Source organism: Devosia sp. Z6_126 (assembly GCF_058133495.1).
Window position 1 is genome coordinate 1 of the sequence record NZ_JBYUNO010000002.1, and the last position, 448,986, is coordinate 448,986.

The 448,986-nt window shown below is 62.2% G+C and carries 448 protein-coding genes, 9 tRNA genes and 2 pseudogenes; 190 read left to right on the top strand and 269 right to left on the bottom strand.

The features are described from left to right. Positions 1-273 precede the first annotated feature (273 nt). Positions 274-636, bottom strand: coding sequence for a restriction endonuclease (locus AC3YOG_RS06820; protein ID WP_489934564.1), 363 nt, complete (start codon positions 634-636; stop codon positions 274-276). A gap of 100 nt (positions 637-736) precedes the next feature. Here AC3YOG_RS06820 and AC3YOG_RS06825 point away from each other — a divergent pair, with 100 nt between their 5' ends. The 5 genes from AC3YOG_RS06825 to AC3YOG_RS06845 all read left to right on the top strand — a co-directional run bounded on the left by AC3YOG_RS06825 (position 737) and on the right by AC3YOG_RS06845 (position 4,851). Further along, positions 737-1,579, top strand: a complete 843-nt coding sequence (locus tag AC3YOG_RS06825) for a hypothetical protein (RefSeq protein ID WP_489934565.1) — start codon at positions 737-739, stop codon at positions 1,577-1,579. Further along, on the top strand, positions 1,579-2,112 hold the full coding sequence (locus AC3YOG_RS06830; RefSeq protein ID WP_489934566.1) for a hypothetical protein: 534 nt from the start codon (positions 1,579-1,581) through the stop codon (positions 2,110-2,112). The genes AC3YOG_RS06825 and AC3YOG_RS06830 overlap by 1 nt, the downstream gene beginning before the upstream one ends. A 191-nt stretch (positions 2,113-2,303) precedes the next feature. Further along, positions 2,304-4,331 (top strand): AAA family ATPase, encoded by a 2,028-nt coding sequence (locus AC3YOG_RS06835; protein ID WP_489934567.1) that lies wholly within the window; start codon positions 2,304-2,306, stop codon positions 4,329-4,331. Then, the gene (locus AC3YOG_RS06840; RefSeq protein WP_489934568.1) at positions 4,328-4,546 is read left to right on the top strand and encodes a hypothetical protein; all 219 of its coding nucleotides are present in this window, start codon (positions 4,328-4,330) and stop codon (positions 4,544-4,546) included. The genes AC3YOG_RS06835 and AC3YOG_RS06840 overlap by 4 nt, the downstream gene beginning before the upstream one ends. Beyond that, positions 4,534-4,851 (top strand): DUF6634 family protein, encoded by a 318-nt coding sequence (locus AC3YOG_RS06845; RefSeq protein ID WP_489934569.1) that lies wholly within the window; start codon positions 4,534-4,536, stop codon positions 4,849-4,851. The genes AC3YOG_RS06840 and AC3YOG_RS06845 overlap by 13 nt, the downstream gene beginning before the upstream one ends. An 80-nt stretch (positions 4,852-4,931) precedes the next feature. Here the strand turns inward: AC3YOG_RS06845 and AC3YOG_RS06850 are convergent, their stop codons facing one another. The 5 genes and pseudogenes from AC3YOG_RS06850 to AC3YOG_RS06870 form a co-directional block, all read right to left on the bottom strand. Next, positions 4,932-5,924: an RES family NAD+ phosphorylase gene (locus AC3YOG_RS06850; RefSeq protein WP_489934570.1), complete on the bottom strand. Its 993-nt coding sequence runs from the start codon at positions 5,922-5,924 to the stop codon at positions 4,932-4,934. Continuing rightward, a complete protein-coding gene (locus AC3YOG_RS06855) occupies positions 5,807-6,241 on the bottom strand; it encodes a hypothetical protein (RefSeq protein ID WP_489934571.1) in 435 nt (144 codons plus the stop codon). Before AC3YOG_RS06855 ends, AC3YOG_RS06850 begins: the two co-directional genes overlap by 118 nt. 171 nt (positions 6,242-6,412) lie before the next feature. Continuing rightward, entirely contained in the window at positions 6,413-6,721 is a 309-nt protein-coding gene (locus tag AC3YOG_RS06860) for a hypothetical protein (protein ID WP_489934572.1), read from the bottom strand. A 134-nt stretch (positions 6,722-6,855) separates the two neighbouring features. After that, positions 6,856-8,055, bottom strand: coding sequence for a hypothetical protein (locus tag AC3YOG_RS06865; protein WP_489934573.1), 1,200 nt, complete (start codon positions 8,053-8,055; stop codon positions 6,856-6,858). Then, positions 8,045-8,752, bottom strand: a pseudogene (locus tag AC3YOG_RS06870) (nucleoid-associated protein); the annotation flags it as partial. The gene AC3YOG_RS06865 and the pseudogene AC3YOG_RS06870, both read right to left, overlap by 11 nt. 249 nt (positions 8,753-9,001) lie before the next feature. On the opposite strand from AC3YOG_RS06870, the gene AC3YOG_RS06875 reads away from it, so the two are divergent. Then, positions 9,002-9,556 (top strand): TetR/AcrR family transcriptional regulator, encoded by a 555-nt coding sequence (locus AC3YOG_RS06875; protein ID WP_489934574.1) that lies wholly within the window; start codon positions 9,002-9,004, stop codon positions 9,554-9,556. Positions 9,557-9,586: 30 nt separating this feature from the next. On the opposite strand, the gene AC3YOG_RS06880 is transcribed toward AC3YOG_RS06875, so the two are convergent. The 5 genes from AC3YOG_RS06880 to AC3YOG_RS06900 all read right to left on the bottom strand — a co-directional run bounded on the left by AC3YOG_RS06880 (position 9,587) and on the right by AC3YOG_RS06900 (position 16,083). After that, positions 9,587-10,699, bottom strand: a complete 1,113-nt coding sequence (locus tag AC3YOG_RS06880; RefSeq protein WP_489934575.1) for a TniQ family protein — start codon at positions 10,697-10,699, stop codon at positions 9,587-9,589. Then, positions 10,696-11,754 (bottom strand): TniB family NTP-binding protein, encoded by a 1,059-nt coding sequence (locus AC3YOG_RS06885; protein WP_489934576.1) that lies wholly within the window; start codon positions 11,752-11,754, stop codon positions 10,696-10,698. The genes AC3YOG_RS06880 and AC3YOG_RS06885 overlap by 4 nt, the downstream gene beginning before the upstream one ends. After that, the gene (locus AC3YOG_RS06890) at positions 11,751-14,093 is read right to left on the bottom strand and encodes a TnsB C-terminal domain-containing protein (protein ID WP_489934577.1); all 2,343 of its coding nucleotides are present in this window, start codon (positions 14,091-14,093) and stop codon (positions 11,751-11,753) included. The genes AC3YOG_RS06885 and AC3YOG_RS06890 overlap by 4 nt, the downstream gene beginning before the upstream one ends. After that, positions 14,090-14,935 carry a hypothetical protein gene (locus tag AC3YOG_RS06895; protein WP_489934578.1) on the bottom strand — a complete coding sequence of 282 codons (846 nt, stop codon included), beginning with the start codon at positions 14,933-14,935 and terminating at the stop codon, positions 14,090-14,092. The genes AC3YOG_RS06890 and AC3YOG_RS06895 overlap by 4 nt, the downstream gene beginning before the upstream one ends. 509 nt (positions 14,936-15,444) lie before the next feature. Then, positions 15,445-16,083, bottom strand: coding sequence for a hypothetical protein (locus AC3YOG_RS06900; protein WP_489934579.1), 639 nt, complete (start codon positions 16,081-16,083; stop codon positions 15,445-15,447). A gap of 160 nt (positions 16,084-16,243) precedes the next feature. Here AC3YOG_RS06900 and AC3YOG_RS06905 point away from each other — a divergent pair, with 160 nt between their 5' ends. Beyond that, positions 16,244-16,465 (top strand): hypothetical protein, encoded by a 222-nt coding sequence (locus tag AC3YOG_RS06905; RefSeq protein WP_489934580.1) that lies wholly within the window; start codon positions 16,244-16,246, stop codon positions 16,463-16,465. Positions 16,466-16,767: 302 nt separating this feature from the next. Here AC3YOG_RS06905 and AC3YOG_RS06910 read toward each other — a convergent pair whose 3' ends face one another. The 8 genes from AC3YOG_RS06910 to AC3YOG_RS06945 all read right to left on the bottom strand — a co-directional run bounded on the left by AC3YOG_RS06910 (position 16,768) and on the right by AC3YOG_RS06945 (position 22,866). Next, positions 16,768-17,664, bottom strand: coding sequence for a protein-L-isoaspartate O-methyltransferase family protein (locus tag AC3YOG_RS06910; protein WP_489934581.1), 897 nt, complete (start codon positions 17,662-17,664; stop codon positions 16,768-16,770). A gap of 268 nt (positions 17,665-17,932) precedes the next feature. Continuing rightward, the gene (locus AC3YOG_RS06915; protein ID WP_489934582.1) at positions 17,933-18,784 is read right to left on the bottom strand and encodes a MipA/OmpV family protein; all 852 of its coding nucleotides are present in this window, start codon (positions 18,782-18,784) and stop codon (positions 17,933-17,935) included. A gap of 114 nt (positions 18,785-18,898) precedes the next feature. Next, complete coding sequence (locus AC3YOG_RS06920) at positions 18,899-20,296, bottom strand: amidase (protein WP_489934583.1); 1,398 nt, start codon at positions 20,294-20,296, stop codon at positions 18,899-18,901. Between the two features lie 2 nt (positions 20,297-20,298). Then, complete coding sequence (locus tag AC3YOG_RS06925) at positions 20,299-20,874, bottom strand: nucleoside 2-deoxyribosyltransferase (protein WP_489934584.1); 576 nt, start codon at positions 20,872-20,874, stop codon at positions 20,299-20,301. A 9-nt stretch (positions 20,875-20,883) separates the two neighbouring features. Then, positions 20,884-21,465 carry an AAA family ATPase gene (locus AC3YOG_RS06930; protein ID WP_489934585.1) on the bottom strand — a complete coding sequence of 194 codons (582 nt, stop codon included), beginning with the start codon at positions 21,463-21,465 and terminating at the stop codon, positions 20,884-20,886. Positions 21,466-21,476: 11 nt separating this feature from the next. Continuing rightward, entirely contained in the window at positions 21,477-21,779 is a 303-nt protein-coding gene (locus tag AC3YOG_RS06935; RefSeq protein WP_489934586.1) for a cupin domain-containing protein, read from the bottom strand. A gap of 5 nt (positions 21,780-21,784) precedes the next feature. Further along, positions 21,785-22,558, bottom strand: coding sequence for an ABC transporter permease (locus AC3YOG_RS06940; protein WP_489934587.1), 774 nt, complete (start codon positions 22,556-22,558; stop codon positions 21,785-21,787). Then, positions 22,555-22,866 (bottom strand): ABC transporter permease, encoded by a 312-nt coding sequence (locus AC3YOG_RS06945; protein WP_489934588.1) that lies wholly within the window; start codon positions 22,864-22,866, stop codon positions 22,555-22,557. The genes AC3YOG_RS06940 and AC3YOG_RS06945 overlap by 4 nt, the downstream gene beginning before the upstream one ends. Positions 22,867-22,996: 130 nt before the next feature. Here AC3YOG_RS06945 and AC3YOG_RS06950 point away from each other — a divergent pair, with 130 nt between their 5' ends. The 5 genes from AC3YOG_RS06950 (at position 22,997) to AC3YOG_RS06970 (ending at position 28,471) form a co-directional block, all read left to right on the top strand. Next, the gene (locus tag AC3YOG_RS06950; protein ID WP_489934589.1) at positions 22,997-24,982 is read left to right on the top strand and encodes a N,N-dimethylformamidase beta subunit family domain-containing protein; all 1,986 of its coding nucleotides are present in this window, start codon (positions 22,997-22,999) and stop codon (positions 24,980-24,982) included. A 60-nt stretch (positions 24,983-25,042) separates the two neighbouring features. Then, positions 25,043-26,008 (top strand): ABC transporter substrate-binding protein, encoded by a 966-nt coding sequence (locus AC3YOG_RS06955; RefSeq protein WP_489934590.1) that lies wholly within the window; start codon positions 25,043-25,045, stop codon positions 26,006-26,008. Positions 26,009-26,062: 54 nt separating this feature from the next. Continuing rightward, the gene (locus tag AC3YOG_RS06960; protein WP_489934591.1) at positions 26,063-26,920 is read left to right on the top strand and encodes an ABC transporter permease; all 858 of its coding nucleotides are present in this window, start codon (positions 26,063-26,065) and stop codon (positions 26,918-26,920) included. Beyond that, on the top strand, positions 26,917-27,717 hold the full coding sequence (locus AC3YOG_RS06965; protein ID WP_173087794.1) for an ABC transporter ATP-binding protein: 801 nt from the start codon (positions 26,917-26,919) through the stop codon (positions 27,715-27,717). Before AC3YOG_RS06960 ends, AC3YOG_RS06965 begins: the two co-directional genes overlap by 4 nt. Positions 27,718-27,793: 76 nt before the next feature. Continuing rightward, positions 27,794-28,471, top strand: a complete 678-nt coding sequence (locus AC3YOG_RS06970) for an HAD family hydrolase (protein WP_489934592.1) — start codon at positions 27,794-27,796, stop codon at positions 28,469-28,471. Here the strand turns inward: AC3YOG_RS06970 and AC3YOG_RS06975 are convergent. The 5 genes from AC3YOG_RS06975 to AC3YOG_RS06995 all read right to left on the bottom strand — a co-directional run bounded on the left by AC3YOG_RS06975 (position 28,468) and on the right by AC3YOG_RS06995 (position 35,374). Beyond that, positions 28,468-29,517: an L-idonate 5-dehydrogenase gene (locus tag AC3YOG_RS06975; protein ID WP_489934593.1), complete on the bottom strand. Its 1,050-nt coding sequence runs from the start codon at positions 29,515-29,517 to the stop codon at positions 28,468-28,470. The genes AC3YOG_RS06970 and AC3YOG_RS06975 overlap by 4 nt on opposite strands. Next, on the bottom strand, positions 29,514-30,920 hold the full coding sequence (locus tag AC3YOG_RS06980) for a TRAP transporter large permease (RefSeq protein WP_127753114.1): 1,407 nt from the start codon (positions 30,918-30,920) through the stop codon (positions 29,514-29,516). Before AC3YOG_RS06980 ends, AC3YOG_RS06975 begins: the two co-directional genes overlap by 4 nt. A gap of 3 nt (positions 30,921-30,923) precedes the next feature. After that, positions 30,924-31,496 (bottom strand): TRAP transporter small permease, encoded by a 573-nt coding sequence (locus AC3YOG_RS06985; protein WP_127753113.1) that lies wholly within the window; start codon positions 31,494-31,496, stop codon positions 30,924-30,926. A 75-nt stretch (positions 31,497-31,571) separates the two neighbouring features. Next, positions 31,572-32,546 (bottom strand): sialic acid TRAP transporter substrate-binding protein SiaP, encoded by a 975-nt coding sequence (locus AC3YOG_RS06990; protein ID WP_489934594.1) that lies wholly within the window; start codon positions 32,544-32,546, stop codon positions 31,572-31,574. Positions 32,547-33,220: 674 nt separating this feature from the next. Continuing rightward, positions 33,221-35,374 carry a TonB-dependent siderophore receptor gene (locus AC3YOG_RS06995; protein ID WP_489934595.1) on the bottom strand — a complete coding sequence of 718 codons (2,154 nt, stop codon included), beginning with the start codon at positions 35,372-35,374 and terminating at the stop codon, positions 33,221-33,223. Between the two features lie 226 nt (positions 35,375-35,600). On the opposite strand from AC3YOG_RS06995, the gene AC3YOG_RS07000 reads away from it, so the two are divergent. Genes AC3YOG_RS07000 through AC3YOG_RS07020 form a run of 5 tightly spaced genes read left to right on the top strand, consistent with a single transcriptional unit; the run spans position 35,601 to position 40,600 of the window. Further along, positions 35,601-36,599 (top strand): ABC transporter substrate-binding protein, encoded by a 999-nt coding sequence (locus AC3YOG_RS07000; RefSeq protein WP_489934596.1) that lies wholly within the window; start codon positions 35,601-35,603, stop codon positions 36,597-36,599. Then, on the top strand, positions 36,596-37,639 hold the full coding sequence (locus AC3YOG_RS07005; protein ID WP_489934597.1) for a FecCD family ABC transporter permease: 1,044 nt from the start codon (positions 36,596-36,598) through the stop codon (positions 37,637-37,639). The genes AC3YOG_RS07000 and AC3YOG_RS07005 overlap by 4 nt, the downstream gene beginning before the upstream one ends. Before the next feature lie 50 nt (positions 37,640-37,689). Further along, a complete protein-coding gene (locus tag AC3YOG_RS07010; RefSeq protein ID WP_489935256.1) occupies positions 37,690-38,676 on the top strand; it encodes a FecCD family ABC transporter permease in 987 nt (328 codons plus the stop codon). Continuing rightward, positions 38,673-39,521, top strand: a complete 849-nt coding sequence (locus AC3YOG_RS07015; RefSeq protein WP_489934598.1) for an ABC transporter ATP-binding protein — start codon at positions 38,673-38,675, stop codon at positions 39,519-39,521. The genes AC3YOG_RS07010 and AC3YOG_RS07015 overlap by 4 nt, the downstream gene beginning before the upstream one ends. Then, positions 39,518-40,600 carry a DUF2218 domain-containing protein gene (locus AC3YOG_RS07020; protein ID WP_489934599.1) on the top strand — a complete coding sequence of 361 codons (1,083 nt, stop codon included), beginning with the start codon at positions 39,518-39,520 and terminating at the stop codon, positions 40,598-40,600. The genes AC3YOG_RS07015 and AC3YOG_RS07020 overlap by 4 nt, the downstream gene beginning before the upstream one ends. Here AC3YOG_RS07020 and AC3YOG_RS07025 read toward each other — a convergent pair. Genes AC3YOG_RS07025 through AC3YOG_RS07055 form a run of 7 tightly spaced genes read right to left on the bottom strand, consistent with a single transcriptional unit; the run spans position 40,590 to position 47,732 of the window. Next, a complete protein-coding gene (locus tag AC3YOG_RS07025) occupies positions 40,590-41,426 on the bottom strand; it encodes an MBL fold metallo-hydrolase (protein WP_489934600.1) in 837 nt (278 codons plus the stop codon). The genes AC3YOG_RS07020 and AC3YOG_RS07025 overlap by 11 nt on opposite strands. A 3-nt stretch (positions 41,427-41,429) precedes the next feature. Continuing rightward, on the bottom strand, positions 41,430-42,209 hold the full coding sequence (locus tag AC3YOG_RS07030; RefSeq protein WP_489934601.1) for a TatD family hydrolase: 780 nt from the start codon (positions 42,207-42,209) through the stop codon (positions 41,430-41,432). Position 42,210: 1 nt separating this feature from the next. Continuing rightward, positions 42,211-43,758 (bottom strand): methionine--tRNA ligase, encoded by a 1,548-nt coding sequence (metG, locus tag AC3YOG_RS07035; protein WP_489934602.1) that lies wholly within the window; start codon positions 43,756-43,758, stop codon positions 42,211-42,213. Further along, positions 43,755-44,783: an AAA family ATPase gene (locus tag AC3YOG_RS07040; protein WP_489934603.1), complete on the bottom strand. Its 1,029-nt coding sequence runs from the start codon at positions 44,781-44,783 to the stop codon at positions 43,755-43,757. The genes metG and AC3YOG_RS07040 overlap by 4 nt, the downstream gene beginning before the upstream one ends. Continuing rightward, positions 44,780-45,466, bottom strand: a complete 687-nt coding sequence (gene tmk, locus AC3YOG_RS07045; RefSeq protein ID WP_489934604.1) for a dTMP kinase — start codon at positions 45,464-45,466, stop codon at positions 44,780-44,782. Before tmk ends, AC3YOG_RS07040 begins: the two co-directional genes overlap by 4 nt. Before the next feature lie 21 nt (positions 45,467-45,487). Further along, on the bottom strand, positions 45,488-46,648 hold the full coding sequence (locus tag AC3YOG_RS07050) for a D-alanyl-D-alanine carboxypeptidase family protein (RefSeq protein ID WP_489934605.1): 1,161 nt from the start codon (positions 46,646-46,648) through the stop codon (positions 45,488-45,490). A gap of 46 nt (positions 46,649-46,694) precedes the next feature. Next, entirely contained in the window at positions 46,695-47,732 is a 1,038-nt protein-coding gene (locus AC3YOG_RS07055) for a septal ring lytic transglycosylase RlpA family protein (protein WP_489934606.1), read from the bottom strand. A 234-nt stretch (positions 47,733-47,966) separates the two neighbouring features. Between AC3YOG_RS07055 and metH the strand changes: the two genes are divergently transcribed. Together metH and AC3YOG_RS07065 are read left to right on the top strand one after the other, a co-directional pair. After that, positions 47,967-51,737 (top strand): methionine synthase, encoded by a 3,771-nt coding sequence (gene metH, locus AC3YOG_RS07060; protein WP_489934607.1) that lies wholly within the window; start codon positions 47,967-47,969, stop codon positions 51,735-51,737. An 89-nt stretch (positions 51,738-51,826) separates the two neighbouring features. Then, positions 51,827-52,174: a hypothetical protein gene (locus AC3YOG_RS07065; protein WP_172123339.1), complete on the top strand. Its 348-nt coding sequence runs from the start codon at positions 51,827-51,829 to the stop codon at positions 52,172-52,174. 197 nt (positions 52,175-52,371) lie between these two features. Here AC3YOG_RS07065 and AC3YOG_RS07070 read toward each other — a convergent pair whose 3' ends face one another. Further along, the gene (locus AC3YOG_RS07070) at positions 52,372-52,914 is read right to left on the bottom strand and encodes a DUF1643 domain-containing protein (RefSeq protein WP_489934608.1); all 543 of its coding nucleotides are present in this window, start codon (positions 52,912-52,914) and stop codon (positions 52,372-52,374) included. Next, on the bottom strand, positions 52,911-53,813 hold the full coding sequence (locus AC3YOG_RS07075; RefSeq protein WP_489934609.1) for a bifunctional methylenetetrahydrofolate dehydrogenase/methenyltetrahydrofolate cyclohydrolase: 903 nt from the start codon (positions 53,811-53,813) through the stop codon (positions 52,911-52,913). The genes AC3YOG_RS07070 and AC3YOG_RS07075 overlap by 4 nt, the downstream gene beginning before the upstream one ends. Positions 53,814-54,192: 379 nt before the next feature. Between AC3YOG_RS07075 and AC3YOG_RS07080 the strand changes: the two genes are divergently transcribed. Next, positions 54,193-55,668 (top strand): AMP nucleosidase, encoded by a 1,476-nt coding sequence (locus AC3YOG_RS07080; RefSeq protein WP_127753095.1) that lies wholly within the window; start codon positions 54,193-54,195, stop codon positions 55,666-55,668. A 306-nt stretch (positions 55,669-55,974) separates the two neighbouring features. Here AC3YOG_RS07080 and AC3YOG_RS07085 read toward each other — a convergent pair whose 3' ends face one another. The 3 genes from AC3YOG_RS07085 to AC3YOG_RS07095 form a co-directional block, all read right to left on the bottom strand. Beyond that, the gene (locus AC3YOG_RS07085) at positions 55,975-56,766 is read right to left on the bottom strand and encodes an SDR family NAD(P)-dependent oxidoreductase (protein WP_489934610.1); all 792 of its coding nucleotides are present in this window, start codon (positions 56,764-56,766) and stop codon (positions 55,975-55,977) included. 109 nt (positions 56,767-56,875) lie between these two features. Next, positions 56,876-58,153: a phosphopyruvate hydratase gene (eno, locus tag AC3YOG_RS07090; RefSeq protein WP_489934611.1), complete on the bottom strand. Its 1,278-nt coding sequence runs from the start codon at positions 58,151-58,153 to the stop codon at positions 56,876-56,878. A 103-nt stretch (positions 58,154-58,256) separates the two neighbouring features. Then, a complete protein-coding gene (locus tag AC3YOG_RS07095; protein ID WP_489934612.1) occupies positions 58,257-59,318 on the bottom strand; it encodes a Gfo/Idh/MocA family protein in 1,062 nt (353 codons plus the stop codon). A gap of 201 nt (positions 59,319-59,519) precedes the next feature. Here AC3YOG_RS07095 and AC3YOG_RS07100 point away from each other — a divergent pair, with 201 nt between their 5' ends. Beyond that, positions 59,520-60,524, top strand: a complete 1,005-nt coding sequence (locus AC3YOG_RS07100) for a serine hydrolase domain-containing protein (protein ID WP_489934613.1) — start codon at positions 59,520-59,522, stop codon at positions 60,522-60,524. On the opposite strand, the gene AC3YOG_RS07105 is transcribed toward AC3YOG_RS07100, so the two are convergent. From AC3YOG_RS07105 to tpiA, 4 genes are all read right to left on the bottom strand, one after another. Further along, the gene (locus tag AC3YOG_RS07105; RefSeq protein ID WP_489934614.1) at positions 60,521-60,697 is read right to left on the bottom strand and encodes a DUF4169 family protein; all 177 of its coding nucleotides are present in this window, start codon (positions 60,695-60,697) and stop codon (positions 60,521-60,523) included. The genes AC3YOG_RS07100 and AC3YOG_RS07105 overlap by 4 nt on opposite strands. A 10-nt stretch (positions 60,698-60,707) precedes the next feature. Next, a complete protein-coding gene (pyrG, locus tag AC3YOG_RS07110) occupies positions 60,708-62,336 on the bottom strand; it encodes a CTP synthase (protein ID WP_489934615.1) in 1,629 nt (542 codons plus the stop codon). Positions 62,337-62,444: 108 nt separating this feature from the next. Beyond that, entirely contained in the window at positions 62,445-62,960 is a 516-nt protein-coding gene (gene secG / locus AC3YOG_RS07115) for a preprotein translocase subunit SecG (RefSeq protein ID WP_489934616.1), read from the bottom strand. Between the two features lie 101 nt (positions 62,961-63,061). Then, the gene (tpiA, locus tag AC3YOG_RS07120) at positions 63,062-63,817 is read right to left on the bottom strand and encodes a triose-phosphate isomerase (RefSeq protein ID WP_489934617.1); all 756 of its coding nucleotides are present in this window, start codon (positions 63,815-63,817) and stop codon (positions 63,062-63,064) included. Between the two features lie 124 nt (positions 63,818-63,941). Here tpiA and AC3YOG_RS07125 point away from each other — a divergent pair, with 124 nt between their 5' ends. The 9 genes from AC3YOG_RS07125 (at position 63,942) to AC3YOG_RS07165 (ending at position 72,789) form a co-directional block, all read left to right on the top strand. Next, positions 63,942-65,816 (top strand): peptidylprolyl isomerase, encoded by a 1,875-nt coding sequence (locus AC3YOG_RS07125; RefSeq protein WP_489934618.1) that lies wholly within the window; start codon positions 63,942-63,944, stop codon positions 65,814-65,816. Between the two features lie 16 nt (positions 65,817-65,832). Then, positions 65,833-67,344 (top strand): anthranilate synthase component I, encoded by a 1,512-nt coding sequence (gene trpE / locus AC3YOG_RS07130; protein ID WP_489934619.1) that lies wholly within the window; start codon positions 65,833-65,835, stop codon positions 67,342-67,344. 110 nt (positions 67,345-67,454) lie between these two features. Further along, positions 67,455-68,051 (top strand): anthranilate synthase component II, encoded by a 597-nt coding sequence (locus AC3YOG_RS07135; protein WP_489934620.1) that lies wholly within the window; start codon positions 67,455-67,457, stop codon positions 68,049-68,051. After that, complete coding sequence (gene trpD / locus AC3YOG_RS07140; RefSeq protein WP_489890190.1) at positions 68,048-69,070, top strand: anthranilate phosphoribosyltransferase; 1,023 nt, start codon at positions 68,048-68,050, stop codon at positions 69,068-69,070. Before AC3YOG_RS07135 ends, trpD begins: the two co-directional genes overlap by 4 nt. After that, on the top strand, positions 69,067-69,882 hold the full coding sequence (gene trpC / locus AC3YOG_RS07145; RefSeq protein WP_489934621.1) for an indole-3-glycerol phosphate synthase TrpC: 816 nt from the start codon (positions 69,067-69,069) through the stop codon (positions 69,880-69,882). The genes trpD and trpC overlap by 4 nt, the downstream gene beginning before the upstream one ends. Further along, positions 69,879-70,361, top strand: a complete 483-nt coding sequence (gene moaC, locus AC3YOG_RS07150; protein WP_127753081.1) for a cyclic pyranopterin monophosphate synthase MoaC — start codon at positions 69,879-69,881, stop codon at positions 70,359-70,361. Before trpC ends, moaC begins: the two co-directional genes overlap by 4 nt. Then, positions 70,358-71,560: a molybdopterin molybdotransferase MoeA gene (locus AC3YOG_RS07155; RefSeq protein ID WP_489934622.1), complete on the top strand. Its 1,203-nt coding sequence runs from the start codon at positions 70,358-70,360 to the stop codon at positions 71,558-71,560. Before moaC ends, AC3YOG_RS07155 begins: the two co-directional genes overlap by 4 nt. Before the next feature lie 108 nt (positions 71,561-71,668). Further along, positions 71,669-72,382 (top strand): transcriptional repressor LexA, encoded by a 714-nt coding sequence (gene lexA / locus AC3YOG_RS07160; protein ID WP_489934623.1) that lies wholly within the window; start codon positions 71,669-71,671, stop codon positions 72,380-72,382. A gap of 5 nt (positions 72,383-72,387) precedes the next feature. Continuing rightward, on the top strand, positions 72,388-72,789 hold the full coding sequence (locus AC3YOG_RS07165) for an NUDIX domain-containing protein (protein ID WP_489934624.1): 402 nt from the start codon (positions 72,388-72,390) through the stop codon (positions 72,787-72,789). Positions 72,790-73,488: 699 nt separating this feature from the next. Here AC3YOG_RS07165 and AC3YOG_RS07170 read toward each other — a convergent pair. Next, positions 73,489-75,318, bottom strand: a complete 1,830-nt coding sequence (locus tag AC3YOG_RS07170; protein WP_489934625.1) for an IlvD/Edd family dehydratase — start codon at positions 75,316-75,318, stop codon at positions 73,489-73,491. Positions 75,319-75,532: 214 nt separating this feature from the next. Here AC3YOG_RS07170 and AC3YOG_RS07175 point away from each other — a divergent pair, with 214 nt between their 5' ends. From AC3YOG_RS07175 to AC3YOG_RS07185, 3 genes are read left to right on the top strand one after another with little or no spacing between them, the layout of a single operon-like run. Then, complete coding sequence (locus AC3YOG_RS07175; RefSeq protein WP_489934626.1) at positions 75,533-76,453, top strand: 2-dehydro-3-deoxygalactonokinase; 921 nt, start codon at positions 75,533-75,535, stop codon at positions 76,451-76,453. 11 nt (positions 76,454-76,464) lie between these two features. Further along, positions 76,465-77,076: a 2-dehydro-3-deoxy-6-phosphogalactonate aldolase gene (locus AC3YOG_RS07180; RefSeq protein ID WP_489934627.1), complete on the top strand. Its 612-nt coding sequence runs from the start codon at positions 76,465-76,467 to the stop codon at positions 77,074-77,076. Then, positions 77,073-77,948 (top strand): SMP-30/gluconolactonase/LRE family protein, encoded by an 876-nt coding sequence (locus tag AC3YOG_RS07185; RefSeq protein ID WP_489934628.1) that lies wholly within the window; start codon positions 77,073-77,075, stop codon positions 77,946-77,948. The genes AC3YOG_RS07180 and AC3YOG_RS07185 overlap by 4 nt, the downstream gene beginning before the upstream one ends. Positions 77,949-77,956: 8 nt before the next feature. Here AC3YOG_RS07185 and AC3YOG_RS07190 read toward each other — a convergent pair whose 3' ends face one another. Further along, a complete protein-coding gene (locus tag AC3YOG_RS07190) occupies positions 77,957-80,104 on the bottom strand; it encodes a ComEC/Rec2 family competence protein (protein ID WP_489934629.1) in 2,148 nt (715 codons plus the stop codon). A 79-nt stretch (positions 80,105-80,183) separates the two neighbouring features. Between AC3YOG_RS07190 and gltX the strand changes: the two genes are divergently transcribed. Next, complete coding sequence (gene gltX, locus AC3YOG_RS07195; RefSeq protein ID WP_489934630.1) at positions 80,184-81,602, top strand: glutamate--tRNA ligase; 1,419 nt, start codon at positions 80,184-80,186, stop codon at positions 81,600-81,602. Positions 81,603-81,746: 144 nt separating this feature from the next. Next, the gene (gene gltA, locus AC3YOG_RS07200; RefSeq protein ID WP_489934631.1) at positions 81,747-83,036 is read left to right on the top strand and encodes a citrate synthase; all 1,290 of its coding nucleotides are present in this window, start codon (positions 81,747-81,749) and stop codon (positions 83,034-83,036) included. Here the strand turns inward: gltA and AC3YOG_RS07205 are convergent. The 39 genes from AC3YOG_RS07205 to AC3YOG_RS07395 all read right to left on the bottom strand — a co-directional run bounded on the left by AC3YOG_RS07205 (position 83,033) and on the right by AC3YOG_RS07395 (position 125,696). After that, the gene (locus AC3YOG_RS07205; protein WP_489934632.1) at positions 83,033-84,163 is read right to left on the bottom strand and encodes a lipid-A-disaccharide synthase; all 1,131 of its coding nucleotides are present in this window, start codon (positions 84,161-84,163) and stop codon (positions 83,033-83,035) included. The genes gltA and AC3YOG_RS07205 overlap by 4 nt on opposite strands. Then, positions 84,156-84,986, bottom strand: a complete 831-nt coding sequence (lpxI, locus tag AC3YOG_RS07210; protein ID WP_489934633.1) for a UDP-2,3-diacylglucosamine diphosphatase LpxI domain-containing protein — start codon at positions 84,984-84,986, stop codon at positions 84,156-84,158. Before lpxI ends, AC3YOG_RS07205 begins: the two co-directional genes overlap by 8 nt. Positions 84,987-85,006: 20 nt before the next feature. Next, positions 85,007-85,816, bottom strand: coding sequence for an acyl-ACP--UDP-N-acetylglucosamine O-acyltransferase (gene lpxA, locus AC3YOG_RS07215; RefSeq protein ID WP_489934634.1), 810 nt, complete (start codon positions 85,814-85,816; stop codon positions 85,007-85,009). Further along, positions 85,813-86,289: a 3-hydroxyacyl-ACP dehydratase FabZ gene (gene fabZ, locus AC3YOG_RS07220; RefSeq protein ID WP_172123317.1), complete on the bottom strand. Its 477-nt coding sequence runs from the start codon at positions 86,287-86,289 to the stop codon at positions 85,813-85,815. The genes lpxA and fabZ overlap by 4 nt, the downstream gene beginning before the upstream one ends. Beyond that, a complete protein-coding gene (gene lpxD, locus AC3YOG_RS07225) occupies positions 86,282-87,319 on the bottom strand; it encodes a UDP-3-O-(3-hydroxymyristoyl)glucosamine N-acyltransferase (RefSeq protein ID WP_172123316.1) in 1,038 nt (345 codons plus the stop codon). The genes fabZ and lpxD overlap by 8 nt, the downstream gene beginning before the upstream one ends. A 74-nt stretch (positions 87,320-87,393) precedes the next feature. Next, entirely contained in the window at positions 87,394-89,502 is a 2,109-nt protein-coding gene (gene bamA / locus AC3YOG_RS07230) for an outer membrane protein assembly factor BamA (RefSeq protein WP_172123315.1), read from the bottom strand. 181 nt (positions 89,503-89,683) lie between these two features. Continuing rightward, positions 89,684-90,820, bottom strand: coding sequence for an RIP metalloprotease RseP (gene rseP / locus AC3YOG_RS07235; protein WP_489934635.1), 1,137 nt, complete (start codon positions 90,818-90,820; stop codon positions 89,684-89,686). Positions 90,821-90,856: 36 nt separating this feature from the next. After that, positions 90,857-91,717 carry a phosphatidate cytidylyltransferase gene (locus tag AC3YOG_RS07240; protein WP_489934636.1) on the bottom strand — a complete coding sequence of 287 codons (861 nt, stop codon included), beginning with the start codon at positions 91,715-91,717 and terminating at the stop codon, positions 90,857-90,859. Next, positions 91,714-92,475 carry an undecaprenyl pyrophosphate synthase gene (uppS, locus tag AC3YOG_RS07245; RefSeq protein WP_127753062.1) on the bottom strand — a complete coding sequence of 254 codons (762 nt, stop codon included), beginning with the start codon at positions 92,473-92,475 and terminating at the stop codon, positions 91,714-91,716. Before uppS ends, AC3YOG_RS07240 begins: the two co-directional genes overlap by 4 nt. A 29-nt stretch (positions 92,476-92,504) precedes the next feature. Further along, a complete protein-coding gene (gene frr / locus AC3YOG_RS07250) occupies positions 92,505-93,062 on the bottom strand; it encodes a ribosome recycling factor (protein WP_127753061.1) in 558 nt (185 codons plus the stop codon). Positions 93,063-93,080: 18 nt separating this feature from the next. Then, on the bottom strand, positions 93,081-93,797 hold the full coding sequence (gene pyrH / locus AC3YOG_RS07255) for a UMP kinase (RefSeq protein ID WP_127753060.1): 717 nt from the start codon (positions 93,795-93,797) through the stop codon (positions 93,081-93,083). A 160-nt stretch (positions 93,798-93,957) separates the two neighbouring features. Next, positions 93,958-94,902: a translation elongation factor Ts gene (tsf, locus tag AC3YOG_RS07260; protein WP_127753059.1), complete on the bottom strand. Its 945-nt coding sequence runs from the start codon at positions 94,900-94,902 to the stop codon at positions 93,958-93,960. A 71-nt stretch (positions 94,903-94,973) separates the two neighbouring features. Beyond that, the gene (gene rpsB, locus AC3YOG_RS07265) at positions 94,974-95,744 is read right to left on the bottom strand and encodes a 30S ribosomal protein S2 (protein WP_127753058.1); all 771 of its coding nucleotides are present in this window, start codon (positions 95,742-95,744) and stop codon (positions 94,974-94,976) included. 208 nt (positions 95,745-95,952) lie between these two features. Beyond that, positions 95,953-99,408 (bottom strand): DNA polymerase III subunit alpha, encoded by a 3,456-nt coding sequence (gene dnaE, locus AC3YOG_RS07270; protein WP_489934637.1) that lies wholly within the window; start codon positions 99,406-99,408, stop codon positions 95,953-95,955. 446 nt (positions 99,409-99,854) lie between these two features. Continuing rightward, entirely contained in the window at positions 99,855-100,541 is a 687-nt protein-coding gene (locus AC3YOG_RS07275) for an ABC transporter ATP-binding protein (protein ID WP_172123312.1), read from the bottom strand. Next, positions 100,534-101,838: an ABC transporter permease gene (locus tag AC3YOG_RS07280; protein WP_127755221.1), complete on the bottom strand. Its 1,305-nt coding sequence runs from the start codon at positions 101,836-101,838 to the stop codon at positions 100,534-100,536. The genes AC3YOG_RS07275 and AC3YOG_RS07280 overlap by 8 nt, the downstream gene beginning before the upstream one ends. Before the next feature lie 59 nt (positions 101,839-101,897). Beyond that, the gene (gene proS / locus AC3YOG_RS07285) at positions 101,898-103,247 is read right to left on the bottom strand and encodes a proline--tRNA ligase (protein WP_489934638.1); all 1,350 of its coding nucleotides are present in this window, start codon (positions 103,245-103,247) and stop codon (positions 101,898-101,900) included. Positions 103,248-103,633: 386 nt separating this feature from the next. Next, the gene (locus AC3YOG_RS07290; protein ID WP_172123310.1) at positions 103,634-103,882 is read right to left on the bottom strand and encodes a DUF1467 family protein; all 249 of its coding nucleotides are present in this window, start codon (positions 103,880-103,882) and stop codon (positions 103,634-103,636) included. A 96-nt stretch (positions 103,883-103,978) separates the two neighbouring features. Beyond that, entirely contained in the window at positions 103,979-105,652 is a 1,674-nt protein-coding gene (locus AC3YOG_RS07295) for a ribonuclease J (RefSeq protein WP_127753053.1), read from the bottom strand. A 73-nt stretch (positions 105,653-105,725) separates the two neighbouring features. Next, positions 105,726-106,562 (bottom strand): biotin--[acetyl-CoA-carboxylase] ligase, encoded by an 837-nt coding sequence (locus AC3YOG_RS07300; RefSeq protein ID WP_127753052.1) that lies wholly within the window; start codon positions 106,560-106,562, stop codon positions 105,726-105,728. Beyond that, positions 106,563-108,008, bottom strand: coding sequence for an NADH-quinone oxidoreductase subunit NuoN (nuoN, locus tag AC3YOG_RS07305; protein ID WP_489934639.1), 1,446 nt, complete (start codon positions 108,006-108,008; stop codon positions 106,563-106,565). It abuts the gene before it with no gap. A 12-nt stretch (positions 108,009-108,020) separates the two neighbouring features. After that, a complete protein-coding gene (locus tag AC3YOG_RS07310; RefSeq protein WP_489934640.1) occupies positions 108,021-109,529 on the bottom strand; it encodes an NADH-quinone oxidoreductase subunit M in 1,509 nt (502 codons plus the stop codon). Further along, complete coding sequence (gene nuoL, locus AC3YOG_RS07315) at positions 109,529-111,640, bottom strand: NADH-quinone oxidoreductase subunit L (protein ID WP_489889932.1); 2,112 nt, start codon at positions 111,638-111,640, stop codon at positions 109,529-109,531. Before nuoL ends, AC3YOG_RS07310 begins: the two co-directional genes overlap by 1 nt. 11 nt (positions 111,641-111,651) lie before the next feature. After that, positions 111,652-111,960: an NADH-quinone oxidoreductase subunit NuoK gene (nuoK, locus tag AC3YOG_RS07320; RefSeq protein WP_127755220.1), complete on the bottom strand. Its 309-nt coding sequence runs from the start codon at positions 111,958-111,960 to the stop codon at positions 111,652-111,654. A gap of 14 nt (positions 111,961-111,974) precedes the next feature. After that, positions 111,975-112,583 carry an NADH-quinone oxidoreductase subunit J gene (locus AC3YOG_RS07325; protein ID WP_127753048.1) on the bottom strand — a complete coding sequence of 203 codons (609 nt, stop codon included), beginning with the start codon at positions 112,581-112,583 and terminating at the stop codon, positions 111,975-111,977. Between the two features lie 11 nt (positions 112,584-112,594). Continuing rightward, positions 112,595-113,083: an NADH-quinone oxidoreductase subunit NuoI gene (gene nuoI, locus AC3YOG_RS07330; protein ID WP_127753047.1), complete on the bottom strand. Its 489-nt coding sequence runs from the start codon at positions 113,081-113,083 to the stop codon at positions 112,595-112,597. Beyond that, positions 113,083-114,165 (bottom strand): NADH-quinone oxidoreductase subunit NuoH, encoded by a 1,083-nt coding sequence (gene nuoH, locus AC3YOG_RS07335; protein WP_248305287.1) that lies wholly within the window; start codon positions 114,163-114,165, stop codon positions 113,083-113,085. The genes nuoI and nuoH overlap by 1 nt, the downstream gene beginning before the upstream one ends. A gap of 21 nt (positions 114,166-114,186) precedes the next feature. After that, a complete protein-coding gene (gene nuoG, locus AC3YOG_RS07340) occupies positions 114,187-116,253 on the bottom strand; it encodes an NADH-quinone oxidoreductase subunit NuoG (RefSeq protein ID WP_489934641.1) in 2,067 nt (688 codons plus the stop codon). Between the two features lie 6 nt (positions 116,254-116,259). Further along, positions 116,260-117,567: an NADH-quinone oxidoreductase subunit NuoF gene (gene nuoF / locus AC3YOG_RS07345; protein ID WP_489934642.1), complete on the bottom strand. Its 1,308-nt coding sequence runs from the start codon at positions 117,565-117,567 to the stop codon at positions 116,260-116,262. A gap of 2 nt (positions 117,568-117,569) precedes the next feature. After that, positions 117,570-118,751 carry an NADH-quinone oxidoreductase subunit NuoE gene (gene nuoE, locus AC3YOG_RS07350; RefSeq protein ID WP_489934643.1) on the bottom strand — a complete coding sequence of 394 codons (1,182 nt, stop codon included), beginning with the start codon at positions 118,749-118,751 and terminating at the stop codon, positions 117,570-117,572. After that, positions 118,751-119,947: an NADH-quinone oxidoreductase subunit D gene (locus AC3YOG_RS07355; protein WP_127753042.1), complete on the bottom strand. Its 1,197-nt coding sequence runs from the start codon at positions 119,945-119,947 to the stop codon at positions 118,751-118,753. The genes nuoE and AC3YOG_RS07355 overlap by 1 nt, the downstream gene beginning before the upstream one ends. Next, complete coding sequence (locus tag AC3YOG_RS07360; RefSeq protein ID WP_489934644.1) at positions 119,944-120,561, bottom strand: NADH-quinone oxidoreductase subunit C; 618 nt, start codon at positions 120,559-120,561, stop codon at positions 119,944-119,946. Before AC3YOG_RS07360 ends, AC3YOG_RS07355 begins: the two co-directional genes overlap by 4 nt. A gap of 12 nt (positions 120,562-120,573) precedes the next feature. After that, positions 120,574-121,158 carry a NuoB/complex I 20 kDa subunit family protein gene (locus tag AC3YOG_RS07365; protein WP_489934645.1) on the bottom strand — a complete coding sequence of 195 codons (585 nt, stop codon included), beginning with the start codon at positions 121,156-121,158 and terminating at the stop codon, positions 120,574-120,576. Then, positions 121,149-121,514 (bottom strand): NADH-quinone oxidoreductase subunit A, encoded by a 366-nt coding sequence (locus tag AC3YOG_RS07370; protein WP_127753039.1) that lies wholly within the window; start codon positions 121,512-121,514, stop codon positions 121,149-121,151. The genes AC3YOG_RS07365 and AC3YOG_RS07370 overlap by 10 nt, the downstream gene beginning before the upstream one ends. 271 nt (positions 121,515-121,785) lie before the next feature. After that, positions 121,786-122,352: an outer membrane protein gene (locus tag AC3YOG_RS07375; protein ID WP_489934646.1), complete on the bottom strand. Its 567-nt coding sequence runs from the start codon at positions 122,350-122,352 to the stop codon at positions 121,786-121,788. Positions 122,353-122,597: 245 nt separating this feature from the next. Further along, positions 122,598-123,155 (bottom strand): outer membrane protein, encoded by a 558-nt coding sequence (locus tag AC3YOG_RS07380; RefSeq protein WP_127753037.1) that lies wholly within the window; start codon positions 123,153-123,155, stop codon positions 122,598-122,600. Positions 123,156-123,436: 281 nt separating this feature from the next. Next, on the bottom strand, positions 123,437-123,979 hold the full coding sequence (locus AC3YOG_RS07385; RefSeq protein ID WP_489934647.1) for an outer membrane protein: 543 nt from the start codon (positions 123,977-123,979) through the stop codon (positions 123,437-123,439). A gap of 71 nt (positions 123,980-124,050) precedes the next feature. Beyond that, positions 124,051-124,710, bottom strand: coding sequence for a peptide-methionine (S)-S-oxide reductase MsrA (msrA, locus tag AC3YOG_RS07390; RefSeq protein ID WP_248306965.1), 660 nt, complete (start codon positions 124,708-124,710; stop codon positions 124,051-124,053). Between the two features lie 173 nt (positions 124,711-124,883). Next, entirely contained in the window at positions 124,884-125,696 is an 813-nt protein-coding gene (locus AC3YOG_RS07395) for a DUF1206 domain-containing protein (protein ID WP_172123301.1), read from the bottom strand. A 315-nt stretch (positions 125,697-126,011) separates the two neighbouring features. On the opposite strand from AC3YOG_RS07395, the gene AC3YOG_RS07400 reads away from it, so the two are divergent. Next, positions 126,012-126,467, top strand: a complete 456-nt coding sequence (locus AC3YOG_RS07400; RefSeq protein WP_206524712.1) for a MucR family transcriptional regulator — start codon at positions 126,012-126,014, stop codon at positions 126,465-126,467. 133 nt (positions 126,468-126,600) lie between these two features. On the opposite strand, the gene AC3YOG_RS07405 is transcribed toward AC3YOG_RS07400, so the two are convergent. Continuing rightward, a tRNA-Asp gene (locus AC3YOG_RS07405) sits at positions 126,601-126,677 on the bottom strand. Between the two features lie 589 nt (positions 126,678-127,266). Next, positions 127,267-127,854, bottom strand: a complete 588-nt coding sequence (locus AC3YOG_RS07410) for a hypothetical protein (protein WP_489934648.1) — start codon at positions 127,852-127,854, stop codon at positions 127,267-127,269. Between the two features lie 455 nt (positions 127,855-128,309). Here AC3YOG_RS07410 and AC3YOG_RS07415 point away from each other — a divergent pair, with 455 nt between their 5' ends. The 12 genes from AC3YOG_RS07415 (at position 128,310) to AC3YOG_RS07470 (ending at position 138,693) form a co-directional block, all read left to right on the top strand. Further along, complete coding sequence (locus AC3YOG_RS07415) at positions 128,310-131,255, top strand: monovalent cation/H+ antiporter subunit A (protein ID WP_489934649.1); 2,946 nt, start codon at positions 128,310-128,312, stop codon at positions 131,253-131,255. Next, positions 131,255-131,596 (top strand): Na+/H+ antiporter subunit C, encoded by a 342-nt coding sequence (locus tag AC3YOG_RS07420; RefSeq protein WP_172123298.1) that lies wholly within the window; start codon positions 131,255-131,257, stop codon positions 131,594-131,596. The genes AC3YOG_RS07415 and AC3YOG_RS07420 overlap by 1 nt, the downstream gene beginning before the upstream one ends. Next, positions 131,593-133,221: a monovalent cation/H+ antiporter subunit D gene (locus AC3YOG_RS07425; protein WP_489934650.1), complete on the top strand. Its 1,629-nt coding sequence runs from the start codon at positions 131,593-131,595 to the stop codon at positions 133,219-133,221. The genes AC3YOG_RS07420 and AC3YOG_RS07425 overlap by 4 nt, the downstream gene beginning before the upstream one ends. Beyond that, on the top strand, positions 133,218-133,706 hold the full coding sequence (locus AC3YOG_RS07430) for a Na+/H+ antiporter subunit E (protein ID WP_172123296.1): 489 nt from the start codon (positions 133,218-133,220) through the stop codon (positions 133,704-133,706). Before AC3YOG_RS07425 ends, AC3YOG_RS07430 begins: the two co-directional genes overlap by 4 nt. Continuing rightward, positions 133,703-133,984, top strand: a complete 282-nt coding sequence (locus AC3YOG_RS07435; protein ID WP_127753029.1) for a K+/H+ antiporter subunit F — start codon at positions 133,703-133,705, stop codon at positions 133,982-133,984. Before AC3YOG_RS07430 ends, AC3YOG_RS07435 begins: the two co-directional genes overlap by 4 nt. After that, entirely contained in the window at positions 133,981-134,361 is a 381-nt protein-coding gene (gene mnhG, locus AC3YOG_RS07440) for a monovalent cation/H(+) antiporter subunit G (protein WP_489934651.1), read from the top strand. The genes AC3YOG_RS07435 and mnhG overlap by 4 nt, the downstream gene beginning before the upstream one ends. Before the next feature lie 282 nt (positions 134,362-134,643). After that, complete coding sequence (gene rnk / locus AC3YOG_RS07445; protein ID WP_489934652.1) at positions 134,644-135,057, top strand: nucleoside diphosphate kinase regulator; 414 nt, start codon at positions 134,644-134,646, stop codon at positions 135,055-135,057. A 125-nt stretch (positions 135,058-135,182) separates the two neighbouring features. After that, positions 135,183-135,725 carry a GreA/GreB family elongation factor gene (locus AC3YOG_RS07450; protein ID WP_489934653.1) on the top strand — a complete coding sequence of 181 codons (543 nt, stop codon included), beginning with the start codon at positions 135,183-135,185 and terminating at the stop codon, positions 135,723-135,725. A gap of 40 nt (positions 135,726-135,765) precedes the next feature. Beyond that, on the top strand, positions 135,766-136,158 hold the full coding sequence (locus AC3YOG_RS07455) for a GreA/GreB family elongation factor (RefSeq protein ID WP_127753025.1): 393 nt from the start codon (positions 135,766-135,768) through the stop codon (positions 136,156-136,158). A 570-nt stretch (positions 136,159-136,728) separates the two neighbouring features. Then, positions 136,729-137,004: a hypothetical protein gene (locus tag AC3YOG_RS07460; protein ID WP_489934654.1), complete on the top strand. Its 276-nt coding sequence runs from the start codon at positions 136,729-136,731 to the stop codon at positions 137,002-137,004. 145 nt (positions 137,005-137,149) lie between these two features. Next, positions 137,150-137,536 (top strand): response regulator, encoded by a 387-nt coding sequence (locus tag AC3YOG_RS07465; RefSeq protein ID WP_489934655.1) that lies wholly within the window; start codon positions 137,150-137,152, stop codon positions 137,534-137,536. An 86-nt stretch (positions 137,537-137,622) separates the two neighbouring features. Next, a complete protein-coding gene (locus AC3YOG_RS07470) occupies positions 137,623-138,693 on the top strand; it encodes a M42 family metallopeptidase (protein ID WP_489934656.1) in 1,071 nt (356 codons plus the stop codon). Positions 138,694-138,708: 15 nt separating this feature from the next. Here AC3YOG_RS07470 and AC3YOG_RS07475 read toward each other — a convergent pair whose 3' ends face one another. Further along, a complete protein-coding gene (locus tag AC3YOG_RS07475; RefSeq protein WP_172123279.1) occupies positions 138,709-139,092 on the bottom strand; it encodes a rhodanese-like domain-containing protein in 384 nt (127 codons plus the stop codon). Positions 139,093-139,246: 154 nt separating this feature from the next. On the opposite strand from AC3YOG_RS07475, the gene AC3YOG_RS07480 reads away from it, so the two are divergent. From AC3YOG_RS07480 to AC3YOG_RS07510, 7 genes are all read left to right on the top strand, one after another. Continuing rightward, positions 139,247-139,717 (top strand): GNAT family N-acetyltransferase, encoded by a 471-nt coding sequence (locus AC3YOG_RS07480; protein WP_172123278.1) that lies wholly within the window; start codon positions 139,247-139,249, stop codon positions 139,715-139,717. 77 nt (positions 139,718-139,794) lie between these two features. After that, positions 139,795-140,301 carry an SH3 domain-containing protein gene (locus tag AC3YOG_RS07485; RefSeq protein WP_489934657.1) on the top strand — a complete coding sequence of 169 codons (507 nt, stop codon included), beginning with the start codon at positions 139,795-139,797 and terminating at the stop codon, positions 140,299-140,301. Between the two features lie 152 nt (positions 140,302-140,453). Beyond that, on the top strand, positions 140,454-140,927 hold the full coding sequence (locus AC3YOG_RS07490; protein WP_172123276.1) for a BA14K family protein: 474 nt from the start codon (positions 140,454-140,456) through the stop codon (positions 140,925-140,927). Between the two features lie 229 nt (positions 140,928-141,156). After that, the gene (locus AC3YOG_RS07495) at positions 141,157-141,393 is read left to right on the top strand and encodes a hypothetical protein (RefSeq protein ID WP_127753004.1); all 237 of its coding nucleotides are present in this window, start codon (positions 141,157-141,159) and stop codon (positions 141,391-141,393) included. Between the two features lie 101 nt (positions 141,394-141,494). Then, the gene (locus AC3YOG_RS07500) at positions 141,495-141,791 is read left to right on the top strand and encodes a DUF2934 domain-containing protein (protein WP_489934658.1); all 297 of its coding nucleotides are present in this window, start codon (positions 141,495-141,497) and stop codon (positions 141,789-141,791) included. A gap of 269 nt (positions 141,792-142,060) precedes the next feature. Next, positions 142,061-144,073: an ATP-dependent zinc metalloprotease FtsH gene (gene ftsH, locus AC3YOG_RS07505; RefSeq protein ID WP_489889951.1), complete on the top strand. Its 2,013-nt coding sequence runs from the start codon at positions 142,061-142,063 to the stop codon at positions 144,071-144,073. Between the two features lie 32 nt (positions 144,074-144,105). After that, on the top strand, positions 144,106-144,798 hold the full coding sequence (locus AC3YOG_RS07510) for a VIT1/CCC1 transporter family protein (RefSeq protein ID WP_127753001.1): 693 nt from the start codon (positions 144,106-144,108) through the stop codon (positions 144,796-144,798). 100 nt (positions 144,799-144,898) lie between these two features. On the opposite strand, the gene clcA is transcribed toward AC3YOG_RS07510, so the two are convergent. Beyond that, positions 144,899-146,239: a H(+)/Cl(-) exchange transporter ClcA gene (gene clcA / locus AC3YOG_RS07515; protein WP_489934659.1), complete on the bottom strand. Its 1,341-nt coding sequence runs from the start codon at positions 146,237-146,239 to the stop codon at positions 144,899-144,901. A gap of 896 nt (positions 146,240-147,135) precedes the next feature. On the opposite strand from clcA, the gene AC3YOG_RS07520 reads away from it, so the two are divergent. The 7 genes from AC3YOG_RS07520 (at position 147,136) to AC3YOG_RS07550 (ending at position 155,155) form a co-directional block, all read left to right on the top strand. Beyond that, a complete protein-coding gene (locus AC3YOG_RS07520) occupies positions 147,136-148,299 on the top strand; it encodes a transporter substrate-binding protein (protein ID WP_489934660.1) in 1,164 nt (387 codons plus the stop codon). After that, positions 148,296-148,904: an ANTAR domain-containing response regulator gene (locus tag AC3YOG_RS07525; protein ID WP_489934661.1), complete on the top strand. Its 609-nt coding sequence runs from the start codon at positions 148,296-148,298 to the stop codon at positions 148,902-148,904. Before AC3YOG_RS07520 ends, AC3YOG_RS07525 begins: the two co-directional genes overlap by 4 nt. Then, positions 148,882-149,796, top strand: coding sequence for an ABC transporter permease (locus tag AC3YOG_RS07530; protein ID WP_489934662.1), 915 nt, complete (start codon positions 148,882-148,884; stop codon positions 149,794-149,796). The genes AC3YOG_RS07525 and AC3YOG_RS07530 overlap by 23 nt, the downstream gene beginning before the upstream one ends. Beyond that, positions 149,793-150,713, top strand: coding sequence for an ABC transporter permease (locus tag AC3YOG_RS07535; RefSeq protein ID WP_127752997.1), 921 nt, complete (start codon positions 149,793-149,795; stop codon positions 150,711-150,713). The genes AC3YOG_RS07530 and AC3YOG_RS07535 overlap by 4 nt, the downstream gene beginning before the upstream one ends. Positions 150,714-150,767: 54 nt before the next feature. Beyond that, complete coding sequence (locus tag AC3YOG_RS07540; protein ID WP_489934663.1) at positions 150,768-152,384, top strand: ABC transporter substrate-binding protein; 1,617 nt, start codon at positions 150,768-150,770, stop codon at positions 152,382-152,384. Next, positions 152,374-153,318 carry an acetamidase/formamidase family protein gene (locus AC3YOG_RS07545; RefSeq protein WP_489934664.1) on the top strand — a complete coding sequence of 315 codons (945 nt, stop codon included), beginning with the start codon at positions 152,374-152,376 and terminating at the stop codon, positions 153,316-153,318. The genes AC3YOG_RS07540 and AC3YOG_RS07545 overlap by 11 nt, the downstream gene beginning before the upstream one ends. A gap of 64 nt (positions 153,319-153,382) precedes the next feature. Further along, entirely contained in the window at positions 153,383-155,155 is a 1,773-nt protein-coding gene (locus AC3YOG_RS07550) for an ABC transporter ATP-binding protein (protein WP_489935257.1), read from the top strand. 9 nt (positions 155,156-155,164) lie between these two features. On the opposite strand, the gene AC3YOG_RS07555 is transcribed toward AC3YOG_RS07550, so the two are convergent. The 4 genes from AC3YOG_RS07555 to AC3YOG_RS07570 all read right to left on the bottom strand — a co-directional run bounded on the left by AC3YOG_RS07555 (position 155,165) and on the right by AC3YOG_RS07570 (position 157,948). Beyond that, positions 155,165-155,545, bottom strand: a complete 381-nt coding sequence (locus AC3YOG_RS07555) for a PLDc N-terminal domain-containing protein (RefSeq protein WP_489934665.1) — start codon at positions 155,543-155,545, stop codon at positions 155,165-155,167. 133 nt (positions 155,546-155,678) lie between these two features. Beyond that, positions 155,679-156,719, bottom strand: a complete 1,041-nt coding sequence (locus tag AC3YOG_RS07560; protein WP_489934666.1) for a CobW family GTP-binding protein — start codon at positions 156,717-156,719, stop codon at positions 155,679-155,681. Beyond that, positions 156,716-157,024 carry a hypothetical protein gene (locus tag AC3YOG_RS07565; RefSeq protein ID WP_489934667.1) on the bottom strand — a complete coding sequence of 103 codons (309 nt, stop codon included), beginning with the start codon at positions 157,022-157,024 and terminating at the stop codon, positions 156,716-156,718. The genes AC3YOG_RS07560 and AC3YOG_RS07565 overlap by 4 nt, the downstream gene beginning before the upstream one ends. A 24-nt stretch (positions 157,025-157,048) precedes the next feature. Beyond that, complete coding sequence (locus AC3YOG_RS07570) at positions 157,049-157,948, bottom strand: polysaccharide deacetylase family protein (protein WP_127752991.1); 900 nt, start codon at positions 157,946-157,948, stop codon at positions 157,049-157,051. Between the two features lie 215 nt (positions 157,949-158,163). On the opposite strand from AC3YOG_RS07570, the gene AC3YOG_RS07575 reads away from it, so the two are divergent. The 5 genes from AC3YOG_RS07575 to AC3YOG_RS07595 all read left to right on the top strand — a co-directional run bounded on the left by AC3YOG_RS07575 (position 158,164) and on the right by AC3YOG_RS07595 (position 164,538). Then, entirely contained in the window at positions 158,164-159,141 is a 978-nt protein-coding gene (locus AC3YOG_RS07575; RefSeq protein WP_489934668.1) for an asparaginase, read from the top strand. Between the two features lie 235 nt (positions 159,142-159,376). Then, complete coding sequence (locus AC3YOG_RS07580; protein ID WP_489934669.1) at positions 159,377-160,465, top strand: efflux RND transporter periplasmic adaptor subunit; 1,089 nt, start codon at positions 159,377-159,379, stop codon at positions 160,463-160,465. Between the two features lie 4 nt (positions 160,466-160,469). Then, entirely contained in the window at positions 160,470-161,675 is a 1,206-nt protein-coding gene (locus AC3YOG_RS07585) for an ABC transporter permease (RefSeq protein WP_489934670.1), read from the top strand. After that, a complete protein-coding gene (locus tag AC3YOG_RS07590; protein WP_489934671.1) occupies positions 161,672-162,346 on the top strand; it encodes an ABC transporter ATP-binding protein in 675 nt (224 codons plus the stop codon). Before AC3YOG_RS07585 ends, AC3YOG_RS07590 begins: the two co-directional genes overlap by 4 nt. A 272-nt stretch (positions 162,347-162,618) precedes the next feature. After that, positions 162,619-164,538, top strand: coding sequence for an FUSC family protein (locus AC3YOG_RS07595; RefSeq protein ID WP_489934672.1), 1,920 nt, complete (start codon positions 162,619-162,621; stop codon positions 164,536-164,538). A 9-nt stretch (positions 164,539-164,547) separates the two neighbouring features. On the opposite strand, the gene AC3YOG_RS07600 is transcribed toward AC3YOG_RS07595, so the two are convergent. The 12 genes from AC3YOG_RS07600 to AC3YOG_RS07655 all read right to left on the bottom strand — a co-directional run bounded on the left by AC3YOG_RS07600 (position 164,548) and on the right by AC3YOG_RS07655 (position 174,815). Beyond that, on the bottom strand, positions 164,548-165,780 hold the full coding sequence (locus AC3YOG_RS07600; RefSeq protein ID WP_489934673.1) for an SLC13 family permease: 1,233 nt from the start codon (positions 165,778-165,780) through the stop codon (positions 164,548-164,550). Positions 165,781-165,850: 70 nt separating this feature from the next. Further along, positions 165,851-167,086 carry an ammonium transporter gene (locus AC3YOG_RS07605; protein ID WP_172123258.1) on the bottom strand — a complete coding sequence of 412 codons (1,236 nt, stop codon included), beginning with the start codon at positions 167,084-167,086 and terminating at the stop codon, positions 165,851-165,853. 51 nt (positions 167,087-167,137) lie between these two features. Then, entirely contained in the window at positions 167,138-168,124 is a 987-nt protein-coding gene (gene yut, locus AC3YOG_RS07610) for an urea transporter (RefSeq protein ID WP_172123257.1), read from the bottom strand. Positions 168,125-168,142: 18 nt separating this feature from the next. Beyond that, the gene (locus AC3YOG_RS07615; RefSeq protein ID WP_489934674.1) at positions 168,143-169,078 is read right to left on the bottom strand and encodes an urease accessory protein UreD; all 936 of its coding nucleotides are present in this window, start codon (positions 169,076-169,078) and stop codon (positions 168,143-168,145) included. A gap of 4 nt (positions 169,079-169,082) precedes the next feature. Beyond that, the gene (ureG, locus tag AC3YOG_RS07620) at positions 169,083-169,727 is read right to left on the bottom strand and encodes an urease accessory protein UreG (RefSeq protein WP_489934675.1); all 645 of its coding nucleotides are present in this window, start codon (positions 169,725-169,727) and stop codon (positions 169,083-169,085) included. Positions 169,728-169,750: 23 nt separating this feature from the next. Next, a complete protein-coding gene (locus tag AC3YOG_RS07625) occupies positions 169,751-170,464 on the bottom strand; it encodes an urease accessory protein UreF (protein WP_489934676.1) in 714 nt (237 codons plus the stop codon). Then, a complete protein-coding gene (locus AC3YOG_RS07630) occupies positions 170,461-171,090 on the bottom strand; it encodes an urease accessory protein UreE (protein ID WP_489934677.1) in 630 nt (209 codons plus the stop codon). Before AC3YOG_RS07630 ends, AC3YOG_RS07625 begins: the two co-directional genes overlap by 4 nt. A 39-nt stretch (positions 171,091-171,129) precedes the next feature. After that, positions 171,130-172,848: an urease subunit alpha gene (locus tag AC3YOG_RS07635; RefSeq protein ID WP_489934678.1), complete on the bottom strand. Its 1,719-nt coding sequence runs from the start codon at positions 172,846-172,848 to the stop codon at positions 171,130-171,132. Between the two features lie 32 nt (positions 172,849-172,880). After that, entirely contained in the window at positions 172,881-173,294 is a 414-nt protein-coding gene (locus tag AC3YOG_RS07640; protein WP_172123253.1) for an urease subunit beta, read from the bottom strand. 16 nt (positions 173,295-173,310) lie between these two features. Further along, positions 173,311-173,613, bottom strand: a complete 303-nt coding sequence (locus AC3YOG_RS07645) for an urease subunit gamma (RefSeq protein ID WP_127752977.1) — start codon at positions 173,611-173,613, stop codon at positions 173,311-173,313. A gap of 352 nt (positions 173,614-173,965) precedes the next feature. Then, positions 173,966-174,403, bottom strand: coding sequence for a CrcB family protein (locus AC3YOG_RS07650; protein WP_248305282.1), 438 nt, complete (start codon positions 174,401-174,403; stop codon positions 173,966-173,968). A gap of 22 nt (positions 174,404-174,425) precedes the next feature. Then, the gene (locus AC3YOG_RS07655; protein ID WP_172123252.1) at positions 174,426-174,815 is read right to left on the bottom strand and encodes a fluoride efflux transporter FluC; all 390 of its coding nucleotides are present in this window, start codon (positions 174,813-174,815) and stop codon (positions 174,426-174,428) included. A gap of 403 nt (positions 174,816-175,218) precedes the next feature. On the opposite strand from AC3YOG_RS07655, the gene AC3YOG_RS07660 reads away from it, so the two are divergent. From AC3YOG_RS07660 to AC3YOG_RS07670, 3 genes are all read left to right on the top strand, one after another. Further along, entirely contained in the window at positions 175,219-175,818 is a 600-nt protein-coding gene (locus tag AC3YOG_RS07660; RefSeq protein ID WP_127752975.1) for a HupE/UreJ family protein, read from the top strand. Positions 175,819-176,091: 273 nt separating this feature from the next. Then, the gene (locus tag AC3YOG_RS07665) at positions 176,092-178,905 is read left to right on the top strand and encodes a cation-translocating P-type ATPase (RefSeq protein WP_489934679.1); all 2,814 of its coding nucleotides are present in this window, start codon (positions 176,092-176,094) and stop codon (positions 178,903-178,905) included. A 316-nt stretch (positions 178,906-179,221) separates the two neighbouring features. Continuing rightward, a complete protein-coding gene (locus AC3YOG_RS07670) occupies positions 179,222-180,409 on the top strand; it encodes a polysaccharide pyruvyl transferase family protein (protein WP_489934680.1) in 1,188 nt (395 codons plus the stop codon). A gap of 385 nt (positions 180,410-180,794) precedes the next feature. On the opposite strand, the gene AC3YOG_RS07675 is transcribed toward AC3YOG_RS07670, so the two are convergent. The 4 genes from AC3YOG_RS07675 to AC3YOG_RS07690 all read right to left on the bottom strand — a co-directional run bounded on the left by AC3YOG_RS07675 (position 180,795) and on the right by AC3YOG_RS07690 (position 182,583). Beyond that, complete coding sequence (locus AC3YOG_RS07675; protein ID WP_489934681.1) at positions 180,795-181,160, bottom strand: hypothetical protein; 366 nt, start codon at positions 181,158-181,160, stop codon at positions 180,795-180,797. Continuing rightward, entirely contained in the window at positions 181,157-181,318 is a 162-nt protein-coding gene (locus AC3YOG_RS07680; protein ID WP_489934682.1) for a hypothetical protein, read from the bottom strand. Before AC3YOG_RS07680 ends, AC3YOG_RS07675 begins: the two co-directional genes overlap by 4 nt. A gap of 77 nt (positions 181,319-181,395) precedes the next feature. Continuing rightward, positions 181,396-182,049: a JAB domain-containing protein gene (locus tag AC3YOG_RS07685; protein ID WP_489934683.1), complete on the bottom strand. Its 654-nt coding sequence runs from the start codon at positions 182,047-182,049 to the stop codon at positions 181,396-181,398. 126 nt (positions 182,050-182,175) lie between these two features. After that, complete coding sequence (locus tag AC3YOG_RS07690) at positions 182,176-182,583, bottom strand: hypothetical protein (RefSeq protein ID WP_489934684.1); 408 nt, start codon at positions 182,581-182,583, stop codon at positions 182,176-182,178. 246 nt (positions 182,584-182,829) lie between these two features. Here AC3YOG_RS07690 and AC3YOG_RS07695 point away from each other — a divergent pair, with 246 nt between their 5' ends. Beyond that, positions 182,830-183,315, top strand: a complete 486-nt coding sequence (locus AC3YOG_RS07695; protein ID WP_489935258.1) for an outer membrane protein — start codon at positions 182,830-182,832, stop codon at positions 183,313-183,315. A 291-nt stretch (positions 183,316-183,606) separates the two neighbouring features. Here AC3YOG_RS07695 and AC3YOG_RS07700 read toward each other — a convergent pair whose 3' ends face one another. The 13 genes and pseudogenes from AC3YOG_RS07700 to AC3YOG_RS07760 all read right to left on the bottom strand — a co-directional run bounded on the left by AC3YOG_RS07700 (position 183,607) and on the right by AC3YOG_RS07760 (position 196,952). Then, on the bottom strand, positions 183,607-183,876 hold the full coding sequence (locus tag AC3YOG_RS07700) for a hypothetical protein (protein ID WP_489934685.1): 270 nt from the start codon (positions 183,874-183,876) through the stop codon (positions 183,607-183,609). 53 nt (positions 183,877-183,929) lie between these two features. Then, positions 183,930-184,154 (bottom strand): annotated as a pseudogene (locus AC3YOG_RS07705) (phage tail tip lysozyme); the annotation flags it as partial. Positions 184,155-185,812: 1,658 nt separating this feature from the next. After that, on the bottom strand, positions 185,813-186,298 hold the full coding sequence (locus tag AC3YOG_RS07710; RefSeq protein WP_489934686.1) for a hypothetical protein: 486 nt from the start codon (positions 186,296-186,298) through the stop codon (positions 185,813-185,815). A 171-nt stretch (positions 186,299-186,469) separates the two neighbouring features. Continuing rightward, positions 186,470-186,545, bottom strand: a tRNA-Val gene (locus tag AC3YOG_RS07715). A 123-nt stretch (positions 186,546-186,668) separates the two neighbouring features. Then, complete coding sequence (locus AC3YOG_RS07720; protein ID WP_127752972.1) at positions 186,669-186,947, bottom strand: HU family DNA-binding protein; 279 nt, start codon at positions 186,945-186,947, stop codon at positions 186,669-186,671. 197 nt (positions 186,948-187,144) lie between these two features. Further along, positions 187,145-188,332 (bottom strand): Tet(A)/Tet(B)/Tet(C) family tetracycline efflux MFS transporter, encoded by a 1,188-nt coding sequence (gene tet, locus AC3YOG_RS07725; RefSeq protein WP_489934687.1) that lies wholly within the window; start codon positions 188,330-188,332, stop codon positions 187,145-187,147. Positions 188,333-188,463: 131 nt separating this feature from the next. Beyond that, complete coding sequence (lon, locus tag AC3YOG_RS07730) at positions 188,464-190,896, bottom strand: endopeptidase La (protein ID WP_489934688.1); 2,433 nt, start codon at positions 190,894-190,896, stop codon at positions 188,464-188,466. Between the two features lie 363 nt (positions 190,897-191,259). After that, complete coding sequence (gene clpX / locus AC3YOG_RS07735) at positions 191,260-192,537, bottom strand: ATP-dependent Clp protease ATP-binding subunit ClpX (protein WP_127752969.1); 1,278 nt, start codon at positions 192,535-192,537, stop codon at positions 191,260-191,262. 170 nt (positions 192,538-192,707) lie between these two features. Beyond that, the gene (locus AC3YOG_RS07740; protein WP_127752968.1) at positions 192,708-193,334 is read right to left on the bottom strand and encodes an ATP-dependent Clp protease proteolytic subunit; all 627 of its coding nucleotides are present in this window, start codon (positions 193,332-193,334) and stop codon (positions 192,708-192,710) included. Positions 193,335-193,580: 246 nt separating this feature from the next. Next, positions 193,581-193,811: a hypothetical protein gene (locus AC3YOG_RS07745; RefSeq protein ID WP_127752967.1), complete on the bottom strand. Its 231-nt coding sequence runs from the start codon at positions 193,809-193,811 to the stop codon at positions 193,581-193,583. Positions 193,812-193,875: 64 nt separating this feature from the next. Next, positions 193,876-195,366 (bottom strand): NAD(P)H-hydrate epimerase, encoded by a 1,491-nt coding sequence (locus AC3YOG_RS07750; RefSeq protein WP_489934689.1) that lies wholly within the window; start codon positions 195,364-195,366, stop codon positions 193,876-193,878. Between the two features lie 78 nt (positions 195,367-195,444). Continuing rightward, positions 195,445-196,824: a trigger factor gene (tig, locus tag AC3YOG_RS07755; RefSeq protein WP_489934690.1), complete on the bottom strand. Its 1,380-nt coding sequence runs from the start codon at positions 196,822-196,824 to the stop codon at positions 195,445-195,447. Positions 196,825-196,867: 43 nt separating this feature from the next. Continuing rightward, positions 196,868-196,952, bottom strand: a tRNA-Leu gene (locus AC3YOG_RS07760). 292 nt (positions 196,953-197,244) lie between these two features. On the opposite strand from AC3YOG_RS07760, the gene AC3YOG_RS07765 reads away from it, so the two are divergent. Further along, complete coding sequence (locus AC3YOG_RS07765; RefSeq protein ID WP_035079039.1) at positions 197,245-197,583, top strand: P-II family nitrogen regulator; 339 nt, start codon at positions 197,245-197,247, stop codon at positions 197,581-197,583. Between the two features lie 51 nt (positions 197,584-197,634). Further along, positions 197,635-199,044: a type I glutamate--ammonia ligase gene (gene glnA / locus AC3YOG_RS07770; protein ID WP_127752964.1), complete on the top strand. Its 1,410-nt coding sequence runs from the start codon at positions 197,635-197,637 to the stop codon at positions 199,042-199,044. Positions 199,045-199,108: 64 nt separating this feature from the next. Here the strand turns inward: glnA and AC3YOG_RS07775 are convergent, their stop codons facing one another. Continuing rightward, positions 199,109-199,765, bottom strand: coding sequence for a PilZ domain-containing protein (locus tag AC3YOG_RS07775; protein WP_489934691.1), 657 nt, complete (start codon positions 199,763-199,765; stop codon positions 199,109-199,111). A 466-nt stretch (positions 199,766-200,231) separates the two neighbouring features. Next, positions 200,232-200,552 (bottom strand): hypothetical protein, encoded by a 321-nt coding sequence (locus tag AC3YOG_RS07780; protein WP_127752962.1) that lies wholly within the window; start codon positions 200,550-200,552, stop codon positions 200,232-200,234. Positions 200,553-200,822: 270 nt separating this feature from the next. On the opposite strand from AC3YOG_RS07780, the gene parE reads away from it, so the two are divergent. Then, positions 200,823-202,844, top strand: coding sequence for a DNA topoisomerase IV subunit B (gene parE / locus AC3YOG_RS07785; protein WP_489934692.1), 2,022 nt, complete (start codon positions 200,823-200,825; stop codon positions 202,842-202,844). 353 nt (positions 202,845-203,197) lie between these two features. Next, on the top strand, positions 203,198-204,715 hold the full coding sequence (locus tag AC3YOG_RS07790; RefSeq protein ID WP_489934693.1) for a DEAD/DEAH box helicase: 1,518 nt from the start codon (positions 203,198-203,200) through the stop codon (positions 204,713-204,715). Between the two features lie 119 nt (positions 204,716-204,834). Here the strand turns inward: AC3YOG_RS07790 and AC3YOG_RS07795 are convergent, their stop codons facing one another. From AC3YOG_RS07795 to AC3YOG_RS07830, 8 genes are all read right to left on the bottom strand, one after another. After that, entirely contained in the window at positions 204,835-206,103 is a 1,269-nt protein-coding gene (locus AC3YOG_RS07795) for a 3-phosphoshikimate 1-carboxyvinyltransferase (RefSeq protein ID WP_489934694.1), read from the bottom strand. Between the two features lie 73 nt (positions 206,104-206,176). After that, positions 206,177-206,557, bottom strand: coding sequence for a HesB/IscA family protein (locus AC3YOG_RS07800; protein WP_489934695.1), 381 nt, complete (start codon positions 206,555-206,557; stop codon positions 206,177-206,179). 53 nt (positions 206,558-206,610) lie between these two features. Next, complete coding sequence (locus AC3YOG_RS07805; RefSeq protein ID WP_127752958.1) at positions 206,611-207,012, bottom strand: SUF system Fe-S cluster assembly protein; 402 nt, start codon at positions 207,010-207,012, stop codon at positions 206,611-206,613. A gap of 15 nt (positions 207,013-207,027) precedes the next feature. After that, entirely contained in the window at positions 207,028-208,248 is a 1,221-nt protein-coding gene (locus AC3YOG_RS07810) for a cysteine desulfurase (RefSeq protein WP_127752957.1), read from the bottom strand. 96 nt (positions 208,249-208,344) lie between these two features. Further along, the gene (sufD, locus tag AC3YOG_RS07815) at positions 208,345-209,538 is read right to left on the bottom strand and encodes a Fe-S cluster assembly protein SufD (RefSeq protein WP_164854795.1); all 1,194 of its coding nucleotides are present in this window, start codon (positions 209,536-209,538) and stop codon (positions 208,345-208,347) included. Positions 209,539-209,556: 18 nt separating this feature from the next. Then, entirely contained in the window at positions 209,557-210,306 is a 750-nt protein-coding gene (gene sufC / locus AC3YOG_RS07820; protein WP_127755211.1) for a Fe-S cluster assembly ATPase SufC, read from the bottom strand. Between the two features lie 70 nt (positions 210,307-210,376). Next, a complete protein-coding gene (gene sufB, locus AC3YOG_RS07825) occupies positions 210,377-211,876 on the bottom strand; it encodes a Fe-S cluster assembly protein SufB (RefSeq protein ID WP_127752955.1) in 1,500 nt (499 codons plus the stop codon). 63 nt (positions 211,877-211,939) lie between these two features. Continuing rightward, positions 211,940-213,088, bottom strand: a complete 1,149-nt coding sequence (locus AC3YOG_RS07830) for a cysteine desulfurase family protein (protein WP_172123175.1) — start codon at positions 213,086-213,088, stop codon at positions 211,940-211,942. Positions 213,089-213,371: 283 nt separating this feature from the next. On the opposite strand from AC3YOG_RS07830, the gene AC3YOG_RS07835 reads away from it, so the two are divergent. Both AC3YOG_RS07835 and tyrS read left to right on the top strand, forming a co-directional pair. Continuing rightward, complete coding sequence (locus AC3YOG_RS07835) at positions 213,372-214,034, top strand: alpha/beta hydrolase (RefSeq protein WP_127752953.1); 663 nt, start codon at positions 213,372-213,374, stop codon at positions 214,032-214,034. Positions 214,035-214,073: 39 nt separating this feature from the next. Beyond that, the gene (gene tyrS / locus AC3YOG_RS07840; RefSeq protein WP_489934696.1) at positions 214,074-215,324 is read left to right on the top strand and encodes a tyrosine--tRNA ligase; all 1,251 of its coding nucleotides are present in this window, start codon (positions 214,074-214,076) and stop codon (positions 215,322-215,324) included. A 150-nt stretch (positions 215,325-215,474) separates the two neighbouring features. On the opposite strand, the gene clpA is transcribed toward tyrS, so the two are convergent. Next, positions 215,475-217,817 (bottom strand): ATP-dependent Clp protease ATP-binding subunit ClpA, encoded by a 2,343-nt coding sequence (clpA, locus tag AC3YOG_RS07845; protein ID WP_127752951.1) that lies wholly within the window; start codon positions 217,815-217,817, stop codon positions 215,475-215,477. 9 nt (positions 217,818-217,826) lie between these two features. Then, a complete protein-coding gene (gene clpS, locus AC3YOG_RS07850; RefSeq protein WP_489934697.1) occupies positions 217,827-218,234 on the bottom strand; it encodes an ATP-dependent Clp protease adapter ClpS in 408 nt (135 codons plus the stop codon). A gap of 315 nt (positions 218,235-218,549) precedes the next feature. On the opposite strand from clpS, the gene AC3YOG_RS07855 reads away from it, so the two are divergent. Next, entirely contained in the window at positions 218,550-220,160 is a 1,611-nt protein-coding gene (locus AC3YOG_RS07855) for an SPOR domain-containing protein (RefSeq protein WP_127752949.1), read from the top strand. Between the two features lie 92 nt (positions 220,161-220,252). Next, positions 220,253-220,531: a hypothetical protein gene (locus AC3YOG_RS07860; protein WP_127752948.1), complete on the top strand. Its 279-nt coding sequence runs from the start codon at positions 220,253-220,255 to the stop codon at positions 220,529-220,531. A gap of 13 nt (positions 220,532-220,544) precedes the next feature. Here the strand turns inward: AC3YOG_RS07860 and AC3YOG_RS07865 are convergent, their stop codons facing one another. The 4 genes from AC3YOG_RS07865 to mgtE form a co-directional block, all read right to left on the bottom strand. After that, on the bottom strand, positions 220,545-221,450 hold the full coding sequence (locus AC3YOG_RS07865) for a division plane positioning ATPase MipZ (protein WP_172123172.1): 906 nt from the start codon (positions 221,448-221,450) through the stop codon (positions 220,545-220,547). Between the two features lie 143 nt (positions 221,451-221,593). Then, a complete protein-coding gene (locus AC3YOG_RS07870; protein ID WP_210258538.1) occupies positions 221,594-222,019 on the bottom strand; it encodes a DUF1489 family protein in 426 nt (141 codons plus the stop codon). Next, a complete protein-coding gene (locus AC3YOG_RS07875) occupies positions 222,016-222,693 on the bottom strand; it encodes a glutathione S-transferase family protein (RefSeq protein ID WP_489934698.1) in 678 nt (225 codons plus the stop codon). Before AC3YOG_RS07875 ends, AC3YOG_RS07870 begins: the two co-directional genes overlap by 4 nt. A gap of 382 nt (positions 222,694-223,075) precedes the next feature. Continuing rightward, on the bottom strand, positions 223,076-224,491 hold the full coding sequence (mgtE, locus tag AC3YOG_RS07880) for a magnesium transporter (RefSeq protein ID WP_489934699.1): 1,416 nt from the start codon (positions 224,489-224,491) through the stop codon (positions 223,076-223,078). A 131-nt stretch (positions 224,492-224,622) separates the two neighbouring features. On the opposite strand from mgtE, the gene AC3YOG_RS07885 reads away from it, so the two are divergent. Beyond that, entirely contained in the window at positions 224,623-224,994 is a 372-nt protein-coding gene (locus AC3YOG_RS07885; protein ID WP_489934700.1) for an MmcQ/YjbR family DNA-binding protein, read from the top strand. A gap of 64 nt (positions 224,995-225,058) precedes the next feature. On the opposite strand, the gene AC3YOG_RS07890 is transcribed toward AC3YOG_RS07885, so the two are convergent. Both AC3YOG_RS07890 and AC3YOG_RS07895 read right to left on the bottom strand, forming a co-directional pair. Then, a tRNA-Leu gene (locus tag AC3YOG_RS07890) sits at positions 225,059-225,143 on the bottom strand. Positions 225,144-225,268: 125 nt separating this feature from the next. Further along, the gene (locus tag AC3YOG_RS07895; protein WP_489934701.1) at positions 225,269-225,502 is read right to left on the bottom strand and encodes a FliM/FliN family flagellar motor switch protein; all 234 of its coding nucleotides are present in this window, start codon (positions 225,500-225,502) and stop codon (positions 225,269-225,271) included. Positions 225,503-225,551: 49 nt separating this feature from the next. Here AC3YOG_RS07895 and lipB point away from each other — a divergent pair, with 49 nt between their 5' ends. Then, complete coding sequence (lipB, locus tag AC3YOG_RS07900; protein WP_489934702.1) at positions 225,552-226,316, top strand: lipoyl(octanoyl) transferase LipB; 765 nt, start codon at positions 225,552-225,554, stop codon at positions 226,314-226,316. Between the two features lie 30 nt (positions 226,317-226,346). Beyond that, on the top strand, positions 226,347-226,880 hold the full coding sequence (locus AC3YOG_RS07905) for a DUF4282 domain-containing protein (RefSeq protein WP_127752942.1): 534 nt from the start codon (positions 226,347-226,349) through the stop codon (positions 226,878-226,880). A gap of 74 nt (positions 226,881-226,954) precedes the next feature. On the opposite strand, the gene AC3YOG_RS07910 is transcribed toward AC3YOG_RS07905, so the two are convergent. Continuing rightward, positions 226,955-227,356: a DoxX family protein gene (locus AC3YOG_RS07910; RefSeq protein WP_248305279.1), complete on the bottom strand. Its 402-nt coding sequence runs from the start codon at positions 227,354-227,356 to the stop codon at positions 226,955-226,957. A 228-nt stretch (positions 227,357-227,584) separates the two neighbouring features. On the opposite strand from AC3YOG_RS07910, the gene rimO reads away from it, so the two are divergent. The 8 genes from rimO (at position 227,585) to folK (ending at position 235,465) form a co-directional block, all read left to right on the top strand. Further along, the gene (gene rimO, locus AC3YOG_RS07915; protein ID WP_489934703.1) at positions 227,585-228,955 is read left to right on the top strand and encodes a 30S ribosomal protein S12 methylthiotransferase RimO; all 1,371 of its coding nucleotides are present in this window, start codon (positions 227,585-227,587) and stop codon (positions 228,953-228,955) included. Positions 228,956-229,127: 172 nt separating this feature from the next. Then, complete coding sequence (cysP, locus tag AC3YOG_RS07920) at positions 229,128-230,126, top strand: thiosulfate ABC transporter substrate-binding protein CysP (RefSeq protein ID WP_489934704.1); 999 nt, start codon at positions 229,128-229,130, stop codon at positions 230,124-230,126. Positions 230,127-230,177: 51 nt separating this feature from the next. Then, positions 230,178-231,020 (top strand): sulfate ABC transporter permease subunit CysT, encoded by an 843-nt coding sequence (gene cysT, locus AC3YOG_RS07925; protein ID WP_127752938.1) that lies wholly within the window; start codon positions 230,178-230,180, stop codon positions 231,018-231,020. Continuing rightward, positions 231,017-231,838, top strand: coding sequence for a sulfate ABC transporter permease subunit CysW (gene cysW / locus AC3YOG_RS07930; RefSeq protein ID WP_489934705.1), 822 nt, complete (start codon positions 231,017-231,019; stop codon positions 231,836-231,838). The genes cysT and cysW overlap by 4 nt, the downstream gene beginning before the upstream one ends. Positions 231,839-231,940: 102 nt before the next feature. Then, positions 231,941-233,710, top strand: a complete 1,770-nt coding sequence (locus AC3YOG_RS07935) for an SLC13 family permease (RefSeq protein ID WP_489934706.1) — start codon at positions 231,941-231,943, stop codon at positions 233,708-233,710. A gap of 66 nt (positions 233,711-233,776) precedes the next feature. Then, positions 233,777-234,643: a dihydropteroate synthase gene (gene folP, locus AC3YOG_RS07940; protein WP_489934707.1), complete on the top strand. Its 867-nt coding sequence runs from the start codon at positions 233,777-233,779 to the stop codon at positions 234,641-234,643. 1 nt (position 234,644) lies between these two features. Continuing rightward, a complete protein-coding gene (gene folB, locus AC3YOG_RS07945) occupies positions 234,645-235,031 on the top strand; it encodes a dihydroneopterin aldolase (protein ID WP_172123161.1) in 387 nt (128 codons plus the stop codon). Beyond that, positions 235,031-235,465, top strand: coding sequence for a 2-amino-4-hydroxy-6-hydroxymethyldihydropteridine diphosphokinase (gene folK, locus AC3YOG_RS07950; protein WP_489934708.1), 435 nt, complete (start codon positions 235,031-235,033; stop codon positions 235,463-235,465). The genes folB and folK overlap by 1 nt, the downstream gene beginning before the upstream one ends. Here folK and AC3YOG_RS07955 read toward each other — a convergent pair. From AC3YOG_RS07955 to crcB, 4 genes are read right to left on the bottom strand one after another with little or no spacing between them, the layout of a single operon-like run. Beyond that, positions 235,462-236,241, bottom strand: coding sequence for an ATP12 family chaperone protein (locus AC3YOG_RS07955; RefSeq protein ID WP_489934709.1), 780 nt, complete (start codon positions 236,239-236,241; stop codon positions 235,462-235,464). The genes folK and AC3YOG_RS07955 overlap by 4 nt on opposite strands. Next, a complete protein-coding gene (locus AC3YOG_RS07960) occupies positions 236,225-236,908 on the bottom strand; it encodes an HAD-IA family hydrolase (protein ID WP_489934710.1) in 684 nt (227 codons plus the stop codon). The genes AC3YOG_RS07955 and AC3YOG_RS07960 overlap by 17 nt, the downstream gene beginning before the upstream one ends. Continuing rightward, entirely contained in the window at positions 236,905-237,894 is a 990-nt protein-coding gene (locus AC3YOG_RS07965; protein WP_489934711.1) for an RluA family pseudouridine synthase, read from the bottom strand. Before AC3YOG_RS07965 ends, AC3YOG_RS07960 begins: the two co-directional genes overlap by 4 nt. Then, positions 237,891-238,274, bottom strand: a complete 384-nt coding sequence (crcB, locus tag AC3YOG_RS07970; protein WP_127752929.1) for a fluoride efflux transporter CrcB — start codon at positions 238,272-238,274, stop codon at positions 237,891-237,893. Before crcB ends, AC3YOG_RS07965 begins: the two co-directional genes overlap by 4 nt. Before the next feature lie 123 nt (positions 238,275-238,397). On the opposite strand from crcB, the gene AC3YOG_RS07975 reads away from it, so the two are divergent. Then, positions 238,398-239,549, top strand: coding sequence for a patatin-like phospholipase family protein (locus tag AC3YOG_RS07975; RefSeq protein WP_127752928.1), 1,152 nt, complete (start codon positions 238,398-238,400; stop codon positions 239,547-239,549). Here the strand turns inward: AC3YOG_RS07975 and AC3YOG_RS07980 are convergent. Both AC3YOG_RS07980 and AC3YOG_RS07985 read right to left on the bottom strand, forming a co-directional pair. After that, positions 239,546-240,874, bottom strand: a complete 1,329-nt coding sequence (locus AC3YOG_RS07980; RefSeq protein WP_489934712.1) for a replication-associated recombination protein A — start codon at positions 240,872-240,874, stop codon at positions 239,546-239,548. The genes AC3YOG_RS07975 and AC3YOG_RS07980 overlap by 4 nt on opposite strands. Positions 240,875-240,883: 9 nt before the next feature. Then, positions 240,884-242,347, bottom strand: coding sequence for a Do family serine endopeptidase (locus AC3YOG_RS07985; RefSeq protein ID WP_489934713.1), 1,464 nt, complete (start codon positions 242,345-242,347; stop codon positions 240,884-240,886). A 194-nt stretch (positions 242,348-242,541) separates the two neighbouring features. Between AC3YOG_RS07985 and AC3YOG_RS07990 the strand changes: the two genes are divergently transcribed. Both AC3YOG_RS07990 and AC3YOG_RS07995 read left to right on the top strand, forming a co-directional pair. Continuing rightward, positions 242,542-243,723, top strand: coding sequence for a type III PLP-dependent enzyme domain-containing protein (locus AC3YOG_RS07990; protein ID WP_164854793.1), 1,182 nt, complete (start codon positions 242,542-242,544; stop codon positions 243,721-243,723). A 69-nt stretch (positions 243,724-243,792) separates the two neighbouring features. Further along, on the top strand, positions 243,793-244,323 hold the full coding sequence (locus AC3YOG_RS07995) for a P-loop NTPase family protein (protein WP_248306953.1): 531 nt from the start codon (positions 243,793-243,795) through the stop codon (positions 244,321-244,323). Here AC3YOG_RS07995 and AC3YOG_RS08000 read toward each other — a convergent pair. From AC3YOG_RS08000 to rpsL, 32 genes are all read right to left on the bottom strand, one after another. Continuing rightward, on the bottom strand, positions 244,302-245,372 hold the full coding sequence (locus AC3YOG_RS08000; RefSeq protein ID WP_489934714.1) for an NAD-dependent epimerase/dehydratase family protein: 1,071 nt from the start codon (positions 245,370-245,372) through the stop codon (positions 244,302-244,304). The two genes, AC3YOG_RS07995 and AC3YOG_RS08000, sit on opposite strands and share 22 nt — an antisense overlap. A gap of 72 nt (positions 245,373-245,444) precedes the next feature. Continuing rightward, complete coding sequence (gene rplQ, locus AC3YOG_RS08005; RefSeq protein ID WP_127752924.1) at positions 245,445-245,870, bottom strand: 50S ribosomal protein L17; 426 nt, start codon at positions 245,868-245,870, stop codon at positions 245,445-245,447. A gap of 32 nt (positions 245,871-245,902) precedes the next feature. Beyond that, positions 245,903-246,922 (bottom strand): DNA-directed RNA polymerase subunit alpha, encoded by a 1,020-nt coding sequence (locus tag AC3YOG_RS08010; protein ID WP_172123154.1) that lies wholly within the window; start codon positions 246,920-246,922, stop codon positions 245,903-245,905. A gap of 99 nt (positions 246,923-247,021) precedes the next feature. Continuing rightward, entirely contained in the window at positions 247,022-247,414 is a 393-nt protein-coding gene (gene rpsK / locus AC3YOG_RS08015; protein ID WP_127752922.1) for a 30S ribosomal protein S11, read from the bottom strand. 83 nt (positions 247,415-247,497) lie between these two features. After that, the gene (gene rpsM / locus AC3YOG_RS08020) at positions 247,498-247,866 is read right to left on the bottom strand and encodes a 30S ribosomal protein S13 (RefSeq protein WP_108398542.1); all 369 of its coding nucleotides are present in this window, start codon (positions 247,864-247,866) and stop codon (positions 247,498-247,500) included. 176 nt (positions 247,867-248,042) lie between these two features. Continuing rightward, positions 248,043-248,612, bottom strand: a complete 570-nt coding sequence (locus AC3YOG_RS08025) for an adenylate kinase (RefSeq protein ID WP_489934715.1) — start codon at positions 248,610-248,612, stop codon at positions 248,043-248,045. After that, a complete protein-coding gene (gene secY, locus AC3YOG_RS08030) occupies positions 248,609-249,946 on the bottom strand; it encodes a preprotein translocase subunit SecY (protein ID WP_127752920.1) in 1,338 nt (445 codons plus the stop codon). The genes AC3YOG_RS08025 and secY overlap by 4 nt, the downstream gene beginning before the upstream one ends. A 48-nt stretch (positions 249,947-249,994) precedes the next feature. Next, positions 249,995-250,492, bottom strand: a complete 498-nt coding sequence (gene rplO, locus AC3YOG_RS08035; protein ID WP_172123153.1) for a 50S ribosomal protein L15 — start codon at positions 250,490-250,492, stop codon at positions 249,995-249,997. A 15-nt stretch (positions 250,493-250,507) separates the two neighbouring features. Then, on the bottom strand, positions 250,508-250,696 hold the full coding sequence (rpmD, locus tag AC3YOG_RS08040) for a 50S ribosomal protein L30 (RefSeq protein WP_127752918.1): 189 nt from the start codon (positions 250,694-250,696) through the stop codon (positions 250,508-250,510). 26 nt (positions 250,697-250,722) lie between these two features. After that, entirely contained in the window at positions 250,723-251,256 is a 534-nt protein-coding gene (gene rpsE, locus AC3YOG_RS08045) for a 30S ribosomal protein S5 (RefSeq protein ID WP_127752917.1), read from the bottom strand. 21 nt (positions 251,257-251,277) lie between these two features. Further along, complete coding sequence (gene rplR, locus AC3YOG_RS08050) at positions 251,278-251,640, bottom strand: 50S ribosomal protein L18 (RefSeq protein ID WP_127752916.1); 363 nt, start codon at positions 251,638-251,640, stop codon at positions 251,278-251,280. Between the two features lie 12 nt (positions 251,641-251,652). Next, positions 251,653-252,186 carry a 50S ribosomal protein L6 gene (gene rplF / locus AC3YOG_RS08055; protein WP_127752915.1) on the bottom strand — a complete coding sequence of 178 codons (534 nt, stop codon included), beginning with the start codon at positions 252,184-252,186 and terminating at the stop codon, positions 251,653-251,655. A 52-nt stretch (positions 252,187-252,238) separates the two neighbouring features. Continuing rightward, positions 252,239-252,637, bottom strand: coding sequence for a 30S ribosomal protein S8 (gene rpsH / locus AC3YOG_RS08060; RefSeq protein ID WP_127752914.1), 399 nt, complete (start codon positions 252,635-252,637; stop codon positions 252,239-252,241). 12 nt (positions 252,638-252,649) lie between these two features. Beyond that, positions 252,650-252,955 carry a 30S ribosomal protein S14 gene (rpsN, locus tag AC3YOG_RS08065; RefSeq protein WP_127752913.1) on the bottom strand — a complete coding sequence of 102 codons (306 nt, stop codon included), beginning with the start codon at positions 252,953-252,955 and terminating at the stop codon, positions 252,650-252,652. Between the two features lie 29 nt (positions 252,956-252,984). After that, positions 252,985-253,542, bottom strand: a complete 558-nt coding sequence (rplE, locus tag AC3YOG_RS08070; protein WP_127752912.1) for a 50S ribosomal protein L5 — start codon at positions 253,540-253,542, stop codon at positions 252,985-252,987. Then, positions 253,535-253,846 (bottom strand): 50S ribosomal protein L24, encoded by a 312-nt coding sequence (gene rplX / locus AC3YOG_RS08075; protein ID WP_127752911.1) that lies wholly within the window; start codon positions 253,844-253,846, stop codon positions 253,535-253,537. Before rplX ends, rplE begins: the two co-directional genes overlap by 8 nt. Continuing rightward, positions 253,846-254,214 (bottom strand): 50S ribosomal protein L14, encoded by a 369-nt coding sequence (gene rplN / locus AC3YOG_RS08080; protein ID WP_046138380.1) that lies wholly within the window; start codon positions 254,212-254,214, stop codon positions 253,846-253,848. The genes rplX and rplN overlap by 1 nt, the downstream gene beginning before the upstream one ends. After that, positions 254,211-254,465, bottom strand: a complete 255-nt coding sequence (gene rpsQ, locus AC3YOG_RS08085; RefSeq protein WP_127752910.1) for a 30S ribosomal protein S17 — start codon at positions 254,463-254,465, stop codon at positions 254,211-254,213. The genes rplN and rpsQ overlap by 4 nt, the downstream gene beginning before the upstream one ends. 12 nt (positions 254,466-254,477) lie before the next feature. After that, positions 254,478-254,672, bottom strand: coding sequence for a 50S ribosomal protein L29 (rpmC, locus tag AC3YOG_RS08090; protein WP_046172875.1), 195 nt, complete (start codon positions 254,670-254,672; stop codon positions 254,478-254,480). Between the two features lie 11 nt (positions 254,673-254,683). Then, complete coding sequence (gene rplP, locus AC3YOG_RS08095; RefSeq protein WP_108459097.1) at positions 254,684-255,097, bottom strand: 50S ribosomal protein L16; 414 nt, start codon at positions 255,095-255,097, stop codon at positions 254,684-254,686. Positions 255,098-255,112: 15 nt separating this feature from the next. Next, on the bottom strand, positions 255,113-255,862 hold the full coding sequence (rpsC, locus tag AC3YOG_RS08100) for a 30S ribosomal protein S3 (protein ID WP_127752909.1): 750 nt from the start codon (positions 255,860-255,862) through the stop codon (positions 255,113-255,115). Beyond that, positions 255,862-256,242: a 50S ribosomal protein L22 gene (gene rplV, locus AC3YOG_RS08105; RefSeq protein ID WP_127752908.1), complete on the bottom strand. Its 381-nt coding sequence runs from the start codon at positions 256,240-256,242 to the stop codon at positions 255,862-255,864. The genes rpsC and rplV overlap by 1 nt, the downstream gene beginning before the upstream one ends. Position 256,243: 1 nt before the next feature. Further along, positions 256,244-256,522 carry a 30S ribosomal protein S19 gene (rpsS, locus tag AC3YOG_RS08110; protein ID WP_126151783.1) on the bottom strand — a complete coding sequence of 93 codons (279 nt, stop codon included), beginning with the start codon at positions 256,520-256,522 and terminating at the stop codon, positions 256,244-256,246. A gap of 3 nt (positions 256,523-256,525) precedes the next feature. Next, positions 256,526-257,365: a 50S ribosomal protein L2 gene (gene rplB / locus AC3YOG_RS08115; protein ID WP_127752907.1), complete on the bottom strand. Its 840-nt coding sequence runs from the start codon at positions 257,363-257,365 to the stop codon at positions 256,526-256,528. Positions 257,366-257,380: 15 nt separating this feature from the next. Then, positions 257,381-257,674: a 50S ribosomal protein L23 gene (locus AC3YOG_RS08120; RefSeq protein ID WP_127752906.1), complete on the bottom strand. Its 294-nt coding sequence runs from the start codon at positions 257,672-257,674 to the stop codon at positions 257,381-257,383. Then, positions 257,671-258,291 (bottom strand): 50S ribosomal protein L4, encoded by a 621-nt coding sequence (gene rplD, locus AC3YOG_RS08125; RefSeq protein ID WP_127752905.1) that lies wholly within the window; start codon positions 258,289-258,291, stop codon positions 257,671-257,673. The genes AC3YOG_RS08120 and rplD overlap by 4 nt, the downstream gene beginning before the upstream one ends. Next, positions 258,291-258,992 (bottom strand): 50S ribosomal protein L3, encoded by a 702-nt coding sequence (gene rplC / locus AC3YOG_RS08130; protein WP_127755207.1) that lies wholly within the window; start codon positions 258,990-258,992, stop codon positions 258,291-258,293. The genes rplD and rplC overlap by 1 nt, the downstream gene beginning before the upstream one ends. A gap of 87 nt (positions 258,993-259,079) precedes the next feature. Next, entirely contained in the window at positions 259,080-259,388 is a 309-nt protein-coding gene (gene rpsJ / locus AC3YOG_RS08135) for a 30S ribosomal protein S10 (RefSeq protein ID WP_072338649.1), read from the bottom strand. 67 nt (positions 259,389-259,455) lie between these two features. Beyond that, entirely contained in the window at positions 259,456-260,646 is a 1,191-nt protein-coding gene (tuf, locus tag AC3YOG_RS08140; RefSeq protein WP_127752904.1) for an elongation factor Tu, read from the bottom strand. A gap of 53 nt (positions 260,647-260,699) precedes the next feature. Further along, positions 260,700-262,790, bottom strand: coding sequence for an elongation factor G (gene fusA, locus AC3YOG_RS08145; RefSeq protein ID WP_127752903.1), 2,091 nt, complete (start codon positions 262,788-262,790; stop codon positions 260,700-260,702). Positions 262,791-262,802: 12 nt separating this feature from the next. Further along, on the bottom strand, positions 262,803-263,273 hold the full coding sequence (gene rpsG / locus AC3YOG_RS08150) for a 30S ribosomal protein S7 (protein ID WP_127752902.1): 471 nt from the start codon (positions 263,271-263,273) through the stop codon (positions 262,803-262,805). Between the two features lie 10 nt (positions 263,274-263,283). Then, a complete protein-coding gene (rpsL, locus tag AC3YOG_RS08155; protein WP_046136734.1) occupies positions 263,284-263,655 on the bottom strand; it encodes a 30S ribosomal protein S12 in 372 nt (123 codons plus the stop codon). A 461-nt stretch (positions 263,656-264,116) separates the two neighbouring features. On the opposite strand from rpsL, the gene AC3YOG_RS08160 reads away from it, so the two are divergent. Continuing rightward, positions 264,117-264,593: a YbjN domain-containing protein gene (locus tag AC3YOG_RS08160; protein WP_489934716.1), complete on the top strand. Its 477-nt coding sequence runs from the start codon at positions 264,117-264,119 to the stop codon at positions 264,591-264,593. 123 nt (positions 264,594-264,716) lie between these two features. Here AC3YOG_RS08160 and rpoC read toward each other — a convergent pair whose 3' ends face one another. The 8 genes from rpoC to secE all read right to left on the bottom strand — a co-directional run bounded on the left by rpoC (position 264,717) and on the right by secE (position 276,829). After that, the gene (gene rpoC, locus AC3YOG_RS08165; protein WP_127752900.1) at positions 264,717-268,904 is read right to left on the bottom strand and encodes a DNA-directed RNA polymerase subunit beta'; all 4,188 of its coding nucleotides are present in this window, start codon (positions 268,902-268,904) and stop codon (positions 264,717-264,719) included. A gap of 80 nt (positions 268,905-268,984) precedes the next feature. Next, the gene (rpoB, locus tag AC3YOG_RS08170; protein WP_127752899.1) at positions 268,985-273,127 is read right to left on the bottom strand and encodes a DNA-directed RNA polymerase subunit beta; all 4,143 of its coding nucleotides are present in this window, start codon (positions 273,125-273,127) and stop codon (positions 268,985-268,987) included. A 355-nt stretch (positions 273,128-273,482) separates the two neighbouring features. Then, entirely contained in the window at positions 273,483-273,857 is a 375-nt protein-coding gene (gene rplL, locus AC3YOG_RS08175; protein WP_127752898.1) for a 50S ribosomal protein L7/L12, read from the bottom strand. Between the two features lie 61 nt (positions 273,858-273,918). Continuing rightward, positions 273,919-274,440 carry a 50S ribosomal protein L10 gene (rplJ, locus tag AC3YOG_RS08180; protein ID WP_127752897.1) on the bottom strand — a complete coding sequence of 174 codons (522 nt, stop codon included), beginning with the start codon at positions 274,438-274,440 and terminating at the stop codon, positions 273,919-273,921. Between the two features lie 323 nt (positions 274,441-274,763). Next, positions 274,764-275,456 (bottom strand): 50S ribosomal protein L1, encoded by a 693-nt coding sequence (gene rplA, locus AC3YOG_RS08185; protein ID WP_127752896.1) that lies wholly within the window; start codon positions 275,454-275,456, stop codon positions 274,764-274,766. 3 nt (positions 275,457-275,459) lie between these two features. Beyond that, entirely contained in the window at positions 275,460-275,888 is a 429-nt protein-coding gene (gene rplK / locus AC3YOG_RS08190; RefSeq protein WP_127752895.1) for a 50S ribosomal protein L11, read from the bottom strand. Positions 275,889-276,061: 173 nt separating this feature from the next. Then, the gene (nusG, locus tag AC3YOG_RS08195; RefSeq protein WP_127752894.1) at positions 276,062-276,592 is read right to left on the bottom strand and encodes a transcription termination/antitermination protein NusG; all 531 of its coding nucleotides are present in this window, start codon (positions 276,590-276,592) and stop codon (positions 276,062-276,064) included. Positions 276,593-276,631: 39 nt separating this feature from the next. After that, complete coding sequence (gene secE, locus AC3YOG_RS08200) at positions 276,632-276,829, bottom strand: preprotein translocase subunit SecE (protein WP_164854949.1); 198 nt, start codon at positions 276,827-276,829, stop codon at positions 276,632-276,634. A gap of 250 nt (positions 276,830-277,079) precedes the next feature. On the opposite strand from secE, the gene AC3YOG_RS08205 reads away from it, so the two are divergent. From AC3YOG_RS08205 to AC3YOG_RS08215, 3 genes are all read left to right on the top strand, one after another. Continuing rightward, positions 277,080-277,409 (top strand): hypothetical protein, encoded by a 330-nt coding sequence (locus AC3YOG_RS08205; RefSeq protein WP_489890010.1) that lies wholly within the window; start codon positions 277,080-277,082, stop codon positions 277,407-277,409. Between the two features lie 119 nt (positions 277,410-277,528). Beyond that, positions 277,529-278,194 (top strand): dihydrofolate reductase family protein, encoded by a 666-nt coding sequence (locus AC3YOG_RS08210; protein WP_489934717.1) that lies wholly within the window; start codon positions 277,529-277,531, stop codon positions 278,192-278,194. Positions 278,195-278,402: 208 nt separating this feature from the next. Continuing rightward, positions 278,403-278,666, top strand: a complete 264-nt coding sequence (locus AC3YOG_RS08215; RefSeq protein WP_489934718.1) for a hypothetical protein — start codon at positions 278,403-278,405, stop codon at positions 278,664-278,666. A 124-nt stretch (positions 278,667-278,790) separates the two neighbouring features. On the opposite strand, the gene AC3YOG_RS08220 is transcribed toward AC3YOG_RS08215, so the two are convergent. Then, positions 278,791-278,866 (bottom strand) — tRNA-Trp (locus tag AC3YOG_RS08220). 56 nt (positions 278,867-278,922) lie between these two features. Further along, on the bottom strand, positions 278,923-279,315 hold the full coding sequence (locus AC3YOG_RS08225; protein ID WP_489890012.1) for an MAPEG family protein: 393 nt from the start codon (positions 279,313-279,315) through the stop codon (positions 278,923-278,925). A 210-nt stretch (positions 279,316-279,525) separates the two neighbouring features. On the opposite strand from AC3YOG_RS08225, the gene AC3YOG_RS08230 reads away from it, so the two are divergent. Continuing rightward, the gene (locus AC3YOG_RS08230) at positions 279,526-280,113 is read left to right on the top strand and encodes a HupE/UreJ family protein (protein WP_489934719.1); all 588 of its coding nucleotides are present in this window, start codon (positions 279,526-279,528) and stop codon (positions 280,111-280,113) included. On the opposite strand, the gene AC3YOG_RS08235 is transcribed toward AC3YOG_RS08230, so the two are convergent. From AC3YOG_RS08235 to AC3YOG_RS08255, 5 genes are all read right to left on the bottom strand, one after another. Next, positions 280,110-281,399, bottom strand: coding sequence for a DUF6395 domain-containing protein (locus tag AC3YOG_RS08235; RefSeq protein ID WP_489934720.1), 1,290 nt, complete (start codon positions 281,397-281,399; stop codon positions 280,110-280,112). The genes AC3YOG_RS08230 and AC3YOG_RS08235 overlap by 4 nt on opposite strands. Positions 281,400-281,545: 146 nt before the next feature. Further along, positions 281,546-281,619: transfer RNA gene (locus tag AC3YOG_RS08240), tRNA-Gly, on the bottom strand. 117 nt (positions 281,620-281,736) lie between these two features. Further along, positions 281,737-282,537, bottom strand: a complete 801-nt coding sequence (locus tag AC3YOG_RS08245) for a Hint domain-containing protein (protein WP_489934721.1) — start codon at positions 282,535-282,537, stop codon at positions 281,737-281,739. A 106-nt stretch (positions 282,538-282,643) separates the two neighbouring features. Next, entirely contained in the window at positions 282,644-283,192 is a 549-nt protein-coding gene (phnN, locus tag AC3YOG_RS08250; protein WP_127752885.1) for a phosphonate metabolism protein/1,5-bisphosphokinase (PRPP-forming) PhnN, read from the bottom strand. Next, positions 283,189-284,337 carry an alpha-D-ribose 1-methylphosphonate 5-triphosphate diphosphatase gene (locus tag AC3YOG_RS08255; protein WP_489934722.1) on the bottom strand — a complete coding sequence of 383 codons (1,149 nt, stop codon included), beginning with the start codon at positions 284,335-284,337 and terminating at the stop codon, positions 283,189-283,191. The genes phnN and AC3YOG_RS08255 overlap by 4 nt, the downstream gene beginning before the upstream one ends. Before the next feature lie 324 nt (positions 284,338-284,661). Between AC3YOG_RS08255 and AC3YOG_RS08260 the strand changes: the two genes are divergently transcribed. Together AC3YOG_RS08260 and AC3YOG_RS08265 are read left to right on the top strand one after the other, a co-directional pair. Continuing rightward, positions 284,662-284,877 (top strand): cold-shock protein, encoded by a 216-nt coding sequence (locus AC3YOG_RS08260; protein ID WP_127752883.1) that lies wholly within the window; start codon positions 284,662-284,664, stop codon positions 284,875-284,877. A gap of 174 nt (positions 284,878-285,051) precedes the next feature. Continuing rightward, positions 285,052-285,276: a hypothetical protein gene (locus AC3YOG_RS08265; protein ID WP_127752882.1), complete on the top strand. Its 225-nt coding sequence runs from the start codon at positions 285,052-285,054 to the stop codon at positions 285,274-285,276. A gap of 110 nt (positions 285,277-285,386) precedes the next feature. On the opposite strand, the gene AC3YOG_RS08270 is transcribed toward AC3YOG_RS08265, so the two are convergent. Beyond that, positions 285,387-285,608 carry a hypothetical protein gene (locus AC3YOG_RS08270; protein WP_127752881.1) on the bottom strand — a complete coding sequence of 74 codons (222 nt, stop codon included), beginning with the start codon at positions 285,606-285,608 and terminating at the stop codon, positions 285,387-285,389. 343 nt (positions 285,609-285,951) lie between these two features. On the opposite strand from AC3YOG_RS08270, the gene AC3YOG_RS08275 reads away from it, so the two are divergent. After that, positions 285,952-286,191: a DUF6894 family protein gene (locus AC3YOG_RS08275; RefSeq protein WP_127752880.1), complete on the top strand. Its 240-nt coding sequence runs from the start codon at positions 285,952-285,954 to the stop codon at positions 286,189-286,191. On the opposite strand, the gene AC3YOG_RS08280 is transcribed toward AC3YOG_RS08275, so the two are convergent. The 6 genes from AC3YOG_RS08280 to AC3YOG_RS08305 form a co-directional block, all read right to left on the bottom strand. After that, positions 286,188-286,922, bottom strand: coding sequence for a Crp/Fnr family transcriptional regulator (locus AC3YOG_RS08280; protein ID WP_172123140.1), 735 nt, complete (start codon positions 286,920-286,922; stop codon positions 286,188-286,190). The genes AC3YOG_RS08275 and AC3YOG_RS08280 overlap by 4 nt on opposite strands. A 125-nt stretch (positions 286,923-287,047) precedes the next feature. Continuing rightward, entirely contained in the window at positions 287,048-288,700 is a 1,653-nt protein-coding gene (locus tag AC3YOG_RS08285) for an ABC transporter permease (RefSeq protein ID WP_489890019.1), read from the bottom strand. Continuing rightward, positions 288,697-289,782: an ABC transporter ATP-binding protein gene (locus AC3YOG_RS08290; protein WP_489934723.1), complete on the bottom strand. Its 1,086-nt coding sequence runs from the start codon at positions 289,780-289,782 to the stop codon at positions 288,697-288,699. Before AC3YOG_RS08290 ends, AC3YOG_RS08285 begins: the two co-directional genes overlap by 4 nt. 31 nt (positions 289,783-289,813) lie before the next feature. Next, positions 289,814-290,848 (bottom strand): extracellular solute-binding protein, encoded by a 1,035-nt coding sequence (locus tag AC3YOG_RS08295; RefSeq protein WP_489934724.1) that lies wholly within the window; start codon positions 290,846-290,848, stop codon positions 289,814-289,816. 89 nt (positions 290,849-290,937) lie between these two features. After that, positions 290,938-292,587 carry an ABC transporter permease gene (locus tag AC3YOG_RS08300; protein WP_489890022.1) on the bottom strand — a complete coding sequence of 550 codons (1,650 nt, stop codon included), beginning with the start codon at positions 292,585-292,587 and terminating at the stop codon, positions 290,938-290,940. Next, positions 292,584-293,642 (bottom strand): ABC transporter ATP-binding protein, encoded by a 1,059-nt coding sequence (locus AC3YOG_RS08305; protein ID WP_489934725.1) that lies wholly within the window; start codon positions 293,640-293,642, stop codon positions 292,584-292,586. Before AC3YOG_RS08305 ends, AC3YOG_RS08300 begins: the two co-directional genes overlap by 4 nt. A 124-nt stretch (positions 293,643-293,766) precedes the next feature. Between AC3YOG_RS08305 and AC3YOG_RS08310 the strand changes: the two genes are divergently transcribed. The 14 genes from AC3YOG_RS08310 to AC3YOG_RS08375 all read left to right on the top strand — a co-directional run bounded on the left by AC3YOG_RS08310 (position 293,767) and on the right by AC3YOG_RS08375 (position 307,152). Next, a complete protein-coding gene (locus AC3YOG_RS08310; RefSeq protein ID WP_489934726.1) occupies positions 293,767-294,759 on the top strand; it encodes an extracellular solute-binding protein in 993 nt (330 codons plus the stop codon). Positions 294,760-294,801: 42 nt separating this feature from the next. Continuing rightward, positions 294,802-295,818, top strand: coding sequence for a hypothetical protein (locus tag AC3YOG_RS08315; protein ID WP_489934727.1), 1,017 nt, complete (start codon positions 294,802-294,804; stop codon positions 295,816-295,818). Next, positions 295,815-296,639, top strand: a complete 825-nt coding sequence (locus AC3YOG_RS08320) for a DeoR/GlpR family DNA-binding transcription regulator (protein ID WP_172123134.1) — start codon at positions 295,815-295,817, stop codon at positions 296,637-296,639. Before AC3YOG_RS08315 ends, AC3YOG_RS08320 begins: the two co-directional genes overlap by 4 nt. A gap of 61 nt (positions 296,640-296,700) precedes the next feature. Further along, positions 296,701-297,447 carry a glucosamine-6-phosphate deaminase gene (locus AC3YOG_RS08325; RefSeq protein WP_489934728.1) on the top strand — a complete coding sequence of 249 codons (747 nt, stop codon included), beginning with the start codon at positions 296,701-296,703 and terminating at the stop codon, positions 297,445-297,447. After that, positions 297,447-298,445 carry an N-acetylglucosamine-6-phosphate deacetylase gene (locus AC3YOG_RS08330; protein ID WP_489934729.1) on the top strand — a complete coding sequence of 333 codons (999 nt, stop codon included), beginning with the start codon at positions 297,447-297,449 and terminating at the stop codon, positions 298,443-298,445. Before AC3YOG_RS08325 ends, AC3YOG_RS08330 begins: the two co-directional genes overlap by 1 nt. Before the next feature lie 207 nt (positions 298,446-298,652). Next, positions 298,653-299,453, top strand: coding sequence for an ABC transporter permease (locus tag AC3YOG_RS08335; protein ID WP_489934730.1), 801 nt, complete (start codon positions 298,653-298,655; stop codon positions 299,451-299,453). Next, the gene (locus tag AC3YOG_RS08340; protein WP_210258534.1) at positions 299,450-300,241 is read left to right on the top strand and encodes an ABC transporter ATP-binding protein; all 792 of its coding nucleotides are present in this window, start codon (positions 299,450-299,452) and stop codon (positions 300,239-300,241) included. Before AC3YOG_RS08335 ends, AC3YOG_RS08340 begins: the two co-directional genes overlap by 4 nt. A 3-nt stretch (positions 300,242-300,244) precedes the next feature. After that, positions 300,245-301,210, top strand: coding sequence for an aliphatic sulfonate ABC transporter substrate-binding protein (locus AC3YOG_RS08345; protein WP_489934731.1), 966 nt, complete (start codon positions 300,245-300,247; stop codon positions 301,208-301,210). Between the two features lie 73 nt (positions 301,211-301,283). Further along, positions 301,284-302,840 (top strand): sulfatase family protein, encoded by a 1,557-nt coding sequence (locus AC3YOG_RS08350; protein WP_489934732.1) that lies wholly within the window; start codon positions 301,284-301,286, stop codon positions 302,838-302,840. Positions 302,841-302,888: 48 nt separating this feature from the next. Next, positions 302,889-303,782 carry a formylglycine-generating enzyme family protein gene (locus AC3YOG_RS08355; protein WP_489934733.1) on the top strand — a complete coding sequence of 298 codons (894 nt, stop codon included), beginning with the start codon at positions 302,889-302,891 and terminating at the stop codon, positions 303,780-303,782. 14 nt (positions 303,783-303,796) lie between these two features. Then, entirely contained in the window at positions 303,797-305,689 is a 1,893-nt protein-coding gene (locus tag AC3YOG_RS08360) for a chloride channel protein (protein WP_489934734.1), read from the top strand. Between the two features lie 62 nt (positions 305,690-305,751). After that, complete coding sequence (locus AC3YOG_RS08365; RefSeq protein ID WP_489890034.1) at positions 305,752-306,054, top strand: ArsR/SmtB family transcription factor; 303 nt, start codon at positions 305,752-305,754, stop codon at positions 306,052-306,054. A 1-nt stretch (position 306,055) separates the two neighbouring features. Next, the gene (locus AC3YOG_RS08370; RefSeq protein ID WP_489934735.1) at positions 306,056-306,571 is read left to right on the top strand and encodes an SRPBCC family protein; all 516 of its coding nucleotides are present in this window, start codon (positions 306,056-306,058) and stop codon (positions 306,569-306,571) included. 101 nt (positions 306,572-306,672) lie between these two features. Further along, positions 306,673-307,152, top strand: coding sequence for an SRPBCC family protein (locus AC3YOG_RS08375; RefSeq protein WP_489934736.1), 480 nt, complete (start codon positions 306,673-306,675; stop codon positions 307,150-307,152). 44 nt (positions 307,153-307,196) lie between these two features. Here the strand turns inward: AC3YOG_RS08375 and AC3YOG_RS08380 are convergent, their stop codons facing one another. Next, positions 307,197-308,090: an NAD(P)H-hydrate dehydratase gene (locus AC3YOG_RS08380; protein ID WP_489934737.1), complete on the bottom strand. Its 894-nt coding sequence runs from the start codon at positions 308,088-308,090 to the stop codon at positions 307,197-307,199. After that, positions 308,087-308,845, bottom strand: coding sequence for a histidine phosphatase family protein (locus AC3YOG_RS08385; protein ID WP_489934738.1), 759 nt, complete (start codon positions 308,843-308,845; stop codon positions 308,087-308,089). Before AC3YOG_RS08385 ends, AC3YOG_RS08380 begins: the two co-directional genes overlap by 4 nt. 246 nt (positions 308,846-309,091) lie before the next feature. Between AC3YOG_RS08385 and AC3YOG_RS08390 the strand changes: the two genes are divergently transcribed. Beyond that, entirely contained in the window at positions 309,092-309,838 is a 747-nt protein-coding gene (locus AC3YOG_RS08390; RefSeq protein ID WP_489934739.1) for a FadR/GntR family transcriptional regulator, read from the top strand. A gap of 15 nt (positions 309,839-309,853) precedes the next feature. Beyond that, on the top strand, positions 309,854-310,246 hold the full coding sequence (locus AC3YOG_RS08395) for a VOC family protein (protein ID WP_127752859.1): 393 nt from the start codon (positions 309,854-309,856) through the stop codon (positions 310,244-310,246). Positions 310,247-310,455: 209 nt separating this feature from the next. Here the strand turns inward: AC3YOG_RS08395 and AC3YOG_RS08400 are convergent, their stop codons facing one another. Together AC3YOG_RS08400 and AC3YOG_RS08405 are read right to left on the bottom strand one after the other, a co-directional pair. Then, positions 310,456-311,538 carry a Gfo/Idh/MocA family protein gene (locus AC3YOG_RS08400; protein WP_489934740.1) on the bottom strand — a complete coding sequence of 361 codons (1,083 nt, stop codon included), beginning with the start codon at positions 311,536-311,538 and terminating at the stop codon, positions 310,456-310,458. After that, entirely contained in the window at positions 311,535-312,554 is a 1,020-nt protein-coding gene (locus tag AC3YOG_RS08405) for a Gfo/Idh/MocA family protein (RefSeq protein ID WP_489934741.1), read from the bottom strand. The genes AC3YOG_RS08400 and AC3YOG_RS08405 overlap by 4 nt, the downstream gene beginning before the upstream one ends. 263 nt (positions 312,555-312,817) lie before the next feature. On the opposite strand from AC3YOG_RS08405, the gene AC3YOG_RS08410 reads away from it, so the two are divergent. From AC3YOG_RS08410 to AC3YOG_RS08425, 4 genes are all read left to right on the top strand, one after another. Continuing rightward, positions 312,818-314,092 carry an ABC transporter substrate-binding protein gene (locus tag AC3YOG_RS08410; RefSeq protein WP_489934742.1) on the top strand — a complete coding sequence of 425 codons (1,275 nt, stop codon included), beginning with the start codon at positions 312,818-312,820 and terminating at the stop codon, positions 314,090-314,092. Between the two features lie 96 nt (positions 314,093-314,188). Then, on the top strand, positions 314,189-315,112 hold the full coding sequence (locus AC3YOG_RS08415) for a carbohydrate ABC transporter permease (protein WP_489935259.1): 924 nt from the start codon (positions 314,189-314,191) through the stop codon (positions 315,110-315,112). Continuing rightward, positions 315,105-316,193, top strand: a complete 1,089-nt coding sequence (locus tag AC3YOG_RS08420; protein ID WP_172123117.1) for a carbohydrate ABC transporter permease — start codon at positions 315,105-315,107, stop codon at positions 316,191-316,193. The genes AC3YOG_RS08415 and AC3YOG_RS08420 overlap by 8 nt, the downstream gene beginning before the upstream one ends. 7 nt (positions 316,194-316,200) lie before the next feature. Continuing rightward, positions 316,201-317,295, top strand: coding sequence for an ABC transporter ATP-binding protein (locus AC3YOG_RS08425; RefSeq protein ID WP_489934743.1), 1,095 nt, complete (start codon positions 316,201-316,203; stop codon positions 317,293-317,295). A gap of 174 nt (positions 317,296-317,469) precedes the next feature. Here AC3YOG_RS08425 and AC3YOG_RS08430 read toward each other — a convergent pair. Beyond that, positions 317,470-317,554, bottom strand: a tRNA-Tyr gene (locus AC3YOG_RS08430). 182 nt (positions 317,555-317,736) lie between these two features. On the opposite strand from AC3YOG_RS08430, the gene rlmB reads away from it, so the two are divergent. Continuing rightward, on the top strand, positions 317,737-318,492 hold the full coding sequence (gene rlmB / locus AC3YOG_RS08435) for a 23S rRNA (guanosine(2251)-2'-O)-methyltransferase RlmB (protein ID WP_489934744.1): 756 nt from the start codon (positions 317,737-317,739) through the stop codon (positions 318,490-318,492). Further along, entirely contained in the window at positions 318,489-318,878 is a 390-nt protein-coding gene (locus tag AC3YOG_RS08440) for a hypothetical protein (protein WP_127752852.1), read from the top strand. The genes rlmB and AC3YOG_RS08440 overlap by 4 nt, the downstream gene beginning before the upstream one ends. A 6-nt stretch (positions 318,879-318,884) precedes the next feature. On the opposite strand, the gene AC3YOG_RS08445 is transcribed toward AC3YOG_RS08440, so the two are convergent. The 3 genes from AC3YOG_RS08445 to AC3YOG_RS08455 form a co-directional block, all read right to left on the bottom strand. Beyond that, positions 318,885-319,349: a YaiI/YqxD family protein gene (locus tag AC3YOG_RS08445; protein WP_489890197.1), complete on the bottom strand. Its 465-nt coding sequence runs from the start codon at positions 319,347-319,349 to the stop codon at positions 318,885-318,887. 64 nt (positions 319,350-319,413) lie between these two features. After that, positions 319,414-320,541 carry an S-(hydroxymethyl)glutathione dehydrogenase/class III alcohol dehydrogenase gene (locus AC3YOG_RS08450; protein WP_489934745.1) on the bottom strand — a complete coding sequence of 376 codons (1,128 nt, stop codon included), beginning with the start codon at positions 320,539-320,541 and terminating at the stop codon, positions 319,414-319,416. A gap of 152 nt (positions 320,542-320,693) precedes the next feature. Then, positions 320,694-321,047, bottom strand: coding sequence for a DUF1428 domain-containing protein (locus AC3YOG_RS08455; RefSeq protein WP_489890046.1), 354 nt, complete (start codon positions 321,045-321,047; stop codon positions 320,694-320,696). Between the two features lie 194 nt (positions 321,048-321,241). Here AC3YOG_RS08455 and AC3YOG_RS08460 point away from each other — a divergent pair, with 194 nt between their 5' ends. After that, positions 321,242-321,604, top strand: a complete 363-nt coding sequence (locus tag AC3YOG_RS08460) for a response regulator (RefSeq protein WP_127752847.1) — start codon at positions 321,242-321,244, stop codon at positions 321,602-321,604. A 46-nt stretch (positions 321,605-321,650) separates the two neighbouring features. Here AC3YOG_RS08460 and AC3YOG_RS08465 read toward each other — a convergent pair whose 3' ends face one another. Continuing rightward, positions 321,651-321,863, bottom strand: coding sequence for a hypothetical protein (locus AC3YOG_RS08465; RefSeq protein WP_127752846.1), 213 nt, complete (start codon positions 321,861-321,863; stop codon positions 321,651-321,653). 230 nt (positions 321,864-322,093) lie between these two features. On the opposite strand from AC3YOG_RS08465, the gene AC3YOG_RS08470 reads away from it, so the two are divergent. The 3 genes from AC3YOG_RS08470 (at position 322,094) to AC3YOG_RS08480 (ending at position 324,685) form a co-directional block, all read left to right on the top strand. Beyond that, entirely contained in the window at positions 322,094-322,441 is a 348-nt protein-coding gene (locus tag AC3YOG_RS08470; RefSeq protein ID WP_127752845.1) for a hypothetical protein, read from the top strand. A 384-nt stretch (positions 322,442-322,825) separates the two neighbouring features. Further along, a complete protein-coding gene (locus AC3YOG_RS08475; RefSeq protein ID WP_489934746.1) occupies positions 322,826-323,983 on the top strand; it encodes an alpha/beta fold hydrolase in 1,158 nt (385 codons plus the stop codon). 108 nt (positions 323,984-324,091) lie between these two features. Continuing rightward, the gene (locus tag AC3YOG_RS08480) at positions 324,092-324,685 is read left to right on the top strand and encodes a zinc metalloprotease (RefSeq protein WP_489934747.1); all 594 of its coding nucleotides are present in this window, start codon (positions 324,092-324,094) and stop codon (positions 324,683-324,685) included. 44 nt (positions 324,686-324,729) lie between these two features. Here AC3YOG_RS08480 and AC3YOG_RS08485 read toward each other — a convergent pair whose 3' ends face one another. The 6 genes from AC3YOG_RS08485 to AC3YOG_RS08510 all read right to left on the bottom strand — a co-directional run bounded on the left by AC3YOG_RS08485 (position 324,730) and on the right by AC3YOG_RS08510 (position 330,895). Continuing rightward, entirely contained in the window at positions 324,730-325,554 is an 825-nt protein-coding gene (locus AC3YOG_RS08485) for a substrate-binding periplasmic protein (protein WP_127752842.1), read from the bottom strand. Positions 325,555-325,613: 59 nt separating this feature from the next. Continuing rightward, positions 325,614-327,371: a pyrroloquinoline quinone-dependent dehydrogenase gene (locus AC3YOG_RS08490; RefSeq protein ID WP_172123111.1), complete on the bottom strand. Its 1,758-nt coding sequence runs from the start codon at positions 327,369-327,371 to the stop codon at positions 325,614-325,616. A 48-nt stretch (positions 327,372-327,419) separates the two neighbouring features. Further along, positions 327,420-328,034, bottom strand: coding sequence for a c-type cytochrome (locus AC3YOG_RS08495; protein ID WP_164854790.1), 615 nt, complete (start codon positions 328,032-328,034; stop codon positions 327,420-327,422). A 161-nt stretch (positions 328,035-328,195) separates the two neighbouring features. Next, entirely contained in the window at positions 328,196-329,020 is an 825-nt protein-coding gene (locus AC3YOG_RS08500; protein WP_489934748.1) for a substrate-binding periplasmic protein, read from the bottom strand. Beyond that, positions 329,017-329,829: an ABC transporter permease gene (locus AC3YOG_RS08505; RefSeq protein ID WP_489890052.1), complete on the bottom strand. Its 813-nt coding sequence runs from the start codon at positions 329,827-329,829 to the stop codon at positions 329,017-329,019. Before AC3YOG_RS08505 ends, AC3YOG_RS08500 begins: the two co-directional genes overlap by 4 nt. A gap of 91 nt (positions 329,830-329,920) precedes the next feature. Beyond that, a complete protein-coding gene (locus AC3YOG_RS08510; protein ID WP_489934749.1) occupies positions 329,921-330,895 on the bottom strand; it encodes an ABC transporter ATP-binding protein in 975 nt (324 codons plus the stop codon). Between the two features lie 373 nt (positions 330,896-331,268). Here AC3YOG_RS08510 and AC3YOG_RS08515 point away from each other — a divergent pair, with 373 nt between their 5' ends. Continuing rightward, positions 331,269-331,622 carry a pseudoazurin gene (locus tag AC3YOG_RS08515; protein ID WP_127752837.1) on the top strand — a complete coding sequence of 118 codons (354 nt, stop codon included), beginning with the start codon at positions 331,269-331,271 and terminating at the stop codon, positions 331,620-331,622. A gap of 103 nt (positions 331,623-331,725) precedes the next feature. Here AC3YOG_RS08515 and AC3YOG_RS08520 read toward each other — a convergent pair whose 3' ends face one another. Then, on the bottom strand, positions 331,726-332,280 hold the full coding sequence (locus tag AC3YOG_RS08520) for a DUF4142 domain-containing protein (protein WP_127752836.1): 555 nt from the start codon (positions 332,278-332,280) through the stop codon (positions 331,726-331,728). A 200-nt stretch (positions 332,281-332,480) separates the two neighbouring features. Between AC3YOG_RS08520 and AC3YOG_RS08525 the strand changes: the two genes are divergently transcribed. Next, a complete protein-coding gene (locus tag AC3YOG_RS08525; RefSeq protein WP_489934750.1) occupies positions 332,481-333,782 on the top strand; it encodes a PQQ-dependent sugar dehydrogenase in 1,302 nt (433 codons plus the stop codon). A gap of 62 nt (positions 333,783-333,844) precedes the next feature. Here the strand turns inward: AC3YOG_RS08525 and AC3YOG_RS08530 are convergent, their stop codons facing one another. Both AC3YOG_RS08530 and AC3YOG_RS08535 read right to left on the bottom strand, forming a co-directional pair. Then, complete coding sequence (locus AC3YOG_RS08530; protein ID WP_127752834.1) at positions 333,845-334,186, bottom strand: hypothetical protein; 342 nt, start codon at positions 334,184-334,186, stop codon at positions 333,845-333,847. Between the two features lie 96 nt (positions 334,187-334,282). Beyond that, on the bottom strand, positions 334,283-335,257 hold the full coding sequence (locus AC3YOG_RS08535; protein ID WP_489934751.1) for a DMT family transporter: 975 nt from the start codon (positions 335,255-335,257) through the stop codon (positions 334,283-334,285). 224 nt (positions 335,258-335,481) lie between these two features. Between AC3YOG_RS08535 and AC3YOG_RS08540 the strand changes: the two genes are divergently transcribed. Continuing rightward, entirely contained in the window at positions 335,482-335,862 is a 381-nt protein-coding gene (locus AC3YOG_RS08540) for a DUF983 domain-containing protein (RefSeq protein ID WP_489934752.1), read from the top strand. 112 nt (positions 335,863-335,974) lie between these two features. Here the strand turns inward: AC3YOG_RS08540 and AC3YOG_RS08545 are convergent, their stop codons facing one another. Together AC3YOG_RS08545 and AC3YOG_RS08550 are read right to left on the bottom strand one after the other, a co-directional pair. Further along, entirely contained in the window at positions 335,975-336,196 is a 222-nt protein-coding gene (locus tag AC3YOG_RS08545) for a hypothetical protein (protein ID WP_489934753.1), read from the bottom strand. A 555-nt stretch (positions 336,197-336,751) separates the two neighbouring features. Then, positions 336,752-336,827 (bottom strand) — tRNA-Thr (locus tag AC3YOG_RS08550). A 138-nt stretch (positions 336,828-336,965) separates the two neighbouring features. Between AC3YOG_RS08550 and AC3YOG_RS08555 the strand changes: the two genes are divergently transcribed. Beyond that, positions 336,966-337,742 carry an NAD kinase gene (locus AC3YOG_RS08555; protein WP_172123103.1) on the top strand — a complete coding sequence of 259 codons (777 nt, stop codon included), beginning with the start codon at positions 336,966-336,968 and terminating at the stop codon, positions 337,740-337,742. Positions 337,743-337,746: 4 nt separating this feature from the next. Here AC3YOG_RS08555 and AC3YOG_RS08560 read toward each other — a convergent pair whose 3' ends face one another. The 5 genes from AC3YOG_RS08560 to AC3YOG_RS08580 all read right to left on the bottom strand — a co-directional run bounded on the left by AC3YOG_RS08560 (position 337,747) and on the right by AC3YOG_RS08580 (position 341,007). After that, complete coding sequence (locus AC3YOG_RS08560; protein WP_489934754.1) at positions 337,747-338,949, bottom strand: DUF2336 domain-containing protein; 1,203 nt, start codon at positions 338,947-338,949, stop codon at positions 337,747-337,749. A 77-nt stretch (positions 338,950-339,026) separates the two neighbouring features. After that, positions 339,027-339,179 carry a hypothetical protein gene (locus AC3YOG_RS08565; RefSeq protein WP_172123101.1) on the bottom strand — a complete coding sequence of 51 codons (153 nt, stop codon included), beginning with the start codon at positions 339,177-339,179 and terminating at the stop codon, positions 339,027-339,029. Between the two features lie 71 nt (positions 339,180-339,250). Further along, a complete protein-coding gene (locus tag AC3YOG_RS08570) occupies positions 339,251-340,063 on the bottom strand; it encodes a transglycosylase SLT domain-containing protein (protein WP_489934755.1) in 813 nt (270 codons plus the stop codon). Positions 340,064-340,130: 67 nt separating this feature from the next. After that, positions 340,131-340,379 (bottom strand): DUF2188 domain-containing protein, encoded by a 249-nt coding sequence (locus AC3YOG_RS08575; protein WP_489934756.1) that lies wholly within the window; start codon positions 340,377-340,379, stop codon positions 340,131-340,133. Positions 340,380-340,419: 40 nt separating this feature from the next. Beyond that, complete coding sequence (locus tag AC3YOG_RS08580) at positions 340,420-341,007, bottom strand: nitroreductase family protein (RefSeq protein WP_489934757.1); 588 nt, start codon at positions 341,005-341,007, stop codon at positions 340,420-340,422. A gap of 305 nt (positions 341,008-341,312) precedes the next feature. Here AC3YOG_RS08580 and AC3YOG_RS08585 point away from each other — a divergent pair, with 305 nt between their 5' ends. Further along, positions 341,313-342,176, top strand: coding sequence for a hypothetical protein (locus AC3YOG_RS08585; RefSeq protein ID WP_489934758.1), 864 nt, complete (start codon positions 341,313-341,315; stop codon positions 342,174-342,176). An 88-nt stretch (positions 342,177-342,264) separates the two neighbouring features. Continuing rightward, complete coding sequence (locus AC3YOG_RS08590; protein ID WP_489934759.1) at positions 342,265-344,088, top strand: hypothetical protein; 1,824 nt, start codon at positions 342,265-342,267, stop codon at positions 344,086-344,088. A gap of 49 nt (positions 344,089-344,137) precedes the next feature. Here the strand turns inward: AC3YOG_RS08590 and arfB are convergent, their stop codons facing one another. From arfB to AC3YOG_RS08615, 5 genes are all read right to left on the bottom strand, one after another. Further along, positions 344,138-344,569 (bottom strand): alternative ribosome rescue aminoacyl-tRNA hydrolase ArfB, encoded by a 432-nt coding sequence (gene arfB / locus AC3YOG_RS08595; RefSeq protein ID WP_489934760.1) that lies wholly within the window; start codon positions 344,567-344,569, stop codon positions 344,138-344,140. A gap of 15 nt (positions 344,570-344,584) precedes the next feature. After that, positions 344,585-344,815 carry a hypothetical protein gene (locus AC3YOG_RS08600; RefSeq protein ID WP_489934761.1) on the bottom strand — a complete coding sequence of 77 codons (231 nt, stop codon included), beginning with the start codon at positions 344,813-344,815 and terminating at the stop codon, positions 344,585-344,587. Between the two features lie 3 nt (positions 344,816-344,818). Beyond that, complete coding sequence (gene thrS / locus AC3YOG_RS08605; RefSeq protein WP_489934762.1) at positions 344,819-346,798, bottom strand: threonine--tRNA ligase; 1,980 nt, start codon at positions 346,796-346,798, stop codon at positions 344,819-344,821. Between the two features lie 122 nt (positions 346,799-346,920). Beyond that, positions 346,921-347,232 (bottom strand): membrane protein insertion efficiency factor YidD, encoded by a 312-nt coding sequence (gene yidD, locus AC3YOG_RS08610; protein WP_489934763.1) that lies wholly within the window; start codon positions 347,230-347,232, stop codon positions 346,921-346,923. Further along, positions 347,229-347,672 (bottom strand): iron-sulfur cluster assembly scaffold protein, encoded by a 444-nt coding sequence (locus AC3YOG_RS08615; RefSeq protein WP_489934764.1) that lies wholly within the window; start codon positions 347,670-347,672, stop codon positions 347,229-347,231. Before AC3YOG_RS08615 ends, yidD begins: the two co-directional genes overlap by 4 nt. A 142-nt stretch (positions 347,673-347,814) precedes the next feature. Between AC3YOG_RS08615 and folE the strand changes: the two genes are divergently transcribed. Together folE and hisI are read left to right on the top strand one after the other, a co-directional pair. After that, the gene (folE, locus tag AC3YOG_RS08620) at positions 347,815-348,438 is read left to right on the top strand and encodes a GTP cyclohydrolase I FolE (protein ID WP_489934765.1); all 624 of its coding nucleotides are present in this window, start codon (positions 347,815-347,817) and stop codon (positions 348,436-348,438) included. 40 nt (positions 348,439-348,478) lie between these two features. After that, a complete protein-coding gene (gene hisI, locus AC3YOG_RS08625; RefSeq protein WP_489934766.1) occupies positions 348,479-348,928 on the top strand; it encodes a phosphoribosyl-AMP cyclohydrolase in 450 nt (149 codons plus the stop codon). Here the strand turns inward: hisI and AC3YOG_RS08630 are convergent. Then, positions 348,925-349,659 (bottom strand): rhomboid family intramembrane serine protease, encoded by a 735-nt coding sequence (locus AC3YOG_RS08630; protein ID WP_489934767.1) that lies wholly within the window; start codon positions 349,657-349,659, stop codon positions 348,925-348,927. The two genes, hisI and AC3YOG_RS08630, sit on opposite strands and share 4 nt — an antisense overlap. Positions 349,660-349,838: 179 nt before the next feature. Here AC3YOG_RS08630 and AC3YOG_RS08635 point away from each other — a divergent pair, with 179 nt between their 5' ends. The 4 genes from AC3YOG_RS08635 (at position 349,839) to AC3YOG_RS08650 (ending at position 352,802) form a co-directional block, all read left to right on the top strand. Further along, positions 349,839-350,486 carry a PAS domain-containing protein gene (locus AC3YOG_RS08635; protein WP_164854785.1) on the top strand — a complete coding sequence of 216 codons (648 nt, stop codon included), beginning with the start codon at positions 349,839-349,841 and terminating at the stop codon, positions 350,484-350,486. 122 nt (positions 350,487-350,608) lie between these two features. After that, positions 350,609-351,241 (top strand): PilZ domain-containing protein, encoded by a 633-nt coding sequence (locus AC3YOG_RS08640; protein WP_127752816.1) that lies wholly within the window; start codon positions 350,609-350,611, stop codon positions 351,239-351,241. A 55-nt stretch (positions 351,242-351,296) separates the two neighbouring features. Continuing rightward, positions 351,297-351,950 carry a sulfite oxidase-like oxidoreductase gene (locus tag AC3YOG_RS08645; protein ID WP_489934768.1) on the top strand — a complete coding sequence of 218 codons (654 nt, stop codon included), beginning with the start codon at positions 351,297-351,299 and terminating at the stop codon, positions 351,948-351,950. A gap of 51 nt (positions 351,951-352,001) precedes the next feature. Then, the gene (locus tag AC3YOG_RS08650) at positions 352,002-352,802 is read left to right on the top strand and encodes an ion channel (protein ID WP_127752814.1); all 801 of its coding nucleotides are present in this window, start codon (positions 352,002-352,004) and stop codon (positions 352,800-352,802) included. A 1-nt stretch (position 352,803) separates the two neighbouring features. Here AC3YOG_RS08650 and AC3YOG_RS08655 read toward each other — a convergent pair whose 3' ends face one another. The 5 genes from AC3YOG_RS08655 to AC3YOG_RS08675 form a co-directional block, all read right to left on the bottom strand. Beyond that, positions 352,804-353,565, bottom strand: coding sequence for a LamB/YcsF family protein (locus AC3YOG_RS08655; RefSeq protein ID WP_489934769.1), 762 nt, complete (start codon positions 353,563-353,565; stop codon positions 352,804-352,806). Beyond that, positions 353,562-354,470, bottom strand: coding sequence for a 5-oxoprolinase subunit C family protein (locus AC3YOG_RS08660; RefSeq protein WP_489934770.1), 909 nt, complete (start codon positions 354,468-354,470; stop codon positions 353,562-353,564). Before AC3YOG_RS08660 ends, AC3YOG_RS08655 begins: the two co-directional genes overlap by 4 nt. Beyond that, a complete protein-coding gene (locus tag AC3YOG_RS08665; RefSeq protein ID WP_489934771.1) occupies positions 354,467-355,138 on the bottom strand; it encodes a 5-oxoprolinase subunit B family protein in 672 nt (223 codons plus the stop codon). Before AC3YOG_RS08665 ends, AC3YOG_RS08660 begins: the two co-directional genes overlap by 4 nt. A gap of 115 nt (positions 355,139-355,253) precedes the next feature. Then, a complete protein-coding gene (locus AC3YOG_RS08670; protein WP_164854783.1) occupies positions 355,254-355,430 on the bottom strand; it encodes a hypothetical protein in 177 nt (58 codons plus the stop codon). A 115-nt stretch (positions 355,431-355,545) separates the two neighbouring features. Continuing rightward, a complete protein-coding gene (locus tag AC3YOG_RS08675; protein WP_489934772.1) occupies positions 355,546-355,782 on the bottom strand; it encodes a hypothetical protein in 237 nt (78 codons plus the stop codon). Positions 355,783-356,072: 290 nt separating this feature from the next. On the opposite strand from AC3YOG_RS08675, the gene AC3YOG_RS08680 reads away from it, so the two are divergent. Both AC3YOG_RS08680 and AC3YOG_RS08685 read left to right on the top strand, forming a co-directional pair. Beyond that, positions 356,073-357,086, top strand: a complete 1,014-nt coding sequence (locus tag AC3YOG_RS08680) for a glycosyltransferase family 2 protein (RefSeq protein WP_489934773.1) — start codon at positions 356,073-356,075, stop codon at positions 357,084-357,086. A 76-nt stretch (positions 357,087-357,162) separates the two neighbouring features. Then, on the top strand, positions 357,163-357,516 hold the full coding sequence (locus AC3YOG_RS08685; RefSeq protein ID WP_127752808.1) for a hypothetical protein: 354 nt from the start codon (positions 357,163-357,165) through the stop codon (positions 357,514-357,516). A 39-nt stretch (positions 357,517-357,555) separates the two neighbouring features. On the opposite strand, the gene cfa is transcribed toward AC3YOG_RS08685, so the two are convergent. Further along, on the bottom strand, positions 357,556-358,671 hold the full coding sequence (gene cfa / locus AC3YOG_RS08690; protein ID WP_489934774.1) for a cyclopropane fatty acyl phospholipid synthase: 1,116 nt from the start codon (positions 358,669-358,671) through the stop codon (positions 357,556-357,558). Between the two features lie 295 nt (positions 358,672-358,966). Then, positions 358,967-359,043: transfer RNA gene (locus AC3YOG_RS08695), tRNA-His, on the bottom strand. Positions 359,044-359,296: 253 nt separating this feature from the next. On the opposite strand from AC3YOG_RS08695, the gene AC3YOG_RS08700 reads away from it, so the two are divergent. The 5 genes from AC3YOG_RS08700 (at position 359,297) to AC3YOG_RS08720 (ending at position 367,241) form a co-directional block, all read left to right on the top strand. Next, entirely contained in the window at positions 359,297-362,224 is a 2,928-nt protein-coding gene (locus AC3YOG_RS08700; RefSeq protein WP_489934775.1) for a histidine kinase dimerization/phospho-acceptor domain-containing protein, read from the top strand. A gap of 151 nt (positions 362,225-362,375) precedes the next feature. Further along, entirely contained in the window at positions 362,376-363,857 is a 1,482-nt protein-coding gene (locus tag AC3YOG_RS08705) for an ABC transporter substrate-binding protein (protein WP_489890076.1), read from the top strand. Positions 363,858-363,878: 21 nt separating this feature from the next. Next, a complete protein-coding gene (locus AC3YOG_RS08710) occupies positions 363,879-364,835 on the top strand; it encodes an ABC transporter permease (RefSeq protein WP_489934776.1) in 957 nt (318 codons plus the stop codon). After that, a complete protein-coding gene (locus AC3YOG_RS08715) occupies positions 364,832-365,677 on the top strand; it encodes an ABC transporter permease (RefSeq protein WP_489934777.1) in 846 nt (281 codons plus the stop codon). Before AC3YOG_RS08710 ends, AC3YOG_RS08715 begins: the two co-directional genes overlap by 4 nt. Next, complete coding sequence (locus AC3YOG_RS08720) at positions 365,664-367,241, top strand: dipeptide ABC transporter ATP-binding protein (RefSeq protein ID WP_489934778.1); 1,578 nt, start codon at positions 365,664-365,666, stop codon at positions 367,239-367,241. Before AC3YOG_RS08715 ends, AC3YOG_RS08720 begins: the two co-directional genes overlap by 14 nt. On the opposite strand, the gene AC3YOG_RS08725 is transcribed toward AC3YOG_RS08720, so the two are convergent. The 6 genes from AC3YOG_RS08725 to AC3YOG_RS08750 all read right to left on the bottom strand — a co-directional run bounded on the left by AC3YOG_RS08725 (position 367,238) and on the right by AC3YOG_RS08750 (position 372,401). Then, a complete protein-coding gene (locus AC3YOG_RS08725; protein ID WP_127752801.1) occupies positions 367,238-367,459 on the bottom strand; it encodes a DUF3072 domain-containing protein in 222 nt (73 codons plus the stop codon). The genes AC3YOG_RS08720 and AC3YOG_RS08725 overlap by 4 nt on opposite strands. 85 nt (positions 367,460-367,544) lie before the next feature. Then, complete coding sequence (locus AC3YOG_RS08730) at positions 367,545-368,621, bottom strand: Mrp/NBP35 family ATP-binding protein (RefSeq protein WP_489934779.1); 1,077 nt, start codon at positions 368,619-368,621, stop codon at positions 367,545-367,547. Between the two features lie 123 nt (positions 368,622-368,744). After that, positions 368,745-369,398, bottom strand: coding sequence for a fructose-6-phosphate aldolase (gene fsa / locus AC3YOG_RS08735; RefSeq protein ID WP_127752799.1), 654 nt, complete (start codon positions 369,396-369,398; stop codon positions 368,745-368,747). Positions 369,399-369,450: 52 nt separating this feature from the next. Beyond that, positions 369,451-370,635 (bottom strand): amino acid aminotransferase, encoded by a 1,185-nt coding sequence (locus tag AC3YOG_RS08740; protein ID WP_489934780.1) that lies wholly within the window; start codon positions 370,633-370,635, stop codon positions 369,451-369,453. 63 nt (positions 370,636-370,698) lie between these two features. Beyond that, positions 370,699-371,643: an electron transfer flavoprotein subunit alpha/FixB family protein gene (locus AC3YOG_RS08745; RefSeq protein ID WP_489934781.1), complete on the bottom strand. Its 945-nt coding sequence runs from the start codon at positions 371,641-371,643 to the stop codon at positions 370,699-370,701. Beyond that, complete coding sequence (locus AC3YOG_RS08750; RefSeq protein ID WP_489934782.1) at positions 371,643-372,401, bottom strand: electron transfer flavoprotein subunit beta/FixA family protein; 759 nt, start codon at positions 372,399-372,401, stop codon at positions 371,643-371,645. The genes AC3YOG_RS08745 and AC3YOG_RS08750 overlap by 1 nt, the downstream gene beginning before the upstream one ends. Before the next feature lie 198 nt (positions 372,402-372,599). Here AC3YOG_RS08750 and AC3YOG_RS08755 point away from each other — a divergent pair, with 198 nt between their 5' ends. Continuing rightward, complete coding sequence (locus AC3YOG_RS08755; protein WP_489934783.1) at positions 372,600-373,769, top strand: M20 aminoacylase family protein; 1,170 nt, start codon at positions 372,600-372,602, stop codon at positions 373,767-373,769. Further along, a complete protein-coding gene (locus AC3YOG_RS08760; RefSeq protein WP_489934784.1) occupies positions 373,730-374,860 on the top strand; it encodes an AbrB family transcriptional regulator in 1,131 nt (376 codons plus the stop codon). The genes AC3YOG_RS08755 and AC3YOG_RS08760 overlap by 40 nt, the downstream gene beginning before the upstream one ends. A gap of 1 nt (position 374,861) precedes the next feature. Here the strand turns inward: AC3YOG_RS08760 and AC3YOG_RS08765 are convergent, their stop codons facing one another. Then, entirely contained in the window at positions 374,862-375,791 is a 930-nt protein-coding gene (locus AC3YOG_RS08765) for a 2-hydroxyacid dehydrogenase (protein ID WP_489934785.1), read from the bottom strand. 161 nt (positions 375,792-375,952) lie between these two features. Between AC3YOG_RS08765 and AC3YOG_RS08770 the strand changes: the two genes are divergently transcribed. The 3 genes from AC3YOG_RS08770 to AC3YOG_RS08780 are packed head-to-tail and all read left to right on the top strand — an operon-like array spanning position 375,953 to position 379,256. Further along, on the top strand, positions 375,953-377,374 hold the full coding sequence (locus tag AC3YOG_RS08770; protein WP_172123073.1) for a circularly permuted type 2 ATP-grasp protein: 1,422 nt from the start codon (positions 375,953-375,955) through the stop codon (positions 377,372-377,374). Between the two features lie 4 nt (positions 377,375-377,378). Further along, positions 377,379-378,329 carry an alpha-E domain-containing protein gene (locus AC3YOG_RS08775; RefSeq protein WP_489934786.1) on the top strand — a complete coding sequence of 317 codons (951 nt, stop codon included), beginning with the start codon at positions 377,379-377,381 and terminating at the stop codon, positions 378,327-378,329. A gap of 33 nt (positions 378,330-378,362) precedes the next feature. After that, a complete protein-coding gene (locus AC3YOG_RS08780; protein WP_489934787.1) occupies positions 378,363-379,256 on the top strand; it encodes a transglutaminase family protein in 894 nt (297 codons plus the stop codon). 7 nt (positions 379,257-379,263) lie between these two features. Here AC3YOG_RS08780 and AC3YOG_RS08785 read toward each other — a convergent pair whose 3' ends face one another. Then, positions 379,264-380,199 carry an AEC family transporter gene (locus tag AC3YOG_RS08785; protein ID WP_489934788.1) on the bottom strand — a complete coding sequence of 312 codons (936 nt, stop codon included), beginning with the start codon at positions 380,197-380,199 and terminating at the stop codon, positions 379,264-379,266. A gap of 157 nt (positions 380,200-380,356) precedes the next feature. Between AC3YOG_RS08785 and glpD the strand changes: the two genes are divergently transcribed. Next, positions 380,357-381,853, top strand: a complete 1,497-nt coding sequence (gene glpD, locus AC3YOG_RS08790) for a glycerol-3-phosphate dehydrogenase (RefSeq protein ID WP_489934789.1) — start codon at positions 380,357-380,359, stop codon at positions 381,851-381,853. Between the two features lie 13 nt (positions 381,854-381,866). Then, on the top strand, positions 381,867-383,366 hold the full coding sequence (gene glpK / locus AC3YOG_RS08795) for a glycerol kinase GlpK (protein WP_489934790.1): 1,500 nt from the start codon (positions 381,867-381,869) through the stop codon (positions 383,364-383,366). 10 nt (positions 383,367-383,376) lie between these two features. On the opposite strand, the gene AC3YOG_RS08800 is transcribed toward glpK, so the two are convergent. From AC3YOG_RS08800 to uxaC, 3 genes are all read right to left on the bottom strand, one after another. Continuing rightward, positions 383,377-383,880: a CAP domain-containing protein gene (locus AC3YOG_RS08800; RefSeq protein WP_489934791.1), complete on the bottom strand. Its 504-nt coding sequence runs from the start codon at positions 383,878-383,880 to the stop codon at positions 383,377-383,379. A gap of 17 nt (positions 383,881-383,897) precedes the next feature. Next, complete coding sequence (locus tag AC3YOG_RS08805) at positions 383,898-384,746, bottom strand: aminoglycoside phosphotransferase family protein (protein WP_489934792.1); 849 nt, start codon at positions 384,744-384,746, stop codon at positions 383,898-383,900. A gap of 91 nt (positions 384,747-384,837) precedes the next feature. Continuing rightward, complete coding sequence (gene uxaC / locus AC3YOG_RS08810) at positions 384,838-386,253, bottom strand: glucuronate isomerase (protein ID WP_489934793.1); 1,416 nt, start codon at positions 386,251-386,253, stop codon at positions 384,838-384,840. A gap of 209 nt (positions 386,254-386,462) precedes the next feature. On the opposite strand from uxaC, the gene AC3YOG_RS08815 reads away from it, so the two are divergent. Then, positions 386,463-386,618: a hypothetical protein gene (locus tag AC3YOG_RS08815; protein WP_489934794.1), complete on the top strand. Its 156-nt coding sequence runs from the start codon at positions 386,463-386,465 to the stop codon at positions 386,616-386,618. 10 nt (positions 386,619-386,628) lie between these two features. Here AC3YOG_RS08815 and AC3YOG_RS08820 read toward each other — a convergent pair whose 3' ends face one another. Next, positions 386,629-386,901: a hypothetical protein gene (locus AC3YOG_RS08820; RefSeq protein WP_489934795.1), complete on the bottom strand. Its 273-nt coding sequence runs from the start codon at positions 386,899-386,901 to the stop codon at positions 386,629-386,631. Positions 386,902-387,222: 321 nt separating this feature from the next. On the opposite strand from AC3YOG_RS08820, the gene AC3YOG_RS08825 reads away from it, so the two are divergent. Further along, positions 387,223-387,486 (top strand): hypothetical protein, encoded by a 264-nt coding sequence (locus tag AC3YOG_RS08825; protein WP_489890097.1) that lies wholly within the window; start codon positions 387,223-387,225, stop codon positions 387,484-387,486. 134 nt (positions 387,487-387,620) lie between these two features. Here the strand turns inward: AC3YOG_RS08825 and AC3YOG_RS08830 are convergent, their stop codons facing one another. Then, entirely contained in the window at positions 387,621-388,499 is an 879-nt protein-coding gene (locus AC3YOG_RS08830) for a DUF72 domain-containing protein (RefSeq protein WP_489934796.1), read from the bottom strand. Between the two features lie 87 nt (positions 388,500-388,586). On the opposite strand from AC3YOG_RS08830, the gene AC3YOG_RS08835 reads away from it, so the two are divergent. Further along, positions 388,587-390,524: a hybrid sensor histidine kinase/response regulator gene (locus AC3YOG_RS08835; RefSeq protein WP_172123064.1), complete on the top strand. Its 1,938-nt coding sequence runs from the start codon at positions 388,587-388,589 to the stop codon at positions 390,522-390,524. 81 nt (positions 390,525-390,605) lie between these two features. Here the strand turns inward: AC3YOG_RS08835 and AC3YOG_RS08840 are convergent, their stop codons facing one another. The 10 genes from AC3YOG_RS08840 to AC3YOG_RS08885 all read right to left on the bottom strand — a co-directional run bounded on the left by AC3YOG_RS08840 (position 390,606) and on the right by AC3YOG_RS08885 (position 401,992). Beyond that, complete coding sequence (locus AC3YOG_RS08840; RefSeq protein ID WP_172123063.1) at positions 390,606-391,649, bottom strand: HlyD family secretion protein; 1,044 nt, start codon at positions 391,647-391,649, stop codon at positions 390,606-390,608. A 22-nt stretch (positions 391,650-391,671) separates the two neighbouring features. Then, positions 391,672-393,447 (bottom strand): MFS transporter, encoded by a 1,776-nt coding sequence (locus AC3YOG_RS08845; RefSeq protein WP_248306949.1) that lies wholly within the window; start codon positions 393,445-393,447, stop codon positions 391,672-391,674. Further along, positions 393,444-393,923, bottom strand: a complete 480-nt coding sequence (locus AC3YOG_RS08850) for a MarR family winged helix-turn-helix transcriptional regulator (protein WP_172123062.1) — start codon at positions 393,921-393,923, stop codon at positions 393,444-393,446. The genes AC3YOG_RS08845 and AC3YOG_RS08850 overlap by 4 nt, the downstream gene beginning before the upstream one ends. Positions 393,924-394,083: 160 nt before the next feature. After that, positions 394,084-395,055 carry an ABC transporter permease gene (locus tag AC3YOG_RS08855; protein WP_172123061.1) on the bottom strand — a complete coding sequence of 324 codons (972 nt, stop codon included), beginning with the start codon at positions 395,053-395,055 and terminating at the stop codon, positions 394,084-394,086. Beyond that, positions 395,052-396,053 carry an ABC transporter permease gene (locus tag AC3YOG_RS08860; RefSeq protein WP_489934797.1) on the bottom strand — a complete coding sequence of 334 codons (1,002 nt, stop codon included), beginning with the start codon at positions 396,051-396,053 and terminating at the stop codon, positions 395,052-395,054. The genes AC3YOG_RS08855 and AC3YOG_RS08860 overlap by 4 nt, the downstream gene beginning before the upstream one ends. Beyond that, positions 396,050-397,585 (bottom strand): sugar ABC transporter ATP-binding protein, encoded by a 1,536-nt coding sequence (locus tag AC3YOG_RS08865; protein ID WP_489934798.1) that lies wholly within the window; start codon positions 397,583-397,585, stop codon positions 396,050-396,052. The genes AC3YOG_RS08860 and AC3YOG_RS08865 overlap by 4 nt, the downstream gene beginning before the upstream one ends. Before the next feature lie 59 nt (positions 397,586-397,644). Next, positions 397,645-398,625, bottom strand: coding sequence for an ABC transporter substrate-binding protein (locus AC3YOG_RS08870; protein ID WP_489935260.1), 981 nt, complete (start codon positions 398,623-398,625; stop codon positions 397,645-397,647). A 218-nt stretch (positions 398,626-398,843) separates the two neighbouring features. Then, entirely contained in the window at positions 398,844-399,569 is a 726-nt protein-coding gene (locus AC3YOG_RS08875) for an SDR family oxidoreductase (protein ID WP_489934799.1), read from the bottom strand. Beyond that, entirely contained in the window at positions 399,559-401,214 is a 1,656-nt protein-coding gene (locus AC3YOG_RS08880) for a GMC family oxidoreductase (RefSeq protein WP_489934800.1), read from the bottom strand. Before AC3YOG_RS08880 ends, AC3YOG_RS08875 begins: the two co-directional genes overlap by 11 nt. 43 nt (positions 401,215-401,257) lie before the next feature. Further along, the gene (locus tag AC3YOG_RS08885) at positions 401,258-401,992 is read right to left on the bottom strand and encodes an FCD domain-containing protein (protein WP_248305268.1); all 735 of its coding nucleotides are present in this window, start codon (positions 401,990-401,992) and stop codon (positions 401,258-401,260) included. 170 nt (positions 401,993-402,162) lie between these two features. Between AC3YOG_RS08885 and AC3YOG_RS08890 the strand changes: the two genes are divergently transcribed. The 6 genes from AC3YOG_RS08890 (at position 402,163) to AC3YOG_RS08915 (ending at position 408,701) form a co-directional block, all read left to right on the top strand. Beyond that, positions 402,163-403,641, top strand: coding sequence for an aldehyde dehydrogenase family protein (locus AC3YOG_RS08890; protein WP_489934801.1), 1,479 nt, complete (start codon positions 402,163-402,165; stop codon positions 403,639-403,641). Positions 403,642-403,647: 6 nt separating this feature from the next. Further along, the gene (locus AC3YOG_RS08895; protein ID WP_489934802.1) at positions 403,648-404,739 is read left to right on the top strand and encodes a mandelate racemase/muconate lactonizing enzyme family protein; all 1,092 of its coding nucleotides are present in this window, start codon (positions 403,648-403,650) and stop codon (positions 404,737-404,739) included. A gap of 228 nt (positions 404,740-404,967) precedes the next feature. Continuing rightward, on the top strand, positions 404,968-405,990 hold the full coding sequence (locus tag AC3YOG_RS08900) for a sugar ABC transporter substrate-binding protein (RefSeq protein WP_127752773.1): 1,023 nt from the start codon (positions 404,968-404,970) through the stop codon (positions 405,988-405,990). A 73-nt stretch (positions 405,991-406,063) separates the two neighbouring features. After that, a complete protein-coding gene (locus AC3YOG_RS08905) occupies positions 406,064-407,140 on the top strand; it encodes an ABC transporter permease (protein ID WP_127752772.1) in 1,077 nt (358 codons plus the stop codon). Next, positions 407,137-407,913, top strand: coding sequence for an ATP-binding cassette domain-containing protein (locus AC3YOG_RS08910; protein ID WP_127752771.1), 777 nt, complete (start codon positions 407,137-407,139; stop codon positions 407,911-407,913). Before AC3YOG_RS08905 ends, AC3YOG_RS08910 begins: the two co-directional genes overlap by 4 nt. 2 nt (positions 407,914-407,915) lie before the next feature. Further along, positions 407,916-408,701, top strand: coding sequence for an SDR family NAD(P)-dependent oxidoreductase (locus tag AC3YOG_RS08915; RefSeq protein WP_489934803.1), 786 nt, complete (start codon positions 407,916-407,918; stop codon positions 408,699-408,701). A gap of 55 nt (positions 408,702-408,756) precedes the next feature. On the opposite strand, the gene AC3YOG_RS08920 is transcribed toward AC3YOG_RS08915, so the two are convergent. Beyond that, positions 408,757-410,415, bottom strand: coding sequence for a Na/Pi cotransporter family protein (locus tag AC3YOG_RS08920; RefSeq protein ID WP_489934804.1), 1,659 nt, complete (start codon positions 410,413-410,415; stop codon positions 408,757-408,759). A gap of 277 nt (positions 410,416-410,692) precedes the next feature. Between AC3YOG_RS08920 and ugpB the strand changes: the two genes are divergently transcribed. The 6 genes from ugpB (at position 410,693) to AC3YOG_RS08950 (ending at position 416,468) form a co-directional block, all read left to right on the top strand. Continuing rightward, positions 410,693-412,018, top strand: coding sequence for a sn-glycerol-3-phosphate ABC transporter substrate-binding protein UgpB (ugpB, locus tag AC3YOG_RS08925; protein ID WP_489934805.1), 1,326 nt, complete (start codon positions 410,693-410,695; stop codon positions 412,016-412,018). 69 nt (positions 412,019-412,087) lie between these two features. Next, positions 412,088-412,972 (top strand): sn-glycerol-3-phosphate ABC transporter permease UgpA, encoded by an 885-nt coding sequence (gene ugpA, locus AC3YOG_RS08930; protein ID WP_127752767.1) that lies wholly within the window; start codon positions 412,088-412,090, stop codon positions 412,970-412,972. A 10-nt stretch (positions 412,973-412,982) separates the two neighbouring features. Beyond that, a complete protein-coding gene (gene ugpE / locus AC3YOG_RS08935; RefSeq protein ID WP_489934806.1) occupies positions 412,983-413,831 on the top strand; it encodes a sn-glycerol-3-phosphate ABC transporter permease UgpE in 849 nt (282 codons plus the stop codon). A gap of 2 nt (positions 413,832-413,833) precedes the next feature. Then, a complete protein-coding gene (locus AC3YOG_RS08940; protein WP_489934807.1) occupies positions 413,834-414,886 on the top strand; it encodes a sn-glycerol-3-phosphate import ATP-binding protein UgpC in 1,053 nt (350 codons plus the stop codon). A 46-nt stretch (positions 414,887-414,932) separates the two neighbouring features. Further along, positions 414,933-415,679 (top strand): glycerophosphoryl diester phosphodiesterase, encoded by a 747-nt coding sequence (locus tag AC3YOG_RS08945; protein ID WP_489934808.1) that lies wholly within the window; start codon positions 414,933-414,935, stop codon positions 415,677-415,679. 6 nt (positions 415,680-415,685) lie between these two features. Continuing rightward, positions 415,686-416,468, top strand: coding sequence for a DeoR/GlpR family DNA-binding transcription regulator (locus AC3YOG_RS08950; RefSeq protein ID WP_172124921.1), 783 nt, complete (start codon positions 415,686-415,688; stop codon positions 416,466-416,468). A gap of 45 nt (positions 416,469-416,513) precedes the next feature. Here AC3YOG_RS08950 and AC3YOG_RS08955 read toward each other — a convergent pair whose 3' ends face one another. The 5 genes from AC3YOG_RS08955 to AC3YOG_RS08975 all read right to left on the bottom strand — a co-directional run bounded on the left by AC3YOG_RS08955 (position 416,514) and on the right by AC3YOG_RS08975 (position 421,871). Next, the gene (locus AC3YOG_RS08955) at positions 416,514-416,774 is read right to left on the bottom strand and encodes an SWIB/MDM2 domain-containing protein (RefSeq protein WP_127752763.1); all 261 of its coding nucleotides are present in this window, start codon (positions 416,772-416,774) and stop codon (positions 416,514-416,516) included. A 118-nt stretch (positions 416,775-416,892) separates the two neighbouring features. After that, on the bottom strand, positions 416,893-419,592 hold the full coding sequence (locus AC3YOG_RS08960) for an ATP-binding protein (RefSeq protein ID WP_489934809.1): 2,700 nt from the start codon (positions 419,590-419,592) through the stop codon (positions 416,893-416,895). After that, a complete protein-coding gene (locus AC3YOG_RS08965) occupies positions 419,592-419,798 on the bottom strand; it encodes a hypothetical protein (RefSeq protein ID WP_489934810.1) in 207 nt (68 codons plus the stop codon). Before AC3YOG_RS08965 ends, AC3YOG_RS08960 begins: the two co-directional genes overlap by 1 nt. A gap of 13 nt (positions 419,799-419,811) precedes the next feature. Next, on the bottom strand, positions 419,812-420,195 hold the full coding sequence (locus AC3YOG_RS08970; RefSeq protein ID WP_127752760.1) for a response regulator transcription factor: 384 nt from the start codon (positions 420,193-420,195) through the stop codon (positions 419,812-419,814). Positions 420,196-420,248: 53 nt separating this feature from the next. After that, positions 420,249-421,871 (bottom strand): helix-turn-helix domain-containing protein, encoded by a 1,623-nt coding sequence (locus AC3YOG_RS08975; RefSeq protein ID WP_127752759.1) that lies wholly within the window; start codon positions 421,869-421,871, stop codon positions 420,249-420,251. 179 nt (positions 421,872-422,050) lie between these two features. Here AC3YOG_RS08975 and AC3YOG_RS08980 point away from each other — a divergent pair, with 179 nt between their 5' ends. The 7 genes from AC3YOG_RS08980 to AC3YOG_RS09010 all read left to right on the top strand — a co-directional run bounded on the left by AC3YOG_RS08980 (position 422,051) and on the right by AC3YOG_RS09010 (position 429,875). Then, positions 422,051-423,409, top strand: coding sequence for a substrate-binding protein (locus AC3YOG_RS08980; protein ID WP_172123042.1), 1,359 nt, complete (start codon positions 422,051-422,053; stop codon positions 423,407-423,409). A gap of 165 nt (positions 423,410-423,574) precedes the next feature. Then, positions 423,575-424,603, top strand: coding sequence for a branched-chain amino acid ABC transporter permease (locus tag AC3YOG_RS08985; RefSeq protein ID WP_489935261.1), 1,029 nt, complete (start codon positions 423,575-423,577; stop codon positions 424,601-424,603). A 1-nt stretch (position 424,604) separates the two neighbouring features. Continuing rightward, positions 424,605-425,753: a branched-chain amino acid ABC transporter permease gene (locus AC3YOG_RS08990; protein ID WP_489934811.1), complete on the top strand. Its 1,149-nt coding sequence runs from the start codon at positions 424,605-424,607 to the stop codon at positions 425,751-425,753. A 10-nt stretch (positions 425,754-425,763) separates the two neighbouring features. Then, positions 425,764-426,531, top strand: coding sequence for an ABC transporter ATP-binding protein (locus AC3YOG_RS08995; RefSeq protein WP_489934812.1), 768 nt, complete (start codon positions 425,764-425,766; stop codon positions 426,529-426,531). Continuing rightward, positions 426,528-427,298 carry an ABC transporter ATP-binding protein gene (locus AC3YOG_RS09000; protein ID WP_489934813.1) on the top strand — a complete coding sequence of 257 codons (771 nt, stop codon included), beginning with the start codon at positions 426,528-426,530 and terminating at the stop codon, positions 427,296-427,298. Before AC3YOG_RS08995 ends, AC3YOG_RS09000 begins: the two co-directional genes overlap by 4 nt. Before the next feature lie 117 nt (positions 427,299-427,415). Next, on the top strand, positions 427,416-428,105 hold the full coding sequence (locus AC3YOG_RS09005) for an alpha/beta hydrolase (protein WP_489934814.1): 690 nt from the start codon (positions 427,416-427,418) through the stop codon (positions 428,103-428,105). A 144-nt stretch (positions 428,106-428,249) separates the two neighbouring features. After that, positions 428,250-429,875 (top strand): MFS transporter, encoded by a 1,626-nt coding sequence (locus AC3YOG_RS09010; protein ID WP_489934815.1) that lies wholly within the window; start codon positions 428,250-428,252, stop codon positions 429,873-429,875. A 72-nt stretch (positions 429,876-429,947) separates the two neighbouring features. On the opposite strand, the gene AC3YOG_RS09015 is transcribed toward AC3YOG_RS09010, so the two are convergent. From AC3YOG_RS09015 to AC3YOG_RS09025, 3 genes are all read right to left on the bottom strand, one after another. After that, a complete protein-coding gene (locus tag AC3YOG_RS09015; protein WP_489934816.1) occupies positions 429,948-430,556 on the bottom strand; it encodes an SH3 domain-containing protein in 609 nt (202 codons plus the stop codon). Between the two features lie 232 nt (positions 430,557-430,788). Continuing rightward, positions 430,789-431,391 (bottom strand): SH3 domain-containing protein, encoded by a 603-nt coding sequence (locus AC3YOG_RS09020; RefSeq protein ID WP_489890126.1) that lies wholly within the window; start codon positions 431,389-431,391, stop codon positions 430,789-430,791. A gap of 151 nt (positions 431,392-431,542) precedes the next feature. Beyond that, positions 431,543-432,190: a DUF2161 domain-containing phosphodiesterase gene (locus AC3YOG_RS09025; protein WP_489934817.1), complete on the bottom strand. Its 648-nt coding sequence runs from the start codon at positions 432,188-432,190 to the stop codon at positions 431,543-431,545. Between the two features lie 267 nt (positions 432,191-432,457). Here AC3YOG_RS09025 and AC3YOG_RS09030 point away from each other — a divergent pair, with 267 nt between their 5' ends. From AC3YOG_RS09030 to AC3YOG_RS09065, 8 genes are all read left to right on the top strand, one after another. Further along, positions 432,458-433,573 (top strand): sugar ABC transporter substrate-binding protein, encoded by a 1,116-nt coding sequence (locus tag AC3YOG_RS09030; protein WP_489935262.1) that lies wholly within the window; start codon positions 432,458-432,460, stop codon positions 433,571-433,573. A gap of 56 nt (positions 433,574-433,629) precedes the next feature. After that, the gene (locus AC3YOG_RS09035) at positions 433,630-435,174 is read left to right on the top strand and encodes a sugar ABC transporter ATP-binding protein (protein WP_489934818.1); all 1,545 of its coding nucleotides are present in this window, start codon (positions 433,630-433,632) and stop codon (positions 435,172-435,174) included. Beyond that, entirely contained in the window at positions 435,171-436,157 is a 987-nt protein-coding gene (locus AC3YOG_RS09040) for an ABC transporter permease (RefSeq protein WP_489934819.1), read from the top strand. The genes AC3YOG_RS09035 and AC3YOG_RS09040 overlap by 4 nt, the downstream gene beginning before the upstream one ends. A gap of 7 nt (positions 436,158-436,164) precedes the next feature. Beyond that, entirely contained in the window at positions 436,165-437,154 is a 990-nt protein-coding gene (locus AC3YOG_RS09045) for an ABC transporter permease (RefSeq protein ID WP_489934820.1), read from the top strand. Between the two features lie 67 nt (positions 437,155-437,221). Next, positions 437,222-437,476 carry a helix-turn-helix domain-containing protein gene (locus AC3YOG_RS09050; protein ID WP_172123029.1) on the top strand — a complete coding sequence of 85 codons (255 nt, stop codon included), beginning with the start codon at positions 437,222-437,224 and terminating at the stop codon, positions 437,474-437,476. 100 nt (positions 437,477-437,576) lie between these two features. Then, complete coding sequence (locus AC3YOG_RS09055) at positions 437,577-437,771, top strand: hypothetical protein (RefSeq protein WP_489934821.1); 195 nt, start codon at positions 437,577-437,579, stop codon at positions 437,769-437,771. A 58-nt stretch (positions 437,772-437,829) separates the two neighbouring features. After that, entirely contained in the window at positions 437,830-438,297 is a 468-nt protein-coding gene (locus AC3YOG_RS09060; RefSeq protein WP_489934822.1) for a GFA family protein, read from the top strand. Positions 438,298-438,310: 13 nt separating this feature from the next. Beyond that, positions 438,311-438,703 carry an ester cyclase gene (locus tag AC3YOG_RS09065; protein WP_489934823.1) on the top strand — a complete coding sequence of 131 codons (393 nt, stop codon included), beginning with the start codon at positions 438,311-438,313 and terminating at the stop codon, positions 438,701-438,703. Positions 438,704-438,756: 53 nt separating this feature from the next. Here the strand turns inward: AC3YOG_RS09065 and AC3YOG_RS09070 are convergent, their stop codons facing one another. Then, positions 438,757-440,670 carry a glucose/sorbosone family PQQ-dependent dehydrogenase gene (locus AC3YOG_RS09070; RefSeq protein WP_489934824.1) on the bottom strand — a complete coding sequence of 638 codons (1,914 nt, stop codon included), beginning with the start codon at positions 440,668-440,670 and terminating at the stop codon, positions 438,757-438,759. 320 nt (positions 440,671-440,990) lie between these two features. On the opposite strand from AC3YOG_RS09070, the gene AC3YOG_RS09075 reads away from it, so the two are divergent. After that, positions 440,991-441,671, top strand: a complete 681-nt coding sequence (locus AC3YOG_RS09075; RefSeq protein WP_489934825.1) for a hypothetical protein — start codon at positions 440,991-440,993, stop codon at positions 441,669-441,671. 23 nt (positions 441,672-441,694) lie between these two features. On the opposite strand, the gene AC3YOG_RS09080 is transcribed toward AC3YOG_RS09075, so the two are convergent. Then, positions 441,695-442,051, bottom strand: coding sequence for a hypothetical protein (locus AC3YOG_RS09080; RefSeq protein WP_127752740.1), 357 nt, complete (start codon positions 442,049-442,051; stop codon positions 441,695-441,697). 280 nt (positions 442,052-442,331) lie between these two features. Between AC3YOG_RS09080 and ytfQ the strand changes: the two genes are divergently transcribed. The 6 genes from ytfQ (at position 442,332) to AC3YOG_RS09110 (ending at position 448,903) form a co-directional block, all read left to right on the top strand. After that, positions 442,332-443,303, top strand: a complete 972-nt coding sequence (ytfQ, locus tag AC3YOG_RS09085; RefSeq protein ID WP_489934826.1) for a galactofuranose ABC transporter, galactofuranose-binding protein YtfQ — start codon at positions 442,332-442,334, stop codon at positions 443,301-443,303. A gap of 118 nt (positions 443,304-443,421) precedes the next feature. Further along, entirely contained in the window at positions 443,422-444,939 is a 1,518-nt protein-coding gene (locus AC3YOG_RS09090) for a sugar ABC transporter ATP-binding protein (RefSeq protein WP_127752738.1), read from the top strand. Beyond that, a complete protein-coding gene (locus tag AC3YOG_RS09095; RefSeq protein WP_127752737.1) occupies positions 444,936-445,940 on the top strand; it encodes an ABC transporter permease in 1,005 nt (334 codons plus the stop codon). The genes AC3YOG_RS09090 and AC3YOG_RS09095 overlap by 4 nt, the downstream gene beginning before the upstream one ends. After that, positions 445,937-446,914, top strand: a complete 978-nt coding sequence (yjfF, locus tag AC3YOG_RS09100; RefSeq protein ID WP_127752736.1) for a galactofuranose ABC transporter, permease protein YjfF — start codon at positions 445,937-445,939, stop codon at positions 446,912-446,914. Before AC3YOG_RS09095 ends, yjfF begins: the two co-directional genes overlap by 4 nt. Position 446,915: 1 nt before the next feature. Beyond that, entirely contained in the window at positions 446,916-447,692 is a 777-nt protein-coding gene (locus tag AC3YOG_RS09105) for a FadR/GntR family transcriptional regulator (RefSeq protein ID WP_127752735.1), read from the top strand. Between the two features lie 230 nt (positions 447,693-447,922). Continuing rightward, positions 447,923-448,903 (top strand): TRAP transporter substrate-binding protein, encoded by a 981-nt coding sequence (locus tag AC3YOG_RS09110; RefSeq protein WP_127752734.1) that lies wholly within the window; start codon positions 447,923-447,925, stop codon positions 448,901-448,903. The last annotated feature ends 83 nt before the right edge of the window (positions 448,904-448,986 follow it).

Below are 448,986 nucleotides of genomic sequence, written 5' to 3' on the forward strand. Positions count from 1 at the left end.
AACAGCGAGACCGATGGAACGGGTCCTGGCCAGCAGTTGATCAACATGGAAGAGCTGGTGAAAGTTCACGTTGATCAACCGGGGCGTCTTCACCCTGCCTGACTTCGCGCTACAGCGAGCGCAAGGAAGCGGCAGCCAAACTCGAGGAGCGGGTCGGCCTGAAGTCGTCTTAGATTACGAAGGCACGGTGATCCAAACGTCGAGCCCGCATCAGGAATGGCCGCTATCTGAACTTGCGGACTACAAACCGGACGGACTGTTTCCCACCCCGTTTCAGCCGTGTGGGGCGTCCTTTGAGGGATGGCAGCTTTTAGGAAAGCACAGAAGGGTCTGCTCGTCGCTCGGACCAACGGAACGCCCGGCGTGCACGGTATGCTTGCAGCTCACCAGCCAACGGACGACGTTCGTGCCTCCCGGCCCCAGCCGGTCTTCTTCGGCGATGATGTCCCTGCCGCCGTCGGTGCCCCGATCCGGCTCTTCGACGATCCTGAAGCCTTCGGCGAGAAGAAAATCGCGGGCGAAAAGCTCGAAACGGTCCCGATAGGGACCCGCTTGCGCCGTCGGAATCTCCTTGAAATCCAATGCTGCCATCATTTCCGTTCCAGCAACCGCGGGTGCCCCAACCACATGCCGCATTACGGCGAATCCTCCAACAACCCCGAAAGGATAGCGATTGCTAACCTTCGCCCGATATAGGCCTGGCATGGCATATAAAGCACAACCTCAAGATGAGGCCTTGCGGCAGGCAGTCCTGGGCGTACACGCTTCCCGGGTGAAGGCCTCCGGCTCCTTGTCGACATCAGACCGCGTCTCGAACTCGGGCTTGCAGTTCTGTCGTGCCCTAACCGACGAGCACGACAAGGAGCTCACTCTCGCGACACTACTCGCGGCCACATCCGAAGACGTCGACCGGTTCATCGGATCGCTCAAGCCGCCGGCGAGGCAAGGGTATCGCAGGGCGCTCGTCCTATTTTTCGACTGCCTGGTGGAACAAGGGCACGTGGAGTCGTCGGTTATGGACGGCGCCCGTGTCTGGCCAAGGGTTGCCCCCGCGCTGCGCGGCCCCCGTATGAGCGAGGAGCGTTGGGCGGCGCTGTTGAAAGTGTTCGACGGCTCGGACGGTCGATTTAGGGGATGGTCGGCGGCCGGGTACACGATGTTCCTGATCCTAATGCGGAACCTTGGTCTAAGCGCCGCGCGGATCGGCAAGATAACCGCCGGGATGGCTCGGTCCGGCATCATTCGGGAAGAGAACTGGCGTTCGGGTTCGGTTCGTGAGATCCCGATAGACCCCGAGAGCGCGCGGGCGATGTCCAACTACCTTTCCGCCCTTCCGATGGAACTCGACGACAAGGATCAACTCTTGCGGCAGAGCCAAAATTTCGCACCGGCGGTGGCGGGGTCCGTTTTCGCCGATATCAGGGTGCAGGCAGCGAAAGCAGGGGTCCCGTTCAAGGTTTCCGAGATACCCGAAAGTCGTATGGATTGGTCCGCTGACACCCCCGGTGCGATCGACGCCTTGTTCGCTTCATTCCGTCGGCTTCATCCGCGTTTCGGCAACTGGCAGGAGAGGCACTGATGGGCATCGTCCGGCCAAAATTCGACACCGCCTTCGTCCACGATTTTCTCGATCGTGTGGAGATGCTGGCGAAGACGCCGGCATTCTTTAGGGCCGAGGAACTGACGGCCATGCGTGCTTGGGCAGTGGCCGAGCTAGCGTTTTCGAGCGGGATTATGCCTAGGCGCTTGGCCGGCCTCCTGCCGTTCGATCGAGACATCGCCAGGTTAGCCATCAGGATTGACGGACGGTGGCTACCGATTACCGAAAAGGCCAACGCCGCCATAGACCTTTTTAGGAGCCATCTCGCCGCGCACCGCGGCAGCCCCGGCGAATTCCTGTTCAGTAGAACGGACGATCCTTCGCTCGCTGTGGTCGCGAAGAGCCTGGGGAGATCTTTCAGCTGGATCGGGAATCGTATCGGCATTCACGTCGCGCCTCAAGATTTGCTGAACGCGTTCCTGGTCGAAATGATGGAGCGGGGCATGTCGGCGCGCGAACTGGAGTATATCAGCGGCGTTCAGGCACATCGGATAGAATTCCGGCAACGCTGATACGGCTCTAACGGCCCGATCCGCATCGCGGACGTTGCCTTCGTCGGCGAAGTCACGGAGCGACTCCCCGGCGGCGCCACGCACCGTGTTGACATTCGTTCTTTATTTGTTCTTATATCGCCTCGCTCACGTAAGCAGCGCGTGACGTTTACCTGCCGGCATCAGACCGGCTCCCATAAGGAAACACCGCTATGAGCGACAATCAGACTTCTGCGGCGCAAGCCGCGGACCTGCTCGCCCGCGCCTATATCGATGCGCTGGCTGCATCCGAGAACGTCAAGACCAGACACATGGTCCGCGGATCCGATCAGAAGGATTCCGTGGCGAGCATTCTCGACGACCTTGAAGACGACGATGCCGACATCGACGGCCCCCGTTTGCGGGTCGACCTGGTGATGGCAGCCGTGCTGACCGCCAAGGCCGTCGCTGCTGAGAGCGGCCTTGCGAAGCGCTTGCGGAAGGAGGCGCCGATTGTCATTGTCGAGACCCATACTGCAGAAATGGTCCCGTTGGTCACGACGATCATCGAGGACTGCGCCGCGGCCGGAAACAAGCGCCGGTACGTCTTCGGTCGCGATGGTGGCGATCGCACCCATGGTCCTGAAAAAGGCAACGCGGACGTTCTCGATGCTCTCAATAGCCGCTTCGCAATCTGCGGGATCGCGCCCGATGCCCGCCGCTACCTTCCGGCCACGCTGCAGCGCACGGCCGAATACCGCCTGGTTCTGCCAACGGTAGACGACTGGGCCGTCAGATTGGTTCTCGAGGCGCTGACGGGCGAAGTCGTCACGGACCCTATCGATCCCGAGCTCGTTCGCGTCGTTGACATGAGCGACCTTTCCCTCTCTATCAGACCCGGGTTTTCCGCCGCCGAATGCCTGGCGCGCCTGGCCAAGCTCGTCGCGGAAAAGTCCGCTGATGCCGCCGACGGTCCGACCCTCGAACAACTTCATGGCTACGGAGAGGCCATGAGTTGGGCCCTCGACCTCGTACAGGACATGAAAGAGTACAAGGCCGGCGTGCTGCGCTGGGACCTGATGGACAACACGTCCGTCCTTCTCGAGGGGCCCCCGGGAACCGGCAAGACCAGTTTTGCGGCGGCCGTCGCGAAGACCGCGGGGGTACCCCTAATCAGCACGTCAGTCGCGGAGTGGAACGCGGCCAATTATCTCAGTGGGACATTGCAGAAAATCAGGGAAGCATTCGGCCGGGCCCGCAGGCAGGCGCCGTCCATCTTGTTGATCGACGAACTGGATGGCATTTCCGATCGATCCAGCCTCTCCGGTGACTACGTCGAATACTGGAGCCAAATCGTCAACTTCCTCCTCGAGCATCTGAGCGCCACTCAAGAGAACCGAGGCGTGGTCGTCATCGGGGCGACGAATTTCGCGCACCGGATCGACCCCGCCGTTCGACGCTCGGGCCGCCTTGACCGTCAGATCACGGTGTCGAGGCCGGGGCCTCACGATCTCGCGAAGATCTTTGGCCACTATTTGCATGGCACGGCCCTGCATGACGTAGATCTGATGCCGGCAGCCTTGGCGGCCCGTGGCAAGACCGGCGCGGACGTCGCGGCCTACGTCAAGCGCGCCCTGGCCAAGGCCCGCCGTGAACGGAGGGACCTTGTGATGCAGGACCTGCTCGATCAGATCCGGGAGGGCGAACCGCTGATGCTCCCGGCGGTCCGCCACAGGGTCGCCATCCACGAGGCCGGGCACGTGGTCGTCGGCCGCGCTCTCGGGGCTGGTGAGTTCGTTGCTGCCTCCATCACTCACTTCGGTGGCGAAGCGGCATTTTCCGAAGCCATTGATCCGTCTTCGACCCCGGCGCAGCTCGAAGATTTCATCTGCCTCATGCTCGGCGGTCGTGCGGCCGAGAGTATCGTCCTGGGCGATCGCGCGATTGGGTCCGGTCTCGAAGACAACTCCGATCTGGCGCGGGCGACTGCAGTAGCGCAGTTGATCGAAACGGCCGGGGGCGGCGCGGTCCGCAACGTCCGACTGCCCGAGGACTCCAAGACGCTCTTCGTGATCCCGGGTCTCCTCGACACTGTCAAAGCACGCCTCGACCGGGCCGAAGAGCGCGCCATCGCGATCCTCGAGGCGAACCGTTCTCTCCTCGACAGCGTCGCCGCGCGCTTGGAGGCGGAGGGTTTCCTTTCGGCCGCGGACGTCGAGGCGTTGGAGGTTTCGAGTGGAACCATGGAGGCGGCCAAATGAGGTTTGGGGATTTCGGACTGGACCACGGTGAGGACGCCGCTGAACTGGTTGACGCCATCGGCGCGCTCGAGCGAGATCTTGAGCTGGAGGAGGGGGCCCTGGTGCGGGAACTGGCCGCAATGCTGGGCCGCCGCCGGCGCTTCGAGCAGTTGCGGCGCGCCCATGACTTCCGTTTGGCCCCCCAGTTCGGAGGCGCGCGGCAATGGCGAGGCTAAGCAGGGAGATGGTGCTCGAGGGTCTGCAAGCGGCGGCCCGCATTCGCGAGGGGTGCTTGCCTAGCCCGGCAGAACTGGACGCGGCACCGCTGATAACGCTTTGGACCCTCGAACCCATCGGTGGTGGCCTCTCCAGGCTGGCCGGATTGGTCGTAGGACATCCGCGTCTCACGGACGGCCCTTGCTTTACCAGCGCGGTGCTGGCGATAGACCCGGGGCTGAAATGGGCGAGGACGGTCAGCCGGGTCTACGTGCTCGGCCCTTCGATCGTGGAAGCGTTGATCGAAAGATCAGGGTTCGACTGATCGGTGGCCCGGCCGCACCGCAAGTGCTGCCGGGCCTGTTAAACTCGGCGGCGTTCGCATTTGAGCGGCACGGGGTATGGCTACCGCGGCCAACGACTTTGGGTTGACCGGTGACGACGAACTCTCCGGGAGCCCGTCTTTATTTCTACCTTGCGGATGTGGTGCAGTACCACCGAGCCCTCCTTCAACCGTAAGGTAGCTGCTCGGGGGACGACGGTAGTCGACCACATGAGTGCGTCTATAATGTCATCGTCACGAACGGGTTCGTCACCAGTATCCTTCGGCCATAAGTCGTGGACATCGAGGGGAAAGGGCATATCCGCGTCGATATCGTTCGATGCGTAGGCGTTGAGCTTGGCACCCTCAGGCGTTCGAGAGTTTTCGACGGCCGCGGCCTTATGAAAAAGGACGACATTCATCGCGTCCCCGTTGGCCTGCACGGAGGGAAACAGGATACCGTCGAGGGGCGGATCGCGCTCCGTCGCCAGGAAATCGGCGATGGCCTGGGTCGGTAAATAGTCCGCGGAGCTGTCGGCAGGCATGATCGGCCGCGTTAGCTTTGCGTGCAGGGATTTGAGAAACATCGTGCGCTCGAGCTTACGCCCGTAATCGGGGTCAAAGATGCTTCCGCCTTCCGCTATCGACAGCAGGGCGTCGAGATCAAGCAGCCTGAGCGGGCGTATCAGTTCGAACGAAGCCACGAGCGCATACCCGCCTACCGGCGGCCTGATCTCGACCAGGGCCCCGTCGGGATCCGTCGATCCGTAAAATACCGAGACGCCCTGCGCGTTCATGCGCCCAGCACTGGCATTCTTGGGTGGCGGCCCGAGATGGACTTCGGGCCGTTTCAGCGCTTCGTTCACCGCAGCCGTCGATTGGAATTCGCGCGCGCGATAGAAGGAGGCGTGATCCGTTCCGGGGCCGGCGTCTACGAACAGGGGCTTGCCGTCTTCGGTTACCAGCGTTTCGATCCCGGCAAAGACGGATTTAAGGTGCTCCGCCCCCGCACGGTTGAAGAAGCGCGCCTCGGTCTTGAGGCTGTTCTCAAACTCGATCCAGTCCGCCTGCCACATGCCGCCGACACGTCCCGGATTTCGTAATAGGTGCCATCCGAAAATTCGGTCAGCTCTCCCATGGTCTGGGCTTCGAAATCTTCGTACTCGTCTTCAAGGATCACCCGAACGTCGTTCGCAATTTCGGGCTCGACCATGGCCGCCATGGCGATCGCCTCCTCTGCCGCCTCACGAGCAGGAAGGTACATTTCCGCAGGGACGTCATCCTCGTCGTCAAAAGCACCAGCAAAATTGAAGTTGTCCGAGGGCGCGTAGCTTCGCTGGTAGTGCTCGGCAAATCCGTCCCTCACCTTGTCGGCCAGGTCCCGGAGGGACATGGTCGGTGCAACGGACAACAGTATGAACACGGGTTGTCGGCGCTGACCGCATCGGTGAAGTCTTTCAGGTAGCCATCGCCCAAGCACTCTCGGCAAACGCGCTTCTGGCCCAGTTCCTCGATGTCCTCTGCCGTCATCATGTTCGCAAATTTCCGTGTGTTAGCACCGTAGCTAGGTACGGGAACTGGCCGTTTGCAAGGTCAAAACCGGCCTTGCCATTGCGTGTCGGCCATGTGCCGCGATGAAGAACTTCTTGTCGACCAATTCTACGAAGATCGGCGACCGTTGGGCGACGAGAAATTCGATCAGATGGAGCGCGATCGGAGCGAGCTTGTTGTTCAGCTTATTCGATTTCAGTTCGTCGTCGCCGCATCGATATGATCGTCTGACCCGGTCAAGTTCCGACGCGAGGAGTTCCGGATCTCCCACCCCCCACGCATGCCAGTGAAAAGTAGGGCTGGCCGGCGAAATCCAGCCCATCGGATGTCGCCAGATCCCCGCTATGACCGCTTTCGTCGAGGAAGTAGGTCGATACGGTATTGCTGACAATGTGTGCTTGCGACGCCTTCATCTGCACATCAAGCCACCGGTGGTCGCTTTTCTCCCGGTCAGCATCACGGCGTCGTCCCAGTCAGGCATGACCAAGCATCCACCGTCGTAAGGACCGCGTAGGCCCTCAAGGTGAAGGCGGCTCCGACGACGGACAAGGCAACGATCACGCCCAGGACGATCCGGTGCCACAGAATGCGGGCATCGAGAGCGTCGAAGTTCTTGGTGAAGAGCCCCTTGATCTCGCTGAATTCCGCATCGAGCCGCGCACGCTGCCCCTTGAGCTCGCTGGCTATGGCACCGAGCGTCATCCACTGGTTTATGCAGGAGGCGATCAGCAACGCCGCGAACAGACAGGCGCCGCCGGCGACGGCAAGGTTGGCGAGAAGTTCTGGGCCGCAGGCCGTTGGCACTTTGAGCTGCGTTGCGACGATGACGGAGGCGACCGGCAACCCGAGCAGCTGACCCTGGATATCGCCGAACGTCTTGTGTATCCGGCCCACGTATTCCGCTTGGTTCTTCTCCACCTCGCTTCTGATCTTGGTGTAGGAGAAGCTGGAGGCGAACAGACGGTAGCCTTCCTGGACCCGCTTCACCAGCTCGTCGACGTTCTGCATGAGATAGTGGAAGCGGCCGGCCACGCCTTGGCTCGAGACCATTTCCACTACGGCATCTGCCAGGATTCCGAGGCGTTGCTCCGAATGGACCTCGCCTTCGAAGGCCTTCTCGAGCAGATCCACCTGCGCGGCGTCGACGGAGCGAAGATCCTTCAAGGTGAAGCGTACCGGCACCTCGACGCGATTGTCGGCGAAATAGACCAGTTTGCCTTGCTGCGGGTCGGCGAACAGGGCGGATGCCGAAAGCAGCTTCACCAGTTTCATCGTCGACCGACACCGGAGCAACGTCTCGGTCGGAGGTTGTGTCTCGCCGTGTGTGCCGTCCGATCGGATGAAGAATGCCGAAGGCTCGCGCATCCGCGACAGCGACGAGCCGAGCAACGCGTCCCAATCCTTGACCAGGAGACCCAGGCTGCGATGGGGAGATCCGATGCGGACCTCCACTACGGACCCGACCGTCAACGGCGTTCTGTCGTCCGCCAACGCGATGTCGGCCTCGTGATAGGCGCGGTCGGACGTTTCGACCAGCCTGAGCGCGTTGGCAATGCCGTCGCCCGCTATAGTCGGATTGGCGACCTGATCATCGACCCAGACCGAATTCCGGTAAACCTCCAGAAGGTCCGGCCAGGTGATGACGTCATTCGCCATCCGAATTCTCCGCCAACAACTCGTCGCGCAGGTCGTCGGGTACGTCGAAGAGTATGATCGAATTCGTGTCGGGGTCGTACCGGACCTTGTCCGCGTTCAAGGCGTCGCGTTCGAACTCAACCGTCCAGTTGGACGTCTTTTTCTTGAATGACACAAAGCCGCGCAATGCCCGGCGGTCCGCGACGAAAGCGTCGCTCAAGCCCCTGTCGGGGTCGGCCAGGACTTCGACGAGCGCATCCGGGTTTTCGGGGTGCAACTCGTTGGCCAAGGTCGTGAAGCTCAGCGGTTTGTCGGCCTTGGAGTCGCGTGCGCAGATATCGAACGCCCGGGCCATGAATTGGGCGCGTTCGGCCGGTTGGAACGGCTGGTTGTCGGCGAAGTGCTTGATGGCCTTGACCATGTTGGAGGTATCGGCTCGGCTGGCAACCGTCGTGTCGCATCCGAGGAACGTCATGAAGTATTCGGAGACGTTGCCCTTGCCCTTGAGGAAGCTGACGTATCGTTCCTCGTTGTTGGCCCAGCCTTCGAGGCTCACGCGTCCGGCGAAACGATAACCGTCGACATCCAGGTGCGTCACGTCCTCGAGGTCGGCATCGGCGGTCAAGGCAGCGCTGATCTTGTCCGTGACGATGGCAACCAGAATGTATTGGCGATCATCGCGCTGGAAATGAGCGAAGAAGACGTGCCCGCCTTCGGACGCGGCCTTTCCCTGCGTCCTTCGATGATTTCGGCCGTGCGGTTAATCTGGCAAGCGACGCGTGACTTCTACAATGCCAACGTAACGTTACCGTTCGACGCTCGAAGCGGGGTGCGGTCGCGGTTCAGGAAGCGTGCACGTCGTGCAGGAACGCATGTCATGCAAGAATGCATATCATGCAAGTTTGCATGACATGCAGCATTCGTTAATCCGGGTCAGATAATCCTTCGGCGAGTATCGGGGGTATCGATGGCTGGGTTGCGCGAACGGAACGCGGCAAGGACTCGACAAAGGATTATCGAAGCTGCCGACGCCGAATTCGGCGAGAACGGTTTTCAGGCGACGACGATGCAGGCCATCGCCGACCGTGCCGGCGTCGCCCTACGCACGCTCTACAATGTCTTCCCGCGGAAGACGCAGCTCTACCTGCATGATTTCGGCTTCCATATCGCCATCCTGCAGGCGGCGCGGTCCGCTCCAGCTACGGTGTCGGTCCTGGAGGCGGTAGCGGAGCATCTGGCGCCGGGCGGGTCGAAAACCGACAGCACGGCGCATATCACCGTCCAGGCCTTCGATCTCCTCCTCTGGGAGCGGCTCGAAGAGGAACTGGCGATCATCATTCGACAGAGGCTCGATCGACGTCGCGATCTGCTGGAGGCGCGCCTCGAGGCCGCCTTGGTGGTCCTGATGGTCAAATCGCTGACCTGGCCGCAATACGGCGCCGCGGTCATGAAATCCGGGTTGGAGCGGCAGGCCTGGCTGACACAGCTGACACGGTCGTTCGAGGCGGTTACGACGGTGTAGGGAGGAGCTGGTCGGCGGGGCCGAAGATCGCTACAGCGGGCGGACTGCCCGCACGACCCGGGTCAGACGCCAAAGGATGTCGACGGGGATAAACAGGTCGTCGCCGGCTTGGTGACAGGACGAGAGCCACCCGTTGTCGTGCAGGATGCCGATCAATGCGTCGATGGCCAATCCGGTCGCGGCCAGGCAATGGTCCGTGTGCCGATAGTCGGTATGCCACAGGTCGGAGATCGGGTAACCGGCGGCCTTGGCCAAACGGCGCATGATCAACGCGTTCAGGGGGCCGGCGCCGGGAAGGTGCAATGCCGACAGGCCTGCGATGAAGCCCAAGGCGGTGATGGGCTCCCGCGGCGCGGGGAGCCCGCCCGCCTTTACGAATCCGCGGACCACATCGACGAGATCGTCCGGCTCGTCTGCACGATGCAACCAGGCGAACCCCAATTCGCCCCAGCGGATAAGGTCCGCTTCTTGGGCCGGACGATGCGCCAGACGGGCGAAGCCGCGTTCCGTGAGTTCCCCGAAGGCGCGGCAGACTTCTATGCACGCCTCCACGGGAAGATCATCCAGGATGGGGGAAGATGATGGAGCGTGGCGTCCCAGGCGCCCGAGCGCGTAGTGTTGAAGCGGGAGCACTCGCGGTTTCCCGGCTTTCCGCGGCACCGGAAAATCCGTCGGGACCGGGCAGACATCGCAGAGCGCGAGGTGGCGATCACCCCACGTCAACGGCTGACCGCAGTCGCAGGATTTCGTCAGTGGCCCGTGCTCGGGACAATCGGAGATGAAGTCGAGCTCCCATTCGAAGTGCGCGACGGCCGAAGAGGCGAGACAATGCCGACAAACGCGCCTGTCGACCTTACTGGTGTTCGTCAGCGCGAACCTGTTTCCGTCGATATCGACCTGCCTCTTGTCCCAAGTTCCGGCCAATACCGAGAATTGGTCCGGTGCCAAGCCCAGACATGCCGCGTTGACGTCCTGCTGCAAGTGCAATTGCAGCTGCGATTGTCTCAGGCCGATCCGCCCCAGGAAGTGCCGAAGCGACGGCCACCCGTTCTCCATGCATGCCCTGATCGCGTAACCGCGTACGGTCTCTGTAGGCAAGGGCGGTATCACGAATACCGGTACGAGCTTCTTCCGTTTCGTCATGGTGACACGCCCGCCTCGTCGTCCCCGACGTTCGCGTCCGGAACGACGAAGGGGTTGAGCTCGTCATCCAGATCGAGTTCGTAGGTACACACGTCCTTGAATACGTCACGGTCCAGGCACCGGATGTCGCGGTGTATGGCGTAGTCCGTCGCCTCCATCAGCAAGGTCTTGGCAACGCCGACCACGCCCCGGCTGTACTTCCACAGGGGCTCCGCGACATCCCTGCAGGTGAGATCGCTGGGCTCGTCGAACGGGAGTTGCACTTCCATGGCGCGAAGGAACTCGATGAACTCGGCCGTCGCGACATCGCTCTTCTCGCCTTCCCAAACAGGCTCGGGAAGTGGCCTGAATATGTGACGCTTCGTGACCAGGTCAGCCACCTGTCCGTCGAAATTGAGGACGTCCAGCGTACCTTCGATGCCCACGCAGGCGAGTTGCGCATGCCCGCTTTTGCACAATGCCTTGATCACGTTGACCGCACCGTTCCGGTGGGCACCGACGACTTTGCCGATCTCCTGCATTTCGTCGAAAATGATCAGGCGAGCGTCCGACTTGCGGACAGCGGCGGTGAAGAACGCCGTGACGTCGTTCAAGTTACCCGCCTGCATGTCCCTGACGTTGAAGTCGGGTAGATCCGCGGCGCCCCGGGTCAACGCACGGGCAACGTGCTTGACGAGGGCCTTGATCGTGGGGTTGGCCTGGATATGGATCCGCACCACCGGATGCGTCAGCTTCCCGTCGGGGGCCCGTATCGTGACGTAGCTAACGTCCGGCATGGCGTCGAAGTCGTCCACGCCCTTCTTCACGTTCTCGGTATAGCCTCCCAGCTCTTGGGCCTTGAGGAGCATGAAGACCTTCTGCGCGGTCGTCTTTCCCGCATGGGTCGGCGCCTGGGCGGCATAGATATTGCCCTGCGTGGACGAGGCGGCGCGTCGAAACATGCTTTCGAGACCGTTCACCAGCCGCGTCGTGATGTCGAGGGCCGCCATCGCATGGCCGATCTGGTGGGATCGCTCGAATGCGGACATGGAGGAATAGGGCGGCTTCTCGGTCACAACTTGAACGCTTTCGGTAGGGGTTTGATCGTCGGATTGACTTCGGGTTGCCGACCGGACTTGCGTTCGGGCGGCGGGGCGGAATTAGGGGTTGCAAGGGCCACCTGGACGGGCAGCCTCGCGTTCGGATCCGGCTCGTCGGGCAGGAACCCGCCGGTGACGGGCAGGGAGGGCACGGCCGGCTCCCGCTCACCCAGTTCGAGCGCCTTCTGGACCGCGCGCGTGCCCGGCCCGGGCACGGCGTAAGCACCGCCCCGCTCGCCCAGCTTCTGGAACTCGTGCCCGACGGTCGGGTCGTGACCGAGGAACTCCCCGGACGCGCTGGCTTCCGGATCGATCTTGGGCACAGCAAGGTTGGCGCCCGGCTTGACCAGCGGCGCGGTGATTTTCCTCTGGCGACGGGGCTTGCCGCGGCGCAAGTCGTTGGCCAACGCCTGGTTCAGATGGCCGTCCCGGGCCTTTTCGGCCTGTTTCTTGGTGGACTTGGAACGTCGGGCCGCGCGGTGACGGGCCAATGCCTTGTCATACGTGAGCCCGAGCCCGGCGAAGTCGCCCTGCAGGTAGGCTTCGACATGGCCGGCACCGGTCAGCTCGCCGACTTTGATGACGTCCTGACCGAATTTCGGCACGAACACGATCACGTCGACATTCTCGCCGGCATCGAAGAACATCCTCAATAGTGCCGGTGACCGGTATCGCAGGCCGTTGAGCGAGATGCCCTTGTTGGTGAGCTTGGCCGGCATTGCCTGGCCGGGGAAAAGCCCCGGGGCCGGCGGCATCTTCCACGCCATCGCATGGTCCATCAGGCGGGTGAACCTGTTGATGCGGATTTCGCCGGTACCGGGTTGCTGCCGCTGATTGTAGTAATCGACGATATAGGCGACGGCCCCTTCGAGCGCCTGCTGCTCGGTACATTCCGGCACGGCCCGATCGGCATCGCGCTCCATGATGTTGGCGCCGGTGAACCCGGGTTGACTGACGACATGCTCGCGCATGTAGTCACCGAGCGACTTCTCGACCGCGCCCTTCAACTGACCGCTCGCGGCGGGCATGTCGTCGATCTCGAAACCGACCTTCATCGCCATGCCGGCCAGGGCCGCCCCGCGATGCGTGCTGAAGCGATCCAGCACCAGGACGTCGGGCGCGCCGTACACCGGCCAGTCGTTGACGAACTTGTACTCGAACGACGCCAGGTAGTCCTCCTTCGGCAGCGCGGACATCCGGAAGCCTTCGTGGATGGTGAACCAGGATGTCGGCTCGAAACTGTAGTGAAAGCCAGTGATAGCCCCACTGCAGACGTCCTTGAAGAGCGTGATTTCCATCCTCTTGGGCTTGCCGTCCACGCGGACGATCAGCTCGTCGACCGGGGTGGAGTCGGCCTCGACGCGCTGGAGCGGGAGATCGACGATAGGGCCTTCTTCGATACCGGATGCCAGCCGATTGGCCTCCTTGCGGGTCGTCTTGTACATCGTGCGCTCGTGGTAATTCCGACGGGCGAAGCGATTGCGGACGAGGTTGACGCCGATGCTGCGGTGCTGGTCGACATGGGTAAGGGGATGCAGTCGCGTGCCCTGTGCTTGCAAGAACTCGTTGATCAGGACGACGACGGGGTGCCGTTCGAAACCCGCGGGGCCCAACTTCTCGAGCATGAGCAGGGCGAAGGGGCGCTCTCTCCAATTCCCGTCATCCATGAGGGTGGAGACGAGGTCCTCGGCGATGCTCTGCACTATCGAGAGGCTCTCCTTCTTGTTGATGCGCGAAGTGATGAACTCCGTGATCAGACCTTCGACGAGCTGTATCACCGGGGCGTAGCTGTCCCTGTCGAAGGGCCGCCGGTTTCCTTTCAGATGCGCCAGGTCCAGCAGCGCGGCCGGGTTCTTCAGGCCGGCGATCCAAAGGGGGTCCCAATGTCGCCTGATGCGCTGGGCCGAAGGCAATTCCGCCTCGTCTCCCAAGACCAGCTTCACCTTCTCGATGACCTGCTGGATGACGGCTTCCTCGCGACGCTTCACCGGACCATAGCCGTCCAGCTCCCGGCAGACCGCGGCGCGGGATTCAGCCCGGCGTCTGAGCGTGGCATCGAACAGGTTCCATTCGGCACCGAGCACTTCGCGAATTCGCGACGGCAACTGCTGGTGGATGCGATCGGGCACGATATCCCAATGGCGTACGAGCGCTTGGAGCTCGTGACGGGTCAGGCTGTAATCCTTGTCCGACCCGTCACGGCGAAATACCCTGAGGTTGGTCGACGGATGGACCTCGACGATGGTGCATCGGCGCCGTTTGATCCAAACCACGCAGCCCGGTGCCAGATCCATTTCCGTGACGACTTGTTTCATTCCGCGGCGCGCAGATTCACGAAGGTGGTTTCGGGTACGAAGAACGAGCTGGCATCGAGACGGATGTCGCCGCGGCGGTCGAGGCAGCAGGCCACGGCCATCGTCGCGCCCCTGTATTCGCCCAGTTCCGCGGCGAACTCGCGGATCGTCATCGATCCGGGCAGGTGCGCGAGACGTGCGGTCGCCGCGGACAGCACTCCCGGGGGAATATGGGCCGAAAGGCCGCGGCGCATGGCCTTGGCGTTATGCAGACGCGGTTCGATCCTGATTTCGATCTCGGTGTAGAGCTGGAAATCCATGTTCTTGCGCTCGGCTGCCACCGCCATCGCCGCGAGGCGCTGCTGCATGTAGAGGGCTTCGTCCCTGAACTTTACGGGATCGGGGTGAACCACATGGGCCGGCTTGCACTCGACGACGAGATCGCGGCGACCGCGGCGGCGGATCCACATGTCGGGATACCACTTCTCGGTGCGGCCGCCGACGTCCAGCTCGAGGAGGCCCGGTTGTGCCACGGCGGCCACGACATCGTCGCGGACGATATAGTCGAAGACGACCCAGAAATCGCGCTCGATCAGGGACTCGAAAGCCTTCGTGGCGTTCTGCAGGCCGAACATGGGGACGATACCGGTGAAGTTCCCGCTCCCGGCCGTGCGGACGATACGCGCCTCTGACCCGCGAATGGATTCATGTTTGCGATTTTGCCGTTCCAGGATCTGGCCCGCGAAGGGGTAGGGGGCCTCCTCCGGGGTCGACACGCCCGACATCAGGCGTTCGGCCGTCGGCGACGGGCTGTGTTTCTCGGGGAGAGGCGACGGCGATCGGGAGGGCTGGTACTTCTTCATTTTCTCGGGGCGAGTTTCATCGTTCGCGCCCCGGATCCGTGCTCGTCCTTGACATATGCCAGGTGTCGATGCAGCATCCTTGAGCGCGTGAGGTGTTGTTTGCACAACAAGCGAATATCGACCGGCTTTGATCACACACTCGGCGGTCGACCGATTGGGCATCCTTTGGCGAGGATGCCCTTTTCGTTTTGCGGGCTGGGCTTCGCGTTATCCTTTTTTCATCTTGAGAAAATTGTCCGTCGGATTCTGGAAAAGGAAAAGCGGAAACTTGCGTTTCGGCTTGACTTTCTGAGATGCGGTCTCGGGAAAAAGCAGAGTCAGCTCAAGCGCTTAGCCTGATTTCTTGACTCGACTAGTTACCGCGGGGCAAGGTTAAGCCCCGGAGATGATTGATGTTTTTCCTTGGCGTTCTCAGGTCGATCGAAGGCGCCGGACCTAGACTCAGGTCACGGTAAATCCTTAAAATTCTATCTACTTTCGATGCCGGAGCGGTGCCGCGGAATCGGCTTCTACGACGGTCCGACGAGGATTTCGCGGAGTCTGAGGCGTGGATTCGATTGGAGTTTTGATTCGAAATCACGTCCCGGGCGCAGCCGGGTACCCCCGTTCAGACCGCTCGCGAGGTCTCCTTCCAGCACCCCTTGCGCGATCATTGCCATGAGCTGATCGAGGGGATCGATGCGAGCCGCATCCAACCGTGCGAGCAGTACCCTGGCCTCGACACCTTCGCGACGAGCCGATGCCGCCTCGAGTGTCGTGTATCTAGCGACGGGATCCACGGCAAGACGTTTCCTGGACCATATCGCACGACCGGTCGACCACAGCGGTTCCATCTTCAAAGCGGTGCGGTCAATCCAGAGTAGGGGGAGGCCATCGACCTCGCGCGTAAGAGAGCGATTGGAAGGACCGCCGATGAGACAAGCGTATCGGCGTCCTATTATGGAGACGCAGAAACCGAACTCGACTTCCTGGGGCCAGTGCTCCTTGGACAACGGAGCCAATTGGTCCACTACCGGGTCCAAGGCCGCCTGGATCAACGCGTCGCGCTGCCACCGGCGAGGGTAGTGGATGGGCGCGCCGCTCTTGAAGCAGGTGAACCCGGGATATCGTCGAAAATCATCTAGGGCCTGATAGCTTTCAAAACTCATTTAATAGCATCGCGGAACATCTTCACCTGGGCAGCGAAGGCCGCCTGCATCAGCCTTGGGCACATCTAAGCCCATCGACTTGTCGACAGTCAATAGAAAGCTAGAAATCTAGCTTTCTAAACTGACGGGTATGCGCCGGCATTGGCGTTTCCCAGACTAAGTGACCGCTTTCGATTGCCTGGCGAGCATGGTACGAACCGCCATGCGCTCAAAGCCTGAACCGTCTTCAAGCAGTGAACGTCCCGACGGACGTCGGCCTTTGCTCGTCTATCTCGACCCCAAGATCATCCAAGCGCTCAAGATCGAGGCGCTGGAGAAAGACACACATGTCTATCTTCTGATGGAAGAGATCTTGAAGGCGCGCAGCGCGCACCAGAATTAGCCCACAATCCTAACCGGTTTCCAGGACGAAGGATTTCGCCGTAAGGCGGTCGCCTTATGCGGTCGAATCCTTCGCTCAGGATGTCGATTTATGGCGTCTAATGCGCCTTGCGAATATCCGGGCGATGCTGGCTATCGGGGTAGGTTGCCGGCTTATGATGTCAAAAACAGCTCACATCAGTAGCTACAGTCTCCCGCACATCCGCAATTCGCATAACATATATTATGGAACTGCGATGTGTCTGAAGGACAGCAAGATGCATGCGTTATCGACGGTCAGCAGTGTCGGCTGGCAGACGCCCGTCATCTCGCACTGCCTTCTGGCCCTAAGCCCTGCGCAACGCCTCCATAACAAAGCGCCCACCCAGCCCCAACGTGCCAGCACCCGGCCGGGTCCACTTCCTGGTGCCAGGCCAGGCTTCGTACGAGCTCCACGCCACCGTCCTTGAATGCCTGGACGAGACCGGGGTCTGGCGTGCCGGCCGCGCCTTCCGCGAAGATAAAGCTGACCGGGCTGATAATGCTTGCAGGATGCAACCCGCTTGCCTTTTCGACCCGTAGCACCACACCTTGAGCAAACCTGGCGCCATTTGGCTTGGCCGGGCTTGCGACCCCGAGCGGGAATACCAGGCGTCCGCCCATCTTGAGGCGGTCGATCCATGGCTCGGCAGGCCGCTCCACCGCGAAGTTGACATAAACGCCTTCAACGTCCTCCCGAGGCCAATTGCCCCCATCACCGGTGATGACCTCGACATTGGGCCGATCAGCGAGGTGGCTGTGCGCTTGCTGGGCGAGGTAGTGATCAAATTCCACGGCAACAACGCGGCCCGTTGCTCCCACCAGTTCAGCAAGGATCGCGCTGTAATAGCCTGTTCCAGCACCGATATGGGCGACGGTGTCCCCAAGCTTGGGAGCCAAGGCGTCGAGCATGCTGGCATGCAAAGACGGGCTACCGTTATTGATGCCTCGCTCTTCGTCGAGGGCAATCAGCACATCCTGATACACATAGACCGGGTCGTTGGCTGGCAGGCGAACAAAGCCCTGAGCCCGTTTGACGATATACCAGGGGTCGCTCCCCAGAAAACGCTCTCGTGGCACAGCGGCAAAAGCCGCTTCGAGCCTCTCGTTGCGGGCGCCCAGAAGCGCTGTCACCTGCCGGGCGTAGCCACGCCGCACGATCTCCAGGTCAGTGGTGCTCAAAATCAGCCCCGCTCCGTTCCGCCTCCGTCTTTCCGAGACTAGAGCGACCGCGGGCAGATGACCAGAACGTACGCCGCAACATGTCTTATGTTGGCACGCCTTACTCCGCTGGTCGGAGCCGGATCAGGCTTTCCTGACGTGGGCTTCATCGGGCGGTAGCGAGCACCCTGCCCTTATGGCGGCACGCGCCTGGATAGGCAGGTCTGATGGACCTAGTGCCTGTTGCGCTGGTGCGACGGCGATGAATTCCCCCATCTTGGTCTGGCACCTAATAGTTGAACGAAAATCGTCTGGACAAGCCAACGCCAACAACGAACTGGTTTTCGGTACCCAGTTGCACGACTGGAGAGTCGGCAGCATCGGCAACCAGCCTGCTATATTCGGCACTCGCATTGAAAAAAGTATCCGGGATAAATTCGTACCGCGCGGCCAATTTGACGCCAACCGCCGTTACACCCGCATCAGGATCATACGCGTCCAAACGCCCGCCACTCGCAATGGCTTCTGGCGCCGTCACGCCGAAATAGGTGTCCACATAGTCCTCGCCCGCCATGCTCGCGTATACGCCGCCCACAACCTCAAGCTGCGGTGTCAGGCGAGCCGTCGCATCCAGTCCCACTTCCCCGACGAGCCCTTCCGCACCGCCAAAGGCGTAGCGTGCCTGCCCATATAGCTCTGTACTGAGCACGTCGCTGAAGATGAATTCGTAGCCAACTCGGCCGCCCACCTCGTAGGTCGTATCGACGTCGTCCAGTCCCAGGAGCTGCTCGTGGTCTGAACTGATCCGTTCCCCTTGCACTGCAAAGGATGGGCCGAACCGCAAACCGCCGGCGGACTTTTCCCCGCCGATATCGATGAGCCCGGGGATATTGAGACGCTCGACGCGAATGATTGGGTTGACCGTCATGCCGTACTCGGTCGAGCCCGGATAGATTGGGGCAGTGCCGACACCCAGGCCGAACTCGAAAATCAGGTCAGGTTTGCTCGCTTCGATCGCCACGAGCTCGGTTGCGGCGGCACCGAAGGAATCGAAGTCGGCCGCCTGGGCGACGGTTGGCGAAAGAACAAGGGCGCAGAGCAATGCCTTGCGCTTCAAGCGGCTTGTGAAGTCGTGTCGCACTTGTTCCACCTTGTCTAGGATCCTGCCTTCATCGCACCGGCGAATCAATGCCTTGCTTGAAGCTCGAGCACAATACTGCTCATATCTTGCATCAACCTTTCACAAACGCGGTTTTTACCGACATTGCGCGGCGGCCAGCAGTCCTGCGATGGAGATCGTGGTGCGATCTTCCAAATAAGGCCCGATGATCTGGATGCCGGTGGGCCGGCCGTCACGCATGCGCCCTATCGGCATCACCGTGGCCGGCAGCGCCGCGCCATTTCCCAGGGCGGTCCAGGCCACGCTGTCGCCCCGCTCCATGGCAACGCCATCCACCAACACGCTCGGCGCCGCGGCTTCCGCTTCCCCCAGCGCCGCCACCGACATGGGCGGGCAGATCAGCGCATCCCAATCGCGAAATACCTCGTGCCAGGCCCAGCGCAGCTTCACCCGCGCTTCATTGGCCTCGATCCACTCGGCATGGCTCGCCACCATGCCGCCGATGCGCCACGCCGCCATACTCCCAGGATCAAGCCCCCGGAGTTCTTCGCGTGCCGCCGCCAGCTGTTCCGCCGTCTGCCCCAGCGCCACCGCGCCCCCAAGCAGCCGCAGATAAATCTGCGTCGCCTCCTCCACATCGGGCATCACGCCCTCGGCGCGCCGCACCTTCGCCCCTGCCCGCCCGAGCAGTTCCGCCGCCAGCGCCACCCCTGCCCGCACTTCGGGGTCGGTGGGCACCATCGGATGCTCCTCCAGCACCAGGACCCGCAACTCGCTTAGTTTCTCCACCCTTGGCGGCGGCAGCGTCAGCGTATATCCCACTGCCTCATCGGCATCGGGCCCCGCCATGACCGTGAGCCCCAACTCAAGATCCCGCGCGCTCCGCGCCAGTGGCCCCGGACAGGAAAGGTCGAACCGCGCCTTGCGCCCAGCCAGCGCATGCCCGCGCAAGGGGATCAGCCCCATGCTCGCCACATGCCCCCAAGTGCCGCAAAACTGCGCCGGCCCGCGGATGGAGCCCCCCAGGTCCGAGCCGATATCAAGCGGCACATAGCCTGCCGCCACCGCCGCGGCCGCCCCCGAAGACGAACCGCCCGGCGACAACCCGGCCCCCACCGGATTGCCCGTCCGGCCATAAACCGGGTTCTCGGCATTCCAGCCATCTAGCCCCTCGGACACATTGGTTTTCCCGAGGATCACCGCGCCGGCGGCGCGCAGCCGGGCCACCGCTACCGCGTCCTCGCGCGCCACCGCGCCGCGAAAAGCCTCCAACCCCCAGCTTGTGGGCAAGCCTTCCACATCAAAGCTTTCCTTGATGGTGATCGGGACGCCCAGCAGCGGCAGTTGCTCACCCGCCGCCAAGCGCCGGTCCGCCTCTCCCGCGGCCAGGCGCGCCCGCTCAAAGTCGCGCACCACCACCGCATTGAGCGCCCCATCGCCCGCCTCGATGGAGGCAATGCTCTCCTCCACCAGCTCCACCGCCGATACGCGACCCGCCTGGAGCGCGGCGCTCAGCGCTGTGGCATCGCTCACCATCACCCGGCCGTCGCGAAAAAGCGCTTGGCGGCCGCCAGGCACGCCTCAAACACGCTGAGATCGCCAAAGGGCAGCACCGTGCCTGCCGGCGGCCGCGCCACCAGCCCGCCGCGCAGATGCATGCCCCCATCCAGCATCAGATTGTCGGACATGGCGTGGTCTTCCACCATTTGCCCGTCCGGCCCTCGCGTCACCCCCTTGGCATCGGGTGCCACCTTGCCGCCGTAAAAAGCCTCGGCGGCTCGCTGCCCATAAAACCGGCTGTCATTGGTGTAGCCAAAAGCGGGCTTGCCTTGCGCGCACATGAAGCCGATTTCATAGGCCGTGCCCACATCGGCGCTGATGCCCCGGAACGGGGTCATGTTGGCGATAATGAAGTCGCTGTCGCTCATCACCGCTTCATTGCCCCGGGCGATGAACACCCCAATCTCGAACTTGTCGCTGGGCCAGTCCCGCTCTTCGTTCCAGACCTGGGGCACAAAGCCATAGCTGCGGGTCAGCTCGCGTTTGGCCGCAGTGATTGCTGCCCCGTCCGGAAAAAACACCTCGGGGCCGGCTAGGTAAACCGTTTTCATGTCGCGCCCTCAGGACAGCTCGCCCGCCGCAATGGCCGCCATGATGCGGTCGCGATAGGAGGTGTCGCCGGTTTCGACCCGGTTCTCGACGCGCGACGCTTCAGTCAGGAAATGCTCGTAGCCGCGGCCCATTTCCCAGCCGCGCTTGGTATGCATGTCGATGGCGAAGTCGGGCACTTCGGGCGCCTTGTTGCGCACAACGTTTTCCAGCCGCGCGAAATTGACCATGTCGTCGGTGGTGCGGTCCTTGGGGCTTTCCGCAATCAGCCGGATGGCATGGGCGGCAAATAGAAACCTGTCGCCGATCGGACGCGGATAGCGCTGATGGGTGCGATAAAGCGTATCCACCAGCACCGGCAGGTTCAGATTGCCCGCCCCCACATCCTCCACTGCGATCACGCACAAGCGCGACCACAGCATTTCCTCCATCTCGGGGCTGGTCACATACATCTCATAGGCCAGCAGGAGTGCCGTCTCAGCCATGCCGCGCCGGAGGCATTTTTGCAGGCCCGAAATCACCTCATCGGCTGGGATGCCGTGCTGGGTTTTGACATTCTGCCAAGGGTCGGGCGGCAGGGTAACTTTGGACATAGCACGCAAACCTATTTCAGTTCGATTTCAACGAATTCGACAGGGCGGTCGGAAAGGTTAACCACGTTGTGCTCGGCCCCTAAGACTCGCCCATAGCTTTCCCCCACCTGGTAGGCGACCTCGCGCCGGCTGCCATCGAGTTCAACGATGGTCAGCGTTCCAGCCAGTGTGGGCACAACAACATAGTCATGGCCATGCTTGTGCCAGCCGGTCTCCGATCCCGGCGCAAAGTGGTAGCGGGTGGCCCTGACCCGCTCATTGTCCACCTGCACCGTGGCGATGGCGGGGATGAGATGTTCGAGATCTTCGTTCATTGCGCTCACTTCCATCTGTTGTTGACGCGCCGCTCTGCCCCAAGGGCCGCGGTAAAGCACAGCACCGAGATCACGGTGGCCACGACACTGGTGCCAAAGGCCCGCTCCGTCTGGAAATCACTGGCCGCCGAGCGGAAGAGATAGCCGAGCCCGCTCGAGCCCATCAGGAATTCGGCTACCATTGCCGACAGCACTGCGGGGGGCGCCGCCAGCCGCAAGGCGATCATCCAGTTGGGCACGGCCGAAGGCAGCACCAGGTGGAAAAATCGCGTCAGACGCGAAGCCCCCAAGACCTTGAACAGATCATCGCTCCCGGGCGGCAGTGCCTTGAGCCCGGCCGAGGTGAACACAAAGGCCGGGAAAAACGAGATGATCACCACAATGGCGAGCACGGTTTTGAGGTCATAGCCGAGGAGGCGCGCCAGCACCGGGATCAGCGCCACTACGGGCACCGAAGAAAAGATCAGCCCCAATGGCACGAGGATCCCGTTCAGCAGCCGCGAGGTCCAGGCCAGCACCGCAACAATCGTGCCCAGGAGCATGCCCAGCACCAGCCCCAGGGCGGCAAGTATCAGGGTTTGCCCGCCATTGGTGATGTACACCATCGGATTGGTGACCAGATCTGTCAGCACATTGATGGGCTGGGGCATGACAATGGCGTTGACGCCCGAGATCGACACCCAGGCCTGCCAAGCCAACAACACCGCCAGGACGCCCCAGTAGCGCGACACGGCGGTACGCGGGGTAGAGCCAAAGCTTCGTTTTGCCGATGTGCTCATGCGTATCGCCCATAAACAAAGCGCTCGAGCAGGCTCATCGCTCCAAAAGCCAGAAGCGAAGCCGCCGAGGCGATAAACACCGCGCTCCACAGCAGCGGGATCTGGAAGTTCTGCATCGCGCTGACCATGAGCAGCCCCAGCCCGCGCGAGGAGCCAAACCATTCGCCGAGGATCGCGCCGATGAAAGCGGCAGGAATGGCAAATTTCAGCCCACTCACCATAGCCGGCAGTGCGGCCGGCAAATCGAGGCGCAAGAGGCGCGTCAATGGCGAGGAGCCCAGCACCTGGAAGAGGTCCCGGTGCGTCACCGTGGAATTGGCCAGTCCCGATGTGGTCGCGGCTTCACAACCTTTCTTGGGTCAGACGGATGGCAAGACAGGACTTTGCGTCGCGTCTTGGGTGCTCTAGAAGCCAAGCTCTTCTGCGAGACTTCAACCTATGCGGCGCACTATTGATCACGCGGCCATGGCCGTGACTGGCTATGTCGAACCCTGGACCGGCGATGCCGCTCGGGAGCGCCTGGTTTCCTGTTCCAGCCGCAGCCCGGTCGAAGCGGTCCGTATCCGTGCTCTTGATCGCGACGATCTGCCGGAGCTGGACTGGCCGGTCAAGCGTCTGCAGGAGGTCAAGCATTGCAGCTTCTCGCAAGGCTCCTGGCTGAGCATCGAGGCGCCGGCCGCAGTCACCGCGCTCTCGTTCGAGCTCCTGCTCACCCGGAATTCCGGTCGGCGCGTGCTGCTCGATACCGGCAGCTTCGCGCTCCTCGTCGAGGACAATGACCGGCTGATCTACCAGGCTGCAGGCGCCGAAACCCTGATCGGCACCCTGCCCACCAACCAATGGCTGAAGGTCGAGCTCGCGGCTGGCACCCTCGCGATCACTGCCCTACATCGCTTCAGCCCTTTCACGCTGTCCTGCGAGCTTGCAGCTCAGACACCTCAAAGGCTGGTCTTCTGCTCGGATGCGGGCGAAGCACTCCCGACCCTCAACTGCCGCCTCGCCAACATCGCCATCACCACCGAGAGTGGCCGGGCCAACTGGACGTTTCCGACGCTATTCACCGCGGAGCCACTTCCCGCGGGCGACCTGCGGTTGACGCTGCACAACAATCCAACCTTTTGCGTCCGCTCCGCCCGTTGGGACGGCTCGAGCCTTGATCCGCGGCTGACACCGAGCCATTACGACGCCATCCATTTTCACGACACGGACATGGCCGGCCTCGAGTGGCCCGCAAACTTCGCCATCGACATTCCCGCCGATGCACGATCGGGCGTCTACGCGGTTGAACTGGTGACTGCAGGCGGCGAGATCGAGCGGCTGCCGTTCTTTGTTTCTGCTCAACAGGCCCAATCTCGGCTGCTCTTTGTGGCACCCACCGCCACCTATCTCGCCTATGCCGATGAATTCCTGCCGCCGCATCTCTACGAATGGATCGGCACCGATCGTGGTCATGCGTTCGCCCGCGCCAACAATCTACGCTCACTCTACGACTATCACTCGGACGCGAGTGGTGTTTCCCTTGCATCCACCCGGCGGCCAAAGGCCACCCTGCGCGACGATTACGTTTATCCGCTTTGCGGCGCGCCACACCTGCTGCCCGTCGATCTGCACTTCCTGCGCTTTGCCGCCCGCAACGGCATCGGCCTCGACCTCACCACCGATCACGATCTGCATCGGGACGGTGCTGACCTGCTCGCGCGCTACAAGGGCGTTGTCACCGGCAGCCACCCCGAATATCTCTCGGTCGCCATGGAAGAAGCCTATTGCGATTACATCGCTGCTGGCGGTCGCCTCGCCTATATGGGCGGCAATGGCTTTGCCGCCGCAGTCGCCTTCAAGGACAATTTGATGGAGCTGCGCCGTGGCCCCACCCAGCCCGGCCGCACCTGGGATGGTCCGCTCGCCGAGATGCCGCTCGCCCTCACCAACGAGCCGGGCGGCTATTTGCGCGACCGGGGCCGGGGCGAGTTCAGCCTGACCGGCGTCGGCATTGCCCTGATGGGGTTCAGCAAGGCCCTGCCCTTCACCCGCGCGCCGGCCAGCCATGACGAGGCGTTCGCCTGGCTGTTCGATGGCGTGATCGGAGAGAACTTTGGCGATACCGGCATGGTTCTCGGCGGAGCCGCTGGCTACGAGGTCGACAACACCAACCGGCTCCTCGGCACCCCGGACGGGATCGTGGTTCTCGCCACCGCTTCGGGCTTTCCCGAGGACTATGTCGACGATCCCGGCCGATGGTATGAAGGTGGCTCGCCGGAGCGGGAAGCTCGTCGCCTCGCCGAGATGACCTATCTGCTCCATCCATCAGGCGGGGCCGTCTTTTCCGCTAGTTCCGTATGTTTCCTTGGCGCCCTGCCCGGCCCCGATAATCAAAACGATGTGGGCAGAATCACCACGAACCTGCTCTTGCACTTTGCAAGCTGATCTAATCCGTTCATGTATGCGGCCGATTGCTCACCGGCGTGCCACCAAAGGAAATTGCCCATGAAAATTGCATCCATTGCCTTCGCGAGCCTGGCGATGACGGCGCTCGCCCTTCCTGCTCATGCTGAGGCCATCAAGATCGGCGTGCAGCCCTGGCTCGGCTATGGCCCGCTCTGGATTGCCGACCAAAAGGGCTTTTTTGAAGAGAACGGCGTCGAAGTTGACCTTATCAACTTCACTTGGGACCAGGACATGGCGGCAGCACTAGCCAGCGGCAATATCCAGGTCATCTCGGCTGCCACCAACACCGTGATCCTCAACATCAACAACGGCGTGGACCTCAAGGGCTTCATGATCATGGACGGCTCGACGACGGCGGATGCCGTGTTGGCGGGCAACAACATTGCCTCGATCGCCGAACTCAAGGGCAAGAAGGTCGCCTATGAGATCGGCTCCACCAGCGATCTGCTGATCAACTACGCGCTTAACTCCAACGGCCTTACCATTGCCGATGTGGAAGCTGTCCCGCTGGCGGCCGCTGATGCGGGCCTGGCGCTGATCGCTGGCCGCGTGGACATTGCCGTCACCTACGAGCCCTATATCTCCGCTGCCCTGGCGCAGGGTCCGGACTTCAAGGTGCTCTATACGGCTGGCGAAAAGCCGGGCCTGATCAGTGACGTCCTGGCCGCCGAAGCAAGCTTCATTGCCGAAAACCAGGACGCCCTGGTCGGCATCATCAAGGCCTGGGACCAGGCGGTGACCTTCATGCGCGACAACCCGGAAGAAGGCGGCAAGATCATTGCTGACGCCGTCGGCAGCCCCATCGAGGAATTCAACACCGCCTTTGCCGGCGTGCACCTCTATGACCTCGCTGAAAATGCCGCAGCCCTTGGCGGCGAGTTCCAGGCCACCGTCGAAGAGATCGGCGGTATCATGCAGCAGGCCAATCCGAACGACGTCAAGACCGTGCCGACCGGGGAAGATTTCCTCGACCTTGCGGCGGTCAACGCGGCCGCCGGCCGCTAATCCCTGGCCGGCGCCCCCAAGCGCCGGCTTTCACTCCGGATCACAAGAACCAGCATGCCCAAGAGTTCGAGCATCGCCCAAGCCGCCGCTGCCGGCCGGACCGATCGCCGCAAGAGCCGCAGCCGCGCCGGCCTGTTGCAGCTGCGCCAATCCATTCCAGACAGCGTTTTCAACGGCGCGGGCTTTGTGGTTCCGGTTGCGCTGGTGTTGGTGTGGTGGGCGGTCACGGCGCTGGGCCTCGTCAAACCCCTCTTTCTTCCCAGCCCCTACGCCATCCTCGAGGAAGCCTGGCGGCAGATCAGCACGGGCATTCTCCTTCAGGACGCCAGTGTCAGCGTCTACCGCATCCTTGTGGGCTGGCTGAGTGCGGCGCTGCTGGCCATTCCGATTGGCATCCTCATGGGCAATTTTCGCCTGTTCGAAGGCGCCCTTGAGCCGCTGATCTCGACCATTCGCTACATGCCCGTCGTGGCGCTGATCCCGCTGACCATCCTGTGGGCCGGCATCGGGGACGAGCAGAAGATCCTGATCCTTTTCCTCGGGACCTTTTTCCAGATGGCCCTGATGGTGATGGACAATGTCAAGACCATCGACATCAACCTCATTCGTGCGGGCCAGACCTTGGGCTTTTCCAATACCGAGATCCTGTGGCGCATCATCCTGCCCGCCGCCCTGCCCGCCATCTGGGACACGTGCCGCATCACCATTGGCTGGACCTGGACCTATCTCGTGGTTGCAGAATTGGTTGCCGCCCAGACCGGCCTTGGCCGCCGCATCATGGACGCCCAGCGCTATCTTGCCACCGACACCATCATCTTCGGCACGCTGTTTATCGGCCTGCTCGGCTTGCTGACGGACTACGCCTTTAAACGCACGGGCCGCTCCCTATTCCGCTGGACGGGTAATCGATGAGCGCTGTATCCACCCCCAAGATCGTCGTTGATGCGGTCGGCAAGATTTTTGGCGAGGGCGACGACGAGTTCCTGGCCATCGACCGCATCGATCTTACCGTCGCGCCCAACGAATTCGTTTCCATCGTCGGCACGTCGGGCTGTGGCAAGTCTACGCTCCTCAACATGGTCGGCGGCCTCACCGAGCCGACCTTTGGCGATGTCCTTATCGATGGCAAATCGGTGACCGGCCCCGGCCGGGACCGTGGCTTCGTGTTCCAGGGCTATAGCCTCTTCGAGTGGATGACCGTTGAGGGCAACATCCTCTTTGCGCTCGAAAAGAGCCGCATGGGCAAGGCCGAAAAAGCTGAACTGGTGCGCCAGTTCATCGCCGAAGTGGGGCTCGCCGGCTTCGAGCAGGCCTATCCGCGCCAGCTCTCGGGCGGCATGCGCCAGCGTGTCGCCATTGCGCGCGCCCTCGTTTACAAGCCGTCCCTGCTCCTGATGGACGAGCCGTTCGGTGCCCTCGATGCCCAGACCCGCGGCATGATGCAGGAGTTGCTGCTCAAGGTATGGGAAGACCACAAGGTCACCGTGCTGTTCGTCACCCATGACGTGGAGGAAGCCATCTTCCTGGCTGACCGAGTGGTTGTTCTGGCGTCGCGGCCCGGCCGGCTCAAGCGGGAACTCAAGGTCGATCTGGAGCGCCCCCGCCGCTACGACATCGTCACCAGCCCCGAATTCTCAGCCCTCAAGCGGGACGTCCTCGCCGACATCCGCGAGGAAACGCTTAAAGTCATGTCCATGGAGCATCGCTAGGCATCCCACAGCAGGCTCACGGCCGACCGCTCGAGCCGCCGACGATTAACCCCCGCGCTGGAACGCATGAAACAAAATGGCCCTTAAACCTCGCTCCGGACTGCTTTTCGACATCGACGGCACCTTGGTTGAAAGCGATCCGCTGCACCTCAAGGCCTTCAACCAGGCCTTTGCTCCTTACGGCCACCAGTTCGACAAGGAGCGTTTCGGGCGTGAATTGCAGGGCATGGCCAACGAAGCCATCGGCGCGCGGTTTTTCCCCGGCGAGACGCCCGCAGTCCAATGGGACATCATGATGCGCAAGGAAGCGCTCTTCCGGGACCTGGCTGCCGCGGGCGTCGAGTCCGTGCACGGCCTGTTTGCCTTGCTCGACTGGGCCGATGCGCAAGGCCTGCCCGCCATCGCGGTGACCAACGCCCCCCGTCCCAACGCCGAATTGCTGCTCGACAGCATCGGGGTGCGCAAGCGCTTCAAGGACGTCGTCATTGGCGACGAACTCGCTCATGGCAAGCCGCACCCCCTGCCCTATCTCGAAGGCCTGCGCATCCTTGGCGCCGATCCGGCCAACTGCGTGGCCTTCGAGGATTCGCGCACCGGCATCATGTCGGCCACCGCCGCCGGCATCACCACGATTGGCATTGCCACCGGGCTTGAACCTAAGCAACTCGTTGCCGCAGGAGCGAGTATGGCTGCCAGGGATTTCGCCGACGAGAAGCTGCTCGCCCTGGTGGCTGCGAGGGTTCTCTGCGCCTAGTCCGCCGTGAGCATGACCTTGACGCTGCGCGAGCGGTCGGCGGCAAGTTGAAACGCATCATTTGCCGCGGCCAGGGATCGTTCCGCCGTCACCAACTTGAGCACGTCGATCTCCCCGGCGGAAATCAGCTCCACGGCCTCGTTGAACTCGGCGCCGAAGCGGAAAGTGCCCTTGAGGTCGATTTCCTTGCTCATCACCGCATTGGCCGGCACCGGGATCGTGCCGCCCGGCAGATTGCCGATCTGAACCACTGTGCCACCGCGCCGAACACTGGCAATGGCGGCAGCAAGCCCGGCTGCAGTGCCGGAAACCTCAAAGGCAATGTCGAATGAGCTTTCGGCCGCCAGCGCGGTCAACTCCGCCTCTCCATGGGACAGGTCGATGGTGCGGTCCGCTCCAAGCCGGTCGGCAAAAGCCAGCGGCGCCTGGGCGATGTCAGCCACCGTTATCTGGCCGCAGCCCCTGAGGCGCGCCGCGAGCATCACCAGCAGGCCGATAGGGCCGGCGCCGAAGATGATCGCGTTCTTGCCCCCGATCTCCCCGGCTCGCGCCACGGCGTGCAAACTGACTGCGAGCGGCTCGGCCAGTGCTGCTGCCTGGAAGGAAACGTCTTCCCCAACCCGCACGCATTGCGCCGGCGTCGCGTCAAAGATGGTGGCAAAGCCGCCCTGCATGTGGGGAGTCTTTGAGGCCGAGCCCATGAAGTAGATGTTTTCGCATAGATTGGCGCGACCCTCCCGGCAGCGGGCGCAATGGCCACACCAGCGGGAAGGATTAACCGCCACGCGGTCGCCGACGCTGAGCCCAGGCGCCGCCCCATTGATCTCGACGACCTCGCCCGCCACTTCGTGGCCAAGGATCAGCGGCGCATTGACCACGAAATCGCCGGTGCGCGCGTGGCGGAAATAATGCAGGTCCGAGCCGCAGATCCCGCCGGCACCAAAGCGCACCCGGACCATGCCGGGCGCCAGTGCCCCGAGCGGGTGCTCGACGACGCGAAGATCTTCGGCGCCGAACAGCGTCGCGGCAATGGGCTCATTGGTCATCGGATCAGTCCCATTTGCGTCGGCAGCCAAAGACTGATCGCGGGGATAAAGGTGATCAGGATCAAGGCCACCAAGAGGGGAACCAGCCAGGGCAGGATCGCCATGGTCGTGCGCTCCACCGAAAGTTTGGCGATGCGCGAGAGCACGAACAGCACCATGCCGAGCGGCGGATGCAGCAGCCCGATCATCAGGTTCAGCGTCATGATCAGGCCGAAATGCACCGGGTCGATGCCATACAGCAGCGTGATCGGCAGCAGGATTGGCACGAGGATGGTGATCGCCGCGATCGTGTCGAGAAAACACCCGATCACCAGCATCAGGATGTTGACCAGGATCAGGAACACCCATTTGTTGTCGGTCAAAGAGGTGATGAAGCTCGAGAACACCTGTGCTGCCTGGCTGACGGTCAAAAGCCAGGCAAAGATCGACGCTGCCGTTACGATAAACAGCACCGATGCCGTGGTCTCGATGGTGTCAAAGCTCGCCTTGGCCAGGCTTGCCAGCGTCATCGTCCGGTAGCGCACCAGCCCCAAAAACAGCGACCAGACCACCGCCGCCATGGCGGCCTCGGTAGGCGTGAACCAGCCCATGGTCATGCCCCCGATCAGGATAACCGGGGTCATCAGCGCCATCACGGCCGAAAAATCGAAATACCAGTCGCAGACAATGAGGACCAGCAGCGCCAGCCCTACGGCCAGGTTGAGGGATAGCCCCGCCCAGGTCAGCAGGTAGACGAACAAGGGAAAGGCGGCGACCACCAATATCTCAACCGAGGCCGCACCCAGCTTGCGCCACTGGAACGGCGTGTCCGAGCCCCAGCCCCGGCGATACGCAAAGATGGCGACCGTGACCATCATTAGCAGGGTCATGACCACGCCGGGCAGAATACCGGCCATGAACAGCGCCCCGATCGAAACATTGGCCATCATGCCGTAGATCACGAAGGGGAGTGACGGCGGAAAGATCGGGCCCAGCGTCGCCGAGGCCGCAGTCACCCCCACCGCTGCCTCGACCGGATAGCCGTGCTCGCGCATGGCCTTGATCTCGATGGTGCCGATGCCCGCAGCATCAGCGAGCGCCGCTCCGGACATTCCCGAGAAGATCACCGAGCCGATGATGTTCACCTGCGCGAGGCCACCCTTCATCCAGCCCACCAGGGCCAGGGCAAAGGTGTAAATGCGCCCGGTGACGCCGGCTATGTTCATGAGATTGCCGGCGAAAATGAAGAACGGGACGGCGAGCAGCGGGAAACTCTCGACGCCCGCGATCATGCGCTGGGCGGCGATGATGTCGGGCGCCACCCCATAAACCAGCAGGTAAAGCAGAGAGGAGCCCGCCATCGATACTGCGACGGGCACGCCGATAAGCATCAGGGCGAGAAAGGCGCCGATCAGGAGCAGCATGGTTTATTCCCCCAGCCCGTCAAAGGCGGTTGGCCGCTCCAGCACCGAATAGCCTCGCCGGATATTGCCGACGAACACCTGGACGGCGCGCACCGTCATCAAGGCAAAACCCGCCAGAACGGCGTAGAACACCACATTGCGCGGCAGGTCGATGGTGACCATGCGCTCGTCATGGACGATGCCGACATAGCGCCAGAACAGCCAGGTCATGTAGGCAAAGAAGGCGATGGTGATCAGGTTGACCGCAAGCGCCAGCCAACGCCCAACCCCCGCAGGCAGATAGTGATAAATCACATCCACATGGATGTGCCGGGTCATTCGGGTGCACATCACTGCGCCCAGAAACACCACCACAACCAGGCAGTTGATCGCGATCTCTTCGGTCCAGGCGAAACTGTTGTTCATCACATAGCGCGTGAAGAACTGCAGGAAAACGCAAAGGGACATGCCCCAGAACACGGCGAGGGTGATCCAATCTTCCCAGGCATATTGTTTGAGATCGATCGGCGCAGTGTCTTCTTGGAAAGCGCTGGAGAGTTCTTCGGCGGAAATCTGGGTGTGGGTTTCTTGGCTCATTCGCCGCAGCTCCGAAAGCAAGGGGGCGGAAAAGCAGGCCGCGGTTTGTGCTGCCGGGCCTGCCTTGTTCGCGAACTACTGGATGGCGCGGATCGCCTCCCAATCGGCCTTGCGATAGCCGAACTCCTCGAAAGTCACTTTCTGCATGACATTGGCTTCGAAATCGGCGCGATCCACCTCGGTGACCGTCAGGCCACGCTCGGTAAAGGTTTGCACAAGCTCCGCTTCGCGCTCGACGACAATGTTGGTGGCCCGCTCTGCGGCTTCCTGCATGACCTCGGTGAAGATCGCCTTGTCTTCGTCGGAGAGCTGCGCCCAGCGCGACTGCGACACGATCGTATTGAGATGGTCAACGATGTGTCCGGTCAGGATGATGTGCTTTTGCACTTCATAGAACTTCTTGGCGTCGATGGTGGTCAGGGGATTTTCCTGCGCTTCCACCGTTCCCTGCTGCAGGGCCAGATAGACTTCGGCAAAGGCAATGGGTGCCGTGTTGGCGCCGCAAGCACGGGGCATGGCCAGGTAAGCTGGCACATCGGGAACCCGGATCTTGAGCCCCTGCATGTCCGCGCATTTCTCGATCGGCCGATTGGATGTGGTGTGCCGCGTGCCGTAATAGGTAGTGGACGCGATGTGGTGACCTGACGCCTCTTCGTAACCGGCCGTCAGTTCCTTGTACTTATCGCTTTGCGTGTAGGCGAGCAGATGGTTGGCATCGCGGAAGATGAAGGGGAAATAGGTCACCCCGATGGGCGAAAACTCCCGGGCGGCAAAGCTTGAGCCGGAAATGATGATATCAACCGTTCCAAGGGTAAGCCCCTGATTGATGTCGGTTTCCTTGCCCAGCTGCGAGGCCGGAAACACATCGATGGTGTAGCGGCCATCGGTGCGTTTCTCGATCTCTTCCGCCGCCCACACCGATTCCGTGTGAAAGGGCTCGGAGGTTTCGTAGACATGGGCCCATTTCAGCGCAGTTTGGGCCGAAGCTGACGCGATTGGCAGCGCGACTGCAGCAATGGTGCCCAGTAGAACGGCGTATTTTTTCAACACAGTGAACCTCCCTTTTGTTTTTGGTCTGACTTCTTGCGCCAAGTCTCCTCCCGGCGCGTGACTAGCCCCTGCCCCTTCGCTGAGGTAATTTACCCGAAGTTTTCCGAGCATCGGGTCTCCGACAGCAGCGGACACCTTTGCGTCGGTGTTGCGGGTCTGGAATCCTGGGCGGGAATGGGTTGCACGAACGCCGCACTTCAGCTGCAGGCGTAAGCAGCGCCCCGCAGACGGTGGCGCGCCACATGTCAAGCCAACCATAGCGATACCGCAACCGGTCGCTCGCCAAGAAGTCCCTGGCGTCTATCCGTTGGCGTGGCTGGTCTGCGATCTGCCGATAAACCCGGCGTGGTTCGACGGCCTGACTTGGCATCGCCGCTATATCCTCCTAGCCATGACCGCCTGCCTCCCAGGAAGCGGTCTGACCTTTACCGGAAGGCTGTCGCGTTCGCCCTGCAGTGTCAAGGAGGTATTCTGCTGCGGGCAAAAGTTGTGTGTGGACAATGCTGTAGCAACGTCGCCCGCCGCCGCGGCGCTGAACTTGCGATCTCCTCCCAACCGAACAATTTCGAACCGCTTCGAGCGGTTATCGTCTGGTGGGGCTCCCGCTAAGGTCAACGCATCAAGAAACAGGCCGTGCCCACCCGCTTAACCAGCGGGTGGGCGTTAGTTATAGCTTACCAGGTTTGCTTGAGGGTCGCGCTGATGGTGCGGCCGGGATTGTAGAAGGTGGCGCCAAAGCCGCCGACATATTTCTGGGCGGCATGCTTTTCGTCGAAGATGTTGCTGACATTGAGCTGCAGGGTCGTGTTTTCCTGGATCTCATAGTTTAGGGCAGCATCGAAGATTATGGCCGCATCGGCCTTGGTCGTGTTGGCGTCGTCGATGTAATAGGCGCCGGTATAGCGCGCGCCGGCGCCAAGAGTGATCTCACCCAGGCTGCCGATGCTGGGGATGGTGTAGTCAACCCAAAGCGAAGCGAGGTGGTTGGGCACGCGGGAAAGCTCGTTGCCGGCATTGCCCGTGGCGCCATCCTCCACGATCTCCGACATCATGTAGCTATAGGCGGCGGTGACCGTCAGATTTTCCATCAGCTCGGCCTTGGCCTCGAGGTCGATGCCAGTGACGCTCACTTCGCCCAGGGTTTCCTGCGTCGGCGGGGTTCCCGGTATGGTGACGGTGATGTTGTCCTTGGACAGGCTGAAGAGCGAAGCGGTAAACAGCGCCGGATAAGCCTCAGGCTGGTATTTGACGCCCACTTCCCATTGCTGGCCGCGCTCGGGCGCAAGGGTGGTGACGGGCGTGCCATAAGGCGCTGCCGGAACCGCCGACTCGGCATAGCTGACAAAGCCCGATACTTCCGGGGTGAACTTGTAGACCAGGCCGGCGCGCTTGGTGAACTCGCTGAAGTCACCGCCAAAGGTGGTGCCGCTGAGATTGTCGGTTTGCTCCAGATCGAGCCAATCATTGCGGACGCCGACTGTGGCGATCAGGCTATCGGAGAAGGTCAATTCCTGCTGCAGATAGATCGCGTTGCCCTTGGTGTTGTAGGCCGCATCGGCATAGATCGGCAGCACTTGGGGCGCACCGGTATAAACCGGGTCCGTCCAATCAATGCCAGGAGCAGCGCCGTAAAAGCCCTTGCTCGTGAAGTTGTCGTCATTGTGCTCGACGCCGAGGAGCGTGCGGGAATCGACATCGCCTAGGCTAGCCTCGTATTGCAGGCGCCCATCGATGATGAAGTGTTCGCGGCTGCCTTCGCTGGCCACGAAGTCGCGGGCCGCTACGGTGCCGGTGGTTGGGCCCGAGATATAGGCGTAGCCATAGTCACTGGCTGAGTTGGAATAGCGCGCGTTGGAGCTGAAAGTGAGGCCCGACCCGAAATCGTGGTCGAACATCAGGCTCACGGTGTCACGGTCAAGCGTGGCGTAGTTGAAGTCGGGTTCGCCAAAAAACACGTCGCGGTCAAAGTCGGTGCCCACCGGATGGCCGCCGCTATTGGGCGAATTCCGCTTGCGGAGGTGGTCGTAGACAACGGTCAACTTGGTGGCGTCGCTTGGGCGCCAGGTGACGCCGCCCATGGCAAAGGCCTCGTCGTCATTGGAATAGTCATATTCGTCACCGGCCAGGCGCAGCTTGCCGGTGACACGGTAGGAGAGCGTCTCATCGGGGGTGATATTGTCGCCGAAATCAGCGCCGATCTCGCCCCGGCCGAACGAACCTCCGGTCACAAAGACCTCGCCGAACTTCTCGCTTCTGGTGGTCTTGCTGACATAGTTCACCGAGCCGCCGGGGTCGCCGAGGCCGAATGCGGTGGAGTTGGCGCCCTTGACCACTTCCACCCGCTCAAAGGCATAAGGCTCCTCGCGCACGCCCAGGAACGGCCGGCCGATGCCAAGGCCATCCCGATAGGCGTAAGCATCGAGCCCGCGGATCTTGAAGTAATCGAAGCGACCATCCGAACCATAGAAGTCGGTGACCACGCCGGGCGTATATTGCAGGATCTCTTCGGCCGTTTCGGCGTCGCGGCGCTCGATTTCCTTGGCCGTGATCACCGAAACCGTGGCGGGGGTGTCGAGGATCGGGGTCGCAAGTTTGGAGCCGCTGGTGGTGGTACGCGCAACGATCGAGGCGCGGTCATCGTCGCTATTCTGGGCCTGGCCCTCGATGGTAATGGCAGGCAGGACCAGGGTTGAGCCGGCGCCAACGGTGTCCTGCGCAAAAACGAGGCTGGGCACCATGCCCGCCAGGGCCGTGCAGCCCAGCAGCATGGGGATCCCCAAATGCCCCCGCTTGCGCTTGCTCGTTTCGCCGTATCCCTCAATGCCCATAGTCGTACCCAATTCAATCCGGATGATACTGGTTCAACAGCGATCCGGCCGGTTTCGGTGGCTCGCTGGTAAGCTGACTGCTATGCTCCGGTTTTAGCAAAGCCGACCAATGCGTGGCAATTCATCGGCAATTTCAAAATCTTGCTGGTGGTGCGATTTCGCCGGTTGACGCCGCACCGTCAAACCTGACATGGACAGTCCGCTTTATACCTGAAGGACTATGCCGATGCTGCGGCTGCCTCGTTTTGCTGCGATCCTCATTATGGCGTGGAGCGCTACTGGCGCTGCCGGCGGCGTCATGGCGCAGGAAAGCGCCAGCTTTCCCCTCACCATCGAGCATGCCCTGGGCACCACGGTGATTCCCGCCAAGCCAGTGCGCATTGCGACGGTCGCTTGGGCCAATCACGAGGTGCCGCTGGCGCTTGGCATTGTGCCCGTGGGCTTTGCCCGCGCCGATTTCGGCGACGACAATGCTGATGGCGTGCTGCCCTGGGTGGCCAACAAGCTCGAGGAACTCGGCGCGCAAACGCCGGTGCTGTTCGACGAGGGCGACGGGGTCGACTTCGAGGCTGTGGCCGCAACCGATCCCGACGTGATCCTGGCCGCCTATTCCGGGCTCAGCCAGCAGGACTATGACATGCTGAGCCAAATCGCTCCCGTGGTCGCCTATCCCGATGCGCCATGGTCGACCGAGTGGCGCGAGATGATCCGCCTCAACAGCCGGGCGCTCGGCCTGGGCGCCGAAGGGGAAGCGCTGGTCACCGGCATCGAGGCCGAGATCGCCGAGGCAGCCGCCGCTCACCCCGACCTGCGCGGCAAGCGGGCCATGTTCGTGACCCATCTCAATGCCTTTGACCTCAGCACCATCAATTTCTACACGGCCAACGACACGCGGGTGAAATTCTTCGCGGATTTGGGGCTGCAATCCCCTCAAAGCGTCACCAATGCCTCCCTTCCCGGGAAGTACTCGGGCTCCGTGAGTGCTGAGCAGATCGACATGTTCAACGACGTCGATATCCTCGTCACCTATGGCGATCAGCAGCTGGTGGATGCCGTTAAAGCCAATTCCTTGATCTCCAAGATGCCGGCGGCTGCGCGGGGTGCACTGGTTGTTCTGGGCTCCGATCCCGCGGGAACCGCGGCCAATCCGACCCCGCTTTCGATCTCCTTTATTCTCGACGACTACCTGGCGCTGCTGTCGGATGCGGCGGAAAAGCTGCAATGACAGTGTCCGGCGCGTCAACGACCGCTCCCCCCAAGCTGTTTGGCCCATCGGGTGGCCAACGCAGCCTGTGGCTGGCCGCCGGTGTTGCACTCGTGGCGCTGCTTTGCGTGCTTTCGATCACCGTGGGCTCGCGCGAGGTTTCCGGGGCGGACATCACTGCAGCCCTGCTCGGGCATGAAGACACGATCGGCCAGGCCTCGGTCACGCTGCGCATCCCCCGGACCTTGCTCGGCTTGCTGAGCGGCGCCGCCCTTGGCCTTGCCGGTACCGTGATGCAAGGCATCACCCGCAATCCCCTGGCTGATCCGGGTATCCTGGGCGTCAATACCGGGGCTGCGCTGGCGGTGGTGCTTGGCATTGCCTGGTTCAACCTCAGCTCGACCCAGGCCTTTGTTTGGGCAGCAATTGGTGGCGCGGGCGGCACTGCCCTCTTGGTCTACACCATCGGCTCGCTCGGCCGCGGCGGCGCGACGCCACTCAAGCTGGTGCTGGCTGGTGCCGCAACCTCGATTGCCTTTTCCTCGCTGGTGACCGCCGTGGTGCTGCCGCGCAACGACATCGCCGGCGGCATCCGCTCCTGGCAGATCGGCGGGGTTGGCGGCGCTGACTTCGAGCGCATCCTCGTTGTGCTCCCCTTCCTCACGGTCGGGCTCATTGTCAGCCTGCTTTGCGCCAAAAAGCTCAACGCCCTGGCTCTGGGCGATGACCTGGCTGCAGGCCTGGGAGAGCACGTTGCCCTGATCCGGGCGGTGGGGGCGTTCGGGGCCATCCTGCTCTGCGGCGCCACCACGGCCGCCTGCGGTCCAATCGGCTTTGTCGGCCTTGTGGTGCCGCATTTGTGCCGCCTGCTGTTTGGCTCCGATTATCGCTGGCTGCTGCCGCTTTCGGCCATCGGCGGCGCAGGCCTGCTGGTGCTGGCCGATATTGTCGGGCGCATTGTCGCCCGTCCCGCCGAACTCGATGTCGGCATCATCACGGCCCTGGTCGGCGCACCCTTTTTCATCTGGGTGGTTCGCCGCCAACGTATCCGGGAGCTGTGACCGTGCTCGCCGCCGCTCCGTTCAGCTTCGCCGCCAGCCGGCGCAACCGCATGGCCCGCCACGCGACCGTCACGGCCGGGTTGCTCGCCGTCCTCGGGGCTCTTTTCGTGCTGACCCTCACATTGGGCCAATCCTTCACGCCGCCGGCCGATGTGCTGCGCGTGCTGCTCGGCGAGGATGTGGCCGGCGCCAGCTTTGCCGTCGGGCAGTTGCGCCTGCCGCGCGGCGTGCTGGCAATCTTGTCCGGCCTGAGCTTTGGCATGGCGGGCGCGGCCTTTCAGATCATGCTGCGCAATCCCCTGGCCAGCCCCGACATCATCGGCATCAGTTCGGGCGCCAGTGCCGCCGCCGTGTTCGCGATCGTCGTGCTCTCGCTCAAGGGAACCGTCGTATCCCTTTTTGCCGTTGGCGCGGGCCTTTCGGTCGCGCTCCTCGTTTACGGGCTGTCCTTTCGCAACGGGGTCGCGGGCACCCGGCTGATCCTCGTGGGCATCGGCGTTTCCGCCATGCTGGAAAGCATGGTTGCCTATCTCCTCACGCAGGCCCCGGACTGGAATTTGCAGGAGGCCCTGCGTTGGCTCTCTGGCAGCCTCAACGGCGTCCAACTGGTTCAGGCCGTTCCTGTATTGGGAGCCCTCGCCTTGTTTGGTGGCGTGCTGCTCCTCCTCACCCGCGAGCTTGATCTGCTGCGGCTGGGTGACGACACGGCCTCGGCCCTTGGCGTACGCGTTTCGCAGACGCGGGTGCTGGTGATCATTTCGGCCGTGGGCCTGATCGCGACGGCCACCGCAGTCACCGGCCCAATCGCCTTCGTGGCCTTCCTGTCCGGACCTATTGCGGCCCGGATCGGGGGCCCGCGCCAGTCGCTGCTCGTTCCGGCGGCGCTGGTGGGGGCATTGCTGGTGCTGGGTGCTGATTATGCCGGGCAATTCCTGCTGCCCGCCCGCTATCCTGTCGGTGTGGTCACCGGAGCCTTGGGCGCGCCTTACCTGATTTACCTCATCGTGCGGACCAACCGCACTGGAGGCACGTTGTGACGCGCCATTCCCTCACGGTCGACAAGCTTCGGGCTCGCTATGGCGAGACGGAGATCCTCCATGGCCTCGATCTGCAGGTGCCGATGGGGCAGATCACGGTGATCGTGGGCGCCAATGCCTGTGGCAAGTCCACCCTGCTACGCGCCATGTCCCGCCTCCTCGTTCCCCATAGCGGGCAAGTGGTGCTGGACGGCAAGGCGATCCACCAGACCCCGCCGCGCCAGCTCGCCCGAACACTTGGCTTGCTGCCCCAGTCGCCCATTGCGCCTGAAGGCATAGCCGTGGCCGATCTGGTGAGCCGGGGCCGGCATCCACACCAGGGGCTGTTCGCGCGCTGGACCCGGCAGGACGACGAAGCGGTCGAGAACGCCCTCGTTGCGACCAGGACCACTGAACTGGCCGAGCGCCCGATCGAAGAGCTGTCCGGCGGACAGCGCCAGCGCGTCTGGATTGCCATGGCGCTGGCGCAGCAAACCGACATTTTGCTCCTCGATGAGCCAACCACCTTTCTCGACATCAGTCACCAGATCGAAGTGCTTGACCTCCTGACCGACCTCAACCGCTCGCGCGGCACCACCATTGTCATGGTGCTGCACGACATCAACCTCGCCGCTCGCTACGCTGACTGGCTTGTGGCGATGGCCGGCGGGCAAGTGCAGGTGATCGGCCATCCCGATCAGGTGGTGACACCAGCCACCATCCAGCAGGTGTTCGGCATCGCGAGCCAGGTCATCACCGACCCAGTTTCGGGGCGCCCCATCATGCTGCCCATCGGCCGGCACGGCACGCTCCCGCCCCCAACCCATTGCAACCCCCACCACCGCTTCAAGGAGACCTCCCCATGATCGCTTTGCAGGAATACAAGCTTTCAGGCGTGGCGCTTCCGAGCGATCCGATCTGGATGCTGGAGGAAATCTGCGAGCATTTCGTCGAGCACGCCGAAGTGCAGCGGCTGGATAATTTCGCGCTGTTGCGCAATGAAGCCGGCCTGGCCAGCATCCGGGCCGATGCCGGCAAACTGTTGATCGAACTGACCGCGCCCACGCCCCTGGCGCTGGAAATGAGCCGCACAGATCTGGCGGAGCATCTGTTCTATTTCGCCGGCAAGGAGCCATTCGCGCTGGAATGGTCCGAGCCAGCCCAGCCCCTGACCCTACCGAACCTGCACCATGTCACGGTGGCGGTCGCCGAGGACATCACCCCCCGCATGCGGCGCGTGAAATTCAGCTGCGCCGATGTTAGCCCATTTGTTGGCGGAGAAATGCATGTGCAACTCCTGGTGCCGCCACAGAACCGCCCGCCGGTTTGGCCCAGCTATCGCCGCGATGGCCGGGTGAACTGGCCTGAGGGTGATGATGCGCTGCTTGTTCGCGCCTATACGATCAGGGCGGTCGACACCGAGCGCGGCGAACTCTGGATCGATTTCTTGCAGCACCCCGCACCAGGCGTCGAAACGCCGGGCGCGGACTTCGCGCGCGATGCAGTGCCCGGTATGCAAGTGGCTCTCTTGGGCCCATCCAGCGGCAAGTTGCCGGAGGGCGCTTCGATCTTCCTTGCCGGAGACGAAGCGGCTTTGCCAGCCATTGCACACATCGCGGAGGAAGCGCCGGCGGGAACGCGCCTGCAAGCCCTGATCGAGGTTTGGGACGAGAGCGAAGAGCAAGAACTCCGTTCCGCCGCCGCGCTCGATATCCGCTGGCTGCACCGCAAGACCTATCCCGATGCAAGCCAGGGCACCTTCGCTGGCGAAATCAAGCAAGCCCTCGGCGCGGTTGATAGCCAGACCTATGTGTGGGTGGCCTGCGAGAAGCAGGATGTCCGCGCCGTGCGCTCATTCCTCAAGAGCCGCGGCCATGATCGCAAGGCCATGTATGTCGCGTGGTATTGGGAACGCGAGGCGCCTGCAGGCTCAGTCAGCGATTGAGCACTTCGCCGCTCACCATGTCGATCTGCATGCCATCGAAAGCTGGCGTGACATTGTCGGGTGTGCCCGCTTCGGTGGCGTGGTAGTCCAGGTCGATATGCAGATTGGTCAGTACCGCCTGGCTTGGCGCGAAGCGCTCGATCAGTTCGAGCGTTTCGGGCAGGCTCAAATGGCTGGGATGCGGCGCCGGGCGCAGCGCGTCGATCACCCAGGACGTCAGCCCTGACACCGCCGCAAAGGACTGGCCTGGAATGCCCGAAAGATCGCAGGAATAAGCGAAGTCAGCGACGCGAAAGCCGAGCGAGCGGATATTGCCGTGCTCCTGCTCGAAGCCGGTAATGTCGATGCTCCCACCCGGACCGTCAATGGTCAGCCCTTCCCCGGGCTCGATCTCATGGGCGTTGAGGATTGGCGGATAATCCCCACCCTTGGGCGTGGCAAAGCAATAGCCGAAGGCCTCGCGCAACCGCTGCCCGCACTCAGGGGTGAAGAACACATCCACCCGCCGGCGGTTCTGCAGCGCCAGTACGCGCAGATCATCGATGCCGTGTGTGTGGTCGGCATGCTCGTGGGTATAGAACACGGCGTCCAGCCGCCCAACTTGCGCCTCGAGCAGTTGTTCGCGCAGATCGGCGCCGGTGTCGATGAGAATGCGCGTCGGCTCCGTGCTGCCCTCGCTCCAGCCTTCGATCAGCAGCGAACAGCGACGACGCCGGTTGCGCGGCTCGCTGGGGTCGCAATCGCCCCAATTATTGCCCACGCGCGGCACGCCGCCCGAGGAGCCGCAGCCTAGGATCGTCGCAACGAGCTTGGTCGCGGCTGCCATCGCTCAAACCAGCCCGGTCTTGCTGAACAGCCGCGCAAAATTCGCGGTGGTCTGCGCGCCAAGGGTTTCCAGATCGATGCCGCGCACTTCGGCGAGTTTTTCGGCGGTGTGGCGCACAAAGGCCGGCTCATTGGATTGGCCGCGATGCGGAATGGGCGCGAGATAGGGCGCGTCGGTTTCCACGAGATAACGGTCGGCCGGCACAAAGCTCGCGACTTCCCGGATCTCCTCGGCATTCTTGAAGGTGATGATCCCGGAGAACGAGATATAGCCACCCAGCGCCAGGGCCCGTCGCGCCAGTTCCGGTCCCGCCGTGAAGCAGTGCAGAACAAAGTGGAATGCGCCCTGCCCGGCCTCTTCTTCAAGGATGGCAGCCATGTCTTCGTCCGCTTGGCGGCTGTGGATAACCAGTGGAAGACCGGTGATCCGGGCAGCCGCGATGTGGCGGCGCAAGCCTGTGGCCTGCGCTTCGCGGGGCGCATTGTCGTAGAAGTAATCCAGTCCCGCCTCGCCAATGGCTACGCAGCGCGGATGGGCACTTAGCCGCACGAGTTCATCTGCCGTGACATGCAGCTCCTCATGCGCGTTGTGCGGATGGGTGCCGACCGAGCACCAGACGTTCTCGTATCGTTCCGCGAGGTCCGTATAGGTCGAAAAGTTTTCCACACGTGTGGAAATCGTCACCATTCCAGTGACCCCGGCGGCCTTGGCCCGGCTCATCACGCTGTCCAGATCGGCGGACAGCGCCTCGAAGTCGAGATGGCAGTGGCTATCGATCAGCATCTTACTCGACCGGCTTGTCCAGACGCGCAAAAACGCCCTGCGGCACGGGCAGTTCCGTGCCAGGAGCGAGGCGGTCTCGCACCAGGGCCAAGGGCAGCAGCCGGTCGGTTTCGGGCACCGCCAGCTGGTCGAGCAGCTTGGCGGCCGAGCCCGGCACAAAGGCCAGCATCGGGATGGCCAGGCGCCGCACGGTGTCGGCAGTGCGATACAGCACGGTGCCCATGCGCTCGGGATCGGTTTTCTTGAGGGCCCAAGGCTCCTGGGCCGCGAAGTAATTGTTCGCCGAGCTCAGCGCGGCCATGATCGCCCCGGTGGCTTCGTGCACCAACTGCTCGTCCATCGCCTTTTGCGCGGTTTGGATGGCCTCGCCGACTTCGCGCTCCAGCGCCTCGTCGGCCGCCGTGGCGTGGCCAACAGCGGGCACCTTGCCGTCGCAGTTCTTGTTGATCATCGAGAGCGAACGCTGGGCCAAATTGCCCAGATTATTCGCCAGGTCGGCATTGACCCGGTTCACCAGCTTTTCATTGCTGTAGTCGCCGTCATTGCCGAACGAGACTTCACGCAAAAAGAAATAGCGCAGGGCGTCAGCGCCGAAGGTCTCGACCAGATGGAACGGGTCGATGACATTGCCGAGCGACTTGCTCATCTTCTGCCCGTCGACCGTCAGGAAGCCGTGCGCGAAGACCCGATGCTGCACCGGCAGGCCGGCGCTCATCAGGAAGGCGGGCCAGTACACCGTATGGAAGCGGATGATGTCCTTGCCGATCACATGCAAATCGGCCGGCCAAAACTTCTTGAACAGCTCGTTCTGCTCATCGGGAAAACCGAGGCCCGTGATGTAGTTGGTCAGCGCGTCGACCCAGACATACATCACATGTCCCGGTGCGTCCGGCACCGGAATGCCCCAATCGAAGGTGGTGCGGGAGATCGACAGATCTTGCAGCCCGCCTTTGACGAACGAGATGATTTCATTGCGTCGCTCCTTGGGCGCGATGAAATCAGGGTTGGCTTCGTAGAGGTTGAGCAGCTTTTGTTGATACGCCGAAAGGCGGAAGAAATAGGTGGGCTCTTCCACCCAGTTCACTTCGGCGCCCGAGGGAGCAAAGCGTTTGCCGTCCTTTTCGGTGAGTTCGTCCTCATCGAAATAGGCCTCGTCGCGCACCGAATACCAGCCCTTATAGGTGGACTGGAAAATGTCGCCATTGCTGCTGTCGGCCATGCGCTTCCAGATGGCCTGGCTCGCTTCATGGTGGCGCGGCTCGGTGGTGCGGATGAAATCGTCGTTGGAAAGCTCGAGCGCTTCGGCCAGGCGCCGGAATTCGCCCGAATTGCGGTCGGCCAGCTCGCGCACCGGGATGCCCTGCGCCTGGGCGGTCTGCACCATCTTGATGCCATGCTCGTCGGTGCCGGTGAGGAAATATACCTCGCGCCCTTCGAGGCGCTTCCAGCGGGCGATGGCGTCGGTCGCGATCATCTCATAGGCGTGGCCGATATGGGGCGCGCCGTTGGGATAGGAGATGGCGGTGGTGATGTAAAAGCTGTTGCTCATGAGTACTCGGTCGGGGCGGCAGCGGTCCGGTCGAGGTGCCGCCGAATGGCATCGAAGATAACGACCAGGGTCTGCTTGGTATCCAGATTGATGCTCTCGGCTTCCTCGAGCAATGCGTGCGCCTTGTCCCATAGCTCGTTTGCCGAGGCAAGCCGCAAGCGGTTGGATGGCTCAATCGCCGCCCGCCGCGCTTCATCGGCCATCCAGTTGTCGAGCATTTCCTTGGCAAAGGACATCTCCGCCCCCTGCGGGTCGGCGCCCAGTGCATCGGCAAGGGTCAGGTGCACGCTGGCGGGCTGGCGCGTTGGCGCCTGCAGCCAGGCGCTGAGGGCACCAAGCGCCGAGTCTTCCCCGAGCGCCAGGGTTTCAAACGCACGGCGTGGCCGCCCGCCGGCAAGCGCTACGGCCCGATCGAGCTCGGCGACGGATAGATCGGGTTTTTCCCCCTCCACCACAGCCCGCAGCTCGGCATCGGCGAGCGGGCGCAGCCCCAGCACATGGCAGCGCGACCTGATGGTGGGCAACAAGCGACCGGGCCGGTGCGAGATCAGCAGGAACGTCGTATCTGGTGGTGGCTCTTCGAGGGTCTTGAGCAAGGCATTGGCGGCGGAAGGGTTGGCGTCATCGATCGGGTCGATGATGGCAACGCGATGCCCCGATCGCCCGCGCGTGCGGTGCATGCTGTCGCGCAGGTCACGCACATCTTCGACCCGGATCACGGTGTAAAAGCCCTTGGCGTCCTTGGGACGCCGCCGCAACACGAAGAGATTGGGATGCGACATGGCCGCCACCTGCTCGGCGACCCGATGGGCATCCTCGTCGCCTGTCGCCGCAAGGATGGCACTCGCCAGTTCAAAGGCCAGCGTAGCCTTGCCGATGCCCTGCGGGCCGTGCAGCAGAATGCCACCGGGCAGCCGCCCCGCCGCCAGACGCTCCAAGATGGTGGCGCGGGCATTATCGTGCCCCCGGGCGCGCTGGCGTCGCTCGGGCGCGGGCAGATCGGCAAGCGCGTCAGGATCGCTCACGCCTGGGTGCCTTCAAGCAGTTCGGGAAAGCGCGCCTGCACCGCGTCCCAGATTTCCGCTTCCAGCGCGTCTTCGTCCTGGTCGGCGGACAGCACGACGCAACGGTCGGGATTGGCCGCGGCAATGGCGAGAAATCCCTTGCGCAGCCGCCGGTGCCAGTCGAGCTCTTCCTTTTCGAACCGATCGCCCGTTTGCGCCAGCCCATCCTCGAGGTCGCGTTGCGCAACGCGCCGAAACGCCAGTTCGGGGTCCATGTCGAGCACGATGGTGAGATCCGGCGTGTGGCCGTCCAGCGCCAGAACTTCGAGCGCCTCGATCAGCTTGTCGTCAACGCCTCCGGTCAGCCCCTGATAAGCGCGAGTGCTGTCATGGAAACGGTCCGAGATGACCCAGGTGCCCTGGCTCAAATTTGGCGCGATCAATTGCGTCACGTGATCGTGGCGGGCCGCCGCAAACAGGATGGCTTCGGCTCCCGGCCCCCAGCTTTCCGAACGTCCCTGCAGGATAAAGGAGCGGATGGCCTCGGCCCGCGGCGTACCACCAGGCTCGCGGGTGCGCACGGCCTGGATCGAGAAATTGTTGAGATTGGCGAGCAGACGCTTGACCTGGGTCGACTTGCCGACCCCCTCGCCCCCTTCGAAGGTCAGGAAGCGAGCGGGGCGAGGAATGGGAGCCTGAAGCATGAGATGGGGCCTATGTTCTGCCTACATCCAGCCCAGGGCCAGCTGCTTCAAAGCGTCGGTTGCCTTGCGCACCAAATCGCCTTCTTCCACCGTTTCGGCGGCATAAAGGGGCGCAGCCTGCACCAGCTGGTCGTCACAGAATACGCGCAGCTCGGCGATCTGGTCGCCCGCCTGCACCGGCGGCATCAGTGGGCTGGTATAAACAACTTCGCCCTTAAGGCATTTGCGCGAGCCCCGCGGCAGGTAGAGCGAAACCTCGCCTTCCCCCACAAGGCCAACGCTGCCGCTGCTGCCGCCATAAACATTGGCATAGGCAACAACCTTGCCCGGGGGATAAGCGGCAATGCGCTCGAACGCCCGCGTGCCCCAGGTGATGAGCTTGCGCCCTTCTTCGGTGCGCTGCGCCATCGAGGTCAGCCCATGCACCACCCCGATCAGGCGGCGGCCGCCGTCGTCCGTAGAGATCACCGAGCCATAACCGGCCGCTTCCGTGTGGCCCGTCTTGAGGCCATCGACGCCGATGCCCATTTCCACCAGCGAGTTGCGGTTGGGCTGGCGGATGCCGTTCCACTCCATCTCGGGTTCCGAGAAGTAGTGGTAGTATTCAGAATATTCGCGGATCAAATGGCGGGCCAGGTTCGCGAGGTCGCGCGCCGTCACATGCATCTCGGGATCAGGCAGCCCCGTGGAATTGGTGAAGTGCGAACCGCGCAGCCCGATATCCTCGGCCAGCTCGTTCATCATCGCGGCAAAGCTGCCTTCCGAACCGGCAATGCCCTCAGCCAGCACAATTGCCGCGTCGTTACCCGACTGGATGATCACCGAGCGGACGAGATCCTCGACCTTGATCTTGCTGTTGAGGTCGGCAAACATCGTCGAGCCACCCGAGGATGCACCCCCGGTGCGCCAGGCATGCTCGGACACAAAGAACTCGTCGGTCAGGCTGACCCGCCCGGCACGCACTTCATTGAATACCACGGCCACGGTCATGAGCTTGGCCATGCTGGCCGGCTCCATGGGCACATCGCCATCCTTTTGGAAGATGACGGTTCCCGATTCCTCATCCATCAGGACGGCGAACTTGGCTTTAGTGTCGAAATTGGCTTGCGCAAAAGCAGGAACCGACAGCGCCAGCAGCGCTGCCAGACAGACAAGAAAGCGGTTCACGATCGACAATCCCATGGCTTGAGTCTCCGGAAAGGAGCGGGCACAAAGTGCCCTTCGCCGATTAATAGAGGACTATGTCGTTGAGGCCAAGTTCTCGCGCAAGTTCGAGTACATCAGTGCGTGATACACCGGGCTTGAGTTTGGTGAGCACCAGCTGGGTTGCCGCCCGGCCATTGACGCTCACCGGCTTCTCGTCAACTGCGCCCAGCATGGCGAAGCGTTGCGCCAGCGCAATGGCGCTATCGCTGTCGCTGAACACGCCCAGTGCCAGCTTGATGTCTCGGGCGTCGGCATCCACCGCCTCCACCCAATCCTTGAGCTGGGGCGCGCGGGTTGCCATCGCCGTGGCGGCAGCATGGGCGGTATCGATGTTGAGGTCCTGCGCCTCTGGCGTGGTATCGGCATAGGCAAAAAGGCCGCCGACCATGTCGAACAGGCTGTTATTGCCACTATCGGCAAAGCGCGTATTGCCGCTGTTGATCGGCGGGCCGGAATAGCTGGCCAGCAGCATGCGCGTATCGTCGCCCTCAAGCGGGGCCGGCGCGACATATTCGACCTGCACCTGCGCATGGCCATTATTGACATAGCCCAGCAGCTCGGCGGCACGATGGGATAGATCCATCACCCGGCCGGGCATATAGGGGCCGCGATCATTGACCCGCACCACAACCGAGCGACCATTGGCCTGGTTAGTCACGCGCACATAGGAGGGCAGCGGCAGGGTTGGGTGGGCGCCGGTGATGGCATTGGCTGAAAAGATTTCACCATTGGCGGTCCGGCGGCCGTGGAAGTCAGAACCATACCAGGACGCCTCACCGGCAGCCCGGTAGTTCGGGTCGTGCTGGGGTACGTAGACCTTGCCCCGAACCTTATAGGGCTTGCCAAGCTGATAGCGCCCGCCACCCTTGGGTGGGTTGGGATGATTGGTGACGCGCGGCGAAGCGCTGACGCCGAATTCTTTGGAGGTAAATGCATCGCGCTTGACGGTGGCGCCTAGCCCGCCACCGCCGCATGCGGCGATCACGGGTGCAATGAGGGCCGCGAGGGCAAGGGCGCGAACGGCGGACTGCCTGGAGGTCTTCACTTTATACAAACTCATGTAACCACGCTGCTGAGCACAGACTGAAGCCCGGTGCTGGCCTGCTTGGCGCCTATGGAACGGGAATCTGGTTGAAGTGAAGTTAAGGCGAACGAAATGTGAGCGACAAAGCTCGCCTTTATCCGCAATTAGCGGCAATAGGCGCGACGCAGCCCACCCTTGCGGCGCAGGTCATATAAAGATATCTTTATGTCTCGCGCGATCCGACGAACCGAAGTTTAAGATAGGACGGCTATGACTCAGCCCGTTGCCCAGCCAGATCAGCCCGCCCTGCCCGATTGGACCGAGGTTCGCCAGGCCATCACTGCGGCAGCGCGTGAGCGCATCCTGATTCTGGATGGTGCCATGGGCACCATGATCCAGCGACTCAAGCTGTCCGAAGAGAACTTCCGGGGCGAGCGCTTCCGCGATTGGACCTTGCCGCTCCAGGGCAACAACGACCTGCTGGTGCTGACCGAGCCGCAGCAGATCGAGGATATCCACTACGCCTACTTCATGGCCGGCGCCGACATCGCCGAAACCAACACCTTCTCGGCGACCTCCGTGGCGCAGGCCGATTACGGCACGGAGTCTGCCGTCTACGACATCAACTATCAGGGCGTCGTCGTCGCCCGTCGCGCCGCGCTGCGCGCCGAGGCCGCTGATGGCCGCCGCCGCTTTGTTGCGGGGGCGCTTGGGCCCACCAACAAGACCTCGTCCATGTCGACGGACGTCAACAGCCCCGGTCACCGTGCCATCACCTTTGATGAGCTGGTGGCCGCCTATGGCGAGGCCATTCGCGGGCTGGTGGACGCCGGCGCGGATCTGCTCCTGTTTGAAACCATCACCGATACGCTCAACACCAAGGCCGGCATCTTTGCCGCGCAGCGCTTGTTCGAAGAACGCGGCATCGATGTGCCGGTCATGATCTCGGGCACCATCACCGATCTCAGCGGCCGCACGCTGTCCGGGCAAACGCCTTCGGCGTTCTGGTACTCGGTGCGCCACGCCAATCCCATCACCATCGGGCTTAACTGCGCTCTGGGCGCCAATGCCATGCGGGCTCATCTGGGCGAATTGAGCGATGTCGCCGATACCCTGATCTGCGCTTATCCCAATGCGGGCTTGCCCAACGCTTTTGGGCAATATGACGAATCGCCCGAGTTCATGGCCGAGCAGATCGCCGGTTTCGCCGAGTCGGGCTATCTCAACATCGTGGGCGGCTGCTGCGGCTCGACGCCCGACCATATCCGCGCCATTGCCGACGCAGTGTCCCGCTTTCAGCCCCGGGCAATCCCCACCCAGGAGCCGCTCCTGCGCCTTGCCGGCCTCGAGCCCTTTACGCTGACGGAGGACATTCCCTTCGTCAATGTGGGCGAGCGCACCAATGTTACGGGCTCGGCTCGCTTCCGCAAGCTGATCACCGCCGGCGACTACACGGCCGCTCTGGAAGTGGCACGCGACCAGGTCGCCAATGGCGCCCAGATCATCGACATCAACATGGATGAGGGCCTGATCGACTCCAAGCGGGTGATGATCGAGTTCCTCAACCTGCTCGCCGCCGAGCCCGATATCGCCAAAGTGCCGCTGATGATCGACTCTTCCAAATGGGAAGTGATCGAGGCGGGCCTCAAATGCGTGCAGGGCAAGGCGCTGGTCAATTCCATCTCGATGAAGGAAGGGGTCGAATCCTTCCTGCACCAGGCTCGTCTGGTACGCGCCTATGGCGCTGCCGTGGTGGTGATGGCCTTTGACGAGCATGGCCAGGCCGATACGCTGGAGCGCAAGGTCGAGATCTGTACGCGCGCCTACAAGCTCCTAACCGAGGAAGTGGGCTTCCCGCCCGAAGACATCGTCTTTGATCCCAATGTCTTCGCCGTGGCTACCGGGATCGAGGAGCACAATGGCTATGGCGTGGCGTTCCTCGAGGCCACCAAGCAGATCACCGACACCCTGCCCCATGTCCATATCTCGGGCGGCATCTCCAATCTCAGCTTCTCGTTCCGCGGCAATGAACCGGTGCGCGAGGCCATGCACGCGGTCTTCCTCTACTATGCCATCCAGAATGGCATGGACATGGGCATCGTCAATGCTGGCCAGCTCGCCGTTTACGAGTCCATCGACCCCGAGCTGCGCGATGCCTGCGAGGACGTGATTCTCAACCGCCGCCCCGATGCGACCGACCGCCTGCTGTCCCTCGCCGAACGCTATCGCGGCACCGCTGGCAAGGAAGCCGCGGCAAAGGACTTGAGCTGGCGCGACAAGCCGGTCGAGGAGCGCATCGCCCATGCGCTGGTCAACGGCATCACCGAATATATCGACGCCGATACCGATGAAGCCCGCCGCAATGCGGAACGCCCCCTCCATGTCATCGAAGGCCCGTTGATGGCTGGTATGAGCATTGTTGGCGACCTGTTCGGCTCGGGCAAGATGTTCCTGCCCCAGGTGGTCAAATCCGCCCGGGTGATGAAGCAGGCCGTGGCGCTGCTCCTCCCCTATATGGAGGCCGAAAAGAACGCCGACGGCAACGCCACCGGCCGCAAAAGCGCGGGCAAGGTGTTGATGGCCACCGTCAAGGGCGACGTGCACGACATCGGCAAGAACATCGTCGGGGTCGTGCTCTCCTGCAATAATTACGAGATCATCGATCTGGGCGTCATGGTGCCCACCGCCAAAATCCTGCAAACAGCGCGCGACGAGAATGTCGACATCATCGGCCTCTCCGGTCTCATCACCCCCTCGCTCGATGAGATGGTGCATGTGGCGGCCGAAATGGAGCGCGAGGGCTTTGAAATTCCCTTGCTGATCGGGGGCGCCACCACCAGTCGCGTTCACACCGCGGTCAAGATCCACCCGCGCTACGAACGCGGCCAGACCGTCCATGTCAACGACGCCAGCCGCGCCGTCGGCGTCGTCGGCAATCTCTTGTCGCCCGACAACAAGGTGTCGTTCATCGCCGATATCCGCGCCGAATACGCCAAGGCCGCCGCCGCCCATGAACGTGCGGAATCGGAAAAGCAGCGCTTGTCGCTGGAAAAAGCCCGGGCCAACCGTTTCGCGCCGGATTGGTCGAGCTACACCCCGCCGGTTCCCGCCTTCCTTGGCACCCGCATCTTTGCCGATTGGGACCTGGCCGAACTCGCCCGCTATATCGATTGGACCCCGTTCTTTCAGACCTGGGAACTTAAGGGCCGCTATCCCGCGATCCTCCAGGATGAGCGCCAAGGGGAAGCGGCGCGCCAGCTTTGGGATGATGCCCAAAAAATGCTGGCCCAGATCATCGATGAAAAGTGGTTCAAGCCCAAGGCCGTGGTCGGCTTCTGGCCCGCAGCTTCCGTCGGCGACGATATCCGCTTGTGGAGCGACGAGAACCGCAGCGAGGAACTCGCCACGCTTTTCACCCTGCGCCAGCAGCTGACCAAGCGCGACGGCAAGCCCAACATGGCGCTGGCCGATTTCGTGGCGCCGGTCGACAGCGGCAAGCCCGATTACATCGGCGCCTTCGTGGTCACGGCCGGGCTCGAGGAAGTGGCGATCGCCGAGCGCTTCGAGCAGCAAAATGACGATTACTCGGCCATTCTGGTCAAGGCGCTGGCCGACCGCTTCGCCGAAGCCATGGCCGAAGCCATGCATGAACGGGTGCGCAAGGAGTTCTGGGGCTATGGCGCGAACGAAACCTACGCACCCGAAGAGCTGATTGCCGAGCCCTATCGCGGCATCCGCCCGGCGCCCGGCTATCCCGCCCAACCCGACCATACGGAAAAAACTACGCTGTTCCGGCTGCTCGATGCGGAAAACGCCGCCGGCGTCACCCTAACCGAAAGCTATGCCATGTGGCCCGGCTCATCGGTTTCAGGCGTGTATTTCAGCCATCCCGACGCCTACTATTTCGGCGTAGCCAAGGTGGAACGCGACCAGGTGCTCGATTACTCCAGGCGCAAGAATATGAGCGTGGCGGAAGTGGAGCGCTGGCTCGGCCCGATCCTCAACTACATCCCCGGCCCGGCCATCGTGGCCGCCGAGTGATGCTGAACCCGCGTGCCCCAACTGGGGCACGCCTCCTATATTCCGTCCCACCTTCGGCCACCCGGCCGGGGCCAGCGGCGAGGTCAGCGATGCCCCATAACCGCATTCCGGTGACACTGGTGAGCGCCCCTCGTTTTCTTGCGGCCCTGGACCCGGAAACCGCCCTGCTCCGTCTCCCCGCCAATACCGGGCACGGTCACGCTGATGGTGAGCAGTGCCCCGCCTGCGCCGCCCAGCTCGACATTCGTGCCCAGCTCTTCAATTTGCTGGAAGAAGCCCGCCAGGGCCTGCGCCCGCCCTTTTCCAAGGTCGTCGTGGATGCCAGTGCCGTCCAGGACCAGGCCCGGCTAGTGGCCGCGCTCCAGGGCAAGCTCCCGGCCCAGGCCCTGCGCGACCACGCCGTCGCCCGCGCCTTCTACCTCGCCAGCGAGGCCTGACGCAGAGACGACTGAATTCGTCGTCCCTGCACCGCCCCGGCCCACCCCCGATGTCACCCTGGCCTTGCGCCGGGGCCCATCCCGAGATTTCTCCCCCAGGCAAGATCGCCTCCTAACGCCTGACATCCCGGCTCAGGCCCAGGAGGGCACATCAAGGCTATCGGCAGCCGCAGGGACTTTCGGCAGCCGTGAAAACGCTAAAAGAACCGCACCAGGGGCGTATCGAGCCGCAAATACAGCGGATGCTTGGGCGAACCATCGGCGTTGACCCCAAAGCACCACAACTCCACGCCGTCCGCCCGCAGCGCCTCCACCAGTTCCCGCCCGGCCGGTGCCAGTGCCTTGTTGAGCTTGCCGTGGCAAAGCACGACCCGGTCAGCCCCGGCCGCTGCAGCGCGCAGCGAGGGCAAATTGGCCGGCGAGGACACCACAACGCCCGGCACCAGCAGCGCCTTGGGGTCGGTGGCGCGATAATCCCCCACATTGCCCTTGGCCATGGCCGTGAAGCCCTCGCGGCGGGCGAAAGTCCATTCGCGCGCGCAGGTGGGATCGTTGACGGTGGCATCGGCCGTCGAGGGGTTCATGCCGATGAACAGCATATAGCGCTTGGGGAAACTCTCCCCCATCCAGCGCCGCATGATCTGCCGGTGTTCGTGGTCGCTGAACTGCGCGTCGCCACGCACTCCGGGCGGCAGGGGCAGCCGGACTCGGCCGCCCGGATCGTGGTCGTCTCCGATCATGCGGTCAGATCGCTCGGGGGCACCAGCCCATTGATCAGGCAAGCCGTGGTGATCGTGTTGGCGAGCAGGCAAGCGATGGTCATGGGCCCGACCCCACCCGGCACGGGCGTGATTGCGCCCGCAACTTCCGCCGCCGAAGCGAAGTCCACATCGCCCAGCAGCCGCGATTTGCCGGGGCCGCGCTCGGGTGCATCGACCCGGTTGATCCCGACATCGATCACGGTCGCGCCGGGCTTGATCCAATCGCCCTTGATCATCTCGGGACGTCCCACGGCGGCAATCACGATATCGGCTTGGCCAACAACACGCGGCAGGTCGCGGGTGCGCGAATGGGCCATGGTGACCGTGCAGTTTTCCCGCAGCAGCAGTTGCGCCATCGGCTTGCCCACCAGATTGGAGCGGCCAACCACCACGGCATGCAGGCCCGAAAGGTCCCCCAGCGTGTCGCGCAGCAGCATGAGGCAGCCCAGCGGCGTGCAGGAAACCGGTCCGGGCAGGCCGATCACGAGCTTGCCGACGCTTTCGGGCGTGAAGCAGTCCACGTCCTTGGCGGGTGAAATGGTTTCGATCACCTTCTTCGCGTCGATCTGGCCAGGCAGTGGCAGCTGCACCAGGATGCCGTGGATGGCCGGATCGGCGTTGAGCCGCTGCACCAGCGCCAGCACCTCGGCTTCATCAGTGGTTTCCGGCAGTTCGTATTTTTCGGAGTGCATGCCCACTTCAACCGTCTGCCGCGCCTTTTGCGCGACATAGACCTGGCTGCCCGGATCACTGCCGACGATGACCACGGCCAATCCGGGCGTGATGCCGTGCTCGGCCCTGAGGCGCGCGACATGAGCGGCAATGCGCCCGCGCAGACCTTCGGCAAAGCCTTTTCCGTCGATTATCCTGGCAGTCATTGGGCACTCTCCTTGACCAAAGCCGATGGGGTTCCCTTAAGCCAAGGATAGCGCCGCCGTCCACTGCGGCACGCCTAAAAAGGCGAGGGCCGCAACAGCGTCAGCCATTGCAGCCCTCGGGGGACCAGCCCCACCGCACTGTTGAGGGCTTGGGGACAAGCAGCGGAACATGGTCCCGATTCACCAGCTGCATGGGTCGCTTGCCTTGCCAGTGAACAGGGACCAAGATGAAGGGCAATTGCGGCGCAAAATCAGCAGCACACGGCCTTGTGAAACCAAGCCGCGTCACCGGTGTTTTGTTGGCGTCGCAAGGCTGCCACGACTTGATGGTAGCTGTGCCTTAGCCCGCTCCCCACCGCGCCGGTCAACGAGAAAAACAATGACGACGATCAGCCCGCCTCACATCGCCACTAGGTCCTTCACCGATCCACAGGAAGCCTGGGAGTTTCTGGCCGAGATCTACCACCGCAACACCAGCTTCATCCGCGAACATCTGGACGGGCTGGCGCACGGGGTGATCCCGGGCGGAAGGGTGCGGGCCTGCTATCCGCAGGTCGAGGTGCGCTCAACCAGCTTCGGGCGCGGGCGCTCCACCCTGCCCTATGGCTATCTGCATACGCCCGGCCTTTACCGCACCACCGTGACCGCGCCGGACCTGTTCCGCACCTATTTCCAGGAACAGTTCTCCGTCATCCTCAACAATCACGGCGGCACGATCGATATCGGGGAATCCGATACCCCGATCCCGCTGCATTTCGCCATGCCGCCCAATTCACGAGTGGATGGTGAAGCGCTCAACGCGCTCGATATTCCGCTGCGTGATGTGTTCGACGCGCCCGATCTGGCCAACGCCGATGACGAAATCGCCAATGGCACCTTCATCCCGCCCAAGGGCGGACCCTACCCCCTCGCCGCGTTTACCGCGCCGCGTGTCGACTATTCGCTGTTCCGCCTCAGCCACTACACCGGCACCGATGCACAGCATTTCCAGAACTTCGTGATTTTCACCAATTACCAGTTCTACATTGATGAGTTTTGCCGGGTCGCCAAGGAGTATATGTCCTCCGGGCATGCCCAATATGATAGCTTCATCGAGCCGGGCAATTTCATCACCAACAATGTCCGGCTTGGCGGCGAAGTCTCGGGCACCCCGGTCGCTCGCGCCCCGCAGATGCCCGCCTACCATCTGACCACGGGCAGCAGCCGCGGCATCACCATGGTCAATATCGGCGTTGGTCCATCCAACGCCAAAACCATCACTGACCACATCGCCGTCTTGCGCCCCCATGCCTGGATCATGCTCGGCCACTGTGCGGGCCTGCGCAACTCGCAGGAACTTGGCGACTACGTTCTCGCCCATGCCTATGTGCGCGAAGACCATGTGCTCGATGCCGACCTGCCGCTCTCGGTCCCCATTCCGGCCCTTGCCGAAGTGCAGGTCGCTCTGGAACGGGCCGTGGAGGAAATCACCCAGCTCGAGGGGCTCGAAACCAAGCGCATCATGCGCACCGGCACTGTTGCAACCTTTGACAATCGCAACTGGGAGTTGCGCGACCAGGCCGAGATCACCCAGCGCCTCAGCCAGTCCCGCGCTGTCGCCCTCGACATGGAATCGGCCACCATCGCCGCCAACGGCTTCCGCTTCCGCGTCCCCTACGGCACGCTGCTTTGCGTGTCCGACAAGCCACTCCATGGCGAGTTGAAACTGCCCGGCATGGCTTCGGACTTCTACCGCACCCAGGTCAACCGCCACCTGCTGATCGGCCTGCGCGCCATGGAAATCCTGCGCGACCAGCCCGCCGAGCGCCTCCACTCCCGCAAACTGCGCAGCTTCGTGGAAACGGCGTTTCAGTAGAAGGACTCTTGCGCCACTAAAGTGAACACCAGATGCGGCTTGCGCCTCCCTCCCCCTTGAGGGGAGGGACCGAGGGAGGGGGTCCCCGTGGAACCCACCTGCCCCCAAAAGCCCGATTGTCACCCCGGCCCTGAGCCGGGGCCCACCTCAGGATGACCCCCGGCTCAACACCGGGGTGTGGCAGGACGAGATTCACATTGAACCACCACAACTCGCCCCATCGCCTCCCTCCCCCTTGAGGGGAGGGATTGAGGGTGGGGGTGCAGGCGGTTCCGCAAACGCGATGCGCGGAAGACGCCCGAAACCCTACTGCTTGCCCGTCCCCGGCTCGGCCATCTGCCGGTGCCGTTCGGCCAGCGCACCCTGGGGCAGCACATTGCTCATCAGCGCCTGTATCTTGTTGGCAAAGCCCGACACTTCATGCCCGTCGCCGCGCATCATCGCGTCATAGCCAGCCTTGGCCACCATTGCCGGATCGTCCTTCTTGTCGGTGGCGACCTTGGTGTCCAGCATGTCGGCCACTTCAAAGAAGTTGGTGTCGGTCGGCCCCGGCATCAGGAGGGTGATCGTGACATCGGTGTCCTTGAGTTCGTTGCGCAGCGCATAGGCAAACGAATCCACATAGGCCTTGGTCGCGTTGTACACCGCCTGGAAGCTGCCGGGCAGCAAACCCCCGATCGAGCCGGTGATCAGCACCTTCCCGGCATTGCGGTCGCGCATGTCGCGCACGAACTTGTGCAGCAGATAGGTCGTGCCGATGACATTGACGTCGATCACCTGCTGGATGTCGGCGAAGTCCTGGTCAAGGAATGCCTTGCCGAGCCCCCGGCCGGCATTGGCCATCAGCACATCAACCGGTCGCCCGAGCGCGGCCACAGCGGCATAGAGCTCATCGACGCCTTCATAGGTGGAAAGATCGGCCTGCACCGCCTCGACGCTGCCACCGAACTGGCGCAGCGTTTCGGCGGCGTCGTCGATGTCGGATCCGTCGGCGGCGATCACGAGATTATAGCCCTGCTCGGCGCAGTGCTTGGCCAGTTCAAAACCGATGCCTGAAGAGGCACCGGTCACAACGGCGAGTTTGTCGAATTCGGCCATGTCAAACTCCGGACTTTTTGCATCCAGATCAACGATGGCCGAACTCGGCTGTTCCGCATTCTTAACGTTGCGTCAGGACTCGTTCAGGATCCGTTCATCATTGTGGCGATCAGCGGCCCTTGACCACCGAGAAGCCGGCATATTTGGCCGAAGTGCCCAGCTGCTCCTCGATGCGGATCAGCTGGTTGTACTTGGCCAAACGGTCCGAGCGCGACAGCGAACCCGTCTTGATCTGCCCGCAATTGAGCGCCACGGCAAGATCGGCAATGGTCGAATCCTCGGTCTCGCCGGAGCGGTGCGACATAACCGAAGTGTAACCTGCACGATGGGCAGTATCGACGGCGTTGAGAGTCTCGGACAGCGAGCCGATCTGGTTGACCTTGACCAGGATGGAATTGGCGACACCCATCTTGATGCCCGACACCAGGCGCTCAGTATTGGTGACGAATAGATCATCGCCCACCAGCTGTACCTTCTTGCCGATGGCCTCGGTCAGCGCCTTCCAGCCATCCCAGTCATCCTCGGCCATGCCGTCTTCGATGGAAATGATGGGATAGCGGTTCGCCAGATCTTCCAGGAACCGCACGTTATCCTCCGAAGACAAAGTGCGGCCTTCGCCTTCCATAGCATATCGACCGTTCTTGAAATACTCGGTGGCGGCGCAATCGAGACCGAGGAATACATCCTCGCCCGGCTTGTAGCCTGCCTTTTCGATGGAGTTCATAATAAAGCCCAGCGCTTCATCTGCCGATTTCAGGTTCGGCGCAAAGCCACCCTCATCGCCCACCGCCGTGTTATGCCCCTCGGCCGAAAGACCTTTCTTGAGGGTATGGAAGATCTCCGCCCCGATCCGCACGGCGTCAGACAAGCTCTCTGCACCCACCGGAAGGATCATGAACTCCTGCATATCGATCGGATTGTCAGCATGTTGGCCACCATTGATGATATTCATCATCGGCACCGGCAGCACATGGGCATTGGGGCCGCCGATATAACGATAGAACGGCAGCTCGCTCGATTCCGCCGCCGCCTTCGCCACAGCCAGCGACACACCCAGAATGGCATTGGCGCCCAGTCGGCCCTTGTTGTGGGTACCATCGAGCTCGATCATCGCCTGGTCGACGGCGATCTGGTCGAGCGCATCCATGCCCTGGATCTCGTCAAAGATCACGGTGTTGACGTTCTCGACCGCCTGCGTCACGCCCTTGCCCAGATAGAGCGGGCCGCCGTCGCGCAGCTCCACTGCCTCATGGGCACCGGTGGAAGCGCCCGAGGGCACGGCCGCGCGGCCGAACGAGCCGTCATCAAGCACCACATCGACCTCGACCGTGGGATTGCCACGGCTGTCATAGATCTGGCGGCCGGTTACGTGGATGATCGAAGACATGGAAAGCCCTTCCCTCGGCGGTTTTACTTGCTGGCCCTGTTCCTAGACGTCGGGTGTGACAAGGAAAAGGGCTCAGCGCAAAAAAAGCCGCTAGGCGTTGGCGCTAGACCGACTTAGCCGGCCCCGCCACATGTTCGGTGCGGTCGCGCTCGGTGGTCGCGGCCATATCCAACACCTTCTGCAGATTGGCCGCGTGGCGGAAGGATGGCTCCTGGTTGGCACCATCGCGCACCGCTTCGGCGAACCGCCTATAGTTGGTGGGTACCGGGTCAACCTCGATCTCGCGCCAGGTGGCGGTTTCGGCGTCGTCACCCAAGCAAGCCATCAGCTTGGGATGGTGATTGAGGTCGGAGATATCGAGCCCACCCTTGTCGCCATAGATGCGCAGCCGCAGGTCATTGAGGTGGCCGGTAGCCCAGCGTGTGGCGTGGATCACGCCCATCGCACCGTCCTGCATTTCAGCCGTCATGACAAAGGTGTCGTTGGCATCGAGCACATATTCGCCGATCTGGTTGTCCTTGGCCTTGCCAAACGTTTGCAGGCGGAAAAACACGTCAGCGAAATCGCTGCCGACGACAAAGCTCGCAAAATCAAGGATGTGGATCCCGATGTCGCCAAGAACGCCGTTGGAGCCGTGCCTGCTTGACAGGCGCCACAGCCAGGTCGGCGAAGTCCGCCAGTCGCCCCAAGCTTTGGACACGAGCCAACTCTGTAGATAGCTCGCTTCAAAGTGCTTGACCTGGCCGATGGCACCGGCCGCCACCATCCGCTGCGCCGCTTGGATCTGGGGTACGTTGCGATAGGTAAGATTGACCATGTTGACGAGGCCCAGCCGTTCGGCGGTTTCGGTCATCTCGAGTGCCTTGGCGTAATTGGTCGAAAGGGGCTTTTCACAGAACACGTGCTTGCCCGCATTGAGGGCCGCGATGGTCGTGGGATAGTGCACATTGTCCGGCGTGATGTTGGAAATGGCGTCGAACTCGCCCCATTCGAGCGCCGCATCGAGCGAAGCAAAGCCACGCGGGATGTCATGCGTTTCCCGAAAGGACTGCAGCCGGTTGGGATCGGTATCCACGGCGCCCACCAGATCTACCCCCTCGACCTCGCGAAAGCCTTTGACGTGGAGCCTGGCCATGCCGCCGGTTCCGAGAAGCAATAGACGCATGGAAACACCTTTGTTGTGCGCAGATTGTTGCCTTGCCCCAACCCTTCGGCGCCCCGAAGGGTTGCGATCAAACGCAAGCTCAAGGGACGACAACAGCCCGCGCCGGTCAACTGGGTGGAATGACCTTCTCTGCGGCTTTTTACGTTTTTGTACCGGGCTCACCGCCCTTGATTTGCCGCGCTTTGGATTAAGGCTCCACCCATGATCCGAACCATGCTTTTTGCGGCCTTTGCCGCCTTCAGTTTTCCCGCGGCGGCGCAGGAAGATCTTGCCCAGATACTCACCACGGCCGAGCAGCTGGAGCCGCTCGAGACTGTAATCGTCGACCAGCATGGCGAGGTTCTTGCCGAGCGGGGCTATCGTGGCCACAGCGTCACGGATCCGACCAACATCAAGTCGGCGTCAAAGACGATCCTCGCGACGCTGGTCGGCATTGCCATCGAGCGCGGCGTGCTGGAGGGCGTTGATCAGCCCATCGCCACCATCCTCGATGAAGAGCTGCCCGACGATCCAGATCCTCGCCTCGAGCGGGTCTCGATCGGCAATCTGCTGTCCATGCAGGCGGGGCTGCAACCCACATCGGGGCCGAACTACGGTCGCTGGATCGCGAGCCGCAACTGGGTGCGCGCAGCGCTTGATCAACCTTTTGCCGACGAGCCCGGGGGCCGCATGCTCTACTCCACCGGCTCGAGCCATCTTCTATCAGCGGCGCTGACCAAGGCAACGGGAAAAACCGCCCTTGCCCTCGCGCGCGACTGGCTGGGTGCGATTGAAGGTTTCGAGATCACCGCTTGGGAACGTGACCCGCAAGGCATCTATCTCGGCGGCAACGAGATGGCGATGAGCCCGCGCTCCCTGCTGGCCTTTGGCGAGATGATCCAGCGCGGCGGCGTCACCGCGGATGGCGAGCGCATTGTGCCTCAGGGCTGGATCGAGCAGTCCTGGGTGCAACGAACCACGTCACGGTTCAACTCGGATGGCTATGGCTATGGCTGGTTCCTCACCCGCATTGCGGATGAGGATGTGCGTTATGCCTGGGGCTATGGCGGGCAGATGCTGTACCTGGTGCCCGCGCTTGAACTGACCGTCGTCATGACCTCGGACGCGAGCCTGCCGGCCGCCAGCACCGGCCATCGCGACGACCTCAAGGCACTGCTGGCCCAGATCATCGCCGCAGTCCGGCCTGCCCCGGCAGCAACGCCTTAGTCCTCGAGTTTATGCCCTTCGAGGCGCCGGGCAGCAAGTTCCGCTTCGGCCTTGCTCTTGTTCTTTTCGGCCTTGGTGCGGCCGAAAAGAATGCGGTTCTGCTCGGCCTTAGCAGCCTCCTCTTCGCGCGCCTTGCGTTTGCGTGCCGTGCGAAGATTGACGATCTCGGCCAACTCTTTCTCCCTAAACCAGCCGGCTTTGATCGATGGCTGCCGCGATGAAGCTGGCGAACAGCGGGTGAGGCTCGAAGGGCTTGCTCTTGAGCTCGGGGTGGAACTGCACGCCGATAAACCAGGGGTGATCGGTGCGCTCCACGATTTCTGGCAGCTTGCCATCGGGCGATACGCCCGAGAACAAGAGGCCGTTCTTTTCCAGCAGCTTACGGTAGTCCATATTCACTTCATAGCGGTGACGGTGCCGCTCGGAAATGTGCGTGGTGCCATAGATATCGGCAACGCGGCTGCCTCGGGTCAGCTGCGCGGGATAGGCACCCAGCCGCATCGTGCCGCCCAAGTCGGTGTCGCTTCCGCGCACTTCCTTGTTATTCTCGCGCGTCCATTCAGTCATCATACCAACGATCGGCTCCTTGGTCGGGCCGAATTCGGTGGACGAAGCATTCTTGATGCCGGCGGTGTTGCGCGCCGCCTCCACGCAGGCCATCTGCATGCCAAAGCAAATGCCGAAATACGGCACGTCCTTGACGCGGGCAAAGCGTGCTGCCTCGATCTTGCCGGCCGAGCCGCGCTCACCAAAGCCGCCTGGCACCAGGATGCCGTGCACATGTTCCAGGTAAGGCGCGGGGTCATCGCGCTCGAACACTTCCGAATCGATCCACTGCAGGTTGACCTTGACCCGGTTGGCGATGCCGCCATGGTTGAGGGCTTCGGACAGCGACTTATAGGCGTCCTTGAGACCGGTATACTTGCCCACGATAGCGATATTGACCTCGCCTTCGGGGTTGTGGAGGCGCTTGGACACTTCTTCCCAGGCCGTCAGGTCGGGCGTCGGTGCGTCGGTGATACCAAAGGCAGCAAGCACCTCACGGTCGAGCCCCTCGTGATGATAGGCCAGCGGCACATCATAGATCGAGCCAACGTCCAAGCCCTGGATCACCGCCGATTCGCGCACATTGCAGAACAGCGCGAGCTTGCGCTTGTCGCTATCGGGAATGGGACGATCGCAACGCACCAGCAGCACATCGGGCATGATGCCGATGGAGCGCAGTTCGGCCACCGAGTGCTGGGTCGGCTTGGTCTTGAGCTCTCCCGCCGAGGGGATATAGGGCATCAAGGTCAGGTGCAGATAGCAGGTATCACCGCGTGGCAGGTCGTTGCCGAGCTGGCGGATCGCCTCGAAAAACGGCAGCCCCTCGATATCGCCCACGGTGCCGCCGATCTCGACGAGGACGAAGTCGAAGTCCTCATTGCCATCGAGGACGAATTCCTTGATGGCGTCGGTAACATGGGGGATGACCTGGACGGTGGCGCCCAGGTAATCGCCGCGCCGCTCCTTGGCGAGAATGTCCGAATAAATCCGGCCGGTGGTGATGTTGTCGCGCTTGTTGGCCGAGCGACCGGTGAAGCGCTCATAGTGCCCGAGGTCCAGATCGGTTTCCGCGCCGTCATCGGTCACGAACACTTCGCCGTGCTGGGTAGGGGACATCGTGCCCGGGTCCACATTGAGATAGGGGTCGAGCTTGCGCAGCCGCACCTTGTAGCCGCGCGCCTGCAGCACAGCGCCCAAAGCCGCTGATGCCAGACCTTTACCCAAAGAGGAGACCACGCCTCCGGTGATGAATACGTACCGAGCCATGGGCGTTCACCTTACTCAAACAGCGATTCGAATCAAAGAGCGCCTTTGCGCTCTCCACAAAAGAAGAAGGGGATGTTGCCATCCCCCTGTTCGGTTCTGCCTTGCGGCTTAGTTGGCGGGCGGCGCCGCCGGGGCTGTTGCCGGTGCCTCGGGCACTGGCAGGTCAGTCGCGGGGGCCGCTGGGGCCGAATTGTTCTGGGGCGCTGCCGGAGCCGGCGCGGTGGGCTCGGTGACCGGATCGGAGCCAGCCGGCGCAACCGGATCGGCCGCAGGTGCTGCGGGCACGGGCAGGTCGGATGGGGTCGAGCTTTGCAGCGAATTGAGCGCATCCAGCACGCTGGTGGGCGCGGTGCCGTCCGGGGTCTGCGCCGCACGCTCGAGAATGCCCGAGCTGCCGCGATCCACTTCGTTGAGAATGGTCAGGCCAATGGCGGTGGCGAAAAACAGTGCGGCGAGAATCGCCGTGGTGCGGGTCAGCAGATTGGCCGAGCCGCGGGCCGTCATGAAGCCGCCGCCACTGCCCCCGCCGATTCCGAGCGCGCCCCCCTCGGAGCGCTGCAGCAGGATCACCGCAATAAGCGCCAACACGATCAGGAGGTAAGCAACAATGAGGACGTTCGCCATCGATCTCAGTTTCGGTCAAGCAAAAGATGGGGCGTTCTACACGCCCCCTCGCGCAAATGCCAGACGCTTGCGCCGCTTTTCAGCGCAGCATCCGGATCGGCTCATACCGCCGAGATAATGGTGTAGAAGTCCTTTGCCAAGAGGCTCGCGCCACCGACCAGCCCGCCATTCACATTCTCGATGGCCAAAATCTCGCGCGCATTCTGCGGCTTCATCGATCCGCCATAGAGAATCCGGACGGTCTGGCCGTCTTCACCGAACCGCTCCACCAGCAACTGGCGGATGCGGTTATGCATGGCAGCGATCTCTTCATTGCGGGGCGTACGGCCCGTCCCAATGGCCCAGACCGGCTCATAGGCGACGACGATGCCGTGCTCGGCGCCAGCATCGGGGACCGAGGCGGCCAATTGCGCCCCAACCACGCTTTCGGCCTCGCCACTATCGCGCTGGGCTTCGGTTTCGCCGACACAGATGATGGGCTTGAGGCCCGCCGCGATCGCCGCCTCGGCCTTGGCGCGGACCAATGCGTCGGTCTCACCGTGACCGGCACGTCGCTCGGAATGCCCGACAATCACATATTGCGCCCCGGCATCGGCGAGCATCGCTGCCGACAAATCGCCAGTGTGAGCGCCCGAGACGGCCTGGTGGCAATCCTGCCCGCCGGCCATGATGCCGCTGGTTGCGCCCCGATTGGCAACGGCGTGAAGAATGGTCGCAGGCGGGCAAATCACCACCATGGCACGGGGGGCATCGCCCGAGGTCATCAGACAGGCTAGCTCTCCCAACTGGTCGATCGCGGAGCGAAGCCCGTTCATTTTCCAGTTGCCGGCGATCAGGGGGGTGATGGTGCGGGTCACTCTTGTATACTCCTGCCTCTTGCACCGGAGCGGGCTTTGCCCTAACCCCGGCAGTCACTAACTCTAGTAGTACCCCGCCTTGCCAGCGGTAAAGCCCTGTATCTCGTGTAGCGGAACGCCCCACATGCTCGATAGTTTGCGTTTGTTTGCAAAATCCTGGATGGGCAAGATCCTGGGGGCCTTCCTCCTGGTGGGGCTTGCGGGCTTTGGCATCAACAATGTCATCACCGACCTGGGCGGCAGCACCGTTGCTCGCGTTGGCGATGAAGAGATCAGCTCGCGCGACTTCCTGCGCGCTTATCGCGGCCAGCTTAACCAGATCGCCCAGCAGATCGGCTCGATGCCCACGCTCGAACAAGCCGAGAGCTTCGGCGTTCCGAGCCGGGTGCTGCAGTCCCTTGCGCAAGAGGCGGCCCTTGATGGTCTTGCCAACCGCATGGGGCTTGGTGTTTCCGAGCAGAAGCTGAGCGAATTCTTGCGGGAAGACCCCAATTTCAGCGGCACGCTGGGTACTTTCGATCCCGCGGTCTTCCAGCAGGTGCTGCAGCAAAATGGCATGTCGGAGTCCGAGTATTTCGAGGATCAGGCCGATTCTGCGCGCCGCCAGCAGCTGGCGCTGTCGCTCTTCGGCGACACCATCCTGCCCCCGACCGCTGCCCAGATGCTCAACCGCTACATTGCCGATCAGCGCACCGTCGATTTCTTCGTGATCAGCGACACCAATGTGCGAACGCCCCCGGCGCCGTCGGAGGAAGAATTGGCCGCCTATCTCGCCGAACACCAGGCCGAGTACCGCACCGTTGAAACGCGCCAGGTGCAGCTCCTTGCGCTGTCGCCTGCCTCGCTCGCCGCAACCAAGACGATTTCAGACGAGGCGGTTGCCGCTGAATATGAGCGCACCAAGGATAGCCTGACCACGATCGAGCGCCGCAACATTCAGCAGGCCGTTCTGGCTTCGCCCGAACAAGCCGCGCTGTTTGAAGCGGGTGCCGCCTCGGGCCGCCCCTTTGCCGATGTGGTGGCGGAAGCCGGCCTCACCGTCACCGATCTTGGCACTCGAGGGCAGGCCGAAATCACTGACGCCACGCTGGCCGAAGCCGCCTTTAGCCTGCCGGCCGGCGGTTACCGAGTGATCAGTGGCGTGGCGGGCCCACGTGTCGTGCATGTGCAGACCATCGAAGCGGGCGGTCAGACCAGCCTGGAAGAAGCACGTGAACAGATTCGCCAGAACCTGGCTCTGGCCGAAGCGCGCAAGGAAGTTGCTGAAGTGCTCGATCAGGTCGAGGAACTGCGCGCCGCCTTCCGGCCGCTCAGCGAAATCGCCGAGCGCTTTGGTCTTGAGCTCTATCAGGTAGGCGTTACCCAAAGCGGGGCAGAACTCGCCGTTATCGCGAGCTTGCCCGAAAGCGAGCGTCCGCGCGTGGTCCAGTCGATCTTTGTCGCCCAGGAAGGCAATCTCACCCCCGCCATCTCGCTGGGCGCCAATAACAATATCTGGTTCGACCTGGAAGCCATCGAGCCAGCGCGCGACCAGACCCTTGATGAAGTGCGCGATGCGGTCGTCGCCGCGATCACCGCCGAGCGGATCAACGCGGCGATCGCCACCGAAGCCCAGGCTGCGGTTGATCGCCTCAATGCCGGCGAGCCCCTGGCCGATGTTGCCGCTTCGCTCTCCGTGTTCCCGCAGTTGAGCCCGCCCTTTAACCGCGGTGGCGCCGAGGGAACTTCGGTGGATGGTCTCGTGGCCGCAGCCGCGTTCGACGGCGGCCCCGATCACCACGGCTCCGCCATCAATCAGGCCGGCGAAACCGTCGTGTTCCAGGTGGTTGAGGCCGTGCCGGCTGAAGGCCCGCTCAATCCGCAAACCAGCGCCAGCCTCGAGAACGAAGTTCGCGTCGGCGTCTTTGGAGACTTTGTGTCGGCAGTACGCGATGAAGCCGGGCTTCGGGTCAACGAGCAGGCGCTCCAGCAGGCGCTGAGCCTGTCCTCGGCGCAGTAAGCTTTCGGGAAACACGATGGTGGCCAGCGACTTCACCCAGCAGTTTGCAGATCGCTATGACGGGGGTGAGTCCCAGATCGTCTGGCGCCGCATCGTGGCCGATCTCGAAACGCCGATCGGCACCTATCTCAAGCTGGCTCAGGATCGCCGCAACACGTTCCTGCTGGAATCGGTGCAGGATGGTTCGACCCGTGGCCGGTACTCCATCGTCGGCCTGCTGCCCGATGTGATCCTCAAGGTTGAACAAGGCACCGCCTCGATCAACCGGCAGGCCCAGCTCGATGCCACAGCCTTCGAGCCCCTGCCCGACCAGCCGCTGGACGCCCTGCGGCACCTCGTGGCCGACTCCCAGATCTCGGTGCCCGAAGGCCTGCCGCCCCAATCGGCCGGCATTTATGGCTTTCTGGGCTATGAGATGGTCCGCTATATGGAAGTGCTGCCCGACAGCAACCCGGACGATCTGCAGCTGCCTGAAGCCATGCTGATGCGACCCTCGCTGCTGGCGGTGTTCGATACGGTCAAGGACGAGCTCTATCTCACCGCGCCCGTTTACGTCCGCCAGGGGGTGACTGCCCGCCAGGCCCATGAAGCCGCGACGGCTCGGATCGATGACGCTATCGCCCGCCTTGGGCGGGCGCTGCCAACGACCCCGGCCGTACCCGACCTGCAGCACATCGCCGTCCAGAGCAACACCACGCGCGACGAGTATTTCGCCATGGTCGCCCGGGCGCAGGACTACATCGCCGCCGGCGATATCTTCCAGGTCGTGCTCAGCCAGCGTTTCGAGGCCGAGTTCACCCTGCCGCCGACCGCCTTGTATCGGGCGCTGCGTCGCACCAATCCCAGCCCCTATATGTATTTCCTTGATTTCGGGGATTTCGCCGTGGCGGGCTCCAGCCCCGAGATCCTCGTGCGTGTTCGCGAAGGCGAGGTCACCATCCGGCCCATCGCCGGCACCCGCAAGCGCGGCTCGACGCCGACCCGCGACCAGGAACTGGCGGCCGAACTACTGGCCGACCCCAAGGAACGTTCCGAGCACCTGATGCTGCTCGATCTCGGGCGCAACGATGTGGGCCGCGTCGCCAAGACCGGCACTGTGCGGGTCACCGACAAGTTCTTTCTGGAATACTACAGCCACGTCATGCACATCGTCTCCAATGTGGTTGGCGTGCTCGATCCGCAATACGACTTTGTCGATGCGCTCGCCGCCGGCTTTCCGGCCGGCACGGTCTCGGGTGCCCCCAAGGTGCGCGCCATGGAGATCATCGACGAGCTCGAAAAGTCGCGTCGCGGCATCTATGGCGGCTGTGTGGGCTATTTCGGCGCCGATGGCACCATGGACACCTGTATCGTCTTGCGCACCGCGCTGCTCAAGGACGGCAAACTTTATGTGCAGTCCGGCGCCGGCATTGTTGCCGATAGCCAGCCGGCCCTCGAACAACTGGAATGCGAAAACAAGGCACGCGCCCTTTTCAGCGCTGCCGAGGAAGCGCTACGCTACGCCGGCGAGGCGAGGATCGGGCAATGAGCGGCAGCAAGACCAGCGTGGACCTCACACTGAGGTCGAACACTTATCGATGGCGGGGCTGGTTCTGATCTCTGAACCTCCATTCCCCATAGCTGCGCTGGAGCAGACCCATGACCCGCACGCTCGTTATCGATAATTACGACAGCTTCACCTACAACCTCGTCCACTATCTGGGCGAACTTGGCGCCGAACTCACCGTGGTGCGCAACGACAAGATCACCCCCGACGAGATCGAAACCATGGCCCCCCAGGCCATCGTGCTGTCTCCCGGGCCCTGCACCCCCAACGAAGCCGGCGTGTGCCTGGCGGTGATCGACCGCTTCAAGGCGCAGATCCCCATTCTGGGCGTATGCCTTGGTCATCAGGCCATCGGGCAGGCCATGGGCGGCGACGTCGTGCGTGCGCCCGAACTGGTGCATGGCAAGACCAGCGCCATCAACCACACGGGCGAAGGCCTGTTCCGCGGTCTCAACTCGCGCTTTGAAGCCACGCGCTACCACTCGCTGGTGGTTGAACCGACCACCCTGCCCGCTACCCTCAAGGTCACCGCCACCACCGATGATGGTCTGATCATGGGCATGCAGCACGAGAGCCTGCCGGTACATGGCGTCCAGTTTCACCCGGAAAGCATTGCGTCGGAGAACGGGCACGCGCTGTTGCAGAACTTCCTCAACCTCGCTCGCGACTTCAACGGAAAGGCCGCCTGATGGACATCAAGCAGGCACTGGCCAAGATTGCTGACCGCCGCAATCTCACCGGCGAGGAAATGCGCTCGGTGATGCGCACCATCATGGCCGGTGAAGCGACCCCCTCCCAGCTCGGCGCTTTCCTCATGGGCATGCGCCTCAAGGGCGAGTCGGTGGGTGAGATCGCCGCCGCCGTGTCGATCCTGCGCGAGCAGATGGTGACGGTCGACGCCCCCGAACACGCCATCGACATTGTCGGCACCGGCGGTGATGGCGTTGGCACGCTCAACATTTCGACAGCCAGCGCCATCGTTGTTGCCGCCGCCGGCGTTCCCGTCGCCAAGCACGGCAACCGCGCCTTGTCTTCCAAATCGGGCTCCTCCCAGGCCTTGGAAGCCCTAGGCGTCAAGCTCGACCTCACCCCCGCCGAAATCTCGCGCTGCATCAACGAGGCCGGGATCGGCTTCATGTTCGCGCCCTCCCATCACCCAGCCATGCGCCATGTCGGTCCGTCGCGCGCCGAAATGGGCGTGCGCACCATGTTCAACCTGCTCGGCCCCCAGTCCAACCCCGCGGGCGTGCGCCGCTATATGCTGGGCGTTTATTCCCCCGAATGGGTGGAGCCGGTCGCCGCCGCGCTTCTCGCCAACCGGGCGATCAAGGCCTGGGTGGTGCATGGTCGCGATGGGCTGGACGAGCTTACGGTCACTGGCCCCTCCTATGTGGCTGAGATCGCTGACGGCAACCTTCACAGCTTCGAAGTCACCCCTGAAGATGCGGGCCTGTCGCGCCACGATCCCAATGACCTCTTGGGTGGCGAGCCCGAATATAATGCCCTCGCCATCCACGCGCTCTTTGACGGCGCGCCCGGCGCCTATCGCGACATCGTTCTCCTCAATGCCGCCGCCTCGCTGATCGTGGCCGATGTGGTGAGTGACCTGCGCAGCGGCGCCGCCATGGCCGCCGAAATGATCGACAGCGGCAAGGCCCGGGAAACCCTCGAGCGCCTCGTCGCCATCTCCAATGGAACACCCCCATGAGCGATATTCTCAAGCAGATCGAAGCCTATAAGCGCGAGGAAATCGCCGCGGCCAAGGCCCTGCGCCCCTGGGACGAAGTGGTTGCCGCCGCCCATGACCAGCCCCCGCCACGCGGCTTTCTCGCCGCCATCAAGGCCAAGCGCGCCCGCGGCGAATACGCCTTGATCGCCGAGGTCAAGAAAGCCAGCCCCTCCAAGGGCCTGATCCGGCCCGATTTCAACCCGGCAGAGATCGCGCGCGCCTATGAAGAGGCCGGCGCGACGTGCCTTTCGGTCCTCACCGATCAGCCCTCGTTCCAGGGTTCGCCGGCGTTCTTGCGCGAGGCGCGCGACGCCACCGCCTTGCCGGTCCTGCGCAAGGATTTCCTGTTCGAAACCTACCAGGTCGCCGAAGCGCGCGCTTGGGGGGCCGACTGCATCCTCATCATCCTCGCCGCTGTCGGTGACGACGTCGCGCGCTACCTGCTCGATTCCGCCCGCGAATGGGGCATGGATGCCCTGGTCGAGGTGCATGACCAGCTCGAGCTCGACCGGGCGCTGGCGCTCGACGCCGAGTTCATCGGCATCAACAACCGCAATCTGCGCACCTTCGAAACCCGGCTCGATACCTCGGTCAACCTTGCTGGCGGCGTGCCCGCGGGCAAGGTGCTGGTCAGCGAAAGCGGCATCAACGGCCACGAACACCTGCAGCATCTCGACCGCACAGCCGGCATCGGCACCTTCCTTGTCGGCGAATCGCTGATGCGCCAGGCCGATGTGGTCGCCGCCACCCGCGCCCTCCTGCAGGGTGTGCCCCAGGCCGCCCATCCATGAGCGAGCCGCAGCTGACCCATCTCAACGAGCGCGGGGAGGCCCGGATCGTTGATATCGGCGACAAGGCAGTCACCCGCCGCCGCGCCCTCGCCCAGGCGGTGATCAGCGGTCGGCCCGAAACCATTGCCGCCATCATGGGTGGCGCCCTCAAGAAGGGCGACGCCCTGGCCGTCGCGCGCGTCGCGGGCATCATGGCAGCCAAAAAGACCGCCGAGCTCATCCCTCTTTGCCACCCCATCCCGCTCACCAAGGTCAGCGTCGAGATGGAGGCGCGCGAGCCCGGCGCCATCACCATTCTTGCGACTGCCGAAACCACCGGCCAGACCGGGGTGGAAATGGAAGCCCTCATGGCGGCTTCCACCGCCGCGCTTACGCTTTACGACATGGCCAAGGGCATCGACCGCGAGATGGTTATTTCCGCGATCTGCCTACTCGAAAAATCGGGCGGCAAGTCCGGCGATTTCCAGCGGGCGCCATGAGCCTGCTCCCGGTTGAAGACGCCCTCGCGGCCATTTTCGCCCGCGTGCCGCCCGCCCGCACCGAGTCGGTGCCGCTTGAGGCCGCCGCCGGCCGGGTACTGACCGAGCCCCTGCTCGCCCGCCATGACCAGCCGCCTTTCCCCGCCAGCGCCATGGACGGCTATGCCGTGCGTGCGGCCGATATCGTGCCGGGCGCGATCCTAGATGTCGTCGGCACCGCCCAGGCCGGCGCCGGCTTTGGCGCGGATATCGCCCCGGGCACCTGCGTGCGCATCTTCACCGGCGCGCCCGTGCCCCCGGGCGCTGATGCCGTGATCATGCAGGAGGAAGCGACCCGCACCGGCGACCGCGTCAGCTTTGCCGCCCAGCCTCCCGTGGGGCGCAGCATTCGCCCGCTTGGCCACGACTTCCGACAGGGACAGGAGCTGATTCCGAGAGGCTCTCGCCTCACCCCCATGCAACTGGCCGTCGCGGCCGCCGCCAATTGCCCGACTTTGCCCGTCGCCGTGCAGCCGCGCATCGCGCTCCTCGCCACCGGGGACGAACTGGTGCTGCCCGGCACCGCTCTCGGGCCGGGCCAGATCGTTGCCTCCAACAGCTTCGGGCTGCGACCGCTCCTTGCGCCTTACGCCGCCGAGATCCGCGACTACGGCATCGCTCCCGACAACCGCTCGGCCCTCTCCGAACGCCTCGCCGCCATCTTTGCCGAAACCCCCGACTTCGTCATCACCACCGGCGGCGCCAGTGTTGGCGACCATGACATCGTTCAGGAAATCCTGCTGAGTCTCGGCGTGCAGCTCGATTTCTGGCGCATCAATATGCGCCCCGGCAAGCCGCTGATGTTCGGCACCCTCGGCAAGACCCTGGTGTTTGGCCTGCCCGGTAATCCGGTTTCGGCCATGGTGACCGCCGCCGTCTTCATCAAGCCGGCGCTGCGCCGCTGGCTGCGCGTTGCCGAACCCGCCCCCTGGCACCTGCCGCTCCTCGCGCCCACGCCGCCCAATACCGCCCGGCGCCATTTCATGCGCGCCCAATTGGTGCATTCAAGCCAAGGTGCGGGCTTGCTCCCGATCAGCGAAACCGATAGCGGTCATACCTCTTCGCTGGCCCGTGCCGATATGCTGCTGGTGCAGCCGGAATACGATTCCGGGCAACCCGCCGGCGCCCTTGCTGCGGCCGTTCCGCTGGACGGGTTCTAAGCAGAGCCAAAGAATTTTCTCCTGCGCCCTTGAGCGTTATTGCAGAACATAACTGGAACACCTATGCTCGTTCAGTCTTTGTTCCGATTCTGCGATTGAAGGGCTCCGATGCTGACGCGCAAGCAACATGAACTGCTGATGTTCATCCATGAGCGGATGAAGGAAAGCGGCATTCCCCCTTCGTTTGACGAAATGAAGGACGCGTTGGATCTGGCCTCCAAGTCGGGCATTCACCGCCTGATCACGGCGCTCGAGGAGCGCGGCTTCATCCGCCGCCTGCCCAATCGCGCACGGGCGCTGGAAGTGCTCAAACTCCCCGATTCGATGAACCCGGCACTTGGCGGCCGCAAGGCGCGCTTCGAGCCCAGCGTCATTGAAGGCAATCTGGGCCGCGTTGCCGCTCCGCCGCCTCGCTCGGGCTGGAGCGATGATTATGTGCGCCCCGTGGCCGTGCCGGTCATGGGCCGGATCGCCGCCGGTACCCCCATCGAGGCGATCCAGAGCCATTCCCACACCATCTTGGTGCCACCCGAAATGCTTGGGCCTGGCGAGCACTATGCGCTCGAAGTGCGCGGCGATTCGATGATCGATGCCGGCATTTTCGATGGCGACACCGTGCTGATCCGCCGCCAGGATGTTGCCGGCACCGGCGAGATCATCGTCGCCCTGGTGGATGACGAGGAAGCCACCCTCAAGCGGCTGCGTCGCAAGGGCAACACCATCGCACTCGAAGCGGCCAATCCCGCCTACGAAACCCGCATCTTCCCGCCCGATCGCGTCAAGGTCCAGGGTCGCCTTGTGGGCCTGCTGCGCAAATATTGATCCCGATGGTCGAAAAACTCTGTCCCGTCCTGCTGCGCGGGGTGGGGCAAGAACGCCAGTGCTTGGCGTTCAGGCATCCTTTGGCTGGGTTGGAGCTGGTGAAAGGAACGCGGGAAGGCTCCGAGCCGATGGAAGTCGGTGCCCTGCGCGAACTCGCAGAGGAGTCAGGCCTCCAGGCAGAAGCTTTGCGCACGCTGCCATCCAGCAATTCCATTGCAGAGCAACAGCTTTGGCACTTCGTTGTGGTGAGTGCCGCGGCTCCCGTGCCCGAACACTGGCGTTACTTTACCCATGATGATGGCGGTCATTGGTTCGAGTTCTTCTGGTGGCCACTCGAGTGCCAACCCGGACCCGAATGGCACCCCATGTTTCAGCGGGCCCTCGCCCACATCGCTCGCCACGCCTGAAGCCCAACTCGGCCAAGAAACTATCGTCTTCAACGGAACTCGATTGCCGCCCTAAGGTCCTCATCGGGCTGTACCAGACCAGCGCCTTTGAGCCCCTCTTCCCGCTCCCCCTTGAGGGGAGGGCCGGGGTGGGGGTGCAGGCCCCTCCCGCGCAAGAGCGCCGATGTAGCCCCGCTCACAACAGCTTGCCTCCGGCCCCGTTACCCACGAGCCGGTCGTCCATCCTCCCGACAATAACTTATCCCCGCCCCCACCGATCACCCCCATAGTCTCCTCATCCGTGCATCCAAGCGAGATCATGACGAGTGGTTGGTGCGTGGAGGCTGGGGGATCGTGGGTCGCCGCGATCCGGCCGGTGTCCGCAAGAGCCGTGGGCCTCTATCGTCCGGTGGTCTTGGGTGAAGAATCGCGATGGCAGCTGCACTGGTCATCGGAACCCTGATGTGGCGCAGGCAGCGGTGCCCGCCAGGGTTTAGTTCGACATCCGCGGAATCTGGCATGCGCCGCAGGAGGGAGCGGGCATCGGCACCCAGTCGCTGTTGGCGGGGCGGAGCTTCCGTTTTGCGCAACGTTTTTTGAGGCAATGCCTCGCCAACGCCGCTTTCAACCGGAGGCCCCGCGCCGACCGGAGTTTTGCCGTGCCTTGGAAAGAAAAAATCCCCGCCGAAGCGGGGATTTCGAAGTCGTTGTCGGCTGAGCCTAGTGGTTGTCGCGCGGCACGCCATAGGTCTGGGCAATGCGCTGGTAAGCCACTGCTGGCTTGAGCACGGCGCCGTTGCCGAGCTGGTCCACCAGCCCGCGCTGGATCTCCTGCCAGGGCGTCTGGTGCGCGGGGTACTTGTAGCCGCCCGCTTCCGCCAGTTCCTGCCGGCGCGTCGCGATCTCGGCGTCCGAGATCAGGATATCGGCGGTGCCATTGTTGAGGTCGATACGCACCCGGTCACCCGTGCGCAGGATGGCAAGGTTGCCGCCCGCCGCCGCTTCAGGCGAGGCGTTGAGGATCGAGGGCGAGCCCGAGGTGCCGGATTGGCGCCCGTCACCGATACAGGCCAGCGCGTGGACACCCTTCTTGATGAGGTAGGCAGGGGGTCGCATATTGACCACTTCAGCCGCCCCCGGATAGCCGATCGGGCCCGCGCCGCGCATGAACAGCAGCGTGTGCTCGTCGATATCGAGCGAGGGATCATCGATCCGGTGGTGATAGTCCTCGGGACCATCGAACACCACCGCCTTGCCCTCGAACATGCCGGGATGCTCGGGATTGGCCAAGTAGCGCTCGCGGAACTCGGGCGAGATCACGCTGGTCTTCATGATCGCGTTATCAAAGAGATTGCCTCGCAGCACCAGGAACCCCGCTTCTTCCTTGAGCGGCTGCTCGAAGGGGCGGATCACCTTCTCGTCCTGGATGGGCGTGTTGCGGCAGTTCTCGCCGATGCTCTTGCCGTTGACGGTGGGTGCATTCTCGCGGATCAGCCCCTGCTTCATCAGCTCGTTGACCACCGCCGGCACGCCGCCCGCATGGTAGTAATCCTCGCCGAGATATTCGCCGGCCGGCTGCAGGTTCACCAGCAGCGGCACCTTGTGCCCATAGGTCTGGAAGTCCTGCAGGTCGAGCTCGACACCGATATGCTTGGCGATCGCCTGGATGTGGATCGGGGCGTTGGTCGACCCGCCAATCGCGGAATTGACCACGATGGTGTTGATGAAATTGTCCTTGGTCATGATGTCGGAGGGCTTGAGGTCCTCATGCACCATGTCGACGATGCGCTTGCCCGTGCGATAGGCCATTTCCTGGCGATCGCGATAAGGCGCGGGGATCGCTGCCGAACCCGGCAGCTGCATGCCCAGCGACTCGGCCAGCGAGTTCATCGTGGTCGCCGTGCCCATCGTGTTGCAGAAGCCGGTGGACGGCGCCGAGGACGCCACCAGCTCAATGAACTGCGCATAATCGATCTCGCCGGCCGCCATCATCTGGCGCGCCTTCCACACAATGGTGCCCGAGCCGGTGCGCTCACCCTTGTGCCAGCCATTGAGCATCGGCCCGACCGAGAGCGCAATCGCCGGGATGTTAACCGTGGCCGCACCCATCAGCATGGCCGGGGTGGTCTTGTCGCAGCCAATGGTCAGCACCACGCCATCGAGCGGATAGCCATAAAGCACTTCCACCAGCCCGAGATAGGCCAGGTTCCGGTCCAGGCCCGCAGTGGGGCGCTTGCCGGTTTCCTGGATCGGATGCACGGGAAATTCGATGGCAATGCCACCGGCTTCCCGGATGCCTTCGCGCACGCGCTCGGCCAGCACGATATGGTGGCGGTTGCAGGGGCTGAGGTCGGAGCCGGTCTGGGCGATGCCGATGATGGGCTTGTTGCCCTGCAATTCCTCGCGCGATACGCCGAAATTCATGTAGCGCTCAAGATAAAGCGCGGTCATGTCCGGGTTCTCCGGATTGTCGAACCAGGCGCGCGAGCGCAGCTTCTTGGGCGCGCTGCCCTGCCCATTGGGGGAAGAGAAGCTGTTGTCTGCCGTCATTACCTTATTCCTCAATAGTTCCGCCGAGGCGAATACAGGCTGCTGTTTGCTACAGTTCTAGCATGTTAGTTGCAGGAGTGAACGCCAATCCTGTTGGATTTCGTCGCCCCTTGCGCTCGCAGGACAACCGGGCGGCGTCGAATCGGCTAGGCGCAGGCCAGCGCAGCGACTAGGTTTGCCCGAAAGTGCGGGGCGAACTGCAAGAGGGGCAAGCATGAGTGAATTTGTGGATTGGGTCGGGGTTGATTGGGGCACCTCCAACCTGCGGGCTTGGGGCCTGAGTTCCGACGGCACGGTGATCGTTGCGCGCAAATCCGACCAAGGCATGGGCAAGCTGACGCGCGACCAGTATCCAGGCGTGCTCGAAACCTTGCTCGATGGTCTAGTCGGCAGCAACGGTGGCCCGCTCGACGTATTGATCTGCGGCATGGCCGGCGCGCGCCAGGGCTGGTTCGAAGCGCCTTATTTGGAAGCGCCAACCGATTTGCGCGGCCTGATTGACGGCGCAGTGCGCCCGCCCATGCCCAACAATCACCTGGCCCCGGCAATTCTGCCCGGTGTGTGCCAGAAGGCCGGCGGCGACAATGTGATGCGCGGCGAGGAAACCCAGCTACTGGGCCTCGCGACCCTGCGCCCCAATGCCCATGGCGTGGTATGCATGCCCGGCACCCATTCCAAATGGGTCAGCATGAATGGCACCCGCATTGAGCATTTCTCCACCGCAATGACGGGCGAGCTCTTCGATCTGCTGCGCCATCATTCGGTGCTGCGCTATTCGCTGACTGAAGACAGCAATGGGCCCGAGCGCGCCGAAGGCTTTGCCGCGGGTGCAGAGGTCGGCCTCGAGCGGCCCGAACAGCTCACCAGCGAGCTCTTTGCGGTCCGCGCCAGTTCGCTCCTGTCCGGCCGTCAGCCCGGTTGGTGCACCGGCTATCTTTCGGGCCTCCTGATCGGCACCGAAATTGGCAGCCGCCGTGCGCTGATCGGCGAACAAACCGTTCCCTTGATCGGCGCCCCCGCGCTCTGCGCCCTTTATGCCGAGGTGCTCGGCATGATCGGGGCACAAGGCGAAGCCGTGGATGGAACCGAAGTGGTGCTCGCCGGCCTTAAAGCTGCACGTGCCTTTATCGTCTGATTGGAGACCCCATGCCCCACCGCCACCTGATCGCGATTCTGCGCGGCATTACCCCGCCCGAAACGCTGGATGTGTGCCACGCCCTTGTTGCGGCCGGCATCACCATGATCGAAGTGCCCCTCAACTCCCCCGACGCCCTGACCAGCATTGCGCTGGCGGCCGAGGCGCTCTGGGATGACGTGATGGTGGGTGCGGGCACCGTTCTGAACAAAAAGCAGGTTTGGGCCGTCGCCGATGCCGGCGGCACCTTTGTTGTATCCCCGGATACCAACCGGTCGGTTATAGAAGAAACGGTGCGCATTCAGCTGGGCTCCTATCCCGGCGTGTTCACTCCCAGTGATGCGTTCAAGGCGATCAAGGCGGGCGCCACCGGGCTCAAGTTTTTCCCCGCTGAAGTTCTGGGCCCGCGCGGCATCAAGGCGATGAAGGCGGTCTTGCCGCCCGAGCTGCCGCTTTACGCGGTGGGCGGCGCCAAGCCGGACAACTTCGGCGAATATTTCGCCGCCGGTTGCAGCGGTTTTGGCCTGGGCACCTTTTTATACAAGCCCGGCAGCACCCCCGCCGAAGTCGGCCAGCGCGCCGCCGAGGCGGTATTGGCTTATGATGGAAGGACTACAGCGTGACGCAAACGGCGAGCCTGCTGATCGACAGCAAATGCGCATTGGGCGAGGGCCCATTCTGGCACCCGGACCGCCAGCAGCTGTTTTTCCTTGATATCAACAATCAAAAGCTCTTCGCCACCTCAGCTCGGGGCAATGTCGAAGTGAGCTGGAGCTTTGACGAGAACGTCGCCGCGGCTGGCATCATCGATGCCGACAACCTGGCACTGGTCACCGAAACCGGGCTCAAGCGCTTCAATCTACAGACGGATGAGCAAGGCCTCATCATTCCGCTCGAAGCAGACGATCCGCTGACGCGCGGCAATGACAGTCGGGTGCATCCCTCGGGCGCCTTCTGGATTGGAACCATGCGCAAGGAGGAAGAAGCGCCGGGCGGCAAGCTCTATCATTACCGCGCGGGTCAACTGAGCGTGCTGCGTTCCAACGCCTCGATCCCCAACGCCACCTGCTTCACGGCCGATGGGCGCACCGCTTACTGGACCGATACCCCCACCAAAAAGATTCTCAGGGTACAGACCGATCCGGCCACCGGCATGCCGGTCGGGGAATGGTCGCTCTTCGCCGATGTCTCGGACGGCCGCGGCTTCCCCGACGGCGCGGTGGTTGATAGCGAAGGCTATCTGTGGAATGCGAAATGGGGCGGCGGCTGCGTCGTGCGGCATGCGCCGGATGGCTCGATCGACCGGATCATCGAAGTGCCGGTCTCGCAGGTCACCTGTCCTGCCTTCGGCGGCCCCGATCTCAAGACCCTCTTCATCACCACCGCCGCCAAGAATCTAAGCGCTGAACAGCTGGCTGCCGAAAAGGTGGCCGGCGGGGTCTTCTCGATCCAGGTGGATGTGCCCGGCATCCCGGAGGCGCGCATCGTCCTCTAGCCTGCCCCTTATTGTGACCTCACGCGCCAGGGGCGCGTGAGGTTGGGCACGGCAGTCCGCACGACAAAGCGCTGCTCTCCATCCTCCCATTTGAACCAGTGCACGCCGCCCCTTGCGAGATCGTCGCGGTCAATCACCTGGGCCTGCGCCCGGCATGCAATCGGCGCCCGCAACCGCGTCACCACCAGATCGTGGCGGGCGCAATCTTCGGCGAAGGCGCCGACATCACGCACCACCGCCACCCCAAATTGCTCCGTCGCGACCACGCAACCGAGGCTGTCGCAGCGAGCCGCGTCGAGGACGGGCGCAATTTCTTCCTGGTAATGTTGACCCCAGACGTCAACGGCAAAGCTGCCTGCCCGGCCGGTAACCAGCCCCAGCCGGGTCTCGCTGCGCACCGCGACGGCTTGGGTCGTATCGGCAACCAGCACATCGGGGCGCTGATCGAAACCAAACAGCAAGATTAATGGGATCGCCGCCACCGGAGCAAGGAAGCGCCACCGGCTGGGAAAGAACGCAAACCAGGCGAGCGCCGCTAACCCCAGCAGCAAGGCGGTTGAGGTCAGCAGCGGATTGCCGGTGAGCCCCTCGCTCCAACCCGCCACGAGGACCGCGCCGTCCACCATGCGATCGATGCCCCAGCCCATCACCGCAACCAACGGCGCTTCCAGCCCGAGCGGCATCAGCAATACCGAGAGGACGCCAAAGGGCATGATGACGAGGCTGACCACTGGCAACACCAGCACATTGCCGATCACCCCCAGGGGTGCGGTCTGCTGGAAATGATAGGCCGAGAACAGCAAGGTGGCGGTGCCGGCGATGAAGCTGGTCAGGGCGGCGGTCCCCACCGAGACGATGAGACGGGCAATACCCGCCCGGTGCACCGAGGGGGTTCTTCGGGGCAACTCATAAATGCCGATCAGCGCCACCACGGCTGCAAAGGACAGCTGGAAACTGGCCCGAAACACACTGGCGGGATCGAGCAGGATCACCACCAGCGCCGCAATGGCAACATTGCGCATGGTCAACGCCCGCCGCCCCGCCAGCACCGCGCCAAAGATCAGGGCCAGCATGATAGTCGAGCGGAGTGCCGGCACATTGGCCAGCCCCCCCGCCAGCAGCAAATAGCTGAAAGCCGCAGCAATTCCGGCCACCGCCGCGAGCTTCTTGACCGGCCAGCGCACGGCCAAACCGGGAAGGCTCGCCAGCAACAGCCGCACCAACCAGAACACGCCGCCCGCGACGATCGACAGGTGCAGCCCGGAAATCGAATAGATATGCGCAAGGCCCGAAGCTGCCATCACGTCACGCGTTTCGTCGTCAATGGCGCTCTGATCCCCCACCACCATAGCGCGGGCAATGGCGGCCGAGGCGCCTTCCATCTGTTCGTCCAGCCGGGTGCCGATCGCACGTCGCAGATCCTCGACCGAACGGCCCAGATTGAAGTCCGTCGCCTCAGCGACACGCGTAATCGCACCAGTTGCATTGCCATAGGCGCCGATCCCCGCAAAATAGGCGTGAAACTGCCCGTCAAATGCGCCGGGCAGCACTGGCCCCGGCACTGGCGCCAACCGCAACTGCCCCCGAACGGTGTCACCCGGTTGCAGCGGCGGCTCGGCCGGGATCAGCAATCGCGCCTTGTTGATCGGCGCCGATGGCGCTTCTCCCAACGGCCGCAAGGCTGAAACCACGACGCGGCGATCCTCTTGCGTCGCCGAAAGGATCTCGTCGATGACTGCCTCGTATTGCCCGTAAAGCGGGAACGGCAGCATGCCCGTTCCCCACAGCGCGCCATGAACCGGGAGAAGGCAAAAACCGCCCCAGAAGGCCGCAAACAACACCGCCAGCCGCAAGGCCGCCAGATTGCGCAGCGCCAGGCACGCCCCTAGGCAAGCGGCCGCGCCGACCGCCCCGAGTGCCGAGCCCGCCGGTTCAAACGGCAGGCCCGCATAGCTGACCAGCCCGGCAATGGCAGCAAAAGGCAGGAGCACAAACACCCGTCGACCCGCCAGGGCCGCCTCCAGGGCGCGGACAAATAATAGACGTTTGGTTGCTACGACGGCGGGCAATAGCTTGGGCGAGGGAAGGATCGGGCCAGCCTGCACCGGCACCGGCGCAAGCTCCCGCGTCTGCTCCAGCGCCCCCGTGCCCTGCACCGCGGCGTCCCCTCTACTTGCGCTCGTGCTACCCTATGCTACACACGCTACCAAACCTCGTCCAACCGTTCCGGTATTCATGTCTAAAGTCGTTACCCGCTTCGCGCCTTCCCCCACGGGCTTCCTCCATATCGGCGGTGCGCGCACGGCGCTGTTCAACTGGGCCTTTGCCCGCAAGCACGGCGGCACCATGCTGCTGCGCATCGAGGACACCGACCGCGAACGCTCCACCCAGGCCGCTGTCGAGGCGATCAAGGATGGGCTGTCCTGGCTTGGGCTGCACTGGGATGGCGAAGCCATTTCCCAGTTCGAGCGTGCTGGCCGCCACGCCGAGATCGCTCATGAGCTGATCGCCAAGGGCCATGCCTATAAGTGCTATTGCTCCCCCGCCGAACTTGACCAGATGCGCGAGGAAGCCCGCGCTGCCGGCAAGCCGCCGCGCTATAACGGCTATTGGCGCGACCGGGACCCGAGCGAAGCCCCTGAAGGCATTGCCCCCGTAGTGCGCATCAAGGCGCCGCTCTCGGGCGACATCGTGGTCAATGACCATGTGCAGGGCAAGGTCGTGTTCAAGACCGAGAACCTCGATGATTTCATCATCCTGCGCTCGGATGGTACCCCGACCTATATGCATGCCGTGGTGGTGGACGATCACGACATGGGCGTCACCCACATCATCCGTGGCGACGATCACCTCACCAATGCCGCCCGCCAGATCATCATCTACAATGCGATGGGCTGGACCGTGCCGGAGATGGCCCACATCCCGCTGATCCACGGCCCGGATGGGGCCAAGCTCAGCAAGCGCCATGGCGCCCTCGGCGTCGACGCCTATCGGCAACTGGGCTACCTACCCGAAGCTTTGCGCAACTATCTCGCTCGCCTCGGCTGGAGCCATGAGGACGACGAGATCTTCTCGACCGAGCAGATGATCGAGTGGTTCAGCCTTGAAGGGCTCAACAAGGGCGCCGCGCGCTTTGACTTCGTCAAGCTCGAAAACATCAACGGCCACTATATTCGCGAGGCCGCGCCCGACTATCTTTATGATGTCATGATCGCCACGGCCAAGGAAGTTGGTCGCACCGTCGACCTTGAGGGCCTCACCGCTAACAAGGACACGGTGCTCGCCGCACTGCCCGAACTGCAGCCGCGCGCCAAGACGGTCCTTGAGCTGATCGACCTGGCGCAGTTCATCTATGCCACCCGGCCGCTCGCCATCGACGCTGCAGCTTCGGCGCTGCTCACCCCCGACTCACGTGCGGTGCTCGCCGATATGGCGAGCACGCTCGAAAGTCTCGATGACTGGTCGGTGCCGGCGATCGACGCCGCCATGCGTGCTCTGGCTGAAACAAAGGGGCTCAAGCTCGGCAAGCTCGCGCAGCCCTTGCGCGCAGCGCTCACTGGCCGCACAGTTTCCCCGGGAATCTTCGAGGTGATGGTGCTGATCGGGCGCGAAGAAACCATGGCGCGGCTGGGCGACCAGGCTGCTCTAAGATAACAAACCAATCGGGTAAGTACTGCTTACCCTTAGTTGCGGCGACCGGGGCGAACTGCTACCCCACACTACAACTGAACAGGCAATAGCCGGCCCCCTCTGCGGTGTTTTCTGCACTCCAGGCCGCGGGCCATCGAGGAGAGTTAAATGACCGATCCAGTCGCCAAGCTCACTATCGGGGACCAGACTTTCGAGTTCCCGGTACTGTCAGGAACCGTCGGCCCCGATGTGATCGATATCCGGTCGCTGTATTCCAAGACGGGCATGTTCACCTACGATCCCGGCTTCACCTCCACGGCCGCCTGTGACAGCGCCATCACCTATATCGATGGCGACAAGGGCCAGTTGCTCTATCGCGGCTACCCGATCGACCAGCTTGCCGAAGGCAGCAACTATCTCGAGGTCTGCTACCTCCTGCTCTACGGCGAACTGCCGAGCAAGACCGAATTGGCGGACTTCGAAACGCTGGTGACCCGCCACACCATGGTGCATGAGCAGATGCACTATTTCTATCGCGGCTTCCGCCGCGATGCCCACCCGATGGCGATCATGACCGGCGTCGTTGGCGCCATGGCGGCGTTCTATCACGACTCGACCGACATCAATGATCCGCAGCAGCGCGAGATCGCCTCGATCCGCATGATTGCCAAGATGCCGACCATTGCGGCCATGGCCTACAAGTATTCGGTCGGCCAACCCTTCGTTTATCCGCGCAACGATCTCGATTACGCGTCCAACTTCCTGCATATGTGCTTCTCCGTGCCGGCCGAGGAATACAATGTCGATCCCGAGATCGCCCGCGCCATGGACCTGATCTTCACGCTCCATGCCGACCACGAGCAGAACGCCTCGACCTCGACAGTGCGCCTGTCGGGTTCGTCCGACGCCAATCCATTCGCCTGTATCGCTGCCGGCGTTGCTTGCCTTTGGGGCCCCGCTCACGGCGGCGCCAATGAAGCGGCGCTCAACATGCTGCGCGAAATCGGCACGGTCGACCGCATCCCGGAATACATCGCCCGCGCCAAGGACAAGAGCGATCCGTTCCGCTTGATGGGCTTTGGCCACCGCGTCTACAAGAACTTCGATCCGCGCGCGACCGTGATGCAGGAAACTGCCAAGCGCGTGCTTGCCATCCTCGGCGTCGAGAACAACCCGACCCTGCAGGTCGCCCAGGAGCTGGAGCGCATTGCGCTTGAGGACCCCTATTTCGTCGATCGCAAGCTCTACCCCAATGTGGACTTCTATTCGGGCGTGATCCTCGACGCGATCGGGTTCCCCACCTCCATGTTCACCGTGCTCTTTGCCGTGGCTCGCACCGTCGGCTGGATTGCGCAGTGGAAGGAAATGATCGGCGACCCGCAGAAAAAGATCGGCCGTCCACGCCAGCTCTATGATGGCGCCCCTATGCGGGACTATGTCTCGATCGAAGGCCGCTAACTGGCGCTGAGATGAGCCAGGATCCGGTCAGCTGGATCCTGGCGCGCTATGCCGGGGACGCCCTCGGTCATCAGCTTGCGAAGCTCGCCGAAAGCCACTTGCTGGGCCTGGCGGGCTTCTTTGCTGTCGAGCAGCGCTGTGGCGTGATTTACCAGCATTTGGGGTGATGGTTCGGTCATCACCAGCTCGTCGAGCACCGCACGCCCAAGGATGATATTGGGCAGCGAGATCATTGGTCGGCCCAGCTTGCCGAACACCCGCGACTGATGCTTGTCCATCACATAGGTAACGACCATTTTCACGTTCGAGAGCGCCAGCTCCAGCGTCGCCGTACCCGCCACCGACAGCGCCAGCACCGAGCGGCCATAAAGCTCCACCCGCTCCGCCCGGTCGCTCGTCACCGTTACCGGCACCGGCCAGTCGGCGACTTCATTAACGAGGCGCGGCTTGAGCGTAGCCAGCGTAGGAATTGTTATCCCCGTCACCGCCGGATGCTGCGATAATTGCTCCACTGCCGTTTTGAACAAGGGCAAGTGCCGGCGCAGTTCACCCTCGCGGCTACCGGGCAGCAGGATAAGTTCGCCGCGCTCCGCAGGAGCGCTAACCGGCCGACCTTCGGCCAGTGCGGGGTGCCCCACATAAGCGGTAGGTGGGCCACCGAGCCGCGCCATCACTTCGGGCTCGAAGGGCAGAACCGCCAGCACTTCATCGAACAAGGGCTTGAGCTTGGCGGCGCGATGCGGCGCGCGGGCCCAGACCGAGGGGGCAACATAAAGGATCAGCGGTTTGCCATACCCCATTGCGCGCAGCCGCCGCGCCACAAGAGCCGAAAAGTCCTGCGCGTCCACCAGCACAGTCACATCAGGCGCCGCAGCTCGAATTGCCCGCGCTGTCTGCTCCACCCGCCACAGCAGCAGCGGCAGCCGCTTGAGCACATCCGTAATGCCCATCACCGCCAGATCGCTCATCGGAAACATCGAGCGCAACCCAAGCGCTGTCAGTTCGTCGCCCCCGACGCCACTGAGGTCGAGCGGCCCCCGCGCCTGCAAGCGCCGCACCAAATCGGCGGCGATGCGGTCTCCCGAAGGCTCGCCGGCCAGCATGAAGAGCTTGAGCGGCTTACGCATCGGCCAGCTTGATGCCGATAACGCTGACCCCGTGGCGCGCCGCCGCCTGGACAAGCGCCGCCCGCTGCAGCACAAGACTGCGGCCCGCTTCCACGGCAATCACCGAGATGCCCGCCGCTGCACAATTGGTCACCGTATCGGGCCCGATTGCCGGCAGATCGGCAAAGGCCGGCTGCTGCGGCTTCATCGCCTTGGCCAGCACCATGGGCGTGCTGCCGTCCCCCGCCAGCCCAGTGCGCCGCAGTTCGCCAATTCGAGCGATAAGCGCATCGGTGCCGCCGATATCCTCTACCGCAATAACCCGACGCCCCGAGGCCACGGCCGCTTGCCCGATATCGAGGCCGCCGATCGCGCGTGCGACGCCCAGCGTGTAACTTGCGGCCAGAACGGCCTCATCTGCAATCCCTGGCCCGGCAATACTGCCTTCCGGGGCCAACAGGTCGGGGGCCAGTTCATGCACACCGATCAAATCGGCACCTGTCATCTTCTTGAGTACGGATCCAATCGCCGCCAGTTCGGCGTCGCCGACCGGCCCCGCCTCACCACTTGGCGAGGGCGCACCATTGCCATTGGCAAAGCGGATCAGGCCTTCCCGTGCCTTGTCGGGCAAGTGAAGCCCGCCGGCAAAGGCGATATGGGTCGTACGAAATACCTTGAGCGACCAGATGATGCCAAGGGGATTGTCGAGCTTGGCCTCGACCATCTTGATCTTGGCCAGATCCGGCCGCGGCGTCAGCGCCAGCAGCTGCACCTTGTATCCGACTTCAAGTGCGGCCTGCACGACATGGGGCACCAGATCTCCGGAGCCCGCAAAGATCGACAATCGCCGAGCCGAACGCCACATCACTCGGCCGAGTGGCCGTTCCGCGGCATCAGGATCGGCCGATCCGAGGCTGCGCCAATAAAGGTCACGACGTCCTGCACCAGCTTGTCGTCCTTGAACAACTCGGCGGCGTCCTCGACGCGCTCGCGCAACGTACCCTCGTTGGAAAAGATCATGCGGTAAGCCGCGCGCAAGCGGTGGATCGCCTCCCGATCGAACTTGCGGCGCTTCAGGCCCACGAGGTTGAGCCCCGCCAGCGAAGCGCGGTTGCCGACCGCCATGCCATAGGGGATCACATCACCATCGATCATCGACTGGGCGCCGATAAAGGCATGGTTGCCGATCCGAGTGAACTGATGCACCACGCAGATGCCACCGAAGATCACATTGTCTCCGACATGGCAGTGCCCGGCGATACCGACATAGTTGGCCATAATGACATTGTTGCCGATGATGCAGTCATGGGCGACATGGGCATTGGCCATGATCAGGCAGTCATTGCCGATCTGGGTCAGCATGCCGCCATTCTCGGTGCCGGGATTGAGCGTCACCGCCTCACGGATGGTGCAGCGCTCCCCGATCACGAGGCGCGATGCCTCACCGTGATATTTCAGGTCCTGGGGCACGTGCCCCACGGAAGCGAAGGGAAAAACGCGGGTGTCAGCCCCGATTTCGGTGTGGCCATCGACCGACACATGCGAGATCAGCTCGACACTGTCGTGCAGCACCACGAACTCGCCGACAATGCAGTAGGGACCGATCTTGACCCCCTGCCCCAGTTGCGCGCCGGGTGCGACGATGGCGGTGGGATGCACAAAGGCTTGAGTCACGAAGTGGCCTCGACAATCATTGCAGTAATCTCGGCTTCGGCGATGACCGTGCCATCGACAATCGCCCGCGCCTCGTAGCGGCCGACATTGCGGCGGCGCTGGATCTTGGCGATGTGAAACTCGATCTTGTCGCCTGGAATCGCCGGCTTGCGGAACTTGGCCTTGTCCACGCCCAGCATCAGCACGATGTTCTTCCGGCCCGTGCCGGAGTCATGCTTGATCACGATGGCGCCGGCGGTCTGCGCCATGCCTTCGATGATGAGCACGCCCGGGAAAATCGGGTTCTCAGGAAAATGACCCTGGAAGATGGGCTCGTTGAAGGTGACGTTCTTGATGCCGACAGCCGTTTCGTCGCCGTCGATGTCGATGATCCGGTCGATCATCAGCATGGGGTAGCGATGCGGCAGGCTCTTGAGGATTTCAGCCAAGCTCATGGCCCCGAGCTCGGTTGCAGTAGTCACGTCCTCAGTCATGCCGTCTGTCCCCCTTGGTCAATTTACGCATGGTGGCGATCTCGCGCCAAAAGTCTCGAATGTCCTGCGCCGGTGCCCCGGCGAGCTTGGAGCCTGCGGGCCAGTCCTTGGTGACCGCAGCGCGGCCATGTACGACCGAGCCGGCGCCAATGGTCAAGTGACCCGAAGTGCCTACCCCGCCGCCCATCAGCACGCCATCCTCGACAATGGTCGAGCCGGACAGGCCCGACATTGCCGCGATCAAGCAGTTGCGGCCGATCCGGCAGTTATGGCCAATCTGCACCAAATTATCGATCTTGGTGCCCTCGCCTAGGCAGGTGTCGCCCAGCGCGCCACGGTCGACGGTGGAATTGGCGCCGACCTCGACGCGATCCTGGATCAGCACGCGCCCGAGTTGTGGCAATTTGCGGTTCGTCTGGCCGAAGTCAAGCCAGCCAAAACCTTCGGTGCCGATGCGTACGCCCGAATGCAGCACCACCTCATTGCCGATATGGGCGCAATCAATAGTGCAGTTGGCCGCGATGGCACAATTGCGCCCGATCGTCACCCCGGCCCCGATAACGGTGTTGGCACCAATCGTCGTGCCCCGCCCGATCTCGACCCCGTAGCCGATTACGACATTGGAGCCAATCGACACCTCGAGCTCGAACACCGGCGCCCCCAGATCGGCCCGTTCCGCGGCCATCACGCCCCGTGTGCTTGCGGGATAGAGGTAATCCAGGAAATCGGCAAAGAGGTGGTGCGGCTTGGGGGCCGTTATCGCTATGAGCCCCTCCGGTACGGCGTCACGCAGTTCAGCCGAAACAATGACCGCCCCGGCGCTAGTGCCGCGTAGCTGCTCCAGATACGAGCTGTGCGCCGCCAGTGCAACATCCCCGGGGCCGGCGAGCTCCAGCTCGCTTGCACCGGTTACGATATGACCGGCGGCGTCTTCGGATAGACCGGCAAGCAGGTCGGTCCGGCCAAGGCTGGACAGAATGGTGCCGATGGAGGCGGGACCGGAAAAACGGTGAAAGCGGGTGTCGACCATTGTGTCACTTAAAAAAGCAAAGAGCCGCGGCGCTACCGCCCCGCGGCTCTTAGAACTGTTTCACGCCCGGGCGACTAGAGCAAGGTCGACAGGGTCAGCTGGAACACCTGGGTGCGATCGGCTTCCGACTTGCTGAGCACGTGGGAGAAATCGCCACGCAGCGGACCAAACGGCGAGTCCCAGATGAGCGACGCACCGATGGAGGTCCGTAGCGGCTCGTTCTCGCTGCCAGGGTCCACAGGGTTGCCCTGCGCATCGGGAATACCATCCACCCATGCAGCGTCAGCCCAGACGGCGCCGCTCACACCATAGCTCTCCGGCAGAACCGGGATCGGGAACTGAACTTCGGCAGAAAGACCGGCATACATGGTCGCACCGAGATATTCGCCGCTTTCCAGGCGCGGCCCAAGGCCACGACCCTCGAACCCACGGATCAGCTGCGAACCGGGCATGAACGCCTCAAGCGGGCTGACTTCGCCATCGCCCAGAGCGTGGACGATACCGGCCTGGCCCTTGACGCTGGCCACGATCCCGCTGTCATCGAGCAGCGGCACAAAGTAGCGCCCACGAGCCTCGGTCTTCACCAGGTTGTAGTCCCAGCCGATATATTGCTGGGTGAAGGTCGCATAAAGGCCCTCGGTCGGCTTCTTGACGCTATCAACACCGTTCCAGGTGAGGGTGTAGCCGATAAAGGCCTTGTAGAATTCCTCACCATCATCGAACAGCGCCGAGTTGTCGGGATCTTCGTCCACGACGACCTTCTGTTCGATACCGGTAAACACTGTACCCGAGAGGTTGCCAAGGATCGGGGCGCCGAAACGCACCTGGCCGCCGGTAGAGGTAAAGCCGTAGAAGTTCCGATCGGTCTCATCGACGATGCGGTGATAGGCATCAACGCCCGCCGACACCTGCAGACCCATGAAACGGGGCTCGGTGAAGGAGAAGTCGAAGGTCTTGCCCGATTCCGAGGCACCAACAGCGGCACGCAGATACTGGCCACGACCAAGGAAGTTACGCTCGGTCAGCGAGACCTCGCCCAGGATACCTTCGGTGGTGGAGTAACCGGCCGTGGCACCGTACTCACCCGTGGAGCTCTCGGTCACAGCGATATTGACGATGACCTTGTCGGCGGAAGAGCCGGGCTGGGTCGTCACTTCAACAGTTGAGAAGTAACCCAGATCCTGGATTTCCTTGCGACCGCGAACCAGCAGTGCACGGTTGAAGGGGTCGCCTTCAGCGAACTCCAACTCGCGACGGATCACGAAATCACGCGTCTTCTCGTTGCCCGTGATGTTGACGCGCTCGACATAGACGCGGGCACCCTCATCAACCAGGTAGGTAACGTTGAACCGGCCATTGGTGACGTCACGATCCATACGGGCGCGAACATCAGCAAAGGAATAGCCCTGCGCCGTGGCTTCATAAGCCATGTCTTCGATGGTGCGCTGCAGGTCCGTAATGGAGTAGCGGCCACCTTCGTTCGTACGCACAGTGCTGGTCAAAGCCTGCGTATTGAGCCCCTCGATGCTGGTCTCGATGCCAACATTGGCGAACTCGTAGCGCTGACCTTCATTGACGGTAAAGTTGATGAAGTAGGCATTGCGGGCAGCATCATACTCGCCGACCGAGGTAACCTGCGCATCGGGATAACCGCGATTGGCGTAGTACAGGCGGATCAACTCACGGTCGACGGCGATCCGGCGATCATCGTAGGAGTCATCCTTGAGCAACCAGCTCAGGAAGCCCGTTTCCTTGGTCGTGATGGCGCCCTTGAGGTTGCCCGTGCTGAATGCGTTATTGCCAGTGAAGTTGATGGCGGCGATGCCAGCACGCTCCCCTTCATTGATCACGAAGGTAACCCGCACCCGGCCATCGGCGATGGTTTCGGTCCGCGCTGTCACACCGACCGACATGAAGCCGTCGGCGTCATAAGCCTGACGGATGCTTTCAATGTCGGAGGCAAGACGCTGCTGGGTGAAAACGCCGGAGGCGGACACATCCACCATGGCCAGCAACTGAGCGTCCGAGAAGCGACGATTGCCTTCGAACAACACCGAGCCGACCAGTTGCTCCTGAGCCTGCGCCGCGACTGCGCCGATAAGCGGAACACCAGACCCGATAACAGGAGCTGCAGCACTCAGGATTGCGAGCGCCACGCCGCGCATAAGCTTCGATTGAGTCATATTAATTTGCCTTCTGCGACCGGCTCGGGGACTCGCCATGCACAGCAATCCCCCCAGCCCACTCCATTGAACCGTTTTACCGGTTATTTAACCAAGGACAAGGCTAAAGCCGCGACGCGGTTAGCAAATGCTTGGATGCCTTGTATTCGTGCAACACCTTGAGAACCAAGGTTAAGAAGCATTAACCCAGCGTCCGCAAATAGGCGAAGAGCGTATCGTTAAACAGCGTGAAGACCATTAACGCCACCACCAATGCGAAGCCGAATCGGAAGCCTATTTCCTGAACTTTAATGCTTAGTGGTCGTCCCCGCACTGCCTCAACGAGGTAATATAACAGGTGTCCACCATCGAGCATGGGAATCGGCAGCAGGTTGAAGACGCCGATGTTTAGCGACAGTAGCGCCATAAGGTTAATCAGAGGGATGATGCCGAGTGTGGCCACCTCCCCCGAAACCTTGGCGACTTTTACGGGTCCGCCGAGTTGCTCGACATCGCCCCGCCCGACAAAGAAGTCCCCCAGGAACGCGCCCGTGCGCTGGATGATGAAGCGGATTTCCTCAAAGGTCATCCCAATCGCTTCCACCGGACCGGGCCGGTAAAGCGTCACCTCGGTTTGCTCGACATCACGGCTGACGCCGATGCGGCCGATGCGCTGGTTGTTGCCGAAGCGGTCCTGCACATCCACGGCCTCGGGAACGAGGACAAGGCTTTGCGGAGCGCCGTTGCGTTCGATCTCGAGGGTCACCTGGCGCTCGGGGCTGGTGGCGACGAAGCGTTGGAAATCCTCAAAACCGCGCACGGCATAGCCATCAACGCCGGTGATCACATCGCCCGCCTGCAGTCCTGCCGACTCGGCGACGGACCCGGCAATCACCTCGGTGATCACCGGCGGAATGGTATAGCGTCCATAGCCCAGCAGCAGGGCATAAAGGATCAGGAAGCTCAGCAGTATATTGGCGATCGGCCCCGCAGCGACCACGGCAATGCGTTGCCAAACATTCTTGTTCTGAAATAAATGAGGCGCCAGCGCCGGGTCAACCTGTGCGAGGGCCTCCGGATCCGGAACGCTTGCAACATTCATGTCGCCGGTGAACTTCACATAGCCGCCCAACGGAATGGCCGAGATCCGCCAGCGCGTCCCTGCCCGGTCGTTCCAGCCGATCAGCTCCGGGCCAAAGCCGATGGAAAATGCATCCACGGCCACACCATTCCAGCGCGCGACCAGGTAGTGGCCCATCTCATGAACGAACACGATCACGGTCAGAACGACCAAAAACGGAATCACATAGGACAACGGCCAGGCCACAAAATCGAGCATTGAATACCTTGTTCCGGCGGCGGCGTCTGGTTCAACCTACCAGTAGAGGAGCCCTTCGGCTACCGCGCCCCAACCCGCATGCATTGCGCCAATCGCAACAACCAGCAGCACACTCAATGTCAGGCTGTCCAGGCGATCCATCAAGCCCCCGTGCCCGGGAATAATGTCGCCGCTGTCCTTTACCCGGAAGTGCCGCTTGACGGCGCTTTCGCACAGATCGCCCAATTGCCCAAGAACGCTGATTGCGGCTGATAGCAGCAGGCCGATCCACCATGGTGAGTCCGAGACCAAAATCCAGACCACGAGCCCGGCTGTTGTGCCGAGTGCCAGGCCGCCCAGAGCGCCCGACCAGGTCTTGGACGGCGAAATATCGGGCGCAAGCTTCTCGCCACCGATCTGGCGACCGGTGAAAAAGGCGGCGGAATCGGTCATCCACACAACGGTGCCGAGGTAAAGGCCAGCCCAGACACCAGAGAAACTCGTCCCCCTGAGTGCCTGGGCGGCAATGATGACGGCGCCAAACAGCACCAGCCCTGCAACTCGCCACCACATGCCCTCACCTCGGGCCAGCAAGGCAAGCACGCAGGCAAGGGCAATGATAGCAATCGAGGCCGAAATTCCAGCAAAGGGATAAACCAGACCCGACAATGCCACAGCCGCAATGAGCATCCAGCCGAAAGGCGTCAGCGGCGCCCGGGAAACCATGGTTTCCCATTCGCGATAAGCTCCGGCAAACACCAGGCTAACAACAAGGGCAAAGAAGGCGCCCCCCATGTAAAGGGCAGATGCCGTCAAGGCGATCAACACCACGGCAGACCCAATGCGGGGCCCCAGATCAGCCCAGACCCGACGGCGCGGCGGCGAAGGCTGTCCCAAAGGGGCGTCCGGCATAGTCATGGCCCAGCAGATCCGATCCCACCGAAACGCCGATCGCGCAGCGAGAAAGTTTGGAGAACTTTCAGGAAACTCTCTTCCCCAAAGTCGGGCCAATATTCGTCCACAAAGACGAACTCCGAGTAGGCGGCCTGCCACAACAGGAAGTTGGAAATGCGCTGCTCGCCGCTAGTGCGGATGATCAAGTCAGGGTCCGGAATGCCGGCGGTGTAAAGTGCACCGGCAATGGTTTCCTCGGTAATGTCGTCCGGCGACAAGCGTCCCGCGGCGACTTCCCTGGCGATCCGGCGCGTCGCATTGGCAATCTCTGCCTTGCCGCCATAGTTGAACGCCACAATCAGGACGAGGCCAGTGTTGTCGCGCGTCTTGGCTTCGGCATCGTCAATCAGCCGAACCAGCGATGGCTCCAGCCCTGCCCGGTCGCCAATGATGCGTACCTGCACATTGTTGCGGATCAGGCGCTGCAAGTCAGAGGCAACGAAGCGCCGGAGCAGGTTGAAGATAAAGGCGACTTCTTCCTTGGGGCGGGTCCAGTTCTCGGACGAAAAGCTGAACACCGTCAGGTGCGGCACGCCATAGTTGATGCACAGCTCAACCAGGTTGCGCAGCGACTTGACGCCTTCGATATGCCCCTCGGTGCGCAGCTTGCCACGCGCCTTGGCCCAACGGCCATTGCCATCCATGATGACGCCGAGATGCACAGGGATGCGCAGGCGCGTTCGAGGCGCGAGTTCGGCGGTGATAGCGGGTTCGCTGGACATCTACGCCCTCCCGGCGCAGTGCAAGACCGTCAGACCTGCATGATTTCCTGTTCTTTGGTCGCGACGACGGCATCGATCTCCGCCACGGCGGCATCGGTAGCCTTCTGCACCAGGTCGGATTGCGTGCGAGCATCGTCCTGGCTCATGTCACCGTCCTTTTCGGCCTTCTTGAGAATGTCCATGCCATCACGACGGATGTGACGCACGGCCACGCGGGCCTGTTCGGCATAATTGTGGGCAACCTTGGTCAGCTCGCGCCGACGCTCTTCATTGAGCTCTGGTAGCGGAACGCGGATCACCTGGCCTTCCCCGATGGGGTTCAGGCCCAGGCCGCTGTCCCGGATAGCCTTCTCGACGGCGTTAGCCATCGAGCGATCCCAGACCTGGACGCTCAGCATGCGGGGCTCGGGCACGGTCACGGTGGCAACCTGGTTCAGCGGCATCCGCGAGCCATAGGCTTCCACCGACACCGGCTCCAACAAACTGGCGCTAGCGCGACCCGTGCGCAATCCGGCAAGTTCCTCACGCAGGGACGTGATGGACTTCTGCATCCGGTTCTTGAGATCACTGAGGGAGTAAGTGGCCATGATGTGCGTCCTTATAGGCTATTTAGCTTTACCGACTCGTGTACTGCGAGCCGTGCCAGCTAGAACGCCGGACAGACCTTCCTGGTCGTCCAGCGCATAAACGATTATTGGCAATGCATTGTCACGCGCAAGCGCGAAGGCGGCGGTGTCCATGACTTTGAGGTTGCGGCTGATCACTTCGTCATAGCTCACGCTTTCATAGCGCGTGGCCAGGGGATTCTTCTTGGGGTCCTCGGAATAAACCCCATCAACCTTGGTACCCTTGAGCAGCACGTCGCAATCAAGCTCGATCGCCTTGAGCGCAGCAGCGGTGTCCGTGGTAAAGAACGGATTGCCGGTGCCACCGGCGCAGACCACCACATAACCCTCATCCAAAGCAGCCTTGGCGGCGCGTGCGGTGAAGTTATCGGCGACCGATGGCATGGTGAGGGCCGAAAACACCTTTGACTTCACGCCCTGGCGGGAAATGGCATTGGAGAGCGCGAGGGAATTGATCACCGTGCCGAGCATGCCCATCAGGTCAGCGGTGACGCGATCCGTCCCATCGGCAGCCACGGCCATGCCACGGAAGATGTTACCGGCGCCAATGACAATGGCGATCTCCGTCCCGCCCTTGGCGGCATCGGCAATCTGGCTGGCCACGGAATGGAGAAATTCAGGCTCGATGCCGAAGGACTGATCGCCAGCTAACACTTCGCCCGAGACCTTGAGCAAAATGCGTTTGTAGCCGGTCATCGGCAATTCCTTCTGCAAAAAACAAGGGAGCCGAAGCAGCCTGCTACCCTATTGCACAGCTGTGAGCGGCGGGGAAGCGGGCGTGATGCGGATTTGAGCGTGTCGGCATACGCGAAAGAACGGAGGCAGGCCCCGACGGGGACCCGCCTTCGCCCGGTTATTACTGAGCAGGCTGCTCGTTCTTGATGCCAGCGGTAGCGGCAACTTCGGCAGCGAAGTCGGACTCGACCTTCTCGATACCTTCACCCAAAGCGTAGCGGATGAACTTGGTCAGCTTGATCGGCGCGCCGACAGCCTTTTCCGCGTTCTTGATCGCATCGCCAACCTTGGTTTCGCCGTCGATCACGAAGGTCTGCGCCAGCAGCGTGACTTCCTCGTAGTACTTGCGTACGCGGCCTTCGACCATCTTCTCGATGATCTCGGCTGGCTTGCCGCTTTCGCGGGCCTGCTCGGCGAAAATCGTGCGCTCGCGCGCCACGACATCCTGATCAAGGTCGTCGGGCGAGATCGAGAGCGGGTTGGTGGCGGCAATATGCATGGCGAGCTGCTTGCCCAGCGTTGCCAACGCAGCCTTGTCACCGGTGGACTCAAGGCCAACCAGAATGCCGATCTTGCCCATGCCGGGCTTGACGGCGGAGTGCACATAGCTTTCCACCACGCCATCGGAGACCGCCAGGGTTTCCGTGCGGCGCAGATTCATGTTCTCGCCGATCTTGGAGATCGCTTCGGTCAGTTCAGCCGAAACCGAATGACCCGAGCCGGGGAACGGCATTTCGCCAAGCTTGACCACGTCACCGTCTGCATCGAGTGCGAGCTTGGCGATATTGCCAACGATGTTCTGGAACTGCTCGTTGCGTGCCACAAAGTCGGTCTCGGAATTGACTTCGACCACAGCAGCCTTGTTGCCGCTGGTGGCAACGCCGACGAGACCTTCAGCAGCGACCCGATCAGCCTTCTTGGCAGCCTTGGCTAGGCCGCGCGTACGCAGCCAATCGATGGCGGCTTCCATGTCGCCATTGGTCTCGGCCAATGCCTTTTTACAGTCCATCATGCCCACGCCAGTCGCCTCGCGGAGCTGCTTGACCATGCCTGCAGTGATTTCCATAGGGTTCACCCTTTGGCGGCCTCACTGGGAGGCCGCGTTCTTTGGTTCAAGATGAAATCCAGCGCGCTGGATCAGTTGGCGGCAGCGGTCTCTTCAGGGAGATCTTCGGCCGGAGCCTGGTCGGCTGCGCCAAGATCCGCACCCAGAGCGCTTGAAGAGCGGCCGATGCCGTCGATCGCAGCCTTGGACACGAGCGACACATAAAGCTCCAGCGCACGGCTGGCGTCGTCATTGCCCGGAATCGGGAAATCGACGGTGTCGGGATCACTGTTGGTGTCAACAATAGCGATCACCGGGATGCCCAAGCGGCGAGCTTCCTTGATGGCGTTCGCTTCCTTGTTGGTGTCGATCACAAACAGCAGGCTGGGAACATTGCCCATGTCCTTGATGCCGCCAAGGTCACGCTCCAGGCGCTCCTTTTCGCGGCTCATCATCAGACGCTCTTTCTTGGTGCGCAGCGCAAGCTCGTCTTCGCTCATCGCCTCAAGTTCGCGCAGACGCGAGATCGAGTTCGAAATGGTCTGCCAGTTGGTCAGGGTACCACCGAGCCAACGCGAGTTGACGTAGTACTGCGCCGACTGCTTGGCCGCATCGGCGACCAGGGGGGCGGCCTGACGCTTGGTGCCCACGAACAGAACACGGCCGCCGTCAGCAACGGTGTCGCTGATCAGCTGCAGGGCGCGGCTGAGAGCCGGAACAGTCTGGCTCAGGTCGAGAATGTGGATGTCGTTGCGAACACCAAAGATGAAGCGCTCCATCTTGGGGTTCCAGCGGTGCTTCTGGTGACCGAAGTGGACGCCTGCTTCGAGCAATTGGCGCATGGAGAAATCGGGCAAAGCCATGATGGCTGCTCCTTGTTTACCGGTTGATGCCGCCACGAGATCTTGCGGCGGGTTGCCCCGCCACCGGATGGCCTTCCAGAGGAAAGCCAGCCTCGTGTGTGAAATCGCGCTGGCCGCAGCCAGACACATGCGCGGATATAGGGGAGGATAGCCGCAAAGGCAAGCACCAGTCTGTGCCGTGGTCCCCATGCGGCGCCATGGCTCGGGCCTAATGCAGCCTTACATCCGCGACCCCCTCCAGCGCCTTGATGCCAATGGCGATCTCGGCGTTGAGGCGGTAGCCCCCTGGCAGTTCGATCTCGTATTCGCGCTCGCCCCCACCGCGGACGACAACAAAGTTGACCGACCCTTCCCCGCCCCGCTTGAGCTGGGCGCTGATTGGCCCGAGGCATCTCGCGTCGTCAGCAAAGACGGTGAGGCGCCGATCCACCTTTTCCGCAACCCCTTCGATCGCCTCGGCGGACAACAGCCTGAGGCTTACGCCGTCGGCTCGCTCGTCAGCGCCGACCTGCAGGATCACGGACTTGCCGGGCTGCAGCACGCCGCCAAACTCGTTGATCTGTTCGGAAAAAGCGATGCACTCAAAGGTGCCGGTCTGGTCCGACAGGGTCAGGATCATCATCGGCGTGCCCTTGCGGGTTCGGCGATCCTGACGGCTCGCGATGGTACCCGCGAGGCGCCCCGCCGACGCCCCATCCTTGACTGCACGCTCGAAATCGCTCCAGCGCTGCACACGAAGCTTTTCGAACAGGTCCGAATAGGCGTCCAGCGGGTGAGCCGAAAGGTGAAACCCGATCGCGGATAGTTCACGGTCAGCGCGCTCGGTGGAGTTCCACGCCGGGATCCCCGTGGGCAGGCGGAACGGTTCGGGGCCCGCGGCATCGAACATGTTCCACTGCCCTTCATTGCGCTCACTCGCCAGCGCCTGGGCGGTGCCGATGACAGCATCCATGGCGGCGAAGGCAACTTCGCGGCGCGGCACCAATTCATCGAAGGCGCCGGCATTGACCAGCGTTTCCAGCGTGCGCTTGTTGAGCACCCGCGGGTCGACCCGCCGGGCAAAGTCGCCCAGGTCCTTGAAGGGCTGGTCGCCGCGAACTTCCACAATATGCTCGGCCATGGCCCGGCCGACGCCCTTGACGGCGGACAGACCATAATGGATGCGATCGTCCTTCACCGCGAAAACCACTTCCGACTTGTTCACGCAAGGTGCCACGACTTCTATGCGCTTCTTGCCCGCCTCGCGGCGGAAGTCGGACAGCTTGTCGGTCTGCGCCATGTCGAGGGTCATGGAGGCGGCATAGAACTCGTGCGGATAATGCTCCTTGAGGTAAGCCGTCTGGTAGGACACCCAGGCGTAAGCGGCGGCGTGGCTCTTGTTGAAGCCATAATTGGCGAACTTGGCCAACAGGTCGAAGATCTGATCGGCGAGCGCTTCGCTCACGCCCTGCGGCCCCGAGCCTTCGCGGAAGCGGATGCGCTGGTTATCCATCTCCGCCTTGATCTTCTTGCCCATGGCCCGGCGCAGCATGTCAGCTTCGCCCAGCGAATAACCCGACAGCAGCTGGGCGATCTGCATCACCTGCTCCTGGTAGACGATGATGCCATAGGTTTCGTCGAGCACTTCGCTCAGCTTGGGATGGGGATATTCCACCTCCTCGCGCCCATGCTTGCGGTCGATGAAGCTCGGGATGTTGTCCATCGGGCCCGGTCGATAAAGCGCGTTCATCGCGATCAGGTCTTCAATGCGGTCGGGCTTGAGGTCCATCAAAGCGCGGCGCATGCCGGGCGATTCAAACTGGAAGATGCCGTAGGTGTCGCCGCGGGAATAAAGCTTATAGGTCGCCTTGTCGTCGATCGGGATGGCGTCGATGTCGAGTTCGACCCCGCGCTTCTTGACCATGTCGACGGCATAACGGATCGTGGTCAGGGTCTTGAGACCCAGGAAGTCGAACTTCACCAAACCCGCCGGTTCAACCCATTTGAGGTTGTATTGCGTCACCGGCATCGCCGAGCGCGGATCGCGGTAAAGCGGCAGCAGTTCCTGCAGCGGCCGATCCCCGATTACGATGCCGGCGGCGTGGGTCGAGGCATGGCGGAACAGACCCTCGAGCGACTTGGCGATCTCGACGAGTTGGCCAACCGTCTCGTCGTCCTCAGCCATCTGCTTGAACTGCGGCACCTCATTCATGGTGCGCTCGATGGACCACGGGTCGGCCGGATTAGCTGGCACGAGCTTGCAGATGCGGTCCACCTGGCCATAGGGCATCTGCAGCACGCGACCGACATCGCGCAGCACGGCGCGGGCCTGGAGCGTACCGAAGGTAATGATCTGAGCGACCTGGCTGGCGCCATACTTGCGCTGCACGTAGTCGATGACCTCTTCGCGCCGATCCTGGCAGAAATCGATATCGAAGTCGGGCATGGAAACGCGTTCCGGATTGAGGAAGCGTTCAAACAGCAGATTGTAGCGAAGCGGATCGAGATCGGTGATGGTGGTGGCATAGGCAACCAAGGAACCGGCGCCCGAGCCGCGGCCTGGGCCGACGGGGATGTCGTGGGCTTTCGACCACTGGATAAAATCGGCCACGATCAGGAAGTAGCCGGGGAACTTCATCTTCTCGATGATGCTGAGCTCGAAATCGAGCCGCTCGCGATATTCGGTTTCGCTCTTGCCAGGGGCAATGCCGGTAGTCGCAATGCGCTTGTCCAGCCCCTCAACGGCGATGCGGCGCAACTCCGCCGCTTCCGCTGCCACAACTTCGTCTTCGGTGGCGTGCGAACCGGCGGCAAATTTTGGCAGGATGGGCCCACGCGTGCGCGGCCGATAGGCGACACGGCGAGCGATCTCGACGGTCGAATCGAGTGCTTCGGGCAGATCGGCAAACAGCTCCGCCATTTCGGCGCGGGTCTTGAAATAAAATTGGTCGTTGAGCTTGCGGCGCTCGGTTTGCGCCAGCACCGTGCCGCCGGCAATCGCCAGCAGCGCATCATGGGCCTCATACTCCTTGGCCGATTTGAAGAAAGGCTCGTTGGTTGCAACCAGTGGTATGCCATGACGGTAGGCATAATCGATCAGTCGCGGCTCGACCGACGCCTCCACCGCCCTGCCATGGCGCTGCAGCTCGATATAGAAGCGGTCACCAAATAGGTTGGAAAGCCGATCTAGCCGAGCGAGCGCATTGTTATCCTGGCCCATGGCAAAGGGCATGTCGATGGCTCCTTCGGGCCCGCCTGATAGGCAGATCACCCCTTCGAGCCCTTCGCGGCTGAGCCAGTCGAGGCGCGCGCTGGCATTGCCGCCCTCCCCTTCCAGGTAGGCACGCGACACCAGTCGCGACAGATTGGCATAGCCCGTTTCGCTGGTGGCCATCAGCACAACGCTGGATTTGCCGGCCCAAGCCACATGGCCGCGTTCGCTCACGCGCTCTTCGGCCGCTGCGAAATCGAATGGGAGCTCCACCCCGATCAGGGGCTGAATGCCCTTCTTGCTGGCCTTCTCGGAGAATTCCAGGGCACCGAACAGATTGCTGGTATCAGCAATCCCCAATGCGGGCTGGTGGTCCTCCTTGGCCAGCTTGAGAATGGTCTCAAGCTGCAGCGCGCCTTCCAGCAGCGAAAAGGCAGAATGGACGTGAAGGTGAATGAAACCGGGGCCGCTCATGCTCGTCTCCTAGGCCGTCTTTGTGACAGCCTGCGGGCAGCGGCGGAACCCATTGCGGTGCCGTTGCCCACAACAAGCCTCACACGAGTCGGCTGACGATATCCATCCAGGTGAGCGAGCCAATGGTGAAGGCGCCGAGGGTGACGAACGCGGCCAAATCCTTGATGAAGGTGATCATGTCGGTGTCTCCGTTGAATGCTCTCCTTGTATGTTCTCGTTTTGTTCTTGTCGAGATTGAACTCCGTGAACAGCGTGGATTGCCGCTGTTTGGTTAGCTGATCGTTAAGGGATGAACGGGCGAGCGACGTCCCCGCCGGTTGTAAAGGCGGGGAGAAGAAGCTGCGCGTGACCATTCAGGCTGGCGGCCAAATGGCAGAGGTTCAGAAGGCAAACGCCCCCTCCCCGGCCTGGCCGAGGAGAAGGAGCATCAAGCGTCAGCGGCGAGGCTAAAGCGTGTGTTCGACGACCAGACCGCCACGCAGGGTAACAATGCGGTCGGCCCTGCGAGCAAGGTCATGATTGTGGGTGGCGATCAAGGCCGCGGCGCCTTCGTTGCGGATGAGGGAGCGCAACGCTTCGAACACCAGATCGCTGGTGTCCGGATCGAGATTGCCCGTCGGCTCATCGGCAAGGATGACCTTGGGGTGGTTGGCTGCGGCTCGGGCAATCGCGATGCGCTGCTGTTCGCCGCCCGAGAGTTCGGCCGGCCGATGGGTCGCCCGTGGCTTTACGCCAAGCAAGTCGAGCAGTTCCATCGAGCGGGCTTGTGCCTCCGCGCTCGTCTTGCCCGCGATCAGCTGGGGCATGGAGACATTCTCCAGCGCCGTAAACTCGGGCAGCAGATGATGGAACTGGTAGACATAGCCAACTGTCGATCGCCGCAATTGCGTGCGGCCACGATCACCAAGCTTGCTGGTGCGGATGCCCGTGATCTCCACCTCGCCGCTTTGCGGCGACTCCAGCAGCCCGGACAAGTGCAGCAATGTGGATTTACCCGCACCCGAGGGCGCGACGAGGGCAACCAGCTCGCCGCTCTCCACCGTCAGATTGGCGGCTTCGAGCACGCGAACAGTCGCGTCGCCCTGGCCATAATGGCGGTGAACATCGGTCAGGACGAGGTGCGGTCTACTCATAGCGAAGCGCCTCTACCGGATCGTATTGGGCTGCCCGCCAAGCGGGATAAAGGGTGGCCAAGAAGCTCAGCGCGAGCGCAAGGCTTACCACGATGGTGACTTCCAGCGGATCGGTCTTGGACGGCAAGGACGACAGAAAGAACACCTCAGGTGGGAAAATCGCCACTCCGAGCGTATTGGAAATAAACGCTCGCAGCGGCTCGGCATTGGCAGCAATGATAAGCCCCAGAACGGTTCCGACCACCGTTCCGATCACCCCGATCGTCGTGCCTGTGATGGAAAAGACCCGCATGATGGCGCCCCGCGTCGCGCCCATGGTGCGCAGCACCGCGATATCGGCGCTCTTGTCCTTCACCAGCATGATCAGGCTCGAGATAATGTTGAAGGCCGCAACCACGATGATCATCGAGAGGATGGTGAACATCACCACGCGTTCGACCTGAAGGGCCGAGAAAAAGGTCTCGTTGCGCTGCTGCCAGTCGGTCAACACCAATGGACGACGGTCCGGATCAGAAAGCCGCTCGCGCATGAGCGTGACGTCATCGGGATTATCGATGAAGATCTCGGCGGCCGTTACGCGCGGCACACGCTCATAGGCGGCATCGATTTCCTCATCAGTGGCCATGGGTCCGAGCGGGGGCTGTCCGGGCTTGAGCACCTCGTCTACGAGCTTGAAGTAATCCTGCGCGGGCTCCAGCGGCATATACATGAACAGCGAGTCGAACTCGATCATGCCCAGATCAAAGATGACGCTCACCGGGTAGGAGCGGATCTGGGGCGTGCTGCCAAATGGCGTCATCGCCCCATCCGGATTGATGATGGTTACCTGGTCTCCCAACGACAAGCCAAGCGTTTGGGCCAGGCGGTAGCCAATGGCAACACCACGGCCCTCATCCCAGCCATCCCAGCCGCCTTGCTCGGCGGCCTGATACAACAGGTCCAGCTTCTGGATGTTCTCCAGGTCCATGCCGCGAACGCTGACCCCTGTGGAATTGCCGCGCCCGGATGCCAGCACCTGCCCTTCCACGAAGTAAACCGCGAAGTTCACGCCTTCGACCTCTTCAAGATCTGCGATGGCAGATTTGTAGTCAGTGAACTCACGCTCGATCGGGAAAGCCGTGAAGTGGCCATTCAGCCCCAGGATCTTGGTGAGCAGTTCCTCGCGAAAGCCGTTCATCACCGACATAACGACGATCAGGGTCGCAACGCCGATGGCGACGCCAACCATGGTCAGGCTGGCAATCACGGAGATGAATGCTTCCTTGCGGCGAGCGCGAAGATAGCGGCCGGCAATCATCCATTCGAAGCGGGAGAACGGGCGCGTGCCAGCGCTCGCGGCGGGCTGGACCTGATCGGTCAAATGTCAGTCTTTCTTTGCGGTTCAATCAGCGACCGGAGCCGCTCGACGGCGGCGGCGATGGGCAGCGTCTCGCGCTCGCCGGTCTTGCGATGCTTGATCTCGGCCTCACCCGATTTGAGCCCACGTGGCCCAAGGATGATCTGGTAGGGAATGCCGACCAGATCGGCGGTAGCAAACTTACCGCCCGCTGGCTGATCGCGATCGTCATAGAGCATGTCGAGACCCGCTGCCTGCAGCTCGCCATAAAGGGCGTCGCAGGCCGCATCGCAGACGGCATCGCCGGCCTTGAGGTTGATCAGCACCGCTTCGAAGGGGGCAACGCTGACGGGCCAGATGATGCCGGCATCGTCATGGCTGGCTTCGATGATCGCGGGCAGCAGACGGGTCAGGCCAATGCCATACGAACCCATATGCACGATGGTTTCCTTGCCGTCGGGTCCGGTGACGCTCGCCTTCATTGGCTCGGAATACTTGGTGCCGAAGTAGAAAATATGGCCGACCTCGATGCCGCGCGCGGAAATGCGTTTGTCCTCGGGCACCTGGGCCTCGTAATCGCCCATGTCCACCATCTCCTCGGTGGCAGCGTAGAGCGAAGTCCAGTCGTCGACGATGGGGTTGAGGTCGCCGCGGAAGTCGGTGTCCTTGGCCGGAATCGGCTTGTCCAGCAGGTCGCGGTGGCAGAACACCTGGCTTTCGCCGGTTTCGGCCAGGATGATGAACTCATGGCTGAGATCGCCGCCAATCGGGCCGGTATCGGCGCGCATCGGGATGGCGGTGAGCCCCATACGGGCATAGGTGCGCAGATAGGCGACGAACATGCGCTGGTAAGCGCGAACGGCGTCTTCCTTGGTCAGATCGAAGCTATAAGCGTCCTTCATCAGGAATTCGCGCGAGCGCATCGTGCCGAAGCGCGGGCGCACCTCGTCGCGGAACTTCCACTGGATGTGGTAGAGGTTGAGCGGCAGATCCTTGTAGGATTTCACATAGGCCCGAAAGATGTCGGTGATCATCTCCTCGTTGGTGGGACCATACAGGAATTCGCGCTCGTGCCGGTCCTGGATGCGTAGCATTTCCTTGCCGTAAGCATCATAGCGGCCGGATTCCCGCCACAGATCGGCGGACTGGATCGTGGGCATGAGCAGCTCGACGGCGCCGGAGCGGTTCTGCTCTTCCTCGATGATGCGCTGCACCTTCATCAGGGCCTTGTAGCCAAAGGGCAGCCAGCTATAGAGGCCCGAAGCCTGCTGACGGATCATGCCGGCGCGCAGCATCAAACGATGCGAGACGATCTCGGCTTCCTTGGGAACGTCACGGAGCACTGGCAGGAAATAGCGAGACAGGCGCATAGCGACTCCGAAAACATTAAAGCGAGGCAAGGGCTTGCTTGATGCCTATTGAAGGGCCGCGCGTCCATTCAATTCAAGCATAGAAGGCATGCAGAATCTGCGTGACAGTCCTACAACAACTTGTTAGGTTCCGTGTCAATAAAGCAAAGGCGGTTCACACCGCTAGACGTCGGCAGCGTCAGGGAGGAGCGTTGGCAGCCGCTTTCGAGCGAGCCTAAGACCAGCGTATGTCGTCAAACTCAAACAAGCAGGGCCATGTGCCCTGCTTTTTTGATTCAGTACCCTAGTCGCGCTACCCGCAAGACTAGGGCAGAGCGACTGCTTCCCGGTCATCGGCTCATCTCATCACCGTTCAGTATTGATGTCCCGTGACCGAACCGGCGCACTCAGCGATTCCAGTAGTCGTGCAAGATACCGTTGTTGACACCCCAGAGCAGCAAGGGCGTCACAACTGCAGCAAGGAGAGTCGCCACAATGACCTTGCGCAACAAGCGCGGCACTGCCGGCGCACCTGGCTCGGTGCCAGGCGTCACATTGCCAATCTCATGCTGGCTTTGGGTGCCGATGGGCAGCACTGCGACAAAGCAGAGCCACCAGACGACAAAGAAGACAGCGAGGATCGAGCCGATCGGCATGGCAATGCTTCTTTCCTATTTGCCAACGAGACATGCGCGCGGCCGGTACTAAAGTCGAGGGGGCAGAATGCCGCCCTCAAGCTTCAGTTCGGACGATCATACCCGGTGCACGAACACCGACACATTGGGCTTGCGGCCCCAATAAAGGTTCACCTCGTTGCGGATCGCCTTGAATATCGCCGAGTTGAGCACTTCGGCATCGCTGCGCCGCTTGGGGGGCATGCTTTTCAACACGCCGGCAATCGTGTCCTCGACCAGATCGGTCAGGGATTCGTCCTCGGTCTCAGGCAAACCTTCAACAACCAGGTCAGGACCCGAAACGATCTGGCCATTGCTGCTGACGCAGAGGCTGACCACCACATGGCCGCCGAAGGACAGGCGGCGCCGACCCTTGACGCCGGATTCCTCAGGCGTGCACAGCACCAGACCGTCGAGATAAAGCTCGCCGGTGCGCACTTCGGCCGGAAAGGCCAGCGGCTCGGGGAACAAGCGCACCATGTCGCCATTGCGAGCATCGATCACATTGGGAATACCTGACTCCCGACCAAGCTTGGCATGCGCCTGCAGATGCGCCGCCTCGCCATGCACTGGCACCAGCACCTCGGGCTTGACCCAGGAATATAGCTTTTGCAGCTCGCCACGGCGAGGATGGCCCGTCACATGGACCAGGCCATTGTTCTGCGTGATCAGCTCCACGCCCTTGTCGATGAGGAGGTTCTGGATATCGATCACTTCGCGCTCGTTGCCGGGAATGGCCCAGGACGAGAAGATCATGCGATCGCCCGCATTAAGCTCAATGACCGGGTGCTCGCCCCGGGCAATGCGAGCAATGGCCGCGCGCGCTTCGCCCTGCGAGCCGGTGCAGATCAAAACGACCTTGTCGCGCGGTAGGCCACGATAAGCATCCTGGTCCAGCAAGGGCGGCAGACCTTCGAGCATGCCCAGCTCGCGGGCAATGCCCATGATCCGGTGCAGCGAACGACCCGACAGCACGACCTGACGCCCCGCCTTTTCAGCGGCGCGTACGATTGAAACAACCCGGCCGACATTGGACGCAAAAGTCGTGACCGCGACGCGATTTGGTGCATTGGCGATCAGCGCTTCGAGGTTGATCGCGACCTCGGCTTCGCTCGGGCTTTCGCCCTCCTTCATTGCGTTGGTCGAATCGCAGACCAAAGCAAGCGGCGTCGAGGTATCCTCGCCAATAGCCTGCAGGCGGGCGAAATCGGTCGGCTTGTTGATCACCGGCGTCGGGTCGAGCTTCCAGTCACCCGTGTGCAGCACGCGACCGATGGGAGTCGAGATCAGCAGCGCATTGCTTTCCGGGATCGAGTGCGCGACGTTGATCGCCTCTATGGTGAACGGGCCGACATTGAACGGCTTGCCCGGCTGCATGATGGTGACATCGACATTCTCGACAATGCCATCCCCTGCCCGCTTGGCGGCCAGCATGGCGGCCGTAAAGGGCGTGCAGTAAACCGGCTTTTCAAAACCCGGCCACAGATCCAGTACAGCGCCGTAGTGATCTTCGTGGCTGTGCGTCAGGATCAGTCCAAGCACGTCATCAGCGCGTTCTTCGAGAAATTCGGGATTGGCCATGATCAGCTCGATCCCGGGCAGATCGGGACCGCCGAAGCTGACGCCGCAATCAACAACGATCCACTTGCGTGAGCGCTCAGGGCCAAAGCCATAGGCGCCCATATTCATCCCGATTTCGCCGACGCCGCCGAGCGGCACAAAAACGAGTTCGTCCCTTTGGTTTTGAGCCATGGGTTATTCAGTCCTTTCTTGGCGCGGCGCGCGGCGAACTTTGGCCACCGGTCGTCAACGCATATATTTGCGGTCAGCTCTGGGCGCTGGCCGTTGCCCCAAAATGTACGTCGCCAGCCGTGATGGCGATGCGACGATCGTCAGGCGCGCGCACAATCAGGCGTCCGCTGCCATCGATGGTTTCGAAAACGCCCCGCAGGACCTCTCCGTTCTGATTTATTGCCACCGGAGCCCCAATCCCGGCAGCGGCGGAACGCCACTCCTCAAGGATTGCTTCAACGCCGCGGCCATCATCCCACAGCCTGAACGCTTCAACCCATGAATCGCTCAAGGCCGCAAAGACCCGCTCAGCCGACTCGGGCGCGCCAAGTTCCAGGAGGCTCGTGGCGGGATAAGGCAGCCCGGTCGGCGCGGCAACCACATTGACGCCGAAGCCGATCACGACCGCCTGCCGCCCGTCAGGCGCCTTACGACCCTCCAGCAAAATGCCGGCGAGCTTAGCACCATCGGCCAGCACGTCATTGGGCCATTTCAGTGCTATCCGCGCGGGCGCACCACTTGCAGTGCCATCGGCACCATCGAGGCCGATCCGCAATCTGCCGGCCGGCAGCAATTGAGCAAGTGCGCGGTTCATTGCCACCCCGGCTACGAAGCCGAGTGTTGCAGCCAAAGTGGGGTCGGCTTCGGGCACGATCAAGAGCGTGGCGGCCAGATTACCGGCCGGGGACTCCCAATGTCGTCCACGGCGCCCCCTGCCTGCTGTTTGCTGACGGGCAGCGAACCATAACCCACCGGGATCGCCCGCCCCCGCTGCGGCGAGCGCCTCAGTATTGGTTGAGCCGATCGAGTCAAATCCGCGCAGGCGATACCCTGCCGCCCGCGCGGAGCCACCAAGAACGAACGACGTCACCTAGAACAAGCTTCCAGCCGCAGCATTAGCGGCAGAGGCAAGCGAATTGCCCAGCGTGAAGTAGTAAGTCACGACAAGGAAACCGCTTGCCGCCATGATCACGGTCAGCTCACGCGGCGCCACTACAAACTGGCGCGTCGGTTCGTCGAAATACATGGTCTTGATCACGCGCAGGTAATAATAGGCGCTCACGGCTGAAGCCAGCACGCCGATCACGGCCAGCACGAAGAGCTGCGCCTCGATGGCTGCAAGGAACACATACCACTTGGCGAAGAACCCGGCCAACGGTGGTAGGCCGATCAGCGAGAACATCAGGATCGCAAAAATGGCCGCCACAAAGGGCCGAGACTGTGCCGCACCGGCAAGGTCATCGATGTTTTCGACGTAACCGGCTTCGGTGCGCAGCGACAACAGGCAAGCGAACAGGCCTACAGTCATGGCCAAATAGATAGCCATGTAGATCGCGACGCCTTCCACCCCAACCTGCGTGCCGGAGGAAAGCCCCACAAGCGCAAAGCCGACATGGCCAATGGATGAATAGGCCATCAGGCGCTTCAGCGACTTCTGGCCAATGGCGGCAAAGGATGCCAGCACCATGGAGGCAATCGACAAGAAGATCACGATCTGCTGCCAGTCGCGGGTGATGGGCTCAAAGCTGTCCATCACCAAGCGAACCATCAGCGCCATGGCGGCGACCTTGGGCGCACCGGCCATGAAGGCGGTAACCGGGGTCGGCGCACCTTCATAAACGTCTGGCGTCCACATATGGAACGGCACGGCAGACATCTTGAACGCGACGCCCGCGAGCAGGAACACCAGGCCGAAGATCAGCCCGATCGAGCGACCTTCGTTGGCGATCGCGGCAACAATACCCTGCAGATTGGTTTGGCCGGTGAAGCCATAGATCAGCGAGGCGCCGTAGAGCAGCATGCCCGATGAGAGGGCACCCAGCACGAAGTACTTGATGCCCGCCTCGGTGGCGCGGCTATCGTCGCGCTTGATCGCGGCGAGCACATAAACCGCCAGCGACTGCAGCTCGATGCCAATATACAGGCTCATCAGGTCGTTGGCCGACACCATCACCATCATGCCCAAAGTCGCGAGCAGGATCAGAATGGAATACTCGAACTTGTGCGTGCCGTTCTCGTCAGCGTGCGGCCACGACATCATCAGCGCGAATGCCGAACCAACCAGCACCAGTGCCTTCATGAAGCGGGCAAAACCGTCCTGGATGAAGACGCCATTGAACAGCACGCCTTCAGCAGGCTGGAACACGACGAGCGCTGCCGTTGCCACCAGCAATACCACGCCCAGCATGCTGACCAGTGAAGAACGTTCTTTGTTGAGGATGACACCGACAAGCAGCAGCACAATTACGCCGACTGCCATCAGCATCTCAGGATAAGCGGGAGCCAGGCTCGCGAAATCGATGACGTCTGAGTTCACGGGGTTCCCCTCCTAGTGGGCAACAGCCACTTCGGCCGGCGCAGCAGCGCCGATCGAGGCGGAATAGTGGGCAACCAGATTGTCGACCGCGGCCGCGGTAGTATCGAGAATGGGTGCCGGATAGAAGCCGAAGAAGATGATCAGCGCGATCAATGGGTAAAGCGTCAGTTTTTCGCGCAGGTTGAGGTCGAGCATACCCCGCAGCGTTTCCTTGGTGAACGCACCAAAGATCACACGTCGATAGAGCCACAGCGCATAGGAAGCCGACAGGATAATGCCGAAGGCCGCGAAGAACGCCACCCAGGTATTGACCTGGAAAGCGCCCATCATGGTCAGGAACTCGCCGACAAAGCCGGACGTGCCGGGAAGGCCGACATTGGCCATGGTGAAGACCATGAACGCCACGGCATAGCGCGGCATGGGCGAAACCAGTCCACCATAAGCGGCAATGTCGCGCGTATGCAGCCGGTCATAGATGACGCCAACCGACAGGAACAAGGCACCCGAGACCACGCCGTGCGAGAGCATCTGGAAGATGCCGCCCTGGATGCCGAACTGGTTGCCGGCAAAAATACCCATCGTCACAAAGCCCATATGGGCCACAGACGAATAGGCGATCAGCTTCTTGATGTCCTGCTGCACGAGGGCGATCAGCGAAGTGATGATGATAGCCGCCACCGACAGCACGAAGATGACATTGGCAAACTGTGCCGAAGCATCGGGGAACATGGGCAGCGAGAAGCGCAGGAAGCCATAGCCACCCAGCTTGAGCAGGATTGCCGCAAGGATCACCGAGCCAGCGGTCGGCGCTTCGACGTGCGCTTCGGGCAGCCAGCGGTGAAACGGCCACATCGGCATCTTGACCGCGAGCGAAGCGAAGAACGCCCACCACAGCCAGGGCTGCATTTCGATGGGGAAATCATGGGTCAACAGGCGCGCGATATTGGTTGTGCCGGCACTCCAATACATGGCCATCATGGCCAGCAGCATCAGCACCGAGCCGACAAAGGTGTAAAAGAAGAACTTGTAGCTGGCCTGGATCCGGCGCTTGCCGCCCCAAATGCCGATGATCAGGAACATCGGCAGCAAGGTGCCTTCGAAGAACACATAGAACATGGCTAGATCGAGCGTGGTGAAAACGCCGATCATCAGCATCTCGAGCACGAGGAAGATGCTCATATATTCCTTCACCCGGAAGGAAATAGACTCCCAGCTGGCCAGGATGCAGAACGGCATCAACAATGCCGAGAGCACCACAAACAGCACCGAGATGCCGTCCACGCCTACGCGGTAACCGATATTATCGCCAATCCAAGGGCGGTCGACGACGAACTGGAAACCGGGATTTGCCGGGTCGAACATCGACCACATCCACAGCGACAGCACGAAGGTCACCACCGTGGTCGCCAATGCGGTCCAGCGGATCGCGTCGAACGCCGTCCTGGGCATGAAGAGGATCGCCACTGCGCCAAAAAGCGGCAGGAAAGTCAGGATCGTCAGGATAGTGTTGGCGAAGGTCATCAGATCAGTCCCCCGGCCGCAATGGCCCAGGTCAAAAGCGCCGCAATGCCGATCAGCATCACAAAGGCGTAGTGGTAGAGATAGCCGGACTGGAGCTTGACGACCCATGAGGTGACGTTGTTGACCCGCCGTCCAACACCTTCGGTCAGCTTGGCATCGATCAACCAGTCATCAAAGCCATGCCAAAGCGCGCGGCCGATCCACAAGGCAGGACGCACGAAGATCGTGTTGTAGAGCTCGTCGAAGTACCACTTGTTGAGCAGGAACTTGTAGAGGCCAGGATTGGTCTCAGCGAGCCGGCGTGGGGTTTCAGGCGAGCGGATATACATATACCAGGCCGTCACAAACCCAATGATCATCGCGAAAGTGGCTGACCACTTCACCCACAATGGCACATGGTGCGCAGCCTCGATGATCTCAGGCTCAATAACGACCGAGCCGGCGAAGAAGTGTTCGATATGGCCCACGTCATGGAAGAACATGCCGTAGAACACCGCACCCGAGAACACTGCGCCAACTGCGAGCACATATAGCGGCACCAGCATGACATTGGGTGCTTCATGGGCATTGTCATAGGCGCTGCCGTGATGACCATGAGCATGATCGTCATGGGCAGCATGCGCATCGCTGGCCGTCGCCGGCTCATGATGGGTTTCGGGGTCGCTATGCTCTGGCTCGGGATGAGCCGTCAGCGCATGCTGGGCATCGCGGGGCGAGCCGTGGAAGGTCAGGTGAATGAGGCGCCACGAGTAAAAGCTCGTGAACACGGCCGCGATCACCAGCAGCCAGAAGGCCATCGAGCCCACATTGCCGCCATAGGCGTAAGCCGCCTCGATGATGGAGTCCTTGGAGAAGAACCCGGCAAAGCCGATGAACTCGGTTCCCGGAATACCCACACCCGTCAGCGCCAGGGTGCCGATCAGCATCATGGCATAGGTGATCGGGATCTTCTTGGCGAGGCCACCCATGTTGCGCATGTCCTGCTCGTGATGCATGGCGTGGATCACGGCGCCCGCACCCAGGAACAGCAATGCCTTGAAGAAGGCGTGCGTGAAGAGGTGGAACACGCCGGCCGTATAAGCCCCCGTCCCCAGCGCCACGAACATGTAGCCCAGCTGCGAACAGGTGGAATAAGCGATCACGCGCTTGATGTCGTTCTGCACCAGACCGACCGTCGCGGCAAAGAACGCGGTGATCGCGCCGATGACGATGATGAAGGTCAGTGCCGTCGGCGAGGTTTCGAATAGCGGCGACAGCCGTGCAACCATGAACACGCCGGCCGTCACCATGGTCGCGGCATGGATCAGCGCAGACACGGGCGTTGGGCCTTCCATGGCGTCGGGCAGCCAGGTGTGGAGCAGGAACTGCGCCGACTTGCCCATGGCACCCATGAACAACAACAGGCAGATCACCGTCATCGCATGCAGGTCCCAGTTCAGGAACCGCATGCTCGCTTCGGCTGCCTCTGGGGCAGCATGGAACGCGCTGTCAAAGTCGAGATGGCCGAGCACCATGAAGGCGCCAAAGATGCCGAGCATGAAGCCAAAGTCGCCTACGCGGTTGACGATGAAAGCCTTCATGGCGGCAGCATTGGCCGACGGACGGGTGTACCAGAAGCCGATCAGCAGATAGGAGGCGAGGCCCACGCCTTCCCAACCGAAGAACATCTGGAGGAAGTTGTCGGCGGTCACCAGCATCAGCATGGCGAAGGTAAAGAGCGACAGATAGGCGAAGAAGCGCGAGCGATGCGGATCCTCGGCCATGTAACCAATCGAATAAACGTGCACGAGGCTGGAAACGGTGGTGACGACCACCAACATGATAGCCGTGAGCGTGTCGACGCGCAGCGTCCAGTGCATGTTCATGCTGCCGACCTGAATCCAGCGCATCAGGTCGACCTTGAGCACCGCGGCGTGGCTGCCTTCGGCAATCTCGGCTCCAACCAGCCCGCCGCCAAAGGCGATGGGCAGGAAGACGATCCAGCTCAGCACTGCGGCAATGATCAGCAAGCCGGTGGTGATGAATTCGCTCGGCCGATGGCCGATAATACGGCCCAGCAGGCCGGCAATGAGGGCGCCCGCGAGGGGCAGGAAAACAATCGCTTGGATCATAGCGGTGCTGCTTAGCCCTTCATCTGGTTGACGTCTTCAACCGCAATCGAGCCGAGATTGCGGTAGAAAATTACGAGAATGGCGAGGCCAATTGCCGCCTCGGCAGCCGCCACCGTCAGGATCAACAGCGCAAAGACCTGCCCCTGCAGGTCGCCCAGATGCGCGCTGAAGGCCACGAGGTTGAGGTTGACCGCCAGGAGGATCAACTCGATCGACATCAGAATAACGATGATGTTGCGGCGGTTGAGGAAAATGCCGAACACGCCCAGCGTGAACAGGATTGCCGCGACGGTCAGGTAGTGACCGAGGCCGATTGCCAAGCCCATGATTACTCCTACAGCCCTTGACCGCTTTTGACTTTGACGACTTCCAGCGTGTCTGCCGGCTGCCGATTGACCTGCACCGACGGATCCTGGCGCTTGATGCCGGGCTTGTGGCGCAACGTCAGCACAATCGCACCGATCATTGCCACCAGCAGAATCGCGGCCGCGCCCTGGAACAGGAACACGTAGCGCGTATAAAGCACCTGCCCTAATGCGCGCGTATTTTCAACGCCCGCGTCGATCGGCAAGGCGCCAATTCCACCTGCTTCTGGTGCGATCCAGGAGCTGCCGGCCACGAGCAGGAGCTCGAGCAGCAATACGATCCCCACCAGGACGCCGATCGGTGCATATTGCAGCGAGCCGCGGCGCAGGTCCTTGAAGTCAACGTCCAGCATCATGACGACAAACAGGAACAGCACTGCCACAGCGCCGACATAAACCACGATCAGGATCAGAGCGAGGAACTCGGCGCCGGCCAGCATGAACAGCCCTGCAGCGTTGACGAACACCACGATCAAAAACAGCACCGCGTGCACGGGATTGCGCGAGGACACGACCATGAACGCCGAAGCGATCGCCACGACCGAGAAGAGATAGAAAAAGAACAGGGGAAGGCTCATCCGGTCTTCCTTCAGCGATAAGGTGCGTCGGTGGCGATGTTGTGAGCAATTTCGCGCTCCCAGCGGTCGCCATTGGCCAGCAGACGCTCCTTGGAGAAGTAAAGCTCCTCACGCGTTTCGGTGGCGAACTCGAAATTGGGGCCTTCAACGATCGCATCTACCGGGCAGGCTTCCTGGCAGAAGCCGCAATAAATGCACTTCACCATGTCGATGTCGTAGCGCACCGTGCGCCGGGTGCCGTCATTCTGGCGGGGGCCAGCTTCGATGGTAATGGCCTGTGCCGGACACACCGCTTCACACAGCTTGCAGGCAATGCAGCGCTCTTCCCCATTGGGGTAGCGCCGAAGGGCATGCTCACCACGGAAGCGCGGGCTCACCGGGTTCTTTTCGAACGGGTAGTTCACCGTCGGCTTGGGCGTGAAGAAGTAGCGCATGGCAAGGAAGAACCCCGTCACGAACTCCTTCAGCAGCAGCGAATTTACAAATCTCAGGGCGTGCATCAGGCAACCCCTCCATGCCAGCCCCAGCCAGTCAGCTGCAGGACGAATGCGAGAACAATGACCGAAACCAACGAGAGCGGCAGGAAGATCTTCCAGCCCAGGCGCATCAACTGGTCATAGCGGTAGCGCGGCACGATGGATTTGGTCATGGCGTAAAAGAAGAAGAAGAAACACACCTTCAGCACGAACCACACCGCACCCGGGATCCAGGTGAAAGGCGGCAGGTCGATCGGCGATGTCCAGCCGCCCATGAACATGATGGTCATCAGCGCGCACATCAGGATGATGGCGATATACTCGCCCAGCATGAACAACAGGTAAGGCGTGGAGGAATATTCCACCATGAAGCCGGCCACCAGTTCCGACTCTGCTTCGGGCAGGTCAAATGGCGGGCGGTTGGTTTCGGCTAGAGCCGAAATCATGAACACGATGAACATCGGGAACAGCGGCAGCCAGAACCAGTTGAGGAAGGTCAGCCAGGGCAGTCCGATCATGTGCGCCAGGCCCATCTCATACTGCGCCTGCACGATATCGGTCAGGTTGAGCGAACCCACGCAGAGCAGCACGGTGATGATCACGAGGCCGATCGAGACTTCGTAGCTGACCATCTGTGCCGCCGAGCGCAGCGCGCCCAGGAACGGGTATTTCGAGTTCGAGGCCCAGCCGCCGATGATCACGCCGTAAACGCCGAGGGACGAGATTGCGAGCACATAAAGAATGCCCACATTGATGTCGGCGATCGCCCAGCCAGGGCTGATGGGAATAACCACCCAGGCCGAAAGCGACAGGGTCGCAGTGATCAGCGGCGCCAAAAGGAACATGAGCTTGTCCGACCCGGCGGGCAGGATGGGTTCCTTGAACACGAATTTGAGCAGGTCGGCAAAGCTCTGCAGCAGGCCAAACGGGCCCACGACATTGGGGCCACGGCGGATCTGCACGGCCGCCCAGATCTTGCGGTCGGCAAGCAGGATAAAGGCGGTGAAGATCAGCAGGGTGACGAGGAGCAGCAGGCCCTTATACACGAAGCCAACCTGGGTGCCCCCGAGGAAGGGCACGCCAAGCAGGTAGTCAAGAACGGCCATAACAGAGTCCATAGCGCTCCCCTACTCCGCTGCCTGACGCAGGCCGGCAGCCATGGCAGCGCATTCGCCCATGGTTGCCGAGGCGCGCGCGATCGGGTTGCTGAGATAAAAATCACTGACCGGAGAAGCAAAGCTAAGCTTCTTGCCGCGCGTCGAGCCCTTGGCCAGTTTGGTGATGTCGGCGAGCTTAATGGGCGCAACATCATCGATCCGGGCGAGATGCGGGTATTCAGCATAAAGCGCGGCGCGCAGCTGCGGCAGCGAGTTGAATGGCAGGGTCACGCCGGCAACTGCCGAAAGCGCCCGGAGGATGGCCCAGTCTTCCTTGGCCTCGCCGGGTGGGAACACGGCCCGGGTCGTGACCTGCACGCGCCCTTCGGTGTTTACATAGGTGGCGCTCTTTTCGGTATAGGCGGCGCCAGGCAGGATGACGTCGGCGCGGTGAGCGCCATTGTCGCCATGGGTGCCCAGATACACCACCAAGGTGTCGCCAAGACCTGTGAGGTCGTATTCATCGGCGCCCAGCAGGAACAACACGTCAACGCCGCCCGCCAGCATGGCCGCCGTATCGGCAGAACCTTTGGCGGGCACGAATCCGATATCGAGAGCCCCGACGCGAGCTGCTGCATTGTGGAGCACGGCAAACCCGTTCCAGCCTTCGGCCAGTTCCGGATTGCCGGTCGCCAATTGTGCGGCCGCAGCCAGGACATCGCCCGTGGCAGCGCCGTCGCCCACGATCACGAGCGGTCGCTTGGCCTGCTTCCAGGTATCGGCGAAGGAGCCGAGGCCCGCAGCCAGGTCTAGCAGCGTGTTGTTGCCCGAACCGAGATGCTCGTAGGTATAGGTCAGGTCAGCGGCTTCCCCGATCACGCCGATCGGCAGGCCGGTGGCGCGCCACACCTTGCGGATGCGGGCATTGAGCACAGCCGCTTCACGGCGCGGATTGGTGCCGACGAGGAGAATGGCGTCAGCCTGCTCGATCCCGGCAATGGTGGGATTGAACACATAGCTGGCGCGACCGCCGGCAGGGCTCAGGGCCGAGCCAACCGGGCGCGCATCGATATTGCTCGAGCCCAGCGAGGCCAACAGCGTCTTGAGCGCAAACATTTCCTCAACGCCCGCAAGGTCGCCGGCAATGGCGCCGATGCGCACGCCAGGCTTCTTGACGGCCTTGGCAACGGTCGCGAACGCGTCTTCCCAAGTGGTCGGCGCGAGCTTGCGGTTGCGCCGGACATAGGGGCGGTCAAGGCGCTGGGACTTGAGCCCATCCCACACATAGCGGGTCTTGTCGGAAATCCACTCTTCGTTGATCGCCTCGTTGACGCGCGGCAGGATGCGCATCACTTCGCGACCACGGCTATCGACGCGGATGGCCGAACCGAGCGCATCCATGACATCGATGCTCTCGGTCTTGCTCAATTCCCATGGACGGAACGAGAAGGCATAGGGCTTGGAGGTCAGTGCGCCTACCGGGCACAGGTCAACCACATTGCCCTGCAACTCGCTCGACAGCGCCTTTTCCAGATAGGAGGTGATCTCCGCGTCCTCACCGCGACCCAGCAGGCCCATCTCGGCAATGCCGGCCACTTCGGTGGTGAAGCGGACGCAGCGCGTGCAATGGATGCAGCGGTTCATCGAGGTCTTGACCAGCGGCCCAAGATACTTGTCCTCGACCGCGCGCTTGTTTTCGGCAAAGCGGTTCTTGTCCACGCCATAGGCCATGGCCTGGTCCTGCAGATCGCATTCACCGCCCTGATCGCAGATCGGGCAGTCGAGCGGATGGTTGATCAGCAGGAATTCCATCACGCCTTCGCGGGCCTTCTTCACCATTGGCGTGTTGGTGAACATTTCGGGCGGCTCGCCATTGGGGCCGGGACGCAGGTCCTTCACCGCCATGGCGCAAGAGGCCTGGGGCTTGGGGGGGCCGCCCTTCACCTCGACCAGGCACATGCGGCAGTTGCCGGCCACCGACAGGCGCTCATGGTAACAAAAGCGCGGAATTTCGGCGCCGGCCGCTTCGGCAGCCTGCATCAGGGTGAAGTGATCGGGAACTTCGACGAGCTGGCCGTCGACCTTGATATTTGCCATCGGGCCCTACTCCGCCGCGATCGACGGCACCGCGCCGTCGGAGGTGGATGAATATGTATACTGGTCGATCCGCTCTTCGATTACATGGCGGAAGTTGCGGATCAGGCCCTGGATCGGCCAGGCCGCAGCGTCGCCAAGCGCGCAGATGGTATGGCCTTCGATCTGCTTGGTTACCTCGAACAGCATGTCGATCTCGCGCTTCTGGGCGCGACCTTCGACCATGCGATCCATGACGCGCATCATCCAGCCGGTGCCTTCGCGGCAGGGCGTGCACTGGCCGCAGCTTTCGTGCTTGTAGAAAGCGGCAAGGCGCCAGATGGCTTTGATGATATCCGTCGACTTGTCCATCACGATGATGCCGGCGGTGCCGAGCGAGCCGCCCACTTCACGCAGGCCATCGAAGTCAAAGATGGCATGGCGGATCTTTTCGCCGGGCACGCAAGGCACGGACGAGCCGCCGGGGATCACGGCGAGCAGATTGTCCCACCCGCCGCGAATACCGCCGCAATGCTTTTCGATGATTTCTTCGAAGGTGCAGCCAAGGGCTTCCTCGAAGGTCGCGGGCTTGTTGACGTGGCCCGAAACGCACATCAGCTTGGTGCCGGTATTGTTGGCGCGGCCGATAGAAGCGAACCAAGCGCCCGAACGACGCAGGATTTCGGGCACAACGGCGATGGACTCGACATTGTTGACCGTGGTCGGGTTGCCGTAAACGCCCATGCCGGCGGGGAATGGCGGCTTGAGCCGGGGCTGGCCCTTCTTGCCTTCCAGCGATTCCATCAGCGCAGTTTCTTCGCCGCAGATATAGGCGCCCGCGCCGTGATGGACGATGATGTCCAGGTCCCAGCCATGGATGTTGTTCTTGCCGATCAGCTTGGCGTCATAGGCCTCCTGAACGGCCTGCTCCAGGTGCTGCCGCTCGCGGATGAATTCGCCGCGCACATAGATAAAGGCCAGGTGCGCATCCATGGCGCGGGCCGCCAGAAGGCACCCCTCCACCAGATGGTGCGGATCATGGCGCAGAATATCGCGGTCCTTGCAGGTGCCGGGCTCGGATTCATCGGCATTGACCAGCAGGTAATGTGGGCGCCCGTCAGACACCTTGGGCATGAAGGTCCACTTCAGCGCCGTCGGGAACCCCGCCCCGCCGCGGCCGCGCAAGCCAGAAGCCTTGACCTCGTTGGTGATCCAGTCGCGGCCAGCATCGATGAACTCGCGGGTGCCTTCCCAGGCACCGCGCGAGCGCGCACCGGCCAGTGTCCAGTCGCCCTGACCATAGAGATTGGTGAAAATGCGATCTTTGTCAGCGAGCACGATTATGACTCCGACTTGTCGTCGTTGGAGATGTCGCCGCCATGTTCCACGGTCGGCTTCAAATCCTCGGTTTTGGGCTTGCGGCGCCGAACGGGCTTTTTGGCCGCAGCATCAACGGCTGCCGCGTCTTCCCCGCTCAACTCCTTGCTGTCGACCACCGTGCTGCCGGAGGTCGATTCCGCTTCTTGGGCATCTGGCTGCGTACCGCCGCCGGCGGCGCCATCGCTGCTGCCCGAGCGGCTTTCCTTGCCTGGAGCCTTGCCACCGTCGATCTTGCTGGCGTCGCTTTCCGCGCCAGTGGCGTCAGGCCGCATCGCCTTGTTGGGCTCGCCATCGGCATTGGCTTCGCGGTCGAATTCCTTGCGCTCGGCTTCGGCATGGGCCTGTGAAACCTTGCCCTGGGGCGCCGGTCCCTTGAAGGCAGGTGCAGAGTCTTCGTTGACATCACGCGGCTTGGCCGCAGTGGTCGGCGCCTGGGGCGCTGCCGGCTTGGGTGCAGCAGGCGCGGCACCTGCCGGTGCGGCAGCGTCGGCCGGAGGCGCCGGCGGCACGAACTTTTCGCGCTTCGCGGTCGGTGGCTCGTTGAGCGTCGTGCGTCCGCCTTCGGCCGCGGAATTCAGCCGCTCGATCTGGGTGCCCGTCTTGATGCTGGCGCCCTGCCCCGCGGCAAAGGCATCGACGATCTCTTCGAAGCGCTCTGGGCTCAGGTCTTCGTAGGTGTCGTGGAAGATGGCGACCATGGGAGCATTGACGCAGGCGCCCAGGCACTCGACCTCTTCCCAGGACATGGTGCCATCCGCATTGGTATGGCGCTGTTCGGGATGGATCTTGCTTTTGCACACCTCAATCAGCGCTTCCGAACCGCGCAGCATGCAGGGCGTCGTGCCGCAAACCTGAATATGGGCGCGGGTGCCGACAGGTGCCAGTTGGAACTGCGTATAAAAAGTCGCAACTTCCAGCACCCGGATATAGGCCATGCCAAGCATATCCGCGATCGTCTCGATCATGGCCCGGGTGACCCAGCCATCCTGATCCTGTGCCCGCATCAGCAGCGGAATCACTGCCGATTGCTGGCGTCCTTCGGGATAAAGGCCAATGGTGCGTTCCGCCCAGCGGGCGTTTTCCGAATTGAACGCGAAAGAAGCCGGTTGAACCGACTCGTCTGCAAGGCGACGCGCAACCATCAGCGATCAACCTCTCCGAAGACGATGTCTAGTGAGCCCAGGATCGCCGAAACGTCCGCTAGCATGTGGCCGCGACACAGGAAATCCATGGCTTGAAGATGGGCAAAGCCGGGAGCCCGGACCTTGCAGCGATACGGCTTGTTGGTGCCATCCGAGACCAGATAGACGCCGAACTCGCCCTTGGGCGCTTCCACGGCGGCATAGACCTCGCCGGCGGGCACCTTGAAGCCCTCGGTGTAGAGCTTGAAGTGATGAATCAGCGCTTCCATCGACCGCTTCATCTCACTGCGCTTGGGCGGCACGACCTTGCCGTCGAGCGCAGCAATCGGACCCTTGCCTTCGGGGGCATTAAGGCGATCGATGCACTGCTTCATCAGCGAGGTCGACTGGCGCATTTCTTCCATGCGGATCAGGTAGCGATCATAGCAATCGCCATTCTTGCCGATCGGAATGTCGAACTCGAGCTCTTCGTAGCACTCGTAGGGCTGGCTCTTGCGCAGGTCCCAGGCAGCCCCGGCGCTGCGCACCATGATCCCCGAGAAACCCCAGTTCCAGGCATCCTCGAGCGACACGACACCGATATCGACATTGCGCTGCTTGAAGATACGGCTATCCGTCAGCAGCGTGCCGATATCCTCGAGCGCTGAAGGGAAGGTCTTGGTGGCAAAAGCCTCGATATCGTCGATCAGGTCCTGCGGCAGGTCCTGGTGCACGCCACCGGGGCGGAAATAAGCGGCGTGCAGGCGACTGCCCGACGCGCGCTCATAAAACATCATCAGCTGTTCGCGCTGCTCGAACCCCCAAAGCGGCGGGGTAAGTGCGCCGACGTCCATGGCCTGGGTGGTCACGTTCATCAGGTGCGACAGCAGACGGCTGATTTCGCAGAACAAGACGCGGATCAGTTGCGCGCGGCGCGGCACTTCGATGCCGAGCAGCTTTTCCACTGCAAGGCAGAAGGCGTGCTCCTGGCTCATCGGCGCCACATAGTCGAGGCGATCGAAATAGGGCACGGCCTGCAGATAGGTCTTGTGCTCGATCAGCTTTTCGGTGCCGCGATGCAAGAGGCCAACATGCGGGTCCACGCGTTCGATGATTTCGCCATCAAGCTCAAGGATGAGGCGCAGCACGCCGTGCGCCGAAGGGTGCACGGGACCGAAATTGAGTGTGAAATTGCGGACTTCGGCTTCTAAAGTCATTGCTTCGCCTTCTCGTCGCCCGGCAGCACGTAATCGGTGCCTTCCCAGGGCGACAGGTAATCGAAAGAGCGGAATTCCTGGTGCAGCCGGACCGGCTCATAGACCACCCGCTTGCGCTCCTCATCGTAGCGAACTTCGATGAAGCCCGTGAGCGGGAAGTCCTTGCGCAGGGGATGACCGTCAAAGCCGTAGTCAGTCAGCAGGCGGCGCAGGTCCGGATGGCCCGAGAACAGCACGCCGTAAAGATCATAGGCTTCACGCTCGAACCAGTCGGCACCCTTGAACACGCCGGTGATGCTGGGCACCGGCACGATGTCGTCGGCGGCCAGCTTCACGCGGATGCGCAAATTCGTATAGGGGCTGAGGAAGTGGTACACTACCTCGAAGCGTTCCTCACGCTCGGGGTAGTCGGCGCCGCAAATGTCGATGATGCTGACCATCCGGCATTGCGGGTCGGTGCGCAAGAATTCAGCTACCGCCACAATCGAGTCGCGCTCGACCATAACCGTCAGTTCGCCAAAAGCGATAGCGGTCTCCAGCACGGCGCCGCCAAGCGAGCGCGCTACATGCTCGCCCAGGGCGGCAAGTGGATCGACCTGGATTGCCTCATCCATACCCAAAAGACCTTATCGCTCGATGGTACCGGTGCGGCGGATCTTCTTTTGCAGCAGCAGAATGCCGTAAAGAAGCGCCTCCGCGGTGGGGGGGCAGCCAGGAACATAGATGTCGACCGGCAGGATGCGATCGCAGCCACGCACCACCGAATAGGAATAGTGGTAGTAGCCGCCGCCATTGGCACAGGAGCCCATGGAGATCACATAGCGCGGCTCGGGCATCTGGTCATAGACCTTGCGCAGGGCCGGAGCCATCTTGTTGGTCAGCGTGCCGGCCACGATCAACACGTCCGATTGGCGTGGAGACGCGCGCGGTGCGGTACCGAACCGCTCCACGTCATAGCGCGGCATCGACATCTGCATCATCTCGACGGCGCAGCAGGCCAGGCCCGTCTGCATCCACATCAGCGAGCCGGTACGTGCCCAGTTGATCAACTGGGAAACGCTGGAAACCAGGAAGCCCTTGTCGGCCAGCTCGTCGGTCACATCCGTGAAGAACGGATCGTCGGCGCCGGCCGGCTTGTTGGTGCGCGGGTCGATCAGCGCACTGGGACGAGGCGTCACCAGCGTGCCGTTGTTTTGTTCACTCAATCCCATTCAAGTGCACCTTTCCGCCATTCATAGAGGAAGCCGACGGTCAAAACGCCCAGGAAGATCATCATCGACCAGAAGCCGAACCAACCCACATCCCGGAAAGCCACCGCCCAGGGGAACAGGAACGCAACTTCAAGATCGAAGATGATGAAGAGAATCGAGACGAGATAGAATCGCACATCGAACTTCATGCGGGCGTCGTCAAAGGCATCAAAGCCCGCCTCAAAGGCCGATACTTTTTCTGGATCGGGGCGCTTCACTGCAATCAGGAAGGGCGCGATCAGCAGTGACATGGCGATCAAGCCAGCCAAACCGACAAAAAGCACGATGGGCAGGTAGTTGCTGAGCAATTCAGTCATGCGGCAGCCTGTGTTCTAGACCCGACCGGGCGGTCGGTTTACGCGCCGGCAGCGCAAGCAATTGGGGCAAGCGACGCGGGGCGAAATTGATGCCTCCGCTTAGACCTTCCACCCGGTTGTTTCAAGGGAAAGAAAATCTGATCTAACAGATCATGTATAGGCGAGCAGACGTGCCGACGTTTCGACCGCTTATTTAGTGCAGAGCAGGCAAAAGAAAAGGCCCCGCAATGCGGGGCCTCAACACTAGACCGTCATCAGACAGTCGGCATTCTTAGAAGTGGTAGAACACACCAACGGTGGCCTTGCCAGCAGCGAAGAAGTCGTCGTCGCCGTCGATGTCATCGTCGTCGTCCAGGTTGCCCAGGCCGAGAACTTCACCACGGAGCGACACGGAGTCGGTCAGGGCAACTTCAACGCCAGCGCCGAGAGCATAGACGCCCTGTTCGTCGTCGCCACCAACGGTGGAGCCGAGACCACCAGCTGCGTAGATCAGGACCGAGTCGGTCAGCAGAGCGCCAACGCGACCGAGGGCCAGGATCAGGCCGGCATCATCGTCGCCGTCCAGGAACAGGTAATCAGCCTGCAGCTCGATACCGACAACGATCGGATCGGCAACGGTGAAGTTCACACCGATGATACCGCCGACCAGGCCGGTGGTGTCGACGTCGTCGGCAAAGATGCCGCCGGCTTCGATACCAGCATAAAGGCCATCCCAGCTGAAGCCGGCAGCTTCATAGATTGGCTCTGGGGTGGTTGGGATGATGAGATCGGCAGCCTGCGCGCCGACCGAAGCAACAACGGCGATGGAAGCGCCAAGGAGAAGAGAACGAATGGCCATTAAAGCCCCCATATCAAGGAAGAATACGAGAGTAGTGGGGCAAGTACAGATTCGCCGCAAGGGCGATTGTGGCCTTCTGGGCCGGCCGGGCAACGCTTGTTGGCAGCTGTTGCACTAAGGCCGCACTGTGGCAGATCGTGTTAACACCTTGTTAAAACCAAAACGGCGAACCGCGGTGCGGTTCGCCGAATTGGGTTTGCAAGTTTGTGCTGGCAGGGCGTCACCGCCCTGCCAGCTTGCAGATCTTAGAAGTGGTAGAACACGCCAACGGTTGCCTTGGCAGCGTTGAAGAAGTCGTCGTTGGAATCATCGTCGTCGTCGAGCGAGCCGAGACCAAGAACTTCACCGCGCAGCGACACGGAGTCGGTCAGAGCAACTTCAACGCCACCGCCGAGAGCGAAGACGCCTTCTTCGTCGTCACCACCAACAGTGGTGCCAACGCCGCCAGCTGCGTAGACCAGGACCGAGTCGGTCACAACGGCGCCAACGCGGCCGAGAGCCAGGATCAGGCCGGCATCATCGCCGTCCAGGAACAGGTAGTCAGCCTGCAGCTCGATACCGACAACGATCGGATCGGCAACAGTGAAGTTCACACCAACGATACCACCGACCAGGCCGGTCGTGTCGACGTCGTCGGCAAAGATGCCGCCGGCTTCGATACCAGCATAGAGGCCATCCCAGCTGAAGCCAGCAGCTTCATAGATTGGCTCTGGAGCGGTTGGGATGATGAGGTCGGCAGCCGAAGCGCCGGAAACGAGGAGCGCCGTAGCGGCGACACCGAGGGTAAGCGAACGTACAAACATAATCTTGCACTCCCATAGAGTTAACCGTAGTCGACGGCTTAGATGCCTCACTACAATGCGCGAGGCAACCCTATGGTGACGCAAAAAGGGCACCGCAGCTAACACCTGGTGACCATTCGGGGGTCGGTGTTGCCAGAATACCGCGCTTTTGGCTCAGTTTGATACAATTGGGCAGGCGGCAGCAAGAATTCTGGCGGCAATGTGTCACAACCGAGGCAGCTTGGCGACTCAAATTGTGAAGAATGCAGGCAGATTCGCGCGCTCACCAGCAAATGGGGCACTCAGAAGTGGAATCGCGCCCCGAGGGTGACCTGATCGCTTGATTCCTCTCCTGCGATCGGGAACCCATGTAGATACTGCGCCTCGACCGTTACGCTCTCGCTTACCGCGAACTCGAGGCCTCCACCCAGCAGCACCTCTTCTTGTTCGGGCGCGCCCAAGTCGATCCCATAGCCTCCGGCGGCATAAACCAGCACGTCATCGGCGACGATCAGGCCGGCGCGGCCCAGGATCTGCCCGTAGCTGGTTTCCCCCACATCCCCGGAAAGCCCCTGCACTGAAACTTCCGCCCCCACCAGATAGAAGTCGAACTGGAGATTGACGCCAGCCTGGATGCCAAGCATGGCTTGGGTGTCCGAACCGGTGGCGCGCGCGCCACCATAGATGCCAGCGTAAAAGCCGCTCCAATCGAATGGAGCCTCTTCATATAAGGGCAAGGCGGCCGGGGTGCTGGTTTCCACGAGGATCGGATCAGCCGCATGCGCTGCGCTCACCCCGAGAAGGGTCAGCAGCACCGGTACAATTAGCTTTCCCGTTCTGGCCATGGCGTGCGTCCTTGCCTGGCCAACCAACGTGGCGGCCACGCAGCAGTTCCTCTGCCCGGCAAATGTGCTCTTTATAGGGTACCCACGAGTACGGGCTCCTCGCGGAACCGCTCGGGAAAGAGTGCCTTGAGCGCGGTGATCTTGGGTAGGTCATGCACCGCAATGTAGGGCCAGGTTGGATTGAGCGTCAGAAAGTCCTGGTGATATTGCTCGGCCGGGTAGAACGCCATCAAGGGCTCCAGCGTCGTGACGATCGGGCCTTCGAACAGTTCGGCACCATCAAGCTGTTTGATATAGGCAGCCGCGATTCGCTCCTGCTCAGGGTTTTGCACGAAGATGGTCGAGCGATACTGGGTGCCGTGATCGGGACCCTGGTAGTTCAGTTGCGTCGGATTATGGGCAACCGAGAAATACACCTGGAGCAGATCGCCATAGCTCACCACGGAAGGGTCATAGGTCACCTCAACCGCTTCGGCGTGCCCCGTGGTCCCGCTGCTAGTCAGATCATAGGTCGCGGTTTCAGCCGCGCCACCGGAATATCCCGATACAGCCTTGGTAACGCCCTCCAGGTGCTGGAACACCCCCTGCACCCCCCAAAAGCAGCCGCCAGCAAAGACTGCCACGGCGGTGTTGCCGGTTTGGGTCAAGTCGACCGTAGGTGGGGGAATCTCCACGGCCTTTTCCTGCGCCATCAGCGGGGCGCAGAACCAGGCCAGGGCTAGCAGGGGCAATATAAAGAGAGTGGCCCAAAATCCGGTTGAGCTAGAGGCACGCAAGGCAGCAGCGGAACGGTTCGATGGCACGGGATGATCCTCTCGGGGCGGCTGGGCCGCATTGCCCAACAATATGGAGCCGGCCACGCCAGAGTTCACGGGGCTCACCACAAGGTGAAATTGCCGCCCGGCTAGGTCAAGGCCGCGGCCGCCTGGCGGAGATCGGGCGCGTCAATGCGCCGGTAGCGCGCCTGCACCAGACCGTAAAGCCCGAACGCCACGAGGCCCAGCGCAGCAAGACCATAGAGAATGCGGCCGAACGGCAGGTGGCGGATATAATCGAGTGCTTCGGTTGTGCTTCCAGCTTGCTGCGGATCGACCGCCAGCGCGGCAAACACGAACAATACGCCCACCACTGCAAACAGGACGCCCCGCGCTGCTAGGCCGAACAGGCTCACTGCATGGATTTTGCCGGCATGTTCGGCCGGAATGGAAAGGCGGTCTTGGTACTTCTTGGAGTAACCGCGCCAAATCTGGAACAAGCCGCCACCAATGATGGCGATCCCCACCGCGCCGACCAGCCAGCGGCCGAAAGGTTGTCCCATCAACCAGGCGGTCATGCTGTCTTCGCCGTTGGAGCCGCCCTGCCCACCCGCTCCCAGGGCGAGGCTTGCTGCGGCGATCGCCAATGTAGCGTTACCCGCCGCGCTGATCAGGCTGGCGGCCCTGGCGCCCAGACCCTTGGCATCGCTGCCGTGGTGATCGGCATCGAGAAAGGCCTGCGCCAGCCGCCACGCCACATAGCCAAACAGGCCCACCGCCACTGCGCTCAGCAGCACTCGCCCAAAGGGCGCGCCCAGGAGGTTCCCCAAAGCATTCTCGTTACTGGCTTGCTGGCCTGCGCCATAGAACGCGCTGGCGAGCGCCAAGCCGCCGAGCAGGACATAAACAATCCCGCGCGCCGCATATCCCCACCGCGCCAATAACTCGAACTTGTTCTTCATGCCGCTCTCCAAATCAGGCCTGAGGAACTGCCTGCACGCGAGCAGGTTCCCTTCGCCGGGGAGCGCACTGGCTGCATCAAAGGGACTTCTACCCATTGAACGCCTGGCAAAGCCCGAGGTGATGCTCTGCGAGCAGTACCGCTGCTGATTGGCCACCTGGGGTGACGATCGGCGACAACCTCAAGAACACCGCCTAGCGCCCCGGACCCAAGCTCCCTCGCCTCAGCTATGCTGGCTAATCACCTAATGACTTTTGTGGAGTGGGTGAGCGCGGAAAAAACGCCAATTCTGGGCCGGTGAACTCACCGAATGAACATGACTGAACCGCTCACCAAAGCTCAGGTCTTTCAAGCCGCCGCGACCGTTGCCAGTGGCTATTTCGCTGGCAGTCCCACCGCTTTGGCGGAGGTTGGGCCGGCCTTTGCCAAAATTCTCCAGATCGTGGCTGCGGCCGGCGGTCCGGGTGGCAATATCTCGGGCCTCGAGCCCGCGGTCCCGTTCGACCAATCCATCAAGCGCGACTTCATCATCTGCATGGTCTGCGGAAAAAAGCTGCGCAGCCTCAAGCACCATCTGCGCTCGCTCCACAGCCTCACCCCCGAGCACTACCGCTCGATGTGGAACCTGCCCGACAACTATCCGATGGTCGCCGAAGAACTGTCACTGGTGCGCTCCGACATTTCGCGCAAGACCCAGGCCGACTTCAAGGCCGCGCACGGCATGTCCCTGCCCCGCGCCAAGCCACCGCGACGCCGGCAACGCAGCGCCTAGGCAGGCACCACAGCCCAAAAAGACAAATTCCAGGCGTCGCAGAAGCCCGAGAATATCTGTAATGAAGGGGATCGGGCCACCTGCCCGCACAACGCGCCCCCTTCCAAATTCTCGACAAGATCAAGAAGAAGGGTGGCGCGAGAGACGGGGCTCGAACCCGCGACCTCCGGCGTGACAGGCCGGCGCTCTAACCAACTGAGCTACTCCCGCAGCGGCAAACTGTCTGTCTGCGCAACGTGTGGTGGATGTACCCAGCGCCCCCTGCCAAGTCAAGCAGCCAAAACCGTTTCGGCGAGAAATTTCGCTTGGCCTGCAGCGCTGTGGATAACTTTGCGCTCGCGCTACCCGAGCCTCGCCGGCCTTCTGTCACCCCTCTGCAAAAGGCGCCGCAGATCAGCCCCGGATGTCCCAAAACAAACCTTCCCGCAGCTTGGCGCGAGGGACGGCGCCGGCATGAACTGCCCAAACAAAATGCCAGCTGGCACACGCCCGCGCCAAACAAGCCGCCGGCCGTTTTCTTGGGCCGTATCAGACAGCCCTAGCCGTAGCGCTGCTTTCCAGGCGCTGCAGTCGGCAAAATTGCTTGCCGCAACACGCCGGCACCCTCACGCCAATGACCTCAGCTCACCTCGGGCGGTGGGACACAAAAAGAACCGGTCCGCCGATCCGGGATCGACATTTCCGTCACGAAAGCCCGAATTTTCCGTCGCCGTGCCATCCAATGCGGCGAATCTGCGCGGAATCAGCCGGGCTGCCCCCGACTCGCACCACGTCGGCTCTTCATCGCTCCGCCAAGAGGCTAAAGCTTGAAGCGCAGGCCCAGCGTCGCCGCGTTTGACCCGTCGATCTCGGCGATCACTCCATACCCTCCCGAGCGGTGATGAATGCGGGCAAACATTTCGAGGTCCGGGAAGTCGGCATGCGACACGGCAATTTCCGGGCCCATATAAAAGAGCACCGGTACGTTCCGGTCGATCCAGCCGGCCCGCTCCTTTTCAACGCCGATAGTGTCGGACACCATCGAGATGCCGCCGGTAATTGCTGGCGAGATGGTGACATCGCCGATGGTCACGCCATCGTTCTTGAGCACCACCCCGGTCCAGATCTCGGCTGATGCTTCCTGCCCCACCCGCATCCCCACCCCAAGCTCGAGGCCAAAGTGGAAATTGGCCGGCAGGTCGGCAACAAAGGTCTGGTAGCCTGCCCCCACGAAATAGTTGTCTTCATAATGGGGCCGCCAGAACGCGGCAGTTTCCCAGACCCACTCGTCCTGAAAGCGTCCCCCGAAAATAAAGAGGTTTGAGCCATCGGTAATTGGTCCGGCATAGCTCGGCGCTGCTGACAAGGCAGCCACGGCAATGCAGGCCCCTATTTTGGCACGGTACATATGCAATACTCCGCATGCCCCCGGCCCAACCGTACCGGCTACGCCGGCCATGGGCAATAAATCTCCCGGTGATTGTGAACGCATAAGGTAAAGCTGGCGTTCTGCCTTGGGGATTGGCGCCACTGCCACGAGCGCAGCCCACTGCTTGATCACCATTTCGGAGGGAAAGTGTCTGGGAAAACGGCGCCACAGCGGAAATGCCGCCCGCTGCTCCTGGCCGGATTTCGGATGGGGTCCATCCCTGCCGCTGGGGAGATAATCGCCCCGCCAGGGTCATGATCTCGGTTTGGAGCGGGGCGGCCGGGCCCAAGGACTGGTCGGGGTGCCAACAAGTTGCAGGGCAGGACAAGCGCTTCCGCGACAATGTTTCGGGTTGCGCTGAGCTGCTACTCCAGTAACAAGCATCTGGTATCCCAGCCTCCCCCCAAAACTACTCAAAGGTGCCCGCCCGGACAATGACCCCGTCTGTTTTGCTGATCGCGGTTCTGCTCTTGCCCTTCATGGCTGCTATTGTCGCAGCGGTGTTGCCCTCAAATGCGCGGAACGCGGAAGCGTGGCTGGCGGGTGCCGTGGCGGCACTGGGCTTTGCCGCCATGGTCTGGCTGTTTCCCCAGATCGGCGATGGCGATGTGATCCGCCACGAGATCAGCTGGGTGCCGGCACTCAATCTCAATCTCGTGCTGCGGCTGGATGGGTTTTCCTGGCTCTTCGGGGTTCTGGTCACCGGCGTCGGGTTCCTGGTGGTGCTTTATGCCCGCTATTACATGTCGCCCAATGACGCGGTGCCGCGCTTTTTCGCGTTCTTTCTGGCCTTTATGGGCTCGATGCTGGGCCTGGTGCTCTCGGGCAACATCATCCAGATGGCAGTGTTCTGGGAGCTGACCTCGATCACCTCGTTCCTGCTGATCGGGTACTGGTTCCATCTCGGGCAGGCGCGCGACGGCGCGCGCATGGCCCTCACTGTCACCGGACTTGGCGGCCTGTGCCTGCTCGTCGGCATGCTGCTGATCGGCCATATTGTGGGCAGCTATGACCTTGATGTGGTGCTGGCTTCGGGCGATACGATTCGCAATCACCCGCTTTACCTGCCTACCTTGCTGCTGGTGCTGATGGGGGCGCTGACCAAATCGGCCCAGTTCCCGTTCCATTTCTGGCTGCCCCACGCCATGGCGGCCCCCACCCCCGTTTCGGCCTATCTGCATTCGGCGACGATGGTGAAGGCGGGCGTGTTCCTCCTTGTCCGCTTTTGGCCAGTCCTGGCCGGCACCGACCAATGGTTCTGGATTGTTACCTCCGCCGGACTGATCACCTTGGTGTTTGGGGCCTTCGTCGCCATCTTCCAGACCGATCTCAAGGGCCTGCTGGCTTATTCAACCATCAGCCATCTCGGCCTGATCACCGCCCTTTTGGGCATGTCGACCCCGCTGGCGACCGTGGCCGCGATCTTCCACATCGCCAATCACGCGACCTTCAAGGCTTCGCTCTTCATGGCGGCGGGCATCATCGACCATGAAACCGGCACGCGCGACATCCGCAAGCTGAGCGGCTTGTTCCGCTACATGCCCTTTACCGCCACCCTTGCGATGGTCGCCAGCGCCGCCATGGCCGGAGTGCCGCTGCTCAACGGCTTTTTGTCCAAGGAAATGTTCTTCGCCGAAACGGCGCAGCGCGACGCCAATCCCTTTGTCAACATTGCCCTGCCTGCTGCCGCCATTCTCGGCAGCCTCTTTGCCGTCACCTATTCGCTGCGCTTCGTGCTGGGCGTCTTCTTCGGTCCCCCGCCGCAGGGCTTGACCAAGGTGCCGCATGAGCCGCCGGCGCTGATGCGCCGCCCGATCGAGATCCTCGTTCTGCTTTGCCTCATCGTCGGCATCGTTCCCGGCATCACTATCGGCCCCTATCTAGCGGCGGCCGTGGTCTCGGTCACCGGCCCCGATACGCCTTATTATAGCCTCTCGGTCTGGCATGGCTGGAACTTTGCTCTGTTCATGAGCCTGATCGCCCTGGTCGGCGGCGCCCTGCTGTATTGGGCGCTCCACGCTTATCTGCAAATGGGCATCGAAGGTCCCCCGCTGCTGCGCCGGCTCAAGGGCAAGCGCATCTTCGAGCGCATCATGCTCACCGTCACCTCCAAATGGGCACGGCGGCTGGAAAACTTGTTTGGCACGCGTCGGCTGCAGCCGCAATTGTTTCTGCTGTTTTTCGCCGCTACGGCAGCTGCAGCCGTCATCCTTGCCGGCCGTTTGGGACGGCTCGAACTGCGGCTCGATGGGTTCGATCCGGTGTTCGCCCTGCTTTGGCTCATCGGCATCGTTTGCGCCGTCACCGCCGCGCAGCAGGCCAAGTTCCACCGGTTGGTGTCGCTGGTTCTGCTGGGCGGCACGGGCCTTGTCACCTGCATGACCTTTGTTTGGTTCTCCGCGCCCGACCTTGCCGTCACCCAGCTCCTCGTCGAGATCGTCACCACCGTGCTGATCCTCCTCGGCCTGCGCTGGCTGCCCAAGCGGGTCGAGGACATGCGCGACGTGGTGGTCCTGCGCCGAGCCCGCTTCCGCCGCTATCGCGACCTGTCCCTCGCCTTGGTTGCAGGGCTTGGCCTCGGGCTCCTCTCCTATGCGGTGATGACGCGGCAACTGCCCAACGGCATTTCCGAGTTCTTCCTCGAAAACGCCTACAAGCTTGGCGGGGGCACCAATGTGGTCAATGTCATGCTGGTGGATTTCCGCGCCTTTGATACGCTGGGCGAAATTACCGTCCTGGGCATTGTAGCCGTCACGGTCTTTGCCATTCTGCGCCGCTTCCGCCCTGCGGCCGACTCGATCGACAAGCCCGAGCAACAGTTGATCCAGAATGCCTTCGATGACCGGGCGCCCGAGCGCAGCCCGGGCGACACAGTCAATGAATACCTGCTGATCCCCGCCGTGATCATGCAGTGGATGTTCCCCGTCATCATCGTTTTGGCCCTGCACCTGTTCCTGCGCGGCCATGATCAGCCCGGCGGCGGCTTTGCGGCGGGCATCGTCATGTCGATCGGCTTCATCCTGCAATATATGGCAGGGGGCACGCGCTGGGTGGAGGACCGCCTTCGCATCCTGCCCGTACGCTGGATCGGCAGCGGTCTGCTTCTGGCGCTGCTGGTGGGCATGGCTTCCTTCGTCTTTGGCTATCCCTTCATGACTACGGCATTCCAATATGCCGACCTGCCGCTGATCGGTCGGGTGCCCTTGGCAAGCGCGCTGTTGTTTGACCTGGGTGTCTTCAGCCTCGTGATCGGCGCGACCGTGCTGATCTTGATTGCCCTTGCTCACCAGTCGATCCGTTCGCCCAAGCCCGCGCGGCGCCCCCTGCCGCCGGTGCCCGAAGCGGAAGTGTCGGCCGATGCACCGGTGGAGGCTCGCTGATGGAACTCGTTCTTGCAATCAGTATTGGCGTCTTGGCCAGCTGCGGCGTTTACCTGATGCTGCGCCCCCGCACCTTCCAGGTCATCATTGGCCTGTCGCTCCTGTCCTATGCGGTGAACCTCTTCATCTTCGCCATGGGCCGCCTCAAGATGAACGGCGCGCCCGTTCTGGGCAAAGATGGCGTGGTCGACCCCAGCCTTTATGCCGATCCCGTGCCGCAGGCCCTGGTGCTCACGGCCATCGTCATCGGCTTTGCCATGACGGCGCTGTTTCTTGTGGTGCTGCTGGCCGCGCGCGGTTTGACCGGAACCGACCATGTCGACGGGAGGGAACGGCGGTGACCGGCTTTGTCGATAACCTGATCATCCTGCCCATCCTGTTGCCCATGGCCACCGGTGCGCTGCTGCTGATGTTCGATGATCGCCTGCGCAATGCGCGGGCGCTGGTCAGCCTCGCCTCGACAGTCATGCTGCTGGTGGGCTCGGTCCTGCTCGTGATGCAGGCCAACGCCCAACCCACCGGCGCCTTGGCCGTTTACGAGCTGGGCAACTGGCCCGCGCCCTTTGGCATTGTTCTCGTGGCCGATCGCCTGTCGGCCATGATGGTGCTGGTGACCGCGATCCTTGGCATCTCGGCGCTGGTGTATTCCCTTGCCCGCTGGCACTCCGCGGGCAGCAGCTTCCACAGCTTGTTCCAGTTCCTCTTGATGGGCGTTAACGGCGCCTTTCTCACCGGCGACGTCTTCAACCTCTTTGTGTTCTTCGAGGTGATGCTGGCCGCCTCCTATGGTCTGGCCCTGCACGGCCAGGGCGCCGCGCGCGTCAAGGCCTCGCTGCACTATATCGCCGTCAATCTGGCCGCCTCCTTCCTGTTCCTGATCGGGGCGGCGCTGATCTATGGCGTCACCGGCACGCTCAACATGGCCGATCTCGCGAGCAAGGTCGCCAACATCGCCGAAATGGATCGGGGCCTGCTCGAAACCGGCGCCGCCATTCTGGGCGTCGCCTTCCTGATCAAGGCGGGCATGTGGCCCCTGGGCTTTTGGCTGCCCACCTCCTATGCAGCAGCCGCCGCACCGGTCGCGGCGGTGTTTGCCATCATGACCAAGGTCGGCGTTTACGCCGTGTTGCGGATTTCAACCCTCGCCTTCGGGGCCGAAGCGGGGGTTTCCGCTGGCTTCGGAAACACCGTTCTTTTGGTGGGCGGCCTTGCCACTCTCGCCTTTGGGACCATTGGCGTGCTGGCCGCCCAGACGACGTCCCGGCTCGCCGGTTACAGCGTCCTTGTCTCTTCGGGCACCCTGCTCGCCACCATGGGCATGGGCAATGCAGGCGCCACCAGTGGCGCGCTCTTTTACCTCGTCGTCTCGACCCTCGCCATCTCGGCCTTCTTCATGCTGGTGGAACTGCTCGACCGGGTGCGGATTGAAGGCGCTGATGTGCTCGCCGTCACCATGGAAGCCTATGGCGATGACGAGGAAGGTGATGAAGAAGACGAAATCGGCGTCGCCATTCCCGCGACCCTCGCCGTACTCAGCATCAGCTTTGGCCTTTGTATCCTGCTGATCGCCGGCCTGCCGCCGCTGGCCGGTTTTGTGGCCAAGGTCGCGATCATCTCCGCCATCTTCAACCCCGATGGCCTTACTCAAACTGCGCCCATTCCACCCTCCGCCTGGTGGCTCACCGCCTTGCTGATCTTTTCCGGTTTTGCGGCGCTTGTGGCGCTGACCCGCACCTGGATCAACACCTTCTGGGCCACCATGTCCGAACGCCCAGCGCCGGTCCGGGTGATCGAGATCGCCCCGGTGCTCCTGCTGCTATGCCTCACTGTCGCAACCACCATCCTGGCCGGACCGGCCCTTAGCTACACCCAGGCCATCGCTGACCAGCTTTACACCCCCGCGCCGGTGATCGAGGAAGTGCTGGAGCCACCGGCGCCCGGTCAGCTGGTGGAGGTGGTGCCATGAGAAAGCTGCTGCCCTACCCCATCCTGTCGCTCAGCCTTTTGGTGCTGTGGCTGCTTCTGCAGCAGTCCCTTGGCCTCGGACAAATCCTGCTTGGCGCCGTCATCGCCGTGCTGGCCGCCCGTGCCTTTGCGGCGCTTGAGCCCCAACAGCCCCGCGCCCGTAAGCTCGGGAGCATTTTCCGGCTCGCCGCCTATGTGGTGGTTGATGTGATGCGCTCCAACCTTGCCGTCGCCAGCATTGTGCTACGGGATCGGCACCACCAGCGAACCGCTGGCTTCGTCGTCATGCCGCTGACGCTGCGCGACCGCTCAGGCCTTGCCATTCTCGCCTGCATCATCACCGCGACGCCTGGCAGTGCCTGGCTCGAATATGACGCTGTGCATGCCACCGTGCTGATCCATGTGCTTGACCTCGTTGATGAAGCGACCTGGATCGATACCATCAAGAACCGCTATGAGCGTTTGCTGCTGGAGATTTTCCAATGAGCGCAGCCATTCTCCATTGGTGCCTGTTGCTGTCGCAATTGCTGGTCGGCCTCGCCTTGATCCTTGCCACCTACCGGATGATCCGCGGGCCCCGCGCGCAGGACCGCATTCTTGCGCTCGATGCCTTTTACGTCGCCGCCATGCTCATGCTGGTGCTGTTCGGCATCCGCATTGGCTCCAACATTTATTTCGAAGTGGCTCTGCTGATCGGGGCCCTGAGCTTTGTCGGCACCGTCGCCCTGGCCAAGTTCCTCATGCGCGGCGAGGTCATTGAATGAGCGAAATTCCTGTTTGGCTCGCGGTCCTGGTTGGCGGCCTGTCCATTCTGGGCGCCGCCTTCACCCTCCTGGGCTGCATCGGCTTGGCTCGCTTTGACAGCTTTTACGCCCGCATCCACGCGCCAACCCTGGGCACGAGCCTTGGCAGCATCGCGATTCTCCTCGCCTCGGCCATTTACTTCACCGTCTCCGCCCAGCGTCCGGCCGTCCATGAAGTGCTGATCCTCGTCTTCATCTCGATCACCACCCCCGTGACCCTCATGCTCCTGGCGCGCGCCGCGCTTTATCGTGATCGCGCCGAAAGCAGTGGCGATGTTCCGCTGCAATGGGGTGAGGATATCGTGGTCGAGCGCGCCGACGCCCCCACTCAGGGCTAAGCGCTTCCCCTCGAGTCCCCGTCCCCGCCGCGATGCGGCACGGCGACCCAGCATGGGTTGACTTTAGTTCTGTTGCGCCTACCTTGGGCGTATGAACCCTTGTTTTAACATCCTCCACGCGTTTGCTCGCCGGGCCACTCCGGTCGAAGGATAGTTGCCCTAAGCCTGGCGCTTTGCCGCGAGGTTTAGGGATAGGGATTTTCCATAAGTCATTGTTATAGCTCGCTGCACGGCCCGTTTCGGATCCGGTGTCGCTTGCTGCTATTTACGCGGAGAAGCGTCATGCGCACCCACAATCTACGACCCGCTCTTACGGTCGCTCAAACCGAACATCGTCAATTGCTCGCCCTCGCGGCCTCGGGCGGCGGCTCGCTCAGCGCTGCGGCCGAACGTCTCCTCGAGGAGATGGAGCGGGCCCGCGTCGTTCCCGACGCCAAGCTGCCCAAGGACATCGTGCGCATGGGCTCGCGCGTCCAGTATCGCACCGATCAGGACGAGGTCGTCGACGTCACCCTCGTCTACCCCGCCAAGGCCGATATCTCGCAGGGCCGCATTTCCGTGCTCACCCCCGTGGGCGCGGCGCTGGTCGGCCTGCGCACCGGTCAATCCATAACCTGGGAAACCCGCGACGGGCGCAAGCATGTGCTGACCGTCCAGTCCGTGATCCAGCCCGTCGATGAACCTGCAGAGGCCTAAGATGCGTCCTTCCTTCCCAGCGGTCCGGCACACCCAAGCAAGACCTTTTCCCCTGATCCGCTAGGCATCGTCCTCCGGGTCAGGGGTCTCGTCTGCTGCCAATCCCCCTTGTTCTGGAGTTTCCCATGTCCGACCAGCTCGCGTCCGACCAACCCGAAATCATTCTGACCGCCAAGGACTTTGCCCTGTTGCAAAGCCTCTTGCACGAATACGGCGAACCCTTTGCCGGTGCGGCGGAAATCATCCGCCATAAGCTGGGCGTCGCCCAGGTCATGTTCCCGGCCGATATCCCCGCCGATGTCGTTACCCTCAACAGCCGGGTGCGCTTTCGCGTCGGCAGTGCGCCCACCCAGGATCGCTCGCTGGTCGCGGGGCCCAGCGAAGAGGTCTACGGTCTTACCGTGCTCCTGACCGTGCCGCGCGGCCTTGCCCTTTTGGGTGCAAGGGCGGGGCAAACCGTGCAGGCCCGTCGCCGCGACGGCTCGGTGGAAAATCTCGTGATCGAAGCCGTGCTGTTCCAGCCCGAGCGCCGGCGCTCGTCGCCACCGTTGCAGGTCGTCGCCCGCAATGAGGCCACGCCCTCCCCGCTGGCCCCCCGCAGCCCATCCTCGCGCTTCGTGCCGGCGGGCTTGGGCGGCGGCGACGATCCCGGCCCGAGCGCCGCCTGATCGCCCGAGAGGCACACACTTCAATCATCTGGAGGATGACATGGGTATTTTTGGATCCGATCTTCCCCCCATCATGGTGGGTGAAGCCGATCGTCACGATCTGCTGGTTCTGGCCATGGGCGGCATCGGCCACAGCCCCGACCAGGCCGACGACCTGCTCTACGAACTCGGCCGCGCCAAGCTCGTCGCCGACAAGCGCCTCCCGCCCGATGTGGTGCGCATGGGTTCGCGCGTGGTGGTCAGCTTCAACGGCGCGCCCCCGCAAAGCGGTGTGCTCTCCTATCCCCGCCAAGAAGGGCGCGAGCGCATCTCGATCTTCTCACCCCTCGGCACCGCCCTAATCGGCCTGCGCGCCGGCCAGTCCATGCGCTGGACCGACCGCACCGGCCAGCAACACGAAATCCGGCTTTATTCGGTCAGCAATCCTGGCTAACCCGCTCGGGGGCGGCACCCCGCCCCGGGTACCTTGGCTGTGATAGCCGCCCTCGCCCTTCGAGGCCGCTACGCGGCACCTCAGGATGAGGGCTCATCGAGGTCCCGCAACCGACCAGATCTATCCGAAGCCCTCATGGTGAGGTGCGTAGCGTAGCGTAGCCTCGAACCACGAGGGCGGCCATCACCAGTCCCTGCGGCGCCACCCCCCACAAACTTATCCCCGCCCCCGAAAACCTCAGGCACAATCCCCCTTGTTCCCGGGCAAGCTGCGCGGTCGCGACGAACGGTCGGTGCGGGAATATCGGATGAGTTTGGGGTCGCCCAAGCTCCTTCGGGACGAGGATGATCCGGGACCGATTTCATCCCCCGGTCCAATGAAGCTTCAGGGCTTCTGGCGTTTGGCACGGGTCTAGCCACGGACGGTCCTCACCGAAGAGTCTCCGATGGAGCATGGGGCGAAGCTTGCTTCACCTTCTACCCTTTTGCCGGACGACCGGCACCGAGGCGAACTTCGCCCCATGTCGCAGCCCTCGCTGCGACGCCCGCCTGCCCCATACCCGCACGGCCCATGGCCGGTGCGGCTTTAGCTGCACCGGCACGGTTTCGCCGGCTGGCAGCAGGCACCAAGAAGTCGCCTGCTGCCCTGCTGCCCTGCCGCGCCGACTACCAGGGGCGCTCTTCCAGCGCCACAGTCTTGTCCATGGGCATGCCCAGCTATCTGATCGAGCACCATCGCGAACTGCTCGCGGCAGTGGTTGCCAGAGATGCCGACAGTGCTGATCGCTTGCTGATGCACCATTTCGAAATCGGTTCCGAATTCCAGCGGCGTGCCGCCGCTCGTTGATGCCGCCGGGCATCACGCGGGCCGCCGAAGGCTGGGTCAGACATAGGTTAACGCGTTCATTTAACCTAGGTAGTAGAACGGTCAAGTTGTTGATTGATCTTGGTTAGTCCGGCAACTCCGCCTGCCGGCGGTCCGTTGATCGGGCATGAATACGACTATCGCCGAACCCTGCCGTAAAGCCTTCCTGATCGTCGATGATGAGCCACTTGTTCGGCTCGAGCTTGGAGACGTTGTCCGCGATTGCGGCTTTGACGCCTGGGAGGCCGCCAACACCGCCGAAGCTTTGGCCCTGCTCGAAGCGGACGCGTCCGAAGTGATCGGGCTGATCACCGACATCAACATGCCAGGCACCCGCAGTGGGATTGTTCTGGCCAACCATGTCGGCTGCATCTGGCCCCATATCAACATCATCGTCGTGTCGGCGGTTCGCCGGCCACTGCCGGGTGAATTGCCGTTTCTGGCGAAATATCTCGCCAAGCCGGTGCCAGCCACCAAGCTCGTATCGACCATACACGAACTGGTCCCGCACTGATCCGATGGGCGTGACCGACAGCCAGCCGTTCTATCGCGCCCAGCCGGTGCCCGGGCGCGACCTCACCCTTTGTTGGAAACCAAGCCATGCGGGATCAGTCCCTCCAGTTTTTACGCGATCTGGTGCAAACGCCTTCCCCGAGCGGTTATGAGCAGCGCGTTGCCCAGCGCTACCGCAGCTATGTCGAGCCGCTTGCGGACGCGGTGTCCGTTGATCTGCATGGCAACGTCATTGCCGCCCTCAACCCGGCCGCATCCACCAAGATCATGCTGGCCGGCCACATGGACGAGATCGGCTTCATCCTCCACTATATCGGCGAGGAGGGGCTGCTGTATTTCAGCGCCATCGGCGGGCATGACAGCGTCATCCCGGTTGGCCAGACGATGTGGGTCCACGGCCGAAACGGACGCGTTGCCGGCGTTGTTGGTCGCAAGGCCATTCACCTGATGGATCCGGACGAGCTCAAGGAAAAGCCCAAGCTCAAGGAGCTCTGGATCGACATCGGCGCCGGCTCGCGGGCCGAGGCGCAAGCGGTGGTCGCGCTTGGCGACGTGGTCACCTACCAGCAGGAGTTTCAGCCCTTGCTGGGCGACCGGGCAGTCGGCCGCGCTTTTGACAACAAGGCGGGCCTGTTTATCGTGGCTGAAGCCCTCCGGCTGCTGGCGGAGCACGGTGGCCTCCACCCCGAGGTAGGCGTTTATGCGGTGGGCACCGTGCAAGAGGAGATCGGTTCGCGCGGCGCTCGCACCGCCGCCTTCGCCATTGGGGCGCAAAGCGGGATTGCCGTGGATATGGAACATGCCATCGACTACCCTGGGGTGAGCCCGTCCCAGCACGGGCAACTCGAGCTGGGCAAGGGCCCAACGGTGTCCCTCGGCGCCAACACCAATCGCGTCCTGTTCGACCTGGTGACGCAGGCCGCCGAACGGGAAGCTATTCCCTACCAGGTGCAGGTCGCGCCGGGCGCCACCCCGACCGACGCCAACGCCTTGCAGCTCAACCAGGCCGGCATGGCCACGGGCCTGCTGGGCGTGCCATTGCGCTACATGCATACGCCGGGCGAGGTGGTCAGCCTCACCGATGTCGAGCATTGCGCGCGCTTGGTTGCCGCTTATTGCCGGATGGTCACGCCGGAAACTGACTTCACCCCGCGCTAAACGGGGGGATCCCGGCTAGGAAAGCTTTTCGACCTCGCCGCCATCCTCGACCCAGTCCTTGAAGCCACCAAGGTTAAACACCTGCTGATAGCCCATATCCTTGAGGGTCTTGCCGGCAAGGGCCGAGCGGCCGCCGGAGGCACAATGCAGGATCACCGGGCGGTCCTTGGACAGGTTGGGGTCATGATATTGCGTCGCCTCGTCGGCTCGAAACTCGAGCATCCCACGCGGGATGTGGACCGAACCCGGAATTTTGCCGCTGGCCTGCAACTCGGGCATGTCGCGCACATCCACGATCACCGCATGCTCTTCGGCAACCATCCGGCGCGCGTCCTCGGGCGAGATCCGTGGCACTTCCGCATTGGCCGCCGACAAAAGCTCTTTCACATTGGTCGTCATCGCGTCCTCCTCTTGATCAGGCACAACCTACGCCTCTGCGCCATCCGAGGCCAGTCACCCCGTCGGGGAGCCTACCCGCCCGGCGACCACTGCCACCTCCTCGGGGAACCTGCCGCATTGACCCGCCAGGAGCGAAGGGCCTATTGCTCGCATCATGTCCCCACCAGCCGTAACGATCCGCCAGGCACGGCTTGAAGACCGGCCGTTGCTGAACCAGGTGATGCTCAATGCTTCGCTTGCCGTTGAAACGGGCGAGGTGCTGCGCCGCCTGACCGAAGCGCCGGGGCATTTCCGGATCGACGAAGATTTGCTCCGTCACGGCCAGATCGTCGTAGCCGAAGCCAATGGGGCGCCGGTAGGCTTTGCCGCCTTCAGCATCGGGGGCAGCGAGTTTGCCGAGCTGGCCGGCATGTTCGTTGATCCACCTTATTGGCGCCGCGGCATTGGCCGGCAGATCCTTGAGGCGGTTGAGCGCGAGCTGCTGGTGCGGCAAGCCACCGGCATCCGAGTGGTGGCCGGCACCACAGCAGTGCCGTTCTACCAGGCACAAGGTTTCACCGTTGTCGGCAAAGAAAAAACCCCGCTTGGCCCCGTGGTGCCGGTGATGACCAAATCCATTGGCTAGCACCACAACGGTTTCCCGCTCCGTTCAGGCGCGGTTCACCTCGCCCCTTCTAGTGTCGGCGCAAAGAGGAGGTAGCCATGTCCAAGATCAAGCTTTTGCTTATTGCCGGCGCGACCGCGCTGTCGGCCTTGCTGGGCTCGGGCGTCACCGCGCAGGCTCAGGTGGTGCAAGGGGAGGAACATTGCGTCGTCAACATCCCCGCCACTGAGGGGCTCAATGTCCGCTCCCGCCCGGGTACCAGCAGCCGGGTCGTGACCACCCTGCCCTATGGCAGTTGCGGGGTCATGGTCATGGCGGCATGCCAGGGTTCATGGTGCCCCATCGAGGACGGGCATTATTCCGGCTGGGTCAACCGCCGCTATATCTCCATGGTATCGCCGGCAATCTATTGCGTCACTGGCGTTGCGCGGAATGACGTCCTTAACCTGCGCGCTTATCCCTCCCCAAGCTCGCGCATCCTGACGGGCCTTAGCCCACGTGAATGCGACATCGCCTTCCTGCCCTATGCAGTTGGCAGCTGGCAGAAGGTGCGGGCCGCTGGCTGGGAAGGCTGGGCTAGCCGCCGCTATTTGTCAGGCCAGTGAGGAACACTGGGGCATCTCCTCGCCCGCGGCTTTATCCCCCGTTTGATGTAGATGCTCTCGATCTGTTGAACTTAATTTTCGTTCATACCCGAACGATTTATCTCCCGCGGCATTCCCTAATCATCGCGGTGGGCGAACAAGGAGCAAAAAACATGAAAAAGATTATGGCGGGCGCCTGCGCCGCTCTTATGGCAATCACCAGCTTCGGCGCAGCAAGCGTCCCGGCAGCAGCACAGCCGCTGCAAATCACTTCCGAAGCGCAGTTCCTCACTGTCCAGAACCGTGGATGGGATCGCGGTCGTGACCGTGACCACCGCCGTGGTGGCTTCGAGCGCCGTGGCAACTATGGCTACTATAATGGTCACCGTGGCTCGCGGGAACGCCGCTCGGGCTGGCGTCAGCACAATGGCTACTGGTTCCCACCGGCGGCCTTCATCGCTGGTGCCATCATCGGTGGTGCGATTTCCAATCAGAACAACAACAACAGCAATTCGGGCCCGGTCCGCATCACTCGCGAGCATCTGCGCTGGTGCGAAAGCCAGTACCGCTCGTACCGCGCTTCGGATAACACCTTCCAGCCCTTTAACGGGCCGCGCCAGCAGTGCGTATCCCCCTATATGCGCTAAGCGCGTCTACAATCCTCCAGCAAGGCGGCTCTTCGGAGCCGCCTTTTTTGTTGGGGCGGAGCTTACCGCGTCACCTGAACACTGGCGATCCGGAACCAAAACTGCCGGTCCGCCGCCGATTGATCCTTCCGGTGTGCATGTCGGTGCCTGCGGGCGATCAGCCCTAGACGGCGCAGCACCGGGGTCAACAATTTGCCCCTCCGTGCTAGACTGCAGCTTTGGAGTGAGCATGAGTACCAGCGAGCAGCACGAATATCGGGTGGAATCCTACAACACCGATCCTGAGGGGCGCGCCCAGCAGTCGGAGGTGAGCACGGTATTCGCCTCCACCCCGGAAGCGGCCGCGATGAAAGTGCTCCACGAAGAACTGCACACCATCGGCGATATCACCCGCCTGCGCGCCCGGGTGACGCAACTCAGCCAACCGAGCCCAGAGCGGGTCACGACGCTTTACAGCAAGGCGTGATCGCTGGTCCGCGTCCGGGAAACATCGGGCGCTAACCTGGACAGCAATGGCCGAACCCTTCCCTCCTGTCGCGCATTTTGGGCGCTAAGGAGGAGATCGAAATGCCGACACTCGACGACGAAGACATCAAGCGCCGCGCGCACCAGATCTGGGAACGGGAAGGCCGCCCCGAAGGACGTGAGTTCCAGAATTACATGGATGCCGTCGCGGAATTGACGGCGGAAGACGAGAACAGCTCGGATCGCCCGACCCAGGCGCCGTCTGGCCTCAGCACCAATCTGCAGCCCGGCGGCATTGCGCCGGTCGGCGCGGCTCCCGGGGTGGGCAGCATTGGCACCGGTGGCGGCCAAACCGCTGGCAACGCCACCGGCACTGCGCGGGGCGAAAATTCCGAATAGCGGCAGGGCGCCCTTGTCGCGGCGACCGCGCCAAGCTCCCTAGCGTGAGCCCCCGGCCCGCTCCGTTTCGCCGCGGAGCGAGCGAGGCACAATCCTTAAGGATAAGTCCCGCCTTGCCCAAGCAGGGGCGGAACCAATGGTTTTCGCCCTCCGTTTGCCTGCATTGAGCCGAGGCGCACCAGGCCCTGCCATTTCTTCAATCATCCAGTGATGACCCGTAGCGCATCGACTTAGACTTCGTTGTCCAGCTTAGCTCCAAGGTGGGATGAATGTCAGGAAACCAGGCCAGCACACCGCCGGAGCGCAAGCCGCCCGAGCGCACGCCGACGGGCACCAAGCCGCAGCCGACAATGCCATCCAGACGCACTTGGCTGTGGTTCCTGGCGCTGCTGGCAATCAACTATCTCGTCGTCAGTTTGTTGTTTCCGGCGCCCGGAGCCCCCGAGCCGATCTCCTACACGACCTTCCGTGCGGAACTGGCGCGCGACAATGTGGAAGCCATCCATACCCAGGGCGACCGGGTCGAGGGCAGGTTCAAGGCGCCCATCGAATGGGCTCCGCCGGCTACTGAGGGGCAACCAGCCGGCACGCCGCGCACCATTCAGGATTTTACCACCATCCTGCCGATGTTCGTCGACCCGGGGCTCGATACCGAGCTGATCGAGCATGGCGTGGATATCCGCGCCACCCCGCTCCAGACCGAACCTAATCTGTTTGTCACCCTGCTTTATGCCTTCGGGCCGGCCCTGATCATCATCGGGCTTTATGTCTGGCTGTTCCGCCGCGCTGCCAAGCAAGGCGGTGGCATGTTGGGCGGCATGGCCGGTATATCGGGGATCGGCAAAAGCCGGGCCAAACGCTTCGACAAGGAAACCGACAGCAAGGTCACCTTCAACGATGTTGCGGGCATCGAGGAAGCCAAGAACGAACTGGTGGAAATCGTTGATTTCCTGCGCAATCCCGCCAAATACACCCGCCTCGGCGGCACCGCGCCCAAGGGGGTTCTGCTCGTTGGTGCGCCCGGCACCGGCAAGACACTGCTCGCTCGCGCCGTGGCCGGAGAAGCCGATGTGCCGTTCTTTTCCATGAGTGGTTCGGAGTTCGTGGAAATGATCGTGGGCGTTGGCGCCGCCCGCGTGCGGGACCTGTTTCAGGATGCCCGCAAACATGCACCCGCCATCATCTTCATCGACGAGATCGACTCGATCGGTCGCGCCCGCGGCCAGGCGGTGCTCGGCGGCGCCAGCGAACAGGAGCAGACCCTCAACCAGATCCTGACCGAAATGGACGGTTTTTCCAGCCGCGAGGGCATCATCGTGCTCGCCGCCACCAACCAGCCCGACGTGCTGGACCGCGCCCTGCTCCGCCCCGGCCGCTTCGACCGCCGTGTCGTGGTCAATCTTCCCGACAGCAATGGCCGCGAAGCGATCTTCAAGGTGCATACCCGCAAGATCCCCTTGGCGGCTGATGTGGATCTTGCCCATCTCGCCAAAACCACGCCCGGTCTGTCGGGCGCCGATATTCGCAACCTCGTCAACGAAGCCGCGCTCCTCGCCGCTCGCCGCGAAGAAGAAGAAGTGCATCAAAAGGATTTCATTGATGCGCTTGAAAAGATTATCCTGGGTCCCGAACGCCCCATCATCCTGAGCGAAGCCGACAAGGAGCGCGTCGCTTATCACGAAGGCGGCCACGCCATTCTGGGCCTCGTAGTCCCAGGCGCCGACCCGGTGCAGCGCGTCACCATCGTGCCGCGCGGGCAGGCGCTGGGCGTGACTTATCAGCGCCCGCTCACGGACCGCTACAACTACCCAGAGAGCTATCTCCTGGCCAAGATCGTGGGGATGCTGGGCGGGCGGGCCGCCGAAGAAATCGTTTATGGCACCCGCACCACGGGCGCGGAAAACGATATCGAGCAGGCCACCCAATTGGCCCGCCAGATGGTCACCCGCTGGGGCATGAGCGACAAGCTCGGCATGGTGCAACTGGCCCCGCGCCAGAACGCCTGGACTGGCCAGGGCATGCTGGGCAATGACAAGCCCTATAGCGAGGAAACCGCGCGGCTGGTGGACTCCGAAGTGCTTCGGATCATCAATGAGTGCCATGAGCAAGCCAAAGCCCTGTTGCGCGAACATCGCGGCAAGCTCGATGCCCTTGCCCATGCCCTCCTGGACCGGGAAACGCTTGACGAGCACGAGATTCTGGCCGTCACCGGCCTTTCCGGGGAAACCAACCAGCCAGACCAGCCGCCCCAGGAAGCGCTGACACCCGCTGGCGCCGACTAGATGGGGCTGCAGCCCCGCGCAAAGGAACCCTCATGGCGGCGCATCGGGAAGACCATGTTACCAATCGGATCGGCTGGCTGCGTGCCGCAGTTCTGGGCGCCAATGACGGACTGCTTTCAACGGCTAGCCTCGTTGCCGGTGTGGCCGCCGGCTCGGGCGACAGGACCGCTATCCTCCTCGCCGGACTGGCCGGGGCGATCTCAGGCGCTTTGTCGATGGCGGCCGGCGAATATGTTTCGGTCAGTTCGCAACGCGACGCCGAGCGCTCGGACCTTGCCCGCGAAACCCAGGAACTCCAAGCCGACCCCGAGGGGGAACTCAATGAGCTCACCGCCATCTATGCGTCGCGCGGGCTTGATGAAGCCCTGGCCCGCACCGTCGCCACGCAGATGATGCAACACGACGCGCTGGCCGTGCATGCCCGCGAGGAACTCGGCATCGATCAGGGCACCCTGGCTCGCCCGGTGCAGGCCGCCGCTGCTTCTGCCGCCAGTTTTGCCGCCGGCGCCATCATCCCCGTTGCCACAGCCTATTTCGCCGCTGCCGGTCAAACCCTGCTGCCGCTTTATGCGGTAACGCTGGCAGGGCTCGCTCTTCTGGGAGGGCTTGGTGCCTGGGCCGGCAAAACCCCGATCTTCATGCCCATGGTCCGGGTGGTCGGCTGGGGGGCGCTCGCCATGGTGATCACCTCGGCTGCCGGCTGGCTCTTCGGCGTCGCCCTTTAGCTGCCGGCGGCCCCGGGGCCACAATGCAGAGCCGGTAATCAGCCCGGCAAAAGCGCTTTTCGGCAAGCCCTTGCGCCGGGTCATCACTCCGGCGTCGCCGTCATCCATCATTGGCCGGCTTTGCCGGTGCCTTGATGCCGGCCAGCGTGAGCGTGCGCTCCAGCAACTGCTCGTAGATCGGTCGGCCGCCCAACCACTGCGCAGCCAGATTGGCTGCAAGGCAGGTGGTCAGCAGCGGCACCGTCGCGCCGTAGGCACCGGTAAGTTCGAGCGTCAACACCACCCCCACCATCGGCGCGCCGACCGAGGCGGTGAAAAGTCCGCCCATTGCGGCAATGGCAAAGGCCGCCGGCACCACGCCGGCATCGGGCATTGCAGCACTGGCAAGGGCGGCGAAGGCCAGCCAAACGCATCCCGCCAGCGACAGGATCGGCGCGAAGATCCCACCCGGCACGCCCGTTGAATAGCTACCGACCGTGGTGCAGAACCGCGCGGCCGTCAGGGCCAGCAGCACCACCACGCCGGGCTGCTCACGCACCAGTGCCGGGATCAGCGCTTCTCCGCCCGTCACCGTTTGTGGAAACAGGGCCAGCAGCGCCCCCACCAGCAGCCCGACCACGGCCTGGTATAGATAGGGCGCCCGTTCCTGCGCTGCTCCGGCAAAAGCCAGGGCCTTGAGGATGCAAGCGTTGAGCGCGACGCCCACACCACCAAGCACACCGCCGAGCAGCACGAACAAGGGCAGCATGGGCAACGGCACTTCCGGCGCAGCGAGCGCAAGGTCCGGAACAGTACCGCCGATCCATTGGGTCACTACGGTGGCGAGCAGCGCCGCAATGATCACGCCCATATAGGTGCTATAGCGATAGGGAAATTGCCGCCGCGTTTCCTCGATCACGAACAAAACCGCGGCAATCGGCGAATTGAAGGCACAAGCCAAGCCCGCGGCCGCGCCCGCCGCCAGCAAGCCGCTGCGCTCCGTGGCCGTCAGCTGGAAGCGCGCCGAGAGCATCGCCGCCACCGACGCGCCGATATGGATGGTCGGCCCTTCGCGTCCCAGCACCAGCCCCGAGCCGATCGCCGCCGCACCGGCGAAAAATTTGATCGGCAGCACTCGCGTCCAGTGGATCTCGCGCAGGCCATCCATCGCCCCTTCCACTTCCTGGACACCGCTGCCGCTGGCCTCGGGCGCCCAATGGCGCACGAGCGCCACAGCTGCCACCGTCACTGTCATGGTGATCAGCGCTGCCGCGAGTACCAGCAGCGGCCCGTCCACAATTTGGCGCAGCTGCGCGGGCCATTGCAGCAGGGCATTGATCGCGAGGTGGAACATCGACCCGATCGCCCCCGCGATAATCCCCACCATCACGGCCAGGGCGAGATACCGCCGCTGCGCCCGGCGCTCGTCGGGTCTGGATCGTGCTGGAGCAGGATAGTCCATGCGTCCACCCCTCCGGGCCAACACTGCGGCGGCCCGCAGCTTCAAAGGCTGGCCAGCTCTGAAGGGTTACGCGCGAGGGCGGGAAACGAACCCCCTGCCGCGACAAGTTTGTTTAACCATGGTTTCCACTTCCATTCGCGCAGCCAGCATCCGCGCGCCGCCCTCCTGAATTCGAGGCTCCGCTGTGCACTCCACCACAAGGGCTCCGGAGGTGCGGAATGCGCCGAAATGCGCGGGAGCCCTCATGGTGAGGTGCGTAGCGTAGCGTAGCCTCGAACCACGAGGGCGGCCATCACCGCCCCACCCCACAAACTTATCCCCGCCCCCGAAAACCTCAGGCACAATCCCCTTGTTCCCGGGCAAGCTGCGCGGTCGCGACGAACGGTCGGTGCGGGGATATCGGATGAGTTTGGGGTCGCCCAAGCTCCTTCGGGACGAGGATGATCCGGGACCGATTTCATCCCCCGGTCCAATGAAGCTTCAGGGCTTCTGGCGTTTGGCACGGGTCTAGCCACGGACGGTCCTCACCGAAGAGTCTCCGATAGAACATGGGGCGAAGCTTGCTTCACCTTCTATTTCCCGCCGGACGACCGGCACCGAGGCGAACTTCGCCCCATGTCGCAGTTCTTGCTGCGATGCCCGCCTGCCCCATACCCGCACGGCCCAAGGCCGGTGCGGCTTTTAGTGCAGGCGCGTCAGCTCGCTGCCGCCACAATGTGAGCACTCTGCCCAATGGTTCGGCACCGCAACTTCTTGCTCAACCCGAAGGCCGATTCTGATTGACTTGGCTCCAAGCCGGTGCTGCACTGCCAAGAACATAAGCCTTGCGGGCATTTGCGCCCCATTCGGACGACCATCTGGCCGCCGGGTGGGGCTTTTTCGTTTTGGAGCCTGGTTTGTCCGTTCTCGAACAAACTGTGACAGTTGGCCTACTGTTCTCCACCACCGGCGCCTATGCGGCGCTCGGGCGCGAAGGCCTTGCCGGGGCGCAACTCGCCGTCCAAGCGCTCAATGGCTCGGGCACGCTGCCCTTCCGCATTCTGGCCGAACATCGCGACCCCCACGGCATGACCGAGCGCTATGCCGGCATGGCGGCGGAGATCGTGGCGCTGGGGGCGCGGCACATTGTGGGTTGCACCACCTCATGGAGCCGCAAGGAAGTTATCCCCGTGCTCGAAAAGCACGACGCAACCCTTTGGTACCCCTGCCCTTACGAGGGCTTTGAGTGCAATGAACAGGTGGTCTATCTCGGCGCCTGCCCCAACCAGCACATCTTGCCGCTGCTGCAGCACATCCTGCCCCGTTTCGGCAGCAACGGCTATCTTGTGGGCTCTAACTATATCTGGGGCTGGGAAACCAACCGCATCGCCCGGGACATCATCGAGCAATCCGGCGGCTCCGTTGCAGGTGAGCGCTATGCTCCCCTCGGCGACGCTGATCTTGGTCATATCCTGCGCGACATCCGCCAGAAGCGCCCCGATTTCGTGCTCAATACGCTGATCGGGCCATCTTCCTATTCGTTCCTCGAAGCGTATCATGCCCTGGGTGAGGCCGATCCCGATTTCTCCGTGGAGAAGCGCCCGGTGGTGAGCTGCAATCTGGCCGAAGGGGAAGCGGCGCTGCTCGGCCACAAGGCCGCGGGGCTCTACACCATTGCCCCCTACTTCCAGGCCCTGCCGACATCAGCCAACCAGCATTTCCTCACTCAGCTCGACGCCACCAGCCAACCGATCTCGGCCTTCTTCGCCCAGGCCTATAGCGCCGTCCAACTGCTCGTCGCCGGCCTCGTTGCAGCGGAAACGGAGGACGGCAAATCCGTGCTCGCCTCGCTCAACCAGGCCACGGCCTCCACCCCTCTGGGGCCGCTGCAAATCTTGGCTGCCAACAACCATGCCGTTCTCACCCCTCACATCGCCCGGGTTACCGCCAGCGGCGCGCTCGCCATCATCGAGCAGCGCGACGAGCCGATCGCACCCGACCCCTATCTCGCCCATACCAGCCTCGTCGTTCCCGCCGCGGACCGAGCGCGCCCCGGCAGCAATTTGCGGGTGGTGAAATGAGAACGGCCGATCTCACCCCCAATTTCGTCGGCCAGCGCGCCGCGATCCTGCACCGCCCGCACGCCGTGGTCGACGCCATTGTGCGCCAGCTCGAACAGCTGGGCATCCGCTCGACCCTATGCTGGCCCGAACTGGCGCCCGACGCCGCCGGTGCCCCCATCGACCTGCTGTTTTTCGACGCCGACATGGGCCATGACGGGCAGTTCCCCTGGCCTGCCGGCACCGCGCCCATGCCCACCATTGCCCTCATTGGCTCGGAAGCGCCGGGACGTCTCGCCTGGGCCCTCCGGCAAGGCGCCGATGCGCATCTGCTCAAGCCGGTGGGCAGCGGCGGCATCTATGCGGCACTCGTGATCGCCACATCGGCCTTCCAGCAGCGCACCGCGCTCCAGGCCGAACTGGCAGGGCTACGCGACCAGCTCGCCGGCCGTCAGGTGGTAGCCGAAGCCACTGCCCAGCTGATGGCCGCAGGCGCGGGCACGGCCAGTGCGGCCTATGACATCCTGCGCCAGATGGCGATGAGCCAGCGCGTCACCATCGAGATCATGGCTGCCCGCTTGGTGCACCAGGAAGGGGAGCACAATGACCGACGTTCTCGCGCCTGAACTGGCACCCGGAGGCGTTCCCGCCGTGCCGGTCAAGCCCGCTTCGGTGCTGTCCCAATTGCTCCATCGCCCGCTCGCGTTGATCGGCCTCCTCATCATCACCCTCGTCGTCGCGGCCGCGGTCTTCGCCCCATTGGTCGCCCCCTATGATCCGGGCGAGCAGTTCTTCGAGGGCCTCACAATCGAAGGCGCCCCGTTGCCGCCCAATGCGCAGTTCTGGTTCGGCACGGATCTCCTCGGCCGCGATCTCCTTAGCCGGCTGATCTATGGCGCCCAGACCTCGCTCACCATCGGGGTCGTCGCCAACGGCATTGCCGTGACCATCGGGGCGCTGGTCGGGATCACCGCGGGCTATTTCCGCGGCATCGTCGGCACCGTCCTCATGCGCTTCACCGATCTGATGATGAGCTTCCCCGCCCTGCTCCTCGCCATCGTGCTCGCGGCGATCTTCCGCCCGAGCCTCTGGATCGTCGCCATCGTCATCGCCATGGTCAACTGGGTGCAGGTGGCGCGCGTCCTATACGCCGAAACCAGCTCGCTGGCCGAACGCGACTTCATCACCGCCGAACGCTCGCTTGGCGCCGGCTCGGCCCTCATCCTCTTCCGCCATATCCTGCCCCATCTCGTCTCCACCATCATCGTCTGGGCCACCCTAGGCATCTCCACCACCGTGCTGCTGGAAGCAACGCTGAGCTTTCTTGGCGTCGGGGTGCGGCCGCCCACCCCCTCCTGGGGCAACATCATCTTCGAGAACCAGAGCTACTTCGCCTCCGCGCCCTGGCTCGTTTTCATCCCCGGCTTTGCCATCATCCTCCTGGCCCTAGGCTTCAACCTTGTCGGCGATGCGCTGCGTGACATTCTCGATCCCACCTCGCGGGGGCGCCAGCCATGACCCTGTATGTGCTTCGGCGGTTGCTGCAGGCCGTGCTGATCCTTTTTGGCATCAGCCTCATCACCTATGCCCTGCTTTATCTCCTCCCCGCCGATCCCGTGCGCCAGATCGCCGGGCGCAGCGCCACCGCCGAAACAGTGGAAAGCATTCGCCAGCAATTGGGCCTCGATCGGCCCGTTTACGAGCAATACTGGCGCTATCTCACCGGTCTCCTGCAGGGCGATCTCGGCCGCTCCTATCTGCAGCGCACCGAAGTGGCCGACCTCATCGCCTCGCGCTTGCCGGCGAGCCTCCTGCTAATGGCTGGCGGCATCGTCTGCGAACTGGTGATCGGCCTCACGTTGGGCGTGCTGGCGGCAGTGCGGCGCGGTTCCGCCTTCGACAATGCCCTCATGGTGGCGTCCTTCGTCGGCGTGTCAGCACCGCAGTTCGTCGCCGGCATCCTGCTGCTTTATGTATTCGCCGTGCAGCTGGGCTGGTTCCCCATCGGCGGCTACGGCACCTTCCAGCATCTGGTGCTGCCGTCCCTGACCCTTGGGCTGCTCGGCGCCGGCTGGTACGCCCGGATGATGCGCTCCTCCATGATCGAGGTGCTGCGCCAGGATTTCATCCGCACGGCCGAAGCCAAGGGCATCAAGCGCCATCAGGTGCTGCTGCGCCACGCCGTGCCCAACGCCATCCTGCCGATCCTTGCGATGATCGGCATCGATATCGGCATCTTCATGTCCGGCATCGTCGTGGTGGAAAGCGTCTTTAGCTGGCCCGGCATCGGCCAGCTCGCCTGGCAGGCGATCCAGCGCGTCGATATCCCCATCATCATGGGTGTGACGCTGGTTTCCGCCTGCGCCATCGTCATCGGCAATCTGCTCGCCGATCTCGCCGCCCCCTTCATCGATCCCCGCATCAAGCTGCGCTGAGCGAGGATCCAAATGTCCGTTCAAACAAACGCCGTTCCAGGGAGAAACCACAAGATGCGCAAATCACTGCTGGCGGGGGTTGCCTTCGCCGTCCTTCTCGCCGCCTCACCCACAATGGCGCAGGACGCCAAGCAGGGTGGCGCCATGATCGTCACCTATCAAAACGACGTGGCGACGCTCGATCCCGCCATCGGCTATGACTGGCAGAACTGGTCCATGATCAAGTCGCTCTTTGATGGCCTAATGGATTACGAGCCGGGCACCTCGACCCTGAGCCAGGGCCTCGCGGAAAGCTATGAGCTATCGGATGACCAGCTGACCTATACCTTCAAGCTGCGCCCCGGCGTTAAATTTCACAACGGCCGTGAGATGACCGCCGATGACGTGAAATACTCCTTCGAGCGCGTCACTGCTCCCGCCACTCAGAGCCCCGGAGCCGGCTTCTTTGCCTCCATCGAGGGCTTTGATGCGATGGCTGCGGGCGAAGCGACCGAGCTTTCGGGCGTCACGGTGGTTGATCCGCTCACGGTCTCGGTCAAGCTCACCCGCCCCGACGCGACCTTTCTCCATGTCATGGCACTCAACTTCGCCTCTATCGTGCCCAAGGAGGCGGTAGAGGAATGGGGCGCCGATTTCGCCACCCACCCCGTCGGCACCGGCGCCTTCAAGCTCGCCGAGTGGACGCTGGGCCAGCGCCTCGTCTTCGAGCGCAACGCCGATTACTGGGAGCCGGGTCTGCCCAAACTCGACCAGATTACCTTCGAGGTCGGCGTCGAGCCCAGCGTTGCGCTCCTGCGCTTCCAGAACGGCGAGATCGACATGCCGGGTGACGGCATTCCGCCCGCCCAGTTCGTCCAGGTCAGCCAGAACCCCGATTATGAGGGCCTGATCGTTGAAGGCGGCCAGCTTCACACCGGCTATATCACCCTCAACGTCACCCAGCCGCTCTTTGACGATCTCAAGGTGCGCCAGGCCGTCAACATGGCGATCAACAAGGATCGCATTGTTCGTGTAATCAACGGCCGGGCCGTTCCCGCCAACCAGCCCCTGCCCCCGACCATGCCTGGCTATGCGCCGGACTATGAGGGCTATGCCTATGATCCGGAAGCGGCCAAGGCGCTGCTGGCCGAAGCCGGTCATCCCGATGGATTTGCCACAGAGCTCTTTGTCTACAACACCGATCCCAATCCGCGCATCGCCCAGGCCATCCAGCAGGATCTGGCCGCCATCGGCATCACGGCCGAGATCAGCTCCCTCGCCCAGGCCAATGTGATCGAAGCCGGCGGCAACGGCTCGGCCCCGATGATCTGGTCTGGCGGCATGGCCTGGATCGCCGACTTCCCCGATCCCTCCAACTTCTATGGCCCGATCCTGGGCTGCGCTGGCGCCGTTGAAGGCGGCTGGAACTGGTCCAAATACTGCAATGAGGACCTCGACGCCCAGGCCGTCGCCGCTGACTCCGTGACCGATCCGGCCAAGCAGGCCGAGCGCGAGCAGATGTGGCGTGACGTCTTTCTCGGCGTGATGGAGGACGCCCCCTGGGTGCCCATCTTCAACGAGCAGCGTTTCACCCTCCGCTCCGAACGCCTGGGCGGCCCCGACGCCATTTTCGTCGACCCCGTCCATATCCCCGTCCACTACGATCACGTGTTTGCCAAAGATGTGCAGTAACTGCGACTACACCATTCACCGCGCGCATCATCATTTCGGGTGGGATCGTTCGATCCCGCCCGTGCAAACGGTGGCGCCCGGTTCAACTGTTCTGTTCGAGTGCCATGACAGCGGCTCGGGTCATTTTACCCCCGACAGCACCGTGGCCGATGTCTCGACCCTGGATTTCTCCAAGGTCAATCCCGTCACCGGGCCGATCCTGGTCGCTGGCGCCCAGCCCGGCGATGCGCTCAAGATCACCATTGATGGCTTTCAGCCCTCGGGCTTTGGCTGGACGGCCAATATCCCCGGCTTTGGGCTCCTTGCCGATCAGTTCACCGATCCGGCGCTCCTGCTCTGGAAATATGATGCCGCCTCCATGAGCCCCACCTTGTATTCCGACAAGGGCAAGGTGCCGCTCAAGGCCTTCCCGGGCACGATCGGGGTGGCGCCCGCCGAGGCGGGCACTCATTCCGTGGTCCCGCCCCGCCGGGTGGGTGGCAATCTCGACATCCGCGATCTGAGCACCGGCACCGTTCTCTACCTGCCGGTCGAGGTGGAAGGGGCGCTGTTCTCGGTGGGCGACACCCATGCCGCCCAGGGCGATGGCGAAGTTTGCGGCACCGCGATCGAGAGCCAGATGAACATCTCGCTCAAGTTCGAGCTGATCAAGGGCGCCAATCTCGCCTTCCCGCGCTTCACGACGCCGGGCCCGGTCACCAGCCATCTCGACACCAAGGGCTATGAGGTCACCACCGGCATCGGACCCGACCTGATGGCCGGGGCTCGTGCCGCCGTCGGCAACATGGTCGACCTGCTCGGCAAGCTGCACGGGATCAGCGCGGAAGACGCCTATATGCTCTGCTCGGTATGTGGGGATCTGCGCATTTCCGAGATCGTCGACATGCCCAACTGGGTCGTTTCCTTCTACTTCCCCAGGATCGTCTTTGAGTGACCCCCTGCCCAGCCATCGTGGCAACCAGAACGCCCGCTCTCCCGTTCCCGGGGAGAGCCTAGCCATGGCTCCGCCGCTGCTCGCCCTGTCCGAGCTGGTGATTGAAACCGCAGGGCCCCACCCGACGCGGCTGGTGGATGGGCTCTCGTTCACCCTCGAGCGTGGCAAGACCCTCTGCATTGCCGGGGAAAGCGGGTCGGGCAAGTCGCTGACGGCATTATCGCTGATGCGCCTGCTCGGCCCCGGCCTGCGAGTCAGCAGCGGCACCGCTCTTCTCGACGGCCAGGATCTGCTTAAACTAACACCTGAACAGATCCGGCAGGTGCGTGGCCGCCGCCTCGGCATGATCTTTCAGGAGCCCATGACCTCGCTCAACCCGATCCAGACGGTCGGGCAGCAGCTGGGCGAGGCCATCAATGCCCATCAGCGCCTGAGCGCCGTCGACACCGCCCGCCGGGCGCGCGAACTGCTCGACCAGGTGCAGATTCCCGAACCCGCCCGCCGGCTAAAGCAGCATCCGTTCGAGCTCTCCGGCGGCATGCGCCAGCGCGTGATGATCGCCATGGCGCTGGCCCAAAGCCCCGACCTCATCATCGCCGACGAGCCCACCACCGCCCTCGACGTCACTGTCCAGGCGCAGATCCTTGCCCTCTTGCGCAAGCTGCAGGCCGAGACCGGCACGGCCATCATCCTCATCACCCACGATATGGGCGTCGTCGCCGAAATGGGAGACGACGTGCTGGTGATGCGCAAGGGCGTCATGGTGGAAAGCGGCACAGTGCGCCAGATCTTCTCGTCGCCCCAGGCGGACTATACCCGCGCCCTGCTTGCCGCCGTGCCGCGCCTTGGCGAGATGACCGGCACCACCGCCCCCAAGCGCGCCTCGGCTCCGGCGCCAGCTGAGAAAATGATTCAACCGGCTGGCAGAGTCGTTGAGGTAAAGGACCTCACCGTCCGCTTTGACATTCGTTCTGGCCTCTTTGGTCGCGCCGGGCAACGCGTCCACGCCGTCGAAGGCATCTCGTTCGGGCTAGATGCGGGGGAAACGCTGTCCCTTGTCGGCGAAAGCGGTTGCGGCAAGTCCACCACCGGCAAGGCTTTGGCCAATCTCGTGCCTTTCCGCGGCGACGTCGTCGTCAATGGCACCAATCTCGAGGGGCTGTCCGCCCGTGCCATGAAGCCGGTGCGCCGCGACATCCAGATGATCTTTCAGGATCCGTATGCTTCCCTCGATCCCCGGATGCGAGTTGGCGAGCTGGTGATCGAGCCGCTCCATATCCATGGGCTGGCGCAAGGCAGCGAACTCCAGGACCGCGCCGCCGAGCTGTTTGACCAGGTCGGCCTGCCGCGCGACGCCCTGCGCCGCTATCCGCATGAATTTTCGGGTGGCCAGCGCCAGCGCATCTGTATTGCCCGCGCCCTGTCGCTGCAGCCCAAGGTGATCATTGCCGACGAAAGTGTTTCGGCGCTTGATGTGTCGGTCCAGGCGCAGGTGCTGGATCTGCTGCAGGATCTGCAAATCCGGTTCGGCATCGCTTATCTTTTCATCTCGCACGACATGGCCGTCGTCGAGCAGATCAGCCATCGCGTCGCCGTCATGTATCTCGGGCGGTTCATCGAGATCGGCACGCGGGCCCAGATCTTCGAAAATCCCCAGCACGCCTATACCAGGGGCCTGCTCTCGGCGGTGCCGATCCCCGACCCCGCCCGCGAGCGGCGCCTGTACCTGCCGTTCGGCGATCTGCCCAGTCCTGTCCGCCCCCTTGGGTACGAGCCACCGCCGGTCAACTGGCGCGATGTGGGACACGGCCACCTCGTTGCCGAGGAAACGGCATGACCTGCCGGGCTAGGCCAGCGCCTTGGACTTGATGCGGCTGAACTCGTCTTCCGAGATGACGCCCGCTTCGCGCAGGGCATGGGCATCGGCGATTTCGGTGGCGGGCGAACGGCCAGCAACCGAGCGAATATAGTTCTCCGTTTCATCGCTCATGCGCTGCAGGTCCTGATTGCGGCGGATCGTCATGCCGCTGCCGCGTACCACCAGGTAGACCAGCGCCGTCAGTACTGGAAAGATCAGCAGCGCGATGACCCAGACGGCCTTGGCAAAGCCGCTGAGGTCACGGTCGCGGAAGATATCGGCGATGATCTGGAACAGCACCATCAGGTACGAGATCAGGAAAAAGCTCCAGAGGATCAGCCACAGGAACTCCCAAAAATCGGAAGACATTTGCTACCTCGCAAACACTGGTTTTGGTGCTCTCACCATTCCATCGCCGGGCTCTAGCGTCTTGCTCCAAAGCTGATCGTGCCTATTGCCGAGTTAGTGGGAACCAACAAAGAAGCGTCGATTTTCTTCGGCGCTATTGCGCCGCCTGTTCCGGCTGCGCCTCTTGCGCCGGCAAGCAGAACGCCGCGAGGGATCGCTGCATGAGGTTGCGATCCAGCCCCTCCCCGATCACCACAATCCGCGTCCGCCTGACACCATCGGGCCAGCCGGGCAGATGCAGCGGCTTGTGGATGAGGTGCTGCACGCCGTGGACGACCACCGGCGTGTCCGCCCCCTCGATGTCGATCAGCCCCTTGAGCCGCAGGATCTTGCGCCCATGGCTATGGATCAACATGGAGAGCCATAAGGCAACCCGCGGCCAGGCAATCGCCTGATCAGCTTCCAGCACAAAGGTGCCGATGGTGCCGTGCTGGCTCGCCTCGTGTCCGTGATCCTGCCCTCCATCATCGCCGAGCCAGGGTGCTACAGCTGCTACCCGGCTGGCGGGATCGTTGAGAGTATCGAGCAGCAAGGCTTGAGACGGCTTCCCCATTTCGTCGAGCACCACGACATTGGCGGCGCCGTTGATACGGGCCAGCTGCTGCCGCAGGTCAATCAATGCCGCCGCGTCCGCCAGGTCACCCTTGCTGATGATGATATGGTCCGCTACCGCCACCTGGCGCCGGGACTCCGCAAAGCCCGCAAGGTTGGCCGCCCCATTGGGCACATCCACCACGGTTATGACATTGCCCAGCCGCAGATGATATTTCAGCATCAGGTCGGCGCTGAGCGTCGCGATGATCGGCGCGGGATCGGCCAATCCCGTAGTCTCGATCACGAGCCGGCTGAACGGGCTGATCTCCCCCCGCCGCACGCGCTCGAACAGCGACAGGATGGTGTTCTTGAGATCGACCCGAATGGTGCAACAGATGCAGCCGCTTTTGAGCAGCACCACGTCATCATCAACCGACTGCACCAGCAGATGATCGATCCCCACTGCGCCGAACTCGTTGATGATGACGGCGGTGTCGGCCAGCGCCGGTTGCGCCAGCAGCCGGTTGAGCAGCGACGTCTTCCCCGCCCCCAGAAAGCCGGTGATGAGATTGGCGACCACCGGCTCCCGAACGCCGCTCATCGCCCCTTCGCCTCCAGTTGCGCCAGCACCGTCGGGTTGAGCGGATCGCAGGGCCGCCCGATCAACTTCTCGGCCTCAACCCAGACGGCGCCGAGATTGTCGACCACCGCCATCTTGCCGGTTCGGCTGCGCAGCGTATAGCGCCCCGCCCAGCTCTCGAGCTTGAGGCCGAACAGTGCCAGCACCTCGTTGGCCGCCACGGCCCGCAGGTGCCGATCGGCTGCAGGCCGGGTTGCACCCGAGGCTTCACCCGGCCCGCTGGTCCAGTGGTCGGCATGGTTGAGCACGCCGCATAACCCGCACATGCCGCCTCTCCTTTTCCCCGCCGATCAGGATTGCGGCCGCGCCGTGCCGCTCTTGGGGTAGCGCTGGGCGAAATCGGCCGCAATCTCCTCCATGGGCACGAACTTCACGCCCTCAAAGCCCTTCATGTAGTTGAACAACCGCTCATGCATCTTGAGCACATGCGGCTTGCCCGACACATCGGGATGGATGGTCAGCGGAAACACCGCATAATCATAGTTCTCGTAGACCCAGTCGAACTGGTCGCGCCACATCTCCTCGATATCCCGCGGGTTCACAAAGCCATGGCTATTGGGCGAAGCCTTGATGAACATCATCGGCGGGAGATCGTCGAGGTACCAGGATGCCGGAATCTCGATGAGGTCGGTCTCCTCGCCTTGCGTATAGGGCTTCATCCAGGTCGAGGGGTGCTGGGAATAGTCGATCTTGGTCCACTGGTCCCCCACCGTGACATAATAGGGGTGGTGGTCGTTGTGCATCAGGGAGTGGTCGTAAAGGATGCCCTTCTGCTTGAGCAGCTCGTTAGTCTTGGAGCCGAACTCCCACCAAGGCGCCACATAGCCGCGGGGCGGCTTGCCCGTCAGTTCGGTGATGAGAGCCACGCATTTGTCGAAGATCGCTTCCTCCTGCTCGGGGGTCATGGCGATCGGGTTCTCATGGCTATAGCCATGCATGCCCACTTCGTGGCCCGCATCGGCCACGGCCTTCATCTCCGCCCGGAAGGACTCGATGGAGTGGCCGGGAATGAACCAGGTGGTCTTGATGCCCCATTTCTCGAACATGCGCAGCAGGCGGGGTGCCCCGACATGGCCGGCAAAGGCGCCGCGCGAAATATCGCAAGGGCTGTCTTCGCCGCCATACGAGCCGAGCCAACCTGCAACGGCATCCACGTCGATCCCATAGGAAACGAAGATTTCCTTAGCCATGTCCTATCCTTCCCAGATGCAGTTCCAAGTGCTTCAACGGTCCAGTTGGGATGGAGTATACAGGCCAGTCTTCCCGGCGAAACAGCAAGATCGCTATGAAATTCGGGCAAAGCGCCACAAAGTTTAGGCTTTGGCAGGCGGCAAACGTTAATGCCCGGCCAGTGACAGCGGTGTATATGTTGGCTCGGCTATTTGGTGTGGAGAATGTTTGCCCGATGAGTGCGGTTTGCTTGATCACCACGGGCGGCACGATTGCGTCGCGCCGGAACGCGGCAACAGGTGATGTGACAGCAAGCATCAATGCAGCCGAACTGCGCGCCACTTTGCGTGATCCGCTGGACGGCATTCATCTGCAGGTCGACGAGTTCTGCAATGTCGGCAGCTACGCCTTTGATCTTCCGCTCGCCTTTGCGCTCGCCCAGCGCATCAATGAGCGCTTAGCCGACCCGGCCTGTGACGGCGTCGTCGTGACCCACGGCACCGACACGATGGAAGAAAGCGCTTACATGGCCGATCTGCTGCTGGCCTCGGACAAGCCGGTGGTGTTCACCGGCGCCCAGCGCGCGGCCGACCAGCCCGACACCGATGGTCCGCGCAACATCGCCGACGCCGTCCGGCTTGCCGCCGCGCCCACCGCCAGTGGTCTTGGCGCCACCATCTGCTTCGAGGGGGAGTTCCACGCGGCGCGCGACGTCACCAAGACCCACACCTCACGCGTAGACACTTTCATGTCGGGCGAACATGGCAAGCTGGGCGAAGTTGATGGTCAGCACGTCGTGGTGCAGCGGCGGCCAACGCTGCGCCGCTCCTATGCACCCACTTCGGTTGAGCCCGATATTGAGCTGATCAAGCTCACCATGGGGGCGACAGACCGATATATCCGCTATGCCGCCGACAGTGGTTGCAAGGCCATCATCCTCGAAGGCTTTGGTGTCGGTAATGCGACCCCCGCCATCGCCGAGGCCGCCGCGCAGATCGTTGCAGAAGGAACGCCGGTGATCCTTACCTCGCGTTGTCCCCGCGGACGGGTGAAGCCGGTCTACGGCAATGGCGGGGGCAAGGATTTGTTTGATGCCGGCGTGATCTTTGCAGGCGACCTCAACGGCGTCAAAGCCCGCATCCTCGCCTCGGTCCTGCTCGGCACAGGGGCCGGGGTCGACCTGCGCAGCGAGATGGAATTTGTTGGCGGCTAGATCGGCCGCACGGGTCCCGGACCGATGTGATCTCGCGCGCTCGCGACCCGGCATCACCGTAACGAGCGCCGGCAAACTCGCCCGCCAATGCAACTAACTGATGGCGGGCACCGTAGCTCTGCAAGCCTCGTGTGATCTCAGGTCGGGGCTTTCCGTCCAGGTTGCGCCTGCCTAATTCGCCGCAGCAGAACAATGTGGTAACGCATTGGACTTCCAATATCAGTTGAGACCATAAATGGCTGCCCCGACCCCAGCAGACAAGCCTGATCGCAAGCGCCGCTGGTCCTGGTGGCAGGTGCTCCTCGTCGTCGCGGTGCTCGCAGTTGGCCTCTATGCGGCTCTCGCGCGTCCCTGGGAGCCAAAGCCCGCCCCAGTCGCGGTAGAAAACCTCGCCATGGGGCCGTTCTCCCAGGTGCTGGCCGTCAATGGGCGTGTCGTGGCGCGCGAAACGGTCACCGTGCGCTCGGCAGTGTCTGCCTTGGCGGTTGAGGTTCTGGCCAGTGAAGGCGATCTGGTGGCGGCCGGCGATGTCTTGGTGCAACTCGAGACCAGCCAGCCCCAAACCCTTGTGGGCCAGGCGCAGGCGGCGCTTGATGCGGGGATGGTCAGCCAGGCCCAGGCCAAAGCCAATGCAGATCGGGCGATTGCCTTGGGCGAAAATGCTACCCGCTCAGCCCGCGAGGACGCCGAACTGGCGCTTTCGGCCGCGACCAATGAGGTCGCCCGCCTCCAGGCAGCGCTGGAACAGGCGCAAAGTCAGCTCAAGCAATACACGATCGTCGCCCCGCTAACGGGCACGGTGCTGGATCGCAATGTGGATCGGGGCCAATTGGTTGATCCCCAAACCGAGCTGTTCATCATCGCCGATATCGCCGACTTGCAGGTGGAAACCGATATCGACGAGCTCTACTCCTCCCGGATCAGAAGCGGGCTCAAGGCACTGCTCAAACCCGTGGGCGACTCCGTGCCCCGGCATGGCAGTGTCGTCTTTGCCTCCCCAACCGTTGACCCGGCGACCGGCGGCCGTCCAATCAAGCTCGCATTCGACCAACCGGTGGAGTTGCCGGTGGGCCTGACCATCAACGCCAACATCATCGTGTCGGAAACCGATGCCGCCCTGACCGTTCCCCGCGGCGCCATTGTGACCGAAGGCACCGACAGCCATGTGCTGGTGTTGGAAGATGGCGTCGCAATGGTGCGCCCGATCGAGTTTTCCGATTGGCCCGCCCAACGGGTCATCGTCACCGCCGGTCTCCATGAAGGGGATCAGGTGATCCTCGATCCCGCTGCGGTGCAACCCGGTCAAAGCGTAATCGCGGAGTAGTGCCATGCTTTATGGCCTCAAGATCGCCCTGCGCTACCTGACGGCCAGCAAGGCACAAACCAGCCTCTTGATTGCCGGCGTTGCGGTCGGGGTCTTTGTCTTCATTTTCATGAGCGCCCTGATTGGCGGGCTCGCTGTCTTTCTGGTGCAGCGCACTGTCGGTGACATCGCCCATGTCACCATCGAAGCGCCCGACAGGAACCCGGCCCTGCTGGTTCCCGAGGTCGCCGGGCCATTGGTGGTGGAGCAGCGTGCCACCAGCCAGCGCGCGCAATTGCGCACCGCCGACGCGTTCCTGCCCACCATCGAGGCTATGCCCGGCATCACCGCGACGTCCCAACAGATCGTAGGCAACGGCTTCCTTGTGCGCGGCCTCATCACCGCTCCTGTCAGCGTGGTCGGGGTCGAAGCCAACAAGGTTTCGGCAATTGCCGATATCGGGGGCGCGCTGATCGAGGGCAGCACCGATCTGACCAATACTGGCATCATCATCGGCAGCATGCTGGCCGATGATCTCGGCATCGGCATCGGCCAGGTGGTGCGGCTTGAATCCGAGCGCGGCGTCGAGCGGCCGCTGGTGATCAGCGGCATTTTCGAGTTGGGCGTTGAAAGCCTCGACCGCCGAACAGCAATTATTGGCCTTTCCACCGCCCGGACCCTCTTTGAGCTGCCGCAGGGGATATCGCGCATCGAAGTCAAGCTAGACGATCTCAACCAAGCCAATGCCTATGCTGCCCGGATCGCCGCCGAGACTGGCCTAAAGGCGACCCCTTGGACGCAAGGCAATGCTCAATTGCTCGACGGGCTTCGGGCGCAAGCCAGTTCGGGCAATCTCATCAAGGCTTTCGCCTTGATCACCATCGTTATTGGCGTGGCCAGCGCATTGCTGCTCTCGACTTATCGGCGCCGGCCCGAGATCGGCATTATGCGGGCGATGGGTGCCAGCCGAGGTTTCGTCATCTTCGTCTTCGTCACCCAGGGCGCGCTGATCGGCATACTGGGCGGGTTGATTGGAGCGGGGCTTGGCTATGCCGTGCTGTCGCCCTTCCCCGTGCCTGAACTCGCGCCTCCCGGCGGTTTGCCGGTGGATGTGCGCCAGGGTGCCTATAGCCTTGCGATTGCCCTAACCGCCATTGGCGCCATCGTCGCTTCGATCCTGCCAGCCCGCGCCGCCGCCCGGGTCGATCCTGTCTCGGTGATCGGCCAATGAGTGCGCTCCTGGAAGTTCGGGATCTGGTCAAGACCTATGGCGAAGGCGAGGCCGCAACCCGGGTGCTCAAGGGTGTCAATCTGCAACTGGAAACCGGCGAGTTGTCGGCGCTGCTCGGCCCATCCGGCTCCGGCAAGAGCACGCTCCTCACCATCCTTGGCACCCTGATGCAGCCCACTTCCGGGCAACACGAAATGCTCGGTGAGGATCTCACCATCGCCAGCGATCGGGACCTCACCGAGTTCCGCAACCGCCATATCGGTTTTGTCTTCCAGTTCCACCACCTGCTGCCCGACTTCACCGCCCTCGAGAACGTCATCTTCCCCGCCGCGGTGCAGGCTGGACGAGAGACGGTCGCTGCCCGCCAGCGCGGCCGGGACCTGCTGGTTCGAGTGGGGCTCGAGAGCCGCATGGATTTCCTCGCCACCAAGCTGTCGGGCGGGCAAAAGCAGCGTGTCGCCATCGCCCGCGCCCTCATGAACCAGCCAGAACTGGTTCTTGCCGACGAGCCGACGGGCAATCTCGACCGGGAGTCCGCCATGCAGGTCATGGAGTTGATCCGCGAAATCAACGAAAAGGAGCAGACCACCTTCCTGATTTCCACCCATGACGAAAACATCGCCGAGCTCTGCAAGCGGCGCATCCGCGTGTTGGACGGACGAGTGGAATAGCCGCCGGTTGGCTCAAACTTGAATCGAGCTTCTCGCCAATCACGCCGCTGATTACCCGCACACCATAAGTGTCTATTGAGCCCAGTAGGGAAGACTCCGTTCGATCTCGGCTGCCTGCTTGCCAACAAATAGACCCGGAGCATAATTAGCCGCACGACTGGCAGAACCGGATAACTGCTCGTGACCGGTGGCGCGTCCGAACCGGTATGGTGCCGCCCCCCGGTTCACCATCGATCAACGGGTGGCTCCTTACCTGGATCGGCACCAATGCCATGGACCCGCTTGCCAAGCTGAAATTGTATCTCGTTTCGTCGGATCCCGGGCATGTGGGACTTCGCATGGGCGTGCGCGTCATGCTGACCGTCGCTGCAGTCTGCCTCGCCCTTTTCGTTTTGGGTCGCTGGGTCCCCATGAACGCGCCCTCCTATGTGCTTGGCATGATCACGGCGATCCAGGGGGCCGCCCAAATCAATGATCCCACAATTGGGGAACGTGCCGTAACCCGGGTCTATGCTGCGCTGGGCGGTTTCATCGCCATTGCCGGCATATCGCTGGTCGAGAGCTCCTTGGTTCTGGTCGACCTCTGGCTCCTGATCGTGATCTTCGTTGCCACCTATTCGCGCCGCTTTGGTCCCCGCTGGCAGGCGGTTGGCGTGTTTACCTTCATGTGCGGGGTGGTCGGCGCATTCCTCAGGGCTCCGGAACGCGATCTGGTGGAGATCGCCCTTGCCCTGCTTGTTTCCGGCGTGGTTGCGCATCTCGTGCGCAACTATGTCGTGCCGGAAAGGCCATCGCGTGACTTCCGCCGCGTCGTTGCTGGTACCCTTTCGCTATCTCAGCAGCTGCGGCAGCTAATCGGGGCGGTCAGCGCTACACAGAAGGACATGCGCTGGAACGATGCCCTGCTGATCGCGGGTTGGCTGCGCAGCGACATTCGCATGTGCCAGAACTACTTGCCCTTGAAGATGGAAGGGCCCCACTCCGAGCGGAACTCGGACATCGTGCTGCGGCTGTTGGATTTGCAGCTGGCGACCGAGACGGCGCTGGACGCGTCCTCGGCCAGCGCCTTGCGCCGACCGGAAGCGGATCCGGGGAGTGTCAAGCGCGAGCTGGACGAGATGCAGGAGGCCGAGCAGCGGTTGCATGACGCCGTTGCCCAGTTGCCGGCTTCCTTCCCCGAGGGCGCGAGTTCGGTTCCGCGCATGCCCCCGGCCAAACCGCTGCCGGCGCGGGGCGAATGGCTCAACGACGCGCAGTTTCGCCTCGCCATCCAGGTGACGCTAGCCTGTGCGATCGCCATGGTGGGCGGACGACTAATCTCCTCGGACCGCTGGTTCTGGGCAGTCATGGCCGCATTCCTGATCTTCATGAACACCCAATCGGCGGGCGCCGTGGCAGTCCGGGGCATGAGCCGGGCCATGGGCACTCTCGCCGGCATAGTTCTGGGTATCGGCCTCGCTACGCTCGTCCGGGGCGATCTCTACCTTACCATTCCCTTGGTCGGCATCTCCATTTTCGGTGCGTTCTATCTGGCGCGGATATCCTATGTGGGGATGAATATCTGCATCAACGTGGCGATTTCGCTCATCTACGGCCTGGTGGGCATCTTCAAGCCCGAACTCCTCGTCCTTCGTTTGGAAGAAACCGCGATCGGCGCGGCGGCGGGGATTTTTGCGGCGCTGGCTGTGCTGCCGGTCCGAACGGCCAGTACGGCGGATCGAGCGATGAACCGCCTTTATCTGTCCCTCAAGCAGCTCACGGCGGCGATCATCAACATAGGGGCGGGCCAGCAAAATCAGTCCATGACCGCCGCCGCCGGCGCCGTCGACAAAGCCTTCGCCGATGTGGTGAAAGCCTATGATCCCATGCGCAGTTTCTGGGCCATGGGCACGGCTGAAGCCAAGACCCACAATCCTTTGAGGCGAGCCTATCTTCTCGCGCATGCGGCGCATCTGCTCGAGCACAGCTTCCGCCAAACCCGACCCACTGACACAGAACTCCAGGAGCTTGCGGCGATACAGGACCGCTTGGCGATCATTGCGGGCGAAGGCACCGCCGCCGATCTGCCCGCCTCGGCCGCTGACGACAGCCTCAAGGAGCACGAGACCGAGCTCGCCATTGCTGACGAGCCAGTCAGGTATGCCCTCGAGATCATGTCCGAGATCCTGCGGCAGGTCGAAGCTGGCGAGTGATAAGGTCCGTCAAACAATCAGTAACCAAATCGCGGCCATGGCCATGGTCAGCACGGTGACGATCGCACCCGCCTTGGAAAACTCGGCAAAAGAAATCGTGAAGCCATAATCCTTGGCGCGCTCCACCATGATGATGCCCGCCAGACTCCCGAACACCACGAGATTGCTCGAGAAGTGCGTGCCCAACGACAGCGCAGCCCCGTATTGTGCGTTCCCCTCTGAATGCAGGTAAGGCACCAGCATCATCACGGCTGGGTTGTTTCCCACAATGTTGCTGACAATGCTGCTCACCCAGAACAGGGTGAAAGGCTGGTCCAGATCGATGCCGCCATGAGCCAGCTGCGCGAGCAATCTCTGGGGGAGCCCAGTGGCCGACACCGCGGCATTGACGACAAACAGGCCCATGATCAGCAAGAGCAGGTCGCCATCGACCTCCTTGAGCATGTCCCGGGAGGAAACGCGCCGGCTCAGCAGGAGCAAACCGGCAGCGGTTAACGCGATCAGTTCACGTGGCCATGGACTGAAGATGAAGGCGATCACCACGGCCAGCGCCACCAACACGGCCTTCGCCGTTTCTCCCACCGAGAACGGCGTGCTGGCAAGCTCGTCCACCGGCCGCTTCTTGTCGGCGGACGGAGTGAGTTGCCAGCGGCCGCGATAAAGCCAACTCACGACGATCCAGATGATCGGCAATGACAAGAGCGCAGGGACCGCAGTGATCTCAGACACGCCGGCGAATGACAGGTTCAGCTTCTGGGCGGCGATCATGTTCTGGGGGCTGCCAATGATCGTGCCGGACGCGCCGGCATTGGCCGCAAAACAGAAGCCCAGCAGAAAGGGTATCGGATTAAGCTTGCGGCTGAGGGTGATGGACATCAGCAGCGGTGTCATGGCGACGGCCACCACGTCATTGGTCAGGAATGCCGCGAGCAGCCCTCCCACCACGATGAGGATCGCCAGCAAGGCCCGCGGCGACACAGACGCGGCGGCAACTTTCCGCGCCGTCCAGCCGTAAAAGCCGGAGACCACGAAGGCGGCGGAAACCACCATGAGGCCAAAGAGCATGCCGATGCTGGAATAATCGATGGAGTCCCAAGCCGCCTTCGGGTCGATACTGCCGGCGGTCATCATGGCGAGCGCACCGATGATAGCCGCGCCAGTTCGATCCACCTTGAGGCCCGGCAGGCCCCCTAGTGCCATGGCCAGGTAGACCAGAAGGAAGATCAGGATCGTGAGGTCCATGGCCGTCTGGGTCCATCTAACCGGAGTTGAGCCTGCTGCCGAGCGACTGCCCGGCAGCGCTTGGCGCCGCCTAGTTGTCCGTGCCCGATTTGATGTTCCACAGGCTGTAAGCCTGCTCGCCGTAGAGCTGTTCATCCAGCCCTTGCCGTTGCACCTCTTCTGGCACACGCAGCTTGCCGAAGCGGTCGATCAGGCGGAGGATGATGCTGGTGACCACGGCCGCATAGATCACGACAATCAGGATGCCCAAGGCCTGAACCAGCAGTTGGCGCGGTCCGGCCGAAACGGCATTGATGTGAGGGCTCGCGAGCAGCCCGATCAGAAGCGAGCCGGTGATGCCGCCCACGCCATGCGCCCGGAAAACTTCCAGTGTGTCGTCGACCTTGAGCCAGGACTGGATGTATTTGGCGAAGTAGCAGGCCGTGGCGCCAATGGCCCCGATCGCCAGCGCCGCCATTGGCTCCACATAGCCTGAAGCGGGCGTTATAGTGGCCAAACCGGTGACGGCACCAACCAGAATGCCCGAAAAGGTCGGGTGCCCGGTCTCGCGCCATTCCCAGAACATCCACACCAGCATCGCAACAGAGCCTGCGAGCATTGTGTTGGTGAAGGCATAGGCCGCGAGCGCGTCGGCGCCATAGGCTCCCCCGGCATTGAAGCCGAACCAGCCAAACCAAAGAAGACCGGCACCAAGGGCAACGAGTGGCAGGTTGGCCGGAGCTGATTCTACCCCAGCCGTGGCGCGCTTGCCCAGGTAGCGGGCTGTGACCAGCGCCGATACGCCGGCCGAGGCATGGATCACGATACCGCCGGCAAAGTCGACGACACCCAGGCGGGACAGGAACCCGCCGCCCCAAATCCAATGCGCAACCGGGAGATAGACGATGATGGTCCACAGCGCGATAAACCAGAGATAGGCGCCGAACCGGATCCGTCCGACAAAAGCCCCTGTCATCAAAGCTGGCGTGATAATGGCAAACATCATCTGGTAGCCAAAGACCAGGATGAATGGCACATCGCCGGCATAGTTGGCGTTGGGCTCCACCCCCACATTGAACATGCCGAAAAAGCTGCCGATATTGCCGATCATTCCCCCAAGGGAAGGCCCGAAAGCGAGGCTGAAGCCGCCAAACACCCAGATGATCCCCACGACCCCGATGCAGATGAAGTTCTGGATCATGATGGAGAGAACGTCGCGTTCCCGCACCAGCCCGCCGTAAAACAGTGCCAGGGCCGGCGTCATCATCATGACAAGGGCAGTGCAGATGAGCACAAAGGCGGTATCACCCGGGTTGATGGCACTCATGGCTGTCTCCGCCCTCGCATTGATCGTTATGAACTAGCACCCCCCCGATGCTCACGACTTGTCATCTATCAAGAAGTGCGCTTGCACGGGCTTGTGCGGATGCGGCGTTGCGCGGCTTCTGGGCGCAATGAACAGATAAAGGGCGAGGACATAGGGTGCCGTGTAGGACGGCAACCCGGTAGGCGCCATGATGACGTCGAAGGCGGCCTGCAAGAACACAGTGGCGATCGTCGCGAGGACCGCATAGGCCGCCACCGGACCCGAGGGCTTGAGGAACACCGTGCCAATGGCAATGGCGGTCAGCACCGGGCTGAAACCATAAAGCCCCTGCGACACCACCGACGGGTCCGCTCGCATCATGATGGCGGTGGCGAGCGCGATCAGCGACCCGGCAATAGCCGCGATCCCGGCAGGTCGCGAGGCAATGAAAATCCCGACCAGGATAATGACGCCGCTCACCCAGCTGCCGAGCAGATAAACCTGCCCAATATTGCGGAAGAAGATCTCGCCGAACTCGAGGGCGCCGGGGATGGCGGCGGCGCCCGAGGCATAATCGGTCGCAAGCTTTGGCGTCTCCCCCACCACGTGAAGCGAGCCGAAACTATAGGCTCCAGCGAGCAACAGCCACGCCGTCAGCACGAACGGACCCGTCGAGCCTGGAATGCCCCAGCTCCTCGTGAGCGTGGCGCTGAAGGCACTGGTCACCACGGTGCTGATCGCCGCACCGACAATGATGTAGAACCAGAGTTCTGGTGACACAGCGATAAAGGTTGGCAGCGCCACGCCGACCAGGATGCCGTTGAAGCCGAACAAGCCCGAGCGGTAGGAATCGGGGTCCGCCTCGAGCACCTTGGCCATGGCGGTCGCAACAACCACGCCCAGAACGGCGCCCGCCGTGATTGCCCATTGCCCCGTGTCGTAAGAGGCGTACGCGATCGCGATGAAGAACAGCGCTCCGGTGAGGGCATTCTCCATGAAGAACACCTGGCCCGCCCCTTTGAGGCAGACCAACCCGAAATTATCCTTGCTGATGCTCATGGCCGAAGCCCTCCACCCTCACCGCCACAGGAACTGTTCAGGTAGGGTCCGGCCGCGCGCTTCCTCTCGGACGACGCGCCAGAACCTCCGGACCTCTGCCCTCACGTCGTAGCTTTCCACGCCAACTGCTCGAAACATCAGGCCAGCCGCATTGGGCAGCATGGAAACGCCGGACATGGCCCGGGGGGCATCGGCTGTGGCGTTCACCTCCACCCGCTCCCGAATCCGGGCTGCCGTTTCCCTTGGCGTAAGACACACCACATTGGCAAAGGCGTCATAGCCGGCGCTTACGGCGGCAAGATCGAGGGTGTCGTTGTCTTTCTCGATCAGCAGCTTCTCGGTGAAGATCAGCTTGCCGCCGGGCCGCCTGGCGCAGACCTGCATGGAGAGCAGGTCGAGACCGAACCGCTCCGACGCATGATGGTGCTTGCGGCCGGTCATCAGCATCTCGCCGTAAAGCAGGGTCGCGCTTTCGTCGATTACGATGTCGGTCTGGTTGATGAAGCGGGAGTCTCGATAGGGGATGGTGAAATCGGGCAGATATTCCAGATAGCTGTCCGGCGCGAGGCTGATCTGCTGGTGTTGCGAGGCGTAGTTTGCGTCCATCCGGTGGATCCGGTTCGCCCCCTGGGAGGTGACATGGGCACAGGCGCCCTCCTCCACCTCGATGGTGATGCGGTAACGGTCGCCCTGCAGAATACCGCCGCCGATCGAGATGATCGAGCAGATCGGCAACTCCGGCATGGCTTCATCCCAGTAGAGGGCCTGCTGCACCAGCAGCGGCGCCACCCGGTAGAGATCATGGAGAACCGAACGCCCGTTTCGGGCCGAAAAGCCCAGCCGCAGTTCCCCGACTTTCCCCGGGCCCGCAGCCCGCATCTGCGCCGGCTCGGATCGGAACCCATCCAGTTCCCGAGCCGTGTCCAGCCGCGCCAGTGCTTGGTGCAGGCCCATAGCCCTACCCCGCCGCAGCCATTGGCGTCGGTTTGACGTCGAACAGGGCCATGTCCATGATCAGGTCCATAAGCCCATCCACGCCTTCCCCGGTCTTGCAGTTGGTAAAGACAAAGGGCTTGCTGCCCCGCATGAGCTTGGAGTCGCGGTCCATGACCTCAAGGCTCGCGCCCACATAGGGGGCGAGATCGGTCTTGTTGATCACGAGGATATCGGACTGGCACACGCCGGCGCCGTTCTTGCGCGGGATCTTGTCCCCGGCCGCCACGTCGATGACATAGATGTAGAAGTCCGCCAGCGCCGGGCTGAACGTCAGGGTCAGGTTGTCGCCGCCCGATTCAATCAACACGACATCACTATCGGGATAACGTTCTTCCAGATCCTCAACCGCCGCTATGTTCATCGAGGGGTCCTCGCGGACCGCCGTATGCGGGCAGGCGCCAGTTTCGACGCCCACGATCTTCTCCTCGATCAAGATTCCGTTAAGGGTCCGCCGAACCTGCTTGGCGTCCTCGGTGGTCACCACATCGTTGGTGATGATCAACGGCCTGACGCCCATTTCGATTAGCCGGGGCGTTATAGTCTCGATGACGGCCGTCTTGCCCGAGCCGACAGGGCCACCAATGCCGATGCGCGTGATCTTCTTCATATCGCGTTCCTTGGTAGGGCAGTTCAGTTCATGAACAGCCGGAGATGCGTTCTGGTATGATGGGCGACGATGACGTCGTAGACGGGCGCAAAGCTCGACATCTCGTCGAGCTCAAGCGCCTGGATTGCCTGGTAGTGCCGCTCAACTGACCCCTGCGCGGCAAACAGCGTTGTTTGCGTCGTCAGATGGTCGATCCGCATGAGCCGCAGCGCGGCATTCAGGATCATCGATGACAAGCCGTATTGATGCAGGGTGAATGCCTCGGCTTCATTCACGCCCATGCCGGCAAGGCCGATGGCCTGCGCGACGGGGAAGCAGCCCGGTGTTTCGCGCCGGTTGATGTCCTCGAGCCAACGCTGAAGCAGCGGCACATGCGTGATCGCCAGCGTCAGCTCGGCGAACTTCTTGCCCATTCGAGCCAGCATCAATTGCTGCTCTTCACCGACCCGGCGCGCCCAAAGCTCCTCGTCGGTTTGGCGCAACTTCTCGTAGTCACCAGCAAGGGCTGCGCGATGAGCGTGGAGCAGCGCCACGCCGTCGGTATGGGCGGCCTGACGCAGGATGACGTCGAGGTAACTCTTTAGGCTCGCCGCGTCCGCAACGATCTCCAGCTGCAGTGCGGATTCAAGCCCCTGCGAGAATGCGAACGCGCCTACCGGCAAAGTGGAGTCAGCAAATTGCAGGAGACGAGCGAGCCGGCCCATATCCGAAGCGAACCAGTTGGCGCCCGCGTTCATAGAAGCACGCCATGGTCATGCTTGTGGTCGTGCCCCTGCTTGTGGTCGTGTCCGTGGTCATGCTTGTGATCATGGTCATGGTCATGTTCGTGGTGCCGGTGCGGTGATGCGTCGGCTCCGGCGAACAGCAATCTCGCCTCGTTGGCATCGAGACGCGCCGCCACCATTTCTCCCGGTTCGAACCGCATTGTCGCGTGCCGGAAGGCATGCGTCCTCATGACGGAGGACATGACCTTCCGGTCCACCGACATGGGCACGTAAATGGTTGTGCCCTTGATGACCGCGGGCCAATGCTGGTTGCCCAGCCCGTGCCCCAGGTCGAACCCGATGCTCAGTATCTCGGAGGCGGGCATCCCCTCGAGGTCATCCATTTCGATGACCATCACTTCTTTCATGGCAATCGCAGCAACCACGATCCGGTGTGTATCGGGATCGTGATAGAGCACGTCTCCGTCGTGCAGATGCTGGGACCGGGGCAGTGAAATGGCCAGTTCCAGCCCACTCTCAGTGCGCTTACGCAGCCGGCTCTTGGGCGCCTCCCATTGTTCGAGCACCAGTTGCTCGACCTCGGCCCCCTCCCAGGTCCGGTCCTTGATATTGCCAAGCGTCTTTTCGATCAGGATCATTGTTCCCTCCACTTCATCCCCAAACAAGCTGGCGCCGCGTCAACTGAAGAAGTGCAGCTGCGCCAGCGGCAGGCTCGTGGCGGGCTCGATGGTCGCGTGCACGCCATCCACCGTCACCGCATAGGTTTCCGGGTTCACCTCGATCACGGGCAAAGCACTGTTGCGAACCATGTGCGCCTTGCCGATGGTCCGGGTGGCGTAGACCGGCACCACGTTGGACTTGAGCTCGTAGCGATCCACGATCCCATCATTGAAAGCGGCGTTCGAGGTGAAGGTGACGCGGGATTTCGGCAGCGCCGATCCTTGCCCGCCAAACATCGGCCGGTAACTCACCGGCTGGGGCGTGGGCAGCGAGGCATTGGGATCACCCATCAGCCCCCAGGAAATGAAGCCGCCCTTGATTACCATCTTGGGCTTGGCGCCAAAGAAGGCTGGCTCCCACAGCACCAGGTCCGCCATCTTGCCCACTTCAACCGAGCCGATCACCTTGCTGACGCCCTGGGCGATGGCGGGATTGATGGTCACCTTGGCGACAAACCGCAGCACGCGCTCGTTGTCATTGTTGGAGCTGTCGCCCGAATAAGGGCCACGCCGCTGCTTCATCAGATGGGCGGTTTGGACCGTGCGCATCCAGCACTCGCCAACGCGGCCCATGGCCTGGCTGTCGCTCGAGATGATGGAGATAGCGCCAAGATCATGCAGGACGTTTTCCGCCGCGATGGTCTCGGGCCGTACCCGGCTTTCGGCGAAGGCCACATCCGTCGGGATTTTCGGACTGAGGTTGTGGCAGATCATCGTCATATCAAACAGTTCCGCCTGCGAGTTGATCCCGTATGGCAGGGTCGGATTGGTGGAACTGGGCAGCACATTGGGCTGGCCCGCAACGCGGATGATGTCGGGGGCGTGGCCACCGCCGGCGCCTTCGGTGTGATAGGTGTGGATCGTGCGTCCCTCGAAGGCAGCGATCGTGTTCTCGACGAACCCGCCTTCGTTGAGCGTATCGGTATGGATGCAAACCTGCACGTCCATCCGGTCCGCAACCGTCAGCGCCATCCGGATCGCGGCAGCCGTACTGCCCCAGTCCTCGTGGATCTTGAAACCCATGGCTCCGGCCCGAATCTGCTCTTCGAGCGGTGCCGGCGAGGAGCAGTTGCCCTTGCCCAAGACCCCGGCATTGACCGGCCAGGCATCAAAGGAGCGCAGCATCATCTCGATGTTCCAGGTGCCGGGCGTGATGGTGGTACCATTGGTGCCGTCCGTCGGTCCGACGCCGCCGCCAAAGAGCGTGGTGATGCCGTTGCTGAGGGCTGCTTGCGCCTGCTGGGGCGAAATGAAGTGCACATGCGCGTCAATGCCACCCGCTGTCAGGATCAGGTGCTCGCCCGAAATGGCGTCGCATCCTGGCCCCAGCGCCAAGCCGGGTGTGACCCCGGACATGACGGAAGGGTTGCCCGCCTTGCCGATGCCGCAGACCACGCCGTTCTTGATGCCAACATCAGCTTTGATGATGCCCTGGATGGCATCAATGATGGTCACATTGGTGATGACCAGGTCCGGTGAGCCGGCGGCGCTTGTGAGCTCGTTGTCAAAACCCATGCCGTCGCGCAAGGTCTTGCCACCGCCATATACGGCTTCCTCGCCATATACCCGCAGGTCCTTCTCGACCTCGACGTATAGGTCGGTGTCGCCGAGACGGATTTTATCGCCAGTGGTCGGACCATAAAGGTCCGAATATTGCCGCCTTGAGATCTTCGCCATGGTGTGACCCGTTCTTGAAGTAGCTGTTCAAATTATTGGGGGGTGTTCTTGAAGCCGTAGCGCTCGACCCGCTCCATCGCGTCAGCCAGGCGGGGCCGCTGGTCGTCATAGCTCTCATCACCAACCCAGCCATTGACGAGGCCATTGAAGCCGATGACGCGCTGCTTGCCCTGAAAAGGGATCAGCACCACTTCCTTTTCGTCGCCGGGCTCGAAGCGCAGCGCGGTCGTGGCCGGGATATTGAGGCGCTTGCCGAAGGCCTGTTCGCGGTCGAACTCCAGCGCGGAGTTCACTTCGAAGAAGTGGAAGTGGGACCCGACCTGGACGGGCCGGTCGCCGGTATTGCGGACCTTGAGCGTATTGGTCGGATAGCCGGCATTGATCTCGATCTCGCCATCCGCGAGCACCAGCCCGCCAACAGGAGTATTCGTGGTCTCGGTGGCCATTGAACCACTCCCTTGCTTATTGGATCGGGTCATGAACGGTGACGAGGCGACTGCCATCGGTGAACACCGCTTCGACTTGGACGTAGGGGATCATGTCCACGACACCCTCCATGACGTCCCCGCGGGTGATGGCTTTGCGCGCAATTTCCATGACTTCCTCGAGCGTCTTGCCGGCGCGGGCATTGTCGAGCGCGCTGGCGGCGATCAAGGAGACGGCCTCGGGATGATTGAGCTTGAGCCCATCATCCTTTCGGCGCTGCGCGACCATGGCCATCATGTAGATCATGAGCTTGTCGGTCTCTCGCGGCGTCAGGTGCATCTCTAACCTCCGACATGGGTGAATTCTGGCGACGTCGTCTCGTCTTAGGCTGCAACAGGCTGGCTGCCACGCCCCGATAAAGAACAACGCCCATAAACAAAGGGTATGCCTCGCCATCGTGTAAGTAAATCTGCAACCCGACTGCTTCGGGCGCGATACTGAACGCGTACTGAACACAGAACAACAGCAATATAAGAAGTTCTATTTTGTCTTTGTCGCCGTTTTGTTTGGCATTGTCTCGGTTGCGATCCGAGCTTCATGCATGTTCATCCGCGATGGACACGGTGACATCGCACGACTTATATTCACGTCTTGCAGTTGGAGAAGAACTACGGACCCGCAGTCGCGGGAGTCAGGTGCCGCCGTCGCTTTGCCGGCTCAGCATCTCGCCAGCCCTCAACCCAAGCAGCACCGCGACAAAGCCAATGAGAAGGCTCAACACGGCGTAGAGCAGGCCCACGGAGAGCCCGATCGTTGAGGTCGTGAGCAGCACAAAGGTCGCGTAAACAAAGCTGGAAAAGGTGGACATGCCACCCGTCAGGCCCGTTCCGACAAAAAGGTTCGCTCGCGTCCCGATCGCGCCGTGCGAATGCAGGCCGTTCACCATCCCCAGGACAAAGGACGCCACGATGTTGGCCACGAAGATGGAATAAGGAAAGCCATCGCGCCCGGTCGGCACCCAGAGCATGAGCAGTTCCCGGATGGTCGCCCCAACGGCGCCGCCCAGGAATACCAGGATGACCGTCAGGACCAGGCCGCTGTCCTGTTTGCTTTGTTCGTTGGAAGCCATCAACCCAACTCCATCTGCGGACTTAGCCAGCAAGCCGCGCCAGCTGCGCGCCGGCACCTGCCGCGAGAATGCCCAGAACCACCGAGCCCAGCAGATAGCCGACAGTCTTGCCGGGGCTGCCGGAGTGATAAAGCTTGGCGGCATCGAGCTGCATGGTGCTGAACGTGGTGTAGCCACCCAGAATGCCCGTTAGGACGCCCGCGTTCAGCAGGCTCCCATAGCGGTCATGCCACTCCACCGAGAACAGCACTGAAAGAAGACCGATCACGAAGGCACCGGTGACATTGATCAACACCGTCGACCATGGAAACCCACCTGGCCCCTGCTCCTTGACGAGCTTGCCCACAAGCCACCGGAGCACCGATCCAATACCGCCACCACCGGCTACGAAAACAAGGTCAGAAAACTGCATTGTGTCGATCCGCTGGTGATATCGGCGTGGTTCGAGCGACCGAGGCGATCCGCTGGTTCGGCAACTCGATGCGTTTGATCACTATGCTCCGGAACACGCCGCGGGATTTGACCACCGTCAAAAGTGCTCCGCACGAAACGACTATAGCTTGCGCGGAGGGTCGGGCGGCTGCGGCTGGTGTGCAGCTGGCCCTGTTTGATCGAGGTCGAGTTGGGGTGATAATAATCGAGAGCACCCCGCTTAACGCCTCCAGATCATTGGAAAGAAGTGCGGAGTATCAAGATCAACACACCAGGCGATTTTACTTGTTGTGGACGGAAAATCAAAAGAACTCACCCACACCCTCTGAATAGAAGTTGTCCCACTTAGATTCCCGGGCGGACCAAGAACAGGAGACACGTCCATGGCATTCAAATCAGCAATCCGGGTCGCGGTGGCGGCGGTTGCCTTGCTTCCAACGGCAGCGTTTGCCCACCCCGATATCGGGGAAAGCAGCGGCATCATGCACGGCCTCGCGCACCCGGTTTCCGGGCTCGACCATATTCTGGCGATGGTGATGGTGGGCGTGCTGGCCTATCAACTTGGGGGCCGGGCCTTGTGGCTGGTGCCGGTCACTTTTGTTGCGGTGATGGCGCTGGGTGGCGGTTTGGGCATCGTCGGCATCCAGGTGCCAATGGTCGAGTTGGGCATCGCCCTTTCGGTAATCGTATTGGGTGCCTGTGTCCTGATGAACATCAAGGCGCCTGTTGCCCTGGCAATGGGGCTCGTGGGCTTTTTCGCCGTCTTCCACGGCTATGCCCACGGCGCAGAAATGCCGGCGGGATCGGGCGGCCTCACCTATGCAGTTGGCTTCCTTGTCGCCACCGCGCTGCTGCATGTAGCGGGAATTGGCCTCGGCTTCCTCATCGGCAAGGCTGGCGACAACTACGGCTCCGCCGTGGTCCGCTCGTCCGGCGGTCTCGCAGCAGTTGCTGGCCTCGGCATCCTGACCGGCGTCTTGTGATCGCCCGACCCCCTCCCGATCTACCGCGGCCAAGGGAGTTCATTATCTTAGTCGTTGCAAGGCTTCCTCTCTCCCAGGGGAAGCCTTTTGCGTTTCAGAGTATCGCGAGCAGAGATCCCGGGACCCGCGGTGACTTGATGGAAGTCAAAGCCGCCGACGCCGCGACAGGCATGATGGTGGTCCAACCCGACGCCCGCTAAGCCAAACCAGAGCTCCGCCGCTGCTATGGCTCCATCCTCGGCGTTTGGCTGCCCCGAGCGAGGAGCGAGCAAGATGATCATCTCCGCCGATAAGCTGGCTCTTGACCCGGCCCTGGAGCAGCCCGACGCGGTGGTGGATGCTCTGGGAAGCGATCCCGAGCGCGGTCTTGCGCAAGGGGAGGCGCAGCGGCGACTAGAGGCGAACGGCTCCAACGAACTGCGTGCGGTTGCACCTGTACCGAAGTGGCGGCGCTTCTTGAGCCAGTTCGAGGACCCGTTAATTTATCTGCTGCTCCTGGCAGCCCTGGTTTCGTTTTTCGCTTGGCTTCTCCAGGGGCATGAACCTGTCCCCATCGACGCCATCGTCATCGCCGCAATCGTGCTGCTGAACGCTGTGCTCGGCTACATCCAGGAAGCTCGGGCGGCCGATGCAGTGGCTGCACTTGCTCGGATGACGGCGGTAACCTCTTCGGTCATCCGCGACGGTGAACGGCGGCGGATACCCAGCGCCGAGTTGGTGCCCGGCGATCTGCTCCTGCTCGAAGAAGGCGATGCTGTTGGTGCCGATGCCCGCTTGATCCATGCCGCGGCGCTGCGTGCTCAGGAAGCCTCCTTGACCGGTGAAAGCGCTTCGGTCGCCAAGAACACCCGCCCCCTTGAGGCGCCGGCCCCTCTCGCTGAGCAGACCTGCATGGTTTTCAAGGGCACCGCGATCACCCAAGGCAGTGCCCTTGCCGTCGTAACGGCAACCGGCATGCAGACCCAGATGGGACTCGTGGCCGACATGCTCCACACCACGCCTGAAGACCAAACCCCGCTAGAGCGAGAAGTCTCGCGGCTGGGGCGCACCCTTGGTCTGGCGGCGGTCGGCATTGCCCTGGTTGTGGTCGCCACCATCATCGCCATCTCCGGCGTAAACAGCCCGGACGCTCTTGTCACGATCCTGCTGTTTGGCGTGTCGCTCGCGGTGGCCGCAGTCCCCGAGGGCTTGCCGGCCATCTTGACGCTGGTGTTGGCCTTGGGAGTGCAGCGGATGGCCACGCACAAGGCTGTTGTCAAGAACCTCTCCTCAGTCGAGAGCCTGGGTTCGGCAACTGTGATCTGTTCGGATAAGACTGGTACGCTGACCCAGGGTGAGATGACCATAGAACGTGTCGCCACCGCTTCGGGTGTCACCCACATCACCGGGGTCGGTTATGAGCCGCGGGGACAGGTACTCGGGCCGGGGGACATAGCGCCCGAAGGCCAGCTAAGGGCGGAGCAGATCGTGGTGATCGGCGGCGGCAGCCTTGTCAACAATGCCGCCCTCCGCCAGATCGATCAAGACCGCTGGGAGGTCGAAGGCGACCCCACTGAGGCAGCTTTCCTCGTGGCGGAAAGGAAGTTCGGCATCGATGAGCGCCGGCGACGCCGGTTTCGTCGCATGCGAGAAGTCCCGTTCACTTCGGAGCGCAAGATGATGTCGACCATCGCGAGTGATCGCGAGTGGGGTGATCAACCGGTTCTCGTCGCCAAGGGTGCGCCTGATGTGCTGATGGCGCGCTGCACGCAGATCCGCGTCGGTATGGACACATTTCCGTTTGAGGCAATGCGCCGTCGGCGGGCCCAAGCCGATATTGAAAGGATGTCAGCCGACGCGCTCCGCACTCTCGCCGTGGCCTACAAGCCACTGGAGCGCAGCGAGCAACAGGAGGACCTGGAGGCGCTTGAACACAACCTGATCTATGTCGGCAGCGTGGGCATGATCGATCCGCCGCGCGAGGAAGCTGCTGCCGCCGTGGCCGAGGCACACGGTGCTGGCATCCGGGTCGTTATGATCACCGGCGATCATCCGAGCACGGCCCTCCGCATCGCCTCCCAGCTCGGCATCGTTGATGCCGACGCTCCCGTTCTGACTGGGGGCGAGCTTGATGGCATGGATGACGCTGCGCTGACTGCCGCCGTACGCAACACGTCGGTGTTCGCGCGCGTGGCCCCCATCCACAAGCTCAAGATCGTCGACGCCCTGCAGGCGGATGGCGAAGTGGTGGCGATGACGGGTGATGGGGTCAACGACGCCCCTGCCCTAAAATCCGCCGATATCGGCATTGCCATGGGCATCGCCGGCACCGAGGTGACCAAGGAAGCCGCTGAAATGATCCTGGCGGATGACAATTTCGCTACCATTGTGCGGGCCGTGCGCGAAGGCCGGGCAATCTTCGAGAACATCCGCAAGTTCCTGCGCTATCTGCTATCCTCCAATATCGGGGAAGTGCTCACCGTGTTCCTGGGCGTAGTCGGCGCGAGCTTTATCGGGCTCGATGCTGCAGGCGAAGGTCTGGTGCTGCCGCTCCTCGCCACCCAGGTCCTGTGGATCAACCTGGTTACCGATTCGGGCCCAGCGCTGGCCATGGGGCTCGATCCCGAGACGGACGACGTCATGGCTCGTCCGCCACGCTCCCCAACCCAGCCCGTAATCGACCGGAGCATGTGGGCTGGCGTGCTTTATAGTGGCGTCATCATGGCCGTGACGAGCCTGTTCGCCATCGACTTCTACTTACCCGGCGGCTTTGTTGAAGGAACCGCCTCCCTCGAGGAGGCACGCACCGCCGGGTTCACCGCCCTGGTACTGGCGCAACTCTTCAATTGCTTCAACACCCGTTCAGATACCGCCAGCGCATTCCATCACCTGTTTCTCAACCACTGGTTATGGGCTGCAGTGGCATTGTCGCTGCTGTTGCAGGTGGCGGTGATCCACGTATCGGCGCTGAACTACGCCTTCGGCACCGTCCCCCTGACCTTCGAGCAATGGCTCTTCTGCACGCTTATGGGCAGCATGGTCCTCTGGCTCGGGGAAGCGCGAAAATGGGTCAGCGCTGCTTTCCGGGCCCGCGCGAGATCAAGATGAGGAAATCTGTTCGGCAGCAACAGCCATTTGCTCTGGAGCAGAGACGGCTGACGGCGACGGTAAAGTTTCTCATGGAGAATGGTCGCTTGCGCGAGCCCTGATCAGCACGTTATAATGCTGTGTGGCACCGGTAAATAGCCGTCGAATCCTCCCTGACGTGCTAACTTACGAGAGGCGCGGTGTCGATTGCTAAGTCGATCTGAGCCCCCCGTATCTCATGTCACTAAAAAGGGTGGGCGTTCGGACCGCAGAGCAGATGGAAGGCTAAGCGGGCGCAGCCTTGACAACCGGCTACTCCGTGTAGTCGATTTGGCTAATGAAAAGTATTACGGAAAAAACACGATTAATCGCTAACCGGATGTTTCCGCGCTCCGTAAAAGCGTTGAAGAGCGCAGCCAAAATGCCGGGGGGAAAGCCCACAGGACGACCTGTGTCGGCAAGCGCACGTAACCGACCAAAATTAGCTGTTGCAGGCTTTTTCGGCCGAAATAACTGCGGGGACGAGGCCCTCCTTCAGGCCATCTACGAGGCTTTTTGCGATGATTTCCACATCGTCGTTTGCGTAGATGCTCATGGCGCTGTGGACAAGTGGTGGGACCAGTACCCCTACAACATGTGCGACAAGCTCCACCAGAACAACATACACGCACTAGATGCAGGCTTTGCCGGGTTGATTGTGGGAGGCGGAGGGTTGGGCCTTGGCTTTGGCGCTGGCCACGCAGTGGTTGCGAGAGGCGCTGGCACGCCGGTCGCCTTAGTGGGCACAGATCACACACATTTGAGTAATCAGATCGGGTGGTCCTTTTCTACCGCTACCGCGGAATACATGCGGCTCTTCGACTATGTTGCCCTTCGCTCTCGGCTTAGTGTCGACCTTGCGGCAAAGGACGGCATCAATGCTAATTATGGCGCGGATTGGGCGTTCCTTACTATGGCTCCCAAGATTGAGAGCCGCAGCAGCGTGGTATACGTGACGCTGAGGGAATACTCGCTCACATTGGCCGGCGACTACTATAAGCAGCAAGTCCTAGACCTCATGGGCAGACTGCGGAACGATGGATACATGCCGCAGTTTCTTCCGTTTGCACCAGAAGACGACCGATTTCTTGATCGACTGGGCCTGTCCAGCTTATTTCCGGTAGCGAAGAAATGGCACGACGTTCACAGCGTTCTTAACGCTATTGTGAGCGCCTCCGCAGTAGTCAGCATCGGCCGCTTGCACCCTATGATATTCGCCCTTTCAGTTGGGACGCGCACAGTTCAAATTGCCCCACCGCTGAGCGCCACATTAGAATCGTGGCGTTTCCAGAAAATGGAGGTAATGGCGCAAGAGTTTAGCGTACCTTTCTTCCAGTCCCCTGCTGAGTTCCGTATTAGCGAGCTAACGCTGACAGACGAAACGCGATTAAAAACAGAGGCTGCGCGCGAGCGTCTGCATGCCACAGTTAGCTCTCTTAAGTGCCTGTTCCAACAGAATGACCATCTTTTTGCAACCGGCAGCTAGCCGAAGGTGGCTGCGTAGCGCAAGAGATGTCCATCACCGGGTACTAGACGATTCCGAGTCAAGCGCTGTACGCACTTAGCGACTCAGAAAATCATGCCTGTGGACGGGATGGGTGAATTGGCTCGACACTCAAACTAGAACAAAGCCGAATGCTCTAACGCCTTGCTTCACGAGCCCCGGTTACGGGAAACGGTGGGCGATGAAGGACCGCCAGCCGCTCGAGATTTCAGGCGGTTAGAAAGTGTAGCGACCCCGAAGCGACCCGTTTCCGTGCATTGAACTGCTGCACTTTTTCGCCAATGTTCTAACTTTTACGGTACAGAAATGAAGACGACCGCGACCTTAGGCCGGGCTGTGAGGTCCGATATCGGCTAACCGGTATCGCTTATGCGGCTTTAGCTTGCTGCTGCAGCGCCATCCGGATCAACTCAGCTACGGGAGTGCTCGAGGCGCCATAGTCCGCTTCGTACCAGATGATCAGCCTGATGCGGCGGTCATCCTCCTCTGGATCCTGGAAGCGGATGACGCGCAGGCTGTTCACCACGTCGTCAATCGCGTTGGCGCACCACTCCTCCCCTACTCGCACGATCAGGTCAGCGCCGGGATGATAGTGGCCCTGCTTTGAATTGAAGGAGCGCGGTTGGTTCTGGAGCCACACTGTTGCATCATTGAGGTGGCGGATGCCGTCGAAGGCCAGTTCGTAGCCCAGTATCGACCAACCGGCCATGTTGAGAGCGGGGAGCGCTGTCACTTGCCACCCGCGGTAATTCTGGCGCGCAAGGTGTCGACGATGACGCATGGCTGGCGGGCGATGCTCAAGGCGATGAGGCCAAGGGGCTGGTGCTTGACAATTACCTCGACAGCCAGCTGCAGTTCCGCCAGATTAGCGGCGCCGTGAACAACAGCCACTAAGAAGGCACGGACGTGAAGAAGCCGGTGCTCAGTCCACTGTAGCTAAGCACCGCGGCAAAGCGGGTGGACAGATCTTAGCCGCGCAGTGCAGCCCCTTCCTTGGGCCTGAAGAGCCCAGACGCACGGAGTGAGAGGTGGCCTGACTTGCCGATGATTATGTGGTCATCCACGTAGATTTGGAGCGGAGCAGCTATATCCGCCAAATCTCTGGTCAGCCTGATGTCTGCGGCCGATGGCTGCGGATCTCCCGATCGATGGTTGTGTACCAGGATTAGGTAGCTGGCGGAGAGTTCGAGAGCGCGCCTCAGCACCTCTCGAGGGTACACGGGCGAGTGGTCAACGGTTCCGGTGTGCAGAACCTCATCAGCAATCAGCCTTCTCTTCTTGTCCACAAACAAGACTCGCGTCTGCTCCACCTGCTCGAAAGCCATTGTTACGTGCAAATAGTCCAGAAGCTGATTGTAGCAGGAGAGCACTGGCTTCTCGAGCTTGATGCGGCTCTGTGCCATACCTGCGGCGATTTTCTTCACGGACTTGAGTAAATCCGTCACTTCTTTGGTGACGCCATCGACCTCTTGCAGGCGGTGCGATGAGGCAGATAGCGCGTCCGGAAGCGAGCCAAACCGCTTCAACAAATCAGATGCTAAGCGCGGTGCAGCTTCCGTGCCAAGAAGATGATTCAAGAGTTCTGCGAGAAGTTCCTCCTGGCTTCTTGAAGCCCAGAGCATTCCACCTATTCCGGCACGGCGCCCTGAGCCCATGTACTACCCCCAACATAGTAGGCTATCAGTAAACCTTACAGTCTTAGGTAATACCACTTATACGGACCGTCACGCACTAAGCAGTTTGATGTATCAAATGTAAGGGCACAAGCGCTGCGGCGCCGGGGAAAACGGCCTTAGTCGATCCGCCATAGCCACGCGCCGCCAGAGATTTGCCAGCAGATCCTCCGCGACTCTTGGGGCCTCACCAGCCCGCATCTGCGGCTCGAACTGGAGCCGCAAGGCATTGATCAGCTTGCGCAGGAACTCGCTTTCTTCGCTGAAGACGTAGTTGGGTGGCGGCACTACCAGCACGCGCGCCCCCAGCACATCGATTTCGGTTTCCACGTCGCGCGGAATGGATGTGGCCACATGCGCCCATACCTCGGTGGCTGCATCGGTCGCCGACTGCTTTTCGGCGGCTTGGCCGTTCTGCTCGAACCACTTGGGCCATGCCACGAGCCAGAACCACTGCCGATCGGCGGGAAGGTGTTGGCGCAACTCGATCGCCGCCCAGCGCTCTGATGTCGGCGGCCGGCTGGATTAGCACTGCCGCTGCTCCTCGCCTCTTCAAGCGCCGCTTAAGCTGCCGACTTCGACGTCTTGAACCAGGCCGCTCCGGAGGCCTACATCGCTCCTGCAGTAGATTGGGCCGGCTTCTATGCTGGTGTGTTCGCCGGCGTGACCACCGGCCCAATTGACTTCGCGGCGGTTCCAGATGGTGCACCTTAGGTTCTGGACGCCTCGATCAATGCTGACCGCGCCGTTGGTGGCGCGCAGATCGGCTACGACGTTCAGTTCAATAACTTTGTGGTCGGTGCTGTTGCCGATAGTGCGCTATCCAATCATTATGCTGGTGTGGACGCCTCTGCCTTCGGCGACTCGCTCGATCTCGAAACTGGCCTGAACTACATCGGCACTGTTCGCGCGGGTGCGGGTTATGCCTTTGACGACGTTCTGACCTACGTCCATGGTCGTTTCGCCTATGGCCAGTCGGAAGTGTCTCTTGCAGTAAATGGCACCGATGTGGCCACCGGCATCGATGATGTCGATCACACCGGGTTCGTTATCGGCGCTGGTCTCGAGTATCAGGTCACCGAAAACCTCTCGATCCAGACCGAGTACTCCTACACCCAGTTCTGTGAAGAGACCCTGGTTAGCCTTCCGGGTGGTTCAGTCGCGCAGGAACTCGGCTTCCACACCGTTAAAGCTGGTGTGAACTTCCGCTTCTAAGATTTGCACTCTCTTAAAGGCATGGACCCCGGCCGCAAGGTCGGGGTCTTCCTTTTTGGCCGGGTGCTTACCGTACACATTCCTTGGGCAAAGGCAGGCCAGGTTACCTCCGCATACCATCGATGCCACTGCCCTGCCCCGTCGCACTCGCAGCGATACCAAATCACGAGCCGGCCGCGGATCCTACTAGCTCGCACTGGCAGGGATCCGCGCACTTGGGGCAGTAGATCACTTGGCCCGATTACCCTTTATTGCTCGATCAAGCTGAGCCTCCCGGCGCTTCTCCATCCGCTAGATCTCCTCAATGACCTTGCGCTCGATGTTGATGAGCGCCTCGTGCGTGACGCAGCTCGGGGCGGCGGCTTCAAGCCGGACGTCGTTCAGCCGTTCACCCAGGATCGAGACTTGGGCTTTCACGGCCGCGATCTCTAGCCGGATGTCCTTGTGCTCGTCTTCCTTATGCTGCTGCAGTTCTTCGATGTGGACGGCATTGGTGGCAACTCGCTCGCCAACCCTGGCCAGCCAGATAACCACCCCGATGCCGGGCACGATAACGCCCATGAGCGTCGGGCAGTCGCGGCGGTGGTCTTGTGGATCGCTGCTTTTTCGCTGCCTTAGATGCCTTTCAGCTCAACGAACAGGTAGCCATAGTTGGCCTTGTCAGATGCGGGCTCGAGGTTATTGCGCTTGCAGAATGCTTCGAAAGAGCGGCTTCGCGGGCCGGTCCATTGCGGCCAACCGTAACCGCCCTTGGAGCCCGCCACCACCGGCTTAAAGTCTTGCATGGCGGTGAGGCCAAGGCATTCGTGGCCCAGATCGCCGAGCACAGCCGGAGCGTCATCTCGCCTATAAGAAAGCCGCTTCCGCGTTCATGGTTCACCTATGGGGTGGGGTAAAAGAAACCCGCCGGAGGGGGTTGAGGTTACTGCGAGTAGCACGGCTCGGAGGAATTCTCCCCCGGACGGAGGACACGACTCGCCTCACCGGCAGCAGTGCTTAAAGAGCTAATCAAAAGGGGTAGGAAGATGCAGAAGCCAGCCGTCTGGGCCGACATGAAGGCGTGGAGGGAGAAGCCCCTAACCTGGTGCACGGCCTGCCCCGCACGCTCAAACCTAGTCCCAGGTGCATAGCTTCGCTCCCGCGTTGAATGTCGACATGAAAGTCTCCGGTGGTGTTAGGGATTGCGGCGTGCTGCCTGATGTGGCTGAATAAGCACGACGAGGAGAGCAGATGTTCAAGATTGTATTCGTCGGCCTTGCGGCTGCTGCGGTGGCCGGTTGCTCAGGTCACAACACCAGCCTGAACACTCTGCAGTTCTCAGGCGATGCGATACCGCCCCCGCAAACTACCAGGCAGAAGCGCTGAGGGTAGCGAAGGACCTCGACCCTTAAACTGGTTCAGTACTCATCTCGGAACCCCAGACCACGCTGGGCGAGACAGCATTCTCGCCTAAGCGCTGGTATGTATGTATGCATGACAGGGCTTCCGCCTGCATCCTCTGCGGGCAAAAAGAAGATGCCTCTCACCGATGTGGTCGGCAACTGGATCAGTGAGCCCACTGTCGTCTACAACGTCCTGCTTTTCTTCTCGAGCAGTCACATGCCTTATGTTCGAGAAGGCTACGACTCACCCCTTTGCAAGAATGTGAAATACGAGACTGTACAACTCCCCCATCCTGCTTAGCCGAACGAGTGAGATGGTTTTGTCCCGTTGTGCTATCGGCAGTATGCTGTTCCGCAGACCCTAGCTTTATTAGGCGCCGGTAGAGTAGCGCCCTAAGATAATCGCGCAGTGTGCTATCAATACACTCCCACCCTTACACAATACTGTGTAAGAATTGATTTCATCACCTCAGGGTTGGCATCGTGACCTCGCTCCGGCACTACCGTCACCGTGATCTACAGCAGGAACGGCGGTTTCTCCCCTTACGGAGGCGGTGGGGAGATTGTGCCGGGCCGGAATGGTGGCAACGGCTTCGGCGCGGGCGGTGGCGGGGGGTCTGACTATAGCGCGCAAGGCAATAGAGCGGGCGGCAAGGTTAGTGAAGGCCTTGTGACCTTCATCGAATCCTGTTCGGAGAGTTCGATCACCACACCCTGCTCGCTGGCCTTGCCGGGGCGATCATGAGCTCGGTGTTGAACTACGCGGTGACGCGGGCCTTTACTTGGAAGTAATATGCATCAACGCGACTGGCTTGGGCCGGGCCTCGAGTTCCGGGGGATTCGGCTGAAATAAAGCTCGTTGTAGTGCGCTTCGGAGGGTCCCCACTCTTGCCAGAACAGCGTTGACCACAGTTCACAGTACGAACCAGTCCCGTAAGCGTTTCGGTAATACGCGCTAGCCTGAAGCAAGCTCGGAAAGTCGATCCTCTAGCCGTTGTAAATGACGCGACTGAGTCTGGATAAAGGGACACGAAGGGATGGGCAGTGTCGAAGGCGACATCGTCGTCGGTGATCACCTGAATGCGCCCGTTGTCGATATAGGTTGCATCAACCATTTAGACCCCTGCGCTTGCCTGGATGTATGAAGGGGCCGGGGATCGACCCATTGAAATCATAAAAGTCGACGTACCCGCCGTTCGGATACCAAGCGCGCAACCCGCCATTACGAATGGCAGCGGTGCGGCCGTGGCGATCGGCCACTGAACATCTACTTGACCGTCGGCGCGTAGATGCGGTTCACCGCGCCGAAACTTCCCCCGGCCGGAGTTCGCCACGCCCGGCGCAATGTCCAGCATGGGGCCAAGCTGCCCGATCGCCGGATCACGGAAAGCGATCACCTGATAAGTCCTCGTGGTCGCAGGCGTTGCAACAGCCGGCATGGTGTTGGCCCACGCGCTGGGCATGGTCCATGCGGGGTTGATCAACTGCGGGCACAAGCCTTGAAGTCTTGGGTGGTGATCGCGGTTTTCATCGCCCTGAACCTGACCATCAACATCATGGTGGTCGCAAATGGCGGATCTGGGCGAATTGATCGCGCGCATCACCCGACTGGAATTATGGGCTCGGGGCACTGGTCCTGATGGCGGTGAAGGTCCAGGTAAACGCTGGAAACCACCACAGTATCGACGCCATGGCAAAGTTGAGCAGACGTTCTAACTAGAACAAAAGTGGATGTTCTAATCCCTTGCCGACGCAGCAGAAAAGAAGGGGAATGGTGGGCGATGACGGACTCGAACCGCCGACATCCTCGGTGTAAACGAGGCGCTCTACCAACTGAGCTAATCGCCCACGGGCCATGATGGCCGGTGCAGGGCACTGATTAGGGTGCGCGACCGGGCGCGTCAACCGCAAATACCAAAAGAAAAAGGCCCCGCCGCGAAACGCAGGCGGGGCCCCAATGAGTTCTTAGTCTCAGGCGGGGTTCAGCGCGTCCTTGAGACCCTTGCCCGGCTTGAACTTGGCCTGGTTGGACTCAGGAATGCTGATCTCGGCGCCGGTCGCAGGGTTGCGGCCGGTGGATGCCTTGCGGCGCGAGACGGCAAAGGTACCAAAACCCACGAGACGAACTTCGTCTCCAGCCTTGAGGGACTCGGCAATGGCTTCGAACACTGCATCCACGGCCTCGGCAGCCTGTGCCTTGGTAATCGTGGCCTTGTCAGCAACGACGCCAACCAAATCGTTTTTGTTCATAGCGTTTCCTCACAGAGAATGGCCGCCGTTGACGGCGAGCATGGAAATGGCGGCACCCTTGGGCGATTCCGCCCAGGACGCAAGGCAGCCGGGGCTTTTCCTGACTGACGCGCTCAAGCTGTTAATGAACGGGAAAATCAGGGTGGGCAAGACTTCCACCGCGCTTTTCCGAGGGAAAAATCCCCAGAATCGGTCGGTTACGCCCCCGCAGGAGCCAGCTTGCGCAGCCCGAACATCAGCGGCAGCGCCAAACAATAGATTGCCGCGCCGACCAGCCAGATTGCCCCCGGCCAATCGCCCCGCACCCCGGCATAGGCGAGGCTGAAAAACAGTGGCCCGAACACCGAGGTCAAACTGACCAGACTGGCCAGAACGCCCTGCAACTGGCCCTGCCGCTCGGCATCCACCTGGCGCGTGATCAGCGACTGTAGAGCGGGCATGCCAACGCCGCCCACGGCAAACAGCGGCATCAGGGCGAACATCACCCAGCCCTGGCCCGCAAAGGCGAGCACAACGAGGCAGAACACTTCGGCCGAAAAGCCGATCAGCAGCGATGCGCGTTCGCCAAACCGTGTCACCACTGGGCCGGTGAGAAACGCCTGGGCGCCGGCATGGAAGACGCCAAAGGCGGCCAGCGATAGCCCGATGGTAAGCGGGCTCCAGCTGAACTGATCTTCGCCGAACAACACCCAAACGACGCCGTACATCTGACCGACAAACATCATGATCATCAGAATGGCGATCAGCGGGATCAGCGCGCGAAAGCTCAGCGCCCAGCCTAGCGGCAGGAACGGGTTCAGCGTAGTCCAGCTGAACCGGGCCGTGCCACGCACATGGTGCGATTCAGGCAGCACGAAGAAGGCCAGCACGCAATTGAGTGCGTTGAGAAGAGCCGCGGCGATGAATGGCGCCCGCAGCCAATATTCCCCCAATACGCCGCCCAGCACCGGCCCGACGATAAAGCCGATTCCCCACATGGCATGGAAATAGCCAAAGCGCCGCGCGCGCTGATCTTCTGGAGATATGTCGGTGATATAGGCCGAAGCCACCGCCATGTTGGCCGCGGTGATGCCGGCGATCGCCCGCCCGACCACCAGGAACAGCAGGTTGGGCGCCAAGGCCATCAGCACGTAATCGAGCGCCGCGCCGCACAGCGACAGGATCAACACCGGGCGGCGCCCGAAGCGGTCGCTGAGCACGCCCAGAATGGGCGAGCAGATGAACTGCATGGTGGCGTAAAGCGCGATCAGCAGGCCGTAGAGCAGCGTCACATCGCCCTGATGGGCCACCTCACGCAGCAAGCTGGGCAGGATAGGCGCAATCAGCCCGATGCCGATGGCGTCCAGCGTCACTGCTGAAAGGATCACGACCAAGGGTTTGTTCATGCGGCAGGTTCCGGGGGCACGGCGGCGGGCAGCCTAGTACATCCCAAACGCATGACAATGCCTGTCAGCAGCCAAAAAAATGCGGCGGCCCCCGATGGAGACCGCCGCCTTGTTTACTCTTGCACCAGAGCTTAGTGCAGGCCGCCAGTGAGGCCCTCGTCAGCGGCTTCAACCGTGGTCGACACGGCCGGAACCGTATCCTCGAAGTTCCACTCAATAGCCTCGGGCTTGCGTACCAGGGCGCGGGCGATCACCTGATCCATCCTCGACACTGGCACGATTTCCATGCCTTCCTTGACGATATCTGGGATCTCGGCGAGATCCCTGACATTCTCCTCAGGGATCAGCACCGTCTTGATGCCGCCACGCAGCGCCGCCAGGAGCTTTTCCTTGAGGCCACCGATGGGCAGCACCCTGCCCCGCAGCGTGATCTCGCCGGTCATGGCGACATCATTGCGCACCGGAATGCCGGTCATCACCGAAACGATGGCAGTCGCGAGGCCGATACCAGCGGACGGACCATCCTTGGGAGTTGCCCCTTCAGGCAGGTGGACGTGAATGTCTCTGGTATCGAACATCGGCGGCTTGATGCCGAATTCGATTGAGCGAGAGCGGACATAGGCGGTTGCCGCCGTCAGCGACTCCTTCATCACTTCCTTGATGTTGCCGGTAACGGTCATGCGGCCCTTGCCCGGCGTCATCACGCCTTCAATGGTCAGCAGTTCGCCACCCACCGAGGTCCAGGCCAGACCCGTCACGAGGCCAACCTGTGGCTCGGCTTCAATCTCGCCATGCTTGAAGATATCGGCGCCCAGATACTGGGTGAGCTTTTCCTCGTCGATGACGATCTTCTTGACCTTGGTCTTGACGATCTCGGCCACGGCCTTGCGCATCAGCTTGCTGATTTCACGCTTGAGGTTACGCACGCCCGCTTCGCGAGTGTAGCGCTGGATCAAGGCGGTCAGCATCTCGTCGGAGAGTTCGAACTCGCCATGGGCCAGCCCGTTTTCCTTGAGGGTCTCGGGGATCAGGTGCTGCTTGGCGATCGCGTGCTTCTCCTGTTCGGTGTAACCCGACAGACGAATGATCTCCATGCGGTCCATCAATGGCCCGGGGATGTTCAAGGTGTTCGAGGTGGTCACGAACATCACGTCCGAAAGGTCGTAATCGACCTCGAGGTAGTGATCGGCAAAGGTGTGGTTCTGCTCGGGATCGAGCACTTCCAGCAGTGCCGAGGAGGGATCCCCACGGAAGTCCTGGCCCATCTTGTCGATCTCGTCGAGCAGGAAGAGCGGGTTGGACTTGCCGACCTTCTTGAGCGACTGGATCACCTTGCCAGGCATGGAGCCGATATAGGTGCGGCGATGGCCGCGAATTTCGGCTTCGTCCCGAACACCACCCAAAGCCATGCGCACGAACTCACGTCCGGTCGCCTTGGCAATGGACTTGCCGAGCGAGGTCTTGCCCACACCCGGAGGACCAACAAGGCACAGGATCGGCCCCTTGAGCGAACCGGTACGGCCCTGAACTGCCAGGTACTCGAGGATACGTTCCTTGACCTTGTCGAGGCCATAGTGATCCTCGTCCAGTACCTTTTCGGCCAGAACCAGATCGCGCTTGACCTTGCTCTTCTTGCCCCAAGGCAGGCCGAGCAGGGTGTCGAGATAGTTCCGGACCACGGTGGCTTCGGCCGACATCGGGCTCATGGCCTTGAGCTTCTTGACCTCGGCGTCAGCCTTGGCGCGAGCTTCCTTGCTCAGCTTGGTCTTGCTGATCCGGTCCTCAAGTTCGGCAATTTCGTTCGAGCCTTCCTCGCCGTCCCCCAGTTCCTTCTGGATCGCCTTCATCTGCTCGTTGAGATAGTACTCGCGCTGGGTCTTCTCCATCTGCCGCTTGACGCGGGAGCGGATGCGCTTTTCCACCTGCAAAACACCGATCTCGCCTTCCATCAGGCCAAGAATCTTCTGGAAGCGCTCGGCAACGGAAACCGTCGACAGCAGGTCTTCCTTCTCGTTGATCTTGATCACGAGATGGCTGGCAATGGTGTCGGCGAGCTTGGAATGGCTCTCGATCTGGCCAACAGCGGCCACGACCTCGGCCGAGATCTTCTTGTTGAGCTTCACATAGTTCTCGAACTCGGTCTGGGCCGAACGAGCCAGTGCCTCAACTTCAGTCGCATCTTCCTCGGGCTCAGGCAGGATCGATGCCTCGGCCTCGAAATAATCGACGGTCTGGAGATAGCGGTCGATCGTGGCGCGGCTCAGGCCTTCAACCAGCACCTTGACCGTGCCATCGGGAAGCTTGAGCAGCTGCAAAACGGTCGCGATGGTACCAGTGGCGTAGATCTGGTCAGGGGCCGGATCATCGTCCTGGGCATTCTTCTGGGTCACAACAAGAATGTGCTTGTCGTCGCGCATGACCTCTTCGAGAGCCTTGACCGACTTCTCGCGGCCCACGAACAGCGGCACGATCATGCCGGGGAATACGACGATGTCGCGCAAGGGGAGGACTGGGTAAACCCGGTCACGGCTGGTGTCGCCAGCGGCGGGATTGACGTCCGTCATCTTTATTCCTTTCGAGGGTGCGCCGAGGTGGGGTGATGGGTAGCGCACCCATTGCAGACAGCCCAAGAGGATGCTGGGCTGAATCTCATTAATAAATAGGTTTGTGCTGGCACGCCACAAGCTATTCTTTTCGGCGCGAGAGCCTTGAAAAAGAGCTGGGGTGTCCCTCGCCATCGGCGTTACCGGTGCCAGCGCGCCCCCTATCCATGACACCTATATTGGCTCGGGTTATCTGCAGTTCAATGCCATGGGGGTTACGTTTTTGTTAACCACGGACGGCTGCTTGCCTGGGGCGCGGCAAGGAGCCGCAAACGAAAACGCCGGGCACAAAGCCCGGCGTTTCGATCTTGTATCGCGCCGGTGTTAGGCCCCGGCGGGCATGTCTTCCTTCTTGCGATCGGAATAGATGTAGAGCGGACGAACATCCTTGCCCCGCACCACTTCCTCGCTGATCACCACTTCCTCAACGCCTTCAAGCGAAGGCAGATCGTACATGGTGTCCAGGAGGATCGCTTCCATGATCGAGCGGAGGCCGCGAGCACCGGTCTTGCGCTCGATGGCCTTCTCGGCAATCGCCTTGAGCGCATCCTCATGGAAGGTCAGTTCCACGTCTTCCATCTGGAACAGGCGCTGATACTGACGCACGAGGGCGTTCTTGGGCGCGGTCAGGATTTCGATCAGCGCGGCGATGTCGAGGTCTTCCAGCGTCGCCAGCACCGGCAGACGGCCGATGAATTCCGGGATCAAGCCAAAGCGCACCAGATCCTCGGGAGCAACATCGGCAAGCACCTGACCAACGCGACGGTCGTTGGGATCCTTGACGGTGGCCGAAAAGCCGATGCCCGAGCCTTCGCCACGTGCCGAGATAATCTTTTCCAGACCCGCAAAGGCGCCGCCGCAGATGAACAGGATATTGGTCGTGTCCACCTGCAGGAATTCCTGCTGCGGGTGCTTGCGACCACCCTGGGGCGGTACCGAGGCCACGGTGCCTTCCATGATCTTGAGCAGGGCCTGCTGCACGCCCTCGCCCGAAACGTCACGGGTGATCGAGGGGTTGTCGGACTTGCGCGAGATCTTGTCGACTTCGTCGATATAAACGATGCCCCGCTGGGCCTTCTCGACGTTGTAGTCGGCGGACTGCAGCAGCTTGAGGATGATGTTCTCCACGTCCTCACCCACATAACCGGCTTCGGTCAGTGTGGTGGCGTCGGCCATGGTGAAGGGCACATCAAGGATGCGTGCCAGCGTCTGCGCGAGCAGGGTCTTGCCCGAACCGGTCGGACCAATCAGCAGGATGTTGCTCTTGGAAAGCTCGACATCCTGATTTTTGCTCGCGTGATGCAGACGCTTATAGTGGTTGTGGACAGCCACGGAGAGCACGCGCTTGGCGCGGAACTGGCCGATGACATAGTCGTCGAGCACCTTGCAGATATCGGCAGGGGTCGGCACGCCATCGGAGGACTTGACCATGGAGGTCTTGTTCTCTTCGCGGATGATGTCCATGCACAGCTCGACGCATTCATCGCAGATGAACACGGTCGGACCGGCAATCAGCTTGCGAACCTCGTGCTGGGATTTCCCGCAGAACGAGCAATAAAGCGTGTTCTTTGAGGTTTCGCCGTTCGTTGTCTCTTTGGACATCCAGTCACTCCCGGGGGCGGAACACCCCCAAAATAAGCGTTATCGGTGACGGTAACGCTCGAGCCTAAAGAAAGTCTAAGCCGAACCGACCTTAAAGGCCGATCCGGCTGGGTGCAATTGAACGCAAGTCACAGTTGCGGGCGCATGCTCATTGGTGTGGACAGCGGGGATCAAACCGCGTCCGGAACAGCGCGCTTTTCCAGCACGCTGTCGATAAGGCCAAAGGTCTTGGCTTCTTCGGGCGACAGGAACCGGTCGCGCTCAAGGGCGTGCTCGATTTCCTCATAGGTACGGCCAGTGTGCTTTTCGTAGATCTGGTTGAGGCGGCGCTTGAGGCCTTCAACTTCCTTGGCATGGATCAGGATGTCCGTCACCTGGCCCTGGAAGCCGCCGGAAGGCTGGTGGACCATGACGCGCGAATTGGGCAGCGAAGTGCGCATACCCGCTTCGCCGGCAGCAAGCAGAAGCGAACCCATGGATGCCGCCTGCCCCATCACCATCGTGGCAACGGCCGGGCGGATGAACTGCATGGTGTCATAGATGCTCAAACCAGCCGTCACCACGCCACCGGGCGAGTTGATGTAAAGCGCGATTTCCTTTTTCGGGTTTTCCGATTCCAGAAACAGCAACTGTGCGACGATCAGGCTCGCCATGTTGTCTTCGACCACGCCGGTCACGAAGATGATACGCTCGCGCAGCAGGCGCGAGTAGATATCGAAGGCGCGTTCGCCGCGGTTGGATTGCTCCACCACCATGGGAACAAGCGTGTTCATATAAAGATCGTGTGGATCTTGCATTAAGATGCCCCTTTGCTGTTCCGGATCGCGTGGAAAACCGGTCAGCCCTCTTGGTTGAAACACGGTCCGCGTCCGAAAACCGGACATCCAGGGTCCGGGGACCGTGCCATTGAAACTCGAATCAGCGCGACAGCCGATTGCAGACCATGCCGCATGAACGCGCGGTAAGGCCAGAGATAGGCGGCATTGGGGCGCGGTTCAATAGTCGAGCAATGCACAACGCATCCAAGGTAAATAGCGGGCCCGTCAGGAGGCGAATTCCACCGCCACACCCCGCTTGCGGAAATAGGCCTGCATGGTCTTGCGGCCCTGGCGATTGTTCTGCGCCAACTTGGCGGGCTCGAAGGTCGCGGCCTTTAATCCCTCACGGTCCAGCGCCCCCTTGAGCGCGGCAATGTGAAGATCGATATCCTCGTTGTTGGCGCGCAGCGAGGCATAAACATTGTCCATGGCTTGGCTGAGGGTCAAATCGCTCATCTTGGCCTTCCTTTAGTGTTGGCGCATGGGTTAGCGAATTTTCCCGCCCGCGCAAGGGCCAAGCTCAGCCAGCCGATGCGCTCAGTGCGCGCAGCACCCCCGGAAGCAGCCCCGGCAGGTCCTCGCTCACCATGCCCCGGCCCCCGAACTGGTTGGCCGCTTCGGCATGCAGCCAAACGGCCGCCGCTGCCGCTTCCCAGCCGGACATGCCCTGCCCCAGCAATCCCGCGATCATGCCCGCCAGGACATCGCCCGAGCCGGCCGTGCCCAGCCAGTTCGGCGCATTGGCGTTGACCACGGCTCGCCCGTCGGGTGCTGCCACCACCGTGTCGCTGCCCTTGAGCACGACCACGGCACCCGAGCGCGCCGCTGCTGCCCGTGCCCGCTCGAGCTTGCCGCCCGGCAGATCGCCGAAGAGGCGCGTGAACTCGCCTTCATGCGGCGTGACCACCACTGGTCGCGCCCCATTGGCGCGCACCGCGCCAAACAGCCGCTCAGGATCGTCGGCAAAGCTCGTGAGCGCATCGGCATCGAGCACCGCGGCCGCACCAGAGGCGAGCACCGCCAGTGCGTTGTCCGCCGTTCTTTCGCCAACTCCTGCCGCCGGTCCCAGCACGACGGCATTGATCCGCTTGTCGCCCAGCAACTCGGCCAAGGCAGCGGGATCGCCGGCGGGCTTGAGCATGATGGCGGTGACATGCGCCGCATGCACCGCCAGCGCCTCGGGCGTACCGGTCAGCGACACCAGCCCCGCCCCGGCACGGAAGGCCCCCAGCGCTGCTAGGCGCGAAGCCCCGGTTTGCAGCGGCTCGCCCGACACCACCACGCAATGGCCGCGGTGATATTTGTTGCCCGCCGGCTCATCCACCGGCAGCGACCAAAGTGTTGGACCATTCTTCCAGGTCTGCGCATCGATGGGCCCCAGCACAGCCTCGGGGATGCCGATATCGCCCAGCACCACCTCGCCGCAAAGCGCTCGTCCGGGCAGCAGCAGGTGACCCGGCTTGAGCCGGAAAAAGGTCACCGTCGTTTGCGCCTTGATGGCGACGCCGCGCACCGCACCCGTCGCACCGTCAACGCCACTCGGAATGTCGATGCTCACCACCGGCAGCCCGCTGCCGTTGATGATTTCAAAGAGGCTATGCAGTTCGCCGGCCACGTCCCGATCAAGCCCGGCCCCCAGCACCGCATCCACGATGAGGTCGGCCTCCGAAATGTCGCTTGGCGAGGGCCGCTCGATCCGCCCGGTCCATTGCGCCGCCATCTGCGCCGCGTCGCCCCGCAGCGCTTCGCGCTCGCCCAGAAGGCGCAACTGCACTGGCCAGCCGCGCTGCTTGAGCAACCGGGCGACCACAAAGCCATCGCCCCCGTTATTGCCGGGACCACACAGCACCAGCACGGAGCGTTGATAATAGCGGTCGACGATCGCGTCGGCCACCGCTTGGCCCGCCGCTTCCATCAACCGCAGCGTCTTGATCCCCGCTTCGGCGGCGGCTCGGTCGGCCTCGCCCATTTGCCGCGGTGTAAGCAAAACATCGGGGTGGGCGCTGGTCATGGTGCGGCTCATGCGGGCTGGTGGACAGGCTGACAAAAAAGCCGCCCCGAAGGGCGGCTCTGGTGAAGGGCTGCGCCCTTAGTGATGGTGCTCTTCGGGGACATCGTCCTCGTCGGCCTGGATGAGCTTGGCCAGTTCGGCGCGGGTCATCTTCTGCTCGGTCTGCTCGGCCAGACCCATGACATAGTCAACGACCTTGTTCTCGAACACGGGGGCACGGAGGCCTGCCAGAGCCTGCGGGTTCTTGCGATAATAATCGTAAACCTGCTGTTCCTGACCCGGGAAGCGACGCACTTCGGCGATCAATGCCTGCTGGTGCTCTTCGTCGGTGACATTTACTTCGTTCTTGTTGCCGATTTCGGCGACAACCAGCCCAAGGCGCACGCGACGCTCGGCGATCGTGCGATACTGCTCGCGGGCAGCTTCTTCCGTGGTGCCCTCGTCTTCGAAGGACCGACCGTGGTGCTCGATTTCGTGCACGACGCGGTTCCAGATGGTGTTGAATTCGGCATCAACCAGCTGGGCAGGAACGTCGAACTTGTGGCCTTCATCCAGGGCATCCAGGATCTGGCGCTTGACGTGCTGACGGCTCATCGATTCCAGCGCGGACTGCATCTGCGACTTCACAGCGTCACGCAGTACGGCAACATTCTCGAGGCCGAGGCGCTTGGCGAACTCGTCATCCAGCTCGCCGGTGTTGGGGCCATCGATATGGAGCACGGTGACCTCGAAGGTCGCCTGCTTGCCGGCCAGTTCGGCGCTCTGGTAGTCCTCGGGGAAGGTGACCTCGATCTCGCGGGTCTCGTTCTTCTTGAAGCCGATCAGCTGCTCTTCAAAGCCGGGGATGAACTCGCCAGCGCCAACCGTCAGGTGAGCGTGGTCGGAGGTGCCGCCTTCAAAGGGTTCGCCGTCGATCTTGCCGACAAAGCTCAGGCCCAGCCGGTCGCCATTTTCCACAACGGCGTCGTCGCCCTTGTCGGTGTAGCCGCGGTTCTGGGCAAAGACGCGGTTGACCTCGGCGTCGAGCTCTTCTTCGGTGATCTCGACCACTGGCTTGACCAGCTTGATGCCATTGAGGTCAGACAGCTCAACCGGGGGCAGGATCTCGTATTCAACTTCAAACGCCAGGTCGGCCTTGCCGTCGAGCACGTCGTTGATCACGGCCTGATCGTCGGGCAGGTCAACCTTGGGCTGGGCAGCCGCACGCTCGGAGCGCTCTTCGAGCGCATCGGACACGGTGGTGTTGATGGCGTCGGTCATCACTTCAGACATGGCCGAGCGGCCATACATCTTGCGCAGGTGAGACATTGGCACCTTGCCGGGACGGAAGCCCTTGATGTTGGCCTGGCCCTTGAGCTCTTCGAGCTTGGCATCAAGGCGCGTCACCAGGTCCTGGGCTGGAATGGTCACGCTCAACTTGCGCTTCAGGCCCTCATTGAGGGTTTCGGTAACCTGCATTCGGTCTTCATCCCGTTTTGATTGGTTTGGGCCAGAGAGTATATGGTGCGGGTGAGAGGGGTCGAACCTCCACGCCTTGCGGCGCTGGAACCTAAATCCAGTGCGTCTGCCAGTTCCGCCACACCCGCTAAAGTCCCGCTGGCCGGGTTGCGCGAGGGTCTAGCCTAAGATGAAACGGCAGTCAAAGCTTGATTGAGGCCGTTGCGGGCTCGGCTCGCCCTCTTGCGAACCTGTCGCCTGCCCGCTTTTTGTGCATGGAGCATGAAAACTGCTCATTCCTGGCTCCAGCCCGCCCCCTTTCCCCAGCGATTTCGCCGCAAAGGACGGCAAAAGCTTACGTTTTGGGCTTTCCCTTTGGGTTGGCACGGGTCATGCATACTGTGAGGCGGTACCAGCCTATCGTAGCAAGTGGAGGCACACGTGAAAAAGATCGAGGCCATCGTAAAGCCGTTCAAGCTGGACGAGGTCAAAGAGGCCCTGCAGGAAGTCGGCCTGCAAGGCATCACGGTGACCGAAGCCAAAGGCTTTGGGCGCCAGAAGGGTCATACCGAACTCTATCGCGGCGCCGAATATGTCGTGGACTTTCTGCCCAAGGTCAAAGTCGAGGTCGTATGCCCCGACGAGCTGGCCGAGAAGGCGATCGAAGCGATCCGCAACGCAGCACAAACCGGGCGCATCGGCGATGGCAAGATCTTTGTCTATTCCATCGAGCAGGCCATCCGCATCCGCACCGGCGAATTTGGCGACGACGCGCTTTAAGCAGCGCGCGAGGCCATCAACCAACATCCGATCCAAACAGGGGAAGACTTAATGACTACCGCAAGCGATATCCTCAAGCGCATCAAGGACGAGAACATCAAGTATGTCGACCTGCGCTTTACCGACCCGCGCGGCAAGCTGCAGCACGTCACCATGGACGTGAGCGTCGTCGATGAGGACATCTTCGAAGAAGGCACCATGTTCGACGGCTCCTCGATCGGTGGCTGGAAGGCCATCAACGAGAGCGACATGGTGCTGATGCCCGATCCGAACTCGGCCTATATGGACCCGTTCTTTGGTGCATCGACCCTCGCCATCAACTGCGACATTCTCGATCCCCTGACCTACCAGCCCTATACCCGCGATCCCCGCACCACCGCCAAGAAGGCCGAGGCCTATCTTAAGGCGTCCGGTATTGGTGACAGCGTCATGTTCGGGGCCGAGCCCGAATTCTTCATGTTCGACGACGTGAAGTACTCCAACACCCCGTTCAAGGTTGGCTTCGAGGTTGATCACCCCGAACTCCCATCCAACAACGACACCGCCTATGAAGGCGGCAACAATGGCCACCATATCGGCCTCAAGAAGGGCTACTTCCCCGTGCCGCCGCTCGACAGCGCGCAGGACATCCGCAGCGAAATGCTCGCTGCAATGGCCGACATGGGCGTTGTGGTTGAAAAGCACCACCACGAAGTGGCTTCTGCCCAGCACGAACTCGGGATCAAGTTTGCCCCGATGATCAAGGCTGCCGATGACGTACAGATCTACAAGTATGTCATCCACCAGGTTGCCAACGCCTACGGCAAGACCGTGACCTTCATGCCCAAGCCAATCTTTGGCGACAACGGCTCGGGCATGCACTGCCATCAGTCGATCTGGCGCGACGGCAAGCCGCTGTTTGCTGGTGACCAGTATGCCGGCCTCTCGATGGAAGCCCTGTACTACATCGGCGGCATCATCAAGCACGCCAAGGCCATCAACGCCTTCACCAACCCCACCACCAACAGCTACAAGCGCCTGGTGCCTGGTTTTGAAGCTCCGGTTCTGCTGGCCTACTCGGCCCGTAACCGTTCGGCCTCTTGCCGTATCCCCTTCGGTCAGTCGCCGAAGTCCAAGCGCATCGAGATCCGCTTCCCCGATCCGCTGGCGAACCCATACCTGGCCTTCTCGGCCATGCTGATGGCTGGCCTCGACGGCATCAAGAACAAGATCCATCCCGGCGATCCGATGGACAAGGACCTGTACGAGCTGCCCCGCCAGGAGCTGATGCAGATCCCGCATGTTTGCGGCTCGCTGCGCGAAGCCCTCGACAGCCTCAACAAGGATCGCGAGTTCCTGCTGGCTGGCGGCGTCTTCGACAACGATCAGATCGACAGCTATATCGAGCTGAAGATGACCGAAGTGATCAAGTTCGAGCAGACCCCCCATCCCGTCGAGTACGAGATGTACTACTCGGCCTAAGCCGAACACCAAAACTGGGAAGGGGGCCGCAAGGCCCCTTTCTCCTATCGGGGGAGCCCCTGCCCTAGCGCTTGCTCGCCTTAGGCGGCAGCAGCATCTCTTCGAGCCGGTTTGCATCCTGGATCTGGAGAAACTGGAGGGCAAAGCCCTCAGCCGTGTGGCGCACGACGCGGCCGATCATGCGGCCCAGTGCGACAGGCGTGCCAATACCGGGCCGGCACGCGGTCAGCACGGCAGCACCCGAGCGGGAAATATCGGCCACCACGCAGTGCTCCTGCTCCCCGCTTGGCAGCGTCACCATGCTGGCCGCGTTTTCTGGAACGACCCGGGGAAATTCACGGGCTTCGGTCAATCCGCCTTCGCTCAAGCGCTTGTGCCAGACTATCTTGGCCGCAAGGTTCTCCCGCTCGGCCTGACCGAGCTCAAAGGCCATTTCAAAGCCATCCGGCAGCCCCCTGCAGACTTGGGCAGGCAGAATGCCGAAAGCATTGAAGTAGACTGAAACGCGCTCGCCCTCAGCGCCTGATACCGGCGCTTTGACGATCGCGTCATTGGGCGAGATCGAGCAAAGCCGGCACGCGAAGACCGGCAAGCGCTCGATGATCCTGCTGCGTCTTTCGGTTATGGCGTAGCGCCCTTCCAGGTTCGCGGTCAGGCGCAGTTCCTGACGATCGAACACGGACTTGAGCTGGGGCACAAGTTTGTCCAGGTTCGGCAGCACGGTGAAATCCTCCGCGCAGCTTCGTTACCTAGGTTAACTGCGCAAGGTTGAAGTCGCGCGGCGCCTCACCCGTTCCCGCCATCTGCAAGGCAGGCTTCAGCGGAGGTTAATGGCTGGCGGAGAATGAAGCTGAAAGGCAGGCCAAGGCATCCCGCAGAGCGGGATTGCTGCTCACTAAACCAGATAGAACAGCGTTGATATCAACGCCACAACGCCCCAACGGGGGGCCGACAGATTGACCAGCCGGTACGCAATACCTGATCCGGCATAAGGCCAAACGTCGATAGCAACCGAGCTTATCGGGACCGCTTGATACGCAGTACGACAATCCCTTTGAGCTCGCATACGGCAACTCCAAACACAAAACCGTATGACCCTTGTTCTAGCAGCGCGCCTTTAAAAAAGTGCTGCCAAGAAGCAAAGGCTTGGTAAATGCGTCGCCCGATACTGGGACAACTCCCGCCCGCTATTGCGCGGGGCGCAGCCGCTCGACCGATTCGATCTCGGCAGTGCAGTAGTTGTAGTCGAGCAGATAAACCCACCCGTCGCGGGTCGCCCGCACTTGGATATGCTCGTCATAGGGTACGTTGAGGAACACATCGCTATAGCCCTGCGCCTCGACCGACTGGCGAACCTGGCGCTCATCAAGGCACAGCATCGGGCCAAGAAGAAAATCGCGCTCCTCGTCACCGAAAAAGATCCCGAACTGCGCCTGTGCCGGCAGCGGGGCCACGACCACACCAAGCGTCAAGACCAGTGCCATCAGAGTTGGCAGCGCTTTGTTCATGGCTTTACCTTCGGTCCTGTCGCAGCTTGCAGGTCAATATGTTTCACCAACGTCAACCGCCAATGGGCAGTTGCCGGGTGTTCGCTCACCGATCATTGAGGGATCTGTGGTTAAGCTCGCCTGCGGCAAGCGGCGGCTTGCGCGAGCCGTTCAGATTTCGTTCATGTACTGTTCATCTGGGGAAAGCGCCTTACATGAATGGGGCGGGCGCGCTTGCGTAACCGCAATATGGTACCAACAGTGAACACGCCGATTCGGCAGACGGGGAACATGTCGGAAGTCGAAGACCTTTTTGCAGCTGCAGCTGAGTTAGCAAGTGCACCCGCGCCTGTTGAGCGTAGCCAGCCAGCTGCGCGCCAAGCGCCCGCGCAGCACGACTATTCCGCCGCAGATATTGAGGTACTGGAAGGACTTGAGCCGGTCCGGCGCCGTCCGGGCATGTATATCGGCGGCACCGACATCAACGCCCTGCACCACCTCTTTGCCGAGGTGATCGACAACTCCATGGACGAGGCGATCGCCGGCCACGCCAGCCGTATTGAGGTCCATCTGGGCGCCGACGGCTATATCACCGTTTCCGACAACGGCCGCGGCATCCCCGTCGAAACCCACCCGAAGTTCCCCAATCGCTCGACGCTCGAAATCGTCCACACCGTCCTGCATGCCGGCGGCAAGTTCGATTCGAAAGCCTATGAGACCTCCGGCGGCCTGCACGGCGTCGGCGTTTCAGTCGTGAACGCCCTCTCGGACGACATGGTGGTGGAAGTCGCGCGCGAACAGCAGCTGCACCGTCTGCAATTCTCGCGTGGCAAGCCGGTTGGCGACATCCAGCATCTGGGCCGAATAAACAACCGGCGCGGCACCACCACGCGCTTCCATCCCGATCCGCAGATCTTTGGCGAAGGCGCCCGCTTCTCGGCGGCACGCCTGTTCAAGATGACGCGCGCCAAGGCTTATCTCTTTGGCGGCGTGGAACTGCGCTGGAGCTGCGACGAGGAGCTAGCCAGCGACGACGCCCCCGCTCGCGCAGTCTTTCACTATCCCGGCGGCCTGCGCGACTTCATGGCCGACCGGATTGCCGGAGAAACCCGGATCGTCGATGACATTTTCTCAGGCAGCCACGGAAAGCCTGGTACGCACGGCGCGACCGAGTGGGCTATCGCCTGGACCCTTGGAGATGGCGGCGTTGCGTCCTACTGCAACACCGTGCCCACGCCGGATGGCGGCACCCATGAGACTGGGCTGCGGACTGCCCTGCTGCGCGGTCTCAAGAACTATGCCGAGCTGACCAAGAACAAGGCGGCCGCCAATGTGACGGCCGAGGACCTGTTCGCGCACTGCAACGCCATGCTCTCCGTGTTCGTCCGAGAGCCCGAATTCGTTGGGCAAACCAAGGACAAGCTGGCCTCCGGCGAAGCGACCCGGATCGTCGACACGGCCATCCGCGATGCCTTTGACCATTGGCTGGCCGCTTCCCCCAACCAGGCTGGCAAGCTGCTGGACTGGGCGGTTGAACGCGCCGAAGAGCGCATGCGGCGGCGCAAGGAAAAAGAGATCGACCGCGCCAGTGCAACGCGCAAGCTGCGCCTGCCCGGTAAACTTGCCGATTGCACGCAAACTGCCGCGCAAGGGGCTGAACTCTTTATCGTTGAAGGTGATAGCGCCGGCGGCAGTGCCAAGCAGGCACGTAACCGGCAGAGCCAGGCCGTGCTGCCGCTCCGCGGTAAAATTCTTAACGTGGCAGGCGCCAGCCGGGACAAGCTCGCCTCCAGCCAGATCATTCAGGACATCATCCAAGCCCTCGGCTGCGGCACTCGTGACCGCTATCGCGACGATGATCTGCGCTACGACAAAATCATCCTGATGACTGACGCCGATGTCGATGGCGCTCATATTGCTTCGCTGTTGATGACGTTCTTCTTCCAAGAAATGCCCAAACTGATCGAGGGCGGGCACCTCTTCCTCGCGCTACCCCCGCTTTATCGCATCAGCCAGGGCGCCAAGACGCTTTATGCCCGCGACGACGCGCACAAGAACGAGCTCATGGCCACCGAGTTCACGGGCAAAGGCAAGGTTGACGTCACCCGCTTCAAGGGCCTGGGTGAAATGCCATTTGCGCATCTGCGCGAAACAACCATGTCGCCCAAGTCCCGCACATTGCTGCAGGTCAAGGTGATCGACACGCAAGATGCAACGAAGTCCAGCGTCGACAGGTTGATGGGCAATCGACCCGAGGCAAGGTTCGACTTCATCCAAGAAAATGCGGCATTCGTCACCGACCTGGACGTGTAAAGCACCCAGTTAAGCTTATCGACCGCAAAGCCGTTGACTTGAAAGGGCTTTGCGCTATGGTCCGGCCCGCTGGAGCATATTCCGGCTTGCCGGCATTTAAGGCGGTCTTCAGGGAGCCTTCGCTGGCGTGGCTGAAATTGTTTCAGGGCCATTCCGTCGCTTTGCAGTTCCTGCACTCCCGCCCGATTGGCCTGATGTGTGTACGCGGACGCGTTCGAGCTTAGCCCTTTTGGTCCGCAAGTGACGCAACTGTTCCGGTTCTGGGAACCGGTGCGACACCATTCCCGATGCACCGTTTCGAGCAGTTCGAACGGATCTGGCAGCGGGCAAACTTTTGAGTGGAACGACCGAATTTGAGCGACGATTTTTCCGGACTTGGCCTGTCAACCAAGGTCACCGACGCGGTGACTGCCGCAGGTTATACCAAGCCGACCGAAATTCAGGCCCAGGCAATTCCCCATCTGCTGGAAAAGAAAGACCTGATCGGCATTGCCCAGACAGGTACCGGCAAGACGGCATCCTTTGTGCTTCCGATGTTGACGCTGCTGGAGAATGGCCGCGCTCGCGCCCGCATGCCCCGCACGCTGATCCTTGAGCCCACGCGCGAACTGGCGGCTCAGGTCGCCGAGAACTTCGAGAAGTACGGCAAGAACCACCGCATCACGATGGCCCTGATCATCGGCGGCGTTTCGTTTGAAGACCAAAACAAGAAGCTCGACCGCGGCGTGGACGTCCTGATCGCCACGCCAGGACGCCTGCTTGATCAGATCGATCGCGGCCGCATTCTGCTGACGGGCGTTGAAATCCTCGTCATCGATGAAGCCGATCGCATGCTCGACATGGGCTTTATCGACGACATCGAGAAAATCTGCTCGCGGCTGCCCGCTCGGCGCCAGACCATGTTGTTCTCGGCGACCATGTCCAAAGAGATCGAGCGTCTGACCAAGAAGTTCCTCAAGGACCCGGTTCACGTTCAGGTTTCGCGCCAGAGTTCAACGGCAGACACGATCGACCAGAAGCTGGTGAAGGTGTCGTCCAAGCCCGAAGAAAAGCGCGCCTCGCTGCGTGCTCGCATTTCCGAGGCGGAAAACCTTACCAACGCGATCATTTTCTGCAATCGCAAGCGCGATGTCGCCACCCTTGCCCGTTCGCTCGAGCGGCACGGCTTCAGCGTTGGCGCACTGCACGGTGACATGGACCAGAAGAGCCGCACCGAAACGCTCGACGCCTTCAAGAATGATCGCCTGACGCTGCTGGTGGCCAGCGATGTTGCTGCCCGTGGCCTCGATATCCCGGCCGTCAGCCATGTGTTCAATTTCGATGTTCCCGTGCATGCCGAAGACTATGTCCACCGCATCGGCCGCACCGGTCGGGCCGGGCGCTCGGGCGTGGCCTATACCTTTGTAACGCCGGCGGACAGCAAGCACCTCGATGCCATTCTGAAACTCATCCAGAAGCCCATCGAATGGCTGGATGTGCCCGGGAACGGGAAGTCCGCGCCTGAGGCTTCCGAGGAGCAGACGGAGGGGACAACCCGCACCCGTCCGCAACGCACGCGCCGCGGCGGCCGCCGGCCTGCGAGGCCCGAGGCGGAAGCAGCTGCACCTGAAGAGGTGGCCGGACAGCCGGCAGAAGCACCCGCAACAACTAGCCCTGCTGAAGCGGAACAGCCTGCCAGCGAGCCGTCGGAGGGCCGCGGCGGTCGTCGGCCGCGGCGCCGTGAGAAGGCCGAGGCACAAGGTGAATCCGAGTCGAGGCAGCGCCCCAATGCGCGTCGGCCTGCGCCCGAAGACCTCGGCGTTGACCCGCAGTCCCCCTTTGGCACTGACGGCCCCATCCCGGCGTTCCTGCTCCGGTCCACCGCTCGCTAGGCTTGAGCCGCGAACAACAGCTTCGGGGTGAAAGCCCCAGCACTGTTTGATACTTCGATTAAAGCCATCAGCCCGCAAGTTTTCACTTGCGGGCTAATGGCGTTTTTGGCGCGACGGGTTTAGGTGGTGGGAAGGAGTTCCACTCCGAGCCCCTCGAGCATTTCCCAGAAAGCGGGATAGGTCTTGCTCGTGCAGGCGGGATCCATGATGGTGACGTCACGGATCATCAGACCCGCCAGGGCAAAGCTCATGGCGATACGATGATCATGATAGGTCTCGATGCGTGCAGGCAGCGCCTGACCGGCCAAGCCCGGGTCTGCATTGACCACAAGATCATCCCCCTCCTCTACCGCTAACCCGGGGCGAATACGGTTAAGCTCGTTCGCGACCGCGCGGATACGGTCGGTTTCCTTGACGCGCAGATTGGCGATTCCGACAAAGCGGACAGGCGTCCGGTTGAAAGCCGCCACGACGGCAAGCGTCGGAACAGCATCCTGCATCTGCGAACCGTCAATCACTGCGGGCATATCGGGGTACTGCGCGAGCACGGCGCGGGCAGCAGCGTCGGGCTGCGTGAAGGCTTCAGCGGCGACGCCAAGGTCGATGGTCCCCTTGGTCAGGGCTTGGATGCCCCACAGGTAAGTGGCAGCCGAGGCATCGGGCTCAACCTGGAAGTCGGTTGCCTTATAGCCGGTAGGCTGAACTATCCAGGCACCTTCTCCCTGCTGCGCCACGTCAGCGCCGAAGGCCCGCATGGCGGCCAGGGTGAGATCAACATAGCCGCGCGCACCAATGTCCGCACCCGCAAGCGCGACCTCGATCGCTCCATCGCCGAAGGGAGCCGCCATCAACAAAGCCGAGACATACTGGCTCGAAAGCGAGGCGTCGATTTCTACCCGGCCTTTGCCGAACTGGCCCGTGCCATTGATAGTGACGGGTGGGCAACCGGTAGGTGTCGCTGCATCGATACTGAGGGACTGCAGCGCTTCAACCAGTGGCCGAATGGGCCGGAGGCGCATGTCCTCGTCACCATCAACGACGATCGTACCGTTGATGGTCGCTGCGGCAGCCGTGAGGAAGCGCGTCGCCGTCCCGGCATTGCCCAGGAACAGGGGTTCGGCTGGGGCCTGAAGCCGCCCGGAACTGGTCACAAGAAAGGTGGTTGGATCAGGTTCGTCCACGAGGACGCCCATCTGGCGAAGAGCTGCCGCCATCAAGACGGTGTCCTTGCTTTTCAGCGCGCCGGTGATCCTGCTGGTGCCGTTCGCCAGCGCAGCCAGCAACAAGGCTCGATTGGTGATGGATTTGGAGCCGGGGGGCGAAACATGCCCGGTCAGCGGGCGGTCTGGTGGGACGATAGTGAGGGCGGGTGGAAGTGGATGGCGCATGACGCCGCTGTTAGGCCATCCGCGGTCACGATGCAATCGCCACAGACTTTAGCTCAACGGCGGCAAAGCCGCGTCAGGCTCCGGCCCGCGCTTCGGCGATTGCCTTGAGGTCCGCGGGCTTGAGGGTGACGCTCTCACCGCAGCCGCAAGCGCCGGTTTGGTTGGGGTTCTTGAAGGTGAAGCTTGCGCCCATCTTGGTCTGCTCAAAGTCCATCACCGTGCCGAGGAGATACATGGTGGCTTTGGGATCAACCCACACGTCCACCCCGTAGTCGCTCACATGGTCATCGCCTGGTACCGGCTCGGAGACGTAGTCCATCGTATAGGACACACCAGCGCAGCCCGCGTTCTTGATACCCACGCGCAAGCCGATAACCGGCTTTTCAGAGTCTTCGATGATCTCGGCGATACGCTCGGCAGCGGCATCGCTCAAGGACATGATCTTGAAGGGCATAGGGCAGCGACCTTTATCGGTGTTTCACGATATATAGACCTTAACGGCCCAGATTACCACCAGTTCAACGCCACTTGAGCTTCTTCGCTCATGCGGGAGGCATCCCACGGGGGATCAAACACCATGTTGACAGTGACATCCTGAACCCCTTCCACCGCGCGGGCGGCGTTCTCAACCCAGCCAGGCATTTCGCCCGCCACCGGGCACCCGGGGGCCGTCAGCGTCATGTCGATGGTGAGGTTGCGGTTGTCATCCAGATCGACCTTGTAGATGAGGCCCAGCTCATAGATGTCCACCGGGATCTCCGGATCGTACACGGTCTTGAGCGCCGCGATCAGGTCAGCCGTAATGCGCTCGACCTCACCCTCGGGAATAGCGGAAGAAACCGTGGGATTGATCCGCACGGAGGTTTCGGCAGTATCGTCGACGGCGGTAGCTTCGGCTTGGTCGGTCATAGGTGTCCTCGCGGCTTACGCGAAAAATTTCTGGGCGCGCTCGATGCCATCCACCAGCGCGTCGACATCATCGGTCCCATTATATAGGGCGAAGGAGGCCCGGCAGGTAGAGGTGACGCCGAAACGCTGCAGCAGTGGCATGGCGCAGTGGGTACCAGCACGTACCGCAATGCCGTAACGATCAAGGATCGTAGCGACGTCGTGGGCATGCGCGCCGGCAATCTCGAAGGAGAAGATGCCGCCCTTGCCTGGCGCAGTGCCTATCAGGCGCAGGGAATTGATGCGGCTGAGCCGTTCCTGGGCATAGGCGGCAACCTCTGCCTCATGGGACGCAATGGCACCGCGACCAAGGGCTTCCATGTAGTTCAGCGCGGCCCCGAGACCAATTGCCTGCACGATGGGTGGGGTGCCAGCCTCAAAGCGGTGAGGCGGCTCGTCGTAGGTCACGCCCTCAGTCGTGACCGTTTCGATCATCTCGCCGCCACCCTGATAGGGCTGCATTTCCGCGAGTAGATCATACTTGCCGTAGAGCACTCCGATACCAGTCGGACCATAGAGCTTGTGGCCGGTCATTACGTAAAAGTCAGCATCCAGATCCTGCACGTCGACAGCAGTGTGCACCGCACCTTGGCTACCATCAACCAACACGGGGATGCCGCGGGCATGGGCGATCTCGATGATCTGCTTGATGGGCGTCACCGTGCCGGTGACATTGCTCATATGCGTTATGGCAACCATGCGGGTGCGAGGCGTCAGCGAGGCCGCGAAAGCATCAAGATCAAACGAGCCGTCGTCGCGAACATCTACCCAGCGCAACACCGCACCCTTGCGCTCGCGATGGAAGTGCCAGGGCACAATGTTGGAATGGTGCTCGAGCATGGACAACACGATCTCGTCGCCTTCTCCGATGCGCGGACCCGCGAAGGAGGCGGCGACAAGATTGATCGCCTCGGTAGCCGAACGGGTGAAGATGATCTCCTCGGCGCGACCCGCATTGAGGAACTTTTGCACGGCGGAGCGACCGCCCTCAAAGGCCTCGGTCGCACGGTTCGCCAGTGTGTGCAGGCCGCGATGGACATTGGCGTATTCGTGGCGGAAGGCGTGATCCATACGGTCCAGCACCTGCACCGGCTTTTGTGCCGAGGCGCCGCTATCAAGGAACACCAGACGCTTGCCGTGGATCTGCTCGGACAGGATCGGAAAATCGGCGCGGACTTTTTGCAGGTTGAAGGTCATGGTTCAGCTTTCGTACGGGCATTGCACCCGCCTCGCCCATCTCGGCGAATAACGAACGAGGTGTGGCACGTCCTGCGTCACACCTCGGATCAGGGCCTAGTGGCCGTTCAGCAGCCAGGCATCCACAATGCCGTTGAGCACGGTGTTGAGTGCCTCATCCTCGATCGGATCAAGCACCTCGGCAAGGAAGCCGCGGACCAGCATGGTCTCGGCCTGCGCCCGGGGAATACCGCGGCTCATCAAGTAGAAGAGCCAGTCAGCGTTCAGCTCACCACAGGTGGAGCCGTGGCCGCAGACGACGTCGTCGGCATAGATCTCAAGCTCCGGCTTGGAGAGGATCTCGGCCTGATCAGAGAGCATCAGGCCCTGCATCATCATCTTGGCGTCAGTCTTCTGCGCGTCGCGAGCCACGACGATCCGGCCCTGGAACACGGCCTTGGACCGTCCGCGGGCGATCTGCTTGAACATCTCCTGAGAGGTCGTGTTCGGCACCGCATGGTGCACGTCGAGGGTGATGTCGCAGTGCTTGTCGTCATCCACCAGGTTGAGGCCGGTGAAATCGGCATGGGCATTTTCACCCGAGAAGCGGGCAAAGAGCTGCGTCCTCGACAAGGCGGCACCCGAGTGGATCGCCAGGGTGCGCAGGTTGGCGGCTGGCCCGATCTCATACTGGTTGGTAGCGAAATGCGTCGCGGCGCGGGCCGACAGGTCAACCGTGATGTGGGTCACGTTGGCGCCGGTGCCGACAGCAAGGAAGGTCGCGTGATTGCCGATATGAGCTTCGTTGGACCCAAGATAGGTCTCGATGACGGTAACCTTGGCGCTCTCGGCCACAAAGATCTTCACCGCGCTCGCGGAATGAGCGGCCGGTCCATCCGAACGCCGATCGATATGGATGACCTGCTCGACTACGCCGTCGATATGCAGGTTGAGGCTCTCGGGAGCGAGGGCGGTGTTGAGGTGCACCAGCACATCATCGCGCGCGGAGAGCACATCCCCTTCCGACTTGCCGACAACGACACCCGCCGGGGCCGCCGGAGCGGCCTGAACGCGACCGTTGACGATGGTAACCTGATAAGCCCCAGCAATCCGCAGCGCCGGCGCCTCGGCAGCGTTAGCAGCCTCAGCTAGTGGCGGCACGGACCGCAACAGGCTCTTAAGATCGGTGTAGTGGTAGCTTTCGACCCGGCGGGTCGGCAGGCCAGCCGCAGTGATCCGCTCGGCCGCCGCTTCCGCACCGGCGCCCTTGAGCTGGGCGATTAGAGTTTCTTCGGCGGCACTCAGCCGCATTTGCAGGTTCTGTCGCATCTAGGCCGCCGCGGTATCGAAGTCGGCATAGCCCTTGGCTTCAAGCTGAAGCGCCAGGTCCTTGTCGCCGCTTTCAACGATCCGTCCGTCCGAGAACACATGCACGACATCAGGCACGATGTGGTTCAGCAAACGCTGATAGTGGGTGATGACGAGCATGGAGCGGTTCGGAGCCCGCAGCGCATTGACACCCTTCGAGACGACCTGCAGCGCATCGATATCCAGGCCGGAGTCGGTCTCGTCGAGGATGCACATCTTGGGCTGGAGCAGCGCCATCTGCAGCACTTCAGCGCGCTTCTTTTCGCCGCCGGAGAAGCCGACATTGAGGGGGCGCTTGAGCATCTCGCTATCAATGTTGAGATCGGCGCCGGCCTGACGCACGGCACGCATGAAATCGGGGGTGGACAGTTCCCCTTCCCCGCGCGCCTTGCGCTGTGCATTGAGCGCCGCCTTGAGGAAGGTCATGGTCGCAACACCGGGAATTTCGATCGGGTACTGGAAGGCGAGGAACAGGCCAGCAGCAGCCCGCTCAGCGGGCTCCATGGCAAGGAGATCCTCGCCGTCAATCAGAACTTCGCCTTCCGTGATTTCGTAGTCTTCCTTGCCGGCCAGCACATAGCTCAGCGTCGACTTGCCCGAGCCGTTGCGGCCCATGACGGCATGCACTTCACCTGGAGGGATCACCAGGTTCACGCCTTTGAGGATTTCGCGATCTTCGATGCGAGCGTGCAGGTTGCGGATTTCAAGAATGGGGGTAGTCACTGCAATTCTCCGGAATGGCCGGGGTCGCCCACTGGGCGCCGCCCGGATGAAATGATGGTTAGCCGACGCTGCCTTCGAGGCTAATCGAGATCAGCTTCTGCGTCTCGACCATGAACTCCATGGGCAGGTGCTGCAGCACGTCGCGCACAAAGCCATTGACGATCAGCGCCACTGCTTCTTCCTCGGACAGCCCACGCTGCTGGCAATAGAACATCTGGTCGTCGGAGATCTTGCTGGTCGTGGCTTCATGCTCGAACACCGCCGTGCCATTGCGGCTCTCGATGTAAGGCACCGTATGGGCCCCGCACTTATCGCCGATCAGCAGGGAGTCGCATTGCGTGAAGTTCCGGGCGTTCTTGGCCTTCGCATGCGCCGAAACCTGGCCGCGATAGGTGTTGTCCGAGAACCCGGCAGCGATACCCTTGGAGATGATGCGGCTGGACGTGTTCTTGCCCAAGTGGATCATCTTGGTGCCGCTATCGACCTGCTGGTAGCCGTTCGAGATGGCGATGGAATAGAACTCGCCACGCGAATTGTCGCCGCGCAGGATGCAGCTGGGGTACTTCCAGGTGATCGCCGAACCGGTTTCCACCTGCGTCCAGGAGATCTTGGAATTGTCGCCACGGCAATCGCCGCGCTTGGTGACGAAGTTGTAGATGCCGCCCTTGCCGTCCTTGTCGCCGGGATACCAGTTCTGGACGGTGGAGTACTTGATCTCGGCGTTTTCCAAAGCCACGAGCTCGACCACCGCGGCGTGTAGCTGGTTTTCATCACGCATTGGGGCCGTGCAGCCCTCGAGATAGCTCACATAGCTATCGGCTTCGGCAATGATCAGCGTCCGCTCGAACTGGCCGGTATTGCGCTCATTGATGCGGAAATAGGTCGACAGCTCCATGGGGCAGCGTACGCCCTTGGGAATGAAGACGAAGGAGCCATCGGTGAAAACGGCCGAGTTGAGCGTGGCGTAGTAGTTGTCCGTGACGGGGACCACAGAGCCGATATATTTCTGCACCAGCTCGGGGTACTCGCGAATCGCCTCGGAGATCGAGCAGAAGATGATGCCAACCTTGCTCAGCTCCTCGCGGAACGTGGTGACCACGGAAACCGAGTCGATAACCGCATCAACCGCCATGCCGGGCCGCTCGACGCCAGCGAGGATTTCACGCTCGCGCAGGGGCACGCCCAGCTTGTCGTACATGGCGATCAGTGCCGGGTCGACTTCGTCGAGGCTTTTGGGGGCCGGCGAGGATTTTGGCGCCGCGTAGTAGTACATGTCCTGAAGATCGATCTCAGGATAGTGCACCTTGGCCCAGGTCGGCTCGGTCATGGTGAGCCAGCGCTGATAGGCGTCCAGACGCCATTGCAGCATCCATTCGGGCTCGTTCTTCTTGGCCGAAATGAAACGGACCGTGTCCTCGCTCAAGCCTTTCGGCGACTTGACGGACTCGATCTCGGTCTCAAAACCGTATTTGTATTTGTCGACGTCGAGCGCGAGCACCTGATCGACGGTTTCACGATCGATGTTCTCCTTGAGCGTCGGGATGTCGTAGTCGGCCATATCGCTTCTCCTTTGCCCCACCGCGATTCAAGGTCGCCGGGAGCCGTCCAATTCCTTGCGGCCTCAGGCCGCATGTTCCTGCTTTGCCCGATGGCGCTGCAGGATTGTTTCTATCGCCGCGAGCAGAGCGTCCACCTCGGCCGCGCTCGAGTTCCAACCGAGGCTGACGCGCAGGGCGCAGCTCGCGAGTTCCGGCGCGACTCCCATCGCGGTCAATACGTGGCTGCTCGAAACCTTGCCTGACGAGCAAGCCGAGCCCGAGGAAACCGACAGACCCATCAGGTCCAGCGCCATCATGGTCGTCGCGCTCGCCATGCCGGGGATGGCAAAATTGGTGATGCTACCAACCCGGTCGGCACCGAACACCACCACCCCTGCCCCCAACCGGTTAAGGCCGTTCTCGAGGCGACTTACCAGAGCGGACGTGTCCGCTGCGGCATAAAGCTCGGGGAAAGCCGAAGCTGCAGCGCCGAAAGCTGCAATCAGCGCCGCAGCTTCGGTGCCCCCGCGACGTCCCTGCTCCTGCCCGCCACCGGGAATAAGCCGCACTTCGTCAGCATGGCTTTTGACCAGCAGGGCGCCAACACCGGCGGGCGCGCCGATCTTGTGACCGCCTACAGCCATCATATCGGGTGCCGAGGCGGCAAAATCGAGGGGCAGTTTGCCAAAGGCCTGGGCCGCATCGATAAAAAGCGTGTGACGTGTCGGCCCCACCAGAGCATTGATGCGGCTAACGGGCTGCACCACGCCGGTTTCGTTGTTGACCCAATGCAGCGCGACGAGCAGGGTTTCGTTCGCTGCGTCGGCTTGGGCCAGTTGGGCCGCGAGCTGGTCAAGGTCGATTTGGCCGTCGGGGCGCAGGCCGATAGCGCGCACCGGCAGCCCCGTAGATGCGGCCGCTTTCAGGACGGCAGTATGCTCGCCGGCACTCACCAACACTGCGCTTGCGGCAAAAGCACGCGCGCCGCCGACGATCGCTTGAGTAATGGCTTCGGTGGCGGAGCCCGTAAAAACCACCTGCCGACGCTCCGCACCGGCCAGTCGCGCGACCTGGTCACGAGCAGCCTCTATGAGATTGCGCAGCTTGCGGCCATGTCCGTGCACCGAGGAGGGATTGCCCGCAAGCTCAAGAGCGGCGACCAGCGCGTCGCGCGCCGCGGGGAGCAATGGCGCGGCGGCAGCGTGATCGAGATAGATCGCCGATTGTTTCATCAACTCGCCCTCGAGCCATGCCTCCGAGCATGGTTCACTTGCCGAGCCTGCAGGCCGCGATGACGGTCTGGGCCAAACACTTCTTGAAATTGCGCACCCACATTCTTTACAAGGGGCGCTCTCGGGCCGGAAACCCGGCGAAAACGAGTTTCGAATAATTCTAAACTGGTTTTACGAGCCATGTTTTATGGAGCGTGCGGGGCTTAGTCAAGCGCGCGCCCTGCAGAACCGATGCTCCGTCAGACCATATCAACAGAGCCGAAACGGCCGGAAAAGCAGTGTCATGCCAGAAGTGATTTTCAATGGCCCCGAAGGCCGCCTGGAAGGCCGGTACCAGCCAGGCAAGGAGCCCAATGCTCCCATCGCCATCGTGCTGCATCCGCACCCGCAATTTGGCGGGACGATGAACAACCAGATCGTCTACAACCTCTTCTATATGTTCGCTGAGCGCGGCTTTGCGGTGCTGCGGTTCAATTCGCGCGGTGTTGGCCGCTCGCAGGGCATGTTCGACCATGGCATTGGCGAGCTGTCCGATGCGGCAGCGGCCCTGGACTGGTTGCAGACCATCAACCGGGAATCGCGGGGCTGCTGGATTGCCGGCTTCTCGTTTGGCGCCTGGATCGGCATGCAGTTGCTGATGCGCCGGCCGGAGGTTGAGGGCTTCATCTCGGTCGCGCCACCGGAAAATCTCTATGATTTCTCGTTCCTTGCCCCCTGCCCTTCATCCGGGCTGATCATTCATGGCGACAAGGACCGCGTCGCGCCGCCCAATTCGGTGCAGAAGCTCGTTGACAAGCTCAAGACGCAGAAGGGCATCACGATCGAGCAGCAGATTGTTGAAGGGGCCAACCACTTCTTCGAAGGCAAGATCGATGATCTGACCACGCGCTGCGCCGATTACCTCGATCGTCGCCGGCAGGAGATTGCCGCGGGTGGCGGGCGCTAGGCGGCTGAGTTAAGCCCCTGATAATGAAGCGGTTTGTTGATGTCGAAGTTCAAGTCTGATTTCCTGCGCGTGCTCGATGAGCGCGGTTTCATCCACCAGATTTCCGATCCGGAGGGGCTCGATGCCCTGGCCCTCAAGGGACCGATCACTGGCTATGTGGGGTATGACGCCACCGCCACGTCGATCCATATCGGTAACCTGATCACCGTTACGATGTTGTATTGGCTGCAGGAAACCGGCCATCGGGCGATCAGCTTGATGGGCGGCGGCACCTCGATGGTTGGGGATCCCTCCTTCCGCGACGAGCAGCGCAAGCTGCTGACCTTCGAGCAGATCGAAGCCAATATCGCGAGCATCAAGCGGGTCTACAGCAACATCCTGCGCTATGATGGCCACAATCCAGCCATCATGATTAACAATGCTGAATGGCTTCTGAACCTCAACTATATCGAGTTCCTGCGTGATGTTGGCCGGCACTTTTCGGTCAACCGCATGCTCAGCTTCGACTCGGTCAAGCTCCGGCTCGATCGCGAACAGTCGCTCAGCTTTCTCGAATTCAACTACATGATCATGCAGGGCTACGACTTCGTCGAGCTCAACCGCCGCTATGGCACCGTGCTGCAGATGGGCGGCTCGGATCAGTGGGGCAACATCATCAATGGCGTTGACCTCAGCCATCGCATGGGTGGACCGCAGCTTTATGCGCTGACGACGCCACTGCTGACCAAGTCGAGCGGCGAGAAGATGGGCAAGTCTGCCTCGGGGGCCGTGTGGCTCAATGGCGACCTCTTCAGCCCCTATGACTTCTGGCAGTATTTCCGCAACACCGAGGATGCGGACGTTGGCAAGTTCCTCAAGATCTTCACGCGGCTGCCGCTCGACGAGATTGCCAAACTGGCAGCGCTTGGTGGGACCGAGATCAATGAGGCCAAGAAGGTGCTGGCCACCGAGGTGACCGCCATCGTGCATGGCCGCCAGGCGGCCGACGAGGCGGCGGCGACGGCCAAGGCGACCTTTGAAGCCGGCTCCATCGACCTGTCGTTGCCCACTGCGACCGTGTCGCGGGCAGAGTTGAACGGAGGCGTCGGGATCTTGTCGGCGCTGGTGATGGCGGGGCTGGCGGCCTCGAACGGCGAAGCGCGCCGGCATGTGGCTTCAGGTGCGGTGCGCGTCAATGACACCGTGGTCGAGGACGACAAGCTGAGCTTGGGCGAAAACGCGCTGCTCGCCGAGGGTGTGATCAAGCTGTCCGTCGGCAAGAAGCGGCATGCGTTGATCAAGCCGGTTTAGGGCTTGCTACCAAGCCCTGAGAGCTCGAGATGGACCCCGGCTCGAGGCCGGGGTGACACCGGCGGCTGTGACCGCTCAAGGGCTGACCTGAACACTGAAAACAAAAAGGCCGGGATCGCTCCCGGCCTTTGTTTTTGGGTTTTTGGAGGATTACTCCTTATCGGCGGTGGCCTTGGGCTTTTTGGGCTTGGGCAGGGCCTTGGGCTTGGCGGGGCGCGGTGGGACTGCGACCAGTTCCAGCTTGGCATCGGCGCCTTCGCCAACGACGGCCACGGTCACCGAGCCGCCATTGACCAATTCCCCGAAGAGAACCTGATCGGCCAGGGGCTTCTTGACGTGTTCCTGGATGACGCGACCCAGAGGACGGGCACCCATGCGTTCGTCGTAACCGTGCTCGGCGAGCCAATCAGCGGCTTCCGATGTCAGGTTGATGGTGACGCCCCGCTCGGCAAGCTGACCTTCCAGCTGCAGAACGAACTTCTCGACCACCCGACGGACCACTTCGCGCGGCAGGGGCGCAAAGGAGATGATCGCATCAAGCCGGTTGCGGAATTCGGGAGTGAAGATGCGGTTGATGGCTTCTTCGTCGTCCCCGACTTCGCGCTTGCGGCCAAAGCCGATCGGGCTCTTTTGCAAGTCCATAGCGCCCGCATTGGAGGTCATGATCAGGATCACATTGCGGAAGTCGACCGACTTGCCGTTGTGGTCGGTGAGCTTGCCGTGATCCATCACCTGCAACAGGATGTTGTAGAGGTCCGGATGGGCCTTCTCGATTTCATCCAGCAGCACGACGCAATGCGGATGCTGATCCACCCCGTCGGTCAAAAGACCACCCTGATCAAAGCCGACATAACCCGGAGGGGCACCGATCAGGCGCGACACGGTGTGACGCTCCATATATTCGGACATGTCGAAGCGCAGCAGCTCCACCCCGAGCGTGTCGGCGAGTTGCTTGGCCACTTCGGTCTTGCCGACGCCGGTAGGACCGGTGAACAGGTAAGAGCCGATCGGCTTTTCGGGCTCGCGCAGGCCGGCACGGGCCAGCTTGATCGCGGAGGACAGTGCCGTGATGGCGGCATCCTGTCCGTAGACCACGGTCTTGAGGCTTTGCTCGAGGCTGCTCAGCAGTTCCGCATCGGACTTGCTAACCGATTTTGGCGGGATGCGCGCGATGGTGGCGATGGTGTTCTCGATATCCTCGACATCGATCACCTGCTTGCGCTGATCCTCGGTGAGCAGCATCTGGCTAGCGCCGGTTTCATCGATGACGTCGATCGCCTTGTCGGGCAATTTGCGGTCGTTGATGTAGCGGGCCGACAGTTCCACCGCCGCCTTGAGAGCATCGTCGGTGTACTTGATCTTGTGGAACTCTTCGAAATAAGGACGCAGGCCCTTCACGATTTCGATGGCATCGGGGATCGAAGGCTCGTTGACGTCGATCTTCTGGAAGCGCCGCACCAGCGCGCGGTCCTTTTCGAAGAACTGGCGGTATTCCTTGTAGGTGGTCGAACCGATGCACCGGATCGCGCCGGAAGCCAGAGCAGGCTTGAGGAGATTCGAAGCATCGAGCGCGCCGCCCGAGGTTGCACCCGCACCGATCATGGTGTGGATTTCGTCGATGAAGAGCACGGCATGAGGCAGCTTTTCCAGCTCCTTCATCACGGCCTTGAGACGTTCCTCGAAGTCACCGCGATAGCGGGTGCCGGCCAGCAGGGAGCCCATGTCGAGCGAGTAGATCACCGCTTCCTTGAGCACTTCGGGCACATCGCCCTCAACTATCTTGCGGGCCAGGCCTTCGGCAATCGCCGTCTTGCCCACGCCGGCGTCACCCACATAGATCGGGTTGTTCTTGGAGCGGCGGCACAGCACCTGGATGGTGCGGCGCAACTCGGCATCACGACCGATTAATGGATCGATCTTGCCTGCTCGTGCCTTGGCGTTCAGATCCACGCAGAAATCTGCGAGAGCCGAACTCTTGGCGTTGTCGCCCCGCCCGCCTTCGCTATTGCCTTCACCGTCCTCGGCACCACGCACTTTGCGCTCCTCGCTGGGACCAGACTTGGTGATCCCGTGGCTGATAAAATTGACCGCATCGAGCCGGCTCATATCCTGCTGTTCGAGGAAATAAGCAGCATGGCTTTCACGCTCGGCAAAAATGGCAACCAGCACATTGGCACCGGTGACCTCTTCGCGGCCAGAAGACTGGACGTGGATTACGGCGCGCTGAATGACCCGCTGGAACGCGGCAGTGGGCCGAGCGTCCTGGCCATTGGCGACGATGAGGCTGTCGAGTTCCTCATTGATGAAGTCCTCGAGATCGCTCTTGAGCGCGTCGACATCGACATCGCAGCCCGCAAGGACGGCAATGGTGTCCCGATCGTCGGTCAAGGCGAGCAGAAGGTGTTCGAGGGTAGCGAATTCGTGGTTACGCTCGCGCGCCAGGTTCATCGCCTGATGCAGAGCTTTTTCCAGTCCGCGAGAAAATGATGGCATGTGATGTTCCTATTGCTTTTCCATCACGCATTGCAGCGGATGCTGGTTCTTGCGCGCCGTATCCATGACGCGAGTGACCTTGGTTTCGGCGACTTCGTAGGGGTAGATGCCACACTCACCAACGCCCTTCTGGTGAACATGGAGCATGATGCGCATTGCGTCTTCGCGCGATTTGTTGAAGACGTCCTGGAGCACCAGGATGACGAACTCCATGGGAGTGTAATCGTCGTTCAGCAGCAACACACGATAAAGATTGGGCCGTTTGGTCTTGGGCCGAGTTTTGGTTGCGGTACCGGATTCCGTGCCGCCGGCATCCTTGTTGTCATCGCCGTCATTCGAACCGGCAGAGGTGAGCGGGCGCAGCCAAGTGGTGGCAGACGCCTCGCCGATGGGAGCAAGGAGATCGGGTAGTGTCATGGCAAGGCATCTGTCGTGAGAGAAACGAAGCAGCATGGTGGACCCATTATGTAGGAAAATTATGGGCGCTGTTAAGGGTCATCGCTTCTCATATTCGTGACCGGCAAAAAGACCTGATAAGAGGAGTTTTGCCCGCTGCCCACGCTGGCGCCACATCATCTCCACATCACGGACAAAAAGCTGGGCATTTTACGGAATGGTAATACGCGAAGCCTAGGTTCGGGATTGTGGTGGAGACGGCGGGGGCACGTCGCCATCATTGTGTGAGTTGTGTACGGACGCTTTGACCGTCCGAGAGTGAAATTGGAGTTGCGGGTGGCTTTTCAGGCGAAATCCCCTTGGCGCGTCGTCCTCGTCCGCGCCTTTGCCGCTATAGTGGTTGCGCTTTCCCTTGCTCTACCTAGCGCCGCTCCCGCCCAGGCTATCGAGAACCTGCGCAAATATGCCGGCATCGTTGTCGACGCCAAGTCGGGCCAGGTTCTTTACGAAGAAGCTGGCGACGCAAGGCGCTACCCGGCCTCGGTCACCAAGGTAATGACCCTTTACGTGCTGTTCCAGGAACTCTCGGCGGGCAATATCAAGCTGTCCACCAAGATGACGGTGTCCAAGCACGCCGCTTCCGCAGTGCCCACCAAGCTGGGCCTGCGCGCCGGTGCGACCATCACCGTGGAAGACGCGATCAAGTCGCTCGTGACCCTGTCCGCCAATGACATGGCCCGGGTGATCGCCGAGCACATCTCGGGTTCGGAAAGCAAGTTCGCCGAGCGCATGACCGCCACGGCGCGGGCGCTGGGCATGCGGTCCACGACCTATCGCAATGCCTCGGGGTTGCCCGACGGCGCGCAGATCACCACCGTGCGCGACCAGGCGATCCTCGCCATCGCAGTTTACCAGCACTTCCCCAGCTATTACGAATTCTTCCAGACCCGCTCGTTCTCCTATGGCAAGCGCACCTATGGCAACCACAACCGAGTGCTTGGCTATATGGGCGCTGTGGACGGCATCAAAACCGGCTATATCAATGCTGCCGGTTCGAACCTGATGACCGCCGCCCGCAAAGACAATCGGCATATCGTCGTGATCGCATTCGGGTTCAACTCGTCGGCCTCGCGCGACCAGAAGGTGCGCCAGCTCGTCGCCAACTACCTGCCCAAGGGTCGCAAGGGCAATTACCTTCAGACCGCCCAGATCCCGCAGCCGGGCCGCCAGGGCAATATCCAGGTGGCCGTGGCCCAGCCCAGCAAGCCAGTGTTCGTGATGCCCATGCCCCTGCCTGGCTTCCGCCTGGCACAGTTGGTCGCAGCGAACGGTGCCCAGGCCCAGCCACGCGCTCAGCTGCCGCAACCATCTCAGGCGCCCGTCGTGGTCGCCAGCGCCGCACCGGCACCGGTGCCGCCCGCCCCTATGCCGGCCGACCTGTCGCTGCAGCCTGCGGTGCAGGCCGCCAATGTGCTCGCTGCCCCTTCGCAGACGCCCCAGCCGGCCTATCCTTCGCAGGACGTGATCGGCGCCTGGCTCAGCGACTCCTATAATTTGGGTGCACCGCCTTCGGCCCTGGGCCACACCGTCCCGTCAGCGCCGCTGGCGCCTGAAGAACGCATCGGCTCGGATGGCGTGCCGATCGATCCGGCGATCAGCGGCTCGGTGAAAGTGGCTGCTGCCAATGACAATGCGGTGCCGCCCGGCGGCTGGGTGGTCCAGATCGGCGCCGGCCCGAGCGAAGAAAGTGCCCGCGGCCTCCTGAGCGATGCTGCAAGCAAAGTCGGCCAACTCGGTGATTTCCGCTCCTATGTCGAGCGGTTCGAAAAGAACGGCAAGACCTTCTTCCGCGCCCGCTTTGTGGGTTTCGGGGACCGGGACGATGCGACTGCCATGTGCAATCAGCTCAAGCAGCAGAACCTGGCGTGTCTCGCCATGCAGAGCTGACGCCGACCTAAACCTTCCGTTCGAGGCAGGACTGTTGTGCCGGCCCCGGATTCCCCATCAAGCAAATTGGCGCCTGTGTTTGGAGTAGCCCAATGAGCGAACGAACTGCCCTGCTGGACCTGGCCAGTTTCATTGGCCGCTCGAGCCTGGTGAGTGACGACATGACGGCCCGCAACCGGGTGCTGGCCGGCGTTGGCAAGCGCATGCAGTCGCGCCACGGCCGACGCAGCGTGGGCGAGCTGCTGGGGGTGGTGCTGGCACTGTCGGCCCGGACCCGCCGGATGGTGCAGGAGCCGGTCCGCATCGATCTGGATGTGTTTGCGCCCGGCGGCAAGCGCGCCGTGCTGATCAGCTTTGGCGGGGACCGCTAGCGGTCCCCTGCCCTCAGGCGTGGCAAGGCACGGGCGTATAGCGCGCGTGCACTGAAGGGGGCGCGGCGACGATCTCGGCGGCAGCCCGATGGGTTTCAGCCCGGGCCTTTGCCGGCAGGTTCAGCGCGGCAACGAGACTGCGATACTCCTGGCGCGCCGTCATATGCGAGTTGGACGGCTGGCCGCCAAGCAATTCCTCATCGAGTGGATCAAAGACGGTCATGCCGCTGGCAAACAGCGAGCGGAAGATCACCCGCTCGCCGATGCCGTCCGACACCCGGCAGCCGAAGCGCGCCGCAATGCGATCGAGCATGCTCTGCACCTGGCGCGTATTGCGCGAGGACAGCATGGAGATGCGGTTGCGCACCAGAATCCAGTCGATGCTTTGGCCATCAATGCTGAGCCGCTCGGAGCGGGCGCGCTGCACGAGGCGTGAGTAATGGCTGGTTTCCACGGGCTCACCGGTAACGGCATCGGCACGGGCCAGCACGTTGAGGTCGATAAGGCTGTCATTGACCGGGGTGATCAGGGTGTCGGCTAGCGAATGGGCCAGCCGCGTCATGTTGGTGTCAAAGCCGGGCGTGTCGATGACGATGAAGTCCACGCGGTCCTCGACCTCGGCTATGGCCCGACGGAAGACGTCGAATTCGGCGCGGTGGTTGTCCTTGACGGAGTCACCCCAGGCGGCCGGTAGGTGGAAATGCTTGGGGCTGGGTAGCGCCAGCTGGTGCTCGCTGTTCCAGGCACGCCGGTTGCGGACATAGTGGGTGAAGGTTTGCTGGCGGCTATCCACATCGATGGTGGCAACCCGGTGCCCCTGGTAGAGCAGGAAGATCGCCAAGTGGAAGGCGGTGGTCGATTTGCCCGAGCCACCCTTCTCGTTTCCAACCACAATGACATGTGCGCCTTGCCGTGCCATTCGCCGCTCCATCTTGGCCCCGAAAGACTCGGGCTCGCTCAATGGGCAGAGAAGCGCGCCTATGGTTAACAAAGCTTAAACAAGCGGCGCTGGACTGTACCAGCCCTGCTCACAAGCTTGGCAAGTGGCCCGATATCCCCAGGCTAAAGCAAACCGAGCCTGGCGAGATCGGCCGCGATCTGCAGGGCGCCGGCATTCTCGTTGGCACCGATATCGGGCGGAGCATCCTTGGGATCGAGATAGCGCCAGCCTTGGAACGGGCGCTTTGGATATGGCACCGTACGAACCATGTCGCGGCTCATGATGATGTCGCAGTAGTTCTTGCCCTCCTCATCGGTGTAGGGGGCGAGCCTTAAAATAGGCTGCCGCAACACGATCGAGCCGGCGATCACCCAGTAGATGGAAGACTGCCCCTCCATCTCGGCCGCGCGGCGCGGCATCATCCGGGTGCGGTGGACATGCACGTCCTCGCCATAGTCAGCGCCCCACCAATGGGCCCGCTCATTGCGAAAGCTTTCCAGCTCCTCGACGCTGGCGACGCCAACGGACAACTTGACCATGTGGATCATGCCAGGCTTCCCCGGGGTGCCACGCCCTGGATGACATCGATCTCGTCGTCGTCAACGATCCACGGCTCCTGCAGAGCCAGGGCCAGCCATCGCTGAAAGGCGGGCAAGGCATAGATGGCGGCGACATAGTCGTTGAGGGTATCGGATACGGGCAGAGCATAGGTGCGGATGCGGGTAGCGACGGGTGCGTACATGGCGTCGGCAGCCGTGAAGGCCCCGAAAAGAAAGGATCCACCGGAACGGGACAACAAGCCGCCGAGGGAATGCTCGAGCCGCTGCAGGTCCTTGGCGACCATGTCGGCACTGACCCGGCCCGGATGGCTGGCGCGCAGGTTCATCGGCGCGTAGCTACGCAAGGCGGTGAAGCCTGCGTGCATTTCTGCGGAAACCGCTCGTGCCCGGGCCCGGTCGCCGCGATCCTGCGGCCAGATTGGTTTGTCAGGAAAACAGTCGGCGAGATATTCGATGATGGCGATGGTTTCGGGAACCTGGAGATCGCCGTCGATCAGCAGCGGCACCCGGCCCGTCGGCGAGCGCTGGGCCAGCACATCGCGGAAGCCCTCCCCCGCGAGCTGGAGCACTTCATCCTCAAAGGGAATGTCGAAGTGAGCCAAGACCAGCCAGGGCCGCAAGGACCAACTGGAATAATTACGATTGCCGATCAGCAGCTTCATCGAACTCTCCAAAAAAGAAGGGCGCCCTTTGGCATGGGCGCCCTCCGAAATGCCTTGGGTGAAAAACTTTGGCGCTTAAACGCCCGCAACGACAGAGAAGACTAGTCCCATCGACGCCAGGCAAACCATGGTCCAGGTTGCCGCGCGCCACATAGCAGCTCTCGGATGAGTGCGCATTATCGCTCCTTAAAAGCCATTCACTCGGGGGTCGCACCCCAGCAGCAAAACGTTAACCCTGACGAATTGTTCTGGCAAGCGGCCAAACTGCAACACTCCGGTTCACAGCCTGCCCCACGCCAGAGATCGTACATGCTTAAACTTGGCAGGGAATGTCCCCGTTCCAAGCAAAGCTGTTGATAATTGCTTAAACTTTTACCGAATTTCAGAAGAGCCCGAACCACAAGCCGGCGATGCCCAGAAAAGCAAAAAAGCCGACCACATCGGTGATGGTGGTCACGAACACCGCGGAGGCGATAGCAGGATCGGCCCTGAGGCGATCCAGGATCACAGGGATCAGAATGCCGGCCGTGCCCGCCACCACCAGATTGATCACCATGGCCGAGCCGATCACCACGCCTAGCTCGACATCGCCGAATCGGGCCGCGGTGACCAGGCCCACCAAGATGGCGAAGATGACCCCATTGGCCAGGCCCACCACCATTTCGCGCGTGATCAGCCGGCGCAAGCGGCTCCCATCCAGCTCGCGCATAGACAAGGCCCGTACAGTCACCGTCATAGTCTGGGTGCCGGCATTGCCGCCCATGGAGGCAACAATCGGCATCAGGACGGCCAAGGCGACCATCTGCTCGATGGTGCCATCGAAAAGGCCGATAACGACCGAAACCAGCACAGCGGTAATGAGATTGATCACCAGCCACGGCACACGGCTACGAATGGTATCGACGGTGGAGTCGGAGATGTCTTCATCACCAACGCCCGCGAGCAGCTTAATGTCCTCGTCCGCTTCTTCGTGAATAACGTCGACGATGTCGTCGATGGTGAGCACGCCGACCATGCGCCCGCTTTCATCGACCACGCCCACCTCGACCAGGTCGTAGCGCTCGAAGCCGCGGGCGGCTTCCTCCTGATCTTCATCGGCCCGAACCAGAATCACCTGCGTATTCATGATCGCGTCGATCTTGGTCGATCGTGGGGAGCGCAGGAACTTGTCGAGAGGAATGGTCCCGAGCACCTTGTAGGCCGCGTCGACCACATAGATCTGGTAGAACTCGTCGGGCAGTTCAGCTTCGGTGCGCAGGTAGTCGATGGTTTGGCCGACCGTCCAGAAGGGCGGGATGGCGATGAAGTCGGTCTGCATCCGCCGGCCGGCGGAATCCTCGGGAAAATCGAGGCTACGCTTCAAGCTCAGCCGTTCAAAGGTTGGCAGTGCCGAAAGAACCTCGTCCCGGTCCTCCTGCTCGAGATCCTCCAGAATGGTTACGGCGTCGTCATTGTTGAGGCCGGTGACGCCACGGGCGATTTCGGCATTGGGAATCGCCTCCATCAGCTCGACGCGGATGCTCTCATCGACTTCTGTCAGTGCCGAAAAGTCGAATCGGTCCCCCAGAGTACGGACCAGCAAAATGCGTTCATCGGGGTTGAGGGTTTCGAGCACATCGCCGATATCGGCGACGTGCAGAGGCTCCATGACACTGGCGACGTCATCCGCCCTGCCCGCTTCCAGATAGGCGCGCAAACGCTCCAGCCAAAGCGGGCTGATGCGGTCTTCGCTGTTGCGAAGCGCGTCGGGATCAACCACGGCCTCAGGGCCCGGTGCGGTATCGAATTCTGTGCTCACTGGAAGCCCTTTGTGTCGCGAGTTTCGGGGGCGCGCCAAGCTGTAGCTAATCAAGGAGCGATGCGCCAGACTAGCCGTTGTTGTTTTCAAGCACTGCGCAAGTGCAGTGCGGCATGACAAGGAAAACCGCGATGGCTGCTTCCGAAGCGCTCGACCAAGTCTTTGTTCGCATTGAGAGGATTGCCACCCAACGCGCGCTGCCCGGCGTTGAACGATCAACCAGCTATGGCACGCCGGCGCTCAAGGTAAACGGCGCCACCTTCACCAGGCTCAAAGACGAGGAGACATTGGTGCTGCTGTGCCCCGAGGAGCAGAAGGCGCTGCTCATGGAGATATCGCCCGAGATCTATTTCGAGACCGACCATTATGTCGGCTGGCCGGCGGTGCTAGTCCGGCTGGAACGGATCAGCGATGAAGAACTAAGCCTGCGGCTGGAGGACGCCTGGCGCAGCAAGGCCCCTGCCCATCTTGCGGCGGAGCGCCCGTTGACGCCCCCGGCCTAACGGGGACCAGAAACAAGAAAGCCGCCCCGGAGGGCGGCTGTTCTGGTGTCACCCTGAAGGTGACTGGTGCGGTCGAGAAGACTCGAACTTCCACATCTTGCGATACAGCGACCTCAACGCTGCGCGTCTACCAATTCCGCCACGACCGCACGTCCTGGTAGAAGCACCGCCCTGGGGCGAAGCGAGACGGGGTTTAGCAAAGGTCCTTGAGAACCTCAAGCGCTTAAATTGCTTATCAAAGAGATCGGTGGAAAACCTACCCGCTCCCGGGCGGCTAAAAGCGCTTGCTGACCTTGTTGCGGACCAGGACCTGGAGCTGCCCATTGTCGACGCTGACCTCGCCATGGGCTACGAGCGTGTTGTTGGCATAGATGTGCAGCGGGTCGCTTTCCAGCGCATCCAGCTCGATCACGGCGCCGCGGCCCATCCGCAGCAGATGGTGGATGGGCATGGTGGTCGCGCCCAGCTCCACCGTGATTTCCACTTCAATATTGTCGAGAGTGTTCATAGATATCGGTTCAACCCCTGCGCCGCAGAAAGGCGATCCTCAGCTCATCATGGTTAGTGAAGCGTTAACGGCACCCCAAGCTTGCGACAGCGCAAGCAAATTGCGACGCGCTGATTCCCGGCCTGTCGAGTGGATGATCTCGTCCAGCCCCGTCCCTTATCCCATGGCACTTGGGGCCATGCGCGACCGGGCTGCGGCAATCGCGGCCGGCACTGCCGAGGAGGCAGTGTGGTTGCTGGAGCACCCACCGCTTTACACTGCCGGCACCTCCGCAGTGGCCGCAGACCTGTTGACGGATCGATTCCCAGTGTTCGAGGCCGGGCGCGGCGGACAATATACCTATCACGGCCCCGGCCAGCGCGTGGCTTACCTGATGCTCGATCTGCGCGAGCGCGGTCGCGACATTCGCTGCCTGGTGCAGGGGCTGGAGGGCTGGATTATCGACACCCTCGCTGCCCACAATATCGTCGGCGAGCGCAGCGAGGGGCGCATCGGCGTTTGGGTCAAGCGGCCCGACAAGGGCGCGGACCGCGAGGACAAGATCGCGGCATTGGGGGTGCGGGTCTCGAAATGGGTGACGTTCCACGGTATCTCGCTCAATATTGCGCCCGATCTCAGCCACTACGGCGGAATCGTGCCTTGCGGGATCACCGATCAAGGTGTGACGAGCTTTGAAGATCTGGGGCAGCTGGTCTCAATGCCTGAGGTCGACATGGCTCTGCGGGCGCAATTTGAGCGCCGCTTTGGTCCAACGCGCGACGGCTCGGCAGAAGAGCTTGTGCCCGAAGGCATCACTGACCAAGTTGTGACTTAATCGAATCGCGCCAAGCTCGAGGAAACTGCAATGACGCTCGACGACCTCAAACGCCTGTTCAGCCGACAGACATTGTTCAGGCTGGACGCGATCCTGGCGCCCAAGCTGGTGCCCATCCTTTATGCGTTGGGCTTGGCGGGTATCCTGCTTTGGGCCATTAGCCACCTGTTCTGGACCTTTGGCTTTGGCTTCGGCAATGGGCTTTGGGGCTTGCTCGAGATTGCCGTGTTCGGCCTGCTGTTGTTTGTTGGCCTCAGGATTGGCTGCGAGGCGCTGCTGGTGTGGTTCAAGACGCATGAGGGGCAAACCGAGCCGGTGACCCGTTCGCGCTATTCGAGCTCGCTGCTGGACGAAGTTCGAGACGCAATTCGCGATCTTGCCGAAGCGGGCGAGGAACGGGAGTTCGTTGAGACCGACGAATATGTGCTCAATGCCGTGGATGCGGTGACGGAACCCGATCTTGAGCCGGAAGATACGCTGCGCTCGCCGGCGACCAGGGCTGGCGAAGTGTTCAAGCCGCGCCGCACCGCCAAGCGGACGCCCCGGATCGACAGCGAGGAATAGGCCAGACGGCTTGTCGCAGGTAAAAAAGAGGCCGCCCCGAAATGATCGGGGCGGCCCTTGCTTTTCGCGGCGCGTCAGACGCGGCTGAGCGTGCGGTTGCGAGCGCGGGTATCGATGGCCCAATCGCCCGGGCCGGCAAAGACCAGGTAAAGGAAGATGAAGCAGTAAAGGGCTGCGGCATCGCCGCCATTACCCACTGGCCAGAAGTTCTGGGGGAAGTGGACCATGAAATAGGCCACGGCCATCATACCTGAAAGAACGAAGGCGACCGGACGGGTGAGGAACCCAACCAGGATCAGCAGACCACCAAAGGTCTCGAGAATGCCGGCAATCAGGAACAACCCTTCGGGGGTGCCCATGCCGGGGACCGGGAAACCAAACAGCTTCTGGGTGCCGTGTTCAATGAACAGCAGGGCGGTGACGATGCGCAGCACGGCGAGGGCCTGCGGCGCATAGGCGGAGAGACGATCGAACAAGTGTGCCTCCTTGGGGCAAGTGCTGCGCCGGTTTGACGCATTCAACCCTGCTAGCCTAGGTGGATCATTGTTAAAATCTGACCATATACGCACACACTGTTCACCAAGCGCACCCAACCCCGCACGTGGTGCAGGCCTGCTTCACGGCAGCGTTAAGGCCGGTTGATTGCGCTTTGGGCACAATTTCTGTATGAGGGCACCAATCCTTCACATCGGAAACCGTGCTCAATGAGCCAAGCGCCAAAAATTGGCCTCGTCAGCCTCGGCTGCCCCAAAGCCCTTGTCGATAGCGAACGCATCATGACGACGTTGCGCGCCCAGGGCTATTCGTTCTCTCGCGACTACCAGGGCGCGGACATTGTTCTTGTCAATACCTGTGGGTTTCTCGACAGCGCCAAGCAGGAAAGCCTCGAAGCGATCGGCGAAGCGCTCAACGAGAACGGCCGCGTGATCGTCACCGGCTGTCTGGGCGTCGAGGAAGAGCTGATCCGCCAGACTCATCCCAGCGTGCTCGCCGTTTCGGGCCCGCACCAGTATGAGTCGGTGGTCAATGCCGTCCACCAGCACCTGCCGCCGGTGCCGAACCGGTTCGTGGATTTGGTGCCTGAGCAGGGGCTGAAGCTGACCCCCCGGCACTATGCCTATCTCAAGATTTCCGAGGGCTGCAATAATCGCTGCTCGTTCTGCATCATCCCGCAGATCCGCGGTGACCTGGCCTCGCGCCCGGCTGCCGGCGTGCTGGGGGAAGCCGAGCGGCTGGTGAAGGGCGGCGCCAAGGAACTGCTGGTGATCTCGCAGGACACCAGCGCTTATGGTGTGGACCTGAAATATGCGACCTCCAACTATCGGGGCCGTCCGGTTGCCGCCAAGTTCTATGACCTGGCCAAGGAGCTGGGGGAGCTGGGCGCGTGGGTGCGCTTGCACTACGTCTACCCCTATCCCCATGTGGACCAGATCATTCCGCTGATGGCGGAAGGCAAGGTGCTGCCTTACCTCGATATTCCGTTCCAGCATGCGTCTCCGAGCGTGCTCAAGAACATGCGCCGCCCAGCCAACCAGGAAAAGACGCTCGATCGCATCAAGCGCTGGCGCGATATCTGCCCCGACCTGACCATCCGTTCGAACTTCATCGTGGGCTTCCCCGGCGAAACGGACGAGGACTTCGAGTTCCTGCTCGATTGGCTGGAAGAAGCCGAGATCGATCGTGCGGGCTGCTTCAAGTATGAGCCGGTCACCGGCGCACCGGCCAATGAGCTGGTTGGCATCGTGCCCGACGAAGTGGCCCAGGATCGCTTCGAGCAGCTGATGGAAGTGGCGCAGAACGTTTCGACCGGCCAGCTGGCCAAGAAGGTCGGTCGCACCATCGAAGTGCTGGTCGATGATATCGACAAAGCAGCCAACCGCGCCATCGCCCGCTCCAAGTGGGATGCGCCCGATATCGACGGACAGGTTGTGGTCAGCGATGCCACCGGCATCAAGCCGGGCGATCTGGTGCAGGTAGTGGTGACCGACAGCGACGAATACGACCTCTTCGCCGACCCGGTGCGCCCGAGCACGGTGGCGACGCCGGTGCGCTTCGAGACTGCTCCCCAGGCCTAGTGCCACACAACTTTATCGCGCCGGCCCCAGCGCCGGCGCAATGTCTTTCCGGTAAACTGCCCCTCGGGTAAATCGCTCATCCGCGCCAGTGCCTTAGGCTTTGACGCCGCCGGGCGCAGCGTGCATCTGGGCTGCATTGTTCCAGCGCAGCACACCGGAGCCAGCGTTCCCCATGAAGAAGATTCTTGCCGCAGCCATTGCCTCGCTGGCCCTGGCTGCAGGTCCTGCCGCGGCGCAGCCCACCGAAATCCTCAACGTGTCCTATGACATCGGCCGCGAGCTCTACGAGGCGGTGAACCTCGCCTTCGTGCCAAACTATGCGGAGAGCACCGGCACCACGCTCAATGTCAGCCAGTCCCATGCCGGCTCTTCGGCCCAGGCGCGCGCTGTCCTTGAGGGTCTGCAAGCCGATCTCGTTACCTTCAACCAGGTGACCGATATCAACATGCTAGCCCGGCAAGGCTTTGTGTCCGAGGACTGGCAGAGCGAGTTCCCCAACAACGCCTCGCCCTATTACTCGCTGCCCGCCTTTCTCGTGCGGGCTGGCAATCCCAAGAACATCGCCGATTGGGGCGATCTGGCGCGCGACGACGTCAAGGTGATCTTCCCCAATCCCAAGACCTCGGGCAATGGGCGCTACACCTATCTGGCCGCCCGCGCCTGGGCGCAGGAAGAGTTTGGCGGCGACGAGGCGCAGGTCGAGCAGTTCCTGACCAAGCTGTTCAGCAATGTTCCGGTGTTCGAGACCGGCGGGCGCGCCGCCACCACCGCCTTTGTGGAGCGCAACCTCGGCGATGTGCTGATCACCTTCGAAGCCGAAGTGCAGGGCATCCGGCACCAGCTTGGCGTCGACGAGTATGAGGCGGTGGTCCCCAGCATCAGCCTGCTTTCGGAATTCCCCGTAGCGGTGGTCGACAAGGTCGCTGATCAGCGCGGCACCCAGGAAATCGCCAAGGCTTATCTCGACTTCCTTTACACACCCGAAGGCCAGGAAATCCTTGCGGCTAACTTCAACCGCGTCCATGACGAGACGGTCGCTGCCGCCCATAAGGCCGACTTTCCCGAAGTGCGGCTGGTGACGGTGGAAGAGGCCTTTGGCGGCTGGGACAAGGTGACGGCGGATCATTTCGCCGATGGCGGATTGCTGGACCGCGTGTTCCTCAATCAATAAAGCTGAGCCGGGCGGCGCTCCTGTGGTGCGCTGCCCGATGCCGAGGACCGTATGGCCGCCGCTTCCCGACGCAATAACCTACTCCCCGGCTTTGGCGTAACGCTGGGGACCACCCTGCTCTATCTCGGCATCATCATCCTGCTACCCATTGCGGCCATGTTGCTGAAGGTGGCGGGGATGGGGCCGGCCGAGTTCTGGCGCATTGTTTCGTCGCCACGGTCGCTAGCCGCCTATCGGATCACCTTTTCTTCGGCGCTCATGGCCACCGCCTTCAACGGCGCCTTTGGCCTGCTGCTGGCCTGGGTGCTGACCCGCTACGAATTTGCCGGCAAGCGGGTGCTCGATACGCTGGTGGACCTCCCCTTCGCCCTGCCCACCGCCGTGGCAGGGCTCGTCCTCGTGACCCTCTTTGCCGATAATGGCTGGTATGGACAGTTGCTGGCGCCGATGGGACTACAGGTCAACTACACCCAGCTTGGCATCATTGTGGCCATGACATTCACCTCCATTCCCTTTGTGGTGCGCACGGTGCAACCGGTGCTCGAGGAAGCCAACCTTGAGCTCGAGGAAGCAGCAAGGACCCTTGGGGCAACGCCATGGCAGGTATTTGCCCGGGTGATATGGCCCACCATCTTGCCAGCCTTCATGGCCGGCTGCGTGCTGTCCTTTGCGCGCTCGCTCGGGGAGTTCGGCGCCGTGGTGTTCATCGCCGGCAACCTGCCAGGGCTAACCGAGATCGTGTCGCTGCTGATCTTTATCCGGCTCGACGAATATAACTACGAGGGTGCAGCGGCGCTGGCCTTTGTGCTGCTGCTGACCGCCTTTGGCACGCTGTTCCTGACCAATGCGCTCGCCGCCTGGCAGCTGCGCTACACGGATCGGAGCCGGATATGAGCCGGCTCGCCTCCGCCCCGCGCAGCCTCAGCGAGCGGCTGTTGATCGCCCTCGCGCTCGTGCTTTCGGGCCTCGTCCTCGTTGTGCCCTTGCTGCTGATTTTTGCGACGGCATTCCGCGAGGGGATCGGCGTTTACTTCAGCAATATCCTTGAGCCCAACACGGTCCACGCCATCTGGCTGACGGTGCTGACCTCGCTCGTCGTGGTGCCGATCAACATGGTGTTCGGGATCTGCGCGGCCTGGTTGGTGACCCGGTTCCGCTTTCCCGGACGGCAGCTGCTGGTGACGCTGATCGAGCTCCCGTTTTCGATCAGCCCCATTGTCGCGGGCGTGACTTATCTCTTCCTCTATGGCGGCCAAGGTCTGCTTGGGCCGGCGCTGCAAAGCGTAGGCATCCAGCTGATGTTCACGGTGTTTGCCATTTTCCTCGTGAGCCTGTTCGTTACTGCGCCCTTCGTCGCGCGCGAGCTCATCCCCTTGATGCAGCAGCAGGGAAGCGAGGACGAGGAGGCATCCCTGTCGCTCGGCGCCAATGGCTGGCAGATGTTTTGGTATGTCACCCTGCCCAATATTCGGTGGGCCCTGCTCTACGGGGCAGTGCTGTGCAATGCGCGCGTAATGGGGGAGTTTGGCGCGGTATCGGTGGTTGCCGGCTCCATTCGCGGGCAGACCAACACGCTGCCACTGCAGATCTCTCAGCTGTTCAACGACTTCAACGTCACCGGGGCCTTTGCCGCCGCATCGACCCTGGCGCTGATGGCGGTCGTAACATTGATCCTCAAATCGGTGCTCGGCCGTAACGCGGGCCGTGGATAGCGACCGCGTAAAGGTTCCACTCCGCAGGTGCGGCTTTTATTTTCCGGCTCTGGCATACAACGCCAGCCATGGGCGTTGCTCATGGCGAAATCCGGAGCCGTTATGACCACACCGCAGATGTTAGCCTTCCTTGTTATTGGCGCCATGATGGTCGCCTTTGTCTGGGGGAGGTGGCGATACGACGTTGTCGCCGTTGGTGCACTCCTTGCCGCCATGGCCGTGGGTATCGTGGCGCCTGAGGATGCCTTTAGCGGCTTTTCGGACGACATCGTCATCATCGTGGCCAGTGCCCTGATCGTCAGCGCCGCCATCGCCCGCTCCGGCGTCATGGAAGTGGCGGTGCGGCGCTTGGCACCGGGCTTGACCGCGCCACGCGCGCAATTGCTGTTGCTGGTGGTGGTGGTCACGGTGCTTTCCGCATTCGTCAAGAATATCGGCGCGCTGGCGATCATGATGCCCATCGCCTTCCAGATGGCGCGCCGCTCGGGCGTGTCGCCATCGCTGTTTCTGATGCCGATGTCGTTTGGCTCGCTCCTCGGCGGTCTGATGACCCAGATCGGCACCTCGCCTAATATCATTGTGTCGCGGGTGCGCGAGGAGTTGGTCGGCACGCCCTTCACCATGTTCGACTTCACCCCTGTGGGCGCGGCGCTCTCCGTGGTGGGTGTTGCCTTTCTCGTGCTGTGCTACCGCTTGCTCCCCGAGCGCCGACCGGCGGATGGCGGCATGGAATCCGCAGTCGACATCAAGAACTATACGACCGAAGCCCATGTGCTCGAGGATACTGGCGCGGTAGGGCTGCAGATCGGCGAATTGCAGGGGCTCGCGGACGGGCGGGCGATGGTGACGCGCATTCTCAGTGCTTCCGGACAGCGCCGTACACCCTTCCCGGACACCAAGCTCAAGGCGGGCGACACGCTACTGATTGAGGGTGAACCCGACGCGCTCGACAAGATGGTGGCGCAGGCAGGGCTTTCCTTTTCCGAGCGGCGCGACGCTATTGCCAATGCCTCCCAGGAAACCGGCACGATCGAAGCAATCGTGGGCGAGCGCTCGGACCTGATCGGCGCCACCGCGCAGGAACTGACGCTGTTCGATCGCACCGGGCTCAATCTTCTCGCGGTGAGCCGGCGCAATGAGCGCCTGACCGAGCGGCTGGGACAGATCCGGTTCCGCAATGGCGACGTGCTGCTGCTGCAGGGCGATCTCAACAAGCTGCCTGAATTGCTGCGCGAATGGGACTGCCTGCCCCTGGTGGAGCGTGGCTTACGCATTGGCAGCGTGCGCAACGGACTCGTGCCGCTCGGGATTTTGCTGGTGGCGATGGCAGCGACTGCCTTTGGAGTGGTGCCAGTAGCACCGGCGTTCTTTGCTGCGGCGGCCGCTATGGTGCTGACGCGCGCACTGCCGCTGCGGGAGGTTTATAATCGGATCGATGCGCCGATCCTGATCATGCTCGCTTGCCTCATCCCCGTCAGCGATTCGCTGCGCTCGACCGGCGGCACCGAGATCATCGCCGGCTGGCTTTCCGCCACCGCCAGCACCTTGCCGGGCTGGGGCGCTCTCGCCCTGATCATGGTTGCGGCCATGGCCGTGACCCCCTTCCTCAACAATGCGGCGACCGTTCTTGTGATGGCGCCGATTGCGGCGACCTTCGCCACCGATCTGGGCTATGCGCCCGAGGCGTTTCTGCTCGCGGTGGCGATCGGGGCCGGTTGCGATTTCCTCACGCCGATCGGGCATCAGTGCAACACGCTGGTGATGGTGCCGGGCGGGTACAAGTTCAGCGACTATGCGAGATTGGGGCTACCGCTATCGCTGCTGGTGATTCTGGTCGGGGTGCCGATGCTGATGCTGGTGTGGCCGTTCTAACGAGCTAGCGTGCTTGAGCGGGCCGATGCTCACCGGTAAGTTGCGGTACCGGAGACCGCGCCCTTCATGCACACATCCCACTCGATAGACCTGCCCGGCCAACCACCGCTCCTCCTGGGGCCCACCGCCAAGATCATGGGCATCCTCAATGTGACGCCCGATTCGTTTTCCGATGGCGGGCAACACAATCGGGTGGAAGCGGCTGTAGACCATTTTCGCATGATGGTGGCTGAGGGTGCAGATATCATCGATGTGGGCGGTGAAAGCACCCGCCCGGGCGCGGCATTGGTTGGCGTCCAGGAGGAACTGGACCGCGTTATGCCGGTGCTCGATGCGCTCCGTGCCGCCCAAATCGGGGTCCCGATTTCTATTGACACCTATAAGCCGCTGGTCGCCGATCAGGCGATCCAGGCGGGTGCCGCGATGATCAATGACGTTCATGGCCTGCAAGGCGATCCAGACATGGCTGCCGTGGCGGCGCTGCACGGGGTGCCGGTGATTGCCATGCACTGGGACAAGTCGCGCGACCCCGGCGACGATTTGTTGGCTGCCATGCAGAGCTATTGGGCGGGAACACTCGCGGTCGCCGAGGCGGCAGGGATCCGGCGTGAGCAGCTGATCGCGGACCCGGGCTTCGGCTTTGGCAAGAGCCTGGCCGAAAACTACGCCATGCTGACGCGGCTAGAGAAGGCGTGTTCCGCCGGGGACGGTGTGCAGTTGCCCATGCTGGTGGGGACATCGCGCAAGTCGATGATTGGCAAGGTGTTGGGCAACGAGCCCGAGGAGCGGCTCGCGGGTACGATCGCGAGCAATGTCTTGGCCTATAGCCATGGTGGCCATATCTTCCGGGTGCACGATGTGCGCGCGCATCGCGACGCGCTGCGCGTGGCGGAAGCGGCGCTATATGGCCCGCCGGCAGAAGGAAACAATTGAGATGAGCCAGCCATTCAGCGGCGACCGCATCATCCTGCGCGATCTCGGTTTTTACGGCTTCCACGGCTTGCTCAGCGAAGAACAAACGCTGGGCCAGCGCTTCTTTGTGGACCTTGAATGCGGGGTGGACCTGTCGGAGCCCGGCTATACCGACCAGATCGGCTCGACGGTCTCCTATGCCGAGATCTATGACGTGGTCAAAGCGGCCTTTGAAGGCAAGCGGGTCGATCTGATCGAGGCGCTGGGGCAGAACATCGTTGATGGCGTGTTCGCAGCCTTTGCCGATGTGCAGTGGATCGTGGTTCGGATCCGCAAGCCCGAAGCGCCGATCGCTATGGTGCGGGGGGAAGCGGCCATCGAGCTGCACCGTCAGCGGCCGGTCGCCTGATGGCACGGGCATGGCTCAGCCTGGGCGCCAATCTGGGCGATGCACCCGCCAATCTGGCGGAAGCCGTGCGGCGGATTGGTGAAGCGGACGGGGTCGCCGTCGTGGCGCAATCGGGCATGATCACGACCAAGCCCTGGGGCAAGACGGACCAGCCGGATTTTCTTAATCTGGCGCTAGAGATCAACACCGCGCTGGAACCCGTACCCTTGCTCGACGCGCTGCAGGCGATCGAAGCGGTGATGGGTCGGGAACGGCTCGAGCATTGGGGGCCGCGGCTGATCGATATCGATGTGGTAACCTATGAGCGGCTGGAGATGGATACGGCAAGGCTGACCTTGCCGCATCGCTATGCCCATGAACGCGACTTCGTGCTCGATCCGCTGCGGGAGATTGCGCCCGAAGTGGCGCAGTGGCTGACCAGCCGGCGCAGTTAGGGGCGCAGGTGCTCCAAGACGCCGACGGCGGCATCGAATTCGATGCGGCGGCGGGCGCGGCGATAGGCGGCTTCCTCGTCCTCGCCCCACTGGCCGATCTGGAAATCCTCGTCGAGATGGGCGGCCGTCCAGACATGGTCGGGGGTAAAGAGCTTGTGCCAAAGACCCAGCGCCAGCAGCCCCGAGCCGGTGAGCCCGGTGATGGAGACCAGTGCCGTCAGCACCAGCAGGTTCTCGCTTTCGAGCTCTTCGGCGAGCCGGCTCAGCGTTGCTGCAGGTTGCTCCTGGTGCACAATGCCGACCGTGGGCTGGAAACGAACGCCAAAATGGCGGGCCAGTAACACGAGCGCGTTGTCCCAAACGGCTTCCTGTTCGGCCACCAGCTCGCGCGGCGCTTCGGCGCGGTAGAGCATCAGGTCGCCGCCGGCGAATTTGATGATCTCGGCGCGCAATGCGGGCACCAACTCCTCGCCGCTTTCGATGGCTGAATTGATCAGCCGGACGGTGGGCATGGTGGTGGCGTCGATGCGTTCGCCCTGCGCCGCCCATTCCTCGGCCATGGTGGTGGCAATCCCGGCAGCGGGCACGACGATGGGCAATTTGCGCCCGGGCGTGCGCGTGGGGCGACCATCGAGGGTGACGACGAAGCCACCGTCAACCGGAGCGACGCCCATGTCCTTGTAGAAGCGGACGGGCAGCTCGACCTTGTCGAGTTCCTGGGCACGGCCATAGCCGTCATCGAGGTGCTTCTGGATGTCTTCAAGCTGGTCGCGCATGCTCTTGCTCCATCAGCTGTTCAACCGCGGCGTCGAGCTGATCAAACGTGTCGATCAGGATATCGGCTCCGGCCGCGAGCAATTCATCGGCTTCGTGATAACCCCAGCTAACCCCGATCGCCCATGCGCCGGCAGCCTTGCCCATCTCGATGTCAAAGGTAGTGTCGCCCACCATGATCGTATCCGTGGCCAGGGCGCCGCGTTCGTCCATGGCGCGGTGAATCATGCCGGGGTGAGGCTTGGAGGGATTGTGGTCGGGCGTCTGGAAGCTGACGAAATGACCGGCAATGCCATGCAGCGCCAGGATGCGCTCGACGCCAGCCAAGCCTTTGCCGGTGGCGATGCCGAGTTCAGTGTCGCTGCGCACGCGCAGCCGGTTCAGCGCATCAAGCGCGCCGGGGAACAGCGCTTCGCGGCTGCTGTCCGCTACGAGCGAGGCGCGATAGTGCGCCTTGTACGCATCGACCATGGGATCGATGATGGCGGGATCATCATTGCCGGCCAGACGCCCCAGCGCCAGTGGCAGCGACAAGCCGATGACCCGGCGCGCTTCGGCTGGCGTGGGCGGGCGCAGGCCGGCATCCTCGAAAGTGCGGGCCATGTGCTCGGCAATCAGGGCCTGCGTGTCGATCAGCGTGCCGTCCATGTCGAACATGATAAGGTTCATGCCGCTTCCTCCGGATCATCGCCCTGAACATCGTAGCGGTCGGGATCAAAGCCGAGCGCTTCAAAGCTCTGGCGCATATGGGGCGGCAGCGGGGCGGAGATATCGAGGCGCTTGCCACCACGCAGGGGCAGAGCGATGCGGCGGGCGTGAAGATGAAGCCCCTCCCCCAGCCCTTCGGCAGGCTGCCAGTTCTCGATATTGAAATAGCGGGGATCGCCGATGATGGGCGTGCCGAGCTGGGCCATATGGACGCGCAGCTGGTGGGTGCGGCCGGTGACGGGCTTGAGGGTCACCCAGGCAAAGCGACGGCTCGCAGTATCAGTGGTGGAATAATAGCTGGTGGAATGCTGCGCGCCGGGCGTGCCGTTGCGCACCACGACCATCTGCTCGCCATCGGTGGTCGACTGCTTGGCCAAAAAGCAGGAGATCTCGCCTTGGCGCGGCGTGGGATTGCCCGCGACGATGGCCCAGTAGATCTTGCGAGCCGAGCGGGAGCGGAAGACCGAGCCGAAATGGCTGGCGGCAGCATGGGTCTTGGCGACCACAAGGCACCCCGAGGTGTCGCGGTCCAGACGGTGCACCAGCCGGGGAGCTTCGCCCTTCTTGTTGGGCAGGCTCTTGAGCATGCCATCGATGTGTCGCTTGGTGCCGCTGCCGCCCTGCACGGCAAGGCCGGCAGGCTTGTTGAAGACATAAATGTCGTCGTCCTCATACAGGATGAGGTCGCGCAGGAACTGCGCGTCGGCATTGCTGACCTTGGGCGGCCGGGGCGCTTCGGCATCGTCGATGGGCGGGATGCGCACGGTCTGGCCGGCCGAGAGCCGCGTGCTGGTTTGCACCCGGCCCTTATCGACACGCACCTCACCATTGCGGATCAGCTTTTGCAGCCGTCCGAAACCAAGCTGGGGGAAATTCTGCGCAAACCAGCGATCCAGACGCATACCGTCTTCATCGCCGCTCACTTGGCGCTGCTGCACCGCACTCATGTCAGGCTGCCTCGCGTGACCAAAAGCCCCAGATACAGCCCCGCCACCGAAACAGCAACCGATGCCAGCACATAGAGAGCGGCCTGGAGGAGTGCGCCGCGCTCGATCAGCGTCAAAGTGTCCAGCGAAAAGCTCGAAAACGTCGTGAAACCGCCCAGAACGCCCACTGCGGCAAAGAGCCTCGCTTCCTCAGCCCAACTCGGGCTCCAGCGCACAAGCGAGCCCACCAGCAGCCCCATGGCCACAGAGCCCGCAATGTTGACCAGCAAAATAGCGAAGGGGAAGCCTGAGGGTAGCATACGCCCCAGAATCGTCGAGGCGCCGAAGCGCCCCATCGCACCCAAAGCGCCGCCGCAGGCAATCAACAGATAACCACTCATGCACTTGCTCCTTGCTCCCCATGGCGGTTTAGCCACAGTTCAAACAAATGCAAGAAGGCCGGTGTTGGCACGGGAACAGTTCCAAGTCTCAGCTATTGGGCAACAAAGTGACTGGGGCAGATAATGACCGTTTTTGATCAGGGGCTTGCGCTCGGCGTTCGTTCCATGGGGATGGCCCTGGCCATGCTGGCTCTCGCGGGATGCGTGAGCATCAGCAGCCGGTTGCCGGCCGTACCGGCAGCGCTGACCGAACAGGCCGGCATCCCGGGCTCGGCCATTGACGCCGATATTCGCTATTGGGGCGACGAAACCGCCGAGATGAAGGCCGCGGACCTGCGCGACGCGGGCGATGGCAGCATCGATTACCTGACGCTTTCGGGCGGCGGCATCAATGGCGCCTATGGCGCGGGCTATCTGGTGGGCTGGACGGCGCGCGGGGACCGGCCGCAATTCGAGGTCGTCACCGGCATCAGCGTCGGCGCCATGATCGCGCCCATGGCATTCCTTGGCCCGCGCTATGACAGCCGGCTGCAGGCGATCTTCGCCGATCTGGCGTTGCAGCGCTCACCCGCCCTCGACTTCGTTTCAGCCGTGCTGGGCGCGCCCTCGATCGCCAGCAACCGCCCGCTCATCAATGCCATTGCCCGCCTTGTCGATGCACAGGCCCTTGATGAGATTGCCATTGAGCACAAAAAAGGACGGCGCCTGCTGATCGGGACCACCAATCTGGATGCCGAGCGGCCGGTGGTGTGGGATATCGGCGCCATCGCCGTCAGTGCCATTCCCAACAAGCTGCGGCTGGTGCGCCAGATCATCCTGGCCTCGGCGGCGGTCCCGGGCATTTATCCGCCTGTGCTGATCAATGTTGCTGCAGGCGGCCGAGGCTATGACGAACTGCATGTGGATGGCGGGGTGACGCAGAACCTGGTTCTGCTGCCGGGCGGATTTGATGGGCTGCCGGGCGCCGCCTCCCGCAACCGGCACCTCTATGTCATTTATAACGGCACCATCGCTCCTACCCGCGAGCCGGTGCAGATGACCAGCGCCTCGATCCTGGGCCGTTCGATCCCGACGCTGCTGAAGTATCGCGGACGCAGCGACATCGCCGTGCTTTCGTCCATGGTGGCGGAAAGCGGCATCGACTACAGCCTTACGGCCATTCCCCCGGAGTTCCCAAGCACGGATAATCTGTTTGGCAGCCCGCAATGGCTGGTGGCGCTCTATAACTATGGCTTTGAAAGCGGCAAGGCCGGCGTGTGGCAGCAGGAGGACTAGTCGTCCTCCTCCCGGCCTGCCTTTTCGGTACGCAGACGGGCGAAATAATCGAGCCGCTTACCGAGGTCCCGTTCAAAGCCGCGGCCAACCGGATGATAAAAGCTCTGCCGCCCAAGCTTTTCGGGGAAGTACTCCTGCCCCGAAAAGCCTTCGGGCGTGTCGTGGTCATAGATATAGCCATCGCCATAACCCGAGCCCTTCATCAGCTTGGTGGGCGCGTTCAGAATGGTCATCGGCGGCATGGGCGAACCGGTGGACTTGGCAAGGCTGGTTGCGGCCTTGAACGCCGTGTAGACGGCGTTCGATTTGGGCGCGAGAGCCAGGTAGACCACGACCTGTGCGAGGGCGAGTTCGCCTTCGGGTGAACCCAGCATCTGGTAAGCGTCGCGGGCAGCGACGGCCTGGGGCAGCGCCTGCGGGTCAGCCAGGCCGATGTCTTCCACGGCCATGCGGATGAGGCGGCGGGCGAGGAACAGCGGATCTTCCCCGGCGTCGAGCATGCGCGCGAAATAATAAAGCGCCGCATCCGGGTCCGAGCCGCGCACGGTCTTGTGCAGCGCGGAGATCAGATTGTAGTGCCCGTCCTGGGCCTTGTCGTAGATGGGCGCGCGGCGCTGCACGACGGTCAGAAGCGCGGCGGCATCGAGAATCTCGCCAGGCTTGGCCGAGGCCAGTACTTCTTCCACCAGCCCTAGCAAGGCGCGGCCGTCGCCATCGGCAAGGGTTAGAAGCGTCGCGCGGGCATCGGGCTCCAGCGGCAACGCAGCCCCGCCAAGCGCTTCGGCACGCCCGACGAGTTTTTCCAAATCTTCGAGGCTGAGCGATTCGAAGCGCAGCACCTGGCTGCGCGAGAGCAAGGCGGCGTTGAGTTCAAAGCTGGGGTTTTCGGTCGTGGCGCCGACCAGCACCACAGTGCCGTCTTCCATCACCGGCAGAAAGCCATCCTGCTGGGCGCGATTGAAGCGGTGGATTTCGTCCACGAACAGCAGCGTCTTCTTGCCGGAAAGCCGAACGAAGCGAGCCCGCTCAAACACCTTCTTGAGATCGGCCACGCCGGAAAACACCGCCGAGATCTGCTCGAACTCATAGCCGATCTGATCGGCGAGGAGACGCGCCACCGTGGTCTTGCCGGTGCCGGGCGGGCCCCACAGGATCAGCGACCCCAGCCGGCCAGAGGCAATCATGCGGCGCAGCGTTCCATCGGGCCCGAGCAGGTGGGTCTGCCCGATCACCTCATCGAGGCTGCGCGGACGCAACTGATCGGCCAGAGGGCGGGCGCGATCCTCGTCGGACTGATCGGTCGGGGTGGCGAAAAGATCGGCCATGGGGCTCCTTTAGCCGCTGACAATGCTGCGCAACACCCGCCCGTCGCGCTGGAGGATAATCTGCCAGGTACGGACCCGCTGCGCGACGGCACTGGTGAAGGCCTGCACGGTATCCATGCTGATATCGTTGAGCGAAAGCACGATGTCGTCCACCCGCAAACCCATCTGATCGGCAGGCGAGCCGGGCTCCACCGCCGTGATCAGCACGCCCTTGGCGTCGTAAGGCAGGTCCTTGGCTTCGGCAAGGGCCGGATCAAGCTGACGCACGCTGGTCCCGGCAAAGCGGGTGTTGCCGCTGATGTCGGCGATCTTGTCTGGTCCGGCAGCGGGGGCAGTCTCGACAGTGAAGGCAATGGCCTGGGTGTTGCCGCCGCGCAGGCGCTCGAGCTGGGTCTGGGTGCCGATCGGCTTGGTGGCGAGGCGGAAGTTGAAGGCGCTGGGATCATCGACAGTGATGCCGTCCACGGACACGATCACATCGCCCGAGGCAAAGCCGGCGCGTTCGGCCGGCCCACCAGGCGCCACTTCGGTGATCAGCGCCCCATGCGGCGCGGGCATGCCGAGGCTCTTGGCGATATCGGCGGTCACTGTCTGCATCTTGGCGCCGAACCAGGGGCGCACGATTTCGCCACCGGCGACACCGGCATCGGCCACCAGCCGCGCCATGTTGGCGGGGATGGCAAAGCCGATGCCTACCGAGCCCCCGGTTTGGGAATAAATGGCGGTGTTGATGCCAACTAGCTTGCCGTCGAGATCGACAAGCGCGCCGCCGGAATTGCCCGGATTGATCGCCGCATCGGTCTGGATGAAGAACTCGTAATCGCTGCTTTCCACGCCGGTGCGGGCCAGGGCGGAAACAATGCCGCTCGTCACCGTCTGCCCGACGCCGAAGGGATTGCCGATGGCGAGCACCAGATCGCCAACGAGGAGCCCGTCCGAATCGGCAAAGGTGATGGCTGGGAAGGTGACGGAAGCGGGGTCGCGCACGCGCAGGACGGCCAGATCGGTCTGGGCGTCCTCGACGACGATGTCGACGGCAAACTCACGGCCATCTGAAAGGGCGATACGCACATCGGTGGCGCTCTCTATCACATGGCGGTTGGTGAGCACGACGCCGCTGGCATCGACAATCACGCCGGAGCCTAGCGAGCGGCTCTCGCGCGGTCGGCTCTGGAACTGGCGGCCACCAAAAAAGCGCTGGAAGAACGGATCGCTGGCAAAGGGGGATGTGGCCTGCTGCTCGATGCGGGTGGCATAGACATTGACCACCGAAGGGGCGACCGTCGCCACGACCGGCGCGAAGCTGAGCTTGAGCTGGCCCTCGCTCTGGGGCACCTGCCGCCCAGCAGGCGCCGAGGTAAGATCCTGACTTTGCGCCACGGTGGCTTGCTGTAGGGGAGCCAAAGCCAGTGTCCCGCCCAGAGCCAGAGCTCCAAGCACCAAACCAGCCCCGATCCAAGCCTGCACACGCATCAAGCAAAACTCCAGCAAAGGGTGCGGCGCGGCGGCCGCGGAGGGGCAGCGAAACGCCCAGACTTTGTCGTCAAAATGGCACAGCGGCCAGCAGATAAATCCAATGCAAATAAAGGTTTGAATTGGGGGGCCTGGCACCCTATATGCAGCGCTCACCTCCCCCCTCTCTCCTGTGCCGGAAAGGCAAGTCGTCAATGACCACTGAGCCGAAACACGTGTTTCCCAATACCTCCGCGCTGATCGCTGCGGAAGCTCCGGATTTTCCGGCATTTCTGTTCTCGGAGCGGGAGTTGCACAAGGCCACAAAGGTGTTTCGCAAGGGCTTTGACGGGCTGCTGACTTATGCCGTCAAGTGCAACCCCTCGCCTCACATCATTGCGCAGCTGCACCGCGAAGGGCTCAAAGCATTCGACGTTGCCTCCAATCGCGAGATGGAGCTGGTGCGCGACTATGCGCCGGGTGCAGCAATGCACTACAACAACCCGATCAAGAACAAGCGGGAAATCGTGCGGGCGTATGAGGAGTTCGGCGTTCGCTCCTTCACCATCGACCATCCCCAGCAGCTCGATCAGCTTGCGTCAGTGGTGTCGCCGTCGCGCGATGTGGAAGTCACCACGCGCTTCAAGGCGGGCAAGGCGCTCAAGTCCTATGACTTTGGCATCAAGTTCGGCGTGATGGAGCAAGGCGCCGCCGAGATCGTCACCATGGTCGAGCAGATGGGCTATACGCCGAGCCTCTGCTTCCATGTCGGCTCGCAGTGCGAAGACGCCTATGCCTATGAGCGTCACATCGCGGCGGCATCGCGCATCGTGAACGAAGCGGGGATCGAGCTGAAACGCCTTAATATCGGTGGCGGCTATCCCGCCCCCTACCCGACCAGCGAAGCGCCGCCGATGGACTATTATTTCGAAACGATCTCGACCGCGGTCGAGGATCATTTCGGCAACAAGAATCGCCCTGAGCTGATCATCGAGCCCGGTCGGGCCCTCGTGACCTCGTCGACCTCGCTGCTGCTGCGGGTGAAGCATCAGCGTGGCGGCCAATCGGTTTATGTCAATGACGGCGCCTATGGCTCGCTGATGGAAGTGAAGTTCATGCACTTTACTCCCCCAGTGCGGGTGTGGCGCGGTGCGCGGGTGCACGACAACAATGCCGAGTTCTCCGAGTTCACCATCTGGGGGCCGACCTGCGACAGCTATGACGTGCTGCCCCAGGTGTTCACCCTGCCCGCCGATATCGATGAAGACGACTGGATCGAGTTCGGCCTGATGGGTGCCTATACCCAGGCCTCGCTGACCCCGTTCAACGGCTTTGACCGCCGTGACCAGTACTGGGTCGAGGAAGTCTACACCGGCAAGGACGTCCAGCCGGAATAAGCGCGAAACAGCTGAACAAGGGCCACCCCAGACCATCGGGGTGGCCTTTTCGTTTTGGGGAGGAGGAAGATGCCGCAATTGCCGCCGCTGGCCGCCATGGGCGAGCGCATCGTGATCATGGGGCCCAGCAATGCCGGCAAGTCAACGCTGTGCGTTGCCCTCGCCCAGAAGCTTGGAGCGACACCGGTGCACCTCGACCAGCTTCGGCACCTGCCGGGCACGGACTGGCAGTTGCGCCCGGATGCACAGTTTCACCAGCTACACGACGAGGCCATCCGTTGTGAGCGTTGGGTGATGGACGGCAACTATTCGCTACTGCTGCCGCAGCGCCTTCAGCGTGCTACCGGCGTCATCATTCTCGATGACCATTTCATCCGGCGCCATCTGCGCTATCTCAGGCGAACCCTGTTGCAGAAGCGCCGTGCCGGCAGCCTCGAAGGCAACAAGGACAGCGTCAAATGGGCGATGATCCGCTGGATCTGGAAGACGCGGCGCAGCACTGATCGCCTGAACCTGCTGGCGGCGGAGGCCGGCCTGCCCGTGGTGTTCTGCCGGAGCCTCGATGAGGTGAAGGCGCTTTATTGTGCCTGGGCGCTCTGAGCCGGCGTGTTGGCATCGGTCGGCTTTACCAAGCCGAGCCGGATCACGCTTTCGGCGGTGGCGAGAATGGCATCCCGCCCGCTGATGAAGGGGCGGCCAAGCAAGCCCTCCCCTTTGGTGCGATCGTAATGTTTCTGGTTGCCGATATCATTGATGATCTGGCGCGTGGGCCCGCCAAACCGCGCCAGCAGCTTAATCAACCAATCGGGCACCTGTTTGCGGGTGATGGCCCGGTCGGGATAGGCGCTGCGCAAGATTTCGGCCACATCGGGAAACGGCACATAGTCCGAGGTCGCCAGATAACGGTGCCCGGCAGAGGATGACTGCTGGAGCGCGGCAACGTGCATCGCGGCCACGTCGCGGACATCCACCACCGAAAAGCCATTGCTGGGCATGGCGGGCGTAGAGCCCTCCAGAAGCCCCGAGACCATGCGCAGGGACACACTGGCATCATCGTCGAGCGCCGGTCCCAGGATGGCGCCAGGGTGGATCGTGGTCAGCGCCAAGCCCTCGGAGCGCGCATAAGCCCAGGCGGCGCGTTCAGCCTTGGTCTTGCCCACGCAATAGGCCCAGGTGAACTTCATCGCGGCGAGATCGGTGAAGTGCTCCTCGGTGTAAACCCGCTGGCCCGTGACATGCCCATGGCCATAGCCGACGGTGGCGATTGAAGACGTCATCACCACGCGTTTGACCCCCGTGACCACGGCAAAGCGCAAGACCCGCTCGGTGCCCTCTACGGCCGGGGCGATAACCTCCTGCGGATCTTTGGGTTCGATACCGAGGATCTGGGCTGCGACATGGACAATCGCATCCACCCCGATCATCGCGTCCCGCCAACCCCGATCGTGCATCAGGTCGAGCTTGACGAGTTGCAGGCGTGACAAGACCCCCTGCCCCAACTCGGCGGCGACAGTCTTGCGGACGGCCTCTGCCTTGCCTTCGGAGCGCACCGTGCCGCGTACGTCAAAACCGGCGCGCAGCAACTCGAGGACGGTCCACTTTCCGACAAACCCACTCGCACCGGTGACCAGGATCCGACCAGACTGCATTGCGGCACCCAAAAACAAAAGCGGCCACGGAGTGAACCGCAGCCGCTTCTAAAAGTCTATGGGTCTGAGCGCTTACGCGGCTTCGGACTCGTCTTCGTCGCGATACTGTACCGGGCCGCTGTCCTGGCCCTTCGCATTGACGTCACGATCAACAAACTCGATCACGGCCATGGGCGCATTGTCGCCATAGCGGAAGCCGGCCTTCATGATGCGGATATAGCCGCCCTGACGCTCGGCATAACGCGGGCCGAGCACTGCGAACAGCTTGGCAACCTGGCCTTCGTCACGGATCTGAGCGATAGCCTGACGGCGGGCATGCAGGTCGCCGCGCTTAGCGAGGGTGACGAGCTTCTCGACGATCGGACGCAGGTCCTTGGCCTTGGGAAGCGTGGTGACGATCTGCTCGTGCTTGATCAGCGCGGCGGACATGTTGGCAAACATCGCCTTGCGATGGCTGGCCGTACGGTTGAGTTTGCGGCCTGAATTACCGTGGCGCATGGTGGTCTCCTAAAGTGCTTGGCAGCGCGCGATCAATAATGATCTTCGTAGCGCTTGGCGAGGTCATCGATATTCTCGGGTGGCCAGTTGTTGACGTCCATTCCGAGATGAAGCCCCATCTGTGCCAGGACTTCCTTGATTTCGTTGAGCGACTTGCGGCCGAAGTTCGGGGTCCGCAGCATCTCGGCTTCCGTCTTCTGGATCAGGTCGCCGATGTAAACGATGTTGTCGTTCTTGAGGCAGTTGGCCGAACGCACCGAAAGCTCGAGTTCGTCGACCTTCTTGAGCAGCGCCGGATTGAAGGCCAGCTCGGGCACGGAATCCTGCGCCTTTTCCTTGCTGGGCTCTTCGAAGTTCACGAACACCGAGAGCTGATCCTGCAGGATGCGGGCGGCGTATGCCACGGCATCATCCGGCGAGATCGCGCCATTGGTTTCTACCTGCAGCGTCAGCTTGTCCTTGTCGAGCGATTCACCAGCGCGGGTGGCATCAACCTTGTAGGACACGCGACGAACCGGCGAAAACAGCGAGTCCACCGGGATGTACCCGATCGGCGCGTCTTCAGGACGGTTCTTGTCGGCAGGCACATAGCCCTTACCGGTGTTCACAGTGAACTCGATATTGATCTCGGCGCCATCATCAAGATGGCAGATCACGAAATCGGGGTTCAGCACTTCGATATCGCCGGTGACCTTGATGTCGCCCGCGGTTACAGCGCCCGGCCCCTGCCGCGTGAGCTGCAGACGCTTTGGGCCTTCGCCGCCCATCTTCAACGCGATCTCTTTCACGTTGAGGACAAGGTCGGTCATGTCCTCGCGCACGCCCGGCAGCGAGGAGAATTCGTGCAGAATGCCATCAATCTGGATTGCCGTCACCGCCGCGCCCTGAAGCGACGACAGCAGCACGCGACGCAGGGCGTTACCAAGGGTAAGCCCGTAACCGCGCTCAAGCGGCTCGGCAACAACCGAGGCCACGCGCGCGTTATCGCTGCCCGAAACAATCTCCAGCTTGGTCGGCTTAATCAGTTCTTGCCAGTTCCTCTGGATCGTCACGGTTCTTGTCCTTTCAAAATCGCGGCCCTCGCCCGGCCGCACCGCCGCAAACGCAATAAGACTCCCGGCCGCCCCGGCCGGGAGCTCTTGACTGCTCTATTAAACGCGGCGCCGCTTGCGCGGACGGCAGCCGTTGTGCGGGATCGAAGTGACGTCACGGATCGAGGTGACGTTGAAACCGGCAGCCTGGAGAGCGCGCAGCGCGGACTCGCGACCCGAACCAGGACCGCGCACTTCAACCTCGAGGGTCTTCATGCCGTGTTCCTGAGCCTTCTTGGCAGCATCTTCAGCAGCGACCTGAGCCGCGTACGGGGTCGACTTACGAGAACCCTTGAAGCCCATCACACCGGACGAGCTCCACGAAATCGTGTTGCCCTGCATGTCAGCGATGGTGACCATGGTATTGTTGAAGGATGCATTCACGTGAGCAACACCCGACGTGATATTCTTGCGCTCCTTGCGGCGGACGCGCGTGGTTTCAGTCTTAGCCATTTAATTCCTCTGATCGATATCTACGCTGCCGTCAGCCTTAGGGCGGCCCCGGCAGCTACATCGAAGAACCCCAAAATGGGTTCTTACTTCTTCTTGCCGGCAATCGGCTTGGCCGGACCCTTGCGGGTGCGGGCATTGGTATGGGTACGCTGACCGCGAACCGGTAGACCACGACGGTGGCGCAGGCCGCGATAATTGCCCAGGTCCATCAGACGCTTGATGTTCATTGCCACATTGCGGCGCAGATCACCTTCCACAACATAGTCGCGGTCGATGGTTTCACGGATCTGGATAACTTCAGCGTCGGTCAATTCATTGACGCGGCGCTCGGCTGGAATGCCAACCTTGGTGCAGATATCCTCGGCGAACTTGTCACCGATCCCGTGGATATACTGCAACGCGATGATCACGCGCTTATTCGTCGGGATATTGACGCCAGCAATACGAGCCACGTCTGCTCTCCTTCATTCAACACGGATACCGTCACGGCCCGTGCCTTAAACAACAAGGGACCGGATTTCGACCCCCAACCAATTGAGGAACCGAATCCAGCCCAATAATCTATGGAACTGACGCGGTTCTTTAAGGACTTGACAAGCCAGAGTCAACTGCCCTGCCAAATCTGCCTTCAGTGCTCGATGGCCGCCTTGATGGCATCGGTCACTGCGGTGACCGGCGCCATGCCGTCCACAGTTCGCAGTAGACCCTTGCCACTGTAATAGGCAACCAACGGCGCGGTTTGCTCGCCGTAAACGGCAAGGCGCTTGCGCAGCACGTCCTCGTTGTCGTCGGCGCGAGCGCCGCCACTTTCCTTGGCGCGATTGATCACGCGCTGGACCAAAACATCGGGATCGGCCTTGATCTCGACCACTGCGTCGAGCTTGACACCCTTGGCCGCCAGCATCTCACCCAAGGCTTCCGCCTGGGCAATGGTGCGGGGAAAGCCGTCGAGGATAAAGCCGGGCTGGCAGTCCTGTGCATCGAGCCGTTCAGCAACGATGCCATTGACGATCTCGTCGGAAACTAGATCCCCACGATCCACAATGGCCTTGGCCTCAAGCCCCAACGGGGTCTTGGCCGCAATAGCCGACCTCAGGATGTCCCCGGTGGAGAGCTGCGGAATTCCGTAGGTCTCCAGCAGGATTTTTGCTTGTGTCCCCTTGCCCGCTCCTGGCGGCCCCAACAGGATCAACCTCATCGACGTTTGCCCCCACCCAGACGAGACTTCTTGACCAGCCCTTCATATTGCTGCGCAATCAGATGGCTCTGGATCTGGCTAACCGTATCGAGCGTCACCGTCACCATGATCAGCAGCGAGGTGCCGCCGATGAACTGGCTCACCGCCAGCTGGTTGTGGATCAACTCGGGAATCAGCGCCACGACAGTCAGATAAAGCGCGCCGATCAGAGTGATACGAGTCAGCACATAGTCGATGTACTGAGCGGTCCGTTCGCCAGGACGGATGCCCGGAATGAAGCCGCCGGAGCGCTTGAGATTGTCGGCAGTTTCCTGCGGATTGAAGACGATCGCCGTGTAGAAGAAGGCAAAGAAGATGATGAAGAAGGCAAAGAGCGCAAGGTAAAGTGGTTGCCCACGACCGAGCAGCGCAGTGGTCACCTGAAGCCATTGCGGCGCGTTGCCTTGAGCGGCAAAGGACGCGATGGTTGCAGGCAGCAGCAGGAGCGATGAACCGAAGATCACCGGGATCACGCCTGCCGTGTTGAGCTTGAGCGGCAGATGCGAGGTGTCACCCTGGAACATCTTGTTGCCGACCTGGCGCTTTGGATACTGGATCAGTAGCCGGCGCTGGGCGCGTTCGAAGAACACGATGAAGGCAATCACCGCAATCGAAAGCAGCACAATGCCAAAGCCAGCCAGGGGCGGCAAAGCACCGGTCCGGCTCAGCTCGAAAGTCTGAACGATCGTGGTCGGCAGGTTGGCGACGATACCGGCAAAGATGATCAAGGAAATGCCGTTGCCCACGCCGCGTGCAGTGATCTGTTCGCCCAGCCACATCAGGAACATGGTGCCGCCAACCAGCGTGATCACCGTCGAGATACGGAAGAACCAACCTGGATTGAGCACAACGCCCTGGCTGCCCTCCAGTCCGACGGCGATGCCGTAAGCCTGAACGGCACAAAACACCACGGCAAGATAGCGCGTGTACTGGTTCATCTTGCGACGGCCAGCTTCGCCTTCTTTCTTGAGCGCCTCAAGACGAGGCGATGCGGTGGCGATCACCTGCACGACGATCGAAGCCGTGATATAGGGGATCAGGTTGAGGGCAAAGATCGCCATGCGTTCGACGGCACCGCCGGCGAACATGTTGAACATGCCGATAATGCCCTGCTGGGATTGTTCGAAGGTCGCGCGGAACGCGTCCGGATCAATGCCAGGAACGGGAATAAAAGTGCCAAGACGATAAACGAGCAGCGCGCCCAGTGTGAACCAGATGCGCTGCTGAAGGGCCTTGGCCTTCGAGAAGGTCGAGAAGTTTAGATTACGAGCTAGTTGCTCGGCTGCGGACGCCATGCATCGCTCCCTATGGCTTTAAGGCCAGGCGCGTAAGACCGAGTGAAATCACTCGGCCTGTGCGTCCTCTGCCGTCGACTTTGCCTTGAGCAAATCGACCTTGCCGCCTGCAGATTCAATAGCTGCAAGCGCACCCTTGGTTGCATAATCAACCTTGAAGGTGACCTTGGAGGCGGTGAAACCCTCAGCACCGATCAGGCGCACGCCGTCCTTGACGCGACGGATCACGCCGGCAGCAACAAGAGCCTGAGCATCGACAATACCGGACACGTCCAGCTTGCCGCTATCGATGTAGTTCTGGATGCGATCGATACGGATCTGGTTCCAGTCCTTGGGGTTCGGCGGATTGAAGCCGCGCTTTGGCATACGCATGTGAAGGGGCATCTGGCCGCCTTCAAAACCGTTGATCGCCACGCCTGAGCGTGCGGTCTGGCCCTTGCCACCGCGACCACCGGTCTTGCCCTTGCCCGAACCGATACCGCGGCCTACGCGGATACGGGTCTTGCTGGAGCCTGGATTATCACGAAGTTCGTTCAAACGGGTCATGGGGGACCTTCTTTCCTACTCGCCGATTACGCGGACGAGGTGCGGGAGCTTGTTGATCATGCCGCGCACTTCGGGCGTATCAATCAGCTCGCGCTTCTTGTTCATCTTGTTCAGCCCCAGACCGATCAGGGTTGCACGCTGCACCTTGTCACGGCGGATCGGTGATCCGATCTGCTGGACGGTAATGGTTTTGCCATCAGCCATTTTTAATCTCCGACTAGGTGGTGCGATCAGACTTCGACGGCAGCTTCGCCGCGGCGAGCCTGCAGTTCGGAAACCTTTAGGCCACGACGGGAGGCCACCGAGCGAGGGCTATCAACGCGCTTGAGCGCATCAAAGGTAGCCCGCACCATGTTGTATGGGTTTGCAGTGCCCTGCGACTTAGCAACGATGTCGTTGATGCCAAGAGTTTCGAACACAGCGCGCATCGGACCACCAGCAATGATGCCGGTACCGGGAACGGCTGCGCGCAGGATCACCTTGCCGGCGCCGTGACGACCCTGCACATCGTGGTGCAGCGTACGAGCGTCGCGCAGGGGTACGCGGATCATCTGCCGCTTCGCCTGCTCTGTGGCCTTGCGGATTGCTTCTGGAACTTCACGCGCCTTGCCGTGACCAAAGCCAACGCGGCCCTTCTGGTCGCCAACAACAACAAGCGCTGCAAAGCCGAAGCGACGGCCACCCTTGACCACCTTAGCCACACGGTTGATGTGGACCAGGCGATCGACGAATTCGCTTTCGCGTTCTTGAACGTCTCTGCTCATAATGTTTTTCCTTGCCGTGTCTTAGAACTGCAGACCGCCCTCGCGGGCTGCCTCTGCAAGGGCCTTTACACGGCCGTGATAGATGTACGACCCACGGTCGAAGACGACTTCGGCAACGCCAGCCTGGGTGCCGCGCTCGGCAATCAACTTGCCGATCGCTGCTGCAGCCTCGGCGGTGCTGCCATTGGCAACACTGGACTTGATGTCCTTGTCGAGCGTCGAAGCGGCCGCAAGGGTGCGACCCGTCGTGTCATCGATGATCTGAGCGTAGATATTCTTGTCCGAACGGAAAACCGACAGACGCGGACGACCGAAGGCACGAGCCTTGAGCGCCTTGCGGACACGGGCCTTGCGGCGCTCCGCACCTTTTGCACTAATAGCCATAGCTGGCGCTCCTTACTTCTTCTTGCCTTCTTTGCGGAAGACCTGTTCGCCCAGGTACCGCACGCCCTTGCCCTTGTAGGGCTCTGGAGCACGCCACTCGCGGATATTGGCCGCAACCTGGCCAACCTGCTGCTTGTCCGTACCGGTTACGATGATCTCGGTCGGTGCAGGGACAGCAAGCGTGATGCCCGCAGGGGCTTGGTAGATCACTTCGTGGCTGAACCCAAGCGAAAGCTTGATGTCCTTGCCCTGCATTGCAGCGCGATAACCAACACCCTGGATCGCCAGCCGCTTTTCAAAGCCCGTGCTGACACCGGTGACCATGTTCTGGATCAGTGCACGGGTGGTGCCCCAGGCAGCGCGCGCCTCACGGGTGTCGTTGGCCGGAACAACGGTGATGCCGTCGTCGCCCTGCTCAACATTGACAACTTCCATGAGGGGCAGGCTCAGCTCGCCCTTGGGCCCCTTGGCGGTTACGGTGCGACCATTGACGGTCACCGTAACGCCACTCACCGGTGCAACCGGTTTCTTGCCAGTACGTGACATTTTCAGTTCAATCCTTGAGTAATCGTCTTACCGTGGATCCAGGGCACAAGCCCTAGAACACGCGGCAGAGTACCTCGCCACCGACATTGGCGGCCTTGGCTTCGTGGTCGGCCATCACACCCTTGGGGGTGGAGAGGATCGACACACCCAGGCCATTCGCAACCTGGGGAATATTCTTGACCGACGCATAAACGCGACGGCCCGGACGCGAAACGCGCTCGATGGTGCGAATCACGGGGTCGTTTTCGGCATACTTCAGTTCGATTTCGTATTCGGCAGCGCCGTTCTCGAACTTGGTTTCCGAATAGCCGCGGATGAAGCCTTCGGACTGAAGCACGTCCAGGACACGGCCACGCAGCGTGGAAGCCGGCGTGGACACGGAAGTCTTGCGGCGCAACTGGGCATTGCGGATGCGGGTCAGCATATCGCCGATGGGATCGGAAAAGCTCATCTCAGATTCTCCTTACCAGCTCGACTTCACGAGGCCGGGAATCATGCCCATGTTGCCCAGCTCACGCAGGGCAATACGGCTCATCTTGAGCTTACGATAGTAAGCGCGTGGACGACCCGACACTTCACAACGGTTGCGCACCCGCACCTTGGCGGAATTGCGCGGCAGTTCGGCCAGCTTGAGCTGGGCGGCGAAACGCTGATCAATGGGGATCGACTGATCCTTGGTCTGCGCCTTGAGAGCTGCGCGCTTGCCGGCATACTGCTTGGCGAGCGCAACGCGCTTCTTGTTCTTTTCAATGGAGCTGGTCTTGGCCATGTCCTGTTCCTTATCCTTCCCCTGCCCGCTTACTGGCGGAACGGGAAGTTGAATGCCTTGAGAAGCGCGCGCGCCTCATCATCGCTCTTGGCCGTCGTCGCAATGACGATGTCCATGCCCCAGACCTGGTCAACCTGATCGTAGTTGATTTCCGGGAAGATGATATGTTCCTTGATGCCCATAGCGTAGTTGCCACGGCCGTCAAATGAATTCGGATTGAGGCCGCGGAAATCTCGCACGCGGGGCAGCGCAATGTTGACCAGACGGTCAAGGAATTCATACATGCGCGTCTTGCGCAGCGTGACCTTAACGCCCAGCGGCATGTCTTCGCGCACCTTGAAGCCAGCGATCGACTTGCGAGCATGGGTGATCACGGGCTTCTGGCCGGCAATCTTTTCCAGATCGCCTGCAGCGCTCTTGACCTTCTTGGTGTCGTTGACAGCTTCGCCAACGCCCATATTCAGCACGATCTTGTCGAGCTTGGGCATTTCCATGACGTTCTTGTAGGAGAACTGCTCCTGAAGAACCTTGCGGATATTTTCTTCATACTCGGTACGAAGCCGCGGAATGTAAGCGGTCTCAGCCATCGATCACATCTCCGGTCGACTTGGCAACGCGCGTCTTGACGCCGTCGTTGATCTGGAAACCGACGCGGGTGGGCTTGCCATCCTTATCGGCGAGCGCGATGTTCGACAAATGGATCGGGGCTTCCTTGGTGAAGATCCCTGCATCGGTCGACGCGGTCTGCTTAGTGTGGCGACGAACCAGGTTGATACCCTGGACCAGCGCCTTGGTTTCGGTCGGGATGACCTGCAGGACCTGCCCGGTCTTGCCCTTGTCCTTGCCGGCCAGGACGACGACCTTGTCGCCCTTTTTAATCTTGGCAGCCATTACAGCACCTCTGGCGCGAGCGAAATGATCTTCATGTGGTTCTTGGCGCGAAGCTCGCGCGGAACTGGTCCGAAGATACGAGTGCCGATTGGCTCTTTCTGATTGTTGATCAGAACCGCGGCATTCTTGTCGAAGCGGATTACGGTGCCATCGGGACGACGGATGTCGAACGCGGTGCGAACGACCACGGCCTTCATGACCTGGCCCTTCTTGACACGGCCACGTGGAATGGCATCCTTGACGGAGACAACGATGATGTCGCCGACCGAAGCGTACTTGCGGTGCGAACCGCCCAGTACCTTGATGCACATGACCCGCTTGGCGCCGGAGTTGTCGGCAACATCGAGATTGGACTGCATCTGGATCATGGCGTAGCACCTTCCTGAGCCGCGTCCTGAACCAGCGTCCAGCGCTTGTTCTTGGAAATCGGCGCACACTCTTCGATCCAAACGATCTGCCCGACCTTGGCCAGATTGGCCTCGTCATGGGCGTGATACTTCTTGGACCGGCGAACCGTCTTCTTCATCACGGGATGCGTGAAGCGGCGCTCAACGCGCACCACGACCGTCTTCTCATTGGCGTCGGAGACCACAGTCCCCTGCAAAACGCGCTTTGGCATGGTCGCGGCTCCTTACTTCGCTGCGTTCTTTTCGCCGAGGATCGTCTTGATCCGCGCGATGTCGCGGCGGACGGACTTTACCTGGGCCGGCTTTTCCAGCTGCTGGGTAGCACGCTGGAAACGCAGGTTGAACTGTTCTTTCTTGAGGTCGACGAGCTGATCCTTCAGTTCGTCTGCGGTCTTGCTCCGCACATCACTGGCTTTCATGCTCGCAGTCCTTAGTCGGCAATGCGGGTAACAACCCGCGTCATGATCGGAAGCTTCATTGCGCCAAGGCGCAGCGCTTCCTTGGCAACGTCCTCGGGGACGCCGTCGATCTCGAATACAATGCGGCCCGGTTTAACACGAGCAGCCCAGAATTCAACCGAACCCTTGCCCTTACCCATACGCACTTCAGTCGGCTTCTTGGAAACCGGCACATCTGGGAAGATACGGATCCAGACACGACCCTGGCGCTTCATCTCGCGGGTGATGGCGCGACGAGCAGCTTCGATCTGGCGAGCGGTTACCCGCTCTGGCTCAGTCGCCTTGAGGGCATACTGGCCGAAGGCAAGCTCGGTGCCGCCCTTGGCGACGCCGTGGATACGGCCCTTGTGCGCCTTGCGGAACTTAGTCTTTTTTGGTTGCAGCATAATGAACTAACCTTCTTATGCGCGTTCACGATCGCGGTCACCGCGATCAGGCCGCGGACCACGCTCGCTGCGTTCGCTACGCTGACCACCGGCATCGTTGCCTTCAGTCGCGCGACGCTCATGGGCAGTGGGATCGTGCTCGAGAACTTCACCCTTGAAGATCCAGACCTTGATACCGATGATGCCATACGTGGTTTCGGCTTCGGCAGTGCCGTAGTCGATATCAGCACGCAGGGTGTGCAGCGGAACGCGACCTTCGCGGTACCATTCGGTACGAGCGATGTCAGCGCCACCAAGGCGACCACCAACATTCACGCGGATGCCACCGGCGCCCATGCGAATTGCGGTCTGCACAGCACGCTTCATGGCGCGGCGGAAGGCAACACGACGTTCCAGCTGCTGGGCAATGCCTTGGGCAACGAGGGTCGCATCGGTTTCCGGCTTGCGCACTTCAACGATGTTGATGTGCACTTCGCTGTCGGTGTACTTCTTGACCTTGGCGCGGATCTTGTCGATGTCTGCGCCCTTCTTGCCGATCACGATGCCCGGACGGGCGGTGTGGATCGACACGCGGCACTTACGGTGCGGACGCTCGATGACGATCTTCGAAACAGCAGCGGCCTTGAGGTCCTCAAGAAGCGTCTCGCGGATCTTGAGGTCTTCCTGCAGCAGCGAACCGTATTCGCCCTTGTTGGCGAACCAGCGGCTGTCCCAGGTGCGGTTGATGCCCAGGCGGAAGCCGATTGGATTGATCTTCTGGCCCATTATGCGGCCTCCTCAACTTGCCGGACGATGATCGTCAGATGCGCGAAAGGCTTCTCGATCCGCGACGACCGGCCACGGCCACGAGCCGTGAAACGCTTCATGACAAGCGAGTTGCCGACATAGGCTTCGGCGACGACGAGCGCGTCGGTATCGAGGCCATGGTTGTTCTCGGCGTTCGCGATGGCGCTCTCGAGCACCTTCTTGACCTGGCCGGAAATGCGCTTGTGCGAGAACTCGAGTTCGGCCAGAGCCTTCTCGACCTTCTTGCCACGGATCAGCTGAGCCAGAAGGTTGAGCTTCTGCGGGCTGATGCGCAGCATGCGCAGCACAGCCTTGGCCTCGTTGTCCTTGAGCGAACGCTGGGTTTTTGGCTTGCCCATCTTACTTCCTCTTGGCCTTCTTGTCGGCCGCATGCCCGTAATAGGTACGGGTAGGAGCGAATTCGCCGAACTTGTGGCCGATCATGTCTTCAGTGACGTTCACCGGAACATGCTTCTGGCCGTTGTGGACGCCGAAGGTGATGCCGACAAACTGCGGCAGAATGGTCGAGCGGCGGCTCCAGATCTTGACCACATCGCTGCGGCCTGACGACTGGGCCTTCTCGGCCTTCTTGAGCAGATAGCCGTCAACAAACGGCCCCTTCCAAATCGAACGGGTCATGTTTTACCTGCCCTTCTTAACGTGGCGGCTACGAACGATGAACTTGTCCGTTGCCTTGTTGCTGCGAGTCTTCTTGCCCTTGGTCGGCTTGCCCCAAGGCGTAACCGGGTGACGGCCACCAGAGGTGCGGCCTTCACCACCACCATGCGGGTGATCGATCGGGTTCATGGCCACGCCGCGGGTGACGGGCTTGCGACCCAGCCAACGCGACCGGCCGGCCTTGCCGAGCGAGGTGTTGGAGTGGTCCTGGTTGGAAACCGCACCAACGGTTGCAAGGCAAGTGCCATGCACGCGGCGCTGTTCACCCGAGTTCAGGCGCAGGATCGCCCAACCCTGGTCGCGACCAACATACTGGGCATAAGCACCAGCCGAGCGAGCGACCTGACCGCCCTTGCGGGGCTTAAGCTCAATGTTGTGCACGATCGTGCCAACGGGCATACGCTCGAGCGGCATTGCATTGCCGGGCTTCACGTCGGCGCCGTTCATCGAAGAGATGACCTTGTCACCAGCCGACAAACGCTGCGGCGCAATGATGTAAGCCTTCTCGCCGTCTTCGTAGATCACCAGGGCGATCCAGGCGGTACGGTTGGGATCATATTCCAGCCGCTCGACAGTGCCGACCGAGTCGAACTTGACGCGCTTGAAGTCAACCAGACGATAGGTCCGCTTGTGACCGCCGCCACGGTGGAACGCAGTGATGCGTCCACGGTTGTTGCGGCCGCCCTTTTTGGACAAACCCTCGGTCAAGGTCTTGACCGGAGCGCCCTTCCAGAGTTCCGAACGATCGGTCGTGATCAGCTGACGACGGCCTTCGGAGGTGGGATTGTAAGTTTTTAGAGCCATTTTTGTCTCTGTCCCTTAGAGGCCGGTCGAAATATCGATCGACTGGCCGTCGACGAGGGTCACGATGGCCTTCTTGACGTCGTTACGAACGCCGATCTTGCCGCGGAAACGCTTCACCTTGCCCTTGCGGACGAGGGTGTTAACTGCCTTCACCTTGACCTGGAAGAGCTGCTCGACGGCGGCCTTGATCTCGGTCTTGCTGGCATCGATTGCCACATCGAAAACAACCTGGTTGTTTTCCGAAGCCATGGTCGACTTTTCAGTCACCACTGGATTGCGGACGATGTCGTAAGCGCTAAGCTTGTTCATGCGAACCTCGCTTCCAGCGCTTCGAGCGCTGCCTTGGTCAGGACGAGCTTTTCACGCTTGAGGATCGAAACAACGTTGATCCCCTGCACCGGCAGCACGTCGATGTGCGGAATGTTGCGGGCGGCCAGAGCGAAGTTCTGGTCCACAGCCGCACCATCGATGATCAGCGCATTGGACCAGGCCAAGTTGCCGAACACGGTGCGAAGCGCCGCAGTCTTGGGAGCAGCAGTCGCAACGCTATCCAGGACGATCAGATCGCCTGCCTTAGCCTTGGCCGACAAAGCATGCTTGAGTGCCAGGGCGCGGACCTTCTTGGGAAGATCGATCGCATGGCTGCGCGGGGTCGGACCGAATGCACGGCCACCACCACGGAACTGGGGAGCCTTGCGATCGCCGTGACGGGCGCCGCCCGAACCCTTCTGCTTCACAAACTTCTTGCCCGTGCGCACGCCTTCCGAACGATGCTTGACATCGTGCGTGCCGGACATGGCCTTGAGCTGCTGGTAGCGAACCATGCGGTGCAGGATGTCCTGCCGCACTTCGAGGCCGAACACGTCGTCAGCAAGCGTAACGCTGCCGTTCGACTGGCCATCAAGAGTGGTTACCTGGAGTTCCATTATACTGCCTCCCCCGCAACATCAGCGGCGGGCTTGAACGAACCGGGGAAAGCCGCATCCTTGGGCGCGGGCTTCTTGACGGCGTCCTTGATCATGATCCAAGCGCCCTTGGCGCCGGGGACCGAACCCTGGATCATGATCAAACCGCGCTCGACATCGGTCTTGACGACCTTGAGGTTCTGCGTGGTGATGCGACGATCGCCCATATGGCCCGGCATCTTCTTGTTCTTGAAGGTCTTGCCCGGGTCCTGACGGCCACCGGTCGAACCGATCGAACGGTGCGACACAGACACACCGTGGGTCGCGCGCAGACCACCAAAGTTCCAGCGCTTCATACCGCCGGCAAAACCCTTACCAATCGAGGTGCCGGTGACATCCACCAGCTGGCCTTCGACAAAGTGGTCAGCCTGCAGCTGCGCGCCGACCTCGATGAGGTTGGCCTCATCAACGCGGAACTCAGCGACGTGGCGCTTTGGCTCGACCTTGGCGACGGCGAACTGGCCGCGTTCTGCCTTGGTCGTATTCTTGGCTTTCGCCTGCCCAGCACCGAGCTGCAACGCCACATAGCCGTCTTTTTCCGCAGTCCGCTGACCTACCACCTGGCAGTTCTGCAGCTCAAGCACCGTGACCGGCACATGCGCGCCGTCATCGGTGAAAATGCGGGTCATGCCCAGCTTCTGTGCGATCAATCCAGAACGCATCGGTTTAAACCTTTTCAAACTGGCGCTGTGCCGGGTCATTGTTTCCCAAGAGGACCCTGTCGGCGGCAAGCGCGAAAATTATGTCACTTAGAGCTTGATTTCGACGTCCACACCGGCGGCGAGGTCGAGCTTCATCAGTGCATCAACCGTCTGCGGAGTCGGATCCACGATGTCGAGAAGACGCTTGTGGGTCCGGATCTCGAACTGCTCGCGCGACTTCTTGTCGATGTGCGGCGAGCGGTTGACGGTGAACTTCTCGATCCGCGTCGGCAACGGAATTGGGCCGCGTACCTGCGCGCCCGTACGCTTGGCCGTATTGACGATCTCGCGGGTCGAGCTATCGAGCACACGATGGTCAAAGGCCTTGAGCCTGATGCGAATATTTTGACCGTTCATCTTGTGAATCCTGACAGAAATGGACGCGGCGCGCGTCAATCCGCGCGCCGCGAATAAACAGTCGCTCTTACTTAAGGATCTTGGCGACCACGCCGGCGCCGACGGTGCGGCCACCTTCACGGATAGCGAAGCGGAGCTTCTCTTCCATTGCGATCGGAACGATCAGCTGAACGTTCATGTTGATGTTGTCACCAGGCATAACCATTTCCGTGCCTTCCGGCAGGGTCACGATACCGGTCACGTCGGTGGTCCGGAAGTAGAACTGCGGACGGTAGTTACCGAAGAACGGGGTGTGACGGCCGCCTTCTTCCTTGGTGAGGATATAGGCCTCAGCAACGAAGTCGGTGTGTGGGGTCACGGAACCGGGCTTGCACAGAACCTGACCACGCTCCACCTGGGTGCGGTCGATACCACGGATCAGCGCGCCGATGTTGTCGCCAGCCTGGCCCGAGTCGAGCAGCTTGCGGAACATTTCGACACCCGTAACGGTGGTCTTCTGGGTTGCCTTGATGCCGACGATTTCGACTTCTTCGCCAACCTTGACGATGCCGCGTTCAACGCGACCGGTCACCACAGTACCACGACCCGAGATCGAGAACACGTCTTCGATCGGCATCAGGAACGGCTGGTCAACAGGACGCTCTGGCTGCGGGATGTACTCGTCAACGGTCTTCATCAGCGCCAGAACGGCGTCGTGACCAAGAGCCTTGTCCGAGTCCTCGAGAGCGGCCAAGGCCGAGCCCTTGGTGATCGGGATATCATCGCCGGGGAATTCGTACGAGCTCAGGAGCTCGCGGACTTCCAGCTCAACCAGCTCAAGCAGTTCCGGATCGTCGACCATGTCGCACTTGTTCAGGAACACCACGAGAGCAGGCACGCCAACCTGACGGGCCAGCAAGATGTGCTCGCGCGTCTGGGGCATTGGGCCGTCAGCAGCCGACACGACCAGGATCGCGCCGTCCATCTGGGCTGCGCCGGTGATCATGTTCTTCACATAGTCGGCGTGGCCGGGGCAGTCCACGTGAGCGTAGTGCCGATTGGCAGTCTCATACTCAACGTGAGCGGTGTTGATGGTGATGCCACGGGCCTTTTCTTCGGGCGCCGCGTCGATCTGGTCGTACGCCTTGAAGGTCGCGCCACCGGTTTCGGCCAGAACCTTGGTGATGGCTGCGGTCAGCGAGGTCTTGCCATGGTCAACGTGACCGATGGTGCCGATGTTGCAGTGAGGCTTATTGCGGGAAAACTTTTCCTTGCCCATTGCTTCTCTCCGTATCGGTTAGCCCTGCGGCCAACCTAGTTTCAGTTTCTTGTTTAGGCGTACTTGGCCTGGACTTCGTCAGCGACTGCCTGTGGCACTTGCTCGTAGTGGTCGAACGTCATCGTATATTGTGCACGACCCTGGCTCATGGAGCGCAGCGAGTTCACATAGCCGAACATGTTCGCGAGCGGCACATAGGCATTCACCACCTGAAGGACACCACGACTCTCGGTTCCATGAATTTGGCCCCGACGGGAGTTCAGGTCGCCGATGACGTCGCCCATGTAATCTTCCGGCGTGACAACTTCAACCTTCATGATGGGCTCCAGGATTTTTGGAGCCGCTTTACGAAGACCTTCGTTGAAACCAGCACGACCGGCGATTTCGAATGCCAGCACCGAGGAGTCAACATCGTGGTAGGCGCCTTCGGTCAGCGTCACCTTGACGTCCACGATCGGGAACCCGATCAACGGACCGGCAGCCATCACCGACTTCACGCCCTTTTCGACGCCCGGGATGTATTCCTTGGGCACCGAGCCACCAACAACGGCGTTGACGAACTCAAGACCCTTGCCGACTTCACCTGGCTCAACCGTCAGCTTGACACGAGCGAACTGGCCCGAACCACCCGACTGCTTCTTGTGGGTATAGTCCACATCGGCCTTGCGGGTGATGGTCTCACGATAAGCCACCTGAGGCTGACCGATATTGGCTTCCACCTTGAACTCGCGACGCATGCGGTCAACGAGAATGTCGAGGTGCAACTCGCCCATGCCCGAGATGATGGTCTGACCCGATTCTTCGTCAGTCTTGACGCGGAACGACGGATCCTCGGCAGCAAGACGATTGAGCGCAAGACCCATCTTTTCCTGGTCGGCCTTCGACTTCGGTTCAACCGAGATATCGATAACCGGCTCGGGGAAGATCATGCGTTCAAGGATAACCGGAGCATTCTGCGCGCAAAGCGTATCGCCCGTGGTCGTGTCCTTGAGGCCAACGATAGCGACGATGTCGCCAGCGAAGGCTTCGGTGATCTGCTCGCGGCTGTTGGCGTGCATCTGGAACATACGGCCGACGCGTTCGCGCTTTTCCTTGACCGTGTTTTCCAGCATTGCGCCCTGCTCGATGTGACCCGAGTAGATGCGGCAGAAGGTCAACGAACCCATATGCGGATCGTTGGCAATCTTGAAAGCCAGCATCGAGAGCGGCTCATTGTCGTCGGCGTGACGCTCGATCGGTGCCTCCGTACGGGCATCGATACCCTGGATGGCCGGAACGTCAGCAGGCGACGGCAGGTAGTCGATCACGCCGTCCAGCAGAGGCTGCACGCCCTTGTTCTTGAAGGCGGAGCCCGCAAAGATCAGGAAGAACTTCGCATCGATGACACCGCGACGGAGCAGCCGGCGGATCGTATCGTTGTTCGGCACTTCGCCGTTCAGATACGCTTCCATGGCGTCGTCGTCGAGTTCAACCGCGGCTTCGATCAGCGCTTCGCGATACTTCTCGGCTTTGTCCTTGAGGTCTTCGGGGATCTCAACAACGTCCCACTGGGCCCCAAGCTCTTCGTTGCGCCAGACCAGAGCGTTCATCTCGATCAGGTCGACAACGCCCTTGAACTCATTCTCAGCGCCGATCGGCAGCTGCACCGGAACGCCCTTGGCACCAAGACGCGAACCGACCATCTCGACGCAGCGATAAAAATCGGCGCCGATCTTGTCCATCTTGTTCACGAAGATCAGACGGGGAACCCGGTACTTGTCGGCCTGACGCCAAACGGTCTCAGTCTGTGGCTCAACACCAGCATTGGCGTCCAGCAGGGCAACGGCGCCGTCGAGCACACGCAGCGAACGCTCAACTTCAATGGTGAAGTCAACGTGGCCGGGGGTGTCGATGATGTTGAAGCGGTGCTGGGTACCGTTCCGATCTTTCCAGAACGTGGTGGTGGCAGCAGACGTGATCGTGATGCCGCGTTCCTGCTCCTGCTCCATCCAGTCCATGGTCGCGGCGCCGTCGTGGACTTCGCCGATCTTATGGGACTTGCCGGTGTAGTACAGAATGCGCTCAGTCGTAGTCGTCTTGCCAGCATCGATGTGCGCCATGATGCCGAAGTTACGATAGAGCGGAATTGGATATTCGCGTGCCATAGGGCGCTCCTACTACCAGCGGTAGTGCGAGAAGGCACGGTTGGCGTCAGCCATACGGTGCGTATCTTCGCGTTTCTTGACGGCCTGACCACGCCCGTTCACAGCATCCATGAGCTCGCCAGAAAGGCGCTCACGCATGGTGTTCTCACCGCGCTTGCGGGCCGAGTCGATCAGCCAGCGAATGGCAAGAGCCTGCTGACGGTCGGCACGGACTTCGACGGGAACCTGGTAGGTTGCACCGCCAACACGGCGCGAACGAACTTCGACAGCCGGACGGATGTTGTCGAGCGCGGTATGGAACACCGTGATCGGGTCCTGCTTGATCTTGGCTTCGACGATGTCGAACGCACCATAAACGATGGACTCGGCAGCGGACTTCTTGCCGTCCTTCATCAGGGAGTTCATGAACTTGGTTACGACGAGATCACCGAACTTGGGATCAGGGATAACGTCACGCTTTTCTGCGCGGTGGCGACGGGACATGACTCTCTCCTTACTTCGGACGCTTCGCGCCGTACTTCGAACGACGCTGCTTGCGGTCCTTCACGCTCTGGGTGTCAAGGACACCGCGGAGCACGTGGTAACGAACACCCGGAAGATCGCGAACACGACCGCCACGGATCAGCACAACCGAGTGCTCCTGGAGGTTGTGGCCTTCGCCCGGAATGTACGAGATCACCTCGCGGGAGTTGGTCAGGCGCACCTTGGCGACCTTGCGAAGGGCCGAGTTCGGCTTTTTCGGAGTGGTCGTATAGACACGGGAGCACACGCCGCGCTTCTGCGGATTGGCTTCCATTGCGGGAACCTTGTTCCGCTTGGGCTTGCTGGCGCGTGGTTTGCGGATCAGCTGATTAATGGTCGGCATTGAGCTCTTTCCATCGTCCAAATTCATTTCGATCGTGACAAGCAAACCAAAATAGCGCTCACCTGACCCCCTAAGGGGTATGGCGGCGCCTCAATTGCAGCGGACCACGCGCCATAAGAGGCGGCAGTCATGCGCACAAGGATTTACTTCGTCTATCTACCCACAGTGTGTTTGAGTGTCCTGGATGCCCGCGCTAGGTGGCAGGTACCCGAAGCGACAATCACGACCGACCGCTAAGGTATGGGCTGTTTAGAGGCGGAGAGTCGTTCCGTCAAGGATTCTTTCGTGATTTTGCGCATTGGGGGCATGCGTCAAATATTCAGCATGTTGAGATTTGCGACCTTCATGGCGGTTCAACCATGCTCTCCTTTCGGGCGCGATGCCCTTCCTCCAAAGCAGTGAAAGTGTAGTGTTCGATCGAGCAACAGCCCCTTGGCTGTCAGCCCACCATGGAGGTTTTGATGAGAGTTATAGCACGGACTGCCGGCGCATTCATGGTGCTCGCTTTTACCGGCATTGCCACAGGGCAAGAGGCGATTACCGGGGCCGATGTGGATGCGGTTCTAGCGGCAGCAACCGAGTACGGTACAGCAGTCCTTTCGGCTCAGCCCAACGGGGATCCACTGATCAATGGCAAGATCGGAGAAGTCGGCTATCAGATCTTGTTCCGCAACTGCACGGACAATGCCGACTGTGAGGACATCAACTTCTTTCTTGGCTTTGTTGATGTGAAGCCAACGCTGGAGGTGATCAACGAGTGGAATGCATCCAAGCGTTTTAGCCGCGCCTACCTCGACCAGGACAAGGACGCGTGTGTCGAGATGGACATCGATCTGGTCGAAGGGGTGAGCCCGGCCTACCTCAATTCGCAAATAGCAATTTGGACCATGGTGGTCGAGCAATTCGCAGATCACGTCGGTTACACGGCGCCCTCCTAGGCGCTTAGACCGCTGCCCCGCCTCGTTCGCCATCGTTGAACCGCCACTGCGGGAGCGACATGTGCAGCCGGCATAAAGAAAGGGGGCCTTGCGGCCCCCTCCCCTAAATCGCAGTAGCTGGTCTTACTCGGCTGCTGTTGGCGCCGGGATCTGAACGGTCGACGCCTGGCGACGGCGCTCCTCGAGGATAAGGTCGTCGCGCTTGGCGGCGATCATCCGTGCCGAGGAGATACCCGCGCCGGTGCCGGCTGGGATCAGACGGCCCACGATCACGTTCTCCTTGAGACCCTCGAGCAAATCGGCCTTGCCCGAAACCGCTGCTTCCGTGAGAACGCGGGTGGTTTCCTGGAACGAGGCTGCCGACACGAACGAGCGGGTCTGGAGCGACGCCTTGGTGATGCCGAGCAGGACCGGGTTGGCGGTTGCCGGCTTCTTGCCTTCGCTGACCAGCTGGTCGTTGAGTTCGTCGAAATCCAGCTTGTCGAGCTGCTCGTCCTTGAGCAGGCCGGACTCACCGGGATCCACGATCTCAACCTTCTGCAGCATCTGGCGAACAATCACCTCGATGTGCTTGTCGTTGATCAGCACGCCCTGCAGTCGATAGACCTCCTGGATTTCATTGACGAGGTAACGAGCAAGCTCTTCCACGCCCTTGATGGCCAGGATGTCATGCGGCGCCGGGTTGCCGTCGAGGATGTACTCACCCTTTTCAATGGCGTCGCCTTCCTGAAGGTGGAAGGGCTTGCCCTTGGGGATCAGGTACTCGACGGGCTCTGCACCTTCTTCATGCGGCTCGATGATGACGCGACGCTTGTTCTTGTAGTCGCGACCGAACCGGACGGTACCATCGATCTCGGCGATGATGGCGTGGTCCTTCGGACGACGAGCTTCGAACAGTTCGGCCACACGCGGCAGACCGCCGGTGATGTCCTTGGTCTTGGCCGATTCCAGCGGAATACGGGCCAGCACGTCACCGGGCGCAACCTTCTCGCCGGGTTCAACCGCAATGACGGCATCAACCGAGAGCAGGTAACGAGCGTCGCCGCCACGTTCCACCTTCTGGACCACACCACCTCGGGCAATGGCAATCGCGGGCTTGAGGCCCTCGCCACGCTGATTGGTGCGCCAGTCGATGACAACGCGCTTGGTGAAGCCGGTGGCTTCGTCGGTGTTTTCCGCAACCGAGGCACCATCGACGAGATCTTCGAACACGACCTCGCCTTCAACTTCGGCAAGCACTGGACGGGTGTAGGGATCCCATTCAGCCAAACGCTGACCACGCCGCACCGTGTCGCCTTCAGCGACGAGGAGCTTGGAGCCGTAAGTCACCTTATGGGTAGCCCGCTCCTTACCGTCGGCATCGAGGATGGCCAGCGACACGTTACGCGACATCACCACATGGCGACCGCCCTCGATCTTGGCGAGGTTCGGATTACGAACGGCAATCGTGCCTTCTGCACCGGCCTCAAGGAACGAGGAGTCGACCACCTGCGCCGTGCCACCAATGTGGAACGTACGCATGGTGAGCTGGGTGCCGGGTTCACCGATGGACTGAGCAGCAATAACGCCAACAGCCTCACCCATGTTTACCGGCGTACCACGGGCCAAGTCACGACCATAGCAGGCCGCGCAGGTACCCTGACGCATGTCGCAGGTCAGCGGGGAGCGGATCCGGATCGACTGGATGCGCGCTTCCTCGATGATGTCGATATGCTTTTCTTCCAGCAGCGTACCCTTGGTGGCGATCAGATCACCGGAAAGCGGATGGAAGATGTCGTCGGCAGCGGTACGACCAAGTACCCGCTGGCCGATGGAAGCCACGATCTGGCCGGCATCGACAATCGGCTCCATGGTCAGGCCACGCTCGGTGCCGCAATCGTTGGACACGATGATCGCGTCCTGCGCGACGTCCACCAGGCGACGAGTGAGATAGCCCGAGTTCGCGGTCTTCAACGCCGTATCCGCGAGACCCTTACGGGCACCGTGGGTGGAGTTGAAGTATTCGAGAACGTTGAGGCCTTCCTTGAAGTTAGCCGTAATCGGGGTCTCGATGATCGAACCATCGGGACGGGCCATAAGACCACGCATACCAGCCAGCTGCTTCATCTGTGCCGGTGAACCACGCGCGCCCGAGTGGCTCATCATGTAGACGGAGTTGATGGGCTTTTGGCGGCCGGTTTCTTCGTCGATTTGGACGGTGCGGATGGCTTCCATCATCTTTTCGGCCACGGCGTCGCCGCATTTGGCCCAGGCGTCAACGACCTTGTTGTACTTCTCGCCCTGAGTAATCAGGCCGTCATTGTACTGCTGCTCGAACTCTTCGACTTGCTTACGGGCAGCTTCCACGATCGTGTACTTGGACGCCGGGATCACCATGTCGTCCTTGCCGAACGAGATGCCGGCATCGCAGGCGTTCTTGAAGCCGAGCTGCATGACGCGGTCACAGAAGATCACGGTCTCTTTCTGACCGCAGCCACGGTAAACCGTGTCGATCATCTTGGAGATCATCTTCTTGGTCATCAGCTGGTTGGCCGTCGAGAACGGCACCGCCGGGTTCTTGGGCAGGATCTGCCCAATCAGCATGCGGCCAGGCGTGGTTTCCACGATCTCAGTGGTCTTGTTGCCCGCTTCATCGAAGCTGGTGACACGGCCTTTGATCTTGGTGTGGAGGGTCACGACCTTGTTGTCGAGGGCATGCTCGAGCTCGGCATAGGAGCCGAACACCATGCCTTCACCCGGCTCCTTCTCGTTCATCAACGAGAGGTAGTAGAGGCCCAGGACGATATCCTGCGAGGGCACAATGATCGGCTGACCATTGGCGGGGTGCAGGATGTTGTTGGTCGACATCATCAGCACGCGCGCTTCCAGCTGCGCTTCGAGCGACAGCGGAACGTGCACGGCCATCTGGTCACCGTCGAAGTCGGCGTTGAAAGCCGAGCAAACGAGCGGATGCAGACGAATGGCCTTGCCTTCGATCAGGATGGGCTCAAAGGCCTGGATGCCAAGACGGTGGAGCGTGGGCGCGCGGTTCAGCAGAACCGGGTGCTCACGGATCACTTCGTCAAGGATATCCCAGACTTCGGGCTTTTCCTTCTCAACCAGCTTCTTGGCCTGCTTGACGGTCGAGGAGAAACCCTTGGCCTCAAGGCGCGAGTAGATGAAGGGCTTGAAGAGCTCAAGCGCCATCTTCTTGGGCAGGCCGCACTGGTGCAGCTTGAGGTTGGGACCAACGGTGATGACCGAGCGGCCGGAATAGTCGACGCGCTTGCCGAGCAGGTTCTGGCGGAACCGGCCCTGCTTGCCCTTGAGCATATCGGACAGCGACTTGAGCGGACGCTTGTTGGCACCGGTGATGGTGCGGCCACGGCGGCCGTTGTCGAACAGCGCGTCCACAGCTTCCTGCAACATGCGCTTTTCGTTGCGGATGATGATGTCGGGCGCACGCAGCTCGATCAGGCGCTTCAACCGGTTGTTGCGGTTGATGACGCGACGATAAAGGTCGTTCAGATCGGACGTGGCAAAGCGGCCACCATCCAGCGGCACCAGCGGGCGCAGCTCGGGCGGAATGACCGGGATAACGGTCATGATCATCCATTCGGGCTTGTTGCCCGAAACAATGAACTGCTCGACGATCTTGAGGCGCTTGGCCAGCTTCTTGGGCTTAAGCTCGGTGGTGGACTCGGCAATCTCGACACGCAGGTCAGCGGCGATCTTTTCGAGATCGAGCGCCAGCAGGATGTCGCGAATGGCTTCAGCGCCGATCTTGGCGGTGAAGCTGTCGGCACCGTATTCGTCCTGAGCGTCCAGGAACTGCTCTTCGGTCAGCAGCTCGTGCTGGGTGAAGGGGCTGAGGCCCGGATCGAGAATAACGTAGTTCTCGAAGTAAAGAATGCGCTCGATGTCCTTGAGCGTCATATCGAGCAAGAGCGCGATACGGGACGGCAAAGACTTCAGGAACCAGATGTGAGCAACGGGCGCGGCCAATTCAATATGGCCCATGCGCTCGCGACGCACGCGGCTGAGGGTCACCTCAACGCCGCACTTTTCGCAGATGACGCCCTTGAACTTCATGCGCTTGTACTTGCCGCACAAGCATTCGTAGTCCTTCACCGGGCCAAAGATGCGCGCGCAGAAAAGACCGTCGCGTTCAGGCTTGAACGTACGATAGTTGATGGTCTCGGGCTTCTTGATCTCGCCGTAGGACCAGCTCAGGATCTTCTCGGGCGAAGCGATGGAGATCTTCATCTGATCGAAGGTCTGCACCGGGACAGCCGGATTAAACGGGTCCATGACGTGGGAATGATGGTTCATTCAAACTCTCCTCTACCCGCCCAGGCCGTGGTTTCGCCACAGACCTGAACGGATGATGAACGGGATGGGGAAGTGCCGGATTATTCCGCCGCTTCCTGAGGAGGTGCGAGCTCCGCTTCGGCCTGACCGAGGTCGCCGCCGAGGTCGCGCATGTCGAGTTCGACATTGAGACCGAGCGAACGGATTTCCTTGACCAGAACGTTGAAGCTCTCGGGGATGCCCGGCTCGAACGTATCGTCGCCGCGCACAATGGATTCATAGACCTTGGTACGACCGGTAACGTCGTCCGACTTGATGGTGAGCATTTCCTGGAGCGTGTAAGCCGCGCCATAGGCTTCGAGAGCCCACACTTCCATCTCGCCGAAACGCTGTCCGCCGAACTGTGCCTTGCCGCCCAGCGGCTGCTGGGTAACCAGGGAGTACGGGCCGATCGAACGGGCGTGGATCTTGTTGTCCACCAGGTGATCGAGCTTGAGCATATAGATATACCCAACCGTCACCTGCCGATCGAACTGCTCGCCCGAGCGACCGTCGAATACGGTGGACTGGCCCGAGCCCTTGAGCCCTGCCCGCTCCAGCATCTCGACAATATCGGCTTCCTTGGCGCCATCAAACACCGGGGTCGCGATCGACACGCCCTTGGAAAGGTGTTCGCCGAGGCGGATCAGACCGTCGTCATCGAGATCGGTGATGGATTCATCGCCGGCAAACAGCGCACCCACTTCCGCACGCAGCGGCTTGAGGTCACCCTTTTGCTGGTAGATGCGCACCATCTCGTCGATCTTCTTGCCCATGCCGGCGCAAGCCCAGCCCAGGTGAGTCTCGAGGATCTGACCCACATTCATGCGCGAAGGCACGCCGAGCGGGTTGAGCACGATATCCACCGAAGTGCCGTCTTCGAGATAAGGCATGTCTTCGATGGGCACGATGCGCGACACCACACCCTTGTTGCCGTGACGGCCGGCCATCTTGTCGCCTGGCTGGATCTTGCGCTTGGTCGCGATGAAGACCTTGACCATCTTCATCACGCCCGGAGGCAGTTCGTCACCGCGCTGCAGCTTGTCCACCTTGTCGATGAAGCGCTGCTCGAGCAGACGACGGCTTTCCTCGTACTGGGCGTGCAAGGCTTCCATCTCGGTCATGACCTTGTCGTCATCGACCGCGAACTGCCACCACTTGGAGCGGGGCTGGGCCTCGAACATCTGGTCATTGAGGCGGGTGCCGACGACATAGCCCTTCGGGCCAGCAGTGGCAGCCTTGCCAAACAGCATTTCCTTGAGACGCGCATAAACGTTGCGGTCCAGGATCGACTGTTCGTCATCACGGTCCTTGGCGAGACGCTCGATTTCCTCGCGCTCGATGGCCATGGCGCGCTCGTCCTTGTCGATGCCGTGGCGATTGAACACGCGCACTTCAACAACAGTACCAGCATCGCCGGGCGGAACGCGGAGCGAGGTATCGCGAACGTCGGAAGCCTTTTCACCAAAGATGGCGCGGAGGAGCTTTTCTTCCGGCGTCATCGGCGACTCGCCCTTGGGCGTGATCTTGCCCACGAGAATGTCGCCGGGCATCACTTCGGCACCGATATGGACGATACCGGCTTCGTCAAGGTTCTTGAGCGCTTCTTCCGACACGTTCGGAATGTCGCGCGTGATTTCCTCAGGACCAAGCTTGGTGTCGCGGGCCATAACTTCATATTCCTCGATGTGGATCGAGGTGAAGACGTCCTGCATCGCGATCTTCTCGCTCAGCAGAATGGAGTCTTCGAAGTTGTAGCCGTTCCAGGGCATGAACGCGACGAGCACGTTGCGGCCCAGAGCCAGATCGCCCAGTTCAGTCGAGGGACCATCGGCGATGATGTCGCCCTGGTTCACATGGTCGCCCACGACCACCAGCGGACGCTGGTTGATGCAGGTGGACTGGTTGGAGCGCTGGAACTTCATCAGGTTGTAGATGTCGACGCCAGTCTTGCTCGCATCGGTTTCTTCGGTCGCCCGAATAACGATACGGGTCGCGTCCACCTGATCGACGATGCCCTTGCGCTTGGCCACGATGGCGGCGCCGGAGTCACGGGCAACCACAGCTTCCATGCCGGTGCCGACAAACGGCGCTTCAGCGCGCAGCAGCGGCACAGCCTGACGCTGCATGTTGGAGCCCATCAGAGCACGGTTGGCGTCGTCGTTCTCGAGGAACGGGATCAGCGAGGCGGCAACCGACACCATCTGCTTTGGGGAAACGTCCATCAGATCGACGTTTTCCTTGGGCGTCAGGCCGTTGTCGCCAGCATGGCGGGCAACCACCAGGTCATGCTCAAGCTCGCCGCTTTCAGTGAAAGTGACGTTGGCCTGGGCGACATAGTGCTTGGCCTCTTCCATGGCGGACAGATAGACCACGTCGTCGGTCAGCTTGCCGTCGACGATCTTGCGGTACGGGGTTTCGATGAAGCCGTATTTGTTGACGCGCGCAAAGGTCGAGAGCGAGTTGATCAGACCGATATTGGGACCTTCAGGGGTCTCAATCGGGCAGATACGACCATAGTGGGTCGGGTGCACGTCGCGCACTTCAAAGCCAGCACGCTCACGGGTGAGACCACCAGGCCCAAGAGCCGACAGGCGGCGCTTATGGGTGATTTCCGAAAGCGGATTGGTCTGATCCATGAACTGGCTGAGCTGGGAAGAACCGAAGAACTCGCGCACGGCGGCGGCCGCCGGCTTGGCGTTGATCAGATCCTGGGGCATGACCGTGTCGATTTCGACCGAGCTCATGCGCTCCTTGATGGCGCGCTCCATGCGGAGCAGACCAAGACGATAGGAGTTTTCCATCAGCTCGCCGACCGAGCGCACGCGGCGATTGCCGAGATTGTCGATGTCGTCGATTTCGCCACGGCCGTCGCGCAGATCCACGAGGGTGCGCACGACTTCCACGATGTCTTCCTTGCGCAGGGTGCGCATGGTGTCGGGAGCGTCGAGCTCAAGACGCATGTTCATTTTGACGCGGCCCACGGCGGACAGGTCATAGCGCTCGCTATCAAAGAACAGCGACTTGAACATGGCTTCGGCGGTATCAACGGTCGGCGGTTCGCCAGGACGCATCACGCGATAGATGTCGAACAGCGCGTCTTCACGCGACTCGTTCTTGTCGATGGCAAGCGTGTTGCGCAGGTAAGCGCCCACATTGATGTGGTCGATATCGAGCAGCGGCAGCTCATCGAAACCGAGGTCAACCAGGGTGGCGAGCACCTTCTCGTCCAGCTCGTCGCCAGCTTCGGCATAGATCTCGCCGGTCTGGAGATTGACCAGATCCTCGGCCAGATACATGCCGTAGAGATCGGCATCGGTGGCCAGCAGATGGGTCAAACCATTCTCGGCAAGCTTCTTGGCCTGACGTGCGGACAGCTTCTTGCCGCCTTCATGGACGACGTCGCCGGTCTTGGCGTCGATCAGGTCGTGGCTGGGCTTGGCACCCTTCCACTTCTCGGCGTCATACGGAACCTGCCAACCGCTCGCGGTCTTTTCGTACTGGAGCGTGGTGTAATAGGTCGCGAGGATTTCCTCGGCATCCATGCCGAGTGCCTTGAGCAGCGAGGTCACCGGGATCTTGCGACGCCGATCGATGCGCGCATAGACGATGTCCTTGGCATCGAATTCCAGATCGAGCCAGGAGCCGCGATAGGGAATGATGCGGCCTGCGAACAGGAGCTTGCCCGAGGAGTGGGTCTTGCCCTTGTCGTGATCAAAGAACACGCCAGGCGAACGGTGCATCTGGGAAACGATGACGCGCTCGGTACCGTTGACGATGAAGGTGCCGTTGGAGGTCATGAAGGGCATGTCGCCCATATAGACGTCCTGCTCCTTGATATCCTTGACCGAGCGGGCGCCGGTTTCCTCGTCCACTTCAAACACGATCAGCCGCAGCGTCACCTTGAGCGGGGCAGCAAAAGTGATATCGCGCGCACGGCACTCGTCGATATCGTATTTGGGCTGCTCGAATTCGTATTTCACAAATTCGAGAGAAGCGGTGTTGGAAAAGTCGGTGATGGGGAACACCGAACGAAATACGGATTGAAGCCCTTCATCGGGACGGCCGCCTTCGGGCTCGTCTACGAGAAGAAACTGATCATAGGAGGCCTTCTGGACCTCGATCAGGTTGGGCATCTCCGTGACTTCGCGAATGGAACCGAAGGACTTGCGTACCTTGCGGCGGCCGTTGAACGTGGTAGCCATGAAAGCTCCTGTTTCTCTGCGATTGTCTCGGAGGCACCTAGCCAAAGCCCCGACTATCAGCCGTCGGGGATCGGGATATGTGCCCTTATGGGGTCTAGTCGTTTAGGCTCAGCGATGGCTCAAGGCCCTGCCCCAGCCATGGGAAGGGAAGACATGAAACGTCAAACAACCCCATGGCCAATAACCATGAGGTTTCGGGACGTCAGCGTGCCTCAGACATCGAAATCGTCATATGTTCCGCAAATTGGCGCCAGGACCCATCCAACCGGTCCGGCGATTCGTTTCCAAGCTGAAACGATAAAGCGAAATGGCACATAGCGCGCCATTTCGCAAATTGCAAGGGGTAAAAGCGAACTTACTTGAGTTCGACCTTGGCGCCGGCAGCTTCCAGCTTCTTCTGGATGTCTTCGGCTTCAGCCTTGGTAGCGCCTTCCTTGATGGCCTTGGGAGCCGATTCAACGAGTGCCTTGGCTTCGCCCAGGCCCAGGCCGGTGATGGCGCGGACTTCCTTGATGACGTTGATCTTGTTTTCGCCGAAGGAGGCGAGGATCACGTCAAATTCAGTCTTTTCTTCAGCAGCAGGAGCGGCAGCGCCGCCGCCAGCAGCGGCAACAGCAACAGGAGCTGCAGCCGAAACGCCCCACTTTTCTTCAAGCATCTTGGACAGCTCGGAAGCTTCCAGAACGGTCAGGGCAGACAGGTCGTCTACGATCTTGGCGAGATCAGCCATTTGATAAATCTCTTCTTTTCAGGTGTTCAGTTCAAACCGGTTCCCGAGGGAACCATGGGGGTTACGCTGCTTCGTTGCTCTTTTCCGCGTGAGCGGCCAACACGCGCGCGATACCACCAGCCGGAGCGACGATGACCGAAGCGATACGGGTCGCGGGCTGCTTGAGCATCCCGGCGAGCGTGGCGCGCAGTTCATCGAGCGACGGCATGGTCGACAAGGCCTTGACGCTGTTTGCGTCGAGAGCGGTCTTGCCCATGACGCCACCAAGAACGACGTATTTCGCGTTCTTGTCGGCAAATTTCTGCGCCAGCTTGGGCGCAGTCATGGGGTCTTCCGCATAGGCGATGACGATCGGACCGGTAAACAGGTCCGAGATGTCGGCGTGGTCGGTGTCTTTAAGAGCAAGCTTGGCAAGACGGTTTTTTGCGATCTTCACATAGCCACCGGCACCCTTCACCTCACGGCGAAGCGATTCCAGATTGGCCACGGTCAGACCGGCATTCTGCGCGAGGACGATCGACCCAGCGCCCGAGAGGGCTGACTGAAGCGATGCGACAAGCTCACGCTTTTCCGCTCTTTCCACTGCTAGTCTCCACATTGAGCCCGACAAGAAACAATGCCGGGCCATTGCCAATTGCTGCCCTCCGATCTCCCGAAGGAGGAGAGGAGCAACGGTTACATGCCTGTCAACCGTGCTGCCCGGATGGGCAACTGGCCTGGTTCGAACCTTGAACACCCCGGCCCTTGCGGGCCAGAAATTCCTGGTCTTCACCCCATCTATGCTGGCGTCGGCGGACATTAAGCTGACCCAGATCGATCAGCACCGGCAGTCTCGGACAGGACTTACGCACCCGACAGGCGAACCAATCGGGTGCGGTCCGGGCGGCGAACCGCCCGAATTTCGTTTTAGAGCGCGGAAGCGGGCTCTACGTGCACGCCGGGGCCCATGGTCGAGGACACGGCAACGCGCTTGACATAGGTGCCCTTGGCACCGGCGGGCTTGCTCTTCTGCACGGCGTCGGTGAACGCCTTGATGTTCTGCAGGAGGGCTTCGTCCGAGAACGAAACCTTGCCAACGCCAGCATGCAGGATACCGGCCTTTTCGACGCGGTATTCAACAGCGCCACCCTTGGCGGCCTTGACGGCGCCAGCGACGTCCATGGTCACGGTGCCGACCTTGGGGTTCGGCATCAGGTTGCGTGGCCCGAGGATCTTACCGAGACGACCAACGATGGGCATCATGTCAGGGGTGGCAATGCAGCGATCGAAATCGATCTTGCCGCCCTGGATCTGCTCCATCAGGTCTTCGGCGCCAACAATGTCGGCACCAGCAGCGGTGGCTTCATCAGCCTTGGCGCCACGGGCGAACACGGCGACGCGCACGGTCTTGCCGGTACCATTGGGCAGGCTCACAACGCCGCGGACCATCTGGTCGGCGTGGCGGGGATCAACACCCAGATTGATGGCAACTTCGATGGTTTCGTCGAACTTGGCGGTGGCGCGTTCCTTGACCATCTTGATGGCCTCATCAAGCTTGTAGAGCTTGTTGCGGTCGATGCCTTCGCGTGCCTTGACGGTCTTCTTACCGATATGTGCCATCTATCAACCCTCGACCTGGATGCCCATGGAACGGGCGGAGCCGGCGATCATCGACACAGCAGCGTCGACATTGTCGGCATTGAGATCCTTCATCTTCTTTTCGGCGATTTCGCGCAGCTGAGCCTGCGTGATGGTGCCAGCCGATTCCTTGCCCGGAAGCTTGGAGCCGGACTTGAGGTTGACGGCCTTCTTGATGAAGTAGGTCACCGGGGGAGACTTCATCTCGAAAGTGAAGCTCTTGTCGGCATAGGCAGTGATCACGACTGGAATGGGCGAACCCTTTTCCATTTCCTGCGTGGCGGCATTGAACGCCTTGCAGAATTCCATGATGTTCAGACCGCGCTGGCCCAGTGCGGGACCAATCGGAGGGGAAGGCGTTGCGGAACCCGCAGGCACCTGCAGCTTGACATAGCCAGTGATTTTCTTTGCCATGATCGTCCTTTGATGTTGTCTCCGCGGTCAAGCGGAGCGTTTGACGCTGTGGTGCGAAGCTTGATCGGCCGCCTGGCAGCAACCGCCCTCTTCCACAGATTTTGCCGGATCGCTCCGGCAGTATCCGACTTGCGCCGGAAAGCGAATGCCGCGGATCAGCGCGGCAAAATCGATCAGACCTTTTCGACCTGGCCGTATTCGAGTTCCACCGGAGTGGGGCGCCCGAAGATGGAAACCTCGACCTTGAGGCGCGAACGCTCCTCGTCGACTTCCTCCACGACGCCATTGAAGCTGGCGAAGGGGCCATCCGACACGCGGACATTCTCGCCCACTTCGAAGGACACGGACGGCTTGGGATGATCCACGCCTTCCTGCACCTGCTGCAGGATCGCCATGGCTTCCTTTTCCGAGATCGGCATCGGCTTGTTGTCCGAACCGAGGAAACCGGTGACCTTGGGGGTATTCTTGATGAGGTGGAAGGCCTCGTCGGTCATATCCATCTTCACCAGCACATAGCCGGGGAAGAACTTGCGCTCGGCATCGACCTTGCGGCCACGACGGATCTCCGTGACCTTTTCGGTCGGCACGATCACGTCCTCGAACAAATGCTCGAGCTTCTTTTGCGCAACCTTCTGGCGAATGTCTTCCGCCACCTTGCGCTCAAAGTTCGAATACGCCTGAACGATATACCAGCGCTTGGCCATGCCGCCTCGTCGCTCCCTAGTGGTTATTCGCCGACCGCTTTAGCGGATCGACAGCATCAGCGATACCAGCCACGAAATCAGCTGGTCGGCCAACAGGAAAAACAGACTGGCCAACATAACCAGCACAAGTACCATGATCGTAGAGATCATCACCTCGTTGCGGCCGGGCCAAGTCACCTTGCTGACTTCGGTTCGAACCTGCTGGAGGAAGGTGATCGGGTTCGTACGCGCCATCAGCGAATCATCTCTTTGGTGTTTTGGTACAAAACCAAAGGCCGCGCAGGACACCCGCACGGCTGGAAGCTGCTATCTAGAGAAATCAGACGCGGATTGCAACAGCCCCTGCCCGATTTGTTGGACCGCACTGGGCCCGAACAGCTTACCTGCCGCAGTCTACATCCACCGAGCTAGGCCGGGAAGTTGAGTTGCAGTGTCACACTGATCTGCTTTGATGCGATCGGGCGGTTGGCCGGTGGAGGACGGGTCGATGAGCTTTGAGATCAAGGCCTGTGACATCCTGTATTTCGAGCCGCACCGCATCATCAAGGGCCGCACGGTTGGGGTGATCCGGGTAAAGGTGCGCGAAACCTTCATGGGGGCGGTTTCGGAGTTCTCGCTGGACCTGAAATGCCGGGCCGATATCGGGCGCGCCCAGGCCGCCGAAATCCGCACTGCACTGCTTGCCCACGCCGCCCATCAGCTCAACCGGATCAAGGCCCGGCACGAGCAGATGGAGGCGGACGAACTCGCGGCGAGCGAAGCAATGGCGGCTGCTACCGCGGAGCCTGGTGGCCGGGCTCAAGGCCGACTGCGCTGAAGCATCATAACGCCGATCCGAACTCCCCTGCAGCGCCGATGCAAATTTCCGTGTGGCTGGATGTCGGCTATGCGCCTTTGTGGGCGTCCTGATTGCGACGGATATGAGGAGTTACGGGCATGAGAAAGCTCATCGTAGGTGCATTTGCCAGCCTTGACGGCGTGATGCAGGCGCCCGGGGGCCCAAGCGAAGATCCCACGGGTGGCTTTCAATATGGTGGTTGGGGTGTCCCTTATTTCGACGAAGCGGTGGGGCAATTCATGGATGTCGGGTTTGCCGAGCCCTATGATCTGCTGCTCGGGCGCAAGACCTACGAAATATTTGCCGCGCACTGGCCGCATATGCCGGCGGATGATCCGATTGCCACGGCCTTCAACAAGGTGACGAAATATGTCGCGACCCGATCCGACCAGGAGTTTGGGTGGATCAATACCACTCCGCTGCGCGGTGAGGTGGTGGAGCCGCTAAGGCGCCTCAAGGCGGAGGACGGCCCCAATCTGCTGACGCAAGGCAGCACGGTGCTGGTGCAAACGCTGCTGGCCCATGACCTTGTGGATCAACTTCGCCTCCTGAGCTTTCCCGTGCTGCTGGGCCCGGGCAAGCGGCTGTTCGGGCACGGCACCAAGCCGCGGGCCCTTAAACTCGTCAGCAACAGCGTCTCGGCGAGCGGGGTCAGCATGAGCGTTTATGAGCGCGCGGGAGAGGTTTCAACCGGATCCTTTGCCTTGGCCGAGCCCACGGCGGCAGAACAAGCGCGGCAGGAGCGGATGGCCCGGGAAGGATAGTGTCTGCGTGCACTGGTGCCGGGGGCCGGTGCCCCGCCCCTACCCTCCTTATCAGGATATGGGCGAGGGCTGGTGGCACTGCGGCAGGGGTTGCTGGTGCAGTTGATCGGCCTGAGGAGCCTCGCGGGGTTTCATTCCCGCTGATATGGCCTAGATTAAGGGGTGAGTTTTTCTGCCGCGCTTGCGCGGATACGAATGGAGCCAAACCATGCTGTTGCGATCCGCCCTCATTGCCGCCGTGCTGCTGGTACCCGTCAGCGCAGCAATGGCCGCTTGCCCGCCCGGCACCCGCACCGTGCAGGAAACCAATAACCGCATCGTGTGCATCCAGCAGGAACTGGCCGAGGAAACCGCGGCGCGTGCCAATGAACGGCAGCTGAAGGATTTGCAGACCGACTGGCGGCAGAACCAGCTGGAACAGCGCTTCAAGGAGCTGCCCCGCTTCAGCCCCGTTCCCAAGTGGAACGAATAGCTCCCAAGGAGCAGAGCCAGGCCATAGGTCGCTATCGGTTTCTTGCCAAGCGCATCACCAAACCGACAGGCAACAAAAAGCCCGCTCACCGAGCGGGCTGGCAGCGATCAATGGTGGAAGTGCCTGGCAGGGGCTGGGGGACTCGAACCCACGACCCTCGGTTTTGGAGACCGATGCTCTACCAACTGAGCTAAACCCCTTCAAGCGAGCTATCCACTAATGGCAAAGCGCGCGCTGTGCAAGAGGTTCGCGACGCTCATCCCCAAAGATGGGGCACCAGCGGGATCGCCACAAGGATGGTGCCGAGCAGCCCCAGCGCATAACTGATCGAGCGCCAGGGGCTAAGCGCGCGCATATAGCACAAGAGATGTGCGACTCGCGCGGCGAGGAACAATGTCGCGCCCAGCAGGGACAGCCAGCCCTGCTCCCCCAGCACAATCGAGAGCACGGCTAGAGTGAGAAAAGCCGGCAGGTTTTCTTGCAGATTGGCAAGGGCGCGGCGTGACCGAGCTAGTTCGGGCGTGGGTTCGGGCAGATTGTCGCGCGCCCCCATTTGCGCCTCGGGCCCGACCTGCTTGGCCAGGAGAACGCCGGGAAGCTGGGACTGCACAAAAAGCAGCAGCAGCACAAGAAAGATGATCAACAGCATGGCAAGGGGCGACTCCGGTTAAGGCGTGCAGTGTGGCCCAGCGCCAGGGGCTTGAGAACCGCTAAACGCCGGGGCGGCAAACAAGGTGCGCGAGGCACAAGGGGGCATTTACAAGCGTGGCGCCTCCGGGGATAACTAACGCGCGAGTGAATGGAAGCCGTGGGAAGCAACCTGAACCGGAGGGACGGACGTGTCCCCGAAAGGATATCGATGCGCCTAGTGCTTGCCCTTGTTATGCTCGCCGTTTTTCCCAACCTTGCCTTTGCCCATAGCGGGCCCGAACACGCCCTCGGCTTTGTGCACGGGTTCGAGCATCCCGTTGGTGGGCTCGATCATCTGCTGGCGATGGTGGCGGTTGGGGTGTTCGCCTTTGTGTTGGGCGGCCGCGCGCTTTGGGCGGTGCCGCTGAGCTTTGTGGCAATGATGATTGTTGGCTTTGGCGCTGGGGTCGCCGGGGTGCCGGTGCCGTTTGTGGAACTGGGGATTGCCGTTTCGAGCGTGCTGATTGGGGGCGCCGCGGCGCTGGGGCGGCCGATGCCGGTGGCGGCGGCGATGGGCCTCGTGGGGGTTTTCGCGCTGTTCCATGGCCACGCGCATGGGGCGGAAATGCCCGGCGGCGCCAATGGGCTGGACTATGTCGCGGGATTCACGCTGGCGACCGCGAGCCTGCATCTTGCCGGGATGGCGGCGAGCTTGACGGTGGCGCGACTCGCCGGGCGGTTTGGCGCCGGGGCGACGCGCGTGGCGGGCGGCGGCTTTGCCCTGGCGGGCCTGGGCGCGATCGCGGGCTGGATCTAGGCGGCAGCAAAGCAGTTCCAGGCGCGCACGGCCGTGATCTCCTCCTCGCTCATGGGCTGGTAGCGCCGCGACAAGCGTTCGGTCATGGCTGACGCGATGGTGTCGGGCAAAATATCAAGCCCCGGTGGGAAGTATCGGCCGAGATCGAAGCGGACGGGGGGCACCTGCGCAACCGCGTCGGCCATGCTGGGCAGGTAGAGGCTCTCCGGCACCCGGTCCTGCAGCCATTTGAACGAGGATGCGAGGTAAACCGGCCTGACCTGGCAGAGCTTGGCGATATAGGGATTGTCGAAGCGGGCGATGTCCATCGCTTCGAACTGGGGGATGGAGATCGCCGTTTCGCGCTTCAGGGCCTCGTAAAGCAGGCGCTTGCGGTAGCATTTGAGACAACGTCCGCAGGGCCCGCCATTTGGCCCCATGATACAGAACGAGACCTGGTCGCCCAATCCATGCAGGGCAACTTCCTTGATGTTGAGATATTCGGGCAGCATGGTGGCGGCAGGCGCGATGCGCAGGCCAAGGGCGGCGAAGGCCCGGCCGATCGTGTCATGGCGATTGCCGGGCCTGAACTCGACATAGCGGCGGCCGTTTTCGTTGAACGAGCCTTCGAACACCGTGCCCGACAGGATGCAGTTGAGGCCGCGATCGGCGCCGGCCAGCAGCATGGGAATGGCATAGGTGGCCCAGGTGGTGACGCCGCGCGGGGACGCGATGTTTTCGGCATTGGTCCAGATATACTGGTCGCAGACGGGGGCGTCGTTGAGCCGGATGGCGTCGCGATCGGCGTAGAAGCGGTAGATGGGCAGGTGGAAGACGTTGTTGACGATGATGGCGCTGACGAGGTGGTAGCTGAACACTTCGGGCAGCAGCGTCTTGACGGCGACGGCATCAAAGCCCCCGCCCAAGGCGAGCCCGCAGGTGGCGAGGGTGATGGGCGAAGCATTCTCGGGGCGCGGCCCCGTTACGGTGGTGGTGACTTCGACCGGCTCGGGCCCGGGAGCGCCGCGTTTATTGGCGTGAAGGAACTCGGGGATCACATCGGACACTGGGAAGGAAAAAGAGACCTTGTTGCCGATAAAGGGCAGGAAGAGCAGGCAGCAGGCCAGCGCCAGCCGATCGTAATCAAGGTTCTGGATATCGAGGCCGAAGGACACGCGGGTTTCGGTCAGCGTGAGCGGCGTTTTATCGCTCTGGACGCGGTTGCCGGTGCGCATATCGCCATGGGCGTCGACCAGCCCGGCGGTGATGGTGAACACCCCTGGCTCCTGGCGGAAGGTGAAATGCATCGGGGGTCCTCCACGGCCGGCAGGCGTCCGGGCCCAATATGGAGGATTGCCGGCGCCAATGCAGCCGTACCCGCGATGGGAGTTGCAACGGAGTTACGACGCGCTTGCAGCGCGTGCCGGTAATTTACTGACAATGTGAGGAATTTTGGAGCGGGTAGCGGGAATCGAACCCGCATATTCAGCTTGGAAGGCTGCTGCTCTACCACTGAGCTATACCCGCCCGCTTGGGGGCGAACCCGAGGCACAGAACTAGCGGGAGGCGCAGGCCAATGCAAGAGCGCGGGTGGGCGATCGCGCACTTTGCCGGGGATTGGTGCGCAGCGAGGCCCCTGCCCGCTTAGCCAGCCATTTGGGCGCGGGCGGCGAAGCGGTCATGGGCGCGCATGGAGGCGTCGCGCAGATCAAGGCCCCAGCCGGTGAGCCAGCGCCTGACATGAGCAACAGCACGGTCGCGGCGGCGGCCATAGCGGATGACGCGGGCATATTTGGCGGTGATTGCAGTGTGCGGGCCGTATAGAAGCGCATATTCGGCGGCGTTGTCGAACTGGTCGCGGCCATTGTTGGCGAGGAGGGTTTCGACCGCCACGCCATTGGCAAAGATCACCTGATGCTCGGCCAGTTCGATGTTGAACAGCTCGAGCGTGGGGGAATGATCCCAGGGCTCTTCGGTGATCGTGGTGCCGTTGATGAGTTGATAGGCGGGGATCAGCACGCCATCAAGAAAGAGGCTGTGTTCGCGCGAGACCAGCAGGTCGCGGCTGGGGACATTTCGGGCCATGGCCGAGCGGCGGATGCGAACCGGGCGCATGGCGAGCGACCAGCCAGCGGCTGGACGGCGGCGCAGGCTGCGCCCGATCCATTTGACGGGCTGGGTGCCGGAAGCGGTTTGCACGAGATCGCCGATGCGCAGGGTTTCGACGGCAACAGTGCCCTTGGCCGTCTGGATGCGTGTGCCGGGCAGGAAGCAGGAGACGGCGTCGTTGTCGGCAGCGCCACCGCTAACCACGGAGCGGGAACGGGCGCTGCGCCGGTGCCCGCCCGTCTCGCAAGCCGCGAGCGAGCCGGCCAGGAGCGTAGCGGTGAAAGTGCGGGTTGCCTTGGCGAGAAACTCACGTCTGCCGATGCCAGGAAGATCCATGCTGCTGCCTACTCTCGTAACTACAGAACACTGTATAGAGGTGCAGAATCACGCACAGTTAACCTTTTGATTAAGCAGAACTTTCCCGTACTTACTATAGCTTAGTTCACCGCCCGCCGAGCTCTTGCAGCAGCGTCACGAACTGAGCGCCGGCAACGGAAAGCTCACCCGAATTGTCAATGACGACGGCGTTGGCGGGCACGGTGTTGCACTCGATGCGGCGGGCGAGGCGTCGCTCCACCGAGGCCGGTGATTCCCGGCCGCGGCGCAGGAGCCGCTCGGCGATCACCGGCCGATCAGCTACCACGGAGACGACCACCGCGGTGGGATAGCGCTGCAGCAGCGCTGGCAACACGCCGCGGGAGAGATTGGCGACGACGACCCGGCCACTGGCGAGTTCATGTTCCAGTGTGGCCGGCAGTCCATAGCGCAGGCCGTGTGCGGCCCAGCTGAGCGCGAACTCACCGCGCGCTTCGGCTTGCAGGAAACCTTCGGGATCGAGCGTATCGTGATCCTCGGCATTGCCATCAGCGCTGCGGGTAACGACCCGGCGCACGAAACAGATCTTATCGCCCAGCCGATCGCGGGCGAAGCGGATCAGACTGTCCTTGCCGACGCCACTGGGGCCAACAACGGCGACGAAGGTGCCGGTCATACCACCCGGCGACCTTGGCGCCAGACGGTCAGGACGATCGGGATGCCGTCTTCGATGCGCAGATGCACCAGGTCAGCGCGCTTGCCGACGGCGATCTCGCCGCGGTCATCAAAGCCGATGGCGGCGGCCGGACGCTTGGTGACCAGTTGCACAGCCTTGGGCAAGCTCACCCCTTCCGGGCCGTCGGCGAGGGCAAAGGCGGCCTGCAACATGCTGAAAGGGATGTAGTCCGAGGAGATGATGTCGAGCAGGTCGGCGGCGGCCAGCGCGCGGGCCGAGACATTGCCTGAGTGGGAGCTACCGCGCACCACATTGGGCCCGCCCATCAGGATCGCCATGCCCGCCTCACGGGAGGCGCGCGCCGCATCGAGCGTGGTGGGAAATTCGGCGATATGGGTGCCGAGCGTCACTGCTTCTTCCACATGGTCTGAGGTCGCGTCGTCGTGGCTGGCCAGCACGATGCCGCGGCTTTGGCACAGATCGGCAATGGCGCGGCGGTGGCGGCCGGCAAAGGTTTGCGATTCGATGTTGCGCCGCGTGGTGAACTCCTCGAGCGCGGCATCGCTGAGCTTGAGCTTGCCCTGGTAATAGGACTTATAAACCTCTTCCTTGACGAACTGGCGCTGGCCGGGCGCGTGGTCCATCAACGATGCCAAGCGCACCTGGGGATCGTCCATCACCTGCAAAAAGCTCTCAAGGCAATCGGGTGCGGAAACCTCGCAGCGCAGATGGACGTGATGTTCGGCGCGCAGGCGCCCCGCCCGCGTCCCTGCCCCAATCGCCCCGGCCAGAATGCGCGACTCATCGAGGCCGACATCGGCGTGCTCATCGGTGCCGACGCGAATGGCATCGAGCACGGTGGTGATACCCGAAGCGGCGATCTGGGCATCATGGGCCTGCACTGCCGCGACTGGGTTCCAGCGCACGCGGGGACGCGGGGCGTAATGGGTTTCGAGATGGTCGGTATGGAGTTCCACGAGACCGGGGATCAGGTAGTCCCCCTCCAGGTCCGTGCCGGATGCACTGACGGTGCCGATTTCGGCGATATGCCCGTCCACGACACGAAGGGAACCCTGGATCACCTCATCGGCCAGCACCATACGTGCATTGTTGAGAACAAGTTCTGCCGGGAAGGCTGTGGTCATGGAAAGGTCCGCAGTGAAAAGCCGGAAGAAGGCCGGAATAATATGATGGTAGTTGGGCCACGGGCATGTCGCCAGCCTTTAAAGCGCCAGCGGCTTCCCGGGGCCAAACTGGCCCGGATTGGCGCGGCGGACATGCGGCCTTGCTTTGAACACCATTGACTGTCATACAAGGGCTACACGTTTACAGCCAATCGTCGGCTGCCTGATCTTCCGGTTCTCCGGGCCCTGGCTCCCTTCTCTTTCTTGCGAACGTTATCACCCTTGCGCATGTCGCCCAAGGGAGCGCTCGCTTGCATATGCTTCGGGCTTTCAAAGGACTTCATCATGGCAACCATCAATGGTACCGTAAAATTCTTCAACACCACCAAGGGCTTCGGCTTTATTTCGCCTGAAGATGGCAGCAAGGACGCTTTCGTCCACATCTCGGCAGTAGAGCGTTCGGGCCTGCAGGGCCTGTATGAAAACGACAAGGTTTCCTACGAACTGGAAACCGGTCGTGACGGCAAGGTTTCGGCAGCCAATCTGTCGCTGCTGAGCTAAGCCCAAGACTTTAGCACCGGGGTGCGCCGCCTGGCACATCCCGGTGTTTGTTTTGTTCCAGGCGGGAGTGCTCTTGTGTCGGCTAACTTGAAAAGTATCGCAGTGCCAATGAAGCGCAGCCGGGGTTCCGCAGCTGCTGCCCCTGTGCCTGCGGTGACTGATAATGTTGCGCCGATGGCCCGTAGCATCCCTGCCCCCGTAGCCCGCCAGGTCAACCATCTCTACAGCACCGGCGATCGGCTGATGCTGCTGAGCAATGTGCGCGCAGGCAAGGCGGCGACGCCATGCGTCGTGCTGCGCCTACTGCCCTTTGAAGGCCGCGAATTTCAGTACCGCGTCCACGATGATTCCGACGGTCGCGAGCGCGTCGTCGCCGAGGCTGATCTGCAGGGGCTTTAAGCCGCCCTGCAGAGGGCTCCGCCCCCGATAACTTCCATTGCCGTGCTGTTCAGCGCCTTGCAGGCTTCTGCGGGGCGCTTTTGCCGTTGGAGCGTCGGTTCGGGCCAGCGTTAAACCGCGCCGGCCGTGCCTGGTGCCTGCAAAAGGCTGCGGGTGTGGGGATCGGAAAGGGCGGCATTGAGTGCCTCAGCCAGCAGCCGGGCATTGAGCGACATCGCTGCCGTCATCCCAAAGCGCTGCTCGAGCCGCGACACTGCTTGCGCCGTCACCGAATCGGCTGATGCGGGTTGCTCGTCGAGAATGGTCTGCATGGTGTGGGGTAGCAGGTGCATCGTATCGGCCCCGGTGCGTTGCCTCGGCACAGTGCGCTTTTGGCGGTTCGGCGTCACCCGCAAGAGTTGCGAAACCATAAGTTGCCCACAGGAAAGCCCAGGCTGGGCAAAGCACCCGCGGCGGCGAGCACCGCTTCGGAGCCCCTTTACGGGTATCACTTCGCGGCTCACGATTGCTTGACCTAAATCATGGGCAGCGGCCGGATTTCACGATAGGAGAATAATCAGGACCTTAGCCGCACAAGCTTGCTTGGCGCGGTGCAAAGACCCGAGCCCGGCACAGGTTAATTCAGCAACTGGCCTGCTCCATCTTCGTTGACGGGCTACACAGGGTGCCTTTGTGATGCAGCGCTTCTTTTTCGACGTCGATGACGGGAGCTTCCACGAAGACTCGGAAGGCACGAACCTGCGCGACGAACAGGCCGCGGAGGATGAGGCTGTGAAGGCGCTGGCCGAGATGGTGCGCGATCTGATTCCCACCTCGCCGCCGGGCAGCATCACCATGTGGGTGCGAGACGAGCACCAGGAGCGACTGCTGGAGCTCTCCATCAGCTTGACGATCAAGCGGCCGGGCCAGGCTTAGCGCCTGCGGGTCTCGTGGAGGTAATAGAGGTAGGCGGGTTCGAACTGCGCGAGGTCGCGCAGGGCGGGCCAATCGAGCACGGTCGCCTTGCCCCCCTCCAGGCTAACCAATCCGCGCTGCTGCAGGGCCTGCAAGCTATGGCTGGCAAGGACAATGCTGGCGCCGATCACATCGGCCACTTCGTCCTGGCTTAGCGGGAACGGAAAAGGCCCGCCTTCGAGGTCGCCGATCATCTCCCAGCGGACATAAAGCTCGCACAGGATATGGGCGACACGGGCAAGCGTCTGGGTTTGGCCGATCATGGTCATCCAGGCGCGAAAGGTGGCGGCATCGATAAGGGTTTCGCGCCAGAGAAGGTCGCTCAGCGCCGGGCTGGCGTGGATAGCCTGCCCGATGTCCTCGTGGGCGATCAAGGCTACCTGGCAGTCGACCGTTGCCACCAGGTCATGGTCCATCTTCTTGAGATGGTAGCTGTGCAGATCGGGCACATCCCCCGGGATGTGGATGGAAAGGATCTGCCGATTGCCCTGGGGCGTAAGCTTGCTGCGGTGCAGCATGCCTTCGAGCAGCAGGCAACTATGCCGGGAGATTTCGCCATCGCTGACGACGTGCTCACCCTTGGCCAGCGACTTGACCTGGAGGGGCATGGCGTCGATCGCGGCCTTCATCTCCTCCGTCAGTTCGCCAATGGCTTCCAGCTTACGGAACAGGTTGCCGGTTTCTGCTTTCATGGGATCCCCCGGGCAGCGCGGACAAACAGCGCCGACCAGAGGGTTAGCCTAGTTGCAGCACGCAACCAAGGCAATCATGCTGGTGGGCGTGAACTGGCGGACAGCTTGCCGCCAGCTCGACCGAGTTAAACGCGCAGCTCCTTGTGACCGCCGGGCAGGCGCATCAGCAGGAACAGCGACAGCATGGTCAAGGCCAGCAGGATCGTCGACAACGCGGCGGCGGTGCCGAGCTGGCCGCGGATCACCTGGGCGTAGATGCCCAGCGACAGGGTTTGCGTCGAGGTGTTGTAGAGGAACAGCGTCGTGCTGAGCTCAGTGATGATGGTCACCCAGCTCAGCACCGCACCTGACATGATCCCGGGCGCGAGCGCGGGCACGATCACCCGGACCAGCGTGCGGAACTTGGAGGCGCCGAGGCTGATCGCCGCTTCCTCGATGCTGGGGCTGATCTGGTGCATGAGCGCGGTGGTGGAGCGCACGGCATAAGGCAGGCGCCGGATGGTCAGCGCGATCACCATGATGGCGAAAGTGCCGGTCAGCACCAGCGGGCCCTGACTGAAGGCGGTGACGAGAGCAATGCCGATGATGAGACCGGGCACCACATAGGGCACCATGGTCATGGTATCGAGCGTATTGCTGAGGGCGCCCTTGCGCCGCACGGTGAGATAGGCAACCAGCACGGCGATGACGACGAGGATCACCAGTGCGGTCAGGCCAATGCCGAAGGTATTGCCGATATAGCGGAAGATGTCGCGGCGGGCGTCGGTATAGCTGTCGAGGGTCCAGCCGGCCACGAACTGACCGTAGAGCGTCTTGCGAAACGAGCTGACCACGACAACTGCGAGCGGCGCCAAGGCGAGAACCAGGAAGCCATAGACATAGGCATGCACGGCAACGCCGCGCCAGCCTGGAAGCTTGCGGGCCTCGATGGAGCGCAGTGCGGTCATCGAGAACTGCCGGCGATCCACCAGCACTTTTTGCACGAGGAAGACCGTAAGCGTCACCAGGATGACGATGACGGCCACTGCGGCGGCAAAGCTCTTGTCGATGCTGACCTCGCCCACAAAGGAGCTGTAGATGAGCACGGGAATGGTGCGGAATCCCTGCCCGATCAGCATCGGGGTGCCGAAATCGGCAAAGGCGCGCACGAACACCAGGAGGCTGCCGGCCAGCACGGTGGGCAGCAGCAGCGGCGAGATCACCTGCATGGCGCGACGCCAGCCGGTGATGCCCATGCTTTCGGACGCCTCGAGCAGCGACACATCAATGGTGCGCCAGGCGCCCATCAGATAGGTGAAGATCAGCGGCACGAGCTGGAGCGTGAGCACCAGGACAATGCCGGGAAAGCCATAGATGCTGGGCGATTCGACGCCGAAAGTGCTTTCGAGCCAGCGGGTGATCATGCCGTTGTTGCCCAGCAGCAGGATCCAGGAATAAGCCCCGATGAAGGGCGGGGACATCATGGAGGCCAGGATCAGCATCTGCACGGTGCGATTGCCGCGGATGCGGAACATGGTCATGAAGTAAGCGAGCGGGAACGCCACGGCCAGCGCCAGGATGGTGACGCAGACGGTCACGAGCAGGCTGTTGACCAGGGTACCGTAATAAAGGCGCGAGGAGAAAAAGGTCGCAAAGCCGGCAAGCGAGAACTCGCCGCCAGCGCTGACGCTGTTGATCAGCACGATCACGAGCGGCCAGATCACCATGAGCAGGTAGCCGCCGGTGAGGGTCAGTGCGATGGCCGTCCAGCCGTCGAGACGATCGCCGGCGAGCTTCACTGCTGGGCTCCATTGCTGATGGAGGTGCCGGTTTGCGCATCAAAGAAGGTCAGCATGTCGCGGTCGAACTGCAGGAAAACCTGCTCGCCACGGGTCCACTGGGAGGAGCGGCGGGAGAATTCGAGAAACTCGACGGTTTCCCCGGTCTGCAGGCGCGCCTGCACCTGGGAATGGGAGCCAAGGAAGGTTTCCTCGACGATCTCGGCCGGCAGGCCGGTGGCCGCGGCACGGACGGCTTCGGGGCGCACCGAAACTTCGACGGTGCCGGTGGCGGCATCGTTTACGGCGGCAGTGATGTCGAGGGGTTCGCCATCACCGAGATCGATCAGAGCGCGTCCGTCAACGCGGCGCAGATCGCGGGTGAGGAGATTGGTCTTGCCGATGAATTCAGCAACGAACCGGTTGGCCGGATGGCGATAGATCTGAGCGGGCGTGCCGACCTGCTGCACGATGCCCTGGTGCATCACGGCAATGCGGTCGGACACCGCCATGGCTTCTTCCTGGTCGTGGGTTACATAGACGGTGGTGATCCCCGCTTCGCGCTGCGCCTGGCGGATGGTGTCGCGCATTTCGACGCGCAGCTTGGCGTCGAGATTGGAGAGGGGTTCGTCCATCAGCAGCACGGCGGGCTGGATCACGAGGGCACGGGCCAGGGCAACGCGCTGCTGCTGGCCGCCGGACATGGCGCCGGGCAGCCGGTCCTTGAGATGGGCCATATGTACGGAAGCGAGCGCGGCCTCGACGCGGCGGGCCATCTCGGCCTTTTCCACGTTGCGGGTCTGCAGACCAAAGGCGACGTTCTTGGCCGCCGTCATCTGTGGGAACAAGGCATAGTTCTGGAACACCATGCCGATATTGCGCGCGGCCGGCGGGCGATCATTGATCACCGCGCCGTCGAACGAAATGGTGCCGGATTCAATGGAGTTGAAGCCGGCGATCATGCGCAACAGCGTGGTCTTGCCGCAACCGGAGGGACCCAGCAGCGTGAAGAACTCGCCATCGGCAATGTCCAGGTCGAGATCGGGGATCGCGACCTGGTTGTTGTACTCCTTGCGGAGCGAGCGCAGCGCAATACTGGTCACCGCGCTGCCCCCTGGTTGATGCCATCAAGCATTAAAACTGTTCCTCGAGGATGGACTTGTACTTGGCGACGATTTCGTCGCGATGGGCCGCAACATAGGCGCCATCTTCCTGCACGGTCGGGATCTCGGAGAGAGCCGGCAGGCCGGGCTTCTCGACGCCTTCACGCAGGGGACGGCCGGCAGTCTGCTCGGCAATGATGGTCTGACCTTCTTCGGAGATCACGAAGTCAATGAAGGCCTGCGCAGCCGGCTCATTGGGGCCGCCCTTGATGACCTGGACGGTCGCGGGCAGGAAGGCCGCGCCTTCTTCGGGGTAGACGATCTCGACGGGAGCGCCGCTCTGGACGAAGTTGAACGAGAGCGGCTCATAGGTCAGGCCGACGATGTATTCGCCATTAGCCACGTCCTGGGCCACCTGGCTCGAGGAGCCGATGGTGATGCCATCGAGCTGGGTCACGAGCGAGCGGACGAAGTCCCAGCCCTTATCGGATTCATAATCGCCGCCGACGGCCTTGAGCATATTGGTAAGCTGGGCAAAGGCGGAAGACGAGGCCGTGGGATCGCCAAAGGCGATCTTGCCCTTGAGCTCGGGCGCGAGCAGATCGGCATAGCTGTCGATCTCGACGCCGGCCTTGCTGGCAGCTTCGGTGTTGACCAGCAGGTTGGAGCCATCGGCCTGATAGGGGGTGAAGAAGCCGGTGGTGTTCTTGCCCGCTTCGACCATCTCGGCATCGCCGGGCGAGACATACTCGGCCCAGAGTTCCTGATTGGCATTGGCCTGGGCGGCGCCGCCACCGAACATCACATCGCCCTGCGGATTGCCCGCTTCGCTGCCGATGCGCTGGTAAAGCTCACCGGTGCCGGCGGTGATCAGCTGCACTTCAACGCCGGTCTGGTCCTCGAAGACCGGGATGAGGCTGTCGAGCATGCCTTCTTCATTGGGCGTGTAGACAACCAGGGTCGAGCCCGAGATGTCTTCCTGGGCGAGCACAGGCAGCGCGGCAAGGCTGGATATGCCGAGAGCCAGGGCGAGAGCTGACACGCTGATCATGGAGTTGCGGTTCATAGAGCGATCCTTTGCTTGGATGCGGGGCAAGTAGATGAAGCTGGGGCGCAAAGGCCCCTGGCCGGTGAGATGGTCAAGCTGCACAGATGTCACAGCAGTGCCTGTTCATTGCGGCCCATGAAGCGGAACGCGATGTAGACGGCACAGCCGCTCAACAGCAGCAACACGGTCGAGAGGGCCGCGGCGGTGCCGAAATCACCGTCGAGGATCAGAAGGTAAATGCGCACCGGCATGGTCATGGTGCTGCCGACATAAAGGACGAGCGAGGACGACAGCTCGTTGATCGCAGTGACGAAGCTGAGCATGCCGCCGGCGATGATGCCGGGGACGATCAGCGGCACGGTGATGCGCAGAAATGCCTGGAAGGGGCTGTAGCCGAGCGATACCGCGGCTTCCTCCATGCTGGGGGAAATTTGTCGCAGCGAGGAAGCGGTGGTGCGGACCGTGTAGGGCAGCCGCCGGATGAAGATCGACAGGATGATGATCGCGGCCGTCCCGGTCAGAACAATGGGGCCAGTGTTGAAGGCGGCGATGAAGGCAATGCCGATGACAATGCCGGGCATCACATAGGGGACCATGAAGGCCCCATCGAGCAGCGCGGTGTTGAGATTGGTGCGCCGCGCCACCAGTACGCCGACCACGGTGCCGACCATGACGATCAGAACAACCGCTGCCACCGAGAAGGTGAGCGAGTTGCGCACGACATCGCCGAGGTTGAACAGGATGCGTTCATAGCTCTGGAGGGCAAAGCCCTGCTGGAACACCGGGCCGTTGGTTTTGCGGAAGGAATAGATCACCGAGATGATGACCGGCATCGCACCGCACAGGCCAATGGAGTAGACGGCAAAATGCGCCAGGACATTGCGCCAGCCCTTGAGCTGTATGCGGGTCGGCTTGTTGATCATGTTGCCATGATAAACATTGCGGCGCGACATGTAGCGCTGGAGCATGACGAAGACCATCGACACCAGAATCAGCACGACGCTGATCGTGGTGGCCATGGACATGTTGGAGCCCACTTCGGCCGAATAGAGGGTGAAGGCTTCGGTAGCGAGAACGTTGTAGCCACGGCCGAGAAGACGCGGCGTGCCGAAATCGGCGATGGCGTGGATGAGGGCGAGCAGCCCACCAGCCGTCAAGGCCGGGAACACCATCGGGAACGAGATCTGCATAGTGCGCTGCCAAGGGGTTAGCCCCAGGCCTTCGGCTGCTTCTTCAAGCGAGCGATTGACGTTGCTGAGCGCGCCCGAGACCATGAGATAAACGTAAGGGTAGAACTTGAGCGAGAAGACGATGAGGATGCCGCCCAGCCCGTAGATGGGCGGCATGGTGATCCCCACTTCGCGCAGCCAGCCGCGCACCACGCCCCCTGCCCCGAACAGCACGATCCAGGAATAAGCGCCGATAAAGGGCGGCGAGACGAGCGCGAGAATGGCCAGGAGCGAGACGAACTTGCCGCCGCGAATAACAAAGCGCGACACGCAAAAGGCCATGATGGAGCCGAGCAGCAGCGCGCCAAAAAGGCCGCCAAAGCCCACCACCAGCGTGTTGACGAAGGCCTGCCGGAATCGCGGTTCCCCAAGGAACTTGAGGTAATTGGCGATGGTCAGATTGCCGGACTGATCATAAAGGCTCGACACCAGGACCGAGCCCACGGGAATGAACAGCAGCACAAACAGCAGGACCCAGGTGAGAATCATCACCACGGACCAGAAATTGAGGCGCTGCAGCAGGGTCATTGCTGGATCCTCGTGCCATCGGCGCGGAACGCCATGAGGGCATCACGCGGCACCAGAACCGAGACCGTTTCGCCCGCCTGCCTGGTCGCCGCCATGCCGGGATCGGCCAGCTGAACGATGACAACGCCAGCCGGGGTTTCCACCTGCACATGAGCCTCGCGCCCGAGATAGGTGTATTTGGTCACGGTGCCGGGCAGCGTAGCGGTTTGGGCAGAGGCCGGCTCGGTGCCGTTCCCAAGGGCTAGACGTTCCGGGCGGATGGTCCAGTTGGCGACGCCTTCGTTGGACAGGCCTAGCTGGGCGACGAGCACATTGATCGCATCGCCCGGGGCGAAGATGTTGAGGGTGCCCACAAACTGGGCGACAAAACTGGTCTGCGGATCGCCATAGATCTGCTGGGGCGTGCCGATCTGCTCGATCTTGCCCGCGCTCATCACGCAGATGCGGTCCGAGATCGCGAGCGCCTCTTCCTGATCATGGGTCACATAGATGGTGGCGATATCGACCTGCTTCTGGATGTCGCGAATTTCCTCGCGCAGCTCGATGCGCAGCTTGGCGTCGAGATTGGACAGGGGCTCATCCATGAGCAGCAGGCGCGGATTAATGACCATGGCGCGCGCCAAGCCGATGCGCTGCTGCTGACCGCCCGACATGGCGGCGGGAAGGCGGTCGGCCATGGCGCCGAGGCGTACGGCTTCAAGCGCGGTGGTCACACGGGTCTTGATCTCGGCGGCCGGGACCTTGCGGGGCTTGAGGCCGAAAGCGACGTTGTCGAAGACGCTGAGATGAGGGAACACCGCATAGTCCTGGAAGACCATGCCGATATCGCGCTGATGCGGAGGCACGACGCGCAGATTGGCGCCGTCCAGGGTGATCTCGCCCGATGACAGGTCATTGAAGCCGGCGATTGCGCGCAACAGGGTAGTCTTGCCGCAGCCGCTCGGGCCCAGAAGAGTGAAGAACTCGCCGCGTTCAACCGCAATGGAAACGCCGGCCAATGCCGTGAAAGTGGATCCGAACTGCTTGGTAGCGTTGCGGACCTCAAGATAACTCATGCCTGCTCCTCCCGGACTGCGTTGTCACATATGACACCGGCCTAGTTTCGTATTGCAACATCTTTCGGCGTAGTTCAGGATCATCTCACCCGAAAAATGTCTAAAAACGAACCGGAGGATTCGAATGAGCATTCGCAAACGTACATTCCTGGCACTGTCGGCCGCGGCCCTGATCGCCTCGACCAGCATGACCTCGCTGGCGCTGGCCCAGGACGGCTCGGTGGTGATCTACACCGCCCACAAGTCATCGATCGTCGATACGCTGCTGCCGATCTTTGAGCAGGAAACCGGCCTCAAGGCCGAAGTGGTCAAGCTCGGTTCGGGCGATATCGCCAAGCGCGTGCAGGCCGAAGCGGGTGCACCGGCCGCCGACGTGATCTGGTCCATCTCGGGCAGCCAGCTGACCGAGCTCAGCGATCTGCTGGAGCCCTATACGCCCCCCGAGGCTGACCAGATCGATCCGCAGTTCGTCAAGGATCCCGCCTGGACCCCCTACACCGCCGTTGTTTATGTGCTGGCGGTCAACACCGACCTGCAGCCGCTCGAATCGGCACCCAAGACCTGGGCTGAGCTTGCCGATCCCAAGTGGTCCGGCCAGATCGCCACGGCCCGTGCCGATGGTTCGGGTTCGGCCATGCAGCAGTTGCAGACCGTCCTCACCGTCTTTGGTGACGAAGGCTGGGACAAGTATGCCGAGATCGCCAAGAACTTCGTGTTCGCCGATAGCTCGGGCGCCGTGCCGCGCTTTGTTGCCGATGGCGAAACCGCAATGGGCCTGACCCTCGAAGACAATGCGCTGGAATATGTGCAGGGCGGCGCACCGATCTCGATCGTGCACCTGACCGATGGCACGGCAGCGACCCCCGATGGCGTGGCGCTGGTCAAGAACAGCCCCAATCCAGAAGGCGGCAAGGCGTTTATCGACTGGGCCATGTCCAAGTCGACCCAGGAAAAGCTCGCCATGGATATCGGCCGCCGCTCGGTGCGCCTCGACGTTGAAGGCCCGGCCGGCACGCCGAACCTGGCCGATCTGACCCTCGTCAATGTCAAGCCGCTCAGCGACTTCGGCGGCGCCGAGGACGTACTGGCCAAGTGGCGGACGGCCATCGGCGAATAAGCCGGCCCACCACATCGAAAAACACGACTAGAGCAGGATTACATGCGGCAGCTTGAAGCTTTTACGTTGGGCAAGAAATTTGGCCAGCCGGAGACCAATGAAGACAGCCTCGTAATCATGCCGAACCTTGGTTACGCCGTCATCGACGGCGTAACCGATCGCAATGGCACCCGCTTTGGCGGCATGCTGTCGGGGCAGTTTGCCTCGCGCACCGTCAAACGGGCCATCGAAATCTTTCTGCTGGCGCAAGGCCAGCCCGACCAGCCCGCCCTGCAATTCCAGGGCGGCGAGCATTTCGTCGATTATCTCGGCGAGGCGATCCGTGCCGGCTATGCCCAGCACGGGGCGCTCGAGGCCGTGGAAGCGGACTGGAAGCTGCGGGGCGGCTGCACAGTGATGGCAGCGCTGCTCCTGGGCGACCGGCTGGAAGTTGTGGCGGTTGGCGATAGCGGTATTCGCATCAACGGCCACGATACGCTGCAGGTGCTCAAGCCCCTCGACGATGTGACGGCAATCCTCCGGCGCGAGACCTGGCGCTATTTCGAACAGCGGGGCGCTTCGCTCGAGGAGTGCGACAAGCATGCCGCGGCCATGACCTGGCAGGGCACGCGCAACCAGCAGGCGGGCACTGTCACCGCCGCGCCCGAAATCGTGGAGGCAATTGAGCAGAGCGCCCTCAGCGCCTGCCGGCAGCACCTGCCCAGCGTGCCCGAGGCTGAAATCCTGGTGCTGATCCAGCACGGGATTTCCCACGGTCAGGGCCAATTCTCCAATGTCACCGAGCCGGTGCTGGGTTATGGCGGACTGGATGGCTTTGCCGTGCCCAAGCGCTTCATCGAGACGCGCAGCTATCCGCTGGCCGAGGTCGAGACCATCGAGCTGTTCTCGGACGGCTATTTCAAGATGGGCGCCGAGTTCGGCGTGGCATCCTGGGAAGCCGCCTTCGAGGAAGTGGAGGCAGAGGATCTGCACAAGATCGGCCCCTATATGAGCACCAAGGGCACTACGGCCCTGCAGCTGACCGATGACCGCAGCTATCTGGGTGTGCGGCTGAAATGAGCGGCGAGAACGCGCCCCGGCTGCATCCGCAAGCCGACGCCGAGGCTGGCGCGGGGGGCAATATCCGGGCGAGCGAGCGGCGGCAGGCAATCCTGGAAGCGGTGCGGGCCAATGGCGCGGCTTCCGTCGCTGAACTGGCGGCGCGGTTCGACGTGACCTACCAGACCATTCGCCGCGATTTGCGCACGCTCGAAACCGAGGGGCTGCTGCAAAAGGGTTTTGGCGGTGCGTTCGCCTCACCGGGGGTGGCGCATCATACACATGACGAGCGTCATGCGGTGGGCGTGGCGGTCAAGCGCCGGCTGGTGCTGGCGCTCGAGGAGTTCCTGACGCCCGGGGCGACCATTTTCGTGGGGCTGGGGACGACGTTCGATTCCCTCCATGAAGTGCTGGCGCGCCATCCTGGCGTGCTGATCGCGACGCCGAACCTTGAAGTGGCGCATTCCTGCGCGCTCAAGACCGATGCCACCGTCTATGTTTATGGCGGCTATGTCCGCAACAAGGACTCCTCGGTGCTCACGATGGCCGATGAAAGCCGGCACCGGTTCAAGTTCGACCTCGCGGTGATCGGCGCCAGCGCCATCGATCGCGATGGGGTCGTGCAGGAGTTCGACCCGATGGAGGTCGAGCTGATCCGCGCCATCCTGCCCCATTCGCGGCAAGTGATCCTGATGGCCCATGACGAAAAGTTCGGCCGCCGCGCGCCGCATGTGGTGACCCAACTGGCCGATGTGGACGTGCTGATCACGAATGGCGATCCCAAGGAGCGCTTTGATGATCCGGCAGTGCTTGCCGGCTTGCGGGTTATCGCGCTTGATTGAGCATTGCCATTGCCCGCGGGCGTAACCGCTCCCATCCCTGCCCTTTTCGCCGGAGTTTGCAGTGAAGATTTCCATTTGCCCCGATAAGCCTGCGCTGGGTGCGGCTGCCGCCGAACATGGTGCCCGCGTGATCCGCGAGGCGATAGCGCAGCATGGCGACGCGCATGTGGTGCTGGCGACAGGCGCCAGCCAGTTCGAGATGCTGGAACAGCTGCTGCAGGCCGAAATCGACTGGTCGGCAGTCAGCTTTTATCATCTGGATGAATATGTCGGCCTGCCAGTGACGCATGGGGCGAGCTTCCGGCGTTATCTGCGCGAGCGATTCCTGGATCGCCTGCCGGGCTACAAGTCGTTCCTCGCCATCAACGCCGACGCCACTGATCTTGATGCTGAACTGGCGCGCCTCAACGGGGCCCTGGCCGGCCAGCGGATCGATGTATGCTTTGCCGGGATCGGGGAGAATTGCCACCTCGCGTTCAATGACCCACCGGCCGATTTCGACTATGACCAGCCCTATCTCGTGGTGGAGCTCGATCGGGAGTGCCGGCAACAGCAGTTCGGCGAAGGCTGGTTCGAGACCTTGGAGGCCGTGCCCACCCGTGCCATCTCCATGAGCATCAAGCGCATCATGGCGTGCGAAGCACTGATCCTTGCAGTGCCTGATGAGCGCAAGGCCAAGGCGGTGCAGGCCGCGGTGGAGGGGCCGGTCTCGAACCTGTTCCCCGCCTCGATTGTTCAGCAGCATCCCGATGCCAGCCTTTATCTGGACCCGGCAGCGGCGTCCCTGCTGCGCCCCGTGCAGGGCTGATGGCGATCACCACGCTCGGGCTGTTTGACCTGCAGGTGAACGGCTATGCCGGGGTCGACTTCAACGATCCCGCGATTACGCCGGACGCCCTCGATCATGCCCTGGCGGCGATGCGCAAGGCCGGGGTTACCGGGTGTTTGCCGACCATCATCACGGCGCATCGCGATCAACTGGCCGAGCGGCTCGCGGCGCTTGACGCGGCGACCCGCAGCAGTCGGCTCGGCCCCAGCATGGTTCCTGGCTATCACCTCGAAGGGCCGTTCCTGCGTGCAGAGGCGGGCTACCAGGGGTGTCATCCCGCCGACGCGATGCGCGACCCAGATGCTCCGATGGTTCAGGGCTTATCCGCTGGGCTGGGGCGGCCGATCCTGATGGTAACGCTGGCACCGGAGCGCCAAGGGAGCGCGGAAGCAATCCGCGCACTCAAGAACGCCGGGATGGCGGTCAGTATCGGGCACAGTGCGGCCGATTACGCACAGATCGAGATGGCGGTAGCGGCAGGCGCCAGCTGCTCAACCCATCTGGGCAATGGCTTGCCCCAGCACTTGCCCAAGCTCAACAATACGCTGCTGGCACAGCTGGGAGCCGAGGGGCTCTGGGCGTGCTTCATCGCGGATGGGCATCATATTGCACCGGACGCGCTGCGCGCTTTGGTTCGCCTGAAGGGCGTCGACAAATCCATCCTGGTGAGCGACGCCGTGCTGGCCGCGGCGGCGGAGCCTGCTCAATACGAATTTGCGGGCATGAGCATAGAGCGCGATGTTGATGGGATGGTGCGGGTTCCCGGGCACGACAATCTCGCCGGTTCGGCTTTGGAGATGGATCAGGCGGTTCGCAATGTGGTTCGCTGGAACATCGCTTCGTTCGATACCGCGATCATCATGGCCGCCAATAATCCAAGACGCGCCATCGCTGCAGCGGCCAGCCATCATGGTATTGCCCTGCCCGCGGACGAGATCGACTGGGACGGAGAAATGCGGGTGCTTGGAAGGTCTTAGAACCATTGTCGGCGTCGCCGGACCAAGGCCGGCTCATGCCGTAAGCTGCGACTGCGCCGCGCTGGCGTCCTCCAAGCATTCCTGCCACAACAGCTGATGCTGCGGTTCCGATGGCGAGAGTCGGACGGGCACTTCGGCAATCCAAAACGGCGCCTCTGAGAGCTGGCCGCGGCGGATTGAAGGAGTTCGCTATCAGGGATGACTTGGATGACCACGAACCATGAAGCCGCCGCGGAGACGGGGCAACCCGGCGGCCTGCTGCGCTCCAATCTTGCGCTGGGCACCATTTCCTTTGTGGTCGGGATCGGGATCTGGTGGCTGTATTCGGCGAGCGGCTCGACACCCTTGCCGGGCCCAGTTCAGGTGTTGCAGCGCTTTGGCACCGCCATCAGCAGCGGACAGTTATTCAATGACGTCAGAGCTTCCATTGTCCGGGTGCTGACAGGCTTCCTCCTGGGCATCACCATCGCTATCCCGGTCGGCTTCCTGATGGGATGGTATCGGGTGGCGCGTGGGCTGATCGACCCGTGGATCCAGTTCTTCCGGGTGATCCCGCCACTGGCGATCATTCCGCTGGCCATTGTCACGCTTGGCATCGACGAGCCGCCCAAGATCTTTGTGATCTTCCTTGCCTCGTTTCTTGCATCCGTGGTCGCGACCTATCAGGGCGTGGTCAATGTCGACAAAACCTTCATCAATGCCGCCCGGGTGCTCGGCGCCAATGACTGGGTGATCTTCACCAAGGTGGTGGTCCCGGCCTCGACGCCGTTCATCCTCGTGGGCTTTCGCATTGGTCTTGGCGCTGCCTGGGCGACGCTGGTGGCCGCCGAACTGATCGCGGCGCAATCGGGCCTGGGGTTCCGCATGCAGCAAGGGCAGCTTTATTACGACCTGCCGGTCATTTTTGTGTCGCTGATCACGATAGGAATACTGGGCCTGATCATGGATCGGATCGTGCTGTTTCTCGAGCGTCGGCTGACCTCCTGGCAGGAAAGGGTTGAGCATTGAGCGCCGAGGTCAAGATCGATTTCAGCGATGTCGGACGGGTGTTCGGCGTACCTGATGGGCGCTTCGTGGCGCTGGAGAACTTCAACCTCCAGGTGTTTGACGGCGAATTCGTCACCGTTGTGGGGCCGTCCGGTTGCGGCAAGTCGACGGCGATGAATATCGCGGCCGGCTTGCTCAAGCCCAGCAGCGGCCAGTGCCTTGTGGATGGCAAGGCGGTGGAAGGGCCCGGACCCGAGCGCGGCGTCATCTTCCAGCAATATGCGCTGTTTCCCTGGCTAACGGTGCGGCAGAACGTGGAATTCGGGCTCAAGCTCAAGGGCGTGGAGCGGGCCGAGCGCCGGCGGATTTCGGACCATTATATTGGACTGGTGGGCCTTTCGGATTTTGCCGATGCGCTGCCCAAGCAGCTTTCTGGCGGAATGAAGCAGCGCTGCGCCATTGCGCGGGCCTATGCGGTGGATCCGCAGGTGCTGCTGATGGACGAGCCTTTCGGTGCGCTCGACGCCCTGACGCGCGTGCGGATGCAGAACCAGCTGCTCGACACCTGGATGCGCGAGCGGCGCACCGTGATGTTCATCACCCATGATGTGGACGAGGCGGTTTATCTCGCCAATCGGGTGGTGGTCATGGCTTCGCGCCCCGGGCGGCTGCAGGAGATCATCGAGGTCGACCTGCCCTATCCGCGGAACGACGAGATCCGGCTGTCACCGCAATTTGCAGCAATCCGCAACCAAGTTTGGCACGCCGTCTACACACGATCAGGTCAAAGCAACAACCAGGAGGAATAAGCCTTGAACAAACGCAGCTTCATCAAGATCATCGCGGGCATGGCGTTGGCGAGCGCCGCATTGAGCCCTGCTTTGGCCCAGGACCTGACCAAGGTGCGCGTGGGCTATATCGCCGACTATTTCGGCTCGAGCATGGTCGCCATCGCCAATGACCAAGACCTCTGGGCCAAGCACGGGCTCGACCCGCAGCTGAGCGTGTTCACCAATGGGCCGATCCAGGTGCAGGCGCTGGGCGCGGGTTCGCTGGATTTTGCCTATATCGGGCCAGGTGCCCTGTGGCTGCCGGCTTCTGGCAAGGCCAAGGTGATCGCCATCAATGCGCTGGGCTATACCGACCGGGTGATCGGGCAGCCGGGGATCGAGAGCATCGAGGACCTGCGCGGCAAGCGCGTCGCGGTGCCGGAAGGCACTTCGGGCGACATGCTGCTGCGCCTCGCGCTCGACAAGGCCGGCATGAGCATCGAGGACGTCCAGGTGGTCAGCATGGACCCCAGCACGATCGTCACGGCCTTTTCCTCGGGCCAGGTGGATGGCGCGGGCATCTGGTATCCGTTCGTCGACGTGATCCGGCAGCGGGTGAAGGACCTCAAGGAGCTCTCTTCCAACGAGGATTTCTTCCCCGAAGTGGCGTTCCCCAGCTCCTTTATCGTCAGCAACGAGAAGGCCAGCGACGAAGACACCGTGCGCAAAATGAATGCGGTGATCAAGGAAGCGCTGGATTATCGCCGCGGCAATCTCGACCAGTCGGTGCAGATCACCGCAGCGTTCCTGGGCGTGCCGGTGGAGCCGCTGGCGGCCGAAGCGCCGCAGGCCCGCCTGCCCTCGAGCGCCGAACTCGAAGAACTCAGCGCCGATGGCACGGTCAATGGCTGGCTCGATACGCTGGCCAATCTTTATGTGGACTTCGGCAAGATCACCGATCCGCTGCCCGCCAGCGAGTTCTACCTGTCGAACCTTTATTCGAACTGATCTATCGCCCTATGCTGCGGCTGCCCGCTGGGTGGCCGCAGCTGCCGGCACGCTCAAGACCGCGGAACAATCAATGACCAGCAAGCGCCCCAATATCGTGTTCATCATGTCCGATGACCATGCGGCCAATGCCATTTCCTGCTACGGCTCGGGGCTCAACTCGACGCCCAATCTGGACCGGATCGCCGAAGAGGGCATGCGGCTCGATCATTGCTATGTCACCAATTCCATCTGCACGCCCAGCCGTGCCTCGATCCTGACCGGCACCTATAATCATGTGAATGGGGTGACGACGCTCGCCACCCATCTCGACAACCAGCTGCCCAATGTGGCCAAGCATCTACGCCATTCCGGCTACCAGACCGCCATGTTCGGCAAATGGCACCTGGGCGAAGGCCCCGAACACCAGCCCACGGGCTTTGATGAATGGTCGGTGCTGCCCGGCCAGGGCGACTATTTCGACCCGGTGATGATCGGGCCCGATGGCCCGACGGTTGAAGCGGGTTACGCCACCGACATCGTCACCGACAAATGCATCGACTTCCTCGAGCGGCGCGATCGCGAGCGGCCATTCTTCATGATGTGCCACCACAAGGCGCCACACCGGCCCTTTGCGCCCCATCCGCGCTATCGCGGGCTTTACACCGAGGATCTGCCGGTTCCGCCAACCTATGACGATGACTACAGCAATCGCGCTGAGGCCGCCAAGCTTGCCAAGATGCGGATCCGCGAGGACATGACCTATGACGATCTGGGGCTGGTGCAACCCGAAGGCGGCGACGAGATCGGCGAAGCCCAGCGCGCCGAGAACGGCTTTGTCGGTCGCAAGATTCCCGACCCCGAGGATGTGAGCGGTCTCAGGCTGATCGACAAGGACACCGGCGAGACCTTCACCTTCACCAGCCGGCGCGAGCTGCACCTCTTCAAATACCAGCGCTATATCAAGCGCTATCTGCGCACAGTTGCGGCGGTGGACGACAATGTGGGGCGGCTGCTCGACTATCTTGATGCCAATGGGCTGACCGAGGACACGATCGTCATCTACACCTCCGACCAGGGCTTCTTCCTGGGCGAGCATGGCTGGTTCGACAAGCGTTTCATGTATGAAGAATCGCTGCAGATGCCGTTCGTGATCCGCTACCCGGCGGCGATCAAGCCAGGTTCAGTGTCCAAGCAGATCGCCACCAATGTGAATTTTGCCCCGACCTTCCTTGATTACGCCGGCGCGCCGCTGCCGAGCTATATGCAGGGGGTGAGCATGCGACCGCTGCTCGAGGACAGTGCGGCGGGCGACTGGCAGGATGTCGCCTATCACCGCTACTGGATGCACAAGGACTATTACCACAACGCCTTTGCCCATTACGGGGTGCGCGACCACCGCTACAAGCTGATCTATTGGTACAATGACGATCTAGGTCAGCTCGGCGCCTTCCCCGGCGACGAACCGCCCGAGTGGGAGCTGTTCGACTGCGAGAGCGATCCGCACGAGCTGCAGAACCGTGCCGGCGATCCGGCTTATGCCGAGGTGTTCGCGCGGATGCTGAGCAAGCTCGACGCCAAGATGGCCGAGATCGGCGACATTCCCGAGCACAACAGCGCCGAGGTGCTTGCCGGCTTGAGCGTGAGCTGAGCCATGTCCTGTTGCGCCCCTTCTTCGGGCAGGTTAGCGGCGAAAGTGATGGCCACCCCGGGTGCGGCCCCTGCCCCAGTGGCGCCGACGCGGTCGGCGGATGCCGTGTTGATCAAGGGTGGGCGCAGCTTTGTGGGGACGAACGATCCGGTGATTGCCGCTGACGGGGAAGGACCGGAGCGGCCGGTCAAGCTCAACGATTTCCTGCTGGAAACAACCACAGTGACGGTGGAGAGCTTTGCCGAGTTTGTAGCGGGCACGGGCTATGTGACAGAGGCCGAGCAGTTCGGCTGGTCATCGGTGTTCGTGGGCGGCGGCAAGGGTTTAGGGGAAGTTGTTGGCAGCGGCCTGAGTTGGTGGCACCGGGTGGATGGTGCGTATTGGCGCGAGCCAGAAGGGCCCGGCAGTTCAGTGGATGAGCGGCGGGATCATCCGGTCACGCAGGTGTCGGTGCGGGATGCGGAAGCCTTTGCACAATGGGCGGGTGGCCGGCTGCCGAGCGAGGCCGAATGGGAGCATGCAGCTCGGGGTGGCGCGCCGCGGCAGCGCTTCCCCTGGGGGGACGAGGAGCCGAGCGATGAGGCGATTTTCTGTAATATCTGGCAGGGCAGCTTTCCCCGGCTGAATACGGCTCGCGATGGGTTTGAAGCCACGGCGCCAGCGCGCAGCTTCGCTCCATCCGAGCTCGGGCTTTACAACATGGTCGGCAATGTCTGGGAGTGGACGGCAGAACCATTCCGCATTCGTTCGGTGTCGCTCAAGGCGCGCGAGCGTAATGAGGCGGCGCGGCTGCATGGGGAGCGGCTGCTCAAGGGCGGCTCATTTTTGTGCCACAAGAGCTACTGCTATCGCTACCGGATCGCCGCGCGCATGGCCCTGTCACCTGACAGTGCCGCCAGCAATGTCGGCTTTCGCCTTGCCTTTGATGCCCGGCGGGCGTGAGGAGCGGCGAGCCCATGTCAGAGCCAGAGGCCCAGCAAGCCGAGATCGACAAAGCTCCTGACGGCGCGCCGGACCAAGCTGTGCCCGAAAACGCCGGCGCGCAGGGGCAACCGGGCTGGAGCGCCTCGCAGTTCGGCAAGGGCCTGCGCTGGTTGCAGCATCGGCTAACCGCAGAGGGGATGTCGGCGTGGATGGGCAGCCTGATCCGGCGGCGCGAAACCGGGCTCGTGGTGCTGGCCGTCGTGATCGGCGCGCTGGCCGGGCTCGTCGTGCTGGTGCTGCGCGAGCTGGCCTATGGCATGCAAAGCATTCTCTTTCAGCTATCACCCGGCGAACGCTTGAGCGCCCTGCCTGCGCTGGCCTTTGACCTGGCCTTTGTACCGGCAATCGGCGGCTTGCTGCTGGGGCTGCTCGGCCTGCTGCTGCGCCGGCGCAAGTCGCGTTATGTCGACTTGGTAGAGGCCAATGCGCTGCATGGGGGCAAGCTCTCCATGACGGATAGTCTCATCATCACCGCACAAACGCTGATCTCCAACGGGTTTGGCGCCTCGGTGGGGCTGGAGGCGGCCTATACGCAGATGGGCGGGGCAACCGCATCCAAGCTGGGCGACTTCTTTCACCTGCGGCGCGGTGACTTGCGCAAGCTGGTGGGGTGCGGCGCCGGTGCGGCCATCGCCGCAGCTTTCGGGGCGCCGCTGACCGGCGCATTTTACGCGTTCGAGCTGATCATCGGCACTTATTCCATCTCGACCCTGGCGCCGGTAATCGCCGCCTGCATTTCGGCGGTGCTGGTAACCTCCGTTTTCGGGCAAGGCCATACGGTGGTGTCGATCAGCCAAGCGCTGTCGTTTGGGGTTCCGCAAGTGCTGCTGATCGTCGTGAGCGGGGTCGCGGCGGGCGGCTTGGGCATTCTGCTCATGCGGCTTGTGGGCGTGGTGGAGCGCAGTTTCAGCAAGTCGCATGTGCCCAGCTGGTGCCGACCGGCGGTCGGCGGATTGATCGTGGGTGGGCTGGCGATGATCTCGCCTTCGGTGCTGTCGGCCGGCCATGGCGCGCTCGAGCGGGCATTTGCCTCGCCGCCCTTGCCCATCGGGGTGGCGGTGAGCCTGCTCGTGCTCAAGGTCCTCGCTTCGGCCGTGTCCCTGGGGTCGGGATTTCGCGGCGGGCTGTTCTTTGCCTCGCTGTTCCTCGGCGCCTTGTTGGGCCAGGTGTATTTCTGGCTGGCGCAGGCGATCAGCCCGGGGCTGTTTCCCGATCCGAGCATTCCCATGCTGGTGGGGATGGCGGGGCTCGCCGCAGCCGTGGTCGGGGGGCCCCTGACCATGGCGTTTCTTGCGCTCGAGATTTCGGGCAGCTTGCCGCTGACCATTGCGGTGCTGGTGGCGGCGGTCACCTCCTCCATGCTGGTGCGCGAAACGTTTGGCTATTCCTTCACCACCTGGCGCTTCCATCTGCGCGGCGAAACCATCCGCAGCGCCCATGACGTGGGCTGGATGCGCAATCTGACCGTGGGCAAGATGATGCGGCGGGATGTCAAGATGGTGCCGCAAACCATGACGCTCAAAGAGTTTCGCCGCGCTTATCCACTTGGCTCGGCCAACCGGGTGATCGCCACACGCGATGATGGCCGCTATGTCGGCCTTATCGATGTGGCGGACGCCTATGCCCCAGACGGGCTCGACGAAGCGGGCACCGTCAGCCAAATCCTGCGCCAGACCGATGTGATGCTGCATCCTGCCTTGCAGGCGCTGGATGCGGGGGCGCTGTTCGAGAAGCACAATGCCGAAGCCATCGTGGTCGTCAGCGACCTCGGCGATCCCAAGGTGATCGGCATTCTAACCGAAGCGCACCTGCTGCGCCGCTACAGCAATGAACTCGAAAAAGCCCGGGCAGACCTGGCCCAATAACGGCTCCGATATCCCATGCAATATTCCTTGACAGGCATATTCCTATGGTGGAATATGTTTGCATGTCGATTTTCACAGCTATAGCCGATCCCGTTCGGCGCGAAATTCTGGGCCTGCTGCTGGCGGGCGAGCAGCCCGCCGGTATGCTGGTGGATCGGCTGGACCTGCCGCAGCCAAACGTGTCCAAGCATTTGCGGGCCCTGCATGAGGCGGGGCTGGTGCGCTTTCGCGTGGACGGGCCACGGCGGCTCTACAGCCTGGAACCAGAGCCCTTGGCGGAACTCGATCACTGGCTGCAGCCCTATCGCGCGTTCTGGGCAAACAAGCTCGATGCGCTCGATGATCACCTCAAAAGGAGTGATTGAAATGGCGTTCAACGATGAACTGGGCGTCTTTACCCGCCAGGCCGACCATATCGATGTGCGCTTCGAGCGGCATTACGACCGACCGGTTGAAACGGTGTGGAGCGCCATCACAGAGCCAGAACGGCTGGCAGACTGGATGGGCGCGGCCTATGTGGAACCCCATGTTGGCGGGCGCTTCGAGCTGATGGTGGGTGGCCCCCACCCAATGACCGGCATTGTACGCGCCTGGGACCCGCCCCACCTACTCGAATTCAGTTGGTCCAACACGCACGCCCCCGACTCCGTTGTGCGCTATGAACTCAGCCGCGAGGGGAACGGCACGAAGCTGATCTTCACCCATCGCGGCATGCCCTATGTCAACAGCGCCCTGATGCTGCCCGGCTGGCACGATTTTCTTGATCACCTGGAATCCCTACTGAGCGGCGCCACAGAGGGCGTCGATCCGAACGGCTGGCAACGGCGGCAGGAGCTCTACATCCAGCACTATGATTTGCAGGGCGTGAGGCTGCAGCCCTAAGCCAGCCCGCGCGAGGATACTACACGGCCGCTCCTTTTCCATCGACGCGCGGCGGCGCGGCCGACGCAGCACGTCCATGCCTTCAACCAAGGAGACCAGCGATGACTGACCAAAACTTCGAAACCAGCTTTATCGTGCCGCAACCACCTGCTGCCGTCTTTGACGCCATCACCAATGTTCGGGGCTGGTGGTCCGAGGACGTGCGGGGCGCGACCGATATTGTGGGCTCGACCTTCAACTATGCGTATCGCGACGTGCACCGGGCGCAGATCCGCGTCACCGAGTTGATCCCGGATCGCCGGGTTGCCTGGCATGTGGTCCAGAACCACTTCAATTTCACCGAGGACAAGACCGAGTGGACCGGCACCGACATCGTCTTTGATATCCAGCCTGTGAAGGGTGGCACGCAGTTGCGCTTCACCCATATCGGGCTTGTGCCGGAATATGAGTGCTTCGATGTCTGCTCGGACGGCTGGGGCACCTATATCGGCGGGAGCCTTAAGGCCTTGATCACCACCGGGACGGGCAGGCCTAATAAGGGCGAGCCGATGAATGCCAGCGAAACGGTGCTTTCGGCGTGAGATGGTTGGGGCCGGTCAACACCGGTCGGCCCCTTGCCTGGCACTCAACTGGCTGCGGGCTGCAGGTCTCGCATGATGGCAGGGATTTGCGCCGGGATTTCGCGGGCGAGGTAACCCAGCAGGCCATGGACCTGCCTGAGGCGCTCGCCGGCTTCCCCATGCATGAAAACGCCCCATTGCGCCGCGAGCAGCGGAGAGGCGCCGCGCGCCAGCAGGCCGGCGATGATGCCCGCGAGCGTATCGCCCGAGCCGGACGTGGCAAGACCGACATTGCCCTGCCGGGCTTCCCAGATCTCGCCCTGTGGGCTCGCGATCCGGGTGTGGCTGCCCTTCATCACCACAACCGCACCCGTTGCCGCAGCGGCACGGCGGGCAGCGGCTGCGGGATCGGCGGCAACTTCCCGAATGTGAATGTCGAGGAAGGTGGCCATTTCGCCGGCATGGGGCGTGATAACAATGCGTCCGGCGTGTTCCTTCATGTGTTCGAGTCGGGTCCGCAACCCGGTCAAAGCCGCGGCATCCAGAACAAAACTTCGGCCCTGGAGCGAGGACAGCAGGCTTGCAGCGAGTTCGCCGGCCACTTCATCGTCCAGCATGCCAGGGCCGAGCAGAACTGTATCGTCGTCGTGGATGGCGGCAGCTATGGCTGCGGCATTGGCGGCCTCGATCTCGCCGGTGGTGGTCTCCGACAAGCCCAGCACCCGCGCTTCGGGAATGGCGAGCCCCAGCGCCAACGCGCTGCTGCGCACGGTCGCAATCGCGAGCTTGCCGGCGCCGGCACGCAAGGCAGCCTCGCCGGAAAGCAGCACGGCGCCCGGAACTTCGCGGTGACCGCCGACGGCCATGACCCGACCGCGGGCGTCCTTGTCGACCTCGCCTTGCGGGAGAGGCAGCGGGTTCTCGAGCAGGAACTCACGCGTAATGGAGTGCTCGCTCATGGATTGGCACTGGCGACGGGCGGCTCGGCGGTGACGGTGGTGCCATCCTCTTGCAGGGGCGCGAGGAAATTGTAGCGCTTGAGCACGAGTTCACCGCCTTTGCGCGGCCCTTCGGCAAAGTGGTATTCAGTGATCGAGCAATTGGCGACGTCGCCTTCCCGATCGATGGCGAGGATCTCTTCCTCGCTCAGCCGCTCCAGCAAGTAGCGCAAGCAGAGCACAACGACCTGGTGGCTGACGATCAGCACGTCCTGGCCGCCGTGATGCAGGCCAATGGTGTCCATCAGACTGCGCAGGCGCAGCACCACATCGCACCAGCTCTCGCCCGCTGGCGGCCGGTGGTAGAACTTGCCCAAGAGGGTGCGGAAGCGCGCCTGATCGGGAAACCGCTCCTGAATGCCCGCCGTGGTCAGGCGGTCGAGAATGCCGAATTCCTTTTCGCGCAACCTCTCGTCCGCGATGAACTCGGCATCGGTGAAGGCGCCATGCTCACAGATGAGCTCGGCCGTGCGGTTGGCGCGGGCATAGGGGGAGGTCAGCACCACTTCGGGCAGGCCCTCGTGGCGGTTGCGGGCGAACCAGCGGCCGAGCGCAATGGCCTGCTCTTCCCCCAGCGGGCTGAGTGGAACGTCGATATCGCGGTGATCGATGTTGATCTCGGACAGGCCGGCATCCATTGCCGCCTGGCGGGCGACATTGCCAGTGCTTTCGCCGTGGCGCACGATCCACAGGCGCCGGGGCCATCTCTGCTGCATGTTGTTGTCCTCAAGCTCTGCTGCACAACTGCTCAGAGGAAACAAAGTTCGACGGGGAAAACGAGTTTGATGGGGGCAAGCGGGCTTGCGAGTACTGCCGCCGGCTCGATCTTGCCATCAAGAGAACGGCTGAGGAACGAGAACTGTGCTAGGAGTGGCATAGGGGATGCAACTGATCGCGCGACTTGCCGCTCGATCATGGATAAAGCTGTTCGCCTAGGGGCGTGCTTGAATAAGGACAGGCGGTTGGACCGAATAGACGGTGCGAATTATCAGCTCAGCAACAAGCGCCTCTACCAGGTGGTGGCTCAGCGTATCGCCCAGATGATCGAAGCGCATTCAGGCGATCCATCCTGGCGCCTGCCCTCCGAGCGCGAGTTGGCGGAAGAGCTTCAGGTGAGCCGGCCATCGATCCGGGAGGCGGTTATTGCCCTCGAGATGCGCGGCGTGGTCGAGGTCCGGGGCCGCGCCGGCATCGTTATCCTGCCGCGAAAAACCAATGATGTGAACTTCGACATCATCAATACCGATATCGGTCCGGGACCGTTCGAGTTGCTGCAAGCAAGACTTGCCGTCGAGTCAGGCGCTGCGGCCATCGCTGCACAGCGCGCCAACAGCTATGACATCATGCGGCTCGAAGACAGTATTGCTCGCATGCAGGATGAGGGCAGTTCGGCGGTCCACAACGAGAAGAACGACCGCGAATTCCACATGATCATCGCCCATATGACCGGAAACGCAATCGTCGTCTCCATCACCGAGGCCTTGTGGGCACAACGTGATGCCTCGCGCATGTGGAAGAAGATCCACGAGCACATGCATGGCAACGCCGTCCGCCCGACCTGGATCGGCGACCACCACGCGATTGTTGCAGCCTTGAAGCTGCGCAATGCCGATGCGGCCTACAAAGCCATGGCGCGGCACATCAACAACGTGTCGGAGGAATTGCTGCAGGCCGACGAACGCCGGCGGCTTACCGGACCTGAGGATTAAGAGGGAGACGCGGCCATGCTGAAGGGTTTTGAGCATGTGGGCATCACCGTGAAGAACATCGACAGAAGCCTGGCCTTTTACGTGGACCTGCTCGGGCTGGAGCTGCGCGTGCGTCGTCGGGTGTTCAATGGCGACGAACTGGCATTCCTGGACGCCAAGGGGCCGATGCTGGAGATGGTTTGCCCCGCCACGGGCGCGCTGACAGCCGAAGACGTAGCCATCGGGCGGGCGGGCGTGCGGCATCTCACCTTCAATTTCGACAGCGTGGATGAGATCTACAATATTCTGCTGGATGCCGGCGTTGACATCGTCGAGCCGCCCCGCGATGCGCATAACCGCGACATTGCGCGGCGGGTGGCATTTTGCCGGGATCCGGACGGCATCATGATCGAGCTCATCGAACGCTGAAGCGGGCCGCCAGGACAAGCCGCCCTGCCCGGCTCGAGGGGGCGCGCTTCCAGCAGCTTGAAGGACCAGGGCCATTATCAGCGCCGCTCGCGTGGAAGCTGATCCCCCCTGATGCCGGGATCAGCCGCACCGGCTGGGTGCGATCCATCTTGTCCTTTCCGAGCGTGGGAGGAAATGCCCTACGCTCTAGCCTCCTCCATTTCACTGCGTCAGGCGGCGGCCTCCGTTTCCGGCAGCCAGGAGCGATAAAGGGGATTGCCTGGACCGATCGGCATTGGCGTCGGCAGGCCCGTGCGCTGGGACTGATAGGCCGCGGTGACCAGTTCAAGCGAGTTCCTGGCGTCCTGCAAGGTCACGGGCGGCTCGCCACCACTGATGATCGCTTGATGGAACAGCTCGAACTGTCGAGTGTAGCCATCCTCCTTCACCTCATAGCCGGCCAGGGCGTCGTCCACCCGTTGCTGGTGCTCGGGCGTTCCGGCGGTGAATTGCCAGGGATCGCGGCCCATCGTGTAGGGCTCGAGTATGCTTTCGGCGACAAGATCGTGGAAGCAGAAGCGCAACCGGGAGATCTCCTTGCGCGAGCCCAAGGTCATCGAAAGCGTGGCAAGCGACCCATTCTGCATTTTTACCGCCAGCGCCATGGTGTCCTCGACCTCGATCTTGTTCACCAGGGTCGCGCCATAGGCGAAGAGTTCGGCGCAGGGCCCGTGCACATAGTTCAGCATGTCGTGGGCGTGAATGGCGTGCCCGAGCAGGCCCCCACCCAACTCCGTCGCCCATTTGCCGCGCCATGGCACTTCGTAATAGGCCGGACCGCGCCACCAGTGCGTTTCGATTGTGGTCATGAACGGCCTGCCCGTGAGCCCGGCCGCCATCAGCAGCTTGAGCTTTTGCAGGCCGGTCCCATAGCGATACTGAAAGATCGGCATCAGCTTGCGTCCGGAGTGCGCGACGATTTCCGCCATGGCATCCACTTCGGCGATGGAGCCGAACAGCGGCTTTTCGCAGATGACGTGCTTGCCCGCTTCGATGGCGCGGCGCGACAGCTCGAAATGGTTGTGCGGCGGTGTGCACACATCCACCACATCGATGTCACCCCGGGAGAACAGGGTGTCGACGTCCTGGGTGTATTCAGGGATGTTGAAGGTTTCGCAGAGGCGCCGGCCGCGATCTTCATCGAGCGAGCAAAGCACCGCTACATCAAACAAGTCCTTGTTCCACTGATAGGCCATGAGATGGCGCTCGGCGATTCCTGCCCCGATAACTGCCACTCGCAACTTTTGGCTCATGCCGACTTCCTCCCGCCCATATGGGTTGCCTGCTGCTGCGCTTCGAGCGAGAGCCGACAGACTTCGAATACGTGATGCTGGGTCATTGCCGTTTGCGTGCGCTCGCGCACGTCGGCTACAAAGCTCGTGAAATAGTCGAGCGGCTCGCTGCTGCAATCGACGTGACGCACGCCAGATCCGTCGACCAAGAAGAGGTGGTCCTTGCCGTCGCGTCCGCCGATATCGATGTATTTGCGCAGTTCGATATAGCCGTCCGTGCCAAGGATGGTGAGGCGACCGTCGCCCCAGGTCGGCAGGCCCTCGGGGGTGAACCAATCGACGCGGATATAGCCGGAACCCTGCTCACTGCGCAGCAAGACCTCTCCGAAATCCTGGAAATCCGGGCTTTGCGGCGTGCCGAAATTCCCGACCGAACTGGCGACGACCTCACCCGAATTGGAGCCGGTATAAAAGAGAAATTGGTCGATCTGGTGGGATGCGGTGTCGACGATAATGCCGCCAAAGGCATCCAGATCGAAGAACCAGGAGGGGCGGCTGGCGGCAGAAAGGCGATGGGGTCCCATGCCGATTGTCTGCACCACCCTGCCGATCGCGCCCTCTGCAACCAGCTTGCCGGCCTTGACCGCCGAGGGAACGCAGAGGCGCTCCGAAAAGCAGACCGAGAACATCCGGCCCGTCTCCATCACCGTGCGCTTGACCTGGTCCAGTTGAGCGAAGGTGGTCACGCCCGGCTTGTCGACGATCACGTCCTTGCCGGCTTTCATGGCGCTGATGGCAAGACCTGCACGGTCGCGCGGAACCGCAGCGATGCAGACGACATCAATGCTGTTATCGGCAAGAAGCTGGTCCCGACTGACTTCAGGCACGCCAGGATGTTGTTTGCGCACGGTGTCCACGAGAGCGGGAACCGAACTTTCTGGACAATAGCCAACGAACTCTGCGCCGGCATCGAGCAGGCCATCGATGTGGTTGAAGATGTGACCATGATCGATGCCTATCGCGGCAAATCTCAGCATTGACTAACTTTCTCCCGGCGCAATGGCTTCTTGGACGTCCGGGTCATCTGGTAAGACCAGAACCGCTCCAGGACACATCAAGCAAGGGCTTGCTGTCAAGGCGGCCAGGTGGCTGGACGGTTTGTTCGGTAGGGCCCAGGAACTATTGACAAGCCAATCCGATCGCACCAACCTGCTGGTAAGGCCAGAGCCTGCTGGCTAGACCAAACTTGTTCGAGGGTCGGAGGAGCCGTTGCCTCGAAGCGGATGTGGAGGAGGAACGCATGCAGCTTTCTAGGCTTCGCCTGACTTGTGCCTTGGGCGCCCTGATGCTCGCCAGCGCACCAGCGCTCGCTCAGGAAATCACGGTGGTCTGCGACGACCTCGGCTTTGGCTGCAACACGATGCAGCCCATCGCCGAGAGGTTCATGCAGGAGAACCCGGGAAAGACCGTCAACCTGGAAGTCGTCCCTTATCAGTCGATGCTCGAAAGCCTGCCGGTGCAGTTGGCGTCGGGCCAAGGCCCCGACGCAGCCATCGTCACCGACCTTGGCGGCCTCAGCCGCTATTACCTGGATCTCACGCCCTATGTTGATCCAGCCCTGTTCAACGAGAACTTCGAGCGGACCCTGCAATGGTTGCGCGGTGGCGACGCAAACAGCGCAGCGATCAATGGCATGCCGACTTCGCTGACGGTCAACGGGGGCTATGTCAACCTGACCTTGTTTGAACAGGCCGGGGTGCCGGTGCCTGAAGAAGGCGCCACCTGGGAGGAATGGGCCGAAGCGACACGCCAGGTTGCCGAAGCGACCGGCACCGACTTTGCAATGGAAATGGACCGATCGGGACACCGTTTTTCCAGCCTGGCAATAAGCTATGGGGCCGAACTCGTCGATGAGGCGGGCAATCCGGTGGTCGACGATGGCTTGCGCGCAGCCATCGAGCAGTTCGTGGCTTGGCACCAGGACGGCACCATGCCGATGGATTTGTGGGGCGCCGTGGGTGGCGCCACCCACCGCGAGCTGTTCTCGGACTTCCTCAACGCCAATACCGTGCTTTATTTCGGCGGCTCATGGACGCTAAGCCAGATGGACCAGGAAGTGGGAGACCTGTTCGACTGGAAGGTTATTGCCGCTCCATGCGGCCCCTCCTCCTGCACGGTCATGCCCGGTGGCGGCGCCTTGGTGGCGTTCCAGCACACCGACCAGCCTGAACTGGTGGGGGAGTTCATCAACTATCTGGCTCGGCCAGAGAATTTGAGCGAAGTGCTGGCAGCAGCCGTGGAAATCCCGGCTGCTTCCACCCTGATCGAAAGCGGCATCGAATATCCCGGCGCCTCGGAGCGGACCCAGGAAGCGCTTTCAACCTTTATCGCGCAGATTCCCAAGATGGCGCCGGCAGCGTACCGCTTCCAAGGCTGGCGCTACCAACGCGCAATGATGAATGCCCTGACCACCCGCATCAGCCAGGTCCTTAATGGCGAACTCGAGGTGGATGGCGCAATGGACCGGATCAAGCAGGACGTGAACCTGGCGATCGAAGCCGCCAAGGCGCAGTAAAGCTCAATCCGGGAGGGCGGCATGGGTGCTTCATCTCGTATTGCGCACGCTACGGGATCGGTATTTTCCCTGCCCGCGCGGGCAATCGAGCCGCTCATGGCGGGGCTGCAGAGGCTGATCGGCATCAAACGAATGCCGTGGTTCTTCCTGCTGCCCAACCTGGCTGCGGTGATCCTGTTCTCCCTGCTGCCCGTGTTTGTGAACATCTTTTATTCCTTCACGGGCAGCGACCGCCTTTACCCATCCGAACGCCCGTTCATCGGCACCTATAATTACGAGACGCTGCTGGATTGCGGCAATTATTTCGATCCTTCCACCTGTTCGCGCGACCTGTTCTGGCGCGCCCTCGGCAACAGCCTGGTGTTTGTGCCCACCCAGGTTGCAGCCATGATTGGCATCGCGCTGCTGACAGCTATCTGCCTTAACGGGGACATCAGGGGCCGCGGCTTTTTTCGCGGCGTGTTCTTTTTCCCAGTGATGCTGTCGCCAGTGGTGGTCGCCCTGACCTGGCAGTGGATTCTCCAGCGCACCGGCGTGATGAACGGCATTCTGACCAATCTTGGCATGGAGCCGGTGAACTGGCTGGTCCACGCCAACTCGGCATTCTTCTGGTCGGTGTTCGTCACCGTCTGGGCGCATATGGGCTTTTACACCATCATCCTGCTGGCGGGCCTGCAGGCGATCCCGCGCGACGTGTACGAGGCTGCCAAGATGGACTCCGCCAATCACTGGCGCGTTTTCACCCGCATCACCCTGCCGCTGCTGCGGCCAGTGCTGCTGGTGGTCTTCATCCTGGCGGTGATCCGCTCGGTGCAGACCTTTGATGAGCTTTACGTTCTAACGGGCGGCGGCCCAGGCTCGGCGACCCTGCTGATGGTGCAATATATTTACGAGATTGGCTTTGCCATCCAGCCGCGCAACTTCGGACTGGCCGCTGCCGCGTCCCTGCTGCTGGGGGTGGTGCTGCTCGTCTTCACCCTTGTCCAACTGCGCGTTTCGCGAGGATCGAGCAATGGCTGACCTGAGCTTGACGCGATCCGAGGGCGGAGTGAGGGCCATGCTGCTGGGCCGACGTGGCAGGGGGAAACTGGCGCTTTCCGACTTCCTAACCTACGGCTATCTGCTCCTTGGCGTGCTGATCATGTTCGCGCCCGTGGTTTGGGTCGTGCTGTCCTCGTTCAAAACCCCAGCGGCGCTGCAGGAATTTCCACCGACACTTTTGCCCTATTCAACCGAACAGGTGATGGTCGAAGGCTATGATCAGAGCTTGCCCCTGTTCGACGTCACGACTGAAAGCGGCGAGGTGGTTCAACTCGCGCAGATTCGGCGAGTGGGCCTTAATGCCCAGATGGTCGATCCGGCCAATCCTGAGGCCGGCCGCATCGTTGTACCGGTTGCTAACGCCATGCCCGTGCGCAAGGTGCATTTTGCCGTCGAGAACTATGTCCAGCTGCTCGCCAGTTCGGGCAGCGATATCTGGCGGTTCGTGTTCAACAGCCTGTTCATCACCGTTGCAGCCACAGTGATTACCTTGATCATGAACTCGATGGCGGCGTTTGCCCTGTCCAAGTACCGGTTCCGCGGTGACGGGTTGGCGCTCGTGGCGATCCTTTCAACGCTGATGATTCCGGCTACCGTGGTGCTGGTCCCCACCTATCTGATTGTTGCCCAGCTGGGGCTCGTCAATAATCTGTGGGGCGTCATCCTGCCCACCGTGGCCACGCCTACAGGCGTGTTCCTGCTGCGGCAATATATGCTGACCATTCCTGACGAGCTGATTGAGGCGGCGCGGATGGACCATGCCAGCGAGTGGCGCATCTTTTGGCGCATCATCCTGCCCCTGTCTTCGCCCGCTTTGGCGGTGGTGGCGATCTTTTCCATTCTTTCTCGCTGGAATGACTTCCTGCTGCCACTGGTAGTGCTCAATCGGCGCGAAGTGTTCACCCTCCAGCTCGCCCTCGCCTCTTATCAGGACGAGAATGTCGTTCGGTATGAACAGCTGCTGGCGATGACCACCCTTACGGCATTGCCGCTCGCCTTCGCATTCATTTTCCTGCAGCGCTACATAACCAGTGGCATTGCCTCAACCGGGATCAAGTGAGGTCCGCATGGCAAATCTCGTGCTTGAAAGCCTCAACAAATCCTTCGGCCTCGTGGAAGTGATCCCCAGCGTCGATCTGGAAATCGCGGACGGGGAGTTTGTGGTGTTTGTCGGCCCGTCGGGCTGCGGCAAGTCGACCCTGCTGCGCCTGATTGCCGGTCTCGAAGACGCGACTTCCGGCGACATTCGCATCGATGGGCAGAGCGTGATCAACGTTCCGGCCGCCGACCGGGGCGTGGCCATGGTGTTCCAGTCCTACGCCCTATACCCCCATATGACGGTTCGGGAGAATCTCAGTTTCGGCCTCGAAAACATCCGCATGCCCAAGCAGGAGATCGAACAACGGGTGCTCAGCGCCGCCACGCTCCTGCAGATCGAGCAATTGCTGGAGCGTCGACCCAAGCAACTTTCCGGCGGACAACGGCAGCGTGTCGCGATCGGGCGAGCCATCACGCGGGACCCGAAAATCTTCCTGTTTGACGAACCGCTGTCCAATCTTGACGCAGAGCTGCGGGTGCTGATGCGGGTTGAGATCACGAGCCTGCACCAGCGGCTAGGCAATACGATGATCTATGTCACCCATGACCAGATCGAGGCCATGACCATGGCCGACAAGATCGTGGTTCTGCGCCAAGGCAAGATCGAGCAGGTTGGGGCTCCCCTCGATCTTTACAACCGGCCGCGCAACAGCTTCGTGGCCGGCTTCATCGGCTCGCCACGGATGAATTTTGTGGAAACGGTGGTGGCGGCCAACAATGATGCAGGGCTGACTCTCTCAGGCGAAGGCCTGCCCGACCTGACCTTGCCGGTGCGTCGCGTGCCCTTGCAAACCGGGGCAAGCGCAACGCTCGGGATCCGCCCCGAACATCTGGTCTCCTCCAACACAGGCTGGCCCGTTCAGGTCAAGGTGGCAGAGCAGCATGGCGCCAGCAGCTACCTGCACTGCACCATGCCCAACGGCACGGCGTTACTGGTGCATGAGGCCGGCCAAAGCGGGTTGCGGAGCGGGGACGCACTCCATGTCACCCCAGCCACCGGGCAATGGCACTTGTTTGATGAACAGGGCTTGCGGGTCGAGGGCGAACTCATCGGCCCCGCTTGAAGACGAGAACTTCGCCGGTCTCGAAGTCAAGCACTCACGAGCCCGGAACCAGCGGACTCGACGCAAGCCAATGCTCGGCGGCAAACCCTTGCACACGAACCAAGGCAGCAGCCTGTTCAAAACGATCAGGGAAGGAGATGGGGGCCGGGAGCCGGGCGCTTTGCCCGGCGGCGTTGGTGGAGGGGACTGGATTCGAACCAGTGTACGCTAAGCGGTCAGATTTACAGTCTGATGGATTTAACCACTCTCCCACCCCTCCACTGCAACTTCGCCGTTGGGCAGGAAACGATGCACCGAAGCGCGTCGTCGGGGCGGTTTATGGGTGCCCTGCCCGCTCGTGTCAACACCCCTGACCCGGTTGCCCGCAAGAAAACGAAAACGGGGCACTTCCACCATGCCCCTCTGCTTGCCGGAGCGACGCAAAGAGGCTAACGCTCGGCCATGAGCATCAACAAATTTCCCCCCAAGCAGCGCTACAATCCCGATGACGGCCCGGTCTATCTTTATGGCTTTCATACCGTCCGCGCCGCGCTGGACAATCCCGGTCGCGTCAAGAAGGCGCTGCTGGCCACGCCCAATGCCTTGTTGCGGCTGCGCGAAAGCGGCGAGCTGGGCAAGGTCAAGGTGACCGAAACCACGCCCAAGGAGCTTGATCGGCTCTTGGGGGCCGATGCCGTGCACCAGGGCGTAGCGCTGGAAGTGGATCCGGTCAGCCGGTTCGGGCTCGACGATATCGACCCGCTCAAGCTCGTGGTGGTGCTCGACCAGATCACCGACCCGCATAATGTCGGCGCTATTCTGCGCACCGCCTGCGCCTTTGGCGCCGATGCGGTGATTACCACTGCGCGCCATTCCCCGCGGGAGACCGGGGTGATGGCCAAGTCGGCCTCGGGTGCGCTTGATCTCGTGCCCATGATCGAGGTGCGCAATCTCGGCGATGCGTTGGAAAAGCTGAAAAAGCGCGGCATGCTGGTGCTGGGCTTTGATTCTGAAAGCGAGCAACAACTCAAGCCCCGCACTGACGATCAGCCGCTCGCCATCGTTATGGGAGCGGAAGGCAAGGGCTTGCGGCAGCGCACGCGCGAGCTTTGCGACGAGATGGTCAAGCTCGACATGCCCGGTCCCATCAAGTCCCTCAACGTTTCCAATGCGGCAGCGATCGCGCTGTTTGCTGCAACTGCAGGACGGTCTGCATGAGCCAGTTCGAGCCATTTGCCATTGCCTTGCGGCTTTCGGGCGTCAGCATCACCCAGCGTGATTTGGACACGGCGCTCAAGCAGCTGACCAGCCGTTACGAGCCGGAAGACGCCGACAACAACTGGTATGCGCAAGTGGACCTCGATACGGCCAATCCGGTTCGGGCCGTACTCGAGCTGGCGGAACGATCGGGCCCCGCCATCGAGGCCATGCTGGAAGATCGGCGGCTGGGCCGGGCGGTGCTGGACCTGGCCTTTGATTTCCCCGAAGCGGGAGAATCGATGTCGGCCCGCCTGCCCGCGCATCTCGCCGCCGCGGTGGCGGTGCATGGGATCGACATCGAAGTGTCGGTTTACCTCACCGATGTCGAGGACGACGAAGAGTAGCTCTGCTTACTCGCTTGCTGCGGCCAAGGCCCGCCGCACCAGTGGATCAAGCGCGCTGAGAAAGGCCGAGCGATCAGCGCGACCAAAACTCGCATTGTAGCCCTTGCTTTCCCCGGTTTCGCGAAGGTGCTGCTTGAGCTCGCGCATGGCGAGCGCCATGCCGATGGAGTTCTGGGTAAAGGGCTTGCCGGTAAAGCCGAGCACATGGCAGCCCTTTTCGAGGGCGCGACTGGCCAGCGGAATGTCGGCGGTCAAAACGATGTCGTTGGCCTGCGCCTGCTCGACAATCCAGTCGTCGGCGGCATCGGCGCCGGCGGGTACCACGACCACCCGCACCATCGGATCCCGCGAGGGCCGCACCCCGCCATTGCTAACAAAGACCAGCGCCACCCCCAGCCGTTCGGCAACGCGAAGCGCCTCGTCCTTGACCGGGCAGGCATCGGCATCAACGTAAATGGTGGGTGCCGCCATAAAATCCATGCGTTTTTGGAGCAAGGGAGCCTGACCCGGCCGCAGCCGGATCAGGCGCACTGCATCAGTAAACCACGACCGAGCGGATGCTTTCGCCGGAATGCATCATCTCAAAGCCCTTGTTGATGTCGTCGAGGCGCAGCGTATGGGTGATCATGGGATCGATCTCGATCTTGCCATTGAGATACCAGTCAACGATTTTCGGCACATCGGTGCGGCCGCGCGCGCCACCAAAGGCGGTGCCCATCCAGGTGCGGCCGGTGACGAGCTGGAACGGGCGGGTGGAGATTTCCTGGCCGGCAGCGGCGACGCCGATCACCACCGATTTGCCCCAACCGCGATGGCTGGCTTCAAGGGCCTGGCGCATGACCTTGGTGTTGCCGGTGCAGTCGAAGGTGTAGTCGGCACCGCCGATCAGGTCGCCCCGCCGTTTGGTCAGGTTGACGAGATAGGGGACGACGTCGCCTTCGATCTCGGTGGGGTTGACGAAGTGGGTCATGCCGAAGCGTTCGCCCCAGGCCTTCTTGTCGTTGTTGATGTCAACGCCGATGATCATGTCGGCGCCGGCCAGACGCAGGCCCTGGATGACGTTGAGGCCGATGCCGCCGAGACCAAAGACGACGGCAGTGGCGCCGATCTCGACCTTGGCGGTGTTGATCACCGCGCCCACGCCCGTGGTGACGCCGCAGCCGACATAGCAGACCTTGTCGAAGGCCGCGGCCGGGTCGATCTTGGCGACGGCGATCTCGGGCAAGACAGTGTAGTTGGAGAAGGTCGAGCAGCCCATATAATGGTGGATCGGCTTGCCTTCGAACGAGAAGCGCGAGGTGCCGTCGGGCATCAGCCCCTGCCCTTGCGTGGTGCGGATGGCGGTGCACAGATTGGTCTTGCGCGACAGGCAAGACGGGCATTCACGGCATTCGGGCGTATACAGAGGGATGACGTGGTCGCCCTTTTTCACCGAAGTGACGCCGGCGCCGACATCCACAACCACGCCTGCGCCTTCATGGCCGAGAATGGCGGGAAACAGCCCTTCCGGATCGGCCCCAGAAAGGGTGAAATCGTCGGTGTGACAGATACCTGTCGCCTTGATCTCCACGAGAACTTCGCCCGCGCGAGGACCTTCAAGATCGACCTCGACAATCTCGAGCGGCTTGCCGGCCTGAAAGGCAACGGCGGCACGGGTTTTCATGGCTGGGACTCCTTTGGTGGTGCGGGCAAGGTTTGGCACAGCCAAGGGCAGGCGGCAAGTTTGCGGGGCGCGGCCCGGAGGCGCACCCGAGCACCGCTCAGATCAGATCGGCAGGGGCAGCCGGAAGGGGCGCCCCTGCCCGGCCGCCGGCGCTAGAGATCAACGAAGGTGGTGAAGCCGCCGAAAATCATTCGCTTCATGTCGATCGGTGCCTTTTCCATCAGCCCGGTGAGCTCGGGGTCGTTCATGACCTTGGCGTTGACGGCATCGCGCTGTTCGCGCGATTGATAAAGCACCCAGGAAAATATCACGACTTCATCCTCGGTAGCCATCACAGCGCGCGGGAAGGATGTCAGCTCCCCGTAGGGCACGTCATCGGCGACGGCTTCCTTGTAGGCCAAGGCGCCGTAGGCCATCCAGGCCTCGCCCGCCCGGCGGGCAATTTCCTTGTATTGCTCCAGAAAGCTCTTCGGCACGGCAAGAACATATCCATCAACATAGGGCATGGTGCACCTCCTTGTTGATGCTGACGCTTGAAGACGCCACGATCCTACATTTGCCAAGGCACGACTGGGCAATCTTGGGGTTTGATCGGCGCCAAACGAGTCCGGGCAAATGTCGAGCTTCGCGCCGAATGTGAAGGATCGATTCAAAAGGTGATGACGTTCAGGCCGGAGTATCTCCCAGCCCCTGGTGTCCGATGACCGAGCAGATCTCCGTCCTGATCGTTGAAGACGAACCGCTTATCCGCATGAACATTGTCGCGGTGTTCGAGAATGAGGGTTTTAAGGTGCATGAAGCAGCCGGCGCCGCAGCGGCGCTAGCGCTGCTGTATTCGCACGTGGCGGTGCACGCCATGTTCACCGATGTGGATCTGGACGGGGGAATGGACGGCTTGACGCTGGCCGCGGCAGTGCGGGACGAATGGCCCGACATCAAGATTGTGGTGGCCTCGGGCGTCCGGCGGGTGAGCCCGCGCGAAGTGCCGGACGGGAAATTTTTCGTAAAGCCTTATAACCCTGAGACAATCGTCGCGACCGTGCGCGAACTAGTCGAGGCATGACGCTGTTAAGACTCGGGCCACCCTGTTCAGGGTGGCTCTATTAACGCTAGGTCCGGCTGCGACTGGCTTCGACCGGCTTGCTGTGTTCCAAACGCTCTGCCGCATCAAGCGCATTCATGAGTGCGAGGCCAGATTGCGCCATATGAGCGGGAATACGGGTGAGTTCACGCCCGACATGTCGGGCGTTCCAGCCCGTGAACATGTCGACGATCGAGAACGAACCATCGGCGTCGGAATTGAGGATATATCGGTTTGCCATGGAGAAAACTGTAACAGAGTCGCACAACCTTGGAAGGGCGGCGCCGGGGTTATTCACCAAAAATACACCGGAGTTAACAGGTCCGTATCGCGGACTTAAGCCAGCAAGCGTTTGGTTAAGATTAACCACTGGTTAAGTCACTGCTGGATCGCCACTTTTCGCCGTGCAACAAGCAATTCACGGTTATTCACAACCACACCAACATGGCCACTCAAGCCGGAGGATACACAATGGCAACTGAACTCGACAACAAGGCGGCAGCGGCTGCACTCAACGCAAATGCATCTCCAGAATTCCTGCGCCAGAACCGGGCTCCTACCAAGGACCTTGGCGCAACGCGTTATGTAGACATGCATGGGCGCGATGAATTCGACCACAACATCATGAGCCACCGCACCCAGCTCGAAATGCTGCACACCCAGATCACCAATCTCGACCAGACCATCGAACTCGAGCAGCAGAAGCTGCGCGAAAGCAAGGCCGCGCTCGAGGCGAGCTATCACGCCCGCGCTCGTTTGCTGCACCTGCGTGAAGCCATGCTCCACTTCGTGCTCGAGCTGGAACGCGGCGACCAATAGGCGACGGTGCTGGTTGGTGTGATTGCGGCGGTCGTTGTCCTCGGACAGCGGCCGCCGTTTGCATTTCGGGATTTGGGCTGCAATGGGCCAGTGCCCCAGGCGGCCGGTTTGTCCACGCTAACAATACCGGTTAGGGTTACGACGCGATGGGGTTGGACCCCGACGGCTGTGGGTTCTAAGCCCGGGGCAAGCCGGAACCCTCCTCATGCGTCGCACGCTTCTCCTGACCAGCCTTTTTGTTCTCTCGCTGGCCTTCATGGCCACCGCATATAGCCTCACCCCGGCCTGAGAGTGGCGGGCAAGCCGCACTAGCATAGAACAGGCCGGAACATTCAGGCATCGAGGCGATTACCCCTTGCACAAGGCTTTACCGCAAGGGTTCCCATGCCGCTTCAATTTCTGTTCCGCTTTCTCGCCAACCTCATCTCCCTCGCCATCCTGATTGCGGCTGGCTATCTGCTGTGGTCGTGGTGGGATGGCGATCTCGTCCGCCAAACCGACGGCACGATTGTGCGGGTGCGCGAGGACTGGCTGCTGTGGGTGGGGCTGGCTGGCCTCGCCTTTTCCTTTCTGGGTCGACCGCTGGTGGTTCTGCTGCTGGCGGGTGCCGACAAGGACCGTACTGCTCCGGTCCGTGGCAATGGCACCACGATCGAGGCGCCAAACGGCGCCCAGCTTTATGTGGAGCAGGCAGGGGCACCCGGCGGCGAAACAATCATCCTGACCCATGGCTGGAGCATGGACAGCACGATCTGGAATTACGCCAAACGCGATCTGGGCCAGCAGTTCCGGGTCGTCAGCTGGGATCTGCCCGGGCTGGGGAAATCGCGTGGCGAGATCAGCCTGGAAGCATTCGCGGCTGATCTGGCCGCGGTGATCGCCTGGACCGGTGCAGCTCGCGTCGTGTTGGTTGGGCACAGCATTGGTGGCATGACCATCCAGACCCTGGCGCGTGACCATGCGGGGGTGTTCGACACCAAAGTGGCCGGGGTAGTTCTGGTCAACACCACCTATACCAACCCGCTCAAGACCATGATCTTGCCGCGCTTCATGCAGGCGCTGCGCTTTCCGGTGCTGGAGCCCCTGATGAAGCTGACCAAATGGCTGTTGCCCCTCAGCCAGCTGAGTGCATGGCAGAGCTATCTCAGCGGCACCGCGCATATGGCCAACCGTCTGGGTTTTGGCAAATACGTGACGCGCAGCCAGCTTGATCACACCACGCTGCTTAGCACGCGCAATTCCCAGGCCGCTATCGCTGATGGCAATCTGGCGATGTTCCGCTGGGATGCAACTGGCGCAACCGCAAAGCTGCAGGTGCCAGTTCTGGTGCTGGCGGGCGAGGTCGACATCGTGACCAAACCGGTTGCGAGCGAAACCATCGCCGGATACACGCCAACCGCCACGCTCCGGAAGATCGAAGGCGTGAACCATATGGGCTTTCTCGAGCGGTCGGACGTTTACAATCCGGCCATCGCCGAATTTGCTGCCGCCGCGCTGGCAACGGGGCGCACTGGCTCGCAGACGACACCAAGCTTCGGCTAAGTTTTTCGGCTTGGGCAAACAATCCCGGCGCTCACTTCCCACTTGAAGTGAGCGCCGGCATCGTGTTTCAGCAGCACGAACCTGGACGCGACGAGAGGACAAAGTCAGTTGGGCCTGCTGAACGAACTGACCGTGGGTTTGCTCGCCTCCCGCATTGGGGCTTTCCTGATTTATACGGCGGTGCTGGGTGGCCTGCTGGCGCTGTTTGCGCGGCTGCTCGGTTTCCTGCGCCCCAAGCATGAAGGTCGGCTGACCGCCAATCCCTTTGCCCATCTGTCGGTCTGGGGGCTGGCGATGGGGACGCTGTTTCAGATGGGGTGGATTCGCTCTATGTGGCTGGACGTAGACGGCAGCGGCAACAGCCGCCTTCGCGCTGCGGCAGTCGCGATCCTTGGGCTCGCAGCGGTGTTGCTGTTGATCCCGCTGTTCTGGTGGCTACGGCCGCTGCTGCAGGTCGCCCTCCCCCGCACCGGCGGCTACGCCGTGCTTGGGGTGGTGCTGGAGTTGCAGCGCATTACCTTGGCTACAACCATCCTGAACATCCTGCCGCTCCCAGGGCTCGTTGGGGGCTTGTTCCTGCAGGCGGCCTTTCCAGCGGCGGAAAAGAAGATCCGCCGGTGGGAGCCGTTCGTGCTGGCAGGTCTTGTGGTGCTGCTCGTGACGGGCTGGCTGCCTGCTGCGATGGCCCAGCTGCTGGGCTAAGCCAACAACTGGCGCGTGAGCCATTGGCTCACGCGCAGGATCAGTTATTGATCGCCGGCTTGGCCGGTATAGCCATATTTGTCCAGCAAGGTCTGGATAGTGCCGTCGGCAACAAGGGCGTCGATGGCCTGGTCAACCTGGGTGCGCAAGAAGGCGTCCCGGCTCGAGACCACGGCGCCGACCTTGATCGCGGTCGCAGGCACCGGGGCAAGTTCAATCACCCGCAAAGCCGCCGCCTCAGGCACCTCGCTCTGGAGCTTGCGCAACGCGGGCTGCCAGAGCAGCATGCCACCAAGCGTGCCGTCGAGCACGCGCTTGGCCATTAGCGAATTGTCCGCATAGGGCAAACGCTTCCAGCGCTCGGCTTCGGGCTGCTGCAGCGACCACGTAATATACACCAGCTCGCCCACGCTTTGCAGCGCAGTGCCGATCTTGCGGTCATGCGGAATGTCGGCCCAGCTGTTCCAGTTGGCATCCTCCACCGCAAGCACGAACGGAATGGTGGCATAGGGACGGGTCACGGCAGCCCATTCGGGAAAGGGCGAGTTGGTTTGCACCGAAACACCCATGAACATGTCGCAGGTGTTGTTCATGGCCAGCATCAGCTCGTCCATGAAGCCGTCGCCGTTTACCGGAAAGCCGCCAAAGCCTTCCTTGACGTTGACCTGCAGGAACAGCGCATCCCCAATGGCCTGGGCGACGTCGTGGTCGAAAGCGCTGATGACGCTGCTGGTGTCGAAACAGACATTGATCTGGTCGCCGTTCTGGCGGCGCGAATTGTCGAGCAGTTCACCCGGCACGCTGCTGGTTTGGGCCAGGGCTTGGCCCGACAGCAGCAGCGCCATTGAAAGCGCGAGAGTGCGAAGCATGAGGTTCTCCAAAATAAAGAAAGGGGCCGAAGCCCCTTTCAATTGATCGCGCCGGAAGCTTATTCCTTCGGCAGCTTGTAGACGAAGACCGAGTTGCCCGAACCGGTCGGCAGCGGAATCTCGGGGAAGGCAGATGAGATCGAGCTGGCCGAGTTGCTGTAGCCGGTTGGGATGGCGACATACTGCTCGCCGTCGATCTCGTAGGTCATTGGGTAACCACCGATCGGGGCGTTCAGGCGCTGTTCCCAAAGGACCTCGCCGGTATCCTGATCCCAGGCCTTGACGAAGCGGGCAGCGTCGCCGCCGAACACCAGACCACCGCCGGTTGCCAGAACCGAGCTGGTCATGGACGGACGCTCACGCGCCTGCCACTTGGACTCGGCCTGAGTCGGGTTGATGTCGAGAGCCTGCAGCAGGCCAGCATCGGTGATGCCTTCTGGCAGAACGCGTGGGCCGAACTTGACCGCACCAACGGCATTGCCGGCGGTGAATTCAGTCTGGGTCGGCGCAACGGTGTTGCAAGCCTCGGTCAGGGGCACGAAGAAGGTCTGGGTCAAGGGGCTGTAGGAGCCGGCCTGCCAGAGCTTGCCGCCCGACACCGAAGTACACACCAGGTGTTCCTGGCCAACGGCTTCGGAGATCAGGTCCTCGTTGATGTGCACGGTGCCATCAGGATCAACACCGGTGACGACGTTCTGAACAACGGTTTCCTTGTGCCACAGATACTTGCCAGTGTCGCGGTCAAGGCCGAAGGCGATGCCGTTCTTGCCGGGAACGCTGATCAGCAGGTGATGCATCTCGCCGTCGATTTCCTGGTCAACCAGGATACGCTCGAACGGGCTGTCCAGATCCCAGTTATCGCGCGGCAGGTGCTGGTAGTACCACTTCAGCTCGCCCGTATCGGCGTCGAGAGCCAGGGTCGAGTTGGTGTAGAGCACGTTGCCGTCACCCGAACCGCGGATCAGCTCGGCATAGGGGCCAGGCATACCAATGCCCCAGAAGGTGGTGTTGGTGCGAGCGTCATAGGCACCGGTTGCCCAGGGCGTACCGCCCCAACGGTTTTCCGGCGGCACTTCGCCCCAGCTTGCCTGCTGCTCAGGATTGTTGGGGTCGTCGATGGTGTTGAAGCGCCACAACTCTTCGCCAGTGTTGGCGTCGTGAGCCAGGATAAAGCAACCACCGGCGGTGCCGGCGATTGAGCAGCCCGAGATGGCCGAGATGATCTTGTCCTTAACGATCAGCGGCCCAATCGTGTAGGAATAGCCCAGGTTGTAATCGAGAACCTGCTTTTCCCACACGACCTTGCCGTCTGCTGCGTTGAGCATGACGATCTTGGCGTCGGGTGTGGTCAGAACGATCTTGTCCTCATAAAGAGCGATCGAGTTCTTCTGGCGGCGGGCCTGGTTGGCCTGGTAGCTCCACGAGGTCGGGATCTCGGGCATGGCATGGCGGTACTGCCAGATCAGGTCGCCGGTCTTGGCGTCGAGCGCCTCGACGATAGCGTTGCTGGTCTGCAGGAACATCACGCCGTCATGCACCAGGGGAGCGGTTTCCTGGATGCCGGCTTCAGCCATGGGCCAGGCCCAGGCGAGTTCGAGATCCTTGACCGTGTCCTTGTTGACCAGATCGAGCGGGCTGTAGCCCTGGTTGTCGCGGGTGCCACGCCACATCAGCCATTCTTCAGCTGGAGGGTTTTCCAGCATTTCTTCGGTGACGGGCTTGTAGTCTTCGCGCACGCCCTGGGCGAAAGCTGCGCCGGACAATGCCATCATGGCTGTCGTCGCCACCAAGACTGATTTCAAAACACCGATTTTCATCGATTCTCTCCAATGGTGCGCGTCGCGGACGCGCTTAGATGCAGTGAGTTAGTTGGTTGCCCCGGGCAATGGCTTGCCATAGGTGAAGGCCTGCGGAACGGCCGGTTCAGCAGCCGCAGTAGGCGCAGCTGCTGCCGCTGGTGGCGCGCCACCAGGCAATTGCTTGCCCCAGGTGAAGGCCTGCGGCACGGTCGTCTCTGGCGTGGCAGTCGCAGCTTCGGCCGGAGCAGACGGCGTTGCAGCGGCCCCAGCTGCGGTTTCTTCCGGCAGCGAGATGGATGCCAGCAGTTCTGGATCGGCAGTCATGGGCGTGTCACCGGGCTGAGCGCCGTTGAACGACATGATATAGGCGACGATGTTAACATAGACGTCTTCGCCGAGCAGGCCGGGGGCCGAAGGCGGCATGGCGACGCTGATGAAGTCATAAAGACCGGCAGCGGTATACCAGTTCTGCATTACGTCGCGTCCGGCCAGGCCGGGGGCGTCGGGGCCCTCAAGCTGGAAGCCGTGGCATTGTGCGCAGTTGGAATCGTACGAGGACTTCCCCGCTTCCGCTTGTTCCGCCGTAAAGCCGGCGGCAGTGGCAGCGCCACTCCCAAGCAGCCCGAGGGTCAGCGACAGCAATGTGGCGCTGACAAATAGCCCTTTGGATCTTTCGATCACGATAACCTCCCAAAGGTGGTGAGTTGGATGGCACGCCCGTGAGCGCGCCCGAAGCGATAGTGGTCATATCGTTGCACCTGCACGCCTAAACCTCAAACCCGCCGGCTTCAATAGGTAACTGAGGCGTAACGATGCGAAGTTCAGATTGCTTTCGCGTATAGCTACAATGAGCCTTGTTCAGGAAGAACCCCGCCTAGCCCGTAGCGTTCTCGCAGATTATCAACGGTTCCGCTTTCCTGCAGGTGCTCCATTGCCGCCCGAACGGCGCGCATCAGCGTCTGGTCGCCTTTCCACAAGCCGAGAGCCATCTGGTAGCGCGGCAGATCCTGCGCCGGGAGCCATGACAGCGTGAACTCGGGCGGCAGGCTCCCAATGGCACTCGCCGCGAATCGCTCGGCAAATCCCACCTGCGCCCTTCCCTCGCTTAGCGCACGGGTCAGATCATCGGGGCCGCTGACCAATACGGGCCGCAATCCCCGCGCGCGCAGCCAGCTCGACAGCGCCAGGCGGTCAAGACCGCTGGAGCCCGGTAGCACGGCCGCAGCAGCACTTCCAGATGGCAGTTCTCCGCGAGGCGCTATGGCCACCCAGCCGGTTTCGGCCGTGGTAGGAATGGTCTGGAGAAAGCCGCGCGTTTGCAGCGTATCGGTGAGGCCACCCGCGATCATGTCACACTGGGCACGGGAAAGTTGCCAGTTGCGTGGATTGAAGTCGCGGCCCATCGATGGCAGGGCGTTGACGATGAGCCGAACACCGATGGAGTCGGCGATGTGCTGAGCCAGCTCGATGTCGAACCCAGGCTGCGCGGGATCACCGGTAACCAGCGGCGGATAGCTCGGGGGGACGCAGAGTTTAAGGACCCCCGCCTGCCGCCGCTCCTTGAGCGAAGTGTCGGGCGGCAGGAAGCTTACGGCAAACAGCAGCGCCGCGATCAGCGCGAGGTTGGCCGCTGCCCGCAGCCAGCGATGCGGGCGCTTCGTGCTCATGACCGGCCGAAATCCACGAGGGCCAGCACAAAGAACACGATGGCCATGCCGACCACAATCGCGGGGCCATAGCTGGGCGTGAACTGATTGAAGCCGATCAGCACCCCGCGCAGCGTATCGACCGCATAGGTGATCGGATTGATTTGCACCAGGAACACCAGCCATTCCGGGTAGCTGGCGGTGGTCTGGGTGCGGCTGAGGGCCGGGTCGAGCGGAAACACCGAGGACGAGGTGAAATAAAGCGGCAAAATCAGCGTGTTGGAGAAAACTCCGAAGCCTTCAAAACTGCGCACTCGAGCCGCGAGGATCACCCCAAAGCAGGTCAGCCCGAAGGACAGCAGGAACATGAATGCCAGGGCCGTCACCACCTGTTCGGGCGTCATGGTGACATCGGCAAACCGGGCCAGGATCAACACCACCGCGCCGTGCAGCGTCGCGACAGTGCTGCCGCCCAGCACCTTGCCGAGCAGGACAAGCGGCTTGGGCATGGGCGAAACCAGCACTTCCCGGAGAAAGCCGAATTCACGATCCCAGATCACCGACACCGCGAACTGGATCGAGGTGTACATGATGTTGAGCACGATAACGGCGGGGAACAGGAACTGCAGATAGGTATAGGGGATGACATAGCGCACCTCGCCATAAACCTCGCCGCGGAAATAAGGGTTGAGCCCGACGCCGAGGATCAGGAGCCAGATCAGCGGACGGCTGACGCCGCCGATCATCTGGCCGCGATCGCGCGTCGCGCGGGTGACCTCGCGCAGCCACACGCCATAAACGCCGCGCAAAAGGGGCATGATCGCGGTCATGGTGTGCCTCGCAGATTAAGTTTGCCAGCACGGGGTTGAACGGCCGATGGCGACGGATGACGCTGAGGGAGGAGGAACGGTACGAACATGATCATCGCCGCCCTGCCCTTCTGCCCGCCGCCTGCTCCGCGTCGCGCCGGCCGGCGGCGCGGTCGCGCAGCTCGGTTCCCGTCAGGGCGAGGAACACGCTTTCGAGGCTGGGCTGTTCGAGGCGCATTTCGCTGAGCTGGCTGCCAAAGCTGGCAAGGAAATGATCGACAAAGCCTTCGTCCGTCACCGGCACGGCAAGGCGATTGCTGCCCAGGTCGCGCGTTTCGGGGAAGCGCTGGAGGATCGCTTGGCGCACGCCCTCGTCCCGGGGCACAACATGGAGCCAGCTGCGGCCATGAGCTAGCTTGAGTTCAGCGGGACTGCCCTGGTTCACGATGACGCCGTTGTTGATGATGCACACCTGATCTGCGGTCTCCACCTCCTCGATATAGTGGGTCGTGGTGAGTACCGTCAGTTCGCGCTCGCGGCGCAGTTGATCGAGATATTGCCAGATGCGCTCGCGCGTCTGGGCATCAAGGCCAACCGTGGGCTCATCGAGAAACAGGATGGCTGGGTTGTGTAGCAGCGCCCGGGCGATCTCGAGGCGCCGGCGCATGCCGCCCGAAAAGCTGCGCACAATGGCATCGCGCCAGTCTTCCAGCTCAACCAGGGCCAGCATCTCGCCGATGCGCTGCCGCCGGTCCCGCGCGGCCATGCCGTAAACCAGACCGTGGAAGTTCAGGTTCTCGTAGGCACTCAGGCGATCATCGAGGCTGGAGTCCTGAAACACGACCCCGATGCGCTTGCGCGCGGCCGTCGGGCTGCGCCTGACATCAATGCCATCCACCTCGGCGGTGCCGCTGTCGGCCTTCTGCAGCGTACACAAGATGCTGATCAGCGTGGTCTTGCCGGCCCCGTTTGGACCCAACAGGGCAAAGCTGGAACCGCGCGCGATGGTGAGGGAGACTTTGTCGAGGGCCAGTTTCCCGGCATAGCTATGCGACAAATTGTCAACGAAAATAGAGGGTACAATCACTTCCGGCCCCCTCCCGAGGTGGGCAAATCTACGCGAACCGCCCCGCCCAAGCCTGTGGTAGCGCTGGGATTTCTGTGAAATCGGATCATGCGTGCTTTTGCGTCATAGAGGGGGCGAGAGCAAGCGCTGAACAACCTGTTCACAGGTGCGGTCCGGTTGGCAAACCACATTTCATTTCCTATCTGAACCTCAGACGCCGGTGGCATTCACTTTCGATAAGTGACTGACATGCGGGAACACCACGGCGTACTTCCGGTTGTAGTAGTAGTTCCTTCAGGAGGCTAAAATTCGTATTCTCAAAACTCTCGGTCTTGCAGCCGTAGCGGTATCCGCTTTCGCACTCCCCGCTTTCGCTGCTGACCATCAGGTCCAGATGCTCAACAAGGGCGAGGACGGCACGATGGTGTTCGAGCCAGCGCTGACCGAAATTGCCGTTGGCGACACTGTCACCTTCGTGCCCACCGACAAGGGCCACAACGCCGAAACCATTGCCGGCATGCTGCCCGAAGGCGCTACCCCGTTTAAGGGCAAGCTCAATGAAGAAATCACCGTGACCTTCGACACCGAAGGTGTTTACGGCGTCAAGTGCGCTCCGCACTTCGGCATGGGCATGGTGGCCCTGGTTGTTGTCGGCGAGCCGACCAATCTGGAAGAAGCCAAGAGCGTCAAGGTTCCGCCCAAGGCACAGTCGCGTTTCGACGCCATGTATGCTGAGTTGGCCGAATAATCTGTTTGGCTAAGCGGCCCTTTCCGGTCGAGTTGCCACTATCTGATTAAAAGCCTGCCGCTCTTTCGGGAGCGGCAGGCTTTTTTGCAGGGGCGGAAAGGACCTATTCGGGCTTTGCGTCCTCGGGCAGCATTTCCAGATGCATGTTCAAGGCGGGCAGGCTTGCTGCAGCATATTCCTTGATCGGGCCGGCTTCGCCAGCCTCGGCATAGGACGAGAACAGTGAAATCGCGTCCTGATGGGCCTGATACTGCATCTTGAGATAGTCCATGTCGAAGTCGGTCGAGGCTTCAAGCGTGTCCATCATCTGTTGATGCACCGGATCAAGCACGGTTGGCACCGCAATCTCGATGCCGGTCGCGGCTACCGCATCCGTCAGGGCTTCGGAATTGGCGGTGTGCTCATCGATCATGTGCTGGGCGAATTCCTTGACGTCGTCGCGCTCGGCTTTTTCCAGCGCCAGCTTGCTGGACTCGATTTCAAAGGTGCCGGAAAAGCCAGCCTGTTCGATGAACTGGGGCGTCTCCACCGGCGTGCGCGCCGTTGTGCTGGCGGATGGGTTTGCGGCCGGGGCCGCGCCACCGGCGGCAGGAGCGGCGTCCTGGGCAAAAGCCGTGCCGGACATCAGAACAAGGGCAGCTAGGGCTAGAATTCGCATCGTCGTCTCCTCTGTGTGTGTCCTTCAGGAACGACTGGAGATTCCGTTTGTTCCGATGTGCGCGGTTAGGGAGAGCTACAGGAAGCAACTCGGCGACCAGCCAACACTAAAAGCGTGCAAGATCGCTCCCTGCAGGGGTGTTCGACCCGTCGCAATGGCGTTAGCTTGAGCTAACCTGTTCCGCCAGTTGAGATCCTTCAATGAACACCAGTGCCGTCTTCGCCCGTGTCGTTGCCGCCGTAGGCGCGGTTGCCGTTGCCGTCCGCCACTCGGGCGACGGCCCCCGCCCGCCGGTTTACGGCACTGCCCCCACCATTCCGGCGCCAAAGCCACAGGGCAGCATCCCAACCCTCAAGATGCCGACGGCGAAAGGCTGGGAACCGGGGCACACCCCAACAGCCGCAGCCGGGCTCAAGGTCAATGCCTTTGCGGCCAAGCTCGACCACCCGCGCAACATGCATGTGCTGCCCAATGGCGATGTGCTGGTGGCTGAATCCATGGGCGAATCGGGGGAGGCCAAGTCGCTGTTCGACCATGCGATGTCGAGCACGATGAAGCGCGCCAAGGCTTCGGGCACCAGCCCGAACCGCATTACCCTCTTGCGCGATGCCGACGGGGACGGCGTGGCCGAGATCCGGCATGTGTTCATCGACAATGTGCGCCAGCCCTATGGCATGGTGCTGATCGGCGACACGCTTTATGTCGGTGCGAGCGACGCGGTGCTGGCCTATCCCTACGAGGCTGGTGCCACCCAGATCACGGCGGCACCCCGCAAGCTCATGAGCACCAAGCCGGGCGGGCACTGGACGCGCAATCTCATCGCCAGCGCCGATGGCTCCAAGCTTTTTGTGGCCGTGGGCTCGCTCAGCAATATCGGTGACGCGGGCATGGAAGCCGAAATCGATCGCGCCTGCATCCACGAACTGGACCTCGCGACCGGCCAATCGCGCATCTTTGCCGGTGGTCTGCGCAATCCGGTGGGTCTGGCTTGGCAGCCGAGCAATGGTTCGCTCTGGACCGTGGTCAACGAGCGCGACGGCTTGGGCGATGAGACCCCGCCCGATTACCTGACCTCAGTGCGCGATGGCGGCTTTTATGGCTGGCCCTACAGCTATTGGGGTCAAACCGTAGATGACCGGGTGCCCCAGGACGCGACCAAGGTCGCGACGGCCCTCGCACCCGATTATGCGCTGGGCGGGCACACGGCGTCGCTCGGCCTTTGTTGGTTGCCGGAAGGTACCCTGCCCGGCTTCCCCGCGGGCATGGCCATCGGCCAGCATGGCTCGTGGAACCGCAGCACGCTCAGCGGCTACAAGCTCTGTTTCGTTGCGTTCGAGAATGGCAAGCCTATCGGGCTGCCGCGCGACATTCTCACCGGCTTCCTGTCGGCCGACGAGAAGTTCTCCTTTGGCCGGCCGGTGGGCGTAACCATTGCTGCCGACAAGTCGGTGCTGATGGCGGACGATGTGGGTGATGTGATCTGGCGCATCACCGGCGCCTGAACGTAAAACTGGAGTTCCGCAGGCGCGGAACTCCAGTTCTTTTTGTGTTTTCGATGCGGGGCTTAGTTGGGCGCGAGGCCGAAATTGCCTTCGCTGCACTGCTCGATCGAGAGCTTTTCCAAATCGATGGTGCCGTCTGCAGTCCAAAGCTCGCTTGAGAGTTCCACGGCGGCGTCAGCGGCCGCTTCGCCGCCAGCTTCTTTGTTGGGCTCATCGGCTGCGGCTTCGGCCACGGGGGAAGTGGTTTCGCCCTTGCGCATCTCGTCGCACTTTGCCTGGACCCCGGCCACCTGATCGGCGGGAACGGCCTTGCCGGCGATCCGGTGCTCTTCCTGGGCAAAGGCCGCGCCTGGCAGTACCATTACGGCAGCGAGAGCGAGGGACAAAGCTGTTCTGGTGATCATCGCGTTTTCTCCATTGCGCGTGCAGTTTGCTTAAAGCGGCAGCAGGCAGCTTTGGTTGCGGTCACTCAGCACAGGCGGCGATCAAGACTGCGGTAGTTACGACTTCGCCTGCTGCGGACCCGACCCGGCAATCGCGCACTGCGAAATCGCAATGTCGTCAAGCACCTTGTCCTCGCTTGGCTGCTGAGCGGCGCCGCCATGTCTCTTCAGGCTGAGGTGTCGGCCATAGGCCTCGGGCGAAAGCAGGTTCAAGGCGCCCGCACCGATCATGATGACGAGCCCAACTATGCCAATGCCATCCAGGTACTCGCCGTAGAACAGCGCCCCCAGCCCCAGGGCCCACAGCATCTGGGTATATTGGGCGGGCGCCACCTGGTTGGCTGGCGCCAGCCTGGTGGCCCCAATAAAGGTCAGGTGTCCGAGGCCGCCCATGGTGCCGATCAGGGCCAGCACCGCAAGCTGGGGCAAGGTTGGCAGGCTGCTGCCCCAGATGATCATGCCGATCCCGTTCAGGACCAGTGCGTAGAGCGTCACCGTGGCGAAGATGCTCAGCCGATGCTCGCGCGGCGCCAGGGAGCGGAGCACGACCGTATTGGTCGCCGTGAAAAAGGCACAGGCCAGCGCCGTCAAGTGGCCAAGCTGCAATTCGCGGAACCCCGGACGCACAACGATCAGCACGCCGACAAAGCTAAGCACCAGCAAGAGCCAGCGATAGCGGGGAATGGCTTCCGCGAGGAGCATAGCTGACAGCAGCACCACGAAAATAGGCGCCAGGAAAGCCAGCGAATATACTTCGGCGAGCGGCACATGGGTGAAGGCATAGATCACGCAGCCAGAGCCAAGCACGCCGGAAAGGCCGCGAATATTGAGCAACAAGGGATTGTTGAACTGCAAGACGTCGCGCCAGCGTTCCTTGCGGGCTTTGCTCAGAAGCGCCGGCCCTACGGCAAACAACGAGGTAAAAAAGCCGATCTCGAACACGCTGAGCTCCCCGCCCAAGCTCTTGATCGAGGCATCGGAACAGGAGAAAAGGCCATAGGCCAGAAGAGCAAGAATGACACCGGGGGACATGGGGAACCAAGCGTTGAGCGACAGACCAACGGCATGCCGTCTCTGCGGTTTCCCAATGCTAATCAGGATTAGCAAGCATAGCGAGACACTATCGACAGCAAACGGCAAAAACAGCGCTCGGTCCGCAGGCATGACATTTGACGTGATTACTCGGGGCGGCCGGATGTAAGCTCGTGCCGGAAAACCCGGCAGCAAGCTCGCTCGGTCCGAAACGGGGGCCTCCCATGCCTTCCTCAAGCGGCGAAACCAGGAAGACCTGGCCGGCAATATGGAACGGCATCAAGTGCCGCTGCCCTCGATGCGGCGAGGGCTGGCTCTTCCACGATTATCTTGAGCAGGTTGATCAATGCGCCGTATGCGGCGAGCCGCTCGCCAACTACCGGGTGGGCCTGATCCTGCCCCTTCTCGTCATCACGGTGGTGGGCCATATTATCGGCTTTGTAATGCTGGAGATGGAGCTCAGCGGCGCTGGCAGCCCACTTGTCTACATCTATGTTCTCGTACCGCTCGCCATCATCATCCCCCTCGCCATCCTGCCATCGAGCAAGGGAGCAATCATCGGCCTACTCTGGGCCAATGGCTGGAGCGACGAACAGGATCGGTGACGGTGGGGCGCTGGCCAACCGTCCGGCGTTTGCCTCCTGGGCTGTTGTAGAACTGTGAGACGGGCCCTACTGGCGTGGTTGGCCGGCAACGGAAGTCGCCGGCCCCCTCAGATCACACGATCTGACTTGTGATAGCGACGACGACGGTGTCATCGTGGCCGATTACCTGGCGCACCGCCGAACGGACGCCTTTCGGCGACACGTTGGTGCTGACTAGGAACAAGGAGCCCTGGAGCTGATCGGCCTTTCCAAGGCGGTCCAGCATAGCGGATACCGCGCTCAATGTAGCGGCGCCGGTGCGGCATTCGACGTTGACAAGAAGGTTTTTGGTCAAGATGAGCCTCATTTACATAAGCCCACGAGTTGACGAATAAGGGTTAGGCACTTAGCCTTTCCCCACTGCCTTACGTGGCGGTTAGACCGGGGCGCAGCTGCTGTCGGAAAACTACCGCTGCGCCTCGGACATGACCCTCGGTCACCTCTCGAATCTAGCGCAATCGCTGGTGCTGTCGACGGGAGAAAATTCGCTATGCCTTGTGCGTGAGCTGCTAGTGCTGATCTACATATAGTGCCAGCCTGTGAAAAACGAGGAAAACCAAGGGCTTCCGAAAAGGTTATCAACTTGTTAGCAGATGATCGCTAGGGCCATGCAGGCGAGCGGTTCCAGCAAAGGTTCTAGCATTTACAAGAGGTTGAGCCAGTTGGGTGTTCGGGCCGCTGAGAGCCGACGGGGAGTCAATGGCAAAAAATCGATCTGTCCGCAGCTCGAAGGCCCTTGATCCGAAATCAGCGCCCATTCGGAAGTAGGAATCGGGAAAGGCGCGGCGCATGGACGCTAGTTGCTGCGCCCGGCATCTTTTCACTAATTCGCTGCTGCGCTTGATCTATCTGGTGCCGGCAGCAGGGTTCGAACCCGCGACCCCCTGATTACAAATCAGGTGCTCTACCAACTGAGCTATACCGGCGCCGAGGGCCCTCTAGCATTGCGGGCGCCTGCGGGCAATGGGCTATTGCAGCGACCCACAGGAGCGGCGGTCCCGCGAGACTGCTGGCACGGGCCTGCTTCACATGTTAGGCAGACGCGTTTCCTTTGGAGTGCAGCTTTGGCCGCGTCAGCCCCGCCTCGAATTTGCTTTGTCACCAATGGCACTCCCGACGCGGAGGCCGCTGCGCAGCGGCTGCGGCAGCGCTACGGCGATTACCCGATAGACCAGACCGACTATGTCGTGGCGCTGGGTGGCGATGGCTTGATGCTGCAAACCCTGCATCAGGTGATGCGGCGCGACATCCCGGTTTACGGCATGAATTTCGGCTCGGTCGGGTTCATGATGAACGTCTTTTCCGAAGACGGGCTGGACGAGCGCCTGGCGGCCGTGCAGCAGACCCGGATCTATCCGCTGTCCATGCAGGTGCTCGATGTGGCGGGCAACACGCAAACAGCTCTGGCGCTCAACGAGGTGTCGCTGTTCCGCTCGTCCTATCAGGCCGCCAAGATCCAGATCATCGTGGACGGGGAGACCCGGCTCGAGGAGTTGATCTGCGATGGGGCGCTGCTGTCAACGCCCGCCGGTTCAACAGCTTACAATCTCTCCGCCCACGGCCCCATCCTGCCGATCGAGGCCCCACTGCTGGCTTTGACGCCGATCTCGCCGTTCCGGCCGCGCCGCTGGCGTGGTGCTATCCTGTCCAACAGGGCGGTGGTGAAATTCGTCACTCGGGAAGCGGCCAAGCGCCCCGTCAGCGCGGTTGCTGACAATGTCGAGTTTCAGAACGTGCTCGAAGTCACCGTGCACGAAGATCGCTCGCATGGGGTGACGCTGTTGTTCGACCCCGGCACCAGCCTTGAAGAGCGGGTGCTGAGCGAGCAGTTCCGCTTCTAGCGGTTCAGGCTGCAGGCAAAGCCATTGGCTCGACCACCGGGGCAGGCAGCGCGCGATCAAGGCTGGCTTCCTCGGCAAAGGCGGCCATGACCCCGCGGGCGGCCTGGCGTGCCAAGGCGATGTTCTGCTCGCTGAGGTATGCAAAAGCTTCTTCGAGCTCGGCCGGGATGACACCGGCATGCTCGGCGATCAACTCTTCGGTGAGCGCCGTAACCACATAATGGCGAGCGGCAGCATCATCGACAAGATCGGTAGCGCGGGCATGCAGCACAAGGCGGGCGAGGAGGTTGCCCACCCCCTGCCCCAGCCCACATCGCGACAACAGCGCATGCAGCGCAGGCCGGCTGCCGCGCTCAAGAATGGCGAGCACCTTGGCATGCGGTACGTCACTGAGTTCGGCGAGGCACGCGGCGAAAAACATCACGTGACCGGTGACCATGGCATGCAGCAAAACGCGGGCATTAATCCGCGAGGTCTCCACCAGAGCCGAAACATAGTTGGATGGCCCGGCAACGGCTTCACGTTCCCCGATCGAGGACACCGCAGTGTCCTCGCTGTTGCGCAGCAGGCGGTTGAGCCGCTCGGTGGCAAGCGATCCCTTGACCACGCGGCAATTGCGCAAGGCTGCGCTGATTTTTTGCACCAGCAGCAGGCGCGCGTCGGCCGGCAGGTCGTCGCGAGCCAGAAGCGCCCCGCGGAACTCCGCTTCGTCCCCATGCGTCGCGGCCAGGTTCGAGAGTATCGGCGCCGGCAAATCAATCTCGGTTCGCCGCAGCAGCCGCAGCGTAATGGGCCGGTCGCCACAGGACACCAGCGCCGCCGCAAGGCGCGGGCTGATGCGGTCGCGCTCGCTGATCGCCAGCAGCAGGCCGGGCTCGGCGGATTGTACCAGGCCGAACAGGTCGGCATCGATCAGTACGGGAGAATATTGGAGCACGGCGCGTGCGATCACGGCGCTGTCGTGCAGCAGTGCCAGGATGATCGGACGGGGCGCGTCGGACGAGTGAAGCAGTCCATAGGCTAGCGCTGCGCGTACCTTGACCGAGGGATCATCCAGAAAACCAATCAAGGCGGCATAAAGCGCGGCCTGTTCATCGGCGGGACCATGGTGGTTGAGATAAGCGATCGCCGACAAATGCGCGGCGCGACCTCGATCCCCGCTATCGGGGGACTGACACAGCGACACGAACTCCTGATAGCCAACCATGACTCACTCCGCACACACGCGCAGAAAGTTCTAAGTCACGGAGACTTAAGGAAACGTTCACCATGATAGCGGTGCAATCAAGTGCCTGTCAGGAGGGCGAAAAGGTGGAGCGCCAGATGCGCCAAGCCGATCACGGCGAGCCAACTCGCCACCAGCAAGCCGACAAACACCCATCCTGGCGGGATGCTCAACTCGTGGCTGGGCGCGAACGGAACAGAATGATGGCGCATGGCAGGCCTCCCGGCTGCTGTGTCAGCGTTTTGACAGGAACGTCATGACGCCAACCCGGTTCCGATTCTTGTCAGGGGGCGTAGAGCTGGGTGAAAAAGGCCGAGCCTGGCTCCGGGGCAATCTCGGGCGCAGGCGAGGTGCCTTGGTTGGTGAACAGGCCCGTGAACGACATATTGGCCGGCGAAAAGCGTGAGGGCACCACCTCCGGCGCTGGCATCGCGGATGGTGGCGCTACACCTGTCAACTGCTGGGCGGCGAAACTCGCATTGGCGCCGCCCGCTTCATGCTTTGACACCAGCACCCGATAAACGTCACGGATCGTACGCGGTTGGCCATCGGCATAAAAGATCGCGCGATTGGCCGAGGCCTGGCGGGGAAACAGGTTCGCGGCGATCTGATCGGGGTTCTGCAAACCCGCGGTGAACATGCGCTCGGCGCCCTGCGCCCCAAGGAAATGAGCAATATAGAGCTCGCCCGCGCTGGGCATGCGGCCGAAACGGGATTGCAGGTAGTCGCCATTGGTCTTGGTGAAGGCCGCGGCGAGATCGGCGGCGATCTGCGGGTCTTCCCGCAATTTCAGGATCTGTTGGCGGGTCTGGGGGTCGGCGATGAAGTAGTCGCCCTCGCTGTTGCGCTGGATGGCATTGGCATAATCGCCATAGCCAAGCCGGGGGCCCTGCTCCTTCATCACCTGCATCCAGGTGCTTTCGAGAAACTGGAACAGCCCGGTGGCCGAGGAGGTCTGCGCCTTGGCCTGTGGATTGAGGCTACTTTCACGGATGGCGGTTTGCAGCAGATAATCAAAATCGACGCCGTTGCGGTCACCCGCGGCGTTGAGCACATAAGCCAGGCTTTGCGGCACTGCGATTGGTTGAACGCCCATGCGCGGCACGGTCCCAGAAACTTGCCGCTGGACTAAGCGACGGATATGGTTAATGCCGCGTTAAGGCTCAAGCCTTGGTGGCCAGGGGAGCACCCTCGTCCCCGGTATTTCTTGAGGTCCACGCCGTGTGGAAGTTCGATTCGATATCCTGCACCAGCACTTCCACGTCCTCGCCGTCGTTGTACTCGGCTTGGGCCGCAGCGATGGCGATCTCGATGGCTTCTTCCTTGCTGGTGAACGGGCCCTGGTCGGTGCCGCGATAGCTGACCTTCCATTGGCTTTCCGTGCGCGCAACGATGTAGTGATGCTCGGCCATGGCCATTCCTCCCTTTCCGCAACAACGCGGTGGGGAGGTTCTATGTTGCAGAAGGCGTCCAGCGCGTCACCACATCGGCAAGCGCCGGGCGGGGGCGATCCTCGATCGTTGCGGTAGGGGTGCCGATATGCACGAAGCCAACAAAGCGTTCGCCTGGCCGTGCACCAAGTGCGGCCGCGGCGGTTTCATCATAGCTATACCAGCGCGTAACCCATTGCGCGGCAAACCCCATGGCATAGGCGGCGTGAACAAGGTTGAAAGCGACATTGGCCGCCGACAGCAACTGCTCGAATTCAGGAATCTTGGGGTGTGACTTGGCGGTGGAGAGCACGCCCACGGTCAGGGGCGCCGGCAAGAACTGGCGGCGCTCCAAATCCATAGCCACGGGCTCGATCGCGGGGTTCTTGGCTGCAGCAATTTCGGCCAGTTTCTCGCCGGCGGCCAGGCGATCTTCGCCTTGGATCAGAATCAACCGCCAGGGCGCCAGCTTGCCATGATCAGGCACGCGGGTGGCGATTGTCAGCATTTGCTCGAGTTGCTCGGCGGTGGGCCCGGGCTCCTGGAGGAAAGCCATGCCCACCGACCGGCGGGTCAGAAGATAATCGAGCATGGCCTGGTTGGCGGGCATGGAAATTCTCCGTTGTTGGGGCTGCCATAGCAAGTGCGCCGGGACCGGGCCAGTCCAGAACCACACAAAATGGTAGCTATGCCCATGCCACTGTTTTCAACCGGGATGGTCTGTGACACAGCTTCTCCCCAATCGCTGCCTAGCATCCGCGCCTGAGATCAGCGCGGGGGGCGACTGTCTGGCCTGGAGTTAACATGCGTTTGCGACCGATCCTTGCTGTTGGACTGACTCTGGTTTTCGGAGCCCAACTGCCATGGGGGTCACCAGGGCCATTGGCCCAGGAGGAAAGTGCGGAGTGGCCGCCCATGCCCCGCCCGCGGCCACAGCGTGAGGGCGGCAGTGGGCCAGCCGCGCCGGGCAGCACGCCCGCCACGGCCGCCATCAATGCGCTGACATCCGCACCCCAGCCCGTTTCGCTCACTGCCAAGATCACCCAGGACGGGGCAGTCGTTCCCAACGGGCTGGTTTGGCGCATCTTCGAACCCACGCCGGACGCCAGCGGGGAGCTTCCCCTTGTCGCCAAATCCGATGAGGGCACGGCCAAGCTAGAACTGGCGCCCGGAGATTACGTGGTCCACATCGCTTATGGCCGGGCTCAGATCAGCGACACGGTGACGGTTGTTGCCGGTGCCAACGAAAAAAGCTTTGTGCTCGATGCCGGTGCCTTGCGGCTCAATGCTGCAGTGACGGGGGATATCCCGATCCCACCCGACTTGCTCCGGTTCGACATCTTCCTCGAAGAAGCCACCGGCAGCGTGCCCATCGCGGAGGGCCTGACGCCCAACGACATTGTAACGCTCAATTCCGGCACCTACCACGTGGTGTCCCATTTCGGCACGATCAATGCCGAAGTGCGGGCCGATCTTCGGGTGGAGCCCGGCCAACTCACCGACGCAACGCTTTATCATCATGCCAGTCAGGTTGCCTTCAAGCTGGTGTCCGAGCCGGGCGGCGAAGCCATTGCTGACGTGGAATGGACGGTGAAAAGCTCGGATGGCGCCACCCTCTTTACTGATCTGGGCGCCTTTCCCTCGACCGTCCTGTCCGCTGGCGACTACGTCGTGCTTGCAAAGATCGGCGACAAGGTGTTTGACCGCGCCTTCCAGGTGCAACCGGGATCAGCCCAAGACATCGAAGTGCTGACAGCGGTCACCAGCCGCCCAAGCTAGGGTGTTCGGGCGCGACTTGCCGGCACGGGGTTTGTCTGCCGGCCAGCCTATAGTATGCAGTGGGGGCCGAGTGGCGAGGAGATCTCCAATGTTGTTTTGTGACCGACCCCATCGCGGCCTCGCCGCTCTTGTCACCGCCTGCATGCTCACCGTCGCTCTGCCGGTTGGAGCCGCCTGGGCGCAAAAGATCAAGAACCCAGCGCCGGAGGTGTCCGAGCCACCCCCAGCTCCGGCGGAGGTAACCACGACCCAGCAGGTCGAGATCGATACGATCGAGGCGGTGGACTCCAATCTAGATGAAGCCACGTTGCGCGAGATTTTCAGCGGCAATATCGCCGACAATGCCGAAGCGCTGGCGTCGCTGTCCGCCACCAGCATTACCATCCCGGCCATCAATGTCCGGATCGAAACCACAAGTGGCGACAACGACGCCACGCAAAGCACAATCGTATTTAATGATCTGGTGCTCACTGATGTCGTGAATGGCGTTGCCGCAACCGTGTCGCTTAGCGGCACAACTGTAGAAAGCGAAGACGAGGGCAGTGCCCAGATGGGCTCCATGACGGCGGCCACGCTCGACATCGGCGCGGTGCTCGGTCTTTACGGACTGGTCCAGACCAATCCTTCAAATGAGCTGACGCCGCTTTACACCAATTTCAACTTTGAGGGCGGCTCGTTTAAAGCCCCCGAAGTCAGCTGCACCATGGGCCCGATCACCATGGCCGAAGTGAAGGGCCGGCCGCTCCGCCATTCCATGGCCGAATTCACGGCCCTCTCCAGTGCGCTCGACGATGAGGATGAGGACGACGAGACCCCCTCGCCAGAACTGATGGGCGCGGCCTTGCGTATGTATGCCGACATCTTCACCGCCTTTGAAACCTCCCCTGCCCAGTTCGGCGGTTTTGATTGCAACGGCGTCGATGACGAAGACCGCCCGCTTACGGTCGGGGTCAAGAGCATGAGCATGGCCGGGCTGTCCCCCGGCATCTATCCCGAGATCACCATCGAGGGCATGACCATCGCGGTTGAAGGCGATGGCCACTTCGAAATGGGCCGCGCGGTCTTCAAGCAGATCGACCTCGCTGGCCCGATTGCCGCCATCGAAGCGGCGCCCGAGGCGATCGACCAAGCCTGGCTTGATGCCAATGCGCGGGCGCTCGTGCCCGCCTTTACCGGCTTCTCGCTTAACCAGATCAGCGTCGATGTGCCCGATCCGGAAGACAGCTCCGTGCGCATCAAGGGCAGCCTGGGCGCGTTCGACCTGACGCTGGCCGAATACCGCAACGGCATTCCCACCGATTTCCTGATGTCGGCGACCAATCTAGCCTTCGCCTTGCCGGAGGACACCACCGACCCGCAGCTGGCGCAGCTGCGCGGTCTCGGTGTCACCGACATCGATGCCGGCTTCAAGATCGCCGCGGCCTGGAACGAAGCCACGAGCAGCATCGACATCAACGAGATCTCGGTGACCGGGGCGGATTTGGCGACTATCGTCATGACCGGCACGCTGACCAATGCCACCGCCGCACTGTTTGACCTTGATGCCGATACGGCGCTCGCTGCCGGCATGGAACTGGCCGTCGGCAAGCTCAATGTCGATGTGAGCGATCAGGGGCTCACCGACATCATCTTTGCCGCTGTTGCCGCCGAGCAGAACACGCAGCCTGAAGCGCTGCGGCCCATCTTTGCCGGGCTCGCGGAAGGCACCATTGTCGGCCTGCTTGCCGGCGCTGCCGATGCCCAGAATGTGGGTCGGGCCATCAACACCTTTGTGAGCGGCCAGGCCAAAAACCTCAATATCGACCTAGTAGCCAAGGACCCAGCCGGCGTCAGCGTGACCGACTTCATGGCAGCCGAGGACGATCCCAAGATCCTGATCGACAAGGTCACGATCAACGCCACGGCTCAGTAAGCCCGGCCATCCCCAGCGCCGCCCGCGAACTCTCGCTGGCGGCGCCGTTTTATTCGGCGTCTGGTCGGCTGGTGCGCAATTGCTTGGTGGTGGAGCGGATCGACTTGCCCTCGAGCCGGCGGCGCTTGGAGGCCAATGTCGGACGGGTCGGCACCCGGGGCTTTGGCACATGAGCGCCAGCCACCAACAGCCCAACCAGCCGCTCCAGCGCATCGGCGCGGTTCATCGGCTGGTCGCGATGACTGTTGGCGGTGATGACGATCACGCCGTTCTTGGTCAGGCGCTTGCCCGCCAGCGCCGCTACCCGCCGCTTCATGGCTTCGGGAATGGAGGGGGAGTTGGCCAGGTCAAAGCGCAGCTGCACCGCGCTCGAGACCTTGTTGACGTTCTGTCCGCCCGGCCCGGCCGCCCGCACGAAGGTTTCCTCGATCTCACCGGGATCGATCGAGATGGAGCGCGTGATGGGGATCGGATCGGCCATGCCCGCTTCCTCGGCTTAGCGCTTCAACCGACCGGCAAAGATGATTTCGCCCTCGTGGACGGTGAGGCCCTTGATCGTAGCCTTGAAGCGGTTGGGGTGCCCCTCGGCAGCGACCACCCAACCCTTCTTTTCCATGCCGGCAAACACCTTCTCGCCGATGTCCTTGAAGTCATCGGGGCCAAGAATGTTGTCTTCGCCAAGATGGGTCAGAGCCTTGAGCTCACGGTTGGACGGACGTTGCGGCACGGTTCAGGCGGCCTTTTGCTGAAGGTCGGGCGGGGTCGCTTCCGCCATCAGCGCCACGATGGCGTCCATGGCCGGCATGACCTTTTGCCCTTCGGTGCCGAGTCGGCGCACGGAAACCGTACCCTCCTCGGCCTCGCGCTTGCCCACCACGAACATGAGCGGCACCTTGCCCACGGAGTGCTCGCGCACCTTGTAGTTGATCTTTTCGTTGCGCGTATCAAGTTCGGCCCGGATGCCCGCTTCGCGTAGCTGGCGCACCAGCTTTTCGGCGTAATCGTCCGCTTCCGAAACGATGGTGGCGACCACCACCTGGGTCGGAGCCAGCCACATCGGCATCTTGCCGGCATAGTTCTCGATCAGCATGCCGATGAAGCGCTCGAGCGAACCCAGGATCGCCCGGTGCAGCATCACCGCATATTGGCGCGAGCCGTCCTCGGCGATGTAGGTGGCACCCAGCCGCTCGGGCAGCACATAATCGAGCTGCAGCGTGCCAACCTGCCAGGAGCGCCCGATCGCGTCCTTGAGGTGGAATTCGAGCTTGGGCGCATAGAACGCCCCCTCGCCTTCGGCGATCTCGAAATCATAGCCGGTAGCGCGCAGCGCATCGCCCAGCGCCTTTTCCGCTGCATCCCAGCGCTCAATCGTGCCGCCGAACTTTTCGGGGCGCGTGGCGAGTTTGATCACCACATTGTCGAAGCCCATATGGGCGTAGACCGAATACAGCAGATGCACGAAGTGCTCGGTTTCGCTCTGGATCTGGTCTTCGCGGCAGAAGATATGGGCGTCGTCCTGCGTCATCTGCCGAACGCGCATCAGGCCATGCAGCGCGCCATGGGCCTCGTTGCGGTGACAGCAGCCGAATTCGGCCATGCGTAGCGGCAGATCGCGATAGCTCTTGATGCCCTGGTTGAAGATTTGCACGTGGGCCGGGCAGTTCATGGGCTTGAGTGCCATGAGGTCGCCCTTGCCCGACAGCACCGGACCTTCTTCTTCCGTGCCGGGCACTTCATCGGGCACCACGAACATGTTCTCGCGGTACTTGCCCCAGTGGCCCGACATTTCCCAAAACTTCGAGCTCATCAGCTGCGGGGTCTTTACCTCCACATAGCCCGAGGAATTAAGGCGCCGGCGGATATAGGCTTCCATCTGGTTGTAGAGCACATAGCCGCGCGGATGCCAGAACACCGAACCCTGCGCTTCGGGCTGGAAATGGTAGAGGTCCATTTCCTGACCGATCTTGCGGTGGTCGCGCTTTTCGGCCTCCTCCATCATGTGGAGATAGGCTTCCAGCTCATCCTTGGTGGCAAAGGCCGTGCCGTAAATGCGGCTCAGCACCGGGTTATTGCTGTCGCCACGCCAATAAGCGCCGGCCACCTTGGTCAGCTTGAAGGCGCTGCCGACATCCTTGGTCGTGCGCATATGCGGGCCACGGCAAAGGTCGATCCACTGGCCCTGCTTGTACATCTTGAGCGTCTGGTCGGCCGGAATGGCATCCACCAGCTCGACCTTGAAGTTTTCGCCACGCGCATTGAAGAAGGCCTTGGCCTGGTCGCGCGTCCAGATCTCCTTGGTAAAGGCAGCACCGCGATCGATGATTTCAGCCATCTTCTTTTCGATGGCAGGGAAATCGTCTTCGCTGAACGGCTCCTCGCGCTTGAAGTCGTAGTAAAAGCCGTTCTCGATCACCGGGCCGATCGTCACTTGCGTGTCGGGCCACAATTCCTGCACGGCTTCGGCAAGAACGTGGGCGGCGTCGTGGCGGATCAGCTCAAGCACATCCTTGGAGCCGCTGTCGCGCGTCACGAACTCGATGCGGCCATCGGCTTCGAGCGGATCGCTGAGATCGCTCAACACGCCGTTCCAGCGCATTGCCACCGTCTTTTTCGCGAGGCTGTTGGAGATACCCTCGACGATCTCGGTGCCGGTGGTGCCGCGCGCATAATCGCGAGCTGCACCATCGGGGAACGTCACCTTGATCGTCATTGTTTCTCTCCAGAAATGGGTTCATGCCACGCTGTTCGCGGCAAGGCGGGCCTATCTAGCACGCTTTACGTTTATTGCCACCTGAGCGCACCAAAAACTCGGTGCTGCCGCGGCTTGAGGTCCTAGCGCCAACGGCCATAGCGCCAGGGTTGCCACCAGCGACCGCTGCTCGGCAGTGTTTCAGGCACCGGATCATAGCCGTGCGTGCCCCCGGGCCGGCACCGACTCCAGCGCGCCAGCCCCATCCAGCCGCCGGGCCAAAAGCCGAAACGCCAGATGGCCTCGCCGGTATATTCCGAGCAGCTGGGCAAATGCCGGCAGGTTCGCCCCACAAAGGCCGACAGCGTGTAGCGATAGATCGTGATCAGCAACACCGCGACCAGCTTGAAGGGCAGGTCGATGGCGCGCCAGAACGCTTGAGCAGGCGGCTTCATCGGGGCTCGGTCTTGCCTTCGATGGTGTCGAGCGCTTCCACTACGGCGTCGAAGACCAAAAGGGTCGAAGCGTGCCGAGCCTTGTAGTCACGCACGGGCAGCAGATAACCCAGATCGCTCCACTTGCCGGTCGGCTCGGCGCCATCACCCTGCAGCATCGCATACATCTGGCTGCGCAGAGCGCGAAAGTCTCTCGCTCCGGTGCCCACGATCTCGCGCGCCACCACCGCCGCCGAGGTCTGCCCGAGGGCGCAGGCGGAGAGATGATGGCCGTAGCCGGTGATCACCCCGTCCGTCACCTCGATATCCACTTCGATCAGCGAACCGCAGACGCGGCTGACCTTGCGCGCCGAAGCATGGGGCTGCGCGAGGCGCCCGGGCTGGACAGCATTGGCCGCCAGATCGAGAATACGCTCGGAATAGAGATCGCTAAGTTCCATCAACCACGAAATTCTGTTTCTTGTGAGAGCCCGCCACTCCCTCTATATAGGAGCGCGCATGCCTTGTAACAGGCGCGGTTTCATCTGAACCGGTCACTTTCCCGCTCAGCCCGCCTGCTTGCCGGCCGCTACCGGAGCCGCCATGGACGCTCTATCGAAAACCGCCGTTCCCGTTGCCCCCTTTCCGGCGCCCGTGCGCCGTCCCACTCAGGAGGAAGCGGAGGCGGCCGTCCGCACGCTGATCGCCTGGGCCGGCGACGACCCCAACCGCGAAGGCCTGCTCGAAACGCCTAGCCGCGTGGCGAAGGCTTACCGCGAGTTCTACTCCGGCTACGAGCAGGACGCCGCCGAGATCCTGTCGACGACCTTCCGCGATATCAGCGGCTATGACGACATAGTCCTCTTGCGCGGTATCCCGTTCCACTCCCATTGCGAGCACCACATGGTGCCCTTTGTCGGCAAGGCCCATATCGCCTATCTGCCCGTTGACGGGGTGGTTGGACTTTCCAAGCTGGCTCGCCTGGTTGATGTGTTCGCGCGCCGCCTGCAGACGCAGGAAGCGATGACCGCGCAGATCATCGACGCCATCACAGCCAGCCTTACGCCCCGCGGAGCCGCGGTGATGCTTGAGGCCGAGCATATGTGCATGTCCATGCGCGGCGTGCGGGCCCATGATGTCACCACGGTCACCCATCGCTTCACCGGCGTGTTTGCCGAGGACCGGGTGGAGCGTGACCGGTTTTTTGCGATGGTAACGCGACGCTGACCGGTTGGCAAAGCCGCCAGGTGCAGGATAAACCAGCCCCATGAACATTACCTTTGCCGATCCCGTGAGCCTGTCCCCTGCCGAACTGGAGGAAGGCACCGCCTTTGCTCCCCGGTTCGATGCCAATGGCCTCATCACCGTTGTCACCGTCGAAGCGGGCAGCAATGCCGTGCTGATGCTGGCCCATATGAACAAGGAAGCCCTGCGGCTGACGTTGGAAACGGGCATTGCCCATTACTGGTCGCGCTCGCGCAACGCGCTTTGGAAAAAGGGCGAAACCTCGGGCGAGCTGCAGCAGGTCACCGAGCTGCGACTTGATTGCGACCAGGACGCCATCGCCCTTACCGTTGAGCAGACCGGCCGCGGCGCTGCCTGCCATACCGGGCGGCAGAGCTGCTTTTATCGGCGCGTCGTGCTCAACGAAGGCGAGCTGATGCTTGAAGACGACGGCTCGCCGCGCCTCTTTAATCCCGACGAAGTCTACGGCTAAGGCCGCCGCTCAAACAAACCGACCATCAACAGACCGGCAAAAAAGCCACCCAGATGGGCCTGCCAGGCAATGCCCACATTGGTGCCGGTCAGCATGGGCAGGAGCGGCACCGCCGCATTGAGCACCACCCAGATTAGCACGAACATCCGGGCCCGCTTGTCGCGGAACAGCTCGGGCAGGCTCGCCAGCCGGCGCCCGAGAATCACCTGCTCGCCGGTTTCGGGGTCCACCCCCACCAGCACCGGCTGGAAAAAGAATCGCACTGCCGCGCCGGTGAGCCCCGCCACGCCACCCGAAGCCCCGATGAGGTAAGCCCCGTTCCACAGCGTGGTGGCGGCAAAGGCCGCCGCACCGGCGATCGAGGACACGCAAAAGATCAGCAGCATCGGCACGGCGCCATAGCGGCGCGCGACCGGGGTGCCGAAGATCGCGAGCCAGGCCACGTTGACCAGCAAATGGTCCCAGCTGCCATGCAGGAATGCATGGGTCAGCGGGGTCCAGAGCAGCGGCACACCGAGGCTCGGGTCATCAAAGGCGGCAACGATTCGCAGCGGCAGAAACCCACCCCAGAAGATCAGCTGATTCCACCCGTCGGGGTTAAGGATCAAGGTTGACGCCAGGTGAATGGCGACCAGCACGCCACAGAGCGCCGTCACCGAACCTGGCAGCAAGAAAACCGGTTCGCGCCCGGTAGCACCGGCCTCACCGGCTGGGGGGCCTTGTTCGGCCATGTGATCTCTCCGACTCTCAGGCGCACTGCCCGTTTGCGCTTCTTTATCCACAATCGGGCGGGCGCGTTAACCTTAAGCTTTGATTAATGGCGCAATTGTCGAGCCATTTTGCCATGGTTGAGATGCGGCGAAAGCGTTCCATGGGGGGAATGCGCGCCCATTCCGCAACTGGGTCGACCATGCAAAAAACGAGCACCAAAACGCTCTATGATTATTGGAACAAGCTGCGGGGTTCCCGCAGCGCTCCAGACCGCAAGGACATTGACCCGGCCCGCATTCGCGATGCCCTGGGCAACACCTTCATTCTTGAACTGGACGAGAACGACAAATTCTCGTTCCGCCTTGCTGGTTCCCATCTGTGCAACAGCTATTGCCGCGAACTCAAGGGCCGCTCCTTTTCCGCCCTCTGGCATGAACGCGATCAGGATGCGCTCGATACCCTTCTGCGTGCGGTGACCGAAGACCATGCGGTGGCGCTGGTAACCTTCAGCGGCACCACGGCAATCCACACCAAGGCCAGCTTTGAAACCATCCTGATGCCGTTGCGGCACAATGGCTCCACCCATACCCGCCTCTTGGGCGCGATGACGGCCGTCAACGAGCCCTATTGGCTGGGCGTGCAGCCGATCATCGAGCAGCGCATTTCCGGCCTGCGGTTGATCTGGCCCGATGATGTGGCGCTGGAGGAAACCGTCAGGGACGTGTCAGTGCAGGTGGTGGGCGAGCGCAGCTATTCCGCCTCGGCGCCGATGCCCGCCACCGTTTATGGCCGCTCCGCCCGCCGCTACGCCCATCTGGCGGTGATCGACGGCGGTCGTGGTAAGTAAGGACTTGCCGCGGAACCTGCAGAAACACGCTGTTCTGCGCGTCTTTGGAGCTCAAATTCTTACAACTGTTTAACCAAAGCTCGATAGGTTTGCGTGGATAACGCTCACCATCGGTCTGGCGCATGCTCAGCGACGCAATACCTTCTCCGCGCTTCATCGCCCCGGCCCGCACGCGTGCCGAGCCCATCCAATTCCAGCGCGTCAAGGTTTCCGTCCTCGGCCGCTATATGCTGGCGGACCGCCGCGAGTTCCCTTGCCAGATCCTTGAGATGTCGCCCGGCGACGCGGTCGTCGTAGCGCCCATCAGTGGCGTTGTGGGGGAAAAGGTCATAGCGTATGTGGACCTTGTTGGTCGCATAGAGGGCACCATCCTCGCCCAGATCGATGGTGGGTTCTGTATGAACATCGCCGCCTCGCCGCGCAAGCGCGACAAGATGGCGGCCCAGCTGACCTGGCTCGCCAACAAGGAACTGCTAAACCTGCCTGAAGATCGCCGCCACGAACGTGTGGTGCCCGATATCCGCCATTCCAGCGTCGTGCTGGATGATGGCCGACGCTACAACTGCAAGATCATCGACATCTCACTCTCGGGCGCCGCGGTGGAGCTGGATGTGCGCCCCGCCTTGGGCACGCCGATTACGCTGGGCCGCATGCGCGCTCGCGTCGTGCGCCATTTCCAGAACGGGGTTGCGGTGGAGTTCGCCTCTGCCCAGGAAATGCTGACGGTGGTACAACAAAACCTGCGGATGAACTGACGCCGAAACTTCGGTGCACCCCGGCGCGTTCGCTTACCCAGAAGCGGAGCGCGCGATGGCAGACGATCTGACACAAGACAGCAAACTGACCCGCACCAAGGCGAAATGGGCCGCCGAGGGTCGCTTCATCACCGGCCGCACCAGCCGCCCCGAGGATAGCCGCTTGCCTCCAGGCCAGCACCTGGTCAAGAACTGGCCGGTGCTTGATCTGGGGATCGAGCCTCCCATCAATCTGACCAACTGGAAGCTCGACGTCACCGGGCTCGTGGATCGGCTGACCACACTGGATTGGAACGGCTTCATGGCCCTGCCCCAGGTGAACCCGGTTTCGGACATTCATTGCGTCACCACCTGGTCACGCTACGACAACCACTGGCAAGGCGTTTCCACTCAGGAGTTGGCGGCGCAGGTCGGGTTGCAGCCCGAAGCGCAGTTCGTGCACCTGTTCAGTAATGACGGCTACACCACCAATGTGCCCGTCGCCGATTTCCTGGTGGAAGATGCGGTTCTGGCCCATAGCTGGGAAGGCACCCCGCTCACCGTCGAGCATGGTGGCCCGATGCGTCTCGTCGTGCCCCATCTTTATTTTTGGAAAAGCGCCAAATGGTTGCGCCGGATCGAATTTGCGGCCACAGACCAGCCTGGCTTTTGGGAAACGCGCGGCTATCACAACCACGGCGACCCGTGGCGTGAACAACGCTATTCCTGACCAGCTCACTATGGCAACCGCCACCCGTCTCCCTTGATAGGTCACGATGACATGGATCAGCCCGACCGAGCCTCCAAGCGGAGCGGCTTTACGCGCCTGCGCTCGACGCTGCGCGTCTTGTATCACGGTCAGTCGCCAGCGGCGGTTCGCTTTCAGTATCTTGTGCTGGTGGTGGACCTGGCGATCATCGGCTTTTTCATCGCCTCTCCCCTGATCCGGGATCAGGATGCCTTTCTGTGGCTGGATTATTCCATCGCCGCCTTGCTGGGGCTGGACATCATCGCCCGCGCGCTGGCCACCAACAACTTTACCCGCTGGCTGCGCCAATTGCCGGTGATTATCGACATCTTCATCCTGCTGACGCTCCTGGCGCCCACCTGGTTCTTCAATCTTGGCTTTTTGCGCATCATGCGCCTGTGGACCTTGACCCGCAGCACCGTCTTCTGGCGGCCGCTCCGCAAGCGGGGATTGGCCCAATATCAGGAAACCATCCAGGCGGTGATCAACCTGCTGGTGTTCCTGTTTGTGGTCACCGGCTTTGTTTATACCGTGTTTGCCGGCCGGGGCGGCGGGATCGCCGGCTATGTGGACGCGCTTTATTTCACCGTCACCACGATCACGACCACGGGCTTTGGCGATATCACCCTGCCCGGCACGACGGGAAAGCTCGTTTCCATCGTCATCATGTTCGTCGGTATCTCATTGTTCGTGCGCCTGGCGCAGGCGATCTTTCGCCCCAACAAGGTGCATTTCCCCTGTCCGCAATGCGGGCTGCAGCGGCACGATCCCGATGCGGTTCACTGCAAGGCTTGCGGGCATATTCTTAACATCCCCGACAGTGGCCACTTCTGACCTAGGCTGGCTGTTGTTCGGGTAGCTGGGCGGCAATGGTGACCCCTGCGGCTTCCAGCGCCAGCCGCACGGCCCGCCCCAGCTCCACCGCCCCGGGCGTGTCGCCATGCAGGCAGATCGAGCGCGCCGACGAGGTCAGCACTGTTCCATCAATGGCGACAATCTCGCCGGCCAGGGCCAGCCGCAGGCAACGCGTGATTACGGCGTCCGGCTCATGGATCACCGCTCCGGTCTCCGAGCGCGACACCAGCATCCCTGCAGGCGTATAGGCACGGTCCGCATAGGCTTCCCGAATCAGGGGCAAACCAAGCCCCTCGGCGGCCCGCACCTGTTGGCTGTTGTCGAGCGCCAGCACTGCCAGTTGAGGGTCCGTTGCTTTGATCGCCCCGAACACCTGCGTTGCAAGCTCAAGGTCTTCCGCGGTCTGGTTGGCCAGTGCGCCATGCAGTTTCACATAGGCCAGTTCAGCGCCCACATCCTCGGCAACGGAGCGGATCAGCTGCATCTGCGTGCTGATCTGGCCGAGCAGTTCCTCGGCGGAAATATCCATCCGCAAGCGGCCAAACCGCGCCGGATCAGCATAGCCGGGATGAGCCCCAGCCCTGATGCCCCGCGCCTTGCACAGCTCCAGGACATGGCGGATGGTGGTGGCATCCCCCGCATGGCCGCCACAGGCGATCGAAGCACTCGAGACGATCGCGAGCAGCGCATCATCACCGCCCATGCCTTCGCCAAGATCGGCATTGAGATCAATCGAGATCATGGCGTTTCTCCGCGCAGCAAACGATGGGCATGTTCGACAGTGACTGGTTGGAATGCAATTGTGGTTCCGGGGCGCTGTTGCGCGAACCGATCCAGATCGGCCGAGATTACCGTCGCAATGCGAGGATAGCCGCCCGTGGGCTGATGATCGCGCATCAGCACGATCGGCGTGCCATCGCCCAGGATCTGGATATCGCCCGGAACAATCGCGTCAGACACCAGCGATAGCGCGCCCGCACCGGCAAAAACCCTCTCGGCATCGCGCAAGCGCACGCCCATTCGGTCCATTTGTCGGGTGACCTCGAAGCGCCCCCCAACAAAGGCCTGCCGTGTTTGGGGCGAGAACAGGTCGGCATGGATGCCCCAGACCACACGAAAGGCGCTCTCGGCGGGCACTGGCGTTGACCGCTGCAGTCTCGGTGCTCCGCTGGCCCCCACTCCAAGCTCCAAGCGATCACCGGCCTGCAGCGGCCGCCCGGCCAATCCCCCCAATTGCGCGCGGCTGTTGGTAGCTAGGCTACCAAGCACTGCCGGCAGTTGCAGGTCTCCATCGAAGCGAAGATAGCCATAGTTCCCCGCGCCGCCGGGCGTGATCGCCAGCCGGTCGCCCGCTTGCAGCAACACCGTTCCGGGCCAATTCACCGGTTCGCCGTTGTGACGCACCGTAAAAGCACCGCCGGCAAAGCCGATGCGGCAGGAGCCGGCAGTCGCGGCCAGTTCGAGCCCCGCCATGGTGAACTCGATGCCCCCAAGCGCTTGGACGCCCAACATGTCCGCTGCCAACGCAAACCCGGCCGTGTCCATTGGTCCCGACGCACTGATCCCGCTGGCCAGCAAGCCAGAGCGGCCCTCGTCCTGGATGGTCGTGAGCGGCCCCGCCCGGAGAATCGTAATGGTGGCGCTCACGCTTGGGCCTCGAACTGAATCGCGTCGCCAGCCGCAAGCCGCGTTGGCGCTGCGGCGGCGGCGTCGAAATTGCGAAACTCGGTGCGGCCAATCACGTGCCAGCCCGTCGGGATTTCCGTGGCGGCAATGGCGGTCTGCCCGGCCGCAAACAGCACGCTACCGGCGGGCACGGCGCGCCGCACTGCCGTGCGCCGCGGCAGCACCAGTTCGGAGCCGTGAAAACCACAATACACAAAGCCCGGCGCGAAACCGGTCGCCAGCACCCGCAGTGGTGCCCGGTTATGGGCTTGCACAAAGGCGTCCGCCTCCATGCCGAGCAGGGCCGCGACCTCTGGCAGGTCGGGGCCAGCCGCGCCGCCGAAGCGCACCTTGATCTTGTGCTGCTCCCCTGATTCCGCTGCATTGTCCAACCCGGCCAGCCGCAACCGCAGTTCACCGGCCAGCTGCCCAGGGTCGGTGAGCGCGGGATCATACCGCACCAGCACCGACACCAGATTGGGCGTGATTTCGACTACCCCTGGCACCGGCTGCCACCCAAGCAGGCGCGCCAGCGCTACCGCAGCATTGTTGGCGCTTTCGCTTAAGCTCGTGGCAAAACGCACCAGCACTGCGGCGTCACCGAGCGGCAAGATGGTGGGCTTGACCCGTGGCAGGCCTGCGTCAGACATGGCGCACAAAGTCCCTGATTGGCGATGGTCCCGCCTTAGCAGAACCATTTGCCGATCGCTACCTGAGCGCCCGCTCGCGCGGCGTGGTCAGTGATAAGGGCTGAAAGTGGGAGAGCTAGTTGGGATCGCGGCCCTCCTGTTCGACAACTGCATCAAAGAGCTGGCGGGCTTGCCCTGCCCCGATGGCCTCGATGGCCACGGCTGCAATAGCGGCAAACAGCTCGGCAATTTCCTGGGGGTCGGTGATTTCCGCGTCGTCGTCCTCTGCGTCGGCGTTTATTAGAGTGAACATACGCGCCTCCAAAGTAGCCAATGAAGGGAGTGTGCTTCGATTCATGTTACAGAATAAATAATGCAAATTCGCCGATGAGGGCGCATAGGCCGGTTGCCAGCAAGGTCAGCCAGACTTACTCTTCGCCCGCATCGAGCTTGTCGAGATAAGCCTCGATATCGGCCAGGGTCGCGGTGAACGGCAGCGGGACGTGCCCGTAGACCACGTTGAAGCTCTCGTCGTCGCGCAGCGCATGGCCGCCCTTGCCCATTTTGGCGGTGAGCTTTTCGGCCGTCAGAATGGTCAGCCCGTGCCGTCCGGCAACCCGCCGCAGCCGGCGCATGATCGATGCATCAAAGTCGCGTCTGCTCACGTGATCCTCGGCGTGTTGGTTCGCGCCGTCCTACTACTGCAGGCCCCGCCGGGGCAAGACGAGACTTGCCGGCAGGGGCGAGTCGGCTTGTCCCTGCCCTCAGGACCGACCATCGCTGGCGCCGCAAGTTATCCGCTGCGCAGCCTCCGTATGAGCACGGATATCCACCGGCCTAGCGAGGTCTCCGTACGTATTGGGCGATTCTTGTTGCCCGTTAATCTTCCATTTACCCCATCCGGAGGCGCAGCGACAGCTGATCGAGGCGCATCACTTTGGGCAGTGGATCCACATTGTTGCGAGAAAGCGTCCTCGTTGTTGTTCCCACGCTGAACGAAGCCCGGCACATCGCCGATGTGCTTGCCTCGCTCCTTGCTGACCCTCTCGCCGCGGCAATGACCATTGTGGTGGCCGATGGTGGCAGCACCGACGAAACCGCGGCCATTGTCCGGCAGATCGCTCAAGCCGCCCCGCAAGTACACCTGATCCGCAATACCCGGCGGCTGCAAAGTGCCGGCGTCAACCTCGCCGCTCGCCTCTTCGGGCAGGACTGCCGCTTTCTAGTGCGCATCGATGCCCACGCCGCCTATCCGCGTGATTATGTGAGCCAGCTCGTTGCCATTCAACGGCAGACCCAAGCCAATTCGGTCGTGGTGAGCATGAAAGCGGTGGGGCAAGCGCCCCTGCAGATCGCCATCGCCGAAGCGCAGAACTCGATCTATGGCACTGGCGGCGCCGCGCATCGCAGCATCTCGGGCGGCAAATGGGTGGAGCATGGGCATCATGCCTTGTTCCTCCTCGACGATTTCCTCGCCGTTGGCGGCTACAACGAGACCTTGAGCCACAACGAAGACGCCGAACTCGATCTGCGCCTCACCACCACAGGGCGGCGCCTTTATCTCGCGCCCCTCACCATCGAGTATTTCCCCCGCGATTCCCTTGATCGTCTCTGGCGGCAATACTTCAATTTCGGTCGCGGCCGGGCGCGTACGGCGCTGATGCACCGCCAGCCGCCCAATGCGCGGCGCTGGCTGGTCATCCTGCTGCTGCCCGCCCTTGGCCTGGCGCTATTCGCATCGGCCACGCCGCTCGCGGCGCTGCCGCTGTTGGCCTGGGCTGGGGTGATTGTGGTTTTTGCCAGCCGCTGGTCCAGCCACCATGGCATCTTCCATGGCATCACGGCGGCGCTCGCGGGCGCCATCATGCAACTGGCCTGGTCGGCGGGCTTCCATGCCCAATTGTTGCTGAGCCTGCCCGGCACGATGCTGCCCCGGCAGGGTGCTGCGCCACCAGCCGAGCCGCGCTGACCTTTGCGCCTTGCTTTATGGGCCTGCGCGCAGCTAGACTCACCTCGGCTCCAGATGTCTTCGGCGATCCGCACCCATGAAAGTTCCTTTCAGCATGTTCCAGACCCGCTCGCCCGAGCGCGACAAGGAGCAGGACCGTGCGCGCATCGAGCGGATGCGCCGCGCCGTTGCAGGCGAGCTGCAGGCGGCGATCAATGAACGCGATGGCCTAACGCGGCGCCGCGAGCGCGATTATGCCGTCGCCGCGACCTCCTTGTCACAGCTGGGCGAGTTCGGTGAACGCTCCGCCGCCGACGAGCAGTCCATCTCCGAGCTCGAACGCAATGCCGAGCGCGCCAATACCCGCATCAAGAACCTCACCATCCAGATCGAATCGATTCGGAAACTGCTGGCCGGGATCAACGAGCTGGACAATTTGCCCAGCCAGTAAAATTCAAGTCCTTTCACTCACGAGGCCAGCCTGCCCCGCCTACCTGACGCTGGAATAGCCCCCAACCACGCCCTTGGGTGAATAAACCACCTGCCAGAGTTGGGTGTAACGCGCCCTGAATGTGGCGGCGAAGCTCAACAGGTAATAGCGCCACATCCGATAGAAGCGGTCGCCATACTTGTCCTTGAGACTGGGCCAGGCTGCCTCGAAGTTTTCGTACCAGGCCAGCAGGGTCCGGTCGTAATCCGCCCCGAAATTGTGCCAGTCTTCCATGATGAAGAGGCCCTCGCTGGCTTCACTGATCTGTTTTTGCGACGGCAGCATGCCATTGGGAAAGATGTACTTTTCGCTCCATGGATCGCCATGCGACTGGGTGAGATTGCCGCCGATAGTGTGCAGCACGAACAGGCCATCATCGGCGAGCAACTCCCGCACCTTTTCCATATAGGGGCGATAGTTCTTGTAGCCCACATGCTCGAACATGCCGATCGAGATGATGCGGTCAAACTTTCCCTCGAGCGCCATATAGTCCATCAGCCGGGTTTCGACCGGCAAGCCATCGGTGTGGCTATTGGCCCAACTCGCCTGCTCCTTGGAGATGGTTACCCCAACACCCTCAACACCGTAGCGCTCGGCGGCGAACTTCAGGAACCCGCCCCAGCCCGAGCCGATATCGAGAATGCGCATACCCGGCTCCAGCCCCGCCTTGCGGCAGATGAGGTCGAGCTTAGCTTCCTGCGCCTCAGCAAGAGTGGTGGCGTTCTTCCAGTACCCGCAGGAATAGATCATGCGTGGATCGAGCATGGCAGCGTAAAGATCGTTGCCGATGTCATAATGCCGCTCCCCCACTTCTTGCACCTTCAGGCGCTGCAGGTTGAGGATGCGGCCCTTTAGCATGCTCCACATCAGGGCAAAGTCGATCGGCAGCTTGGCTTTGACGTTGTTCACCAGCAGTCGGTAGATGAACTGATCGAGCGCCGCAGCGTCCCACCACCCCTCCATATAAGCCTCGCCCAGGCCGAGCGTGCCTTGCAGCATTACCCGGTCAAACAGCTTTTCGTCGTAAACGGTGACGTCGAAGGGTCGCTGCCCTCCCACCTGGATGTCGTGTTGCTGCAGAAGATCGGAGATGAAGGTTTTGTTCCGCATACCCATTTGGCCACATCGCGCACATGTTGGACAAAGCAAAAGGGCGCGCCATGCCGGGGGCAGAAGGCCCGAGGCCGTGCGTGCATCATGGGGATGCTATGCCGCTCTACGAGGCGGCGCAATGATATATCGCAAGATACCGATGGTTAAGATTCGGGCACACAAATCGGGCCATTGCTGCGGGATTTCCGCCTCTTCGGTGGCAATGGGAAGGTGTTTGGGATCCCGGCGCCGCAGCGGGCAAGTTCGACGCCGATTTGATCTGTCGGGCGCAACATGCGGCAGCAGGGATGTGAAGGAGTGGTACCACCTCTCGGGATCGAACCGAGGACCTCTAGATCCACAATCTAGCGCTCTAACCAACTGAGCTAAGGCGGCAATGGGCCTGTCCGGGTACATCGCCAAGCGAGTCCCGAAAGCGCGCGATACATAGGTCGACTTGTCGCTGATGACAAGCGCTCTTTTGCAGCTTTCCCCTCTGCACCCCTCCTCTTAACCATGCCCAAGTTTCTTGGGGGGTCTCGGCCCCACGGCTATGGACCGGGTGCGAGGGGCGCTATATTGAAGAACACTTAACGAACAAGAATGAACTGTACCGAAATGGCACAGATGCAACGGGTAGCGGTTATCGATGGATGACGACTGGATCACATCGCCAGCTGGTGCCCGCGTGTTGCAACACGCCGAGGATCGCCGCCCGGCCTGGCTATGGTCCGCCGACGGGCTGCACTTGATCTGGCACAATCGGGCAGCAACGCTGTTTGGCGCCAAGCTCAAGAAAAGCGGCATCAAGCGCGGCCCCACCCCAGTACCGATCAAGGGCCAGATAGCTCGTAATATCCGACTCGGCTCCACCGGTCGAAGCAGTCTTGCGCGGATCCAGTTCTTGGCTGGGGAAAAGCCGATCTCGGCGACCTGCGCCACAACGCCGCTGCTCGATGATGTAGGCGCAGCGATGCTGCTGATCGTGGCGGTTGACGCCATCGACGCCGAGATCTTGTTGGCGAGCGGTCCGGCACCCGCCCTGGCCCCTGCCGATTCGCTGGCCGCACCCTCGGCTATGGCCGTGACGAGTGAGCCGGCTGCTCCGCCGACGACGATAGACTCCGAGACCTCGCCAGATCCGGTCACCGAGTCGCTCGAGCTTTCAGTTGTGGCGCCCGAGCTGGAAGCTGCGCTGGTAGAGGCTCAAGAGCCCCAACTGCCCGCAGCTGAGTCGCAAGGGCCTATCTTGCCACCGCGGCCATGGTTGCCGCTGCCGCCCCCCGGCGTGGTCCTGGAAACGGCGCCCTTCCGGCCTGTCGCATTGGTTGATGAAGACGAGGAAACGGTCGAACCAGATCCCCAGGTGGGTGAGCTTGCCCCGATTGCCGCGGCGATCGAGGCCAATGATGCGGCCTATCAGCGCGAGCTCGACAACTGGCGGGCGACCGAAAGCGATGCTGCCGCTCCGAGCGGCTATGAGGCCGAGGACGAGGACAGCGCCGCCGAGACCTCGGAAGCGGTTTCCGAGTTCGAGAACGAACCAGAGGTAACGCCATCAGACGCCTCCGAGCCGCCTGTCGAAGAAGCGCCAGGCGTGGGCACCCGGCTATCGGCGCTGGTCGACCGGTTGAGTGCGGACGCCGATTTGTTCTCGCCGCTCACCGATTCGGATGATCCGCTGCAAAGCGACCCGGTTGTCACCGGCGCTGCACCACAACTCTGGCTGGTGACAGGCGCAGGCTTTGTCGCTGCCGCTTCTGCCCCTGCGGCCGAAGATCAGCAGGACACCCCCGCGACGATTGAGGTCGAAGCATCGGCGGCGCCGATGGAGCAACCAACAGCCGCCTTTATCGATGAGCCCGAGCCGGAAGTGGATGAGGACGAGGACAACGCGCAGGAGCAGTTGCTAGCGTCCACAGCCGAGGACGAGCTTGCCGAATTCGACGGCGATGACACTCCCGAGCCCCAATCCGATGCCGCGACTGAGGATGGCCCGGAAATCCTGCCGCCGGGCGCCCCCGATCCTGAGGCGGTGGAACGCGTTTCGCGCTACAACTTCGATGAGCTCTCGCGCATTCTGAACGACCGCATGGGTGAGACCTCGGGTCAGGCGCAGCGCGCTGTTGCCCAACCACCGAGCAGTTCGGGTGCACTGATCAATCTGGGTGGCGAAACGCTGGTGCTGAACCGGCTGCCGCTCGGCATCCTCGTGTTCCGTGATCAGCAAGTGCTGTTCGCCAACCGTGCCATCACCGAGATGGTGGGCTATGATTCGGTGGAGAACCTGCGCGCCGCCGGCCTGGCCTCGGTGTTCCCGGCCGCGGGACCGGAAGGTCACGAAGCGGGGCCGGTCAACCATCTGGTGCAGCGTGATGGCACGCTGGTGCCGGTGACCGCACGCTTGCAGTCCATTTCCTGGCAGGGTCGCCCGGCCCTCATGCTGTCGGCGAGCGCCACCGAAGTTCGCACTGGCCATGAAGCTGCAGTGCGCGCCTTCGCAGAAACCTTTGCCAGCTTGCGCGGCGACGGGTTCTTCGAAACCAATCGCGCGGGCGTGCTGAGCGTCGTGTCCCCGCGCGCCGCCGCGCTGCTGGGCCAGGAAGGCGCGTCGCTCCAGGGGCGGCCGCTGACGAGCTTTGTCGCCCGCGCCGACACCCCGGATCTGAGGTCGTTCCTCGAGCGGCCAGCGCGCTTTGCCGAATCGGCCCGCCCCTGCCTGTCGCTGCGCGCCGCCTCCGCCGGTGCCGAATTGATGCTGTTTGCGCAGGGCCAGGCGGGCGTCGTCACCGGTTATTTCGGCTTTGTGCACCAGCGTGAAACCAGCCAGCCGCGTCTCGGAGCGCCCAGCGATATCGATCCAGCGCTGCTGGCTCGGATCAGCCGGGGGATTCGCCGCCCACTCAACACCATCATCGGTTTTTCCGATCTGCTGCGTTCGGAGGCCTTTGGTCGGCTCGGCACCGAGCGCCACGAGACTTATGCGCAGGATATCGTCACTGCCGGCAACGAGATCGCCGCGCTGGTGGACGAACTCGATGATTTCACCCGCCTACGCGATGGGCGCTACCTGCCCCAACGCGCCAGCATTGATCTGACCGGACTGCTCGAAAGCTGCGTGCTGCGCATCCGCCACCAGGCCGGCATCTCGCGGGTGATCGTGCGCAATGCGATTTCCGAATCCCTGCCCAAGGTCACGGCCGATCGGGCATCGCTGGCCCAAGCGGTGCTGAACCTGCTCGCCAGCGCTATTGATCAAACCCCGGCGGGCGGCGCCGTCATCATCTCCTCCAATAGGGAGGACGATGGCAGCATCGCCATCCATGTGCGCGATAGCTCCAACACAGCAGTCGACATGGCTGAACGTTTCGTGGTGTTCCGCGATGGCGTGGGCCGGGACGGCAAGGCCGTGGCGCCGGTGCGCTCGAGCGTCGGGCTCGCCCTCACCCGCTCGCTGCTGTCGGTCAACGCCTTCTCACTGGCCGTGGACCCAGCTGGCGAGCACGGGCTGCTGTTCACCCTGCGCATTCCCCCCGACCTCGTCGATGCGCCCATGGCCGAAGCCGGCGAGAAGTAAGCGGGCCGCGGCACCGCTCCGGCAGTGGATGATCATGCCATGCGCTGGGGTCACACCAGCAAATCTTCATCCTTTGCCTAGGTGCCATGCCGGGCGCACTGCCTTATAGAAAAGAATGCAAGGCGGCCGAGCCGCAACGGGGAGCGAAAGCATGGGCAAGGGACTACAAATTCTGGGCATGGCGGCAATGCTTGGCATGAGCTGGTCGAGCCTTGCGCTTGCTGCCTCGACGCAAGTCCGGATCGGCGTCGCCCTAGAGCCACCTACCCTTGATCCTACGGCAGGGGCTGCCGAAGCCATCGACAACATCGGCTATCAGAACGTCTTTGAGGGCCTGACGCAGATCGACCAGACCGGCGCGGTGCAGCCCTCCCTCGCCAGCAGCTGGACGATCAGCGATGACGGGCTGACCTATACCTTCATCCTCCAGCCTGACGTCACCTTCCATGACGGCACCAGCTTTGATGCCGATGACGTCAAATACACCTTTGACCGGCTGCTGGCGCCAGAGAGCATCAATGCTCAGAAGGCGCTGTTCTCCCCCATCGCCAGCGTTGTGGTCCAGGATCCCCAAACCATCACCTTTACCCTCAGCCGCCCCGACGGGATGTTCCTGTTCAATCTCGGGCGTGGGGATGCCATCATCGTTGCGCCCGAAAGCGCCGAGAACAATGCCACTGCCCCCATCGGCACCGGCCCCTTTAGCTTTGTCCAGTGGGACAAGGGCAGCCGCGTCGTGCTCGAGCAATATGGCCCCTATTGGGGTGAGCTGCCGGCGATAACCCGCGCAACTTTCGTGTTTATCAGCGACACCGCCACCATGACCAATGCACTCCTTGCGGGCGACGTCGACGGCACCAATAATTTCGCCGCCGAAGCGCTGCCGATCTTTGAGGGCAATCCGCAGTTCAAGGTGCTGGTGGGCACGACCGAGGGCGAGGCCATCTTGTCCACCAACAATGCCAAGGCTCCGTTCAACGAGCTCAAAGTGCGCCAGGCAATGGCGCATGCCATTGACCGCGCCGCCATCATCGAAGGGGCGACCTATGGCTATGGCGTGGCGATCGGCAGCCACTTCGCCCCGCACAATCCCTATTATGTCGATCTGACCAATACCTATCCCTATGACCCCGAAAAGGCGCGCGCGCTCCTCGCCGAAGCCGGCTATCCCGATGGGTTCAGCGCCACGCTCAAGCTGCCCCCGGTGAACTATGCCAAGGTCAGCGGACAGATCCTCGCCAGCCAGTTTGCCGAGGTCGGCATCAAGCTCGAACTCATCAACCTCGAATGGGCGCAGTGGCTCGAAGATGTGCTGACCAACAAGGACTTTGATCTCTCCATCATCGCCCATGTGGAGCCCTTCGACATTGGCATCTATGCCGATCCCAACTATTATTTCGGCTACGACAATCCGCAATTCCAGGCGCTGATCGAGACGCTCAATGCCACCACCAACGAGGCGGAACGCAAGTCCCTCGCCATCGAGGCCCAGACCATTCTCGCCAATGATGCGGTCAATGGCTACTTGTTCGAGCTGGCAAAGACCGGCGTGTGGAACGCCAAGCTCGAAGGCATGTGGCCAAACTCGCCGATCGAGGGCGTGGTGCTCCGCTCCATCCACTGGGTGGACTAAGGCGTCCGGGGCGGCCACGGCATGATGGTTTTTCTGCTGCGCCGCTTGGGTGGGTTTGCACTGACGTTGCTGCTCGCGGCGACGGCGATCTTCTTCCTGCTTGACCTGCTGCCCGGCGATCCCGCCCGCTTTATCCTGGGTATCACTGCCAGCCCTGAAGCCGTGGCCAATCTGCGCCTGCAGATGGGCCTTGAGGCTCCTCCAACGCAGCGTTTCATCGCGTGGCTCTGGGGCATGCTGCACGGCAATCTCGGGGAGTCTTACACCCAGCAGGCTCCCGTGGCCTCGCTGATTGCTGGGCGACTCGCGGTAACCCTCCCCCTCACCATCGCGGCGATGATCATTTCGGTCGCGGTCGGGCTGCCGCTCGGCATCCTTGCGGCCCGCCACCGTGGCAAGGCCCTCGATTCCGCGCTGATGGTGCTGGCGCAGTTGGGCGTCGCCGTCCCCAATTTCTGGTTTGGCATGTTGCTGACCCTTGTCTTTGCTGTTGCCCTGCGCTGGCTGCCGCCCGGTGGATTTACGCCCTGGAACGAGAACCCCTTTGCTGCCATGCGCTCGCTGGTTCTGCCGAGCCTGGCGCTGGCGCTGCCCCAGGCCTCGATCCTGGCGCGGGTGATGCGCACGGCGCTGGTGGACATCCAGGAGCAGGATTTTATCCGCACCGCGCGTGCCAAGGGCATGACGCTGGGTGAGGCCGTTTGGCGCCATGGCGTGCGCAATGCCATGCTCCCGGTGTTGACCATTCTGGGTCTGCAATTCGCGTTCCTGATCGCCGGCGCTATTATCGTCGAGAATGTGTTCTATCTGCCCGGTCTGGGCCGCCTGATCTTCACCGCCATCTCGGAGCGTGACCTGATCCTTGTGCGTGGCGCGGTAATGGTGCTGGTGGTGACGGTCAGCCTCACCATGTTGCTGGTCGACCTCGCCTACGGCCTGGTTGACCCGCGCCTGCGCGAGCGAGGCGTGGCGACATGATCGAACGCCTTTTTGCCAACCGGAGCTTTCGCCTCGGCGCAGCCGGCACGCTGCTGTTTGCGCTGCTAGCCCTCGTTTCGATCTGGTGGACGCCCTATTCCATCGCGGAGATCAATATCGGCCGCCGGTTTCTTGGTCCCACGGCCGCCCACTGGCTCGGCACCGACCAGTTGGGCCGGGACATGGTTTCGCTGGTCATGGCAGGAACGCTCACTAGCTTTGTCGTGGCGGCGATGGCCGTGTTGATCGGCGCCGGCATCGGCGTGCCCTTAGGCCTTGCTGCCGCCGCATGGGGTGGTCCGGTAGAATGGCTGGTGCTGCGTCTCAGCGATGTGGTGTTTGCCTTTCCTGCCGTGATCACTGCAATTCTGATCACCGCTCTGTTTGGCCCGGGCGCCATCAATGCCACCATTGCCATTGGTGTCTTCAACATCCCGGTGTTTGCCCGCGTCGCCCGTGGCGGAGCCCTGAGCTTTGCCACGCTGGATTTCGTCGCCGCTGGCCGCCTCGCTGGCCTTGGCAACGCGGCCATCGCTTGGCGACACTTGCTGCCCAATATTCTCAGCCTCTTGATCGTTCAGGGCACGATCCAGCTATCATTGGGCATCCTGGCAGAAGCAGGCCTGTCCTATGTCGGGCTCGGCACCCAGCCCCCGGCCACCAGCCTTGGCTTGATGCTGCGTGATGCCCAAAGCCTCTTCCTGATTCATCCCTGGCTGACACTGGTGCCGGGGCTCTCCATTGTGTTGATCGTTGTGTGCATCAATGTCGCCGGCGATGGCCTGCGTGACGTGCTTGATCCGCGGCTGCGCCGCCAGGGAGCTGCGCATGCCCTTGCTTGAAGTGCGGGGGTTATCAATCGCCTTCGGCCAAACCGAGGTGGTCAAGAACCTTAGCTTTGCTCTGGAGCCGGGCGAACGCTTTGGCATCATCGGAGAAAGTGGATCTGGCAAAACCCTGACGGCCCTCGCGATAACTGGCCTGCTCCCCATAGGCGCCACACCGACAGGCACCACCCACCTCGATGGCGCCCCCTTGCCCACCGCCGAACGCCCGATGGCGCGACTGCGCGGCAAACGCTTCGGCATGGTGTTCCAGGAGCCGATGACCGCGCTTAACCCTTTGATGCGCATCGGTCGCCAGATCGAGGAAGCTGTTGAACTAAACGAGGCCAACACGAGTGCGGCAACTGCCGTGCCCCAGCTTTTGGCCGAGGTCGGCCTCCTGCCCGAGCACGCCCGGCGGTATCCGCATCAGTTGTCGGGTGGACAGCGGCAGCGCGCCATGATCGCCATGGCGCTCGCGAGTGAACCTGATCTGCTGATTGCCGATGAGCCCACTTCCGCGCTCGATCTCGTCACCCAGCGCCGCGTGCTCGAACTGATCGCCCAGATCTGCGAGCGACGGCACATGGCCTTGCTGTTTATCAGCCATGATCTGAAGGCGGTTGCGGCGCTTTGCTCGCGCGTGATGGTGATGCATCGCGGCGTGGTTGTGGAACAGGGAACCACGGGGGCGGTGTTGGGCACCCCGCAACAGGACTACACCCGTCGCCTAGTGGCTGCGTCACGCCTCGACGTGGTCGCCCCCAACCGTGCCCCGCTCGGTGAAACCCTGCTGGAGGTTGCAGCCGTCAGTCGCGACTACCGCGGCAATGGGCTTTGGCCATGGGCGGCCAAGCCGCTGCGGGCGCTGCACGAGGTTTCCTTCACGCTTCGCAGCGGCGAATGCCTGGCTCTGGTCGGTCCTTCCGGCTGCGGCAAAACCACCCTCGCCCGCATCATTGCCGGCCTAGATAGTGCCAGCGACGGGGAAGTGCGGCTTGGCGGCAAGCCTTATCACGGCCGCGACCTGCCCCGGGCGTTGCGGGCTGACATTTCGCTGGTGTTCCAGGATCCCTTCGGCAGCTTCAATCCGCATCTCACCATCGGGCAATCCGTTGGTGAGCCGTTGCGGCTGCGGCCTGAACTTGGCCTCGTGCAACGCACTGAACGCCTGCACGAAGCCATCACTGCCGTTGGCCTGTCCCCTGAAATGCTCGAGCGCTACCCGCATGAATTTTCGGGCGGACAGCGCCAGCGCCTCGCCATCGCGCGCGCCCTCGTCACCCGGCCCAAGCTGCTGGTGCTCGATGAACCGGTGTCAGCCCTCGATGTGTCGGTGCGCGGGGAAGTGCTGAACCTGCTTGCGCGGTTGCAGGCCGAGTTCGGGCTGACTTATCTCCTGATCAGCCATGACCTCGATATGGTCCGCGCCATGGCGGACCGGGTCATGGTGATGGAGGCCGGTCGCATCGTTGAACAGGGCGAGCCGAAGGCGATCTTCGAGCACCCCCAGCACCGCCTGACGCAGGAGTTGGTCGGCGCTCGCCTGCCCGAGCTTGGGGCCGGCGCGCTCCTCGCTTAAAGCCCGAGCTTTTCGCGCAACGCGTCGATGCGCTTGGAGGCCTCCGCCTTGCTCAGATCCTCGGCAAAGGCATCGGGATCGCTCGCCTGCTCGCTTAGCGTCTTGAGATAGGACGCCTGGGCGCCCGTCATCGGGTCGTCCCCTGTGGTCCAGTCATCAGGGTCCTTCTGAAGATTGGAATTGGGGGCGTCGGCAACTTTGGGATTGGTCGTGGACATGTCGAACTCCGTTCCGGTGTTCGCTTAATGTTCTAGCTGGCAACTCGTTCCCGGCGCCGCAACCTAGGGCAAGGATGCGCTCAGTTTAGTGGCGCAGCGACGGCGTAGCGGCAAGAATCCTGCGCGCAATGGCGCGGAAGGCTTCGGCCTCCGGACCATTGGGATCAGCCACGACCGGCGGTGCCCCGCGGTCGGAGGCTTCGCGGATCGACATCACCAGCGGCACGGCGCCGAGGAACGGCATCTCAAGCTCCGCCGCTGCCTGTTCCGCCCCGCCCGAGCCGAAGATATCGTAGCGGTTGCCGGTATCGGGGGCGATGAAATAGCTCATATTCTCGACCAGCCCTAGCAACGGCACACTAAGCCGCCGCAGCATGTCGATGGCCTTGCGCGCGTCGATCAGCGCCAGGTCCTGGGGCGTCGACACGATCACCACGCCATCGACTTCCGCCTGCTGGAACAGCGAGATGTGGATGTCGCCCGTCCCGGGCGGCAAGTCGACCACGAGGATATCGAGCTCGCCCCAATCGGTTTCACGCAGCAATTGCCGCAAGGCCGAGGTCGCCATCGGCCCGCGCCAGACCACGGCCTGGCCCGGATTGAGCATGGAGCCGATCGACATGGCTTTGAGCCCAAAGGCATCATGGGGCGAGAAAATGCCATCCTCGCGCACCGCCGGCTTGCCCTCGAGGTGCAGGAGCTTGGGAATGGAGGGGCCGTAAAGATCGGCATCGAGGATGCCGACACGCAGTCCCTCGGCCTGCCACGCCAGCGCCAGGTTGACCGCCGTGGTCGATTTGCCCACCCCGCCCTTGCCCGAACCGACGGCGATGATGCGTTTGACGCCAGGCACAGCCTGTTTTGGTGCAGGACCCGGCCGTCCCTGTGCCGCGGCCTGTCCGGTGGCTGGCGCCTTGTCCGAGGTCAGCGAAACCATGATCTTGCGCGTCGGCGCCACCGCTTGTGCGGCGCGCTGGGCCGCCTCGCGCACCGGCCCGAAGGCCGCTTCCATGCCTGGCTGCACCGCGATGGCAAAGGCCACGGCGCTGGGCGTCACGATGATTTCCGAAAGGCCGGCATAACCCGCCAGCGTGTCGCCGCCGGGAATTTCGACGGCAGCGAGGGCGGATTTCACCGCGGCAGCAAGTTCGGTATCGGCCATGTCAGGCTTTCACGGATGAGGCAGGCGCCGCACCTGCCCTATGGCTGCGGCCGACCATGAGCCGACCACCGGTATCGCAGAGGATAAAAAACGGGCCCCGGATGATCCGGAGCCCAAGCATAGTTAGAGAATCGACTGGCCGGTGCCGGCCCAATCCTTAAGGAAGCTGTCGATGCCCGACTTGGTCAGCGGGTGATCGGCCAGCTTGCGGATCACGGCAGGCGGGATCGTCGCGACGTCAGCACCGATCAGCGCGACCTGGGTCACGTGATTGGGCGTACGGATCGAAGCGGCCAGGATCTGGGTGTCGAACTGGTAGTTGTCATAGATCGTGCGGATATTCTCGATCAGCTCGACGCCATCGAGATTGAGGTCATCGAGGCGCCCGAGGAAGGGCGAGATATAGGTCGCGCCGGCCTTGGCCGCGAGCAGCGCCTGGTTGGCCGAAAAGCACAGGGTCACATTGGTCTTGATGCCCTTTTCCGCGAAGTGCTTGGTGGCCTTGAGGCCATTGAGCGTCAGCGGCAGCTTGACCACGATGTTCTGCGCGATCTTGGCAAGGTGCTCGCCTTCGGCAACCATGCCTTCATATTCGAGCGAGGCGACTTCAGCTGAAACCGGGCCGGGGGTGATCGCCGCGATTTCCTTGATCACTTCCTTGAAGTCGCGACCGGACTTGGCAATCAGCGAGGGGTTGGTGGTCACGCCGTCAACCAGGCCGGCTTCATGCAGTTCACGGATGTCATTGATGTCCGCGGTGTCGACGAAAAACTTCATCGTTTCCTCCTAGAGTCTGGGTTGCCGGCGCGTCAGGGTGACGGGCGCCGCTTTATTTCGTTCCCGCAAGCAGGGCATGGGCGAGATCGTCAACGCGGTCCTCGGGAATGCCCGCGACATTGATGCGGCTGTCCCCTATCATATAGACACCCCGGGCCGCTTTTACATGCTCGACAGTGGCATTATCGAGCCCGAGCAGCGAAAACATGCCGCGGTGGCGGGCGATAAAATCGAAGTCTTCCGAATTGCTCTTCTGGCGGATGGCGTCGGCCAGCTTCTCGCGCAGCCGGATCATGCGGGCGCGCATTTCATTGAGCTCGGTTTCCCATTCCGCGCGCAGCTGCGCATCCTCGAGAATGGTGCGGATGATCTCGGCGCCATGATCGGGTGGCTGGGAATAAGCGCCACGGATGATGTTGAGCAGCTGGGAATTGGCGATATCGGCGTGTGCGGCATCACTGGCCACAAGGATCGCCGCGCCGATGCGCTCGCGGTAAAGGCCAAAGTTCTTGGAGCCTGAAAATGCCACGAGGGCCTCGGGCACTGCTGCCAGCACCTTGCGGGTGCCATAGGCGTCTTCAGCAAGGCCATCGCCAAAGCCGAGATAGGCGAGATCGATAAAGGGCAATGCGCCAGTGCGGGCAAGGCTCGCGGCCACCGCGTCCCACTGCTCGTTGGAAAGGTTGGCGCCGGTCGGGTTGTGGCAGCAGCCATGCAGCAGCACGATATCCTGCGGCCCCAGGCCATCAAGCGTGGCCAGCATGGCATCGAACTTCACGCCGCGCGTCTGCGTATCGAAATAGGGGTACTTCTTGACCGTCAGCCCGGCATTTTCGGCGATGGGGTTGTGGTTGGGCCAGGTCGGGTCCGAGACCCACACCGTGGCACCCGGACGGGCCCGGTTGATCAGCTGCATCAACACCCAAAGCGAGCCGGTGCCGCCGGGAGCCTGCGCGATGCGCACGCGCGAGCGTTCCACCGCATCGCCGAGCGCCAGATCCAGCACCGCGGCGCCAAAGCCCTTGTTGCCGGCAATGCCGAGATAGGTCTTGGTGGTGCCTGCCGCCAGAATGCGCTCTTCGGCTTTGCGCACCGCCGACATGATCGGGGTGGTACCGGTTTCGTCCTTGTAGACGCCGACGCCGAGGTCGATCTTGTCAGTGCGCGGATCGGCGGCATACTCGCCCATCAGCGCCAAAATCTTGTCGCCAGGGGCCTTGGAAAGGGTCTCGAACATTGCGGGGCTGGGTTCCGTTGGGAGGCGCGGCCTTTATAGAAGCCGGAATGGGATTTGCAACCGTCAGCGCTTGACGCCGAGACGGTCGAGTTCGGCGATGAGCGCGGGCACGATGGCGAAGAGATCACCCACCAGCACCGCATCGGCCATTTTGCTCAAGGGCGCTTCGGGATCGCTGTTGATGGCGATGATGCGCTTGGCGCCCTGAATGCCCGCCAGGTGCTGCAAGGCCCCCGAAATGCCGACAGCAATATAAAGGTCCGGCGCGATGATCTTGCCAGTTTGACCCACCTGCCAGTCGTTGGGTGCGTAGCCGGCATCGACGGCCGCGCGGGTCGCGCCCACGGCAGCGCCCAGCGTTTTGGCGAGCTGCTCGATCAGCTTGAAGCCTTCGGCCGAACCCACCGACACGCCGCCGCCCACCACGATCTGTGCCGTGGACAGATCCGGTGAGTCGCTTTCGGTCCGGTGCGCCGCAATGATCCGCGCCACCGAAGCCACCGGCGCGTGTGGCAGCGGCTCGATCGGGGCGGCGTCCCCGAGCCCGGTTGGACGGAATGCGGAAGCGCGCAGCGTCAAAAGGTTCTGCTTCTGGTCGGACACCACCGTTTGAAGCGCATTGCCGGCATAGATGGGCCGCACAAAGCGGTTGGGCGCCTCGATGGACACCACATCGGTGATCGGCATCAGGTCGAGCTTGGCCGCAAGGCGCGGCATCAGGTCCCGGCCAGCGGCCGCGGCGGCCGCAACGATATAGGTGTATTGCGGTGCCAGCCCCGTCAGTAGCGGGACGATGCTGTCGGGCAGGCCCGCAGCAAGATCGGTGCCCTGCCCCACCAGCACGCGATTGACGCCAAGGAGGCGCGCGCCATCCAGCGCCACCTGGTCCACCCCTTCGCCCAAAACCAGCAGGTCCACCGCACCCAACTCGCACACTGCCCCAACGAGACGCGCCGTAGCGGGTGAGAGCAGTCCGAGATCATGCTCGGCCAGAACCAGAACGGGCATCACAGCGCCTCCAGATCGGCAACGTCATCGGCAATGAGCCGGGCGAGGTCGGCAACATTGCCCACGGTCTTGCCAGCAGCGCGATCAGGCGGGGGCGACACGTTGTCAACGCGCAGGCGCGGCGTCACGTCGACGCCGAAGTCTTCCACAGGGCGCACCGCCAGCGGCTTGCTGCGCGCCTTCATCACCATGGGCAGCGCCGCATTGCGCGGCGTATTGAGGCGCAGATCGGCCGTCACTACTGCCGGCAGCGGCAGCGCCACGGTTTCACGGCCCCAGTCCACTTCACGCGTCACTTCAAGTCCGTCGCCAGTCGGGTTGATGGCCGAAGCGAAAGTGGCCTGCGGCCAGTCCAGCAGGGCCGCCAGCATCTGCCCGACATGATTGCTGTCGTCATCCACTGCCTGCTTGCCCAGCAGCACGAGATCGGGTTGCTCTTCGGCCACGACCTTGGCCAGCAATTTGGCGATGGCGAGGGTTTCGAGTTCGGCATCGGTCTGGATCAGCACGCCGCGATGCGCCCCCATGGCGAGGGCGGTCAGGATCACGTCGGTCGCGGGCTTGGGACCGATCGAGACCACAACGATTTCGCTATCTGCCACCTTCTCCGCCAGTTGGACTGCCGCTTCCACCGCGTGCTTGCAAAAGGGGTTCATCGACATGCGCACGCCAGCGGTTTCCACGCCCGATCCATCGGGGCGGACGCGAATACGAACATTGTGATCAACAACACGCTTTACGGCGACAAGGATCTTCATGGCGGCAGGAGGCTCCGGAACACGGGGCATGGTTTGGCAAATCTGGGCGAACGGAACAAGGCGGCGGGCGGAAATAACGGCCCAAGCTGGCGCACGATGTTAAAAAACGCTGCCGTTTGCCGGCACGGACCGACGCCGCGAGGTTGACGCGGAGAGTTATGGCAGCGACACTGACCCAGAACAATTTTCTGGTTTTTCATGCCCGTAATCAATCGCATTGCCGAGTTTCACGACGAGATCGCTGGCTGGCGTCAGGACCTGCATCGCAATCCCGAGATCCTGTTTGAGGTGCATCGCACGGCGGGCAAGGTCGAGGAACTCCTGCGCGCTTTTGGATGCGACGAGGTCGTGACCGGGCTGGGGCGGACCGGCGTTGTCGGCATCATCAATGGCAAGAGCAATACCAGCGGGCGCACCCTGGGCCTGCGCGCGGATATGGATGCCCTGCCGATCGCCGAACGCACGGGCAAGCCTTACGCCAGTGCGGTGCCGGGCAGCATGCATGCCTGCGGCCATGATGGTCACACAGCCATGCTGCTGGGCGCAGCCAAGTATCTCGCTGAAACCCGCAACTTCGATGGGCGAGTCGCCCTCATCTTCCAGCCGGCTGAAGAAGGCGGCGCCGGCGGGCGCGAAATGGTCGAGGATGGCGTTCTCGAGCGCTTCGGCATCAACGAAGTCTACGGCATGCACAACTGGCCGGGCATCCCGGCTGGGCATTTCGGCATTCGCGTGGGCGGCATCATGGCGGCGACGGATCGCTTCGTGATCGATATCGAGGGCCGCGGCGGCCATGCCGCGCGCCCGCAATCCACGGTCGATCCCGTGATCATTGCAGCCCAACTTATCACCGCGCTGCAGACCGTGGTGTCGCGCAATGTGGACCCGCTCGGGAGCGCTGTGTTGTCGGTCACGGTGCTGGAAGCCGGCGACGCCGACAATGTCATCCCGCGCACCGCCCGGCTCAAGGGGACGGTGCGCACGCTCGATGCCGGGGTGCAGGACTTCATCGAAGCCCGTCTGCAGCAGTTTGTCCCCCAATTTGCCGCTAGCTTCGGAGGGTCGGCCGAGGTCAACTATATGCGCGGCTACCCGGTGACGGTGAACAGCCCCGCCGAAACCGCCTTCGCCGCTGGCATTGCCGAGGAGGTTGCCGGCGCCGAGCGCGTCGACAAGGACGTGGCCCCCTCCATGGGCGGGGAGGACTTTTCCTTCATGCTCGAGCAGCGCCCCGGCGCCTATATCTTTCTTGGCAATGGCGACAGTTCCGAGTTGCACACGGACACCTACGATTTCAACGATGCCATCATTCCGGTGGGGACAAGTTATTGGGTAAAGCTGGCGGAACGAGCCCTGCCGATCCGCTAGAGCTTTGGTGGCGGCCCCGCATCCTGGGGCTGACCCTCCTGACCCTTGCCCTGTCTGCTGCGGGCGGCCTGGGCGCGACCGCGTTGGGCCTGCCCGGCGGCTGGATCATGGGCGGCTCATTGGCGGTCACTGTCGCGGCGATGATCGGCCTGCCCGTGCGCATGCCTGTCCGCTTGCGCGACATCGCCTTCGTGCTGATCGGCATGTCGATGGGCACCACCGTGGCTAGCGACAGCCTGTCGCTGCTCGCCAGTTGGCCGATTAGCCTCATGGGCCTGGTGCTTGAAATGGTGCTGATCATTGCGCTCACCGGCTGGATGCTGGTGCGCGTGTTCAAGCTCGATCCGGGCACGGCCTATCTGGGCTCCATTCCCGGCCATCTGTCCTTCATCATGGGCATCGCTTCGGCCGGGGTCGGCGATGCCCGCCAGATCGTCATCATCCAGGTCATCCGGCTGCTGATGCTCACGATCTGTGTGCCGATCGGCGCCATGTTCCTGCCGGTGGAGCATTTTGGCAGCGCGGTGCCGACGGCAATCCTGAGCTGGGGCGAGCTGCTGTCCCTCGCCGCCGCTTGCGTGGCGTTGGGGCTCGTCTTCATGCGCCTCGGTGTTCCCGCAGCCATGGTCATGGGGCCGATGGGCCTGGCGACCGGCGCCAAGCTTGGCGGGCTTTATAGCGGCGCCATGCCCGAGCCGCTGGTGATCCTCGCCTTTGTGCTGACGGGGGCGCTGATCGGCTCGCGCTTTGCGGGCATCACCCGGCAAGAGTTCATGCAGGCCGCCCTTGGTGGGCTGATCGCGACGGCAATGACCGTGGGCATCGTCACGGTCGTTTCCTTTGGCGTCAGCCTGCTGGTGGACATGCCCTTTGGGCAGATCTGGATCGGCCTCTCACCCGGCGCGCTCGAGGGCATGGGGGCTCTGGGTGTGGCGCTCGGCTTCGACGCCGCTTTTATCGCGGCCCACCACATGATCCGCTTGCTGCTGCTCAGCCTGGTCATCCCGCTGCTGGTCGTACTGATCCGGCGGCGAGAGGGGCGAAGCGAGGGAGCGGCGACAGCAGCAACGCTGCCGCCAGCTCAGGGCTAGGCTAAACCACTGCGCTCAGCAGCGGCTCGCCGGCAAAATGCGCATCGAGATTGGCCACCAGCAGCGCGCCCATGGCGTCGCGCGTCTGATGCGTGGCGCTGCCCTGATGGGGCGAGAGCACGACATTTTCGAGCTTCAGCAGCGCCTCGGGCACTTGGGGCTCGTTCTCGAACACATCCAGCGCCGCACCGCCCAGCTTGCCGTTCGAAAGCAGCTCGATCATGGCGGGCTCATCGACGAGGGTGCCGCGGGCGACATTGACCAGCATGCCCTTGGGGCCTAGCGCTTCGAGCACTTCGCGCGATACGATCCGATTGGTGCCCTTGCCGCCGGGGGCGATGATCACCAGCCAGTCGATATCGCGGGCCATCTCCAGCAGGTCGGGATAGAACACATAGGGCTCTTTCTCCTGCCGCTTGCGGCCGTGATAGACCACCCGCATCTTCATCGCCTGTGCCCGCGTGGCAATCTCCTTGCCGATCCGCCCCAAACCCAGAATACCGACCGTCTTGCCGGTGAGTTCGCTGAACAGGCCCATATTGCCCGCCGGCCACTTGCCCGCCCGCACGAACTGGTCAGCCTGCGGAATGCGGCGGGCCAGCGCAATCATCATGCCGATGGTGAGTTCGGCCACGGCATCATTGAGCACATCGGGCGTATTGGTCACCCGCACCCCAGCCGCCTTGGCTGCCGCAAGATCGATATTGTCGGTGCCAACACCGAAGCCGGCGATGATTTCCAGATTGGGCAATTTGGCGATGAGGTCGGCATTTACATCGCTGCCGGCGTGGGCCCGAATGCGGGGTCCAACCTCGTTCAGAAAGCGTTCAGGTTCCTGAACTTCGTGCAGTTTATGCACGGTAAACCGTTCAGCAAGAGCCGCTTCGCAGCTGGCCAGCAGCTTCTTGGTTTGCAGAATTTCGATGGTCATGGTCTCGCCCCCCGCTCTTAACCCAGGTGAGAAATAGACAAAGGTTCCCGCCGAGTCGACCAGATTTGGCGAAAATGGCCCCTTGCTCCCGCTGGACGGCGCGTCACAAATATGTAGCAATGTGAATAGGATGGGACCAAGCCCTTTACCCTCGGAGCGAGATGGCCGACACAGCGCCGTTTGACGAAATGAACAATGCGGACGGATCGATCCGCGAACCCTATCGCGTCCTCGCCGAGTGGCTGGCCGAGCAACCCGAACGAGCCCTGCCCCTGATGCAGTCGGACGCCGAAGCGATCTTCCGCAAGCTCGGCATCACCTTCGCCGTCTATGGTTCGAGCGAGGGCACGGAAAAGCTCATCCCCTTTGACGTTATTCCTCGCATCATCTCGGCGGCCGAATGGCGCCGGCTGAGCAAGGGAATAGAGCAACGGGTACGAGCACTTAACGCCTTTCTTTACGACATCTATCATCGTCAGGAGATCATCAAGGCGGGCCGGGTACCGGAGCACCTGATCCTCCAGAACGCCGCCTTTTGCCCCGAAATGATGGGGCTTGAGCCGGCGCAGGGCGTTTACGCCCACATTATCGGCGTCGATATCGTGCGGGTCGGTCCCAATGATTTCTATGTGCTCGAGGACAATCTACGGACGCCTTCCGGGGTGAGCTACATGCTCGAGGACCGCGAGGCCATGATGCAACTGGCCCCGGACCTCTTCCATCGCTACAAGGTCGCGCCGGTGGAAACCTATCCCGAAAACCTGCGCCGTACGCTCGAAAGCGTGGCGCCTGCAGGGGCCGGCAGTTCGCCCAATATCGTCGTGCTCACGCCGGGCATCTATAACTCGGCCTATTTCGAGCACTCGTTCCTGGCGGACCAGATGGGCGCCCAGCTGTGCGAGGGGCCAGACCTGTTTGTCGATGGCGGCAAGGTCTATATGCGCACCACAACGGGCCCGACGCGGGTAGACGTGATTTATCGACGCATTGACGATGATTACGTGGATCCGCTGACCTTCCGTCCGGACTCCATGCTGGGTGTTCCGGGGCTCTTCAACGCCTATCGCGCGGGGAATGTAACGCTGGTCAACGCGCCCGGCACGGGCATCGCCGACGACAAAGCCGTCTACACCTATGTCCCTGATATCATTGAGTTCTATCTGGGCGAAAAATCCCTGCTGAACAATGTGCCCACCTATAACTGCACCGATCGCGAGCAGCGGGAATGGGTGCTGGCCAATATAGGCGAACTCGTGGTCAAGGAAGTGCATGGCTCCGGCGGCTACGGCATGCTGGTTGGCCCTACGTCTACCAAGGCACAACAGGAGGAGTTCAAGGCCAAGATCCTGGCTAGACCGGACAATTACATTGTTCAACCCACGCTCGCCCTTTCCACCTGCCCCACTTACGTCAACAACGGCGTGGCGCCGCGCCACGTGGATTTACGGCCCTATGTTCTGGTGGGTGACAAGGTGCGGATCACACCGGGCGGCTTGACTCGCGTGGCGCTCAAGGAGGGATCGCTCGTCGTCAATTCGAGCCAGGGTGGCGGCACCAAGGACACCTGGGTGCTGGAGGACTGATGCCATGACCATGCTGGGGCGCACAGCGCAGAACCTCTTCTGGATGAGCCGCTATGTGGAGCGGGCCGAGAACATCGCCCGCCTGCTGGAAGTGGGCTATCGCATGAGCCTTACCTCGCGGCGCGAAGGTGGCGCCAGCGAGCATCTGGTCTCGATGATGCAGGCCGCCGAAGTCGACGAAGCCTTCGCCGCCAAGCACGATCAGGCCGATGTCGACAGCGTCGCGCACTTCATGATGTTCGACCCGGATAACCCGTCATCCGTTCATTCATGTTTGCAAGCGGCCCGCACCAACGCCCGCTCCGTCCGCACCGCCATCACCAGCGACATGTGGCAGAGCCTCAACGCCGCCTGGCTCGAGTTCTCCCAGATCAAGCCCAGCGATGTGCGCGGCGCCAAGCTGCTCGGCCTCTTGCAGTGGGTCAAGCAACGCAGCCACGAATTCCGCGGCGCCATGCTGGGCACTATCTTGCGCGATGACGGTTTTGCATTTTCGCAGGCGGGCAGTTTTGTCGAGCGGGCCGATAACACGGCGCGCATCCTCGACATGAAGTATTACGTGCTGCTGCCACGCGCGACGATGGTGGGGGGCGAGCTCGACATCCAGCAATGGACACTGATCCTGCGGGCGGCATCGGCGCACCGCTCGTATCAGCACTTCTATCGGGACCGCTTCAAGGCCCACAACATCGCCGACTATCTGATCCTGCGCCCTGAAATGCCGCGGTCACTGGTCTATTGCGCACGATCAATGTCGGACACGCTGGACACGCTGGCGGATGTCTACGGGCAACGCATGATCTGCCACGAAGCGGCTGAACAGCTCTGTGCCATGGTGGAGGACACAACCATGGACACGATCTTCGCTCACGGCTTGCACGAGTTCCTCAACGAATTCATCGGCCGCAACAATCATGTCACCGAGTGCATGTCGATAAGCTACAATTTCTACTGACAACCGGGATCGCTCGGCACAAAAGGCTTCCAGATGCGCATCGCCATCCATCATCGCTTGAGCATTACACCCCCGCCCGGCACCGTGCATGCGCTGATGCAATTGCTGCTCACGCCGCAATCAGGCGTCGGGCAGAAGGTCGAGAGCTGGACTGTGGACATGCCGGGCCTCGACAGTGCGGCGCGGTTTACCGATGCCTATGGGAACATCATGCATCTGGTTAACCAAAGTCGCCCGGAAGGCCAGATCGTGGTCACGGTGGACGGCGTGGTCGAAACCTTGGACAAGCATGGTGTTCTGGGGCGCGTGGGGGGAGAACCGGTCCCAGGCCTTTTCAAGCGCAAAACGTCCTCAACGCAGGGCAGCGAAGAGATCTTCGGTCGCTTCAAAGGCAGCAGCAATAATCGACTGGAGGTGCTGCATGGCCTGATGGCGGCGGTCGGCGAAGCTCTTGTTCCTCAAAAGGTGGAGGATGCGGCGGCTCCCCCGAACGGGGGCAGCGAGGCGGCCCAGTCCATGTCCGCGGCAGGCATGACGCAATCCATCGGTGGGGTGACGCAGTCGATGGGCGAGAGCCTGACTGAGGTGACTGAAAGTGAGGGAGCGTCAATCAAGTCATTGCCGCTGGCGAGCGAGTTTGCTCACCAATTTATCGGCGCGGCCCGAGCGCTCAACATCCCGGCGCGCTATGTCACCGGTTATCTTGCGGATGACGAGGGCGGAAGCACTGCGCTGCACGCCTGGGCGGAAGCTTTTGACGATCGGCTTGGCTGGATCGGCTTCGACCCCATGCTGCAACTTTGCCCCACAGAACAGCATGTGCGACTGGCTGCGGGGTTGGATGCCCACGCAACCCAGCCCTTACGGGCAGTGCCCCTGGGCGATGGCGTGCGGGTGCTGGGCTTCTCGGTAGCGCCCGCCACCTAGGCCAGCGCTAAGGACCGAGGATCAACAACCAGGCCGAAATGGAAGCCGCCGAGGCAAGTGTTGCGATCAAAATCGTGTTCGCCGCGACGCTGGTGCCGCGATTGTAGTAGGTCGCGAACACGTAAACATTGACGCCGGGCGGCATAGCGGCCAGCAGAATGCCATATCGGGCAATCTCCATATCAACCCGCATCACCCAGACCATAAGCACATAGGCGATGGCGGGGTGCAGGACGAGCTTGATCAGCGAAGCCACAACGGCCTGCTTCCAATTGTCGGACAAGCGGTACTCGTTCAGGGCGCCGCCGATGCCGAACAAGGCGGCGGGCACTACCGCCTGGCTCATCATCAAGAAGAATGCATCGGCCGGCTCGATCAGTTGCAGCCCAGCAAAAGATCCGATCATCCCGCCGGCGATCCCCCAAATCAGTGGGTTGGAGAGGACCCGCTTGGCCGCTAGCAACAGCGTCCTGCCCAAGGAGCGACCATCCCGCTTGACCAGTTCCATAGTCACCATGCCGATGCTCAGCAAAATGGCCCCGTGCAGGCCGATGATAGAGAGCGTGACCGGCAGCGAGTCTAGGCCATAAGCGCGCTGCATGATGGGGAGCCCCACCAGGACTGTATTGGTGAAGGTGCCGGAAAAGCCCACCGAGACGCTTTCGCCGGGTGTGTTCGCAAAAAATCTTCGGGCGATGAAAATTCCGACCACAAAGCAGATCAGTGCGCCCAGGTAAAACGGGCCGATGATCGCAAGGTTGAAGGCGGAACGAAAATCGCTGGTGAGAATGGAGTGGAATAGCAGGCATGGGGTCGCAAAGTTGTTCACAAATGCGATCAGGCTTTTGATGCCTTCGGCGGGAAAAAGGCGGAAGCGCACGGCACAGTAGCCTAGCGCCATCAGCGCGAATATTGGCGCGATGACATTGAATATGGCGAGCATGGCCGGGCAACCTGGAAACTGGTCCCCTGCCCTAGACTGCCGTCGCGGTCGGGTCAATCCGAGGGAGTGAGACGGGCGGCTCCAAGACGCACATGAAGTTCATTTTCATGAGCGAACATAAGGCGTAGAAGCGGCGGGAATCTCCCGGGAGCCCAGCATGACCCAAACAGAGCAAGTCGATATTTTTGTGATCGGTGGAGGCGTTAACGGCACTTCCATTGCTCGTGATGCCGTCGGCCGCGGCTTTTCCGTGATGCTGGCCGAGATGAATGATCTAGCGTCCGGTACATCGTCGGCCGCGACCAAGCTGGTCCATGGCGGGCTGCGTTATCTGGAGCACTATGAGTTTCGCCTCGTTGCCGAAGCCTTGGCCGAACGCGAAGTCCTTTGGGCGGCCGCACCGCACATCATCTGGCCGCTACGGTTCGTCTTGCCTCACCACAAGGGGCTGAGGCCTAAGGTCGTGCTGCGCGCGGGTCTGGCGATGTATGACTATATGGGTGGACGCCGCCTGCTCCCCCCGACCAAGACGCTGGACCTTAGCAAGGACGAAGCGGGCAAGCCGCTTAAGCCGGGCTTCAAGACGGGCTTTGAGTATTCGGACTGCTGGGTGGACGACGCCCGTTTTGTCGTTCTCAATGCTCGGGACGCTGCGAACAAGGGTGCGACGGTCTACACCCGCACCAAGGTCACCAGCGCTCGCCGGGATAACGGGGGCTGGACGCTGACGCTGTCGGGGCAAGATGGCGAGCAGACGGTGCACGCCAAGTTCGTGGTCAATGCCGCTGGTCCCTGGGTGGACGAAGTGGTCGGCAACACGATGGGCAATAACGGCGCCCACAATGTGCGTCTGGTCAAGGGCAGCCACATCGTGGTGCGCAAGCTGTTCGACCATGATCGTTGCTACATCTTCCAGAACGCCGACGGGCGTATCATTTTTGCCATTCCCTACGAGCAGGATTTTACCCTGATCGGCACCACCGACCAGGACTACACGGGCGATCCCAAGGACGTCGCTATTTCTGATAACGAGATCGACTATCTCTGCCGGGCTGCCAGCGAGTATTTCGCGCTGCCTGTCCTGAAAGCCGACATCGTCTGGACCTATTCCGGCGTACGCCCATTGTTCGACGACGGCGCCACCGCCGCCCAGGAAGCCACCCGGGATTACGTCCTCAAGCTCGATGGCGATCTGGCCAGCGGAGCGGCCTTGCACGTCTTTGGGGGCAAACTCACGACGTCCCGGCGCTTGGCCGAGTCGGCCATGGAAAAGATCGAAAGCGTGCTGGGCCAACGCGGCCCACGTTGGACCAAGGAGTCCAAACTGCCGGGCGGTGAGTTCGAGCCCCTGCAGTTTGAATCGGAAGTGCGGCGCCTGGCTATGGACTATAGCCGCCTGCCCGCCACCATGATCCGGCGGCTGATGCGCCTTTACGGAACCAAGGCGCGGGTAATCCTTGGGAACAACAAGGAACTGCACGAACTGGGGGCTCACTTCGGCGCTGACCTTTACCAAAGCGAGGTGGATTATCTGATTGCCAATGAATGGGCTGTGAGTTCCGCCGATATCTTGTGGCGCCGCACCAAGCTGGGGCTGCATACCGGGGCTGAAGACAAGGCGCGCCTGGACGCTTATCTGGCACAACGGCGCTAAGGGGGAGAGCGGAATGACTGAGGGTTTTGTGCTGGCGATCGACCAGGGCACCACATCGAGCCGAGCCATCGTTTTTGATGCCAGCTGCCAGGTGCGGGGCGTCGGCCAGCAGGAATTTGCGCAAATCTTCCCGCAGGATGGCTGGGTCGAACATGATCCGGAGGCCATTTGGGAGAGCGTCCTTGCCACAGCACAGACGGCCATTGGGGCGGCCGGGATCGAGCCGGCAGCATTAGCTGGCATCGGCATCACCAACCAGCGTGAAACCGTGGTTTGCTGGGATCGCGATACCGGCAAACCCATCGCCAATGCCATTGTCTGGCAAGACAGGCGCACAGCACCGGTTTGTGCGCAGCTGCGGCGGGACGGCGTCGAGGCGCTGGTAACCGAGCGAACCGGATTGCTGCTCGACCCGTATTTCTCTGGAACCAAGATCGGGTGGCTGCTTGACCATGTGCCTGGCGCCCGTGAACGCGCCGAACGTGGCGAAGTGCTGTTCGGTACTGTCGATAGCTTTCTGATCTGGCGGCTGACGGGCGGCCGAGTGCATGCCACCGACGCTACCAATGCGGCCCGTACGCTACTGTTTGACATTGTCGCCAATCGCTGGGACCCTGAACTGCTGGAGTTGTTCGGGGTTCCCGCAGCAATGTTACCAGAGGTCAAGGACTGCGCCGACGACTTCGGGAACACCGATGCGGCGCTGTTTGGGGCCGCTGTGCCGATCCTTGGCGTTGCCGGCGACCAGCATGCCGCGACGATTGGCCAGGCCTGCTTCAAGCCTGGGATGCTGAAATCGACCTATGGCACTGGCTGCTTTGCGCTGCTCAATACTGGCACCGAACTGGTACGGTCGCATAACCGGTTGCTGTCCACCCTTGCCTATCGGCTGGACGGCAAGACCACCTATGCGCTGGAGGGGTCGATCTTTGTGGCCGGTGCAGCCGTGCAGTGGATCCGGGACGGGCTGAAGCTTGTGAACAAGGCGAGCGAAACTGGCCCCCTGGCGCAGTCGGCAGATCCCAACCAGCATGTTTACATGGTGCCCGCATTTGTGGGCTTGGGCGCACCTTGGTGGGATGCCGAGGCGCGCGGCGCCATTTACGGTCTGACCCGCAATACTGGCCCAGCCGAGATCGCGCGGGCAGCACTGGAAGCGGTATGCTACCAGACCCGCGATTTGCTTGATGCGATGCGCAAGGATTGGAAAAGCACTGGCGGCGAGACCGTGCTGCGGGTGGATGGCGGCATGGTCGCGTCTGACTGGACCATGCAGTTCCTGGCGGATGTGCTCGATGCGCCGGTTGATCGGCCAACGATCCTTGAAACCACTGCATTGGGCGCCGCTTGGCTCGCTGGCTCGCGCGCCGGGGCCTGGCCCGACATGGAAGCCTTTGCCGCTGGCTGGTTATGTGACCAGCGGTTCGAGCCCGCAATGGACCCCTCAACGAGGGAGAGCAAGCTCAGCGGTTGGGGCGCAGCAGTGCGGCGCACGCTTAGCACAGCGGCTTAGGCCTGCGCGACTAGACGAGCCAAGCCTCGAATGAGCCGCCGGCGATCATGGCCCAATACAGCCGGCCCTTGTCGGTGCGCGCCACAGCCAAGCCGAACTCAGTGAATTTCGGGCTGAGCAAGGTGGACCGGTGCCCAGGCGAATTCATCCATCCCTGGATGGCGCTTTCGAGATTGGGATGGCCGCCGGCAACGTTCTCGCCCACTGCGCCGAGATAGCCAGCCTGGGTTACACGTTCGCGCAAGGTAACGCCCAGATCGTGGCTGAGCTTGTTCTTGGCTGCCATTAACTGGGCTTGCGAACGGGCTGCCGTTTCAAGCCGCTGATTATAGCTCCAGGGCGGCGCGCCATTGGTTTTGCGCACCGCGTTGATGGCGGCAAGGATTTGATCGTCAGACAAGGTTTCGGGAGTGGTACCACCGGTGGCGGGAACTATTGGCGCGGTCGTGGCGCAGGCCGAAAGCAGCGCCGCGCCCGCAAGCACCAGCGCCCCGCGGCGGGTCAGGTTAGCCATGAAGAGAACCCTTGAAGTCATGCCTGATCATAGGCGCTGAGCAGATTGGGAAGGCAGGCGAGTTGGATCGTGATGGGCTTGCCATCCGCGAGGTTCACGGAAGCCGACAAAGCTGCATGGGCCGCGGCCCAGCCCAAAACCCGTTTGCGGGGAAGATCGAGTCGCGCCTCGAAGGTGTCCAGCAATGCCGAAATGCGGCGCGGGTCGGCAACCAGCGCTTCGGCGCCGGAGGGGCTAACAAATGCGGGTGCTACTTCGTAAGCCGGATCACCGAAGAGGCCCACCGGATCGATGGCGAGCCATCCGCGCCCCGACGAGATGATGTTGTCGTAGTGCAGATCGCCGTGTAGCGGGAGTTGTGCACTGGGTTTGTCGAACAGCTTGAGCGCGATGCCGCTGGCACGGGCGTAGAGATCTCGGGCGGTGTGCGGCCAGACCCGCACATCGGTATCGAATAGCATCTGAAAGCGGTCGCGTAGCGAAAGTAAGTCCGGGGGAGACTGCGGACGCGGCCGATGAAGACTGGCGATCACGGTCGCAAGCGCGACAGTCGCCTCTTCGTCGTGGCCGCGCCGAACAGCGTCCCCCAGCGGAATGCCGTCAAGCCATTCCATGAACAGTGTGTCGCCATGCGAGTCGAACACGGTCGCGGCGCCCTCCCCGCCATACCAGGCCATCAGCGCCGCTCCGCGACGCTCCGCATCTGGGGGCGCCGCCTTCAGGATCTTGAGCACCGCAAAGTTGCGTCCATTCTGATCAACGCGAAAAATCCAGCTGGTTGCCGTGTCGGCAAGCGGCTGCGAGCGGGTCAGGGACCAGCGGATCATGGCGCGGCTGAGCGCTGTTTCGACGGGCGACTGATTCATCATGGACATATTAGAGCAGAACAATGGTCGTGATTCGACCTCCCAGCGCTCTTTACGCCAAAACTTGATAAGCGCCCACCCGAAGCGGCCATCAGTTCAGGCGATAAGCATCCTTGGCTGCAGTGTAGCTCAAATGCTTGGCTAATTCCTGCGCGGTCGCGGCCGAGAGCCGGTGCTCGCCCACCCAACGCGCAAGGAAGCCGCTGACTTCACGGCGCCAGACATCATGCCGGGCGGGGATCGAGAGCAGCGCACGCGTATCGTCATTGAAGCCGGCGAGATTGTAGAAGCCGGCCGTCTCCACCACCTGGTCAAGATAGCGCCGGATACCCTGCGGGCTGTCGTGGAACCACCACGGCGGGCCGATCATCAGGCTGGGCCAATAGCCAGCCATGGGCGCCAGCTCCCGAGCATAAGTGGTTTCATCGAGTACGAACATGATGATGCGTAAGTTCGGCTCATTGCCGCAGCGGCCCAGGAGCGCCCGCATACCGGTGACATAGTCGGTCGTGCCAGGAATGTCGGCGCCAAGATCGGTGCCACGCTCGGCCATCAGCAACGGATCGGTGTTGCGGCGGGATCCGGCATGGATCTGCATGACCATGCCGTCTTCCACCGACAACAGCGCCATTTCCGTAAGCATCTGGGCCCGAAAGAGTTCAGCATCGGCAGCATCGTGTCGTCCAGCCAAGACCTTGTCGAGCAAGGCCTGCTTTTCCACTAGGGGAAGGTCAGTGGTGTTGGCAGTGGGAACACCATGATCGGTCGCAACGGCGCCGAAGCGCCGGAAGAACTCTCGCCGGCTCCGGTGGGCATTGATGAGACCGCCCCAGGTCGTAATATTTTCTCCCGTGACCTCCCCCAGACGCTGAAGATTGTCCGCGATGGCGGGGCGGCTGGCGTCGGTAACATCATCAGGGCGATAGGTGGTACGCACCCGCCCGATCAATCCCCGGTCAGCCAAACGGGCATGGTGCTGGAGGGGATCGAGGGCGAATTCGGTGGTCGCAATGGTCTCTACGTTGGCACGATCGAGAATCGCCAGCGGCAGCAAATCGGGATCACCCAAGCGTTTGTCGATCAGGTCATAAATCGCATCAGCAGTGTCTGGCCCCAACTCTTCGTTGATGCCAAAGGTGAGCTGGAGCGAGTGATCGACCCAGGTCTTGGATGGAGTACCCGCGAACAAATGGTAGTTCGCGGCGAAGAGGCGCCAGGCATCTCGCCCGGCCGCAACTGGCTTTCCATCCTTGCGGGGCACGCCGAGATCGTCATAGCTCAGCCCACGGCTGCGCAGCATGCGCAACACATAATGGTCTGGGGTGAGAAACAGCGCCGCGGGGTCCGAAAACCGATCATTGGCTGCAAACCAGGACGGGTCCGTGTGCCCATGGGGGCAGATCAGCGGCAAATCTTTGACAGCAGCATAAAGGTCCCGCGCGACGGACCGTGCTGGTTCGGCCAAAGGGAAAAAGCGATCGGGATGAAGGTGCGGGGCATTGGTCATGATCAGGTTTTGCCATGATCCGTACCCAAGATCAACGACTACCATACAAGATCGGCCAGTGAGCGGATTAGATTAAAATTAACGGCGTTCCGGAAAGGCTTTTCCCCCTGCCGCCATGCTGGACTACGCTTGCGACGTGGGCGAAACGACTAAACAAAGGCCGCCCCGAGTTACTGGCGACTGCCACGCATTGTCTCAAGGGGGAAGCGATGACACAGGTTGAATTGCAGGGAACTGGCCACGACGTCCACGCATCCACCTCAGCTATTCGCCGGCTGCCCCGCGCTCATGCGATGGTCCTCGCTGCCGGGATGGCGGCCTTCGGTATTGTAGCCGTTGCGGCCGCGATGACCATGACCCTGTGACAGCCCAGGCTCACGCCACCTCGCCAAGACTTTCGCGTTCTTCCGGCGTGGTTTTGCGGAAGTGCTCTTCAATTGCCTCGATGCCGATCTCATCCAGGCAGTGCCGGATCGGTGCCCATAGCGCCCATTTCGGCTTGACTGCCCGCATCGTAAGCCGATCATCCACCAGGTCGAAAGTGACGTTGGCAGCCTTGGCGAGCGCAAGAAACTGCGCCACTGCCAAGGCGGTATCGCGCCGGTCATCACCCGTCTGAGCTACAGTATTATGCAACGCTTGATCCATTGCCGTACTCCACACATTTGTGCGGAAGCAACGGAACTCTGTTCAATTCGATGCAATTGCAAGCGGAACGTGGTTTACGATTGGTTACCGCAGCAATCCTGTAGTTAATCCAAGAAGCAGGAGTTGTGCGGCCGGTGATCCTTGGCCCGCATCAACGCGTCACTGTTCCGGCATTGGGCGCGAAAGAAAGCATACAAGAAACCACTTAGATGGCGTTCCCATATGTCGCAGGTACCAGGCGCATGGTTGGGGCGACGCTTTGGCGGTGGCCATAGCCGCCTCGTCGCGCTATGGGAGCGCACCGAACAATGGAGAGCAATGATGAGCGACGAAGATCAGGATATTGAGCTTTCCGAGCAGAGCTGCGAATTCACCCAGGACGGGATCACCGTTCAGGTCGGCATCTACCGCCTCAAGGACAGCAATGATGGCTGGACCCTGGAAGTGGTGGACGATGACGACAATTCGCTGATCTGGGAAGACACCTTCCCCACCGAGCTGGACGCCTGGAACGAGTTCCAGCGGGCGCTTGAGGAAGAAGGCATCGCCCAGCTGATCGGCCCGCCCGACGAGGCCGTTCACTAAGCGAGTGACCGCTGCGGCCATGACCTGCCAGTACGACCCAGACCCATACGCCGAGCTCGACTACCGGGCCGACGCCGATGAACTCTCGGAAGAGAGAAAGCCAACGCGCGTGCGTATGCATCCGAGGCGGGCCCTTAACGGTCCGCCCCGGCGGCACCATCGCACATTGTAGCGGCGACGGTGCTTGCGGGGCTTTCCTCCGCGATAATATCGCGCAGTTTGAAGGCGTCGCGCAGCGCCGCGCCTGATGCGGTATTGTCAAAGATGCACCAGCCTGGACCACTCCCCGCCTGCAGCAGTGCGGCGAAAAGCTCAATGGCTGCATGGTCGTACTCTGAATAGTAGATTTTCGGCGAACCGTGCAGCCGCAGGTAGGTTGCGCCGTCGGCAAGCGCCGCCGCGCGCAAGCTTTCTTGCTGTGGATCGGCATAGACGCGGGCGATCTTGAATGCCTGCAGCAGTTCGGAAGCTTCCGCGTTGGCCCAGGTGGCGTGGCGGGGCTCCAGATAAACAGGCACCGGGCTGCGCGCGTGGAGGGCGGAGAAGAATGCCGATGCGGACTCGCGCTGAAATGCCAGCTTGGGCGGGAGTTGTACGAGGATTGCCGCGAGCTTGCTGCCGAGCGGAGCGATGTCGGCGAAGAACTCATCGAGGTCAGTTTCGGGGTTGATGAGCTGACTTTGGTGAGTGATGGTCTTGGGCAGCTTGACGGAGAATTTGAAGTTTTGCGGGACTGAATCGTGCCAGCGCTGCCAGGTGGATGGGCGGTGACGGCGGTGAAAGCTGGAATTTACCTCGGTCGCGGAGAATACGGCGGCGTAGCGCTCCAGGGCGGTTCCTTCCCCCTGGAACTCGGAAAAGTCCCGATTTAAACTCCATCCTGCCGTACCGATGAACGCATTATGAACCACTGCAAAGCCTTTATGAATGGGCCAAAATCCAACTCCCATGGCGTCGAGCTGTTCCCGCCGGAAGTGGCCAGTTGCATCACCTGCTGTGTCGAGGGAACGCATTTGATCGTGCGACGCTCTCAAGACGTTTGGACATCGGCGGCAAATGGGTAGATGAGAGAGACGATTGATGCGAAGGTGCGGGCAGACATGATCGAAACCGAAAGCCAGGTCACGACACCCGGCAGTGACCACTATCAGCTGCTGGTGAGCAGCATCGTGGACTATGCCATTTACATGCTGGATCGTAACGGCACGGTGGTGAGCTGGAATGCCGGCGCGCAGCGCTTCAAGGGCTACGAAGCTTCCGAGATCATCGGGCACCATTTCTCGAGATTCTATACCGAAGAAGACAAGGCAACGGATCTGCCCGCGCGAGCCCTGCGCACTGCAGCCGAAGAGGGCAAGTTCGAGCAGGAAGGGTGGCGCGTTCGCAAGGACGGCACCCGCATGTGGGCGCATGTGGTGATCGACCCGATCCGCAGCCCGACGGGCGAGCTGATCGGGTTTGCCAAAGTCACCCGGGATCTATCGGAACGAAAAGCGGCGGAAACGGCCCTGCGCGAAAGCGAAGAACAGTTTCGCCTGCTGGTGCAGAGCGTCACGGACTATGCGCTGTACCAGCTCTCGCCCGAGGGCACGGTCAGCAGCTGGAATGCCGGGGCCCAGCGCATCAAGGGCTACAGCGCCGAGGAGATCATCGGCCAGCACTTCAGCCGCTTCTACACGCCCGAAGACCAGGAAATCGAGCTGCCCAGGATCGCGCTCGAAACCGCCACGCGCGAGGGGCGGTTCGAGAAGGAAGGCTGGCGCGTCCGCAAGGATGGCAGCCGCTTCTGGGCGCATGTGGTGATCGACCCCATCCGCAATCAGGCCGGCAACATTGTCGGCTTTGCCAAGGTCACCCGCGACAATACCGAACGACGCGAAGCGCAACGGGCACTCGATGAGGCGCGCGAGGCGTTCTTTCAGTCGCAAAAGTCCGAAGCGCTGGGCCAGCTTACCGGCGGCGTGGCGCATGACTTCAACAATCTGCTGATGGTGATCCAGAGCAGCCTCGAGCTCGCGCAAAAGCGGCTGCCCGACGATCCCAAGCTGCGCCGGCTGATTGGCAATGCGCTGCAGGGCGCGCAGCGCGGCGCGTCACTGACGCAGCGCATGCTGGCTTTTGCCCGCAAGCAGGAACTCAATCCCGAGTCCGTCGACGTTCCCCAACTGGTGCGCGGTATTCTGGACCTGCTGGAGCGTTCGCTTGGCCCTTCCCTGGACCTCGTGACCGAATTTGCCGCGACCTTGCGACCGGCCCGTGCAGATGCCAACCAGCTCGAGCTGGCCATCCTCAACCTCGTGGTCAATGCGCGGGACGCGATGCCCGGCGGCGGCATTATCCGGATCTCGGCCAAATCGATCGATGTCGTCGGAGCCGGCAAGCCGATGCCGCCCGGCCGCTATGTGCGGATCACCGTGGAAGACAGTGGCGAGGGCATGGATGCGGCGACATTGGCCCGCGCAACCGAGCCGTTCTTTACCACCAAGGGCGTGGGGAAAGGCACCGGGCTCGGCCTGTCCATGGTCAAGGGCATGGTCGAACAATCCGGCGGAAGGTTAGTGATCACCAGCGAAAAAGGCACGGGTACCACGGCGCAGATCTGGCTGCCCGAAGCTGCAGCAGAAACGACGCTCGACACCGCCACTGCCGATGAACAGCAAACACACCAGAACGAGCCGGCCAAAAAACCAGTCGTACTGGTGGTGGACGATGATGCACTGGTGCTGGGCAATGTCGCAGATATGCTTGAGGACCTCGGCTATAGCCCGATATTGGCGGGCTCGGGCGCCGAGGCGCTCAAGGTGCTGGCGACCGGTGAGCCGATCGACATGATGCTGACCGATTATGCCATGCCCAATATGACGGGCTTGCAACTGGTGAGGGAAGCCCGTTCGCGACGGCCGGACTTGCCGGTGGTTCTTGCCAGCGGCTTTGTGGACCTAGCCGGCGAGGAAAGCATCGAGCTGCCCCGGCTCGCCAAGCCGTTCCGCCAAACCGAACTGGCCAAGGCTGTGTCAGCGGTTATCGAGGCGAGCTGACGAAAGGCTGCCGGCGGGCGCGAAGCCTGCCAGCTGGTGAGCAAAGCGGCACTGAAGTGCTCCTGCCGCCCTCACCCGCGCCTAGAGCTGCGTGTCGACCCAGACTTCCACCGACATACCCGGCCGGAGCTGAGTGACCAGTTCGGGCTCGGCATCGAGTTCGATGCGCACCGGAATACGCTGGGCGATCTTGGTGAAGTTCCCCGTGGCGTTATCGGGCTTGATGACGCTGAACTCCGAGCCGGTCGCCGGCGAGATTTCCGAGATATGGCCCTTGACCTGTTGGTGATTGAGCGCGTCGACGGAAAAGGTGACCTCCTGCCCGATATGGACGCTGGCGAGCTGCGTTTCCTTGAAATTGGCCACGACCCAACGATCGGGCGGGGTGACGGAGGTTAGCTGGCTGCCGGTGGATACATACTGGCCCACGCGCGCCGTCACTTCCCCGAGCACACCATCGACAGGCGCGATGATGCTCGTATTGGCCAGATTGATCTTGGCCAGTTCCACCGCAGCTTCAGCGGAGTGAACCGCCCCCTGCAATGCGGGTACGCTCCCCTCGACCAGCGACAGGTTCTGTTCGGCCACGCTGATATTGGCCTGGGCCTGGGCAACGCTGGATTGCGCTTGCAGCAATGCGGCGCGGACCTGGTCGTTGCTCGATTGCGGCGACAGGCCCGAAGCCAACAACGACTCGCTGCGCGCGGCATCGGCCTGGGCGCGCTCAAGCGAAGCCTCTGCCGCTTCGAGCTGGGCGTTGGCATAGTCGAGGCTCGCCTGCTTGGATGCCCGGTTCTGCTCATAGTTGTCGAGGGCGTTGCGCTGCTGGGCCAAGGCCCCTTCGGCCTGCGCCAATTGCTGCTGATAGATGCGGTCATCGAGCTTGATCAGCAGATCGCCCTTCGTAACCTGCTGGTAGTCGCTGACCGGCACTTGCGTGACATAGCCGGCAAGCTGAGGCGCGATCATGGTCACTCGGCCACGCACAAAGGCATTGTTGGTGGACTGGATCGTGGAGGTGAAAGGCGGCAGCTGCCAGGCATAGAGCACGACGCCAACGCCGATGAGGCCGATCAGCAAGGCAGCCCAGGTGCCCTTGGATTTAAGCAGTTTGAGGAAAGGCATAGTCAATTCTCCAGAGAGGCAATCAGGCCGGGCTGGCGGCGCTGGCAGTTTTGGCGGCGTTGAGGGCGGCGAGCTTGGTGAGGCTCATGTGAATGACCAGCGCGGCAGTGGATGCCAGCGCCCCGTAGAAGACCACGAGGAAGAGGTCGTTATAGGCGAGCACCCAGGATTGCTGGGTAAGCGACTGGGTCAACAGGTTCAGCCCTTGCGTGCTGAGCTGGGTGGGATCGGTCAGGACGCGCGCATAAGCGCCGCCATAGGCCTGGATGCGCTGGGCCACGAGTGGATCAAGCAGGGTGATCCCTTGCGACAGCATGTTGGAATGAAACTGCTCGCGCAGGGCGACGAAGGTGGTGAAGATGGCGCTGCCCAACAAGCCACCCAGGCTTTGCGTGGTGAGAAACACGGCAAGGAACGACAGAATATATTGCGGGCCTCGCGCCAGCGCCTTCATGAAGCCATTGAGCATGGCTGGCGGCAGGAACAAGCCACCAGCGGCGCCAATCAGCGCCTGGCTGAGATAGAATTGCTCGGGCCGGCTGAGCGTGGTGCTGTGCGCATCCATCCAGCTGCCAGCCGCAATCAGGACCAGCGCCACGAGGTGGATGATCTCGGTGCGCTGCGGCTTGATCACTGCGCTAAGGACAGCGGTGGCAATGAAGGTCACGACCCCGATGACGCCGAAGAGTGGGATCAGTTGATCGTTCTGCAGATTAAGCACGGTGAAGAGGCCAAACACCCCCACCGACTGCTCTGACAGCAGCAGGCGGAACACGACGAGGGCCCCGGCAAAGATCAGCATGTCGCGACCCGTGAGCCAGCGCAGGTCGATAATCGGGTTGCTGCGATGCAGCTCGACCATGCAGAACAGCGCCATGGAGGCAATGCCGAGGGCCAGGAGTTCGCCGATCCAGGGGGTTTCGAACCACCAGAAGGCCCGACCCATGCCGAGCACGATGGCAAGGCAAGCAAAGCCGACCGTCATCAGCGGAAAGCTAAGGATATCGGCACGATCAAAGACCTTCATGCGCGGCGGGGCGGTCAAGGGCACGAGGAACACAATCGCGAGCGAGACCAGCGCCATGCCCACTTCAACGGCGTAAAGGCCCACCCAATCGCCCATCTGCAGCAGATCGGGCGAGATGACCCGGGCCAAGGGCAAGGCGAGGGTTGAGCCGAGCATGCCAAAGCAGATGCCAATGCTCATCTTCTTTTGCGGGGGAAGCCATTCCAGCATGTAGTAAAAACCGAGCGTGCTGAGCGGGGCCGCGGCCACGCCCATGATGGCGCGCACGACAATGGCCGAGTGCAGATCATGGGCAAACAGGTGGGCGATGACCACCACCACATAGGCAGCGATCCCCAACTCGGCGAAGCGCCGCAGCCCGAACTGGGTGCGCGCCTTGAAGAGGAGAATAGTGCCCGCAAGATTGGTGGCGAAATAAGCGGCGGCGAGCCAGCCCATCTCGGTTTGGGTGGCCCCAAACGAGGCCTGCAAGCCCGGTAGATTGGCGGTGATGAGATTGAGCCCCAAGCCCTGAGTCAGCCCGAGGATCAGCGAGCTCAGGATATAAACCAGGTTCATGATCGGCGATTTGGGCACGAAGGGCGGCATGGCGGGCATGCCCGAGGCTGGCGCCGCCGCTGGCGGCGCGCTTGGCTGCGCCACCGGTTCAGCCTGGGTGTCCGTTGTTGCTGCGGACGCGAGGGCGGCCTGCTGTTCGGGCGGAGTCGAGTTCTCGGCGGCGCGATCCTCAACGGGATCAGCGACCGGTATTACCGTGCTGCGCGTGCTCATGACGGGGCGTGCTCCCGATCCTTGGTGAGAGAACCGGCAATGTCCGACTTCATCCTTTGCAGCCCGTCGAGGAGCTGAAGCAGGACGCGATTGGCGATCTCGGCTTCGGCGGGATCAAGCTGGGACATCAGGTGATCATTGAGACAGGAAACGATAGCCGAGACCTTTTTGGCCACAGCACGGCCTTGCGGCGTCAAAACGATCATGCGGGCGCGGCGATCGTCCGGGCTGGGCACGCGATGGGTATAGCCAAGGCTCTCCAGCCCATCGAGGATGCGCACGGCGGTGGGATGCTCAACGCGCAAATGTTCGGTTACGGCGGCCTGGCTGACGCCTTCCGTGCTGGGCAGCAACAGCAGCAGAACGCGCGCGCGCGCCGTGGTCAGGTTGAGATCCTTAAGATGGACATCAAAGCCCACGCTCAGTTCCCGCCCAGCTTTGGCGACATTGCGAAGCAGTTCGGATGTCTCGGCCATGTTCGTGCTCACCTACAGTGTAGGGACCTACATATGTGCTGCGGCGGTGGAGCGCCACAAGAGCGGACGCATAACAGACCTGCATTTTTTCACAGGAACAATGCGCCAGGGACTCAAGTGTTGAGTCCGGCTGGGGCGCTAAGTGGTTCCCACAGCGAGACTAAGCGGGGGCGTTCGGGCGCGTCACCATGCGGGCCTGGATGATCACGACGACCAGAAGGAAAGCGCCGCGGATCACCGATTGCCAATAGGCTGAGAGGGAAATCCAGCCCATGCCGTTCTCGAAATTGAGCACGTTGAAGAGGATGCCGAGGAGAAGCACGCCGGCCAAAGTGGTGCCAACGGAGCCGACGCCGCCGGTCAGCAGCGTACCGCCGACCACGACCGAGGCGATGGCAAAGAGCTCCCAGCCGACGCCTTCAATGGGCTGGCCAGCGCCGAACTGGGCGGCAAGAATGACGCCGGCGAGGCCGGCCAGGCCCCCGCTCGCCAGATAGGTCAGGAACTTGATGGCATCGGTACGCAAGCCCATGAGGCGTGAGGCTTCCTCGTTGCCACCGATGGCGAGGACGGTGCGGCCGGTGCTGGTGAAGTTGAGGACGACCGAGCCGAGGAGATAGGCGACCGCGGCGATCACGGCGGGGATGGGCAGGATCCACAGATTGCCCTGCCCTAGCGCGGTGAAGCCGCTTTCATAGGAAACGGAGACGGACTGGTTGTTGGCCAGCAGCAGCGCCGAGCCGCTGGCCGCGAGCATGGTCGCGAGAGTGGCGATGAAGGGCATGATGTTGGCGCGGGTGACGAGAAGGCCGTTGATGGCGCCGACGAGGAGGCCGACGCCGATGCCGGCCGCGGCGCCGGGGAGGATGCCATAGGGACTCGCAAGGGCCGCCGCGACGCTGCCGAGGGCGGCGGTGGAGCCGACGGAGAGATCAATGCCGCCGGTCATGATGACGAAGCACATGCCGAGCGAGACCAGCGCGAACATGGAATTGTAGCGCAAAACGCTGGTGATGTTGAAAAAGCCGACGAAGTTGTCGTAGCGCCACCAGCCAAAGGCGATGAGGGCGAGGAGGGCAATGACGACGCCATAGGTGCCGAGGAGAATGCGCAGATCGGGCTTGCGGGTCATCGCGCCCTGCCCTGTTGCTGGAGCCAGACGGCGAGGACGATGATGGCGGCCTTGACCACGAGCGCGGCGGCGTCGGGGACGCCATTGGCGAGAAGCGTGTAGCGCACGAGCTGGATGGTGAGCGCGCCGATGAGGGTGCCGATGATGGTGGCCTTGCCGCCGCTCAGCAGCGTGCCGCCGACGGCAACGGCGGCGATGGCGTCGAGCTCCATGCCGAGGCCGACGAGATTGGCGTCGCTGGCGGAGTTGATGGCGATGACGATGAGCCCGGCCACGCCCGCGCAAAAGCCGGAAATGGCGTAGACGGCGAGTTTGACGCGGCTGACGGGGACGCCCGAGAGTTCGGCGGCGCGCTCATTGCCGCCGGTGGCGAGGATGGCGCGGCCAAAGACGGTGCGGCGGAGGACCCAGGCGGCAAGGAGCACGATGGCGGCCATGATCAGCACCTGGACGGGGATGCCGAAGGGGCGCCCCAGGCCGATCCACTGGAATTCGGGGGTGCGGAAGACCTGGAGGTTGCCGTTGGTGAGGACCTGGGCAATGCCGCGGCCGGCGATGAAGAGGACGAGGGTCGCGACAATGGGCTGGATGCGGAAATAGGCGACGAGCCAGCCGTTGAAGAGGCCAAGGAGCGTGGCGGCAAGGAGAGCGACGCAGATGGCGAGGGCGACGGCGGGGCCGATGGGGCCAACGGGAAAGATGGTGCCGAGAAAGATCATCGGCGCCAGCGCACCAGAGATGGCCATGATGGAGCCGACGGACAGGTCGATGCCGCCGGTGCCGATGACCATGGTCATGCCGACGGCGACGATGACAATGGTGCAGACCTGGGTGAGGTTGACGTTGAGGGTTTGGACGGTGGCGAAGTTGCGGGTGAAGATGAGGTTGAAGACGAGCAACAGCGCGAGCGCGATCAGCGTGCCGTAGCGCGACAGGAAGTCGAAGAGGTCGAAGGGGCGGCGCTCGGCGGCGCGCGGGGCGGGAAGAGTTGCGGTCACGCCTGCACCTGCTCGGTTCGGGTGGAATGGCCATGGGCCATGGCGTCGAGCACGCGCTCCTCGGTGATCTCGGTGCCGGTGAGTTCGGCGACGGTGCGCCCTTCGCGCAGAACAAAGACGCGGTCGGCGCCTTCCACCACTTCCTCGAGTTCGGAGGAGATCATGAGGACGGCCAGGCCCTGATCGGCGAGGGAGCGGATGAGGCGCTGGATTTCGCCCTTGGCGCCCACATCGATGCCGCGGGTGGGTTCATCGAGGATCAGGAGCTTGGGATTGGTGGCGAGCCAGCGGGCCAGCAGCACTTTCTGCTGGTTGCCGCCGGACAGTTCGCGGATCTTCTGGTTGGGGCCGGAGCATTTGATGCCGAGCTGTTGGATGAAGCGCTCCACCAGTTCGCGCTGTTCGGTTTCGGAAACGACGCCGTTCTTGCTGATGCGCGGCAGAAGGGCGAGGGTCATGTTTTCGGCGACGCTCAGTTCGGACACGATGCCCTCGGCCTTGCGGTCCTCGGTGACAAAACCCATGCCGGCGGCAATGGCGTCCTTGGCGCGGCTGGGGGCATAGGGCTGGTGGCCCATCTGCATAGAGCCGGCGCGGGCGCGATCAATGCCAAAGACAAGGCGGGCGGTTTCGGTGCGCCCTGCCCCCAGGAGCCCGGCGAAACCGACGATCTCGCCACGCGCGACATCGAAGCTGACATCCTGCACGGCCTGCCGGGCGGCAAGGTTGCGCGCGGCAAAGACGGTTTCCCCCGCCTCGCGGTGCCTTTCGGTGAAGGCGGTCGCGTGGCCTTCGGCCTTGCTGATGTCGCGACCGAGCATGGCGGAGACGAGATCGAGCTTGTCGATCTCGTGCATGTCGGCGGTGCGGACCGTGCGGCCATCGCGCATGATGGTGACGCGGTCGCAGACCTCGTAGAGCTCATCGAGCTTGTGGCTGACAAAGATGACGGAAACGCCCTCGGCCTTGAGCTGGCGGATGACCTTGAACAGCATGGCGACTTCGCCCTCGTCGAGTGACGAGGTGGGCTCGTCCATGATGACGAGACGGGCGGAAAAGCCGATGGCGCGGGCAATGGCCACCATCTGCTGGGTGGCGGTGTTGAAATCCATCAGGGGGCGGCGGACATCGACGGTGATGCCAAAGCTGGCGAGCAGGCGCTGCGCTTCGGCGTGCATGGCGTTCCAGTCGAGCATGCCAAAGCGGCGCGCTTCACGACCCAGACAAATGTTCTCGGTGAGCGAGCGGAAGGGGACGAGGTTGATTTCCTGGTAGATGGTGCTGATGCCGCGCGACTGGGCTTCGTGGGGAGAGCCCACTTCAAAGGGTTGGCCGGCAAAGAGGACCTCGCCGCCATCGCGCTTATGGTAGCCGGTCAGCACCTTGATCATGGTTGATTTGCCGGCGCCGTTCTGGCCGATCAGGGCGTGCACTTCGCCGGGGCGAACCTCAAGCGATGCGCCGGAGAGGGCCGGGATGCCGGCGAAGCGCTTGTCGATGCCGGTCATCGAGAGCAGCAGAACTTCGGCCATGCTGGAACTCCGAAAAACGGGGGCGCCCGCCCCGAGGGCGGATGCCCGTCACCTTGCGATCAGTAGGCGGTGTCGAGCAGGTCGTCCGCGTTTTCGGGCGTATACATCTCGTCGGGATTGATGATCACCGGCGGGATGGTTTCGCCAGCGGCATAAGCCACGGCGGTATCGAAGGCCTTGGGGCCAAAGCGCGGGTTGCACTCGACCACGGCTTCGATCTTGCCATCGACCACGAGCTGCACGGCTTCCTTGCCGCCATCGATGGAGAAGACGAGGCAATCGTCGCGCCCGGCGGTGCGGCCAGCCGCTTCAAGGGCGGCAATGGCGCCGATGGCCATCTCGTCATTGTGGGCATAGATGACATTGGCGTCGGGATGAGCCTGCAGCAGGGTTTCGGCCACCTGGCGGCCCTTGTCGCGGGCGAAGTCGCCGGACTGGGAGGCCACGATCTGGAAGTCCGAATGCTGGGCAATGACGTCATCAAAGCCCTTCTTGCGGTCATTGGCCGGTGAGGAACCGGTAGTGCCTTCGAGTTCGATGATGACCTTTTTGTCGAGGCCGAGACCAACCAGATATTCGGCCACGCGCTGGCCTTCTTCGACGAAATTGGAGCCGATGAAGGTCACGTAGTCTTCGCCGGGCTTGGCGAGGCTCTGGTCCACATTGCGATCGAGCAGGATAATCGGAATGCCAGCGCCCTTGGCGGCCATGATGGCGGGGATCAGCGGCTTTTCTTCGCGCGGGGCGAGGAAGATCAGATCCACGCCCTGGGCAATCATGGAATTGACGTCGGCCACCTGCTTGGCGGCGGAGCCCGCCGCATCGGTATAAACCAGCTGCCAGCCGCGGGCGGCGGCTTCGTCCTGCATGGACTTGGTTTGCGCGAGGCGCCAGGGATTGTTGGACTCGGTCTGAGCAAAGCCGACCTTGTAGGTGTCCTTCTGTTCCAGCGGGGGCGCGGCGGCAAAGGCACGCGAGGCTAGAATGGACGCTGCGGCGCTGGCGGCCGAAGCAATCAGCAGACTACGACGGGTAATCATCATGTAGTTTTCCTCCCAGTTTGGCCGCTATTGCGCGACCAGTGGCTTGAGCCACGAACCATGATAGTTGACCAAATAATCTTGCGACGTCAATGCAGCTAATTAGTCCTAACTAGCTGATATCCTTAGTATATATAAGACACGCATCTGCGCCCGGAGCATGGCCGGAACCTGCGACTACCTCCCTCAAATTTTGTGCCGGGCTCCCCTCTGCTGCTTCAGTTCACGGCAAAACCCGCATCTATCGGCAGGGCCACGCCATTGATCATGGCGGCCGCGTCGCTGAGTAAAAACAGGATCGCGGATGCGACCTCTTCGGGCTGCACGAACCGCCCGAGGGGCATGCGCCGAAGCATGGGATCGGCCTTGGCGGGATCGCTCCAGGCCTTGACCGCCATCGGCGTCAGGGTGATCGCCGGATTGACGGTATTGACGCGGATGCCGTGCCGGCCAAGCTCATTGGCCATGACCCGGCTCATGGCATCGAGGGCACCCTTGCTGGCGCAGTAAGCGGCGTGATCGGCCCAGCCCATCCATGCCGCGTTACTCGAAACATTGACGATGGCGCCACCCAGACCGCGGCTGATGCGATCGCGCGCATATTCCTGGGCAAGCAGCATCGGGGCGCGCAGGTTGACGGCCATCAACCGATCGAGGCTGTCAACGCTGGTTTCGAGGAAGCTTTCGAGAATGGTGGTGCCGGCATTGTTGACGAGATAGTCGACCGGTCCACCTGCATGGGCTGCGGCGAGGGTAGCCTCAGTGTCGGACAAGTCTACGACGACGGGGGTGCAGCCAATTTCCTCGACGAGGCTATCCAGGTCAGACTCGGTGCGGCTGAGCGCCACGACATGGGCGCCCGCCTTGGCGAGCATAAGAGCGGTGGACCGGCCGATACCCTTGCCCGCACCACTGACCAGAACTGATTTGCCTTCAAGCGACATGGCTAACGCGTACTCCGTCCATTTGATTGACTGTGCTGCCCAAGATGAAGTTGGCGCAGCGATCGCCCAGCATCATGGCCGGCGCCGCGGTGTTGCCGGCATTGATGGTGGGGCACACCGACATATCAGCGACGCGCAGATTGTCGATGCCGCGCACCTGCATCTGGGCGTCGAGGACGGCCAAGGGATCGCCATCAGGCCCCATGCGACAGGTGCCGGCGGGGTGGTAGTTGGTCTTGACCATGCGCTTGCAGTGGGTGGCCAGCGCCCCGTCACTGAGGTCAGCCGGGTCGGGGCGCAGGATCTTATCCACGCGCGAGCCCAAGGGGCCATTCTGGAAGGCACGGAGGAAGAAGCGCTGGCCGGCGATCATGGTGGCCATGTCGTCGGGGTGCTTGAGCAGATGGGGGGAAACGATGGGCATGTCGGCGGGGTTGGCGGAGCGGAGTTTCACAAAGCCGCGCGATTTGGGCTTGGTGACGACGGTGGTGACGGTGACACCATGGGTGGGCGCGATGAGCTTGAGCAGGTCGCGGTCGAGATACACAAAGGGGACGCAGAAGGCCTGGATGCTGGGTTCGGCCTCCGCGTCGATGGGATTGACGAAGGCCCCGGCTTCAACGCCCGCCGAGGTCACCATGCCGGAGCCAAAGACCTTGAATTGCAGGCCGTGCATCAGCATGCGCCAGCCATCGGTGTGGCCGAAATAGCCATAGGGACCATTGAAGTGCGCAAGGATCGGTACTTCGGGATGATCGATCAGGTTCTGGCCGACGCCGGGCGCGTCAAGGGTGACGGAAAGTCCGTGCCCGCGCAGTTCATCGGCGGGGCCGATGCCCGACAGCATCAGCAGCTTGGGGGAAACCAGCGCCCCCGAGCAGACGATGATATCGGCGGCGGAATGGGCGGTGTGCTCGCCCGAGCTGTCGGCGTAAACGACGGAGGTCGCCCGCTCCTTGTCGATGACGAGGCGCTGCACGGCGGCGTTGAGCTTGACCGTGAGGCGCGGATGCTTGAGCAGCGGCTCGATGAAAGCGTAAGCGGCGCTGGAGCGTTTGCCGCGCCGGTTCATGAACTGGTAGAAGCCGACCCCGGTTTGGCGGGGGCCGTTGAAATCGGGATTGAAGGGGACGCCCAGGCCCTGCATGGTTTGCACGAACCAGCGCGACACATCATCGATGTGGCCGGGATCGGACACGAGCAGCGGGCCGCTGTCGTTGTGGCGCTCGTCAAAGAAGCGGTTATTGCCTTCCATGCCGCGAAAATGGGGGAGCACATGCTCCCAGTCCCAGCGCACACCGGCATTGTTGCCGCGCAAGAGCTCGTCCCAGGCATCGTAGTCGGATGGGCGGCCGCGCATATAGACCTGGGCGTTCACCGAAGTGCCGCCGCCCAGCACATTGCCCTGGCTGATCTCATGGACGCGCCCGTCCAGATGCTCCTGGGGCGTCGTGGCGTGATAGCGCATGAATTTAGAGCCGTTGATCATCTTGAAGATGCCCGGCGGCATATCGAGCAGCGGATGATGGTGGGAATGCCCGGCCTCCAGAAGCAACACCCGGCGCCCGGCCTCGACCAGCCGCGCGGCCGCCACGCAGCCCGACGCGCCGCCGCCCACAACGATATGATCGTATTCCTGCGTCACGCTTGGTGGTCCTCCTCGGGTGGGCGTCCTCTCTTGGCGGAGTTCAGCCCTGGTCGAATGTTCCTCGTACATATTCCCAGGCGGCGGTCAGGTGGCCATTGAGGGCGCGCTCGGCCCCCTCGGGGTCACGTTCGGCAATGGCCTGGTAGATTTCGCGGTGGCTGAGCCAGTTGGTGCGGTTGCGCTCCGAGGAGCGATCCATGCGCTCCCAATGGGGGCGCAGCCAGCCGGTGAAGGCGCGATGGATCGAGGGCATCACCGGATTGCGCGGCAGCTCATAAAAGACGGCGTGAAAGGCCATATCGGTGCGATAGAATTCGGCGGCGTCGCCGATGGCCGCTTCATTGGCTTCGAGCGCGGTGCGCAGGGCGGCGAGATCGTCCTTGCGGGCGTGAAGCGCGGCGTGGCGCACCAGCGCGGCTTCGAGAAAAACGCGGGTGTCGTAGAGGTTCTTGACGCCCGCGGTCTGGCCCAGCAACTGGCCGACGACGCCGCCGAGAGCCGATAGCGCGGCATCATAGCCGGCGCGGCGCACGACTGGGCGGAAGCGCGGGCGCGTTTCGACCAGCCCCCTGCCCGCCAGTTGCGCCACCGCTTCGCGCGCGACGGTGCGGCTGATGTTGAACTGGGCCATGAGTTCGCGCTCGGCGGGCAGATAGCTGCCATCGGGCAGTTCGCCGCTGCCGATCATGGCTTCGAGCCGGGCCACCACCATATCGGCGGCGCGATCACTCGCTCCGCTTCGGTGTTCCGCTGCCAGCTCCATTGCACCCGTCACGTCGCCGCTCCCCTTTGCCCGATACCTCAACCAAGTTCGCATCAGAATGCAAGCGCAAAACGTGGTTTGGTCCGTCCAAAACTTCGATGAACTGCGGCGGGGCTTGACTTTGTGGGGCTGTACAGCCTCACTTGTGCTGTTTTGGTCGGAGCAAAGCGGAGGAGCCGTTGATGCTGCAGGAGATGTTGGCGGAGCTGGCCGGCAGCGGGGTGTATCGCGGGCAGATGCTGATCGACGGGCGCTGGACCGATGGGGGGGCCCGCGATGTGTTCGAGGTGGAGAACCCGGCCAATCAGCGCATCATCGGCACCATTCCGCAGGGCGGGCCCGAGGACGCGGCGGCGGCAATCGAGGCGGCGCGGCGGGCACAGCCGGCCTGGGCGGCACTGCCGCCGATCGAGCGGGCCAAGCTGCTGTTCAAGCTGGCCGATGCGGTGCGCGAGAACGATGGCGTGCTGGCGCGGATCGTGGTGGCCGAGCAGGGCAAGCCGCTCAACCAGGCCATGGGCGAGATCGGGGCGACGGAGACTTTCCTGCGCTATGCGGCGGAGTCGGCGCGGCGCATCGAGGGGGATATTTTTCCTTCGGACGTGGCCAATGAGGAAGTGTGGATCCGGCGGGTGCCGCATGGGGTCGTGGTGGGGCTGACGGCGTGGAATTTCCCGGCGGCGCTCGCCACGCGCAAGCTGGGGCCGGCGCTGGTGGCGGGCAATACATTCGTGCTCAAGGCGCATGAGTTCACGCCGTTTTCGGGGCTGGCCCTCGCGGCACTGGCGCAAGAAGTGGGGTTCCCGCCGGGGGTGTTCAATGTGGTGACGGGCGCGGGGCGGAGCGTCGGGGAAGCGCTGGTGACCCATCCCCATGCCGACCTCATCACCATGACGGGCAGTACGCGGGCGGGCAAGGAAATCTACCGGGCGGGCGCCGACCAGATCAAGGTGCTGCGGCTCGAGCTGGGGGGCAAGGCGCCGTTTATCGTCATGGACGATGCCGATGTGGACGCGGCCGTTCAAAGCGCGGTGGCGGCACGGTTCAGCAATTGCGGGCAGATCTGCACCTGCAATGAGCGGATGTATCTGCATGGCGCCATTGCCGATGAATTCCTGGACAAGTTCGTGGCGCGCACGCAGCGGTTGCGGATCGGCGATCCGCTGAGTGACCCCGATCTTGGGCCCAAGATCAGTGGACCGGAGGTGGAAAAGGTCGCCGACATCGTCGCGCAATCGATAGCGGCGGGCGCCGAGGTGCTGCTCGAGGGCGGGCCGCTGCGGGAGGGGGAGTTTGCCCGCGGGCATTGGTATGCGCCCACGGTGATGAAAGTGCCCAGCAACTCGGTGCCGGCGGTGCAGCAGGAGATTTTTGGACCCGTTGTGCCGGCGATGGTGGTGGGGGATTTCGAGGAGGCGCTGAGCCTCGCCAATGACAGCGAATATGGACTCTCTGCCTATGTTTATACGCAGAACTTCAAGCGGCTGATGCGCTCGGCGGAAGCGCTGCAGTTCGGGGAAATCTACTGCAACCGCTCGAGCGGCGAGCTGGTGCAAGGTTTCCATACCGGCTGGGGGCAATCGGGGCTGGGCGGGGAGGACGGCAAATATGGGCTGGATGGCTATTTCCGCAAAAAAACCATGTATGTGAACTGGTCGTGAGCCAACATGAACACGCCAGTGATCGAGGCCGTAGAGGCCCAGTTGTTCCGGGTGCCGCTCCCCAAGGTAATGGTGGATGCCAAGCATGGCGCCCATACGCATTTCGAGCTCGTGACCGTGACAGTCCGCACCAGCGATGGGCTGGAGGGCACGGGCTACACCTATACCGGCGGCAAGGGTGGGCGGGCGATCCTAGCGGTGGTGGAGGATGACCTGACGCACATGCTCCTCGGACGCGATGCCCGGGAGATCGACGCCGTCTATGACGCAATGTGGTGGCACATCCATTATGTGGGGCGCGGCGGGATCACCGCCTTTGCCATGTCGGCGGTGGATATTGCGCTCTGGGATTTGAAGGGCAAGCGCGAGAGCCGGCCGCTCTGGCAGATGGCTGGGGGCGCAGGGGCGACGGCCAAGGTTTATCGCGGCGGGATCGACCTCAATTACACGCTACCCGAGCTGCTGGAGAGCATCGAGGGGTATCTGGCGGCAGGGTTCAGGGCGATCAAGATCAAGGTCGGCAAGGCGGATCTAGCCGAAGATGTGGAGCGGGTGCGCGCGGTGCGGGCGCTGATCGGCCCCGATACCCCGTTCATGGTGGATGCTAATTATGCGCTGGATGTGCCGCGCGCGATTGCGGCGGCGAGAGCGTTCCAGCCTTTCGATCTGCTCTGGTTCGAGGAGCCGATCATCCCCGATGATTACGCCGGCTATGCGGAGATCGTCGAGGCAACGGGGATGCCGCTGGCCATGGGGGAGAACCTCCACACCATCCACGAGTTTGAATACGCGTTTGCGCAATCGCGGCTGTCGTTCATCCAGCCCGATGCGTCCAATTGCGGGGGGATAACGGGCTTCCTGCGGGTGGCGGCGCTGTCGCGCGCCCATGGCATTCCGGTGTGCAGCCATGGCATGCAGGAGCTGCATGTGAGCCTCGTGGCCGGACAGCCCAATGCCGGCTGGGTTGAGGCGCATAGCTTTGACATCGACCACTACACCACCCGCCCCCTGCAGTTGCGCGACGGACTGGCGGTGGCGCCGGATGTGCCCGGCACGGGCGTGGAGTTCGATTGGGGCAAATTGCGCAGCGTTACGTAAAGCAAATGCACAAGGAATCGGCAGCATTTACTTGCCGCCAGGCGCTCGCGCCAAGATAGGACGGAAGCAACAGCAACAAATGAGCAAAGCCCCATTCCGGTTGATTGACACGCCCCAAGGTGGCGTGCTGACATCATCTTATCGAAGGGGCGCACGAGGAGTGGGCGCCAACTTCGCAGCGGTCGTGACCGGAAACATCCGGGACGTCCTTGTTCTGGAGGAGAACACATGAACAGGTTTTGGAAAGCCACGGCCGCGAGCGCCGTGCTGCTCGGCCTTGCGTCCGGCTCGGCCTATGCGCAGGAAATTGTCGGACTGATCACGAAGACCGAGGGCAATCCCTTCTTCGTCAAGATGCGCGAAGGCGCGCAGGCCAAGGCGCAGGAACTCGGGCTCGAGTTGCGCACCTTTGCCGGCGAGTTCGATGGCGACAATGAAAGCCAGATCGCCGCTATTGAAAGCTTGATCGCCGCGGGCGCCAAGGGCTTTGCCATCGTTCCTTCGGATTCGTCAGCTATCGTGCCCACTATTCAGCAGGCCCGCGATGCCGGGCTGCTGGTCATTGTGCTTGATACCCCGCTCGACCCGATGGATGCGGCGGACGCGACCTTTGCCACCGATAACCGGCAGGCCGGGCGCCTGATCGGGCAATGGGCCGCTGGCACGCTGGGCGATGAAGCGGCCAATGCCAAGATCGCGTTCCTCGATCTGGCAACCAACCAGCCCACCGTCGACTATCTGCGCGACCAGGGCTTCATGGAAGGCTTCGGCATCGATGTGAAGGATCCCAATCGCTATGGCGACGAGGACGATCCGCGCATTTGCGGGCATGAAGTCACCGGCGGCGCCGAAGAAGGCGGGGTGACCGCGATGGAAACGCTGCTGCAACGCTGCCCGGATGTGAATGTGGTTTATGCCATCAACGAGCCGGCGGCGGCGGGCGGCTACCAGGCCCTGCAGTCGGTGGGCAAGGATGATGGTTCGGTGCTGATCGTGGCCATCGATGGTGGCTGCCCTGGCGTGCAGAACGTCAAGGAAGGCATTATCGGCGCAACCTCACAGCAATACCCGCTCGACATGGCATCGCTTGCCATGGAGGCGATCGCCAAGTTTGCCGAGGACGGTACCAAGCCCGAAGTCGACCCGGAACTGGGCTTTTACGATACGGGCGCACGCCTCGTGACCGACAAGCCGGTGGACGGGGTTGAATCGATCGACACCACTGAAGCTGCCGAACTCTGCTGGGGCTAGACGCCTCCCCGGCCTCTCCGGCCACTCGCCGGAGGGGCCCACTGCATTCCGCTCACCCCAGGAGGAGCAGGCGATGAGTGACGACGCCAGCGGCGTGACGACGGCGGAGCGTGGCCTTGGCAGCGGACCTGCCGGAGTGGCGAGCTTTGAGGACGAGGCACCCGGTGCGGGGCGCCGGATCCAGCACTTCTTTCACCAGAACCCAACAGCGATTCCCGCCATCATCCTGCTGGTGGCGGTGGCGGTGTTCGGGTTCGTGACCGGCGGTCGGTTTTTTGGCTCACTTAACCTGTCGCTGATTTTGGCGCAGGTGACGCTTATTGCCTTGTTGGGCACGGCGCAGACCCTCGTGATCATTACCGCGGGGATCGACCTGTCCGTCGGCGCGATCATGGTGCTGTCGTCCATCATCATGGGCAAGCTGGCGGTGGACTATCAGGTGCCGGTGGCAATTGCCTTCCCCGCGGGGTTGCTGACGGGGCTGTTGTGCGGCTTCCTCAATGGCCTTCTCGTTACCGCGCTCAAGCTGCCACCGTTCATCGTGACGCTGGGCACCTGGAGCATTTATGGGGCGCTGATTACGCTGGTGTCCAATGCCGCGACGATCCGGGCGCAGGCGCTGGATCAATATGCGCCGTTCCTGCGCTGGATGGGTGCGCGCATCCCGCTCGGAGGTGGTGCCTTCTTGATGTATGGCTCGATCCTGATGCTACTGGTCGCGGTGGTGATCTGGTATCTCCTGAGCCGCACGGCCTTTGGGCGGCATGTTTATGCCATTGGCGATGATGCCAATGCCGCACGGCTTGCGGGCATTCAGGTCAACCGCACCCTGTTGGGCGTTTATACCCTGGCAGGGCTGCTGTGCGGGATTGCCGGTTGGGTGCTGATCGGCCGGGTCGGCGCCGTGTCGCCGCTGGGCAATCAAACCGCCAATCTCGACGCCATCACCGCCGTCGTGATCGGGGGCACGTCGCTGTTTGGAGGACGCGGCTCCATTCTAGGGACGCTGTTCGGCGCATTGATCGTGGGCGTGTTCGATTCCGGATTGTCGCTGACCGGGGTCGATCCGCTGTGGCGGCAGCTGACGGTTGGCGCGCTGATCATCATCGCCGTGGCGATCGACCAATGGATCCGGAGGGTTTCGGCATGACCCAGCCCATTCTCGAAGCGCGGCAACTGACCAAGCGCTATGGCCGGGTCGTGGCGCTCGACCATGCCGATTTCGAGCTGATGCCCAACGAGATCCTCGCGGTGATCGGGGATAATGGTGCGGGCAAATCCACCCTGATAAAGGCGCTCTGTGGTGCGGTGCTGCCCGATGGCGGGGAAATCCTGCTCGAGGGGCAGCCGGTGCATTTCCGCTCGCCGCTCGAAGCGCGGATGGCGGGGATCGAGACGGTGTACCAGGATTTGGCGCTGTCGCCGGCCCTCTCGATTGCCGACAACATGTTCCTGGGCCGAGAGCTGCGCAAGCAAGGCGTCATGGGCTCGGTGTTTCGCAGTCTCGATCGCGGCCGCATGCAGAAAATCGCGCGCGAAAAGCTCTCGGAGCTGGGCTTGATGACGATCCAGAACATCAACCAGGCGGTGGAAACCCTGTCGGGCGGGCAACGGCAGGGCGTCGCGGTGGCGCGGGCCGCGGCCTTTGGCAGCCGGGTCGTGATCATGGATGAGCCGACAGCGGCGCTAGGGGTCAAGGAAAGCCGGCGCGTGCTGGAGCTGATCCTTGATGTGCGGCGGCGCGGCTTGCCGATCGTGCTCATCTCGCACAACATGCCCCATGTGTTCGAGGTGGCTGATCGCATTCACATCCACCGCCTCGGCAAGCGAATCGCGGTGATCAACCCCAAGGACTTTTCCATGTCCGATGCGGTGGCGATCATGACCGGGGCGATGCCGCCGCCGGTAGAACAAAAGGTTTGAGCATGGATTTGGGTTTGCGGGACAAGGTCGCGGTGATCACCGGCGGCACGGTGGGGATTGGGCTGGCAGTGGCCGAGGGGCTGGCGGCAGAAGGGGCCAATCTGGTGCTGGTCGGGCGCGATGGGGAGCGCGCCGAGCGGGAAGCCATCCGCATTGCCGAAACCTATGGGGTGATCGTTTCCGCCATTGCCGCCGATGTGGCAACGACCGCCGGCTGCGAGGCGGTGATCGCCGGGGCCAAGCGCGGCTTTGGCGGGGTCGATATCCTCATCAACAATGCCGGCACCGGCTCCAATGAAACCATCCAGGAGGCCGATGACGCCAAGTGGCAGTATTACTGGGACCTGCATGTGATGGCGGCGGTGCGGCTGGCGCGTGGGCTCGTGCCCAGCATGAAGGCGCGGCGCGGCGGGGTGGTGCTGCACAACGCCTCGATCTGCGCGGTGCAGCCGCTTTGGTATGAGCCGATCTACAACACCACCAAGGCCGCGCTGATGATGTTCAGCAAGACGCTCTCCACCGAGGTCGTCGGCGACAATATCCGCGTCAACACCATCAATCCCGGGCTGATCCTGACGCCCGACTGGATCAAGACGGCCAAGCAGATCGCCGGCGAAGATGGCTGGGAGGCGCATCTGCAGGGCGTTGCCAACGAGGCCGGGGGCATGAAGCGCTTCGCCAGCCCCGAGGAGCTGGCGAATTTCTTTGTGTTCATGTGCTCGGACAAGGCCAGCTATTCGACGGGCTCGACCTATTTCGTCGATGGCGGCTGGCTGAAGACGGTTTAGGCGCGGGGGCTGCGCGACGTGGGCTAAGCCCACGCGCGGGGGCGTTTGCGCCGGATCAGCCCGTCTGGACCAGCCGGGTGCGGAGCAGTTCGCCACTGTCGCTGAGGATGGAATAGGCGATGCCGGTCAGCAGGGAGTTGATCCGGCGCAGGGCGTGCACGGTTTCAAGGTGCAGGTCGCTCGACTGGATGCTGGTGGGGTTGCCGTCGCGCATGCGGCTGAAATGCTGCTCCATGCTGCGCCGCTCGAGCACACCGATCTCGTCCTTCTCCGCCACGAGCTGGCGGGCCGAATCGGTGTCCTCGGAGACGAGCACATTGAAGGCCAGTTGCATGTTGCCCAGCACGCGCGCATGCAGGTCCGTCAGCTCGTTCCAGCCCTGGGACGAAAAGGCGAGGCGCCGCTCCTGCTTTTGCTCGGCGAGCTTGAGCAGCTGCTTGACGATGATGTCGCCGGCCTGTTCGAGGCTGATGGCGAAATTGGTCAGGTCCTTGGCGCGGCGGGTCTGCGCAGGGTCCATTTCCTCCCATTCGAGGCGCGTGAGGAACAGCTTGATCTCACGATTGGCCTGATCGACCTCGGACTCGAGCGCCTTGATGCGGCGGATGGCTGTCTTGTCGCAGCTTTGGAAGATTTCCATCACCGGCTGGAGCATGACCTCGACCGTTTCGCTCATGCGCAGCAATTCGCGCGTGGCGCTGGCGAGCGCGGCATCGATGTTGCCGGTAGGGGTCGAGAGCAGAGCGTTGCTGCGCAGCCGCGCGACATTGAGCTCGCCCTCGACCGGCGCTTCGCTGATGAAGCGCTCGGTCAGGCGGGCAACAAGGCCGGTCAGCGGCAAGCCCAGCGCGAGAACGGCGAAGTTGAAGCCGATATGGAGGATGCTGGCCTGGAGGCCGACACTGCCTGGAATAGCGTCAAGCAGATGGGGCAGCAGCTGGACCAGCAGCAGAACGAGAATCGCGGCGCCGCCGCGGAAGGCCAGCGCGCCAACAGCGATGCGGCGGGCGCGCACATCGGCGGCCCGGGTCATGCTCCAGGAGATCAGCGTGCCGCCCAGATTGGCGCCGAGCACAAAGGCGGTGGCCACTTCGAGCGGGATAAGGCCGGTGGCGCCAAAGGAGATGATGACGAGAACGCTGGCGACGGAGGAATAGGACGCCCAGGTGATAAGCGCGGCGACAAGGAAACCGGTCCAGAGATCGCCCTGCAGATAGGTGATGACCGAGCCCAGCGCGCGGCTGTCGCGCCAGGGGGCGGTGGCTTCCCCCACCATTTGCAGCGACAGGAGCACAAAGGCGATGCCCAGCACCATGCGGCCGAGCTGCTTGGTGCCGCGGCTTTGGCCGCGCAGGAACAGCATGCCGCCGATGATGATCAGCGGGGGCATGAGGAGGGTGAGATCAAAGGACAGGATGCTGGCGACGAGCGCCGAGCCGAAATAGGCCCCCAACATCAGTGCGAGGCCCGTGCCGCCTTCGAGGAGCCCGCCGGCAGCAAAGCTCGAGGCGAGCGCGGCAACGGCGGTGGAGCTTTGCAGGGCAACGGCCATGGCAGTGCCGGCAGCGGCGGCGCCGATGCGGCTTTTGTTGGCGTAGGCCAGCAAACGCTTGAGCTGGGGCGAATAGGCGCGCTCAACCGCGGTCCGCACCATGCGCACTGCCCAGAGCAGCAGCACGATGGCGGCTACCAGATGCACTGCGATGAAATACAAACGACGCCTCCTTGAGCGGCCAAATGGCCAGCCCCTATGATGTTCACATGAACCCCAGTGATGCAACTGCTTGGGGCAAAACCGCGAATGACGCTGTGCGCTGTCATAAAACGGTTAGGTGCTCCAACTAGAAGCCTAAGCAGGCTGCAGCAAGGCCATCAACCCCTGTTCTTGAATGTTCAAATGAGCATTTCAGTTTGCAAAGGAAGAATCGATGCTATCAAGTGATACCAAGCTTGGGACGAAAAGCCCCCGGCGCAATAACATGGGAGTGAGCATGTTCAAAAACGCTTTGCTGTTGTCCGCAGGTCTGGTCGCCGTGATGTCGGCAACCCCTGCCTTTGCCCAGACTGAAATCACCTGGTGGCACGCCATGAGCGCCGAGCTCGGCGAAAAGCTCGAGGAAGTGGCGCAGGGCTTCAATGAGAGCCAGACCGAATACAAGGTCACGCCGGTCTTCAAGGGCACCTATCCCGAAACGCTCAACGCCGCGATCTCGGCTTTCCGCGCCAATGAGCAGCCTGCCATCGTGCAGGTTTATGAAGTTGGCACCGGCACGATGATGGCCGCCCAGGGCGCCGTTTACCCCGTGCACCAGCTGATGACCGACAAGGGCGAGCCCTGGGATCCGAGCGCGTTCCTGCAGCCGGTGGTTGGCTATTATTCCGACACCGAAGGCAACATCCTGTCGATGCCCTTCAACTCGTCCACGCCCATTTTCTACTACAACAAGGACGTGTTCGAAAAAGCCGGCCTTGATCCGGAAGTCGCGCCCAAGACCTGGGCGGAAGTGGAAGAATTCTCGCGCAAGATCGTTGATTCCGGCGCAGCCAAGTGCGGCTTCACCACGGCCTGGATCACCTGGATCCACACCGAAAACATGTCGGCGCTGCACGACCAGCCCTTCGGCACGCTGGAAAACGGCTTTGGTGGCCCGGCCGCCGAGCTGACCTTCAACAATGAAGCCGTCGTAAAGCATTGGGGCAATCTCAAGAAGTGGGCTGACGAAGGCCTGTTCCAGTATGGCGGCCCGGTGGGCGGCAACGATTCGCAGCCCAAGTTCGTGGCGCAGGAATGCGCGATGTTCATGAACTCCTCGGCTGGCCGCGCTGGCGTGATCCGCAATGCCGTGGACTTCGAAGTCGGCTTTGCGCCCCTGCCCTATTATGACGACCTGATCGACGAACCCAAGAACTCGATCATCGGTGGCGCCACCTTGTGGGTGCTGAACGGCAAGTCCGACGAAGTGTATTCGGGCGTCGCCAAGTTCTTCACCTATCTGAGCCAGCCCGAAGTGCAGGCCGATTGGCACCAGTTCACCGGCTACCTGCCGATCACCACGGCTGCCTATGAGCTGGGCCAGGAGCAGGGCTACTACGCCGAGAACCCGGGTTCTGACATCGCCATCGAGCAGATCATGCGCGGCACCCCCACAGCCAACTCCAAGGGCGTGCGCTTCGGCAATCTGACCCAGGTCCGCGATGCCGTCGACGCCGAGTTTGAGGCCATGCTGGCCGGCCAGAAGACCGCCCAGGAAGCACTGGACAGCGCCGTGGAACGCGGTAACGCCATCCTGCGCGATTTCGAAGCCAACAACAGCTAATCCGCTACCGTCAGGAAGACCCGCGCCAATGGTGCGGGTCTTCATCCGAGGCCCAGCCAGCGAGCCCCAATGCAGTCCAAACGCACGATTTTCCCCAACAAACTGCTGCCTTACGCGCTGCTGGCGCCGCAGCTGATCATCACCATCATCTTCTTCCTGTGGCCCGCGGCCCAGGCAGTCCGGTCGAGCTTTGAACGCGAAGATCCGTTCGGCTTCCGGACCACCTTTATCTGGTTCCAGAACTATACCCGCTTGTTCGCCGACCCCGGCTATCTGCGCGCGGCATCCAACACGGCGGTGTTCGCCGTCGGCGTCACCATCCTCTCGATGGGCGTGGCGCTGTTGCTGGCTGTGGCCGTTAACCGGCTGTTGCGCTCGGGCAAGTTCTACACCACGCTCCTGGTCTGGCCCTATGCGGTGGCGCCGATCGTTGCCGGTATCCTGTGGTGGTTCATGTTCAACCCCACGATCGGCATCGTGCCCTATCTGCTGGATGCGTTCGGCTATCGCTGGAACCACCGCGTCAACGGCAACGACGCCATGATCCTCGTGATCATCGCGGCGAGCTGGAAGCAGATTTCCTATAATTTCCTGTTTTTCGTGGCCGGTCTGCAATCGGTGCCCAAATCACTGATCGAGGCCGCCGCTATCGATGGCGCGGGCCCGTTCAAGCGGTTCTGGACCATTGTGTTCCCGCTGCTGTCGCCGACGACCTTCTTTTTGATGATCGTCAACATCAACTACGCCATGTTCGACACCTTCGGCATCATCGACGGCACCACCGCAGGTGGCCCCGCCGGCGCGACAAATACGCTGGTGTACAAGGTTTATGCCGACGGCTTTGTTGGCCTCAATATCGGCTCGTCGGCCGCCCAGTCGGTGCTGCTGATGCTGATCGTTATCGCTTTGACCGTCGTCCAGTTCCGCTGGGTCGAACGGCGCGTGCAATACTAGGAGGCCGGTCATGGTCGAAAACAGGCCTATCCTCAATATCCTGACGCATCTGCTGCTGATCGTCGGCGTTGCCGTGGTGGCGTTCCCGGTGTACCTGGCGTTTATCGCATCCACCCATGGCGCGGACGCGTTCTCGCGTGGGCTGGCGCCCATGCTGCCCGGGCCGCATATGATCGACAATTATGCGCGGATGCTCACCAACGGCCTGTCTTCGGCCGGGGCGCCGCCGGTCTGGATGATGCTGATCAATTCCACGATCATGGCGCTGACCATCGCCATCGGCAAGATCGCCATCTCGATCATCTCGGCCTATGCGATCGTCTACTTCAAGTTCCCGTTCCGCCTGCTCGCCTTCTGGATGATCTTCATCACCCTGATGCTGCCGGTGGAAGTGCGCATCATGCCCACCTTCAAGGTGGTGGCGGATCTCGGGATGCTCAACAGCTATGCCGGTCTCACCATTCCGCTGATCGCTTCGGCGACCGCGACGTTCCTCTTCCGCCAGTTCTTCCTGACTATTCCCGATGAACTGATGGAAGCGGCGCGGGTGGATGGCGCGGGTCCGATGAAGTTCTTCCGCGACATCCTGCTGCCCCTCAGCCGGACCAATATCGCCGCGCTATTCGTGATCCTCTTCATCTATGGCTGGGTGCAGTATTTGTGGCCGCTGCTGGTGACCACCGACACCGGCTATTACACCATCGTCATGGGCATCAAACGGCTCGCGGCCAGTGCCGACACCGATCCGTACTGGAACCTCGTCATGGCAGCGGTGATGCTCGCCATGCTCCCTCCAGTGCTCGTTATCCTTCTCATGCAGCGCCTGTTCGTCAAAGGCCTGGTCGAAACGGAAAAATAGATATGGCAACCATCAACCTAGTCGACCTGCAAAAGAGCTATGGCGGCGATGTCATGGCGGTCAAAGGCATCAATCTCAGTGTCGCCGATGGCGAGATGATCGTGCTGGTCGGCCCCTCCGGTTGCGGCAAATCCACCCTGCTCCGCATGGTGGCCGGGCTGGAAACCGTCACTTCCGGGCGGATCGAGATCAATGGCCGCGATGTGGTCAAGGCCGAGCCTGCCGAGCGCGACATCGCCATGGTGTTCCAGAACTACGCGCTTTATCCGCATATGACGGTGCGTGGAAACCTGGAATACGGGCTCAAGAACCGCGGCACCCCGCGCGCCGAGATCGACCGGCGCGTCAAGGAAGCCGCTGATATCCTCGAGATCGGGCCAATGCTCGACCGCAAGCCACGGGCATTGTCGGGCGGGCAGCGCCAGCGCGTCGCGATGGGCCGCGCCATTGTGCGCGAGCCATCCGCGTTCCTGTTCGACGAGCCGCTGTCGAACCTCGACGCCAAGCTGCGCGTGCAGATGCGGGTGGAAATCCGCCGCCTGCAGCGCCGGCTCAAGACCACCAGCCTTTATGTGACCCACGACCAGCTCGAAGCCATGACCCTGGCCGACCGGCTGGTGGTGATGAATGGCGGGCTGGTCGAGCAGATCGGCACGCCGACTGAGGTTTATGACCGCCCGGCAACGCTGTTTGTCGCGAGCTTTATTGGCTCGCCGCCGATGAACCTGATCCCCATCGCGGCCCTGGCCGGCGCCGAAGGCTTCCACCTGGGCAATCTGCCGGCAAACACCGACATTGTCGGCCTACGCGCGGACCAGCTGGTGATCGAAAAGCCCGCGGGCGAAACCATCGTGCTCGATGCCGTGGTTGAACTGCTTGAGCCCGTGGGTGGCGAAAGCCACCTGCATGTGCGCCTGGCGGACCAGACGTTGATTCTGCGGGTGCCCGGGCGGCCGCAGCTGGTCGAAGGGGCGGCGATCAAGCTTTATGCCCCCGCCTCGCTGATCCACCCGTTCAACAGCAGCACGGGTCGGCGCACAGACGCCCTCGCCTGAGATCCAGGCGAGGCAGCGGACCAGGACGACCGCAGAAGGAACGCGCATGACCAACAGCACCCCTAACGGCCCGCAGCGGGACGAAGTGCAGGCCCATCGCGGCGCCTCACTAGCGGCCCCCGAGAACACCATTGCCGCCTTTCGGGCTGCCGCCGACCAGGGCGCCAAGTGGGTGGAGCTGGACGTGGCCCTGCTCCAGGACGGCACCCTGGTGGTGATCCACGACGACAGCGTGGACCGGACCACGACGGGCACGGGTTCGCTGGGCGCCTTGACCCGCACTGCGCTGGCCGAACTCGACGCCGGCGCCCGGTTCGGGGACGCGTTCAAAGGCGAGCGCATCCCGACACTGGAAGAAGTGCTGGCGGTGCTGGGCGAGCTTGGCGTTGGCGCCAATATCGAGATCAAGCAGCACAAGCACCACCGCTCGCTCGAGCAACTGACCGGAGCTGTGCAAAGCGCCATCGAGGGGTGCCCTGCCCTGCCCCCGATCATGATTTCGAGCTTTGACCCCGCGGCATTGGCAGCAATGCATCGGCTGTTCCCGGAGATGGAGCTAGCAATGCTGTGGAGCAAGCTGCCCGCCGATTGGGCCGAGCAACTCGCGGCCATTCCGGCAAGCAGCGTGCATCTCGACTACAAGGCGCTCAGCATCGGCTTTCTGGAACAAGCGCGCGAGCGCGGCGTCAAGGTGCGGGCCTGGACGGTCAACGAGCCCGCGGTCCTGGCATCCTTCTGGCCCGCGGGGCTAACCGGCGTGATCACCGACGACCCGAAGGTGTTTCTAGGCTAGTGCGTGATGGGGTTGAACATGCTGTCGGGCCGACAACGCGACATTCTTGCTCGCATTGAAACCGAAGGGGCTCAGTATATCGAGACCCTGGCTGCCCGCTACCGCGTGACGACGCAAACAATCCGCCGCGACATCAACACACTTTGCGATCTGGGCTTTGCCCGGCGCTTCCATGGCGGCGCCGATGTGCCGGTGGAAGCCCATAATATCTCGGTGCATGCCCGGGTGGCGCAGAACAGCGGCGCCAAGCAACGCATTGGCAAGCGTATCGCGGCGGCGATCGAGCCGGGCTCAACCGTGTTCATGGGCATTGGGAGTACGGTGCAATATGTGGCCGAGGCGATGCGCGAGCACCAGGGGGTCACCGTGGTCACCAACAATATCGATGTGGCGCTGACGCTGTGTAATGCATCCCAGATCGAGGTGCATCTCACCGGCGGGCTGTTGCGGCACAATGACCGCGACGTGGTGGGCGCCGATGTGCTGCGGTTTTTCGAGAAGTTCTATGCGTCCTATGCAGTGATCGGCGCGGGCGCCCTGCATCCCAGCAATGGGGTGCTGGACTTCAGCTATAGCGAGGCGCAGATCACCTCAACGCTGGTGGAAAATTCGCGTCTGAGTTTTCTGGCGGCAGATGCCAGCAAGTGGACGCGCGAGGCGGCGGTCAAGGTGGTGCCGTTCAGCAAGATTACCTGCCTGTTCACGGACCGGCTGCCCGACGGCGGGGTGGCGCAGAGCCTCGGCGCCTTCGGCACCCAGGTGGTGCTGTGCGACGAGGTTCTGGCCTGATCGGAATGGCTGGGCCCCGCGAAAACGGTCGGCCCGCCGGAAGAACTAGCCGAGGTGCTTGGACACCAGGGCTGTCATCTCAAACATGGTGACGGTATCCTTGCCGCCGAACACGGTCTTGAGCTTGTCATCGGCCTTGATGTTGCGCTTGTTCTGGGGGTCCTGAAGGTCGTTCTTCTTGATGTATTCCCAGACCTTCTTGGTTACGTCAGGGCGGGACATCGGGCCTTTGCCGACAATCGGCACCAGGTCGGGACCGACCTCCACAGGCTTGGATAGTCCGGAGTTCGCCTTCTTTTCGGCCATTCATCAGCTCCAATATGTGTCAGCGTTCGGCATAAACGATGGATAAGCGATATTGTTCAAAATAGGCAGAATAGGTCAGAAGGGCGCAGTATTGGGCGGTTTGTCCCTCAGCACCGGATCAGCAAGCTAGTTGCAGCTGCACGCGGAAGCAAGCGCCCGGCAAGGGGCCATCGACGAGTTCGAGCGTGCCGTGCATGCGCTCAACGATTTGCCGGGAAATGGCAAGGCCAAGGCCGGCGCCGCCTTTTTCGGTGAGGCCCCGCTTGCCGCGACTGAATTTCTCGAAAATGAGCGTACGCTCCTCGGTGGGAATGCCGGGGCCGTTGTCCACCACCTCGACGGCGTAACTGCCTGAGCGAACAACGGTTTGCACCCGCACAACGGGCGCGGGCGCGTTGTTGTAGCGGATGGCGTTGATGATGAGATTGATGAAGACCTGGCAGAGGCGATCGGTGTCGCCTTCGACCAGCGCGGCGGGAGCGCGCTCGCCCAATTCGAGCCGGACGCCATGCTGGCGCAGGGCGGCTTCGCACACCACCAGCGCTCGATCGAGCGCCGCCTGGGGATCGGTGGGCGTGTTTTCCCAGGCGCGTTCTCCGCGCTCAAGGGCGCTGAGATCGAGGATTTCGTCGAGCAACTTGGTCAGGCGCAGCGATTCCTGGTGGATGGTGCCGACGAAATGCTGGCGCTGCCGTTCGCTGATGTCGGGCTCCTCAAGCAGGATCTCGGAAAAGGAGCGGATGGAGGTCATGGGGGTGCGCACTTCGTGGCTGACCTGGCTGAGGAAATCGTCCTTGCGGATATCGAGTTCGCGCAAACGGCCATTGGCGTCTTCGAGTTGGCGGGCGGTGGAACGCAACTCGGCGGAGGTGAGCTCGAGCTGCTGGGAATATTCGATGACCTGCTGGGTTTCGTCCGCCATCTGCATCATTTCCTCCAGCGAAATGTCGCTGCCCGAGACGACCTTGGAGAGCATCACATGGGCGGAAGCGGCGCCGATGGAGCCTGCGAGCTCCCGCTCGAGCCGGCCGATGAATTCGGGGGTGGGATCAAGCTGGTCTGCCCCAACGCCGGCTTCACGGGCGGCGGTTTCAAACAGGGCGGCGGCGCGGCGCTCGCCCAGGACGCGTTCGGCGACGAAGTAGAGATCGTTGGCCGTGGCCGAGCCGAGCACGAAATTGCCGCGGGCGTGCTGGCCCCGCTTGAATACATCGAGGAAGACGCTCGCCTGAATGCGCTCGAGGGCTGACTGGCGGGTCAGGAGCGAGACGATGGTCAGGGTGAGGACGTTGACGGTGAGGCTCCAGAAGGCCGCATGGGCCAGCGGGTCCCAGCCATCCAGCCCGAACATGGCCTCGGGGCGGAGCCAGGATATGCCCCAAGGCCCGTGGGCGAGGAGCATGGCGACCGCCGGGGAAACGGACTGGAAGGACGGCAGGAAGCTGCACCAGACCCAGAAGACAAAGCCCAGCGCGATGGCAGAGGTCGCGGCCTTGAGCGAGGCTTCGCGCCAAAACAGGGCGGCGAGCACGGCGGGGAAGAACTGGGCAATGCCGGTAAAGGAAATGAGGCCGATCGGCGCCAGGGCGTCGGAGTCGCGGGTGAAGAAGAAGTAGAAAAAGCCCAGCGACAAGATCAGCACGATCGAGACGCGCCGGGCATTGAGCAGGAGCGTCGTGACCCCCTGCCCGTCCCCGCTGCTGCCGGCACTGAAGCGCAGGATCAGGGGCATGAGGATGTGGTTGGAGACCATGATCGAGAGGGCAATGGACTCAAGGATGATCATCGAGGTGGCGGAGGAAAAGCCGCCGATAAAGGCGAGGAGCGCCAAGCCATCCTGGCCAAAGGCCATGGGCAGGGTCAGGGCGAACATGTCGGGGTTGGAGCCTGCGGGCATGGTGGTGAGCCCGAACACCGCAATGGGCAGGATGAAGAGGCTCATCAACAGCATATAGGCGGGGAAGGCCCAGCTCGCGACGCGCAGATGGTTCTCGTCGGAGTTCTCGACCACGGTGACCTGGAACTGCCGGGGCAGGCAGACAATGGCGGCGACCGAAAGGGCGAGCGTCGTCAGCCAGCGGCTATCGAAGGTGTTGGCAGCATCAACGGCGACGCCCAACTCGGCCGCCCGGCTGAAGATGGCCTCGAAGCCACCACCGACATAAACCACGAAAATGCCAACGGTCAGGAGCGCGGCGAGCTTGACTACGGCTTCAAAAGCGATGGCGGCGACAACGCCGTGGTGCTGCTCCTTGGCGTCCACATGGCGGGTGCCAAAAAGGATGGTGAAGAGCGCCATGCCCGCCGCGATGCCGAGCGCGAGGCCGACATCATCAATGCCGGCGAGGCTCCCCTGCCCGAACTCGGAGGACCCGGCGACGGCCTGGATGGACGAGGTCACCGCCTTGAGCTGGAGCGCGATATAGGGGGCGATGCCGACCACCGCGATGCAGGTAACGAGCACGGCAAGCCGGTTGGATTTGCCGAAGCGCGAGGACAGCAGATCGGCCACCGAGGTGATGCGCTGGTGGTGGCTGATGCGCACGAGGCGGCGGAGCAGGAACCACCAGCCCACGAAAACGAGCGTGGGGCCGAGATAAATGGTGAGGAATTCGAGGCCGCTGCGGGCGGCATTGCCGACGGCGCCGTAGAAGGTCCAGCTGGTGCAATAGACCGAGATGGAGAGGGTATAAACAGCGGGGGAATGGAGGAACGAGCGCTGGTTGGCGCGGGCGCGGCGATCGCCCAGATAGGCCAGCACGAAGAGCAGTCCGACATAGCCGATAGCCGTGGCGATCACGAAATCGGCCGACAGCATCAGCGTTCACCCTCGCCGGCATCGGGGTCGGCCGGCTCGGGCGGGAGCGCGCCGGCGAGCAAGGCGGTGCCGATAATCAGGGCCAGCCAAAGGGCGAACAGGTAAAAGACGATCTGGGGGATGCCGAAATGGGCGATGTCCTGGTTGAACACATAGACCAGCGGGGGCAGCATCAGCATGGCGCCCAGTATGGTGAGCACCAGCATGGCCGGGATTAGCCTAGAGCGGTCCACCGGGCTCGCCCAGCAATTGCCTGACCGCGCCCACCACCTCGGCATTGGCATAGGGTTTGGTGACGAAATCACTGGCGCCCAGTTCGGCGGCAATGCGGCGGTCCTGCTGCTGGCCCTTGGCGGTCAGGATCAGCACCGGCAGGTGCTCGGTATCGGCATTGGCGCGGATATGCTTGAGCACCTCAAAGCCCGAGCGCTTGGGCAGCATGACGTCGAGCACCAGGATGCGCGGGCGCAGGCGGCGCACCGCCTCGAGCGCCGCATCGCCGTCGGTGACGGCGCTGATGGTCCAGCCGGCGCGCCGCAGAATGAAATCGAGCGATTCAAGAATGCTCGGTTCATCCTCGGCAATGACAATATCGATTGTCAAAGTCCCCCCTTACCCGCGGTCTCCCCTCCGCAAGTTCATGCACTAAAGCGCAATCACGCCGGATCGCCAAGGCCAAACTGGTGTGGCAGCAAGGGCGCGCGATCCGGAGCCGTGCTGCCGCCGGGGGCAAGAGGTTCTTCCTGCCGGCTGGCGCAGTCGCGCCGGGTGCAAAGGCGACAGGCGGGGCCGACGGGAATATCGGCGGCTGGATTGGAGAGATCGAGGCCGGCGCCATAGATCGTGCGGTCGGCATGGAGCACGTCGCAGGCCAGCATCACCGAGGAGATAGCGGGTTGTTCGCGAAAGGAACCGGCGCGGCGCTGCACCGTGCGAGCAAGGAACAGGTAGCGGGAGCCATCGGAGAAGCGAACGACCTGGCGGAGCAGCGCCTCAGGGGTCCGGAAGGCGCCATAGATGGCCCAAAGCGGGCAGGCATGGCCGCTATTTGGCAGCAACAGGCCCGGCAAGGGGAAATGCTTGGTGAGGCGCCCGGCCGGATCGGAGCGCAGGAAGCCAAAGGGGATCCCCTCCTGCCCCGGCCGGCGCAGGGTTACGAGGCGATGGGCGACCTGCTCATAGCTGGCGTTGAAGCTCTGGCGGAGGTGATCGAGGTCATAGGCGCAGCTTTCGGCGCGCTGCAGCATCTGCCCATAGGGGAAAACGATGGCCCCGGCCAGATAGGAGCCGGCGGCGCGGGCGGCGAGGCGCCGGGCTGTGGGCGTGGATAGCAGCGCATTTTGCAGGGTGAGCGCGATGGCATCGGGAGCGGCCAGCTCCCCATACAGGCGGGCCAGCTGGAACTGGCGGGTGGCGAGGGTGGAGGCGCCGGCAAACCACATCCGGCGCGTTGTGGCGTCAAAGCTGTATTGACCGGGAAAGCCTGGCTCCGGAGGCGGGCCGCCAGCCGTAACCTCAATGCCGAAGTGGGTGGCGAGCAGGGTCGTCAGGGTGGCGGGGCCAAAGGAGCCGGCGCGCTCGAGCTGGGCCCGCAAGTGCTCGGCCGCCTCTTCGAGCAGCGGGAAATGGTTGTGCTGCTCGATAATGAGATCGTCGATTTCACGCGCCGGCGAGCCGCTGCGCCGGCTTTCGCTCGCGGTTTCGAACTGGCCGATGAGGTTGCGCGCGACCTCCGAAAGGGTGCGCGCTTCCCGGCTAATGGCGGCAAGGAACTGGCGGCGCTCTGACTCGTCGAGGTCTCCAACATCTTCAAGGATTTCGGCGCTGGAGCGCACGGCGGTGATGCCCGATAGGATCTGGTGGAGCAATTCGCCCAACAGGGGGTCCGAGCGCAGCCGATCGGCATAGGCATCGGCATTGGACTGGGCGGTGGCATAGGCGCGATGCAGCCGCGCGAGAGCGGTGGCGCTGGCGGGATATTGGGCGACGAGTTCACGCCGCTCGTCGGGCCGGAACGGCAGCGACTCAAGCAAGGGGTCAGCATGGGCTTCCTCGAGCTCCTGGAGCAGCTTTTGCTCGGTGCGCCCGGCGAGTTCATCGATATCGATCTGCAACTGGGCTGCGACGCGGTTCAGCAGCGCCCCGCCGATGTCGCGCTTGTTGTTTTCGATGAGGTTCAAATAGCTCGGCGAAATACCAAGGCTGCGGGCCAGGGCTGCCTGCGAAATCTTGAGCGATTTCCGCCGGTTGCTGATGCGAAACCCGATCGGCGCCCGCATGCCCTCCCCTCCCCTTGTAAATTGATTGACTGGTTATCGGCCCAGCCTGATCAACAATTTACAGAATAGCGCTGCAATAACAATGCACTATTGCTGTCGTTTTACTGAGGTGGAAATATTCCCCGGCGGTGAGCGGCTGGCTATGCATCAGTTGCCCCGCGCCAAAAGGAGGAACACCAATGACACTTCTCAAGCGTGGCCTGTCCCGCCGCAGGGTTTTGCAGACCGGCCTGGCCGGCATTATCGCCACGGGCGTCGCCCCAGCCATTTTCACCCGCGGCGCCTGGGCGCAGGAATTCTGCAACAATCCCACGGGCGACACCGTCACCTTCGGGCTCAACCTGCCGCTGACCGGCGCTTACGCCGAAGAGGGCGCGGACGAGCAGAAGGCCTATGAACTGGCCGTCAAGCACCTCAATGGCGAAGGCGACGGTGGGCTCGTGGCCATGCTCAAGCCCACCGCACTCAAGGGCAATGGCATTTTGGGCAAGAAGGTCGCGTTCGTGACCTCGGACAGCCAGACCAAGGCCGATGTGGCCCGCGCCGGCGCCACCCGCATGATCGAGCGCGATGGCGCCATCATGGTCACGGGCGGCTCGTCCTCGGCCGAAGCCATTGCCGTGCAGGGCCTGTGCCAGGAAATGGGCGTCATCTTCATGGCGGGCCTCACCCATTCCAACGATACTACCGGCAAGGACAAGCGCCGCTACGGCTTCCGCCATTTCTTCAACGCCTATCAATCTGGCGTGGGGTTAGCCCCGGTGCTGGGCCAGGAATATGGCGCCGACCGACGCGCTTATCACCTGACCGCCGATTATACCTGGGGCTGGACGCAGGAAGAATCGATCAAGAACGCCACCGAAGCGCTGGGCTGGCAAACCGTGCAGGCGGTGCGCACGCCACTGGGCGCAGCCGATTTCAGCCAATATCTGACGCCGATTCTCAATTCGGGCGCCGATGTGCTGATCCTCAACCACTACGGCACCGATATGGTCAATTCGCTGACCCAGGCGGTGCAGTTCGGCATGCGCGACCGGCAGGCCAATGGCAAGGACTTCCAGATCGTCACGCCGCTGATTTCCGAGCTGATGGCCAAGGGCGCCGGCGAAAGCGTCAAGGGCATTTTCGGCACCTCCAACTGGCACTGGAACCTGCAGGACCCCGGGACGCAGGCCTTCACCAAGTCGTTCGGCGCCGCCTATGGCTCCCCGCCATCGCAGGCCGCGCACACCGCCTATGTGCAGGCGCTGCTTTATGCCGATGCGGTGGAGCGTGCCGGGACATTCTATCCGCCAGCAGTGATTGCGGCGCTGGAAGGCTTCGAGTTTGACGGCATGGGCAATGGCCCGACGCTCTACCGCGCTGAAGATCACCAGTGCATCAAGAACGTGCTCGTGGTGCAGGGCAATCAAAGCCCGACCAGCCAGTTCGACGTGCTCAACATCGTCCAGGAAATCCCGCGCGCGGATGTGGCTTACGATCCAGCGATGTTCGGCGGCGATCTTGGGCCGGCCGAGCCGGCGCCGATCTGCGCTTAGCCAAGTTTCCCCGCGCCACTCCCCCCGTGGCGCGGGTTTTTTGTTCAGAAGAGCTCATCCAAAGCCTGTTGACGGGCGAAGCGCGCCACTGCCACGTCCTCGTGGTTCGACAGGCTCACCATGAGGGCTACTGCGGATGCCGCCGAGTTCGAGAACCAGACCATGATCGACGTGATTTTCCTGCAGTTCCTCAACGGGCTCGACAAGGGCGCCGCTTACGCGCTGATCGCGCTGGGGCTCACCCTGGTGTTCGGCACGCTGGGGGTGGTCAACTTCGCCCATGGCGCGCTGTTCATGCTGGGGGCCTTTTGTGCCGTGCTGTTCCGGCAGTTCCTGACGCTCGAAACAGTAACGGTCGACCCCACCAAGCTCTCGCCCTGGGGCACGCCGCTCGAAGTGCGAGAGCCGCTGGTGCAGGCCTGGTTCGGCGATTGGGGCGCGGTGCTGGTGAACTATTCAGTGCCGGTGTCGATCATCGTCACCATCCCCATCATGCTGGTGATCGGGGTGGCGCTCGAGCGCGGCATCATCAAGCACTTCTATAAACGCCCGCATGCCGAGCAGATCCTTGTGACTTTTGGGCTCGCCATCGTGGCGCAGGAATTGATCAAGGCGTTTTTCGGCCCCAACCCCATTCCCCAGCCGATGCCCACCGATCTGCGCGGTGCTGCCGATATCGGGGCGTGGCTGGGCATGCAGGCCAATGTGATCACCTATCCGATCTGGCGGCTGATCTATTTCCTGTTCTCGGCAGCGATCATCGGCGCCGTGTTTGCTTTCCTGCAGTTCACCACTTTTGGGATGGTGGTGCGTGCCGGGATGGCGGACCGCGAAACCGTGGGGCTGCTGGGGATCGATATCGACCGGCGCTTTACCATCATGTTCGGCCTCGCCGCGGTGGTCGCGGGGCTGGCGGGGGTGATGTACACGCCGCTGCTGCCACCGAACTACCATATCGGCATGGACTTCCTCGTGCTCAGCTTCGTGGTCGTGGTCGTGGGTGGCATGGGCTCCCTGCCGGGCGCGGTGGCCGCGGGGTTCCTGCTCGGAATCCTGCAATCCTTTGCCTCGATGACGCAGGTGAAGGCCCTTATTCCCGGCATCGACCAGATCATCATCTACCTGGTTGCCGTCGTGATCCTGTTGGTATTGCCGCGCGGGCTGTTTGGCCGCCGTGGCGTGATGGAGGGTTGAGATGCGCGCCATGTTCCGCAACGACCTGCTGCTGTTTCTGGGCTTTTCGGCGGCCGTGCTGCTGATGCCGATCTGGATGCAGCCCTTTGGCGCCGCTTATCCCGATCTGCTGCAACGCTTCATGATCTTTGCCATCTTCGCGGTGGGGTTCAACATCCTCTTCGGGCTGACGGGCTATCTCAGCTTCGGGCATGCCGCGTTTTTCGGCGTCGGCTCCTATGCCGCAGTGTGGTCGTTCAAGCTGCTGAGCCTCGATGCCATCCCGGCGCTGGTGTTTGCCATCGTGGTCTCGGGCGTGTTTGCGCTCCTGATCGGCTATGTCAGCCTGCGGCGGTCGGGCATCTACTTTTCCATCCTTACGCTCGCCTTTGCGCAGATGAGCTATAACCTCGCCTATTCCGTGCTGACCCCGATTACCAATGGTGAAACCGGGCTGCAGCTGACGCTGGGCGATCCCCGCCATCTTGATGCTGCGATGGGGCAGAGCAGTGTTGGTCAGCCGGTGCCGACGCTGCTGGGCCAGTCGCTGGGTGGGTTTGCCGGTTTCTACTTCTGCGCGGGCTTCTTGATCCTGGCGTTCTTCCTTGCCCAGCGCATCACCGGCTCGCCCTTTGGCATGATGCTCAAGGGGATCAAGTCCAACCAGACGCGGATGAACTATACCGGCTTCAACACCAAGCCCTATACGCTGGCGGCTTTCGTGATCTCGGGCATGTATGCGGGGCTCGCAGGGGCATTGCTGGCAGTGACCGATCCGCTGGCCGGCGCCGAGCGCATGCAGTGGACGGCCTCGGGCGAAGTGGTGCTGATGACCATCCTGGGTGGCGCGGGCACGCTTGTCGGTCCGGTGATCGGGGCCTGGCTGATCAAATATTTCGAGAACATCTTTTCGGCGATCAATGACTCGGTGCTGCGCCGCTTCTTTGGTTTCCTGCCTGACGGGGTTGCAGACGGGTTCGTGACGGTCACCAGCAAGTTCGTCGGGGAAGGCTGGTTCCTGACCCTGGGGCTCGTGTTCGTGCTGATCGTCGTGTTCCTGCCCGGCGGGATCATGGAAGGGGTGCGCCGGATCGCTGGGTTGTTCAACCGCTCACGTCCCTCGCCCACCGTGCCTGGCAAGCCCCTCCGGCAAGCGCAACCGGCTGAATGAGGACGCCCCCATGACCACACCCAATGTCGTTCTCCACGTCGCCGATGTGCACAAGCATTTTGGCGGCCTGCATGCCCTCGCTGATATCGACCTGCAGGTCGAAGAAGGCCAGACCCACGCCATTATCGGGCCCAATGGCGCGGGCAAATCGACTCTGCTCAATGTGATCATCGGCAAGCTCGCACCTTCGAGCGGCCAAGTGGTGTTCGATGGCGCGGTGCTGACGGGGCGCAAGCCTTATCAGATCAACCAGCTCGGCATCGCCCGGGTGTTCCAGACGCCCGAGATCTTCGCCGATCTCAGCGTGTTGCACAACGTGATGATCCCGGCGCTGGCCAAGCGCGATGGCGCGTTCAAGCTCAACCTCATGCGCTCGCTCGACAGCGAAACGGCCATCCGCGACGAGGCCGAGCACATGCTGGAGGATGTCGGCATGCATAGCCGGCGCGAGATGGCGGCGGGAAGCCTGAGCCGTGGCGACAAGCGGCGCATGGAGCTGGCGATGTGCCTGATCCAGCATCCCCGCCTGTTGCTGCTCGATGAACCCACTGCCGGCATGAGCCGGCACGACACCAATACCACGATCGAGCTGCTGCAAAAGATCAAGGCGCGGGGCATGACCAAGGTGATTATCGAGCACGACATGCATGTGGTGTTTTCGTTGGCCGACAAGATTTCGGTGCTGGCGCAAGGTCGCATCATCGCCGATGGCACGCCCGACCAGGTGCGCGGCAATCCTAAAGTTCAGGAAGCCTATCTGGGGGGAGCGCACGCATGAGTACGATCACGCTCGAGGGACAAAAAACGCGCGTTGCCCAAGCCGCGGCGGTGGAAACCACCCGCCCATTCTTTTCCGTGCGCGACCTGCACGCCTATTATGGCGAAAGCTATATCGTCCAGGGCGTGTCGCTCGATGTCCGCAAGGGCGAGATCCTGGCGTTGCTGGGGCGCAATGGCGCGGGCAAGACCTCGACCCTGCGCACCATTGCTCGGACCGACAATCCGCAATTGCGGCAGGGCGAAATCTGGCTGGATGGTCAGCCCATCCACCAGATGAAGTCGTTCCAGGCTGCCCGCGCCGGTATTCAGCTCGTACCCGAAGACCGGCGCATCATTGCCGGGCTGACTGTCGAGGAAAACATTACATTGGCCAAGGTGGCGCCCGGCAATGGCTGGAGCCTCGAGCAAATCTACCAGAGCTTTCCGCGCCTGGCGGAGCGACGCAAGCAGGAGGGCGTGACGCTATCGGGCGGCGAGCAGCAGATGCTGGCGATCGCGCGGGCGCTGGCGCGTGACCTAAAACTGCTGCTGCTCGATGAGCCTTATGAAGGCTTGGCTCCGGTGATCGTGCAGGAGATCGAACGGATCCTGCATTCAATCAAGCCGCTGGGGATCACGACGATCATTGTGGAGCAGAATGCGATTGCGGCGCTGAACCTGGCGGACCGGGCGGTGATCCTTGATACGGGGGAAACGGTGTTCAGCGGTACGGCGGCAGAGGTGCTCGACAATGCCGAACTCCGGCACGAATATCTGGCGATTTAGGCACTATAAGGCGCGCCGGCAGGACTCTGTCGCTCGCGAGTGCTGTTTGAGCCTGCCGAGGATTACACCGGGGAACCGCGGCGGCGCGTCGAAGTTGGAGGGGCAAGGAGTTTTGCCATGCCCACAGCTCAGGAACTCTGGCGCGCGGGGGTTCTGAGTGCCCAGCCCTCTCCCCAGCGCCAATCCCATCCGCCCCATGCGGGCCGCATCTGGCCTTTGGGTGAAGGCGAGCGGCAGCCGGTGCTGTTTGTTCCCACGAACTTGCCGCAGGCACCGGTCCCGCTCGTTGTGTTGCTGCATGGTGCCGGCGGGACCGCATCGGATATCTTGCCGGTGCTGCAGGAGCATGCCGACGCGTTCAAATTCCTGATCCTGGCGCCGCAATCGCGCGCCCCGACTTGGGATGTGATCGCGCATCAGTACGGACCAGATGTCCGGCAGATCGACGAGGCGCTGGCAACGGTGTTCAGCACTTTCGCGGTGGATCCCGAGCGTGTTGCCGTGGCGGGTTTTTCCGACGGTGCCTCTTATGCCTTGAGCCTTGGGCTCAGCAATGGGCAGTTGTTCGGGTCAGTCCTCGCGTTCTCGCCGGGTTTTCTCGCCCCCAGCCGTGAGGAGGGCAAGCCCCGCATCTTTATCTCCCATGGGCGCCAGGACAATGTGCTGCCGGTCGAGCGCTGCAGTCGCCGCATTGTGCCCACCCTCGAAGCGGGCGGCTATGAGGTTCGGTATGACGAGTTTACGGGCGGGCATATCGTGCCCAGCAGTGCGGTAAAGGCGGCATTGGACTTGTTCCTCACCCCTTGATGAGGTTGGGTGCGGCAGCAGCGGATCGAGCAGCGACTCGAGGCGCTGAGGCTGCCGATTTGAAGCAATGTTGCAGGCAAGTTGGGCCCGCAACCTGTTGGCCGCGGTGGTGTTCCATCACCAGGCGCATGAAAAGGAACTGGTATGTCTGAACGAGCGTCCGTGCTTGCTCCCTTCCGGCACGAGACCTTCCGTTTGCTTTGGCTGGCAACGCTCGCCTCCAATCTTGGCGGGCTGGTGCAGTCGGTTGGCGCCGGCTGGATGATGACCACGCTCACAGACTCCCACAATATGGTAGCGCTGGTGCAGGCCTCGACCACCTTGCCCATCATGATCTTTTCGCTGGCGGCGGGTGCCTTGGCGGACAATTTCGACCGGCGCACGGTGATGATCATTGCCCAATGCGGCATGGCGCTGGTGTCGGTTGCGCTGGCGGTGATGGGCTATCTTGGCTTGCTCAATCCCTGGCTGCTGCTGACATTCACCTTCCTGATCGGCTGCGGCACGGCCCTGTTCAATCCGTCCTGGCAGGCCTCAATGGGCGATATCGTGCCGCGCTCGGACCTGCCAGGCGCGGTGACGCTCAACAGCGTCGGCTTCAACATGATGCGCAGCGTTGGACCGGCGATTGGGGGGCTGATCGTGGCCATTGCCGGGGCAGCCGCGGCGTTTGCGCTCAATGCCGTTTCGTATCTGCCGCTGATCGTGGCGCTGGGGCGCTGGAAATCGCCGCCGCTCAACACCAAGCTGCCGCGCGAGCGCTTTGGCAGCGCGATGTGGGCGGGCATTCGCTATGTGTCGCTATCTCCCAACCTGACCATTGTCCTCTTTCGTGGGTTGCTGTTCGGGCTGGCGGCTATTTCGGTGCTGGCGCTGCTGCCTTCGGTGGCCAATGAATATGTGGGGGGTGGCGCCTTTGTTTATGGCAGCCTGCTCGGCTTTTTCGGCCTGGGGGCGATTGGCGGCGCGTTTCTGAACGGCGCAATCCGCGAGCGCTACAGCAATGAAACCATTGTGCGGATCGCCTGCGTGGTATTTGCGCTGAGCTGCGCGGGGCTGGGGTTCAGCCGGCAACCAGTGCTCAGCCACCTGGCGCTGCTGCCTGCGGGCGCGAGCTGGGTGCTGGCACTGTCGCTGTTCAATGTCTCGATCCAGCTTTCGACACCGCGCTGGGTGGTGGGGCGGGCGTTGTCGCTCTACCAGACCGCAACCTTCGGCGGCATGGCGGCGGGAAGCTGGCTGTGGGGGAGCGTTGCCGATCTGTCGGGTCCGGACTGGTCGCTGGCCAGCGCGGCCCTCGCCCTGCTCGGCTGCGCGCTGATCGGGTTCGTCTTGCCCCTGCCCCAGTTCAGCTCGCGCGATCTGACGCCGCTCAACAAGTTCAACGAGCCGGTGCTCCGACTGGAATTACGCCCCCGCAGCGGGCCAGTGATGGTGATGGTCGACTACCAAATCGCCCAGGAAGACGTGGAAGAGTTCCTCGCGCTGATGAATGAGCGCCGCCGCATTCGCCGGCGCGATGGGGCCCGACAGTGGGCGCTGTTGCGGGACCTCGAAAAGCCCGAGATCTGGACCGAAACCTACCATGTGCCGACCTGGATCGATTATGTGCGCCACAATATGCGCCGCACCAAGGCCGATGCCGACAATCTCGAGAAACTGCGCGCCCTGCATCGTGGGGAGAACCCACCACTGGTGCATCGGCTGATCGAACGGCAAACCGTGCCGCTGACCGACGACATGCCGATGCGGCCGGGCCCCCAGATCTGAGTTTCCGAGGCTTATGCAAGAAAGCCGCGTCCTGAACGGGCGCGGCTCCTGTGCGATTTTGTGGAAGAGTTCTTAGTCGATGCGCGGCGGTGGCAGGGGCGGTCCCCCATTGCCTCCGGAGCCTGAACCGGAGTTCGGCGGGGGTGGTGGTGGGCCACCGTCCGAGCCAGGTCCGGGTCCGGGTCCGGGTCCGGGTCCGGGTCCGGGTCCGGGTCCAGGTCCAGGTCCAGGTCCAGGTCCGGGTCCAGGTCCAGGTCCAGGTCCAGGTCCAGGTCCGGGTCCAGGTCCAGGTCCAGGTCCAGGTCCGGGTCCAGGACCGGGAGGCGGTCCCGGAGGAGGGCCCGGAGGACGTGGCGGCGGCCGGGGAGGATTCCAATCCGGCGGGCCGAAATTGAAGCTGAACACCGTCGCGGGCACCCTGGGGCGCCGCAGTTCGGCCAGATAACGGCCGGAAACCCAGCCTTCGGTGCGCCGGGTTTCGACGTAGCACCAGCCGCGGCGGCAGCCATCGACCTCGACGCGATCCCCTTGCCGCAGGACGGCGACTGGCGCGTAGTTGGTCCCAGGTCCGGTTCGAACATTGACGTTTGTTGTCGCCACGGCGGGCGCGGCAAGTGCAGCTCCGGCCATGCCGAAGAGCATCAAGCCGCCTAAGGCGGCGGGTAGCGATTTCGATTTCATTGCCGGAGTGTCCTCTTTGGTTACGAGCGCTTTGCGCCCTTGGCGCAAGCGGCGCCTCGTGAGGTCGACACCAGCATTAATGGCGGCGGCGTGAAGCCTGTTCCGTCACCGATGGTTGATAAGAATGAAGCGAAAATATGCTGTAAATCAGCGGGTTAGCAGCGGATCACCTGCTATGTGCAAGAGGCACGAAAAAGCCGCGCCACCGAGTGGGGCGCGGCTGTTTTGCTTCTTAGCTACGGTCGCAGTTGGGCCAGTTGGGCATGCCCAAAGTGCACTTGGCGCCGTCATCGCGCGGACGATCAGGACCGGCATTGCCGCGGTCCGGACCATCGCCACGGCCTGGGCCATCACCGCGGCCGTCGCCACGCCCCGGACCGTCGCCACGGCCATCACCGCGACCCGGGCCATCGCCGCGCCCGTCACCACGGCCGTCACCGCGGCCAGGCCCACGGCCGTCCCAGTCACGATCAGGGCGGCGCGGACCGTCCCAGTCACGCCCTGGACGATGGCGCGGGGCTTCCCAACGTGGGGGCGCACCAAAATCGAACTGGAACACGGTGGCAGGACGCGAGGGACGGTTGCGTTCGGCCAGGTAGCGCCAGGAAACCCAACCCTCGGTGCGGCGGGTCTCGATATAGCACCAGCCGGCGCGACAACCTTCGACATCAACGCGATCACCACGGCGCAGGGTATCGACAGCGTAGTAATCGGTCCCGGGACCGGAACGAACATTGACGTTGGCGGTGGCAATAGCGGGCGCGGCAAGTGCGGCTCCGGCCATGCCTACCAGCATGATGCTGCTCAAGGCAGCCCTTAGCAATTTTGATTTCATTGCCGCGATGTCCTTTTAAGTTTGGGGGGCGATACCGCCCTGAGCGCACAAAGCGCCTAATGAGGTGAACGGCGGATGAACGGCGCACGGCCCGGCTTGTTCCCTCGCTGCGCGGCAGGCAAACTTGACGAATGTGGTTCGGGCGTCGCCCCTAGTCGGCCGGTGAAACAGATGAGCGACCAAGCTCGGTCAGGCCATAGACGCCCCGGCTTTCACGCACGAACCAGCCATAGACATTGCGGCGCAGGATGATGGGAGCGCGATCGACGATGGTGCGGAGCTGCTTGGGTGACTGGGGACCGGCCAGCATGGCCTGGGCACAGGCGATGCAATCCTGCCGGTAGGTGGTCATGATGGGCTGGCGGTTGCCGCCGCCCTTGTTGGGATCGCCGATGCGGCGGCGATGCTCGTCAAGGAGGCGCGAGCGGCGCTTGGGGTTGCGGCGCGGGGTGGCGGCAAAGGGAGCCACCAGCACCTCGACCGCGCCCGAGGTCGAGACGCCGAGCAGGCCAAAGCCGAGGCGGCGGCAGAGATTGCGATAACGCGCATCGGCCTCACGCCCCCTGCCCGCCTTGGACAGGCGCGCGGCGAGCCAGACTTCGTCGCAGGCGGGGGCGCGATCCACGCCCTGCAGCACGAGTTCAAGATTGAAGCTCAGCTTGAGCTCGCAGACCACCAGAACGGGCGGCTCGCCTTCGCGCACACCCAAGAGGTCGCAGCCATTGACCTCGCCTTTGACGGTGAAGCCCCGCTGTTCCATGAAGCGTTTGAGGGGGGGATAAAGGTCGCTTTCGGGCATGGCACCGCTGTTGAATTACCGGGACATGGGCAGCGCGGCAGCACGTCCCGCGGGCCCGGATGAGGGCGAAAGACGCGGGGGCGGCTCGTGTTGCAAATGTCGCTCACGGGGGCTCGCAGGCCCCAAAACGGCATGTTAGCATGATTCTGCGCAAGCCTCCGGGGCGAGCGGAAACGGGTGGATGCTGGCGAACCAGTGCACAACAACCCGGCCGCCGAGACCCCGACCTTTGCGCAAGCCAAAGTTCTCTGGGAGGAGACAATGAACATGCTACGCACCACTTCGGTGGCTATTGGCGTCTTGCTGCTTTCGACCGGGCTGACTGCCGCGCAGCCCGAGATCGTCGAGGGCCCGGCCGACGACGCGCAATGCTATGTGCCCACCACGGAAGACACCCAGTTCTTCCAGTTCCCGGCCAAAACCGGGCCCTATCGTATTGCACTGGCCAATGGCTATGTCGCCAATACCTGGCGCATCCAGATGATCCAGACGGCCAAAGCCTACGCGGCGCAGCCCGAGGTCGCCGAGCGGCTGGAGGAATTCAAGGTCGTTTCCACCGGCGAGGACGTGGCGGCGCAGATTTCGGCGATCAACAATTTCATCGATTCCGGCTACGACGCCGTGGTTGTCAACGCGCAGAACCCGCAGGCTTTTGCGCCGGTGATCAAGCGCGCCAAGGATGCCGGGGTGATCCTCGTGGCCTTCGACAATACGCTCGACACCAAGGACGCCATCAACGTTAATGTTGACCAGAAGGGTCTGGGCGAGCTCTGGGGCAATTGGCTGGTGAAGCACCTGCCCGAGGGTGGCAAGATCCTGGAAGTACGCGGGGTCGCCGGCACTTCGGTCGATACCGATCGCCATAACGGCATCCATGAAGTGTTCGCCAATTCGGGCAAGACGTTTGAGGTGGTCGAGGTCGTGGGCAAGTGGGACGATGGCGTGGCCCAGAAAGCCGCGGCCGACGCCTTTGCCGTGCATGGCCAGTTCGACGGCATTACCGCCCAGGGCGGCGATACCGGCGTGGTGCAGGCGATGCTCGACGCCAAGCACCCGATGGTGCCCTTTGGCGGGGAAACCGAGAACGGCTTCCGCAAGTTCTGCGCCCGATATTCGGCCGATGGCCTCAAATGCTCCTCGGCGGGGTCGGGTCCAGCGCAGGTCGCGGTGGCGATCAAGACCGCCATCGATGCGCTCGACGGCAAGGTGATCCCGCAGGCGATCAATCTGCCGCTCGACATCACCGAAGATCCCAACTTCGTTGACGGCACCAATTTCTACACCGCCGAATCCGACAACTTCTTTGTCGGCAACTCCTTCCCCACCTGCGGCATCAATTTCAGCGCGCAGGAAATCATGAGCCAAACCGAAGGCAATCAGTAAGTGCCTGGCGCGGGGGCCTTCGGGCTCCCGCTCCTGGTCGATGGCTTGGGGGTGACATGGACAACACCGCTCCGCTCTTTCGCATGGAAGGGATATCCAAACGCTATGGTGGCGTGCGGGCGATGGAAAAGGCCGACCTCGTGGTCGAGGCCGGGCGCGTGCACGCCATCCTCGGCGAAAACGGTGCGGGGAAGTCGACGCTGATCAAAATCATGTCGGGGGTGGTGGCGCCCGACGAAGGGCAGATGTTCCTCGATGGCCGGCCGGTGAGCTTTCCCGATCCGGGGGCGGCGAATGCGGCGGGGATCGTCTGCATCTTCCAGGAACTCTCGCTGATCCCCGAGCTTTCGGTGGCCGACAACATCATTGCGGCCAACCCGCCGACGCGCTTTGGCCTGATCAACCGGCGCGAGCAGCGGCGGCTGGCCGAAGCGGCCCTGGCCCGGGCGGGGGCCGAGGGCATCCATCCCCTGGCGCTGATCAAGGATTTGCCGCTGTCGCGCCGGCAATTGGTGGAGATCGCCAAGGCGCTGGCGCGCAAGCCGCGGCTGCTGATCCTGGATGAAGCCACTTCGGCGCTGACGGCGGCTGACGTCGCCAAGGTGTTTGGCGTGCTCAAGCGGTTGCGCAGCGAGGGGCTGGGACTGCTCTATATTTCGCACCGCATGCATGAGATCGCCGAACTCGCCGATACCTGCACGGTGTTTCGCAATGGCAGCAAGGTCGCCAGTTTTGCGGCGGGCACGCGCAGCGATGGCGAAGTCATCGAGATGATGATTGGGCGGGAATATTCCAATGTGTTTCCGCCCAAGCCGGCGCCCCTGCCCGCTTCGGTCAAGCCCGTGCTGGCGGTGCGCAACCTGGCCTGGACCGATCGGCTCAACAACATCTCCTTTGGTGTGCGGCCCGGCGAAGTGCTCGGGCTCGGGGGGCTCGACGGCCAGGGGCAGCGCGAATTGCTGCTCGCCCTCTTCGGGGTGTTGCGCGGCACCGGCGGCGAAATCCTGATCGACGGGCAAGCGCGAAAGCTCACCGGGCCGCGCGCGGCCAAGGCGCCGCCGGTCGGCATGGCGCTGATCCCCGAGGATCGCAAGACCGAGGGGCTGATGCTGCCGATGTCGGTGCTGGAAAACCTGAGCCTGGCGAGCATGAGCCGCATTTCCCATGCCGGCATCATCGACAAGGCGGGCGAGCGGCGGGCGGCCGACGAGATGATCAAGCTGTTGGCGATCAAAACGGCCAGCACCGAAGTGCCGGTGGGAGCGCTTTCGGGCGGCAACCAGCAAAAGGTGGTGATTGCCAAATGGTTGATGGGGCAGCCGCGCATCATCCTCCTCAACGACCCCACCCGCGGCATCGATGTGGGCACCAAGCAGGAAATCTACCAGCTGTTGCGGCAGCTGGCGGATGAGGGCGCGGCGATCATTCTCTATTCCACCGATTATGACGAGCTGATCGGCTGCTGCGACCGGGTGCTGGTGATGTATGACGGCGCGATCAAGCGCGAACTGGTGGGCGAGGAGATCACCGAGCGCGCGCTGATCGGCAGCGCCCTCAACGTGCAAATGACGAGGGAGGCCGGCGCGCCGGCGCAAGCATGAGGGACTGGCGCTTTTATTTAGCTGCCCAGCGCGGCACGCTCATGGCATTGCTGATCTTTGTGGCGATGTTCACGCTCTATGTCGCCAACCACCCCGCGGGGTTTACCGCCAATGTGGTGCAGACCGCGGCCAACAAGGGCGTTTTGCTGGCCTTCGTCGCGATGGCGCAGACTTTTGTGGTGCTGACTGCCGGGATCGACCTCTCGGTAGGGATGATTTTCATTCTCGCCAATTGCGTCGCCTCCTATCTCCTGGGCGGCACGAGTTGGGAAACGGGCCTGGGGCTTTGTGCTACCCTGCTGGTGGGCTTGGCTTGCGGAGCGATCAATGGCTTGATCGTGATCTTCGGGCGCTTGCAGCCCATCGTCGCGACTATCGCCACGGGGGCGGTCTATTTCGGCGTTGCCTTGATCCTGCGACCCTTTCCCGGCTCCGACCCCAACTTCAACTCCGGCTTGGCCGACGCGCTCACCGGGCGCTTGTTCGGCGTTGTCCCGACGAGCCTCGTCGTGCTGCTCGGGGTCGTGCTGGTGATCTGGGTGCCATTCCAGCGCTCGGTGCTGGGGCGCGCCGCCTATGCGGTCGGGTCGGCTGAGATGGCCGCCTATATGTCGGGCATGCCGATCCGGCGGGCCAAGTTCCTTGCCTATGTGCTCTCGGGCCTCCTAGCAGCGATTGGCGGGATCTTTTTGACCTTCTTCACCTATTCGGGCGAGGCCTCGCTCTCCAACGGCAACACCTACACGCTCTATGCCATCGCCGCGGTGGTGCTGGGCGGGGTGTCGCTGTTTGGCGGGCGTGGCTCGGCGATCGGCGCGATCTTTGGCGCCCTCGCCTTCCGCGCCATCGGCGATCTGCTGTTCGTGTTCGATCTTGATCCGCTTTACCAACCGCTGTTCCAGGGCATTGTGCTGCTGCTGGCGGTGTCGCTCGGTTCGGCCCGGCTGTTCCAGGTTCGCAACCGGCTCGACCTGTTTTCGTGAGGCCGCGATGAGCATCCAGGCGCATTCCGCTCCCGCCGACCGGTGGAGCACGCTGCGGCAAAGCCTCGATCTGCCGGTCCTGACGGCGTTCGGCTGCATCATCGTGCTGCTGGTGGTGGGGAGCCTTTATTCCCCCAACTTCCTGTCGCCAGAATATCTGCTGCAGCAACTTAAGGTGGGGGCGTTCCTGGGCATCATTGCCACCGGCATGATGCTGGTGATCCTCTTGGGCCAGATCGACCTGTCGGTACCCTGGACGGTGACGGTGGGGGCGATGATGGCTTCGGCGGCCGCCGCCTATGGGCCAATGGGCGAGTTCTTCGCCATTCCGTTCGGCGTGCTGTGCGGGGTGTTGCTGGGGCTGATCAATGGAGTGGGCGTGGCCTATCTGCGCATTCCCTCGATGATCATCACCCTTGCGGTCAACGCCGTCGCGCAAGGGCTGATGGTGGCCTATTCCGGGGGTTCGTCGCCGCGGGATTCCGCTTCAGCGGCGATGCGCTTCATTGCAACGGGCGACCCAATTTTGGGCATCCCCAATGCGGTGATCGGCTGGGCCATTACCGGGGCGCTGGCGGTGTTCCTGCTCCACCGCACGACCTTCGGCCGCTCGGTTTATGCCATCGGCAACAAGGAAAGCGCGGCTTACCTCTCGGGTATCCCCACCCAGCGGGTGGTGATGGTGGCGTTTGCGCTTTCGGGCGGGCTCGCGGCGCTCGGGGGCGTGATGCTGGCGGGGTATGGCGGCAAGGCGGCGCAATCGATGGGCGATGCCTATTTGCTGCCGGCGATCGCCGCCGTGGTGTTGGGCGGCACTTCGATCTTGGGCGGGCGCGGCAATTATCTGGGCACGGTGGCGGGGGTGATCCTGATCACGCTGCTGCAATCAATTTTGTCGGTGATGCAGATGGCCGAATATGGCCGGCAGATCATCTATGGCGTCGTGATCGTGGCCATGCTGCTGCTGTATGGCCGCTCGCCCAAGCTCAAGGCGTGAGGGAACGAGGGGAAACGCTTGCGGGCCTGCCACGTTGAGGTCCAGCTTTTCATTTCCGGAGACGATCATGGCCGCGATGCGCATTCCCCTCACCGACCACTCGCCCGTTGCCGACCGCGACCGGCGCGAACGCCTCGGCATCACCCTTGACGACCTCGCCGCCCGCGCGGGGATCTCGCCCCAGGAATTGACCAGCTATGAGCAGGCCAAGTCGGAAAGCGATGCGAGCCCGACCGTTGCGATGAAAGTGGCCGATGCGCTCGACGCCTTTGAAAGCGAGATCGAGGACGGCAGCGAAGAGCCCGAAGCGCACCCGACCTGAGGCGGAGTGGCGTGAGCGGCGCCTGAGGGGCCCACCGGGCTGGTCGTTGTGCTCGGCGGCGGGGCATGCAAAAACAGGGCACCCGGGAGGAGACAGCCGCATGTTTACGCAGATCCTGATCTATACCTTCTTTTTCGCCGCGGGCGTGCTGGCGCTGTTGGCGCTGCTGCGCGCCTTTTCGGCGCGGGATGTGCCTGATGTGACGCGGTTTCACACCCTGCTCACCGACCTGGCGCTGGCGCTGATGCTGGTGGGTTTCGGGCAGGTGCTGCGGCTGTTGTTTGCCATTCTCTAGGGCTAAAGAGCGCTCGCCCGCTAGCGGGCGCCGTAGATTGACAGGACGAGCAGAATAGATGTCGAGAACCGGAAGCTGCGAATGCGGGGCCGTGACCTACAGGATCGCGGTGGACGAGCCGGTGCATGTTTATGCGTGCCATTGCCTCGATTGCCAGTTGCGCAGCGGCAGTGCCTTTGCGGAACACGCCATGGTTCGGGCCGCCAGCTTCGAATGCGAGGGCGAACTTGAGGCCTATCAGCGCAAGATCGAGGGCATGGTTTCCGAAGAACTGTTCTGCCGGGGATGCCATACGCGCCTGTTCAACCGCAATGATGTGCTCCCGGGCATGGTGTTCCTGCGCGCCGGCACCTTGAACGAGCGGCAGGCGATTGCGCCGGTCGCGCATCTCTGGACCAGCCGCAAGCAAGCCTGGGTGATGCTGCCCGAGGGCGTTCCGGCTTTTCCCGAGTCGCCGACGCCGGCTGAATTCGGCGCGGCGATTGCGCAGGCCCAGAGCAGCGTTGAGGCTGCGGGCGCGGTCTAGCTGGGAGGGGGCGATGGCGGGTGACGATCTGGGGGCGATCTATCGGCGCTATATCGACTGCCTCAATGCCCAGGACTGGGAGCGGCTCGGCACGTTCGTGCATGCGGAAGTCAGCCATAACGGGCGGGCGTTCGGGCTGGCGGGTTATCGCGCGATGCTGGAGGAGGATTTTCGGCAGATCCCGGATCTGCGGTTCCAAATCGACCTGCTGGTCTGCGAGGCGGCCAATGTGGCGGCGCGCTTGTGGTTCGACTGCACGCCACGCGGAAGCTTTCTCGGGCTGCCGGTGAATGGGCGACGGGTCCAGTTCGCGGAGCACGTGTTTTACCGCTTCGAGGATGGGCAGATCAAAACCGTATGGTCGGTGCTGGACAAGACGGCGGTCGAGGCGGCGTTGCCGAGTTGAGCAAAAGAAAAGGCGGGATTGCTCCCGCCTTTTGCGTCACGGTTGCAGCTCGACTAGCGCTTGGCGGCGACCTCATCGATGGCCAGCGGCCCGAAGTCGTTGCCCCAGGAATTGCGGATATAGCTGCCGATCTGAGCGATGTCCTCGTCGCTGAGCTCATCACCAAAGGGTGGCATATAGCCCAAGCCATGGATCACGGTTGAGGCGACATGGCCGGCATCGGCCAGGTTCTGGTTGCCGGCAAGCACCGCGCCGGCGCCACCCTGACCGTTGACGCCATGGCAGGCCGAGCAGGTCGCGACGAATTTAGGCTGGCCGGCACTGACGAGGGAAGCAAGATCGGCCTCCCCTGCCCCGGCGGCCGGTGCGGCGGCAGCATTGTCGGGAGCCGCGCCTTCGGCGGGTGCCGTTTCGGTCCCCTGATTGGCCGGGTTCTCCCATTCCTCGGGGCCACCGGCAGGCGGCACGGCTTCGGACGCAGGCGCGTCGGTTGGCGCCTCGCCGGCGGTGCCGATCACGCTGCCTTCCTCGCCACCATAGGTGAACTTCAGGATCGCGCCAGGATTGTGCAGCACGCTCGTGGTCAGCTCGTCACCATACAGCTGGACGACGGAGCCAAAAGCGTCGGTGGCGATGAAGACATCGCGGCCATTGGGGGCGATGATCACGTCACGATAGCGGTTCTGGCTGCCGAGCCAGGCTTCGGGCGGGCCATCAACCGATTTGCCGTCTTCGCTCATATGCTGGACGTAGAGCACGCCATGCTTGAGGGTCGGCATCAGGATGGAATTGTCCCACTCAGCGATGCCGTTCTCGCCGGCTTCGTAGAACAGCACCGATGCGGGGGCGATGGTGGGGTTGCAGATGAAGCCGCACTGCTCGCCAAAGGGGAAGTCACTGTCGACGGTGAAGTAGGTGGCGAGCGGATCCACCATCTCGCCCTCGAACTCGGTTTCCGCGGTTTGCGGGACAGTGTCGGGCACTGGAGTAACGATGCGCTCGATATCGGGCGGGGCCTCGCTCCAGTTGATATACGAATAGGCCATGTCATCCTTGAAGCCGGCGACATTGGGCCAGCCATAATTGCCGCCGGGCTGGATGATGTTGAGCTCGTCATCGCTCGAGGGGCCGTGCTCGGCTTCGTAGAGCGTGCCATCAGGACCAAAGGCAATGCCCTGCGGATTGCGGTGACCATAGCTGTAGATATGGCTGCGCACGCCCTCGATCTCCGGATTGTCCTCGGGGATGGCGCCGTCGAGTTCCATGCGCAGGATCTTGCCGGAATAGGTGTGCCAATCCTCGGCGCTGACTTCTTCGGCGGTGGGCAGGGCCTGAGCGAGATTGGGGCGGCGGAAGTTGCGGCCAAAATTGGCGCCCTGCTCGCCGATGGAATAATACAGCTTCATGTCCGGCCCGATGACGACGCGGCCGGCATTGTGGTCGTTCCAGGCCGGCAGCCCTTCGATGAGGACCGTGGGGTCGCTCAGTTGCATCGTGGCCTCGTCATAGGTGTAGCGCACGATCCGGGCGGAAGGATCGGGCTCCTCGGCCGTGCCGTTGTTGACGGTGTAGCTCAGATACACATAGTCGTTGCCGGTGCCCTGAAGCAGTTCAGGATGAAGCGCCAGGCCCAGAAGGCCCTCGTGCTGCACGCCGGTGTAGACGTCATCAAGGGTCAGCAGCACCTGCTGGTTGCCGGTCTCGGGATCAACGCGAGTAACTTCTCCACTGGTGCGCTCGGTGACCCAAATCTGGTCGTCGGGACCCCAGCGCATGGCCCATGGATTGCTGAGGGCCGTGGACACAACGCGAGAGGAAAACAGCTCGTTCTGACCCTTGGGGATCTCGACGGGCGTTTCTTGCGCCGAGGCAAGCATGGGCATGGCGAGCAGGCCGGCCAGTGCTACTCCAGCGAGCAGGCTTTGGGTGGATAGGCGACCCATGCTGGTCTTGGCGCTTGAATTCATTGATATTCCTCCTGAACGAACTGACGCTGCGGCATTTTGGCCGCTAAGGCGCCGCATGGCAACCGGCTGGTTGCAAGAAGAGCGGACAATGGCCGGCAACGTTCATAGTAAGTTCTGCAAGAGAATCCGGTCTAGCAGTCAAGCCACTGATGGCATTGGACTTCGCGAAGCTTGGCGAGTGAGTCTTAAAACGGCCCTGCTTGATCTTGCGGGGTACGGCTCCTATGACACCGCCTTGGTTGTCGCCGTGCCCGGACAGGTCTGTCCGGGCTACCTGCCGCGGCAGCGTTGCCGTTTGCACCAGCCAGGACGGGCCGCCGATGAAGCCTTGGATCGAGCTTGATACCGCCAGCGTACCGGGTGGTGACACGCGGCTGCGGCTGATGCAGCGCGGGGACGAATATTCCATCATGCTAGGCACCAATGAGCTGATGAATAGCCGGCTCAGCGGCTCGGAAGAAGAACTGGCGCGGCTTGCCTGCGACCCGATCAAGGCGCGCCCCAAGGCCCATATCCTGATCGGCGGGCTCGGAATGGGATTTACCCTGCGCGCCGCGCTCACGCTGCTCAATGCCGATGCGCGGATCACAGTCGGCGAGATCGTGCCGCAGGTGATTGCCTGGGCGCATGGGCCGCTGGGGCCGGTGTTCGGCGATTGCCTCGCCGACCCCAGGGTGAGCGTGGTCGAGGCCGATGTGCGGCGGCTGATCGGCGCGGGCAAGAACGCGTATGACGCGGTGTTGCTCGATGTCGACAATGGCCCTGACGGGGTCAGCCGGGAAGGCAATGATGCGCTTTATAGCCGGGCGGGACTGGCGGCGGCGCGGGCGGCACTGCGTCCGGGCGGGGTCCTGGCTGTGTGGTCAGCCCATCCCAGCGCGGAGTTCACGCGCCGCCTCGAGGGCTCGGGCTTTGCCAGTGTCGAGGAGAACCGGGTGCGGGCTCGCTCTGGTGGGCGTGGGGCGCGTCACATGGTTTGGACGGCGCGGAAGGCTGCGTAACCTAAGGAGGCGACGGCCCGACGTTAGAGGCCTGGGCCGGACCAGCCATTGTCCGTCGGTTCAACCGGGCAGCGGAAGGGCAGGAAGGTGCTTGCCGCCCCGGCATTCATCATTGCCAGCGTGAGCGCATTGGCGATGTCCAGTTCCACCCGCGAGCGCGGGCAGGCCTCCACCGGTTCGGTGCAGCCACCGGCGATGAAGTTCTCGTTGGCGGCAATGAAGGCATAGTTGACCTGGGTCTCGTCGGCAGCGGCGACGGCATCCGTCCAGGCTGCCTGGTAAGCCCCGCATTTCTGCTCAACCCAGGAAGCCGATTGCTCCTGCCCTTGGGCGGGCATGATCATGGTCAGCACAATGGCCGCGAAGGGGAGCAGCTTCATGGGTTTTCCTTTGGCGGGCGGTTTGGCGAGTCTCTCGTCCATGCTCCTTTGCCGGTGCTTTGGGGAAAGATCATGTCCGGGACAAAAAACTGGTGTGGTTGCACCCAGGTGAAGTGAGGGCTCACCCTCTGCTCTCTGCCCGGGAAGTATAGCCCGCATCAGTTACTTGGGTCTGCTGCAGAGCAATCCCTCAACCCACTTTACATATAATAGTACTTTTAGTAGGAGTGCACCACCGTCGCAGGTGAATACGCCGCGACTGGCACATGGGAGGTTACCAGTGAACATCATTACCAAGCTTGCCCTCGCGGCAGGCCTCGCTACCGCCTTGTCTTCCGCTACCCTGGCGCAGGATGTTTCCGGCAAGGTCATCGGCTTTTCCCAGATCGGTTCGGAATCGGGCTGGCGCGCGGCTGAAACCGCTGTGACCCGGCAGGAAGCCGAAGCGCGCGGAGTCGATCTCAAATTCGCCGATGCCCAGCAAAAGCAGGAAAACCAGATCAAGGCCATTCGCGGCTTTATTGCCCAGGGCGTTGACGCGATCCTCGTCGCGCCAGTGGTGGCGACCGGGTGGGACGACGTGCTGTCCGAAGCCAAGGAAGCCGAGATCCCGGTCGTGCTGCTCGATCGCGGCGTCGATGCGCCTGAGGATCTGTACCTAACTTCCGTCGCCTCCGATCAGGTCGAAGAAGGCCGTGCGGCCGGCCAGTGGCTGGTCGACAATGTTGGCGACGAGGACTGCAATGTCGTTGAGCTGCAGGGCACCGTTGGCTCCACGCCAGCCATTAACCGCAAGAAGGGCTTTGAAGAAGCCATTGCTGGCCACGACAACATCACCATCGGCCAGAGCCAGACGGGCGATTTCACCCGCGCCAAGGGCAAGGAAGTGATGGAAGCCTTCCTCAAGTCGTCCAATAATGGCGCCGATATCTGCGCGGTTTACGCTCATAACGACGACATGGCGGTTGGCGCCATCCAGGCGATCAAGGATGCCGGCCTCAAGCCGGGCACCGACATCAAGGTCGTCTCAATTGACGCCGTGCCCGACATCTTCCAGGCCATTGCGGCCGGCGAAGCCAATGCCACCGTTGAGTTGACGCCAAACATGGCTGGTCCCGCCTTTGACGCCCTGGGCGCTTACTGGGCTGACGGCACCGAGCCCGAGAAGTTCATCATCACCGAGTCCAAGCTTTATACGGCCGAGAACGATCCCGAGGGCGAATACGAGCGCCGCAAGGATCTCGGTTACTGACCTGATCGCATCGCAATTGCATCCCGGCTCCGCGCCGGGGTGCAAGTCAGACCCATGACCGGGCCGGCGAGCTGCCGACCGGCTCATCCAAGCGGGTCGGCTGAACCAGGAGGCGGTTTTGTCAGACGGCCCTTATGCGCTTGAAGCGCGCGGTATCACCAAGATTTTCGGCAATCACCTGGCGCTCGACCAGGTCGATTTCAGCCTCCGCGCGGGCGAAGTGCATGCGCTTCTGGGCGAGAATGGCGCCGGCAAATCCACGCTGATCAAGATCCTGACCGGGGCCTATCAGCCCGATGGCGGGCGGATCCTCGCCGAAGGGCGCCCCATCGTGCTGGCCAATCCGCAGCACGCCCAAACCCATGGCATCGGCACGGTGTACCAGGAGGTCAATCTCCTGCCCAATCGCTCCGTCGCCGAGAACCTGTTTCTTGGGCACCAGCCGACGCGCTGGGGCCTCGTTGATCGGCGCCGGATGGAGCGCGAAGCGCGCGTGGTGCTGGCGCGCTATGGGCTGGCACTCGATCCGGGCAGCGAGCTGGGTACCCATTCGGTGGCGGTGCAGCAGATCGTTGCCATTGCCCGCGCCGTCGAGCTTTCGGGCAAGGTGCTGATCCTCGACGAACCCACCGCGAGCCTCGACCGCAATGAAGTGGAGCGGCTGTTCGAGGTCATCAACGGGCTCAAGGCCCAAGGCATGGCGGTGGTGTTCATCACCCATTTCCTCGAGCAGGTGTTTGCCATCGCCGATCGCGTCACCGTGCTGCGCAACGGCAAGCTCGTGGGCACGCGCGACATCGATACGCTCAATCGCAGCGAAGTGGTGCGCCTGATGCTGGGCAAGGATATCGCCTTTTCCGGTGCCACCAGCCTTGAGGCCGATGGGGCACGCGGCGAGGTGCTGCTGGAGTTCAAGGGCTATGGCCGCAAGCGCAGCGTTCATCCCTTCGATCTAACCATCCGCAAGGGCGAGGTGATCGGGGTCGCGGGCCTGCTGGGTTCGGGCCGTACGGAAATGGCGCGCATCATGTTCGGGGCCGACGCGGCCGACGAAGGCAGCGTGTCAATGGAAGGCGTGCAGCTCGTCATCAATCGCCCAACGGATGCGATCAATCACGGATTTGGCTTCCTGCCCGAAGATCGCAAGATCGAGGGCATTTTCGGCGATCTGTCGGTGCGCGAAAACATTGTCATTGCGCTTCAGGGCAAGCTCGGGTGGTTCACCGCGCTCAGCCGCGATGAGCAGCTCGAGATTGCCGGCAAGTTCGGGGAATCGCTCGATATTCGCGCGGCCTCCCTCGATATGCCGATCAAGCTCTTGTCGGGCGGCAACCAGCAAAAGGCGATCCTCGCGCGCTGGCTCGCGACCGATCCGGCCTTCCTGATCCTGGATGAGCCCACGCGCGGCATCGATGTGGGCGCCCATGCCGAGATCGTGCGCACCATCAACCGCCTGCGCGACGATGGCATGGCGCTGGTGGTGATCTCGTCCGAGCTCGACGAAGTGGTCGCTTATTCCTCGCGCATCGTCGTCATGCGCGACCGTGAACTCGTAGCCGAATTGCATGGCGAGCAAATGAGCCCGGCCGTGATCGTGCAGGCCATCGCCAACCACAAGGAAGGAGAGGAGGCATGATCCGCCAGTCACTCAACCGCCTCGCCAATCCGCAGCTCCTCGCCCTTGTCGGGGTGCTGCTGATCAACTGGCTGCTATTTCCCAACTTCTTCCGCATCACCTGGCAGGACGGGCGGTTCTTTGGCAGCCTGATCGACGTGCTCAATCGCGGCGCGCCCGTGGCTATCCTTGCCATCGGCATGGCGGGTGTGATCGCCACCAAGGGGGTGGACTTGTCGGTGGGCGCCATCATGGCCGTCGCGGGCGCGGCAGCGGCGAGCCTCGTCGTGGCTGGTTATCCGGCGCCCATTGCCGTAGCGGCGGCGCTGGGGCTGGGGCTCGCCTGCGGGTTGTGGAACGGGCTGCTGGTGGCGGTGTTCAACATCCAGCCGATCATTGCCACGCTGGTGCTGATGGTGGCGGGGCGCGGGATAGCCCAGCTGATCACCGAAGGCTCGATCGTCACCTTCAACAATCCCCTGCTGGTCTTTATCGGTACCGGCTCGTTTCTCGGCTTCCCCATGGCGGCAGTGATTGCGTTGGTGCTGATGGTGGGGGTGACGCTGCTGGTGCGACGCACCGCGCTCGGGCTTTTCATCGAGGCTGTCGGGGTCAATCGCGCCGCAGCGAGCCTCTCGGGTATTCGCAGCCGCATGCTGCTGTTCTTTGTTTATGCCCTCTCGGGACTATGCGCCGCGATCGCCGGGCTGATCGTCACTGGAGATATTCGCGGTGCCGACGCCAATAATGCCGGGCTGTGGCTCGAACTCGACGCCATCCTGGCCGTCGTGATCGGGGGCACGTCGCTGCTGGGCGGGCGCTTTTCGGTGCCGATGGCGGTGGTGGGGGCGCTCATCATCCAGGCCATGAACACCGGCATTCTCGTCTCCGGGTTCCGGCCCGAGTTCAACCTCATCGTCAAGGCTGGCATGATCTTCCTGATCCTGCTGGTGCAATCGCCGCTCGCCGGCCGGGTCATGCCGCGCAAGCTGGTGGCCGTGCCCAAGGTCAAGACCTCATGAATCGCAGTCTCCGGCCGCTTCTCGCCACCCTCGTCATTTTCCTCGTTGCCTATGGGCTGGCCGTGCTCCAGTTCCCCGGGATGTTCTCCACGCGCGTCCTGGGCAATTTCCTCACCGACAATGCGTTTCTGGGCATTGCGGCGGTGGGCATGACCTTTGTGATCATCTCGGGTGGCATCGATCTCTCGGTGGGCGCGGTGATCGGGTTTACCGGCGTGCTTGTTGCCGTGCTGATTACCTGGATGGGGCTGCATCCAGTGCTGGCTTTTGCCATTGCGCTGGCCGTAGCGGCGGCGTTCGGCGCCACAATGGGGCTCGCGATCCATTTCCTCCAGGTGCCCTCGTTCATCGTCACGCTCGCGGGCATGTTCCTCGCCCGTGGTGGCGCTTCGGTGATCACCCAGGATTCAGTGGGGATCGACCACCCGTTTGTGGATTGGCTCACAAGCCTTATCATCCGCTTGCCCGGTGGCGGGCGGCTGAGCTTTATCGGCCTCCTAATGCTCGGGATCTTCGCCTTGGGCGCGGTGCTCGCGCATCGCACCAAGTTCGGCTCCTATGTCTATGCCATTGGCGGCAATGCGACTTCGGCGGCGCTGATGGGGGTGCCGATGGCGCGCACGACGGTGCTGATCTATATCCTCTCGAGCACCATGGCCGGGCTGGCGGGGATCGTGTTTTCCATCTACACCTCCGCGGGTTATCCGCTGGCGGCGGTTGGCGTCGAACTCGACGCCATCAGCGCGGTGGTGATCGGGGGCACGCTGTTGACGGGTGGCTATGGCTTTGTGGTCGGAACCCTAGTGGGCGTGATGCTGCTGGGACTCGTGCAAACCTACATCATCTTTGATGGCACGCTTTCGAGCTGGTGGACCAAGATCGTCATCGGGGTGCTGTTGTTCCTCTTCATCGTGCTGCAGCGGCTGATCTTCGCGGCCTCCGGTCCGGGGGAAAAGGTACCCGAGAAGGCCTGAGATGATCGAACCTGGCAGCCTTATCCGCTCGCTTTCCGGGCGGCCTGCTGCACGGAACTTCCATAGCTTCGTGATCAATGAAATCGGGCAAGCCATTGTGGGCGGAAGCTTTCCCGTCGGCTCCACGCTGGCCAGCGACGCGGAGATGATGGAGAGCTATGGCGTGTCGCGCACCGTGTTGCGCGAAGCGCTCAAGACGCTTGAGGCCAAGGGGCTGGTGGAAGCGCGGCCCAAGATCGGCACAAGGGTGTCGCCGCAAAGCCGCTGGAATTATTTCGATCCGCAGGTGCTGTCCTGGCACTTCTATGCCACCCTGCCCGGCCCCTTCATCGAGGGTCTGTTCGAGGTGCGCGCGCCGCTTGAGGCGCAGGCAGCGGAACGGATGGCGCAGCGACGGACCGCCGAGCAGGTGCGCCTGATGAAATATTGGCTGCACCAGATGAGCACGGCCGACAGCAGCGCCGAACAGTTTGGCCTCGCCTGTCTCGAAATCCACCGCGTGCTGGCGGATGGATCGGGTAACCCCCTCCTCCGCTCGGTGCTGGGCGTGGTGGAACTCACCCTGGCGCTCGCGGTCTCGAAGGGCGGAGCCAATGTGCTGCCGCAATACGCCACCTGCTCGATCGGTCTACATGATGAGCTGATCCACGCCATCGAAGCGGGCGACCGGGCTAAGGCGCGGGCGGCGATGGAAGCCAGCATTGCGCTTGATCTGGCCGAGGTGCTGCGCAGCGCCAAAAATGGCGCCGGCGGAGTCACTCGGCCGAGTATGCTTTAGCTTGGACGCGCCTATACTTACCCCTCTGCCCCCTCAACAATAGCTCCGCAGACGCTTGCGCGATTCATCATACAAGTTTTGGTATTTGTATGTTGACTGGATTTAAGCCGTTTTCTACCAATCATGCAGTTCCCAAAGCGCAATAGCGCTGCCGGTGCTGGCCAGAATGCAGCCAGCAGGGGTGCCGATGCCTAGAGCAAAGCGCACGGACATGCATATGGGAGGATACCATGTTTCATCTGCCTAAATTGGCAGCGACGGCGCTCGTCGCTACGACCCTGATGCTTTCGACTGCCAGCGCGCAAACCGTGCTGCGCTCGTCCGACACGCATCCCGACGGCTACCCAACGGTGGAAGCAGTCAAGCATTTCGGCGAATTGCTGAGCCAGAAAACCGATGGCCGCTACAGCGTCGAAGTGTTCCATTCCGCCCAGCTGGGCGAGGAAAAGGACACGATCGAGCAGACCCAGTTTGGCGTCATCGACATGAACCGCATCTCGATCGGTGCCTTTGGCACGCAGGTGCCGGAAGCCACGGTCACGCAGCTGCCCTATATCTTCCGCTCGGCCGATCACTTCCATGCGGTGCTGGATGGCCCGATCGGGGAAGAAATCCTGGGCGCCTTCGACAAGGTGGATGTGGTGGCGCTTGCGTTCTACGATGGTGGCGCGCGCTCGTTCTACAACAGCCAGAAGCCCATCACCTCCCCGGCTGACATCTCGGGCATGAAGATGCGCGTCATGCAGTCCGATATCTTCGTCGATATGGTCGCCGCCTTTGGTGGCAATGCCACGCCCATGCCCTATGGCGAAGTTTATTCGGGCATCCAGACCGGCGTGATCGATGGCGCCGAAAACAACTATCCCAGCTACGACACGGCCGGCCATGCGGAAGTGGCGAAATACTATTCGCTGGACGAGCACCTGATGGTGCCCGAAGTGCTGGTGATCTCTAAGGTGGTCTGGGATGGCCTGACGCCAGAAGACCAGGCGCTGTTCCGCGAAGCCGCCAAGGAGTCCGTTGCCAAGCAGCGCGAGCTCTGGGCCGCCAAGGAAGTGGAATCCAAGGCTGCTGTGGAAGCACTCGGTGCCGAGATCAACGAAGTCGACAAGGCCCCCTTTATCGAAGCGATGAAGCCGGTCTACGACAAATATGTCACCGACCCGGCGCTGCAGGATCTGGTTGCCCGCATCCAGGCGACCGAAGGCTGATCGAAAAGGAACGGAGGCCGGCGCACGGGCGTCGGCCCATTCCACCGCGCTCCGCCGCATGGTGCTGACGGGAGCGCGTGACG

Coding starts and splice junctions, on each gene's coding strand:
- AC3YOG_RS09015 (WP_489934816.1), bottom strand. CDS start 430,556: ATGAAATCGAAATCGCTACCCGCCGCCTTAGGCGGCTTGATGCTCTTC.
- AC3YOG_RS06965 (WP_173087794.1), top strand. CDS start 26,917: ATGAGCGCTGTATCCACCCCCAAGATCGTCGTTGATGCGGTCGGCAAG.
- rpoC (WP_127752900.1), bottom strand. CDS start 268,904: ATGAACCATCATTCCCACGTCATGGACCCGTTTAATCCGGCTGTCCCG.
- AC3YOG_RS06895 (WP_489934578.1), bottom strand. CDS start 14,935: ATGAAGAAGTACCAGCCCTCCCGATCGCCGTCGCCTCTCCCCGAGAAA.
- AC3YOG_RS06975 (WP_489934593.1), bottom strand. CDS start 29,517: ATGACCAATGAGCCCATTGCCGCGACGCTGTTCGGCGCCGAAGATCTT.
- parE (WP_489934692.1), top strand. CDS start 200,823: ATGTCGGAAGTCGAAGACCTTTTTGCAGCTGCAGCTGAGTTAGCAAGT.
- AC3YOG_RS08615 (WP_489934764.1), bottom strand. CDS start 347,672: ATGGAACTTAGCGATCTCTATTCCGAGCGTATTCTCGATCTGGCGGCC.
- AC3YOG_RS08160 (WP_489934716.1), top strand. CDS start 264,117: ATGAGAGTTATAGCACGGACTGCCGGCGCATTCATGGTGCTCGCTTTT.
- AC3YOG_RS09035 (WP_489934818.1), top strand. CDS start 433,630: ATGGACAACACCGCTCCGCTCTTTCGCATGGAAGGGATATCCAAACGC.
- cysP (WP_489934704.1), top strand. CDS start 229,128: ATGAAGAAGATTCTTGCCGCAGCCATTGCCTCGCTGGCCCTGGCTGCA.
- folP (WP_489934707.1), top strand. CDS start 233,777: ATGCACACATCCCACTCGATAGACCTGCCCGGCCAACCACCGCTCCTC.
- rplD (WP_127752905.1), bottom strand. CDS start 258,291: ATGGAACTCCAGGTAACCACTCTTGATGGCCAGTCGAACGGCAGCGTT.
- AC3YOG_RS07450 (WP_489934653.1), top strand. CDS start 135,183: ATGTCCGACCAGCTCGCGTCCGACCAACCCGAAATCATTCTGACCGCC.
- AC3YOG_RS08750 (WP_489934782.1), bottom strand. CDS start 372,401: ATGAAGATCCTTGTCGCCGTAAAGCGTGTTGTTGATCACAATGTTCGT.
- rpsC (WP_127752909.1), bottom strand. CDS start 255,862: ATGGGCCAGAAGATCAATCCAATCGGCTTCCGCCTGGGCATCAACCGC.
- AC3YOG_RS06865 (WP_489934573.1), bottom strand. CDS start 8,055: ATGGCGAATGACGTCATCACCTGGCCGGACCTTCTGGAGGTTTACCGG.
- AC3YOG_RS07560 (WP_489934666.1), bottom strand. CDS start 156,719: ATGAGCGGCGTTCGGGAGCCGGTGGTCGCCAATCTCATCACCGGCTTT.
- AC3YOG_RS08950 (WP_172124921.1), top strand. CDS start 415,686: ATGGGGTTGAACATGCTGTCGGGCCGACAACGCGACATTCTTGCTCGC.
- frr (WP_127753061.1), bottom strand. CDS start 93,062: ATGGCCACTTACTCCCTCAGTGATCTCAAGAACCGGATGCAGAAGTCC.
- AC3YOG_RS07615 (WP_489934674.1), bottom strand. CDS start 169,078: ATGGGCCTGCACCAAGCACTGGCGCGGCTGGACACGGCTCGGGAACTG.
- rplR (WP_127752916.1), bottom strand. CDS start 251,640: ATGGCTATTAGTGCAAAAGGTGCGGAGCGCCGCAAGGCCCGTGTCCGC.
- AC3YOG_RS07590 (WP_489934671.1), top strand. CDS start 161,672: ATGAGTGCGCTCCTGGAAGTTCGGGATCTGGTCAAGACCTATGGCGAA.
- AC3YOG_RS08915 (WP_489934803.1), top strand. CDS start 407,916: ATGGATTTGGGTTTGCGGGACAAGGTCGCGGTGATCACCGGCGGCACG.
- AC3YOG_RS08260 (WP_127752883.1), top strand. CDS start 284,662: ATGGCAACCATCAATGGTACCGTAAAATTCTTCAACACCACCAAGGGC.
- AC3YOG_RS07430 (WP_172123296.1), top strand. CDS start 133,218: ATGAGAAAGCTGCTGCCCTACCCCATCCTGTCGCTCAGCCTTTTGGTG.
- AC3YOG_RS06845 (WP_489934569.1), top strand. CDS start 4,534: ATGGCGAGGCTAAGCAGGGAGATGGTGCTCGAGGGTCTGCAAGCGGCG.
- AC3YOG_RS09020 (WP_489890126.1), bottom strand. CDS start 431,391: ATGAAATCAAAATTGCTAAGGGCTGCCTTGAGCAGCATCATGCTGGTA.
- AC3YOG_RS07465 (WP_489934655.1), top strand. CDS start 137,150: ATGAATACGACTATCGCCGAACCCTGCCGTAAAGCCTTCCTGATCGTC.
- AC3YOG_RS08335 (WP_489934730.1), top strand. CDS start 298,653: ATGACCACGAACCATGAAGCCGCCGCGGAGACGGGGCAACCCGGCGGC.
- AC3YOG_RS07410 (WP_489934648.1), bottom strand. CDS start 127,854: ATGTACCGTGCCAAAATAGGGGCCTGCATTGCCGTGGCTGCCTTGTCA.
- AC3YOG_RS06860 (WP_489934572.1), bottom strand. CDS start 6,721: ATGGGCTGGATTTCGCCGGCCAGCCCTACTTTTCACTGGCATGCGTGG.
- AC3YOG_RS07990 (WP_164854793.1), top strand. CDS start 242,542: ATGACCACTGAGCCGAAACACGTGTTTCCCAATACCTCCGCGCTGATC.
- AC3YOG_RS08815 (WP_489934794.1), top strand. CDS start 386,463: ATGACACAGGTTGAATTGCAGGGAACTGGCCACGACGTCCACGCATCC.
- AC3YOG_RS06925 (WP_489934584.1), bottom strand. CDS start 20,874: ATGAAAACGGTTTACCTAGCCGGCCCCGAGGTGTTTTTTCCGGACGGG.
- AC3YOG_RS06880 (WP_489934575.1), bottom strand. CDS start 10,699: ATGACGAAACGGAAGAAGCTCGTACCGGTATTCGTGATACCGCCCTTG.
- rpsK (WP_127752922.1), bottom strand. CDS start 247,414: ATGGCTAAGACTGAAACCACGCGCGTCCGCCGCAAGGAGCGCAAGAAT.
- AC3YOG_RS07020 (WP_489934599.1), top strand. CDS start 39,518: ATGATCGCTTTGCAGGAATACAAGCTTTCAGGCGTGGCGCTTCCGAGC.
- AC3YOG_RS06890 (WP_489934577.1), bottom strand. CDS start 14,093: ATGAAACAAGTCGTCACGGAAATGGATCTGGCACCGGGCTGCGTGGTT.
- AC3YOG_RS07510 (WP_127753001.1), top strand. CDS start 144,106: ATGGCGGCGCATCGGGAAGACCATGTTACCAATCGGATCGGCTGGCTG.
- AC3YOG_RS07935 (WP_489934706.1), top strand. CDS start 231,941: ATGACCACACCGCAGATGTTAGCCTTCCTTGTTATTGGCGCCATGATG.
- AC3YOG_RS07585 (WP_489934670.1), top strand. CDS start 160,470: ATGCTTTATGGCCTCAAGATCGCCCTGCGCTACCTGACGGCCAGCAAG.
- AC3YOG_RS08715 (WP_489934777.1), top strand. CDS start 364,832: ATGATCGAACGCCTTTTTGCCAACCGGAGCTTTCGCCTCGGCGCAGCC.
- AC3YOG_RS08465 (WP_127752846.1), bottom strand. CDS start 321,863: ATGGCAAACCGATATATCCTCAATTCCGACGCCGATGGTTCGTTCTCG.
- AC3YOG_RS08820 (WP_489934795.1), bottom strand. CDS start 386,901: ATGGATCAAGCGTTGCATAATACTGTAGCTCAGACGGGTGATGACCGG.
- AC3YOG_RS06970 (WP_489934592.1), top strand. CDS start 27,794: ATGGCCCTTAAACCTCGCTCCGGACTGCTTTTCGACATCGACGGCACC.
- ureG (WP_489934675.1), bottom strand. CDS start 169,727: ATGAAGAAGATCACGCGCATCGGCATTGGTGGCCCTGTCGGCTCGGGC.
- AC3YOG_RS08275 (WP_127752880.1), top strand. CDS start 285,952: ATGCAGCGCTTCTTTTTCGACGTCGATGACGGGAGCTTCCACGAAGAC.
- AC3YOG_RS07595 (WP_489934672.1), top strand. CDS start 162,619: ATGGACCCGCTTGCCAAGCTGAAATTGTATCTCGTTTCGTCGGATCCC.
- AC3YOG_RS08385 (WP_489934738.1), bottom strand. CDS start 308,845: ATGCAGCAGAGATGGCCCCGGCGCCTGTGGATCGTGCGCCACGGCGAA.
- AC3YOG_RS07665 (WP_489934679.1), top strand. CDS start 176,092: ATGATCATCTCCGCCGATAAGCTGGCTCTTGACCCGGCCCTGGAGCAG.
- AC3YOG_RS07805 (WP_127752958.1), bottom strand. CDS start 207,012: ATGACCGACCAAGCCGAAGCTACCGCCGTCGACGATACTGCCGAAACC.
- AC3YOG_RS09105 (WP_127752735.1), top strand. CDS start 446,916: ATGATCGAACCTGGCAGCCTTATCCGCTCGCTTTCCGGGCGGCCTGCT.
- AC3YOG_RS08830 (WP_489934796.1), bottom strand. CDS start 388,499: ATGCGTTCCCTCGACACAGCAGGTGATGCAACTGGCCACTTCCGGCGG.
- AC3YOG_RS08590 (WP_489934759.1), top strand. CDS start 342,265: ATGTTGTTTTGTGACCGACCCCATCGCGGCCTCGCCGCTCTTGTCACC.
- AC3YOG_RS07085 (WP_489934610.1), bottom strand. CDS start 56,766: ATGGCCGAATTCGACAAACTCGCCGTTGTGACCGGTGCCTCTTCAGGC.
- arfB (WP_489934760.1), bottom strand. CDS start 344,569: ATGGCCGATCCGATCCCCATCACGCGCTCCATCTCGATCGATCCCGGT.
- tyrS (WP_489934696.1), top strand. CDS start 214,074: ATGTCGAAGTTCAAGTCTGATTTCCTGCGCGTGCTCGATGAGCGCGGT.
- AC3YOG_RS07540 (WP_489934663.1), top strand. CDS start 150,768: ATGCGCAAATCACTGCTGGCGGGGGTTGCCTTCGCCGTCCTTCTCGCC.
- AC3YOG_RS07720 (WP_127752972.1), bottom strand. CDS start 186,947: ATGAACAAAAACGATTTGGTTGGCGTCGTTGCTGACAAGGCCACGATT.
- AC3YOG_RS08265 (WP_127752882.1), top strand. CDS start 285,052: ATGGCCCGTAGCATCCCTGCCCCCGTAGCCCGCCAGGTCAACCATCTC.
- AC3YOG_RS07670 (WP_489934680.1), top strand. CDS start 179,222: ATGAAAAGTATTACGGAAAAAACACGATTAATCGCTAACCGGATGTTT.
- AC3YOG_RS08445 (WP_489890197.1), bottom strand. CDS start 319,349: ATGGCGGCACCCACCATTTACGTTGATGCCGATGCCTGCCCGGTCAAG.
- uppS (WP_127753062.1), bottom strand. CDS start 92,475: ATGTCCAGCGAACCCGCTATCACCGCCGAACTCGCGCCTCGAACGCGC.
- AC3YOG_RS08350 (WP_489934732.1), top strand. CDS start 301,284: ATGACCAGCAAGCGCCCCAATATCGTGTTCATCATGTCCGATGACCAT.
- AC3YOG_RS09050 (WP_172123029.1), top strand. CDS start 437,222: ATGGCCGCGATGCGCATTCCCCTCACCGACCACTCGCCCGTTGCCGAC.
- AC3YOG_RS06900 (WP_489934579.1), bottom strand. CDS start 16,083: ATGAGTTTTGAAAGCTATCAGGCCCTAGATGATTTTCGACGATATCCC.
- AC3YOG_RS07420 (WP_172123298.1), top strand. CDS start 131,255: ATGGAACTCGTTCTTGCAATCAGTATTGGCGTCTTGGCCAGCTGCGGC.
- rpsN (WP_127752913.1), bottom strand. CDS start 252,955: ATGGCCAAGACCAGCTCCATTGAAAAGAACAAGAAGCGCGTTGCGCTC.
- rplO (WP_172123153.1), bottom strand. CDS start 250,492: ATGACCCGTTTGAACGAACTTCGTGATAATCCAGGCTCCAGCAAGACC.
- AC3YOG_RS07740 (WP_127752968.1), bottom strand. CDS start 193,334: ATGCAAGATCCACACGATCTTTATATGAACACGCTTGTTCCCATGGTG.
- AC3YOG_RS08360 (WP_489934734.1), top strand. CDS start 303,797: ATGTCAGAGCCAGAGGCCCAGCAAGCCGAGATCGACAAAGCTCCTGAC.
- AC3YOG_RS08485 (WP_127752842.1), bottom strand. CDS start 325,554: ATGCTTCGCACTCTCGCGCTTTCAATGGCGCTGCTGCTGTCGGGCCAA.
- AC3YOG_RS07500 (WP_489934658.1), top strand. CDS start 141,495: ATGCCGACACTCGACGACGAAGACATCAAGCGCCGCGCGCACCAGATC.
- rpmD (WP_127752918.1), bottom strand. CDS start 250,696: ATGGCTGATGGCAAAACCATTACCGTCCAGCAGATCGGATCACCGATC.
- AC3YOG_RS08655 (WP_489934769.1), bottom strand. CDS start 353,565: ATGATCTCGATTGATCTCAATGCCGATCTTGGCGAAGGCATGGGCGGT.
- AC3YOG_RS08670 (WP_164854783.1), bottom strand. CDS start 355,430: ATGTTCACTCTAATAAACGCCGACGCAGAGGACGACGACGCGGAAATC.
- AC3YOG_RS07685 (WP_489934683.1), bottom strand. CDS start 182,049: ATGCTCTGGGCTTCAAGAAGCCAGGAGGAACTTCTCGCAGAACTCTTG.
- rpsB (WP_127753058.1), bottom strand. CDS start 95,744: ATGGCTTTGCCCGATTTCTCCATGCGCCAATTGCTCGAAGCAGGCGTC.
- AC3YOG_RS08940 (WP_489934807.1), top strand. CDS start 413,834: ATGGCAACCATCAACCTAGTCGACCTGCAAAAGAGCTATGGCGGCGAT.
- AC3YOG_RS07565 (WP_489934667.1), bottom strand. CDS start 157,024: ATGTGCGGGTTATGCGGCGTGCTCAACCATGCCGACCACTGGACCAGC.
- AC3YOG_RS07275 (WP_172123312.1), bottom strand. CDS start 100,541: ATGAGTAGACCGCACCTCGTCCTGACCGATGTTCACCGCCATTATGGC.
- AC3YOG_RS08210 (WP_489934717.1), top strand. CDS start 277,529: ATGAGAAAGCTCATCGTAGGTGCATTTGCCAGCCTTGACGGCGTGATG.
- AC3YOG_RS07455 (WP_127753025.1), top strand. CDS start 135,766: ATGGGTATTTTTGGATCCGATCTTCCCCCCATCATGGTGGGTGAAGCC.
- bamA (WP_172123315.1), bottom strand. CDS start 89,502: ATGACTCAATCGAAGCTTATGCGCGGCGTGGCGCTCGCAATCCTGAGT.
- AC3YOG_RS07865 (WP_172123172.1), bottom strand. CDS start 221,450: ATGGCACGGCAAGGCGCACATGTCATTGTGGTTGGAAACGAGAAGGGT.
- AC3YOG_RS08975 (WP_127752759.1), bottom strand. CDS start 421,871: ATGCGGGCGCCGATCGGGTTTCGCATCAGCAACCGGCGGAAATCGCTC.
- gltA (WP_489934631.1), top strand. CDS start 81,747: ATGACCGATCCAGTCGCCAAGCTCACTATCGGGGACCAGACTTTCGAG.
- AC3YOG_RS08530 (WP_127752834.1), bottom strand. CDS start 334,186: ATGATCACCAGAACAGCTTTGTCCCTCGCTCTCGCTGCCGTAATGGTA.
- AC3YOG_RS06940 (WP_489934587.1), bottom strand. CDS start 22,558: ATGAGCACATCGGCAAAACGAAGCTTTGGCTCTACCCCGCGTACCGCC.
- AC3YOG_RS06980 (WP_127753114.1), bottom strand. CDS start 30,920: ATGCTGCTCCTGATCGGCGCCTTTCTCGCCCTGATGCTTATCGGCGTG.
- AC3YOG_RS07490 (WP_172123276.1), top strand. CDS start 140,454: ATGAAAAAGATTATGGCGGGCGCCTGCGCCGCTCTTATGGCAATCACC.
- AC3YOG_RS08630 (WP_489934767.1), bottom strand. CDS start 349,659: ATGGCCGAACAAGGCCCCCCAGCCGGTGAGGCCGGTGCTACCGGGCGC.
- AC3YOG_RS08640 (WP_127752816.1), top strand. CDS start 350,609: ATGCTCAGCGACGCAATACCTTCTCCGCGCTTCATCGCCCCGGCCCGC.
- sufD (WP_164854795.1), bottom strand. CDS start 209,538: ATGCGGCTGAGTGCCGCCGAAGAAACTCTAATCGCCCAGCTCAAGGGC.
- tet (WP_489934687.1), bottom strand. CDS start 188,332: ATGAACAAACCCTTGGTCGTGATCCTTTCAGCAGTGACGCTGGACGCC.
- AC3YOG_RS08635 (WP_164854785.1), top strand. CDS start 349,839: ATGCAAAAAACGAGCACCAAAACGCTCTATGATTATTGGAACAAGCTG.
- AC3YOG_RS07650 (WP_248305282.1), bottom strand. CDS start 174,403: ATGGCTTCCAACGAACAAAGCAAACAGGACAGCGGCCTGGTCCTGACG.
- AC3YOG_RS08515 (WP_127752837.1), top strand. CDS start 331,269: ATGCTCAACAAGGGCGAGGACGGCACGATGGTGTTCGAGCCAGCGCTG.
- AC3YOG_RS08520 (WP_127752836.1), bottom strand. CDS start 332,280: ATGCGAATTCTAGCCCTAGCTGCCCTTGTTCTGATGTCCGGCACGGCT.
- AC3YOG_RS08315 (WP_489934727.1), top strand. CDS start 294,802: ATGCGGCAGCTTGAAGCTTTTACGTTGGGCAAGAAATTTGGCCAGCCG.
- AC3YOG_RS08370 (WP_489934735.1), top strand. CDS start 306,056: ATGGCGTTCAACGATGAACTGGGCGTCTTTACCCGCCAGGCCGACCAT.
- AC3YOG_RS08955 (WP_127752763.1), bottom strand. CDS start 416,774: ATGGCCGAAAAGAAGGCGAACTCCGGACTATCCAAGCCTGTGGAGGTC.
- AC3YOG_RS08405 (WP_489934741.1), bottom strand. CDS start 312,554: ATGCTGAGATTTGCCGCGATAGGCATCGATCATGGTCACATCTTCAAC.
- AC3YOG_RS07240 (WP_489934636.1), bottom strand. CDS start 91,717: ATGACTATGCCGGACGCCCCTTTGGGACAGCCTTCGCCGCCGCGCCGT.
- AC3YOG_RS09055 (WP_489934821.1), top strand. CDS start 437,577: ATGTTTACGCAGATCCTGATCTATACCTTCTTTTTCGCCGCGGGCGTG.
- AC3YOG_RS09070 (WP_489934824.1), bottom strand. CDS start 440,670: ATGAATTCAAGCGCCAAGACCAGCATGGGTCGCCTATCCACCCAAAGC.
- AC3YOG_RS08705 (WP_489890076.1), top strand. CDS start 362,376: ATGGGCAAGGGACTACAAATTCTGGGCATGGCGGCAATGCTTGGCATG.
- AC3YOG_RS08725 (WP_127752801.1), bottom strand. CDS start 367,459: ATGTCCACGACCAATCCCAAAGTTGCCGACGCCCCCAATTCCAATCTT.
- AC3YOG_RS08415 (WP_489935259.1), top strand. CDS start 314,189: ATGGCGGGGCTGCAGAGGCTGATCGGCATCAAACGAATGCCGTGGTTC.
- lpxD (WP_172123316.1), bottom strand. CDS start 87,319: ATGGTCGACACCCGCTTTCACCGTTTTTCCGGTCCCGCCTCCATCGGC.
- AC3YOG_RS08825 (WP_489890097.1), top strand. CDS start 387,223: ATGAGCGACGAAGATCAGGATATTGAGCTTTCCGAGCAGAGCTGCGAA.
- ugpA (WP_127752767.1), top strand. CDS start 412,088: ATGCAGTCCAAACGCACGATTTTCCCCAACAAACTGCTGCCTTACGCG.
- AC3YOG_RS07165 (WP_489934624.1), top strand. CDS start 72,388: ATGGTCGAAAAACTCTGTCCCGTCCTGCTGCGCGGGGTGGGGCAAGAA.
- AC3YOG_RS08960 (WP_489934809.1), bottom strand. CDS start 419,592: ATGCTGTCGGCCGATTTCGTGATCGCCACGGCTATCGGCTATGTCGGA.
- AC3YOG_RS07080 (WP_127753095.1), top strand. CDS start 54,193: ATGACGACGATCAGCCCGCCTCACATCGCCACTAGGTCCTTCACCGAT.
- AC3YOG_RS07545 (WP_489934664.1), top strand. CDS start 152,374: ATGTGCAGTAACTGCGACTACACCATTCACCGCGCGCATCATCATTTC.
- AC3YOG_RS07155 (WP_489934622.1), top strand. CDS start 70,358: ATGAGCCTGCTCCCGGTTGAAGACGCCCTCGCGGCCATTTTCGCCCGC.
- AC3YOG_RS07460 (WP_489934654.1), top strand. CDS start 136,729: ATGGCCGGTGCGGCTTTAGCTGCACCGGCACGGTTTCGCCGGCTGGCA.
- AC3YOG_RS08310 (WP_489934726.1), top strand. CDS start 293,767: ATGAGCATTCGCAAACGTACATTCCTGGCACTGTCGGCCGCGGCCCTG.
- rpmC (WP_046172875.1), bottom strand. CDS start 254,672: ATGAAAGCCAGTGATGTGCGGAGCAAGACCGCAGACGAACTGAAGGAT.
- AC3YOG_RS08990 (WP_489934811.1), top strand. CDS start 424,605: ATGCGCGCCATGTTCCGCAACGACCTGCTGCTGTTTCTGGGCTTTTCG.
- AC3YOG_RS08875 (WP_489934799.1), bottom strand. CDS start 399,569: ATGTCGCTTGAAGGCAAATCAGTTCTGGTCAGTGGTGCGGGCAAGGGT.
- clcA (WP_489934659.1), bottom strand. CDS start 146,239: ATGGACTATCCTGCTCCAGCACGATCCAGACCCGACGAGCGCCGGGCG.
- rpsJ (WP_072338649.1), bottom strand. CDS start 259,388: ATGAACGGTCAAAATATTCGCATCAGGCTCAAGGCCTTTGACCATCGT.
- AC3YOG_RS08425 (WP_489934743.1), top strand. CDS start 316,201: ATGGCAAATCTCGTGCTTGAAAGCCTCAACAAATCCTTCGGCCTCGTG.
- AC3YOG_RS08355 (WP_489934733.1), top strand. CDS start 302,889: ATGGCCACCCCGGGTGCGGCCCCTGCCCCAGTGGCGCCGACGCGGTCG.
- uxaC (WP_489934793.1), bottom strand. CDS start 386,253: ATGACCAATGCCCCGCACCTTCATCCCGATCGCTTTTTCCCTTTGGCC.
- AC3YOG_RS06840 (WP_489934568.1), top strand. CDS start 4,328: ATGAGGTTTGGGGATTTCGGACTGGACCACGGTGAGGACGCCGCTGAA.
- AC3YOG_RS08720 (WP_489934778.1), top strand. CDS start 365,664: ATGCCCTTGCTTGAAGTGCGGGGGTTATCAATCGCCTTCGGCCAAACC.
- rplN (WP_046138380.1), bottom strand. CDS start 254,214: ATGATCCAGATGCAGTCCAATCTCGATGTTGCCGACAACTCCGGCGCC.
- rplF (WP_127752915.1), bottom strand. CDS start 252,186: ATGTCACGTACTGGCAAGAAACCGGTTGCACCGGTGAGTGGCGTTACG.
- AC3YOG_RS08575 (WP_489934756.1), bottom strand. CDS start 340,379: ATGGCCGAGCATCACTACATCGTTGCGCGCACGGAAAGCCAATGGAAG.
- AC3YOG_RS07395 (WP_172123301.1), bottom strand. CDS start 125,696: ATGAAGAACAAGTTCGAGTTATTGGCGCGGTGGGGATATGCGGCGCGC.
- AC3YOG_RS08000 (WP_489934714.1), bottom strand. CDS start 245,372: ATGCAGTCTGGTCGGATCCTGGTCACCGGTGCGAGTGGGTTTGTCGGA.
- crcB (WP_127752929.1), bottom strand. CDS start 238,274: ATGAGTGGTTATCTGTTGATTGCCTGCGGCGGCGCTTTGGGTGCGATG.
- AC3YOG_RS08470 (WP_127752845.1), top strand. CDS start 322,094: ATGGCAACTGAACTCGACAACAAGGCGGCAGCGGCTGCACTCAACGCA.
- AC3YOG_RS08900 (WP_127752773.1), top strand. CDS start 404,968: ATGAACAGGTTTTGGAAAGCCACGGCCGCGAGCGCCGTGCTGCTCGGC.
- AC3YOG_RS08965 (WP_489934810.1), bottom strand. CDS start 419,798: ATGCTGGTGCTCACCATACTGGGCGCCATGCTGATGCTGCCCCCGCTG.
- glpK (WP_489934790.1), top strand. CDS start 381,867: ATGACTGAGGGTTTTGTGCTGGCGATCGACCAGGGCACCACATCGAGC.
- clpX (WP_127752969.1), bottom strand. CDS start 192,537: ATGTCCAAAGAGACAACGAACGGCGAAACCTCAAAGAACACGCTTTAT.
- AC3YOG_RS07860 (WP_127752948.1), top strand. CDS start 220,253: ATGAGCGAACGAACTGCCCTGCTGGACCTGGCCAGTTTCATTGGCCGC.
- AC3YOG_RS08570 (WP_489934755.1), bottom strand. CDS start 340,063: ATGGGCGTTCAACCAATCGCAGTGCCGCAAAGCCTGGCTTATGTGCTC.
- AC3YOG_RS08665 (WP_489934771.1), bottom strand. CDS start 355,138: ATGTCTGACGCAGGCCTGCCACGGGTCAAGCCCACCATCTTGCCGCTC.
- AC3YOG_RS07310 (WP_489934640.1), bottom strand. CDS start 109,529: ATGACCTTCGCCAACACTATCCTGACGATCCTGACTTTCCTGCCGCTT.
- AC3YOG_RS07360 (WP_489934644.1), bottom strand. CDS start 120,561: ATGGATGAGGCAATCCAGGTCGATCCACTTGCCGCCCTGGGCGAGCAT.
- AC3YOG_RS08535 (WP_489934751.1), bottom strand. CDS start 335,257: ATGTCCCCCGGTGTCATTCTTGCTCTTCTGGCCTATGGCCTTTTCTCC.
- cfa (WP_489934774.1), bottom strand. CDS start 358,671: ATGGGTATGCGGAACAAAACCTTCATCTCCGATCTTCTGCAGCAACAC.
- AC3YOG_RS07495 (WP_127753004.1), top strand. CDS start 141,157: ATGAGTACCAGCGAGCAGCACGAATATCGGGTGGAATCCTACAACACC.
- rpsG (WP_127752902.1), bottom strand. CDS start 263,273: ATGTCCCGTCGCCACCGCGCAGAAAAGCGTGACGTTATCCCTGATCCC.
- AC3YOG_RS08895 (WP_489934802.1), top strand. CDS start 403,648: ATGAACACGCCAGTGATCGAGGCCGTAGAGGCCCAGTTGTTCCGGGTG.
- AC3YOG_RS08205 (WP_489890010.1), top strand. CDS start 277,080: ATGAGCTTTGAGATCAAGGCCTGTGACATCCTGTATTTCGAGCCGCAC.
- AC3YOG_RS08525 (WP_489934750.1), top strand. CDS start 332,481: ATGAACACCAGTGCCGTCTTCGCCCGTGTCGTTGCCGCCGTAGGCGCG.
- ugpE (WP_489934806.1), top strand. CDS start 412,983: ATGGTCGAAAACAGGCCTATCCTCAATATCCTGACGCATCTGCTGCTG.
- AC3YOG_RS08560 (WP_489934754.1), bottom strand. CDS start 338,949: ATGGTTGGCTATCAGGAGTTCGTGTCGCTGTGTCAGTCCCCCGATAGC.
- pyrG (WP_489934615.1), bottom strand. CDS start 62,336: ATGGCTCGGTACGTATTCATCACCGGAGGCGTGGTCTCCTCTTTGGGT.
- nusG (WP_127752894.1), bottom strand. CDS start 276,592: ATGGCCAAGCGCTGGTATATCGTTCAGGCGTATTCGAACTTTGAGCGC.
- AC3YOG_RS08840 (WP_172123063.1), bottom strand. CDS start 391,649: ATGCCTTTCCTCAAACTGCTTAAATCCAAGGGCACCTGGGCTGCCTTG.
- rlmB (WP_489934744.1), top strand. CDS start 317,737: ATGAGCATCAACAAATTTCCCCCCAAGCAGCGCTACAATCCCGATGAC.
- AC3YOG_RS07875 (WP_489934698.1), bottom strand. CDS start 222,693: ATGAAGCTGCTGATCGGCAATCGTAATTATTCCAGTTGGTCCTTGCGG.
- AC3YOG_RS08770 (WP_172123073.1), top strand. CDS start 375,953: ATGGCCGACACAGCGCCGTTTGACGAAATGAACAATGCGGACGGATCG.
- AC3YOG_RS09040 (WP_489934819.1), top strand. CDS start 435,171: ATGAGGGACTGGCGCTTTTATTTAGCTGCCCAGCGCGGCACGCTCATG.
- AC3YOG_RS07290 (WP_172123310.1), bottom strand. CDS start 103,882: ATGCCGATCGGCTCGATCCTCGCTGTCTTCTTTGTCGTCTGGTGGCTC.
- AC3YOG_RS06820 (WP_489934564.1), bottom strand. CDS start 636: ATGCGGCATGTGGTTGGGGCACCCGCGGTTGCTGGAACGGAAATGATG.
- AC3YOG_RS07780 (WP_127752962.1), bottom strand. CDS start 200,552: ATGAACAAAGCGCTGCCAACTCTGATGGCACTGGTCTTGACGCTTGGT.
- glnA (WP_127752964.1), top strand. CDS start 197,635: ATGACTACCGCAAGCGATATCCTCAAGCGCATCAAGGACGAGAACATC.
- lipB (WP_489934702.1), top strand. CDS start 225,552: ATGGTTAGTGAAGCGTTAACGGCACCCCAAGCTTGCGACAGCGCAAGC.
- metH (WP_489934607.1), top strand. CDS start 47,967: ATGACTCAGCCCGTTGCCCAGCCAGATCAGCCCGCCCTGCCCGATTGG.
- AC3YOG_RS07025 (WP_489934600.1), bottom strand. CDS start 41,426: ATGGCAGCCGCGACCAAGCTCGTTGCGACGATCCTAGGCTGCGGCTCC.
- trpE (WP_489934619.1), top strand. CDS start 65,833: ATGGTGGCCAGCGACTTCACCCAGCAGTTTGCAGATCGCTATGACGGG.
- clpA (WP_127752951.1), bottom strand. CDS start 217,817: ATGCCATCATTTTCTCGCGGACTGGAAAAAGCTCTGCATCAGGCGATG.
- AC3YOG_RS06835 (WP_489934567.1), top strand. CDS start 2,304: ATGAGCGACAATCAGACTTCTGCGGCGCAAGCCGCGGACCTGCTCGCC.
- AC3YOG_RS08330 (WP_489934729.1), top strand. CDS start 297,447: ATGGCGATCACCACGCTCGGGCTGTTTGACCTGCAGGTGAACGGCTAT.
- rplB (WP_127752907.1), bottom strand. CDS start 257,365: ATGGCTCTAAAAACTTACAATCCCACCTCCGAAGGCCGTCGTCAGCTG.
- AC3YOG_RS07100 (WP_489934613.1), top strand. CDS start 59,520: ATGATCCGAACCATGCTTTTTGCGGCCTTTGCCGCCTTCAGTTTTCCC.
- AC3YOG_RS07645 (WP_127752977.1), bottom strand. CDS start 173,613: ATGCACCTGACGCCGCGAGAGACCGACAAGCTCATGATCTACATGATG.
- AC3YOG_RS07750 (WP_489934689.1), bottom strand. CDS start 195,366: ATGACCAGCGCCCACCCCGATGTTTTGCTTACACCGCGGCAAATGGGC.
- AC3YOG_RS07580 (WP_489934669.1), top strand. CDS start 159,377: ATGGCTGCCCCGACCCCAGCAGACAAGCCTGATCGCAAGCGCCGCTGG.
- rplL (WP_127752898.1), bottom strand. CDS start 273,857: ATGGCTGATCTCGCCAAGATCGTAGACGACCTGTCTGCCCTGACCGTT.
- AC3YOG_RS09005 (WP_489934814.1), top strand. CDS start 427,416: ATGCCCACAGCTCAGGAACTCTGGCGCGCGGGGGTTCTGAGTGCCCAG.
- AC3YOG_RS09010 (WP_489934815.1), top strand. CDS start 428,250: ATGTCTGAACGAGCGTCCGTGCTTGCTCCCTTCCGGCACGAGACCTTC.
- AC3YOG_RS08505 (WP_489890052.1), bottom strand. CDS start 329,829: ATGACCGCGATCATGCCCCTTTTGCGCGGCGTTTATGGCGTGTGGCTG.
- folE (WP_489934765.1), top strand. CDS start 347,815: ATGGACGCTCTATCGAAAACCGCCGTTCCCGTTGCCCCCTTTCCGGCG.
- AC3YOG_RS08730 (WP_489934779.1), bottom strand. CDS start 368,621: ATGGCCGATACCGAACTTGCTGCCGCGGTGAAATCCGCCCTCGCTGCC.
- AC3YOG_RS08270 (WP_127752881.1), bottom strand. CDS start 285,608: ATGCACCTGCTACCCCACACCATGCAGACCATTCTCGACGAGCAACCC.
- AC3YOG_RS07030 (WP_489934601.1), bottom strand. CDS start 42,209: ATGCTGATCGATAGCCACTGCCATCTCGACTTCGAGGCGCTGTCCGCC.
- rpsQ (WP_127752910.1), bottom strand. CDS start 254,465: ATGCCAAAGCGCGTTTTGCAGGGGACTGTGGTCTCCGACGCCAATGAG.
- AC3YOG_RS08700 (WP_489934775.1), top strand. CDS start 359,297: ATGGATGACGACTGGATCACATCGCCAGCTGGTGCCCGCGTGTTGCAA.
- AC3YOG_RS08785 (WP_489934788.1), bottom strand. CDS start 380,199: ATGCTCGCCATATTCAATGTCATCGCGCCAATATTCGCGCTGATGGCG.
- dnaE (WP_489934637.1), bottom strand. CDS start 99,408: ATGAGCGGCCCCGGTTTCATTCACCTTCACGTCCATTCTGCCTTTTCG.
- AC3YOG_RS07710 (WP_489934686.1), bottom strand. CDS start 186,298: ATGCGCGCGATCAATTCGCCCAGATCCGCCATTTGCGACCACCATGAT.
- AC3YOG_RS08255 (WP_489934722.1), bottom strand. CDS start 284,337: ATGACCACAGCCTTCCCGGCAGAACTTGTTCTCAACAATGCACGTATG.
- AC3YOG_RS07075 (WP_489934609.1), bottom strand. CDS start 53,813: ATGACTGCCAGGATAATCGACGGAAAAGGCTTTGCCGAAGGTCTGCGC.
- AC3YOG_RS07745 (WP_127752967.1), bottom strand. CDS start 193,811: ATGAGCGATTTGACCCTCAGCCAAGCCATGGACAATGTTTATGCCTCG.
- fsa (WP_127752799.1), bottom strand. CDS start 369,398: ATGAAGTTTTTCGTCGACACCGCGGACATCAATGACATCCGTGAACTG.
- AC3YOG_RS07570 (WP_127752991.1), bottom strand. CDS start 157,948: ATGGCTAAGGAAATCTTCGTTTCCTATGGGATCGACGTGGATGCCGTT.
- rplQ (WP_127752924.1), bottom strand. CDS start 245,870: ATGCGCCACGGTAATTCAGGCCGCAAACTCAACCGTACGGCCAGCCAT.
- thrS (WP_489934762.1), bottom strand. CDS start 346,798: ATGACGATCAAGGTGACGTTCCCCGATGGTGCAGCTCGCGATTATGCG.
- AC3YOG_RS09030 (WP_489935262.1), top strand. CDS start 432,458: ATGCTACGCACCACTTCGGTGGCTATTGGCGTCTTGCTGCTTTCGACC.
- AC3YOG_RS08565 (WP_172123101.1), bottom strand. CDS start 339,179: ATGCGCCATCATTCTGTTCCGTTCGCGCCCAGCCACGAGTTGAGCATC.
- AC3YOG_RS08420 (WP_172123117.1), top strand. CDS start 315,105: ATGGCTGACCTGAGCTTGACGCGATCCGAGGGCGGAGTGAGGGCCATG.
- AC3YOG_RS08800 (WP_489934791.1), bottom strand. CDS start 383,880: ATGGCTAACCTGACCCGCCGCGGGGCGCTGGTGCTTGCGGGCGCGGCG.
- AC3YOG_RS07485 (WP_489934657.1), top strand. CDS start 139,795: ATGTCCAAGATCAAGCTTTTGCTTATTGCCGGCGCGACCGCGCTGTCG.
- rnk (WP_489934652.1), top strand. CDS start 134,644: ATGCGCACCCACAATCTACGACCCGCTCTTACGGTCGCTCAAACCGAA.
- AC3YOG_RS08460 (WP_127752847.1), top strand. CDS start 321,242: ATGACCGAGCAGATCTCCGTCCTGATCGTTGAAGACGAACCGCTTATC.
- AC3YOG_RS08870 (WP_489935260.1), bottom strand. CDS start 398,625: ATGATTACCCGTCGTAGTCTGCTGATTGCTTCGGCCGCCAGCGCCGCA.
- yidD (WP_489934763.1), bottom strand. CDS start 347,232: ATGAAGCCGCCTGCTCAAGCGTTCTGGCGCGCCATCGACCTGCCCTTC.
- rpsH (WP_127752914.1), bottom strand. CDS start 252,637: ATGAGCTTTTCCGATCCCATCGGCGATATGCTGACCCGCATCCGCAAT.
- AC3YOG_RS08995 (WP_489934812.1), top strand. CDS start 425,764: ATGACCACACCCAATGTCGTTCTCCACGTCGCCGATGTGCACAAGCAT.
- AC3YOG_RS07175 (WP_489934626.1), top strand. CDS start 75,533: ATGAGTGAATTTGTGGATTGGGTCGGGGTTGATTGGGGCACCTCCAAC.
- proS (WP_489934638.1), bottom strand. CDS start 103,247: ATGCGCCTGTCTCGCTATTTCCTGCCAGTGCTCCGTGACGTTCCCAAG.
- ftsH (WP_489889951.1), top strand. CDS start 142,061: ATGTCAGGAAACCAGGCCAGCACACCGCCGGAGCGCAAGCCGCCCGAG.
- secY (WP_127752920.1), bottom strand. CDS start 249,946: ATGGCGTCCGCAGCCGAGCAACTAGCTCGTAATCTAAACTTCTCGACC.
- AC3YOG_RS07985 (WP_489934713.1), bottom strand. CDS start 242,347: ATGCGTGTGCAGGCTTGGATCGGGGCTGGTTTGGTGCTTGGAGCTCTG.
- AC3YOG_RS07965 (WP_489934711.1), bottom strand. CDS start 237,894: ATGAGTGCGGTGCAGCAGCGCCAAGTGAGCGGCGATGAAGACGGTATG.
- AC3YOG_RS06950 (WP_489934589.1), top strand. CDS start 22,997: ATGCGGCGCACTATTGATCACGCGGCCATGGCCGTGACTGGCTATGTC.
- secG (WP_489934616.1), bottom strand. CDS start 62,960: ATGGCGAACGTCCTCATTGTTGCTTACCTCCTGATCGTGTTGGCGCTT.
- AC3YOG_RS07325 (WP_127753048.1), bottom strand. CDS start 112,583: ATGAGCCTTCCCCTGTTCTTTTTCTATCTCTTCTCGGTCGTGGCGATC.
- AC3YOG_RS06935 (WP_489934586.1), bottom strand. CDS start 21,779: ATGAACGAAGATCTCGAACATCTCATCCCCGCCATCGCCACGGTGCAG.
- AC3YOG_RS08410 (WP_489934742.1), top strand. CDS start 312,818: ATGCAGCTTTCTAGGCTTCGCCTGACTTGTGCCTTGGGCGCCCTGATG.
- cysT (WP_127752938.1), top strand. CDS start 230,178: ATGGCCGCCGCTTCCCGACGCAATAACCTACTCCCCGGCTTTGGCGTA.
- AC3YOG_RS06930 (WP_489934585.1), bottom strand. CDS start 21,465: ATGTCCAAAGTTACCCTGCCGCCCGACCCTTGGCAGAATGTCAAAACC.
- AC3YOG_RS09075 (WP_489934825.1), top strand. CDS start 440,991: ATGAAGCCTTGGATCGAGCTTGATACCGCCAGCGTACCGGGTGGTGAC.
- mnhG (WP_489934651.1), top strand. CDS start 133,981: ATGAGCGAAATTCCTGTTTGGCTCGCGGTCCTGGTTGGCGGCCTGTCC.
- nuoE (WP_489934643.1), bottom strand. CDS start 118,751: ATGGTTGCGCGTCGCCTTGCAGACGAGTCGGTTCAACCGGCTTCTTTC.
- AC3YOG_RS07065 (WP_172123339.1), top strand. CDS start 51,827: ATGCCCCATAACCGCATTCCGGTGACACTGGTGAGCGCCCCTCGTTTT.
- AC3YOG_RS08755 (WP_489934783.1), top strand. CDS start 372,600: ATGCCCGTAATCAATCGCATTGCCGAGTTTCACGACGAGATCGCTGGC.
- AC3YOG_RS08120 (WP_127752906.1), bottom strand. CDS start 257,674: ATGAACAAGCTTAGCGCTTACGACATCGTCCGCAATCCAGTGGTGACT.
- AC3YOG_RS07885 (WP_489934700.1), top strand. CDS start 224,623: ATGGCTGCTTCCGAAGCGCTCGACCAAGTCTTTGTTCGCATTGAGAGG.
- trpC (WP_489934621.1), top strand. CDS start 69,067: ATGAGCGATATTCTCAAGCAGATCGAAGCCTATAAGCGCGAGGAAATC.
- rplX (WP_127752911.1), bottom strand. CDS start 253,846: ATGGCTGCCAAGATTAAAAAGGGCGACAAGGTCGTCGTCCTGGCCGGC.
- AC3YOG_RS08475 (WP_489934746.1), top strand. CDS start 322,826: ATGCCGCTTCAATTTCTGTTCCGCTTTCTCGCCAACCTCATCTCCCTC.
- rplA (WP_127752896.1), bottom strand. CDS start 275,456: ATGGCACATATCGGTAAGAAGACCGTCAAGGCACGCGAAGGCATCGAC.
- AC3YOG_RS08850 (WP_172123062.1), bottom strand. CDS start 393,923: ATGGCCGAGACATCCGAACTGCTTCGCAATGTCGCCAAAGCTGGGCGG.
- eno (WP_489934611.1), bottom strand. CDS start 58,153: ATGTCTTCGATCATCCACGTAACCGGCCGCCAGATCTATGACAGCCGT.
- AC3YOG_RS07415 (WP_489934649.1), top strand. CDS start 128,310: ATGACCCCGTCTGTTTTGCTGATCGCGGTTCTGCTCTTGCCCTTCATG.
- AC3YOG_RS08225 (WP_489890012.1), bottom strand. CDS start 279,315: ATGCTGTTGATCATCTTTCTTGTGCTGCTGCTGCTTTTTGTGCAGTCC.
- rplE (WP_127752912.1), bottom strand. CDS start 253,542: ATGGCTGAGACCGCTTACATTCCGCGGCTTCGTACCGAGTATGAAGAA.
- rpsL (WP_046136734.1), bottom strand. CDS start 263,655: ATGCCGACCATTAATCAGCTGATCCGCAAACCACGCGCCAGCAAGCCC.
- AC3YOG_RS08585 (WP_489934758.1), top strand. CDS start 341,313: ATGCCCCGCCCGCGGCCACAGCGTGAGGGCGGCAGTGGGCCAGCCGCG.
- AC3YOG_RS07180 (WP_489934627.1), top strand. CDS start 76,465: ATGCCCCACCGCCACCTGATCGCGATTCTGCGCGGCATTACCCCGCCC.
- AC3YOG_RS07870 (WP_210258538.1), bottom strand. CDS start 222,019: ATGATCCACATGGTCAAGTTGTCCGTTGGCGTCGCCAGCGTCGAGGAG.
- AC3YOG_RS07800 (WP_489934695.1), bottom strand. CDS start 206,557: ATGCCCTTCAAGATCATGTCCTTGAGCGATGCCGCTGCCGAGCGTATC.
- AC3YOG_RS09095 (WP_127752737.1), top strand. CDS start 444,936: ATGATCCGCCAGTCACTCAACCGCCTCGCCAATCCGCAGCTCCTCGCC.
- AC3YOG_RS07830 (WP_172123175.1), bottom strand. CDS start 213,088: ATGAAACAATCGGCGATCTATCTCGATCACGCTGCCGCCGCGCCATTG.
- nuoH (WP_248305287.1), bottom strand. CDS start 114,165: ATGGCCGTTCTTGACTACCTGCTTGGCGTGCCCTTCCTCGGGGGCACC.
- AC3YOG_RS08945 (WP_489934808.1), top strand. CDS start 414,933: ATGACCAACAGCACCCCTAACGGCCCGCAGCGGGACGAAGTGCAGGCC.
- AC3YOG_RS07055 (WP_489934606.1), bottom strand. CDS start 47,732: ATGAGTTTGTATAAAGTGAAGACCTCCAGGCAGTCCGCCGTTCGCGCC.
- AC3YOG_RS08780 (WP_489934787.1), top strand. CDS start 378,363: ATGCGCATCGCCATCCATCATCGCTTGAGCATTACACCCCCGCCCGGC.
- AC3YOG_RS06985 (WP_127753113.1), bottom strand. CDS start 31,496: ATGAGCCAAGAAACCCACACCCAGATTTCCGCCGAAGAACTCTCCAGC.
- AC3YOG_RS07625 (WP_489934676.1), bottom strand. CDS start 170,464: ATGAACGCGGGCGCCAACTGGTTCGCTTCGGATATGGGCCGGCTCGCT.
- gltX (WP_489934630.1), top strand. CDS start 80,184: ATGTCTAAAGTCGTTACCCGCTTCGCGCCTTCCCCCACGGGCTTCCTC.
- AC3YOG_RS07295 (WP_127753053.1), bottom strand. CDS start 105,652: ATGGCTCAAAACCAAAGGGACGAACTCGTTTTTGTGCCGCTCGGCGGC.
- AC3YOG_RS07525 (WP_489934661.1), top strand. CDS start 148,296: ATGAGAACGGCCGATCTCACCCCCAATTTCGTCGGCCAGCGCGCCGCG.
- AC3YOG_RS08300 (WP_489890022.1), bottom strand. CDS start 292,587: ATGACCCTGCTGCAGCGCCTCAATTTCTGGTCCGTGGTGATGATTCTC.
- AC3YOG_RS08650 (WP_127752814.1), top strand. CDS start 352,002: ATGGATCAGCCCGACCGAGCCTCCAAGCGGAGCGGCTTTACGCGCCTG.
- AC3YOG_RS09110 (WP_127752734.1), top strand. CDS start 447,923: ATGTTTCATCTGCCTAAATTGGCAGCGACGGCGCTCGTCGCTACGACC.
- fabZ (WP_172123317.1), bottom strand. CDS start 86,289: ATGACTGAGGACGTGACTACTGCAACCGAGCTCGGGGCCATGAGCTTG.
- AC3YOG_RS08710 (WP_489934776.1), top strand. CDS start 363,879: ATGATGGTTTTTCTGCTGCGCCGCTTGGGTGGGTTTGCACTGACGTTG.
- rpsS (WP_126151783.1), bottom strand. CDS start 256,522: ATGACCCGTTCGATTTGGAAGGGGCCGTTTGTTGACGGCTATCTGCTC.
- AC3YOG_RS09045 (WP_489934820.1), top strand. CDS start 436,165: ATGAGCATCCAGGCGCATTCCGCTCCCGCCGACCGGTGGAGCACGCTG.
- rplC (WP_127755207.1), bottom strand. CDS start 258,992: ATGCGTTCTGGATTGATCGCACAGAAGCTGGGCATGACCCGCATTTTC.
- AC3YOG_RS07205 (WP_489934632.1), bottom strand. CDS start 84,163: ATGCGTAAGCCGCTCAAGCTCTTCATGCTGGCCGGCGAGCCTTCGGGA.
- AC3YOG_RS08375 (WP_489934736.1), top strand. CDS start 306,673: ATGACTGACCAAAACTTCGAAACCAGCTTTATCGTGCCGCAACCACCT.
- AC3YOG_RS08365 (WP_489890034.1), top strand. CDS start 305,752: ATGTCGATTTTCACAGCTATAGCCGATCCCGTTCGGCGCGAAATTCTG.
- rimO (WP_489934703.1), top strand. CDS start 227,585: ATGAGCCAAGCGCCAAAAATTGGCCTCGTCAGCCTCGGCTGCCCCAAA.
- AC3YOG_RS07355 (WP_127753042.1), bottom strand. CDS start 119,947: ATGACTTTAGAAGCCGAAGTCCGCAATTTCACACTCAATTTCGGTCCC.
- tig (WP_489934690.1), bottom strand. CDS start 196,824: ATGCAGGTTACCGAAACCCTCAATGAGGGCCTGAAGCGCAAGTTGAGC.
- AC3YOG_RS08500 (WP_489934748.1), bottom strand. CDS start 329,020: ATGAGCACGAAGCGCCCGCATCGCTGGCTGCGGGCAGCGGCCAACCTC.
- AC3YOG_RS08740 (WP_489934780.1), bottom strand. CDS start 370,635: ATGTTCGAGACCCTTTCCAAGGCCCCTGGCGACAAGATTTTGGCGCTG.
- nuoL (WP_489889932.1), bottom strand. CDS start 111,640: ATGATCCAAGCGATTGTTTTCCTGCCCCTCGCGGGCGCCCTCATTGCC.
- AC3YOG_RS07125 (WP_489934618.1), top strand. CDS start 63,942: ATGCTCGATAGTTTGCGTTTGTTTGCAAAATCCTGGATGGGCAAGATC.
- AC3YOG_RS07640 (WP_172123253.1), bottom strand. CDS start 173,294: ATGGCCACCGAGACCACGAATACTCCTGTTGGCGGGCTGGTGCTCGCG.
- AC3YOG_RS07280 (WP_127755221.1), bottom strand. CDS start 101,838: ATGATTGCCGGCCGCTATCTTCGCGCTCGCCGCAAGGAAGCATTCATC.
- AC3YOG_RS07170 (WP_489934625.1), bottom strand. CDS start 75,318: ATGACGGCAGACAACAGCTTCTCTTCCCCCAATGGGCAGGGCAGCGCG.
- rplP (WP_108459097.1), bottom strand. CDS start 255,097: ATGCTGCAACCAAAAAAGACTAAGTTCCGCAAGGCGCACAAGGGCCGT.
- AC3YOG_RS07555 (WP_489934665.1), bottom strand. CDS start 155,545: ATGTCTTCCGATTTTTGGGAGTTCCTGTGGCTGATCCTCTGGAGCTTT.
- AC3YOG_RS08910 (WP_127752771.1), top strand. CDS start 407,137: ATGACCCAGCCCATTCTCGAAGCGCGGCAACTGACCAAGCGCTATGGC.
- AC3YOG_RS07365 (WP_489934645.1), bottom strand. CDS start 121,158: ATGGGATTGAGTGAACAAAACAACGGCACGCTGGTGACGCCTCGTCCC.
- AC3YOG_RS08865 (WP_489934798.1), bottom strand. CDS start 397,585: ATGGCCGAAGTTCTGCTGCTCTCGATGACCGGCATCGACAAGCGCTTC.
- AC3YOG_RS07975 (WP_127752928.1), top strand. CDS start 238,398: ATGACCGTTTTTGATCAGGGGCTTGCGCTCGGCGTTCGTTCCATGGGG.
- AC3YOG_RS08490 (WP_172123111.1), bottom strand. CDS start 327,371: ATGAAAATCGGTGTTTTGAAATCAGTCTTGGTGGCGACGACAGCCATG.
- AC3YOG_RS08540 (WP_489934752.1), top strand. CDS start 335,482: ATGCCTTCCTCAAGCGGCGAAACCAGGAAGACCTGGCCGGCAATATGG.
- AC3YOG_RS08685 (WP_127752808.1), top strand. CDS start 357,163: ATGAAAGTTCCTTTCAGCATGTTCCAGACCCGCTCGCCCGAGCGCGAC.
- AC3YOG_RS08280 (WP_172123140.1), bottom strand. CDS start 286,922: ATGAAAGCAGAAACCGGCAACCTGTTCCGTAAGCTGGAAGCCATTGGC.
- AC3YOG_RS09080 (WP_127752740.1), bottom strand. CDS start 442,051: ATGAAGCTGCTCCCCTTCGCGGCCATTGTGCTGACCATGATCATGCCC.
- moaC (WP_127753081.1), top strand. CDS start 69,879: ATGAGCGAGCCGCAGCTGACCCATCTCAACGAGCGCGGGGAGGCCCGG.
- yut (WP_172123257.1), bottom strand. CDS start 168,124: ATGAGCATCAGCAAGGATAATTTCGGGTTGGTCTGCCTCAAAGGGGCG.
- AC3YOG_RS09060 (WP_489934822.1), top strand. CDS start 437,830: ATGTCGAGAACCGGAAGCTGCGAATGCGGGGCCGTGACCTACAGGATC.
- AC3YOG_RS07600 (WP_489934673.1), bottom strand. CDS start 165,780: ATGGACCTCACGATCCTGATCTTCCTTCTGGTCTACCTGGCCATGGCA.
- AC3YOG_RS07535 (WP_127752997.1), top strand. CDS start 149,793: ATGACCCTGTATGTGCTTCGGCGGTTGCTGCAGGCCGTGCTGATCCTT.
- AC3YOG_RS06850 (WP_489934570.1), bottom strand. CDS start 5,924: ATGTGGCAGGCGGACTGGATCGAGTTTGAGAACAGCCTCAAGACCGAG.
- AC3YOG_RS08295 (WP_489934724.1), bottom strand. CDS start 290,848: ATGAACCGCAACTCCATGATCAGCGTGTCAGCTCTCGCCCTGGCTCTC.
- AC3YOG_RS07070 (WP_489934608.1), bottom strand. CDS start 52,914: ATGATCGGAGACGACCACGATCCGGGCGGCCGAGTCCGGCTGCCCCTG.
- AC3YOG_RS07980 (WP_489934712.1), bottom strand. CDS start 240,874: ATGGCCGATCTTTTCGCCACCCCGACCGATCAGTCCGACGAGGATCGC.
- AC3YOG_RS07905 (WP_127752942.1), top strand. CDS start 226,347: ATGACGCTCGACGACCTCAAACGCCTGTTCAGCCGACAGACATTGTTC.
- rseP (WP_489934635.1), bottom strand. CDS start 90,820: ATGCTCGATTTTGTGGCCTGGCCGTTGTCCTATGTGATTCCGTTTTTG.
- AC3YOG_RS08440 (WP_127752852.1), top strand. CDS start 318,489: ATGAGCCAGTTCGAGCCATTTGCCATTGCCTTGCGGCTTTCGGGCGTC.
- AC3YOG_RS08235 (WP_489934720.1), bottom strand. CDS start 281,399: ATGCATTTCACCTTCCGCCAGGAGCCAGGGGTGTTCACCATCACCGCC.
- AC3YOG_RS07655 (WP_172123252.1), bottom strand. CDS start 174,815: ATGCAGTTTTCTGACCTTGTTTTCGTAGCCGGTGGTGGCGGTATTGGA.
- rpoB (WP_127752899.1), bottom strand. CDS start 273,127: ATGGCTACCACGTTCAACGGCCGCCGCAAGGTACGCAAGTCCTTCGGT.
- AC3YOG_RS08765 (WP_489934785.1), bottom strand. CDS start 375,791: ATGACCATCGAAATTCTGCAAACCAAGAAGCTGCTGGCCAGCTGCGAA.
- AC3YOG_RS08305 (WP_489934725.1), bottom strand. CDS start 293,642: ATGAGTTATCTTGAGGTCCGCAACGCTACCAAGCAGTTCGGATCCACT.
- AC3YOG_RS07000 (WP_489934596.1), top strand. CDS start 35,601: ATGCTGCGGCTGCCTCGTTTTGCTGCGATCCTCATTATGGCGTGGAGC.
- AC3YOG_RS07475 (WP_172123279.1), bottom strand. CDS start 139,092: ATGACGACCAATGTGAAAGAGCTTTTGTCGGCGGCCAATGCGGAAGTG.
- metG (WP_489934602.1), bottom strand. CDS start 43,758: ATGAGCAACAGCTTTTACATCACCACCGCCATCTCCTATCCCAACGGC.
- AC3YOG_RS08805 (WP_489934792.1), bottom strand. CDS start 384,746: ATGAATCAGTCGCCCGTCGAAACAGCGCTCAGCCGCGCCATGATCCGC.
- AC3YOG_RS07660 (WP_127752975.1), top strand. CDS start 175,219: ATGGCATTCAAATCAGCAATCCGGGTCGCGGTGGCGGCGGTTGCCTTG.
- AC3YOG_RS08395 (WP_127752859.1), top strand. CDS start 309,854: ATGCTGAAGGGTTTTGAGCATGTGGGCATCACCGTGAAGAACATCGAC.
- AC3YOG_RS08845 (WP_248306949.1), bottom strand. CDS start 393,447: ATGAGCACGCGCAGCACGGTAATACCGGTCGCTGATCCCGTTGAGGAT.
- AC3YOG_RS07050 (WP_489934605.1), bottom strand. CDS start 46,648: ATGGGATTGTCGATCGTGAACCGCTTTCTTGTCTGTCTGGCAGCGCTG.
- sufB (WP_127752955.1), bottom strand. CDS start 211,876: ATGGCCGACTACGACATCCCGACGCTCAAGGAGAACATCGATCGTGAA.
- folK (WP_489934708.1), top strand. CDS start 235,031: ATGGCACGGGCATGGCTCAGCCTGGGCGCCAATCTGGGCGATGCACCC.
- AC3YOG_RS06875 (WP_489934574.1), top strand. CDS start 9,002: ATGGCTGGGTTGCGCGAACGGAACGCGGCAAGGACTCGACAAAGGATT.
- AC3YOG_RS08380 (WP_489934737.1), bottom strand. CDS start 308,090: ATGAGCGAGCACTCCATTACGCGTGAGTTCCTGCTCGAGAACCCGCTG.
- AC3YOG_RS06955 (WP_489934590.1), top strand. CDS start 25,043: ATGAAAATTGCATCCATTGCCTTCGCGAGCCTGGCGATGACGGCGCTC.
- AC3YOG_RS08745 (WP_489934781.1), bottom strand. CDS start 371,643: ATGCCCGTTCTGGTTCTGGCCGAGCATGATCTCGGACTGCTCTCACCC.
- AC3YOG_RS08905 (WP_127752772.1), top strand. CDS start 406,064: ATGAGTGACGACGCCAGCGGCGTGACGACGGCGGAGCGTGGCCTTGGC.
- AC3YOG_RS08855 (WP_172123061.1), bottom strand. CDS start 395,055: ATGACCCGCAAGCCCGATCTGCGCATTCTCCTCGGCACCTATGGCGTC.
- lexA (WP_489934623.1), top strand. CDS start 71,669: ATGCTGACGCGCAAGCAACATGAACTGCTGATGTTCATCCATGAGCGG.
- AC3YOG_RS07470 (WP_489934656.1), top strand. CDS start 137,623: ATGCGGGATCAGTCCCTCCAGTTTTTACGCGATCTGGTGCAAACGCCT.
- AC3YOG_RS08230 (WP_489934719.1), top strand. CDS start 279,526: ATGCGCCTAGTGCTTGCCCTTGTTATGCTCGCCGTTTTTCCCAACCTT.
- AC3YOG_RS07480 (WP_172123278.1), top strand. CDS start 139,247: ATGTCCCCACCAGCCGTAACGATCCGCCAGGCACGGCTTGAAGACCGG.
- nuoI (WP_127753047.1), bottom strand. CDS start 113,083: ATGCACGCCCTGAGATTTGTAAATTCGCTGCTGCTGAAGGAGTTCGTG.
- nuoG (WP_489934641.1), bottom strand. CDS start 116,253: ATGGCAAATATCAAGGTCGACGGCCAGCTCGTCGAAGTTCCCGATCAC.
- AC3YOG_RS07400 (WP_206524712.1), top strand. CDS start 126,012: ATGACTGAACCGCTCACCAAAGCTCAGGTCTTTCAAGCCGCCGCGACC.
- lon (WP_489934688.1), bottom strand. CDS start 190,896: ATGACGGACGTCAATCCCGCCGCTGGCGACACCAGCCGTGACCGGGTT.
- folB (WP_172123161.1), top strand. CDS start 234,645: ATGAGCCAGCCATTCAGCGGCGACCGCATCATCCTGCGCGATCTCGGT.
- AC3YOG_RS08400 (WP_489934740.1), bottom strand. CDS start 311,538: ATGAGCCAAAAGTTGCGAGTGGCAGTTATCGGGGCAGGAATCGCCGAG.
- AC3YOG_RS06995 (WP_489934595.1), bottom strand. CDS start 35,374: ATGGGCATTGAGGGATACGGCGAAACGAGCAAGCGCAAGCGGGGGCAT.
- AC3YOG_RS08320 (WP_172123134.1), top strand. CDS start 295,815: ATGAGCGGCGAGAACGCGCCCCGGCTGCATCCGCAAGCCGACGCCGAG.
- tuf (WP_127752904.1), bottom strand. CDS start 260,646: ATGGGCAAGGAAAAGTTTTCCCGCAATAAGCCTCACTGCAACATCGGC.
- AC3YOG_RS08025 (WP_489934715.1), bottom strand. CDS start 248,612: ATGAGGTTGATCCTGTTGGGGCCGCCAGGAGCGGGCAAGGGGACACAA.
- AC3YOG_RS07575 (WP_489934668.1), top strand. CDS start 158,164: ATGAGTGCGGTTTGCTTGATCACCACGGGCGGCACGATTGCGTCGCGC.
- AC3YOG_RS06830 (WP_489934566.1), top strand. CDS start 1,579: ATGGGCATCGTCCGGCCAAAATTCGACACCGCCTTCGTCCACGATTTT.
- ugpB (WP_489934805.1), top strand. CDS start 410,693: ATGTTCAAAAACGCTTTGCTGTTGTCCGCAGGTCTGGTCGCCGTGATG.
- AC3YOG_RS07630 (WP_489934677.1), bottom strand. CDS start 171,090: ATGATCCTGATCGAAAAGACGCTTGGCAATATCAAGGACCGGACCTGG.
- AC3YOG_RS07095 (WP_489934612.1), bottom strand. CDS start 59,318: ATGCGTCTATTGCTTCTCGGAACCGGCGGCATGGCCAGGCTCCACGTC.
- AC3YOG_RS07635 (WP_489934678.1), bottom strand. CDS start 172,848: ATGGCGAAGATCTCAAGGCGGCAATATTCGGACCTTTATGGTCCGACC.
- AC3YOG_RS08580 (WP_489934757.1), bottom strand. CDS start 341,007: ATGCCCGCCAACCAGGCCATGCTCGATTATCTTCTGACCCGCCGGTCG.
- AC3YOG_RS08645 (WP_489934768.1), top strand. CDS start 351,297: ATGGCAGACGATCTGACACAAGACAGCAAACTGACCCGCACCAAGGCG.
- AC3YOG_RS07135 (WP_489934620.1), top strand. CDS start 67,455: ATGACCCGCACGCTCGTTATCGATAATTACGACAGCTTCACCTACAAC.
- AC3YOG_RS09000 (WP_489934813.1), top strand. CDS start 426,528: ATGAGTACGATCACGCTCGAGGGACAAAAAACGCGCGTTGCCCAAGCC.
- AC3YOG_RS06960 (WP_489934591.1), top strand. CDS start 26,063: ATGCCCAAGAGTTCGAGCATCGCCCAAGCCGCCGCTGCCGGCCGGACC.
- AC3YOG_RS08835 (WP_172123064.1), top strand. CDS start 388,587: ATGATCGAAACCGAAAGCCAGGTCACGACACCCGGCAGTGACCACTAT.
- AC3YOG_RS07810 (WP_127752957.1), bottom strand. CDS start 208,248: ATGACCTTCAACCTGCAAAAAGTCCGCGCCGATTTTCCGATCCTGTCC.
- AC3YOG_RS07370 (WP_127753039.1), bottom strand. CDS start 121,514: ATGACTGAATTGCTCAGCAACTACCTGCCCATCGTGCTTTTTGTCGGT.
- glpD (WP_489934789.1), top strand. CDS start 380,357: ATGACCCAAACAGAGCAAGTCGATATTTTTGTGATCGGTGGAGGCGTT.
- AC3YOG_RS08245 (WP_489934721.1), bottom strand. CDS start 282,537: ATGGATCTTCCTGGCATCGGCAGACGTGAGTTTCTCGCCAAGGCAACC.
- tmk (WP_489934604.1), bottom strand. CDS start 45,466: ATGCTTCAGGCTCCCATTCCTCGCCCCGCTCGCTTCCTGACCTTCGAA.
- pyrH (WP_127753060.1), bottom strand. CDS start 93,797: ATGACCGGCTACAAACGCATTTTGCTCAAGGTCTCGGGCGAAGTGTTA.
- AC3YOG_RS06855 (WP_489934571.1), bottom strand. CDS start 6,241: ATGTCCCTCCGGGACCTGGCCGACAAGGTGAGGGACGGATTTGCCGAG.
- hisI (WP_489934766.1), top strand. CDS start 348,479: ATGAACATTACCTTTGCCGATCCCGTGAGCCTGTCCCCTGCCGAACTG.
- rplK (WP_127752895.1), bottom strand. CDS start 275,888: ATGGCAAAGAAAATCACTGGCTATGTCAAGCTGCAGGTGCCTGCGGGT.
- AC3YOG_RS07530 (WP_489934662.1), top strand. CDS start 148,882: ATGACCGACGTTCTCGCGCCTGAACTGGCACCCGGAGGCGTTCCCGCC.
- AC3YOG_RS07005 (WP_489934597.1), top strand. CDS start 36,596: ATGACAGTGTCCGGCGCGTCAACGACCGCTCCCCCCAAGCTGTTTGGC.
- AC3YOG_RS07380 (WP_127753037.1), bottom strand. CDS start 123,155: ATGTTTGTACGTTCGCTTACCCTCGGTGTCGCCGCTACGGCGCTCCTC.
- AC3YOG_RS09025 (WP_489934817.1), bottom strand. CDS start 432,190: ATGCCCGAAAGCGACCTTTATCCCCCCCTCAAACGCTTCATGGAACAG.
- AC3YOG_RS07010 (WP_489935256.1), top strand. CDS start 37,690: ATGGCCCGCCACGCGACCGTCACGGCCGGGTTGCTCGCCGTCCTCGGG.
- AC3YOG_RS07385 (WP_489934647.1), bottom strand. CDS start 123,979: ATGGCCAGAACGGGAAAGCTAATTGTACCGGTGCTGCTGACCCTTCTC.
- tsf (WP_127753059.1), bottom strand. CDS start 94,902: ATGGAAATCACTGCAGGCATGGTCAAGCAGCTCCGCGAGGCGACTGGC.
- AC3YOG_RS08890 (WP_489934801.1), top strand. CDS start 402,163: ATGCTGCAGGAGATGTTGGCGGAGCTGGCCGGCAGCGGGGTGTATCGC.
- AC3YOG_RS07955 (WP_489934709.1), bottom strand. CDS start 236,241: ATGCGCGACCAGCTTGAAGACATCCAGAAGCACCTCGATGACGGCTAT.
- yjfF (WP_127752736.1), top strand. CDS start 445,937: ATGAATCGCAGTCTCCGGCCGCTTCTCGCCACCCTCGTCATTTTCCTC.
- cysW (WP_489934705.1), top strand. CDS start 231,017: ATGAGCCGGCTCGCCTCCGCCCCGCGCAGCCTCAGCGAGCGGCTGTTG.
- rpsE (WP_127752917.1), bottom strand. CDS start 251,256: ATGAGCAGAGACGTTCAAGAACGCGAAAGCGAATTCGTCGATCGCCTG.
- fusA (WP_127752903.1), bottom strand. CDS start 262,790: ATGGCACGCGAATATCCAATTCCGCTCTATCGTAACTTCGGCATCATG.
- AC3YOG_RS07700 (WP_489934685.1), bottom strand. CDS start 183,876: ATGGGCGTTATCGTGCCCGGCATCGGGGTGGTTATCTGGCTGGCCAGG.
- AC3YOG_RS07995 (WP_248306953.1), top strand. CDS start 243,793: ATGCCGCAATTGCCGCCGCTGGCCGCCATGGGCGAGCGCATCGTGATC.
- phnN (WP_127752885.1), bottom strand. CDS start 283,192: ATGACCGGCACCTTCGTCGCCGTTGTTGGCCCCAGTGGCGTCGGCAAG.
- AC3YOG_RS07550 (WP_489935257.1), top strand. CDS start 153,383: ATGGCTCCGCCGCTGCTCGCCCTGTCCGAGCTGGTGATTGAAACCGCA.
- AC3YOG_RS08455 (WP_489890046.1), bottom strand. CDS start 321,047: ATGCCCTATGTTGATGGATATGTTCTTGCCGTGCCGAAGAGCTTTCTG.
- AC3YOG_RS07795 (WP_489934694.1), bottom strand. CDS start 206,103: ATGCGCCATCCACTTCCACCCGCCCTCACTATCGTCCCACCAGACCGC.
- AC3YOG_RS09065 (WP_489934823.1), top strand. CDS start 438,311: ATGGCGGGTGACGATCTGGGGGCGATCTATCGGCGCTATATCGACTGC.
- clpS (WP_489934697.1), bottom strand. CDS start 218,234: ATGACACTACCCGATCTCCTTGCTCCCATCGGCGAGGCGTCTGCCACC.
- AC3YOG_RS08215 (WP_489934718.1), top strand. CDS start 278,403: ATGCTGTTGCGATCCGCCCTCATTGCCGCCGTGCTGCTGGTACCCGTC.
- AC3YOG_RS07605 (WP_172123258.1), bottom strand. CDS start 167,086: ATGAGTGCCATCAACCCGGGTGATACCGCCTTTGTGCTCATCTGCACT.
- AC3YOG_RS07835 (WP_127752953.1), top strand. CDS start 213,372: ATGCCAGAAGTGATTTTCAATGGCCCCGAAGGCCGCCTGGAAGGCCGG.
- AC3YOG_RS07960 (WP_489934710.1), bottom strand. CDS start 236,908: ATGAACCTTATCATGTTCGACATGGACGGCACGCTGATCGACACGCAG.
- AC3YOG_RS08450 (WP_489934745.1), bottom strand. CDS start 320,541: ATGAAAACCCGTGCCGCCGTTGCCTTTCAGGCCGGCAAGCCGCTCGAG.
- AC3YOG_RS07435 (WP_127753029.1), top strand. CDS start 133,703: ATGAGCGCAGCCATTCTCCATTGGTGCCTGTTGCTGTCGCAATTGCTG.
- AC3YOG_RS08980 (WP_172123042.1), top strand. CDS start 422,051: ATGACACTTCTCAAGCGTGGCCTGTCCCGCCGCAGGGTTTTGCAGACC.
- AC3YOG_RS07895 (WP_489934701.1), bottom strand. CDS start 225,502: ATGAACACTCTCGACAATATTGAAGTGGAAATCACGGTGGAGCTGGGC.
- AC3YOG_RS08775 (WP_489934786.1), top strand. CDS start 377,379: ATGACCATGCTGGGGCGCACAGCGCAGAACCTCTTCTGGATGAGCCGC.
- AC3YOG_RS07375 (WP_489934646.1), bottom strand. CDS start 122,352: ATGGCCATTCGTTCTCTTCTCCTTGGCGCTTCCATCGCCGTTGTTGCT.
- rplV (WP_127752908.1), bottom strand. CDS start 256,242: ATGGGCAAGCCAAAAACCCAGCGTTCGCTCAAGGACAACGAGGCCAAG.